347 protein-coding genes, 3 tRNA genes, 1 other RNA gene, 12 pseudogenes, 2 riboswitches and 1 other annotated feature (1 of these 366 cut by a window edge) are annotated in these 367016 nt (G+C 68.8%); of the genes and pseudogenes, 187 read left to right on the top strand and 176 right to left on the bottom strand.

What is annotated here, in order from left to right; all coding sequences use genetic code 11:
- Positions 1-491: 491 nt before the first annotated feature.
- Positions 492-758 (bottom strand): 30S ribosomal protein S20, encoded by a 267-nt coding sequence (gene rpsT, locus FVA80_RS30225; RefSeq protein ID WP_147856441.1) that lies wholly within the window; start codon positions 756-758, stop codon positions 492-494.
- A gap of 271 nt (positions 759-1029) precedes the next feature.
- Here rpsT and FVA80_RS30220 point away from each other — a divergent pair, with 271 nt between their 5' ends.
- A complete protein-coding gene (locus FVA80_RS30220; RefSeq protein WP_147907118.1) occupies positions 1030-2109 on the top strand; it encodes a hypothetical protein in 1080 nt (359 codons plus the stop codon).
- Positions 2097-2873: a hypothetical protein gene (locus tag FVA80_RS30215; protein ID WP_147907117.1), complete on the top strand. Its 777-nt coding sequence runs from the start codon at positions 2097-2099 to the stop codon at positions 2871-2873. The genes FVA80_RS30220 and FVA80_RS30215 overlap by 13 nt, the downstream gene beginning before the upstream one ends.
- A 481-nt stretch (positions 2874-3354) precedes the next feature.
- Here FVA80_RS30215 and ccmB read toward each other — a convergent pair whose 3' ends face one another.
- Both ccmB and ccmA read right to left on the bottom strand, forming a co-directional pair.
- Positions 3355-4023 (bottom strand): heme exporter protein CcmB, encoded by a 669-nt coding sequence (gene ccmB / locus FVA80_RS30210; protein ID WP_147907116.1) that lies wholly within the window; start codon positions 4021-4023, stop codon positions 3355-3357.
- The gene (ccmA, locus tag FVA80_RS30205; protein ID WP_147907133.1) at positions 4020-4655 is read right to left on the bottom strand and encodes a heme ABC exporter ATP-binding protein CcmA; all 636 of its coding nucleotides are present in this window, start codon (positions 4653-4655) and stop codon (positions 4020-4022) included. The genes ccmB and ccmA overlap by 4 nt, the downstream gene beginning before the upstream one ends.
- 154 nt (positions 4656-4809) lie before the next feature.
- Between ccmA and FVA80_RS30200 the strand changes: the two genes are divergently transcribed.
- Positions 4810-4992, top strand: coding sequence for a hypothetical protein (locus tag FVA80_RS30200; protein ID WP_147907115.1), 183 nt, complete (start codon positions 4810-4812; stop codon positions 4990-4992).
- Positions 4993-5005: 13 nt separating this feature from the next.
- On the opposite strand, the gene FVA80_RS30195 is transcribed toward FVA80_RS30200, so the two are convergent.
- Positions 5006-5791 carry an RNA methyltransferase gene (locus FVA80_RS30195; protein ID WP_147907114.1) on the bottom strand — a complete coding sequence of 262 codons (786 nt, stop codon included), beginning with the start codon at positions 5789-5791 and terminating at the stop codon, positions 5006-5008.
- A gap of 197 nt (positions 5792-5988) precedes the next feature.
- On the opposite strand from FVA80_RS30195, the gene FVA80_RS30190 reads away from it, so the two are divergent.
- A complete protein-coding gene (locus tag FVA80_RS30190; RefSeq protein WP_147907113.1) occupies positions 5989-7203 on the top strand; it encodes an NADP-dependent isocitrate dehydrogenase in 1215 nt (404 codons plus the stop codon).
- A gap of 106 nt (positions 7204-7309) precedes the next feature.
- Here the strand turns inward: FVA80_RS30190 and FVA80_RS30185 are convergent, their stop codons facing one another.
- The 3 genes from FVA80_RS30185 to FVA80_RS30175 form a co-directional block, all read right to left on the bottom strand.
- The gene (locus tag FVA80_RS30185) at positions 7310-7477 is read right to left on the bottom strand and encodes a hypothetical protein (RefSeq protein WP_238259382.1); all 168 of its coding nucleotides are present in this window, start codon (positions 7475-7477) and stop codon (positions 7310-7312) included.
- A gap of 14 nt (positions 7478-7491) precedes the next feature.
- Positions 7492-8115 carry an acyl-homoserine-lactone synthase gene (locus FVA80_RS30180; RefSeq protein WP_147907112.1) on the bottom strand — a complete coding sequence of 208 codons (624 nt, stop codon included), beginning with the start codon at positions 8113-8115 and terminating at the stop codon, positions 7492-7494.
- Between the two features lie 145 nt (positions 8116-8260).
- Positions 8261-8989, bottom strand: a complete 729-nt coding sequence (locus FVA80_RS30175) for an autoinducer binding domain-containing protein (protein WP_147907111.1) — start codon at positions 8987-8989, stop codon at positions 8261-8263.
- 164 nt (positions 8990-9153) lie between these two features.
- On the opposite strand from FVA80_RS30175, the gene FVA80_RS30170 reads away from it, so the two are divergent.
- Entirely contained in the window at positions 9154-9384 is a 231-nt protein-coding gene (locus tag FVA80_RS30170) for a hypothetical protein (RefSeq protein WP_147907110.1), read from the top strand.
- A gap of 323 nt (positions 9385-9707) precedes the next feature.
- Here FVA80_RS30170 and FVA80_RS30165 read toward each other — a convergent pair whose 3' ends face one another.
- Entirely contained in the window at positions 9708-10145 is a 438-nt protein-coding gene (locus FVA80_RS30165) for a DUF3429 domain-containing protein (protein ID WP_147907109.1), read from the bottom strand.
- Positions 10146-10658: 513 nt separating this feature from the next.
- Complete coding sequence (locus tag FVA80_RS30160) at positions 10659-13877, bottom strand: SEL1-like repeat protein (RefSeq protein ID WP_147907108.1); 3219 nt, start codon at positions 13875-13877, stop codon at positions 10659-10661.
- Positions 13878-14169: 292 nt separating this feature from the next.
- Here FVA80_RS30160 and FVA80_RS30155 point away from each other — a divergent pair, with 292 nt between their 5' ends.
- A complete protein-coding gene (locus FVA80_RS30155) occupies positions 14170-15957 on the top strand; it encodes an acyl-CoA dehydrogenase C-terminal domain-containing protein (RefSeq protein WP_147907107.1) in 1788 nt (595 codons plus the stop codon).
- 149 nt (positions 15958-16106) lie between these two features.
- Here FVA80_RS30155 and FVA80_RS30150 read toward each other — a convergent pair whose 3' ends face one another.
- The 5 genes and pseudogenes from FVA80_RS30150 to FVA80_RS30130 form a co-directional block, all read right to left on the bottom strand.
- Complete coding sequence (locus FVA80_RS30150) at positions 16107-16388, bottom strand: type II toxin-antitoxin system YafQ family toxin (RefSeq protein WP_147907106.1); 282 nt, start codon at positions 16386-16388, stop codon at positions 16107-16109.
- 97 nt (positions 16389-16485) lie between these two features.
- Positions 16486-16530, bottom strand: a pseudogene (locus FVA80_RS31795) (hypothetical protein); the annotation flags it as partial.
- A 186-nt stretch (positions 16531-16716) separates the two neighbouring features.
- Positions 16717-17997, bottom strand: coding sequence for an O-acetylhomoserine aminocarboxypropyltransferase (locus tag FVA80_RS30140; protein ID WP_147907105.1), 1281 nt, complete (start codon positions 17995-17997; stop codon positions 16717-16719).
- Between the two features lie 114 nt (positions 17998-18111).
- The gene (locus FVA80_RS30135) at positions 18112-18327 is read right to left on the bottom strand and encodes a hypothetical protein (RefSeq protein ID WP_147855183.1); all 216 of its coding nucleotides are present in this window, start codon (positions 18325-18327) and stop codon (positions 18112-18114) included.
- Positions 18328-18355: 28 nt separating this feature from the next.
- Positions 18356-18598, bottom strand: a complete 243-nt coding sequence (locus FVA80_RS30130) for a hypothetical protein (protein WP_147855182.1) — start codon at positions 18596-18598, stop codon at positions 18356-18358.
- A gap of 251 nt (positions 18599-18849) precedes the next feature.
- Between FVA80_RS30130 and FVA80_RS30125 the strand changes: the two genes are divergently transcribed.
- Complete coding sequence (locus FVA80_RS30125) at positions 18850-19050, top strand: hypothetical protein (RefSeq protein WP_147907104.1); 201 nt, start codon at positions 18850-18852, stop codon at positions 19048-19050.
- 155 nt (positions 19051-19205) lie between these two features.
- Here the strand turns inward: FVA80_RS30125 and FVA80_RS30120 are convergent.
- The 3 genes from FVA80_RS30120 to FVA80_RS30110 form a co-directional block, all read right to left on the bottom strand.
- Positions 19206-19280 (bottom strand) — tRNA-Gly (locus tag FVA80_RS30120).
- Between the two features lie 108 nt (positions 19281-19388).
- Positions 19389-19853 (bottom strand): NUDIX domain-containing protein, encoded by a 465-nt coding sequence (locus tag FVA80_RS30115; protein WP_147907132.1) that lies wholly within the window; start codon positions 19851-19853, stop codon positions 19389-19391.
- Positions 19854-19864: 11 nt separating this feature from the next.
- Positions 19865-20560 (bottom strand): fumarylacetoacetate hydrolase family protein, encoded by a 696-nt coding sequence (locus tag FVA80_RS30110; protein WP_147907103.1) that lies wholly within the window; start codon positions 20558-20560, stop codon positions 19865-19867.
- Between the two features lie 135 nt (positions 20561-20695).
- Between FVA80_RS30110 and FVA80_RS30105 the strand changes: the two genes are divergently transcribed.
- Complete coding sequence (locus tag FVA80_RS30105) at positions 20696-22147, top strand: FAD-binding oxidoreductase (RefSeq protein WP_147907102.1); 1452 nt, start codon at positions 20696-20698, stop codon at positions 22145-22147.
- On the opposite strand, the gene FVA80_RS30100 is transcribed toward FVA80_RS30105, so the two are convergent.
- The 5 genes and pseudogenes from FVA80_RS30100 to FVA80_RS30080 all read right to left on the bottom strand — a co-directional run bounded on the left by FVA80_RS30100 (position 22144) and on the right by FVA80_RS30080 (position 28261).
- Positions 22144-23196, bottom strand: coding sequence for a glycosyltransferase (locus FVA80_RS30100; RefSeq protein WP_147907101.1), 1053 nt, complete (start codon positions 23194-23196; stop codon positions 22144-22146). The genes FVA80_RS30105 and FVA80_RS30100 overlap by 4 nt on opposite strands.
- Positions 23193-24110, bottom strand: coding sequence for a galactosyltransferase-related protein (locus tag FVA80_RS30095; RefSeq protein WP_147907100.1), 918 nt, complete (start codon positions 24108-24110; stop codon positions 23193-23195). Before FVA80_RS30095 ends, FVA80_RS30100 begins: the two co-directional genes overlap by 4 nt.
- 48 nt (positions 24111-24158) lie before the next feature.
- On the bottom strand, positions 24159-25295 hold the full coding sequence (locus tag FVA80_RS30090; RefSeq protein ID WP_147907099.1) for a glycosyltransferase: 1137 nt from the start codon (positions 25293-25295) through the stop codon (positions 24159-24161).
- 8 nt (positions 25296-25303) lie between these two features.
- Positions 25304-26218 (bottom strand): galactosyltransferase-related protein, encoded by a 915-nt coding sequence (locus tag FVA80_RS30085; RefSeq protein WP_187193552.1) that lies wholly within the window; start codon positions 26216-26218, stop codon positions 25304-25306.
- Positions 26208-28261, bottom strand: a pseudogene (locus tag FVA80_RS30080) (HAD-IIB family hydrolase). The gene FVA80_RS30085 and the pseudogene FVA80_RS30080 overlap by 11 nt, the downstream one beginning before the upstream one ends.
- Positions 28262-28321: 60 nt before the next feature.
- On the opposite strand from FVA80_RS30080, the gene FVA80_RS30075 reads away from it, so the two are divergent.
- Together FVA80_RS30075 and FVA80_RS30070 are read left to right on the top strand one after the other, a co-directional pair.
- Complete coding sequence (locus tag FVA80_RS30075; RefSeq protein WP_147907097.1) at positions 28322-29362, top strand: glycosyltransferase family 4 protein; 1041 nt, start codon at positions 28322-28324, stop codon at positions 29360-29362.
- Complete coding sequence (locus FVA80_RS30070; RefSeq protein ID WP_147907096.1) at positions 29362-30543, top strand: glycosyltransferase family 4 protein; 1182 nt, start codon at positions 29362-29364, stop codon at positions 30541-30543. Before FVA80_RS30075 ends, FVA80_RS30070 begins: the two co-directional genes overlap by 1 nt.
- On the opposite strand, the gene FVA80_RS30065 is transcribed toward FVA80_RS30070, so the two are convergent.
- On the bottom strand, positions 30531-31484 hold the full coding sequence (locus FVA80_RS30065) for a hypothetical protein (RefSeq protein ID WP_147907130.1): 954 nt from the start codon (positions 31482-31484) through the stop codon (positions 30531-30533). The genes FVA80_RS30070 and FVA80_RS30065 overlap by 13 nt on opposite strands.
- A 120-nt stretch (positions 31485-31604) precedes the next feature.
- Here FVA80_RS30065 and FVA80_RS30060 point away from each other — a divergent pair, with 120 nt between their 5' ends.
- The 7 genes from FVA80_RS30060 (at position 31605) to FVA80_RS30030 (ending at position 38064) form a co-directional block, all read left to right on the top strand.
- Entirely contained in the window at positions 31605-32246 is a 642-nt protein-coding gene (locus FVA80_RS30060; protein ID WP_147907095.1) for a hypothetical protein, read from the top strand.
- On the top strand, positions 32243-32887 hold the full coding sequence (locus FVA80_RS30055; protein ID WP_147907094.1) for a hypothetical protein: 645 nt from the start codon (positions 32243-32245) through the stop codon (positions 32885-32887). The genes FVA80_RS30060 and FVA80_RS30055 overlap by 4 nt, the downstream gene beginning before the upstream one ends.
- 362 nt (positions 32888-33249) lie before the next feature.
- Positions 33250-34263: a 2-keto-3-deoxygluconate permease gene (locus FVA80_RS30050; protein WP_147907093.1), complete on the top strand. Its 1014-nt coding sequence runs from the start codon at positions 33250-33252 to the stop codon at positions 34261-34263.
- A 1-nt stretch (position 34264) separates the two neighbouring features.
- Positions 34265-35509, top strand: coding sequence for a four-carbon acid sugar kinase family protein (locus FVA80_RS30045; RefSeq protein WP_147907092.1), 1245 nt, complete (start codon positions 34265-34267; stop codon positions 35507-35509).
- Positions 35506-36507 carry a 4-hydroxythreonine-4-phosphate dehydrogenase PdxA gene (pdxA, locus tag FVA80_RS30040; RefSeq protein ID WP_147907091.1) on the top strand — a complete coding sequence of 334 codons (1002 nt, stop codon included), beginning with the start codon at positions 35506-35508 and terminating at the stop codon, positions 36505-36507. Before FVA80_RS30045 ends, pdxA begins: the two co-directional genes overlap by 4 nt.
- Before the next feature lie 60 nt (positions 36508-36567).
- Complete coding sequence (locus FVA80_RS30035) at positions 36568-37326, top strand: DeoR/GlpR family DNA-binding transcription regulator (RefSeq protein WP_147907090.1); 759 nt, start codon at positions 36568-36570, stop codon at positions 37324-37326.
- 102 nt (positions 37327-37428) lie between these two features.
- Positions 37429-38064: a methyltransferase domain-containing protein gene (locus tag FVA80_RS30030; RefSeq protein WP_147907089.1), complete on the top strand. Its 636-nt coding sequence runs from the start codon at positions 37429-37431 to the stop codon at positions 38062-38064.
- Positions 38065-38104: 40 nt separating this feature from the next.
- On the opposite strand, the gene FVA80_RS30025 is transcribed toward FVA80_RS30030, so the two are convergent.
- The 4 genes from FVA80_RS30025 to FVA80_RS30010 are packed head-to-tail and all read right to left on the bottom strand — an operon-like array spanning position 38105 to position 41557.
- Positions 38105-39394 carry an FAD-binding oxidoreductase gene (locus FVA80_RS30025; RefSeq protein ID WP_147907088.1) on the bottom strand — a complete coding sequence of 430 codons (1290 nt, stop codon included), beginning with the start codon at positions 39392-39394 and terminating at the stop codon, positions 38105-38107.
- An 8-nt stretch (positions 39395-39402) separates the two neighbouring features.
- On the bottom strand, positions 39403-40134 hold the full coding sequence (locus FVA80_RS30020; RefSeq protein ID WP_147907087.1) for an amino acid ABC transporter ATP-binding protein: 732 nt from the start codon (positions 40132-40134) through the stop codon (positions 39403-39405).
- Positions 40131-40784, bottom strand: coding sequence for an amino acid ABC transporter permease (locus FVA80_RS30015; RefSeq protein WP_147855084.1), 654 nt, complete (start codon positions 40782-40784; stop codon positions 40131-40133). The genes FVA80_RS30020 and FVA80_RS30015 overlap by 4 nt, the downstream gene beginning before the upstream one ends.
- Before the next feature lie 5 nt (positions 40785-40789).
- Positions 40790-41557 carry an ABC transporter substrate-binding protein gene (locus tag FVA80_RS30010; protein ID WP_147907086.1) on the bottom strand — a complete coding sequence of 256 codons (768 nt, stop codon included), beginning with the start codon at positions 41555-41557 and terminating at the stop codon, positions 40790-40792.
- Positions 41558-41730: 173 nt separating this feature from the next.
- Here FVA80_RS30010 and FVA80_RS30005 point away from each other — a divergent pair, with 173 nt between their 5' ends.
- The 7 genes from FVA80_RS30005 to FVA80_RS29975 all read left to right on the top strand — a co-directional run bounded on the left by FVA80_RS30005 (position 41731) and on the right by FVA80_RS29975 (position 50357).
- Entirely contained in the window at positions 41731-42324 is a 594-nt protein-coding gene (locus tag FVA80_RS30005; RefSeq protein ID WP_147907129.1) for a cupin domain-containing protein, read from the top strand.
- 175 nt (positions 42325-42499) lie between these two features.
- Positions 42500-43714, top strand: a complete 1215-nt coding sequence (locus FVA80_RS30000) for an ABC transporter substrate-binding protein (protein ID WP_147907085.1) — start codon at positions 42500-42502, stop codon at positions 43712-43714.
- A 115-nt stretch (positions 43715-43829) separates the two neighbouring features.
- Positions 43830-44588 (top strand): SDR family oxidoreductase, encoded by a 759-nt coding sequence (locus FVA80_RS29995; RefSeq protein ID WP_147907084.1) that lies wholly within the window; start codon positions 43830-43832, stop codon positions 44586-44588.
- A gap of 120 nt (positions 44589-44708) precedes the next feature.
- Positions 44709-46301 (top strand): gamma-glutamyltransferase family protein, encoded by a 1593-nt coding sequence (locus FVA80_RS29990; protein WP_147907083.1) that lies wholly within the window; start codon positions 44709-44711, stop codon positions 46299-46301.
- Positions 46302-46418: 117 nt separating this feature from the next.
- The gene (locus FVA80_RS29985) at positions 46419-47693 is read left to right on the top strand and encodes an MFS transporter (RefSeq protein WP_246692207.1); all 1275 of its coding nucleotides are present in this window, start codon (positions 46419-46421) and stop codon (positions 47691-47693) included.
- A gap of 580 nt (positions 47694-48273) precedes the next feature.
- A complete protein-coding gene (locus FVA80_RS29980) occupies positions 48274-48567 on the top strand; it encodes a DUF2218 domain-containing protein (RefSeq protein WP_039902563.1) in 294 nt (97 codons plus the stop codon).
- 197 nt (positions 48568-48764) lie between these two features.
- Entirely contained in the window at positions 48765-50357 is a 1593-nt protein-coding gene (locus tag FVA80_RS29975) for an ABC transporter substrate-binding protein (RefSeq protein WP_147907080.1), read from the top strand.
- 4 nt (positions 50358-50361) lie between these two features.
- Here FVA80_RS29975 and putA read toward each other — a convergent pair whose 3' ends face one another.
- The gene (putA, locus tag FVA80_RS29970) at positions 50362-54048 is read right to left on the bottom strand and encodes a trifunctional transcriptional regulator/proline dehydrogenase/L-glutamate gamma-semialdehyde dehydrogenase (protein WP_147907079.1); all 3687 of its coding nucleotides are present in this window, start codon (positions 54046-54048) and stop codon (positions 50362-50364) included.
- Between the two features lie 211 nt (positions 54049-54259).
- Here putA and FVA80_RS29965 point away from each other — a divergent pair, with 211 nt between their 5' ends.
- Complete coding sequence (locus tag FVA80_RS29965) at positions 54260-55306, top strand: saccharopine dehydrogenase NADP-binding domain-containing protein (protein WP_147907078.1); 1047 nt, start codon at positions 54260-54262, stop codon at positions 55304-55306.
- Positions 55307-55414: 108 nt separating this feature from the next.
- On the opposite strand, the gene FVA80_RS29960 is transcribed toward FVA80_RS29965, so the two are convergent.
- Both FVA80_RS29960 and FVA80_RS29955 read right to left on the bottom strand, forming a co-directional pair.
- On the bottom strand, positions 55415-56938 hold the full coding sequence (locus FVA80_RS29960) for an altronate dehydratase family protein (RefSeq protein ID WP_147907128.1): 1524 nt from the start codon (positions 56936-56938) through the stop codon (positions 55415-55417).
- Positions 56939-57075: 137 nt separating this feature from the next.
- On the bottom strand, positions 57076-57792 hold the full coding sequence (locus tag FVA80_RS29955) for a DUF1194 domain-containing protein (protein ID WP_147907077.1): 717 nt from the start codon (positions 57790-57792) through the stop codon (positions 57076-57078).
- Between the two features lie 327 nt (positions 57793-58119).
- Between FVA80_RS29955 and FVA80_RS29950 the strand changes: the two genes are divergently transcribed.
- A complete protein-coding gene (locus FVA80_RS29950; protein ID WP_147907076.1) occupies positions 58120-58344 on the top strand; it encodes a hypothetical protein in 225 nt (74 codons plus the stop codon).
- Between the two features lie 9 nt (positions 58345-58353).
- Here FVA80_RS29950 and FVA80_RS29945 read toward each other — a convergent pair whose 3' ends face one another.
- The 11 genes from FVA80_RS29945 to FVA80_RS29895 all read right to left on the bottom strand — a co-directional run bounded on the left by FVA80_RS29945 (position 58354) and on the right by FVA80_RS29895 (position 70005).
- The gene (locus FVA80_RS29945; RefSeq protein WP_147907075.1) at positions 58354-59127 is read right to left on the bottom strand and encodes a DUF1223 domain-containing protein; all 774 of its coding nucleotides are present in this window, start codon (positions 59125-59127) and stop codon (positions 58354-58356) included.
- Positions 59128-59134: 7 nt separating this feature from the next.
- The gene (locus FVA80_RS29940) at positions 59135-60151 is read right to left on the bottom strand and encodes a lipid A biosynthesis lauroyl acyltransferase (protein WP_147907074.1); all 1017 of its coding nucleotides are present in this window, start codon (positions 60149-60151) and stop codon (positions 59135-59137) included.
- A gap of 182 nt (positions 60152-60333) precedes the next feature.
- A complete protein-coding gene (locus tag FVA80_RS29935; protein ID WP_147907073.1) occupies positions 60334-61356 on the bottom strand; it encodes a zinc-binding dehydrogenase in 1023 nt (340 codons plus the stop codon).
- An 8-nt stretch (positions 61357-61364) separates the two neighbouring features.
- Positions 61365-61655 carry an SH3 domain-containing protein gene (locus tag FVA80_RS29930; RefSeq protein WP_147907072.1) on the bottom strand — a complete coding sequence of 97 codons (291 nt, stop codon included), beginning with the start codon at positions 61653-61655 and terminating at the stop codon, positions 61365-61367.
- 111 nt (positions 61656-61766) lie between these two features.
- Positions 61767-62534, bottom strand: a complete 768-nt coding sequence (locus FVA80_RS29925; RefSeq protein ID WP_147907071.1) for an SDR family oxidoreductase — start codon at positions 62532-62534, stop codon at positions 61767-61769.
- Complete coding sequence (locus FVA80_RS29920; protein WP_147907070.1) at positions 62531-63814, bottom strand: beta-ketoacyl-ACP synthase; 1284 nt, start codon at positions 63812-63814, stop codon at positions 62531-62533. The genes FVA80_RS29925 and FVA80_RS29920 overlap by 4 nt, the downstream gene beginning before the upstream one ends.
- A gap of 53 nt (positions 63815-63867) precedes the next feature.
- A complete protein-coding gene (locus FVA80_RS29915) occupies positions 63868-65103 on the bottom strand; it encodes an allantoate amidohydrolase (RefSeq protein WP_147907069.1) in 1236 nt (411 codons plus the stop codon).
- Positions 65100-66380 carry a Zn-dependent hydrolase gene (locus FVA80_RS29910; protein WP_147907068.1) on the bottom strand — a complete coding sequence of 427 codons (1281 nt, stop codon included), beginning with the start codon at positions 66378-66380 and terminating at the stop codon, positions 65100-65102. The genes FVA80_RS29915 and FVA80_RS29910 overlap by 4 nt, the downstream gene beginning before the upstream one ends.
- A gap of 100 nt (positions 66381-66480) precedes the next feature.
- On the bottom strand, positions 66481-66942 hold the full coding sequence (locus tag FVA80_RS29905) for a tellurite resistance TerB family protein (RefSeq protein WP_147907067.1): 462 nt from the start codon (positions 66940-66942) through the stop codon (positions 66481-66483).
- A gap of 244 nt (positions 66943-67186) precedes the next feature.
- Complete coding sequence (locus FVA80_RS29900) at positions 67187-68353, bottom strand: carboxylate-amine ligase (RefSeq protein WP_147907066.1); 1167 nt, start codon at positions 68351-68353, stop codon at positions 67187-67189.
- 137 nt (positions 68354-68490) lie between these two features.
- On the bottom strand, positions 68491-70005 hold the full coding sequence (locus FVA80_RS29895) for a CYTH and CHAD domain-containing protein (protein WP_147907065.1): 1515 nt from the start codon (positions 70003-70005) through the stop codon (positions 68491-68493).
- A gap of 391 nt (positions 70006-70396) precedes the next feature.
- Between FVA80_RS29895 and selB the strand changes: the two genes are divergently transcribed.
- A complete protein-coding gene (gene selB / locus FVA80_RS29890) occupies positions 70397-72349 on the top strand; it encodes a selenocysteine-specific translation elongation factor (RefSeq protein WP_147907064.1) in 1953 nt (650 codons plus the stop codon).
- 77 nt (positions 72350-72426) lie between these two features.
- Here the strand turns inward: selB and FVA80_RS29885 are convergent, their stop codons facing one another.
- From FVA80_RS29885 to FVA80_RS29875, 3 genes and pseudogenes are all read right to left on the bottom strand, one after another.
- Entirely contained in the window at positions 72427-72726 is a 300-nt protein-coding gene (locus tag FVA80_RS29885) for a hypothetical protein (RefSeq protein ID WP_147907063.1), read from the bottom strand.
- 152 nt (positions 72727-72878) lie between these two features.
- Positions 72879-73156 (bottom strand): annotated as a pseudogene (locus tag FVA80_RS29880) (MSMEG_0570 family nitrogen starvation response protein).
- Positions 73149-74375 (bottom strand): MSMEG_0565 family glycosyltransferase, encoded by a 1227-nt coding sequence (locus tag FVA80_RS29875; protein ID WP_147907062.1) that lies wholly within the window; start codon positions 74373-74375, stop codon positions 73149-73151. Before FVA80_RS29875 ends, FVA80_RS29880 begins: the two are co-directional and overlap by 8 nt.
- Positions 74376-74772: 397 nt before the next feature.
- Between FVA80_RS29875 and FVA80_RS29870 the strand changes: the two genes are divergently transcribed.
- The 7 genes from FVA80_RS29870 to FVA80_RS29840 all read left to right on the top strand — a co-directional run bounded on the left by FVA80_RS29870 (position 74773) and on the right by FVA80_RS29840 (position 82818).
- On the top strand, positions 74773-75222 hold the full coding sequence (locus FVA80_RS29870) for an anaerobic typically selenocysteine-containing protein (RefSeq protein WP_147907061.1): 450 nt from the start codon (positions 74773-74775) through the stop codon (positions 75220-75222).
- 169 nt (positions 75223-75391) lie between these two features.
- Positions 75392-76210, top strand: coding sequence for an SGNH/GDSL hydrolase family protein (locus FVA80_RS29865; protein ID WP_147907060.1), 819 nt, complete (start codon positions 75392-75394; stop codon positions 76208-76210).
- A gap of 177 nt (positions 76211-76387) precedes the next feature.
- Positions 76388-76918: an ATP-dependent protease subunit HslV gene (gene hslV / locus FVA80_RS29860; RefSeq protein ID WP_147907059.1), complete on the top strand. Its 531-nt coding sequence runs from the start codon at positions 76388-76390 to the stop codon at positions 76916-76918.
- 237 nt (positions 76919-77155) lie between these two features.
- Positions 77156-78826: a methyl-accepting chemotaxis protein gene (locus tag FVA80_RS29855; protein ID WP_147907058.1), complete on the top strand. Its 1671-nt coding sequence runs from the start codon at positions 77156-77158 to the stop codon at positions 78824-78826.
- A 53-nt stretch (positions 78827-78879) separates the two neighbouring features.
- Positions 78880-78935: a sequence feature (sul1 is cis-regulatory element that is thought to sense ions involved in sulfur or methionine metabolism; They are found in Alphaproteobacteria), on the top strand.
- A 64-nt stretch (positions 78936-78999) separates the two neighbouring features.
- Positions 79000-80496 carry a SulP family inorganic anion transporter gene (locus tag FVA80_RS29850; protein WP_147907057.1) on the top strand — a complete coding sequence of 499 codons (1497 nt, stop codon included), beginning with the start codon at positions 79000-79002 and terminating at the stop codon, positions 80494-80496.
- 121 nt (positions 80497-80617) lie between these two features.
- Positions 80618-81931 (top strand): ATP-dependent protease ATPase subunit HslU, encoded by a 1314-nt coding sequence (gene hslU, locus FVA80_RS29845; RefSeq protein ID WP_147907056.1) that lies wholly within the window; start codon positions 80618-80620, stop codon positions 81929-81931.
- 62 nt (positions 81932-81993) lie between these two features.
- A complete protein-coding gene (locus tag FVA80_RS29840) occupies positions 81994-82818 on the top strand; it encodes a DMT family transporter (RefSeq protein WP_147907127.1) in 825 nt (274 codons plus the stop codon).
- Positions 82819-82824: 6 nt separating this feature from the next.
- Here FVA80_RS29840 and FVA80_RS29835 read toward each other — a convergent pair whose 3' ends face one another.
- The 4 genes from FVA80_RS29835 to FVA80_RS29820 form a co-directional block, all read right to left on the bottom strand.
- A complete protein-coding gene (locus tag FVA80_RS29835) occupies positions 82825-83226 on the bottom strand; it encodes a PTS sugar transporter subunit IIA (protein WP_147853550.1) in 402 nt (133 codons plus the stop codon).
- A 174-nt stretch (positions 83227-83400) separates the two neighbouring features.
- Entirely contained in the window at positions 83401-83841 is a 441-nt protein-coding gene (locus tag FVA80_RS29830) for an HPr kinase/phosphatase C-terminal domain-containing protein (RefSeq protein ID WP_147907055.1), read from the bottom strand.
- Positions 83841-85580 (bottom strand): sensor histidine kinase, encoded by a 1740-nt coding sequence (locus FVA80_RS29825; RefSeq protein ID WP_246692480.1) that lies wholly within the window; start codon positions 85578-85580, stop codon positions 83841-83843. Before FVA80_RS29825 ends, FVA80_RS29830 begins: the two co-directional genes overlap by 1 nt.
- A gap of 81 nt (positions 85581-85661) precedes the next feature.
- On the bottom strand, positions 85662-86372 hold the full coding sequence (locus tag FVA80_RS29820; RefSeq protein WP_147907053.1) for a response regulator transcription factor: 711 nt from the start codon (positions 86370-86372) through the stop codon (positions 85662-85664).
- 287 nt (positions 86373-86659) lie between these two features.
- Here FVA80_RS29820 and FVA80_RS29815 point away from each other — a divergent pair, with 287 nt between their 5' ends.
- The 5 genes from FVA80_RS29815 to FVA80_RS29795 all read left to right on the top strand — a co-directional run bounded on the left by FVA80_RS29815 (position 86660) and on the right by FVA80_RS29795 (position 91308).
- Complete coding sequence (locus FVA80_RS29815; RefSeq protein WP_147957918.1) at positions 86660-87436, top strand: DUF2470 domain-containing protein; 777 nt, start codon at positions 86660-86662, stop codon at positions 87434-87436.
- A gap of 34 nt (positions 87437-87470) precedes the next feature.
- On the top strand, positions 87471-87707 hold the full coding sequence (locus FVA80_RS29810; protein WP_246692206.1) for a hypothetical protein: 237 nt from the start codon (positions 87471-87473) through the stop codon (positions 87705-87707).
- Between the two features lie 220 nt (positions 87708-87927).
- Complete coding sequence (gene lepA, locus FVA80_RS29805) at positions 87928-89730, top strand: translation elongation factor 4 (RefSeq protein ID WP_147905823.1); 1803 nt, start codon at positions 87928-87930, stop codon at positions 89728-89730.
- A 255-nt stretch (positions 89731-89985) separates the two neighbouring features.
- Positions 89986-90522, top strand: coding sequence for a hypothetical protein (locus tag FVA80_RS29800; RefSeq protein ID WP_147905824.1), 537 nt, complete (start codon positions 89986-89988; stop codon positions 90520-90522).
- A 306-nt stretch (positions 90523-90828) separates the two neighbouring features.
- Complete coding sequence (locus tag FVA80_RS29795; protein WP_147905825.1) at positions 90829-91308, top strand: hypothetical protein; 480 nt, start codon at positions 90829-90831, stop codon at positions 91306-91308.
- Here FVA80_RS29795 and FVA80_RS29790 read toward each other — a convergent pair whose 3' ends face one another.
- The 3 genes from FVA80_RS29790 to FVA80_RS29780 form a co-directional block, all read right to left on the bottom strand.
- Entirely contained in the window at positions 91309-91626 is a 318-nt protein-coding gene (locus FVA80_RS29790; RefSeq protein WP_147905826.1) for a cytochrome c, read from the bottom strand.
- 136 nt (positions 91627-91762) lie between these two features.
- The gene (locus FVA80_RS29785) at positions 91763-93046 is read right to left on the bottom strand and encodes a PQQ-dependent sugar dehydrogenase (protein ID WP_147905827.1); all 1284 of its coding nucleotides are present in this window, start codon (positions 93044-93046) and stop codon (positions 91763-91765) included.
- Between the two features lie 113 nt (positions 93047-93159).
- The gene (locus FVA80_RS29780) at positions 93160-94662 is read right to left on the bottom strand and encodes an NAD(P)/FAD-dependent oxidoreductase (RefSeq protein ID WP_147905828.1); all 1503 of its coding nucleotides are present in this window, start codon (positions 94660-94662) and stop codon (positions 93160-93162) included.
- 163 nt (positions 94663-94825) lie between these two features.
- Here FVA80_RS29780 and FVA80_RS29775 point away from each other — a divergent pair, with 163 nt between their 5' ends.
- Complete coding sequence (locus FVA80_RS29775; protein ID WP_147905829.1) at positions 94826-96598, top strand: hypothetical protein; 1773 nt, start codon at positions 94826-94828, stop codon at positions 96596-96598.
- Positions 96599-96602: 4 nt separating this feature from the next.
- Here the strand turns inward: FVA80_RS29775 and glp are convergent, their stop codons facing one another.
- The 7 genes from glp to FVA80_RS29740 all read right to left on the bottom strand — a co-directional run bounded on the left by glp (position 96603) and on the right by FVA80_RS29740 (position 104421).
- Positions 96603-97835, bottom strand: a complete 1233-nt coding sequence (gene glp, locus FVA80_RS29770) for a gephyrin-like molybdotransferase Glp (RefSeq protein ID WP_147905830.1) — start codon at positions 97833-97835, stop codon at positions 96603-96605.
- Positions 97832-98323 carry a cyclic pyranopterin monophosphate synthase MoaC gene (moaC, locus tag FVA80_RS29765; RefSeq protein ID WP_147905831.1) on the bottom strand — a complete coding sequence of 164 codons (492 nt, stop codon included), beginning with the start codon at positions 98321-98323 and terminating at the stop codon, positions 97832-97834. The genes glp and moaC overlap by 4 nt, the downstream gene beginning before the upstream one ends.
- 2 nt (positions 98324-98325) lie before the next feature.
- Positions 98326-99246 (bottom strand): indole-3-glycerol phosphate synthase TrpC, encoded by a 921-nt coding sequence (gene trpC, locus FVA80_RS29760; protein ID WP_147905832.1) that lies wholly within the window; start codon positions 99244-99246, stop codon positions 98326-98328.
- Complete coding sequence (gene trpD, locus FVA80_RS29755; RefSeq protein ID WP_147905833.1) at positions 99243-100280, bottom strand: anthranilate phosphoribosyltransferase; 1038 nt, start codon at positions 100278-100280, stop codon at positions 99243-99245. The genes trpC and trpD overlap by 4 nt, the downstream gene beginning before the upstream one ends.
- A 35-nt stretch (positions 100281-100315) precedes the next feature.
- The gene (locus FVA80_RS29750; protein WP_147905834.1) at positions 100316-100930 is read right to left on the bottom strand and encodes an aminodeoxychorismate/anthranilate synthase component II; all 615 of its coding nucleotides are present in this window, start codon (positions 100928-100930) and stop codon (positions 100316-100318) included.
- Positions 100931-100993: 63 nt separating this feature from the next.
- Positions 100994-102514 (bottom strand): anthranilate synthase component I, encoded by a 1521-nt coding sequence (gene trpE, locus FVA80_RS29745; RefSeq protein ID WP_147905835.1) that lies wholly within the window; start codon positions 102512-102514, stop codon positions 100994-100996.
- Between the two features lie 5 nt (positions 102515-102519).
- Entirely contained in the window at positions 102520-104421 is a 1902-nt protein-coding gene (locus FVA80_RS29740; protein ID WP_147905836.1) for a peptidylprolyl isomerase, read from the bottom strand.
- 196 nt (positions 104422-104617) lie between these two features.
- Between FVA80_RS29740 and tpiA the strand changes: the two genes are divergently transcribed.
- Both tpiA and ppk2 read left to right on the top strand, forming a co-directional pair.
- Positions 104618-105379 carry a triose-phosphate isomerase gene (gene tpiA, locus FVA80_RS29735; protein ID WP_147905837.1) on the top strand — a complete coding sequence of 254 codons (762 nt, stop codon included), beginning with the start codon at positions 104618-104620 and terminating at the stop codon, positions 105377-105379.
- Between the two features lie 113 nt (positions 105380-105492).
- A complete protein-coding gene (gene ppk2, locus FVA80_RS29730; protein WP_187193551.1) occupies positions 105493-106404 on the top strand; it encodes a polyphosphate kinase 2 in 912 nt (303 codons plus the stop codon).
- Between the two features lie 19 nt (positions 106405-106423).
- Here ppk2 and FVA80_RS29725 read toward each other — a convergent pair whose 3' ends face one another.
- Positions 106424-106882, bottom strand: coding sequence for a nuclear transport factor 2 family protein (locus FVA80_RS29725; RefSeq protein WP_147905838.1), 459 nt, complete (start codon positions 106880-106882; stop codon positions 106424-106426).
- Positions 106883-107185: 303 nt separating this feature from the next.
- Between FVA80_RS29725 and secG the strand changes: the two genes are divergently transcribed.
- From secG to FVA80_RS29705, 4 genes are all read left to right on the top strand, one after another.
- Positions 107186-107587 carry a preprotein translocase subunit SecG gene (gene secG / locus FVA80_RS29720; protein ID WP_147905839.1) on the top strand — a complete coding sequence of 134 codons (402 nt, stop codon included), beginning with the start codon at positions 107186-107188 and terminating at the stop codon, positions 107585-107587.
- Positions 107588-107814: 227 nt separating this feature from the next.
- Positions 107815-109443: a CTP synthase gene (locus tag FVA80_RS29715; protein ID WP_147905840.1), complete on the top strand. Its 1629-nt coding sequence runs from the start codon at positions 107815-107817 to the stop codon at positions 109441-109443.
- A 64-nt stretch (positions 109444-109507) separates the two neighbouring features.
- Positions 109508-109960: a DNA polymerase III subunit chi gene (locus tag FVA80_RS29710; RefSeq protein WP_147905841.1), complete on the top strand. Its 453-nt coding sequence runs from the start codon at positions 109508-109510 to the stop codon at positions 109958-109960.
- Positions 109961-109962: 2 nt separating this feature from the next.
- Entirely contained in the window at positions 109963-111534 is a 1572-nt protein-coding gene (locus tag FVA80_RS29705; RefSeq protein WP_147905996.1) for a peptidase S10, read from the top strand.
- Positions 111535-111537: 3 nt separating this feature from the next.
- Here the strand turns inward: FVA80_RS29705 and FVA80_RS29700 are convergent, their stop codons facing one another.
- Both FVA80_RS29700 and FVA80_RS29695 read right to left on the bottom strand, forming a co-directional pair.
- Positions 111538-112893 (bottom strand): coagulation factor 5 8 type domain-containing protein, encoded by a 1356-nt coding sequence (locus FVA80_RS29700; RefSeq protein WP_147905842.1) that lies wholly within the window; start codon positions 112891-112893, stop codon positions 111538-111540.
- 123 nt (positions 112894-113016) lie between these two features.
- The gene (locus FVA80_RS29695; RefSeq protein ID WP_246692205.1) at positions 113017-114039 is read right to left on the bottom strand and encodes a DUF4424 domain-containing protein; all 1023 of its coding nucleotides are present in this window, start codon (positions 114037-114039) and stop codon (positions 113017-113019) included.
- Positions 114040-114268: 229 nt separating this feature from the next.
- Positions 114269-114464, top strand: a riboswitch (cobalamin riboswitch).
- Between the two features lie 33 nt (positions 114465-114497).
- Here FVA80_RS29695 and FVA80_RS29690 point away from each other — a divergent pair.
- The 9 genes from FVA80_RS29690 (at position 114498) to cobJ (ending at position 123995) form a co-directional block, all read left to right on the top strand.
- The gene (locus FVA80_RS29690; RefSeq protein ID WP_147905843.1) at positions 114498-114674 is read left to right on the top strand and encodes a CbtB domain-containing protein; all 177 of its coding nucleotides are present in this window, start codon (positions 114498-114500) and stop codon (positions 114672-114674) included.
- A gap of 16 nt (positions 114675-114690) precedes the next feature.
- Positions 114691-115440, top strand: a complete 750-nt coding sequence (locus FVA80_RS29685) for a CbtA family protein (RefSeq protein ID WP_147905844.1) — start codon at positions 114691-114693, stop codon at positions 115438-115440.
- A 7-nt stretch (positions 115441-115447) separates the two neighbouring features.
- Positions 115448-115846: a DUF1636 domain-containing protein gene (locus FVA80_RS29680; protein WP_147905845.1), complete on the top strand. Its 399-nt coding sequence runs from the start codon at positions 115448-115450 to the stop codon at positions 115844-115846.
- The gene (cobW, locus tag FVA80_RS29675; RefSeq protein ID WP_147905846.1) at positions 115843-116877 is read left to right on the top strand and encodes a cobalamin biosynthesis protein CobW; all 1035 of its coding nucleotides are present in this window, start codon (positions 115843-115845) and stop codon (positions 116875-116877) included. Before FVA80_RS29680 ends, cobW begins: the two co-directional genes overlap by 4 nt.
- A 72-nt stretch (positions 116878-116949) precedes the next feature.
- Entirely contained in the window at positions 116950-120423 is a 3474-nt protein-coding gene (cobN, locus tag FVA80_RS29670; protein ID WP_147905847.1) for a cobaltochelatase subunit CobN, read from the top strand.
- Positions 120420-121781 (top strand): precorrin-3B synthase, encoded by a 1362-nt coding sequence (gene cobG / locus FVA80_RS29665; RefSeq protein ID WP_147905848.1) that lies wholly within the window; start codon positions 120420-120422, stop codon positions 121779-121781. The genes cobN and cobG overlap by 4 nt, the downstream gene beginning before the upstream one ends.
- Complete coding sequence (locus FVA80_RS29660; protein ID WP_147905849.1) at positions 121778-122458, top strand: precorrin-8X methylmutase; 681 nt, start codon at positions 121778-121780, stop codon at positions 122456-122458. Before cobG ends, FVA80_RS29660 begins: the two co-directional genes overlap by 4 nt.
- A complete protein-coding gene (locus FVA80_RS29655; protein WP_147905850.1) occupies positions 122458-123237 on the top strand; it encodes a precorrin-2 C(20)-methyltransferase in 780 nt (259 codons plus the stop codon). The genes FVA80_RS29660 and FVA80_RS29655 overlap by 1 nt, the downstream gene beginning before the upstream one ends.
- Positions 123234-123995, top strand: a complete 762-nt coding sequence (gene cobJ / locus FVA80_RS29650; RefSeq protein WP_147905851.1) for a precorrin-3B C(17)-methyltransferase — start codon at positions 123234-123236, stop codon at positions 123993-123995. Before FVA80_RS29655 ends, cobJ begins: the two co-directional genes overlap by 4 nt.
- On the opposite strand, the gene FVA80_RS29645 is transcribed toward cobJ, so the two are convergent.
- On the bottom strand, positions 123962-124759 hold the full coding sequence (locus tag FVA80_RS29645) for a cobalt-precorrin-6A reductase (protein WP_246692204.1): 798 nt from the start codon (positions 124757-124759) through the stop codon (positions 123962-123964). The two genes, cobJ and FVA80_RS29645, sit on opposite strands and share 34 nt — an antisense overlap.
- Between FVA80_RS29645 and cbiE the strand changes: the two genes are divergently transcribed.
- The 4 genes from cbiE to FVA80_RS29625 are packed head-to-tail and all read left to right on the top strand — an operon-like array spanning position 124758 to position 128468.
- Positions 124758-125978: a precorrin-6y C5,15-methyltransferase (decarboxylating) subunit CbiE gene (gene cbiE / locus FVA80_RS29640; protein ID WP_147905852.1), complete on the top strand. Its 1221-nt coding sequence runs from the start codon at positions 124758-124760 to the stop codon at positions 125976-125978. The two genes, FVA80_RS29645 and cbiE, sit on opposite strands and share 2 nt — an antisense overlap.
- Positions 125975-126379 (top strand): cobalamin biosynthesis protein, encoded by a 405-nt coding sequence (locus FVA80_RS29635; protein WP_246692203.1) that lies wholly within the window; start codon positions 125975-125977, stop codon positions 126377-126379. Before cbiE ends, FVA80_RS29635 begins: the two co-directional genes overlap by 4 nt.
- Entirely contained in the window at positions 126376-127152 is a 777-nt protein-coding gene (gene cobM, locus FVA80_RS29630; RefSeq protein ID WP_147905854.1) for a precorrin-4 C(11)-methyltransferase, read from the top strand. The genes FVA80_RS29635 and cobM overlap by 4 nt, the downstream gene beginning before the upstream one ends.
- Positions 127149-128468: a cobyrinate a,c-diamide synthase gene (locus FVA80_RS29625; RefSeq protein WP_147905855.1), complete on the top strand. Its 1320-nt coding sequence runs from the start codon at positions 127149-127151 to the stop codon at positions 128466-128468. Before cobM ends, FVA80_RS29625 begins: the two co-directional genes overlap by 4 nt.
- Positions 128469-128555: 87 nt before the next feature.
- Here the strand turns inward: FVA80_RS29625 and FVA80_RS29620 are convergent, their stop codons facing one another.
- Entirely contained in the window at positions 128556-128966 is a 411-nt protein-coding gene (locus FVA80_RS29620; protein ID WP_147905999.1) for a helix-turn-helix transcriptional regulator, read from the bottom strand.
- A gap of 484 nt (positions 128967-129450) precedes the next feature.
- On the opposite strand from FVA80_RS29620, the gene FVA80_RS29615 reads away from it, so the two are divergent.
- Together FVA80_RS29615 and FVA80_RS29610 are read left to right on the top strand one after the other, a co-directional pair.
- Positions 129451-129795 (top strand): antibiotic biosynthesis monooxygenase, encoded by a 345-nt coding sequence (locus FVA80_RS29615; protein ID WP_147905856.1) that lies wholly within the window; start codon positions 129451-129453, stop codon positions 129793-129795.
- Between the two features lie 440 nt (positions 129796-130235).
- Positions 130236-131741 carry an undecaprenyl-phosphate glucose phosphotransferase gene (locus FVA80_RS29610; protein WP_147905857.1) on the top strand — a complete coding sequence of 502 codons (1506 nt, stop codon included), beginning with the start codon at positions 130236-130238 and terminating at the stop codon, positions 131739-131741.
- Between the two features lie 17 nt (positions 131742-131758).
- Here FVA80_RS29610 and FVA80_RS29605 read toward each other — a convergent pair whose 3' ends face one another.
- Positions 131759-132244 (bottom strand): transcriptional repressor, encoded by a 486-nt coding sequence (locus FVA80_RS29605; RefSeq protein ID WP_147905858.1) that lies wholly within the window; start codon positions 132242-132244, stop codon positions 131759-131761.
- A gap of 124 nt (positions 132245-132368) precedes the next feature.
- On the opposite strand from FVA80_RS29605, the gene FVA80_RS32080 reads away from it, so the two are divergent.
- Genes FVA80_RS32080 through FVA80_RS29595 form a run of 3 tightly spaced genes read left to right on the top strand, consistent with a single transcriptional unit; the run spans position 132369 to position 134190 of the window.
- Positions 132369-132503: a hypothetical protein gene (locus FVA80_RS32080; RefSeq protein WP_281407053.1), complete on the top strand. Its 135-nt coding sequence runs from the start codon at positions 132369-132371 to the stop codon at positions 132501-132503.
- The gene (locus tag FVA80_RS29600; protein ID WP_147905859.1) at positions 132500-133318 is read left to right on the top strand and encodes an ABC transporter ATP-binding protein; all 819 of its coding nucleotides are present in this window, start codon (positions 132500-132502) and stop codon (positions 133316-133318) included. Before FVA80_RS32080 ends, FVA80_RS29600 begins: the two co-directional genes overlap by 4 nt.
- A gap of 47 nt (positions 133319-133365) precedes the next feature.
- Positions 133366-134190, top strand: coding sequence for a metal ABC transporter permease (locus FVA80_RS29595; RefSeq protein ID WP_147906000.1), 825 nt, complete (start codon positions 133366-133368; stop codon positions 134188-134190).
- On the opposite strand, the gene FVA80_RS29590 is transcribed toward FVA80_RS29595, so the two are convergent.
- The 3 genes from FVA80_RS29590 to FVA80_RS29580 all read right to left on the bottom strand — a co-directional run bounded on the left by FVA80_RS29590 (position 134191) and on the right by FVA80_RS29580 (position 136918).
- Positions 134191-135054, bottom strand: a complete 864-nt coding sequence (locus FVA80_RS29590; protein WP_147905860.1) for an SDR family oxidoreductase — start codon at positions 135052-135054, stop codon at positions 134191-134193.
- On the bottom strand, positions 135051-136148 hold the full coding sequence (gene queG / locus FVA80_RS29585; protein WP_246692202.1) for a tRNA epoxyqueuosine(34) reductase QueG: 1098 nt from the start codon (positions 136146-136148) through the stop codon (positions 135051-135053). The genes FVA80_RS29590 and queG overlap by 4 nt, the downstream gene beginning before the upstream one ends.
- 77 nt (positions 136149-136225) lie before the next feature.
- Positions 136226-136918, bottom strand: a complete 693-nt coding sequence (locus tag FVA80_RS29580) for a glutathione S-transferase family protein (RefSeq protein ID WP_007561448.1) — start codon at positions 136916-136918, stop codon at positions 136226-136228.
- Positions 136919-137173: 255 nt separating this feature from the next.
- Between FVA80_RS29580 and FVA80_RS29575 the strand changes: the two genes are divergently transcribed.
- From FVA80_RS29575 to FVA80_RS29555, 5 genes are all read left to right on the top strand, one after another.
- Positions 137174-137977 carry an undecaprenyl-diphosphate phosphatase gene (locus FVA80_RS29575; protein ID WP_147905861.1) on the top strand — a complete coding sequence of 268 codons (804 nt, stop codon included), beginning with the start codon at positions 137174-137176 and terminating at the stop codon, positions 137975-137977.
- A 96-nt stretch (positions 137978-138073) separates the two neighbouring features.
- Complete coding sequence (locus FVA80_RS29570; protein WP_147905862.1) at positions 138074-139951, top strand: methylmalonyl-CoA mutase subunit beta; 1878 nt, start codon at positions 138074-138076, stop codon at positions 139949-139951.
- 34 nt (positions 139952-139985) lie between these two features.
- A complete protein-coding gene (locus FVA80_RS29565) occupies positions 139986-140411 on the top strand; it encodes a hypothetical protein (protein WP_147905863.1) in 426 nt (141 codons plus the stop codon).
- 126 nt (positions 140412-140537) lie between these two features.
- Entirely contained in the window at positions 140538-140984 is a 447-nt protein-coding gene (locus FVA80_RS29560; protein ID WP_147905864.1) for a hypothetical protein, read from the top strand.
- 47 nt (positions 140985-141031) lie between these two features.
- On the top strand, positions 141032-141751 hold the full coding sequence (locus FVA80_RS29555; RefSeq protein ID WP_147905865.1) for a glutathione S-transferase: 720 nt from the start codon (positions 141032-141034) through the stop codon (positions 141749-141751).
- A 9-nt stretch (positions 141752-141760) separates the two neighbouring features.
- Here the strand turns inward: FVA80_RS29555 and FVA80_RS29550 are convergent, their stop codons facing one another.
- Together FVA80_RS29550 and FVA80_RS29545 are read right to left on the bottom strand one after the other, a co-directional pair.
- Entirely contained in the window at positions 141761-143503 is a 1743-nt protein-coding gene (locus tag FVA80_RS29550) for a bifunctional protein-serine/threonine kinase/phosphatase (RefSeq protein ID WP_147905866.1), read from the bottom strand.
- Positions 143500-145038 carry a YifB family Mg chelatase-like AAA ATPase gene (locus FVA80_RS29545; protein WP_147905867.1) on the bottom strand — a complete coding sequence of 513 codons (1539 nt, stop codon included), beginning with the start codon at positions 145036-145038 and terminating at the stop codon, positions 143500-143502. The genes FVA80_RS29550 and FVA80_RS29545 overlap by 4 nt, the downstream gene beginning before the upstream one ends.
- A 158-nt stretch (positions 145039-145196) precedes the next feature.
- Between FVA80_RS29545 and FVA80_RS29540 the strand changes: the two genes are divergently transcribed.
- The 6 genes and pseudogenes from FVA80_RS29540 (at position 145197) to FVA80_RS29515 (ending at position 148306) form a co-directional block, all read left to right on the top strand.
- Positions 145197-145457, top strand: a complete 261-nt coding sequence (locus FVA80_RS29540) for a PepSY domain-containing protein (protein WP_147905868.1) — start codon at positions 145197-145199, stop codon at positions 145455-145457.
- Positions 145458-145498: 41 nt separating this feature from the next.
- An RNA gene (gene ffs / locus FVA80_RS29535) (signal recognition particle sRNA small type) lies at positions 145499-145597 on the top strand.
- 48 nt (positions 145598-145645) lie between these two features.
- Positions 145646-147537 (top strand): annotated as a pseudogene (locus FVA80_RS29530) (DNA polymerase III subunit gamma/tau).
- A gap of 80 nt (positions 147538-147617) precedes the next feature.
- Positions 147618-147941: a YbaB/EbfC family nucleoid-associated protein gene (locus FVA80_RS29525; protein ID WP_147905870.1), complete on the top strand. Its 324-nt coding sequence runs from the start codon at positions 147618-147620 to the stop codon at positions 147939-147941.
- Positions 147942-148087: 146 nt separating this feature from the next.
- Positions 148088-148135: pseudogene (locus FVA80_RS32250) on the top strand (hypothetical protein); the annotation flags it as partial.
- Between the two features lie 21 nt (positions 148136-148156).
- The gene (locus tag FVA80_RS29515; RefSeq protein WP_246692199.1) at positions 148157-148306 is read left to right on the top strand and encodes a hypothetical protein; all 150 of its coding nucleotides are present in this window, start codon (positions 148157-148159) and stop codon (positions 148304-148306) included.
- Positions 148307-148342: 36 nt separating this feature from the next.
- Here the strand turns inward: FVA80_RS29515 and FVA80_RS29510 are convergent, their stop codons facing one another.
- Positions 148343-149962: a phosphoenolpyruvate carboxykinase gene (locus FVA80_RS29510; protein ID WP_147905872.1), complete on the bottom strand. Its 1620-nt coding sequence runs from the start codon at positions 149960-149962 to the stop codon at positions 148343-148345.
- 428 nt (positions 149963-150390) lie between these two features.
- Here FVA80_RS29510 and recR point away from each other — a divergent pair, with 428 nt between their 5' ends.
- The 4 genes from recR to truA all read left to right on the top strand — a co-directional run bounded on the left by recR (position 150391) and on the right by truA (position 153341).
- Entirely contained in the window at positions 150391-150996 is a 606-nt protein-coding gene (gene recR / locus FVA80_RS29505; protein WP_147905873.1) for a recombination mediator RecR, read from the top strand.
- Positions 150997-151138: 142 nt separating this feature from the next.
- The gene (gene def / locus FVA80_RS29500; RefSeq protein WP_147905874.1) at positions 151139-151654 is read left to right on the top strand and encodes a peptide deformylase; all 516 of its coding nucleotides are present in this window, start codon (positions 151139-151141) and stop codon (positions 151652-151654) included.
- A 5-nt stretch (positions 151655-151659) separates the two neighbouring features.
- Entirely contained in the window at positions 151660-152589 is a 930-nt protein-coding gene (gene fmt / locus FVA80_RS29495) for a methionyl-tRNA formyltransferase (protein ID WP_147905875.1), read from the top strand.
- A complete protein-coding gene (gene truA, locus FVA80_RS29490; protein WP_147905876.1) occupies positions 152589-153341 on the top strand; it encodes a tRNA pseudouridine(38-40) synthase TruA in 753 nt (250 codons plus the stop codon). The genes fmt and truA overlap by 1 nt, the downstream gene beginning before the upstream one ends.
- Before the next feature lie 22 nt (positions 153342-153363).
- On the opposite strand, the gene dapE is transcribed toward truA, so the two are convergent.
- The 3 genes from dapE to FVA80_RS29475 form a co-directional block, all read right to left on the bottom strand.
- Positions 153364-154533, bottom strand: coding sequence for a succinyl-diaminopimelate desuccinylase (gene dapE / locus FVA80_RS29485; RefSeq protein WP_147905877.1), 1170 nt, complete (start codon positions 154531-154533; stop codon positions 153364-153366).
- 376 nt (positions 154534-154909) lie between these two features.
- Positions 154910-157252, bottom strand: a complete 2343-nt coding sequence (locus FVA80_RS29480) for a glycogen debranching N-terminal domain-containing protein (RefSeq protein WP_147905878.1) — start codon at positions 157250-157252, stop codon at positions 154910-154912.
- A gap of 148 nt (positions 157253-157400) precedes the next feature.
- On the bottom strand, positions 157401-158531 hold the full coding sequence (locus tag FVA80_RS29475; RefSeq protein ID WP_147905879.1) for a glycosyltransferase family 4 protein: 1131 nt from the start codon (positions 158529-158531) through the stop codon (positions 157401-157403).
- 374 nt (positions 158532-158905) lie between these two features.
- Between FVA80_RS29475 and rpmI the strand changes: the two genes are divergently transcribed.
- The 5 genes from rpmI to FVA80_RS29450 all read left to right on the top strand — a co-directional run bounded on the left by rpmI (position 158906) and on the right by FVA80_RS29450 (position 164419).
- Complete coding sequence (gene rpmI / locus FVA80_RS29470) at positions 158906-159109, top strand: 50S ribosomal protein L35 (protein ID WP_007561407.1); 204 nt, start codon at positions 158906-158908, stop codon at positions 159107-159109.
- Positions 159110-159159: 50 nt separating this feature from the next.
- A complete protein-coding gene (rplT, locus tag FVA80_RS29465; protein ID WP_147905880.1) occupies positions 159160-159537 on the top strand; it encodes a 50S ribosomal protein L20 in 378 nt (125 codons plus the stop codon).
- Positions 159538-159701: 164 nt separating this feature from the next.
- Entirely contained in the window at positions 159702-160784 is a 1083-nt protein-coding gene (pheS, locus tag FVA80_RS29460; protein ID WP_147905881.1) for a phenylalanine--tRNA ligase subunit alpha, read from the top strand.
- A gap of 322 nt (positions 160785-161106) precedes the next feature.
- Positions 161107-163527, top strand: a complete 2421-nt coding sequence (pheT, locus tag FVA80_RS29455; protein WP_147905882.1) for a phenylalanine--tRNA ligase subunit beta — start codon at positions 161107-161109, stop codon at positions 163525-163527.
- Positions 163528-163537: 10 nt separating this feature from the next.
- Positions 163538-164419 (top strand): DUF1186 domain-containing protein, encoded by an 882-nt coding sequence (locus tag FVA80_RS29450; protein ID WP_147905883.1) that lies wholly within the window; start codon positions 163538-163540, stop codon positions 164417-164419.
- On the opposite strand, the gene moeB is transcribed toward FVA80_RS29450, so the two are convergent.
- The 3 genes from moeB to FVA80_RS29435 form a co-directional block, all read right to left on the bottom strand.
- Positions 164408-165193, bottom strand: coding sequence for a molybdopterin-synthase adenylyltransferase MoeB (gene moeB, locus FVA80_RS29445; protein WP_147905884.1), 786 nt, complete (start codon positions 165191-165193; stop codon positions 164408-164410). The two genes, FVA80_RS29450 and moeB, sit on opposite strands and share 12 nt — an antisense overlap.
- 98 nt (positions 165194-165291) lie before the next feature.
- Positions 165292-165813, bottom strand: coding sequence for a translation initiation factor IF-3 (infC, locus tag FVA80_RS29440; RefSeq protein WP_007561393.1), 522 nt, complete (start codon positions 165811-165813; stop codon positions 165292-165294).
- Positions 165814-166041: 228 nt separating this feature from the next.
- Entirely contained in the window at positions 166042-167265 is a 1224-nt protein-coding gene (locus FVA80_RS29435) for a glycosyltransferase family 4 protein (RefSeq protein WP_187193550.1), read from the bottom strand.
- Positions 167266-167435: 170 nt separating this feature from the next.
- Here FVA80_RS29435 and FVA80_RS29430 point away from each other — a divergent pair, with 170 nt between their 5' ends.
- Entirely contained in the window at positions 167436-168203 is a 768-nt protein-coding gene (locus FVA80_RS29430; protein ID WP_147905885.1) for an alpha/beta hydrolase, read from the top strand.
- A 21-nt stretch (positions 168204-168224) separates the two neighbouring features.
- On the opposite strand, the gene FVA80_RS29425 is transcribed toward FVA80_RS29430, so the two are convergent.
- A complete protein-coding gene (locus tag FVA80_RS29425) occupies positions 168225-168509 on the bottom strand; it encodes a DUF1150 domain-containing protein (protein WP_147854535.1) in 285 nt (94 codons plus the stop codon).
- 148 nt (positions 168510-168657) lie between these two features.
- Positions 168658-169086 (bottom strand): Hsp20 family protein, encoded by a 429-nt coding sequence (locus tag FVA80_RS29420; protein WP_147906003.1) that lies wholly within the window; start codon positions 169084-169086, stop codon positions 168658-168660.
- Between the two features lie 425 nt (positions 169087-169511).
- Here FVA80_RS29420 and FVA80_RS29415 point away from each other — a divergent pair, with 425 nt between their 5' ends.
- The 7 genes from FVA80_RS29415 to FVA80_RS29385 all read left to right on the top strand — a co-directional run bounded on the left by FVA80_RS29415 (position 169512) and on the right by FVA80_RS29385 (position 173923).
- Positions 169512-170003, top strand: coding sequence for a hypothetical protein (locus FVA80_RS29415; RefSeq protein WP_147905886.1), 492 nt, complete (start codon positions 169512-169514; stop codon positions 170001-170003).
- A gap of 63 nt (positions 170004-170066) precedes the next feature.
- Entirely contained in the window at positions 170067-170543 is a 477-nt protein-coding gene (locus FVA80_RS29410) for a Tat pathway signal protein (RefSeq protein WP_147905887.1), read from the top strand.
- Positions 170544-170673: 130 nt separating this feature from the next.
- Positions 170674-171369: a MotA/TolQ/ExbB proton channel family protein gene (locus FVA80_RS29405; protein ID WP_147854539.1), complete on the top strand. Its 696-nt coding sequence runs from the start codon at positions 170674-170676 to the stop codon at positions 171367-171369.
- A 149-nt stretch (positions 171370-171518) separates the two neighbouring features.
- Complete coding sequence (locus FVA80_RS29400) at positions 171519-171992, top strand: ExbD/TolR family protein (RefSeq protein WP_147905888.1); 474 nt, start codon at positions 171519-171521, stop codon at positions 171990-171992.
- 5 nt (positions 171993-171997) lie between these two features.
- The gene (locus tag FVA80_RS29395) at positions 171998-172984 is read left to right on the top strand and encodes an energy transducer TonB (RefSeq protein WP_147905889.1); all 987 of its coding nucleotides are present in this window, start codon (positions 171998-172000) and stop codon (positions 172982-172984) included.
- 303 nt (positions 172985-173287) lie between these two features.
- Complete coding sequence (locus FVA80_RS29390) at positions 173288-173647, top strand: hypothetical protein (RefSeq protein WP_147905890.1); 360 nt, start codon at positions 173288-173290, stop codon at positions 173645-173647.
- A 6-nt stretch (positions 173648-173653) separates the two neighbouring features.
- On the top strand, positions 173654-173923 hold the full coding sequence (locus tag FVA80_RS29385) for a BrnA antitoxin family protein (RefSeq protein ID WP_147854718.1): 270 nt from the start codon (positions 173654-173656) through the stop codon (positions 173921-173923).
- A 677-nt stretch (positions 173924-174600) separates the two neighbouring features.
- On the opposite strand, the gene FVA80_RS29380 is transcribed toward FVA80_RS29385, so the two are convergent.
- From FVA80_RS29380 to FVA80_RS29370, 3 genes are all read right to left on the bottom strand, one after another.
- On the bottom strand, positions 174601-176637 hold the full coding sequence (locus FVA80_RS29380) for a PAS domain S-box protein (protein ID WP_147905891.1): 2037 nt from the start codon (positions 176635-176637) through the stop codon (positions 174601-174603).
- The gene (locus FVA80_RS29375; protein WP_147905892.1) at positions 176627-177370 is read right to left on the bottom strand and encodes an alpha/beta hydrolase; all 744 of its coding nucleotides are present in this window, start codon (positions 177368-177370) and stop codon (positions 176627-176629) included. Before FVA80_RS29375 ends, FVA80_RS29380 begins: the two co-directional genes overlap by 11 nt.
- Positions 177371-177769: 399 nt before the next feature.
- Complete coding sequence (locus tag FVA80_RS29370) at positions 177770-178516, bottom strand: glucose 1-dehydrogenase (RefSeq protein WP_147905893.1); 747 nt, start codon at positions 178514-178516, stop codon at positions 177770-177772.
- Between the two features lie 107 nt (positions 178517-178623).
- Between FVA80_RS29370 and FVA80_RS29365 the strand changes: the two genes are divergently transcribed.
- The 4 genes and pseudogenes from FVA80_RS29365 to FVA80_RS29350 all read left to right on the top strand — a co-directional run bounded on the left by FVA80_RS29365 (position 178624) and on the right by FVA80_RS29350 (position 182133).
- Entirely contained in the window at positions 178624-178977 is a 354-nt protein-coding gene (locus FVA80_RS29365; protein ID WP_147905894.1) for a helix-turn-helix domain-containing protein, read from the top strand.
- A 419-nt stretch (positions 178978-179396) separates the two neighbouring features.
- Positions 179397-180254, top strand: a pseudogene (locus FVA80_RS29360) (manganese catalase family protein).
- A gap of 134 nt (positions 180255-180388) precedes the next feature.
- Entirely contained in the window at positions 180389-181561 is a 1173-nt protein-coding gene (locus FVA80_RS29355) for a zinc-dependent alcohol dehydrogenase (RefSeq protein ID WP_147905895.1), read from the top strand.
- Positions 181558-182133, top strand: a complete 576-nt coding sequence (locus FVA80_RS29350) for a cyclase dehydrase (RefSeq protein ID WP_147905896.1) — start codon at positions 181558-181560, stop codon at positions 182131-182133. The genes FVA80_RS29355 and FVA80_RS29350 overlap by 4 nt, the downstream gene beginning before the upstream one ends.
- Positions 182134-182230: 97 nt before the next feature.
- Here the strand turns inward: FVA80_RS29350 and FVA80_RS29345 are convergent, their stop codons facing one another.
- From FVA80_RS29345 to FVA80_RS29335, 3 genes are read right to left on the bottom strand one after another with little or no spacing between them, the layout of a single operon-like run.
- Positions 182231-182704, bottom strand: a complete 474-nt coding sequence (locus FVA80_RS29345; RefSeq protein WP_147905897.1) for a YaiI/YqxD family protein — start codon at positions 182702-182704, stop codon at positions 182231-182233.
- On the bottom strand, positions 182701-182904 hold the full coding sequence (locus tag FVA80_RS29340) for a hypothetical protein (protein WP_147905898.1): 204 nt from the start codon (positions 182902-182904) through the stop codon (positions 182701-182703). Before FVA80_RS29340 ends, FVA80_RS29345 begins: the two co-directional genes overlap by 4 nt.
- Entirely contained in the window at positions 182904-183980 is a 1077-nt protein-coding gene (locus FVA80_RS29335; RefSeq protein WP_147905899.1) for an adenylate/guanylate cyclase domain-containing protein, read from the bottom strand. Before FVA80_RS29335 ends, FVA80_RS29340 begins: the two co-directional genes overlap by 1 nt.
- A gap of 276 nt (positions 183981-184256) precedes the next feature.
- Here FVA80_RS29335 and FVA80_RS29330 point away from each other — a divergent pair, with 276 nt between their 5' ends.
- Together FVA80_RS29330 and FVA80_RS29325 are read left to right on the top strand one after the other, a co-directional pair.
- On the top strand, positions 184257-185096 hold the full coding sequence (locus tag FVA80_RS29330; RefSeq protein ID WP_147905900.1) for an aldo/keto reductase: 840 nt from the start codon (positions 184257-184259) through the stop codon (positions 185094-185096).
- Between the two features lie 99 nt (positions 185097-185195).
- A complete protein-coding gene (locus FVA80_RS29325) occupies positions 185196-185642 on the top strand; it encodes a DMT family transporter (RefSeq protein ID WP_147905901.1) in 447 nt (148 codons plus the stop codon).
- A gap of 11 nt (positions 185643-185653) precedes the next feature.
- On the opposite strand, the gene FVA80_RS29320 is transcribed toward FVA80_RS29325, so the two are convergent.
- The gene (locus FVA80_RS29320) at positions 185654-187834 is read right to left on the bottom strand and encodes a transglycosylase domain-containing protein (protein ID WP_147905902.1); all 2181 of its coding nucleotides are present in this window, start codon (positions 187832-187834) and stop codon (positions 185654-185656) included.
- 142 nt (positions 187835-187976) lie between these two features.
- Entirely contained in the window at positions 187977-188351 is a 375-nt protein-coding gene (locus FVA80_RS29315) for an ATP-dependent helicase (protein WP_147905903.1), read from the bottom strand.
- Positions 188352-188766: 415 nt separating this feature from the next.
- Between FVA80_RS29315 and FVA80_RS29310 the strand changes: the two genes are divergently transcribed.
- Positions 188767-189012 carry a pilus assembly protein PilZ gene (locus FVA80_RS29310; RefSeq protein WP_147905904.1) on the top strand — a complete coding sequence of 82 codons (246 nt, stop codon included), beginning with the start codon at positions 188767-188769 and terminating at the stop codon, positions 189010-189012.
- Between the two features lie 10 nt (positions 189013-189022).
- Here the strand turns inward: FVA80_RS29310 and FVA80_RS29305 are convergent, their stop codons facing one another.
- The 3 genes from FVA80_RS29305 to FVA80_RS29295 all read right to left on the bottom strand — a co-directional run bounded on the left by FVA80_RS29305 (position 189023) and on the right by FVA80_RS29295 (position 191431).
- Positions 189023-190090, bottom strand: coding sequence for an acyltransferase family protein (locus FVA80_RS29305; RefSeq protein ID WP_147905905.1), 1068 nt, complete (start codon positions 190088-190090; stop codon positions 189023-189025).
- Positions 190091-190195: 105 nt separating this feature from the next.
- Positions 190196-190570, bottom strand: coding sequence for an HNH endonuclease (locus FVA80_RS29300; protein WP_147905906.1), 375 nt, complete (start codon positions 190568-190570; stop codon positions 190196-190198).
- Between the two features lie 21 nt (positions 190571-190591).
- Positions 190592-191431: an alpha/beta hydrolase gene (locus FVA80_RS29295; protein WP_147905907.1), complete on the bottom strand. Its 840-nt coding sequence runs from the start codon at positions 191429-191431 to the stop codon at positions 190592-190594.
- Between the two features lie 201 nt (positions 191432-191632).
- A riboswitch (TPP riboswitch) is annotated at positions 191633-191738 on the top strand.
- Positions 191739-191812: 74 nt separating this feature from the next.
- Between FVA80_RS29295 and thiC the strand changes: the two genes are divergently transcribed.
- Positions 191813-193699 (top strand): phosphomethylpyrimidine synthase ThiC, encoded by a 1887-nt coding sequence (gene thiC, locus FVA80_RS29290; RefSeq protein ID WP_147905908.1) that lies wholly within the window; start codon positions 191813-191815, stop codon positions 193697-193699.
- Positions 193700-193721: 22 nt separating this feature from the next.
- Here thiC and FVA80_RS29285 read toward each other — a convergent pair whose 3' ends face one another.
- Complete coding sequence (locus FVA80_RS29285) at positions 193722-194255, bottom strand: hypothetical protein (protein WP_147905909.1); 534 nt, start codon at positions 194253-194255, stop codon at positions 193722-193724.
- 240 nt (positions 194256-194495) lie between these two features.
- On the opposite strand from FVA80_RS29285, the gene FVA80_RS29280 reads away from it, so the two are divergent.
- Both FVA80_RS29280 and FVA80_RS29275 read left to right on the top strand, forming a co-directional pair.
- Positions 194496-194831 carry a flagellar protein FlaG gene (locus FVA80_RS29280; protein WP_147905910.1) on the top strand — a complete coding sequence of 112 codons (336 nt, stop codon included), beginning with the start codon at positions 194496-194498 and terminating at the stop codon, positions 194829-194831.
- Between the two features lie 190 nt (positions 194832-195021).
- Positions 195022-195095 (top strand) — tRNA-Gly (locus tag FVA80_RS29275).
- Positions 195096-195178: 83 nt separating this feature from the next.
- On the opposite strand, the pseudogene FVA80_RS31780 reads toward FVA80_RS29275, so the two are convergent.
- The 8 genes and pseudogenes from FVA80_RS31780 to FVA80_RS29240 all read right to left on the bottom strand — a co-directional run.
- Positions 195179-195307, bottom strand: a pseudogene (locus FVA80_RS31780) (IS3 family transposase); the annotation flags it as partial.
- A 58-nt stretch (positions 195308-195365) separates the two neighbouring features.
- The gene (locus FVA80_RS29270; protein ID WP_147905911.1) at positions 195366-196529 is read right to left on the bottom strand and encodes a M20 aminoacylase family protein; all 1164 of its coding nucleotides are present in this window, start codon (positions 196527-196529) and stop codon (positions 195366-195368) included.
- A gap of 99 nt (positions 196530-196628) precedes the next feature.
- Entirely contained in the window at positions 196629-197990 is a 1362-nt protein-coding gene (locus FVA80_RS29265; RefSeq protein ID WP_147905912.1) for a DUF3100 domain-containing protein, read from the bottom strand.
- 165 nt (positions 197991-198155) lie between these two features.
- A complete protein-coding gene (locus FVA80_RS29260; protein ID WP_147905913.1) occupies positions 198156-199694 on the bottom strand; it encodes an aldehyde dehydrogenase family protein in 1539 nt (512 codons plus the stop codon).
- On the bottom strand, positions 199694-200578 hold the full coding sequence (locus tag FVA80_RS29255; RefSeq protein WP_147905914.1) for an NAD(P)-dependent oxidoreductase: 885 nt from the start codon (positions 200576-200578) through the stop codon (positions 199694-199696). Before FVA80_RS29255 ends, FVA80_RS29260 begins: the two co-directional genes overlap by 1 nt.
- Before the next feature lie 93 nt (positions 200579-200671).
- A complete protein-coding gene (locus FVA80_RS29250) occupies positions 200672-201580 on the bottom strand; it encodes a LysR family transcriptional regulator (RefSeq protein ID WP_147905915.1) in 909 nt (302 codons plus the stop codon).
- Between the two features lie 114 nt (positions 201581-201694).
- Positions 201695-202861, bottom strand: a complete 1167-nt coding sequence (gene alr, locus FVA80_RS29245; protein WP_147905916.1) for an alanine racemase — start codon at positions 202859-202861, stop codon at positions 201695-201697.
- A gap of 41 nt (positions 202862-202902) precedes the next feature.
- On the bottom strand, positions 202903-204159 hold the full coding sequence (locus FVA80_RS29240) for a D-amino acid dehydrogenase (RefSeq protein ID WP_147905917.1): 1257 nt from the start codon (positions 204157-204159) through the stop codon (positions 202903-202905).
- Positions 204160-204387: 228 nt separating this feature from the next.
- Between FVA80_RS29240 and FVA80_RS29235 the strand changes: the two genes are divergently transcribed.
- Positions 204388-204828 carry an Lrp/AsnC family transcriptional regulator gene (locus tag FVA80_RS29235; protein WP_147905918.1) on the top strand — a complete coding sequence of 147 codons (441 nt, stop codon included), beginning with the start codon at positions 204388-204390 and terminating at the stop codon, positions 204826-204828.
- 358 nt (positions 204829-205186) lie between these two features.
- Here FVA80_RS29235 and FVA80_RS29230 read toward each other — a convergent pair whose 3' ends face one another.
- Positions 205187-205573: a LysR family transcriptional regulator gene (locus FVA80_RS29230; RefSeq protein WP_246692198.1), complete on the bottom strand. Its 387-nt coding sequence runs from the start codon at positions 205571-205573 to the stop codon at positions 205187-205189.
- An 85-nt stretch (positions 205574-205658) separates the two neighbouring features.
- Entirely contained in the window at positions 205659-206921 is a 1263-nt protein-coding gene (gene glyA, locus FVA80_RS29225; RefSeq protein WP_147905919.1) for a serine hydroxymethyltransferase, read from the bottom strand.
- A 179-nt stretch (positions 206922-207100) separates the two neighbouring features.
- Here glyA and FVA80_RS29220 point away from each other — a divergent pair, with 179 nt between their 5' ends.
- On the top strand, positions 207101-208036 hold the full coding sequence (locus FVA80_RS29220) for a LysR substrate-binding domain-containing protein (RefSeq protein WP_187193549.1): 936 nt from the start codon (positions 207101-207103) through the stop codon (positions 208034-208036).
- 43 nt (positions 208037-208079) lie between these two features.
- Here FVA80_RS29220 and FVA80_RS29215 read toward each other — a convergent pair whose 3' ends face one another.
- From FVA80_RS29215 to FVA80_RS29195, 5 genes are all read right to left on the bottom strand, one after another.
- Entirely contained in the window at positions 208080-209450 is a 1371-nt protein-coding gene (locus FVA80_RS29215) for a D-serine ammonia-lyase (RefSeq protein WP_147905921.1), read from the bottom strand.
- Between the two features lie 260 nt (positions 209451-209710).
- Positions 209711-210766 (bottom strand): asparaginase, encoded by a 1056-nt coding sequence (locus tag FVA80_RS29210; protein ID WP_147905922.1) that lies wholly within the window; start codon positions 210764-210766, stop codon positions 209711-209713.
- A gap of 60 nt (positions 210767-210826) precedes the next feature.
- A complete protein-coding gene (locus FVA80_RS29205) occupies positions 210827-211744 on the bottom strand; it encodes a helix-turn-helix domain-containing protein (protein ID WP_348644607.1) in 918 nt (305 codons plus the stop codon).
- Between the two features lie 153 nt (positions 211745-211897).
- Positions 211898-212794 (bottom strand): amino acid ABC transporter substrate-binding protein, encoded by an 897-nt coding sequence (locus tag FVA80_RS29200; RefSeq protein ID WP_147905924.1) that lies wholly within the window; start codon positions 212792-212794, stop codon positions 211898-211900.
- Between the two features lie 84 nt (positions 212795-212878).
- Positions 212879-214060 (bottom strand): aminotransferase class V-fold PLP-dependent enzyme, encoded by a 1182-nt coding sequence (locus tag FVA80_RS29195; RefSeq protein WP_147905925.1) that lies wholly within the window; start codon positions 214058-214060, stop codon positions 212879-212881.
- An 823-nt stretch (positions 214061-214883) separates the two neighbouring features.
- Here FVA80_RS29195 and FVA80_RS29190 point away from each other — a divergent pair.
- From FVA80_RS29190 to FVA80_RS29160, 7 genes are all read left to right on the top strand, one after another.
- On the top strand, positions 214884-215780 hold the full coding sequence (locus tag FVA80_RS29190) for an amino acid ABC transporter substrate-binding protein (RefSeq protein WP_147905926.1): 897 nt from the start codon (positions 214884-214886) through the stop codon (positions 215778-215780).
- Between the two features lie 40 nt (positions 215781-215820).
- On the top strand, positions 215821-216588 hold the full coding sequence (locus tag FVA80_RS29185) for an amino acid ABC transporter permease (protein WP_147905927.1): 768 nt from the start codon (positions 215821-215823) through the stop codon (positions 216586-216588).
- Positions 216585-217280, top strand: a complete 696-nt coding sequence (locus FVA80_RS29180) for an amino acid ABC transporter permease (RefSeq protein ID WP_147905928.1) — start codon at positions 216585-216587, stop codon at positions 217278-217280. The genes FVA80_RS29185 and FVA80_RS29180 overlap by 4 nt, the downstream gene beginning before the upstream one ends.
- 11 nt (positions 217281-217291) lie before the next feature.
- A complete protein-coding gene (locus tag FVA80_RS29175) occupies positions 217292-218071 on the top strand; it encodes an IclR family transcriptional regulator (protein WP_147905929.1) in 780 nt (259 codons plus the stop codon).
- Between the two features lie 11 nt (positions 218072-218082).
- Complete coding sequence (locus FVA80_RS29170; protein WP_147940470.1) at positions 218083-218853, top strand: amino acid ABC transporter ATP-binding protein; 771 nt, start codon at positions 218083-218085, stop codon at positions 218851-218853.
- Positions 218854-218999: 146 nt separating this feature from the next.
- On the top strand, positions 219000-220499 hold the full coding sequence (locus FVA80_RS29165) for an aspartate ammonia-lyase (protein ID WP_147906005.1): 1500 nt from the start codon (positions 219000-219002) through the stop codon (positions 220497-220499).
- A gap of 185 nt (positions 220500-220684) precedes the next feature.
- Positions 220685-222313: a HAMP domain-containing methyl-accepting chemotaxis protein gene (locus tag FVA80_RS29160; RefSeq protein WP_147905930.1), complete on the top strand. Its 1629-nt coding sequence runs from the start codon at positions 220685-220687 to the stop codon at positions 222311-222313.
- A 208-nt stretch (positions 222314-222521) separates the two neighbouring features.
- On the opposite strand, the gene FVA80_RS29155 is transcribed toward FVA80_RS29160, so the two are convergent.
- The 5 genes from FVA80_RS29155 to FVA80_RS29130 all read right to left on the bottom strand — a co-directional run bounded on the left by FVA80_RS29155 (position 222522) and on the right by FVA80_RS29130 (position 227244).
- Positions 222522-222707 carry a hypothetical protein gene (locus tag FVA80_RS29155; RefSeq protein ID WP_246692503.1) on the bottom strand — a complete coding sequence of 62 codons (186 nt, stop codon included), beginning with the start codon at positions 222705-222707 and terminating at the stop codon, positions 222522-222524.
- 537 nt (positions 222708-223244) lie between these two features.
- Positions 223245-224210 (bottom strand): helix-turn-helix domain-containing protein, encoded by a 966-nt coding sequence (locus FVA80_RS29145; protein WP_147905931.1) that lies wholly within the window; start codon positions 224208-224210, stop codon positions 223245-223247.
- 158 nt (positions 224211-224368) lie between these two features.
- Positions 224369-225274 carry an amino acid ABC transporter substrate-binding protein gene (locus FVA80_RS29140; RefSeq protein ID WP_147905932.1) on the bottom strand — a complete coding sequence of 302 codons (906 nt, stop codon included), beginning with the start codon at positions 225272-225274 and terminating at the stop codon, positions 224369-224371.
- 63 nt (positions 225275-225337) lie between these two features.
- Positions 225338-226546: an aminotransferase class I/II-fold pyridoxal phosphate-dependent enzyme gene (locus tag FVA80_RS29135; protein ID WP_147905933.1), complete on the bottom strand. Its 1209-nt coding sequence runs from the start codon at positions 226544-226546 to the stop codon at positions 225338-225340.
- A 26-nt stretch (positions 226547-226572) separates the two neighbouring features.
- On the bottom strand, positions 226573-227244 hold the full coding sequence (locus FVA80_RS29130) for an RraA family protein (RefSeq protein ID WP_147905934.1): 672 nt from the start codon (positions 227242-227244) through the stop codon (positions 226573-226575).
- Between the two features lie 94 nt (positions 227245-227338).
- Here FVA80_RS29130 and FVA80_RS29125 point away from each other — a divergent pair, with 94 nt between their 5' ends.
- Entirely contained in the window at positions 227339-228241 is a 903-nt protein-coding gene (locus FVA80_RS29125) for a LysR family transcriptional regulator (RefSeq protein ID WP_147905935.1), read from the top strand.
- A gap of 731 nt (positions 228242-228972) precedes the next feature.
- Here the strand turns inward: FVA80_RS29125 and FVA80_RS29120 are convergent.
- Together FVA80_RS29120 and FVA80_RS29115 are read right to left on the bottom strand one after the other, a co-directional pair.
- Positions 228973-229602, bottom strand: coding sequence for a biliverdin-producing heme oxygenase (locus tag FVA80_RS29120; protein ID WP_246692197.1), 630 nt, complete (start codon positions 229600-229602; stop codon positions 228973-228975).
- 352 nt (positions 229603-229954) lie between these two features.
- A complete protein-coding gene (locus FVA80_RS29115) occupies positions 229955-230623 on the bottom strand; it encodes a response regulator transcription factor (protein ID WP_147905937.1) in 669 nt (222 codons plus the stop codon).
- An 863-nt stretch (positions 230624-231486) separates the two neighbouring features.
- Here FVA80_RS29115 and FVA80_RS29110 point away from each other — a divergent pair.
- The 13 genes from FVA80_RS29110 to FVA80_RS29055 all read left to right on the top strand — a co-directional run bounded on the left by FVA80_RS29110 (position 231487) and on the right by FVA80_RS29055 (position 243611).
- A complete protein-coding gene (locus FVA80_RS29110; protein ID WP_147905938.1) occupies positions 231487-231696 on the top strand; it encodes a Flp family type IVb pilin in 210 nt (69 codons plus the stop codon).
- The gene (locus FVA80_RS29105) at positions 231693-232229 is read left to right on the top strand and encodes a prepilin peptidase (RefSeq protein ID WP_147905939.1); all 537 of its coding nucleotides are present in this window, start codon (positions 231693-231695) and stop codon (positions 232227-232229) included. The genes FVA80_RS29110 and FVA80_RS29105 overlap by 4 nt, the downstream gene beginning before the upstream one ends.
- 24 nt (positions 232230-232253) lie before the next feature.
- Positions 232254-233207 (top strand): Flp pilus assembly protein CpaB, encoded by a 954-nt coding sequence (gene cpaB, locus FVA80_RS29100; RefSeq protein ID WP_147905940.1) that lies wholly within the window; start codon positions 232254-232256, stop codon positions 233205-233207.
- Positions 233208-233287: 80 nt separating this feature from the next.
- Positions 233288-234724 carry a pilus assembly protein N-terminal domain-containing protein gene (locus FVA80_RS29095; protein WP_187193548.1) on the top strand — a complete coding sequence of 479 codons (1437 nt, stop codon included), beginning with the start codon at positions 233288-233290 and terminating at the stop codon, positions 234722-234724.
- Between the two features lie 41 nt (positions 234725-234765).
- Positions 234766-235401, top strand: a complete 636-nt coding sequence (locus FVA80_RS29090) for a CpaD family pilus assembly lipoprotein (protein WP_187193547.1) — start codon at positions 234766-234768, stop codon at positions 235399-235401.
- Between the two features lie 13 nt (positions 235402-235414).
- Complete coding sequence (locus FVA80_RS29085; RefSeq protein ID WP_147905943.1) at positions 235415-236629, top strand: hypothetical protein; 1215 nt, start codon at positions 235415-235417, stop codon at positions 236627-236629.
- 13 nt (positions 236630-236642) lie between these two features.
- Positions 236643-237983: a CpaF family protein gene (locus FVA80_RS29080; RefSeq protein WP_147905944.1), complete on the top strand. Its 1341-nt coding sequence runs from the start codon at positions 236643-236645 to the stop codon at positions 237981-237983.
- A 2-nt stretch (positions 237984-237985) separates the two neighbouring features.
- Positions 237986-238960: a type II secretion system F family protein gene (locus FVA80_RS29075; RefSeq protein WP_210249181.1), complete on the top strand. Its 975-nt coding sequence runs from the start codon at positions 237986-237988 to the stop codon at positions 238958-238960.
- Positions 238957-239916, top strand: coding sequence for a type II secretion system F family protein (locus FVA80_RS29070; protein WP_147905945.1), 960 nt, complete (start codon positions 238957-238959; stop codon positions 239914-239916). The genes FVA80_RS29075 and FVA80_RS29070 overlap by 4 nt, the downstream gene beginning before the upstream one ends.
- Before the next feature lie 38 nt (positions 239917-239954).
- A complete protein-coding gene (locus tag FVA80_RS29065; protein ID WP_147905946.1) occupies positions 239955-240830 on the top strand; it encodes a hypothetical protein in 876 nt (291 codons plus the stop codon).
- A 44-nt stretch (positions 240831-240874) separates the two neighbouring features.
- Complete coding sequence (locus FVA80_RS29060) at positions 240875-241327, top strand: hypothetical protein (RefSeq protein ID WP_147905947.1); 453 nt, start codon at positions 240875-240877, stop codon at positions 241325-241327.
- The gene (locus FVA80_RS30840; RefSeq protein WP_210249469.1) at positions 241324-241902 is read left to right on the top strand and encodes a hypothetical protein; all 579 of its coding nucleotides are present in this window, start codon (positions 241324-241326) and stop codon (positions 241900-241902) included. The genes FVA80_RS29060 and FVA80_RS30840 overlap by 4 nt, the downstream gene beginning before the upstream one ends.
- 68 nt (positions 241903-241970) lie before the next feature.
- On the top strand, positions 241971-243611 hold the full coding sequence (locus FVA80_RS29055; RefSeq protein WP_187193545.1) for a TadE/TadG family type IV pilus assembly protein: 1641 nt from the start codon (positions 241971-241973) through the stop codon (positions 243609-243611).
- Between the two features lie 102 nt (positions 243612-243713).
- Here the strand turns inward: FVA80_RS29055 and FVA80_RS29050 are convergent, their stop codons facing one another.
- The 4 genes and pseudogenes from FVA80_RS29050 to FVA80_RS29035 form a co-directional block, all read right to left on the bottom strand.
- Positions 243714-244613 (bottom strand): A24 family peptidase, encoded by a 900-nt coding sequence (locus FVA80_RS29050; RefSeq protein WP_147905949.1) that lies wholly within the window; start codon positions 244611-244613, stop codon positions 243714-243716.
- 214 nt (positions 244614-244827) lie between these two features.
- Positions 244828-245055 (bottom strand): annotated as a pseudogene (locus FVA80_RS29045) (integrase core domain-containing protein); the annotation flags it as partial.
- Positions 245056-245272: 217 nt separating this feature from the next.
- On the bottom strand, positions 245273-245632 hold the full coding sequence (locus FVA80_RS29040; protein ID WP_147905950.1) for a hypothetical protein: 360 nt from the start codon (positions 245630-245632) through the stop codon (positions 245273-245275).
- 257 nt (positions 245633-245889) lie between these two features.
- The gene (locus FVA80_RS29035) at positions 245890-246654 is read right to left on the bottom strand and encodes a L,D-transpeptidase (protein WP_147905951.1); all 765 of its coding nucleotides are present in this window, start codon (positions 246652-246654) and stop codon (positions 245890-245892) included.
- A gap of 290 nt (positions 246655-246944) precedes the next feature.
- Between FVA80_RS29035 and FVA80_RS29030 the strand changes: the two genes are divergently transcribed.
- From FVA80_RS29030 to FVA80_RS29005, 6 genes are all read left to right on the top strand, one after another.
- Positions 246945-247661, top strand: a complete 717-nt coding sequence (locus FVA80_RS29030; protein ID WP_147905952.1) for a protein phosphatase CheZ — start codon at positions 246945-246947, stop codon at positions 247659-247661.
- 245 nt (positions 247662-247906) lie between these two features.
- The gene (uvrC, locus tag FVA80_RS29025) at positions 247907-249973 is read left to right on the top strand and encodes an excinuclease ABC subunit UvrC (protein ID WP_147905953.1); all 2067 of its coding nucleotides are present in this window, start codon (positions 247907-247909) and stop codon (positions 249971-249973) included.
- A 73-nt stretch (positions 249974-250046) separates the two neighbouring features.
- Positions 250047-250646, top strand: a complete 600-nt coding sequence (pgsA, locus tag FVA80_RS29020) for a CDP-diacylglycerol--glycerol-3-phosphate 3-phosphatidyltransferase (RefSeq protein ID WP_187193748.1) — start codon at positions 250047-250049, stop codon at positions 250644-250646.
- A gap of 38 nt (positions 250647-250684) precedes the next feature.
- Positions 250685-250936 carry a molybdopterin converting factor subunit 1 gene (gene moaD, locus FVA80_RS29015; protein WP_147853871.1) on the top strand — a complete coding sequence of 84 codons (252 nt, stop codon included), beginning with the start codon at positions 250685-250687 and terminating at the stop codon, positions 250934-250936.
- A 266-nt stretch (positions 250937-251202) separates the two neighbouring features.
- Positions 251203-251433 (top strand): hypothetical protein, encoded by a 231-nt coding sequence (locus FVA80_RS29010; RefSeq protein ID WP_147905954.1) that lies wholly within the window; start codon positions 251203-251205, stop codon positions 251431-251433.
- A 174-nt stretch (positions 251434-251607) separates the two neighbouring features.
- Positions 251608-252306 (top strand): ribonuclease activity regulator RraA, encoded by a 699-nt coding sequence (locus FVA80_RS29005; protein WP_147905955.1) that lies wholly within the window; start codon positions 251608-251610, stop codon positions 252304-252306.
- A 77-nt stretch (positions 252307-252383) separates the two neighbouring features.
- Here the strand turns inward: FVA80_RS29005 and FVA80_RS29000 are convergent, their stop codons facing one another.
- The gene (locus tag FVA80_RS29000) at positions 252384-253349 is read right to left on the bottom strand and encodes an NADP-dependent oxidoreductase (protein ID WP_246692196.1); all 966 of its coding nucleotides are present in this window, start codon (positions 253347-253349) and stop codon (positions 252384-252386) included.
- Between the two features lie 265 nt (positions 253350-253614).
- On the opposite strand from FVA80_RS29000, the gene FVA80_RS28995 reads away from it, so the two are divergent.
- Together FVA80_RS28995 and FVA80_RS28990 are read left to right on the top strand one after the other, a co-directional pair.
- Positions 253615-254202, top strand: a complete 588-nt coding sequence (locus tag FVA80_RS28995) for a TetR/AcrR family transcriptional regulator (protein WP_246692478.1) — start codon at positions 253615-253617, stop codon at positions 254200-254202.
- A gap of 324 nt (positions 254203-254526) precedes the next feature.
- Positions 254527-255453: a DMT family transporter gene (locus FVA80_RS28990; RefSeq protein WP_147905956.1), complete on the top strand. Its 927-nt coding sequence runs from the start codon at positions 254527-254529 to the stop codon at positions 255451-255453.
- Between the two features lie 37 nt (positions 255454-255490).
- Here FVA80_RS28990 and FVA80_RS28985 read toward each other — a convergent pair whose 3' ends face one another.
- Positions 255491-256264 carry an SDR family oxidoreductase gene (locus FVA80_RS28985; protein ID WP_147905957.1) on the bottom strand — a complete coding sequence of 258 codons (774 nt, stop codon included), beginning with the start codon at positions 256262-256264 and terminating at the stop codon, positions 255491-255493.
- A gap of 180 nt (positions 256265-256444) precedes the next feature.
- Here FVA80_RS28985 and FVA80_RS28980 point away from each other — a divergent pair, with 180 nt between their 5' ends.
- Positions 256445-256864 carry a flagellar biosynthesis repressor FlbT gene (locus FVA80_RS28980; RefSeq protein ID WP_147905958.1) on the top strand — a complete coding sequence of 140 codons (420 nt, stop codon included), beginning with the start codon at positions 256445-256447 and terminating at the stop codon, positions 256862-256864.
- A 31-nt stretch (positions 256865-256895) separates the two neighbouring features.
- Here the strand turns inward: FVA80_RS28980 and flaF are convergent, their stop codons facing one another.
- Positions 256896-257267: a flagellar biosynthesis regulator FlaF gene (gene flaF, locus FVA80_RS28975; protein ID WP_147905959.1), complete on the bottom strand. Its 372-nt coding sequence runs from the start codon at positions 257265-257267 to the stop codon at positions 256896-256898.
- Between the two features lie 168 nt (positions 257268-257435).
- Between flaF and FVA80_RS28970 the strand changes: the two genes are divergently transcribed.
- On the top strand, positions 257436-257678 hold the full coding sequence (locus FVA80_RS28970; protein WP_147856648.1) for a hypothetical protein: 243 nt from the start codon (positions 257436-257438) through the stop codon (positions 257676-257678).
- Positions 257679-258034: 356 nt separating this feature from the next.
- Here FVA80_RS28970 and FVA80_RS28965 read toward each other — a convergent pair whose 3' ends face one another.
- Both FVA80_RS28965 and FVA80_RS28960 read right to left on the bottom strand, forming a co-directional pair.
- The gene (locus tag FVA80_RS28965) at positions 258035-259282 is read right to left on the bottom strand and encodes a nucleoside transporter C-terminal domain-containing protein (protein ID WP_147905960.1); all 1248 of its coding nucleotides are present in this window, start codon (positions 259280-259282) and stop codon (positions 258035-258037) included.
- Between the two features lie 57 nt (positions 259283-259339).
- Positions 259340-259978 carry a TetR/AcrR family transcriptional regulator gene (locus FVA80_RS28960; RefSeq protein ID WP_147905961.1) on the bottom strand — a complete coding sequence of 213 codons (639 nt, stop codon included), beginning with the start codon at positions 259976-259978 and terminating at the stop codon, positions 259340-259342.
- Between the two features lie 104 nt (positions 259979-260082).
- Here FVA80_RS28960 and FVA80_RS28955 point away from each other — a divergent pair, with 104 nt between their 5' ends.
- Genes FVA80_RS28955 through FVA80_RS28945 form a run of 3 tightly spaced genes read left to right on the top strand, consistent with a single transcriptional unit; the run spans position 260083 to position 263319 of the window.
- Complete coding sequence (locus FVA80_RS28955; protein WP_147906011.1) at positions 260083-260934, top strand: SDR family NAD(P)-dependent oxidoreductase; 852 nt, start codon at positions 260083-260085, stop codon at positions 260932-260934.
- Between the two features lies 1 nt (position 260935).
- Positions 260936-261844: an alpha/beta hydrolase gene (locus FVA80_RS28950; RefSeq protein ID WP_147905962.1), complete on the top strand. Its 909-nt coding sequence runs from the start codon at positions 260936-260938 to the stop codon at positions 261842-261844.
- Entirely contained in the window at positions 261841-263319 is a 1479-nt protein-coding gene (locus FVA80_RS28945; protein WP_147905963.1) for an NAD(P)/FAD-dependent oxidoreductase, read from the top strand. Before FVA80_RS28950 ends, FVA80_RS28945 begins: the two co-directional genes overlap by 4 nt.
- 54 nt (positions 263320-263373) lie before the next feature.
- Here FVA80_RS28945 and FVA80_RS28940 read toward each other — a convergent pair whose 3' ends face one another.
- Positions 263374-265431, bottom strand: coding sequence for an EAL domain-containing protein (locus FVA80_RS28940; RefSeq protein ID WP_147939931.1), 2058 nt, complete (start codon positions 265429-265431; stop codon positions 263374-263376).
- A 176-nt stretch (positions 265432-265607) separates the two neighbouring features.
- Between FVA80_RS28940 and FVA80_RS28935 the strand changes: the two genes are divergently transcribed.
- Positions 265608-266675 (top strand): spore photoproduct lyase family protein, encoded by a 1068-nt coding sequence (locus FVA80_RS28935; protein WP_147905965.1) that lies wholly within the window; start codon positions 265608-265610, stop codon positions 266673-266675.
- 51 nt (positions 266676-266726) lie between these two features.
- The gene (locus FVA80_RS28930) at positions 266727-267185 is read left to right on the top strand and encodes a nucleoside deaminase (RefSeq protein WP_147905966.1); all 459 of its coding nucleotides are present in this window, start codon (positions 266727-266729) and stop codon (positions 267183-267185) included.
- Positions 267186-267222: 37 nt separating this feature from the next.
- On the opposite strand, the gene FVA80_RS28925 is transcribed toward FVA80_RS28930, so the two are convergent.
- Positions 267223-267534, bottom strand: a complete 312-nt coding sequence (locus FVA80_RS28925) for an ETC complex I subunit (protein ID WP_147905967.1) — start codon at positions 267532-267534, stop codon at positions 267223-267225.
- Between the two features lie 26 nt (positions 267535-267560).
- Positions 267561-267637, bottom strand: a tRNA-Pro gene (locus FVA80_RS28920).
- A 471-nt stretch (positions 267638-268108) separates the two neighbouring features.
- Between FVA80_RS28920 and FVA80_RS28915 the strand changes: the two genes are divergently transcribed.
- The 4 genes from FVA80_RS28915 (at position 268109) to FVA80_RS28900 (ending at position 271415) form a co-directional block, all read left to right on the top strand.
- Positions 268109-269047, top strand: coding sequence for an SMP-30/gluconolactonase/LRE family protein (locus FVA80_RS28915; protein WP_147905968.1), 939 nt, complete (start codon positions 268109-268111; stop codon positions 269045-269047).
- Positions 269048-269234: 187 nt separating this feature from the next.
- Positions 269235-269942: a glutathione binding-like protein gene (locus tag FVA80_RS28910; protein WP_147905969.1), complete on the top strand. Its 708-nt coding sequence runs from the start codon at positions 269235-269237 to the stop codon at positions 269940-269942.
- Positions 269943-269949: 7 nt separating this feature from the next.
- Positions 269950-270525: an NUDIX hydrolase gene (locus FVA80_RS28905; RefSeq protein ID WP_147905970.1), complete on the top strand. Its 576-nt coding sequence runs from the start codon at positions 269950-269952 to the stop codon at positions 270523-270525.
- Positions 270522-271415 carry an inositol monophosphatase family protein gene (locus tag FVA80_RS28900; protein WP_147905971.1) on the top strand — a complete coding sequence of 298 codons (894 nt, stop codon included), beginning with the start codon at positions 270522-270524 and terminating at the stop codon, positions 271413-271415. Before FVA80_RS28905 ends, FVA80_RS28900 begins: the two co-directional genes overlap by 4 nt.
- 130 nt (positions 271416-271545) lie before the next feature.
- Here the strand turns inward: FVA80_RS28900 and FVA80_RS28895 are convergent, their stop codons facing one another.
- Positions 271546-271866 carry a helix-turn-helix domain-containing protein gene (locus tag FVA80_RS28895; RefSeq protein WP_147905972.1) on the bottom strand — a complete coding sequence of 107 codons (321 nt, stop codon included), beginning with the start codon at positions 271864-271866 and terminating at the stop codon, positions 271546-271548.
- A gap of 81 nt (positions 271867-271947) precedes the next feature.
- Between FVA80_RS28895 and FVA80_RS28890 the strand changes: the two genes are divergently transcribed.
- The 3 genes from FVA80_RS28890 (at position 271948) to FVA80_RS30835 (ending at position 273801) form a co-directional block, all read left to right on the top strand.
- The gene (locus FVA80_RS28890; protein ID WP_246692195.1) at positions 271948-273066 is read left to right on the top strand and encodes an MFS transporter; all 1119 of its coding nucleotides are present in this window, start codon (positions 271948-271950) and stop codon (positions 273064-273066) included.
- A 170-nt stretch (positions 273067-273236) separates the two neighbouring features.
- Positions 273237-273506 carry a hypothetical protein gene (locus FVA80_RS28885; protein WP_147905974.1) on the top strand — a complete coding sequence of 90 codons (270 nt, stop codon included), beginning with the start codon at positions 273237-273239 and terminating at the stop codon, positions 273504-273506.
- Between the two features lie 124 nt (positions 273507-273630).
- Positions 273631-273801: a hypothetical protein gene (locus FVA80_RS30835; RefSeq protein WP_187193544.1), complete on the top strand. Its 171-nt coding sequence runs from the start codon at positions 273631-273633 to the stop codon at positions 273799-273801.
- A 73-nt stretch (positions 273802-273874) separates the two neighbouring features.
- Here FVA80_RS30835 and clpB read toward each other — a convergent pair whose 3' ends face one another.
- A complete protein-coding gene (clpB, locus tag FVA80_RS28880; protein ID WP_147905975.1) occupies positions 273875-276499 on the bottom strand; it encodes an ATP-dependent chaperone ClpB in 2625 nt (874 codons plus the stop codon).
- Between the two features lie 194 nt (positions 276500-276693).
- Between clpB and FVA80_RS28875 the strand changes: the two genes are divergently transcribed.
- Positions 276694-277470: an MOSC N-terminal beta barrel domain-containing protein gene (locus tag FVA80_RS28875; RefSeq protein ID WP_147905976.1), complete on the top strand. Its 777-nt coding sequence runs from the start codon at positions 276694-276696 to the stop codon at positions 277468-277470.
- 10 nt (positions 277471-277480) lie between these two features.
- On the opposite strand, the gene FVA80_RS28870 is transcribed toward FVA80_RS28875, so the two are convergent.
- Both FVA80_RS28870 and FVA80_RS28865 read right to left on the bottom strand, forming a co-directional pair.
- The gene (locus FVA80_RS28870) at positions 277481-278089 is read right to left on the bottom strand and encodes a c-type cytochrome (RefSeq protein WP_147905977.1); all 609 of its coding nucleotides are present in this window, start codon (positions 278087-278089) and stop codon (positions 277481-277483) included.
- Entirely contained in the window at positions 278089-279363 is a 1275-nt protein-coding gene (locus FVA80_RS28865) for a PQQ-dependent sugar dehydrogenase (RefSeq protein WP_187193543.1), read from the bottom strand. The genes FVA80_RS28870 and FVA80_RS28865 overlap by 1 nt, the downstream gene beginning before the upstream one ends.
- A 314-nt stretch (positions 279364-279677) precedes the next feature.
- Between FVA80_RS28865 and FVA80_RS28860 the strand changes: the two genes are divergently transcribed.
- Positions 279678-280331 carry a protein-L-isoaspartate O-methyltransferase gene (locus FVA80_RS28860; protein WP_147905978.1) on the top strand — a complete coding sequence of 218 codons (654 nt, stop codon included), beginning with the start codon at positions 279678-279680 and terminating at the stop codon, positions 280329-280331.
- 376 nt (positions 280332-280707) lie between these two features.
- Positions 280708-281592: a glycoside hydrolase family 16 protein gene (locus FVA80_RS28855; protein WP_147905979.1), complete on the top strand. Its 885-nt coding sequence runs from the start codon at positions 280708-280710 to the stop codon at positions 281590-281592.
- 140 nt (positions 281593-281732) lie between these two features.
- On the opposite strand, the gene FVA80_RS31775 is transcribed toward FVA80_RS28855, so the two are convergent.
- Complete coding sequence (locus tag FVA80_RS31775; RefSeq protein WP_246692194.1) at positions 281733-282086, bottom strand: hypothetical protein; 354 nt, start codon at positions 282084-282086, stop codon at positions 281733-281735.
- Here FVA80_RS31775 and FVA80_RS28850 point away from each other — a divergent pair.
- From FVA80_RS28850 to FVA80_RS28840, 3 genes are all read left to right on the top strand, one after another.
- Entirely contained in the window at positions 281988-282698 is a 711-nt protein-coding gene (locus FVA80_RS28850) for an HAD hydrolase-like protein (protein WP_348642410.1), read from the top strand. The genes FVA80_RS31775 and FVA80_RS28850 overlap by 99 nt on opposite strands.
- Positions 282695-283933, top strand: a complete 1239-nt coding sequence (locus FVA80_RS28845; RefSeq protein ID WP_147905981.1) for a glycosyltransferase — start codon at positions 282695-282697, stop codon at positions 283931-283933. Before FVA80_RS28850 ends, FVA80_RS28845 begins: the two co-directional genes overlap by 4 nt.
- Positions 283934-284452: 519 nt before the next feature.
- Positions 284453-285145 (top strand): class I SAM-dependent methyltransferase, encoded by a 693-nt coding sequence (locus FVA80_RS28840; protein ID WP_147905982.1) that lies wholly within the window; start codon positions 284453-284455, stop codon positions 285143-285145.
- Between the two features lie 134 nt (positions 285146-285279).
- On the opposite strand, the gene FVA80_RS31770 is transcribed toward FVA80_RS28840, so the two are convergent.
- Positions 285280-285633, bottom strand: a complete 354-nt coding sequence (locus FVA80_RS31770; RefSeq protein ID WP_246692192.1) for a hypothetical protein — start codon at positions 285631-285633, stop codon at positions 285280-285282.
- Here FVA80_RS31770 and FVA80_RS28835 point away from each other — a divergent pair.
- The 3 genes from FVA80_RS28835 to FVA80_RS28825 all read left to right on the top strand — a co-directional run bounded on the left by FVA80_RS28835 (position 285610) and on the right by FVA80_RS28825 (position 290495).
- Positions 285610-287457 carry a glycosyltransferase gene (locus FVA80_RS28835; RefSeq protein WP_246692191.1) on the top strand — a complete coding sequence of 616 codons (1848 nt, stop codon included), beginning with the start codon at positions 285610-285612 and terminating at the stop codon, positions 287455-287457. The two genes, FVA80_RS31770 and FVA80_RS28835, sit on opposite strands and share 24 nt — an antisense overlap.
- Positions 287454-289118, top strand: coding sequence for a Wzz/FepE/Etk N-terminal domain-containing protein (locus FVA80_RS28830; protein ID WP_147905984.1), 1665 nt, complete (start codon positions 287454-287456; stop codon positions 289116-289118). Before FVA80_RS28835 ends, FVA80_RS28830 begins: the two co-directional genes overlap by 4 nt.
- 249 nt (positions 289119-289367) lie before the next feature.
- The gene (locus FVA80_RS28825; protein WP_147905985.1) at positions 289368-290495 is read left to right on the top strand and encodes a glycosyltransferase; all 1128 of its coding nucleotides are present in this window, start codon (positions 289368-289370) and stop codon (positions 290493-290495) included.
- Positions 290496-290569: 74 nt separating this feature from the next.
- Here the strand turns inward: FVA80_RS28825 and FVA80_RS28820 are convergent, their stop codons facing one another.
- The 6 genes from FVA80_RS28820 to FVA80_RS28795 all read right to left on the bottom strand — a co-directional run bounded on the left by FVA80_RS28820 (position 290570) and on the right by FVA80_RS28795 (position 299605).
- A complete protein-coding gene (locus tag FVA80_RS28820; RefSeq protein ID WP_147905986.1) occupies positions 290570-292006 on the bottom strand; it encodes a hypothetical protein in 1437 nt (478 codons plus the stop codon).
- 303 nt (positions 292007-292309) lie between these two features.
- Positions 292310-293671, bottom strand: coding sequence for a polysaccharide biosynthesis/export family protein (locus tag FVA80_RS28815; RefSeq protein ID WP_147905987.1), 1362 nt, complete (start codon positions 293669-293671; stop codon positions 292310-292312).
- 268 nt (positions 293672-293939) lie between these two features.
- Positions 293940-295355: a lipopolysaccharide biosynthesis protein gene (locus tag FVA80_RS28810; protein ID WP_147905988.1), complete on the bottom strand. Its 1416-nt coding sequence runs from the start codon at positions 295353-295355 to the stop codon at positions 293940-293942.
- 192 nt (positions 295356-295547) lie between these two features.
- Complete coding sequence (locus FVA80_RS28805; protein WP_147905989.1) at positions 295548-296624, bottom strand: glycosyltransferase family 4 protein; 1077 nt, start codon at positions 296622-296624, stop codon at positions 295548-295550.
- A gap of 201 nt (positions 296625-296825) precedes the next feature.
- Entirely contained in the window at positions 296826-297785 is a 960-nt protein-coding gene (locus tag FVA80_RS28800) for a glycosyltransferase (protein ID WP_246692190.1), read from the bottom strand.
- A 473-nt stretch (positions 297786-298258) separates the two neighbouring features.
- A complete protein-coding gene (locus FVA80_RS28795) occupies positions 298259-299605 on the bottom strand; it encodes an NAD(P)-binding protein (protein WP_147905991.1) in 1347 nt (448 codons plus the stop codon).
- 690 nt (positions 299606-300295) lie between these two features.
- Here FVA80_RS28795 and FVA80_RS28790 point away from each other — a divergent pair.
- The 4 genes from FVA80_RS28790 (at position 300296) to FVA80_RS28775 (ending at position 302193) form a co-directional block, all read left to right on the top strand.
- On the top strand, positions 300296-300757 hold the full coding sequence (locus FVA80_RS28790; RefSeq protein WP_147905992.1) for a MucR family transcriptional regulator: 462 nt from the start codon (positions 300296-300298) through the stop codon (positions 300755-300757).
- Positions 300758-300959: 202 nt separating this feature from the next.
- Positions 300960-301169: a hypothetical protein gene (locus FVA80_RS28785; protein WP_147905993.1), complete on the top strand. Its 210-nt coding sequence runs from the start codon at positions 300960-300962 to the stop codon at positions 301167-301169.
- Between the two features lie 241 nt (positions 301170-301410).
- Entirely contained in the window at positions 301411-301854 is a 444-nt protein-coding gene (locus tag FVA80_RS28780) for a hypothetical protein (RefSeq protein ID WP_147957917.1), read from the top strand.
- Between the two features lie 45 nt (positions 301855-301899).
- Positions 301900-302193, top strand: a complete 294-nt coding sequence (locus tag FVA80_RS28775; RefSeq protein WP_147957916.1) for a hypothetical protein — start codon at positions 301900-301902, stop codon at positions 302191-302193.
- A 68-nt stretch (positions 302194-302261) separates the two neighbouring features.
- On the opposite strand, the gene FVA80_RS28770 is transcribed toward FVA80_RS28775, so the two are convergent.
- From FVA80_RS28770 to FVA80_RS28760, 3 genes are all read right to left on the bottom strand, one after another.
- A complete protein-coding gene (locus FVA80_RS28770) occupies positions 302262-302483 on the bottom strand; it encodes a hypothetical protein (RefSeq protein WP_147910638.1) in 222 nt (73 codons plus the stop codon).
- An 82-nt stretch (positions 302484-302565) separates the two neighbouring features.
- The gene (locus FVA80_RS28765; RefSeq protein WP_147910639.1) at positions 302566-302796 is read right to left on the bottom strand and encodes a hypothetical protein; all 231 of its coding nucleotides are present in this window, start codon (positions 302794-302796) and stop codon (positions 302566-302568) included.
- 56 nt (positions 302797-302852) lie between these two features.
- A complete protein-coding gene (locus tag FVA80_RS28760) occupies positions 302853-303569 on the bottom strand; it encodes a sugar transferase (protein WP_147957915.1) in 717 nt (238 codons plus the stop codon).
- A gap of 784 nt (positions 303570-304353) precedes the next feature.
- Between FVA80_RS28760 and galE the strand changes: the two genes are divergently transcribed.
- From galE to FVA80_RS28745, 3 genes are all read left to right on the top strand, one after another.
- On the top strand, positions 304354-305346 hold the full coding sequence (gene galE, locus FVA80_RS28755; protein WP_147910634.1) for a UDP-glucose 4-epimerase GalE: 993 nt from the start codon (positions 304354-304356) through the stop codon (positions 305344-305346).
- Positions 305347-305406: 60 nt separating this feature from the next.
- Positions 305407-306549 carry a glycosyltransferase gene (locus tag FVA80_RS28750; RefSeq protein ID WP_147910635.1) on the top strand — a complete coding sequence of 381 codons (1143 nt, stop codon included), beginning with the start codon at positions 305407-305409 and terminating at the stop codon, positions 306547-306549.
- Positions 306550-306610: 61 nt separating this feature from the next.
- Positions 306611-308041, top strand: a complete 1431-nt coding sequence (locus FVA80_RS28745; RefSeq protein WP_187193541.1) for a mannose-1-phosphate guanylyltransferase/mannose-6-phosphate isomerase — start codon at positions 306611-306613, stop codon at positions 308039-308041.
- A gap of 162 nt (positions 308042-308203) precedes the next feature.
- Here the strand turns inward: FVA80_RS28745 and FVA80_RS28740 are convergent, their stop codons facing one another.
- Positions 308204-308446 (bottom strand): hypothetical protein, encoded by a 243-nt coding sequence (locus FVA80_RS28740; protein WP_147910636.1) that lies wholly within the window; start codon positions 308444-308446, stop codon positions 308204-308206.
- Between the two features lie 562 nt (positions 308447-309008).
- On the opposite strand from FVA80_RS28740, the gene FVA80_RS28735 reads away from it, so the two are divergent.
- Both FVA80_RS28735 and FVA80_RS30830 read left to right on the top strand, forming a co-directional pair.
- Positions 309009-309971, top strand: a complete 963-nt coding sequence (locus FVA80_RS28735) for a metallophosphoesterase (protein ID WP_147910637.1) — start codon at positions 309009-309011, stop codon at positions 309969-309971.
- Positions 309972-310210: 239 nt separating this feature from the next.
- The gene (locus tag FVA80_RS30830) at positions 310211-310348 is read left to right on the top strand and encodes a hypothetical protein (RefSeq protein WP_187193540.1); all 138 of its coding nucleotides are present in this window, start codon (positions 310211-310213) and stop codon (positions 310346-310348) included.
- 49 nt (positions 310349-310397) lie between these two features.
- Here FVA80_RS30830 and FVA80_RS30825 read toward each other — a convergent pair whose 3' ends face one another.
- From FVA80_RS30825 to FVA80_RS31765, 5 genes are all read right to left on the bottom strand, one after another.
- Positions 310398-310556 carry a hypothetical protein gene (locus FVA80_RS30825; RefSeq protein WP_187193539.1) on the bottom strand — a complete coding sequence of 53 codons (159 nt, stop codon included), beginning with the start codon at positions 310554-310556 and terminating at the stop codon, positions 310398-310400.
- 156 nt (positions 310557-310712) lie between these two features.
- Positions 310713-310934, bottom strand: coding sequence for a hypothetical protein (locus FVA80_RS28730; RefSeq protein ID WP_147910638.1), 222 nt, complete (start codon positions 310932-310934; stop codon positions 310713-310715).
- An 82-nt stretch (positions 310935-311016) separates the two neighbouring features.
- Complete coding sequence (locus FVA80_RS28725; protein WP_147910639.1) at positions 311017-311247, bottom strand: hypothetical protein; 231 nt, start codon at positions 311245-311247, stop codon at positions 311017-311019.
- Positions 311248-311304: 57 nt separating this feature from the next.
- Entirely contained in the window at positions 311305-312021 is a 717-nt protein-coding gene (locus FVA80_RS28720) for a sugar transferase (RefSeq protein WP_147957915.1), read from the bottom strand.
- Positions 312022-312968: 947 nt separating this feature from the next.
- On the bottom strand, positions 312969-313148 hold the full coding sequence (locus tag FVA80_RS31765) for a hypothetical protein (protein WP_246692189.1): 180 nt from the start codon (positions 313146-313148) through the stop codon (positions 312969-312971).
- A 1037-nt stretch (positions 313149-314185) separates the two neighbouring features.
- Here FVA80_RS31765 and FVA80_RS28710 point away from each other — a divergent pair.
- The 5 genes and pseudogenes from FVA80_RS28710 (at position 314186) to FVA80_RS28690 (ending at position 320510) form a co-directional block, all read left to right on the top strand.
- A complete protein-coding gene (locus tag FVA80_RS28710) occupies positions 314186-315796 on the top strand; it encodes a TolC family outer membrane protein (RefSeq protein WP_147957913.1) in 1611 nt (536 codons plus the stop codon).
- Positions 315797-315994: 198 nt separating this feature from the next.
- Positions 315995-316523 (top strand): annotated as a pseudogene (locus tag FVA80_RS28705) (DUF2497 domain-containing protein).
- A gap of 114 nt (positions 316524-316637) precedes the next feature.
- Positions 316638-319355, top strand: a complete 2718-nt coding sequence (locus FVA80_RS28700; protein WP_147910323.1) for a valine--tRNA ligase — start codon at positions 316638-316640, stop codon at positions 319353-319355.
- 592 nt (positions 319356-319947) lie between these two features.
- Positions 319948-320142, top strand: a complete 195-nt coding sequence (locus tag FVA80_RS28695) for a type II toxin-antitoxin system VapB family antitoxin (RefSeq protein WP_147853926.1) — start codon at positions 319948-319950, stop codon at positions 320140-320142.
- A complete protein-coding gene (locus tag FVA80_RS28690) occupies positions 320139-320510 on the top strand; it encodes a type II toxin-antitoxin system VapC family toxin (RefSeq protein ID WP_147910324.1) in 372 nt (123 codons plus the stop codon). The genes FVA80_RS28695 and FVA80_RS28690 overlap by 4 nt, the downstream gene beginning before the upstream one ends.
- Positions 320511-320534: 24 nt before the next feature.
- Here the strand turns inward: FVA80_RS28690 and FVA80_RS28685 are convergent, their stop codons facing one another.
- The gene (locus FVA80_RS28685; protein WP_147910325.1) at positions 320535-320912 is read right to left on the bottom strand and encodes a hypothetical protein; all 378 of its coding nucleotides are present in this window, start codon (positions 320910-320912) and stop codon (positions 320535-320537) included.
- 332 nt (positions 320913-321244) lie between these two features.
- Here FVA80_RS28685 and FVA80_RS28680 point away from each other — a divergent pair, with 332 nt between their 5' ends.
- The gene (locus FVA80_RS28680; protein ID WP_147910326.1) at positions 321245-322786 is read left to right on the top strand and encodes a Do family serine endopeptidase; all 1542 of its coding nucleotides are present in this window, start codon (positions 321245-321247) and stop codon (positions 322784-322786) included.
- 168 nt (positions 322787-322954) lie between these two features.
- Here the strand turns inward: FVA80_RS28680 and FVA80_RS28675 are convergent, their stop codons facing one another.
- The 7 genes from FVA80_RS28675 to dxs form a co-directional block, all read right to left on the bottom strand.
- Positions 322955-323665: a phosphorylase gene (locus tag FVA80_RS28675; RefSeq protein WP_246692188.1), complete on the bottom strand. Its 711-nt coding sequence runs from the start codon at positions 323663-323665 to the stop codon at positions 322955-322957.
- A gap of 188 nt (positions 323666-323853) precedes the next feature.
- Positions 323854-325851 carry a squalene--hopene cyclase gene (shc, locus tag FVA80_RS28670; RefSeq protein ID WP_147910328.1) on the bottom strand — a complete coding sequence of 666 codons (1998 nt, stop codon included), beginning with the start codon at positions 325849-325851 and terminating at the stop codon, positions 323854-323856.
- Between the two features lie 42 nt (positions 325852-325893).
- Positions 325894-327210 (bottom strand): hydroxysqualene dehydroxylase HpnE, encoded by a 1317-nt coding sequence (hpnE, locus tag FVA80_RS28665; RefSeq protein WP_147910329.1) that lies wholly within the window; start codon positions 327208-327210, stop codon positions 325894-325896.
- Positions 327210-328061 (bottom strand): presqualene diphosphate synthase HpnD, encoded by an 852-nt coding sequence (gene hpnD, locus FVA80_RS28660; RefSeq protein ID WP_147910330.1) that lies wholly within the window; start codon positions 328059-328061, stop codon positions 327210-327212. The genes hpnE and hpnD overlap by 1 nt, the downstream gene beginning before the upstream one ends.
- Positions 328058-328954, bottom strand: a complete 897-nt coding sequence (gene hpnC, locus FVA80_RS28655; RefSeq protein ID WP_147910331.1) for a squalene synthase HpnC — start codon at positions 328952-328954, stop codon at positions 328058-328060. Before hpnC ends, hpnD begins: the two co-directional genes overlap by 4 nt.
- Positions 328951-329979, bottom strand: coding sequence for a hopanoid-associated sugar epimerase (hpnA, locus tag FVA80_RS28650; protein ID WP_147910332.1), 1029 nt, complete (start codon positions 329977-329979; stop codon positions 328951-328953). The genes hpnC and hpnA overlap by 4 nt, the downstream gene beginning before the upstream one ends.
- Positions 329980-330267: 288 nt before the next feature.
- A complete protein-coding gene (gene dxs, locus FVA80_RS28645; protein ID WP_147957912.1) occupies positions 330268-332247 on the bottom strand; it encodes a 1-deoxy-D-xylulose-5-phosphate synthase in 1980 nt (659 codons plus the stop codon).
- Positions 332248-332497: 250 nt separating this feature from the next.
- Here dxs and FVA80_RS32245 point away from each other — a divergent pair, with 250 nt between their 5' ends.
- The 4 genes from FVA80_RS32245 (at position 332498) to ettA (ending at position 335745) form a co-directional block, all read left to right on the top strand.
- A complete protein-coding gene (locus FVA80_RS32245) occupies positions 332498-332734 on the top strand; it encodes a hypothetical protein (protein ID WP_147853937.1) in 237 nt (78 codons plus the stop codon).
- Positions 332725-333615, top strand: coding sequence for a DNA/RNA non-specific endonuclease (locus FVA80_RS28635; protein ID WP_147910037.1), 891 nt, complete (start codon positions 332725-332727; stop codon positions 333613-333615). The genes FVA80_RS32245 and FVA80_RS28635 overlap by 10 nt, the downstream gene beginning before the upstream one ends.
- Positions 333616-333623: 8 nt before the next feature.
- Positions 333624-333917: a hypothetical protein gene (locus FVA80_RS28630; protein WP_147910036.1), complete on the top strand. Its 294-nt coding sequence runs from the start codon at positions 333624-333626 to the stop codon at positions 333915-333917.
- Positions 333918-334092: 175 nt separating this feature from the next.
- Positions 334093-335745: an energy-dependent translational throttle protein EttA gene (gene ettA / locus FVA80_RS28625; RefSeq protein WP_147910035.1), complete on the top strand. Its 1653-nt coding sequence runs from the start codon at positions 334093-334095 to the stop codon at positions 335743-335745.
- 607 nt (positions 335746-336352) lie between these two features.
- Here ettA and FVA80_RS28620 read toward each other — a convergent pair.
- Together FVA80_RS28620 and FVA80_RS28615 are read right to left on the bottom strand one after the other, a co-directional pair.
- Positions 336353-337300, bottom strand: coding sequence for an NAD(P)-dependent oxidoreductase (locus FVA80_RS28620; RefSeq protein WP_147910034.1), 948 nt, complete (start codon positions 337298-337300; stop codon positions 336353-336355).
- A 192-nt stretch (positions 337301-337492) separates the two neighbouring features.
- On the bottom strand, positions 337493-338125 hold the full coding sequence (locus FVA80_RS28615; protein ID WP_187193538.1) for a methyltransferase domain-containing protein: 633 nt from the start codon (positions 338123-338125) through the stop codon (positions 337493-337495).
- A 280-nt stretch (positions 338126-338405) separates the two neighbouring features.
- Here FVA80_RS28615 and opgC point away from each other — a divergent pair, with 280 nt between their 5' ends.
- Positions 338406-339593, top strand: a complete 1188-nt coding sequence (gene opgC, locus FVA80_RS28610) for an OpgC domain-containing protein (RefSeq protein ID WP_246692187.1) — start codon at positions 338406-338408, stop codon at positions 339591-339593.
- Here the strand turns inward: opgC and FVA80_RS30820 are convergent.
- On the bottom strand, positions 339574-339732 hold the full coding sequence (locus FVA80_RS30820) for a hypothetical protein (RefSeq protein ID WP_187193537.1): 159 nt from the start codon (positions 339730-339732) through the stop codon (positions 339574-339576). The two genes, opgC and FVA80_RS30820, sit on opposite strands and share 20 nt — an antisense overlap.
- A 105-nt stretch (positions 339733-339837) precedes the next feature.
- On the opposite strand from FVA80_RS30820, the gene FVA80_RS28605 reads away from it, so the two are divergent.
- A complete protein-coding gene (locus FVA80_RS28605; protein WP_187193536.1) occupies positions 339838-340011 on the top strand; it encodes a DUF2256 domain-containing protein in 174 nt (57 codons plus the stop codon).
- A gap of 3 nt (positions 340012-340014) precedes the next feature.
- On the opposite strand, the gene FVA80_RS28600 is transcribed toward FVA80_RS28605, so the two are convergent.
- The 5 genes from FVA80_RS28600 to FVA80_RS28580 all read right to left on the bottom strand — a co-directional run bounded on the left by FVA80_RS28600 (position 340015) and on the right by FVA80_RS28580 (position 343688).
- Positions 340015-340614, bottom strand: a complete 600-nt coding sequence (locus tag FVA80_RS28600) for a nucleotidyltransferase family protein (RefSeq protein ID WP_147910032.1) — start codon at positions 340612-340614, stop codon at positions 340015-340017.
- Complete coding sequence (locus FVA80_RS28595) at positions 340601-341626, bottom strand: molybdopterin-binding protein (RefSeq protein WP_147957911.1); 1026 nt, start codon at positions 341624-341626, stop codon at positions 340601-340603. Before FVA80_RS28595 ends, FVA80_RS28600 begins: the two co-directional genes overlap by 14 nt.
- The gene (locus FVA80_RS28590; RefSeq protein WP_147910031.1) at positions 341623-342324 is read right to left on the bottom strand and encodes an XdhC family protein; all 702 of its coding nucleotides are present in this window, start codon (positions 342322-342324) and stop codon (positions 341623-341625) included. The genes FVA80_RS28595 and FVA80_RS28590 overlap by 4 nt, the downstream gene beginning before the upstream one ends.
- A complete protein-coding gene (locus FVA80_RS28585) occupies positions 342324-342647 on the bottom strand; it encodes an XdhC family protein (protein ID WP_147910030.1) in 324 nt (107 codons plus the stop codon). Before FVA80_RS28585 ends, FVA80_RS28590 begins: the two co-directional genes overlap by 1 nt.
- Before the next feature lie 126 nt (positions 342648-342773).
- Positions 342774-343688: an EamA family transporter gene (locus FVA80_RS28580; RefSeq protein WP_187193535.1), complete on the bottom strand. Its 915-nt coding sequence runs from the start codon at positions 343686-343688 to the stop codon at positions 342774-342776.
- A 98-nt stretch (positions 343689-343786) separates the two neighbouring features.
- Here FVA80_RS28580 and FVA80_RS28575 point away from each other — a divergent pair, with 98 nt between their 5' ends.
- Positions 343787-345013, top strand: coding sequence for a glycerophosphodiester phosphodiesterase family protein (locus tag FVA80_RS28575; protein ID WP_147910029.1), 1227 nt, complete (start codon positions 343787-343789; stop codon positions 345011-345013).
- Positions 345014-345319: 306 nt separating this feature from the next.
- Here FVA80_RS28575 and FVA80_RS28570 read toward each other — a convergent pair whose 3' ends face one another.
- The 4 genes from FVA80_RS28570 to FVA80_RS28555 all read right to left on the bottom strand — a co-directional run bounded on the left by FVA80_RS28570 (position 345320) and on the right by FVA80_RS28555 (position 348687).
- On the bottom strand, positions 345320-345595 hold the full coding sequence (locus FVA80_RS28570; protein WP_246692186.1) for a hypothetical protein: 276 nt from the start codon (positions 345593-345595) through the stop codon (positions 345320-345322).
- Positions 345596-345616: 21 nt separating this feature from the next.
- Positions 345617-346066 carry a hypothetical protein gene (locus tag FVA80_RS28565; RefSeq protein ID WP_147910028.1) on the bottom strand — a complete coding sequence of 150 codons (450 nt, stop codon included), beginning with the start codon at positions 346064-346066 and terminating at the stop codon, positions 345617-345619.
- A 591-nt stretch (positions 346067-346657) separates the two neighbouring features.
- Positions 346658-347386 (bottom strand): acetoacetyl-CoA reductase, encoded by a 729-nt coding sequence (phbB, locus tag FVA80_RS28560; RefSeq protein WP_147910027.1) that lies wholly within the window; start codon positions 347384-347386, stop codon positions 346658-346660.
- 116 nt (positions 347387-347502) lie between these two features.
- A complete protein-coding gene (locus FVA80_RS28555; RefSeq protein ID WP_147854948.1) occupies positions 347503-348687 on the bottom strand; it encodes an acetyl-CoA C-acetyltransferase in 1185 nt (394 codons plus the stop codon).
- A gap of 329 nt (positions 348688-349016) precedes the next feature.
- On the opposite strand from FVA80_RS28555, the gene phaR reads away from it, so the two are divergent.
- Complete coding sequence (gene phaR, locus FVA80_RS28550; RefSeq protein ID WP_147910026.1) at positions 349017-349640, top strand: polyhydroxyalkanoate synthesis repressor PhaR; 624 nt, start codon at positions 349017-349019, stop codon at positions 349638-349640.
- A 673-nt stretch (positions 349641-350313) separates the two neighbouring features.
- On the opposite strand, the gene rpmF is transcribed toward phaR, so the two are convergent.
- A complete protein-coding gene (gene rpmF, locus FVA80_RS28540) occupies positions 350314-350502 on the bottom strand; it encodes a 50S ribosomal protein L32 (RefSeq protein ID WP_147910024.1) in 189 nt (62 codons plus the stop codon).
- A gap of 226 nt (positions 350503-350728) precedes the next feature.
- Here rpmF and FVA80_RS28535 point away from each other — a divergent pair.
- Positions 350729-351087: pseudogene (locus FVA80_RS28535) on the top strand (helix-hairpin-helix domain-containing protein).
- 4 nt (positions 351088-351091) lie between these two features.
- Here the strand turns inward: FVA80_RS28535 and FVA80_RS28530 are convergent.
- From FVA80_RS28530 to FVA80_RS28520, 3 genes are all read right to left on the bottom strand, one after another.
- Entirely contained in the window at positions 351092-351724 is a 633-nt protein-coding gene (locus FVA80_RS28530) for a hypothetical protein (RefSeq protein ID WP_246692185.1), read from the bottom strand.
- A 63-nt stretch (positions 351725-351787) separates the two neighbouring features.
- Positions 351788-352120, bottom strand: coding sequence for a hypothetical protein (locus FVA80_RS28525; RefSeq protein ID WP_147909726.1), 333 nt, complete (start codon positions 352118-352120; stop codon positions 351788-351790).
- A 119-nt stretch (positions 352121-352239) separates the two neighbouring features.
- Positions 352240-352566, bottom strand: a complete 327-nt coding sequence (locus tag FVA80_RS28520; protein ID WP_147909725.1) for a four-helix bundle copper-binding protein — start codon at positions 352564-352566, stop codon at positions 352240-352242.
- A 146-nt stretch (positions 352567-352712) separates the two neighbouring features.
- On the opposite strand from FVA80_RS28520, the gene FVA80_RS28515 reads away from it, so the two are divergent.
- Positions 352713-355589, top strand: a complete 2877-nt coding sequence (locus tag FVA80_RS28515; RefSeq protein WP_147909724.1) for a phosphoenolpyruvate carboxylase — start codon at positions 352713-352715, stop codon at positions 355587-355589.
- 121 nt (positions 355590-355710) lie between these two features.
- On the opposite strand, the gene FVA80_RS28510 is transcribed toward FVA80_RS28515, so the two are convergent.
- From FVA80_RS28510 to FVA80_RS28485, 6 genes are all read right to left on the bottom strand, one after another.
- Positions 355711-356571, bottom strand: a complete 861-nt coding sequence (locus FVA80_RS28510) for a flagellar motor protein MotB (RefSeq protein WP_147909723.1) — start codon at positions 356569-356571, stop codon at positions 355711-355713.
- Between the two features lie 22 nt (positions 356572-356593).
- Positions 356594-357457 (bottom strand): flagellar motor stator protein MotA, encoded by an 864-nt coding sequence (motA, locus tag FVA80_RS28505; RefSeq protein ID WP_147909722.1) that lies wholly within the window; start codon positions 357455-357457, stop codon positions 356594-356596.
- Positions 357458-357922: 465 nt separating this feature from the next.
- Complete coding sequence (locus tag FVA80_RS28500) at positions 357923-358369, bottom strand: NfeD family protein (RefSeq protein WP_147909721.1); 447 nt, start codon at positions 358367-358369, stop codon at positions 357923-357925.
- Complete coding sequence (locus FVA80_RS28495) at positions 358366-359355, bottom strand: SPFH domain-containing protein (protein ID WP_147909720.1); 990 nt, start codon at positions 359353-359355, stop codon at positions 358366-358368. The genes FVA80_RS28500 and FVA80_RS28495 overlap by 4 nt, the downstream gene beginning before the upstream one ends.
- Before the next feature lie 44 nt (positions 359356-359399).
- Positions 359400-360140 carry a molybdopterin-dependent oxidoreductase gene (locus FVA80_RS28490; RefSeq protein WP_147909719.1) on the bottom strand — a complete coding sequence of 247 codons (741 nt, stop codon included), beginning with the start codon at positions 360138-360140 and terminating at the stop codon, positions 359400-359402.
- The gene (locus tag FVA80_RS28485) at positions 360137-360835 is read right to left on the bottom strand and encodes a cytochrome b/b6 domain-containing protein (protein WP_147909718.1); all 699 of its coding nucleotides are present in this window, start codon (positions 360833-360835) and stop codon (positions 360137-360139) included. The genes FVA80_RS28490 and FVA80_RS28485 overlap by 4 nt, the downstream gene beginning before the upstream one ends.
- A gap of 185 nt (positions 360836-361020) precedes the next feature.
- Here FVA80_RS28485 and FVA80_RS28480 point away from each other — a divergent pair, with 185 nt between their 5' ends.
- From FVA80_RS28480 to FVA80_RS28465, 4 genes and pseudogenes are all read left to right on the top strand, one after another.
- Entirely contained in the window at positions 361021-362115 is a 1095-nt protein-coding gene (locus FVA80_RS28480) for a glycosyltransferase family 4 protein (RefSeq protein WP_147909717.1), read from the top strand.
- 453 nt (positions 362116-362568) lie between these two features.
- Positions 362569-363009, top strand: a complete 441-nt coding sequence (locus FVA80_RS31755; protein WP_246692184.1) for a glycosyltransferase family A protein — start codon at positions 362569-362571, stop codon at positions 363007-363009.
- A 276-nt stretch (positions 363010-363285) separates the two neighbouring features.
- Positions 363286-363660 (top strand): hypothetical protein, encoded by a 375-nt coding sequence (locus FVA80_RS31750; protein WP_246692183.1) that lies wholly within the window; start codon positions 363286-363288, stop codon positions 363658-363660.
- A pseudogene (locus tag FVA80_RS28465) lies at positions 363657-364758 on the top strand (glycosyltransferase). The gene FVA80_RS31750 and the pseudogene FVA80_RS28465 overlap by 4 nt, the downstream one beginning before the upstream one ends.
- Before the next feature lie 215 nt (positions 364759-364973).
- Here the strand turns inward: FVA80_RS28465 and FVA80_RS28460 are convergent.
- Positions 364974-365156, bottom strand: coding sequence for a hypothetical protein (locus FVA80_RS28460; RefSeq protein ID WP_147909714.1), 183 nt, complete (start codon positions 365154-365156; stop codon positions 364974-364976).
- Positions 365157-365412: 256 nt separating this feature from the next.
- Here FVA80_RS28460 and FVA80_RS28455 point away from each other — a divergent pair.
- Both FVA80_RS28455 and FVA80_RS28450 read left to right on the top strand, forming a co-directional pair.
- Positions 365413-366679: pseudogene (locus FVA80_RS28455) on the top strand (efflux RND transporter periplasmic adaptor subunit).
- Between the two features lie 10 nt (positions 366680-366689).
- Positions 366690-367016 carry the 5' end (the start) of an efflux RND transporter permease subunit gene (locus FVA80_RS28450; RefSeq protein WP_147909713.1) on the top strand. Its footprint extends 2814 nt past the window's final position, so only the first 327 of its 3141 coding nucleotides appear in the window; the start codon lies at positions 366690-366692; the stop codon falls past the right edge of the window.

Below are 367016 nucleotides of genomic sequence, written 5' to 3'. Positions count from 1 at the left end.
CACTGGCTCTCCCGACGCCGCCGGCGGAAACCCGCAGGCCGCGCGTACGCACGATTTACGCCCTCAGCGTCCCGCATAATCGGGCGGGACAGACTCCGCTGGCGGAGTCAACTCCCCACCAAGGAACTTTTGCCGATTGGAAGAGCCTATCAACAATTACCTACAGTTCCTTTAACAGTGGGACTTGTGGGGACGGCCCAGATTCGCAACTGCAAGTCTTCTGCGACTCAACCGGGTCGCTGGATAGAGTCTTGGCGAATCGGAATGATTCGCTCACGTCCCGAAATCGGCGGTCTTTTCTTGAACACAGTCAGTTTTTGTTAAGCTACACGCCACCCCAAGACTCCGCAACGTGCGAAATTCTGGCCTAGGGTTAACGCTTCGCGACCCGGGCCGGACCAGGCCGGCCGGCGGCGCTCCGGAACGCGGACACGAAAAAGCCCGGCGCGAAGGCCGGGCTCGGTGTCGTCTTACGTGGTGCGGTGGCGGGATTAGGCGGCCAGCGCCTTCACCCGGGCGGCCAGGCGCGAGACCTTCCGCGAGGCGTTGTTTTTGTGAACGATGCCGTGCTGGGCAGCGCGCATCATCTCGGGTTCGGCGGCCCGCAAAGCGGTCAGCGCGTCCTGCTGGTTGCCGGCGGCGATCGCCTCCTCGACCTTGCGGACGAAGGTGCGCATGCGCGAGCGGCGCGAGCGGTTGACCGCCGTGCGCTTCTCGATCTTGCGGGTCATTTTCTTGGCCGAAGCGGTGTTGGCCATGGAGTCCTCGTTCTCTTCGTCGGGCGATGCCGACGGGCCGGCTCAGCCGGGAATCGGTCGTCGCATCAGGTTGTCAGGCGATGGCCGCGTAACGGCGCACGCAAAAGCGCGTCGTTCCGGCGAAGCGGCCTCTATAGTTAGCGCGATGCGGCGCGTCAACGCGGAAGATCCCGGAGCGAGCCGGCCGGGCCGCGCGTCCTAGATCTTGACACTTTTCCTATGTTCCTGCTTTGTTCTTGCGGCCGTAACAGGGCGGCGGGGCGGGGCCACCATGCGTGACGAATCTCAAGCGCACTGCGAAGCAATCATTCTGCGTCACGTTCTGGCTGGCCTCACCCTTGAGACGAAGCTGATGCGCCTGCAGCGGCAGCTCCGGGCCAAAAATTGGGAGACCCAGCCGCGCGCGCCAGCGGGACAGCCGAACGGCGGCGAGTGGATGCCGGCCCCCGGCGGTGGCCAGTGGGCCTCGCTCCACGGGGATCGACCCGGCGGACCGTCCCGACAGGATCCACCCGCGCTCACGGACAGCACGACGCTCGAGGATGGGACGCGCATCCTCTCGATCCGCGTACATGCCGGGCGAAAATCCTTCGATGAACGACACACCGTCACGGCGCCGGATGGCGAGAGCCGGATCTTCGAGACATCCGGCGAAACCCAGACGATTCGAGATGGCAATACGGGTGAAGTTCTGTCGCGGACCACCTTCGCGCCGACAGGTCTCGTCGCTGAACCGTTTGCTCAACCTGCCCTGGCCCCTGCCCTACCTCTGATTGCCGCCCCAATCATCGCAACCTTCGAGCTTGGGTTGCAACTCCTGACGTATCTCTCTGCCCGGGAGGACGGGTACGGCACCGCACTGGGGCTTACAGCGCAAGAATATAAAACCGGGGACGATCCGCAAATGAGTATGCCAATCTGGATTGGCCGGCTCAGACAATCTCAATTGGACGAAGCTTGTCCAAGAAATGGGGAAGTGCAAGCGATCGCGGACGAGGTAACTGCGCGTGTGACAGCGCAAGGCGGATACGCAAACGCGACGCAGTTGGGTACAAAGATTCACGTCAAGATCGCGCAGATTATCAATGAAAAGAAAGACCCAAATTTTGTTGCAGAACTATTTCTAGCCGAACGGAATGCAAATCAAAATTTTATCCTATCTGGCAGTAAAAGATCCGACGTATTCGAAAGAGCTCGCATCGATACTGCATGTATCTACGATCCAAAAACCGGCCGAAGGGGATGGACCCCTCGACAAGCCGTCGACACAATCAAGGCGGCAAAACGCAAATTTCCCGAAGTCGTGCGATTTATCATGATACAGGTGAGACCCAGGAAATGGCCACATTGATTCTTACACCGGCACAGCAAATCCGAGATTTGTCTGCTCCGCTGGTAGATCGAAATCAAGATGTCGTTCTAACTGGCGGCAAATTTATATGCCTTCAAAGTGTTGGTCATATCGCTAGGCAGATACGGATACATAACCGACCAAGCCGTGGATACTTCACACTCGAATGGCGACTAACGGAGTTGTATATCCGGGGGGACAAATTCGATTTCGGAGGCTATGGTCGATCGATCGGCTTGATTGGTCGATCCCGTCGGTTCAAACCCGCCGGTCAGGACGGAGTCTGGTATTGGGACGACCCGATGATCAGTGGCGATTTCGTCGAGCAAATTGAGACGGAAGTTCTGCCCCTTCTCAGATCCTTAGACTCGATCGAGAAAATCGTGACCTTCATCCTATCCCGAGAATCAAGAGGCTACAGTTTTCACAAAGATCATATCTATATGTGTTTCACGCAGGCAGCTCTTGGCGAGTTTGCAAGTGCAAGAATGCATTGGGAGTTGATCGCTCCGAGCTTTAAAGAACAACATGAAAAGCAAACAGCAATCGATGGCGAACCGATGTCAGACTATTTTCGCAGCGGCCTCGCCGTGGGGGACGCTTTAAAAGAGCGCGATCATATGGCCTTGGCAAAGCTTCTTTGGGAGAACGAGCGCACCGAAGCAGACCGGTTCAAGCTCGGTCGCCACTGGCAGCCGACAGCGTTTCCATTTCAGAAAGCTGCCACACCCGCTACGGTCGCCGGCGGACCGGATCAACAATGATCGCCGCCTGAGGGACAGGTATCAATTCGAGCGCGTCGACGGCGGCCACAATCCGAACAGCAAAAGGATAAGCGCGATAGAGGGATCAGCAGCCAGATAGTCGCGGCAACCCGGAGTTGGCCAAAGTCTCCAGTGTCGTCCACGGACCCGCATCGACTCGCGGGGGAGGGAAGCGCATGGAAAAGCATACAATCTTCGACGCGCTAAAAGCCTTAGGCGGCAAATAGTGCATTCCGACTTGCGAGGGATCGGCCGGATACGATCAGGGTCGATGCGAACTCTGTACAGATTGCGGCTCGAAATAGGGTGCTTCGATGACAATCAAGTCGAGGCATCGAAATTCAAGGGAACAGGAGGCATTGATGGAGGACATGGTTATCTGTTGAAGATATTGGTCGCGAATCCGATGGATTAGATTTCGGCTCTGCGATAGCGCTATGTCGCAAAGCAACGGCGGCGCATAACACTTGACAGCAAACGATCACTCCGGCCAGCGCAAAGCCGCGGCCGCCGCAAGCGTCCCGACCACGGCGGCGATCAGGGTCAGCGCCGTTAGCACCGCGAGCGGCACGAGGAACGGCACCGTGCCCCCCGTCGCCGCCTGGGCGGCCGAGACGCCGAAGATCAGGCTCGGGATCATCAGCGGCAGGACCAGGACCGCGAGAATCAGCCCGCCCCGGCGGATCGAGGCCGTCAGCGCCGCCCCGACCGCGCCGATGAAGCTGAGTGCCGGGGTTCCGGCGAGCAGCGTCAGCGCGGTGGCGCCCATGGCGGTGCCGTCGAGGGCGACGAGCAGGCCGAAGAGCGGCGAGGCCAGCGCCAAGGGCAGTCCCGTCGTCAGCCAGTGCGCCGTGACCTTGGCGAGCACCACGCCTTCGAGGGGCACCAGGGCGGCGGTCATCAGGTCGAGGGATCCGTCCTCCTCGTCGGCCTGGAACAGGCGATCGAGGCCGATCAGGGTTGAGAGCACTGCGGCGAGCCACAGGATGGCCGGGCCGATCCGCGACAGCAGGTTGAGGTCGGGCCCGAGCGCGAACGGCACCAGGGCGACGATCATCAGGAAGAACACCAGCGACAGGGCGCCGGAGCCGCCGACGCGGCCGGCGAGCCGCAGGTCGCGGGCGATCAGCGCGAGGATGGCACGGGTCACGCCCAATCCTCCGCGGGCTCGGGCTCCGGCGCGGTCCCGGGCTCGATGCGCAACTCCGCCGCCCCGTCGAGGCCCAGCGGCTGGTGGGTGGCGGCGATCACCAGGCCGCCGCCCGCCCGGTGGGCCGCCATCAGGCCGGCGAGCAGGGCCTGCGAGCCGGTATCGAGGGCCGCGGTCGGCTCGTCCAGGAGCCAGAGCGGGCGCGCGCAGACCAGCAGCCGCGCCAGGGCCACGCGCCGCCTCTGGCCGGCCGACAGGTAGCCGACCGGCAAATCGTGGGCATGGCCGAGGCCGAGCCGGTCAAGGGCCTCCCGGGGCGACAGGCGCGGTGCGCCGAGGAGGCTCTGCGCGAAGCGCAGATTCTCGCCGGCCGACAGCGAACTCTTGAGGCCGTCGCGGTGGCCGATTGCATGGAGGCATTCGGGCAGGCTCGCCTCGCCGACCTCGGACAAGGCGATGCGCCCGGCATCGGGCCGCAGCCGGCCCGTCAGGATGGCGAGCAGGCTCGACTTGCCCGCGCCGTTCCGCCCGGTCACCGCCAGGGCGTCGCCGGGCCCGAGGGCGAAGGTCAGGCCGGAGAAGATCCGCCGGCCGGAACGGCGGCAGGCAAGATTGTCGACGCTGAGCCGCACCCGGTACCCCGCCCTCTCCCGCCGGCAGGCGGCCAGACCGATCCGCGCCGCCCCGCGGACGGGAACGGACACCCGGCGCCTCCATGCCCGATTGCGGCGCATAACGGAACCGTGCCGGGACGGGCCGGCTTTTTCACCGGTTGCGGAGGCTTTCATGAACGAGGCGGAACACCCGAGCGAGGCGGACGTCGCCGCGACGGCCGATGCGCGGGAGGGCCGGGCCCTGGTCGAGGCCCGCGTGGCTCTCTGTACCCCGGAGGAGCAGGCGGCGTTCTGGGAGGCGGTCGGGCGCTGCTTCGGCGGCGGCAAACCGCCCGACATGCAAGTCGACGCCTGATCAGCTGCCCAGGTCAGGCCCCTTTCTGAGGTCCTTTTCCTGTCAGCGCCCGCAACGCGCCCCGGAAGGTGCGCACGTCCTGCTCGGTCAGGCCCATGCGGTGGAGCATGTCGCGCATGTTGCGGGCGATGATGTCGCGCTTCTCGGGCGGGTAGAACCGGGCTCCGTCGAGGGCCGCCTCCAGGCTCCCGAACAGGGATATCAGGGCCTCGCGGCTCGCCGGCGACGACAGCAGCTCGCCCGAGAACGGCAGCACAGCCCGGCCGCTGGCCTGCCGCCAGGCGTAGCCGACCAGCAGCACCGCCTGAGCCAGGTTCAGCGACGGGAAGTCCGGCGAGACCGGGAAGGTGATGATGGCGTCGGCCAACGACACCTCGTCGTTCATCAACCCGACCCGCTCGCGGCCGAACATCACCGCGACGCGCTGCCCCTGCCGGGCGACCACCTCGCCCATCGCGTCCTCAGGCGCGAAGACCCGCTTCATCTGACCGCGCTCCCGCGCCGTGGTGGCGAGCACGTAATGCAGATCGCCGATCGCCTCGGCGACGCTGGCATGGATCGTCGCCCGGTCGAGCACGTGGGTCGCCCCCGAGGCCGCCTCGCGCACGCCCTTCTTGGGCCAGCCGTTCTTCGGGTTGACCAAGCGCAGCTCCGACAGGCCGAAATTGGCCATGGCCCGGGCGGTCATCCCGATATTCTCGGCGAGCTGCGGCTCCACCAGGATCACCACCGGGGCGATTCCGGGCGGCACCTCGGTGAGCTTGGCCGGTGCCTGGTCCTGCGGGTCTTGGGTCGTCATGCCGGCCCTCTGGCACAGCCGGCGACCGCCCGTCGAGGGCCGGGTGACGATGCCGCCCGGATGACAGCCCGCGCCTTCCGCTGCCGGATGAGCCGCGCTATGTCGCCGGGGCGAAACGTACCCAATCGACGGTTGGGCAGGCGACCGCACGGCCCTTGCATGCCGTGCGCGGGGACAACGCGAGAAGGCATCGGTCCATGGCGAAGATCAAGGTAGCGAACCCCGTCGTTGAACTCGACGGCGACGAGATGACCCGGATCATCTGGGCCGAGATCAAGAACAAGCTCATCCATCCCTATCTCGACGTCGACCTCGAATATTACGACCTCGGCGTGGAGCACCGCGACGCCACCGGCGACAAGGTCACGGTCGATGCCGCCGAGGCGATCAAGCGCCACGGCGTCGGTGTGAAGTGCGCCACCATCACCCCCGACGAGCAGCGGGTGCAGGAATTCGGCCTCAAGGAGATGTGGCGGTCGCCCAACGGCACGATCCGCAACATCCTGGGCGGCGTGATCTTCCGCGAGCCCATCATCTGCAAGAACGTCCCGCGCCTCGTGCCCGGCTGGACCCAGCCCTTCGTGATCGGCCGCCACGCCTACGGCGACCAGTACCGCGCCACCGACTTCAAGGTGCCCGGCAAGGGGCGCCTGACCATCAAGTTCGAAGGCGACGACGGCACCGTCATCGAGAAGGAGGTGTTCAAGTTCCCGGACGCCGGCGTCGCGATGTCGATGTACAACCTGGACCAGTCGATCATCGACTTCGCCCGCGCCTCGCTGAACTACGGCCTCGCCCGCAAGTACCCGGTCTACCTGTCGACCAAGAACACCATCCTCAAGGCCTATGACGGCCGGTTCAAGGACCTGTTCCAGAAGGTCTACGAGGAGGAGTTCGAGGCCAAGTTCAAGCCGCTCGGGATCACCTACGAGCACCGCCTGATCGACGACATGGTCGCCTCGTGCCTGAAGTGGTCCGGCGGCTACGTCTGGGCGTGCAAGAACTACGACGGCGACGTGCAGTCGGACACCGCCGCGCAAGGCTTCGGCTCGCTCGGCCTGATGACCTCGGTGCTGATGACCCCGGACGGCCAGACCGTCGAGGCAGAGGCCGCCCACGGCACGGTCACGCGGCACTTCCGCGAGCACCAGAAGGGCCGCGAGACCTCGACCAACTCGATCGCCTCGATCTTCGCCTGGACCCGTGGCCTGTCGCACCGCGCCAAGCTCGACGGCAACGACGACCTCGCCAAGTTCTCGGCGACCCTCGAGAAGGTCTGCGTCGACACCGTCGAGGCCGGGCATATGACCAAGGACCTCGCGCTCCTGGTCGGACCCGATCAGAAGTGGCTCTCCACCACGGGCTTCCTCGACAAGGTCGATCAGAACCTGAAGACCGCGATGGGCGTCTGACAGGTCCATTCCTGTCGGAATCCGAACGGCGGGCGCCCCGAGGCGTCCGCCGTTCTTGTTCGAGGTCGCCGTCGGCCGCCGGAGGGCGGTACGCGGTTCGTCCGGGTCAGGCCTCAGCCTGTCCATCCCCCCCGCAGCTCTGGGCCAGCGCCCGGCCGACCTCGATCAGCAGCAGGTCGATCGCGGCCCGCATCAGCGGATCGCCGACCGAATCGATCAGGTCGCGCACCGAGAGGCACTGCGCCGCGAGGGTGTCCAGGTGGCTATCGTTCATGGCGTTGGTTCTCATCAGGCGGCCAGGTAGGCCGGCTCGGACACGAGGACGGAGCGGCTGTCGCCGTGGACCGTGCGAAGGCGCGCCAGGGTGCGGGCGTCGAAGGCGGCGGTCGCCGCCATGATGTCCTCGCCGCCGATCTGGACCGGAAGGCCCAGCGGCTGGGCGCGGAAATGCAGCTGGATGACGTGGATCATGTAAAGGGTCGGCATCTGCAGCAGCAGGCCGGTGAGCCCGTGCGCCATGCCCCATTCCACGATGCCGGTGAGCAGGGCGATCGAGACCGGGTTGACCACACGGCCCCGGGCGCGGTGCGAGCGGGCGACGCCCTGCCGGGTCCATTCCCAGAGGTGCGGGCCGGCGGGACGCGCGCCCTCGCAGAGTTCCGGGTAGACGTCGGAGAGGAGGTGCGGGCGCGTGGTCGGCAGGAGGCGGCTGTAGCCGATGACGGTATCGCCCTCCATGGCCAGGAAGTGCACCGCGTGCGGCGTATCGAACTGGTCGATCTCGCGTCCGTCCGGACGGGCCAGGTCGGTCCAGCCCTTCTCCTCGACGAAGATCTGGTGCCGCAGGCGCCAAGCCTGCTCCATCGCGTCGCCGTAGCGACAGGCGTTGGCGGGGGTGACCACATGGATCATGTAACAACCTCACGTCTCGATGCCGTGAGTGTTCCGCGTTCGGGCTCGGGTGTGTACTACGTAAAACCGTAGGGTTACGTGTATCGCCCAGCGCCGATGCAACCGTGGATTTGACGCCGGATCGCGGACCCAGCGGGTGCCGCCCTCAGGTGATGAGGCCGGCCCGCAACGCCTGCGCCACGGTGTGCGCCTTGTTGACCGTGTCGAGCTTCGTGCGCGCCGAGCGCAGATGATAATCGACGCCCGAGGCGGTGATGCCCATCACCATCCCGATCTCCGCGTCGGTCTTGCCTTCGGCGGCCCATTGCAGGGTCTCGCGCTCCCGCGGCGACAGGCGCACCGGCTCGCTTGCGCTGGGACGGCTGTTCATCAGGAGCAGTTGCCCGACCGCGTAGGTCGCCACCAGATTGACCGCGATGCGGTCTGCCGCCTCGATCTCGATCGCCGCGCCGGAAAAGCTGATCCCGCCCGGTTCGCCGTCGAGGGTCACGAAAGGGATCGTCAGGCCGGCCCGGATACCGAACTCCGTGGCCTCGTCCATGACGCGGCCGCCGACTGGCGTCTCGGCCTGTACGGCATTCCATTCGAACGGGACGGCGCTGGTGCAGAGCCGGCGAACCGTCGGGTCGTGCAGGGCGTAGCCCCGGGTGACGTAACGACGGGCCCATTCCTCCGGCATCGTACTCGCGAGGACGAAGCCGCCGTGGCGCCGCGGCGGCAGCCCGGGTTCCGGCACGATGCCGGCCATCACGTAGGAAACCCCATATCCGCGGAAGGCGCCCACGAGCAGATGGGCGATCTCGTCCGGCGTCGCCGCGCGGTCGAGATCGCGTAAGAGGTTGAACGTCCTGTCCAAATGCTTCGCTTGCGGCATGCTCGCCCCGGATTTTACACGTAGCGCGACAAATCGCAGACCACCACAACCTGAGGATGGCATCTTGAACGCTTCGGCGATAGGTTGTGACCGAAATCTGTCCCGCGGCCGGGGTCGCCTCCGGCACCGATGTGCGAAGCGGATCGAGTGCGAGTTTCGTGTCCATGATCGACGATGAGACTTCTCCGACGACGCGCTCACTTCTGGAGCGCATCGCCGCCACGCTCGACGTGCCGGCGTCCTACTTCTTCCGCGTCGATTGCATGCCGGCCGATCCGTCGGGGGTCAGTGCGGCGCAGTGCGACGAGGTCACGTCGCTGTTCCGGGCCATCAAGTCACCCGCCCGCCGCGACGCCGTGATGCGGCTGCTCCGCGAGATGGCCAGCGACAGCTAGAGCGCTCTTCGCCGGAGGGCAGATCGGACGGGCCGCAGCGATCGTTTGGAATCAGAGGCTCGACGTCGATCCGAGGCGATGCGCTTTCGGGCGGCTTCGGGCGGCTCCGGGCGGCCCTGGTTTCCGAGGGCCGGTCATCGCCCCAGAGATGCATGCGATCCAATGCGGCCGATGCCGTCGTTTTCGACCCGGCGCCTATCCGATGCTCCGATCCCCACCACCGGGCGTCGGCGGTCACCGCCGGTGTCGCCCGCGCTGCTGCGCCACGAAGACATCGCCGCCGCGGCTGAGAAGAAGATCCGCGAGGACGGCCGTTCCGACGCTCAGGACGCTACCAGCAGGGCGGCGCCGGCCACGCCGGACAGGACCAGCCGCAGGCGACCGAGCCAGAGCGGCACGAGGCCGCGTCGGGGCAGATCCTGATCGATCAGGCCCCAGGCCAGGACGAGGACGCCGAGCACGCGCAAGTCCCAGGGGGCCGGCGCCGCCATCGCGGCCCAGGCCACCAGAGACGGCACGATCGCGACGACATAATCCCCGTTGCCGGAGTTGCGGGCTGCGGCCGCGCCCCAGCGGATGCCGCCCAGGAACGACGCGATCACCGCGCCATACGCCGACAGGATCGTCCGAGGCGACAGACCGATGCTGCTCAAGCCGCCGTCCGAGCCCGAGACTGCGAGCGCCGCGAAGCCCAGGAACGGGATGAGGCCGGCCACGCCGAGCACGAGCGCGCTCATCGGGACAGGGTTCCGGTGCGCCATCCATCCTCCGAGCCGCCGCACGGGCGGCCGCCACGCCGTATTTACGCGGGCGGGTATCGCCCGACCCGAGCGTTCACGCATCGCGTGAGACCGGTCAAGCTGGGATCAGGGCGGCAAAACACAGCAGGCGTCCGCCGGTTCTCGGACCACGCGTCCGGACCCTGAAACGCCCCACGCCGCGCCGCGGGACACACGGCTCGGGTGAGACCGTGGGTGCACGCACGGCGCGACGCGCCGGACGCGCCTCAACCCCGCGAAAGCACGCGCGGAAAGGGCAGTCTCGTTCATCGAGCGGGGGTGGATCGATGCGGCCACACGCCGTCATTCCGGGGCGCCGCAGGCGAGCCCGGAATGACGGGGCGGGTTATCAGGTATGGGGTATCGATCCTCAGGAACTGAATCGTCCAACCCATGTGGTCCGTAGACACACGGGCACGGAAGCGCATCGCCTCCCGCATCACCATCGAAGCCGAAAGCCGATGGCCATCGGCCGGGAGGAGGTTCGCGCGGCCGCTACGACTTGCGGGCCGGAGCGGTGAAGCCGTTCGGGCTCGGGGTCGGGGCACCCAGGAGCGACATCGGCGCGGTGATGCCGTCCTTCGCGGCGGGCGGCTCGTTGACGGCGGGATCGAGCTTGCGCGGCTTGAAGGTCGCCGCGAGGCTCTTGGCGCTGGCCAGGTCGGTGGGGCTGAGCTTGTTCGCCACGTCGTCGCGCTTCTTAGCCGCGTCGTCGTCGCCCTGTGCTGCGGCGGCCGAGAACCATGCGTAGGACTGCACCAGATCCTGCGTCAGGCCGAGGCCGCGGGCGTAGAGCACCGCCAGGTTGTACTGGCTGTCGCGCACGCCGAACTCGGCGCCCTGTCGGAACCACGAGGCCGCCGAGGCGAAATCGGGCTTGCCGTTGGCGGCGGGGTTCTCAGCGTAGAGCACCGCCAGATTGTGCATCGAGCGGGCATGGCCCTGCTCGGCGGCCCGGCCGTACCAGAGCTTCGCCTTGTCGAGGTCCCGGACCACGCCGGATCCCTTCTCATAGTGACCGGCAAGCTTGTACTCGGCCGGGGCATAACCGGCCCCTGCCAGCTTCTCGAACAGCTTCGCGGCCACCGAGAGGTCGCGGGGCATGCCGCGGCCGTCCGCTTCGCGCGCTGCCAGATCCCAGATCGCCGTGCCGTCGCCGTCCAGCGCCGCCTGCTTCACCTTGGCGAGGGCCGGCGGAACCGTGCCCAGATCCGCCTGCAGGGTGTTCATGCCCGAGACCTGCGGCACAGCAGCACGGACGGCGGCCGCCCGCGCCTCTGCGGGAAGCGGCGTCGGCAGGGCCTGCGTGGTCACCGGGTCGGCCACCGGCGGCTTCTGCGCCGGAGCCTCTGCGGCGGTCTCCGGGCGGACGTCCCGGGCGGGCTCGGCCCGGCTCGGGGCGACCTGCGAGGTCTGGACCGTGCGCGGTGCCTCGTCGGGGGCACGCATGCTGATCGCCTGGAGCGCGCCCAGAGCCAGCACGATGGCGGCGAGGCCGAGCAAGAGGGGCCGCCGCCGGCGGTTGATCTCCGCCCGCAACCGGCTGAGCCGGCTCTCACCCGCGGCTTCCGGCTCGCTCTCGGCCATGCGGGCGCGCAGGTCCCGGCGGTCGGCCGGCGCCTCGGCGGCGAGTTCAGCCTGGGCGGCCTGGGCGGCGCGACGGGCGGCCGCGATGAAGCTGGTCTTGATGTCGGCTTCGCCGCCGGCCTCCGGAACCGGGCGGCCGCGCGCCGGATCGGCCGAACGCTCCCGCGCCGGCCGGCGGATGGCGGTGTCACGGACCGCGCGCGGCTCCCGGCCCGGACGGCCGCTGCCGGGTTCCAGCAGGTCGTCGGCCAGGCGCGACGCGTCGGATGCCGCGACCCGCGCCTCAGGGCTGGTTGAGGTCAGGAGCCGCTCGTCCAGCGACGGTGGGCGCGCGGCGGTCGAATCGGCTGGGCCGAGCCGGTTGACGAGGCGCTCCAGGGCGGACTGGACGCCCTCCAGGGTGGCGCCGAGCCGCTGGTCCGAGGCGATCTGCCGGGCCTGCATGTCGGCCAGGCTCGCCCGCAGGAGGCCGATCTCGCCGAGCTCGGCGCTCGGCAGGCCGGAGCCCTTGAGGGTCTGGGCCACGGCGTTGCGCGCGGCGCGCTCGACGACGGCCTCGCTCGGCGCCGATTCGCGCAGGGCCGCAACCTGCTGCAGCAGGTCGTCCATGGTGCGCTCGAGGCCTGCCAGGGCCGGATCGCCGCTACGGGGGGCATCGAGCCGGCCCGCGAGCGAGACGACCTGCTTCTCCAGGGCGTCGAGGCCCTCGTTCTCCGGGCGGCTGCCGACCTGATCGACCTTCTCGGCGAGGCTGCGCAGCATCGCGTGGATCGAGGCCATGTCGCCGGCCTGAGCCGGATCGGACGCTTCGGCGCGGTCGTACCGCTGATCGCGGGTGTAGAGGCCGTCGACCTTGTCGGCCAGCGTCTGGATCTGCTCGGCGATGGCGGCCGAGGCGCCGGTGCGGACATCGCTGCGGATCTCCTCCAGCAGCGGGCGCAGGCTGGCCTCGCTGCCGATGCGCTGGAGCTGCGCGATCTGTGCGCTCACGGCCTGTAGGCTGTTGGCCAGACTCTGGATCCGCTCCGGGCCGGCCAGGGCGCCGATCAGGCGGCGGATCTCTTCGAGCTCCGCGAACAGACCCGCCAGCGTGTGGCCGTCCGAACCGGCCTGTCCGGCCGCGGCGACGCTGTCGAGGCGCTCGGCCAGGCGGCGCACGTCGTCGGCCACGCGGGTGTGGACGTTCTCGGCGACCTCCTCGGCCAGCCGCTCGACCTGGGCCCGGACCTGCTCGACCGGCGCCGCGATCGCGGCGAGGTCGGTGCCGACCTGCGCCCGCTCGATGCCGTGCGCGAGCGAGGTCACGGCCTGCTCAAGTGCCCCGACATCGCGGCTGGTCGCCAGCTGATTGATCGCCTCGCGCAGACGCACGGTCTCGCTCTGCAGCTCGGACACAGCGGCGGACGGCGCCGCCATATCCTCGACGCGCGCCTCGAGGCGGCGGGCGAGGTCCATCCGCATGCTCGCCACGACGCCGCCATCGGACCGGCCTGCGGCGAGCGCGCGCTCACCGACGCCCTCCGACAGCTCACGCTGGCGCTGGCGGATATCCTGGACGGCGTTGCGGATCTCGACCGCATCCGGCCGGCCGCGGCGGCCGGCGGGGCGCCCGGAGGCCATCTGCTCGCCGAGCTGCGACATCCGCCGCTCGATGTCGCCGAGACGCTCGGTCACCTGCTGGACCGGCGCCGCCGTCAGGGCGCGCTCGATCCGGGTCTCGATCTCGGCCAGGCGCCGGGTCTCGGCCTCCTGGGTCAGGCGCCGCTCCTCGTCCAGGGTCCGGTTCAGTCCGTCGATCCGGCTCATCAGGGCGGCGAAGCCCTGGCCATAGGAATCTGGGCTTGGCTCCTGGCGGGTCTCGGACGTCCGCTCGAACCGGGAGCCGCCCGGCTGATCCATGATATCCGCCTGCCGGTCGCTCTCGAGCCGGCTGTCCGGGCGCGCGGTCTGCTCGGCCCGCTGCTGGCGGCGGCGCTGCCGGCGGTTGCCCTGCAGGCCCTGCTGCTGCGGCACCACCGAGGCGATCCAGGTCTCGAGCGGGACACCCGCCCGGGCCGCGACGTCCCGGGCGGCGTCAAGCACCTCCGGGTCGAAACTGTCGAGCTGCGGCATGGCGTTGCGGGTCATCGGAGGCCTGTCGTCGGCAGCGTTCGGCGTTGATCCTGTTCGCGGGGCGGGACCGAGAGACGGTATCCACGGAACGCGGGCGCCGGATCGTTCGGGGCGACCTTTAACTTTCTTGGTAAACACACGGTTAAGGCGAGGCCGGCCCAGTAATCTTCGGCGCTGACGTGCAAGCCCCTGACACTTCCCGCGCACGCGACCGCAGAACCGTTGCTCCGGAGCCGGGGGCGCGCTTAGATGCTGGCAAACGGGCGGGCCGATGTCGGCGATCAGCCCGGCGAGGGGGAATCAGGTCATGCCTCACTATCGCGCCCCGGTCGACGACACGCTGTTCCTGCTGAACGACGTCTTGGGCTTCCATAACCGGGACAACCTGGCCGGATTCGCAGACGCCTCCCCGGACGTGGTCGAGGCGGTGCTGCGCGAGGGCGCGAAGCTCGCCGAGGAGGTGCTGGCTCCGGTCAACCGGGTGGGCGACCTCGAGGGCTGCCGCCGCGAGCCCGACGGCAGCGTGCGCACGCCGACCGGCTTCAAGGCCGCCTACGATGCCTACGCGAAGGGCGGCTGGATGGGCCTCGCAGTCCCGGAGGCGTTCGGCGGCCAGGGCCTGCCGCACACCGTCAACACGGCGATGCAGGAATTCGCCTCGGGGGCGAACCTGGCGCTGGGGATGTATCCGGGGCTGACGCAGGGCGCGATGGCCGCGCTCCTGGTCCACGGCACCGAGGCACAGAAGGCGCTCTACCTGCCCAAGATGGTCGAGGGCGCCTGGACCGGCACCATGAACCTGACGGAGCCGCATTGCGGCACGGATCTCGGCCTGCTCAAGACCAAGGCGGTGCCGAACGGCGACGGCTCCTACAGCCTCACCGGCACCAAGATCTTCATCTCGGCGGGGGAGCACGACCTCGCGGAGAACATCGTCCACCTGGTCATCGCCCGGATCGAGGGTGCGCCGGCCGGGACCAAGGGCATCTCCCTGTTCGTGGTCCCGAAGGTGCTGGTGAACCCTGACGGGTCGCTCGGCGCCCGCAACGGCGTGTCCTGCGGCTCCCTCGAGCACAAGATGGGCATCCACGGGAACAGTACCTGCGTGATGAACTACGACGGCGCCACGGGTTGGCTGGTCGGGCAGGAGAACCGCGGCCTGAACGCCATGTTCGTGATGATGAACGAGGCGCGGCTCGCGGTCGGCGTCCAGGGGCTGGGCCAGTCCGAGGTCGCCTACCAGAACGCTGTTGCCTACGCGAAGGACCGGCTCCAGGGCCGGGCGCTGACCGGCGCCAAGGCCCCCGACAAGGCCGCCGACCCGATCCTGGTCCACCCGGATGTCCGCCGCACCCTGATGCAGATCCGCGCTTTCAACGAGGCCGCGCGCGCCCTCATGCTCTGGACGGCCCTCCAGGCCGACATCCTGCACCGGTCCGAGGATGCCAAGGAGCGCCAGACGGCCGACGACCATCTCGGCCTGCTCACCCCCGTGGTGAAGGGCGTGCTCACCGATCGGGGCTTCGCCAACGCGGTTGAGGCGCAGCAGCTGTTCGGCGGCCACGGCTATATCGAGGAGTGGGGCATGTCGCAGTTCGTGCGCGATGCCCGCATCGCCATGATCTACGAGGGCGCCAACGGGATCCAGGCCATGGACCTGATCGGCCGCAAGCTGCCCAAGGACGGCGGCCGGGCGATGATGACCTTCCTGGGCGAGGTCCAGACCTTCCTGAAGGACCATGCTGAGGATCCCGCGATGGCGCCGTTCACCCAGCCGCTCCAGGCCGGGCTGAACGACCTGCAGGGCGCCGTCATGTGGCTGATGCAGAACGCCTTCTCGAAGCCCGACAATGCCGGCGCCGGGGCGACGGACTTCATGCACCTCTTCGGCCTCGTGGCTTTGGGCTACATGTGGGCGCGGATCGCCAAGTCGGCGCTCGCCAAGCAGGCCGAGGAGGCCTCCCCCCGCTGGGCGGCCAAGCTCGCCACCGGCCGGTTCTTCATGGAGCGCATGCTGCCGGAGACTGCCTTGCGCCTGGTGCGGATCAAGGCGGGCTCGGAGTCCACGATGGCGCTGGCGGACGAGGTTTTTTAGGCGCCCGCCGATGGCCGGCTCAAAAGCCGGCTGTCACGCGTGGCAAAACTCCACGGACGGTCGCGAGCGGCGCGGTTTCGCAAGATCCTGCCACGAAGCGACCACTTCGCGACCGTCCTTCCGGGTGCCGTTGTGGCAACGCGACGGCGTCAAAGGCCGAGTTCAGCCTGTGAGCCGAGACGAACCAGCTTGATCGACTGCGCATCCGGCAAGCGATGGAGCAGCACGAAATCCGGTTTGATGTGGCAATCGCGATGATCGCGCCAGTTGCCGACCGGAGTGGGATCGCGATAACGGGCGTCCAGCGTCTGATCGACCATCAAAGCATCGATTACGGGCGACAGATCTGCAACCCGCGTTGCGCGATAACGCCCCTTCATCTCGCGCCTGTAGTCCCGCCTGAACTGGCCGGTGCGTTCCATCGTCCGCATCGAGGTCGGCCATTGATGCGGCCACGCTGTCGAACCGAACCAAGCCGCCCCGCCGCGCTTTCTCCATGGCGGCAAGGGTCGTCAGGTTCGGAATGAGCGGCTTGAAGGGCGGAGCCTTGTCGCGCGCGACACGGACCAGCATCAGCCGGACGGCATCGGCACCGTCAGGCCTATCGTAGCCGGGACCGCAGCTGCCTCTTCCTCCGTGGCTGAGCCGATACTGGACGGGATCAGCGTGTCAGCCATGGGGTCGACCTCCTGCCTGCATCACACCGTGATGCCGCGGACGAGCCGGCGCCATAACACCTCGACGTGTCTCTGGCCGCTCTCAAGCCCCCAGCGCACCGTCCAGATCCTCGATCAGATCCGCCGGATCCTCCAGGCCGATCGACAGCCGCACCACCTCAGGGCCGGCGCCGGCGGCGGATTTCTGGTCGTCGGTGAGCTGGCGGTGCGTGGTGGAGGCCGGGTGGATCACCAGCGAACGCGTGTCGCCGATATTGGCCAGGTGCGAGAACAGCTGCAGGTTCGAGACCAGCTTCACCCCGGCCTCGTAGCCGCCCTTCAGGCCGAAGGTGAAGACCGCGCCGGCGCCGTTGGGCGTGTAGCGCTTGGCCAGCGCGTGGTAGCGGTCGGTCTCCAGGCCCGGGTAGCTGACCCAGGACACGGCCTCGTGCTGCGCCAGGTGCTTGGCCACCACCAGGGCGTTGTCGGAATGGCGCTGCATCCGCAGGGGCAGGGTCTCGATGCCGTTCAGGATCAGGAAGGCATTGAACGGCGAGAGGGCCGGGCCGAGATCGCGCAGGCCGAGCACCCGGCACGCGATGGCGAAGCCGAAATTGCCGAAGGTTTCGGCGAGCACCATGCCGGAATATTCCGGCCGGGGCTGGCTCATCATCGGGTAGCGGGCGTCCCCCGCCCACTGGAACGAGCCGCCGTCGACGATCAATCCGCCGATCGAATTGCCGTGCCCGCCCAGGAACTTGGTGGCCGAATGCACGACGATGTCGGCCCCGTGCTCGAACGGTCGGATCAGGTACGGCGTCGCCATGGTGTTGTCGACGACCAGCGGGATGTTGTGCTTCTTCGCGACGTCCGAGAGCGCCTTGATGTCGGTGATGACCCCGCCCGGGTTGGCAATCGACTCGCAGAAGATCGCCTTGGTGCGCGGCGTGATCGCCGCCTCGAACGAGGCCGGGTCGTCGTTGTCGGCCCACGCCACCGACCAGCCGAAGTTCTTGTAGGAGTGATTGAACTGGTTGATCGAGCCGCCATACAGCTTGTTCGAGGCGATGAACTCGTCCCCCGGCTGCATCAGCGCGTGCATGGTGAGGAACTCGGCGGCGTGACCCGAGGCCACGGCGAGCGCCGCAGTCCCCCCCTCCAGCGCCGCGATGCGCTCCTCCAGCACGGCGTTCGTCGGGTTGGTGATCCGGGTGTAGATGTTGCCGAAGGCCTGCAGCCCGAACAGCGAGGCCGCGTGATCGACGTCGTCGAACACAAAGCTGGTGGTCTGGTAGATGGGCGTGGCCCGCGCGCCCGTGCTCGCGTCGGGGGCGGCGCCCGCATGGATCGCCAACGTGTTGAAGCCGGGCAGGCGGTCGGTCATCGTCAGGTCTCCTCGCACCGTCTCGCCTGTATGCCCGCGCGGGCGCGGGGCGCAAGGTTCGACGAAGGCCCGGCGGTTGATGCCCCCGGCCCCGTCCGTTCCTAGGCTTCGTGCCTATGCCTCGTGCGCGGCGCCGATATCGACATGGGGCTGTCCGGCATCGACCAGGGCGCGGTCCACGGCCTCGATCGCCAGCAGCGTCCGGGTGAGGTCTTCGGCCATGGAGATCGGGGCCACGTCGATCCCGCCCAATCGCTTGGCGATGGCGTTCCGCTGCCGCGCCAGGGCGCCGCGCGCGCGCTTCAGGTCTTCGACCTCGTCGAGGGTCATCCGCAATCCCTTTCCTGGCCCGGGCCGTTCAGTCGCCGGGCGTCCAGTCGATGGTCGGCCGCTGCGCCAGCATGCGGTCGAAGTAGTTGGCCACCGCCTGAGCCCCATCCGTGTGCATCATCGCGACGGGATGCGCGAGGTAGGCACGGGCGAGATCCATCGGAATCTGGCCGGACTGGAGGGCTTTCAGTACCTCGTCGATGAACGCGTCGTTGGCGTCGTTGAAATCCCCCGACAGCTTCTTGCGGTCGTTGAGCGCCTTGATCGGCATGCGGTGTCCTCTGGTGCGAACGGTAATCGGCGACGAGTAGGTTTGCCGGCGGGCGCGGACATCCTGAGCGGCGAGTCGCGAGATGGACGGCGTGCCTCGACGCGCCGCCCCGATCGAACCTGCGTTGCCGTCAGGCTCGTCCGAGGCGCCGACGGGCCGATCCGACAATTGCGAGCGTGTGATTCCACACTTAAGTAATCACGTGCGCCGGTCGATCGGAGCGGATGTCCGGCGTGGAACGTTTACGATCCATGTCCATCGATCTGATACCCGCCCATAGCGTCGAAGTCATTCCCTGCGCGCGCGATCCGCGCTGCTACCGCTGGGTCATCCGCGCCGGCGGCGGAACCGTCGTGGAACGCTCTCCCTACGCGTTCGTCACGCAGAACGGCGCCCGGATCTCGGGAGAATGCTGGATCCGCGAGCACTTCGCCGACGGCGTGCGCGGCTGAGCGCGGAGCCGCGTCAGGCATCGTCCAGCGCACGACAACGTTCCGGTACGGCCGGCCAACGCGCATCCAAGGATATGCGCGCGGGCGCCACATCGGTCGCAAATGCAAAAAACGCCCGTCGGGCGTTTTGCAAAGATTTGGTTGGGAAGAAAAACTGGAGCGGGCGAAGGGATTCGAACCCTCGACCCCAACCTTGGCAAGGTTGTGCTCTACCCCTGAGCTACACCCGCTCACTAGTGCCTGGCCGCCTGGACTTTCGTGCCGGCGGCCCCCGGCGCGGCTCTCTAAACACCATTCCGCCGGGCGACGCAAGCGTCTCTTTTGCGGTTCCTGTCGATTCACCAATCCGGGTCGGGTGCGAGCCCCTGCCGGATCTCCCGGAGCCGCGCGGCGGTCGCCCGGGTGGTGCCCTCGGGGAGCGCATCCACCGGGAAGAACCCGAAGGCGGCGATCTCGCGGTCGGGGGTCTTGTCCCGCAGCACCGTGAAGGCCGATAGGACGAACACAGCGACGTGGTCCCGGGGCGCCGCCCCGGCGTTCCGGTAGAGCCCGTGGAGGCGCAGGGGCGCAGCGGCGGCGATCTCAGCCTCCTCGCGAAATTCCCGCTCCATGGCGGCGACCGCAGTCTCGCCACGCTCGACGCCTCCGCCAGGCAGGTGCCAGCCGCTGACGTAGGTGTGCCGGACCAGGGCTACCCGTCCCCGCGTATCGAGGGCGACGCCGCGCACGCCCAGCGTCATGCCCCGGGACGCGAGGGCCCCGAGGTGGAACAGGCGCCGGAGGAGCGGCCGGTCGAGGAGCATGGTGCGCGCGGTCACACGACGTCGAGGGTCATCTCGCCAAGGCCGGCGATCGCCGCGACCATGCGCTCGCCGCGCCGGACCGGGCCGACGCCCGACGGCGTGCCGGTGAAGATCAGGTCGCCGGGCTGCAGGGTGAAGTAGCGCGACAGGTAGGCGACCTGCTCGGCGACCGACCAGATCATGTCGGCGAGGTCGCCCGTCTGGCGGATCGCGCCGTCCACCGAGAGCGTGATCGCGCCCTTGGCCGGATGGCCGATCGCCGAGGCCGGAAACAGCGGACCGATCGGGCCGGAGCCGTCGGCCGCCTTGCCGAGGTCCCAGGGCCGCGACAGCTTCTTGGCCTCGTCCTGAAGGTCGCGCCGGGTCATGTCGAGGCCGATCGCGTAGCCGTAGACCTGGTCGAGGGCGGTCTCGGTCGGGATGTCGCTGCCGCCGCCGGAGAGCGCGGCCACGAGCTCGACCTCGAAATGGTAGTTCTGCGTCTGGGGCGGATAGGTGTGCGGCGTCGGCTCGGCGCCGACGATCTGCAGGGCGTCGGCCGGCTTCATGAAGAAGAACGGCGGCTCCCGGTCCGGGTCGGCGCCCATCTCGCGGGCATGGGCGGCGTAGTTGCGGCCGACGCAGTAGACGCGGCGCACGGGGAACAGGTCGGTGCTGCCGGCGATCGGCAGGGCGATCCGGGGGGGATTCTGGATGACGGAGAGCATCGCGGCCTCTGGGGTGGAGCGTGCTGGAAACCGGGCGCGGGTGCCCCGGGCGTGCAGGAGCGTTGTAAAGCCTGCCGGGGCCCGCGCCATCCCGGCGCTTGCAACCGGCGCCGGCTGGCCTACAAAAATTCAGTGATGACGCCCCCTTCCCTCTCCCACGATACGCTGCTCAGCGCCCTGCGCGACGGGATCGGCGCGCGCCACGTGCTCACGGAGCCCGAGGACCTCGCGCCCTACCTGATCGAGAGCCGCAAGCTGTTCACGGGCGCGGCGCTGGCCGTGCTGCGGCCCGGGAGCACCGAGGAGGTTGCGTTCGCAGTCCGCGCCTGCACCCAGGCCGGCCTCGCCGTGGTGCCGCTGGGCGGCAATACCGGGCTGACCGGGGGCGGCGTCCCGCAGGGCGGCGTGGTCCTGTCGCTGGAACGGATGGCGCGCCTGCGCGCGGTCGATCCGGTCGACGCCACGATCACGGTCGAGGCCGGGATGATCCTCTCGGAGGTTCAGGACGCCGCCGAGCGGGCCGGCCTGCTGTTCCCGCTCTCTTACGCGTCCCGGGGCTCCGCCCGGATCGGCGGGGGCATCGCCACCAATGCCGGCGGCATCGCCGTGCTGGCCTACGGCAACGCCCGGGACCTCGTCCTCGGGCTCGAGGTGGTTCTGGCCGACGGGCGGGTGTGGAACGGGCTGCGGGCGCTCCGGAAGGACAATGCCGGCTATGACCTGAAGCAGCTGTTCATCGGGTCCGAGGGCACGCTGGGGATCGTCACCGCGGCGGTGCTGAAGCTGTTCCCGCGTCCCCGCTCGACCAGCGTCGCCTTCGTCGGGCTGGACTCGTCCCGCGCCGCCCTCGACCTGTTCGTCTTCCTGCGCACGCGGATGGACCGCGACCTCACCGCCTTCGAGTACCTGCCGCCCTTCGCCCTGGAGATCGTGCTGCGGCACGTCCCGGGCACGGTCCGGCCGCTCTCGGGCGATCACGGCGCCTACGCGCTGATCGAGGTGTCGTCCGCGCGGCCCGACGCCGACACGCGGGCCGAACTCGAAGCCGTCCTCGGGGAGGCCCTGGAATCAGGATCGATCGCCGACGCGGCCATCGGGGCGAGCGGCGCCCAGAACGCCGCGCTCTGGGCCCTGCGCGAGGGCGTGCCGGAGGCGCAGACCCGGGAAGGCGCCTCGATCAAGCACGACGTTTCGGTGCCGCTCTCGACGCTGCCCGCGTTCCTGGAGCGGGCGAGCGCGGCCTGCATCGCGGTGATGCCGGGCCTGCGGCCCTGCGGCTTCGGCCATTTCGGCGACGGCAACATCCACTTCAACCTGACGCAGCCGGCCGGGCTGGATCGCGCCGCGTTCCTGGCGGAATGGGGCCGGTTCAACCGCATCGTGCATGACATCGTGCACGAACTCGGCGGCTCGATCGCGGCCGAGCATGGCGTCGGCCTGATCAAGCGCGACGAGCTGGCGCATTACGCCGACCCGGTCGGGCTCGACCTGATGCGCCGGATCAAGGCGGCGCTCGATCCCGAGGATCGGATGAACCCCGGAAAGGTGATCCCGAACCCCGACGGGGCACCGCCGGCAAAGCCCTAGCCGCGCGCCTGCGCGTAAAGCGCCTCGCAGCGGTCGAGCCAGAGGTCGCGGGTGAACAGGCGCGCGACCCGGGCCTGCGGGATCGGGCGCGGGATGGCCAGCGCCGTGCCGATCGCACGGGCCAGCCCGGCCTCGTCCCCGGCCGCCGCGAGGCATCCGGCCTCGCCGACCACCTCCCGGGCCGCGCCCATGGCGAAGCCCGCGACCGGCAGGCCGCAAGCCATCGCCTCGATCGCCACCAGACCGAACGGCTCGTCCCAGCACGGGGTGAACAGGAAGACCGAGGCGCGGCCGATCTCGGCGGCGAGCGCCCGGCCGTCGAGATGGCCGCCGTAGCGGATCGGGCCGCCGAGCTGCGGGGCGATCCGGTCCGCCCAGTAATCCGGCTCTTCGACCGGGCCGTAGAGCGTCAGCGCGATGCCGGCGCGCCGGGCCGCCGCGATCGCGTGGTGGGCGCCCTTGATCGCCGCAAGCCGCCCGGACCAGACCGCGCTGCCGTCGCCGCGCTCCCGGAACGGCCAGGCCGCGGGGTCGACGCCGTTATGCAGCACCGACACCTCCGGCGGTGCGCCCTCCGGCCACCAGGCCTGCCCCTGCGCCCGCGACGTCACGGTGATCCGGTGACCCGGGCCAGGGCTGTCGTGAACGAACCCGCGCAGGGCGTCGTAGGGCGGCACGTGCAGGGAGGTGACGGTGGGGACCTGCGCGGTCCGCCGGCGCTCCAGGGGCAGCCGGCTCAGGCTGTTGTTGTGCAGCACGTCGAACCCGCCCGCCGCGATCCGGTCGCAGGCGGCGGCGTAGCCGTCATCGACAGAAGCCCGCAGCCCCGGATCACCGCGATGCTCGAGACCCGGGAAGACGCGCTCGTGGTGCTCCGGGACCACGGCGTCGATCGCGAAGCGCGGATCGCTGTCGCCGGACGCGAACAGCACGACGTCGTGGCCGCGGGCCGCCAGCCCCTCGGCGAGGTGCCAGCTATGGGCCTCCATACCCCCCGTGAAGGGCGGCGCGACCGGGTGGCGGATATGAGCGAGGAGCGCAATCCTCACGCGGTCGCCGCCGCGCCGACCCGGGATTCCAGATACCGGATGACCGACGCCGAGTTTGTGTAGGGCTGGTGGCTCTGCTGCCCGGTCAGGGCGAGGTCGTCGGCGTCGGGCCGGCGCAGGATCCGGATCGGCTGGTCGGGCGTGTCGTCGATCAGGCCCATGACCCGGAACGCGTAGAGCCAGTGGCCCATGGTCCGGTAGCCCCACTTGGCCTCGAACAGCTCGGCGTTGCGCACGACGCTGTCGAGGTGGTGGACCGGGGGCATGTGGTGCGGGTGGTACTGGTGATAGGCCAGCGCGCCCTTGATCCAGGCGATCGGGGTGCCGCTCTGGTCGAGGATCTTGCCGAAATCGGTGTCCTCGCCGCCATAGCCGGCATAGCGCTCGTCGAAGCCGCCGAGCGCCAGGAAGGTGGCCCGCCGGATCGCGAAGTTGAGCGACCAGAAGCAGCGGTAATCGTTGCACATCTCGATGCCGGAAGCCGGCGGTCCGCGACGGTCGGAATGCCGCTCCGCGCTCGCCGCCAGGTCGGCGTAGCGCCAGGCGCCCGCGGTGGCGCGCTCGGGCAGGTGCAGGACCTCGCCCATCAGCAGGCCGTCGAGCTCGGCGAGCCCGCGCGCGTAATCGGCCACGAGGTCGGGGGCCGGGATGCAGTCCACGTCCAGGAAGACGATGCCCTCGCCGGTGGCCGCGCCCACGCCGCGGTTGCGCGCGGCCGCGAGCGGCAGCTCATGTCCGGAAACCCGGATCTGGCGCACCGGAAACGACGTCTCGGGCAGGTCGTAGAGCTCGTCCTGCATCACCGCGACGATGAATTCGGCGGGGGCCTGCGTCTGGCGCTCCAGGCCGCGCAGCACGTTGCGCAGATGCGCCGGCCGGCCCTTGGCCAGGGTCACGACGGAAACGGTGGACATGCGACAGTCGGGCTCCGGGGGGATGATGGACGGGGTGGCGGCGGGGGATCAGCCGGTCGCGACGACGCGAAGCGGACCCGGCTCTTCGGCGCCCAGCCAAAGCGCGTCGGTGAGCCCTTCGAGCCAGTCGGCGGCGCGGAATGCGGCGTCCGGGGCGTAGAGGCCGTGCAGCACGGAGCCGTCGAGGACGCGGGCACGAGCCAGGAGGTCGCGCCAGCCCTGGAGGTCGCCCGGCCAGGCCGGAGCCTGGACGGCGGCCCCGAGCCGGACCAGGGCTTCGGCCTTGCGGGTCTGCTCGGCGAAGTAGCGCCATTCCGGCATCACGATCAGGCGGCCGCCGACCCGGGCGACCTCGTGGACCGTGTTGTCGCCCGCGGACGCGATGACGATGTCGGCGGCCGCCAGATAGTCGGTGACCGAGGGCACCCAGCCGAGTTCGCGCAGGTTGGCGAAATCGGTCTCGTGACCCTCGCGGTGGGTCGGCCCGAGGGTCAGCCACAGGGCGTCGGGCTCGGCCCGCGCCGCCACGGTGAGCGGCGCGTAAGGCGTGCCGCTGCCGCCGCCGCCGGTCACGGCCACGACGATCTCGCGCTGCGGGTCGAGGCCGAGCTTCGCCCGCGCCTCGGCCCGGTCGGGAATCCGGTCGAGGCTGGTGCACAGGCCGCCGCTGTAGAAGGTCTTGGCGCGCAGCGCCGCCGGGTAGTCCGCCTGCTCCAGCCGCGCGTCGAACGGCGCCAGCATCCCGACGCAGGCCTCGTAGGCGCCGACATGTCCGATATCGGAGCGGTCGCCGTGCATCCGGATCTGCACCGCCGGCACGCTGGCGATCCGGGCGAGCAACGCGATTTCGGCCGAGACGTCGACCACGAACAGGCCGACCTCGCGCGCGTCGAGATGATCGAGGATGGTCCGCATGGTCCGGCGCATCGGGGCGAGCCCCAGGGGCACGCAATGCATCACCTGCGGGGTCGGCTCGGCGTAGAGGCGCGCGGTCGGCACCGCGGCGCCGATCATGTCGGGCAGGGCCACGATCTCGATGTCGCGGGAGAAACCGTCGAAGAGGTGGGGGCCGGCGGTCAGCACTGAGACCGGCCGGTCACGGGCAAATTCGGCGGCGACCGCCATGGTGCGGTTGGCGTGGCCCCGTCCCTGGTGGTGGACGAAGAACGCAATCGGCTTCTTCATGGTCTGCTTCATGAGAACAGGGCGCCGGGACGGAGGGAGGCGACCACCTCCGGGGCGGTCGGCTTGCGGATCAGGCGGATTACCGGGGCGGCCTCGCTCCAATCGATCAGCCCGGCGGCGCGGAACTGGTCGAGCCAGTACGTCATGCACCAGCGCCCGTGGCGGGCGTGGAACCGGACGGCGTTGGCCAGGATCGGCGCGAAGTGCTGCAGGGGCGGCACGTGGACCGGGTGGTGCTGATGGTAGGCACGCGCCCCTGCGACCCAGTCGGTCGGCAGGCCCGTGGCGGCGAGGCGGGCGGCGAAGTCGGTCTCCTCGCCGCCATAACCTGTAAAGCCCTCGTCCATGCCGCCGACCGAGCGCCAGGCCCGAGCCGGCAGGGCGAAGGACAGCCCCCAGAGCTGGCCGGGATCGGGCTCCCGGCGCAGCCCCGTCTCCGGCACCGGAGGCCGTGCCGGGTGGGGGCGGCCGAGGCTGTCGAGGGCTGAGTCGTCGAGATCGGACGCGTCCAGCGCCGGCCCGGCTTCCGGCGGCAGGTACAGAACCTCGCCGAGGAGCAGCCCCCCGGCGCCGGAGGCGGCCGCCGCGTAGGCGCCGACCAGGCCGGAGGCCGGGATGCAATCCACGTCGAGGAAGACCAGCAGGTCGCCGGCGGCGGCCTCGGCGGCGCGGTTGCGCGCGGCGGCAAGCGGCATCGGCTCGCCCGGCACGTGGAGATGACGCACCGGGCAGCCGGGATCGGGCAGGCCGGGGGCGGGCTCGGGCTGCATCCAGGCGATCACCAGCTCGCGCGGGCGCACGGTTTGCCGGGCGAGGCCGCGCATCAGGTTGCGCAGGCATCCGGCCCGGCCGCGCACGAGGGTCAGCACGCTCGGCGCGGGCGTCGGCGATACGGCCTCAGGAGGCTCAATGTCAGGAAGCATTTGCCAGCATCCGGCGGAAATGCGCCACGCCCTCGATGATGCCGCGGGCATGCGAGGCACGGGCGACGTAGGAGTGCTGCAGCGCCGCGTTGCTGGCGAGGTCGTCGGAATAGTTCGCCACGATGATCGCCTGCACCCGCACGCGCAGCATCTCGATGTCGTTGCCCGAATCGCCGGCCACGAACACCGCCCGCTCCGGCAGGCCGTAGAGGGCGCGGACATGGTCCACCGCGGTGCCCTTGGAGGCTGCCGCCGGCAGGACATCGAGGTAGCGGTCGTGGCTGTGGATCACCCGGGCATCGAGACCGGATTCGGCGAGATGCGCTTCGACCTGGCGGGCCGCGGCATCGCCCCCGAAATAGCTCAGCTTGTACGGGCGTTGCTCCAGCGGACCCTGCGGTAGGAGCCCCGGGATGCCGGCGAGCGCCGCGCGCACCGCCTCCCGGTTCCAATCCGCCGCGATCGCCTCGCGCCAGGCGGCATCGGCCGTGTAGGTCACGCCGTTGGCGTCCAGGTGGTAGATCTCGGAGCCGACCGACGTGATCATCACCTGGGGTCGGGGGCTCGCCTGCTGCTCCAGGATCGCCATGGCGCTGTGGAACGAGCGACCGGTGGCGACCCCGAAGGCCAGGCCCGCCTGCTCGCTGCGCCAGCGCCTGAAGATGCCGAGCGCGGCCTCGCAGCCGACCAGGGTGTTGTCGATATCGCAGACCAGCAGCTGCGCAGGCGTCCGCAGGGGCGGCTCTGGGGCGAGCAGGGCCCGCAGCAGGGCGTGGTAGCGCGCGGCGTGCCGGTCCCAGTCGTAGGCGGCCGCGGCGCGGCCCCGCCGGCCACGTAGCGGGCGCGCAGGGCGGGGTCGGACAGGATGCGCAGGCAGGCTTGCGCGATCGCCGTGGGGTCACGGGGATCGACCAGCAGGCCGTTGCCACAGGTCTCGACGATGTCGTTGGGGCCGCCGCTGTCGGTGGCGACCAGGGGCAGGCCGGCGGCCGACGCCTCCAGCAGCGTCAGGCCGAACGGCTCATTCAGCGCCGGATTGACGAAGATCCCGCCGCGCTCCCGGGCATAGGCGTAGATCGCGGGCACGTCGTCGGGCCTGTGCGTCTTCGGGTAGGCCACGCGGCCGTACAGGTCGTAGCGGTCGATCAGCACCAGCAGGTCGCGCATCGTCGCGGCCATGTCGCCGTCGAGGGCGTCGATGTCGCCGCGGGTGCCGGCCACGATCACCAGGTTGGCCCGGGCCTGCAGCTCCGGGCTCTCGCCATAGGCCTCGACCAGGGCCGCCAGGTTCTTGCGCGCCACCGGCCGGGCCAGCGCCAGCAACAGCGGCTTGGCGGGATCGTCTAGGAAGCGGTCGATCAGGGCATCGACCCGCGGATGCGGCTCGGCGGCGGCGAAGCGCGCGAGGTCGCTGCCCGGCGGCACGACGCGGACGCGGCCGGGATTGTAGGATTCGTAGCCGGCATACTGGACTTCGGCCTCGTCCCTGGACGAGGCGATGACCAGGGTGGCCCGGGCGAGTGCCGCCTCCTCGGTGGCGATCCGGCGGGCGAGGTCGGGGGCTCCGTCGGCGTCACCACCGAGCATCGCGGCCTTGACCCGCCCGAGGGAGTGGGCGGTGAACACGAACGGGATCGCCAGCCGCGCCTCGACGATCGCCGCCACCGCGGCGGCGTCGGCGTAATGGGCGTGGATCAGGTCGGGCGCGCGCGCCTGCCCGGCGATCCAGGCGATGAGGTTCTCGGCGAAGCTCGCGACTTCGGCGTGCATCGCCTCCTTGGACCGGTAACCCGATGCCGCGCTCGGGAGCCGCACCAGCCTGACCTTGTCGGAGATCCGCTCTTCGGGCACGGCGTAGTCCGGGCCGGGCGATCCGTGGAACAAGCGGGTCGCCACCACGATCTCGGCGACGCCGAAATCCTGGGCCGAGGCGGCGACGAGATCCAGCAGGTAGCGGATGTGGCCGCCGGTATCGGCGGTCAGGCCGTAGACGACATCGCGGCCGCGCAGGCAGCCCTGCAGGGCGACGTGCAGGACGAACATCAGGCGTTTGCTGAAGCTGTCGACCGCGCCTGCCAACTTAACTTATGTGAAGAGGGCGTCGTGATCCGTGTTGCCCAAGTCGCGCCGAACATTTTTCCCGTTCCCCCAAACCATCACGGCGGCACCGAGCGGGTTGTGCACGATCTCAGCACGGCGCTTCGAAGCTTGGGCGTGGAAATAACGTTATTTGCCTCCTCGGACAGTGCGACAGACTTACCCCGTGTCGGCGATTACCCGAGCCTCGCGGCCCTGGAACAACGCCACGGCGGGGTCGCGCCCGGGGTTCCGGCGGTGCTCGACGCGCTGCAGCTGGAGGCGCTGCGGCTGCGGCTGCCCGATTTCGACATCGTGCATTGCCACGGCGAGTTCGCGCACGCGGCGCTGCTCGGCGCGGCCCGAACGCGCAGCCTGACCACGGTGCATTGGCGGGTGGACGAGCTCGACCGGGCGCTGTTTTTCGCCGGCTTCCCCGATCTTCCGGTGGCGGCGATCTCGGCCGCGCAGGAATCCGGCATCCCGGCGTCCAACCGCGCCGGGATCGTGCATCACGGCATCGATCGGGACCGCTACGCTTTCCGGGCCGAGCCGGAGGCGCATGTCGCCTTCGTGGGCCGGATGACCGACCAGAAGCGCCCGGACACCGCGATCCGCGTCGCCCGGGCGGCCGGGATGCCGATCCGTCTCGGCGGCACCGTCGATGTCGGCAACCCCGCCTATTTCGACCGCCAGGTCCGCCCGCTGCTCGGGCCCGACGCGACCTATCTCGGGCCGGTGGACGATGCCCAGAAGGGTTCGCTCCTGGGTAGCGCCCGGGCGCTGCTGTTCCCGATCGACTGGCCCGAGCCGTTCGGGCTGGTGATGATCGAGGCGATGGCCTGCGGCACCCCGGTGGTGGCCTGGAACCGCGGATCGGTCCCGGAGATCGTCGAAGACGGCGTGACGGGGTTCATCGTCGAGTCCGAGGCGCAGGCCGTGAAGGCTATGCGAAGAGTCGCCAGCCTCGACCGAGCGCACATTCGAAGAACCTTCGAAGAACGCTTCACCGCCGAGCGCATGGCACGCGATTACCTCGCACTCTACCGTCGCCTGCTCGCCCGCTGATGCGCACGGCGCTCCTGGCCTGGGACTACCCGCCATCCCCTAGCGGCCTCTCGACGGCGGCCCGCGAGATCGCCGAAAGCCTCGCCGAGGCGGGCACCGACGTCACGGTCTTCACCCTGGACCGGACCGGCCGGGAGCGGGTCGGCGGCGTCACCGTGCTCGGTATCGCGATACCGCCTGAGAGCCTGCTGTCGCGACTGCGCCTTTGGGGCACGGTCGGTCATCTCGCGGCGCCGCTGGCCTTCCGGAAATCGGTGCTGGCTGAGCACGCCCGGGCGGCGTTCGCCGTCGTCGAGGCGACGAACTGGTACGCCCCGGCGGTGCTGCTCACAGGCCGCTGGGACCTGCCCATCGTAACCCGCAGCTCGACGCCCGCCGCCTTCACCCGCGAAGGCCGCCCCAACCTGCGCAATCGCCTCGACGGCGCCGCCGCCGACCGACTGGAGCGCCGGCAGGCCAGAAGCAGCGCCGGGTTGATCGCCAACACGGCGGCGCATGCCGGTGTGATCGCCCAGGCCTACGGGCTGTCGGGTGGGAGGCCGGAGGCGGTCATCGGCCTCAGCCTACTGCCGGAGATCGCGGCCGCCGCCCGGGCGGCGCCTTATCCGGCGGACGGGGCGGGACCGGTGCGGCTGCTGTTCGTCGGCCGGGCTGAGGCGCGCAAAGGCTTCGACGCCCTGCTCGACGCCATGGCGATCCTGGCTGCAGAACAGGTGCGAGGCGAGTTTCCGCCCTTCTCGCTCGAACTCGTCGGGGTCCCCCCGGGCGACCTGCCGGCGGACCTGTCGGATGCCGCCAGGAGCCGCATCCGGGCTCGCGGCCGGATCGACGCGGAGGGCCTAGCCGAGGCCTATGCGGGCGCGCACGTCGTCCTGGCGCCCTCGCGCTACGAAAGCTTCGGCCTCGTCTACCAGGAGGCCCTGGCCTATGGCCGGCCGGTGGTGGCCTGCGCCGAGGATGCGAGTGCCCGGGCCTTCGTCGGCGCCCCCGAGGCGGGGCCGCTGGCGCGAGCGGCGACCGGCCCCGCCATTGCCGAAGCTCTGCGCCCGCTCCTGCGTGATCCCGCCCTGCGTTCGGCCTACCGAGCCCGTGCGCTGACGGCGGCTGGCCGGTTCGACCGGGCGAGCCTCGGACGCGAAACCCTGGACCTCTACCGGCGGGCGATCGATCAGGCGCGGTAGGGTCTCAGCAGCGCCCCCCGCTCGTCCGGCCGCCCGCGCCCCGGATCCAGCGCCTCGTAGTGCTGGGAGCGTGCCCGGACATGGGCACCGCTGAGTGCATGGTCGATCGCTCCGTGGAGCGCGATGAAGCTCCGGGGCCAGCCGCCGGGCAGCGCCGGCCGCTCGTGCACGCGGCCGACATAGCGCGTCCCGGCCCGGTTCAGCCGGTACTGCACGTCCGGGTAGACATCCGACAGGATGCCGTCGACACGATTGCGCCGGGGAAGCCCAACCGACACGACGTCGCCGGCCTCGGCGAGCGCTGCCAGCGCTGGAAGATGCTTACCGGTCTCGGGATCCAGGACCTCGTCGGCGTCGAGCTGCAGCATCCAGTCGTTGCGGGCGAAGTCCTGCAGAGCGTTGCGTTGGGCGGCGAAATCGCCCGCGAGGGGACGCGCCGCCAGCCGCACGGCGCCGGGAGCGAAGCCCGGAACATCAACGGCAAGGGCCGGGGCAGCCGGCGCATCCAGCAGGATCGCGATATCCGAGATCCAAACGGCCTGCGCCGGCAGCGCCGCCAGCACGGAGTCCCGCTCGGCGGGGCGGCAGATCACCCCGAGCGAGACCGGACGCCGCTCCGCGCCATCGAGGTCGTACAGGGCGCCTTGTGCGGCGCGCACGCTGTGCGGTTGGAGCAGCGCGATGCGATCAGCCGGGCCGAGGGGACGGATCCCGCGGCCGAGCCGGGTTGCGGCGCTGCGCAGGGTGTAGAGGTCGAGGCCGTAGCCCGCCTCCGGGTCGGGAACGAAGACGGGCGCGGCGAGCCGCCCAGCAAGATCCCGCCAGCATCGGTCGGCGTCCGCATCCGGATCGATCAGCACGCCGCAGGAGGCACACCCGATTGTGAACAGTCGCCGCCACCCGCCCGGGAAATCGAGGACCCGCGCGTTCGGCGCCAGCATGTCGGCGGCGCAAACGAAGCAGCGGCGTGGGGGCTTCACCGCGCGCTCCGGTTTGTCGCGGCGCCCTGGCGACGCGGAGCCGGTGCCATACCTTGGCTGTTCCTCGCGACCCAGCCGCCCATGTCCATCGCCCTCGACTCCCTCCGCCCGGAGCGCGCTGACCCGCGCGCCTCCATCGCCATCGTCGGAAACGCGCCCGGGATCGGACCGGTCGCGCGCACGATCGACGCGGCCCACCAAGTCGTGCGCTTCAACAACGCCCCGGGCTTCGGCGGGCGCACAGGCTCGCGCGTCACGCATCTGGCCCTGGTCAATCGCGGCGGGCAGATGCGGGAATGGCTGGCCGATCCAGGCTTCCTGGACCGCCCGGTGGTCCGGCAGGCAGAGGCGTTCATCCTGCCGTTCCCGATGCTGCCTGCCGAAGCGAACGCGCCTGAACCGATCTGCTGGACCCGCGAGGCGCTGGCGCTGCTGCGGCCCCTCGGCAAGCCAGTCCATCTCCTGCCCGAGGCCCTGCACGACGAGGCGAGGCGCCGGCTCGCGCGCGGCACCAACGATTGCCCGAACCCGAGCACCGGCTTCCTGGTGAGCCTCGCACTGCTGCTCGACCGCCCCACGGATTCTGGTGAGGTGAACATCCACGGCTTCGGCTTCGCGGGGTGGCCCGGCCATCCCTGGGCAGCCGAGCGGGCCTGGTTCGCAGAGGCCGCAGCAGCCGGGCGCCTGCGCCTGCACCCACCCGAGGCGTCGGACGCATCATGACCACGCTGATCACCGTCCTCAGGAGTGGCGGGCGCTACGATGCGACCTGGGTCGAGCGCCTAGCCCAGGGCGTGCGCCGCCACGCGCCGGCCTTCGACCGGTTCCTCTGCCTGACCGACCTTCCGCTCGATGTAGCGGGTGTCGAGCGGGTACCGCTACGGCACGGCTGGCCGGCCTGGTGGGCCAAGATGGAGGCGTTCCGTCCGGGCCTCGTGCGCGGCACGGCTCTGCTGTGCGATCTCGATACCGTCCTCACCGGACCGGCCGACGCCCTGGCCGAGCCCGGCTTCGCCGCCATGGAGGATTATTTCCACCACGGCCGGCTTTCCAGCGCCCTGATGCGCTGGGACGGGGACGACCTCGCCGGCCTCTACGCGACCTTCACGGCCGATCCCGCACGCTGGATGGCGGCCGGTTCCTGCGGCCCGGTCCCGAACGCGGTGCATGGAGACCAAGTCGTGATCGATCACCTGCTCCGCCGAGACGGCCGCTATCCGGATTTCATCCAGAACGTCCATCCGGGCCTGTTGGATTTCTATGATCCCCGTCGCGAGGCTCATGGCCCAGTCGTAATCTTCATCGGCGCTGCGAAGCCGGATACGGCTACCGGTCCTGTTCTCGACGCATGGAAGCATATTTAACATACTCTGAAGTCCGTCACACCCAAATATGACAGTTGAAAATATCAAATAATACCTCGCTGAAATTGATCGATACCGGCCATTATACCTTGAGTTACTATGAACACAGCGCCTCGATAGACCCTGTCCCAGCCATCAGCGCTGCGGACAGTATCCGCAAACCTGGGTTGACGGCGGTGCTTGTGCCACGCCGAGGAACCTGAAGAAGGCGTTGCGGACGGGAATGGCGGGTCCGATCCGTGCGCGAAATACGCATCCGAATTGACGATTTGCGCGGAATGCGCAATTTGTTCGCCATGCGTGGTGGGTATTGCCGCCCGTCATACAAAAATTCGCGCGCATTACGCAGGGAGGAAACGAGCATGCAGATCCCGATCAAGCGGGCGATCGAGCGTGTCCCGGGCGGCATGATGGTCGTGCCCCTTCTCACCGGCGCGTTGATCGCGACGTTCTTCCCAGGAACGCCGAAGTATTTTGGCTCTTTCACGGGGGCGCTGTTCTCGGGTGCGCTGACGATCCTGGCCGTCTTCTATGTCTGCATGGGTGCGAGCATCGATTTTCGCGCCACCCCTTACATCGTCAAGAAAGGTGGCACCCTGCTCGTCGTGAAGATCGGGATCGCCTTGATCCTGGGGCTGATCTTCGGACGGGTTCTCGGTGAGGCGCCGGTTGCCGCCGGAATGTTCGCGGGGCTGTCCACCCTGGCCATCGTCGCAAGCATGAACGACACGAATGGCGGTCTCTACATGGCGCTGATGGGCCAATACGGGCGCCCGCGCGATGTCGGGGCCTACACGGTCATGTCGCTCGAGAGCGGCCCCTTTCTGACGATGGTGACGCTGGGCGTCGCCGGCCTCTCGGCGTTTCCCTGGCAGACGCTGGTCGGCGCGGTTCTCCCGCTCCTCGTCGGCATGATCATCGGGAACCTCGACCGAGAGATGCGCGCGTTCCTGAGCCGCGCGATTCCGGTGATGATCCCGTTCTTCGCCTTCGCCCTCGGGGCGGGCCTCGATCTGACCAAGGTGTGGCAGGCCGGCCTGCTGGGCTTGGCGATGGGGGTCGCGGTCGTGGTCCTCACCGGGATCCCGCTGTTCCTCGCCGATCGCCTGACAGGCGGCACCGGCGTGGCGGGCGTTGCCGCCGCATCGACGGCCGGCAATGCCGCAGCCGTGCCGGCGATCGTGGCCGCGGCCAATCCGGCCTACACGGATGCCGCCGGTCCCGCGACGATCCTCGTCGCCGCCTGCGTCGTCGTCACGGCGATCCTGGTCCCGATCGTCACGGCCTGGACCGCGCGGGTCGTCGGCCGTGGAGAGGACGAGACGGAGGCGCTCGATGGAGAGCCCGTTGGTCCCGTGCCGGTCAGCCGTGCCTGAGATGAGCGCGCGCTGGCTCATCCTCGCCGACGATCTGACGGGCGCCGCCGACTGCGCGATCGCGTTCCGACGGCGTGGGAGCGCGGCTGCGGTGATCTGGGGCGATGCGGCTCCGGACGATCGGGTTCCGATCCTGTCGTACGATGCGGACAGCCGCAATCTGTCCGCGCAGGCCGCAGCCGGGCGCCATGCCGCCCTGTTGCAGCGGCTGCACAGCGCGGATCGACGCCTGTTCAAGAAGATCGATTCGACGATGCGGGGGCAGCCCGCCGCCGAGAGCGCTGCAACGCTGGCGCATCTGCGTAACTGGTCCGGTCAACCGGCCTTCGGCGTGCTGGCACCGGCTTTCCCCGCGACGGGCCGGACCACGGTGGACGGCCGGATGCGGGTCGGCGGCCGTCCGTTGGAAGAGGCGGAGGTCTGGCGGCGCGATCATACCTACGCCAGTGCCGACCTCGGCGCGATGCTGGCGACTGCCGGGACACGGGCCAGGACGATCTCCCTGCCGACGGTGCGCAGCGGCTGTCTTGCCGAAGTGCTGGCGGAGGCTGCCGCCGGTCCTGACGAAATCGTCGTCTGCGATGCCGAGACCGACGACGATCTGCACCGTATCGCCGAGGCCGGCCTGGCAGCGACGCCGTCGGCCTGCTTCATCGGCAGTGCCGGGCTGGCGCACGCACTTGCGGCCGCCGGGCCGAAGGCTGCGCGCGAGCCGGTCCGGATCAGGCCGGACAGGCGCGGCACGCTCCTCGTCGTCGGTTCACTCGCCGAAGTCTCGCGCGCCGGTGCCAAGCGTCTCGTTGCCGACGGTGCCGTGGCGCATCTGCCGGTCTCCCCGGAGACATTGCTGGCCTCCGAAGGCCAGGGGCATCTGACGGCGGAGCTCGCGGAACGGCTGACGGCTGGTCAGGATGTCCTGGTCGAGATCCTGATCGGCGCCGACCCCGACATGAGTCTCGGGCCCCGGCTCGCGCACGGGCTCGCAGACGCACTGGCGCCGATCGCGGAGCAGATCGGGGCGCTGGCGGCCACGGGCGGCGAGACCGCGGCGGCGCTGTTGACGCGCTTCGATATCCACGGAATCCAGCTGGCCGACGAGATCGAGCCGGGCGTCTCGCTCGGCGTCACGCTGGGCCGGCTTTCGATCCCTATCGCCACGAAAGCCGGGGCGTTCGGCGATACCGATAGCCTCACGCGCATTCGTGACCGCCTGCGCAGAGCGCGAATTGAAGGAAGCCTGACATGACCCGTCCGACCATCGCCATCACCATGGGCGATCCCGCCGGCATCGGGCCGGAGATCATCATGAAGGCGCTGGCGCATCCGGAGGTCCACGCGGTCTGTCAACCACTGGTGGTCGGCGATGCCGGGCGCCTTCGTCATGCCGGACGCATCGTCGGAGCCACGATCAGCGTCGACGCGCTCGCCGATGCCGGCGACGCGACGTTCGACACCGACGCGGTCCAGTGCATCGATCTGAAATGCGTGCCCGACGACCTACCGTTCGGAAAGCTGTCCCCGATCGCCGGCGAGACCGCCTATCGCTGCATCGCGGCGGCGGTGGAGATCGTCCAGGCGGGTCAGGCGCAGGGGATCTGCACAGCGCCTCTGTCGAAGGAAGCGCTGCACGCGGCGGGTCACAAGTTTCCCGGCCACACCGAGATGCTGGCCCATCTCACCGGGACGCCGGAAGTCTCGATGATGCTGGTCTCCCCCAAGCTGCGAGTGATCCACGTCACGACCCATATCGGCCTGATCGACGCGATCGCGCGAATCGAGCCGGGACTCGTCGAGCGCGTCATTGCCCGCGGGCACGCGGTGCTGGTGAAGGCCGGCATCGCCGAGCCGAAGATCGGCGTCTGCGCCATCAATCCGCATGCGGGCGAGAACGGTCTGTTCGGTCATGGCGAGGAGGCGGAGAAGATCACGCCGGCGGTCGAGGCCTGTCGCGCCAAGGGCTGGGACGTTCGTGGCCCCCTGCCGGCCGACACACTGTTCTTCCTGGCCGGTCGGGGCGATTACGACATGGTGGTCGCCATGTATCACGATCAGGGTCATGGCCCGATCAAGGTCTTGGGTCTCGAGGCCGGGGTGAACATCACGGTCGGGCTTCCGGTGATCCGCACCTCGGTCGACCACGGGACGGCCTTCGACATCGCCGGGACGGGTGTCGCGGATGAGCGCAGCCTCATCGAAGCCCTGCGGCAGGCGGTCGAGCTGGCGCCGAAACCATCCGCGGCTTGACAGGATCGCCGGGACGGATGGAAGCGCCTCCTGTCGCGGGCAGGTAGGAAGAGCAGGGCTATGCGCGGTACGGAACGCCGGGCGCGGCTGCTGGAGGCGCTGGGGCTCGGTGAGATCGATGTGGACGATCTCGCCCGACGGTTCGGCGTCTCAGCCTCGACCGTCCGGCGCGATCTGCAGCACCTCTCCGACACCAAGGCGGTGCGACGGACCTACGGCGGCGCAATCCTGGCCGGGGCCATGCCCGAGACCACGCTCGACCAGAGGTCGGCGATCAACGGCCCCGAGAAGCAAGCGATCGCCCGGGCGGCGCTCGCACTCATCGCGGATGGCGAGACCCTCATCCTCGATGCCGGCTCGACGGTCACGGCCTTCGGGCGCCTCCTGCTCGATCGACGGCTGCGCATCATCACGAACAATCTGGCGCTGCTGCCCTGCCTGGCGCAGGCGCCCGGAATCGATCTCGTCGTCCTCGGCGGCAGCCTGAGAGCCACGAGCATGAGCACCGTCGGCCCTCTCGCCGTCGAAGCCCTGCAGAGGATGACCGCGGATCGAACGGTGATGAGTGCGGACGGCGTGGTCGCTGGACGCGGCCTGTGCGAGGCGAGCCTCGATCAGGTCGCGCTCAAATCCGTGATGATCGCGCAGGCGCGCGAGACGATCGTGCTGGCCAACGCGGGCAAGCTCGGGCGCGCGGAGCAGATGGCCTGGGCTCCGCTCCCACGGCGCTGGACTTTGGTCACCGACGCGACAGTTCCACCGGACCAGCGGCGGCACCTCGCGGACGCAGGCGCCTCCATCATCGTCGCCGGCACCTGATCGACGCGGCGCCGTTGGCGGACGCGATCAAGCGGCGGGACGGTCGGATCACAGCGCGCGGTGTACGATCCCGGTGCTGCGGCCGACAAAGGTGGACCGATCATGACCCAGGACCTGCCGGAGCTGCCGCCGGAGGCATTCGCCAAGCCCGACCACCATCCCGATCCGCTGTTCTACGCGCAGCCGCGGCTGGTCACCCACATCGACGCGGCCGCGATCGCCGCCGTGACCGACCTCTACCGCGCGGTCGTGCCTGCGGGCGGCATCGTCCTCGACCTGATGTCGAGCTGGATTAGCCACCTGCCGGACGAGGTCGCCTACGAAAGCGTCATCGGCCACGGCATGAACGCGGCGGAGCTGGCCGCCAACCCGCGCCTGGCCCGGTACTTCGTGCAGGACCTCAACGCCGAGCCGCGCCTACCGCTCGACACGGCGAGCGTTGACGCGGCTTTGATGTGCGTCTCGGTGCAGTACCTACAACGCCCTGTGGACGTCCTGTCCGAGGTCGCCCGCATCCTGCGCCCCGGCGCACCGGTGATCATCAGTTTCTCGAACCGCTGCTTCCCGACCAAGGCGGTTGCGATCTGGAGCGCGCTCGACGGCGAGGGGCACGCGCAGCTGGTCAACCTATACCTGCAGCGCGCGGGCTTCGCGCGCGTCGAGACCCGCATCCTGAAGCGCGCGGCAGGCTCGGGCGACCCGCTGACGGCGGTCATCGGATGGACAGGGCCGGCCTGACAGCCCGTCCGGATCGGGAGGGTGAATCCGAGCGTCCGCGTCAGCGGATGCCGCCGTCGCTGAGCCGGTACCAGGCGATGATGGCCGAGACGTACAGGCGGTGGAACGCGTGCAGCGGCAGCGGTGCGACCGGTGTCAGCGGCAGTGGCAGACGGTCCGGATCCCCGGTCACGACGTAATCGGCGATCAACCGCCCCATAGTGGATTGAAGGCCGATACCGCGCCCCTGGCAGCCGATGTCGATGAGGAGCCCGGGCGCGGGCTCGTGGAGATGCGGCAAGTAATCCTGCGTGATCGCCACCCGGCCGCACCAGCGATGGTCGAACGCGATCCCGTCGAGCTGCGGGAACAGCTTGCCGACAATGCGCTCGAGATGAGCCCAGTCGCGGGCACTGCGCGGCTCGCGGAACGGCCCACGGCCGCCCATCAGCAGGCGGCCGGTATGGTCGAGGCGGAAATACAGCAGGAGCTTGCGCGTGTCCGACGAAACTTGCCCCTCGGGCAGGATCGAGCGGCGGAGGTTGTCCGAGAGCGGCTTCGTAGCAACCTGGAAGGAATTCGCCGCGATCACGGTCTGCGCGAGCCCGGGCCAAAGCCCGCCCGTGTAGCCGTTGGTGCACAGGACGACCCGCTCGGTCGAGAGCCGCGCGCCCTGGGCGGTCGTGACGGTCCAGGTCGATCCGGTGCGGGACAAACCGGTGACGGGGCTGCCTCCGTGGATGGCGGCGCCGGCCTTCAATGCAGCGCGAGCGAGACCGCGGGCGTAGCTCAGCGGCTGGACCGCACCGCCACGGCCGTCGAGCCAGCCGCCCAGGTATCGCTCCGTTCCGAGGAGCCGCGCGGTCTCGGACTTGTCGAGGACCCGGGTCGGCGCACCGAGCCCGGCCCATTGCTCCGCCCGGCGCGCGACCTCGACGAGCCCGGCCTCGGTATGCGCGCCCTGGATCCAGCCGGCGCGTTGGTGCGGCACGTCCATCGTGTGTCGGGCGATCAGGTCGAAGACCGTGTCGGCGGTGCTTCCCGCAAAGCGCGCGAGCCGCTCGCCGCGCTCGTGCCCGAACTTGGCGACGAGGTCGGCGGGATCATATTTCAGGCCCGGGATCACCTGGCCGCCGTTGCGCCCGGACCCGCCGAAGCCGACTTCGCGAGCCTCCAGCACGACCGGTCGGATCCCGCGCTCGGCGAGGTGCAGGGCGGTCGAGAGGCCGCAGAAGCCGCCGCCGACGATCACCACATCGGCGTGCCCGGATTCGGACAGGGGCGGCGTCTCGGGTCCCGGTGGTGCGGTGGTGGCCCAGAGCGACGGAGCGAGGGGAAACGGTTCGGCCACGGTGATCCCTAGAGCGGATGCAGCACGCGCTGCAGGAAGTCTTGGGTGCGCGGGTGTTGCGGGCGATTGAGGATCTCGGCGGCCGGCCCCTGCTCGACCAGGCGACCGCCGTCGAGGAACAGCACGCGATCGGCGACTTCCCGGGCGAACCCGATCTCGTGGGTCACGACGATCATGGTCATGCCCTCGTCCGCCAGCCCGCGCATCACTCGCAGGACATCGCCGACCAGCTCCGGATCGAGGGCCGATGTCGGCTCGTCGAACAGGATCGCCTCGGGACGCATGGCCAGGGCCCGCGCGATGGCGACGCGCTGCTGCTGGCCGCCGGACAGCGCGTCGGGCCGGGCGTGCTCCTTGCCGGCGAGGCCGACCCGGGCGAGCAGCGCCCGAGCGCGCTCTTCGACCTCGGCGCGGGGCTCCCGCTTCACGTGGATGGGCCCCTCGACGACGTTCTCCAGCGCGGTGCGGTTGGCGAACAGGTTGAAGCGCTGGAACACCATGGACACGCGGGTCCGCACCGCTTGGATGCTCCGCTTGTCCCGGTCGACGCGCTGGCCGTCGACCCGGATCTCGCCGCCGTCATAGGCTTCGAGCCCGTTGATGCAGCGCAGCAGCGTCGACTTGCCGGAACCCGACGGCCCGATGATGCAGACCACCTCGCCCTTGGTGACCTCGGCCGAGACGCCCTTGATCACTTCCAGCGAGCCGTAATGCTTGTGCACATCCTGGAGGACGATCACCGGTGGCGCCCCTTCGCTTCGAGATGACGCACCAGGAGGATCAGCGGCAGGCTCAGCGCCAAGTACATCAGCGCCACCATGGTGTAGACGCTGGTATTCTTGAACGTGGAGGAGGCGATGAGCTTGCCCTGGAGGGCGAGTTCCGCGACCGTGATGGTCGAGGCTTGCGACGAATCCTTGAGCATCATGATCATGATGTTGCCGTAGGGCGGCAGCGCGATCTTGACCGCCTGGGGCAGGATCACCCGACGCATGGTCATCCACCAGCCCATACCGATCGACAGGGCAGCCTCGACCTGCCCGCGGTCCACAGCCTCGATACCGGCCCGGAAGTTCTCGGCCTGATAGGCAGAATAGGCGATTCCGAGCCCGATGATCGCTGCCTGCACCGCCGTGAGCGACAGGCCGAAATCCGGCAGCACGAAGTAGATGTAGAAAAGCTGCACGATGATCGGGATGCCGCGCAGGATGTTGATCATCACCGCGCTGAACCCCGCCAGCACGGCGATGCCGGAGACCCGCAGCACCGCCCAGAACAGGCCGAGGACGGTCGAGACGACAAGGGAAGCCAGGGTGATCAGAACCGTAAGCTGCACGCCCTGGAACAGGATCGGCAGATAATCCTGCGCGTCGGCCAGGAACTCGCGCATGAAGCTCAGGACCGGTCGGCCGAGGGCGGCAGACCCCACTTCGTCAGGATCTTCTCAAGGGTCCCGTCGGCCTTCAGCTTGGCGAGCGCGGCGTCGATCTTGGCGAGCAGGGCGGTGTCGGCCTTGCGCACGCTGATGCCCACCGCGGCCACGACGGTCGGCTTGAGGGTCTCGACCAGCCGGACGCCGGGAAACATCCCCTGCTTGACGTAGTAGGCCAGGATTGGAGCGTCGGCGAAGCCGGCCTTCAGCCGCCCGGAATTCACGTCTCGGATGATGTCCGGGATCGCGTCGTAGATCTTCACCTCGGCGAACAGGCCCGACTTCTTTAACGGATCGACGAAGGCGGTGCCGACCTGGGCGCCGACGGTCTCACCCTTCAGGTCGGCGAAGGACGTGTAGTCCTTGGTGTCGGCCTTCGGGACGATCAATCCCTCGCCGTAGCTGTAGACCGGGGCCGAGAAAGACACGATCTCCTTGCGCTGGGGCGTGATGAACATCGCCGCCGAAATGATGTCGATCTTCGAGGCGGTGAGCGCCGGGATCAGGGTCGAGAATTGTAGGGGCTCGACTGCGACGGCGAAGCCGGCCTCCTTGCCGACCGCGTTCACGAGATCCACCATGACCCCCTGGATCGTGTTGGTCTTGGTGTCGAGGAAGGTGAACGGCAAGCCGGTCGGCGTGGCGCCGACCCTCAGGGGCGGCTCGGCCCTGGCCGGGCCGGCGATGAGGAGGGCGAGGCTCAAGCCCAGGCTTGGAAGCAGGCGTCTCATGGCGCGGATCCTCGACACTGGCATAGCGCAGCTCTGCGCTATCGCTCGTCTGTTTTCATATTCGTGAAGATTACCGCACGGTTCGCGGCTCGACGCAAGATGATTTCACGTGCATGAAGATGGCACGGATTCTCCAGGATGACGCTGCGGTGAGCAGGCCCAAAGTCGAACCGATGGCGGCCGATCCCGTGGACCGGGCCGTGGGCCAGCGGCTGCGCGCCCTGCGCCAGGAGCGACGGCTGTCCCTGGAGAAGGTCGCGGCCAGCACCGGGCTCTCGATCGGCTTCATCAGCCAGGTGGAGCGCGGCCTGTCCTCGCCGTCCCTGCGCGTCCTGGCCCTGCTCGCCGACACGCTCCAGACCGGGATCGGCGGCCTGTTCGAGACGACCGCCCCGGAGAAGGACCCCGACCCGATCGTGGTGTTCGAGCGGGACCGGGCGGAACTCAAGCTCTGGCGCGCCGGGATCACCAAGCAACTGCTGACGCCCGCGGGCAGGACGCCGAGCCTCAGCCTGTTCCACATGGTGCTCGAGCCGAAGGCCAGCACGGGCGACGAGCTGTTCAGCCACGACGGCGAGGAGGCCGGACTTGTGCTCGAGGGGCGTCTGACCCTCGTTGTGGAAGCCCGGACGCTGGACCTCGCCGCCGGCGACAGCTTCCGCTTCGCCAGCCATCGGCCGCACCGGTTCGGCAATCCGGACGGCCGGACGCGTGCCGTCGTCCTGTGGGTCAACGCCTTGGGGGCGGATCGAACACCGGATCCGTGAAGGGCCGCAATGCACGCGCGCGCGGATAAGCGCAGCCGTCCGGGCCGCGATGCGCGCCGGCGGAACGAGACTTCGGCTCGGTGTCTCGCAGACCATGGCGATCGGTCTTGACGCTGAGTTGTAGCCCGTGCCCTCGTAACACTCACAAAGAGAAGCATTCCACGGGAGGTCCACCATGGCGCTGATCCGCAGCTGCGTCCTCTCGGCCGCGATCGCCTGCGGCGCGATGGCCGGGGCAGCCGTGGCGGAGCCGATCACCGTGAAGGTGGGTGTCCTGAACGATATGTCGGGGGTCTACTCCGATACGGGAGGCCAGGGGTCAGTGGTCGCCGCGCGGCTCGCGATCGAGGATTTCGCCAAGACCGACGCCAACGTGCGGGTCGATCTCGTCTCCGCCGACCACCAGAACAAGCCGGATGTCGGCGCCGCCATCGCGCGGCAATGGTACGATCGCGACGGGGTCGACGCGATCTTCGACGTGCCGACGTCCTCGGTGGCCTTGGCGGTCAGCCAGGTCACGCGCGAAAAGAACCGGATCTTCATCGATTCCGGCGCCGGGACCACGGATCTGACCGGCAAGGCCTGCTCGCCCAATACGATCCAGTGGACCTACGACACCTATGCCCTCGCGCACGGCACGGCCGGCGCGATGCTCAAGCGCGGGGGCGAGTCCTGGTACTTCCTCACCGCCGACTACGCGTTCGGGATCTCGCTCCAGAACGAGGCCTCCGCGGTCGTCCAGAAGGGCGGGGGCCGCGTGCTCGGTGCCGCCAAGGTGCCGTTCCCGGCCACGGACTTCTCGTCGTTCCTGCTTCAGGCGCAGGCGTCGGGGGCGAAGGTGGTCGGGCTCGCCAACGCCGGAGGCGACACGATCAACGCCGTCAAGCAGGCCCACGAGTTCGGTCTGACGGAGAGCGGTCAGACCCTGGCGGCATTGCTCGTCTACGCGGTGGACGTGCATTCGCTCGGCCTGCAGACGGCCCGCGGACTGGTGCTGACCGAGTCCTTCTACTGGGATCTCAACCCCGGCACGCGTGCCTTCTCCGAGCGTTTCGCGCCGCGCCACAACGGCGCCATGCCGACGATGAACCAGGCGGGCGTCTATGCCGGCCTCCTGCACTACCTGAAGGCCGTCGCGGCGACGAAGTCGAAGGATCCGCAGACGACCATGGCCTGGATGAAGGCCAACCCCACCGACGATCCGCTGTTCGGCAAGGGCTCGATCCGGGTCGATGGCCGCAAGCTGCACCCGATGTACCTGTTCGAGGTGAAGGCGCCCGCCGAATCGAAGGGCGAATGGGACCTGTACAAGCTCCTCGACACCATCCCGGCCGAGCAGGCGTTCCGCCCCCTCGCCGACGGGGGGTGTCCCCTGGCCGCCGCGCAATAGGCCCGGCGCATGAGCTTCCGGGAGCCGGGGATCGGCAACCGGTAGACCCTGGGACGCCGTCCGGCGCAGGCACGGCCGCGGCCCTCAACGAAGGACGTTCGGGAGATCGCTCGTCATGCTGCGCGATATCAGAGGACAGGTCGCCTGGGTGACGGGAGCCGGGTCCGGCATCGGACAGGCCGCCGCGGTGGCGCTCGCCGAGGCAGGGATGCGGCTGGCCCTTACGGGGCGCCGGGCGGACGCCCTGGAGCAGACTGCGGAACTGGTCCGCGCCGCGGGTGGCGAGGCCCTGATAGCGCCCGCCGACATGGGCCGCGCCGACGACGTCGAACGCGCCTGGGCGGCGGTCCACGCGGCCTATCAAGGCTGCGACATCCTGGTGAACTCCGCCGGGCTCAACGTGCCGAACCGGTCCTGGAGCGAGATCTCGCACGCCGACATCGACGCGGTGATCGGCGTGGATCTCAACGGCCCCTTCTACGCATCCCGGGCCGTGCTTCCGACGATGCGCGCCCAGAAGGGCGGCCTGATCATTCAGGTCTCGTCATGGGCCGGCCGTTACGTGTCCAAGCTGACGGGTCCGGCCTACTCGGCGGCCAAGCACGGGCTGGTCGCGCTCTCCGAGAGCCTGAACCAGGAGGAATGCGGACATGGCATCCGCTCCTGCTGCATCTGCCCCGGTGAGGTGGCGACGCCCATCCTGGACAAGCGTCCCGTTCCGGTCACGGCGGACGACAAGGCGCGCATGCTGCAATCGGAGGATCTCGCCGAGACGATCCTATTCGTGGCCCGCCTCCCGGCGACCGTCTGCGTCAACGAGATCCTGATCAGCCCGACATGGAATCGCGGCTATCTCGAAGGGATCAAGCTCTGAGCGGGGAAGACCGCGCCCGGTCGTCGGGATATTGGATTCCGCTGCTCGACGTGGCCCTCTTGAAGGGCACGAGGCTTGCTGAGATTGGTTCTGGCAGCCGGAGACGTCCACGAGGCCGATATGCAGTACCGACACGATGCGCTCTACGCCTCCCGGCGCTCGCCCGTCTTCGCGCGCAATCTCGTCGCCACGTCGCAGCCGCTCGCCACGCAGGCCGGGTTGCGGATGCTGCAACAGGGCGGCAACGCCCTCGACGCGGCGCTGGCGGCGGCCATCGCGCTCACGGTGGTCGAGCCCACCGGCAACGGCATCGGGTCGGACGCCTTCTGCATCCTCTGGCACGACGGCAAGCTCCACGGGCTCAATGCGTCCGGCCGCTCGCCGGCTGGTTGGACGCCTGAACGCTACGCCGGGCACACGGCGTTTCCGCATCGCGGCTGGGACACCGTCACGGTCCCGGGCGCAGTCTCGGCTTGGGTCGAGCTATCGCGGCGCTTCGGCCAGCTGCCGTTCGAGCGCCTGTTCGAGCCGGCCATCGATTACGCCGAGGCGGGCTTCCTCGTCTCGCCGGTCATCGCCGAGCTCTGGCGGCGCGGCGCGGCGGAACTGAAGAACCAGCCCGGCTTTGCGGCCACCTTCATGCCGGACGGGCGCACGCCGGCCGCCGGTGAGCTTTTCCGGTCGCCCGGCCACGCGCGCACGCTCCGGTCGATCGCCGAGACGCGCGGCGACAGCTTCTACCGGGGCGCGTTGGCGCACCGGATCGCGGATTTCGCCCGCGCGCACGGGGCGGCGCTCGACGAGGGCGACCTTGCCGAGCACAGCGCGGATTGGTGCGGCACCATCCATCAGGATTTCGGCGGCGTGAGCCTGCACGAGATCCCGCCGAACGGTCAGGGCATCGCGGCGCTGATGGCCCTCGGTATCCTCCGGGCGGCCGGCCTCGAAGATCTGCCGGTCGACGGCGCGGACGCGCTCCACCTCCAGATCGAGGCCATGAAGCTCGCCTTCGCGGACGTCTACGCCTACGCGGCCGACCTTCGGCACATGACCAAGGTCACCCACGACCATCTGCTGGAACCGGGCTACCTGGCGTCGCGGGCGGCGCTGATCGACCGTCGGCGCGCGCAGGTGTTCGGGCATGGAGCGCCGAACGAGGGCGGGACCGTGTGCCTCGCCACCGGCGATGCGGGCGGCATGATGGTCTCCTACATCCAGTCGAATTATTCGGGCTTCGGGTCCGGCGTGGTGGTCCCGGAGACGGGCATCAGCCTGCAGAACCGTGGATACGGCTTCACCCTGGCCGAGGGCCATCCCAACCAGGTCGGGCCGAGCAAGCGTCCGTTCAACACGATCATCCCAGGCTTCGTGATGCAGAACGGCGCGCCGTTGATGGCGTTCGGCTTCATGGGCGGGCCGATCCAGGCGCAGGGCCACGTGCAGATTGTGGTGCGAACCCAGGTGTGGGGGCAGGATCCGCAGACGGCGGTGGACGCGCCCCGCTGGCGCCACGTCGCCGGCCTGCAGGTGGCGGTCGAGACCACGTTCCCGGCCTCGACGCTGGGCGACCTGGAGGCGCGCGGCCACGAACTCGTCCGAGAGCCGCCGGATTCCGCCTTCGGGTTCGGGGGCGCGCAGCTCGTGCGCCGGATCGAGGGCGGCTACGTCGGCGGCTCCGATCCCCGCAAGGACGGCCATGCCGGCGGATTCTAGAGCCTCGCCCGGCGACGTCTGAAAACCCCGCTGCGACGCGCGCTGAAGCGGCGCCCGTCACGGCGCGCGCCTCATCCAACCGAGATCGAGCAGCATATGTCGTCACCGGACGCGGCCGTGAGCGCAACACCCGTCCGCGGTACATCGCAAATGTACAAGGCGGTGATTGCATCCTCGATCGGAAACGCTCTCGAGTTCTACGATCTGACGCTGTACCTGTACTTCGCCGTCACGATCTCGAAGTTGTTCTTCCCGACCAGCAACCCGACCACGTCGCTGCTGATCGCCCTCGGCAGCTTCGGCATCTCGTACCTAATGCGCCCGCTCGGGGCGATCGTACTCGGCCTCTATGCGGACAGAGCCGGCCGCAAACCCGCTTTGATGCTGTCGATCATGCTGATGATGGTCGGGACCTTCATGATGGTCGTGATGCCGTCCTACGAATCGATCGGCATCCTGGCCTCGGTCGGCGTGCTGGTGGCACGGCTGATCCAGGGTTTCTCGGTCGGTGGCGAATTCGGCGCGTCGACCGCCTTCATGGTCGAGCACGGGCCGACGCGAAAAGGCTTCTTCGCGAGCTTCCAGTTCGCCAGCCAGGGTCTGGCGAGCGTTCTGGCGGCCTTATCCGGGGTCATCCTGAGCGCCACGCTGAGCCCGGATCAGATCGCCGCGTGGGGCTGGCGCCTGCCGTTCGCGTTCGGGCTGCTGATCGGTCCCGTGGGCCTCTACATCCGTCGTAACATCGCGGAGACGCCCGAATTCGAGGCCTCGGCCGAGACGGGCGACGCGCGCTCACCCGTACGCGACCTGTTCGGACAGCAATGGCTGAACATGCTGCTGGCGACGGGGCTCGTGGCGACCTCCACGGCGCTGAACTACATGATCAGCTACACGCCGACCTACGCCGTCAAGCAACTCGGCCTGCCATCCTGGATCGGCTTCCTGGCGTCGTTCGTGGGCGCCGTCATGCTGATGACAGTCGCACCGCTGGTGGGGCACTGGTCGGACACGGTCGGCCGGACACCGATCATGCGGATCGTGGTGATCGCGGTGTTCGTACTGATGTTTCCCGCCTTCGCGCTGCTGATCAGCTATCCGGTGCTGCTCGTCATCGTGCCGGTGCTCGCCCTGATCGGCGGCCTGAAGGCGAGCTACAGCGCGGCCCTGCCGGCGCTCATGGCCGAGATCTTCCCGACACGCACCCGCAGCACGGGCATGAACATCAGCTACAACGTGGGCGTGACGGTCTTCGGCGGCTTCGCACCGTTCTGGATCGAGAGCCTGATCGCGGTCACACACACGCCGCTCGCGCCCAGCTTCTTCCTGATGTTCGCGGCCGGAATCAGCCTCACGTGCCTGGTGCTGGTCCGTCGGAAATTTGGATTGCGATGATCTGGGTTTTCTCGGTCTGACGTTGGCATCGGCTGCCGCGTCCAATTGAGCCGAGGCGTGCCCTACGGAGCCTGATCCGGGGGTGAGGCAGCTGTCCGGCCGTGATCCAGGCGCATGAGGACAGAACCGTCAGGGGTTTGCAGGGGCAGATACCGCAGGACCGGCCCAGGACATCCTCTGCTATACCGTCGTTGCCACGCCTCGATCGCACTTCCGATCTCGGCTGACGATGGGACACCGTTCGAGTTCGGCCAACGTCGCGCAAGCGGTCCCGATGGCGAAGTCGCTCGCACGCGGACTTCGCCTCAACACTCCGATCGGCGCGATTGAATTTGTGCGGCGCGCCATAATTCGGCACGTCGAGGGGTGCAGGACAGCCACGCGGCGCCGCGTTCGGCGGTCGCCGTGCCGGCCGTTAAACGACTGCTAATGCATCGAGCCGACCCTTCAGGCAGCGATCGGGGGCAGCCTCGTGAGCCCGGGCATAGTCCTTGCTCAGGATGTGTTCATCTCGCATGTGCGAGATATCGCGACGCTCCGTCCACCGATGACCGCGTTCACTTTTCTGGAGACCCACGGAATGCCGACCTCTCAGGCCCGCGTGCAGACCGCCGAGGCAAGCCGCTACCTGCAGCAGCTGTGCCGGCACTGGAGCCACAAGTTCAAAGTCGAGGCGACGCCCGAGCACGGCACCGTGCCGTTCGGCGAGGACCGCGTCTGCACCTTCGACGCCGAACCCGATGCCCTGGTGATGCGCATCGACAGCGCCGACCCGGTCAACCTCACCCGGCTCGAGAACGTGGTCGCTGATCACCTTGCCCGCTTCGCCTTCCGCGAGAGCCTCGGCGATATCCGCTGGTCCCGCGCCGCCTGAGCTGTCGCCGACGTTGCCGGGGCGCGAATCCTGAGGACGCGCGAGCGGTCGCGTTCCGATATGGGCCGTCTGGCTTCAGACCGGGACGGCTGTCTCAATCCTGACCGGTAAGGGTCCGGCTGCTGGAGTAGGCTTTGCAACCGGGAAGCGCTGCGCGGATCCGCGTCGGCAACCCTGGATCGGAGCGGGACGACGGTATGAAGCGACGCACTCTGCTGCGAGGCGCTGGCGCCTTGATGGCCGGAGCCATGGCACGCCCTGCCCTGGTCCGGGCGGCCTCAGCCACGACACTCCGCTTCGTGCCTTACGCAGACCTCGCTCTGCTCGATCCGATCATCACCACGAATTACGTCACACGCACGCACGCGTTGATGGTGTTCGACACGCTGTACAGCCTGGATGCGTCCTACCGCGCGCAGCCGCAGATGGTCGGGAGCCAGGACGTATCGCCGGACGGTTTGACCTGGCGGCTGACCCTGCGCGACGGCCTACGCTTCCACGACGGCACCCCGGTTCTCGCCCGCGACGTGGTGGCGAGCCTCAAGCGCTGGTCCGGGCGCGATGCCTTCGGGGGCGCGCTGTTTTCCACCGTCGACGAACTCTCGGCCCCGTCCGACACCGTTGTGCAGTTCCGGCTCAAGAAGCCGTTCCCGCTTCTCCCGGACGCCCTGGCAAAGCCGACCTCCTACCTGCCGGTGATCATGCCGGAACGGCTGAGCGCGACGCCGGCCACGCAAGCCGTGGCGGAGATCGTCGGCAGCGGGCCCTATCGCTACGTCGCGACCGAGCGCGTACCGGGCTCCCTCAACGTCTACCGCCGGTTCGAGGCTTACCGGCCCCGCGAGGACGGCACGCCGAGCTTCACCGCCGGCCCCCGGATCGCGCATTTCGACCGGATCGAATGGCGTACGATCCCCGATGGCGCCACCGCGGCCGGCGCCCTGCGTTCGGGCGAGATCGATTGGTGGGAGCAGCCGCTGGTCGACCTCGTGCCCGATCTGCTGCGCCAGCGGGACGTGCGCGTCGAACTGGTGGAGACGACCGGCCTGATCGGGCAGATCCGCCTCAACCATACCCTGCCGCCCTTCGACAATCCCGCGATCAGCCGGGCGCTCCTGTCGGCCGTCGATCAGAACGAGATGATGGACGCGGTCGCAGGCAGCGATCCGTCGATCCGGCGCGGTCCCGCGGGCATCTTCACCCCCGGCGGCCCGATGGCTTCGGAGGCTGGGATGTCGGTGTTCACCGGTCCGCGCGACCTCGCAGGCGCCAAGCGGGCGCTGGCGGCGGCCGGCTACAACGGCGAGCGGGTCGTGCTGCTGGCGGGCACCGACGTGCCGCGGATCAACGCGGTCTGCGAGGTGATGGCCGACCTCTGCCGTAAGCTCGGGATGAACCTCGACGTCGTCTCCACCGACTGGGGCACGGTGAATCAGCGGATCCTCAATGCGAAGCCGCTCGACCAGGGCGGTTGGTCGATGTTCGGCATCTTCTCCGGTGGGCTCGACATGATCTCGCCGGCCTACCACTTGGCGGCCCGCGGCAACGGCCGGGCCGGCGTCCCGAGTTGGCTGACGGATGCGCCCCTGGAGGAGATGCGCGCCGCGTGGTTCGCAGCCCCGGATGTCGGCGCCCAGAAGGCCTTGGCGGCGACCATCCAGGCCCGGGCCCTGGAGGTCGGCGCCTACATTCCGTGCGGCCAGTATTTCCAGCCCACCGCCTACCGGCGCGACCTGGACGGTATGCTCACTGGTTTGCCGCTGTTCTGGAACCTGCGCCGGTCGGCCTGATCGATTAGCCGATCGCCAGAAGGCTGGCATTGCCACCGGCGGCCGTGGTGTTGATCGCGGTCGAGCGCTCCTCGATCAAGCCAGGGAGCGCATACAGGTCGCCTGCCGCAAGCGCGTCGATTGCGCGGGCCTGAACCTGAAGGATCGGGCCGGGACGGTGGGCGATGGCGCGGTTCAGCGCCTGCAAACCCTCGGGTCCGCCTTCGTACAGCACCGCCCGGACCTCGCCGGCCTGCCTGAGATCCGCCGCGCGTTCGACCCGGGCCGCGAGTTCGGCCGGTAGCTCGGCCAAGATCGCGAAGATCCTGTCCGGACTCAGCACCACGGCGCGGTTGCCGGTGGCGATGATCGCACCGAGTTGAAGGATCAGGCCGCGCTCTGTTTCGGCGATCGCCGCGACGCGCCCGCGTGGGCGCAACGCGTAGAGATTGCGCTCCCCGACCGGCCCGGCGAGCGCAATCTCCGCGCCCTGGATCGGAGGCAACGCTGCAACGGTGTCGGCGAGCGGGCCGAACCCACGGACTCGCAGCCACGCCGCGTAGCGTCGGCCCAAATCGCCTGAGCCCTCAAGACCATCGAGCGCGGAAGCCGGCGGCCGCTTCAGCAAGCGGCCGAGATAAAGCGGACCGCCGGCCTTGGGCCCGGTACCGAACAACCCGGACCCGCCGAAGGGCTGGACGCCGACCACCGCGCCGATGACGTTGCGGTTGACGTAGCGGTTGCCGGCCCCGACGCGGTCGAGAATCCGGTCGGCGGTCTCGTCGATGCGGGTCTGGAGGCCGAACGTCAGGCCGTAACCGGTGGCGTCGATCTCGTCCAACAGGCGGCCGAGATCGTGGCGCGCGTACCGCAGGACATGCAGGACCGGCCCGAACACCTCATGCTCGACATCCGCGACGCGGGTGATCTCGATGAGCGTGGGCGGAACGAAGGTGCCGTTCGCCGTCTCGGCCGGCAGCGAAACCTGGTGGATGGCGAAGCCGCGTCCCCGCATCGTCTCGACATGCTTGTTCAGGCGTTCGGCCGCCGCCTGGGTAATGACAGGGCCGACATCGACTGCGAGCCGGCGGGGATCGCCGACGACCAGCTCGCGCATGGCGCTCCGCAGCATGTCCACGGTACGGTCCGCGATCTCCTCCTGAAGGCACAGGATACGCAGGGCCGAGCAGCGCTGGCCGGCGGAATCAAACGCCGAAGCGATGACGTCGGCGACCACCTGCTCGGCCAGGGCGGAGGAATCGACCACCATGGCGTTCTGACCGCCCGTCTCCGCGACGAGCGGGATCGGCTCGCCGTCGCAGCCCAGGCGCTCGGCGAGACGTCCCTGGATCGTCTTTGCGATGCCGGTCGAGCCGGTGAACATCACGCCCTGCACGCGGGCGTCGCCGACCAGGGCCGCCCCGACGTCGCCGGCCCCCGGAAGGATCTGCAGGGCATCCTCCGGGATGCCGGCGCCGTGCAGCAAGCGGATCGCCTCCCAGGCCGTGAGCGGCGTCTCCGCGGCGGGCTTGGCCAGGACCGGGTTGCCGGCCGCCAGGGCGGCGGCGACCTGCCCGACGAAGATCGCCAGCGGGAAGTTCCAGGGGGCGATGCAGACGACCGGACCGAGCGGGGCGTGCGGGCCGGTGAGAGTCCGCTCGGCCTCGGCCGCGTAGTAGCGCAGGAAATCCACGGCCTCGCGGATCTCCGCGACGGCGTTGGCGGAGGATTTGCCGGCCTCGCGCACGATCAGCCCGATCAGCACCGGCATCCGTGCCTCGAAGGCGTCGGCCGCGGTGCGCAGACGCGCGGAGCGCGTCTCGGTCTCCACCGCCGCCCAGGTCTCGGCTGCCGCCTCCGCCCGGGCGAGCGCCGCCTCGATGGCGGGGACCGACGCGGCGCGGACTGTCCCGACCACGTCCCGATGGTCGGCGGGGTTGTGCACGGGCGTATCGGCTGAGGCCGGATCGGCCCCCGACGGCACGGCGCGCCAGGGCGTCCTCCCGCTTTCCGCCAGCGCCGCAGCGAGTCGGCCCAGGACGGCCTCGTCGGCCAGGTCGAGGCCCGCGGCATTGGCACGGCTGAGTCCGTAGAGATCGCGTGGCAGGGCGATCCGCTCGTGCGGTGCGCCCGGGACCGGCATCGCCGCGACGGCGGCGACGGGATCGGCGATCAGCGCGTCCACCGGCACGGACACGTCGCCGACCCGGTTCACGAAGGAGCTGTTGGCGCCGTTCTCGAGGAGCCGCCGCACGAGATAGGCCAGCAGGGTCTCGTGGGTGCCCACCGGCGCGTAGATCCGGCACGGCCTGTCGAGGTCGGCCCCGCCGACCACCGCTTCGTAGAGCGGCTCCCCCATGCCGTGCAGGCACTGGAATTCGTATCGCCCGAGGCGGAAATCGGGGCCCGCCATCTCGACGATGCTGGCCAGCGTCTGTGCGTTGTGGGTGGCGAATTGCGGAAAGATCGCCTCGGGTGCGGCGAGGAGCTTTCGCGCGCAAGCGAGGTAGGACACGTCCGTGTGCAGCTTGCGGGTGAAGACCGGGAAGTCCGCGAGCCCGTCCACCTGCGCGCGCTTGATCTCGCTGTCCCAGTACGCGCCCTTCACCAGACGAACCATCAGCCGCCGCCGGCTGCGCCGGGCCAGGTCGATCAGCACATCGATCGCGAATGGGCAGCGCTTGCCGTAGGCCTGTACGACGAAGCCCAGCCCATCCCATCCGGCGAGACCCGGGTCGAAGACCAGCGTCTCGAGGATGTCGAGGGACAGGTCGAGGCGGTCGGCCTCCTTGGCGTCAATGTTGAGACCGATCTCGTAGCGCTTGGCGAGACGGGCGAGGTCCCGGATGCGGGGCGCCAGTTCCGCCATCACGCGCCCGCGCTGGGATCTTGTGTATCGGGGATGAAGCGCCGACAGCTTGATCGAGATGCCCGGCCCCAAGAGGACGCCGCGCCCGGCAGACGCATCCCCGATCGCTCGAATCGCCTCCTGGTAGGCGCTCAGATAACGGTCCGCGTCCTCGGCGGTGAGGGCAGCCTCGCCGAGCATGTCGTAGGAGTAGGTGAACCCCCTCGCCTCCACCTGGGCGGCGTTGCGCAGGGCCTCTCCGATGTCGCGCCCGGTGACGAACTGCTCGCCCATCAGCCGCATGGCGAGATCGACCGCCTTGCGGATCAGCGGTTCACCGCCGCGCGCGATCAGGCGGGTCAGCGTCGCCGACAGCCCGGATTCACTGCGTGTCGCCGTGAGCCGGCCGGTCACCAGCAGGCCCCAGGTCGCGGCGTTCACGAAGGGCGACGGGCTGTGGCCGAGATGCGCGGCCCAGTCGCCACCGGCGATCTTGTCCCGGATCAGCGCATCGCGGGTGGCGGCGTCGGGAATGCGCAGCAGCGCTTCGGCGAGACACATCAACGCCACGCCCTCCTGACTGGAGAGCGCGTATTCGTGGATCAGGCCTTCGACGCCGCCGCGGCGGGTGTTGCGACGCAGCCCTTCCACCAGACGCCGGGCTATGTTGGCGACGCGCCCGGCCGCGTCGGGCGGCAAGCGGGCGAGATCGAGGAGCGGTGCCACGCAATCCGGCTCGGGGCGCCGACACGCCGCGACCATCGCGGCCCGGAGTGGCGACAGGGAGACCACGTCGTCCGCGAAGGCCGTGAACGGGTCGTCCGTCGGGACGGCGGGACGGTGCAGAACGCCTGATTCTGGCATGTTCGCTTCCTCGGGCTGAAAAAACTCACCGCCTGCGTGCACCAGGCTACGTCTCCGGGGCATCGTCCCGAAAGGTGGCTGCCGACGCGGATCGGGTGCCGCTCAGCGCACGGGTCTCGCGCACCTGCCAGGATCGCCTTGTGACCGGCCGCCATGTGACGGACGGCCGTACGCAGTCCCCTCCTGCTCGGGCCATGATAGAGGGACGGTCATGACCGCGATCCTGATCTACGGAGCCACCGGCTACACCGGGACGCTCCTGGCCGAACATGCCCGTGTGCAGGGCCTTCGCCCGATCCTGGCCGGCCGCGATCCGGACAAGCTGCGACCGCTGGCCGACCGGCTCGGGCTCGACTGGAGGGCGGCCCCCCTCGATGCCCCGGACCGGCTGCGGGACGCGCTCGCCGGCGTCGCCGCGGTGATCCACGCCGCCGGACCCTTCTCCAGGACGGCCCGCCCCATGGCCGAGGCGTGCCTGGCCGCAAGGACGCACTACGTCGACATCACCGGCGAGATCGACGTGCTGGAGTCGCTCGCCGCCCGGGACGCCGATGCGCAGGCGGCCGGCATCGTGCTGCTGCCCGCCGCCGGCTTCGACGTTGTGCCGAGCGATTGCCTGGCCGCCCACGTGGCCGGCCGGCTACCCGGCGCCACGAACCTGCGGATCTCCATCGGCGGTTTCGGTGGCTTCAGCCGCGGGACGGCCCGCACCATGGTCGAGGGCATCGCCTGGGGCACGCGGGTGCGGCGCGCCGGCCGCATCGTCGAGTTGCCAAGCCCGCCCCGCGGGAGCGCGGATTTCGGCCGCGGACCTCGGCGCACGGTGGGGCTCGGCTGGGGCGACGTGTCGAGCGCTTGGTACTCGACGCGGGTCCCCAACATCGAGGTGTTTTTTGAGGCGCTCCCCGCCATGTCTGCCGCAGCGGGCCTGCCCGCTGGCTTCCGGCGGATCATCGCCGGCGGCACGGTGCAGCGCCTCATCAATCGCGGCATCGACCGCCTGCCGGAGGGCCCGTCGGCGGCCGCGCGGGCGACGGCGCGCAGCACGTTCCTGGCCGAGGCCTGGGATGAGAACGGCAGGCGCGCGGCAAGCCGGATGGAGACCCCCGAGGGGTATACGCTCACCGTCCTGACAGCGCTGGAAGTCGCCCGGCGCGTGGCGGCGGGTGGGATCCCGGCCGGGTTCCACACGCCGGTCACCGCCTTCGGGGCGGATTTCATCCTGGGTTTTCCAAACGTCGTGCGGATGGATCTCTGATCTCGCATCCGGGCGTGTCGTTCGAACAGCGCGATCTCCGGAGGGCCCATTCTCCGAAGTGGCTCCGCTACGCTCGCAACAGCAATTGAGACTTCGATCGCCGTCAAATCAGACGGTTGCGCCGAGCTGCCAGGGGGCGAATTCCGACGATCCGAAGTCGAACTGCTCGCTCTTCGTCCGCTCGCCGCTGGCGACCCGAAGGATCAGCTCGAAGATCCGTTGGCCGGCCTGCTCGACGCTTTCCTCGCCGTCGAGGATCGTGCCGCAATTGACGTCCATGTCCTCCTCGAGCCGCTGGTACATGGCCGAGTTCGTGGCGATCTTGATCGACGGGGACGGCTTGCAGCCGAACACGCTGCCGCGCCCGGTGGTGAAGCACACGAGGTTCGCCCCGCCGGCCACCTGCCCGGTCGCGGAGACCGGATCGTAGCCGGGGGTGTCCATGAACACGAAGCCTTTGGCGATGACTGGATCGGCGTAGCGGACCACGTCGACCAGGTTGGTGCTGCCAGCCTTGGCCATGGCACCCAGCGACTTTTCCAGGATTGTGGTCAGGCCGCCGGCCTTGTTGCCGGGGGACGGGTTGGCGTCGATCTCCGAGCCCTCCCGACGGGTGTACTCTTCCCACCAGCGCATCAGATCGACGAGCTTCTGGCCAACCTCCGGGGACACAGCGCGCCGGGTGAACAGGTGTTCGGCCCCGTAGGTCTCGGTGGTTTCCGACAGGATCACGGTGCCGCCGTTCTCGACCACGCGGTCGCTGGCGATCCCGAGCGCCGGGTTGGCGGAAACGCCGGAATAGCCGTCCGAGCCACCGCATTGCAGGGCGACGATCAGCTCGCTCGCCGGCACGGTCTCCCGCTGCACCACGTTCGCCTCGGCCAGGATTCCCGTGACGAACGCGATGCCGGCCTCGACGGTCTTGCGCGTGCCGCCGAGCGTCTGGATGTTCATGCTGCGGATCCGGTCGCCCAGGCCCTGCTCCTCCAGGAAGGCGCCGATCTGGTTCACCTCGCAGCCGAGCCCGATCATCACGATGTGCGAGAAGTTGACGTGGCGGGCATAGCCCGCGAGCGTCCGGCGCAGGAGCCGCAGCGGCTCACCCATGGCCATGCCGCAGCCGGTCTTATGGGTCAGCGCGACGACGCCGTCGACATTCGGGTAAGCGGCCAGCGGATCGAGGCCGAGGATCGGGTGGCGCCGGAACGCGTCCGCGATCAGGTCGGCGACATGCGCGCTGCAATTCACCGAGGTCAGGATGCCGACATAGTTGCGCGTCGCCACCCGCCCGTCCGGGCGGCGGATGCCCTGGAAGGTCGCGGGTGGCGCGACCAGCCGGGTCGGGCGCGCATCGACCCCGAACGCGTAGTCGCGAGCGAACTCGCCCATGCCGAGATTGTGCACGTGGACGTGCCGGCCGGCCGCGATGTCGTCCTTGGCGAAGCCGATGATCTGTCCGTACTTGGTCACAGCCTCGCCCGAGCGGTGGGGACGGACCGCGACCTTGTGGCCGGGCAGGATCCGCTCGACGGCCATCACGCCCGGGGCGACCGGCGTGCCCGGCTCGATCGCAGTCCTGGCGACCGCGACGCCGTCGTCCGGCCGCAGGGTGATGACGGGATAGGCGGACAGCCTGTCGGCCGTGACCAGCATCGGACTTCCTCCCTGAGTCGCGCCTCGCCGGGCGCGTTCACGGGAAACCTAGCGCCCCTGCACGCAGGGCGCGAGAACCGCGGGTGACGCGGGAGCCCGGATGTCGTCGGCTGGTATCAGGAGATCTCGCGCACCAGCTTGGCGATGAGCGCCCGGCCGAATGCCTCGAAGCTCTGCGCGGTCATGACGAACGCTCCTTCCCCGCCGATCACGGTCTCCCGGTAGTAGGCGGCCAGCCCGTCTGGGGGATTGGTGTGCTCTTTCAAATACCCCGGCATCCCGGTGGGATCGGTGAGGATGACGATGCCGTTGACCGTGGTGCCCAGCGCCACGGCGGCATCCCGGGCTTCGGCGATCGCGCGGCCGGAATTGCTGGTGCCGTCCCCGGAGATGTCGATCACCGTCCGCTCTGCGCGGTAGGGCGAGCTATCGATGAGCATGGACGCGAAACCGATCGCCGACCCGATGGCGGTCCGGCCGTAGAAGGGGCGCGATGCTCCGGCCAGCCGCGCGGCGAAGGTGGCGGCATCGGCGGCCGAAGCTATGGTCATCCAGTCGACCGCGACCTGCTGCTCACCGGGCCCCGCCCAATCGAACAGCGCCACAGCGATGCGCCCGCGCTTCCCCTCGGCGATCGCCTGCAGGACGCGCCGGTCGCCGAAGGCTTCGGCATAGCCCCGTCGCTCCAACTCGAAGCGCGACGCGCTGATGCTCAGCGAGACATCGACCGCGAGCACCAGGAGAACATCGACCCCGGTCTCCGCGGCGGTGGCCCGCCGCGCCGTCAGCGACAGCGTGGCGAGCATCCCGGAGAGCAGATGGCGTCGCCGCATGGCCGAAAACCCGGTGATGGGCGTCCGCACGGTCCGGCGGACCACCTCGGGCGTGCAACGAGCCTGCCGCCGGGCTGGTTCGGTGCCACCGGCACCGCATATGCGACACCGGCGCCCGGCTTCCAAGCGATAGGAGCGGCGGCGCCTCTCCGTAGTCGAAGCGGCGGGCTCATCGGCGATGCTGGCTCCGACCGCATTGCGGGAAGGTTCCGTTGCCCCGGGCGCGGGCGACGCCGCCTTCGGTCGCATCGGGCACCGGGCTGTCCGCTCTATCTCCGCGTGGTGAGGTGCATCAGGCGCCGAAACCGGGAAAGCTCGAAACCGACAATGCGTATCTTCAAGTGGATCGGCCGCGTCACGAGGGCTGTCGTGGTCGGCGGGGTGACGGGCACCGTCGCTTTGACCAGTCGGCTCCTCGACGGGACCATCGAGCTGGTCGGCCGGTCCTCCGAGCGCCTGGATGCGAAGCTCGGCGCCCTGGCGCACGCCTCGGAAGAACGCCGCCGCCAGCAGGGCCGCCGCCCGATCGATCCGATCACCCTGCAGAAGTAGACCGTAGCCCTACAGGCCCGGGCCCTTGGCGGCGCCGAGGATACGGCCCGGGCGGCCTTCGGCGGCGCTCTGTACCAGAACGACCCAGCTGTCGGCCTCGGCGATCTCCGCCATGGTGCACGGGACATCGAACCGCGTCGGCTGGCCGGCCCAGGTGCCGAGACGCTGCATGCCGCGCACGACGTTGACATAGGTGGCCGTCCGGCCGCCGTTCTCCCCGCCCTGAATTGCGATGGCGCGGCTGCGCAGCACGGGCACGAGCCAGACGTCGCCGCGGGTGTCGGTCCTGGTGTCCGGCGCGGCGCCGACCTCGACGGTGATCCGGTCGCCATGCATCTCGCCGCGGACCGGGATCGGCAGCCCGCCGTGCTGCGTCGCCTCGCGCATCAAGCGTTCGAGGGCCGCTCGATCCGATCCGACCGCGAAGCCGCTGCCGTCGACCACGATCTGCGGCGTGAAGACCTGCCGGGCGCCGCGAGCCCTGGCGTAGGCGCGCTGACGTTCGGTCAGAGGCCGCATCGCCAGGGTGTCTTTCCAGCCGAGATAATCCCAGTAGGTCACCGGCAGGGTCAGCGCGACCACGCCGGGCTGGCGTGCCAGGTCGCGGATCACGGGGTCGGCACTCCGGCAGGCGCCACAGCCCTGGCTGGTGAACAGCTCCACGACGGCGCGGACCGGCTCCGCCCGCGCCTGCGCCGAAGCCGAGACCGCGCACAGCAGCGCGGCAGCGCACAGCGCGCGGCTTTCGCCGGTCCTGGTACGGGCGCGGTGCCGATGCGTCATCGATCCATCAGAGCGGTTGGGACGCCGTGTGGGAAATCACGTTGGCTTGAGAGGCCTCTACCATCGGTTGAGCGGCCTGTGGGAGATTTCTCGCCTTAGGCAACATGTCCGGCCGCCACCGGCGGTGCATCCAGAGCCATTGGCCGGGATGCTCGCGCACCCAGCCATCCACGACCGCCGTCATCGCCTGCATGGCGCCGGTCACATCGATCACCCCGTCAGCGTTGCGCGGCAGATCGAGCGGCGGCGTCAGTTCGAGCCGGAATCGGCCCTTCGGCAAGCGGATCACCCGGACGCCGTGAACCGGGCAGTCGTAGTGCCGGACGAGCTTGGCGAGCAGCGGGTTGGCCAGACAGGGCCGCCCGAGAAAATCGACCACGACGCCGCGGGTGAAGTGCTGATCGATCAGCTGCCCGAGATGGCCGCCGTTCTCGACCACGTCCCGCATGGCGAAGACGGCGCCGGGGGTCGACGCCGCCAGGCCCCCCATCGAACGCCGGCGGACCTCCTGCACGAGGCGCGCGGCGGCCGGGTTGTTGGGCGGTCGGAAGACGGCGGTCGCGTCGAGGCCGAACCGGGCCGCGCAGATCGCCGGGAGTTCCCAGTTTCCGAGGTGGGCGGAGAAGATCAGCCCGGGCCGACCGTCGTCGCGCAGGGCCGCGAAGTGCTCGATCCCCGCAACCTCCGTGCGCATCGTACCGGTGGCGTCGGGATCGTAGTCGAACAGCGAATCGAGGTGGGCGTATTCGGCGCCGGTCCGCCCGAGATTGTCCCAGGCCTCCAGGGCGATGCGCTTCCGCTCTGCCTCCGGCATGTCGGGAAACGCCCCGCGCAGGTTCGCCATGGCGGTGCGATGGGCCGGCAGCCATGGTCCGACCGTGCGCAGGAGCGCTGCGCCGAGCGCGGTCGAGCGATCCGGACCAAGGGCGCGGGCCAGCCAGACCAGGGCGCGGATCAACGGGATCATGGCGAATCCGGCAAGCCGGGGGAACGATCGTCTGAGAATGAGAGCAAGGCGCAGCACGTTGGTTTCCCGGGCACGATGCGGGCAGGCCCGGCAGTTCGCGTGTAAGGCGACGCTTAAACCATGTCCGCCGCGGTGCGATAGCGCATCGCCGCGCAAGATGGCCGCCGCCCTTCGGAACGATGGCAGGCCAGCATTGGGCAAGGCGTCCGGGAGGAGATCCCAGGACGCAGCGCCGACCGCTACAGGCTGACGAGAATCTTTCCGAACACCTTGCGGGATTCGAGCCGCTCCAGCCCCTGCGCGAAGTCGCCGAGCGGGTAGACCGTATCGACCACCGGGCGGATCCCCTGGGCCATCTTGTCGAGGGCCTGCGCGATGTTTGCCAGAGAGCAGCCGAATGAGCCGGTGATGCGATACTGCTGCTGGAACAGCTGCATCAGGTTCATGGTCGCCGAGACGCCGGAGGTCGAGCCGCAGGTCACCAGCCGACCGCCGCGCTTCAGGCAAAGCAGCGAGCCGTTCCAGGTATCGGCGCCGACATGCTCGAACACCACATCGACGCCCTTGCGCTTGGTCAGCCGGCGGACCTCGCCCTCAAATCGCTCGGTGCGGTAGTTGATGACGTGGTCGGCTCCGAGCTCCGTCGCCTTCCGACCCTTCTCGTCGTCGCCGACCGTGGTGTAGACGGTGCAGCCGATCGCCTTGGCCATGCGGATCGCCGCGGTTCCGATGCCGGAGCCGCCGGCATGGACCAGGACGCTCTCTCCCGGCTCCAGGCGGGCGTTGTCGAACAGCATGTGCTGGACGGTGCCGAAGGCGATGCCCGCACAGGCTGCGTCCGTGTCGCTGACGCCATCCGGCACCTTCACGACCAGACGGGCCGGCACAGTCACCAGCTCGCGCGCAAAACCATCGACGTGGAAACCCATCACGCCGGAAACATCCTCGCAGAGGTTGTCGCGGCCCTCCCGGCAGGCCCGGCACTGCCCGCAGGTCATCGCCCCGTAGGGCACGACCCGATCGCCGGGCGCGACAGCGGTGACGCCTGCGCCGACCGCTTGCACGACGCCGGCCGCCTCGGCGCCGACGATGAGCGGCATCTTGCGCTTGGCGAACGCCATGCCGCGAAAGCCCCAGACGTCGATGAAGTTGAGGCCGACCGCACGGATACGGAGCTGCACGTCGCCGGGCCCCGGCGCGGCGGGGGCCTCGACCTCGTTCAAGCGCAGGTCGCGGTCGCCGAATAGCTGTAGGGCTCGCATGTCGTCTTTCATCGTTCCGGCGCCAGGTAACGCCGCCGCGCCCACCCCACGGTTCGCCCGGCCTTGACCCGGCACCACGTCGCCCGGCTCGGCGTATCGGCGGTGCAGCCGAAGACCAGGGCACGGGTGCGGATCTCGCCGACCTGTTCGGCCGCGGCGTCCGGCTCGGCGCGGATCGAGAGCGGCTCGCCGGGGGAGAGCCCCGAGATCCGGTACGATTCCGGTTCGGCACGGGCACGGCCCGGGACGAGCGGAGCGGCGAGGCAGAGTCCGGCGAGGAGGGCGAGGCGGGCGCGCATTGGCAGGTCGCTAAAGCATCGCGCGTGCGAGGGGAATTGAGGGCGTCGGACTTATCACGGCGGTGGCGAAAGCCGCGAGCCTACAACGGAGACACGCAAGCGGAACTGCAATCAGGCGCGGTGGACGCCCATCATCGCGGTGAGACCGCCGTCCACCGGCAAGACTGCTCCGGTGATGTAGGCCGCCCCGTCGCCCATGAGGAACGCGGCCAGAGCGGCGACGTCCTCGGGCCGGGCGAACCGGCCGGCTGGAATCTGGCGCTCCATCCCGGCGCGGTGCGCGGCGTAACGCGCCATCATGGCGGTGTCGACGAAGCCCGGCGCAATGACGTTGACCGTCACCCCGCGCTTGGCGGTCTCGATCGCGAGCGTGCGGCAATAGGCGATCAGCGCGCCCTTGCTGGCCGAGTATGCGGCGTTTCCGGCATTGCCCCGCAGGGCGGCCACAGAACCGATGGCGATGACGCGGCCCGCCCGGGCGCGGATCATCTCGCGCATCAGCGCCTTGGCGATCCGCGTCAGGGAAAAGAAGTTGACCTGCATGGCCGCCTCGGCCCGCTCCTGGTCGAACATCGCCGCCAGGGCGTCGCTGGCCTGACCGGCATTGTGGACGAGGCCGTAATAGGCCGTCGCCTCCGCGGCCTCGCAGAAGCCCTCGAGGGCGGCCTTGTCGGCAAGGTCCAAGGCGTGACCGGTGAAAGTGCGGTCCGGATGAGCCTCGTGCAGCTCGGCGAGCAACGCCTCGGCAGCCTCGGCCGAGGAGCGGTAAGTGAAGTCGACGGCGTGCCCGGCGCGTGCCAGCGCCCGTACGATCGCCAGGCCGACCCCCGAGGCGCCGCCGGTGACGAGGACGCGCCGTGCTTCGGGCGTGCCGCTCACGCCGGCTCCGCCCCGAAGACCAGACAAGTGTTCTGGCCGCCAAATCCGAACGAATTCGACAGCACCGTCCGCACCGTCATGTCCCGGGCGGTCTCCACCACATCGAGGCCGATCACTGGATCCGCCATCCGGTGGTTGATGGTCGGCGGGATGCGGCCATGCTGGATCGTCAGCAGCGAGACCGCCGCCTCGATGGCACCGGCTGCGGTCAGCGTGTGGCCGATCATCGACTTGTTGGAGGTCACCGGCAGGGACGGGGCGCGGGCGCCGAAGACCGCGGCGAGCCCGAAAGCCTCCATCTTGTCGTTCTCGGGCGTCGAGGTGCCGTGCGCATTGACCGTGTCGATTGCCTCCGGGGCGAGCCCGGCATCGTCGAGACTGGCCCGGATCGCCGCGATGACCGGCGCTCCGTCAGGGCTGGAGCGGGTGCGATGAAAACCGTCGCCCTTCTCGCCGCAGCCGAGCACGTAGCCGAGGATCCTGGCGCCCCTGGCGATTGCGGCCTCCGCATCCTCAAGGACCAGGGCGGCCGCGCCCTCTCCCATCACGAAGCCGTCCCGATCCTTCGAGAACGGCTTCGAGGCCTCCGCGGGGACATCGTTGCGCGTGGAGAGCGCCGAGAGCAGCGAGAACCGGATCAGCGATTCCGGGTTCACGGAGCCGTCGGTGCCGATGCAGAGCGCCGCTGCGGTCTCGCCCCGGCGGATCGCCTCGACACCGAGCTGGATCGCCGTGGCGCCGGAGGAGCAGGCGGTGGAAAGCGAGATCGGCGAGCCCTTGGTGCCGAACCGGTCGGCGATGCGATCGGCCACGGTGCCGAAGATGAACAGGTCGTGCCAATCATCGAAGCGCCGGGTCGCAGCGGCCCGGAGCAACCCGGCGTAATCGACCGAGCCGTCGCCGCCGGCGGCCTCGGCGAGCGCCTGGCGCTGCGGCCATTCCATCTCGACGGGGGGGACCGCGATGAACAGGGCCCCCGGGAAATCACCCTTCGTGCCGATGCCGGCCTGCGCGACCGCCTCCTCGGCGGCCTCCGCGGCAAAGCGCTCGGACAGGAGCGGGGCAATCAGCGGATCGGTATCCAGGAAATCAACGGTGCCGGCGATGCGGGTGCGGAGACCCTCAGTCGAGAATCGGGCGATGGCATGGATGCCGGACCGGCCCGCACAGAGGGCCGCCCAGGTATCGGCTTGGCCCTGACCGAGGGAGGAGACGACGCCGATGCCCGTCACCGCGATCAGCGGCCGGCCCCTGGCGTCGCGATGGGATCGCGCGCTCATGGCGCGTCTGTACGGGATTTTCCGGCGGCGTACACCCGGTCCGTGTATGCCGTTCAGGCTGCGCGCCGCGAAGCCGAAAACGCTCTGAGCGCCCCGAACAGCACCCGCGCCCCTGTCTCGATATCGGCAATGCTCGCGAATTCGGCGGGGTTGTGGCTGATGCCGCCTAGGCAACGCACGAACACCATGGCGATCGGTGCGATCGCCGCCACCGCCATGCCGTCATGCCCGGCGCCGCTCGGCAGAGCGACGACGGGCAGGCCCTCGGCCGCGATGGCGTCGCGGATCAGCGCGGTCAGCCCGGGATCGCACGGCACCGCCCCGGCCTCGTGCAGGAGGCTGACGCCGAGATCGAGGTTGCGGCGCGCCGCAATGCCATTGAAATCCGCCTGGATGTCGGCGAGCGCGGCGAGGCGCTGAGCGTCGTCGGGCGCGCGAAGATCGAGCGTGAATCGCACCCGCCCGGGTATCGTGTTCCCGACGCCCGGTTCGACCACCATCCGGCCGACGGTGCCGACCAGATGCTGCTCGTCGCGGCATCGTGCCTCCACGGCGAGCACGCAGTCCGCGGCGCCCGCCAAGGCGTCGCGCCGCTCGCCCATGGCGACAGTGCCGGCATGGCCGGCCTCGCCGACCAAGGTGAATTCCAGGCGGCTGGCGCCCGAGATTGCGGTCACGACGCCCACCGGCAGGCCGGCCTTCTCGAGCATCGGCCCCTGCTCGATATGCAGTTCGAGGTAGCCGAGAATCGCGACCGGCGGACGCGCCGCGGACGCGATCGCCGCGGGGTCGAGCCCGGACGTCCGCAATGCCGCGGCGAGGGAGATCCCATCCGCATCCGTGGCATCGAGGACGGCCGGGTCGAGGCGGCCCGCGAAGGCGCGGCTGCCGATGAGGGTGGCGGCGAAGCGGACACCCTCCTCGTCGGCGAAAGCCACCACTTCCAAGGCGTGCGGCAGGCGGATGCCGTCGCGCGCTAGAGCCTCGACGCAGGCGATCCCGGCGACCACGCCGAGCGGCCCGTCGTAGCGGCCGGCATTGCGGACCGTATCGAGATGGGATCCGATGACGAGAGCCGGACCACCCGGGTCAGGACCTTCGAGGCGGCCGATCAGGTTGCCGACGGCATCGTGCCGCACGGTCAGGCCGGCCTCGCGCATCCATCCCGCCACCAGCGCCTCGGCCCGCGCCTGCTCGGGTGTCAGGTAGAGGCGGGTGATGGCGCCGGGCTCGGCGGTGATCGCAGCCAGCGCGTCGAGGCGGTCCTGGATGCGCGGGGCGAAGATCATCGCGCGGTCTGGTCCGTCCGGGGCGCGTTGGCGAGGCGGAGCACCGTCTGCAACAGGACGTCGGCACCGGCCGCGCAATCGCCCGGCGTGGCGGATTCAGACTCGTTATGGCTCACGCCATCCTTGCACGGCACGAAGATCATCGCGGTCGGCACCTTAGCGGCTAGGTTGCAGGCGTCGTGCCCGGCCCCCGAGATAATCCGGCGCCGCGGATGCCCGAGGCTCTCGGCGGCGGCATCCACGGCGGCCACGATCGCCGGATCGAACGGCACCGGTTCCTTGCGCCAGATCCGGGTCAGGGCGACCTCAAGCCGGCGTCGCTCGGCGATCTCGGTCGCGGCCTCGCGCAGGCTCGCCTCCATGGCGTCCAGGGTTGTGGATCGGGGGTCGCGCACGTCGACCGTGAAGGCGACCCGCCCCGGCACAACGTTGCGCGAAGGGGCCAGGATCACGGCCTCCCCGATCGTGGCCACCGCGGTCGGCGCATGCGCCAGGGCGATCCGCTCGGCCGCCAGCGCGAACTCGGAGAGGGCCAACAGCGCGTCCCGGCGGCGCGGCATCGGCGTGGTGCCGGCGTGGCTCTCGAAGCCGGTGATTCGCCCGTCGAACCACATGATGCCCTGGCCGCCCTCGACCACCCCGATAGTCTTGCCTTCGGCCTCAAGGATCGGGCCCTGCTCGATATGCAGTTCCACGAAGGCACCGATCTCGCGTGCACCGACGGCTTCGCCGCCGTGATAGCCGATCGCCGCCAGGGCTTCGGCGACGGTGACGCCGGCCGCGTCGCGCTTGGCCAGGATCTCGTCCGTCGTGAAGTCACCCGCATAGGCCGCCGACGCCATCATGGCAGGGGCGAAGCGCGAGCCCTCCTCGTTGGTCCAGTTGACCACCATCAAGGGTGCCTCGGTCTCGATCCCGGCATCGTTCAGGCTGCGCATCACCTCCAGACCGGCCAGGACTCCGAGCACGCCGTCGAACTTGCCGCCGGTCGGCTGCGTATCGAGATGCGATCCGAACGCGATCGGCGCGCGGCTCATGTCTCGCCCCGGCCGCACGGCGTACTGGGTCCCGAGCGCATCCACCGAGACCGTGAGGCCGGCCGTCTCGCAGGCCTCCCGGAACCAGTCGCGCACGCAACCATCCTCGGGCGACAGAGTCAGGCGGTTGATGCCGCCGGCCGGCGTACTGCCGAACGTCGCCGTCTCCAGGATCGTGGCCCACAGGCGCGATCCGTTCGCGCGCAGGTTATCGGTCTTGCTCGGGGTGGTTTCGGGCATGGCGGGTCCTCTCACGGCGCTGGGCCGTGCGAATCGTTTCTCGGTCACCGTTATCAGGCGATGGGCCGGCCCGGAGCAACGGTGATGCCAGCCGGCGGGATCAGACCGGAGGCCGGCGTACCGGATTGGCGCGCAACAATGCCTCGCCGTCGACCTGCAGCGCGATGGCGATCTCGCCCAGGGCGTTCGCTTCGATGCCGCTGATCCCGTCCTGGTCGGCGACGTCGGCGGCGATCAGGAAGACGTTCTCCCGCTGGCTCATCGGCCGATCCGCGACGGCGGCAACATGGCGGAGATTCTCGGCCCGGCCGAGACGGGTGCGGGCCCGAGCGATCCCTTCGTACAGCTCCGTCTCCAGCATCAGCGCGTCGTAGCCCTTCACCAGGACCGGATCGGCGCGCAGACCGTGCAGGGCCGTGTCGAACTCCTCGCTCGCCACCTCGCCGTCGGCGACGATGACGTTGGCGGCGGCCGAGACAGCCGCGAGCATCAGCGCCTTGTCGCCCGCATAGGCTGTCACGGTACGGCCGACATGGCCGAAAATGTCGCTAAGAAGGCTCATGCCGAATATTCGAGGATGTCCGCCGGAGCGGGAGGGATAGCAGACCGCGGTCGCGAAGGAAGGGGCTGTGAGGCGCTTGGTCAACGCGACGCGGTTCGGATCTTGGGTCGGAGCTTCGCAACAGGCGACCGCCAGAAATTCGCCAGCAACATCCGTCTGTGAATCATGCATTCAACCGCGTCCCCAGCGCGGTCGGACAGATCCCGGGCCTGCCATCCCCCCCTCGGGCGCGCCCGGTTTTTGTTCAACGCCGTCGGGACGGTGCGCGCGTGGCCCCAACCGCGCTCGCCGGTCCGGCGGCGGTTTCCTGGGCGAGAAGATCCACCACCGCCGACAGGGCCTCGCGTTCCCGGGCCCCGCGTTTGCGGGCTGCGGAGAAGATCGCGAGCTGTCGATCGGCGCTCGATCCTTCCGCCACGATGGTCCGGGCGTGCGCGCAGGCCTCCGCGCAGCCGAGCGCTTCGGCATCCTCTGCCGTCTCCTCGAGCAATGTCTCGACCGTCTCGGTCATCGGCACCGCCTGCTCCCGCGCCTCGTCGATCAGCTTGGCCTTCACCCCGTCGCGTTCGGCCCGCCACAGGTTCTCACGGATGAAGCCCCGGGAGGCGGCCGTCATCCCGGCATGGCGTGTTTGGTCCCGGACCACCCGACGCACCAGGCAGCGGAACAGGCTGGCGATGCAGAGTCCGTCGTCGAGGCGAGGGCAGCTGTCCGCGACGCGCAGCTCGAGAGTCGGATATTTGAGGGACGGGCGAATCTGCCACCACAGGAAGGTCGCATCCGCGATGGCGCCGCTGCGGGTCATCACGTCGACGTAGCGGGCGTAGTCGGCCGGGCCGGCAAAGAGTTCCGGCAGGCCGGTGCGGGGCAACTCGGCGTAGGCGCGGGTCCGATAGCCGGCCATCCCGGTCCGTTCGCCCTGCCAGAACGGCGAGGAGCTCGAGAGCGCGAGCAGCACCGGCAGGAACGGCAGCAGCCGCCCCATGAGGTCGATGCGGGTGTCGGGATCCGGTACCTCGACATGGACGTGCAGTCCGCAGACGAGGTTGCGTTGCCCGACCATCCGCAGGTCGGCCATGATGCCGTGGTAGCGGGCCTTGTCGGTGGCAGATTGGTCCCGCCACCGGGCCGTCGGATGCGTCCCGGCCGCGAAAGGCAGGATTTCGCGCTCAGAACCGATTTCAGAAAGCCTCCGGCGCTGCTCCGCCAGATGGCCCCGCGCCGCTTCGGTGTCGTCGGTCGGGGGTGAGGCGATCTCGATCTGACACTGGAGTTGCTCACGCTCGACTGTGTCCAGCCGCGCCTTGACGGCTGCGTGGAACGCCTTCAGCCGGGCTCGCGGCGAGCCGCGCGTGCGGGCGTCGGCGAGGAAGAACTCTTCCTCCATCCCGAACCGATAGGCATGGGCCATCCGCGCTCCTCGCCGGGGACGTCGGCCCAGGCCGGCATTCCGATCGACGAAGCGTCGCGAGATCCGTGCCGGACCCGATCGCAATCGGGCACGGATCCGCCGTCTCGGCCGGGAAACGCGGGATCAGGCAGCGTCTGTCAACGCCAGAACGGCTTGACGTCCAGCAGCTCGGCGCGCGCCTCCGCGGCCTCGATCAGAAGCTCCCGGGTGCTCGCGTCGTCCGGACCGGGCATCGGCGCCCCGCCCAGGCTCTCCATCATCGTGCGCGCCGTCTCCAGGTCGTTCAGCGCGCCGAGGTGATCCTGCAGGTCCGAGAGCGCGGTGCCGAACTTGTCCTGGCGACGCCGCGCCTTCTTTTTCGTGTAGAGCCCCGCGAAGAATTCGGCGCCGTAGCGCAGTTTCTTCGCGGCGATCCGTGCCCGGTGGCGGGTGTGCGGATCGAGCTTCTTCAAGCCCCGGCCGCGCTTCTTCAGACGCTCGCGGGCCCGATCCAGGACGCGCGCCGCGAAGGTGCTGCCGTCCTCGGCGGCGGCATCCTGGACCGCCCAAGACCCAGCCTCGACCCAGCCGGCGAAGTCGATGATCAGGCCGCGCCATTGGGGGCTCTCCAGGATCGCCAGGACTGCGTCGTAGGCTTTGGCGCGCTCGGCCTCGGCCAGCTCGCGCACGGCGGTGAGGTCGGTGTCGTCCGGGCGCTCCTTGGCGAGGTTCGGCAGGGTATGACCGAGGAACACGTCGAGGTTGCGGGCATGCCCGAACGGTTCGGTGACGCGCTTGATCTCGTCGCCGAAGGTGGCCGCGCGTGGGTCGGTCTCCAGCATGGGGGCGAACAGCGACAGGGCCGAGCGCAGGCGCCGCAGCGAGACGCGCATCTGGTGCAGGGCCTCCGGCGCATGGCCCGCAAGGAACGCGGTCTCGTTAAGGCGCAGGTGGCGCAGGCAAGCGCGGGCCACCCGGCGGAAGACGTCGCCGACGCTCGCCCCCTCGGGCAGCACCACCGGCTCGGCCTTGACCGAGGACGGGCTGGTCGCGTCGACCAGGGCGAAGCCGCGGCTGCTCTTGGCGGTGGCGCTCAGGCGCAGCGGAACGGTCTCGGCCAGATGCTGTGCCAGGGCGAACAGGTCGGCGGGCTCGCCGTCGGCGAGCTCGAGTTCGACCTCGCAAATCGGGGTATCGCCGGCCGGGCTTTCGACCCGACCTTCGTCCAGAGTGACCAGGATGCGCGAGGTGCCCTGCAGAACCGGGATGACCCGACGCGTGACCACCGTCGAGAACAGCTTCACCAGGGGCGCGTCCGCCTTGCGCAGGACCTTGTCCGCTGCAGTCTCGGCCCAGGCCGCGGGATCGGGCGTCTCGCCCGCGATCTCGGTCTCCCACTCGGACCGGTCGAACAATCCGACACCGCCCTGCCCGGCCTTCACGGTCTGGATGTGGCGGTCGCCTTGGTTGCGGACCCGCAGGGTCAATCCGGCGGCGCGCAGATCCTGTTCCGCGGTATCGTAATAGCTGCTGACGAGGAGTTCTGGCTCGGAGCCTTCGGATCCCTGAAGCCGGGGATGGGCCGCCAGCGCGGTCAGGTCGGGACCCGCGCAATCGAGCTTCAGCTCAATCTCGCGGGGGGCGGCCACGGCGTGGCTATCGGTCTCGCTCATGCTCTCCTCTTCGAAACGTCCGGTTCTCAACTCGGCGGGGCGCCCACCGGTTTGCATCCGGGCGTCGTGAAAGCCGATCTAGGGCCGATCCGGACTTTCTGGCAATCGGGGCCGCCCCTAAGTCCTTGATCGGACGTGCACGATCGTGCCGATCCGGCGCCCGGCACGCATATGAGGTTGCACCGGGTATCCACGGTATCGGCCGAAGCGGTCCGTGGCATGCGTATTGAGTCGCTTCACTTTTACGCTTTCCCAATCCGGAATGCCGTGGCAAACCCGATTGTCCACAACTCATCTGCCTCCAGCGTCACGACCTCGACCGGTGGGCGGCGAACGCGCAACGTTGGTTCAGCGAGACGAAATCCCTCGCCGTGAGTGCGGTGCGCGCTGCGTGGACGGCATCAACGCGGAGACAATCGGGTCGGTGACTTCCTTGAAGACACTTCTGGTCGGCGTGATCGGGCATGTGGACCACGGCAAGACGGCCCTGGTCCGGGCGCTCACGGGAGTCGAAACGGACAGGCTCAAGGAAGAGCGGGACCGCGGGGTCTCCATCGTACCGGGCTTCGCGTTGCTGACGAGCGCGCAGGGCGAGATCGACCTCGTCGACCTGCCGGGTCACGAGCAGTTCGTCCGCGCCATGGTCTCCGGTGCCACCGGCATGCGTGCCGTCCTGCTCGCGGTGGATGCCAACGAAGGGATCAAGCCGCAGACGGTCGAGCACCTGGAGATCGCCCGGCTGATCGGTGTCCGCCGCGGCGTGCTGGCGCTGACGAAAGCTGATCTGGCCTCGCCCGAGGCGATCGCCACGCGGTCAGCGGAGATTGCCGCCGCCGCCTCCCGGGCCGGGATCGTCGCAGGGCCGGTGATCGCCACCTCCACGCACGCCGGCACCGGAGTCGAGGATCTGGCCCGCGCCTTGGCCGATTTGCTCGCCGATGCGGAAACCGGTGTCGACGACGGGTTCCCGTATCTGCCAGTGGATCGGGTCTTCACCCGTCCGGGCTTCGGCACGGTGGTGACCGGGACCCTCCGGCGCGGGCCGCTCGCAATCGGCGACACCCTGGAGATTGTGCCCGGCGGCCGCAGCGCGGTGGTGCGAAGCCTTCAGATCCACGGACGCCCGGTCGAGCGCGCCGAGCCCGGACGACGGACCGCCGTAGCCCTGCGCGGCGTCGGTCTCGACGAGATCGCGCGCGGTCAGGCCCTGACGGTGCCCGGATTGCTGACGCCGTCGCACTGGCTCGACGTGGCGCTGACCGCTGCGGCCAGTGCGGATGCGGTGCTGCCCGGCGGCAGCGCATGCCGGCTCCTGTTCGGGACCACCGAGGTCGAGGCCCGCCTGCGCTTGCTGGACCGCGACACGCTGGAACCGGGCGCGACCGCACCGGCGCAGTTGCACCTCGCCGAGCCGATCACCGTGCCGGCTCGCGAGCCGTTCGTGCTCCGCCTCGATTCCCCGCCCGCGACCGTGGCCGGCGGCCGCGTACTCGATCCGGTGAGCCGTCGGCGGCGGCGGCACGATGCCAGGGTGTTGGCCGACTTCAGCGCGCTGGCGACCGGGAAGCCGGCGGACGCCGTGACGGTCCGGCTGTCGCAGGCCGGTGCAGCGGGGGCGACCCTGCCGGAACTCGCCCGCGCAGCCGGCATCGGAACCGAGCGGGTCCGCCAGATCCTTACGGCCTCCGGCGCCCGGGCGATCGGCGACGGCTTCATCGGGGCTCCCGCCTTCGCGGCGCTGCGCGCCGCAGCGTTGGCGGCGCTCAGCGAGTATCACCGGGACAACCCGATGGAGCACGGCATCCCGCTGGAGCGCCTCGCCCGGCTGCTGTCGATTCCTGAAGTCCTGACAAGCTTGGTCCTGCGCGATCTCGCCGGCACGGGGGGCACGGTTCAGGCCGGCGCACTCTGGCGCAGGTCCGATTTCGATCCGGCCCGCAACGAGAGCGAGACCGCGCGCAAGCTCGAGCAGCTGTTCCGCCGGGCCGGACTCAATCCGCCCGATGAAAACGAGGCGGTCGGCCGTGATGTCAGGCGCCGGGAGGCGCTGACCTATCTCGTCGGCGCCGGCACGGTGATCCGCGCCATCGACCGGGTGCAGCGCCGGGCCGTGCTGTTCCACCGCGACGCGGTCACGGTCGCCCGCACGCGGCTGGCGGAGGCATTCCCGAACGCGACGACGCCGGAAACCGGATTTCTGGCGCGGGAAGCCGGGGCGGCCCTCGGGATCTCGCGAAAGTACTCGATCCCGCTTCTCGAGCACCTGGATGCCGCGGGCTTCAGCCGCAGGGCGGGGGACCGGCGCGTGATCGTGACCCTGGAGGAAGCGGCGGGCGGTCGCTGAGGTCCGCAGTCCATAACCGCGCGAGCCAGCGCATCACCGTCATCTCGAAAGCGGCAATCGGCTCTCGGGAGGATGCTCTAGAAACCCTCGCCGGGCCAATCGTCGGCACCGGGTTCGTAGCAGGTGTAGCCGATCAGGCAGGTCGGGTTGTCGCGGGTCGGCCGGAAGGCGCGCCGCGCGATCTCGGTCGGCTCGCAGAACGACCGGTCCCGGACGAACCGATCGTAGGTCTGGCCGCCGGTCCCGAGGACCAGGGCGCCGCGGGCCTGGACCAGCCGGACGGTCTGCTGGCAGGTCATGGTCGTGCTCGACGGGCGCGTCTGGGCCGCTGCGGGGATGGTCATCACGAAGAGAGCCGTGGCGATCCGGACGATCATCGGTTGCGCCTGATGTGATCAGATCGGGTTATCGGAGAACGCCGCCTGAACCGCGATCCGCTCTGTGTCGGTTCGACACGGGTTGGCGGAGCTTCACGCAGCGAGCCTCGATCAGGTCGCCCCGCCTGCGCCATGGGCCGATCTCGAATTCATCATTCCTCGAACGCCTCGACATGCACCGTGCCCGGCACCTGACGACGCACGGCTTCCTCGATCCGGGCCAGTTGCGGCTCTGGCCGCCCTCAGGAAATCCGTACCGCTCACGGACCTTGTCGCTGGCGCTGCCGAGGGCGAGCCGGATCGGTGCCAGGAACTCGTCCAGGACGTAGTCCTGACCGACCGCCGAATGGTCCTTGATGACCAACGACGGCGAATAGCAGGCCTCGCGGCTGCCGTCCGGCCATCGGATATGGAAACGCATCTCAGGCATCGCCCGCGATCCGGGTGGTGTTCCAGGCGGCGGATCCCGTGGCGATCGCCGAAAGCGGGGCCGGACCGGGGGCGAACGACGCGTAGGTCGGCAGGTGACGTGCGGCGCAGGCGTCCCAGGTGTGGGCCCGGGCGACCTCGAGACCGTTGGCGCGCAGGCGAGCGTGCCGGGACGGGTCGAGGCTCGCCTGCATGGCGGCGGCGATCGCTTCGGGATCGTCGGGCTGGACTGCGAGGGCCGCTGCGACGTTCGGCTGTTCAGCGAAGGGCGACGGTGCCGAGACGATGACGGCGGTACCGCTGGCCATCGCCTCCAGAACGCATAGGCCGTAGCCTCCCCGTGGGGATGGAAACACCAGCGTATCTGCGATGCGGTAGAGGCCCGGCATATCCGCCTGAGCGATCGGCCCTGTCCGGATGACCGGCTTGCCGGGACCGACCTCCAGGCCTTCGCGCTCCAGGGCGGCGTAGCACCGGGCTTCGTAGCCGGCATGGTCGAGGAGCGAAACGCCCCCCGCGATCACGAGCTGTGCGGCCGGGATATCACGGCGCAGGCGCGCGAAGGCCGCGATGATCGCCAGCGTGTTCTTTCGCGCTTCGAACCCGCCGACGCTGAGGAAGACCGGCCCGGGCCCGATGCCGATGCGCTCACGCAGCGCCGGATCGCCGGGCGACGGCTCAGGGGTGTAGACGGTACCATCCACGCCGCTGCCGACAACGTCGGCCCGCGCGCCATATTCGGCCGCAAGGGCCTTGGCCCAGGACGAGCTCAGGCAGAGCAGACGCCCGGCATCGACGATCGCCCGCTCCTGCCACTGGCTCATCTGCGGATCTGTCAGCGTATCAATGTGGTGGACCGTGCGGACGAAGCCGGGGATCAGGCGGCGCCGCGTCAGGGTCGCCAGCGCGTTGCCGCTGATGCCGCAATGCGCATGGAAGATGTCGAAGTCGCAGGCCGCCGGCGTCGAGAAATGAGACAGGTAATCAGCGATCCGTGACTGGACCAGCGCGACCGTCGGTTCGGCGATTGGTTTGGCCGCGACCGAGACCACGGGACAGCGTGCATCCCGAAAGAAACCGCGACCGGTCGGGTCGGGGGCGTGGACCACCGCCTCATGCCCGAGGTCGCACAGAGCCTCGCCGAGCGCCAGGGCGTGGACTACGCCCCCGCGGGGGTTGGTCGAGTGCGTGAGAATCGCGATGCGCAAGCGATCGACCATGGGATGGCAGATGAGGCTCGCAGCCGGTCCGGACTCCGCCCTCGAAGCCCAGCACCAGGATCCCGCCACCCATCGGGAGACCCGTTATGCCCGATCGCATCGATCGTGCCGAAATCTGCACCCGGGATAATAAACAGTTCGATTTTGTCATCTTGGCGGGGCACACAACGTCATCGGCGTATTCGAAAAGCCACCTTGAGCCACGGCGTCGCGCACCGGAACCCAGGCTCCTTCATCTCATTACCGGCGAGAGACCCGCGCGCTTTGATCCTCGCTGTGAATATTTAATACAGTGCGAGGATCACTGGATGGAACGGAGCGTCGTCTTCCTGCGAGAGCCGGCGCCTGGCCCTCGGGACGATGCTCCGGCTGCGGGTCGAGGCGGAGAACCAAGACCTTGCAGAAGATCCTAATCGCTGCTGCCCTGGCTAGCCTTCTCGCCGGTCCAGCCGACGCCGAGGACAACCCGCAGCTCGGCAAACCCGCCAGCGCGGTGATGCCGCCCGTCGAGCTGACCATCACGCTTCAGGATGACAAACCGGTCTGCGCGCCGGCCGATCTGCGCCTGCCCGCCAACACCGACGTGGTGCTGAAGGTGGTGAGCGAGGCCAATGTCCCAGTGACACTCACGGCACCCGGACAGTTCGAACAGGGACACCTGCTGCACGCCGACGGCGACCTCGTCCATGTAATGAGCGAGAAGGGCTACACCGTCAAAGCCAACGGCCGCGGCACTCTGAAACTGCGCACCCTCGACGCCGGGGAGCACAGCTACGCCTGCACCGCGAACAACAAGCGCAATGCACCCTTCGTGGGCAAACTCGTGCTGTCCCCGCCGGCTGGTTGACGCCGGTCGCGCAGAGGCGAGACGCCGGCCGGCTCGGGTCCGGCGACGTCTCGCATTTAATTTTGTGTTACGAATTCACATCATCTTAAAGGCGCGTACGGAACCGCTCTTTTCAAGTGCCTGTGTCAGATTGTATCGGTCATTGACGAGTGGCGGAGCAATCGGTCCCGTGTCCCAGAACCTGACATCCGTCACGCCCGCTAAGCTGCGCCGAAAGCGCTGGCGGGATGTATTGGTTCTGTGCGGCCTGCTGTTGGTCCCCACCGCGGTTCTCGCCTACGCGGATCTCCTGCCTGATTCATTGGACATGCTCGGCATCGACCTGAGCGACAGTCCGGATCTCCCACACGTCGCACGGCAGATCGCCATCGGCGCGCCGCTCAAGATCGTCGCGTTCGGGTCGTCTTCGACCGAGGGCATCGGTGCCTCGAGCCCGGCCAACGCTTATCCGGCCCGCTTGCAGGTCAACCTGCGCAAGAAGCTCCGCGGCATGGAGGTCGCCGTCATCAATCGCGGCATCGGCGGCGAGCATGTCGACGACATGCTGAAGCGCCTGGACCGCGACGTGATCGCGGCCGAGCCGCAGCTCGTCATCTGGCAGACCGGCAGCAACGATCCGCTGCGCGGCGTCTCCATCGAGCATTTCCACGAGGCGACCGCCGTCGCGATCCGTCGGATTCGGGAAGCCGGCATCGACGTGGTGCTGATGGAACCGCAATGGTGTCCGAAACTGGATTCGACACCCGGCTCGTCCCGGTTCCGGGATGCGGTGCGGGCGATCGGGACGGAACTCGACGTGCCGGTCATCCGTCGGGCCGACCTGATGCACGGCTGGGTCCGCGAGGGGAAGCTCACCGCCAAGCAGCTCTTCGCCTCAGACGGCCTCCACATGGCCGATGGTGGCTACGCCCTGCTGGCTCAGGCGGCGGCCGAATCGATCCTGCACGACGCCGGTCCCGTGCAGACCGCCGAGGCGGTCGCGGAGTAGAGCTCCGCACCGTCGCAAGGCCCCCGACACGACGGAAGCGAACGTCCTATCGTCGGGGCGGACGTCCGATGGCTGGACGCGGCCGATAAAGCTCCCCATCTCGGCGCGGACCGAGATCGGAGCCGAACTTTGAGCCAGGACGCATTCAGGTACGACGACCGGGGCTCCGTGCCCCAGATGCACGCCACCACGATCCTGATGGTCCGCAAGGGCGGGCGCGTCGTGGTTGGGGGCGACGGGCAGGTCAGCCTTGGCCAAACCATCGTCAAAGGAAACGCCCGCAAGGTGCGACGCCTCGCCAAGGGCGCGGTGATCGGGGGCTTCGCCGGGGCGACCGCCGATGCCTTCACGCTGTTCGAGCGCCTCGAAGCCAAGCTGGAGCAGTATCCCGGCCAGCTGACGCGCGCCTGCGTCGAACTCACCAAGGATTGGCGTACCGACCGCTACCTCCGCCGCCTCGAAGCGATGATGGTGGTGGCTGATCGCGACGTCAGCCTGTTGCTCTCGGGTTCCGGAGACGTGCTGGAGCCGGAAACCGGCGTCATGGCGATCGGTTCGGGCGGAAACTACGCCCTGGCAGCCGCCCGCGCCCTCGAGGATAGCGATCTCGACGCGGAAGCGATCGTGCGTAAAGCCCTGACGATCGCCGCTGAGATTTGCGTCTACACCAACGGCAACCTGGTTATCGAGGCCCTCGATCAGGCGTGATGCAGAAGGTTCATGCGCCCGAGGTATGATCGCCTGGTTGCGGTGAAGTAGGCTGGTGCGACGAGGGGCGAGACGATTTTCGACGTTTATTGAACAGGATAAGATGCCGATCTGCCGGTCGAATGACCACGCGGACCGGCGATTCGAATCGCATCAGCTTGCCAGCAGACTGCACCTTAACGGAGCTTTGATTCGTCACCGGCACAATCGTTCCGCAAAGCCCTGGGTGGAAACGGCATGAAGATCGGTGGCAAGATCCTGGGCTTCGTCGCAGCCTGCAGCCTGACGACGCTCGTCGTCGCGGGCATCAGCGTCGCGACCCTGCAGCGCTTCGAGCACGCACTGACACAGGTCGAGGATGCCTCGGTCCGCGCGCTGAATGCCGCAAACTTCAACCGCCTCGTTGCCGAGGTGACAATGGACTCCCGCGGCGTCTACGCCTCGGCCGACCGGACCGAGGCTACGAAATACGCCGCCGGCATCCGCAAGGGCTTGGCGGCAATGGATGTCCTGCGGGCCGACTGGGCGCCCCGGGTGACGGAGCAGGAACGCCCGCTCTTCGACGCAATGGCGCGGAACGCCGACGCCTTCCGGACCTTGCGGGCTGCGCTGGCCACCGCCGGCGTGGAAGCCGGTCCCCGCGCCGCCGCCGATTTGGGCTTCAACGAGGCCAACCAGTCCAACCGCAGGGCGTTCCAGGCGAGCATCGATGCCCTGGTCATGGGCGGCCGGGCCGAGATGGCCGCGGTCAAGGCCGAGACCCGCGACCTCTTCCAGGCGCGGACGCTCCTGGTGTTCGCGCTGGCGCTGCTCGGCACAGTGGCGTGCTGCGGGCTCGGCCTCCTAGTCGGCCAGCGCCAGATCGCCCGGCCGCTCCGGGCCGTGTCCGAGGCGATCCAACGCCTGTCGCGGGGCGACCACACGCTGCCGGATGTGCATCCGCGTCGCGACGAGATCGGGGCGATTTGGGCCAGTATGCAGGTCTTCGCGGGGACGATGCGGGAAGCCGACGGTCTGCGGCAGGAGCGCGAGCGCTTGGGCGCGGAGGCGGTGACCCGCAAGCGCACCGAGATGGTCGGGCTTGCAGACCAGTTCGAGGGCAGCATCGGCGGCTTGGTTCACCACCTCGTCGGCGCCGCCACCGGCATGGAACGCGCCGCTGCCGCCATGGCGGGCAATGCCGAGCGCACCGACGAGCAGTCGCGCGTCGTGACCCGCGCCGCCGAGACCACCGCGCACAATGTCGAGGCGGTCGCCGCCGCCACGGAGGAACTCGCCGCCACCGCGAGTGAGATCGGCGTTCAGGTTTCACAGACGTCCGACGCTGCCGCTGGCGCCGTCGAGGCCGCCAAACGGACCCGCGCCAGTGTCCAGGCGCTTGCACGAAGTGCCGACGGCATCGGGCGGGTCGTATCGCTGATCTCGACCATCGCGGGACAGACCAATCTGCTCGCCCTCAACGCGACGATCGAGGCGGCCCGGGCCGGCGAGTCGGGGCGTGGTTTCGCCGTGGTCGCCACCGAGGTGAAGGCGCTGGCGACTCAGACCGCCAGGGCTACGGACGAGATCGCCGGCCAGATCGACGCGATGCGTGCGGCGACCCATGCGGCCGTCTTGGCCATCGAAGAGATCGGCGGCACGATCGAGCAGGTCCACGGCATCGCGCTGGGCGTGGCGGCGGCCGTCGAGCAACAGCAGGTCGCCACCCAGGAGATTGCCCGCAGCATCGCCGAGGCTGCCAGCGGCACCCGCGCCGTGACCGAGACCATGTCGATGGTGTTGGACGCCGCCCACGAGACCGGCGCCAGCGCCGGCAGGGTACTCGATGCGGCGGCCGACATCGCCCGCCGTTCGGATGGCCTGGGGAACGAGGTCGCGGGTTTCGTAGCGCAGGTGCGGGCGGCCTGACGCCGCCTGAATGTTGCATCGCAGTGCGATGCCCCGTAGGGTCGTGCCATTCGCAAGGACCCGGTGAAAGCCCGGGTGGCTCTTCCGGCCGCCGATCCGCCGGACCACGCATCCGAGACGCCCGTTGATCCGCCGTTCGAGCGGACGCGCGTCTCGTGCGGATTCTCATCACCATGCAACGCAGTTCATCCGGAACCGGCGGCCCTCTCGGGTCGTGGGTGTCCAATATCCGCGGCGATACCCTGTCGGGCGTCGTCGTCGCCCTGGCGCTGATCCCGGAGGCGATCGGCTTCTCGGTCATCGCCGGGGTCGATCCCAAGGTCGGGCTCTACGCCTCGGTGGTCATCGCCTGCACGATCGCCTTCGCGGGGGGGCGGCCGGCCATGATCTCGGCCGCGACCGCCGCGACCGCGGTGGTGATGGTCGATCTCGTGCGCGAGCACGGGGTTCAATACCTGTTCGCCGCCACCGTCCTGATGGGCGTGATCCAGATCCTCGCCGGCCTGCTCAGACTCGGCCGGCTGATGCGGTTCGTCTCGCAATCGGTCATGACCGGCTTCGTCAACGCGCTGGCGATCCTGATCTTCCTGGCGCAAATGCCCGAGCTTACGGGCGTTACGCCGGCGACCTACGGATTGATCGCCTTGGGCCTCGCGATCATCTACGGTTTCCCGCGGATCACCCGGGCCGTCCCCTCGCCCCTCGTGGCGATCGCGGTGCTGACCGCAGTGACGGCGATCTTCCACCTCGACGTGCGCACCGTCTCGCATCTGGGCGCTCTGCCCTCGACGCTGCCGAGCTTCGCGCTGCCGGACGTGCCGCTGACCTTCGAGACCCTGCGCATCCTGCTGCCCTACGCGGCGACGCTCGCCGCCGTCGGCCTGCTGGAAAGCCTGCTCACCGCGCAGATCGTCGACGACATGACCGACACCGCCAGCGACAAGAACCGGGAATGCATGGGCCAGGGCGTCGCCAACATGGCCTCCGCGGTGTTCGGCGGCATGGGCGGCTGCGCGATGATCGGGCAGTCGGTGATCAACGTCACTTCGGGAGCTCGGGGCCGCCTGTCCACGCTGGTGGCGGGCGCCTTCCTGCTGCTGCTCCTGGTGGCCCTTCAGGACCTACTGGCCGTCGTGCCGGTCGCGGCGCTGACGGCGGTGATGATCATGGTCTCGCTGAACACCTTCTCCTGGCGGTCGCTGGCGCAGCTGCGCACGAACCCGCTGCCGTCCTCGGCCGTGATGCTGGCGACCGTCCTGGTCGTGGTCGCCACCAAGGATCTGGCGCAGGGTGTGCTCGCCGGCGTGCTCCTCTCCGGCGTGTTCTTCGCCGGCAAGGTCTCGCGGCTGAGCCAGGTGACCTCCACGCTCTCGGAAGACGGCCGGACCCGGACCTATCGGGTGGCCGGGCAGGTCTTCTTCGCCTCGGCCGGCACCTTCTCGGAGGCGATCGACGTGCTGGAGCCGGTGGACCGACTCGTCATCGACCTGCAGGACGCGCATTTCTGGGACATCTCGGCGGTGGCCGCGCTTGACCGTGTGGTCCTGAAGGCCCGCACCCGTGGGCGGATCGTCGACGTCATCGGCCTGAATGCAGCGAGCGCGACGCTGGTCGAACGCTTCGGCAAGCACGACAAGCCCGACGCCGCACCCTCGCTGGCGGGTCACTGAGACGGGGCGACGCACGTCTGAGGCCGGGCGCCGCCTCTTGCGTCGCGCGCGCCGCGACCCCATTCCCGGCCCAGGCCTGCGGTTGCGTCGGCCAGGCCGGGACAACAAGGATGGCACAGCGTTGACGACGTTCTCTCCCCGCGAGATCGTGTCCGAACTCGATCGCTTCATCGTCGGGCAGCACGACGCCAAGCGCGCCGTCGCGATCGCGCTCCGCAATCGCTGGCGTCGCCAGCAGCTCACGGGGCCGCTTCGTGAGGAGGTCGCGCCCAAGAACATCCTGATGATCGGGCCGACCGGCTGCGGCAAGACCGAGATCGCCCGCCGCCTCGCCAGGCTGGCCAATGCCCCGTTCCTGAAGATCGAGGCCACCAAATTCACCGAGGTCGGCTATGTCGGCCGTGACGTCGAGCAGATCATCCGCGATCTCGTGGAGGTGGCGATCGGCCTGACCCGACAGGCGAAGCGCGAGACCGTCAAAGCCAAGGCAGAGGCGGCGGCCGAGAATCGGATCCTCGACGCCCTGGTCGGGCCCACCGCCAGCCAGGCGACCCGCGACAGCTTCCGGCGCAAGCTGCGTGACAGCGAACTCGACGACAAGGAAGTCGAGCTGGAGCTGGCCTCGGGTGCCCCGTCGGGTCTGCCGATGTTCGAGATCCCCGGCATGCCGGGGGCCTCCATGGGGGCGATCAACATCGGGGACGTGCTCGGCAAGGCGCTGGGCGGGCAGCGCGGCAAGCCGCGCCGTATCCTGGTTCGAGATGCCTACGCGCCGCTGCTGGCCGAGGAATCCGACAAGCTGGTCGACGACGACGCGCTGATCCGCGACGCGATCCGCGAAGTCGAGAACAACGGCATCGTCTTCCTCGATGAGATCGACAAGATCTGCACCCGTGAGGGCCGCTCCTCCGGGGACGTCTCCCGCGAAGGCGTACAGCGCGACCTGCTGCCCCTGATCGAGGGTACGACGGTCGCGACGAAGCACGGCCCGGTGAAGACCGACCACGTGCTGTTCATCGCCTCGGGCGCGTTCCATGTCTCGAAGCCCTCCGACCTCCTGCCGGAACTCCAGGGCCGTCTGCCGATCCGGGTCGAGCTGCAGCCGCTGACGGTGGACGACTTCCGCCAGATCCTGACGTCCACGGAAGCGAGCCTGCTCAAGCAGACGGTGGCGCTGATGGAGACGGAGGGCGTGACCCTCACGTTCACCGACGACGCCGTGGACGCGCTGGCCCGAGTCGCCGTCGAGGTGAATTCGTCGGTCGAGAACATCGGCGCCCGCCGCCTGCAGACCGTTCTGGAGCGGGTGATCGATGAGATCTCCTTCACCGCCACCGACCGGTCCGGAGAGACCGTGCCGATCGACGCCGCCTATGTCCGTGCCCGGGTCGAGGATCTGGCTGCCAACGCGGACCTGAGCCGATTCATCCTGTGATCACGCGCTCGGGGTGGCGGCCGGATGCGGCTCTCCTCCCCGTCATCGCGCTGGTGGCCGGGATGATCTCCCTCCAGTTCGGAGCCACGGTCGCCAAGAGCCTGTTCCCCGTCGTCGGAGCGGCCGGGACGGCGTCTCTGCGAGTCGGCTTCTCGGCCGTGATGCTGATCGCGGTCTGGCGTCCGTGGCGGCGCAGCCTGTCGGGGCGCGATGCCGGATGGATCGCGCTCTACGGGATCAGCCTGGGGCTGATGAACGTCCTGTTCTACCTGGCCATCGCCCGTTTGCCGCTCGGGCCGGCGGTGGCGATCGAGTTCGCAGGGCCGCTCGCCATTGCGCTGATCGCGTCCCGTCGCAGGTCTGACTTCCTGTGGATCGGGGTCGCGGTACTGGGACTCGGCCTGCTCCTGCCGGTCGCATCGACGAGCTCCTTGGACCCGCTCGGCGTCGTCCTGGCGCTCGGGGCGGCTCTGGCCTGGGCGCTCTACATCCTGTTCGGCCAACGTGCGGGACGGATCGACGGCGGTCAGGCAGTCTCGCTAGGCATGCTGGTCGCGGCGGTGGTCGCAGCACCATTCGGGCTGACGGAAGCCGGTCTTGACCTGTTCGCCCCCGGTATCCTGGTCGCCGGTCTCACGGTAGCGCTCATGTCCAGCGCCCTGCCCTACTCGCTCGAGATGTTCGCGCTGCGCCGCCTGGATCGGAAACGTTTCGGCGTTCTGATGAGCCTGGAGCCTGCCGTGGCCGCCTGCGTGGGCTTCGCTCTGTTGGGCGAGCGGCTCGGCATCGTTCAGTGGCTGGCCATCGGGCTGGTGATTCTTGCCTCGGCGGGCATCACCGCGACGAGCCGCCAGCCTGCCACAACGGCCGTAGTCCTCGACGGCTGAAGAGCTTTATTTCCCGGCCAGGACGCGGGAGGCGACGTTGATGTATTTGCGCCCGGCTTCCTGGGCGTGAAGGACGGCGTCGCTGAGGTTTTCCTCGTCACGGACGCTCGCTAACTTGATCAGCATCGGCAGGTTGATCCCCGCCACCACCTCGACCGAGCCGCCGTTCATACACGAGAGCGCAAGGTTCGAGGGCGTGCCACCGAACATGTCGGTGAGCACCACCACACCGTCGCCGGTGTTCACGCGGCAGACCGCCGACATGATGTCCCGGCGCCGCAATTCCATATCGTCTTCCGGCCCGATCGTGATCGTCTCGATCTGATCCTGCGGGCCGACCACGTGCTCCAGAGCGGCCTTGAATTCGGTCGCCAGCAGCCCGTGAGTGACGAGCACCATGCCAATCATCGACACGTGTTCCAACGTCCTCTGTCTGCCGCCATGTTGTGCAATGCACAGGTCCCAACAAGGCGATCGCGACGTTTTTGCTCGGACATTAGAACGATCATGCCACGCGGGCCCCTTCGGCGCCATGGGGTCTCACCACCGTGACGCGAATCGATGACCTGTGCGGCTGCGAAGTCACGGACTGGACTTTCGCAGCGCGGCACGAATCAGCAACATCGATAATCCCGCCCGTCGCACTGCGGCGTCGAGGACCAAGCGCGGTAACGGCACCTCGAGAATGTGGGCATCGCCCGGTGGATCGGGCAACCGAGGTTGTTCGTCAACGAGATCGACCGAGAGGCGTAGATGCGCCTCGTAGCTGAGCAGCAATCCAAGGTCCGCTGCCGATAGAATGCCCTGCCCTCGGATCTCGACCTGTCCCGCCGATACCTCATGGGACCGGGCGACAAGCGTATCGGCCCGTCGGTCGCACACCACCCGGTCGTCTGCCACGAAGGCCCCATCCGCCTCCGCGGCGATGAGAACCGCCAAGCTCGACTTTCCAGAGCCGGACGGACCGCGAATCAGGATGCCGGCCCCACCCAAGGTCACGCAGGAAGCGTGGAGGGTCGTCATCAGGCGTGGAGCTGCCGCGGTGCGGCCGGGAGGCGAACGGTGAAGCGGGCGCCGCGCACCGTGGGCTCGCCGTCCTCGTCCGGTGCACCGGGTCGGTTCTCGGCTCGGATCGTCCCACGGTGGGCCTGAACGATCTGGCGCGAGATCGACAGCCCGAGCCCCGAATTCTGCCCGAACCCCTGCTCGGGCCGATCGGTGTAGAAGCGCTCGAAGATGCGCTCCAGGGCGTGCTCCGGAATGCCGGGTCCCTCGTCCTCGCAAACCAGCTCGACCTCGCCGCGGACCCGGCACAGGGCCACCCGGACCTTCGCCTCGGTGGGCGAGAACGAGCGGGCATTGTCGAGAAGGTTGTTGACGACCTGACCAAGCCGGCTGTCGTGGCCGATCACCGTGAAGGGTGCATCCTGATCGGCGATTGGCTCGACGTCGAGCTGGATCAGGCAATCTTTCGGGCGTCTCCGCTCGTTCGCCACCGAGACGACCGTGGACAGCAGCTTCTTGAGATCGACCCGGCGTGCCTCTGCGCGGGCAAGTTCGGCGTCGAGCCGCGAAGCGTCGGCGATGTCGCTGATCAGCCGGTCGAGGCGCTTCACATCGTGCTGGATGATCGCCATCAGGCGGCCGCGCGAATCATCGGACTTCGCCAGCGGCAGCGTCTCGACCGCGCTGCGCAGGGACGTCAGCGGGTTCTTCAGCTCATGGCTGACATCGGCGGCGAAGCTTTCGATGGCGTCGATGCGCCGGTAGAGCGCCTGGGTCATGTCCCGCAGGGCCCCGGAAAGGTGGCCGATCTCGTCCGTGCGCTGGGTAAAGTCGGGGATCTCTTCGCGGGTCTTGATCCCCATGCGGACCTTTTCGGCAGCCTCGGCCAGCCGCCGGACCGGCCCTGCGATGGCGCCGGCCAGCAACGCCGAGAGCACCACCATGACAGCCGAGGCGACCAGGAACACCTGCAGGAGACCGAAGCGCTCCGAGGCGATCACCCGGTCGATGGCGTCCCCTTGCGTGGAGATCAGGAGCGCGCCTCGCACAGAGCCGGCACGGTGGATCGGCACGGCCACCGAGACGGTGGTCTCGCCCAGGGCGTTGCGGCGGACCAGGCTGCCGCGATTGCCGGTGAGCGCCGCCTGGACCTCGCGGAGCGAATGGCCGTTCACCGGCCCCGTCTCCTCGGGTTGAGCGCCTCGGCCGCCGATGAGGGCGCTGAGCTTAGTCTGGACCGCCTGGAAAGCGGATTCCAGCATGCCCGCTTTGTGGGGCTTTGCCGCGATCGTGTCGTTGCGGCCGGCATCCCCGCGCTTGAACAGGGTCCGGGTGTCGAACAGCAGGCCGCCCTCCTGGTCATAGACCCGGGCACGATTGCCCGTGGGGGTGACCAGGCGGGATAGCAGCGGCGCCACCTTCTCGGGGTTGAGCGAGAAGGCCAGAGGCTGCGATTCCTCCTCGGTGGGTTCCCCAGCCTGCTGCTGGAGCAGCTTGTCGGGGTCGATCTGGATGGTGTCGGTGTCGACCGACGCGGAGGCCGCGATGGCGCCCGCGATGATCTCGCCCTGGATCGCCAGGCTCTGGATCCGGGCCTGGATCAGGCCCTGCCGGAACTGATTGAGGTAGAGGAACCCGACGAGCAGCGCGATCAACCCGACGAGGTTGAGCACGACGATGCGACGCGTCAGGCTTGACGACGCGCGCTGGCCGATCGCGTCCCAGAGGGCGCGCGGCCAGGTCAGCGGTCGGGACAGGAGCTGGGTGAACGAGGGGCGCGGTGGGGCGTCCTCGGCTTGGGCGGGGGTCTGGCCGGTCACGTGGCGGATCCTTTTAGATCACGCCTCCTTGAACCGGTAGCCGACGCCGTACAGCGTCTCGATCATGTCGAAGGCCTGGTCGGTCACTTTGAACTTCTTGCGCAGGCGTTTGATGTGGCTGTCGATGGTGCGGTCGTCGACGTAGACCTGGTCGTCGTAGGCGGCATCCATGAGGGCGTTGCGGCTCTTCACGACGCCCGGGCGGTGGGCCAGCGCCTGCAGGATCAGGAATTCCGTGACCGTGAGGGTCACCGGCTCACCCTTCCAGGTGCAGGTGTGGCGCTCCGGATCCATCATCAGCGAGCCGCGCTCCAGCGAGCGGGCCGCGACCTCGGCCTCGCCCCGTGGGGTGGCGCCCGCCGGCTCCTTGGCGAAGCGGCGCAGCACCGCCTTCACGCGCTCCACCAGAAGGCGCTGCGAGAACGGCTTATGGATGAAGTCGTCCGCGCCCATCTTGAGACCGAACAGCTCGTCGATCTCCTCGTCCTTCGAGGTCAGGAAGATCACCGGGAGGTCGGATTTCTGCCGCAGGCGGCGGAGAAGCTCCATCCCGTCCATGCGCGGCATCTTGATGTCGAAGATCGCGAGGTCCGGCGGGGAGTGCCGCAGACCGTCGAGGGCGGAGGCGCCGTCGGTGTAGGTCTGGATGCGATAGCCTTCGGTCTCAAGCGCGATCGACACGGAGGTCAGGATATTCCGGTCGTCGTCGACGAGGGCGATGGTTGGCATGCGCGATCCCTGACTGAACGGGCTCAAGCGCGGTCCCGGCTGTTCGCGCGGGCCGCGCTCCATCCCGGCCCCCGAGGGGCAGGCGGAAGCGCGAACCGGGCCGGTTTCGGCGCCGCCCGGTTCGCGCAACGGGACAGGTGCTTTAGTACGGCCGATCGGAAAAAGCGAGCGGCGGTCATAGCTTGGCCATAAAGGCCGATCTGACGCGGGTCCGGGCGCTCGTGCGGGAAGCGGTGCGCCGCTACGGTAGCGGGCGTGCGGCAGCGGTGAAAAACGGGAGCGACCGGATGGGCGAGACGAGTACCACTGCGTCGGAACAGCGCGAGATGGCCCGTCCGCTGCCCGCGGGCGAGGCGCCATTCGACGCCATCGGGTTGTCGCGGATGCTGCTGCGAAGCATCCGTTCCGGGGCGCTGGCGACCCTCGATGCGGAGGGGACGCCGTTCGCGTCGCTGGTGACGATCGCCACCGACCAGGACGGCACGCCGCTGATGCTGCTGTCGCGGCTCTCGGCCCACACCCGCAACCTGCTGGCGGATCCGCGGTGCTCGATGCTGTTCTCGCAGGGCGGCAAGGGCGATCCGTTGGCGCATCCGCGGCTCACCGTGGTCGGCACCGCCGTGCAGACCGAGGCGGCGCGGGCGCGGGCGCGTTTCCTGGCCCGCCATCCGAAGGCCAAGCTCTACGCCGACTTTCCGGATTTCGGGTTCTTCGCAGTGACCGCGAAGTCTGGACACCTGAACGGCGGTTTCGCGAAGGCCGCCACGTTGACCCGCGAAGAATTGCTCCTCGACCTCACCGGGGCGGAGGCCGTGGTCGCTGGCGAGGCCGGGGCGGTCGAGCACATGAACGCCGACCACTCCGACGCGCTGGCGCTTTACGCCGCCGCGGCGGGTGCGGAGGCTGGGCTGCCGTGGCGTTTGAGCGGGCTGGACCCGGAGGGGCTCGACCTGATGGCCGGCGACCGGACGGCGCGGGTGGTCTTTCCCGAGCGCGTCTCCGACATGGGCGGCCTGCGCAGGCACCTCGTCGCCATGGCGGCGCAGGCGCGCGGCGGGGCCTGAGCGGGGACATCGGGGCGGGAGATCACCCCGGGGCATGGCGAAGTGCCGCCCGGTGCACCATATCCGCGCGATGAGCGAGATCCAGACAGACACCTATCCCTTCAGCCTCGATGTGCAGCCGGTCGGCGAAAGCGGCGCGATGTTCCAGTGGAGCATCCGCAAGCACGGCAAGCTGCACCAGCGCTCGGATCGGAAGCACCCGACCGAGTCGAAGGCCCGGACCCACGGCGAGGCCGAGATCGAGCGCCTGATCCGCGACCGCGGCCGCTGAACGCTCGTCATAGCCGCCGGCATCGGCGGAGCACTGCCGACGGGCGGGGGCCGGTTCGTACTGGCTCCCGCTTCGTCGTTCTGGCCCCCCCGGTCGCAGCGGGTCGGCCCCCGCGCTTGGCGCGTCTGCGCGGCACTGCTATCTCGCGCGTGAGCCGACCCATCCGAACACGCCCAGACGTCAGACGGTGCGCGCCGTCGCGCGCCCGAACGGAATGCCGATGACAACCCCGATCGACAACATCCGCAACTTCTCGATCGTCGCGCATATCGACCACGGCAAATCGACCCTGGCGGATCGGCTGATCCAGGCCACCGGCACCGTGGCGTTGCGCGACATGAGCGAGCAGATGCTCGACTCGATGGATATCGAGAAGGAGCGCGGCATCACCATCAAGGCGCAGACCGTGCGCCTGGAATACCGGGCCGAGGACGGCAAGGATTACATCCTCAACCTGATGGACACGCCCGGCCACGTGGACTTCGCCTACGAGGTGTCGCGCTCGCTCGCCGCCTGCGAGGGCTCGCTGCTGGTGGTGGATGCCTCCCAAGGCGTCGAAGCGCAGACGCTGGCCAACGTCTACCAGGCGCTCGACGCCAACCACGAGATCGTGCCGGTCCTCAACAAGGTCGATCTGCCGGCCGCCGAGCCGGAGCGGGTCAAGGAGCAGATCGAGGAGGTGATCGGCCTCGACGCCTCGAACGCGGTGCCGATCTCGGCCAAGACCGGCCTGAACATCGAGGCGGTGTTGGAGGCGATCGTGACCCGCCTGCCGCCGCCCAAGGGCGACCGGAGCGCGCCGCTCAAGGCCCTGCTGGTGGACAGCTGGTACGACGCCTATCTCGGCGTCGTCGTGCTGGTGCGCATCATCGACGGCGTGCTCAAGAAAGGCATGACCATCCGGATGATGGGCGCGGACGCCGTCCACGGCGTCGACCGGATCGGCGTGTTCCGTCCGAAGATGGCCGAGATCGGCGAGCTCGGCCCGGGCGAGGTCGGCTTCTTCACCGGCTCGATCAAGGAGGTCGCCGACACCCGCGTCGGCGACACGCTGACCGAGGACAAGCGCCAGACCACCTCGATGCTGCCGGGCTTCAAGGAAGTCCAGGCGGTCGTGTTCTGCGGCCTGTTCCCGGTGGACGCCGCCGAGTTCGAGAACCTGCGCGCGGCCATGGGCCGGCTCCGGCTCAACGACGCGTCCTTCTCCTACGAGATGGAGAGTTCGGCCGCGCTGGGCTTCGGCTTCCGCTGCGGCTTCCTCGGCCTGCTGCACCTGGAGATCATCCAGGAGCGGCTGGAGCGCGAGTTCAACCTCGACCTGATCTCCACCGCGCCCTCGGTGGTCTACCGCCTGAAGATGCGCGACGGCACGCTCAAGGAGCTGCACAACCCGGCCGACATGCCGGACGTGATGAAGATCGAGCTGATCGAGGAGCCGTGGATCCGCGCCACGATCCTGACCCCCGACGAGTATCTCGGCGGCGTGCTGAAACTCTGCCAGGACCGCCGCGGCGTCCAGATCGACCTCAACTACGTCGGCAAGCGCGCCATGGTGGTCTACGACCTGCCGCTGAACGAGGTGGTGTTCGATTTCTACGACCGGCTGAAATCGATCTCTAAGGGCTACGCCTCGTTCGACTACCACGTCTCCGACTACCGCGAGGGCGAGCTCGTGAAGATGTCGCTGCTGGTCAACGCCGAGCCGGTGGACGCCCTGTCGATGCTGGTCCACCGCACCCGCGCCGAATCGCGCGGCCGGGCCATGTGCGAGAAGCTGAAGGACCTGATCCCCCGCCACCTGTTCCAGATCCCGGTCCAGGCGGCCATCGGCGGCAAGATCATCGCCCGCGAGACGATCAAGGCCCTGTCCAAGGACGTCACCGCCAAGTGCTACGGCGGCGACATCTCGCGCAAGCGCAAGCTGTTGGACAAGCAGAAGGAAGGCAAGAAGAAGATGCGCCAGTTCGGGCGCGTGGAGATCCCGCAGGAGGCGTTCATCGCGGCGCTGAAGATGGACGATTGAGGCATTCCATCAGATGACTCACCGAGGCACGCGTGGAGAAAAATCTTTTAGCCTTCTCTGCTCCGATGCGGGCCTTATCTGCAATTCGTCGGACGAAGATATGGCGGGGTGGGATTTTTTCGTTCAATTCCCGCTAGACACAGCATTTACTGGATCTGCAGACCACCGCCCGCCAGCCATTAGTGCTTTTTTCAAGTAAAAACATCGCAAAAACAGTTTAATGCAATATGCATTAAGTTGTCTAATGCCGAGCGAATGGCAAGAGAAATCAAGCCCACATTTTTTGCTTTCGGCTTAGACCGTGGACTGGAGAGACCAATAAAATTTGAGCTTGCCCATGTTGGCAAACTTGCAGTGTCACATATTTTGGCTGCACTCAGAAAAAATCAAACACTGCCCTACAGCAAACGAAAAAAGACAATATCAATCAGCCGTTCAATTTTGGAGATAACTTCGATACAAAGCCCCGACGATTTACGGGCCGCCATCAAAACTTACAGCACAGATAGTATAGAACGCTATATCAAAAGAAAAATCGAGATTAATAAGACGGTCGGCTACAATGAAAACGCCTTTAAGGGCAAATTTGCATTAAGTGGAATAAACACGGACGATAAACTTATTTCTTTGATGATTGGTGAAATTGACGAGCTCGAAGTACAAGATTTCTCTGTCGTGGAGACAAGATTTGATATTGCGATTCCGTTACAACAAGCAACGTCAGCTATACTCCGAGCAGAACCGTCAGAGAAACAATACGGCGTTGTTGTATTCATCACTAAAGATCGCTGACGCCGGGCTGAATTTGAGTGCGAGGTCAGAGCACCGCGCCTTCCAAATATAGATAAAGATAAGTTTAGAATTCGCATTAGTAACGATATATTTTCCGTCATTTTCAGCCCAAGCCGCGGATTTTACAATTGGAATTGCGATCCCGATACATCAAAATATTTGGATTGGGATCGACTGAAAAATCTGTTAAATTTTATGTACATTTCTACACTCGGCTCGAGCTATATGCACATATATTTACATGGACGAAAGACGGTCGAAGCAGAATTTTCCTCAACGGCTTCGTCAAACTGGGACGAAACCTCTTTGAATAAAACCATTTCCCTAATTGATTATTTTTATACATTTATTGAGCTGAGGCCCTACTTAAAGTTTTCTGGAAATGAATTTGTCAAAATAATGAACAATCGAACGGGGCTTTTCGCGCTCTTACGAGATCGTGAACGGAGTGACTCAGTCATCAGCTGCACACTATCACGTGCCCCAAAAGACGCTATGAGCATAGCAAAATTTCTATTCCCGCTTGGCTTTCAATGCGGAGGAAGATTAATTGCGATGATGTTGATAGTTGAGGGGACACCTAAAATTGACGGTCAAGACGTAAGAATGGGTGTTGAAGATATCGAACTCGATGCGTTTGGCAGCTTCAAAAACAAATCTTTAGCTTTAAGATCAATCGAAGATGCTGCGACAAAATTAGCAAAAAGAGAGCCTGACTCAACCCTCGTTGTCGTTGAACCAAGTATATACTCAGAAAGAGAAATCTCGAGCGATAAATCCATTTAATTAGTTGGGCGGCAGCACGTCGATCTGGATGCCCGCATAATACGCCGCCAGGTTTGCGATGTCGGCATCTGACAACTCCTTGGCGACCACGTTCATGATCTCGTTCTGCCGCTTGCCGTCGCGGTACTCGCTGAGCGCCTTCACCAGATAGGGCTCGACCTGGCCGGCGAGGTTCGGCGCCTCCGGCAGCTTCGAGAGCCCGTCCATCCCGTGACAGGTCTGGCAGGCGCTGGCCTTCTTGCGCCCGAGGGCCGCGTCGCCGGCCTGGGCCGAGAGCGGGACGAGCAGAGCGGCGAGAAGGAGAAGCGGGCGGATCATCGGCTGGGCTCGGTAGGCGGTTTCACGAAAGGTCAACGGAACAGGCGCAGTCCCCCTCTCCCGTGCGGGAGAGGGGGACTGCGCCTGTTTGCGGCGGTGGCGCCTCGCACGGAGCGAGGCGCCAAGTCCCAAAAAGCTACTTCTCGTAGGAGATCCGGTAGATCGCCCCGGCGGAATCGTCCGAGACCAGCAGCGAGCCGTCGAGCATCACCGCCACGTCCACCGGGCGGCCGAGATACTCGCCGTCGCCGGTCAGCCAGCCTTCCGCGAACGGCTTGACCGCGCCGAGCTTCCCGTCCGCGCCCATGGGGGCGAACATCACCCGGGCGCCCACCGGCTCGGTGCGGTTCCAGGAACCGTGCTCGGCGATGAAGATCCCGCCCTTGTACGAGGCCGGGAACTGCTTGCCGTTGTAGAAGGCCATGCCGAGATCGGCCGCGTGGGGCGGCAATTCGGCGACCGGGGCGACCGCGTCGGCGGGCGGGGTCTGGTCCTTGTATTCGACCGTGCGGATTGCGCCGCCGCCGTACCAGGGGAAGCCGAAATTCTCGCCCGCCTTGGTGGCGTGGTTCAATTCACCCGGTGGCTTGTCGTCGCCCATGCCATCGACCTGGTTGTCGGTGAACCAGAGCGACTTGTCGGCGGCGAAATCCATGCCCACCGAATTGCGGATGCCGGTCGCAAAAACCTCGCGGTTCTTGCCGTCGGCGTCGATGCGGATGATGCCGCCGATGCCGGCCTTCCGGTACAGGTCCATCTTCTCGGCCGGCGGCACGTTGTAGGGCTGGCCGAGCGCAATGTAGGTCTTGCCGTCCGCACCCACCCGGCAGACCCGGGCGGTGTGATTGAAGCTCTCTTCCCCGGCCGGGATCAGCGCGCCTTCCTTCACCAGGATGCCGGCGGCGACGTCCGGATTCTCGTAGAAGAACTCGGCGGCCGGGAAGGCGAGCACCCGATTCTGCTCCACGATGGTGAGCACGCCGTCCTTCGAGAAGCAGACGCCGTTGGGGATCTTGAACGCGATGCCCGGCGCGAAGGCCCGGACCTCGTCGGCGACCCGGTCCTTGTCGCGGTCGGTGACCGTGTAGACCTTGGTCTTGCGGGTGCCGACGAACAGCACGCCGGCATTGGGGCCGACCGCGATGGCGCGGGCATCCGGCACCACGGCGTAGAGATCGATCTTGAAGCCGTCGGGCAGCTTGATCTTGGTGAGCGTCTTGCGGATCGCATCGGCGCGGCGGCCGGTCTGCGGGATCTCGGGGGCGGCCTGGGTGTCGGTGCTGCGGAGGTTCTGCAGCTTCTCCAGGTCGTCGGCCTTGGCCTTGGTCTCGGCCGGCGCCGCACCCTGTGCGAGGGCCGGAGCCACGAGGGCGGGCAGGGCGACGCCCGCCCAGAGCGCAGCGATGAACAGCGAACGCATCGTCTTCAAATCCTCCCGGCCGCCCTTGGGTTCGGACGGTTCCGAATCGGACATAGACGACGCCTGCGGGCGGGCAAGTTGCGCCGGTGACGCGCGCCCGCAGCTGTCGCGTGTCAGGCGACCTTGCGGGGGACGAGACGCTCGCTGCCCAAAGCCGCCTGCGCGCCGGATACGCCGGATTCGGTGTATTCGGCGTCCTCGTTGACCTGCCAGACATCGTGCCGGCGCCGGCCGCCGAGGATGTTCTCCACGGTCAGCATCGCGGTCATCATCGCGTGGTCCTGGTTGTTGTACTTGTGCATGCCGTTGCGACCGACGAGGTGCAGGCTCGGGAAGTCCCGCTCCAGCTCGCGCCGCACGGTGACGACGTGTCCGGCATAATCCGCGTCGTAGACCGGATACGCCTTGGGCTGGCGGACCACGCAGGCATCGACCACGTCGGCCGGATCGATAAGCCCGATCTGGCCGATCTCGCGCTTGGCGAGCGCCACAAGCTCCTCGTCCGAGGCGGTCCAGAGCCCGTCGCCCTCGAAGCAGAAATACTCGAGGCCGAGGCAGGTGTGATCGTCGTCCGGCACCATCTCGGGCGACCAGGAGCGGAAGTTCTGCACCCGGCCGACCTGCACGGACGGATCGTGGATGTAGATCCAGTTGTCCGGAAAATTCTTTTGCGACTTGGCGATGAGCGCCACGGTCAGGAAGTCGCGGTACTTGAGCGACCGCGCGTTGAAGGTGCTGAGCGGACGCGGGCGGATCGCATCGACCAGTTCGCGCACCGGCGCCGACGAGATCACGTGCCGGGCCGTGAAGGTCTCGCGGCTGCCGTCGGCGCTGCGGGCCGCGACCGTCCAGATGCCGGTGCCGGCATCGTAGGAGAGCGCATCGACGCCGCGGTCGAGGAGCACGCGCCCGCCCTGCGCCTGGATCTTGGCGGCGGCGGCCTCCCACATCATACCGGGTCCGCGGCGGGGATAGCGGAACGACTCGATCAGCGTCTTGATCACCGGGCCGCCGGCCTTGGGCGCCTTGCGCAGGCCGAGCGAGCGCTTGATGCCGTCGCGGATCGCCGCGCCGAGGTCGAGGCCCTTGATGCGCTGGGCCGCCCAATCGGCCGAGATCGCGTCGCACGACATGCCCCACACCTTCTCGGTGTAGGTCTTGAAGAAGATCGAGAACAGGCGCTCGCCGAACTGGTTGCGGACCCAGGCGTGGAAGTTCTTGGGGTCGCGCACCGGCCGCATGCGGGCGTACAGGTAGGAGGCTACGCAAGCCAAGCTCGTGAACAGGCCGAGGTTGCGCAGCGCTTCGAACGCCTTGAGCGGATAGGCGTAGTACCGGCCGCGATAGTAGATCCGGGACAGGCGTGGCCGCTCGATGAAGTCGTTGGGTAGGATCTCGTCCCAGAGATCGACCACCGCCTTGGATTTCGAGAAGAACCGGTGTCCGCCGATATCGAACAGGTAGCCGTTGTGCGAGACCGTGCGGGAGATGCCGCCGACCTGCGCCGGATCCCGCTCCAGCACGGTGACCGACCGCCCCTGCTTCGACAGCAGGTAAGCGGCCGTGAGGCCCGCCGGCCCCGCGCCGATCACCAGCGTCTCGGTGTGGTGGCTCATCCCCTGCTCCGGCTGCCGTCCCGGCCGGATCGCGGACCGGCTCGCGCGGAGAGTGCGGCGGGATGGTTAAGGAACCGCCTCACGGTTGATTGACCCGCCATTAAGCCCGGGCGCGCAGCATGGCTCCGGCGCTCGCTTTCGGCGCATCCGGGGACCCGAACCGATGTCGCCCGCGGCCGCCGCCTCGCCGGCACGGATCGATCCGCGCACGTTCTTGTGGCTGCTCGTCGCCCTGTCGCTCGCGACGCTGAACGCGCCGCAAGACGTGTGGGACACGATCCGGCACCTGCGTGTGCCCGACACCGACGACGCGATGCGGCTTGTCGAAGTGCGCGACATGCTGGCCGGCCAGGGCTGGTACGACAACACCCAGCACCGGTTCCTGGCGCCGGACGGCGTGGCGAGCCATTGGTCGCGCCTGGTGGACGCGCCGATCGCGGGCCTGATCCGGGCGTTGACGCCCCTGGCCGGGCCGGAGCTCGCCACAGGTCTGGCGGCGGCGATCTGGCCGATGCTGCTGTTCGGGCTGTTCTGCACCCTGCTGTACCGGGGCGTGAACGCGCATTTCGGGAGCCGGGCGGCGATCCTGGCGGTGCTTGCGGCGACCCAGACCTTCGGGATCGCGATCCAGTTTCAGGCGGGCCGGGTCGATCACCACAACGTCCAGATCCTTGCGATCCTGGGTCTCGCGTTCTGCGTGATCCGCGGCGGCTTCCGCGCCGGGCTCGTCGGCGGCGGGCTGGCGGCCCTCTCGCTGACGGTGGGCCTCGAAGGCCTGCCCTATCTCGCCCTCGGCGCGCTCTACCTTGCCGGCGACTGGTGCCGGCGCGGCCGCGCCGCCCTCCCCTGCCTCGCCGGATTCGGGCTCGGCCTCGGCGTGGCGGCCCCGCTCCTGTTCGCCGTGCAGACGGCCCCCGGCCTCTGGACCGCGACGCGCTGCGACGCCCTCTCCCCGCCCTGGCTGTGGCTGGCGACCGGTGGGCTCGTCTTCGGCGCCGCAGCCGTCGTCCTGGACCGGTCCCGCGCCACGGGCCGCACGCGCCTCACCCTGGCCATCGCCTGCGGCGTCGTCCTGCTGGGAGGGTTCGCCCTCGCCTTTCCGGTCTGCCTCGACGGGCCGTTCCCCGGGATGACGCCGCTGGTGCGGGAGCATTGGCTGCTCACCGTCAACGAGATGGCATCGGTGCGGAAATCCGTGGCCCAGGGGCGCTGGGAGATGCTGGTCTTCTACCCGGTCGTTCTCCTCGCAACCCTGGCCGCGAGTTTGATGGCGTGGCGCGGATCACAGCGGCGCGCCTGGTCGGTGGCCGCCCTGTTCCTCTGGCCCGGGCTGATCCTCGGGATCTTTCAGTTCCGCGGGCTCTACATCGCCTCCGGCTTCGTGCCGCTGGTGGCGGGGCCGGTGATCGACCGGGCTCTGACGCTGGCCGTCCGGGCCGACCCCCGCCGCGGGGCGGCCGCCGCGCTCGGCGCCAGCCTCATCAGCACCCTCTGGATGGCGCCCGCGGCGCTGGCCGGATGGCTCGGCGCCGAAGCCCGGACGGGACCCGATCCAGCCGCCGCCTTCGCCTGCCTGGGCGACGCCGCCGTGCGTCCCCTGGCAGCACTCCCGGCCGGGACCGTGCTGGCGCCGATCGCCCTCGGGCCGTCGATCCTGCTGCGCACGCCGCACACCATTGTGGCCGCGCCCTATCACCGGGCGATTCCGGGCCTGACCGCCGCGATCGAGGGCCTCGGCGGCACCGAGGCGGATCTCGACCGGGTGCTCGACGCCTTCCGGGTCCGCTACGTGGTAGCCTGCCCGGCTCGTCCGGCCGACGACCTCCAGGCCGAGCCGGCCTTCGCGACCCGGCTCGCCCGCGGGGAGGCTCAGTCCGACCGGCTGGAGCCCATCGCGCTGCCAGGTCCCCTCAAGGTCTGGCGGGTTATTCGCTAGGCGGTCAGAGCAACCGGCGATCGAGACGGATGATCCGGCAGGCATCGCCGGCCGTCGCGGCCTTCTCGTGCGGCGCGCGGATCAGCAGCGCCTCGGCGCGGCCGAGCACGGCCAGCATGGAGGAATCCTGGCGCTTCTCCGGATCCGCCACCGGCAGGCAGCCGGGTTCGAGCGCGAGGGTGGCGCGCATATAGTCGGCGCGGCCATCGTTGGCCGGCAGGTCGCGGGCGAGCGTGGCCGGTTCGCTCCGGTCGGCGCCCGCCTGCGGGTCGCCCTGCAGGGCTCGGATTGCCGGCACGACGAACAGCAGTCCGCAGACGATCGACGACACCGGATTCCCGGGCAGGCCGATCACCAGCATGTCGCCCAGTCGCCCGTGCATCAGCGGCTTCCCGGGCCGGAGCGCCACACGCCAGAAGCCGAGTTCCAGCCCCTCCCGGGCGAGCGCGGCCTGGACCAGGTCGTGGTCGCCGACGGATGCGCCGCCGAGCGTCACCAAGAGGTCGGCCCGGGCCTCGCGGGCGCGGCGGAACGCATCTTCCAGGGCCCCGTGATCGTCGGCGGCGATACCGAGGTCGATGATCTCGGCGCCGGCCTCGGCGGAGAGGGCGGCGAGCGCGAGGCTGTTCGAGGCGACGATCTGGTCCCAAGCCGGCACGGCGCCGGGTTCCACAAGCTCGTCGCCGGTCGCGAGGATCGCCACGCGCGGCCGGCGGCGGACCGAGAGTTCCGGCTGGCCGGCCGCCGCGGACAACGCCAGGCGCCGCGCGTCGAGGGTCATGCCGGCGACCAACAGGGTCTCGCCGGCGGTGAAGTCCAGGCCGGCCCGGCGGATAAATCGGTCTCTTTCGACCGCCTCCATCACCCGAACGACGTCGCCCTCGGCCTGCGCGTCCTCCTGGATCAGGATCCCGTCGGCGCCCTCCGGCACGGGAGCGCCGGTGAAGATCCGCACCGCCTCGCCGGGGCCGATGCGCCCCGAGAAGCCGTGACCGGCCGCGCTGGTCCCGATCAATCTCAGGCTGGCACCAACCACGGACGCATCGGCGAAGCGGACCGCGTAGCCGTCCATGGCGGAGGCCGGGAACGGCGGCTGCGTTCGGGAGGCGGCGACATCAGCCGCCAACGTGCGCCCTGCGGCCCGGGCCAGCGGAATCGTTTCTGCCTCGACCGGCGCGGGGATGCTTGCGAGCACCCGTGCCAGCGCTTCGGCGACCGGGATCAGCCCAGTGCTCATGCGTCGGGCGCCCGGTAGGCACCGGAGCGGCCGCCATCCTTGGCGATGAGGCGGATGCCCTCGATCCGCATGCCGCGATCCACCGCCTTCACCATGTCGTAGACCGTCAGGCAGGCCACGGAGACCGCGGTCAGCGCCTCCATCTCGACCCCGGTCGGGCCCTGGACCCGCACCTCGGCGGCGATGCGCAGGCCCGGCAGCGCGTCGTCCAGCTCGCACTCGACCCGCACCTTCGTCAGCAGCAGCGGATGGCAGAGCGGGATCAGCTCGTAAGTCCGCTTGGCGGCCATGATCCCGGCGAGCCGCGCGGTGCCGACCACGTCGCCCTTCTTGGCGTCGCCCTCGCGGATCAGCGCCAGGGTCTCGGGCCGCATCACCACGCTGCCCTCGGCCCGGGCGGTGCGGTCTGTGGCGGGCTTGTCGGTGACATCGACCATGTTGGCCGCGCCGCTGGTGTCGAGATGGGTGAGCGTCGAACCCGGTTCCATGCTCACCCCTTCTTCTTGTCGTCTTGCTTCTTGGCCTTGCCGGCCTTGGCGTCCGGCTCCGGCCCGTCGCCCTCACCGAACAGCAATTCCCGGGTCGCCCGCGTGACGTCCGCCTGGCGCATCAGGCTCTCGCCGACCAGCACCACGCCCAGACCGTGCTCCCGGAGCCGCCTGACGTCGGCATGGCCGCCGATACCGCTCTCGGCCACGGCGATCCGGTCCGCCGGGATGCCCGGGGCGAGGCGGATCGCGGTCTCGAACGAGACCTCGAAGGTCTTGAGGTTGCGGTTGTTGATCCCGATCAGGGCCGTGCCGAGCGGCACCGCGCGGTTCAACTCGGCCTCGTCGTGGACCTCGACCAGCACGTCCATGCCGAGCTCGTGCGCGGTTGCCACCAGCGCCTCAGCCTCGTCGTCGTCCAGGCAGGCCATGATGGCAAGGATGCAATCGGCACCCCAGGCCCGGGCCTCGTAGACCTGGTAGGGCTCGAACAAAAAGTCCTTGCGCAGAATCGGGAGCCCGCAGGCCGCCCGCGCCTCGGTGAGGTATTCCGGACGCCCCTGGAACGACGGCTCGTCGGTGAGCACCGACAGGCAGGTGGCACCGCCAGCCTCGTAGGCCGCCGCCAGCGTCGCGGGCGCGAAATCCTCGCGGATCAGGCCCTTCGACGGAGAGGCCTTCTTCACCTCCGCGATCAGGGCCGGGCGCCCGGCATCGAGATGGCTCCGGATCGCCGCCGCGAACCCGCGCACCGGCACGGCCTGGGCGGCGCGGCGCTCGAGCTTGGCCAGCGGCACCCGCAGCTTCGCCTCGGCGATCTCGCGGCGCTTGTAGGCCTCGATCCGGGCCAGCACGTTGGGCCGCTCGTTCGGCGCCTCGGCAGAACCCTCATGGGTCACCGATTCCTGCGTGAGCGTGCTCATCGGCACTCCTCCCCGTTCGAGCGATCGTTCGAGGCCCGGACCAAGCGGGCGAGGGTGTCCCGCGCCGCCCCGGAATCGACGGCATCCTGCGTCCGCGCGAGCCCGTCCGCCAGGGTCGACGCCGCCCCCGCGACGACGAGGGCCGCGCCTGCATTGAGAACGGCGATGTCCCGGTAGGCGTTGCGTGCGCCGGCCAGGACGGCTTCGAGCGCCCGGGCGTTGTCGGCAGGATCGCCGCCGCGCAGCTCTTCCGGTGCCCGCAACGGGAGGCCGAGGTCCCGCGGATCGATGGTGAACCGGGACAACCGGCCCTCATCGAGGGCGACCACGCGGGTCGGCCCGGTGACGGTGATCTCGTCCAGTCCGTCGGAGCCGTGGACGGTCCAGACCCGGCGGCTGCCGAGTTCGGCGAGCACCTTCGTCAGCGGCTCGGCCAGCGCCTCCTGCGCGACGCCGAACAGCTGGTAGGCGACGCCCGCCGGATTACAGAGCGGTCCCAGCAGGTTGAAGATCGTCCGCACCGGCAGCTCGGAGCGCACCGCCGCCACGTGGCGCATGGCGCCGTGATGGGCCTGGGCGAATAGGAAGCACAGGTTGGCCTCGGCGAGGCACCGGGCCTGACCCTCGGCATCGAGCCCAAGCCTGACGCCCAAAGCCGCCAACACGTCGGCGGCGCCCGAGCGCGAGGTCGCGGCGCGGTTCCCGTGCTTGGCCACCGGCACGCCGCAGGCGGCGACCAGGATGGCGGCGAGCGTCGAGACGTTCACGCTGCCGGAATGATCGCCGCCGGTGCCGACCACGTCGACGGCGCCTGCGGGCGCATCGATCCGGGTCATGCGGGCGCGCATCGCCTCGGCGGCGCCGACGATCTCCTCGACGGTCTCGCCGCGCACCTTCAGGGCGGCCAGGAACGCGCCGGCCTGCACGGGCGTGACCTCGCCCGACAACAGGTCGTCGAAGGCCGCGCGCGCCTCGGCACGGTCGAGGGCCAGGCCCCCGGCGACCTTGGCGAGATGGGGTCTGAAGCTGTCCATGCGCTCTGTCGGAAGGCCGCCCCGGCCGTCCGGCGTCAATGCACGTCGGCGCGGGTCCTGTCACGCGCCGCGTTCCAGGCGGCGGCCAGATCCAGGAAGTTCCTCACGATCTCCGTGCCGTGCTGCGACCGGATGCTCTCGGGGTGGAACTGCACCCCGTGGAGCGGCCGCTCGGCGTGCTCCAGCCCCATGATCAGGCCGTCGGCCTCAGCCGTGACCCGCAACGTGTCCGGGCAGCTGGCCCGGTCCACGATCAGGGAATGGTAGCGGGTCGCCTCGAAGCTGTCGTTCAGGCCCCGGAACAGGCCGCTGGCGCCATGCCGGATGGTCGAGACCTTGCCGTGCAGCGGTAGCGGCGCCCGGATCACGTCGCCGCCGAAGGCCTGGCCGATCGCCTGGAGCCCGAGGCAGACGCCGAAGATCGGGATCTCGTGTGAGAGGTCTCGGACGACATCGAGGCAGATGCCCGCCTCGTTCGGCGTACATGGGCCGGGTGAGAGCACGATCGCGTCCGGCGCCTTAGCGCGGATGTCGGCGACGGTGATCGTATCGTTGCGGGCGACCGCGACGGCGCCGCAGAGCGGGCCGATCAGGTGAACGAGATTCCAGGTGAAGGAATCGTAGTTGTCGATGACGAGGACGTTGGACATCGCGGCGGCATGCTCGGGCATTTTCGCGATGTGAGCCCTCTCGCCCGCAGGGTCAACCTCGCTCTACTGCCCGCGCTTGGCCTGGTCGGCGAACCGAACCGCCTCCTCGGCGGCCCGGAACAGCGCCTTGGCCTTGTTGACGCATTCCTGCTGCTCGGAGGCCGGATCGGAATCGTAGACGATGCCGGCGCCGGCCTGCACGTGCATGCGCCCGTCCTTCACGATCGCCGTACGCAGGACGATGCACGTATCCATCTCGCCGCGCGCGCCGAAATAGCCGATGCAGCCGGCGTAAGGCCCGCGCTTCTCGTGCTCCAGCTCGTCGATGATTTCCATGGCCCGCACCTTCGGAGCGCCCGAGACCGTGCCGGCCGGGAAGCCGGCCGCGAGGGCGTCGAGCGGATCGTGGCGCGGATCGAGGTCGCCCTCGACGTTCGACACGATGTGCATGACCTGGCTGTAGCGCTCGATGAAGAACGAATCGGTGACCCGCACGGTGCCGATCTTCGAGACCCGGCCGGCATCGTTGCGGCCGAGATCGAGCAGCATCAGGTGCTCGGCGCATTCCTTCGGATCGGCCAGCAATTCGGCGGCGAGCGCCGCATCCTCGGCCGGGGTCGCGCCGCGGCGGCGCGTGCCGGCGATCGGCCGGACCGTGACGGTCCCGTCGCGCACGCGCACCAGGATCTCCGGCGACGAGCAGACGATCTGGAAAGCCTCGAAGTCGAGGTAGCAGAGGAACGGCGCCGGGTTGGTCCGCCGCAGCGAGCGGTACAGGCTGAAGGCGGGCAGCGTGAACGGCGCCGAGAAGCGCTGGGACAGCACCACCTGGAACACGTCGCCGGCGACGATGTACTCCTTCGCCTTCGCGACCATGCCGGCGAAGGCCTCGGGGGAGGTGTTCGAGACCGGCTCGGGATGCGCCACCGTCGAGAGGTCCACCCGCGCATCCACCGGCAGCGGGCCTTCGAGGGCCTCCGCCACCCGGTCGAGGCACGCGAGCGCAGCCTCGTAGGCGGCGCGGGCGGTGACGCCGGGCGAAGGCCGCACCGGCGAGATGACGGTGATCTGGTCGCGGATCGAATCGAACACCACCATGACGCGCGGGCGCATCAGGATCGCGTCCGGCACGCCCAGGGGATCCGGGTTCGGCTCGGGCAGCCGCTCCATGGCGCGGACCATGTCGTAGCCGAGATAGCCGAACAGGCCGGCCGCCATCGGGGGCAGGTCCTGCGCATCGGACTGAGCGATTGCGCTCTCGGCGATCAATGCCCGCAGGCTGGCGAGCGGATTCCGGTCGTCCGGCGCGAAGGCGTCGAGATCGGCGCCGCGGGCGATCGCGGGGGCGCCGTCGCAACAGCGCCAGATCAGGTCCGGATCGAGACCGATCATCGAGTAGCGGCCGCGCACCGCGCCGCCCTCCACCGATTCGAGCAGGAATGCCGGGCCGGCATGCCGGGCGCGCAGCTTCAGGAACGCCGCCACCGGCGTCTCGAGGTCGGCGACCAGGCTGAGTTCGACGAGGCTCGGCTGCCCGGCCTCGTAGCGTCCGGCGAAGGCCGCGTAGTCAGGCGCCTCGGCCATGGCCCTCAATACTCTCCGCCGATGGCCCGGCGCAGGGCCGCCTGATCGATCTTCACACCCGCGTTCTTCTGGACCTCGGAAATATACTGGGACAGCACGTCATCGGCGAGCGCGGCCTGGAAGTTCTTGGTGATCGCCTTGTCGCCCTGGGTGTTGGCTACGAAGGCCGGCATCGTCGCCGCCGTAACCTTGAACACGGCGCGCGAATCACCCGCGGCCGCGGTGCCAGCCTTGCCGACCGGGGTGGCGAAGATCAGGTTCACGTCGTCGGCGGTTAGCATGTCCTTGGCCTGGTTGCGGGCAAGGTCCTGCGCCTCCTGCGTGTTGACGCCGACCTCCTGGGCGACCGCCTCGATGGTCGCGCCGCCGTTGAGCTTCTCCGCCAGCTCCCGGCCCTTGGCCTGGAGCCGCTTGGCGATCTCGGCGGTGGTCCAGCCGGCCTTCACGCCGTCCCGGACCTCGTCCAGCGGCTTGTCGTGCGCGGCGTCGATGCCGGTCACGTCGTACCAGACGTAGCCGCCGGACTTGGTGCGCAGCGGCTCGTTGTCGCCGCCGATCTCGGCCCGGAACAGGGCCGGCAGGGTGGTGTCCGGGTCGGGGATGTCGGCGACGCGCTGGCCGTCCGGGCCCTTGCCCTGGGGATCCACCGCCTTGACGGTCACGAGCTTCAGCCCGCGCTCGGCGGCGATGTCGGCGAGCGGCTTGGCGCTGGCGCGCTGGTCCTCGATGGCGTCGCGGGTCGTCTCCATGGCGTCCCGGGCACGGCTGAGCGCCAGGCCCTTGCGGATCTCGCCCTCGACCTCGGCGAACGGCTTGACCGTGCCGGGCTCGATCTTGGTCACCCGCAGCAGCACGGTGCCGAAGCGGCCCTGGACCGGCTGGCTCACGCCGCCCTCGGGCAGCGCGAAGGCGGCATCCGCCACCACCTTGTCGAACAATTCGGCCTTGGTCAGCGTGCCGAGCGTCAGGTCGGTGCCGCCGGTGCTGCGTTCCTCGGCCACGGCCTCGAAGGTCTTCGAGCCGTCCTCGATCGCCTTGCGGGCGGTCTCGGCCGCGGTGGCATCCGGAAACACGACCTGCTGGATCGTGCGCTTCTCCGGGCTGCCGTAGCGGCCCTTGTTCAGCTCGTATGCGGCCTTGGCGTCCGCATCGGTGATCGCCTCCGGCTTGGCCATCGCCTCGGGATCGACCACCAGCAGGGTCGCGGTCCGGAATTCCGGCGCCCGGAAACCGGACTTGTTGGCCTCGTACCAGGCCTTCAATGCGTCCTCGGTCGGGGCCGGGATCTCTCCGGCAACGGACGGGGTCAGCATCAGGTAGGCCGCAGAGCGGCGCTCGGTGGTGTAGCGGTGGACCGCCTCGCGCATCGCCGCCGGCACGTGCAGATCGGACGACACGGCCTCGGCGAGCTGCAGCCGCGCGATCACGGAGCGCTGCTCGCGCACGAACAGGCCCTCGTTCAGGCCCGCCCGCTGGAGGGTCTGGTAGAACAGCTGCGGCTCGAACTGGCCCTGGGCGTTCTGGAAGCTCTTCTCGTCGTGGATCGCCCGGATCACCGAGGCGTCCGGCACCCCGAGACCGAGATCATGCGTCTTCTGGTCGAGGGCTGCCTCGGTGATCAGCTGCGACATCACCTGCCGGTCGAGGCCGAGCATCCGCGCCTGATCCGGGGTGAGCGCACGCTTCAGCTGCGTCTGATAGCGCTGCAGCTGGTTCTGGTAGGCCTGGCGCACCTGCTCGGCGGTGATCGGCGTGCTGCCCACCGTCGCGACGTTGCTGCTGGAGCCGCCGCGGAAGAATTCCTCCACGCCGAAGATCCCGACGCCCGCGATCAGCAGGGTGAAGATGATCGTCAAGACGATCTTGCCGAGCCAATGCTGGCTGGCGTTGCGGATGCCCTGAAGCATGATCTGTGATCGGATACCTTCGGCCGTCGACCCGTCGCCGGGCCGGTGCCATCCCTGAAAGCCGACCGCGATAGACCATTCGCGCCCACAGGCAAAGGCTCACCCATTCGGACGGTTTGCGCGCCCAAGCTCGCTCTGGTAGGCCCCGCCGACCCCGGAATACCGTGGCGGCGCGGGGACGAGGTGAGGGCTAGGGATGTCGCAGACGGGGCGGAAACCGCTGGTCGCCGGCAACTGGAAGATGAACGGGACCCGGGCTTCGATCAAAGTGGTCGAGGCGATCCGGGACGGTCTCACGCCGGACCTGGCATCCCGCGTCGAGGTGCTGATCTGCCCGCCTGCGACGCTGATCGGCTCCTGCGTGGCCGCGGCCGCCGGCTCGCCGATCGTCATCGGCGGCCAGAACCTGCACGCCCGGCCGAGCGGCGCCTTCACGGGATCGATCTCGGCGGAGATGCTGGCCGACCTCGGCGCGCAATACGTGATCGTCGGCCATTCCGAGCGCCGGGCCTACCATCACGAGACGGATGACGGCGTCCACGCCAAGGCGCTCGGCGCCCGCCGCGCCGGCTTGAGCGGCATCATCTGCGTCGGCGAGACCATCGAGGAGCGCGAGCAAGGGCGCGCCCTCGACATCGTCCGCGCACAGCTGGCCATCGGCTTGCCCAAGGGCGCCACCGCGGCCGACACTGTGATCGCCTACGAGCCGGTCTGGGCGATCGGCTCCGGCCGGACCCCGACGCCCCGCGACATCGCCGAGGTCCACGCGTCTCTGCGGGAGATGCTGGACAAGCTCGTCGGCGACGAGGCGCACCGGATCCGCATCCTTTACGGCGGCTCCGTGAAGCCCAGCAACGCCCGCGAGCTGATGGCGGTGGAGAACGTCGACGGCGCCCTGGTGGGCGGCGCGAGCCTCGTGGCCGAGGACTTCCTGGGGATCTGCGGCGCCTACGCCTGAGGCGCGGGCGGGGTCTCGGGCGGGAGTCTCGGGCAAAGCCTTCGTCAGGGTCTCGGGACTGTCACACGATCCTGCTTTGTGGGGCGTGACGACACCCGACCGCGAAGCCTGCCATGACCATCGATCACGACCGCGCCGACCCCTCGATGGTGGACATGATCCGCCGCGAGATCCTCGACAGCTACGACGAGGAGATGGAGCTCGGGTTCGAGGACGACCGCCTCGACAGCCTCGAGGGCGGGACCGGCTCCGGCAGCGACCGCCGCTTCTATTTCCGGGAGCTGCTGCGCCTCCAGCACGAACTGGTCCGCCTGCAGGACTGGTTCCAGCACAGCAAGCTGCGCGTCGTGGTCCTGTTCGAGGGGCGCGATTCGGCCGGCAAGGGCGGCGTGATCAAGCGGATCACCCAGCGCCTCAACCCGCGCGTCTGCCGGGTCGCGGCGCTGCCGGCGCCGAGCGAGCGCGAGCGCACGCAATGGTACTTCCAGCGCTACGTCAGCCACCTGCCGGCCGGCGGCGAGATCGTGCTGTTCGACCGCTCCTGGTACAATCGGGCCGGCGTCGAGCGCGTCATGGGCTTCTGCTCCGATGCCGACGTCGAGGAGTTCTTCCGCTCGGTGCCCGAGTTCGAGCGCATGCTGGTGCGCTCCGGCATCGTGCTGCTGAAATACTGGTTCTCGATCACCGACGAGGAGCAGGCCCTGCGCTTCCACATGCGCATCGCCGACCCGTTGAAGCAGTGGAAGCTGTCGCCAATGGATGTCGAATCCCGCCGGCGTTGGGAGGACTACACCCGCGCCAAGGAGGAGATGCTGACCCGCACCCACATCCCCGAGGCGCCCTGGTGGGTCATCGAGGCTGTGGACAAGAAGCGCGCCAGGCTGAACTGTATCAGCCACCTGCTCGAACAGATCCCCTACCAGGACGTCGAGCATCCGCCGGTTCACCTGCCCGAGCGGGTTCGCCACGCGGATTACATCCGCACGCCGACCCCGCCGGAGATGCTCGTCCCGTCGCGCTACTGAGCGGCGAACTGGTCGCGCGTCAGAGCTTGAACGCCTGGCGCGCCATCAGGCGCCAGCGGCCGTCGTCCCGGCGCCAGACCTGCAGCACACCGATATGGACCGGCGAGGTTTTTCCACCCGCGACGGTCTCACCGGTGAAGACGTGCCGGACGATCGCGTCCTCCCCGATCACCGAGGCCGAGCGGTCCGACAGCGTGATGCTTGGGAAGCGCGAGGTGCCGCTGGTCAGCGCGCCGACGAAGGCCGCCTTGTCCTGCACAACGCCGCTCGAATGGCCGTAGCTCAAGCCATTGAGGGTGAGGGCATCGAGGGCGGTGCCGTCCGCCGCGAGCAGGGCCTTGGTCAAGGCATCCACCGCCGCCTCGACCTCGGCGGTCTGGGCGGAGGCTTCCGTTCCGGCGGCGAACCCCGGCGGCGCGTGGATCAGGATCGGCGCGGCGAACGCGGCGGCGAGCGCCGAACGGCGTGAGATGGTCATGGCGAGCCTCCCGGGCGGGGCGGCGCGTTCGATGAGCCGCCTTCCCGCCCGTCAGAACACGGTCCGACCCCGGACGCGAGGCCGACCGGGAACAACCGGGGGCCGATCGTCAAGTTGGCGGCGGCCAGCGAGTGGTGTATGGCCGACGCAGATTTGCGACCGGCGCGCCAAGTCGAATGCCTGACACCTCGAATGCCTGGCACTTCGACTGCTTGGCACCTCGAACGCCTGGCACCGGCCGCCCGTCGCCGGATCGCCTCCTCGGGACCGGCGCGCGAAGCCGAACCAGATTCCGGAACACCGATGCAGACCGTCCTGATCGTCGTCCATCTCATCATCGTGCTCGCGCTAATCGGCGTTGTGCTGCTGCAGCGTTCCGAGGGCGGCCTCGGGCTCGGCGGTGGCGGCGGGGGTGGCGTCGCCGGCTTCATGACCGGCCGCGGCCAGGCCAACGCCCTAACCCGCGCGACCGCGATCCTGGCCGCCCTGTTCTTCGCCACCAGCATGCTGCTCGCCGTGATGTCGCACCGTTCGGCGGCACCGAAGTCGATCCTCGACACCGGCGCGTCCTCGCCCGCCGGCCAGCCGGCCAAGCAGCCGACCGGAGCCGACAACCTGCTCGACACCCTGCGCCAGCAGCAGGACCGGGCCCCCGCGACCGCGCCGGCCCAGCCGGCCGTGCCCGAGGCGCCGCAGTCGCGCTGACGCGGCGCATGGCCGAAACGGATACCGGGTCGGCACTGGACGCGCGTGACAACCGGCCCCGTGAGCCGCAAGAGGTCAGGCGGCGGATGAGCGAGGGCCGGCGATTCGGCTCAGCTCCGGTCCGCCCTGGCGGGCCGTTCCCGTTGCCCGCCTGATCCCCAACCATTCCATCGCCGGCAGGCTTGCCGTTTGGCAAAGGCCAGCGCTTTCTGTATGGACCGAGGCCCATGACGCGGTACGTTTTCATCACCGGCGGCGTGGTTTCCTCCCTCGGTAAGGGACTCGCCTCGGCGGCGCTGGCCGCCGTACTCCAGGCCCGGGGTTACCGGGTGCGGATGCGCAAGCTCGACCCCTACTTGAACGTCGATCCGGGCACGATGAGCCCGACCCAGCACGGCGAGGTGTTCGTCACCGACGACGGCGCCGAGACCGACCTTGATCTCGGCCATTACGAGCGCTTCACCGGCGTGCCGGCGAGCCGGGCCGACAACATCACCACCGGCCGGATCTACCAGGACATCATCGCCAAGGAGCGGCGCGGCGACTATCTCGGCGCCACCATCCAGGTGATTCCGCACGTCACCAACGCGATCAAGGATTTCGTCCTCGACGGCAACGACACGTTCGACTTCGTGCTGGTCGAGATCGGCGGCACGGTCGGCGACATCGAGGGGCTGCCGTTCTTCGAGGCGATCCGCCAGCTCGGCCAGGAACTGCCCCGCGGCACCTGTGCGTACGTCCACCTGACGCTGCTGCCCTACATCCCGTCGGCGGGCGAATTGAAGACCAAGCCGACCCAGCACTCCGTGAAGGAGCTGCGTTCGATCGGCATCCAGCCCGACATCCTGCTCTGCCGTTGCGACCGGCCGATCCCGATCGAGGAGCGGCGCAAGCTCGCGTTGTTCTGCAACGTCCGCGAGACCGCGGTGATCGAGGCGCTCGACGTGGCCTCGATCTACGAGGTGCCGCTCTCCTACCGGAAGGCCGGGCTCGACCGGGAGGTGCTCGGCCATTTCGGCCTGGAGCACGGCGAGGAGCCGGATCTCGGCCGCTGGACCACCATCTCCGACCGGGTGCGCAACCCCGAGGGCGAGGTCTCCATCGCCATCGTGGGCAAGTACACAGGGCTAAAGGACGCCTACAAGTCGCTCACCGAGGCTCTGATCCACGGCGGCATCAGCCACCGGGTGAAGGTCAACCTCGAATGGATCGAGGCCGAGGTGTTCGAGCGCGAGGATCCCGCGCCGTTCCTCGAAGGCCTGAACGGCATCCTGGTGCCCGGCGGCTTCGGCCAGCGCGGGGCAGAGGGCAAGATCCGGGCGGCCCGCTACGCCCGCGAGAAGCGCATCCCGTATTTCGGGATCTGCTTCGGCATGCAGATGGCGGTGATCGAGGCCGCCCGCTCGCTGGCCGGGGTGCCGAACGCCAACTCCACCGAGTTCGGCGAGACCTCCGAACCGGTGGTCGGTCTGCTGACCGAGTGGCTGCGCGGCAACGAGCTGGAGCGCCGCGCGGCGGTCGGCGATCTCGGCGGCACGATGCGGCTCGGGGCCTACGACGCACAGCTCGACCCCGATTCGAAGATCGCCAAGATCTACGGGTCGGAGCGGATTTCCGAGCGGCACCGCCACCGCTACGAGGTCAACATGGCCTATCGCGAGCGGCTGGAGGCGAAGGGCCTGCGCTTCTCCGGCCTCTCGCCGGACGGGCTCCTGCCCGAGACCGTCGAGCATGTCGGGCACCCGTGGTTCATCGGCGTGCAGTTCCACCCGGAGCTGAAGTCTCGCCCGTTCGAGCCGCACCCGTTGTTCAAGGGGTTCGTCGGCGCGGCGATCGAGCAGAGCCGGCTGGTCTGAGCGCCGGGGCGCGGCTCCGCGCCGCTGCTCGCGCCTGGGTTCCGAACCCTATATCGGTCGGATCGTGACCGAGATCCTGTTCTACCACATGCAGCGCCAGCCCCTGGAGAAGGTGCTGCCGAACCTCGTCGAGCGCTCGCTCGGCCGGGGCTGGCAGGCCGCGATCCAGGCGGCCACCGAGGAGCGGCTTCAAGCCCTCGACGACCACCTGTGGACCTATTCCGACGAGAGCTTTCTGCCCCACGGCACCGACCGTGATCCCGACGCGGCCGGGCAGCCGGTGGTACTCACCTTGCGCGACGTGAACCCCAACACCGCCTCCATCCGATTTTTGGTGGAGGGCGCCGACCTGCCGCCGGACGCAGAGAGCTACGAACGGATCTGCATCCTGTTCGACGGGACCGACCAGGACGCCCTGCTGCGCGCCCGCGAGCAGTGGCGCCAGGCCAAGGAGGCGGGCCATACCGTCGCCTACTGGCAGCAGGACGATTCGGGCCGCTGGAACAAGAAGGCTTGACCGTGCTCCTCCGCAAACGTCTCGCGCATACCGCGCTCGTCCTCATCCTGACGGCGCCGCTGCCACTCCACGCGCAGGACGCACACCATCCCGGCCCTCAAGCGGAGGCCAAGCCAGCGCCTCGCGGGCCGGAGGGCCGGCGCCTTCCTCCGGATTCGACCACGCGCCAGAGCGTGACGCTCCCCGACGGCCGGACCCTCGACTTCACCGCCACGGCCGGCAGCCTGCCGCTCGTCGACGAGGCCGGGAAGCTTCAGGCCGAGGTGGCCTACGTCGCCTACACGATGGCCCCGGAGGCCGGGCGCCAGCGGCCCGTCACCTTCGCGGTCAACGGCGGCCCGGGAGCAGCGGCCGCCTACCTGAATATCGGGGCGATCGGGCCGTGGCGCCTGCCCACCGGCGGCGCCAGCATCAGCCCATCGCAACCGGTGGCGCTGACGCCCAACGACGGCACCTGGCTCGAATTCACCGACCTCGTCTTCATCGATCCGGTGGGCACCGGCTACAGCCGGGCCGCGGACGGGAACGGCAAGAGTTACTGGAGCATCGACAGCGACGCCGCCACGCTCGCGGCCGTCATCGCCCGCTACCTGCGGGTCAACGACCGCATGGCGAGCCCGAAGTTCTTCGTCGGCGAGAGCTACGGTGGCTTCCGCGGGCCGCTGATCACCGAGAAGCTGCAGGAGGATATCGGTGTCGGCCTGTCCGGGCTGGTGCTGCTGTCGCCGGTGCTGGATTTCGGCTGGCTCGAGACGCCGCGGGCCAATCCCTGGGGCTACGTACTGAAGCTGCCGTCCCTGGCGGCCGGCGCCCTCGAACGGGCCGGCACGGCGCCGAGCCCGGCTTTGCTCGGCGATGCCGAGGCCTACGCGGTGGGCCCCTATCTCGCCGACCTGCTCAAGGGCCCCGGCGACAAGGCCGCCGTTGCGCGCATGACCGACAAGGTCGCGGCCTTCACCGGGTTCGACGCAGCCTTCGTGAAAGCGCAGGCGGCGCGCCTGTCCACCCGCAGCGTTCAGCGCGAGTTCGACCGGGCGGAGCAGCGCGTCACCAGCGCCTACGACACCGGCATCACGGGCTGGGACCCGAACCCGGACGCCGCACAATCGGGCTTCGAGGATCCCCAGCTCACCGCGCTCCAGGCGCCGCTGACCAGCGCGATGCTCGACCTCTACGCGCGCACGTTGAAGTGGCCGGTGCCGAACATGCGCTACGAGTTGCTGAACAACGCCGTGAACCGCGGTTGGACCTGGGGCTCGGGCCGGCAGGCCCCGGAGGCGCTATCGAACCTGAAGGGCGTGCTGGCGCTGGACGGCCGGCTCAGGGTGCTGGTCGCCCACGGCTTCACCGATCTCGTGACGCCCTACTACGCCTCGAAGCTCCTGCTCGCGCAGGTGCCGGCCTACGGCGCCGGGCGGGTCAGCCTCGCGGTCTACCCCGGCGGCCACATGTTCTACTCGCGGGACGATTCCCGGGCCGCGTTCAAGCGGGACGTCGAGCGCCTGTACCGGGATGCCGTACAGGCGCGCGGGGCGACCGCAGACCCCGTCGAGCACCGTGAGGACAAGCCCTGATCCTCAGGTGGCGTCGTCGAAGGCCAGCGCCTCGGCCGGGTACTCGATCATCATTCGGCGCTGCGCGTCGGTGTTCTGCCACGCGCCGACCTTGATATAGCGCTCCTCCAAGTCCCGGACCTCGATGACCCGGTCGATCGACGGAATACCCCGGAAGATCTGCGGCCAGTTGGACGCGAAGTAGAAGACCTGCTCGACCCGCTCGGACAGGTGGCAGATCGCCGGGCCGAAGGTCCCCAGGCCGAACACGAGGTAGCGGCCGTTGACCAAGGCCGTGACGTCGGCGATCAGCGACTCGCTCTGCGTCTCCACCGGCAATCCGAGACCCTGCGCATAGGCCTCGACCGCGGCGATCACCGGGTTCAGCCGGTTCTCGAAGACCAGCTTGATCGAGCGGATGCGGCCCTCGCCGAGCAGCCGGTCGATCACCATGCGGTAGAACGCGAAGGGCGGCTGGGGATAATGCGGGTCGACCCAGGTGCTGAAGATGTCGCCCGAGCGGATGTGGATCAGGAGCTGGTCGTCGGGCTTGGGCGGGACCGTCGCCGGCAGGCCGTTGAACAGGGGGCGGATCATCCCCTGGATGATCGCCCGTGAATCCGGCGGCGCGTCGAGGCTCACCTGCCGCTGGAACTGCGTCGGATCGAAGAACAGGCCGGACAGGAAGTACCCGTCGGTCGGCAGCGGCTCGTCCGGAGGCAGGAAGGTGATGCCGTCACAAGTCAGCCGCTCGGTCAGGAAGATGACTTTGCTGCGGTCGAACTTCGGAACCGCCACGTATTTCAGGTTCAGCGCCTTCGCGACCGACAGGGCGATGATGTACTGGATCAAGCAGTTGCCGAAGGCGCCGTTCTGGAACACCGCCACGCCCACGAGGGCGCCGCTCGTGCGACCCGGATTGCTCTCCAGGGTATAGGCGGTGAAGGCGTTGGCGCCGGGCTTCTCGTTCAGGAGCGTCACGTCGAGGCCCAGCATGGCCCGCAGGGCGATCAGGTCGAACGCCGCCTCCTCGCACATGACCCGGACCGTGACGTTCGGCATCGAGGCCGGCATCGCGACGCGGACGGAACGCGTCCAGGCGCGCTCGTCGGCCTCAATGACGACCGTGCCGGCCTCCGACTCGACCGGACGGGACGCGATGCCCGGTGCGGACCACGTCACGCCGTCCTGCGAGAACAGGATGGCGCCCTCCGCGACCGAACCGCCCTCCCCGCACGGGATCCCGACAACGGACCGGACCGGGAAGCGGCCGCCGAGGTCGAGGTCCAGCCAGGTCCTATCCGCCTCGACAACGCGCTGCGGGGCGCGGCCGGACGCGAGATCGACGAGGGCGGATGTCGGGGCGTCTTCCGGGGCCATCGTGTCTCCGAGGCGGGCTGGACCAAACGCGCCGAGGTCGGGGCCGGAGGGCGCGCCCGGCGGTGCCCGTATCGAACCCGACGCGTCAAGCCCATGGGCGCACCGCGAGGGCGCCCGACCGATTCATTCTCCCGTCTTGGTCTTGAGCAGCAGGATCTCGATATCGCGCTGCGGGACGAAGTCCCTCATCACCGTCTCGAAGGTCGTCGGGCCGGTCTTCTTCACGTTGGCCCCGCAGAACGAGACCAGGGTCGTAGGATCCCCCTTGTCCACGACCAGCTTGAACTGGCCGATCGGGCCAGCCCAGTTGCCGCCGGAGCTGATCACGTGGGAGAGGGACCGTTCGTAGGCCTGGAACGCCCGGCTGCCGTCGGCGCTCGACCGCCGGTACAGGGCCTGGGCCACCCGCTCGAAGGTCGGGTCCGTGCAATATCGGGTCGCGTAGTGCGCCTTCTGCGCCGGGTCGAGGTTCGGCCCGCCGTAGGACAGGCTCGCGAGACCGCCGAGGCTCGGGACGTAGCTCTGGCGCACCGCGATCTCGCGCCCGGCGGGAAAGACCTGCCGGCGCCAGAATTTCGACTTCAATGTCCAGAGCGGGGCATCCGCGATCGTCCCGTCCTTGTGCTCCTGCCGCTCCAGGATGCCGGCCGCGATCAGGTCGCGCCGCTGGCGCTCGCCGAGGCGGCGCAGGGCCGCTTCCGTCGCCGCGGTGGTTGGCACGAGCGGGATCCCCAGCGCCTTGAGCCGAGCGGTGATCTCCACGGGCGGTGTATCGCTCCGCATCAGGAACGCCCGCTGCTCGACCTGCGATTCGACGGGCTCGCCATCGACCGCGGACTGGAACTTCAGGAAGTTATCGTGCGCCGGATCGGGGAGCGAAACCAGCATCTCGGAGTCACCGGTGATGTCGGGCATCGGGAACGCGATCGTGGTCTCGATGTCGGAATCGGTCAGGTTGCGGAACCGATAGTCGATCTGCACGGCCTGCTCGGAGAGGTACATATCCTCGGCCGCGAGGGCGATCGTGCCGGCCTTTTCCAGGACGAGCCCCCCGGCGATGAGCGCGGCGGTGCTGTCGTCGGACCGGACCGGAAGGGACGTGGCCGCCAGGACGACGAGGGCCAGCGACAAGGTACGCATCGACATCAATGCTCAAGGGTTCGAGAATCGGACAGGGGCCGGAATCGTCCATGCCGGCCGTTACACGGCGCCGGTGCCGCGGGCCAAGCGCCGACGGCGGTCGCGACGCGTCGAAGTCCGTCCCCCCAATGCGTTTCGACACTCACGGCCACCGCCCGACCCGCATATCCTTGCCGTACCCCAAGAGTCCGAAACGATTCCGCCGGGCCTCCGTTGTGCGAGAGCTGTCATGCGTCTACAACGATGGCGTGACGGTGCCCCAGAGACGGGGTGAAAAGGGAATGCGGTGAGGGGTACGAACCTCGAAACCGCGGCTGCCCCCGCAACTGTGAGCGGCGAGCGTCTGCCAGTAGGCCACCGGAGCGATCCGGGAAGGTGGCAGGCGCGCCGAGCCGCGAGCCAGGAGACCTGCCGTCACGATGAGATCCCGCAATGCCGCCGGTGGGGCGGCTGGAGACATGTTGATGACCACCTCGACCCTCGCCCCCACCGGCACCCGCGCCGGAGAGCGTCCGGTTGCCGTCGCGCTCGCGGCCTTCCTGGGCCTCGGCCTCCTGTTCATGGCGGGCTTCTCGCCGGCGATCGCGCTGCACAACGCCGCGCACGATTTCCGGCATACCCAGAACTTCCCCTGCCACTGACGCCCCTGGCGCAGGGATGATCATCCGGCTTCTGTCGGCGGCCCTGGCCGCCGGCTTCCTCGCGGCCGTCGTCGTGACCGGCCTCGAGTTGACGCTGACGTCGCCGCTGATCGTGGCGGCCGAGCGCTATGAGACCAAGCAGACGCACCAGGCCGAGCGCAGGCTCCCGATCATGTCGGCTCAGGTCGTGCTGGCTCATGCGGGGCACGATCATGCCACACCGGACGCCGCGCCCGAGTGGCAGCCCGGCGAGGGGTTGCCCCGGATGGCCTTCACCGCTCTGGCGACGCTCGTGGGCGGGGTCGGCTACGCCCTCCTGCTCGGTGCGGTGATCTTGGCCTGCGGCCGTGAGCCGACGCGGCAGGTCGGTGTCGCGTTCGCGATCGCGGGCTTCGCCAGCGTCGCTCTGGCCCCGGGCCTGGGATTGCCGCCGGAATTGCCGGGCAGCGAGGCGGCACCGCTCGCCGCCCGTCAGGCGTGGTGGGTGATGACCGCCGCCGCCACCGGGATGGGCCTGTACCTGATCACGGTCCGGCGCTCGCTGATCGCGATCCTGGGCGGCCTCGTGCTGATCGTGGCGCCGCACGTCGCCGGTGCGCCGCAGGCTGCGGAGGTGTCCTCGGAGCTTCCCGCGGCACTCGCGGCGCAGTTCGCGGCGCGCTCGCTGGCGATCAGCTTCGTCTTCTGGATGCTGATCGGCCTCGGCTTCGGCTGGGCCTGGCAGGCTTTCGGCCGTGGAAACGCACGCGGGACGGTGCATGCCTGAGGCCGTCATGCCTGAGACCGTCCTTTACGTTTGTACGACCTGCCGCCGCCCGGGCGACGATCCGGACGGGCCCCGGGCCGGCGCGCGCCTGCTCGAGGCCCTGCGCGCGCGCAACACGTCCGGGCAGCTGCGGATCGAGGGGGTCGAGTGCCTGTCGGTGTGCAAGCGGCCCTGTTCCGTGGCGGTCGCGTCCGAGACCCGCTGGACCTACGTCTACGGCGACATGGACCCGTCCGAGTCGGCGGCGACCATCCTGGACGGGCTGGCCACCTACGCGGCGACGCCGGACGGCATCGTGCCCTGGCGGGAGCGCCCTGCCGCATTCAAGACCGGCGTGATCGCCCGCATCCCGCCCTTTCCCGATCCCCGCCCGCTTCCGGCCGGCACCTTGGAGGCTGCGGAATGACCATCGTGACCAAGATCCCCTGCACCATCGTCACCGGCTTCCTCGGGGCCGGCAAGACGACGCTGGTCCGCCACGTCATCGAGAACGCCAAGGGCCGCCGCCTGGCGATCCTGGTCAACGAGTTCGGTGATGTCGGCTTCGACAAGTCGTTCCTGGCCGCCTGCGGCGTCGAGGGCTGCACCGAGGACTCCATCGTGGAGCTGCCGAACGGCTGCATCTGCTGCACGGTCGCCGACGACTTCGTGCCGGCGCTCGAGAGCCTGCTCGGTCGCGCCGAGCCGCCGGAGCACATCCTGATCGAGACCTCCGGCCTCGCCCTGCCGAAGCCGCTGGTCCAGGCGTTCCAGTGGCCGGCCATCCGCTCGCGGGTCACCGTCGACGGCGTCGTCGCCGTGGTGGACGGGCCGGCCGTGGCCGCGAGCGCCTTCGCGGAGGATCCCGAGGCCCTGGCCGCCCAGCGCGCCGCCGACACGGCGGTCGACCACGACAACCCGCTGGAGGAGGTGTTCGAGGACCAGCTCCTCTGTGCCGACCTCGTCGTGCTCAACAAGTCCGACCTGCTCGACGCCGAGACCCGCGCCCGGGTTCGCGCCGAGGTCGAGGCTCACCTGCCCCGCGCCGTGAAGGTGGTGGAGACCGAGAACGGCGCCATCGACCCGCTGGTGCTGCTCGGGCTCGGCGCCGCGGCCGAGGACGACCTCGACGCCCGCCCCTCGCATCACGGCGACGGCGAGGACCACGACCACGACGACTTCGAGACCGTAGCCCTGCCGATTCGTCCGGCCGTCACGGCCGGCGACCTCGCCGCCCGCGTCGAGAAGGCTGCCGAGGCCGCGGGTGTGCTGCGGATCAAGGGCTTCGCCGAGGTCGAGGGCAAGGCCATGCGCCTCGTGGTGCAGGGCGTCGGCCGGCGCGTGGCCCACCATTTCGACCGGCCCTGGCGGGCGGGCGAGAACCGGGACGGTCGCCTGGTGGTGATCGGCCTGAAGGGCTTCGACCAGGGCGCCGTCGCCGCGGCGCTCGCGGGATGATCGCGATCGCGCGCGCTCCCTTGCTGAGACTCTGCGCGCGCGCCCGATCTGGCGGGGCCTAGGAAGCGCGCCATGCATCTCGTCCGCATCGATACGGTCTCCCTCGACGAGGGCGAGGCGGCGGTGGATCTCGGGCAGGAGCCGGGCGACCTCGTCGTGCTCTCGTTCACCGACAGCGACCTCGCGGGCATCGGGCAGGCCCATGCCGGCGAGCCCGGGCTGCCGAGCCTGCGGCTCGCAAAGCTCGCCAAGCTCCGGCACCCGATGTCGGTGGATCTCTACGTCGAGCGCGTGGTCGCCCGCGCGAAGCTCGTCGTGATCCGCTGCCTCGGCGGGTTGGATTACTGGCGCTACGGCATCGAGCGCTGTGCCGCCGCGGCGCGGGTGCACGGTGTCGTGCTGGCGGTGCTGCCGGGCGACGACCGGCCGGACCCGCGCCTTGCCGGCTTCTCCACCGACCCGGATCTGGCCGAGCAGCTCGACCGCTATTTTCGCGCCGGCGGCCCGGAGAACCTGCGGCGGATGCTGGGCCTCCTGGCCGTCCGGGTCGGCGCGGGAGGCACGGTCGAGCCGCCTCAGCCGCTGCCGCGGGGGTTTCCCTGGTGCCCGGGCTGTGGCGCGCTGCCCCTGGGTGTCGCCGTCGCGGCGGCCGAGACGGCGGTGCCGCTGGCCGACATGCGGGCAAAGGCGCCCTTGGCCCTGCTCCTGGTCTACCGCTCCGCGGTGCTGGGCGGCGACACCGCGCCGTTCGTCACCCTGGTCGCGGCCCTGCGCGCCCGCGGGATCGGCGTCTTGCCGATGGCGGTGTCGAGCCTGAAGGAGCCGGAGGCGGCCCGGGCGGTGGCCGAGGCCGTGCGCGCCCGCAAACCGGATCTGGTGATCGCCGCCACCGCCTTCTCGGCGCGGGAGGACGGGATCGATTTCGTCCTCGACGGCGCCGATTGCCCGGTACTTCAGGCCTACACGGTCGGCTCGCCCCAGGCGGCCTGGGAAGCCTCGGCGCGCGGCCTCGGGGCTGCGGACCTCGCGATGCAGGTCGCCCTGCCGGAATTCGATGGCCGACTCTCCGGCTTTCCGATCTCGTTCAAGGAAGAGGCCGCCGAGGTCGCCGGCTTCGCCGAGCGCCGGGCGGTTCCGTATCCGGCCGGCATCGAAGCCTTGGCCGAACGGGCGGCGGGTTGGCTGCGTCTCGCCGCCCTCCCCCGGGCCGAGCGGCGGGTGGCCGTCGTCCTGTCCGATTATCCCGCCCGTGGCGGCCGGGCCGGCTTCGCGGTCGGCCTCGACACGCCCGAAAGCGCCCGCGCGATTTTCTCTGATCTTGCCGGGTCGGGTTACGCGACCGGTTTGCCGCCCGAGCCGGCTGCACTGATGCAGGCGCTCACCGAGGGCGAGGCGGGCTTCGCGGTACCGCTGGGGGATTATGTCGCTTGGCTCGCCGGATTGCCGGCGGCGCAGCGTGAAGCGCTGACGGCTGCCTGGGGCGAGCCAGCGGACGACCCGACGTGCCGCGGTGGTCTTTTCCGGTTCCGGATGGTCACGGCGGATGCGGCGGCCCCTCCGCTCACCGCAGCCGACCGGATACGCCCGCGGCCGATCGCATCGCCGGTCCCCTCTCCCGTGCAGGAGGGGGAGCACGCCGCATGTTTCGCGGGCCGGGGCGCGAACACCGACGCCTTTGGGATGGCGGGCGGACACATCGCGCTCTTCCTCCAACCCGACCGCGGCCGCGACCCGGATCGGAAGACCGGCTACCACGATCCGGAGCGCGTCCCGACCCACGCCTACTTGGCGTTCCACCTCGGGCTCCGGCAGCGTTTCGACGCGCTGGTGCAGCTCGGAACCCATGGGACCACCGAGTGGCTGCCAGGCAAGACGGTGGCGCTCTCGCCGGATTGCTTTCCAACGCTCTGCGTCGGCGGATTGCCGGTCATCTACCCGTTCATCGTCGACGATCCGGGCGAGGCCGCACCGCTCAAGCGCCGGCTGGGCGGGATCGCCCTCGGCCATCTCACCCCCGATACCGAGGTGCACGCCCTCTCGCCGGAGGCCGCGCGCCTGCGCGAGCTGGTGGAGGAGTATTCCGCCGCCAGCGTGCTCGATCCGCGCCGGGCCGGACTGATCGCCACCGCGATCCTTGAGGATGCGGACGCCGCGGGGCTGATGTCGGGCGCCGGGATCGGGCCGGACACGCCCATGGACGAGGCGCTCACCCGCCTCGACGCCCATCTCTGCGATCTTGGCGAGACGACGTTCCGCGACGGGCTTCACGTCTTCGGGCGCGCCCCGGCCGATGCACGGGAGACGGTCCTGGCGAGCGCCGCCGGCGAGCGGGCGGGCCTTCTGGCGGCCCTGGACGGCCGCTTCGTGCCCCCGGGCCCCGCGGGCTCGCCGTCCCGCGGCCGTGCCGACGTGCTGCCCACCGGGCGCAACCTCGCGACCCTCGACCCACGGGCGATCCCGAGCCGCGCCGCAGCGCTGCTGGGCGAGAAGGCCGCCGCCTCCGTGGTGACGCGCTACCTCCAGGACGAGGGCGAGTACCCGGCCCGGATCGTCATGGATCTCTGGGCGTCGCCGACCCTGCGCACCGGAGGCGAGGACGTCGCCCACGCCCTGGCGCTGATGGGCGTCCGGCCGATCTGGGACCATGCCAGCACACGGGTCACCGGCTTCGAGGTGCTGCCGCTGGCGATGCTCGACCGGCCGCGCATCGACGTGACGGTCCGCGTCTCGGGCGCGTTCCGCGACACCTTCCCGGATACGCTGGCGCTGCTCGATCGCGCCGCCCGTGCGGTGGCCGAACGGGACGAGGAGGATTGTGAGAATCCCCTGGCCGCGGCGCGCCGCCGTGGTGAGACGACCGCCCGGGTCTACGGCGCGGCACCGGGTCGCTACGGCGCCGGCACGGCCGCCACCGCCCTCGACGGCGCCTGGGACGTCCGGGCCGATCTCGGACGGGCTTACCTCGCGGCCAGCAGCCACGCCTACGGCGACCGCGAGGGGCCGGACGCGGAGTTCGGCGCCCGGATCGCGGCGGCGGACGCCTATCTGCACGCCTTCGACGTGGCCGAGCGCGACCTGTTCGACGGCGATGCCGCGGTGGACGCCATGGGCGGGTTCGCGGCCGCCGCCACGCTCCAGGGCGCCAGCCCCACCTTGTACAGCCTCGACGTCTCTGTTCCCGACCGCCCAAAGGCCCGCACCGCCCGGGAGGATGCAGCCCGGCTGATCGGTGGCCGCCTGGCAGACGCCCGCTGGATCGCGGGCCAGCTCCGCCACGGTTACCGCGGCGCGCAGGAATTGGCCCAGGGCCTCGACGCCGTGTTCGTGCTGGCCGCAGCGAGCGACGCCGTGACCGATGCCGGCTTCGACCGCCTCTACGCGGCCTGGATTGCCGATGCCGACGTCTTCGACCGCCTGCGTGCCGCCAACCCAGCCGCGACCCGGGCGATCCTGGAGCGGTTCGACGAGGCCCGCGACCGTGGCCTGTGGCACAGCCGGCGCAACGCGCTGCCGGCCGACGCGCTGATGCCGGAGGCCGCCGAATGAGCGCCTCCACCCATCGCAGGGTTCTGCCCCAGGCGCCCGCGCGCCGGGGCTGGTGCCCGGGGCTCAGCCGCCCGATGCCCACCGGCGACGGCCTGCTCGCCCGGGTGCATCCGCCCCTCGGAATCCTGACCCTGGCGCAAGCACACGCCGTAGCCGACGGCGCGCGTCGCTTCGGCAATGGCCATCTCGACCTCACCGCCCGCGCCAACCTCCAGATCCGCGGCGTGTCCGAGGCGACGCGCACGCCGCTCGCCCGGCTGCTGGAAACCGCCGGCCTCGGCGACGCGCGCAGCGATGGCGGTCCGCAGCGGCTGACGCTCACCAACCCGCTCGCCGGCCGCGATTCCGCGGAAACGCTCGATGTGCCGGCCCTCGCGCGTGCCGTGGAGGCGGCGGGACTCGCGGTGGCGGAGCTGCCGGCCAAGACGCTGGTGGTGGTCGAAGGGCGCCTGGGTGCGGAGGTGCCTGAGGGCGATGTCCGTATGTTCCCCTGTGCCGCCGGCGATGTCGGGATTGCGGTCGCCACGGAGCACGGTCTTCACGATCTCGTCGCCTGTACCCGGGAGGAGGCACCGGCGGCGGTCGCAGCGCTGCTGAACGCCTTCGCCCGGACCGGCCGGCGGCGGATGCGCGATCTGTCGCCCGATGAGTTCGGCGCGGTGGAGAATGCCGTTCGGCTCGCGATGCAGGTGCAAGTCCCCCCTCCCATGCGGGAGAGCGGGTGCGGTAGAGTCTCTCCGCAGGGAGCGCCTTTCTCGCCGCTGACCGGCGTCACATCTTTGGCGCCGGGCCAATCAATGCTCGCCGTGGATGCGCCGTTCGGTCGCTGCACAGCCGCTGCCCTCGACCACCTCGTGGACCTTGCCGCTCGCCTCGGCGCCGAGGAGATCCGCTTGTCCCCGGCTCGCGGCTTCGTGTTGCTGCCGCGTCAGGATCCGTCCGCCGCCGATCTCACCGCTCTGGCCCGAACCTTCATCATCGCCCCCGATGATCCGCGGCGCAGCGTCGCCGCCTGTACGGGCGCGCCGGCCTGCGCCTCCGGATCGACGCCGACGCTCGTGGATGCCGCGCTTCTCGCGACGATATTCGCGCCACTCGGCCTGGAGGGGCGCGTGGCCCACGTCTCCGGCTGTGCCAAGGGCTGCGCCCGGCCGGGCCCGGCCGACCTGACCCTGGTCGGCCGGGATGGGCTCTACGGCGCCGTCATCGGCGGCGCGCCGGGCGATGAGCCGGCGATGCACCTCCCTATCGAGGCGGTGATGGAGCGGTTAGGAAGGGCCAAGACCGTCGGGCTCGCCGCCGCCTTCGCGCCGGGGAACACCGTGACGGAATTTGGGAGGTACGAGAGACCGGCATGAGCGCGAGCCAGAACGCCCTGCGCCAGGCAGGTTCGGAGCCTGAGGCGGCCTCCCGGTACGACTACATCCGTGACGGTGCGGCGATCTACGCCCGCTCCTTCGCGATGATCCGGGCCGAGGCCGACCTCGCGCGCTGGTCGGGTGCGGCCGAGCGCGTCGTCGTCCGGATGATCCATGCCTGCGGCATGACCGACCTCCCGGTAGACGTGGAGATGTCGGATGGGTTCGCCGAGGCGGGGGTCGCGGCGCTCCAGGCCGGCGCCCCGATCCTGTGCGATGTCCGGATGGTCGCCGACGGCGTCACCCGGACGCGGCTGCCCGCCAAGAACGCGGTGATCTGCACGCTGGGCGATCCGCGCGTGCCGGACCTCGCCAAGAGCCTGGGCACCACCCGCTCGGCCGCCGCCATGGAACTGTGGCGGGAGCACCTGCCGGGCAGCATCGTCGCGGTCGGCAACGCCCCCACCGCCCTGTTCCGCCTGCTCGAGCTGCTCGACGCCGGCGTGCCGCCCCCGGCCGCCGTGATCGGCATCCCGGTGGGCTTCGTCGGCGCGGCCGAATCGAAGGATGCCCTGGCCCGGGACGGCCGGGTGCCGTTCGTGGTCGTCCACGGCCGGCGCGGCGGCAGCGCGATGACCGCGGCGGCGGTCAACGCGCTCGCCAGCGAGGTCGAGTGATGGACGGGTTCGAGCGCGTCGAAGCCCCCGTCGAGGAGATCCCTGCGATCGCCGTGACCGGCACCCTCTACGGGGTCGGCATGGGCCCGGGCGACCCGGAACTGCTCACCGTGAAGGCGCAGCGCATCCTGATGCGCGCGCCGGTGCTGGTGCATTTCTGCAAGCGTGGCCGGCGCGGCAACGCCCGCACCATCGCGGACGCGATCCTGCGCGACCCCGCCCGCGAGATGCCCCTCGCCTACCCCTACACCACCGAGATCCACCCGGAGCACCCGGATTACGTGGCGGCGCTGGCCGCCTTCTACGACGACGCAGCCGGCCAGCTCGCCGACCATCTCGGCGCCGGGCGCGACGTCGCGATCCTTTCGGAGGGCGACCCGTTCTTCTACGGTTCGTTCATGCACCTGTGGCGGCGCCTCAAGGACCGCTTCCCCGTGGAGGTGGTGCCGGGCGTCACCGGCATGTCGGGCTGCTGGACCCGGGCCGGCACGCCGATCACCTGGGGCGACGACATCCTCACGGTCCTGCCGGCCACGCTGCCGCTGGACGCGCTCACCGAGCGCCTGCGCGGCACCGACGCCGCCGTATTGATGAAGCTCGGCCGGCACTTGCCGAAGGTGCGGGCTGCGCTCACCGCCGCAGGGCTGCTGAACCGGGCCGTCTATGTCGAGCGCGGCACCATGGCGGGCGAGCGCGTGGTGATGCTCGCCGACAAGGCCGACGACGAGGCGCCCTACTTCTCGATGGTCCTCCTGCCCGGCGAGGGGCGTCGGCCGTGAGCGGCAGCGTCACGGTGGTCGGCCTCGGCCCCGGGGATCCCGGGTTGCTGACCGAGTCCGCCCGCCGGGCCCTCGACGCCGCGCAGGATCTGATCGGCTACTTTCCCTACGTGGCGCGCGTGCCCGAGCGCCCGGACCTCATCCGTCACGCCAGCGACAACCGCGTCGAAGTGGACCGCGCCCGCCACGCCCTGCAGCTCGCCGCCTCCGGGAGGCGGGTGGCGGTGGTGTCCGGCGGCGATCCGGGCGTTTTTGCCATGGCCTCGGCCGTGTTCGAGGCGGTGGAGCACGGCGAGCCCGGATGGCGCGACCTGACCATCACGGTCGAGCCGGGGATCACCGCGATGCTGGCCGCCGCCGCCCGGCTCGGCGCGCCGCTGGGCGGCGATTTCTGCGCCCTGTCGCTTTCGGATAACCTGAAGCCCTGGCCGGTGGTGACCGCCCGGCTCGACGCGGTGCTGCGCGCCGACTTCGTGATCGCGCTCTACAACCCGATCTCGGCCGCCCGGCCCTGGCAGCTCGGCGCCGCCTTCGATCTCGCCGCCGGGATCCGGGCGCCCGAGACACCGGTGATGTTCGCCCGCGCGATCAGCCGGCCGGACGAAGCGATCCGGGTCTCGACGCTCGCCGAAGCGCATGCCGTACCGGCCGACATGGCCACGATGGTGATCCTCGGCGCCTCCACCACGCGGCTGATCCCACGGTCCGGCGGCGTGCCGTTCGTCTACACGTCGCGCAAGGTCGCGGGCCCGGCATGAATGCCGGTCTCGAGCCAGCGCAGAGCGCCCGCGGCGTCGGGGACGCTCGGCACGTCCGGCTTCTCCGGCCGGCGCACCATCACCACCGGGATCGCGAGGCTGCGCGCCGCCGCGATCTTGCCGTAGGTCGCCGCACCGCCGGAATTCTTGCTGACCAGGATCTCGGTGCCGGTGGCACGCATCAGCGCGGCCTCGGCCGTCGCGTCGAACGGGCCCCGCGCCTCGATGGCCGTGAGGTCCGGCACGGGCAGAGCCGACCCGAGCGGCTCGACGCTCCGGGCCAGATAACTGTGCTGCGGCGCCACCGCGAAGGCGCCGGCCTCCTGACGGCCGATCGTCAGGAACACGCGCCGGGGCGCCGGCCCGAGGGCCGCGACCGCCTGTTCCATGGTCGCCACCTCGGTCCAGAGGTCGCCCGCCTCGCGGCGCCAGCCCGGCCGGCGGATCGCCAGCAGCGGCACCCCTGCGACCTCCGCGGCGGCGGCGGCGTTGGCCGAGATGGTCGCCGCGAACGGGTGCGTCGCGTCGATCAGGCGATCGATAGCCCCCGCGCGCAGATAATCGGCGAGGCCCACGGCGCCACCGAACCCGCCGATCCGGGTCGGCACCGGCTCGGCCTTCGGGGCCGCGGTCCGGCCGGCCAGCGACAGCGTTACGGCGTACGCGTTCCGGTCGGCCAGCGCCCGGGCCAAGGCGCTCGCCTCGCCGGTGCCGCCGAGGATCAGGATTCGCATCGCACCGCGGTTCATGGGGGTCTTGTCCATGAGCGCTGATCCCCTGTCGAGCCACCGCTGGCTATCGATCGTCGGCATCGGCGAGGATGGACGCTCGGGCCTCGCGCCGGCGGCTGCCGCGGCGCTCGATGCCGCGCAGGTCGTGTATGGCGGGCGGCGCCACCTCGCCCTAGCCGCCCCCCTCGACGCCGAGACCCGGACCTGGCCGAGCCCGATCCACGACGCCTATCCGGAGATCCTGGCCCGGCGTGGACGGCCGACCTGCATTCTCGCGACCGGCGACCCGTTCCACTACGGCATCGGCGCCGAGATTGCCCAGCTGGTGCTGCCCACCGAAATCCGCGCCTTCCCGCAGCCCTCCGCCTTCAGCCTCGCCTGCGCGCGGCTCGGCTGGCCGCTGGCCGAATGTGGTCTCGTCACCCTGCACGGGCGGGCTCTGGCGCGGATAGTGCCCCACATCCAGCCAGGGGCCCGGCTCCTGGTCTTGTCCTGGGACGGCACCACACCGTCGGCGCTGGCGGGGCTGCTCACCGAGCGCGGCTTCGGCGCCTCGACCATCACGGTGCTGGAGGCGATGGGCGGCCCGCGCGAGCGGGTCCGCGAGGGCCGGGCCGATGGCTTCGACCTCGGTACGATCGACCCGCTCAACACCGTGGCCATCGCGGTGGCAGGCGCAGGACAGGCCCTACCGCTGGCGCCCGGCCTCGACGACGGGCTGTTCGAGAATGACGGGCAGCTGACCAAGGCCGAGATCCGCGCCCTGACGATGGCGGCTCTGCAGCCGCATCCGGGCCAGCATCTCTGGGATGTCGGGGCCGGGGCGGGATCCATCGCGATCGAGTGGATGCTGCGCCATCCGAGCCTGCGCGCCACCGCCATCGAGGCTCGGCCGGACCGGGCTGAGCGGATCCTTCGGAATGCTCAGGCCCTCGGGGTTCCGGACCTGTCGGTGGTCACAGGCGCAGCCCCGGCAGCCCTAGCCCGGTTAGCCGCCCCGGACGCGGTCTTCATCGGCGGCGGCGTTTCCGAGGCGGGGGTTCTGGCGGATACGCTCGGTTCCCTCCGGCCGGGCGGGCGCTGCGTGGCCAACGCGGTCACGATCCAGGGCGAGGCGGCGCTGCTCGCGGCCTTCGCCCAACATGGCGGAAGCCTGCGGCGCTTTTCGGTCGATCGGGCGAGCCCGGTGGGGGGGATGCATGGCTGGCGTCCCGCGATGCCGGTGACCCAATGGGCCTGGACCAAGCCATGACCGACCCGCTCGTAGCCGGGATCGGGTTCCGGCGCGGCACCGGCGCCGACGAGATCGCCGCGCTCATCGCCCGCGCCCTCGGTGCCGTCGGTGCCGCCCGGACCGATCTGACGGCCATCGCCACGGCGTCAGACAGGGCCGCGGAACCGTCTATCTGCGCGGCGGCAGCGGCGTTCGGTCTTTCGCCCTGGCCGGTCGAACCGGCAGCCCTGGAAGCCTGCGACCCAAAAGTCGTCACGCGCTCGGCCCGGATCGAGCGCCTGCGCGGCGTCGGCTCGCTGGCCGAGGCGGCCGCCCTGGCGGCGGCGGGTTCCGAGAGCCGCCTCGCCCTTCCCCGCATCGCCAGCGCCGGCGCAACCTGCGCCCTCGCGATCCCGCACCAGACCGCTCGGCACCCATGACCGTCCACTTCATCGGCGCCGGACCCGGCGCTGCCGACCTGATCACTGTGCGCGGGCGCGACCGCATCGCCGCCTGCCCGGTCTGCCTCTACGCCGGATCGCTGGTGGCGCCCGAGATTTTGGGCTGGTGCCCGCCGGGCGCCCGCATCGTCGACACCGCACCCCTCGATCTCGACGCGATCATGGCTGAGATCGAGACCGCGAATGCGGGCGGGCACGACGTGGCGCGGCTGCATTCGGGCGATCTGTCGATCTGGAGCGCGCTCGCCGAGCAGATGCGCCGGCTCGACCGGCTCGGCATCGCCTACACGGTGACGCCGGGCGTCCCGGCCTTCGCGGCCGCCGCCGCGATGCTGCACCGGGAGCTGACGGTGCCGGGCGTATCGCAATCCGTCGTGCTGACCCGCACCTCGGGCCGGGCGAGCGCGATGCCGGAGCGTGAGACGCTCGCCGCCTTCGCGGCGACCGGGGCGACGCTGGCGGTGCATCTCTCGATCCACGTGATCGAGAAGGTCGCGGCCGAGCTGATCCCATTCTACGGCGCGTCCTGCCCGGCGGCGGTAGTGTTCCGCGCCTCCTGGCCGGACGAGCGGGCGCTGACCGGCGACCTCGCCGGGCTCCCCGCCCTCGTGGCGGGGGCCGGTCTCGAACGCACCGCCCTGATCCTCGTCGGGCCGGCGCTCGGCGCAGCCGACTTCCGGGAAAGCGCGCTCTACGCCCCCGATTACGACCGGCGCTACAGGCCGGGCGGGACCGTGGGGGGCGCGGTATGAGCGCCCCCGGCCTGCTGGTGGCCGCCCCGCGCTCGAGCTCGGGCAAGACCACCGTCACCCTCGCGCTGATGCGCGCGCTGACCCGGCGGGGCCTGCGTGTCCGCGGTGCCAAATGCGGGCCGGACTACATCGATCCCGCCTTCCACCGGGCGGCGACCGGCCAGCCGAGCTTCAACCTCGACAGCTTCGCCATGGCGCCCGGGCTCCTCGACGCGCTGGCGGGCGAGACGGCCGCGCGGGCCGATATCGTGGTCGCCGAGGGCTCCATGGGCCTGTTCGACGGGGTCCGGGCCGCGGAGAACCGGACCGGGGCAAACGCCGACATCGCGGCCCGCTTCGGCTGGCCGGTGGTACTGGTGATCGACGTGTCCGGCGCGGCGCAATCGGCCGCCGCCGTGGCGCTCGGCTGCACGCTCTACGACCCGCGAGTCCGTATAGCCGGGGTGATCCTCAACAAGGTTGCGAGCGCCCGCCACCGCCGGCTCGTGGAGGCCGGCCTTGAGCGCGTCGGCCTCCCGGTGCTCGGCGCCCTGATGCGCGATGCCGAGCTAGTCCTGCCCGAGCGCCATCTCGGCCTCGTCCAGGCGGGCGAGACCGCCGACCTGGAGGCGCGGCTCGACCGCCTCGCCGACCTGGCGGAAGCGGGTATCGACCTCGATGCCGTGATCGCCTGCGCCGGCGGCAGCGCTCCGTCGTCGGTGGGCGTGCTGCCGCGACCGCCCGGGCAACGGATCGCGGTGGCCCGGGACGCGGCGTTCAGCTTCCTTTACCCGCATCTCGAAGCCGGATGGCAGCTGGCCGGGGCCGAGATCGTCCCGTTCTCACCCCTCGCCGACGAAGCGCCGCCGGAATCGTGCGACGCCTGCTGGCTGCCCGGCGGGTATCCGGAATTGCATGCCGGGCAACTCGCTGCCGCGACCCGCTTCCTCGATGGCCTGCGCGCCTTCGCGGCGACACGGCCGGTCCACGGGGAGTGCGGCGGCTACATGGTCCTGGGTCGGACGCTCGAGGATGCGGATGGCAACACCCACGCCATGGCGGGGCTGCTGCCGGTCGCCACCTCGTACCGCAAGCGCAAGCTGCATCTCGGCTATCGTGTCGCCCGCCTCAGCAGCGACGGTCCGCTGGGCCACCGCGGCGCCCGGATCGTGGGCCACGAGTTCCACTATGCCAGCGAGCTGTCACCCTCCGCCGTGGAGGCGGACGCCCTTGCCCGCGTCGCCGATGCGGAAGGCACGGATCAAGGCTTGGCCGGGCACCGGGTGGGCCTGGTGGGCGGAAGCTTCTTCCACCTCATCGCGGCCGAGGAGATCTGAGAGACGCTCAGCGTGCGGGATCGTCGAGGCCGAAACGCGATCGATTTGATTGCGTGATGTGTACGGGACCGCCCCGGTCGAAACCGTTCAGACCGGATCGGCTGCGGGCGGTGCGGTGCGGGCCTGCGCCAGCCGCGCGGCGCTCCGGACCAGCGCGAGGACGTCGCGGCGCATCTGCTCGTCCTCGATCAGCGCGTAGGCGCGCAGCAACTCGATCGCCCCGTGGGCGCTGAGGAAGCCGAACACGTCCTCCTGGGCGTTCTCGCGGGGCTCGCTCTCTTCGAAAAACGCCGACACCGGCACCTCGAGCAGGCGCGCGATCTCGCGCAGCCGGCCCGCACCGACGCGGTTCTGGCCCTTCTCGTATTTCTGAACCTGCTGGAACGTGACGCCGACGGCGTTGCCGAGCGCGGTCTGGCTGAGGCCGCGGGCCTTCCGCAGCGCGGTGATGCGAATACCGACCAGACGATCGACGTCGGTGGTCTGCTTCGGCATGATCTGACTGGTCACGTCCTTGTCCGCGCTTTGAACAGCGTCCCCTTGCGGATCCGGTGTTCTCGCCTCGCCATCGCGCCGCTTCACCGTCCGACCCTCAATCTCATAACGCGCCTATACCTAACGTGCGGTGCCGCACGCTAGAGCAGCAACCGAATGCATTGCAAACGGTACCGGCTCTAAGCCCTTATTGTCACTTGCTCCCGTGCGCCGAACAAATTTTCGCGTCGATTGCGAGCGGTATAGCAATCGGATGACACCCCGACTGCGACACAATATGGACCGTCCCGCAATTGGACACGAAGTTGTTAAGCTCCGCAAGTCTAAGCATACATCTTGTGGTTTAACCTGGCGTATCTTCGAAACATTGTTGCTGAAATGTCGATCGGATAAGTCTGCGCAGAGCTTCGCGCGCGCCCCGTCGCCGCAGCAGGGCTCGCCCGGACCGGCTTCGGGGCCTAAATTCAGCCTCTCAACGGAGAACAGCATGTTTATCGCGATGAATCGCTTCAAGGTCGTTAAGGATGCGACCGAGGACTTCGAGGCCGTCTGGCTCGGGCGCGACAGCCATCTCGGCGAGATGGATGGCTTCGTCGAATTCCACCTGTTGCGTGGACCGGAGCAGGAGGATCATGTCCTCTACGCCTCGCACACCGTCTGGCGCTCGCGCGCCGAATTCGAAGCCTGGACGCGCTCCGAGCAGTTCCGCAAGGCGCACAGCCGGGCCCCTTCGACCAAGCCGCTGTATCTCGGACACCCGCAATTCGAGGGCTTCGAGATGGTGCAGACCGTCGGCGGCGCCGAGACCGCGAAGCAGGCCGCCACCGCCTGACGTTGCAGATACTGCCTTCATGACCCGCCGCCGGACCGAAATGTGGTCTGGCGGCGTGACGACGTAAGGTTGGGCGACCCCGTCGACGGCCGCGCGCAGGAACCGCGCCGCCCCTGTGTCCGGGATACCGCGAGACTCGGCCAAGCTTCTTGGTCCGCTAGAATTCAACCCTTCAGCAACGTCCCGGCATTACCACGCAACTGCTGGTATCAAGCCGTCGAACGGTCACGCACTGCATGTCTCCGTATTCTGGTGACTCAGCATTTACCATGTATTGCCGACCGGCAGACGTTCGCTTACATGGGCGGCCACCCCGAAGCGGCCGGACTACCGGATTTCGCGGCTCACCCCTTGCTCCGTCATCGGCAGATGCCGGCGCTGAAATCTTTCGTGTTTCAGACCGGTACAAAGTCCGATCAAACCGGGACGCGGCGGGCAACATGTTTCACGAGCGGGTTCCGGAGACGTTCCAGCCCCTTCCGACTTCGGCCGAACGCCGTCGCAGCGTGTGGTCGGCGCTCCTGCCGCGCCGCGGTCGGGCGTTCGCGCGAATCGTGATGTCGTCGTCGCTGGCCGCGGCCGAGATCGGGGCGATCGTCGCCGTCATCCTGGCCGTCGAGTTCGGCTACCAGATCGCCTTCGAGGGCGACAGCGTGTGGGTGACCGCCTTCCGGGGCCTGCGCCTGGCCGCGCTGCTCAGCGCGATCATCGTCTCGTCGAACATCCTGCGCGAGGATTACAGCCTCGACGGCATCATGGCACAGAAGCTGAACGTCCAGCGCATAGCCTCGCTCTGGCTGGTCGCCTGGGCGGCGGTGCTTGTGGTCGGCTTCCTCACCAAGACGACCAATGACTACTCGCGCATCGTCTCGATCACGGCGTTCCTGCTCGGCCTGCCGGCTCTCCTCCTGACCCGCACCGTGGCGACCCGCCTGGTGCGCAGGAGCCTGACGGCGGGATCGGCCTCGGCCAGCCGCGTCCACCTGGTGGGGTACGAGGAGGACATCGCCCGGTTCTACGCCAGCCACGAGGCCGAGCAGCTCGGGTCCCGGATCGTCGGCACCAGTTACCTGCGCCGGGTCGATCCGGGCGCCGACACCGTGTCGCGGCACGATCAGCTCCAGGAGGATCTCGACCTCGCCGTGTCGGTGGTCCGGTTCCTGCGCCCGGACGACGTGTTCGTGCTGGTGCCGTGGACCGACACCGCCGAGGTCGAGCGCTGCATCGACGCGTTCCTGCGGGTACCGTCGGCCCTGCACCTGCGGCCCGGCAGCGTCCTCGACCGGTTCCCTGACATGCAGGTCGCCCGGGTCGGCGGCGTCTCCGGCATCAATATCGGACGCCGGCCGCTCAACGTGACCGAGATCCTGCTCAAGCGCGCCCTCGACCTCACGGTGGCGGCGATCGCCCTGGTGTCGCTGTCGCCGCTGCTCGCGGCCATCGCCGTGGCGATCAAGCTCGACAGCCCGGGTCCGGTCTTCTTCCGCCAGAAGCGCTACGGCTTCAACCAGCAGCCCTTCGGCGTGTTCAAGTTCCGGTCGATGCGAGCGGACGCCAACGCGGTGTTCAAGCAGGCGACCCGCAACGACAGCCGCATCACGCAGGTCGGCGCGATCCTTCGGCGGACCAATCTCGACGAGCTGCCGCAGCTCCTGAACGTCCTCAAGGGTGAGATGTCGCTGGTCGGCCCGCGCCCCCACGCCCTGGCGCATGACCGCAGCTTCGAGCGGCGGATCGCGCTCTACGCCCGGCGGCACAACGTGCGCCCCGGCATCACCGGCTGGGCCCAGGTCAACGGCTATCGCGGCGAGACCCTGACCGACCTCGACATGGAACGTCGCGTCGCCTGCGACCTGCACTACATCGACAACTGGTCGATCTGGTTCGATCTCCAGATCATGGTCCAGACCATCGTCTCGCGGCGGGCCTACAAGAACGCTCGCTGAACGACCCGGGACGCGCCTCAGGTTTCCTGCGCACGCTCCCGGCAGGCCCCGCAATCACCCTCGACTTCCAGGATGCTGTGGGCCGGCGTGAAGCCCGCCCGCTTCAAGGTGCGGCCGAGGCCGTCTTCCAGCTCCTCGGACGAGGCCTCGTCGACGCCGCCGCAGGTGCGGCAGATCAGAAACACGACCCCCTCCCCCGGGGCATGCCCGTGGGCGCAGGGGATGAACGCGTTGCGGCTTGCGATCCGGTGGACCAGGCCCTGCTGCATGAGGAAGTCCAAGGCGCGGTAGACCGAGACCGGCGCCACGCGCTTGCCCGGCGCACTGAGCTTCTCGGCGATGTCGTAGGCGCCCTGGGCCTTCCCGGCCTCCGCCACCGCTTCCATCACCTCACGGCGCAGCGGCGTGAATTGCAGCCCGCGCTCGCGACAGACGGCTTCCGCCCGCGCGAGCATGTCGCCGACGCCCGCCTGGCACGCGTCGTGACCCTCGTGACGGTGCATGATCGCTCCAACCCCGAAACCGCCAGTTGTCCGGCGGGTTTGTTACAGTGTATCACCGCGGCCCCGGAACGCACCAGTAGCCCGACCGGTCCCCGCGCCGGCCCGAGCGCGCGACGAGGACGTCTTGCCCCCGATTTCCAGCCCACGCCAAGCGGCTCCGCGATCCCTGTTCCGCAGCGGCATCGGCCCACGCCTCGCCCTGGCGGTGACGCTGTCGGTCGTGGTCTGGCTGGCGATCGCCTGGGCGCTGGCCGCATGAGCGACCGTCCCGCCATGCAGGATGCAATCCGGCTGGTCGGCCTGACCCTCGGCTACGATCGGCATCCGGCAATCCACCACCTGTCGGGGACCGTGCGCGCCGGCGACCTGCTGGCGCTGGTCGGGCCGAACGGCGCCGGCAAGTCGACCCTGCTCAAGGGCATGGCCGGCGAGATCCGCTGCCTCGAAGGGTATATCGAGCGCTCGGGCGCCCTCGCCTACCTGCCCCAGGCCGACGAGATCGACCGGAGCTTTCCGCTGAGCGTGATGGACCTCGCCGGCATGGGCCTGTGGCGGAAGGCCGGATCCTGGCGCAGCCTGGGCCGGCGTCGGCCGGAGATCGCGGCGGCCCTCGAGGCGGTCGGGCTCGGCGGCTTCGAGGCGCGCCCGATCAGCACCCTCTCGGGCGGGCAGTTCCGGCGGGCCCTGTTCGCCCGCCTGATCCTGCAGGATTGCCCGGTGATGCTCCTCGACGAGCCGTTCACCGGGATCGACAACCGCACCGTGGACGACCTGCTGGCGCTGATCCGGCTCTGGCACGGCCAGGGCCGTACCGTCGTCGCCGCTCTGCACGACCTGTCCCAGGTGCGCGAGCATTTCCCGACCACGCTCCTGCTGGCCCGGGAAGCCGTGGCCTGGGGGCCGACCGCCCGAGTCCTGACGCCGGAGAACCTGGCGCGTGCGCGCAACCTCTCCGAAGCCTGGGATGAGGACGCGCCGGTCTGCATCGGGCCCCGGACAGCCGACGCGCGCGGGCATGATCACGGGTCGCACGGCCCGGACGCCCACGATCATCATCACGAGGACGCGGCGTGATCGATCCGTTCGGGCCGCTTCTGGCGCCCTTCGTGGAGTTCGGCTTCATGCGCCGGGCGCTGGCGGGCTGCCTCGCTCTGTCGGTCTCTGCGCCGCCGGTCGGGGTCTTCTTGACCCTGCGCCGGATGAGCCTGATGAGCGACGCGATGAGCCACGCGATCCTGCCGGGTGCCGCAGCCGGCTTCCTGGTCGCCGGCCTGTCGCTGCCGGCGATGACGCTTGGCGGACTGGTCGCCGGGCTGGCGGTGGCGCTTCTCGCCGGCGCGGTCACCCGGGCCACGGTGGTGCGCGAGGATTCGAACCTCGCAGCCTTCTACCTGATCTCGCTGGCCGGCGGCGTTCTGCTGGTCTCCCTGCGCGGCTCGCAGATCGACCTGATGCACTTCCTGTTCGGCTCGGTGCTGGCCCTCGACGACGCCGCGCTGATCCTGCTCGGCGGCATCAGCACGCTGACCCTGGTGGTGCTCGCCGCGATCTACCGGCCGCTGGTGATGGAATGCGTCGATCCGCTGTTCCTGCGCACGGTGAGCCGCAGCGGCGGCCCGGTGCATCTCGCCTTCCTGGCGCTGGTGGTGGTGAACCTCGTCGGCGGCTTCCAGGCGCTCGGGACCCTGCTGGCGGTCGGGCTGATGCTGCTGCCGGCCGTGGCGGCCCGATTCTGGGCGCGCGACCTGGGCGGCCTGATCCCGATCTCGATGCTGATCGCCGCGGTGGCGAGCGTGACCGGGCTCAGCCTGTCCTACCAGCTCGACCTGCCGAGCGGCCCGGCCATCGTGCTCGCCGCCGGCGCGCTCTACATCGTCTCGATGCTCGCCGGCCCGCGCGGCGGCCTGCTCCGCCGCCTCGTCCGGCCGCGGCACCTGGAAGCCTGATCAGGCCTGATCTTTCAGGGCGGCCAAGCCCTCGCGATAGGTCGGGTACGCCAGCGCGACGCCGAGTTCGTCGCGGATCAGCCGGTTCCGCACGCGCTTGTTCTCGCCGTAGAAGCTGCGCGCCATCGGTGACAGGTCGGCGGTCTCGAAGTCGACCTCCGGGGGCAGCGGCAAGCTGGCGAGCGCCGCGGCGTGCTCGGTCACGGTCTGAGGCGGCGCCGGCTCGTCGTCGGTGACGTTGTAGACCGCCCCCGGCCTCGGACGGTCGAGCGAGGCCATCAGGGTCGTGGCGATGTCGTCGACATGGATGCGGTTGAAGACCTGGCCCGCCTTCACGATGCGTTGAGACCGGCCCTCGCGCAGCTTCACGATCGGGTTGCGCCCCGGGCCGTAGATGCCCGACAGCCGGAACACCTGCACGGCCTTGCCGGTCCGGGCGCCGAGATCGAACCAGGCCGCCTCGGCCTCGAGCCGGATCCGGGAGCGGGCGCTGCGCGGCGCGGCCGGCGTGGCCTCGTCGATCCAGGCGCCACCCTGGTCGCCGTACACGCCGATGGTCGAGAGATAGCCGATCCAGCCGACCCGGCTCGCCGCGATCGCGTCCTCGTAGCGCCGGAGCATCGGGTCGCCCCGCTCGGAGGGGGGCGCCGAGACGAGGAGCGCGTCGGTGTCGGCGAGGTCGTCGGCGATCCGGGGATCGTCCGCCTCCGGCCCGAAGGCCCGCATGGTGAAGCCGGTCTCGGTGGCGATGCGCGCGGCACTCGCCGGGTCGGTGACGGTGCCCCGCACCGTCTGGAAGCGGTCGCGCGCCCGCTCGGCAAAACGGCGGCCGGTGAAGCCGAGCCCGAAGATGAAGAGATTCATGCCCGGGATGTCTCGCCGGTCCGGAGTTCCGTCAAGGCGGTGGCGGCGATCCACTCGCTGCGAACGTGAGAATCCGTCTCGGCTGCTTCGTGCTGTTGGCGCAGTGCCTGAACGGAGGCGGGCTCCAGCAGGCGGCCGCAGGCCCACACCGCCATGCCCCGCACCAGCGGCGAGGCGTCCGCGAGCCGCGCGATCGCCGCATCCGCGAGGTGGGGATCGCCGGAATTGCCGACTGCGATCATGACGTTCCGCAGGAACCGGTCCCGGCCGGTGCGCTTCACCGGGGTTCCGGCGAACAGTTTCCGGAAGGCCGCGTCGTCCAATCCGGCGAGGTCCGCCAGCGCCGGAGCGGCGAGGTCGGCCCGGGCAGCCAAGCGGGCATCGGCCGCGGTCCGGGCGAACTTGTTCCAGGGGCAGACCGCCAGGCAATCGTCGCAGCCGAACACGCGGTTGCCGATCGCCGTCCGGAACTCCGTCGCGATCGGCCCGGCATGTTCGATGGTGAGGTACGAGATGCAGCGCCGCGCATCGAGCCGGTACGGAGCCGGGAAGGCGTCGGTCGGGCAGATGTCCAGGCAGGCCCGGCAGGAGCCGCAATGGCCGCGCCCGGGATCGTCGGGCTCGAACTCGGCGCTGGTGTAGATCGCGCCCAGGAGCAGCCAGTTGCCGTGCTCCCGGGAGAGCAGCACCGTGTGCTTGCCCTGCCAGCCGAGCCCGGCCGCCTCGGCAAGCGTCTTCTCCATCACCGGGGCGGTGTCGCAAAACACCTTCACCCGGACGTCGCCCTTGGCCGACAGGTAGCCCCCCAGTTCCTTCAGGCGGCCTTTCAAAACGTCGTGATAATCCCGGCGGCGGGCATAGGCCGCGATCGCGCCGCGCTCCTTCAGGGCCACGAGTTCGAGCGGATCGTCGTCCGGGCGGTAGCTCATGGCGAAGACCAGGATGCTGCGCAGGCCCGACCAGAGGCCGACGGGGCTCGCGCGCTGGTCGGCGCGGTCCGCCATCCAGTCCATCGTGCCGTGGGCGCCTTCCTCCAGCCAGGACGACAGGCGCGCGGGCAGGTCCGGGAGCCGGTCGGGCCGCGTCACCCGCATCCCGCAGAAGCCGAGATGGCGCGCCCGCCCCTCGACGAGGCGGCGCAGGTCGGCACCGTGATAGGTCCGTCGTGCGCTCAGAAATCCAGATCCGCGTAATGGGCCGCCGGCGGCATGCCGGCCACCCGGTCGGCCAGCAGCCCCCGGAACGAGGGCCGCGACTTGACCCGGGCATACCAGTTGCGGGCCATCTCGTCCTCGTCCCACGGCACGTCGCCGAGATAGTCGGCGCAGGAGAGGTGGGCGGCGGCCGCGAGATCGGCATAGGTCAGGTTGTCGCCGGCGAGCCAGCGTCGGCGAGCGATGAGGTAGCCGATATACTTGAGATGGTAGCGCACGTTGGTGCGCGCCGCCCGAATCGCGTTCATGTCTGGCGGGCCGCCGCCCTCGTGCGCCGACATGAAGCGCTTCGAGATCTTCTCGTTGACCAGATAGCCGGTCACTTCGGAGTCGAACTTGATCAGGAACCAGTCCAGCAGGCGCCGGACCTCGACGCGCTCCACCGTGTCGTCCGGCAGCATGCGCCGGCCGGATAGCCCGAGGCCCCTCGTCTCGTCGAGGTATTCGGCGATGACGCCGGCGCCCGGCACGACCAGGCCGGTCTGCTCCAGCAGCACGGGCGTGGAGCCTGCCGGATTGATCAACAGGAAGTCGTCCCGGCGCTCCCACGGGCGCTCCTCGAACAGCGTCGGTTCGAGACCCATCTCGGCGAGCACGAGACGGATGAACCGGGAGTTCGCGCAGAAGGGGAAGTGGTAGAGCGTCGCCATTGAGGCCGTGAGGACAATGCGTTCAGACGGCGCGGACAGTCCCACGCCGGTCGTCGGCCCCGGCGCGTTAGATTTCGGCGCGCAGGACTTCAGAGCGAGCGTTATTGCTCGATCGTTGCCGAGCCCTTAACACGCGCGGCCCGCTCCGGTAACCGCTCGTCAACCCTGATGGGCGAAGCCTCCGGGCACATTCTTTGGACGGTTCGCGACGCGCCTGGCTCGGGCCGGCGTGTGCCCGCGGCGCGAGGCTCGACAATGGATCCGGTAAGCATCGGGAAGGCGGTCCTTCTCGCCCTGGTGGAGGGCGCGACCGAGTTCATCCCGGTCTCGTCCACCGGTCACCAGCTCCTGGTCGGCCACTTCATCGGCTTCCACTCCCCCAACAACACCTTCGAGGTGCTGATCCAGCTCGGGGCGATCCTGGCGATCCTGACGGTGTATTTCCGCCGCCTCGTCGGCATCGCCACCGCGCTCCCTACCAACCCGCAGGCTCGCCGCTTCGTGATCGGCATCCTGGTCGCCTTCCTGCCGGCCGCGATCATCGGCGGCCTCTTCTCGAAGGTGATCAAGGCCTACCTGTTCAACCCGTGGATCGTATGCGCGACGCTGGTGGCCGGCGGCCTGGTGCTTCTCGTCCTCGACGACACCGACCTCGAGGTTAAGAAGACCGACGTCTACGACTTCTCCCTGCCGATGGACCTGAAGATCGGCATCTTCCAGTGCCTGGCCATGATCCCGGGCGTGTCGCGCTCGGGCGCGACCATCGTGGGCGCGATGCTGATGGGCGCCGACAAGCGCTCGGCCACCGAGTTCTCGTTCTACCTGGCGATGCCGACCATGGCCGGCGCCTTCGCCAAGGACCTGTTCGACAATTACAAATTCCTCTCGCGCGACGATATCGGCCTGATCGTGATCGGCTTCATCGTGTCGTTCGTCTCGGCCCTGTTCGTGGTCCGCGTGCTGCTCGACTACGTGTCGCGCCACGGGTTCCGGCTGTTCGCCTGGTGGCGGATCATCGTCGGTGCATTGGGCTTCGCCGGGCTGATCATCCTCGGATAACAATCCTCGCCCAACGGGCGATTGCCTCCGGGCGAGCGGCGTGCGAGGCAAGTCCCCGAAAGCGGTGCACAAGACGCCGCGCCCGGGGATTTTCCGATGGACGACACACCGCTCGCCGACCTGTTCAAGCCCGCCGACCGGGCGCGCTGGCTCGGCCTTGTGGACAGCGTCCTGAAGGGCGCAGACTTCGAGAAACGGCTGGTCTCCCGGACGAGCGACGGTCTGCGGATCGAGCCGCTCTACGAGCGTGCCGAGCCGACCGCGCAACCGTTCCGGGAGCCCGGTCCCTGGCGCGTGTCCCAGCGGGTCGATCATCCGGAGATCGCAAGCGCCAACATCCAGGCGATGACCGACCTCGAAGGCGGCGCCGACGCGCTGGCCCTGGTGTTTTCCGGCGCGGCTGGCGCCCGGGGCTACGGCTTGACCGCCCGCAGCGTCGAGGATCTCGACGCCGTGCTGAAGGGCGTGATGCTGCCGCTGATCGCCCTGCGGTTCGACGCGGGCGCGTCCGGCCTGGAGGTCGCCGGCTTGGTGAAGGGCCTCGCGGCCCGCCGCGGGGAAGACCTCTCCACCTACGACCTCGACCTCGGCATCGATCCGGTCGGGACGCTCGCCGCCACCGGCAGCCTCGGCGCGGTGTGGTCCGAGATCGCCCCGCGGCTGGCCACCACCGTCTCGGACCTCGAAGCCGCGGGCTTCACCGGCCGGGCGCTCCTGGCCGACGGACGGCCCTACCACGAGGCCGGGGCCGGCGAGGCGGCGGAGCTTGCCGCCGTCCTGTCCACCGCGGTGACCTACCTGCGTGCCCTGGAGGCCGCGGGCCACGACCTCGCCACCGCCCGCGACCGGATCTCGGTGCTGCTCGCCGCCGATGCCGACGAGTTCGTCACGGTGTCCAAATTCCGCGCCCTGCGACGGCTCTGGGCCCGGATCGAGCAGGCCTGCGGGCTGGATCCGAAGCCCCTGCGCCTCCATGCCGAGACCGCGTGGCGGATGATGACCCGGCGCGATCCGTTCGTGAACATCCTGCGCACCGGCATGGCCGCCGCGTCGGCCGGAATGGGCGGCGCCGACAGCGTCACGGTCCTGCCCTACACCCTGGCGCTCGGCCTGCCCGACGCGTTCGCCCGGCGGGTGGCACGCAACAGCCAGATCGTCCTGCTCGAAGAATCCCACCTGGCGCGGGTCAGCGATCCGGCGGCCGGTGCGGGCGGGTTCGAGACGCTGACCGCCCAGCTCGCCGAGGCGGCCTGGGAGGCGTTCCAGGCGATCGAGGCCGAGGGCGGGATCGTCGCCTCCCTCAGCGTCGGCAAGCTGCAGCGGCGCATCGAGCTGACCCGCGAAGCTCGCGCCAAGGCCGTGGCCACCCGTCGCGAGGCCCTGACCGGCGCGAGCGAATTCCCGAACCTCGCCGAGAAGCCGGTCACCGTCCTGGACGTGAAGCCGGTGACCGCCGGCCCGGCCTCGAATTTCGGTTCCGGTTCGGCCGTCGCCTGCGATGCGCTGCCGGCGATCCGTCTGGCCGAGCCGTTCGAGGCGCTGCGCGACGCATCCGACGCCGTCCTGGCGAAATCCGGGCACCGCCCCGCCGTGTTCCTCGCCAATCTCGGCACGGTCTCCGTTTTCAACGCCCGGGCGACCTTCGCGGCCAACGCCTTCGCGGCGGGCGGCATCGAGGCGGTGTCGAACGACGGCTTCACGGACCCGGCCGCCCTCGCGGCGGCATTCCGGGAATCCGGCGCGCCGCTCGCCTGCATCTGCTCGACCGACGCGCTCTACGCCGAGCACGCGCTGGCGGCCGCAGAGGCCCTCAAGCAGGCCGGCGCCGGATCGATCTACGTCGCCGGCAAACCGGTGGACCTGATCGATCCCCTTAAGGCGGCGGGCGTCCACGCCTTCCTGCATGTCGGCTGCGATCTGGTGAGCCTGCTCGACGGTGCCCTCCGTGCCGCCGTTCGGCCGCCCGCCGCCTGAGACGATCACGAGACCGCCTGCCCCGATCATCGCCATGAGCCGACGCCGTTTCGGGTGCCTGACCGGCGCCGCTCTGATCCTCGGACTCGCGGTCCCCGCTGCGGCGACGCCGCGGGGCGTCCGGATTCCGGACCGGTTCGACGGCACTTCCCGGTTCGACGGCACTTCCCGGTTCGACGGCACCTGGAGCGTCGAGATCCTCACCGAATCCGGTCCCTGCGACCGGGCCTACCGATACCCGGTGCGCATCGAGCACGGGCAGGCCCGCTTCATGGGGACGGCCTTCGTCGTGCAGGGCAGCGTCGCCCGGAACGGTATTGTCCGGGGCTCCATCGCCAACGGTCTCGGCACCGCCGACGTCGCCGGCCGGCCCGGCGCGAACGGGTTCGGCGCCGGCACCTGGGTCGCGTCCGGCGCCCTCGCCTGCCGCGGCCGCTGGCGGGCCGAGCGGCGGCGCTGAGCGCGGTCGCGAAATCGTCCGCATCTTGCCCGAGATCGGGCGGATGCAGCGACCCGTCAGCCGCGATCCCGACGCAATCATGAGGGAATGCTGAACGCCATTCGGACACCCGACGAGGCCGCCCGCATGAAGTCCACGATCCTCGCCACCTTCGCCGTCCTCGCGCTGGCATCGACGGCTCAGGCGCGTCCCCACCGCCATCCGGCTGCCCCGGTGGTGAACAAGGCGGAGGCCGAGAAGGTGCTGGGTCCGCTGCGGCAGGCGGCGACGGAATGCTTCGCCGAGACCGTGCTGGCGAACCCGAAGGCGACGGCCGAGGCCCGGGCCGGCCACTGGTACGAGGCGGTGGGCATCACCGGGTTCCTGTGCCGCCCGGAGGTGGCCGCGATGATCCAGGCCCATGACCGGCTCTACGGCGCAAAGACGGGTGAGCGCTACTTCAAGGGCGCCTACGTCAAGCATCTGGACCAGCAGCTCGCCGAGCACCTGCAGCCGATGCTGGCCCACAAGGCGGTCGCCAGCGCCGAGCCGCTGCCCGAGAAGGCGACCGACGGCGACGCCCGCGGCAACTGAGCGGGAACCACGCGCCGGCACCGCGCCTTCCCGGTGGAGGAGACGCGATGCCCTACGAGCTGCATTACTGGCCGATGATCCAGGGGCGCGGCGAGTTCGTCCGCCTCGCCCTCGAAGAGGCCGGTGCCGACTATGTCGACATCGCGCGGCGGGACGACGAGGCCGGCGGCATCGAGCCGATGCTCGACCGCCTCGCCGATCCGGGCAATCGCCGGCCGCCCTTCGCGCCGCCGTTCTTGCGCGACGGCGATGTCGTGATCGGCCAGAGCACCGCGATCCTGCTGTATCTCGGGCCGCGCCTCGGCCTCGTGGGCGCCTCCGAGGCGGACCGGATCTGGACCCATCAGCTGCAGCTCACCATCGCGGACGCGGTGGACGAGGCCCACGACACCCACCATCCCCTCGGGGTCGGCCTGTACTACGCCGACCAGAAGCCGGAGGCCGCGCGCCGGGCCGAAGGGTTCCGCCAGGACCGCATCCCCAAATTTTTCGGGTATTTCGAGCGCGTGCTGGCGGCGAACGGGAGCGAACGCCTGGTCGGATCAAAGCTGTCCTACGCCGACCTATCCCTGTTCCAGCTGGTCGCCGGATTGCGCTACGCCTTCCCGAACGCATCCAATGCTGCCCTGCGAGACACGCCGCATGTCGCCCGGCTGCACGAAGCGGTGGCGCAGCGCCCGCGCATCGCCGCCTACCTGGCGAGCGACCGGCGCATCCCGTTCAACGAGGACGGGATCTTCCGCCGGTATCCCGAACTCGACGATTGAAGCGCCGGGTCACCGGGGCGGGTGGGCGATCAGGATACCGGCCAACCCGAGCGCGGTGAGGCCCAGCACCAGCGACAGAAGCCGCCAGAACAGCAGCGGAACGCGCTCCAGCAGCGACGCCCGGCGGGTCTCCGTCAAACCGGGATTGGGGTACCGGAGATCGTGGACGAATTCCGAGAGCGCCTGGTACCGCCGGGCGGGATCGGGATGCACGGCCTTGCGCAGCGCCCCGTCGACCCAGGCCGGCAGCAGCGGCCGGGCGTTGCGGGCCGAGACGTAGCGGAGCTTGCGCTGGGCCGCGCGCGTCAACGCCCGGGGCACCCGGTCACCGTAGGGCAGCCGGCCGGTGAGCATCTGGTACGTCATCACGCCCGCCGCGAAAATGTCGGAGCCGGCCGTCGACGGCTCGCCCAGGAAGCCTTCCGGCGCCGTGTACTGCACGGTCCCCAGGATCTCGGCGGCATCGTTCCGGGGATCGCCCTCCACCACCCCGGCCACCCGGGTGGCCCCGAAATCGATGACCTGGACGGTTCCGGCGGTGTCGATCAGGACGTTGTCGGGGCGCAGGTCCTGATGGACCATCTCCTTTCGGTGGAAGGCTTGCACGCCCTTGGCCATCTGCTCGACGAGGCCGCGCACCGCTTCCAACTCGGGCGCAGGGTGATCGCGCATCCACTGGGTCAGGGTCTGGCCCTCGACGTAGCGCATGACCGTGTAGAGGTGGCTGCGGCGGCGGCTCTGTGGATGGGCCTTGAGCACGTGCGGGCTGTCGATGCGCCGGGCGATCCACTCCTCCAGGGCGAACCGCTTGCGCTGGGCCGGGTCGTCGCGCAGATCGAGCGAAAGGACCTTCAGCGCGACCGGATCCCCGGTCTCCGCGTCAAGCGCCAGGTAGACCCGGCTGCGCGGCCCGGAATGCAGGATGCGCAGCAGCCGGTAGCCGTCGAAATCGGCCGGCGGATCGAGCAACGGCGCGGGATCGAGTCCCTCGACGCCGCCGAGCAGGTCGGCCGGCTCGCCATCGGGCACGGCTTCGATGCGGATGATCTGGACCGTGAGGTTGTCCGGGCTGCCGGCGGCGTGCGCGGCCTCCACGATCGCCCAGGCGGCGGCGTCGAGATCGTCCTCGGCGGCCGCGATCATCGCGGCCAGGTCGCGCGGCCGGACGTGCTCGTGAACGCCGTCGGTTGTCAGCACGAAGACGTCGCCGGCGTCCAGGCTCGCCGTGTGGTAGTCGATCTCGACATGACCGCCCGCCCCGAGCGCGCGGCCGAGATACGATTCCGCCGCCGAGACCACGACCCTGTGATCCTCGGTGAGCTGCTCCAAGGACCGGCCGGCGACACGCCAGATCCGGGCATCGCCGACATGGAACAGGTGCGCGGTGCGCGCCTTCAGGATCAGCGCATCGAAGGTGGTGACGTAGCCCTTGTCGGCATCGTAAGGATCGCGCCCGCGCCGCGTCTGCGCGTAGAGCCAGGAATTCGTTGCCGCGATCACCCGCTGCGCCGAACTCTTCACCGCCCACGTGTCCGGGGTGGCGTAATAGTCGCCGAGGAAGCTCTTGACCGCGGTCTCGCTCGCCAGCGCGCCGACCGCGCTGCTGCTGATGCCGTCGGCCAGCGCCACCGCGATGCCCTTGAGACCGAGTGCCGGCTGCACCGGCACCAGGGCACCGTGGAAATCCTGATTCGCGTCCTTGCGGCCGGCCGCGCTGGCCTGTCCGATCGTGACGGTCAGGTCCGTACTCACGCGGCCGCCGCCGACGCGTCGCTCCGGCCGCGATAGGACAAGGCCTCGGCCAGGTGCAGCCGGCGCACCTGCGCCTCGCCGTCGAGGTCGGCCAGCGTCCGCGCCACCCGCAGGGTGCGGTGGAAGCCGCGGGCGGAGAGCCGCATGCTCTCGGCCGCCTGCCGGATCAGTGCCGTGCCCTCGGCATCGGGGCTTGCCACCGCCTCAATCAACGTCGCCGGGCATGTGGCGTTGGTGGTGGCTGCCGGCAGGGCGTGGGCGGCGTAGCGCGTCGTCTGTCGATTGCGGGCTTCGGCGACCCGGGCGGCGGCCTCGCGGGAGCCCTCGGCCGGGGGCGGCAGGATCAGGTCGGCGGCCGTGACCGCGGGGACCTCGATGCGCAGGTCGATCCGGTCGAGCATCGGCCCGGAGATCCGCGATTGGTATTGCGCCATGCAGCGCGCGTTCGGCCCGCGCCGGCAGGCATAGCCGGGCTCCAATCCTTGCCCGCAGCGGCATGGGTTCATGGCCGCCACGAGCTGGAAGCGCGCCGGGTAGGTCACCCGGTGGTTCGCCCGGGCGATCATCACCTCCCCGGTCTCCATCGGCTGCCGCAGGCTGTCGAGCGCCTGCGGGTTGAACTCGGGCAGTTCGTCCAGGAACAGCACGCCGCCATGGGCGAGCGACACCTCCCCGGGTCGCGCGCCGAGGCCGCCGCCGACGAGCGCGGCCATCGAGGCCGAGTGATGCGGTTGCCGGAACGGCCGGCGGTTCGAGAGCGCGCCGCCCTTCAGCTGGCCCGCCACCGACTGGATCATGGAGATGTCGAGCAATTCCCGCGGCGTCAGCGGTGGCAGGATCGACGGCAGCCGGGCGGCGAGCATCGACTTTCCGGAGCCGGGCGGCCCGTTCATCAGAAGGTTGTGGCCACCCGCCGCCGCGATCTCCAGGGCCCGCTTGGCGCCCTCCTGACCCTTGATGTCGGAGAGATCCGGCAGCGGGCCGGCCAGGCTGGCCACGGACGGTTCCGGCCGGGCCATGACCTGGCTGCCCTTGAAGTGGTTGGCGAGTTGGATCAGCGAGCGCGGGGCGAGCACGTCGAGATCGCCTCCCGCCCAGGCCGCCTCGGACCCGGTCGCGGCCGGGCAGATCAGCCCGAGGCCGCGGGCCCCCGCCGCGATGGCCGCCGGTAGGACCCCGCTCACCGCCGTGATGCTGCCGTCCAACGCCAACTCGCCGAGCACGCAATAGCCCCCCAGCGCATCGGCCGGGATCGCCCCGATCGCCGCCATGACGCCAAGGGCGATCGGGAGGTCGTAGTGCGAGCCCTCCTTGGGCAGGTCGGCCGGGGCCAGGTTGACGGTGATGCGCTTGGCCGGCAGCGCAAGACCCGAGGCGATCAGCGCGCCACGCACCCGCTCGCGCGATTCGGCCACCGCCTTATCGCGCAGGCCGACCACGTTGAAGACGACGTTGCCCGGGATGATCTGGACCTGCACGTCCACGGCCCGGGCCTCGATCCCCTCGAACGCCACGGTGGCGACGCGTGTGACCATAGGTCGGCAGTCCTGGGCCGCGGCGCCGGAGCGGCGCAACGGGCAACCTTAGCTGTGCGGGAAAATCGAAGCGGCCTCAAGAGGATCGCGGTTCACGCGGAACCTGGGCGCGGTCTTCCTGTTCAAAGGCGGCACGCAACACCGAAACGGAGCCCCTCATGCGCCTCGCCGCCCCCCTCCTCGCCCTCACCCTGGCCGCCGGCCTCACTAGCGTCGCCCGGGCCGACGAGAAGCTCCCGCCCGACCAGCAGGCCAAGGTCGAGGCCATGCTTCGCCAGGAGGGCTTCACCAAGTGGAAGGAGATCGAGCTCGACGACGGCATGATCGAGGTCGACGACGCGATCGACGCCAACGGCAAGCAGTTCGACCTGAAGCTCGATCCCAAGACCCTCGCCGTGGTCAAGCGCAAGGCCGAGTAGCCGGCGCTTGCGTTCGGCAAAGAGCCCGGCCATATAGCCGGCGGGGGGTTGGCGAGGGACGTTTCACTCGCCAACCGGGTCAGGTCCGGAAGGAAGCAGCCCTAACGAGACCGAGCGGGTCTTCGTCCAGCCTCCCACCTTATTTCTTGCCTCGTTTCTTGGCGCTCGGCAGCCCGACCCGATACGGCATGGACGCTACGACCGGCACGCCTGACGACGAGCCGGGCCTGCCCGGGTTCGCGAGCCCCGCTGGCGCGGTGACGCCCTATCGGGTGCTGGCGCGGAAATACCGTCCGACCAATTTCGGCGACCTGATCGGCCAGGACGCGATGGTCCGGACGCTGGCCAACGGGTTCTCGGCCAACCGCATTCCCCAGGCCTGGATGCTGACCGGCGTGCGCGGGGTCGGCAAGACCACCACCGCCCGCATCCTCGCCCGCGGCCTCAACTACGCCCGCGCCGGCGTCCCCGATACCGGCCCGACCGTCTCGATGCCGGAACTCGGCCTGCACTGCGCGGCGATCATGGAATCCCGGCACATGGACGTGCTGGAGATGGATGCCGCCTCGCACACCGGCATCGACGACGTGCGGGCGATCATCGACGGCATCCGGTATGGGCCGGTCTCGGCCCGCTACAAGGTCTACATCGTGGACGAGGTCCACATGCTCTCCGAGAAGGCGTTCAACGCCTTCCTGAAGACGCTGGAGGAGCCGCCGCCCCACGCCAAGTTCGTGTTCGCCACCACGGAGATCCGCAAGGTCCCGGTGACGATCCTGTCGCGCTGCCAGCGGTTCGACCTGCGCCGGGTCGAGGCGCCGGTCCTGCACGCGCATCTCGCCAAGGTCTGCGCGGCCGAGAAGGTCGAGGCCGAGGACGAGGCGTTGAGCGCCATCGTGCGTGCGGCCGAGGGCTCGGTCCGCGACGCGCTCTCGCTGCTGGACCAGGCCATCGCGCACGGCGCGGGCGCCGTCACCGCACAGAGCGTCCGCGACATGCTGGGCTTGGCCGACCGGGCGCGCATCCTCGACCTGTTCGAGGCGGTGATGCGCGGTTCGGTGCCGGCGGCGTTCGCCGAATTGCGGGCGCAATACGATTCCGGTGCCGACCCCTCGGTGGTGCTGTCCGACCTCGCGGCCTTCACCCACCTCGTGACCCGCCTGAAGGCCGTGCCGGAGACCGCCTCCGACCCGACGCTCAGCGAGACCGAGCGGGTCCGCGGCGGCCAGTTCGCGGAACAGCTCTCGATCCGCGCCCTGTCGCGGGCCTGGCAGATCCTGCTCAAGGCGATCCCCGAGGTCCAGGCTGCGCCCCGCCCGCTGGCGGCGGCCGAGATGGCGATCGTCCGCCTAGCCTACGCGGCCGACCTGCCGACACCGGACGAGGCCCTGCGCCAGCTCAAGGCCGAGGCCGCGGCGGCACCGACCGAGGAGGCGCCGCCATCCTCCGGCCGTCCGCCCCTGCCGCCGATTCCCGACCTGCGCGGTGGTGGGCAGACGGCAGCGGCCGTCGCACCCCGTCCCATGTCGGTCTCCGCACCGATGGCGGCGCCCGCTGCCGCTTCAATGGCGGCGCCGGTGGCGATGGCCGCCCCTCCGTCATGGCCGCCCCGGCCGAGCGCCCGGCTGCGCCGCCCGCGCCACGGCTCGCCCGGTTCGAGGACGTGGTGGCGCTGGCCGATGCCAACCGCGACATCCTGCTGAAGACCGCCCTGGAGCGCGACGTCCACCTCGTACGCTTCGAGGAGGGGCGGATCGAGTTCGCCCTCGCCCCGGGCGGCCGGGCGACGCTGGCCACCGACATCGCCGCCGCGATCCTGCGCTGGACTGGCCAACGCTGGGTCGTCGCGGTCTCGAAGGAGGCCGGCGCCCCGACCCTCGACGCCGCCGTAAAGGCCGCGACAGAGACCCGCCGCGAGAATGCCGCCGCCGACCCGTTCGTCCGTGAGGTGCTGACCCGCTTCCCCGGCGCGGAGATCGTGGATGTGCGGGAGACCGCGCCGCTCCCCTCGCCCGATCAGGAGATCCCGGGGGACGGCGATCCGGTGCCGGCGGACGAGGCCCCGGACGACGACTTCTGACACGCAGGCGCCGTCCCACATGGCGGCGGGCCGACGCGATACCCAAGTAGACTGACCGAGACACCACACGAGAGAGCTGCATGCGCGACCTGATGGGCATCATGAAGCAGGCTCAGGCCATGCAGGAGAAGATGGGCTCCCTGCAGGCCGAGCTCGACGAGATCGAGGTGACCGGCGCCTCGGGCGGCGGTTCCGTGCGGGTAACCATGTCCGCCAAGGGTCAGATGAAGGGCGTCACGCTCGACCCCTCCCTGTTGGTCGCCGACGAGCGCGAGATCCTCGAGGATCTGATCGTGGCCGCCTGCAACGACGCCCGCGGCAAGGCCGAGGCGACCATGCAGGAGCGGATGGCCGAGTTGACCAAGGGCCTGCCCCTGCCGCCCGGCATGAAGCTGCCGTTCTAGGCGCGGGCTCGAGCCGCGTCCGCGTCACCGCGGCCGGCGGCTCACCAGGACGACCCTGGCCAGGATGAGCGGAATTGCCAGCGCGAGGATCGGCGGGAAGCTCTCGCCCAGCAGCGCAACCGCGAGGCCCTCGCCGGTGATCGCAGATCGACCACCTGGAGAAAGCCGATCTGATCGAGCGGCGCAAACATCCGACGGACCGACGCGGGACATTGGTGGCGCTGACGGATGCGGGCAAAGCGCTGATCGACACCCTGCTGCCGGTCCATGTCGAGACCGAGCGCAAGATCCTTGCCGTCCAGACGGATGGCGAGCAGCGCACGCTGAACGCGCTGCTGGCGAAGTTGCTGAGCGGGCTCGGGTGAACGGGCGGCAGCGGCAACCGCCGCCCGATCCACATGTTACGCGGCAATGGCCTGCGCGGTCGGCCCGGCGGCGCGCACGTCGGCATCGACGTGGGCCTCGAAGCGCTTGAAGTTGTCGTCGAACATCTTCACCAGCCGCGCCGCCGTCTCGACGAAGGCACTCTTGTTGCCCCAGGTCTTGACCGGGGTGAGGATCTCCGCCTCGACGCCCGGGACCGAGACCGGCACCGCAAAGCCGAAATACGGGTCGCGGCGGAACTCCGCCTGGGCGAGAGATCCGTCGAGGGCTCCGGCGAGCAGGCGGCGGGTCACGCGGATCGGCATGCGCCGGCCGGTGCCGACGCCGCCGCCGGTCCACCCGGTGTTGACCAGCCAGCAATCGACGTCATGCGCGGCGATCAGGTCGCGCAGCAGGTTGCCGTAGGCGCTCGGATGCCGGGGCATGAACGGCGCGCCGAAGCAGGTCGAGAACGTCGCTTCCGGCCCGGTGAGGCCGCGTTCAGTGCCGGCGACCTTGGCGGTGTAGCCGGACAGGAAGTGGTACATCGCCTCGGCGCCGGTGAGCTTGGCGATCGGCGGCATCACCCCGAAGGCGTCGCAGGTCAGCATCACGATATTCTTCGGATGCCCGGCCCGGCCGGTGACGCTGGCATTGGCGATGAAGTCGAGCGGGTAGGCGCAGCGGGTGTTCTCGGTGAGCGACCCGTCATCGAAATCCGGCACGCGGCTGACCGGATCGATCACCACGTTCTCCATCACGGTGCCGAAGCGCTCCGTGGTGGCGTAGATCTCGGGCTCGGCATTGCGCGAGAGGCGGATCGTCTTGGCGTAGCAGCCGCCCTCGAAGTTGAAGATGCCCTCACTCGACCAGCCGTGCTCGTCGTCGCCGAGCAGCTGCCGGGACGAATCGTTCGACAGGGTGGTCTTGCCGGTACCCGACAGGCCGAAGAAGATCGCCGAGCCCCCCTCGGCGTCGAGCGCCGCGTTGGCCGAGCAATGCATCGGCATCACGTTCTGGCCGGGCAGGATGTAGTTCAGGTAGGTGAAGACCGACTTCTTCATCTCGCCCGCGTAGGCGGAGCCGCCGATCAGGACGAGCTTCTTCGAAAAGTCGATGGCGATCACAGTCTTGGACCGGCAGCCATGCCGGGCCGGGTCCGCCTGGAAGCTCGGCAGGTCTATGATCGTCAGGTCCGGCACGTAGGACGCGATCTCGGAGCGGTCCGGCCGGATCAGCAGGTTGCGGATGAACAACGAGTGCCAGGCGAGCTCGGTGAACACCCGGGCTTTGACCCGGTGGGCCGGGTCGGCACCGCCGTAGAGGTCCTGGGCGAACAGCTCCTTGCCCTCGGCGTGCTTGAGGAAGTCCTGGTGCAGGACCGCGAACTGCTCCGGCGTGATCGCGCCGTTATTCTCCCACCAGATCTCGTTCTCGGTGCTGGCATCGCGCACCACGAACTTGTCCTTGGGCGAGCGGCCGGTGTGGCTGCCGGTGGTCGCCACGAAGGCGCCGCCGCGGGCGAGCTGGCCCTCCTTGCGGGCGAGCGCCTCTTCGTAGAGGCGCGGAGCCTCGAAATTCCAGTGGACGGCCTTCAGAGCGTTGAAGCCGGCCGCGTCGGCATCGTGGGCCGCGTTGTGATCACCGATGTTGGTCAAGAGCGTATCTCCCGGGGCCCCTGTTCGTGCCGTCCACGCGACAAGACCGGACGCCAGGGGCGCCCGGGACTTCCCGGGGGACGTCCGTGCGGGCGTACAGGACCGCCGCACGCTGGATCACCGTTCCCCGGTTGCTCGCCCCCATACTGGATAGGCGGCCAAGCGTTGCCGTCTTACTGGGTGTTGCTGAACGCCCGCAACATCATGAAGCGTGTTTGACCGCAGTGCTGATCGCAAGAGGCCGCTCGTGTAACGCGTTGCTGATCGGTATTCTTAATTTTGGCCCGAGCAGAACGCGTTCGGAAAACCTATATCCTGGCTGGGCTGAGATGCGCCCTTGCGCGTTGCCCGGTGACGGCTATGCCCGCCGGACGTTTCGAAGGTTCGACCTTCGAAATCCCCACTGTCGATCCCCGCCAAGAGGTACGATGCCCCAAGCCGTCGCCGGCCCCGAGATCGAACGCCTGATCCAGCTTCTGTCCCGGATGCCGGGTCTCGGGCCGCGTTCCGCGCGGAGGGCCGCGCTCCAACTCATCAAGAAGCGCGAGACCTTGCTGGCCCCGCTGGCCGATGCCATGCGGGTGGCGGCCGAGCGCATCGTGGTGTGCACGAGTTGCGGCAACGTCGATACCTCCGAGCCGTGCACGATCTGCCGGGACGCCGAGCGCGATCCCACGACCCTGGTGGTGGTGGAGGACGTGTCGGACCTGTGGGCGCTCGAGCGGTCCGGGGCGGTCAAGTCGCGCTACCATGTGCTCGGCGGCGTGCTGTCGGCACTGGACGGCGTGCGGCCCGAGCATCTGAACCTCGCCAGCCTCGTGGAGCGCGCGGCCGATCCGTCGGTCAAGGAGATCATCCTTGCGCTGAACGCCACCGTCGACGGCCAGACCACCGCCCACTACGTCACCGAGTCGATCCGGCACCTCGACCGCAAGGTGACGCGCCTGGCCCACGGCGTCCCGGTCGGCGGCGAACTGGATTACCTCGACGAAGGCACGCTCACCGCGGCGATCCGCAGCCGTACGGCGTTCTGAGCACAGCCTGCGGCGCGGACGGCGCGGCAACCCTGGATGGGAGGGTTCGGAGGACCGGAATTTGACCGGCCCCCACCCACGCCATATTGCCTCGGGATCCCCGGGGCACACGTTCGATGCGCGCCCCCTGCCGGTTTCCGCCATGACCATCCGTCCGCTCGTCATCCTCCCCGACGCCGTCCTGCGCCGCGTCTCCGATCCGGTCGGGCCGATTACGCCCGAAATCCGCACCCTCGTCGCCGACATGTTCGAGACGATGTACGACGCGCCGGGCGTCGGGCTGGCGGCGATCCAGGTCGGCGTCGCCAAGCGGGTCGTGACCATCGACACCTCGAAGGAAGAGGGCGTGCGCGACGCGCGCGTGTTCATCGATCCGGAGATCGTCTGGGCATCGGAGGAGAAGCGGGTCTACGACGAGGGCTGCCTGTCGATCCCGGAATATTACGCCGAGGTCGAGCGGCCTGACCGGGTCCGGGTGAAGTTCCGAGACATTGAGGGCGAAGTGCAGGAGATCGAGGCGGACGGCCTGCTGGCGACCTGCATCCAGCACGAGATCGACCACCTGAACGGCGTGCTGTTTATCGACCACATCTCAAAGCTGAAGCGCGACCGGGTGATCAAGCGCTTCGCCAAGGCGGCCAAGCGCGACGCGGCGTGACGGCCATGCGCGTCGTCTTCATGGGCACGCCGGATTTCGCGGTGCCGACCCTCGCACGTCTCGCGCAGGACGGGCACCAGATCGTTGCGGTCTACACCCGCGCCCCGGCCAAGGCCGGCCGCGGCATGAGCCTGCGCCCCTCGCCGGTCCACGCGTTCGCGGACACACTCGGGATCCCGGTTCTGACTCCCGGGACCTTGCGGACACCGGAGGCCGCCGAGACCTTCGCCGGGCACGCGGCCGATGTCGCCGTGGTGGTCGCCTACGGCATGCTGCTGCCCCAGGCGATCCTCGACGTGCCCCGGCATGGATGCCTCAACCTGCACGGATCGCTGCTGCCGCGTTGGCGCGGCGCCGCGCCCATCCAGCGCGCCGTGATGGCGGGCGATGCCGAGAGCGGCGTCGGCATCATGCGCATGGAGGTTGGGCTCGATACCGGACCGGTGGCCCTGGAGGCACGGGTCCCGATCACGCCGGGCATGATCGCTGGTGAACTGCACGACGCGCTGATGCCGGTTGGTGCCGCGTTGATGTCCCAGGCCCTCGAATGCCTGAGCCGCAGCGACCTGACGTTCACGCCGCAATCGACCGAGGGTGTGGTCTACGCGCACAAGATCGGCAACGACGAGGCGCGGATCGACTGGTCGCGTCCGGCCGGGGAGGTGGCGAACCATATCAACGGCCTGTCGCCGTTCCCCGGCGCGTTCTTCGAACTCGATCTCGGCAAGGGGGCGGAGCGGGTGAAGGTGCTCCGGGCGTCGGCTGCCGAGGGCGCCGGGGCACCGGGGACGCTCCTCGACGCCGAGGGCCAGGTCGCCTGCGGCGCGGGCGCAGTCCGGCTGCTGGAACTGCGGCGGGCCGGCAAGGGCGGCAGCGCCAACGGGGCCGAGTTCGTCCGCGGCGCGCGCATCGCGCCCGGCACGCATCTCGGCTGATGCCCCGCTACAAGCTCGTCATCGAATACGACGGCACGCCGTTCTACGGCTGGCAGCGCCAGCCCGAAGCACCCACGGTGCAGGGTGCGATCGAAGCGGCTGTCACCCGCTTCTCGGGCGAGCAATCCCGGCTGACCTGCGCCGGCCGGACCGATGCCGGGGTGCACGCCATCCATCAGGTCGCCCATCTCGACCTCGTCAAGGATTGGCGGGCCGACACGGTGCGGGATGCGCTGAACGCCCATCTGCGCCCCAAGCCGGTGGCGATCCTCTCGGCCCGGATCGTCCCGCCGAGCTTCGACGCGCGCCATTCCGCGATCCGCCGGCACTACCGCTATCGGATCCTCAACCGTCGAAGCCCCGCCGCGCTCACCCGCGCCCATGTCTGGCAGGTGCCCTGGCCGCTCGATCCGGACGCGATGGACCGCGCCGCGCAGCGCCTCGTCGGCCACCACGATTTTTCCGCGTTTCGGGCCGCCGAGTGCCAGGCCAAGAGCCCGATGCGGACCTTGGAACGGCTCGACGTCGCCCGCACGACCATGGCGTTGCACGAGGAGATCGTGGTGACGACCTGCGCGCGCTCGTTCCTGCACCATCAGGTCCGGGCCATGGTCGGGACGCTGATGCTCGCCGGCTGCGGCCGGCTCTCGGCCGACGATGTCGCCGACATCCTGGCTTCGGGCGAGAAGCGCCGGTGCGGGCCGCTCGCGCCGGCGGCCGGGCTGACGTTCGTCGGGGTGGATTACGCGTGACGATTCGAGGCGTATGCTGGACTCAGCTCCAGGGTCGAAAATACGCCTCCAGCACCCGCTCGTAGATCGCCGTCAGCCGGTCGAGATCGGCCACCGCCACGCATTCGTCGACCTGGTGCATGGTCTCGCCGACCAGCCCGAACTCGATCACCGGGCAGGCATCCTTGATGAAGCGCGCGTCCGACGTCCCACCGGTGGTCGACAGGGCGGGCGTCAGGCCGGTCTCGACCCGGATCGCCTCGGAGACGAGGTCCACGAAGGCGTCCGGTTGGGTCAGGAAGGCGGGTGCGTTCGACGGCTGCAGGTCCAGGCTGAAGCGGATCGCGTTGCCGGCCGCCTGCTCCAGCCGCCTGCGGAGTTCGGCGCCCAGGCTCTCGGCGGTCCAATCGTCGTTGAACCGGACGTTGAAGGTGGCACGGGCGGTCGCCGGGATCACGTTGGTGGCCGGGTTGCCGACGTCGATCGTGGTGAATTCCAGGTTCGAGGCATCGAAATGTGCCGTGCCGCGGTCGAGCGGCTCCGCGACCAGCGCCGAGGCGAGCCGCAGCAGCCCGGGAATCGGGTTCTCGGCCTTATGCGGGTAGGCGACGTGGCCCTGGCGGCCCAGCACGGTCAGCTTGCCGGTGAGCGAGCCGCGGCGGCCGATCTTGATCATCTCGCCGAGCTGACCCGGATTGGTCGGCTCGCCGAGCAGGCAATGGTCGAAGCGTTCGCCCCGGGCGCGGGCCCAGTCGAGCAGCTTGACCGTGCCGTTGACCGCCGGCCCCTCCTCGTCGCCGGTGATCAGGAAGGCGATGGAGCCGGCGAAGTCGCTGCCCCGGCGGCCCAGGAACGCCAGGGTCGCGGCCAGCATACAGGCGATACCGCCCTTCATGTCGGCGGCGCCGCGGCCATAGAGCATGCCGTCCGCCACCGCCCCGTCGAACGGTCCGTGGCGCCAGGCCCCGTCGCCTTCCGGCACCACGTCGGTGTGGCCGGCGAAGACGAGGCAAGGACCACGCGTGCCGATGCGTGCGTACAGGTTCGGCGTATCGGGATAACCCGGCTCGGCGAAGACCGGCCGCTCGATCGCGAATCCAACCGCGCCGAGAGTCTGCGCAACCACATCGAGGGCGCCGCGATCCTCAGGGGTCACGGACGGGCAGCGGATCAGCGCTTGAGCGAGCGACAGAGCGGAATGGTCGGTCGGCATGGGGCGTGTCCCGGAACTGAGGAATTCGGGCGGCCCCTTACAGCAAGTTGGGCCGCCCGGAGACGGGAGATGAGCGAGACCCTGACATCCCAGAGCGTCGTTGTTTCCGCAGCGCTTTTCCCGGAGTGCATACAGCGGCAGCGGGATGCAATCCGGGGTCCAGCACGAAGGCACGCGCAGCGTCCACCGGATCGTCTGTGCCGCTTCTCGGCGCGTTCGTCACCTGGATACCGGATCGCCTTCCACCGACCCGGCAGGCGGCCAGGAAAGGGCGGCCAGCGGTTCCGTCCTCGACCTGCCACGAAAGGCCGTGGGCTGGCCTCGGCCACGGACCGCCGCGGCACCGTCATCGGGCCGCGGCGGCTGGCGGGCCCGCCTACTTCGTCACGATCAGCTGCACGTCACCGTGGCGGCGCAGCACTGAGACCGTGACGTCGTCGTCGTAGCGCTGAAACCGGATGTCCAGGTGCGAGTGCCCCAGCTTGACGTTGTAGAGCGTCACACCGTCGAGGAAGCCGGGCAGGACCGGGTTCTTCAGCCGGACGCTGTTGCGGTCGTGATCGAGCTCCAGGCCCAGGCAGGCGGCCAGGAACGCGAACGGTGCCGCCGCCGCCCAGGCCTGCGGGCTGCAGGCCACTGGGTATGCCACCGGCCCGCGCTGGCGCCGGCGCATGAAGCCGCAGAACAGCTCCGGCAGCCGCTTTTGGTCCTGGTAGAGCGAGGTGTCGAACATCCCCTGGAAGATGCGCGCCGCCTCGTGCTTGCGGTCGTAGCGGGCCAGCCCCATCGCGATCAGGGCGTTGTCGTGCGGCCAGATCGAGCCGTTGTGGTACGACATCGGGTTGTAGCGCGCCTCGCCCTTGGCGATGGTGCGCACGCCCCAGCCGTTGAAGCCGTCCTTGCCCAGCAAGGTCTCGGCGACCCGGGCGGCCCGCTCCGGCTTGGCGATTCCAGTGAACAGCGCGTGCCCGGCATTCGACGAGCGCACGGCGCACTGCTTCTTGGAGCCGTCCAGCGCTAGTGCGTAGGTCCCGATCTCCTCGTTCCAGAACGCGGCGTCGAAGCGTTCGCGCAGGGCGGTGGCTTCGTGCGACAGGCGCTCGGCCATCGGATCGTGCCCGAGCAAAGCCGCGAGCTTGGCCATGCCATTCTTGGCGGCGTAGACGTAGCCCTGCACCTCGCACAGCGCGATCGGCCCCTTGGCGAGTTGGCCGTCGGTGTGGAAGATCGAATCGTGGCTGTCCTTCCAGCCCTGGTTCTCGAGGCCCTTGTCGGTGTCGCGGGCGTATTCGACGAAGCCGTCGCCGTCGCGATCGCCGTACCGGTCCATCCATTCGAGGGCGAGTTCCAGGGACGGCCAGATCGCCCGGATGGTCTCGAGATCGCCCGTGACGGCGTAGTACTCCCAGGCCAGCATCACGAAGAGCGGCGTGCCGTCGATGGTGCCGTAGTAATGACGGAAGGGCACCTCGCCGAGCATCGCCATCTCACCCCGGCGGGTCTCGTGCAGTACCTTGCCGGGCTGGGCATCGGCTGCCGGATCGACCGCCCGGGCCTGGGTCGCCGCGAGGTAGCGCAGGACGCCGCGGCCGAACTTCGGATCGATCCACAGCGCCATCATGGCGGTGATGATGCCGTCGCGGCCGAACACAGTGGAGTACCATGGGATCCCGGCGAACGGGTAGATCCCCTCCGGCGTGCGACTCGCCAGCATGTAGAGGTCGGCCGTGGCCCGGCACAGGCCCTCGTTGAACTGGTCGTTCGACGAGATGATCGTGGTGATCCCCGCCGTCAGCTCGCGCAGGTCCCGGCGCGAATCGCGATAGGCCCGGGCGAAGATCATGCCCTCGGCGAGGTCCTTCGGCTCGCGACGGGCGCCGCCGACATTGGCCGCCAGGGTCAGCTTGGCGGCCGCGTCCTCGCCGACCATCTCGGCACCCGGGGGCTTGGTGAAGGCCCGGTGGGCTTCGAAGGCCACGCGGATGAACAGGGAAGCACGGCCCTCCGGCGGCAGGGACACGTCGAAGGCGACGCGGCCCGGCTCGATCACGTCCGGCTTCGGGCCGAAGTGGAGCGAGGTCGTCCGCACGATCTCATCGAGCCCGACGTAGCGGAACTGCACTTCCCGGTCGCTCGCGACCAGCACGCCGCGCTTGCCACGCTCCTTGCGGTCCGTGCCGCGCACTTCGAACAGGTCGCGGTAATCGGCATCGAACGTGATGGCGATGCGCAGGCGCCGATGCTTCGAATCGAACGAGCGCAGGCCGATGCGGTCGTAGCAGGCGCCCCGGAACAGGAACTTGGTGCGCTCGATCGCGATGGTCTCGCGCGGGATCGAGGTCTCGTCGTGGGCGTCGAGGCGGATGTCGGGCGTCGTCATGTCGACGCTCAGAGCGCCGTTGTCGTCCTGCATGACCGAGGAGAGCATCAGCGGACGCTGGCCCTCCACCGTGAGCTCGAGGCGGGACAGATACCGGGTGTCCTGGAAGTACAGGCCCTCCGGCCCGGGCTGGACGCCGATATCCCCGTAGGAGTCCAGGACCCCGAACGCCTCGCCGAACTTCAGGGCCCGCAGCGGGCGCTCGACCAACGAGGTGTGGGCCTCGATGTGGTAGGTCGGCAGCACATCGTCAGCGTCCTGGAAGCCGGGCGTCACCGAGACGGTGCCGCCCTGTGTCCGCGCGGTCGCATCATGGGCCGCCGTATTCTCCGCCGCCATGCAGAACGTCTCCGAGTGCGTGTGAGGGGTACGAATCGAGAGAGCCGCCGCATCGGTACTGATGCGGCGGCCCTCGTGACCATTCGGATGAGGCGCCTTTGCGACGCTAGGCCGGGCTGGCCGTTCCTCGCAAGCCCGATGCCGAATCTTAGGCCGGCATCGCGGCGACCGAGATGGCCGGACGCGCGGAGCCGTTGACGTCGCCGTAATGCGGCTGGAACCCGGACTTCTGCATCTGGATCACGTCGGCGCCCCGGGACAGAAGCTCCTCGTAGGCGGCGACATACTTCTTGACCATGCACTCAGCGGTGAACTGGCTTTCGAAGTGGCGGCGCACGCCCTCGCGGCTCATGGTCTTGACCTTGGCCACCGCGTTCACCGCGTCGTCCATCGTCTCGCAGAGCACGCCGCTGACACCGTCCTTGATCACCTCAGGCACGGAGCCGTTCCGGAACGCGATCACCGGGGTTCCGGCCGACATCGCCTCGATCATGACGAGGCCGAAGGGCTCCGGCCAGTCGATCGGGAAGGCGAGCGCCAGGGCGTTGCCGAGGAAGGCCTTCTTCTGCTCTTCGTTGATCTCGCCGATGTACTCGACCAGCGGGTGATGGGTCATCGGCTCGATGACCTCGTCCCAGTAATCCTGGTCCGCCTTATCGACCTTGGCGGCGATCTTGAGCGGCGTGCCCGAACGGATCGCCATCTCGATGGCACGGTCGGGGCGCTTCTCCGGAGAGATGCGACCCAGGAACGCCAGGTAGCCGCCGGCGGCCTCGGGGGTGTACGGGCAGTTCTGCGACGGCAGGCCGTGATGGATCGTGGCCAGCCAGTTGACGTTCGGCGGCATCGGCTCGCGCTGGTTGTCGGAGATCGACACGAGCGGCATGCCGGTGAAGGTGCGGTAGACGGGCATGAAGTCCGGAACGTCGAGACGACCATGCATCGTGGTGATGCACTTGTGGTTCAGATCCTCGAACATCGGATACTGAAGCAGATCGATGTGGAAGTGCAGGATATCGAACTCGTGCGCCCGGCGATGGACCTGATGCAGCATAGCCAGGTGGCTGGCGGTGTGATCCCGGTAACCGAGCAGACGCAGGCCTTCGGGCGTGCAGGCCGCAAGCTTGGCCGACGTCTCCGAATCGCCGCTGGCGAACAGGGTGACGTCGTGGCCCTGGCGGACCAGTTCTTCCGTGATCCAGCTGACGACGCGCTCGGTGCCGCCGTAGAACTTCGGAGGGACGGCCTCCGACAACGGAGCGATTTGGGCAATGCGCACGAAGTGTCTCCTGGTTGGCCGACTTTGGCGAAAGATCTAACCCTGCCGGCCTGAGCGGGACATGAATGAAACCGACGGCCAAGGTTATGGTTCCTGCGCCTGCAGGTTGTCTCGATAACTTTTGTGCAGCGCGGAAGCTGTCCCCGCATTCCCCGATGCGCGCCCACCCTCGGGCTTCGGCTGCGGCGCACCCCGATGCCACCGAAGCCGTTGCCGTGGCTTCGCGTTTCTGTCATAAGCCGCCCCGCGTCGAACCGCCCGGCCGATAGGGCTGCCGTGGCGGCTCGTGCTGCTCCACCAGAAGCATCATCGCGCACACCTCATCCGACCCTCACGGGTCGGCCCGGAGGAATTTTCGCGCAACGGAGAGCCAAATGCCCAAGCTGAAGACCAAATCAGGCGCCAAGAAGCGCTTCAAGATCACCGGCACCGGCAAGGTGATGTACGCCCAGGCCGGCAAGCGCCACGGGATGATCAAGCGGACGACCAAGCAGATCCGCAACCTGCGCGGCACCACGACCCTGTTCGAGGGCGATGCCGCCAACGTGAAGAAGTACTTCCTGCCGAACGCACGGTAAGCCTTCGACACCCGTTGCCACTGTCTTTCGTCGAAACCAGGAGATAACCGATGGCCCGCGTCAAACGCGGCGTGACCAGTCACGCGAAGCACAAAAAAGTTCTGAAGGCCGCCAAGGGCTATTACGGCCGGCGCAAGAATACCATCCGCATCGCCAAACAGGCGGTCGAGAAGGGCATGCAGTATGCCTATCGCGACCGCAAGAATAAGAAGCGCACGTTCCGCGCCCTCTGGATCCAGCGCCTCAACGCGGCGGTCCGGGAGCATGGCCTGACCTATTCGCGCTTCATCAACGGTCTTGCCAAGTCCGGCATCATCGTCGACCGCAAGGCGCTGTCGGAGCTGGCGATCCACGAGCCGGCGAGCTTTGCCGCCGTGGTCGAGAAGGCCAAGGCCGCCCTCCCCGAGACCACCGCCAAGGCCGCCTGACTTCAGGCCCTCGGCGAGACACAGGAAGGCGCGGCTCTCCCCCGAGAGTCGCGCCTTCTGCGTTCCCGGGGCGCGGCCCGGCCACGCGCGCGCTTGCGCGACGGCGAACAACGCGCGAGAGCACGCCGCGACGGCGGCTCCGACAACCCTGCTCGAAGGCAGCGATGACCGATCTTGATACCCTCGAACGCGACCTCCTGGCTCAGGTGACGGCGGCCTCCGACGAGGCGGCGCTCGACGCGGTGCGCGTCGCCGCACTGGGCAAGAAGGGCAGCGTCTCGGACCTGCTGAAGACGCTGGGCGCGATGACGCCGAACGAGCGCAAGGAGCGCGGGCCCCTGATCAACGGCCTGCGCGACCGGATCCAGGGCGCCGTCACCGCTCGCAAGACCGTCCTGATGGAAGCCGCGCTGGAGGCTCGCCTCGCCTCCGAGCGGGTGGACGTGACGCTGCCGCTGCGGGACGCCCCGGAGGTCCGCGGCCGGATCCATCCGATCACCCAGGTGATCGACGAGATCACGGCGATCTTCGCCGACATGGGCTTCGCCGTCGCGGAAGGCCCCGATATCGAGACCGACGAACTGAACTTCACGGCGCTCAACTTCCCGCCCGGCCACCCGGCGCGCGAGATGCACGACACCTTCTTCCTGGCGGCCGACCATGCCGGAAAGCGCAAGGTGCTGCGCACCCACACGTCACCCGTCCAGATCCGCACGATGCGGTCGCAGACGCCGCCGATCCGGGTGATCATCCCGGGCCGGACCTACCGGCACGATTCCGACCAGACGCACACGCCGATGTTCCATCAGGTCGAGGGCCTGGTGATCGACACGGCAGCCAACATCGCGAACCTGAAATGGGTGCTGGAGGCGTTCTGCAAGGCGTTCTTCGAGGTCGATGGGGTGAAGATGCGCTTCCGCCCATCGTTCTTCCCGTTCACCGAGCCGTCGGCCGAGGTCGACATCCAGTGCTCCCGCAAGGGCGGCGAGATTCGCTTCGGCGAGGGCGACGACTGGCTGGAGATCCTGGGCTGCGGGATGGTCCACCCGAACGTCCTGCGCAATTGCGGCCTCGATCCGGACGCGGTGCAGGGCTTCGCGTTCGGGGTCGGCATCGACCGCATCGCCATGCTCAAGTACGGCATGCCGGACCTGCGTCCGTTCTTCGAGGCGGATGTCCGCTGGCTGGACCATTACGGTTTCCGGCCGCTCGACGTGCCGAGCCTGATCGGCGGTCTGACGGGGTAGGGAGAGGTTTGGGGGGGACCATGATGACGAGTGCGAGCGCGGAGATCCGTAATGCCGCGTCTCGGCAATTCCATCATCTCCGATCTTCTTGAAGTGGCCGAAATGCCAGCCCACCAGAGCGGTCGGATGAACTTGCGCACGGCACCGCTGCGACGTGCCGTGAGCACTGTCTATTACACCGTCTCCCACGGTCTTTGTTTCGATGGCTCGCGCCCGAGAGGCCGTGGAGGCCCTTGAGTCCCTGGGCGACGACCAGCGCCGCAAGCTGGCTATCCTCCTCATAACGAAAGCCCGGCTCTCCTGAGCCAAGAGGTTACGATCGATGAAATTCACCCTCTCCTGGCTCAAGGACCACCTCGACACCGAGGCTTCCCTCGACACCATCACCGAGACGCTGACGCGCATCGGCCTCGAGGTCGAGGGCGTCGAGGACAAGGCGGCCGCGCTCAAGCCCTACGTCGTCGCCCGGATCCTGACAGCCGAGCAGCATCCGAACGCCGACCGTCTGCGGGTCTGCACCGTCGAGACCGGGGCGGGCGTGCCGATCCAGGTGGTCTGCGGTGCGCCGAACGCACGCGCGGGTCTCGTGTCGGTGTTCGCGCCGCCCGGCACCTATGTGCCCGGGAAGGCGATCACCCTCTCGGTCGGCACGATCCGCGGCGTCGAGAGCCACGGCATGCTGTGCTCGGGGGCGGAACTCGGACTCGGCGAGGACCATGATGGCATCCTCGAACTCCCGGCCGATGCGCCGGTCGGCCAGGGCTACGCCCTCTATGCCGGGCTCGACGATGCGGTCATCGAGATCAACCTGACGCCGAACCGTCCGGACTGCACCTCGGTGCACGGCATCGCCCGCGACCTCGCGGCGACCGGGATCGGCAGCCTCAAGCACGAGGCCGCGCCGGGCGTGCGCGGCGAAGGTCCCTGCCCGGTCGAGGTCGACCTGGCCCTCGCGCCGGAGGATCGCGGACTTTGCCCGCTCTTCGCCCTTCGACTCGTGCGCGGCGTGAAGAACGGTCCGTCGCCGGCCTGGATGCAGGCCAGGCTGCGGGCGATCGGTCTTCGACCGATCAACGCCCTCGTGGACATCACCAACTACGTCACCTTCGATCGCGGCCGGCCGCTGCACGTGTTCGACGCCGCCAAGGTCTCGGGCAACCTGACGGTGCGGCGGGCCCACGGAGGCGAAAGCCTCCTGGCGCTCGACGGACGGACCTACACGCTCACCGACGACACCGTGGTGATCGCCGATCAAGCCGGCGTCGAATCGATAGCCGGCATCATGGGTGGCCAGGCCTCCGGCTGCGACGAGTCCACCACGGACGTGCTGATTGAATCGGCGCTGTGGGACCCGGCCAACATCGCCCAGTCCGGGCGCCGGCTCGGCATCATCACCGATGCGCGCTACCGGTTCGAGCGCGGCGTCGACCCGGCCTTCACGCTCCCCGGCCTGGACCTCGCCACGCGCCTCGTGGTCGATCTGTGCGGCGGCACGCCCTCCCAGGCGACGATCGCCGGCGAGCCCCCGGAATCGGAGCGGATCATCGATTTCCCGTGGACCGAGGTGCGGCGCCTGGCCGGCATCGAACTGCCGCAGACCGAGATCAAGCTGATCCTGGAGACGCTGGGTTTCCAAATCTCCGGCACCGGCGACCGGGTGGAGGTCCTGACACCGTCCTGGCGGCCCGATGTCGAGGGCAAGGCCGACTTGGTCGAGGAGGTCATCCGTATCGCCGGCCTGGACCGGATCGAGCCGAAGCCGCTGCCGCGGATTGCCGGGATCGGCCGGCCGCTGCTCACGGTGATGCAGAAGCGCACCCGGACGGCCAAGCGGGCCCTGGCGAGTCGCGGCCTGATGGAAGCGGTGACCTGGTCCTTCGTCCCGCATTCCGATGCCGAGCTGTTCGGCGGGGGCGGCGCCGACCTCGTGCTCGCCAACCCGATCGCGTCCGAACTGTCGGACATGCGCCCGAGCCTGGTGCCGGGTCTGCTGCGGGCGGCGCAGCGCAACGCCGACCGCGGCTATCCGGATGCGGCCCTGTTCGAGGTCGGTCAGTGCTTCGCCTCGGACGAGCCGGAAGGGCAGAGCATCCGCGCCGCCGCAGTGCGTCGCGGCAGCGCAACCCTGACGGGTGCCGGGCGCCATTGGGACGGCTCGGCCGGGACGGTGGACGTCTTCGCCGCGAAGGCCGACGCCCTCGCCCTGCTGGGCGCCCTCGGCGTGCCGACCGGCGGCCTCCAGGTTACGGCAGGCGGCCCGACCTGGCTCCACCCCGGACGCTCGGGCACGCTGCGCTTCGGGCCGAAATCCGAGATCGGCTGGTTCGGCGAGGTCCATCCGCGGACCCTGCAGGCCCTCGACCTCAAGGGCAGCCTGGTGGCGTTCGAGATCGTGCTCGACGCCCTGCCTTTGCCCAAGCACAAGCCGACCAAGGCCAAGCCCGCTCTGGCCCTCTCCGAGTTCCAGCCGCTGTCCCGGGACTTCGCCTTCCTGGTCGGCCGCGACGTCCCGGCAGGCGACATCGTCAAGGCGGCGCAAGGGGCGGAGCGCAAGCTGGTCACCGGCGTCGAGGTCTTCGACCTCTACGAGGGGACCGGCGTGCCGGACGGGTCCAAGTCGGTGGCCATCGCGGTTCGCCTGCAGCCGGTGGAGCGCACCCTCACCGATGCCGAGATCGAGGCGGTGAGCGCCAAGATCGTCACGGAAGTCTCGCGCCGGACCGGCGCGACCCTGCGGTCCTAAGGAAAACGGCATGAACCGGATCGCAGCGCTCATCGAGGACCTGGCGGCGTCCGAGCACCTGCCGACCAAGGCGCTGCGGGAAGCGCTCGGACATCCGGCCGAGATCGCCGATGCGACTCTGCCGCTGCTCGAAGCCGCGGCCGAGGGGCGGGAGATCTCGCCGGAGGACGCCAACCTCCTGTTCTGGGGCGTGCACGTCCTGGCGCATGCCCGGGATACGCGCGCCCTCGCGCCGCTCCTCAAGCTCCTCCGGCAGGACGAGGAAACGCTCGACGCGATCCTGGGCGACGCCGTGACGGCGACGCTCTCCAAGGTCGTGGCGAGCCTGTTCGACGGCGATCAACTGCCGCTGTTCCGGCTGATCCTCGACAGCACGGTCGATGACCTCACCCGCATGGCGCTGCTGTCGGCCTGCACCTTCCTGACCCTGGAGGGCCGGATCGACCGCGACGCGATGCACGCGCTGCTGGTCCGCTTCGACGACGCGCAGGCGGCCGTCGAGGAGGGACCGGCCTGGGTCGGCTGGGAGGAGGCGATCGCACATCTGGGCTTTCGCGATCTCGCCCCGCGTGCCGCGGCGGCTCGGGCGGACGGGCGGATCACCGACGAGATCAGCGACGCGGCCTGGTTCAAGGAGGCGCTGCGCAAGGCCGAGACCAAGCCGGAGGACCGGGACCGGCTCGGGCCCTACCAGTACGGCTATCTCGACGATCCGGTCGAGGCGCTCGACTGGACCGCGGAGGGCGCCGGCGAGCCGCAGCGCAATCCGTTGAAGGATGTCGGGCGCAACGATCCGTGTCCCTGCGTCTCGGGCAAGAAGTTCAAGAAGTGCTGCCTCGGCAAGCAGGAGGCCGAGGGCCCGTGGATGCCGCCGGGTGCCCTATTGGGCTGAGGCCGCGGTGCCGCTGAGCGGATTGTCCGGGTCCCAGCCGTAGCGCAGCGTCTCGAATCGCATCGAGCGGGCGTCCACCATGAGCAGGCGCCCGACCAGCGGTTCGCCGAATTGGGCCACGGCGCGGATCACCTCCATGGCCATCAGCGAGCCCATCACGCCGGCCAGCGCCCCGAGCACGCCGGCCTCGGCGCAGGCCGGCACGCTGCCGGGCGGCGGCGGGTTCGGGAACAGGCAGCGATAGGTCGGGTTCGGCTTGCCGTCCGGATCGGACTCATGCGCCCGGATCGTGGTGAGCGTGCCGTCGAACCGGCCGAGCGCCGCCGTGACCAGCGGTCGCCGCGCGTGGAAGCAGGCATCCGAGACGGCGTAGCGGGTGGCGAAGTTGTCGGAGCCGTCGGCGACGAGGTCGTAGCCCGCGATCAGGTCGACGGCATTGTCCGGCGTGATGCGGAACGGATGCGGGACCACCGCCACGTGCGGGTTGAGGCGTTCGACCGCGTCGACCGCGCTCGCGACCTTCGGCCGGCCGAGATCCGGCGTGCCATGAATGACCTGGCGCTGCAGGTTCGACAGCGAGACGGTGTCGTCGTCGACGATGCCGATCGTGCCGATGCCGGCGGCCGCAAGATACTGGATCAGCGGCGCGCCGAGCCCCCCTGCCCCGATCACCAGCACCCGGGCCGCCTTGAGGCGTGCCTGCCCGGGGCCACCGACCTCGGCCAGGACAAGGTGACGGGCGTAGCGTTCGATCTCTTCGGGAGCGAGGGCCATAGTCAGGAGATAGTCGCCTCCGCCGCTTTGCGGAAGCGCTACAAATACGAACGCCGCCCCGGGTCAGGAGGCGGCGTAAATCGCTGTGGCCGAGCGGATCAGCGCGGCGCGAGGATCATGATCATCTGGCGGCCTTCGAGCATCGGCTCGCTCTCCACCTTGGCGATCTCGGCCGTCTCGTTCTTCACGCGCTCCAGGAGGCGCAGACCGATATCCTGGTGAGCCATCTCACGACCGCGGAAGCGCAGGGTCACCTTGACCTTGTCGCCTTCCTCGAAGAAGCGATGAACCGACTTCATCTTTGTATCGTAATCGTGCTTGTCGATGCCGGGGCGGAGCTTGATCTCCTTGACCTCGACGGTCTTCTGCCGCTTGCGCGCCTCGTTCTGCTTCTTCTGCTCGTTGAAGCGGAAGCGCCCGTAATCGAGCAGCTTGCAGACGGGCGGCACCGAGTTCGGCGCGATCTCCACGAGATCGAGGCCGGCCTCCTCAGCGAGAGTCAGCGCGTCGAAGAAGGGGACGACGCCGCGGTTCTGCCCGGTATCGTCGATCAGCTGCACTTCCCGCACCCCGCGAATGTCGCGGTTGGCGCGCGGCCCGTCCTTCTGCGGGGCCGGCATGGCTCTCATCGGTCTACGAATGGCTTCGGTCTCCTGCTGCAACGACGAAACGGCGGATCTGGCGACCCGTTCCGTGGATCCCCTGACCGCCAGCCGTTCCGGTCTGTCCCGGACCTACTACGTTGGAGGAAGCTCCAAGAGAGTCAACGGGTCGCCGGCGTGGTCGGTGAAATAATCGGCACCCCGTGGTCGTCTGGCCGGCCCACCGTGCCCAAAGGCGCGGGTTTCTCAGCTCTGCCGCCCCAGCAGCTGGGCGTAGACGGCCAGGGTGTCGCCGGCCATGCGCTCCAGCGAAAAATTCGCCTCCACATGGGCGCGCCCGCGCCGGACCAGCGCATCGCGGGCACTGGCACCCAGAGACAGGGCTTCGGTGAGGGCTGCGGCGAGGGCGCCGGCATCGCCGGGTGGCACCCGCCAGCTGGTCCGCTGGCCGGACGCGACGTCCGGCGGCGCCAGCACCGTCTCGGGGACCGCGCCGAGATCGGAGACGACCACAGGCGTGCCCAGCGCCTGGGCTTCCACGGCCGAGCGGCCGAACGCCTCCGGCTCCACCGATGGGACGGCCACCACGGACGCCGCGCGGAACGCCGCGGGCATATCGGTGCAGTGGCCGACCCGGCGCACGATGCCGCCCAGGCCGCGGGCGGCGATCAGCGCATCAAGCTCGCGCTCGTAGGACGTCCGGCCTTGCGGGTCTCCGGCGAGCACCACCGCGAGGTCCGGCACGCCCCGATCCCGCATCTGCGCCGCGGCGTCGATCAGCACCCGATGCCCCTTCCAGGCGGTCAGGCGGGCAGCGAGCAGGATCACCCGCTCGTGGGGTGCCACGTTCCAGGCCCGACGCAGCGCCTCGACCCGTCCGGCGCCCACCGCCACCGGATTGAACACCGCGAGATCCGTGCCCCGGTGGATGACCCGCACGCGATCGCCGGCCTGCTCGGCGTGCAGGCGATGGATCAGGTCGGCGGTGTAGCGCGAGTTGGCGATCACCACGTCGCCCCGGGCCATCACGGAATTGTACAGCACCTTCACGCCGGTCCGGCCGGAATAGCTGCCATGGTAGGTCGTGACGAACGGCAGGCCGAGCCGGCGTGCGGCCCCGAGCGCGACCCAGGCCGGCGCCCGCGACCGGGCGTGGACGATCTGCACGCCCTCTCGCCGACACAGCGCCATCAGCCGCACGACGTTCACCGCCATGCCGACCGGATTCTTCGACGCGGCCGGGAAACGGAGCCAATGCCCGCCCTTCGCCTGAAGCTCGCCGATGAGGCGGCCGCCCTCGGTGGCGACCAGGGCCCGGGCGCCCACTGCGGCCAAGGCGCCGGCCACGTCGACGGTCGTCCGCTCGGCGCCACCGGCATCGAGTTCCGGGATGATCTGCAGGACGCGGGCGCCCGCAAGGACATCGATTTCGGCGGGGAAGCCCGTCAGGCCGCGCGTCACATCACCCATCCGCGCTCGTTCGGCGTGGAGACGCAAGCCTCCCGCCGGCATCTGCAACATGCTGGTACCCATTGCCCCAGCATCGCGGTCGCGCTTTACGGTCTGGTAAACGCAGGTTGAAGCCGATCCGGTCAGGGATGGACTTCTTCAAGCCCGAGATAGGCCTACCGGAGAGATCGATGACCGATACAGGGCCGACCTTCATCAGCGTCGGTGAAGGTGACGCAGCACGCAAGATCGCCGTGCGGGTTCGAGAAGGCGCCGGGCCCCCGGTGGTCTGGCTCGGGGGATTCCGCTCCGACATGACCGCCACAAAAGCCGCGGCCCTGGACGCGTGGGCCACCGAGGAAAAGCGCGCCCTGGTGCGGTTCGACTATGCCGGCCACGGCGCCTCCGGCGGCACCTTCGCCGACTGCACCATCTCGTCCTGGCTGGAGGACGCGCAAGCCGTCCTGTCGGCCTACGTGCCCGAGCCGCCGATCCTGGTCGGTTCGTCGATGGGCGGCTGGATCGCAAGCCTGGCCGCCCGCGACCGCGCCGCACGCGGCCAGACGACTGCGGCACTGGTGCTGATCGCACCGGCCCTGGACTTCACCGAGGATCTGATCTGGTCCAATCTCGACGGGCCCGCCCGCGCAGCGTTGACGCGAGACGGCGTGCTCCGGAGGCCAAGCGACTATGCGCCGGAGCCAGATCCGATCACCCTGGCGCTGATCGAGGACGGCCGGAGCAACAGGCTGCTCGAGCACCCCTTCGACCCTGCCTGCCCCGTCCACATCCTGCAGGGGATGCGCGACCGGGACGTGCCGTACCAGCACGCCCTGAAAACGGTGAGCCGCCTTCCCGCCGAGGGTACCGTGCTCACGCTGATCGCGGACGGAGACCACCGCCTGTCACGACCGCAGGACATTGCGCGGCTCGTGGCGGCGGTGGCAGCAATCAGCTGACCGAAGACGGTCTGCCCGGCGTCAGTGCAGGCTGACGGCGTGGAGATCCTGGGCCACGGCATTGGCCAGCACCACGTCGCGGGAATCGGCCAGCATGATCGGCTCGCCGCTCGCCGAGAGGAGTGCGAACAGGTCGAGGCCGGGCATCAGTTCCGGAGCCTGCGGGAACAGGCGACGGACCTCATCGGAACGTATCGGGCGAACGTAGGCGATATGGCCCTCGCCGAGCGCCGCGAGATCTGCCGGGTTGAACTCGGTCGGGTCGAGATCGGCGGGGGTGAGGGGCGATGCGTTCAAGTTCGTCATGTTTAGCCCTCCTAGGGTGGCAGAGCGTCTACCTCCGGTCCCGGAGGCACCGGTGGTTCCATCCTGATGTGGTGTGTTTCGGCGGCCAATCAATCGACCGCGGGCATCGCCGGGCTGCGTTCACGCCGCACCCGCGATCGCCGTTGCACTAGCCACGCGCGCCGATATCGATCTTGCGCACGATCCGGTCGGGCTCCGGGCGGACGAGATCGATGGAGAGCAGGCCGTTGGCGAGATCTGCCCCCAGCACTTCCATGCCGTCGGCCAGCAAAAACGTCCGCTGGAACTGCCGCGCCGCGATGCCACGGTGCAGGAAGTGCCGCTCACGCTCGTCCACCTGCCGGCCGCGGACGACCAGCTGATTTTCCTCGAGCGTCACGTCGAGTTGATCCTGGGTGAAGCCAGCCACCGCGAGCGTGATGCGCAAGCGTTCGGGCTCGCGCTCCGTGCGGGGCAACCGTTCGATATTGTAGGGGGGATACCCGTCGTTGGCGCCCTTGGCGACCCGGTCGAGCGCCTGCTCGATCTCGTCGAAGCCGAGCAGGAACGGGTGCCCGAAAGGCGAGGGTCGAGTCATCGCGGCCGCCATCCTCACAGCGAGGCCTCCGACACGAGGGCTAGCCGCAGCCCGCGGATCTCCGAGCACCTCGACTCCATGGAGCCCGTCCGGGACAGCGCTCCGCCGGGCGGAACGCCGCCGGTAAATCGGATATGGCCAAGCGCGCCAACCCCATCAAGGGAACCGAGAAATTTCCCCGTGGGAAGGAGAGGTACACCGCGAAAACAATCGAGGAATTGGGACCTTTCGGCAGATTAAGCCGGGATATTCCAGCAAGTCCGAGAATGGCCACGCTTCCAACTAACAGTTTGGAACTGCTCTGATTTTCTCGTCGGGCCTTGATCCAGGAAGCGCCCATAGCTACTGCCCCGACTGGTGATCGTCCGGTTCGGGCGGACACTCGCCGGAAGTTCCCGAACCCGACGGGACGGAGCGGAGTCCCAATGAGCGCGCCTTCGACACCGGCCAGTCATGCGGCAATGCAGCGGGTCGCCGACGTGTGCGGCGATGAGGCCGATATCCTGGCCCTGTCGGTCGCTCGGTTCGTCGCGGCCGGATATATGACCAGCGACATCGCCTGCTGGAATGCCGCCTACGACGGCGCGGAGCAGCTGCTTGGCGCAACGGAAGGCTGCCGTTTCGTCGCGAGCGTGGTTGCGATTGTGCGTGCGCTCCGGGCGGAGCGCGAGGACGACTGGTCCTTCATGCCTGCGAGCTGTTGCCGGGTCACCGGCCACGAATGCGCCCTGGTCGCCCTAATCGGTCGTGGACGACGTCGGCTCTGGGCGGAACTTGAAGAGGCCGCCGCCGAAATCACGGGGCGGGAAGCGGCGCCCCGCCTGGTCGAGGCGGTCCGTGCCGCCGTGGCGACCCTCGACGCGGCGGCGGAGCGCCTAGCGCCGGCAGCCTGCCCGCGGCGGGTCGTGCTTCACTGAGTCGGCCGCTTCGACGGTCTGGTCCGGCGACAGCCGACCCTGAGAAAAGAGGAAATCAGCCTGGTGCTTGCCTTGAGCGTCCCACTGTACCGCCGACGGATCGGTCGGATCGCCCTCGATACGGCCGCGTGCTTCGCACTCTCAGCGCTCCTTGTCGCCTCCGCGCTGGCGCAGGACGCCGGCGCCGATAAGACGCCGCTGAAGCTGCAACTCAACAAGCTGGAGACCGCGGGCGAGGCCTGCCGGGTGACCATGGTGGTCGACAATGCCAAGGGCGTTGGCCTCAAATCGTACAAGGTCGACCTGTTCGCGTTCGATCCCGAAGGCGTCGCCCAGAAGCGCGTCGCGGTGGAACTCGGCCCCCTGCCGGCCCGCAAGACCATCGTGAAGATCTTCGACTTCCCGGGCATCGCCTGCGGCAAGGTCGGACGAGTGCTGCTGAACGACGTTCTGGCCTGCGATGGCGGCGATGCCGCCCGCGAGGCATGCCTGGAGCGGACTGAGACCGAGAGCAAGGCCGGCCTCGCCTTCGACCGTTGATGCGGGCGCCATAAGGGTCTGTTCGACCACACCGCCCGGCGGCGCGCCGCCGGACGGCCAGCGGCTTTCGCCGCCCCTCGATGCGATGGCGGCCCCCGGCCGCGTGACACCACGATCCCAGGAGCCCGCGATGGACCCGACACAAGCCCCGACCGAGGTCGCCCACGACTTCTCGTTCCTCGGCCTGTTCCTGCAGGCCGACCCGATCGTGAAGGGCGTGATGATCCTGCTGGTCATCGCCTCGATCGCGTGCTGGACGGTGGTGTTCGAGAAGATCATCCGGCTCTCCGCGGCCCGGCGTCAGGCGAAGGCGTTCGAGAAGCTGGTGCGGTCCGGTGGCAGCCTCGACGGCAATCACAAGGGCCTGACTGGCCACGTCGTGAAGGCCGCCATCGATGCGTGGCGCGACCAGGACCCGACGGAGACCCGGGCCGAGCGGCGCGAGCGGATCGAGCGGGCCATGCGCGGCGCGCTGGGCCTCGAGGTGAAGCGTTTGCGCACCGGCCTGTCGCTGCTGGCAACCTCGGGTTCGACAGCCCCGTTCGTCGGCCTGTTCGGCACGGTCTGGGGCATCATGAACTCCTTCTCGTCGATCGCACGGAGCCAGGACACCTCGCTCGCCGTCGTCGCCCCCGGCATCGCCGAGGCGTTGTTCGCCACCGCCATCGGCCTGGTCGTCGCGATCCCGGCCGTGATGGCCTACAACAAGCTCGCGGGCGACATCGGCGGCATCCAGAGCTCTTTCACGTCCTACATCTCGTTGCTGGGCGATCGCCTCGCCCGCGAGCGGACGGGGGCCGGACAGCACCGCGCAGCCGCCGAGTAGGTCTCCTGCGGCGCAGGGGCCCTTCGCGAGCGGGCCCGGCGCGCCGCCCCTGATCCAAGGCGCCCAACCGGTCGGCGACGTGCTGCGGCCGAGGACGCCTCGAACCCTGGCTCGAACCGGGCCGAACACCTTCATTCGGAGACGCCGCCATGGCGATGGCATCGCCCCGCGCAAGCGACGATGACGACAACGACGACCTGCCGATGTCGGACATCAACGTGACCCCCATGGTCGACGTGATGCTGGTCCTGCTGATCATCTTCATGGTCGCCGCGCCGCTGATGACGACCGGCGTGCCGGTACAGTTGCCCAAGACCGCAGCCGCCAAGGTCGCGCAGTCGAAGAAGCCGCAGGAGGTCACGGTCGACAAGGACGGCAACCCGTCGATCGCCAAGGAGGTGTTCACCATGGACAGCCTGGTTCCGCGCCTGCGCGAGATGGCGTCGGCCGACAAGGATCAGGTGATCCTGGTCCGGGGTGACCGGGACGTGCCCTACGGCAAGATCATGCAGGTGATGGGCCTCGTCGGGCAGGCAGGCTTCACCAAGGTGTCGCTGATCGCGCAGTCGCCGGGCGGCCCCGCCCCGGCGGCACCGGCCGCCCCCGCAGAGACCGCCCGCTGACATCCATGAGCACGCTGACTTCGACGGATCTGTCGGCCGGGCCCGGCGAGCCGCGCCCGACCGGGCTGCTCGCCGCCTTCCTGGTCGCGTTCGCGCTGCACGCGCTCGTGCTCGTGGCGGTGATGTTCTATCGGCTGACACCGCCGGCGCCCCCCGGCGAGCAGCAGATCTCGATCGATCTGGCGCCGGTGATGACCGAGGCCTCGACCGAGGCTCCGGCGGAGCAGCAGATGAGCCAGGCCGCGCCTCCGGAGGCGAAGCCGGTGGAGCTGCCGCCCGACGAGGCCGTGCAGCCGCCACCGCCCGAGATGACCGAGGTCAAGCCGGACGAGACCGAGGCCGTCACCGAGCCGCCGCAGGAGGTCGTTCCGGTGGAGGCCCAGAGCGAGGTCATCACCTCGACAGCCGAGTCCGCCGAGCCGCTGGCGCCGCCGCCGACCGAGGTCGCCAAGACCGAGGAGCCGCCGAAGCCGACGCCGGATCCGGCCAAGATCAAGGCCGAGCGCGAGGCGAAGCTGCGCAAGATCCGCGAAGAGAAGCTGCGCGAGCAGAAGCGCGAGGAGCGTCTCGAGGAGATCCGCGAAGCGAAGCAGAAGGCAGCCCGCGAAGCGAAGGCGAAGCAGGCCAAGGCCCAGCAGGGGGCCGAGGCGCGCAACTCGGCGTCGGCATCGCGCCAGAACGCCGCCGGCCGGGCCGCCGCGGGCAGCGATCCGAGCGCGCTGCGGCAATGGACCGGAGCGATCAGCGCGGCGATCCATGGTCGGATGAATCCAGGCGCCGCCGCCGGCACCGCCGGAGGTACCGCCATGGTCCGGTTCACGGTGATGCGTTCGGGGGCGGTGTCGGGCGCGGGCCTCGCCCGGTCCAGCGGCGTAGGCCAGATCGACAGCGCCGCCCTGGCGGCGGTGCGGGGCGGCCTGCCGCCGGCGCCCCCCGGCGTGACGCAACCGAGCCTTTCGGTGACGATCCCGCTCAACTATCGCGTGCGCTGAGAGCGAATAGACGGCGCGCGCCGAGGCAGAGGCGCCGGTTTCGATTGAACAGGCGCTCCACGATCCGAGACGAATACGTTCGTCTGTCGAGCACGATCAACAGGCCGGATTCGCCATCCGGCGCGGGAGCGTGCTAGTGCCTTTGCGATCACGGCCTCGAACAGTCGTCTCAGGACGGCGCGGCGGGGCGGATCATCCGGCCTTGCCCCTTCACCCCTCGAACAGGCCGGACCCGCTCCAGAGACCGTTCCGGCGCGCGACGCGCAGGACGCGGTTCCGCTGGACCGGGGCGAAAGGCACAGGATGAGCGACGAGACTGAGACCGACCTCGACGAGGCCGAGGACATCCGCGACGCGGAAGCGGAAGCGAAGACCCGGGCCGACAACCGCGCCGAGCGTGCGGAGCGGGCCGAGCGCATGGCCCGCGAGGGCGCGCAGGCGATGGCCGAGCACCACGCGTCGATCAAGGCGATCGACGAGCGGACGCTGAAGCTGCGTTCGCTGCGTCTCGCCAAGGAAGCGGCCGAGGCCGAGGTCAAGGCCGCCGAGGTGCAAGCCAAGGTTGCCGAGAAGGAAGCCAAGGCCGCCGCCAAGATCGCGAGCAAGACTGCAAAAGGTGCCGCCAAGAAGGCCGCGCCGAAGAAAGCCGTCGCGAAGGACTGAGGGCCGATGGCCGACGATCGCAACCGCCGCCGCTTCACCGATCCGCGCGCGGCCGCCGAGGCGGCTTTCAAAGCCGCCACGACCGCCAAGCCCGCCGCTGCTCCTCCACCACCCGCGCCGTCGGCTCCCCGCCCGACGGCGGTCCCGGGCGCGCGCGAGATGGTCACGTTGCGCCTCGACAGCGCCGTGTTGGCCCATTTCCAGAAGGACGGCCCGGGCTGGCAGGACCGCGTCAACGAGGCGTTGAAGACCCTCGTTCCAGCTGACGACGCGTAGGGCGGATCGGGACTTTCCGATTGGATAGCCGGGCTCCTCAAAGGCGCCGGGTGTTCGCGGCCGCTTGCGCGCGCCGCCGTTTTCCTCTGGGCCGGCCCACCGCTTGCCGTCGGGGTCGATCGATCGTGCTCGAAGTCTTGGCCTGCGGCGTTGCGCTGATACGCTCAGGCTCGCCTCACGGTCCCCGCGTTCACGCGAGTGTTTACGGCGAACCAGCTTCCACGTCGGTAGCGAGCGGCCTCACGCATCGTGCTCCCCGAATGCTAAGCTTTCCGGTTCGCCGCTCCGGGCAGAGGATGCGGCGCGCCCGGAATCTTCCTGTCCCCGTCCAGAGACGGGACATTCCCGAAGGCTTGCGGGCCAAAGGCAATGGCAGACAGTGAACACCCGATCCCGTCGGCAAGCAGTTGCCGTCATCTGCAAGTGCAAGACGCGCAGGTCTCGACCCTTCCCAGGTGTTTGCAGTAACGGGCGGCATATGGCTGCCCCGCCTGGCCGGCAACTATGGTCTCCGCGACGGGGCAGCGGCTGAAGGGTCCGCGGAAACCTGGGATCCGTGGATGAGTATGGCCCTCTGTGGCCCGTCGCTCTTACTTCCGTGCCGCGTTCTCGGCTGCCACCCGGGCGGGAGATTGGCGCATGCCGTCGGACCTGGCCCGCGTCTCTGAGCCGGAACGTCACCCTCGCGGCTCGATCTCCGTCATCGTTTGCCCGAACGCCGGCGACAGCACGCGGCCGAGAATGCGGCCGAGCTGATCGGCCGAGTATGGCTTGTGGATCAGCTCGAACCCGTGCAGCCCGTCCTGGGCCAGGACGTGGCTGTAGCCGGTCGCCAGCAGCACCGGCAGGTTCGGTATCCGGCGCTGGAGCAGCCGCGCAAGCGCGATGCCGCCCATGCCGGGCATCACCACGTCGGAGAACACCACATCGAAGCCGGCGCCGTCCGGCCCGAGCTTCTCGATCGCATCCTCGGCGTTGGCCGCCCAGGTCGCCCGGTAGCCGATATCCTCCAGGATCTGGGTGGCGAAGCGCCCGACCTCGACATTGTCCTCGACGATCAGGACGTGCTGGCCGCCGCCCGCCGGAAAACCCTCGCGGAGATAGGGGACCACAAGGTCCTCCGGCGCCACGACGTCGATCTCCGGCAGGTAGAGCGTGAAGGTCGTGCCACTGCCGACGACGCTGTGAACGGCGACGTCGCCACCGGATTGCTTGGCAAACCCGAACACCTGGCTGAGCCCGAGGCCGGTGCCCTTGCCGACCTCCTTGGTGGTGTAGAACGGCTCGAAGATGCGGCTGAGCATGTCCGGCGCGATGCCGGTCCCGGTATCGGTGAGCGACACTGCCGCGAACGGACCGAGGGCGGCCGCGTGGCCGCGGATCGGCGGCAGGGCGCTGGCGCAGGTCAACCGGAGCGTGAGCGTGCCTTCGCCGTCCATGGCGTCACGAGCGTTGACCGCCATGTTGACCAAGGCGGTCTCGAACTGGCTGAGATCCGCCTTCACGTAGCAGGGTGCGGCCGGCAGGTCGGTGCGCATCTGGATGCGCGCACCCGTCAGGGTGTTGAGCATGTCGGCCACGCCGCGCAGGCGCTCGCCGACTTCGAACGCCTCGGGCTTGAGCGTCTGGCGCCGGGCGAAGGCCAGGAGCTGGCTCGTCAGCTTCGTGGCGCGGTCGACCGTGTCGGACACGGCATCCATGTAGCGGTCGCGCCTTTCCGCCGGCAGGTCGGGGCGGCGCAGGAAGTCCACTGACGAGCGGATGATGGTCAGCAGGTTGTTGAAGTCGTGGGCGACGCCGCCGGTAAGCTGGCCGACCGCCTCCAGCTTCTGCGACTGGCGCAGCGCCTCCTCCGCTCGCTGCAGCGCGTCGGCCTGCTCGTGCTGCGCGGTGGTATGCCGGCCGGTTCCGTAGATCTGCCCGTCCTCGAACGCCCCCGTCCAGGCGAAGCGGCGATAACTCCCGTCCACGTGCCGCAGGCGGGACTCGAACGGGACACTCACGGGAGCCGTCACGATTCCGGCCAGCGCAGCCTGGGCCGCCGCAAGGTCGTCCGGGTGGATGAACGCGGAGACTTTTTGCCCGACGAGATCGGCGGACTGCCAGCCGAGCAGGGTCGTCCAGGCGGCATTCACGGCCGTCACGACGCCCACGGCATCCGCCGCCACCAACAGATCCGGGGAGAGCCGCCACGCCCGATCGAGGGCGCGGGCCCGTTCCGCCACCCGGGCCTCCAGCGTCAGGTTGAGGTCTTGCAAGGCGATCCTTGCCTGGTCGGCGTGGCGGCGGGCCTCCAGGAGATCGCGCTCGTAGCGGCGGCGGTCCGAGGCATCGAACGCGGTGATCCGGATGAAGCGGACGTCGCCCGCGTCGTCCCGGCGGACGACTGCGTTGGCGATGACCGGCAGGGTCGTTCCGTCGCGGCGCACCAGATCGAACGCCACCTCCTTGAACGATCCCTGCAGGCGCAGGAGCGGCGCGAAATGGGTCTCGTAATAGATCTTGCCCGCAATGGTCAGCAGATCGAGGAACCTGCGTCCGACGAGTTCCGCGGGCGGATAGCCCAGCCAGTTGGCCAGCGTCCGGTTGACCCGGGAGAACCGCCCGTCCGGCAGGGCCGAGGCGTAGCCGCACGGGGCGTTCTCGAAGAGGTCTTCGAGGTCGTCGACGTCCGGCCCGGGGGCGCAGGGCGGCGCGTCGCCCTTAGCCGCCAAGGACGAAGGCCTCGATCGCCGCGATGGTCTCCTCCGGGGCGCTCAGGTTCGGGCAATGGCCCGACGCCTCGAAATGGACCAGCGTGCTGTTCGGCAGCTTGCGGTGGACATACGCGCCGACTTGCTGCGGCGCGACGATGTCGTCCGAGCACTGGATGACGAGGCATCGGGCGGTGACGCCATCCAGGTCAGCCCGGTTGTCCGACGTGAAGGTGGTCCGGGCGAAGCGCTTGGCGATCTCGGGATCCGTGCGGCAGAAGCTGTTGGTGAGTTCCTGCCCGAGTTCCGGCCGATCGGGGTTGCCCATGATCACTGGGGCCATCGTGTGCGACCAGCCCATGTGGTTGCTGTCGAGGAAGTCGAGCAGTTCCTCCACCTGCGCCGGAGTGAAGCCGCCGACGTAATCGCCGTCGTCGATGTAGCGCGGCGACGGGCAGACCAGGACGAGGCTGTCGAACAGGTCTGGCGCCCGCTTCCAGGCGAGGATGCCGATCATCGCGCTCACCGAATGGCCGACGAACACGCCGCCCCTCACGCCGAGCGCACGCGACACCGCCACGACGTCGTCGGCGTAGCCCGCCAGGGTTGCGTATTTCACCGGGTCGTAGGCCGACAGATCCGACCCGCCGGCGCCGATATGGTCGAACAAGACGGTGCGGAAGCGGTTCTCGAACGCAGGTGCCACGAAGCGCCACATGTTCTGATCACAGCCGAACCCGTGGGCGAAGACCATGGCAGTCTCGCCGGATCCTGCGACCCGCACATTGTGACGTTGGAGGACCGACACGTCCGCTCCCTTCGACCGCGTTTCGGTCTAAGGCCGTTCCGGATCGTGAAGCAATCCGGACCGCGTCGCAGCCCTACAGGGAACGCACCCCTTTTTGGCGCCATCGGCGCCGATCACGGCAGCGGGCGGCCCGCGCTTCGTAATAAGGCGGCGTGCTGTCCCGGAACTGGTGCCCGTCTCCACCGTACAAGGCTTGGCGTATCGTCCCGAACGGCAGAAGCCAGCTGTCGAGACGAATCACCTGGAATACCCGCCTCGGGGCAACGGCGTGCGCCTACGGCACGACCGTTTCGGGAACCCGCGCGGCCCCGTCGCCGATGACCACGCGGAATCGGGCGTTGCGGATCAGCGGATCCCGCCGCTGGCGGTGATCACCTCGCCGGTCAGCCATCGGGCGTCGTCGGAGGCCAGGAACGTGACCACGCCAGCGATGTCGTCCGGTCGTCCGGCGCGGCCGAGCGGCGTTTGGGCGATGAAGCCGGCCTCCATCTCGGAGCCGACGATTCCGGCCGTATGCGTGCCCTCGGTCACCACGAAGCCCGGGCTGACCACGTTCACGCGAATCCGGCGGGGCGCCAGCTCATTGGCCAGGACGCCCGAGATCGCGTTCAGCGCCCCCTTGGTCCCGGCATAGGCCGCGGCGGCGGGCGTGTGCACGTGGGTGATGGCCGACGAGATGTTGATGATGCTCGCGCCTTCGCCGAGATGCGGCGCGGCGGCCTGGCTGGTCAGCAGGACACCCAGCACGTTGACGTCGAACAGCCGGCGGTAATGCGCCTCCGTGATCTCCTCCAGCGTGGCGAACTCGTAGACGCCGGAATTGTTGACCAGCACGTCGAGCCGGCCGAACTGCGTCACGGTGGCCGCGATCAAGCCCTGCGCCTGGGCAGCCTTGGATACGTCGCCCTGCACCGCGATGGCCTTGCCGCCCTCCGCGTTGATGGCCGCGGTCACGGCCTCGGCATCCGCCCGGCTGCTGGCGTAATTGACCACGACCGCGGCGCCCTCCCGCGCCAGCGCCGTTGCGATTCCGGCCCCGATGCCCTTCGATGCGCCGGTGACCACGGCGACCTTGCCCTCGAGCTTCGACATGTGTGCTAACCTCGGCACGGGACCGGCGCCGGTATGGCCGCCTTAGTCCCATAGTTCGGAATTTCGGAACTAACGGTGCGCGGATCAAGACCCTACATGCGGAAATCATGAGGCCGCTGTTTCACCCCGCCATCGAGGACATCCGACCGGAGGCGATCCTCCACGCCCTGTCCGACCCGAATCGGGCGGCGATTTACGCGCAGATCATGCGGTCGGGCTGCGTCGAAGCCTGTTCCGCCGTCTCCGCCCTGGGCGACCGGGTCATCCCGAAATCGTCGCTGTCCGCGCACTTCAAGGTGCTGCGTGAGGCGGGCCTGATCCGGAGCGAGCGCCACGGAGTGGAGATGCGCAACCACTCGCGCTGCGCCGAGGTGGAGGCGCGGTTTCCGGGCCTGCTGGCGGCGATCCTCAACGCCTACGCGTCGGACGCCGGCAAACAAGCGCGCGGGCCCGACGCGTAACGTTCGGCACTGGGTACCGCCGACCCGGCCGCGTCGCACGCTTGGGCCGGTCCGCAGACAAGGCCCCCTCCCGTCGATCACCAGCACCGGCCGAAGCTCGCCGCAGCCTTATCGCCGGCATACCCACACGCTTATTCCCGGCGCCGGGAACAACCCGGGCGCATGGCACAACATATGTTGGTCCATCATGTCGGGTTAAGCGCGGCAATTGGCTAAAAAAACTAACATCGTTTGGTTCTCGCTCTTCAAAATCGCCATCCGCGGCGCAAAAAGCGCATCCTGATCGGAAGAAATACTGAACCGCTCCCGCCAAACGCGGTTGATCGGATAGCGCGACGGGATACCCCGACGGTATCGAGCCCGCACGAGTTTGCGCGCCGAAAGCCGGCGCCCATCATCAGCAGCGAGGAGCAAACCGCATGTACTACCTCGACAAGCGTCTCCAATACCCGGTCAAGGTCGACAGCCCAGACCCGATCTACGCGCGGATGCTTCAGCAGGCGATCGGTGGAATCGAAGGCGAGATCCGGGTCTGTATGCAGTATTTCTTCCAGGCGTGGGGTAATCGCGCGCCGACCACGAAGTATCGCGACATGCTGCTCAACACCGCCACGGAGGAGCTGGGCCATATCGAGATGCTCGCCACCGCGGTGGCGATGAACCTCGAGACCGCACCGACCAAGGTGTAAGAGGCAGGTGCAGCCGACGCCATCGTCGGCGCCGTGATGGGCGGCGAGAACCCGCGCCACATCGCTGAGGGGATGCTGCACAAGACGCTGCTATCCACCGGCATGGCGGCTTTCCCGGGTAATTCCGACGGCCTGCCGTTCGACATGAGCCACATCTACGCCAGCGGCAACATCGCCGCCGACATGTACTGCAACGTCGCCGCCGAGAGCACCGGCCGGGTGCTGGCCGTGCGCCTGTACAACGCGACCAACGATCCGGGCATGCGCGACATGTGGAGCTTCCTCATCGCCCGGGACACGATGCACCAGCAGCAATGGCTGTCGGTGATCGAAGAGCTGGGCGGCCATACCGGCACCCTGCCGATCCCGAACTCCTTCCCGCAGGAGAAGGAGAACCAGAAGTTCAACTACAACTACTTCTCGTCCTCGGCTGACGGCTCGCCGCCGCCCGAGGGCCGCTGGACCCAGGGCCCGTCCCTCGACGGCAAGGGCGAGTACAGCATCGTGCAGAACCAGCCGATGGGTCAGGAGCCCGTGCTCGGTCCTGCACGTCCGGACAGCGGCGCCCAGTCCGAGCAGATCGGCTGATGACTCAGCCTTCCGAGGCGCGGGCGTGACGCCCGGCCCCGGGGGGCAATCGACGCACGCGGACAGAAGAACGCCGGAGTTCCGGTCGGTCCGACGCCGATCGGACGACGAACAGAAGCGGGAAGAACGCCCCCATGAAGGCACTGGTCTGGCACGGCACCGGTGACGTCCGTTGCGATTCGGTCCCGGATCCGGAGATCGAGGACGAGCGGGATGCCATCATCAAGGTGACGAGTTGCGCAATCTGCGGCTCGGACCTGCATCTCTACGACCATTTCATGCCCGGCATGAAGTCGGGCGACATCCTGGGCCACGAGGCCATGGGCGAGGTTGTCGAAGTCGGCAAGGACAACAAGGCTCTCAAGCCCGGCGACCGGATCGTCGTCCCGTTCACCATCACCTGCGGCCAGTGCGATCAGTGCCGGCGCGGCAACTTCTCGGTGTGTGAGCGCTCCAACCGCAACAAGGCGCTCGGCGATACCGCGTTCGGGCACACCACCGCCGGCCTGTTCGGCTACACCCATCTCACCGGCGGCTACGCGGGCGGCCAGGCCGAGTACCTGCGCGTGCCGTATGCCGACGCGACGCACATCAAGGTGCCGGACGGCATCTCCGACGAAAAGCTCCTGTTCCTGTCCGACGTCTTCCCGACCGGGTGGCAGGGCGCGGTCCAATGCGACATCCAGCCAACCGACACGGTGGCGATCTGGGGCTGCGGGGCTGTCGGCCAGATGGCGATCCGCTCGGCGATCCTGCTCGGCGCAAAGCGTGTCATCGCGATCGACCGGGTCCCGGAGCGCCTGAGGATGGCCGAGGCCGGGGGTGCCGAGGTGATCGACTACAACACGGAATCCAACATCGTCGGCCGCTTGAACGACATGACCGACGGCAGGGGCCCGGAGAAGTGCATCGACGCGGTCGGGCTCGAAGCCCATGCCACGGGCGCGGTCGATGCGGTCTACGACCGGGCGAAGCAGGCGATGTTGCTCGAGACCGACCGGGCCCACGTGCTGCGCCAGATGATCATGGTCTGCCGTCCGGCCGGCGTGCTCTCGGTCCCGGGCGTGTATGGCGGCCTGATCGACAAGTTTCCCATCGGCGCGCTGATGAACAAGGGCCTGACGGTCCGCACCGGGCAGACGCACGTCAACAGGTGGACACCGGACCTGCTGCGGAGGATCGAAGACGGGCAGATCGATCCGTCCTTCGTCATCACCCACACCATCGGGCTGGAGGACGGCCCGGAGATGTACCGGGTGTTCCGCGACAAGCAGGACGGCTGCATCAAGGTGGTGATCCGGCCATGAGCGATAAACAGCATTCGCAGACGACCCGGGGCGCACCAGGGCGCGGTCCCGAGACCGGACACGACGCGCTGGCGCGCGGGCTCGGCTGGTTCTCGATCGGCCTCGGCATCCTGGAGCTGACGGCCCCGCGCGGCCTGTGCCGGGCACTCGGCCTGCGCGGTCGGGAATCGCTGGTGCAAGCCTACGGCGTCCGTGAGGTCGCCACCGGCGTCGCGATCCTCATGAGCCATGATCCGACGCCCTGGATCATCGGGCGCGTCGGCGGCGACGCGCTGGACCTCGCCACACTGGCGACCGGCTTCGAAGGCGACAACCCGAAGCGCACGAACCTCGCCGCCGCGACCGCCGCCGTGGCGGGGGTGACGGTCCTCGACGTCATATGTGCGCAAGGGCTGATCGGGCAGAAGCGCCTGTCACCCCCTGGGACCTTCGATTACGGCGACCGGAGCGGCTTCCCGCGTGGCGCCAGGAGTATGCGCGGCGCTGCCTCCGACTTCGCGCCGCCGGCCGATTTCCGCATCCCGGAGCCGCTGCGGCCATGGTCGGGCGAGCGCGTCGCGCCAGGAACCTGAAGGGTCGTTCCGAGAGGTGGCCGTCGGCTTTCGGTGACAGGCGACCCTAGACGAGGGTCCGGCGCATCGTGCCGGTCCCGATACCCGGCGCGATGCGCTAGGGCCGGTCCCGCAGAATCCGCATCACCGCCCGGTCGAGGGCCGACAGGAACGCCGAGCGGTCGGCCCGGGAGAACGGCGCCGGGCCACCCGTGATCGTGCCGGCCTCGCGTAGGGACTGCATCAGGTCGCGGGTGGCCAGCGCCATGCCGATCGAGGATTCGCTGAACGGCTTGCCGGTGAAGGCCAGGACCGTGGCGCCGGCCTTCACGCAGCGAGCGGCCAGCGGCACGTCGGCGGTGAGCACGATGCTGCCGTGCCCGGCCCGCTCCGCGATCCAGTCGTCGGCGGCGTCGAGGGCGGAACCGACGACGACGCGTACGATCCAGGGCTCGCGCGGCAGGTTAAGCACGCTGTTGGCGACGACGTGGACGGTGAGGCCGTAGCGCGCCGCTACCCGGTAGGTCTCATCCTTCACCGGGCAGGCATCGGCATCGAGATAGATCGTCGGCCGGTTCTCGGTGGCGCTCATCGCCGGGGCACCAGCTTCGAGGTGAAGCCCGCCAGGATCAGGAGCGCCCCGAGGGCGAATTGCCAACGCTCGATATCCCCGCCGATCGACAGCACCACCGCGCGGCCGATGACGATCAGCCCGAGCAGCGGAAAGCCGAAGCGCAGGGCCATCTTGACGACGATCAGGGCGGTCCGGGGTCTGGCCTGGGCTGGTGCCATCAGCGGATCGCCGCGACCCTGCGCGGGGCCGGATCCTCGGTCACCGCGACGCCGGCCTCGTCACCGCGCTCCAGCGTCGCCACAGACAACGGTGCGCCGCGGCCACGCAGGGCGTGGGCGCCCAGCGAGCGCGCCCGCACCCCCGCGGGCAGGCGCGGCAGCCGGCCCAGGAGATCCTGCGAGATCAGGATGCCGACCCCGAGTGGCCGGCACAGGGCTTCGATCCGCGAGGTCACGTTCACGGCGTCGCCGAAATACGCGATCTTGTGGCGGTCGACGCCGACTTCGGCGGTGACCACCGAACCGCCATGCAGCGCGGCGCGCAGCTTCGGCACCGTGCCGAACCGGCCGGTCCACGCGGCCTCGTCGGCCTCGATCCGGTCGATGACGTCGAACACGCAGGTGACGCAGCGCGCGTCCTTCAGGCCGCGGCTCATCGGCCATGTCACCATGGCCAAGTCGCCGATATAGTCGTCCACCGATCCGCCGTTGCGGCGCACCGGCTCGGCCAACGTCGCGAAGACCGCGCTGAGATATTCCTGCGCGCGCAGGTCGCCGTGCGCCTCCGCGAAGGCGGTCGACCCGACCACATCCAGGAACAGGAAGATCCGCTCTTCGGCCACCGGCTTGTGGTAGCGGCCGATCATGAAATTCACGAAGATCTCGCCGCCGACGAGGTCGCGCATGCGGATGACGAAGACCAGCAGGCCAGCCACCGCCAACGCGTAGGCGAGGACGCGGGCCGTCATCCGGGTCGCCACGGCGAGTTCGTCGCCGGTCAGGCCGAAGCTCCAGACGATCAGGCCGCCCAGCGCGTTGCCGGCCACGATCATTAGCACGTAGGCCAGTTCGGCCGCGATGACGTAGAGCCAGGCCGGGAGCCGGCGTATCCGGGCCTGCAACCCGGCCAGGATCAGGCCGCGATCGAAGGCCAGCACGGTGGCGCCCATGGCCAGGCCGTAGGTGAAGCCGGCGAGCGGCGCGGCGGCATCGGCGAAGATGACGTTGTACAGCAGCCCGGCGCCGGCGGCGGCCAGGAGGATCAGCGACCAGAACATCCGGTGAGCCGGCAGCATCAGCGCGTCCCCCCCAGGGTCGGCTCGGCGCCGGCGCCGCACGGGGCGCTCCAGGCCCGCGCGGGCAACCGGGCAGGCCGCTTGGTAGGCCCTGTGGCGGCCTCGTTGAGCGCGGTGTGAGACACTGGCCTAAAGTTCAACACCGGAGCGGCGACGGCCCATTGCTCATCCCCCCAAGATGGCGCGAGTAAGGCGCAGCGGGGTCCGCGTATCGGCTCGATCGGGTCGGGCGGACGATCAGAACGAGACCCCGCGCGGCCGGAAGGGAGCGCTGCCATGTACGCCAGAAGCTTCGGGGCGACGCGCGTCTCGGTGCCGGTCATCGGCCAGGGCACGTGGCATATCGACGGCTCGGACAGGGCAGACGCCGTGCGCGCCTTGCGGGCCGGCATCGATGCCGGGATGACGCATATCGATACCGCCGAGATGTACGGCGACGCCGAGGCGATCGTGGCCGAGGCGACCACGGATTGCCGCGAGGAGGTGTTCCTCGTCTCGAAGGTGGTCCCGGGCAACGCCACGCGCCGCGGCGTCGTGCGGGCCTGCGAGGCCTCCCTGCGGCGGTTGAAGACCGACCGGCTCGACAGCTACCTGCTGCACTGGCCCGGCCAGCATCCCCTGGCCGAGACGATCGCGGGGTTCGAGGACCTGCGCCGGGCCGGCAAGATCCTGTCCTGGGGCTTGAGCAACTTCGACGTCGACGACCTCGACCGGGTCCTGGCCATCGCCGGGCCGGACCGGATCGCCTGCAACCAGGTGCTGTACCACCTCAACGAGCGGGCGATCGAGCACGCGGTGCTGCCGTGGTGCGAGAGGCACGGCGTCGCGATGGTCGGCTACTCGCCGTTCGGGAGCGGCGAGTTCCCCGACCCTTCCAGCGCCGGCGGCCGCGTGCTCGACGGCATCGCCAGCACCCACGGCACGACGCCCTACGCGGTGGCCCTGGCCTTCCTGACCCGCCTGCCCGCGACCTTCACGATCCCCAAGACCGGCCGGCCGGCGCGGGCGATCGAGAACGCGGGCGCCGCGGACCTGCATCTCGGCCCGGCCGAGATCGCCATGATCGACGCGCATTTCCCCCGCGGGCCCCGGCCCCGGATGCTGCCGATGTTGTGAGCGACGGGGGCAGCCGGATACCGTCGACGCGAATGGCGGGGGGCGCGGAATCGCTGTACCGCGGCCGTTACGCGCGCCGCCCGAAAGCCCCCGACCGTCATGCTGAAATCGCTCCTGCCCTCGGCGCTCGCCCTCACGGCGGGCGTCAGCATCGTCATCCAGCAGGCGCTGAACGCGAATCTGCGCACCGCCCTCAACTCGGCTGCCCTGTCGGGGGTCGTGAGCTTCACGGTCGGGGTGGGCTGCATGGTCGTGTTCGCGCTGGTCGCCCGGGACCCGATGCCGTCCGCCGGGGTGCTCGCGCGGATCCCCTGGTGGGCGTGGAGCGGCGGGATGTTCGGGGCGATCTTCATCGGCCTCGGCATCGTCCTGGTCCCGCAGCTCGGGGCCGGAACTTTTCTGACGCTCCTGGTCACCGGCCAGATGCTGGCCTCAGTCCTGTTCGACCATTACGGCTGGCTCGGCCTCGCCCAGCGCCCGGTCGACCTGCCGCGGGCGCTCGGCGTCGCGCTGCTGATCGGCGGCGTGGTCCTGATCCGGCGCTGAGCCGGACCGGCTTACTCGCCGATCCCGAACAGCTTCTCGACGAAGTTGCGGTCGTCCTTCGGGGCTGCCCGGCGTGCCGGGGCCTGCTGGCGGGGCGCGGGCGCGGCCGGATCGCCGAAGATCTGGCCCAGGAGGTCGGCCGGGGAACTCGGCGCCGCGCTCGCCACGGAAGCCGTGGTCTCGGGCGGCGGCTTGCGCCAGCGGTTGATGCCGGGCAGCGGAACCGGGTTCTGGCCCTTCAGCGCCTGGGTCATGTAGGTCTTCCAGATCTCCGCCGGCAGGTTGCCGCCGGTGACCTTCTTGGTCAGCTCGCCGTCGTCGTTGCCGAGCCAGATCCCGGTGACGAGGGTACCCGAGTAGCCGATGAACCAGGCATCGCGGAAATCCTGGGTCGTGCCGGTCTTGCCGGCCAGCTCCCAGCCCGGGATGTCGGCCTTCTTGGCGGTGCCGGACACGAAGGTCTCGTGCATCATCGCGTTCATCATGCCGTCGGCGTTGGCGTCGATGACCCGGCCGAGACCGTTGTCGGAACGCTTGTACAGCATCTTGCCGGCGGCACTCTTCACGGAGGTGACCACGTACGGGATCACCCCGGTGCCGCCGTTGGCGAAGGCCCCGTAGGCGCCGACCATCTCCAGCAGGGTCACCTCGGAGGTCCCGAGCGCGATCGAGCCGTTGGCCTGGAGCGGCGAGGTGATGCCGAGGCGCTGGGCGGTCTGCACCACCGTCTTCGGGCCGACTTCCTGGCCGAGCCGCACCGCCACCGTATTGAGCGAGTGCGCCAGCGCCATGCGCAGCGTCACCGGGCCTTCGTAGCGGTGCGAGTAGTTCTCAGGCGCCCAGGTGCCGATCCGGATCGGCGCGTCCTCCTTCACCGTGTCGGGGGTCGCCCCGTGCTCCACGGCGGCGAGGTAGACGAACGGCTTGAACGAAGAGCCGGGCTGCCGCTTGGCAGTGGTCGCGCGGTTGAACTGGCTCTGGGCGTAGTCGCGCCCGCCGATCAGCGCGCGGATCGCCCCGTCCGGCCGCATCGAGACCAGGGCGCCCTGTCCGACGTTGAAGCGCGTGCCCTTGGCGTTCAGCTCGTCGGTGAGCGCCTTCTCGGCGAGCGCCTGCAGGCCGGTGTCGACGGTGGTCTGGACCGTGATGTCGGTGTCGAACTTGCCGACGTAATCGTCGAGCACGTCCATCACGAGATCGGCCACGTAGTTGGCCGAGCCGCCGCCGCGCGCGTTGGCGGGCCGGGCCGGCTGGGCGAGCGCCACCTTGGCGTCCTGCGCCGGGACGAAGCCGAGCTCCTGCATGGCAGCCAGCACCTGCGCGGCGCGGGCCTGGGCGGCGGGCAGGTTGCGGTTCGGGGCGAGCCGCGAGGGCGCCTGCACGAGTCCGCCGAGCATCGCGGCCTGGGCCAGCGACACCTCCTTGGCGGGCTTGCCGAAGTAGCGCTGCGCCGCGGCCTCGACGCCGTAGGCGCCGGCGCCGAAATAGACCCGGTTCAGGTACAGTTCGAGGATCTCGTCCTTGCTGTACTTGTGCTCCAGCCACAGGGCGAGGATCGCCTCCTGGATCTTGCGCGAGGCCGAGCGCTCGGGGGTCAGGAACAGGTTCTTGGCGAGCTGCTGGGTCAGGGTCGAGCCGCCCTGCGCGACGCCGCGGCGTGTCAGGTTCTGGCCAATCGCCCGGAGGATGCCCACCGGGTCGACGCCGAAATGCTGGTAGAACCGCCGGTCCTCGATCGCCACGAAGGCGCGGGGCAGGTAGGGCGGCAGCTCCTTGATCGAGACCACCCGGCCGCCGGTCTCACCCCGGTTGGCCAACAGCGAGCCGTCGCTCGCCAGGATGGCGATGTTGGGCGGGCGCTTGGGCACCGCGAGCTGGTCGATCGGCGGCAGCTGCGAGGCATGGTAGGCGATGAGGCCAGCGACGCCGATCACCGCCCACAGGCCGAGCACCACGGTGCCGTAGGCGATCCGGCCAAGCCACGAGCGCCGGCGCCGGCCGGACTTCTTCTGGGTCCGGCGTGGCGCCGTCTTGGCCGGAGCCCGCGCCATCTCGTCCGCTCGCTTACCCACGCGTTCCCCTGTCCCGGCCCGGTCGTCCCGGGACAGGCGCAGGTCGAGTTCGCCGCGATCCCGGACGCGCCCTTCCGGCACGTCGAAATTCGGCTCCATCCTGCCCCGACCCTTGGCCATGCATCCCGTCTTCGAACGATCCGAAACCAGCGCGCGCGTGCGTTGCGGCGTAGCCCGGTTACGGCACGCTAAATGCGGCGGTTTAAGGGGTCGTTAGCGTTCCGTTCAGCACCCCGGCCCCGGCCGCTAGCATCCCGGCGCCTTAACCCGAGGCGGTCGGATCCTGCCCCAGCACCCGCCGTGCCTCGGCGAGCAGCACGGGGTGCCGAACCGATTGCGGGCCGGAATCCGGCGTCTCCCGGCCGAGCCGGGCGATACGCGCCGTGAACAGCTTCCGGCGCAGGCCGAACCGGCCGATGCTGGCCGTGAGCGCCAGCAAGACGACCCGCACGGCCTCGGTGCGCTCCCGCTCCTGCACGATCTCGGTCTTCAGCGCCTCCTCGCGCTGCAGGGCGGCATCGAGTTCGAGCCGGACGGCGGCCCGGCTCGCCTCGTCCCGGCGCGCGGTCTCCAGCTGGATCCGGCATTCCTGCAACGCGCTGAGGATCATGAGCTCCTGCGCCGACGCATCCCGCATTGAGTCCTCCCGGTGCACCATCGCCCGGTGAACAACCCGGCACGCGCCCGATCCCTGTCATGAAAATTCGGCCCCGACCTGCGAAGGCGTCGGAGGGCGGACCGTCGCTGCGGTTCGCCTTACCGATGCCGGGCGCCAGCCGGAAGCCATCGCCCCACGATATCGAGGTCGCGATCAGCGGCGAAGCCGGGATCGACGCCATGCGTTGCAGGATTGCCGTAGCCCTGGGGGCATCCTGAACGCCGCGAAGCTGGCGAGCCTGCAGCGGCGGCGCATCTCCTGGATGACCCAAACACGTATTGAGTTTCGGCCTGGGATACCAGTCTCCGCCCGCCATCCAGCCCGTTAACCGTCTCGCCGTATTGTTCAGTCCGCGCGCCTGGGTGTCGCGGACCGGGACCGGAGAGAGGGTGCGATGACGGAGGATCGCCGCGGGGCATTCCGCAAGAACGCCTTCACGTTCGGCACGCTGCTGCTCGCCTGCGGCGAGGTCGGCTGCCTCGTCTGGGACGCCACCGAGACCGGCGCTCAGATCGAGGTCGAGGAGGATCAAGCCGTGCCGGACCGCTTCCCGCTCCGTCTGATGGACGGGGCCGACCCGCGGCAGGCCGCCGTGGCGTGGCGGCGCAGCCGCCGGATCGGCATCGCGTTCGAGAGCTGAGCTGCCGGCCTCAGGTGGCCGCGAGGGACGGACGCGGGCGCGGCGCCCCCGCCAGCCGGAACCAGGCCGGACGCAGGAACAGCAGGGCGAGCGGCGTGTGGCGCACCAGCCGCTCCAGGCCCAGCGGGACCAGCAGCGCCGCCGCCATGACGATCAGGCTCGCAAGCCCGATATCGTTCACGAGCCCGGTGCGGACCAGGATCTCGCGGGTCGCGGCCATCGGCAGCGAGAAGGCGAGATAGATCACGATCGAGCGCTGGCCGCAGGTCCGTAGGGCTTCGGCGACGGCGGTCCCCGACCGCTCGATCAGCGCGGCCACGACCATGATCGCCAGGGCACCGGCCGCCCCGAGGGCGAGGCTCGCGATCGGCAGGCTGGCGAGGGTCGGGTAGGCCGGATGGCGGGCGGGCGTCAGCGCCATCCATCCTTCCAAGACGGCCCAGGCGGCGAGGCCGCACAGCGCGGGGCCGACATGCCGGCGGGCCGCGTCGGCCAAGGCGAAGATCCGGCCGGCGAACAGGTAGCCCGCCACGAAGTAGACGTAGCGGCCGCAGAACTCCTCGACGAGGGTCGCATCGCTGCGGATGTCGGCGATCTGCAGCAGGGCCGCGCCGGCCAGCAGCAGCGCCCCCGGGCACCGGCGCAAGACCTTGGTCACCACGGAGAAGACCGCCAGCAGGTAGACGAACCACAGGCTGGAATACGGCTCGACCAGCGCGTGGGCGAGATGGGCGGCGAAGGCGCCCGGCCCGGCATCGCCGACGATACCGCCGTAGCGCGCCGCCGACTGAATCACCAGCCAGAGCCCGTAGAAGTAGGCGAAGTGCAGGACCCGGCGGTCGGCGAACAGGCGCCAGTCCCGGTCGATCACCCGCCCCAGGAACAGGCCGGACAGCAGGAAGAAATCCGGGATCCGAAACGGTTTGGCGAAGGCCACCACCGGGTGCAGGAATCCCTCGCCGCCCAGGGCCGCACCGGTGCCGATGACGGAATGCATCATCACCACCAGGAGGATGCAGATCCCCTTGGCGATATCGACCCAGGCCAGCCGGCCGTTCGCGTTTCCTGCCCCGCCCATCGTTCAGCTCCCAGACCGGGGCCAGTGTGGATCGACAAGGTTGACGGGGTTGCCGGCCCGGGATCGGAACCTGCAGATGTCCTGAGCGCCGGGTAAACGGCTGCCTCAATCCCGACGCTTGCCCGCGCGGCGGTCACGGGTCATGCGCGTGGCGGCGTGGAAGTCGTCGGGCTTGCCGCGGATCCAGACCACGAAGCGCGCGATCTCGGGATCGTCCCGCAGTGCGTCCACGTCGGCGAGCCGGCGGGCGATCTCGGCCTCACTGTAGCGGGCATGGATCGCCGAGTGGCAGATCTGGTGCAGCCGCACCGTGCCCTGGTGGGTGCCGCCCTTCAGCTTCGGGGTGAGGTGGTGCAGGCTGGAGCGGGCGCGGGGCGGGATAGGACGGCCGCAGAGCGGGCAGACCGGATCCATCCGGGCAACCGCGCCGGGCATCTCCGGATCGTCGGCGTTCCAGCGCCGGGAGCGGCGTCCGACCAAACGATGTCTCCTCCCGTCCTTTCAGGGCACAGCCTGATCCGGCGTCCTGCAGGCCGGCCCCACACGTCCGCGGAACCACGCCTCGGCCTCGCGATCCCGGGACCCGAAGATCGACATGTGGTCGCCCGGCACCAGCTCGAACCGCGCTCGGGGCCCCGCCGCCGTAGCGAGCGCCCGGGCGAGCTCGGCCGGCACCACCGGGTCGTCGGTGCCCTGGACGATCAGGACCGGCGCGGACGTGCCTTGGATGCGCCGGTCCGAGCGATAGGTGTCGCGCAGGAGCCAGGATGGTGCCAGCGGGACATGCAGCCGCACGGCATGGGTCAGCGAGTCGAACGGTGCTTCAAGGTAGAGCCCGATCGCCTCGACTTGCCCGGCGATCGCGACCGCCACCGCGGCACCCAGGGAATGGCCATGCAGCAGGATCGGCGCCCCCGGGGACCGTGCCTCAGCGGCCGCGACCGCCGCCAGCCCGTCCCGGATCAGGCCGTCCTCGCTCGGCGTGCCGGTCGAGCCAGGATAGCCGCGATAGGCCGGCGCCAGCACACCCCAGCCGGCCGCGCGCCACGGATCCGCGGCGAAGCGTGCCGCGTGCGGCTCGGGCCGGGAGCCGTTGCCGTGAAAGCTGATGACGATGCCGCAGCCGGGATGCGGCGGCCGCCACAGGGCGAACAGCCGCTCGCCGTCCTCTGTCGCTACCGTGACCGGCTCGGTCCCGGGCGGTGCCGCCTGGATGCGCACGGGTTGCCCGTTCCAGGCCGCGCCCGGGTAGATCAGCCGCCGCTGGAACAGCACCAGGGCGACGAGCCAAGCCAGGTAGAGCACCGCCAGGGCGGCCAGCAGCAGGAGCAGGATGCGCATCGTTTCTTGAAGGTTCAAAGATGGGCATCGTAGCCAAGTTTGTTTGGCCCAGGACGGCTTTGATGAGTGGTTGGGCGGCCCTGCCCCTACACAGGGTGCTTGGCTTTGGGCGACCGGAGCTTCTCCCGTCGGACAACACCAGCCTGTTATCCGCTCGGCTCGCCGCAGCATTGACAAACCCATCCCCGGGGCCGAGTCTTGAACCGTTCCGAGGGGGGCCCTGAAGGGGGCTGAGATTGGGCATGCTGCCCTGACCCTTGAACCTGATCCGGCTCATACCGGCGGAGGGACGGGAACCTGCGGCTGCTCGCGTGCGTGCGGCCGGATCTCATCTCAGCCATCGCGTGGTCCGGAGCGCTCCAACACGAGGAGAGGCCCACGATGAACGCACCCGTTCTCCCCAAGGACGTGAAAGGCAGCCCCGAGACCGTGACCACGGGTCCGGTCACCGGGTCGCGCAAGGTCTACGCGAATCCGGTCGGCCGGCCGGACATCCGGGTGCCCTATCGCGAGATTGCCCTGTCCGATCCGAAAGAGGAGCCGGTGCGGGTCTACGATCCGTCGGGCCCCTACACCGAGACCGACGCCCGCATAGACCTCACCGCCGGCCTGCCCGGCGTGCGCGAGCCCTGGATCGCGGCGCGCCGCTACACCGCGGTTGAGCCCCGTGCGGTCAAGCCGGAGGATAACGGCTTCGCGGGCGACAAGCTCGTGGCGCCCTGCCCCGCTACCCGGACGATCCGCATGGCGGCCCCCGGGCAGATGGTGACGCAGTACGAGTTCGCCCGAGCCGGGATCATCACCGAGGAGATGATCTACGTCGCCCACCGCGAGAACGCCTGTCGCGACGCGATGCTGGCGGGCGCCGAAGCCACGCTGGCAGACGGCGAGAGCTTCGGTGCGTCGGTACCGCCGTTCATCACCCCAGAATTCGTGCGCGACGAGATCGCCCGCGGCCGCGCGATCATCCCGGCCAACATCAACCACACCGAGCTGGAGCCGATGGCGATCGGCCGGAACTTCCTGGTCAAGATCAACGCCAACATCGGCAATTCGGCCGTGACGTCGTCGGCCGCGGAAGAGGTCGAGAAGCTGGTCTGGTCGATCCGCTGGGGCGCCGACACGGTCATGGACCTGTCCACCGGCCGCAACATCCACAACATCCGCTCGTGGATCATCCGGAACAGCCCGGTGCCGATCGGGACCGTGCCGATCTACCAGGCGCTCGAGAAGGTCGGTGGCGACCCGCTCAAGCTCGATTGGGAAGTCTTCAAGGACACGCTGATTGAGCAGGCCGAGCAGGGCATCGACTACTTCACCATCCATGCCGGCGTGCGGCTGGCGCACGTGCCGCTCACCGCCCGTCGGGTCACCGGCATCGTCTCGCGGGGCGGCTCGATCATGGCGCGCTGGTGCCTGGCCGGGCACCGGGAATCGTTCCTGTACGAGCATTTCGACGAGATCTGCGACATCATGCGGGCCTACGACGTGTCGTTCTCGCTCGGCGACGGCCTGCGTCCGGGCTCGATCGCCGACGCCAACGACGCCGCGCAGTTCGGCGAGCTGGAGACGCTGGGCGAACTGACCAAGATCGCCTGGGACAAGGGTTGCCAGGTGATGATCGAGGGCCCCGGCCACGTGCCGATGCACAAGATCAAGGTCAACATGGAGAAGCAGTTGCGGGAGTGCGGCGAGGCGCCGTTCTACACCCTCGGCCCGCTGACCACCGACATCGCCCCCGGCTACGACCACATCACCTCGGGCATTGGCGCCGCCATGATCGGCTGGTTCGGCACCGCGATGCTCTGCTACGTCACCCCGAAGGAGCACCTCGGGCTGCCGGACCGCGACGACGTGAAGACCGGGGTGATCACCTACAAGATCGCCGCCCACGCCGCCGACCTCGCCAAGGGCCACCCGGCCGCCCAGCTGCGCGACGACGCGCTGAGCCGCGCCCGGTTCGACTTCCGCTGGGAAGACCAGTTCAACCTGGGCCTCGATCCGGATACGGCCCGTCGCTACCACGACGAGACCCTGCCCAAGGACGCCCACAAGGTCGCGCATTTCTGCTCGATGTGCGGGCCGAAGTTCTGCTCGATGAAGATCACCCAGGACCTGCGCGCCGAGGTGCTGGCGATGGAGGAAGCGGGCGAGGTCGTGGGCGCGTCGCCCGCTATGTCGAAGGCCGAGGCCGAGGCCGGCATGCGGGCCAAGTCCCAGGAGTTCCTGGCCGAAGGCGGCAAGCTCTACATCGACGCGGCCGAATGAGGAGCCGGCACGCCCCGTCCGCTCAAGACGTGGGCGTGCCGCACCCGCCGCCGCCGCCGCGCGGTGCCGTGATCTCGATCGCCGAGTCCGGCTCGGCCCCGTAGGCATCGTAGAGCGCCGCGAGCATCAGGTCGGCGGCGATGCCGACATCGGGAGGATCTCCGAGGCTGACGGTGCGCGAGAAATTCGCTTCTCCGTCGGCTTGGGCATACTGAAGGGCCCGGAGGGCGGCCTGGGATTGCGCCTGGAGCCGAAAACCCGTTTTCCCGTAGGCGCCAGACGAGGCTTCGCACAACATCGCGGTATCGAAGGGCTGGAAGATGCACTGGACATAGTGCATCGGCCGATCGCGCAGCGCCACCACGATGAAGCGATCACGCGACGTTTCGACGGGCCCGCGCCGATGGATCGCGTCAAGGCGCGCCACGACCTCGCAGCGATGCTGCCGGATGAACGCCCCCCGGGGTGATAATCCTGATCGCGCCTGTCCGCTGCCCGGTGGTGCCTCGGCAAACGCCGCAATCAGGAGCGCCACCGCTATTCGGGTCCAGCGCATGGATACCTCCGGACGCGTGCCGTTCCCCGAGGCGCAATAGCGACACGGATCGCCCCACCCGCGCGGCGCGCGGCATCAAGGACCAGACGAAAACGCAAAATGATGCCGTTCCGGTAACGCGATCTTCATCGCGACTCGGGCTGCCGCGCAACCATCCCCTGCGCCGGGGGGCGCCGTTAACGGACGCTTAGGCGGCAGAACCGCTGAATCCCTCGATCACAGGATCGCAGGAGATCAGCCATGGATATCCGTCCGCTCAATGCGACGACGCCGGGGCCGCAGGGTCTCGAGTCGCTCGCGGCATCGGCCGCTCCGGCCGCCACCCAGGACACGACGCCGGCCCAGGCCGCCACCGCTCCGCTGGAACCGGCGGTCAAACTCGACATCACCCCCACCGGCGACAAGGCGCGCTACATCCAGGATCCGGACACGAGCTCGATCGTGTTCCAGGTGGTGGATTCGCGGTCCGGCAACGTCGTCGAACAGCTGCCCAGCGAGACGGCCCTGCGCAACCGGGCCTATGACGCCGCCCGCGAATCGCACGCCGCCGCGGGGAACCTGTCCCGGATCGCCTGAGACGCTGGCTCCGGCGCAGGTCGCTCCACTGGGCGAGGTCCGGCTTGCGAACACGCTTTCCTGCAGAAACCGAAAGACCCCGTTTGACGGACTTGTCGGCGGGCTGCTAGATCGCATTCGTACACGGGTGCACGGAGCACCCACGAGGCTCCGGCCTTGTGGGCGCTACTCCACCGCACCGGCCGTGTCCGCGGGCGTAGTTCAGTGGTAGAACGTCAGCTTCCCAAGCTGAATATGCGGGTTCGATTCCCGCCGCCCGCTCCACTTTTTTCTACTTTACATCAGCCCGTCAGTTCCGCTCGCCGCGACTGATCAGCCCCACGGGGTGGCGAGATGTGTTCGCCACGGGCGCGTTGGCGCCCGGGGCTCGAGACGCCTCTCCGGGACGCATCCTGTAAGATCAGCGTGTCGAGCGTCAGATCTGCGATTACCGGCGAAAGATGCCGGTTCTCCGTCTCAAGATCCCTCATCCGCCTGCGAAGCCGTTCGGCAACTTCGCAGGTGCGGGCCTCGATATCCGAAGCGTCGGCAAACTTACGTACGGGCCGCTTCGAGCATGCCGGTCGCCAGGGCCACCCAATAGGCGGCCCCGATCGGCAGGGCGTCGTCGTTGAAGTCGTAGCCGGGATTGTGAAGCGGCCGGCCGGGCTCGGCGCCGTCAGTGCCGAGCCAGACGTAGGCGCCGGGGCAGGCCTGCAGCATGTAGGCGAAGTCCTCCGAGGCCATCGACGGCGCGACATTTCCATGCCGGGACGGTATCGCCGGGACCCGGGCCGCCGCGGCGAGCGCGAGCGGGACGGCGTCCGAGGCGTTGACCGTCGAGGGATATCCGGTGTGGTAATCGACCTCGGCGGCGCCGCCATGCGTGCGGGCGGTGCCCGTGGCGATCTCCGTGATGAGAGCCGCCACCGTCCCGCGCACGCTCTCGGACAGGCAGCGGACGGTCCCCCGGATCGTGGCGAGGTCCGGGATCACGTTCCAGGCGTCGCCGCCGTGGACCTGGGTGATGCTCACCACCGCGGGATCGAGCGGGGCGATCCGGCGGCTGACGATCGTCTGCAGGGCCAGAACCGTCTCGGAGGCGATCACCAGCGTGTCGATGCCCCGCTCCGGCATGGCGGCGTGCGTCCCCGAGCCCCTGACGCGTATCTCGAACGTGTCGAGGGAGGCCATGATCGGGCCCGGGCAGGTGGCGAAGGCTCCGAGTGGCAATCCCGGCCAGTTGTGCAGGCCCCAGACCGTGTCGCAGGGGAACATCCTGAACAGGCCGTCCTCGACCATCGCCCGGCCGCCGCCCTCGCATTCCTCGGCCGGCTGGAAGATGACCCGGACCGTACCGCGCAGGTTCTCGGCGCGGGCGAGCTGGCTGGCTGCGCCGAGCAGCATCGCGACATGCCCGTCATGCCCGCAGGCATGCATCACCCCCGGGTTCCTGGAGGCGTGGGGCAGACCGGTCGCCTCGTGGATGGGCAGCGCGTCCATGTCGGCGCGCAGGCCGACGATCGGGCCCTCTCCCCGGCGCAGCGTCCCGACGACGCCCGTCCGGCCCAGGCCGCGATGGATTTCGAAGCCGCAGGCGGCGAGCTCGCGCGCGACGAGGTCCCCGGTTCGGACCTCCGCAAAGGCGAGCTCCGGGTGGGCGTGCAGGTCGCGCCGCCAGGCGACCATGCGACCGAGGATGTCCGCGTCTATGCTCATGCCGTTCGCTCCCTGGCCGTCACAGGTCCGATCCCGGCCATCCCTGCGGGTCGGTCGATCCGCCACCGAGCCCGGCCCGGCGGCGGATCGAACCATGTCTCACGTCACCGGCACATGCATCCAGAACTGCGCGATCAGGGTCGCGCCCAGGAATGTGCCGGCATTCGCCATGAACGAGACCACGACGATGCGCCAGCCCAGCTGCCGGAAGGCGGGGATGTCCTTGGCTATGGACAGGCCGGCGAATGTCAGGATAGGAGTGGCCAGGGCGAGAAAGTTGATCTTGCCGGTCATCGCGGCGATCTCGGCCGCGTACGGCATCGCCGGATAGGTCAGCGCCATGCCGATCAGGGAGACCCAGATCACCGCGGGAAGCTTCCGCGCCGAGAGCACGTAGAGACCCCAGCCGAGGATCACGACGCCAATGATGATCGCCATCCCGCCCACGACGGCGGCGTCGGGGATCACGCCGTAGGTCAGATAGTTGCCGATGAGCCCGTAGGCGCCGATCAGCAGCCACGCCACCAGCATCTCGGCCAATCCGATCGCGGTTTCCTCTTGCTCCGGGGTCACGGCGACGGCCGAAGGCTCCCGGATGGTGTTGGGTCGGTTGCGCCCGAGGATCGGTTCGAGCTTGCCGTAGGCCCAGATCGTGAAGGGCAGCGACAGGAAGAGCGTGAAGTAGGTTCCGATGGTCGTGGTGATCAGGTTGCTCGCTGCCGCGAAGGTGGCGACATCCTTGGCCACCTCGGGGGTCTGCTGCGCCGCGATGGCCCCCGACGCGGCGGCCATCATGCTGCCGGATCCGACGCCGGCCCCCATGGCGAGCGCGAGGGGATTGAAGATGTTCAGGCTGGCGATGAGGCCGGCCAGGACGGCGATGAAGACCGCCCCGAACACTGTCCCGGTGAGGTATTCCGCGAGCACGCCGCGCCCCTCGGGGGAATCCATCCCGTAGCGCTCGCCGATGATGGCCAGGCTCGGCTCCCGGCCGACCGAGAAGGTGGCGCCGATGGCCTCCCGCTTGATGCCGAGGAGAAGGGCGACCGGAAGGCCGAACACCATGGTGCCGAAGAAGTGGCCGAACTCCTGGAACACGAGCGACCATCCCGACGCGAAGATCCTCGGCAGCGAGCCGCCGACCAGCAGGCCGAGCTTTGCGATGAAGATGAGGAGGGCCGGCTGCAGGAAGGCGGCCGCGGCCGACTGCGTCGAGGACCGCAGGCGCAGGAGGGCCGGGAGCCGGGGGCTCGCCAGACCGAGGGCTCCGCCGAGCAGGAGGGCCCACAGCAGGGGCAGCAGGACGATCTTTCCGGTCCCGACGGGGATGTTGATGTTGCCGATGGCCTCGGCGATGACGACGATGACCAGGGCGATCAGGAACAGGCGGACGCGGCTCGGTCTTTCGGCCGGGTTGGCCTCGACTGGGACCGGGCCTCGATGGATTGCTTCCTGTGCCATGGCTGTTGTCCTCCCTGCGATGGGTCGCGGCGCTTAGGGTCCTGATTGTTGTTCTTGCGCCGGCGTCGGGGCCCGCGGACCTGGTCGTGGGCCCGCGGGGCGTCGAGGGCGTCCGTGTGGCGGCGGCCCGTTCGGGCGGGCGCCGTTTGGTTCAGCCCACCCGGCTCAGCCCACGTAGCCGAAGGCGACGCCGGGTTGGGCTGCGGTCTCGACCCACACGCTCTTGGTCTGGGTGTAGGCCATCAGCGCCTCGCGCCCGGAGGACCTGCCGAAGCCGGAGCGGCCGAACCCGCCGAAGGGCGAGGCGACGTTGATCGTCTTGTAGCCGTTGACCCAGAACGTCCCGGCCCTGACCGCGGCGGCGACCCGGTGGGCGCGGCCGACATCGTTCGTCCAGACCGCGCCGGCGAGGCCGTACGGCGTGGCGTTGGCGATCGCGACCGCCTCGTCCTCGGTCTCGAACGGCAGGACGGTCAGGACCGGGCCGAACACCTCGTCCCGGGCGATCGCCGCATCGGGCGTCACGCCGTCGATCACCGTCGGACCGAAGTAGAAGCCGCCGGTGTCCCGCAGGTTGGCCGGACAGGCGCCGCCCGCGGCGATGCGGGCGCCGGCATCCACGGCCTGGCCCACCATCGCGGCGATCTTGTCGCGTTGCCGCCGGTTGTTGATCGGGCCGATCTGGGTCGTCGGGTCGGTGGGCGCGCCCACCGGGATGCGGCCGGCGGCGTAGGACAGCCGCGCCACGAAATCGGCGTGCACCGACCGGTGGACGAGGAGGCGCGAGCCGGCCACGCAGCTCTGCCCGGCGCCGCCGAAGATCGCCGCCTGCGCGCCCACCAGGGCACGATCGAGGTCGGCATCGGCGAACACGATGTTGGCCGACTTGCCACCGAGCTCGAGCACGCTCGGCACGATGTTGCGCGCTGCCGCGGCCGCAATCTGCGCCCCGGCCTCGGCGGAGCCCACGAAGACCACCAGCCGCGTGTCGGCATGGGCGACGGCCGCCGCCCCGGTGGTCGGGCCCGCGCCCGCCAGCACCGAGACCAGGCCGCGCGGGATCCCCTCGGCCCGGTCGCACAGCATCCCGAGCGCCAGGGAGGTCAGCGGCGTCAGCTCGGAGGGCTTCAGCACCACCGCGTTGCCGGCGCACAGCGCCGGGGCGATCTGCCAGCCGGCGGTGAAGATCGGGGCGTTCCACGGCGTGATCTGCACCACGGTGCCGAACGGCTCGGCGCGGGTGTAGTTCAGGTGCGAGGTCGGGACCGGGATGACCTCGCCGTGCAGCTTGTCGCACCAGCCGGCGTAATATTCGAACATCTCCGCGACCTTGCCGACCTCGCCGCGCGTGTCGCGGATCGGCTTGCCGGCCGACAGGGTCTCCAGCTCGGCCAACGCGTCGGCGTTGTGCCGGATCAGGGCGGCCACCGCCCACATCGCCCGGCCGCGGGCCGCCGCCGTCATGCCCCACCAGGTCCGCTGGGCGGGCCGGGCCGCCGCCATGGCGGCATCCACGACGGACGCGCCGGCATCCGCAAAGCTCGCCACCACCCGGCCGTCCGCCGGGTTCACGAGGTCGAGGGTTTCCCCCGTTCCCATGAGGATCTCGCCGGACACCAGGCTGCCGATGCGGTCGCCCAGGGAAAGGGCGGACAGGAGGTCCCGGATGCGCTGCGCCGCATCGCCGTGCACGCTGGTCGACATCAGTTGGCTCCGTTCGAGTTGCGGTAATCGGCCATGCGGGTGAAGTCCGCGGCGTCCGGGATGGCGTCGCGGGTGGTCCCCCAGATCTGCGCGACATGGGCGGACAGCGGCAGGTCGGCGCCGCTCTCGGCGGCCAGCGCCATGGCGAGGCGCACGTCCTTGCGCATCAGCCCCGCGGAAAAGCCGCTGTCGAAGGTGTTCGACAGGATCCAGCGAGGAAACATCACCTCGCTGATCGCGCTGCGCCCGGTGGCGGTGTTGACGACCTTGATCGCCTCCTCGGCCGACAGGCCGGCCGCCTCGGACAGGCGCATCGCCTCGCCCGTGGTCACGAGGTGGGCGGCGACCAGGAGGTTGTTCACGAGCTTGACGATGTTGCCGGCGCCGGACGGCCCGACATGCGGGGCGCGGGCCGACATCGCCGAGAGCACCGGCTCGGCCAGGGCGTAGTCGGCCTCCGAGCCGCCGACCATCATCGTCAGCGTGCCTTCGGCGGCCCCCGAGGGGCCTCCGCTCACTGGCGCGTCGAGCAGGGCATGGCCGGCCTCGGCGAGGCGCGCCGCCAGCCGCCGCGTGGTGCCGGGATCCGAGGTGGAGGTATCGACGACGACGACCTTCCGGTCGGTCCGGGACAGCAGGCCGCCTTCCGCCGTGACCACGGCCTCGACATCGCGGGCCAGGGGAAGCGAGAAGACCAGGGCATGCGCGCGACGCAGGACGTCGGTCAGGTCCGGGACGAACGAGACGCCGGCCGCCTCGACGGCGGCGCGCCGGGCGTCGCTGATGTCGTAGCCGATGACCGCGAAGCCCTTGCGCGCCAAGGTCGCCGCCATGCCGAGGCCCATATTGCCGAGCCCGACCACACCTATCGTCTCAATGTTCATTTCGACACCTTCCGTTTAGGAAATGGTATCGATCGTCGATACGGTCGCTACAAGACTTGCTTTGCGAACAAGTCGTTCTTGTAAAGGCAACGCTCAGCGTTGCGGCTGGAAGGCGACCAGGTGTTCGGTGAGCCAGCCCAGCAGCCGGCCCATCGCTTCCGGCAGCCGCCGTCCCGAGCGCACGACGAGGTGTGCGCTCGCCTCGGACAGGACCGGGTCGAGCAGGGGGATCACGGAGACGGCGCCGGTCTGCAGCTCGGCCGCGACGGCGAAACGCGGCAGGAACGCGACGCCCAACCCCGCCGTCACGAAGCGCCTGTGCAACTCGAACGACGCTGTCTCAAGGCGTGCGACGAGCCGGAAACCGCCATCGGCCTCGACGCGTCCCAGCAACTGGCGCACGCCATGATCGGAGGGAAGCAGGACGACCGGCTCGGAGGCGAAGGTGCGCAGGCCCACGGGGGTCGAGGAACCGGCGAGGGGATGGTCGTTCGGCAGGACGGCCAGCCGCGGGTGCCGCGCCGATACGACGCCGCGCACGTCCGGATGGGCGGGCGGGTTGTAGGCGAGACCAATATCCGTATCGCCCTGTGCGACCGCCGACAGCACACTGTCCGTTGTCCCAAGGGAGACCTGAAACGAGATTCCGGGGTAGGCCGTGACGAAGTTGGCCAGGCCGTTATCGAGCAGGTCGACCAGGAAGCCCGCGCCGCAGGTCAGCCGGATCGTCCCCCGCTGGACGCCGCGCAGCCGTTTGAGGTTGTCCTCGAGAAGGGCAGCCTCGTCGGCCTGGCGCTGCGCGTGCTGGGCGACGAGGCGCCCGGCCTCCGTCGGCACGACGCCGCGCGGCAGCCGCTCCAGAAGGTTCTCGCCGCACTCGGCCTCCATCTCGCTGATGTGGCGGCTGACCGCGGAGGCCGCGACGTTGAGCGCCTCCGCGGCGCCTCGGACGGAGCCGGTCCGGACGACGGCCAGGAAGTATCGCAGCGCTCGATCGTTCATCGTCAGGCGAGCGTGCGCTTTGGTCCTCCGCATATCAAGGCGTGAGCCCGCATCGACGGGGCCGAGCCATGCCTTCTGCCCATCGACCTTCGCCTGTGCCGCGCGGCCGGTCGCCTACCGTCGAGGCCCGACGCTCGGATCTCGCGTCGGACCAGCGGTGTCCGCCCCGTGGACGTACCGGCGGTCGAACCGATCACCCAGGCCGGTCAGCACCTCGTACCCGATGGTACCCGCATCGGCCGCGACCGCGTCCAGCGAGCGGTGCGGGCCGATGATCTCAACCGCGTCGTCCTCGGCCAGCGCCCGGGGCGGGAGAGCCGAGGCGTCCACCACGATGCTGTCCATCGATACCCGGCCGAGGATGGGCAGCGCGACGCCGCCCGCCCAGACCGCGCCGCGACCGCTGGCACTCCTCAGGAATCCGTCCGCATAGCCGACCGCCACGGTCGCGAGGCGCGACGCGACCGCCGTCCGTGCGGTGTAGCCGTATCCGACCGCCGTCCCGGCCGGCACGTCGCGCACCTGCAGGACGCGGGCCTCCAGCTTGATCACCGGCTGCAGGGGGTTGGGACGCCCAGCAACCGGCGCCACCCCGAACAGGGCCGCACCCGGCCGCGCGACATCGTAATGGTAATCCGCCCCCAGGAAGATGCCGGAGGACGCGGCGAGGCTGGCGCGCATGGGCGGCAGCCGGCGCCGCGCATCCTCGAAGCGGGACCGTTGCGTCGGGTTCGCATCGCTGTCGGGGGCGTCCGCGCAGGCCAGGTGGCTCATGATGAGCCGCCACGCCACGGCATCGTGCTCGCTCGCCCGATCCGCGACGGCCGCGACTTCGGCGGGAGACAGACCGAAGCGGCTCATGCCGGTATCGACCTGCAACAGCCCCGGCAACCGGCATGCCCGCGTCCGGGCCAGCGCGGCCCAGCGCGCGAGCTGGCCCGGCGTATTGAGGACCGGCACCAGCCCGTGCTCCAGGCACTCGGCTTCGGCCCCGCGGGGGGCTCCGTGCAGGATCCACACGGCGGCGGCCCGGGGAACGTGCCGCCGGAGGGCGATCCCTTCGTCGAGATGGGCCACGAAGAAGGTTCGGCATCCGGCCGCGGACAGGACGGGGGCAACGCGCGCGGCGCCCAGGCCATACGCGTCCGCCTTCAGCACCGCGGCACATTCCGCCCCGGCGAGGCGGCCTGACAGGATCCGGTAATTGGCCGCGATGGCGTCGAGATCGACCGTCAGAATTGCCCCCGCGTGCGGACGCCCGCCATCGTCGAACGCGTCCACCCTATCCGCCTCCCGATCACACACGCGCGCGTCCACCGGTCTCAGGCCGCGTAACGGCCGACGGCGAGGTCTTCGTGGGCGATGTCGGGCGCCCGGGCGGACATCAGGTCCGCAAGGAGCCGGCCTGACCCGCAGGCCATGGTCCAGCCAAGGGTGCCGTGGCCGGTATTCGTATACAGGTTGTCATACCGCGTCGCCCCGACGATGGGCGTCCCGTCCGGCGTCATCGGGCGCAGGCCCGTCCAGAACGTCGCCCGGCTGAGGTCGCCCCCGGCCGGAAACAGGTCGTGGACGCATCGCTCCAGGGTCGCGCGGCGGGGCGGGCGCAGGGCCTGGCTGAAGCCGGCGAGCTCGGCGGTGCCGCCGACCCGTATGCGGTCGCCGAGCCGGGTCAAGCCGACCTTGAACGTCTCGTCCATCACGGTGGAGACCGGAGCCGCCTCCGGATCCGTGACGGGCAGGGTCAGGGAGTAGCCCTTGACCGGGTAGATCGGCAGGTTCAGCCCGAGCGGCTGCAGGAGCGCCGGGGTGAAGCTGCCCATCGCCGCCACGTAGGCGTCGGCGCGCAGCACCTCGGACCCGCAGGCGACGCCGGTCACGCGACCGCCCGAGGCCTGGAGCCCCGTCACGGTCATGGTGTAGCGGAACGTCACGCCGAGCCCCTCGCAGATGGCGGCGAGCCTCTGGGTGAACAGGTGGGCATCCCCGGTCTCGTCACCGGTGAGACGCAGGCCGCCCGCGATCTTGTCCTTCACGCGGTCCAGCGCCGGCTCGGCGGCGACGCAGCCCGCCGGGTCCAGGACCTGATAGGCCACGCCGTAGGCGTCCAGAACCTTCGTGTCGTCGCCCACGTGGTCGAGCTGCTTGCGCGTGCGGAACAGCTGCAGCGTGCCCTGTTCGCGGTGGTCGTAGGCGATGCCGGTCTCGTCGCGCAGGTCGCGCAGGACGTCGCGGCTGTATTCCGCGAGCCGCACCATCCGGCCCTTGTTGCGGGCGTAGGCCTCCTCCGTGCAGTTCGCCAGCATGCGGGCGAGCCAACCGTAGAGACGGGGCTCGACGGACGGCCACAGGACCAGGGGGCGGTGGCGCATCATCAGCCACTTCATCGCCTTGACCGGGATACCCGGCGCGGCCCAGGGGGCGGAATATCCGGGGGAGACCTGGCCGGCATTGGCGAAGCTGGTCTCCAGGCCGGAGGCGGGCTGCCGGTCGATCACCGTGACCTCATGGCCGGCCTGCGCCAGATAATAGGCAGAGGACACGCCGACCACGCCACTTCCCAGAACCAAGACCCGCATGATCGCTCTCCTCGGCACCGAACATCCGCATTCGGCGCTCAGCCGCCACCCGGAACGCCGCGATCGCGGAATCCTCAGAGGGGTCTGCGGGAAACGCGTCGCCCGGTCGCCGGCCGAGGTGTATCGAACATCGAAAGCCGCGCACGATGCTGCGAACATGTTGCAGGTTCTGCCAAACCGATGCCAAGCAACGACAGGAACTGCCACGGAACGACAGATCGTTGCGCGATGCCACAGGATGAAATTGACACCGCCATCCTCCACGCCCTGCGCGCGGATGCCCGGATGCCCAACGCGGCCCTGGCCAAGCGCGTCGGCCTGTCCGCTTCCGCCTGCCTGCGCAGGCTGCGGATGCTGGAGCGGGACGGGACGATCCGAGGCTACACCGTGCTGCTCGACGCGTCGGCGGCATCGGGCCTCGTGGTGATGACCCAGATCGAGCTGGAGCGGCAGACGGAGGATTACTTGAACCGATTCGAGGCCGCCGTCCGCCGCTGCCCGGACATCCAGGACTGCTACCTCATGACGGGCAGCTCGGATTACCTGCTGAAAATCCGGGTGGCCGATGCCGGGGAGTACGAGCGGCTTCACCGATCCGTGCTGTCGAAGCTGCCCGGCGTATCCCGGATCCAATCCAGCTTCACGATCCGGAGCGTCGTCGGCCGCTGACCTGCGATCACCCGATATCCGGCCAGCATGACGGGCAATCCGCGGCCGAACGGCCATCACCGGATGCAGCGCAGGCGACCTGCCCCCGATCGCGGCGGCCGGCTGACACGCCATCGCATCGTGGGACGGGACATCCGTCGCCCGCGCCGAGGCCTGCGGGACGGCGGCGATCGATAGGTTGGGTCCGCCTATTCCGGCGGAACGCCCACGAGATCCGCCGGGCGATGGGCGCATCGCGCTCGATCACGCACAGGCTTCGGCCGGCGCCCCCCAGCCTGAAGTGCGGTCGAATCGCGACGCAGCAGCCGGCCTCCACGATCGCCTGCACGACCTCGAAACCGTGACGATGCGCGTGGATCTACGGCTCGCAGCCGACGGGGCGGCAGGCCCCGACTACGATCTCCAAATAACCTTTGTCGGGGTTGTCCACCGCGCAGATTTCGATCCGCAGGTCGTGGAGCGTCACGGCCGCCCTGCCGGACGAGGCGGAGGCGGTGTTCGGAGAGATGACCCCGATTACCGTCTCGGCGTGCAGGCTCGGCGTGCAGGACGAGGCGTGCGCCGGCGGGTGAGGACGGATGCCCCCTCGGCCGCGCCCTTCGACCAGGGTGATGCCCAGCTCGGCTTCGAGGCGGGCGATCTGCTGGGACAAAGCCGCCGGCGAGACGCCCAGCGCTTCGGCCAGCGAAGCCGTGGTCCCGCGCACGGACAGCTGCCGGAGAGTGCGCCGGCGCGTGCGAGCCATTGCCCGCACCCGGCCGGTGACTGTCTCCACGACGGCGCCGGCCGCCGGAGCCCCCGGCTTCGCGAGCCGAGGGGCACCGGTTCGATTACGGGTAGATCGGGAAGCGAGCGCAGAGTTCCGTGACCTGCCCATGGATCGCGCGGACGAGGGCCTCCTCGGACGGGGCCTTGACGATCTGCGCGATCCAGGTGCCGATCGCGCGAAACTCGTCGCCCCCGAAGCCGCGCGCAGTGCCGGCGTTGCTGGACAGGCGCAGACCCGATGGCGCCTCCGGGGGGCGCTCGTCGAACGGGATCTGGTTTTTGTTCACCGCCAGGCCCGCGTGCTCCAGCGCCTTCGCGGCGATGTCGCCGGTGATGCCCTGGTTGACGAGATCGACGAGCATCAGCCCGCAATCCGTGCCGCCGGCGACCAGGCGGACGCCGGCCTCAGCCAGCGTGGCGGCCAGCATCCGGGCGTTGTCGAGCACCGCCTGGTTGTAGCCCTTGAATTCCGGCCGGAGGGCCTCGCCGAAGCAGGCCGCCTTGGCGGCCACGATGTGCAGCATCACCGAGCCCTGCACACCCGGGAAGATGCCGTAGTTGATCTTGTCGCTCAGCGCCTCGTCGTTCCAGAGCACGAGGCCGCCGCGGGCACCGCGGAGCGACTTGTAGGTGGTCGAGGTCACCACATGCGCGTGCGGCAACGGATCGGGATAGATCCCCGAGGCCACCAGCCCGGCGAAGTGGGCCATGTCGACGACCAGGTAGGCGCCGACCTCGTCGGCGATCGCGCGCAGTCCGGCGAAGTCCAGGACCCGGGCGTAGGCAGACCCGCCCGCGATGATCATCTTGGGCTTGTGCTGGCGGGCGAGGCCGCGAAGCTCGTCCAGATCGACGAGTTCGGTGTCGCGATTAACGCCGTACCGGACGATGTTGTAGTCCCGCCCGGTCAGAGTGGCGGGATGTCCGTGGCTGATATGGCCGCCCGCGGCGGTGTTCATCGACAGGATGGTGTCGCCAAGCTTCAGCAAACCAAGGAAGACGCCGCCATTCGCGTTCGATCCGGAATGCGACTGCACGTTCGCGAAGCGCGCGCCGAAGAGTTTCTTGGCCCGCCGAAGGGCCAGATCTTCCACAGCGTCGGCGAATTCTGCGCCGCCGTAATACCGCGCGAAAGCGAAGCCCTCGACGGTCTTGTTGGTGAGGGCCGAGCCCTGCGCCTCGAGGACGAGGCGGGACACGATGTTCTCGGACGCGATCAACTCGATCCCGTTCTGCTGGCGTCGCAGCTCCCCGCGGATGGATGCCGCGAGTTCGGGATCGGCGTCGAGCCCCTCCGTGAAGTAGCCCTTGTGGAGGTATGTCATGTCGAAAGGCCCAGGCCGCAGAGAAGGAGGGAGACGCGAGTCGGCAGCCGTCGGGGCGCCGCGTGGGCGTGCCGCCGACCGCCCGTCCGCGATCCGTGATCGCCCTTTGGATGCGGTTTTTGCCGAGGGTCCGCAAACGACATATCGTGGCTGCGAGACCAAGCTCACCTAGGCCTTCGATGCCCCTTTCGCCGCCGCGGCCGTCCCTCCCCTCGCTGAAGGCGCTCCGTGCCTTCGAGGCGGCCGCCCGCCACGAGGGCTTCGTCGGCGCGGCCGACGAACTCTGCGTCACCGCGGCCGCGATCGCGCAGCAGGTTCGCGCGCTGGAGGATTGGGTCGGCAGGCCGCTGTTTCACAGGAAGGCCCGGGGCCTTCAGCTGACGAGCGAAGCCCGGGCGATGCTGCCGCGCCTTGTCGAGGCGTTCGATGCCCTGGCCGGCGCGGCCCACGGCCTCCGTCGGCACGCTGACCGGCGGGAGATCCAGATCGCGGCCCTCCCCTGCGTGGCGCAGCTCTGGCTCTCGCCGCGCCTCGGGGCGATGCGCAAGGCGTTCCCGAACCTCGAATTCTCGGTGGTCGCGCTGGAGAACCCGCCGGACTTCACCCGGGAGCTGTTCGACCTCGGCCTGTTCTTCGTGGACGGAAGCCTGCCCAATTGCACCGCCCACACGCTCGTGGAGGACCGGCTGTTTCCGGTTTGCTCGCCCCAACTCCTGGCCGGGCGCGGGCACAGCCTGGATCTGGCGGGCCTGGCCGACATGACGCTGCTCCACGACGCGCGATGGCGCAACGACTGGGCGCGATGGCTGCGACATGCCGGCAACAGGCGGGTCGACGCCCGCCGCGGATCGACGTTCTCGCTCTACAGCATGGCCGTGGAGGCGGCGATCGAGGAGGCCGGACTGCTGATCGGCCACAGCAGCCTCCTGCAGGCCCCATTGGGGGACGGGCGCCTGCTGGCACCGATCGATGATGGGGCCGCCCTGCTCGGTCCCCCACTCTCGCTGATCGTGCCCGAAGGGCGGGGGCTCGAGGAGGGAACGGAAGCCGTGGTCGCGTGGCTGCGCGAGACGGCGTCGCCCCCCCGCAGCACGGTAGGCGACCGGGCAGGCTGATCGCCTCAACGGCCGCTGCGCGCGTCGCGGATCGCGACACCCGTCACGCTGAACGTGCCACCCCTGTACCGGCCCGGCGGAGGTATGCGCGCGCCTCCTCCGGGGGGACCATGCTGCCGCCGGTAGCCCAGATGATATGCGTGGCCGCCTCCAAGCGGTCGCGGTCGAGGTTCAGGCGGGCGCGGTAGGCGTCGTCGGCCACGATGCGGGCGGGGCCGGGTGCGCCCGCGACCGCGGAGGGTTCCAACATGAGGCCTTCGCTGGCCTCGAGCAGAGCCAGGAGGTCGAGCAATTCCTGGTCGGCCACCGTGAAATAGCCATCCACCAGACGCTGCATCGCCCGGCCGACGAAGCCCGAGGGCCGCCCCACCGCCAGACCGTCCGCGACGGTCGCGTTGGAGATGCCGAAATCCTGAACCGCGATCTGCTCGTGCAGGCCGGTATAGACGCCGAGCAGCATGCAGGGCGAGGGCGTGGGCTCGGCAAACAGGCAGCGGACCGCATCCCCGAACACCAGCTTGAGCCCGAACGCGACCCCGCCCGGGCCACCGCCGACCCCGCAGGGCAGGTGGACGAAGAGCGGGTGCTGCGCATCGACCGGCACGCCGAGGGCGGCGAGCTGCGGCTTCAGCCGCAGGCCGGCGACCGCGTAGCCCAGGAACAGATCCTTCGAGTGCTCGTCGTCGACGAAATGGCAGTTCGGATCGGCGTCGGCCTCGGCACGCCCCTGGGCCACCGCGGCCCCGTAATCGCCGGCATGCTCGACCACCGTGACCCCGGAGGCGCGCAGGCGGTCCTTCTTCCACTGCCGTGCATCCGCCGACATGTGGACCGTGGTTCGGAACCCGATCTTGGCGCTCATGATGCCGATCGACAGGCCGAGATTGCCGGTGGAGCCGACCGCGACGCTGTAATCTGCGAAGAAGGCGCGCGCGCTTGCCCCGCCGAGCGCCGTGTAGTCGTCGCCGGTCGTGATCAGCCCGGCTCCGAGGGCCAAGGTCTCGGCCCGCTTCAGCACCTCGTAGAGGCCGCCGCGCGCCTTGATCGAGCCCGAGACCGGCAGGTGGCTGTCCTTCTTCAGCAGAAGCCGGCCGCCGCCCTCGTATCCGTAGCGCCGACGGAGGGCGTCCGCGAAGGCGGGTACAGTGACGAGGTCCGACTCGATGATCCCCCCGGTGGCGGCGAGATCCGGGAAGAACCGGACGAGCAGCGGAGCGAAGCGCGCCAACCGCGCGCTCGCATCCTCGACGTCCGACAGGGTGAGCCCGGCATCGGCGAGCCCGGTCGCCGCCGGCGCGATGCCGGGGTTGAACCACGCGGTCTCCCGGCCCGCGATCAAGTCGCCGATCAGGGGATGAGTGGAGAGCCACATATCGAGCGGCCGTCCATGGATCGAAGGGGCTTGCCGGGTCATCGGGAGGGTCCTGGCTGGTCTACGCTCCGGCCCGGCGATCGCCGGGCGCCGGGTCGCAGACGGCGGGTCAGACCGTGTCATAAACCGGGACGCCGAGCGCGCGCAGCTCCCGGAGGATCGCCGCGCGGGTGCTGGCAAGCGCCCGGCTGACGCTCAGTCGATTCTCAGGGCGTTCGTGCGAGCGATCGAACGGATCTTCCTCTGGGGCTCGGGACCGGCGAGCCCCTCACCGTCCCATCCGCCCGCTCGCAGCCCTGCATTCAGTATCGCGAGAACATCTGCTGTATCTGCTTGGCATCGTTCGTTTTCGTGAGCGCCAGCATCAGAAGGACCCGGGCCTTCTGCGGGTTCAGGGTGTCCGACGTCACGGTGCCGAGGGCGTCGTCGTCGTGTTCGCCATTGCGTTCGACCAAGCCGCCGTTGACGCGGGACGAACGCACGACGACCACTCCCTTGCCCACCCCGGCCGCGACCGCCGGCTGGACGGCCTTGGGGATGCTGCCGTTACCGGTTCCGGCATAGACGATGCCCTTGGCACCGTCTCCGATGGCCGCGTTCAGGAGGGCGGGGCCGACATCGACGTAGGAATAGACGATCGCCACACGCGGCAACGCGAGCAGCATGGAGACGTCGAACTCCGTCGCGGCGGTGTGCGGTCGCGTCGTCGTCCGGTAGAAATGCGGCTTGTGCCCCTGCATGATGCCCAAGGCGCCCACATCGGGCGCCTTGAACGCGTCCAACCCGGTGGTGTTGGTCTTCGTCACGTCGCGGGCGGCATAGATCCCGTCGTTGAGCGTGACCAGCACGCCCGCCCCCCTGGCGGCGGGGTCCGCGGCGATGGCCACGGCGTTGGCCAGATTCGCCGGTCCGTCGGCGCTGACGGCCCCCGATCCCCGCATGGACCCGACCACCACGACCGGCTTGTCGCTCTTGACGACGAGGTCGAGGAAATACGCCGTCTCCTCCAGCGTGTCGGTTCCGTGCGTGACCACGACGCCGTCCGTGGCGCCGGAGGCCAGGACCTCGCCGATCCGACGGGCCAGGCGCAGCCAGACCTCGGCGGTGATGTCCGGGCTGGAGACCTGCGCGATTTGCTCGGCGCTGACGTCCGCGGCGGCATCCAGCCCTGGGACCGCGGCGACCAGCGCAGAGCCCGACAGGACGGAATCCTTGCCGGTCGTCTGCGCGATGGTCCCACCGGTCGCCAGGACCAGGACCCTCGGCTTCGCTTGCGGTCCGGCCGCGGAAGCGGGCGCGCCGCCGAGGGTCATGACCGCCGATAGGGTGGCGACGGTCGCGCCGATACGTCCGAGCATGTCTGATTCTGTCCTTCGACGCGGCCGGACCACGAGCCGGCGGGTGGATGTTCCATGAAGCTACGATCGGCGGGACGCAGCTGCAGGCGCCGTCGGACCCGGTCGTGCGTTCATCAGTGCCGCGTGACGATGCTCGCTGGGAGCCATCCCGTAGCGTGCCTTGAAGCGGCGGGCGAAGTGGGCTTGGTTGGCGAAGCCGCAGCCATAGGCCAGGGCGCCGATGGACAGGTGCGTGCAACCCGGATCGGCTAGGCGGGTGGCGGCCGCCTCCAGGCGTTTTTGCCAGATCCAATCCGAGATGTGCTGGCCGCGCTCGTGGAACAGCTCCTGCAGCCGCCGCAGCGAGACGCCGACGGCTGCCGCAAGCATGGGCGGATCGAGGGTCGGGTCGCCGAGGTTGGCCTCGATGAACGCCTTGGCGCGCTGGATCACGAGCGTCCCGTGCAGCGGTCGCGGCACCTCCTGTGCGAGGCGCTCGGCGAGGCAGGCGACGATGAGATCGATCCCGACCCCGACCATGCGCTCGGCGCTGTGAGCCGGCAGCCGATCGCCCTGATGCAGCAGGTTGGTCAGGAACGAGCGGGCCAGGGTCGTGACCGGCCGGTCGCCGTCGACGGTCAGGCCGGCGAAGATCCGGGCTGGGCCGAGCACGCTCTCCAATCTCTGCCGGGGGATCGCGATGGCCAACACTTCGCTGTGGCCGCTATGCTCGATCGTCCAGGGCGTGTTCGTATCACGGACCGCGAAGTCGCCGGCCCTGTCGGTGTTCGAGCGATCGTTCTGATCCGAGCGCACGGTACCGGACAGGACCATGCTGACGAAGAGATGATCGGTCCGATGATTCTCGTGCCGGAGCGTTCGCGGTGTCGTCGATGCTCTGAGATTGCGCAACGAAAACATGCTGAAGTCCAAGCCGCCGAAACTTGCCCCGTCGATCGTCGCGTCGAACGTCTCGTCACCGAGGCATGATTGTTCCATCGGGACGATACGGTCTTCGCAGACATCCCGCCAATGGCGAAACCGATCTTTCGGCGGCAGCCCGTCTGTCGAGAAGATGGTCTGCATCGCGCTGAACTCTATGCGGATCGGGAGTCGTCGTGCCGCATCGGAACGAGCGCGCTCGGCGCGCGGTCAGAACTCGATCGCGTCGCTGGGGTGCGCGACGCGCTCCTTCAGGGCGTCCGACATCGGGAAGGTCAGGTTCTCGCCGCGGGGTGGGATCGGGCTCTCGAACCACTTGGCGTAGAGCGTGGCGAAGGCTCCCGAAGCCATCATGCCCTTCAGGACGCCGTCCGCGAGCGCCTTGAACTCAGGATCCTCCCTGCGCAGCATCAGGCCGTAGGCCACCAGGTCGTAGGTCTCCGGGAGGAAGGTGAGGGCGGCCGGATCGGGCGCGCGGGACTTCAGGCTGGCGAGCAGGATGTCGTCCTCCATGAAGGCGGCGGCCCGCCCGCTCTGGAGCACCAGCATCGACTCGCCGTGATCCTTGGCCTGGATGACGGTGAAGGTGCCGCCCTTGGCCTTGATGCCGAACGCGAAGCTCACCGCGTTCGACCCCTGCGTGACCACCACGGTCTTGCCGTCGAGGCCCTTCACGTCGTGGATGCCCGACGAGACCTTAGTCAGCCACCGGGCCGAGGACACGAAGGTCGCGACCGTGAAGGCGACCTGCTTGAGCCGGGCGGCGCTGCTGGACGTGCCGCCGCATTCGATGTCGATGGTCCCGTTCTGCATGAGCGGGATGCGGTTGGCGGAATCCACCGGCTGAAGCTTGACCGCGAGGTTGTCGAGCTTGAGATCGGTCTTGATCTCGTCCACGACCTGCGCGCACAGATCCATCGAGAAGCCGACCGGCTTCTGATCGACGTCGAGGTACGAGAACGGGATCGAGGCCTCGCGATAGCCGAGCGTTATGGTCCCCGTGCGCTTGATCTTGTCCAGCGTCGGGCTCTCGGCCGACGCGGCCGTCGCGGCAAGACCGAGCGCGAGCGCGCCTGATAGTCGAACGAACGCTCCGTGCAGGGACATCGGTTTTCTCCTCTCGACGGTTGCGGGTCTTGCGAGGCCTAGCGGCGCGGGCGCCGTCAGCGATACGGGGAGGGGTTCGGGGGCCTATCCGAGCGTGGACAGCACGGCCGTACGGGCCTGCATCGACGGCGCGTTGCGGGCGCGGATGGCCTCGATCAGCCGGTCGATATCCTCAGCGGTGTTGAACATGCCGAGGGAGACGCGGATGCCGTCGCGCTCGGGCGAGACGCGGATGCCGCTCAGGGTGAGGTAGTCCAGCCACTCGCCCGCAGGCAGGGCGATGACGTAGATGTGCGGGGCCCGGTGCCGCCGCTCGCGCGGACCAACCAAGTCGACGCCGAGCTGGTCGAGCTGCTCGATCAGGTAGTCGCCCAGATCGTAGCAGTGAGCCTGGATCTTCTCGACGCCGATGGAGCCGATGAGGTCGAGGGCCGCCCCGAGCCCCTGGATCGCCGGCAGGTTGAAGTTGCCGAGCTCGAACCGGCCGGCCGAGGGAGCCAGCGCCATGTTGTCCGGGCGGGCGATGAAGTCCGAAGGCGGCGCGGACAGGCTGATCGCCGCCATGTAGGCCGGCTCCAGCTCGGTCAGGCGCGTGTCCCACCACAGCAGGCCGAGCCCCTGGGGCGTGAGAAGACCCTTGTGCGTACCCGAGCCGACGAAGGTGGCGTGGAGCGCCTTCACGTCGAGCGGGACGACGCCGATGCCCTGCATCACGTCGACCACGAAGTAGAGCCCCTTCTCCTTGCACAGCCGGCCGACGCTCTCGACGTCGAAGCGATGGCCGGCGTGGAAGGTCACCTGCGACATCGAGATGACGCGGGTCTTGTCGTCGATGTGCGGCCGGAAGCTCTCGGCATCGACGACCTCGGTCATCGGGATGAACGCGACCTCGACGCCCTTCTTCTTCAGGTTGAGGAACGCGTAGGCGTTGTTGGGGTGGTCGCCATCGATCATCAGGACCTTGTCGCCCGGGCACAGCGGCAGCGCGTTGGCGGCGATGTTCATGCTCTCGGAGGTGTTCTTGGTGAAGGCGACCTCCTCGGGCCGCGCCCCGATGAAGTGCGCGAGCTTGGTGCGCGTCTCCTCCAGCCGGTTGAGCCAGACCTGCTTGGGACCGGCGGTCTCATAGCCCTCGCGCAGGAAGCGCTCGTAGGCTTCCTTCACAGGGCGCGCGAGCGGCGTCTGGAAGCCCGCGTCGAGGTAGACGATCGACTCGGCGGCCGGAAACGCCTTCCGCACTGCGGCGACGTCGTAATGCTGGGACATATCTACACTCCTGCATGAGGTCGATGAAGGTCGGCTGGCGGCGTCGGAGGCGGCCTGGTCCAACCCGCGGGCTTTCATCGGCGCGGGCCCGAGGTCAGAACTGGGATGATCCAGGCGCGCGAACGGCTGATCGTTCTCGCTTCGGTCCCCGGGTCGAATCGACGGATGCGCGCCCAAGCGGTCGATGACAGCGTCCGCGGTCAAAGAATGACGTGGGATGACAACTGGCCAGATCCCGCAACGATATCAGCCTCCATGTCCGCAATCCCTAATCTCACCTCCCGGGATCTCAAAAGTCTTTCTTTCGACTATCTTTGTCGATGTATCGATTTATGAGACTCTGATCGGAATTCGAGACATGTGATCGTGCAAGCGGTTCCTGTAACGGGACCGGCCCGAAGTTTTCGCGGTGCCGCAGACAAGTGGTTGCCGGTTGTGCACCTGCGAATTAATTCACCCCGCGCTGTCTACCGGCTAAGCAGATGGCTCGATCGGGAACCCGGTGCCACGAGCAGGTCGTCTCAAAATCCGGACAGACTTTTCCGTTTCCATTCAATACCTTGATCAAGCTGTGGTGCGAAAGGCTGTCCGACGGGATCACTGGGCGTGAGACAAAAAATATCATTTTTTGAGACCGGATTGACGGCACAATAGCTCGTTCGTCATAACTGTTCCGAAGCCCGGCCTCGTTCCTCCGCAGTACATCGTGGCGTGTTTCGGCCGCGGGCCCCTGGTGTTATTTTCGGCATGGGATCGAACACTCGTCCAAAAATTAACGACGAGTTCGCATCTCGACGATTACTGTATAACTTCGGAGATGCGAATGTACGCCCGTATCCATCTCGTCACGCTGTCGCTCGCGATGGCACTTGGTCTTCTCACGACGTCCGCATCTGCGGAAAGCCCGACCCTTGCCAAGATCAAGCGGACCGGAACGGTGACGCTGGGCTATCGCGAGTCTTCGATCCCGTTCTCGTATCTGGGCGCGGATCAGAAGCCGATCGGGTTCTCGCTCGACCTGTGTTCGCAAGTCGTCGACAAGATCAAGGAGGACATCAAGCTCGATAAGCTCGCCGTCACCCTGCAGTCGGTGAATTCCTCCAACCGCATCCCGCTCATCCAGAACGGCACCGTCGACATCGAATGCGGCGGCACTTCCAGCAGCGCGGCACGGCTCAAGCAGGTCGCGTTCACGGTCGCGACCTTCGTCAGTTCGGCGCGCTGGATGACGAAGGCGTCGTCCGGCATCCAGGACGTGAAGGCGCTCGACGGCAAGACCGTCGTAGTCACGCAGGGCTCGAACGCCGTCGGCTTCGCGCAGGGGATCAAGGCCAAGGGCGCGACCTTCGCGATCGTCCAGGCCAAGGACCACGCGGAATCGATGCTGATGCTTCAGAGCGGACGCGCGGCCGCCTTCATGGAGGACGACATCCTGCTCGCCAGCCTGCGGGCCCGCGCCCCGGACCCGGTGGCCTTCGCGTTCCTGCCCGAGACCTACGAGAAGGTCCCCTACGGCCTGATGCTTCCGAAGGACGATCCGGAGTTCAAGGCCCTCGCGGACGGCGTGCTCAGGGGCCTGATGGCCTCGGGTGCCTTCACCAAGCTCTACGCGAAATGGTTCGAGAGCCCGATCCCCCCGAACGGCGAGAACCTCAGCTTCCCGATGAGCGACGCCTTGAAGGAGCGTGTCGCCCATCCGAGCGACGCCCTCGACTTCTGATCGTCCTCGCCCGCCGCGCACCGTCACGAAGGCGACGCCGATGTTCTCCGTGCTCTTCGAGGAGGCCCCCGACGGCCAGCGTTACATCGACTGGCTGATCTCGGGCCTGCAATGGACCGTGGCGCTCGCCTTCTTCGGGTGGTGCATCGCCTTCGTGATCGGGGTCGCGGTCGGCGCGGGCCGCACCTCGCCGAGCCGGGCCATCGCGATCCCGTGCCGGTTCTACACGGAGTTCTTCCGCAACATCCCGGTGCTGATCCAGATGTTCCTCTGGTACTTCGTGGTGCCGGAATTCCTACCCTTCGGCCTCGGCGATGCCATCAAGCAGATGCCGCCGCCCTGGGGAGCCTTCTGGCCGGCCCTGATCTGCCTCAGCCTCTACACCTCGGCCCGCGTCTCGGAGCAGGTCCGGGCCGGGATCGAGGCGCTGCCCAAGGGACAGCGCGAGGCCGCCAACGCGCTCTCGCTCTCGACGTGGAAGACCTACCGCTACGTGCTGATCCCGCAGGCGCTCCGGCTGATCGTGCCGAGCCTGACCTCGGAGGTCATGGGCATCTACAAGAACACCTCGGTGGCGCTGACCATCGGCCTGCTCGAACTCACGGCTCAGGCACGGCAGATCAGCGAGGCGACGTTCCAGACCTTCGGGGCCTTCGCCAGCGCGACCCTGATCTACCTCGCCCTCGCCCTGGTCACGTTCCTGTTCATGACCGCCGTCGAACACGCGGTCCGCATCCCCGGCCAGGAACCGGCGACCGGCCGGAAGCGGCCGCGCAAGCTCGCTCTGGCCCAGGAGCCGAAGCCGTGAACAGTCTCGACTTTTCCATCGTTGGGCAGTCGCTGCCCTACCTGCTGCACGGGCTCGCCTTCTCGCTCCAGCTCACGGTCTTCGCCTTCCTCACCGGCCTGGGGCTCGGCATCGTACTGGCGCTCGTGCGGCACCTGAAGGTGCCGGTGCTGGCGCAGCTCGTGGTCGGCTACATCACGCTGATCCGCTCGATCCCGCTCATCCTCGTCCTGTTCTGGTTCTTCTTCCTGGTGCCGATCCTGCTGACGCCGTTCTCGGTGGACGGGCGGCCGATCCCGGTCGGCGCGGGCCCGACGGCCTTCGTCACCTTCAGCCTGTTCGAGGCGGCCTACTACGCCGAAATCATCCGCACGGGCCTGCGGTCGCTCAGCAAGGGCCAGTTCGAGGCGGCGGCGGCCCTCTCGCTCTCGACCTTCAAGACCTACCGCTACGTGATCATTCCACAGGTGATCCGCGTGGTGAGCCCGATCCTGCTCACGCAGACCATCATCCTCTTCCAGGATACCTCCCTGGTCTATGTCCTGTCGGTGGTCGATCTCACGGGAGCCGCGGTCAAGATCGCCCAGCTGAACGGAAGGCTCGTCGAGATGTATCTCGTCGTCGCCCTCGTCTACCTCGCGATCTGCTCCACCGCCTCGCAGGCCGTGGCCATACTCAGGCAGCGCCAGATGCGCACCCTGCGGACGCGATAGGGAGACCGCCCATGCCCCCGGTGCGACGCCCCGGCGTGACCGTCTCTCCCGACGTTCCCGCCCCCATCGGACGGATGCTCGCGATCGTCGAGCTGGTCGCCGTGACCGGGACGATCTCGGTGGCGCAGGTCGTGGAGACGCTCGGCATCCCGCGGCCGACGGCCCACCGGATGGTCGCGATGCTGGAGGCCGTCGGCTACCTCCAGAAGCTGCCGGGGCGCACGGGCTACGGCCCGGCCCCGAAGCTGGTCTCGCTCGCCTCCGACATCATGGCGTCGACGGTCGTCTACTCGGCCCTCAACACCACGCTCACCGAACTCGCCGCGCGCATCGGCGAGACGTGCAGCCTGGCGATGCTGTCGGGCGGCGACGTCGAATATATCGCCAGCGCGTTCGGCGGCTCGCCGCTGACGCTGCAATTCCAGGCCGGGCAGAAGACGCCGATCCACTGTACGTCGAGCGGCCGGATCTTCCTCGCCAACCTGTCCGACGAACGGCTGGAGACCTTCCTGGCTTCCGGCCCCTGGCAGCCGGTCACGCCCCAGACCCTCACCGACCCGCGCAGGTTGCGCGAGGAGCTGAAGGTCATCCGTGAGCAGGGCTACGCCCTCAACGATTCCGAGTTCATCGTCGGCGTGGTCGGGGCGGCGGTGCCCGTCCGCAACACGGAGGACCGCGTCCTTGCGGCCCTGACCGTCTCGGCCCCGAAGAGCCGCGTGCCGCTGGACAAGCTGAAGACCTTCATTCCCGCGATGAAGAGCGCGGCCGCGCGCATCGCCCGATCCCTGTGAGGAGACCGACCATGGCCGCGACCCAATCGACCGCGGGGACGTCCGCCGGCGCCGAGGCGGTGACGATGATCGACGTGAACAAATGGTACGGGTCGTATCAGGCGCTCACCGACGTCCGGCTCAACGTCGCCCCCGGAGAGAAGATCGTCGTCTGCGGCCCGTCCGGTTCGGGCAAGTCGACCCTCATCCGGTGCATCAACCGCATCGAGAAGCATGATGGCGGCCGGATCATCGTCAACGGGACCGAGCTGACCGCCGAGACCCGCAACATCGACCACGTCCGCCGCGACGTCGGCATGGTGTTTCAGAGCTTCAACCTGTTCCCGCATCTCAGCGTGCTCGACAATTGCACGCTGGCCCCGATCAAGTCCCTCGGCATGGGCGCGCGGGAGGCGCAGGAGCTGGCGATGCACTTCCTCCAGAAGGTGCGCATCGCCGATCAGGCGAAGAAGTACCCCGGGATGCTCTCGGGCGGCCAGCAACAGCGCGTCGCGATCGCGCGGGCGCTGTGCATGAAGCCGAAGGTGATGCTGTTCGACGAGCCCACCTCCGCGCTCGATCCGGAGATGGTCAACGAGGTGCTCGACACCATGGTGGCTCTGGCGCTCGAGGGCATGACCATGATCTGCGTCACGCACGAGATGGGCTTCGCCCGAAAGGTCGCCGACCGGGTCGTGTTCATGGACCGGGGACAGATCGTCGAAGTGGCCTCTCCGGAAGCGTTCTTCCAGTCGCCCAAGACCGAGCGCGCCCGCGAGTTCCTCGCGCAGATCATTCACTGACCCGGGCGGGACCACCCGTGAAGATGCCCGCCGCGTCCCCGACGGATCGAGCCAAGCACCGCCGCCGCGGGCGGCGAGCCCCCATCGGCACCAGCGAACGGATGGACAGCGTGAGCACCGAGACAGCGCAGGCCAACCTCCCGCCAATGACCCCCGTGGAGGATTCGACGACGGCCGAAGACCTGGCGCTCGCCACGGTTCGCACGGTCCCGATGGACGGCGTGCGAACCCGCCGGGAGCACGACCTTCTCGGCGACGACGAGGTCCCGGCCGACGCCCTCTGGGGCATCCACACCAAGCGGGCGGTGACGAACTTCCCGATCACCGGCGTCCCGGTCGGCCATTTCCCCGAATTCGTCCGCAGCCTCGCCCTGGTCAAGCAGGCCGCCGCCCGGGCCAACAGGCGCCTCGGCTATCTCGATCCCGCCAAGGCCGACGCCATCGATCGCGCCTGCGCCCTCGTGGCGACCGAACCCGGCTACGCCGAATCGTTCGTGGTCGACGCCATCCAGGGCGGTGCCGGCACCTCGACCAACATGAACGCCAACGAGGTCATCGCGAACGTCGCGCTGGGCCTGATGGGGCGGAAGCCGGGATCCTACGAGGTCCTGCACCCCAACGACGACGTCAACATGGCGCAGTCGACCAACGACGCCTACCCGACGGCACTGCGGCTCGCGGTGATCCTCGCGACGCAGCCGCTGATCCGGGCGCTCGACGACCTCGCCTACGCCTTCAAAGGCAAGGCGGTGGAGTTCGCCGACGTGCTCAAGATGGGCCGGACGCAGCTCATGGATGCCGTGCCGATGACGCTCGGCCAGGAGTTCGACGGCTTCCACGCAACCATCAAGGAAGACGTGGCCCGCCTCGGCGAGGCGGTGGCGCTGTTCCGCGAGGTCAACCTCGGCGCGACCGCGATCGGGACCGGCATCAACGCCGATCCGCGCTACGCGGCGCTCGCCGTGGAGGAGCTGTCGCGCGTCTCCGGGCAACCGATGGTGCTGGCCTCGAACCTCATCGAGGCGACCTCGGACCTCGGCGCCTTCGTGCTGTTCTCTGGCGTGCTCAAGCGCGTGGCGGTGAAGCTCTCCAAGATCTGCAACGATCTCCGCCTGCTCTCGTCGGGGCCCCGCACCGGCTTCGGCGAAATCCGGCTGCCGGCGGTGCAGGCGGGCTCCTCGATCATGCCCGGCAAGGTCAACCCGGTGATTCCGGAGGTGGTCAACCAAGTCGCCTACATGGTGATCGGCCAGGACCTGACCGTGACGCTGTGCGCCGAGGGCGGCCAGCTCCAGCTCAACGCCTTCGAGCCGACCATCGGCTACTGTGTCCTGTCCTCCCTGCGGATGCTGACGGCCGCCATCGACACGCTGACCAAGCGCTGCATCGACGGCATCGAGGCGGACCGGGAGCGCTGCCGCACCCTCGTCCAGGGCTCCATCGGCCTCGTGACGGCGCTCGTGCCGACCCTCGGCTACGAGGCGAGCTCTCGGGTGGCGCAGCGCGCGCTCAAGGAAAACCGCCCGGTGGCCGACCTCGTACTGGAGGAAGGCCTGCTGACGCGGGCGCAGCTCGACCAGCTCCTCGAACTTGAAGCCATGACCCATCCGACCCGGCGGCAGAAGAAGGGCAGCGTGACGTCCTGATGTCCGGATTGCGAGACAACAGATCCTGCTATGCACCCCATGCTTCGACGCGGACGTGCAGCAATGATCGATCGTGTCTCGAAATTTGAAACAACAAGTCGGGCATTCTCTGAAGTGGTGGAGAGGTATTTATTATCGTTTCATCACTATGATCTGCGTGTGAACGACGATCCCGAGCCGCAGCCATGAAACTTCTCGCCCGCCTTTCGATCAATGGCCTCCTGGTGCTGGCCGTCGTGGTCGCCGTCACGGCCCTGAACCTCGCGGCCCTGTCGCGCTTCCGGAGCGACGATGGGGAAGTCACCCGCGCGCTCGCGCTGCTCGGCGCCGCCCAGGATTTCGGCTCGGCCGTGACCGATCAGGCCGCGACCCTCGACGCGTACTCGGTTTCGGCCGACGCCAAGTTGAAGGACCGCTACACCGGCACGGGCGCGGTTCGGGTCGATGCCGCGCTGCACACCCTCGGCGAGCGGAGCGGCGACCTGATCGCGCCGGGCTTCCAGGCCGAGCTGCAGGCGGCGCTGAAGGATTGGCGGAGCGCGGCCGAGGTCGACCTAATGGTGATGACCCGGCAGGAGCCGACCCAGGTGGCCTATGCGCGGCTCTCGGCCGCCTCGGAAAAGCTGTCGGCCCGCGTGATGGATGTCATCCGCGACGCTCAAGCGAGAAAGGCCGACGCGGCGACGTCGATGGATTGGACCGCGTGGATCGGGCTGGCCACCTCTGGCGGTGTGGTGTTCCTCACCTCGCTCTGGCTGCTGGGCACGATCCGCGGCCCACTCGCCGGACTGACGGCCGCCATCGGGCGCCTGGAAGCGGGAGACCTGCAGGCCGCCGTGCCGCACCATACGCGGCGCGATGAGATCGGTGCGATCGCCAGGGCGATCGAGACCTTCCGGCACGCGCTGCTCGACGGGAGCGGGCTGCGGCAGGCCCAAGCCTTCGAGGCGGAGGCGCGCCTGGAGCGATCGCGCCAGCAGCAGGCCCGGATCGAGACGTTCCGCGCGGAGGTCGGCGACCTGCTGGCCCGAGTCGACGGCGCTCTCTCTGCGCTGGACGGGACGGCGCGGACGCTGTCCGACACGGCGGCCGATGCCGGACGACGATCCAGGGCGGTCTCCGAGGCAGCCGGCCAGACATCCGCCAACGTCGTGGCGGTGGTCGCCGCGACCGAGCAGATGGGCGCCTCCATCGGCGAGATCGGGCGTCAGGCCCTGCGGTCGTCCGACCTCGCGCAGGGCGCCGTGTCGAACGTCGAGGGGGCCGTGACCCTGATGGCGGAGCTTTCTGCGGCGTCGGACGACATCGGCACCGCCGTCACGCTGATCTCGGCGATTGCCCACCAGACCAATCTGCTGGCGCTCAACGCGACCATCGAGGCCGCCCGCGCCGGCGAGGCAGGCCGCGGGTTCGCCGTGGTCGCGGGCGAGGTCAAGGACCTCGCGGGACAAACCGCCGAGGCGACCCGGAGGATCGCGGATCAGACCGCCCGCATTCAAGCTTCGACCGGCTCGGCTTCGATCGCCATCGCCGACGTGTCGGCCCGGCTGCGGGACATCGACGCCGTGATCGCCTCCATCGCGGCGGCGGTCGAGGAGCAGGGCGCGGCGACTCAGGAGATCGTCCGCAACGTCGGGCAGGTTGCCGAGGGCGCCGAGGGCGTCACCCACAACATCACCGACGTGGCGCGGGCCGCGGAGGCGACGGGCCGCTCGGCCGGCGATCTCCTGGCATCCCGGGACGCGCTGGAGCACCAGTCCCGCGCCCTCGGGGCGGGGGTGGAACGCTTTCTCCAAGACGTCGCGGCAGCTTGAATGTCGATCGGCATCGATTTTCATGCCGGCTCGCTTCGTGAACCGGAAAAAACGAGGCCGTCCCCACCGCCGTTGATATAGGCCCGGAGCCGCGCTGGCCTGTGAGGTAGGCCATCGCTGGAACCGGATATGCCGACAGGGTCTCGAGAAACCCGGTGTCGGGCCGCGGAGAGCGGGTGGTCGGAGTTCAGACGGCAACCGTGCTGCCCTACGGATCAGCATGGCGCCGTGTCCGCTCGAACCTGTCGGCACAGGGCTTATCGAAAAGCGCGCACGGTGGCTGAGCGCCCGACGGTTCTGCCAGCATCGGCTGTTCGCCGATATCGCCGAGCGCGTGACGCCGGAAATATTGTGAACGCGGATTGAAGTCGGGATCCGACGTGTAGCTGCTCATGAAAGCGCCACCGGCAGGTATGTCGCTCTCGGACCGGGCTGGCGTGACGAAGCCGGGCAAGGCAACGAAAATCAGGACTTTTCGGATCCTCCATGGAGGCGCTCATGGTGACGCCGTTGCCGAGGTTGGCCGTGTAGGCCAGCACGTTCGTGCTGAACGTGTCCGAACCGGCTGTGCCGCCGATCAGTTCGAAGTCGTGCGCGTAGAAATCGAAGAACGATGAGGCCCGATTCGGGGGCCCCAACGCGCGCGCCTTGGTGAGCCGCACTGGACCGATACGGGCTTGATCGATCCGACACGCCGCGAGCGCCTGACGGAACGGCACGGAGCGGGCAGTTCAGCGGTGGTTTGGCAGGGCCAGACGGCTTCTCCCCGGTGATAACCGGGATGAGATCGCTCCGCTCCTGCCACGGCCTCGGCCCCGTCCAAAGGGCAGGCGTCGACCGATCGAGAACCGGGCCGCATTCGGCACACCGCCGGGCTTCTGCTCAACCAGATCGAGAACGGTCGCCGACAACTTCAGGGGTCGATGGCAATTTACGGCGTGCTCATGAAAGCTGCCTGGCGATACTCGCTGGGAGCCATGCTGTGGTACTCCTTGAACCGCCGCGAGAAGTGCGATTGGTTCGCGAAGCCGCAACTATAGGCCAGGGCGCCAATGGACAGATGCGCGCAGCCCGGATCGGCTAGGCGTTTGGCGGCCGTTTCGATGCGGCGCTGCCAGATACAATCCGAGATGTGTTGGCCGCGCTCGTGGAACAGTTCCTGCAACCGGCGCAACGACACGCCGATCGCCGCTGCGATCAGGGGCGGATCGAGGCTCGGATCGCTGAGATTGGCCTCGATGAACGCCCGAGCGCGCTGGACCACGACGGTGCCGTACATCGGTCGCGGCACTTCCTGCGCGAGGCGGTCGGCGAGGCAGGCGACGATGAGATCGATCCCAACTCCGACCATCCGCTCAGCACTGTGAGCCGACAGCCGATCGCCCTCGCGCAGCAAGTTTGAAAGGAACGAGCGGACCAGGATCGTGACCGGCTGGCGGCCGTCGACAGTCAGGCCGGCGAAAATCCGGGCTGGGCCGAGTGCGGCCTCCAATCGCTGCCGTGGGATCGCGATGGCCAGCACTTCGCTGTGCCCGCTATGCTCGATCGTCCAAGGCGTATTCGTGTCACGGACCGCGAAGTCGCCAGCCCTGTCGGTGCTCGATCGATCATTCTGATCCGAGCGCACAGTTCCGGACAGGACCATGCTGACGAACAGATGATCGGTCCGATGATTTTCGTGCCGGAGCGTTCGCGGTGTCGTCGATGCCTTAAGGTTTCGCAACGAGAACTTGCTGAAATCCAACCCGCCGACACTTGTCCCGTCGATCTGCGCCTCGAAGGACTCGTCACCGAGGCACGATTGTTCCATCGGAACGATACGGTCTTCGCAGACATCTTTCCAACGGCGAAACCGGTCTTTGGGTCGCATCCCGTCTGTCGAGAATATGGTCTGCATTGCGGTTGCCCTATGCACATCGGGCACATTCGTCCTTCCCCGGAACGAATGCGGCGGCGACCGATCAGAAAGCGATTACGTCGCTCAGGTACCCGTGACGGCGCTCGACGCGACACGATCCAACGTCGCGTCGAGGATGAATGACCGGCGGCGCCGCTTTACTGGAGGTAGGATGTCGGATCCGGGTTGTCGGTCGGCTCGGCGTAGGCGCGCTTCAGTTCCGGCGACATCGGGACGTTGTAGGTGATCCCACGCGGAGGCGTCGGCGACAGGAACCACTTGTCGTAGAGGACCGTGATTTCAGGACTGTGGTAGAGATCGGCGGTGGCCCGATCGACCAGCGCCTTGAAGGCCGGATCGCCCTTGCGCAGCATGATCCCGTAGGGCTCCGGTTCGGAAAACGCCTCGGTGCTGATCTGATAGAGCCCCGGATCCTTCGACTGCGCGATCGCGATGCTGAGCTGGACGTCGTCGAGCACGAACGCCGCCGCACGACCGTTCTCCAGGAGCAGGAACCCTTCGGCGACGTCCTTGGCCGACTGGATGTTGAGGCCGAGCTTGCGTTCGGTGTTGGCCTTGTTGAGCATGATCAAGTTGGTCGACCCCGCCACCGCGGAGACCGTCTTGCCCTTCAGGTCGGCGATCGTCTCGATCTTCTGAGCCTTCTTCGAGGCGAAGCGGGCGGCCGACAGGAAGTGCGTGTTGGTGAAGGCCACCTGCTTCAGGCGCTCGACGTTGTTGGTCGTCGCGCTGCATTCCAGATCGATCGTCCCGTTGGTCATCAGCGGGATCCGGGTCGCCGAGATCACCGGCGCCATTTCGACTTTGAGCTGCGGCAGCTTGAGTTCACGCTTCACCGCGTCCGCGATCGTCAGGCAGATATCGACGGCGAAACCGACATAGTTCTGTCTGTCGTCGATGTAGCTGAACGGCGTCGCCGCATCCCGGACACCGAGGACGATTCGGTTGTTGTCCTTGACCTTCTTCAGGGTGCCGTTGAGTTCGTCGGCCGCCGCCGGTGCGACCAGCAGACTGAGTGCAAGCGTGGTCTTGAGCAGGCGCACGGTAACCTCCCTCTAATCTATTGATACATGCGAAGCGTAACGGTGGGGTCGAGCCAGATGCCGTCAGTCGAGCGTTGCGACCACACGGGCGATCGCCGCGCAGCCCGCTTCGATGGTGTCGAGTGAGGCGGCGAACGACACGCGAAGATAGGGACTGAGCCCGTAGGACGTGCCGTCCATCACCGAAACGTTGCCCGCGCTCAGCAGAAACTGCGAAACGTCGAGATCGCTCCCGATCGAGATCCCGTCCGGGGTGCGCCGACCGATCAGGCCGGCCACGTTTGGGTAGGCGTAGAAGGCCCCGGCCGGGCGCCGGCACGCGATGCCCGGGATGGCGTCGAGCAGCGCGACGGTCCGGTCGCGGCGGATCTCGTAGGCCGTCCGGGCTTCCACTACGAAGGCCTGGTCCCCCGACAGCGCCGAAGCTGCCGCCGCCTGGCCGATCGAGGACGGACAGGTGGTGCTCTGCGACAGGAGTCCGGTCATCGTCCGAACGAGCAGGCGCGGGCCCGCGGCGTAACCGATCCGCCAGCCGGTCATCGCGTAGGCCTTGGAAACCCCGTTGATGGTCAGCGTCCGGTCCAGCAGGGCCGGGACGGCGCGTCCGAACGACAACGGGCTCATGCCATCGTAGACGAAATGCTCGTAGATCTCGTCGGTCATTACGAGCACGCGCGGATGGCGCGCAAGAACGGCGCCCAGCGCGACCAGCTCCGCGGCGGTATAGACCGCTCCGGACGGGTTGTTGGGCGAATTGAGCACCACCCACTTGGTCCGCGGTGTGATCGCCGCCTCGAGTTGAGCGGGGCTGAGCTTGAACCCGGCCTCTTCGGGGCAGGACACCACCACCGGTACGCCGTCGTGGAGGGTCGCCAGATCCGGGTAGGACACCCAGTACGGAGCCGGCACGATCACCTCGTCGCCCGGGTCCAGCGTCGCTGCGAAGGCGGTCTGGATAAGCTGCTTGGCACCGCAACCGACCACGATGTCGTCCGGGCTGTAGCTCAGGCCGTTCTCACGGATAAGCTTGTCGGCCACGGCCTGCCGGAGGCTCAGGGTGCCGTTTGAGGCGGTGTAGTGCGTCTCCCCGGCACGCATGGCGGCCTGGGCCGCCTCCATGATGGATCCGGGGGTGACGAAATCGGGCTCGCCGACCGTGAGGTCGATGATCTGGCGTCCCTCGGCACGAAGCTGTGTGACCAGGGCCTTGGCGGCGATGCTCGGCGAGGGCCGGATGCTCGCTGGCCGACGGGCGATGAGGGTGGTGCTCATGATGGAACTCGTTCCCCGCGGTACGCTCAGATTGAGATGCCGAAGCTCTCGAGGGTGCCGTGAAGCCACGCTTGGCGGGCGGCCCCGGAGGCGATCTCCGCCATGATCGTTTGCTCATGGCGAAGCTTCGACCGCGCGCCCGTGATGACGGCGGGGAGCTGGTCCGGGGCGAAGGCAATCAGGCCGTCCTCGTCGCCGACGATGACGTCGCCGGGGGCGATCGGTTGACCGCCCACGCTGACCGGGACGTTGAGCAGGGCCGGTCCGGACTTGTAGGGTCCGCGGTGGACGACGCCGCGCGCATAGCAGGGGAAATCACCGGCCGCGAAGGTTGCCACGTCGCGGATGGCGCCATCGACGATGAAGCCGGCGCAGCCCCGGGAGACCGCGTAGGCACGCATCAGGTCGCCGCACAGAGCGTTGTTGAGGTCGCCGCCGCCATCGACCACGAGGACGTGCCCCGGCTGCATCAGCGCGAGCGCGTGATAGAAACCCAGATTGTCACCCGGACGGGACTGCACGGTGAACGCGGTGCCGACGAGTTTTCCGGTACCGTTGTAGCGGTTCAAGCCGACCAAACCTGCTAGGCGGTGCAAGTTGTCGCTGAGCAGGGGCGTGGCTAGATCCTGCAGCGCATCACGATCGGCGGATGCGAGGACGGCGGGTAGCGCGTCCGAATGCTTGAGATGAGAGGTCATCTGTTGATCTCCGTGCCGCAACCATCCCATGTAGCCAACCCGCCGAAAAGCGATTAATAATCGCCCACTATCAATCGAAAAAGCGATCGATCGCGTGGCGACCCTCAAACAGTTCGAAGCCTTGCGCTGGATCGCTCTGCTCGGAAGTTTCGAGCGGGCCGCGGATCGGCTGAACACCACGCAATCGTCGGTGTCGAAGCGCATTCACGAACTGGAAGCATCCCTCGGCACACCACTCTTCGACCGCAGCCAGCGGGGCGCCCGGCTGACGGAGAAAGGCAAGAGTATCCTGGCGATCGGCGAGGAGATGCTGGCCTTGCGCGATCGCGCCGTCGCGGTCGCCACGAGCCGCACGACCCTGATCCGTCATCTGCGCTTCGGGGTCACCGAGCTGACCGCGCTCACGTGGCTGCCGCAGCTCGTGGCCGAACTGCGGGCAACGTATCCGAACATCGTGCTCGAACCGGAAGTCGAGCAGAGCACGACGTTGTTCGACAATCTCAAGAGCGGGGCGCTCGATTTCATCGTGACGCCCGACGTGTTCCGCCAGCCGGGCTTCCGAAGCGTCGCACTCGCCAGTGTCCGGAGCGCCTGGATGTGCAGTCCTGTCCTGTTGCGGGATCGGGGCGTCGTGGAACTGGCCGAGCTGGCGCAGTTCAGCATCCTGACCCAAGGTAACCGCTCCGGATCAGGCGTCGTCTTCGATCAATGGCTACACGCCTGCGGCGTTTCCCTGCCGCACATGATCCAGAGCAACAGCTTTGTCGCCATCGTCGGGCTGACGCTTGCAGAGGTCGGCATCAGCTACCTGCCCGAGCGGTGCTTCGATGGGTTGATCGAGCGCGAAAGATTGCGAGTGGTCGAGACCAACCCGCCCCTACCCCCGATCACCTATGTCGTGACTTTTCGTGAAACCGAATCCTTCAACACGACCGAGTCGATTGCGCGGATCGCCCAATCGACGTGCAATTTCACAAGGCCCATCCAATGGGCCTGATATTCCCTCAATCCGTCCTGACCATCGGAAGTCTGCCTGCTGAAGCAGGGTTGTACGCACTGAACTGCCGGAATGGGCGAAAAGCCCTCGGTCGTCGCGATCTGGGCGTCATCAGCCCTCTTGGGAGTGGTCCGCCCTGAAGTCTGGATTTTAAGCCGACAGAGAGCGGTATCGGTGGCTCACCGACCCAAGCCCGAGGCGTTCGTGAGCAAGCTGAGTCAGGTCGGCATGCCAGCTTCTGGACTCGATCAGCACCAGAAGGCGACCGATGACCTCGGAACATGGTCGCCAGCAGCAACCGCTCCGGTTCGCCCCGTCGAATCTCAGATGCCGCGCTACAAAAACGCGATGAATCCTCGTCGCCGGCGATGGGTCGTATCGGTCGGATCCCGCCCCGGAAACCCGCATCTTGGCTCAGCGTCTGGCGAAGGCATCGCATGACGCCAGTATTCCCGCTGCACCTCCAGCATGATGCGGATCCTCTCCTCGGCTGAAACCTGCCGCCGCGCTGGGCGGCGGATGTCGTTAGATCACGGCGTCTGCCGGCTTTCGCGCCGGCCCGGATGTCTGTTTCATCGTCACCCCTGGGAGGTACGATGGACCAATCATCCTGCGTCCGCGCATACCCTCGCTGTGTCTCGGAAGGGCTGACGGTGGGCACTCGGCGGTTTGGGCATTCGCCGCGCTCCGAAGCCCTCACGCTTGGAAGCGATGAACCGCCCGCCGATACCTCACGCGAACGCGTCTCCGACCAACCGATGCACGAACCGGAACGCGTCAGATGCGCCGTCGATGGCCCGCTGCTCGCCGCTGGCAGAGAGCTCGATCAGGTCGAGGGCACCCGCAAATTGCCGCCAATGCAGGCCCCGTCCATCCGGGTGTCCAGCGAGGTGGCGGGCGCCATGGGCCTCCGACAGGCCGAGTGCCCGGGCTTCCTTGAGCAGGATGGCCGCGCCGAGATTTGAACCCTCGGCGACATAGAGCCAGCCGAGGTCGCCCTCCGGATCGATTGCAGCGGGGCTCTCCACCGGCTCCTCCAGGATGATGCCGTTCACGTCCCGAATATCCTGTTCGATCAGGGCGAGCCGACGCCTGCCGGTCAGATCCGGGAGCATGCGCCCGAACGCCCCGTCGAGATAAAGGCGATCTACCACCGTGTGGAACCGGTATTGGATTTTGAGAAAGAGTCCATACCGCTCGAGATCGGCGAAAGGCTGGCAGGCCATGATGCGTTTGTCGAGTTGATCGTGCGCCGCCGCCGTGGCGGATCTCAAGCGCTTCACACGGCTGTCCGGCGACGGCGTCTCCGCGCGTGCAATAGCTATCGTTTCCACGTTCGTTCTCCTGTGGGGTGGGGTCAACGTGCGCGTGTGGGGGGGGTCGGCACCCGTTCGGCGAAAGCGCCGCACGCAATTCGGATGTCGCTGCCCATGAAGCCGTCGCACGGTTCATCGCGCGGGCGAGCCGGGCGCGTTCTTCCGTCTCGCCTGGCCGGGTGGGGAGGCGGACCTGGTGAGGACCGCCGGCGCGGCGCTCCAACGTCGATGGTTCGCACCGATGCGCTGGCGCGGGTTCGAGCCTCGAGGGCCTGCTCGCCGTCGCCATCATCGGAATGCGAATGGGCTGGCCCGTCATCGATCGGCCGCGCTCAAGGCGACCATCACCGGACCGACGCGTCTGGAGCGATTGGCCTGCGGCCGGTTCCGCGTTGGGCTAGCCCAACGCGTAGCCGACGGAGCGGACGGTCCGCAGAAGCGGATAAGACTGATCCTTGTCGATCTTCGTCCGCAGCTTGGAGATGTGGACGTCGATGAGGTTGGTTTGGGGAAAGAATTGCAAGCCCCATACTTTTTCGATCAGCATGGAACGCGTCACGTTCTGTCCCTTGTTCTGCATCAGCACATGAAGCAACTTGAATTCCTTGTCCGTCAGATCGATGCGGACGCCCCCGCGCCTGATATCGCGGGAGACGGTGTCCATAACCAAATCATCGACGACCAGTCGTTTGTCATCACGGTCGCCGTAACCCGGACGGCGGGCCAGATTTTCCAATCGGACGAGCAATTCGTGGAAATGGCAGGGCTTGCCGAGATAATCGTCGGCCCCGGCCCGGAGGCCATCCACCCGCGCCTCGGGGCTGTCGAGCGCCGACAGCATCAGGACCGGCGGATGCGGCCGGGCCTTGAGGTCGGCCAATACGTCGAGGGTGCTCGTGCCCGACAGTATGCGGTCGAGCACGACGACGTCGAACGCCTCCTCCTTGAGGCTTCTCAGGGCGCATCCCTTCTCGGCCACGAGACGGCACATGTGCCCGCAGGACCGCAGCTTGGTGCCCAGCCAATGACGCTCCTGCGCGTCATCCTCCACGACGAGAATATGCATTTCCCCGAAACGCCTTGAGCTTCTAAAGGTCTTCCCGTCGATCCCAGCCCCGGATTATCCGGCTTGCCTTCGTCCATCCGCGAATAGACTGCCACCAACCTGTTCGTGTCACGCAATGCCGATGTCATTCTTTGGAGACCGTCCCGGCCCGTAGCTCGCGGCTGATGCGCCGTGCTCCGTCGCGTCTCCGCGCCCCAACGGCGCGAGGGTTGCGTCGCACCGCTCGACCCTGCCGGGCCCTGAAAGGCGCGATCTATCGAGACAATTAGATGTCGCGCCGTGCGTTCGCACGGCGCGGAAATCATGATCCATCGTCACAGATCCGAAGATCGACGCAATATCGCATGTGATTTACAACAAGACGTCGCGCAACAGTTTTACTGCCCGCCATGGTCAGCACTCTTAGCCACTTGCGCGCATATGCTCAAGCTATTTGTTCGAGATTTATCTTCTTTTACTGTAAAATTAGACCAATTACAGGGAGATATGATGAATCATAATGCTAAAAAATTAGACTTACATCTGTAATAAAGACAGAAATATCACGTCCAATCGACGTCCAATTCGGGCAATTCAGAGTCCGACCCCAAGTCGGAGCGACTATTTCAGTTATCGGTTCGGCTCGTCCATGCGAAGGCCATCCAATGCGCGCGACACGGCGCCGGACGACGTCGAGCCGGCCTTGCAAGAGCCCCCCCGTTTGCGGAGCGCGCTAACCCCGCATGGGATGGAGTGTTCCCATCATGAAGCATTCTTAATGAATGGTCCGTTGCTGTGGGACGAGACGGGATCCTATGACGTTGCAAATGTACGCGGCCCCTAAGCAACCGCAAGCATTTGGATGGATCCCGGGATTTTCTATCATGATGCGTTCCGTAAAAGCGTTTGTGCGCGACGAAAGCGGCGTGACAGCCATCGAGTACGGGATTCTAGCGGCCTCGATGGCCGCCGCGATTGCCGTCATCTTCAGTCAGGACGGCGTGTTCGTGAAGGCGCTGAACACACGCTTCCAACAGATCGCGGACCAGATCACGAAGACCGGAGGCACCGCGAGCTCCTCTAAGCCGCAATGAGGATCCCACTGGGGCTGGTGCTGCCTCTGCTGCTCTGGGCGGCATTGGGTGACCTGCTCTACCGGAAGATCGACAACCGGCTCGTCGTCGCCCTGGGTGTCATGTGGTTGGCGATGGTCGGCAGCGGCGGTCTTCAACAGAGCGACAGCGCATCCGGCGCGATCTGGCAGATCCTTCAGACCGTGCTCGGCGCGAGCGCTGTCATCGGCATCGGCTTCATCCTGTTCTGCCGCGGCCATGTCGGGGCCGGCGATGTCAAGTTAACCGCGGCGCTCTGCTTGTGGGTCGGAGCTGATCGACAGGTTTTCTTCGTCCTGACGACGTCCCTGTTCGGCGGCGCCCTGGTCGTGGCGATGCCGATCCTGAGCGCCGCCGAGACGGCCCTGGCTCTCCTCTGGATGTCCGGCACCCGCCGGGTCCCGGCGCTGGGATCCATGGGCACGCCGCACTGCCTGTCCGGCCAACCCATCCGCGGCCTCCCCTATGCCCTCGCCATCGTGGCCGGAGCACTTGTGACCCTGACCGCACCTTAGCTCTGTGCCCCGGTAAAACGCCCGATGAAAAAGAACTCTTTCTTCCTGCTGGCTGGAGCCATCGTACTCGCGGTCGGCGTGGCGTTGCTGGCCCGCATCCTGCTGACGCCCCCGCCGCCTCCGCCGCCGGTTGTCTCGTTGCCGGAAGAGCAGCCCGCGCGCGTAAAACCAGTCGCGCCGCCGGTCAGCCACCGGAACGCCGTCCTGACGGTCGTCAGCGGCCTTCGGCCCGGCGATTTCATCGACGGGTCGAGCCTCGAATGGAACGAGGTCGACGCGGAGCCGAGCCGCAGCCTCTTCTTCATCAAGGGGGTGGACACCATCGACGCGCTGTATGGCGCGACCGTCCGCCAGCCTGTCCAGAGCGGCCAAGCGCTGAGCGTCGGCGTCGTCGTCCGCCAGAGCGATCCCGGCTTTCTCGCGGCGATTCTCAGGCCCGGCATGCGGGCGGTGTCGGTCCCGACCAACCTGGTCGAGAGTAATTTCGGGCTGGTCTCCTCCGGCGACCATGTCGATGTGATCCTGGCCCTGAAGCGTGGGGACGCCGCCGCAGGGAAGACCCAGACCCCGAACGCGCCGCACCTGGCGGCCCAGACGATCCTGCACGCCGTGCGGGTCCTCGCTCTCAACAACCGGGTCCGCGGCGAGATGCAGGTGCGCCCGGACGACGGAGCCAAGAAGGCCGGCGACGATCGTGGCGGCGGCGAGGTCGGCGCCAACGTCCAGACCGTCACCCTGGAGGTCTCCTCCGCCGATGCCGAGAAGCTCGCCCTCGCCAAGGAGATCGGCAGCCTGCAGCTGGCGCTGATCCCGGCCCGCGAGGTCGACCAACCCGGAACAGCCGCCGCTCGGGGCGTGACTACCCTGCGCGCCACCACCGACCTCTACGACACCGTCGCCCCGACTTGGAGCGGCTCCGTCAGCGTCCAGGCTTTCCGCGGCAAAGCCATCGAAACGCTCACCGTCAACGCCCGGTAAGACGACCTGTTCGCGGCTGAAAAGACTGTCCCATGATCCGTATGACGAAGCAGCTCAGAGCTGCCGGCCGGTGTTTGGCCGTGACCCTGCTCATCTTCTGCACACCCGTCTGGGCGAAGACCTATCCCGCCCCGTCGAGCGGCAAGAAGCACCGGCCCTCGCTCTCGGCGGTCTCGGAAGTCGCGACCTCGCAGGATGTCGAACTGCTCGTCAAACAGGGGCGGCTGCTGCAACTGCCGGGCATAGCCTCCAAGATCATGGTCGCCGATCCGAAGGTGGCGAGCTTCCAGGTCTCGTCGCCCAGCAGCGTCTTCGTGTTCGGCGAAGGCGCCGGTACCACCAGCCTGTACGCCATGGATGCCGCCGACAACGTGATCGCAGCCATGCGGCTGGTCGTGACGTTCGATCTGGCTCAGCTGCGCAAGCAAGTCGAGGCCGAGGTCCCGGGGACACATGTCGAGATCGTCCCGGCGGGCGACAAAGCCCTGATCGTACGGGGATCCGTGAAGACACCGATCAACGCCCGCCAAGTCATGAGCACGATCAGCGCCGCCATCGGCGCGCCCGACGAGGGGGGTGGCAAGGGTGGTGGCGGCGGTGGCGGCGGCGGCGGCGGCACTACCGGCCAGAACGGCGAATCCGTCCCGCGGCTGATCAACCAGCTCAGCGTACGGCTCTCGTCACAGATCAATATCCGGGTCCGGGTCGTCGAGGTGTCCCGCCGACTGTCGCATCAGCTCGGCCTGAACTGGGATTCGGTGTTGAACGACGGCAAGTTCCGCATCGCCACCGGGGGTCTTTCGACACTGTTCAGCGCCGCCAAAGCGGGCGGCGCTGTCGGACCGAAAGTCGTGAACCTGCCCTCCGCACACCTGATCCGCGAGCCGAACACATTCGGCTACACCGCAAGCGGCCTGACCGGCGTCCTCAACGCCCTGAACCAAGAGGGGCTGGCCACGCTGCTGGCCGAGCCGAATCTGACCGCGATGTCCGGCGAGACGGCCAGCTTCGCCGCCGGCGGCGAAGTGCCTGTCGTGGTCATCACCAACAACAACGTCAACATCGACTACAAGTCCTATGGCGTGATCATGCGCATGACGCCGACGCTGCTGTCTCCCAACCGGATCAGCCTGCGCATCGCCCCCGAAGTGAGCGATCTCTCCAAGGACGGGGCCGTGACCCTGGATACGGGATCGACCATTCCCGCCTTCAAGGTTCGCCGGGCCGAGACCACCATCGAGCTGGCGAGTGGGCAGAGCTTTGCCCTGGCCGGCATGCTCAGCAACCGCCACACGCAACAGGTGGACGGGCTTCCTGGCTTCGACCGCATGCCGTTGATCGGGCAGATGTTCGAGACCGACACCAGCAATCAGGAGGGCGTGGAGCTCGTCATCCTGGCGACCGCCTACGTGGTCGAGCCCACCAAGGACGGCGCCCTGCAGACGCCGGGCAAGGGCTTGCCCAGCCTGGACGAACGGTCGCTTCCTGCCAGCGCGCGCGCGGGCTTTGTCTACTGATGAGATCCGCGCAGATGCTCAATCGTCCGTGTCTTGCCCTGTTGCTCGCCGGCGTGGCGGTGGCCTTGCCGTCCTGCGCCAGGGAGATCAACGAGATCCGGTCCGAGAAGTATATCGGGCAGCCTCAACGACCGGTCGCGGTCACGCCGTCGGTGGTTACCCTGCCCCTGCGGACGACCGCCGACGGACGGCGGTTGGATCCGGAATCCGTGGTCGATCTCAACGCCGCGCTTGAGAGCCAGGGCCGGTTGAGCCGGCAGGCGATCACGTTGGTGCCGCGCACCAGCCGCGGGCAGACGATCGCGCGCCGTCTCGGTCGGTCGCTGATCGAGCGCGGGTTGCCGTCGTCCGGGCTTCACCTCGACCGCTCCGCCCGTCGGGGCGAGGCGCAGGGCGCCGAGGATCTCACCCTCATCACGGAAGCCGTGATCGTCCGCGTGCCGGATTGCGCGATCGCCGATCCGACCATCTGGACCGTGTCGCCCTTTACGGCAGTCGGGTCTCTCGGCTGCGCCAATCGCGCCAACCTGGCCAGCATGGTCAGTGACCCGCGGGACCTGATCAGCTCGCAGGAGCTCGCCGGCGGCGACGGTATTCAGGCCAGTGAATCCGTAAAACGTTATCATACGGACAATGTTCGCGAACTCGCCAAAGACACCAACTTCAAGTCAAAGTGAGCCGAGCGATCTGATGAGCGATGCACGCGCCATACAGGCTGCCGACGAAGGCCAGGCGGTTCTTGGAACGGCGGTTTTCATGGCCGAGGCCGCCGACGTCACCGAGTTCTCTGCGCTGCTGAGGCGGTTGGGGAACGACGATTCCAAGGTCATGCCCGGGGGCTGCGCGGCCGCCATCCCGTGGTGCTCCCATCAGCGCGCGAGCGTCGTGATCGTCGACATCGATCGCGAGCCGGCGCCCCTTGCCACGATTGCGGACCTCGCCACGCATTGCGAGCCGACCTGCAGCATCATCGCCCTGGGTAGCCACACCGATATCGATCTCTACCGCGCGCTCCTGCACGGCGGGGTCCTCGATTACCTGCAGAAGCCGGTCCGGCTCGATCTGCTCGCCACCGCCCTGGAGCGCGCCCGCAACGGCGTCTCCTCCGATTCCGCCCGGCTCGGCCGGAGCATCGCCGTGACCGCCTGCGCCGGCGGACTCGGCGCCAGCTGCGTGACGGCCGGCTTGGCCCTGCTCCTGTCCATGGATCGACATATCCCGGTGGCGGTCGTCGATTTCGATCGGCGCAAGGGCGAACAGGGGCTGCTCCTGGGGGTCGATCCGGCGGCCGGGCTGGAAGTGGCGCTCGCCACGCGCCCGATCGACCCGCATCTGCTCGAACGCGCCATGGTCCGGGTCAATCCCCGGCTCAAGCTGCTCGCGCAGGAGCCGACGTGGACGGACCTCGCGGCGGACAGCGACCACCTTCTGACGCTGGGCGCGAACCTGTGCCAACTGCTCAATCAGGTCATCTGGGATCTCCCGGCCGGATGGCCGAACGGATCTCTGGAGGTCCTGCGCCATGCCGAGATCCGCGTGCTGCTGATCGAGCTGACGCTCCAGAGCGCGCGCACGGCGCGGCAGATGCTGGAGAAGATCGGCGACGAGAGCGACGGCCAGCGGCTTCTCCTCGTCCACAATCCCAGCCATGGCGCCAACGGCAGTATCCCGCAGGCGCAATTCGAAGAGTATGTCGGGCGAAAGATCGATTTCGCGTTGCCGTATGCCGGCAACACGTTGCGGGATGGCCTTCTGCACGGCCCCCTCGACCTGGAGCGCAGCCCGGCCCTGCGCCAGGGCCTGCTCGACCTCGCCGACCTGATCTGCGGCCTGAAGCCCCGGCACGCGGCCCATCGCGGCCTGCTCGGCCGGCTGAGACAGGCCATCGGCCGGCGTGCCGCGTGAGGAGGCCTGTCCGATGCTGATCCGCAAATCATCCCCGGCGCCTGCCCATCGCGGCGGCGTGCCCGTGGTGCCGGACGATATGCCCAAGGCGGTGCGCAACCAGCAGGCGCCAAAGGTCGAGACGCCGGTCTCGGTCAATCGGCGCATCCTGCGGGATTACGTCTACGACCAGATTGATCCGCTCAAGGCGGCGGCCATGGGGCGGGACAAGCTCCAGGCCCAGATCGAGACGCTGATCCGCCGAATTTGCGACGAGAGGCGCGTGCAGGTCTCGCGCAACGAGGAAGAACATGTCGCGGCGGAACTGCTGGATGAAATGCTCGGCATCGGGCCGATCCAGCCGCTCCTGTCCGACGACTCGATCAACGATATCCTGGTCAACGGTGCCGGCCAGATCTTCATCGAACGCTTCGGGAAGCTGGAGCTGACCCCGATCACCTTCCTGGACGAGGAGCACGTATTCAACACGGCTCAGAGGATCGCCTCGGCCGCCGGGCGCCGCATCGACGAGGCGACGCCGATGGTGGACGCCCGCCTGGCCGACGGCAGCCGCGTGAACATCATCACGTTTCCCCTGGCGATCGACGGCACCACCATCTCGATCCGCAAGTTCATGCGGCGCAACCTGACACTCGAATCGCTGGCGGGGCGCAACGCGCTGTCTCCGGACATGGTCGAGGTGCTGGATCGCGCGATGCGAGCCAAGCAGAACATCGTCGTCTCGGGCGGGACCGGCGCCGGCAAGACCACCCTGCTCAACGCCCTGTCCCAGAAGATCGACAGTTCCGATCGCATCATCACGATCGAGGACGCCGCGGAACTGCAACTGCAGCAAAGGCACGTGGTCCGGTTGGAGACGCGCCCGGTCAGCGCCGAGGGGACCGGTAAGGTCGATCAGCGCGACCTGGTCAGGAATGCGCTGCGCATGCGCCCGGACCGTATCATCCTCGGCGAGGTCCGCGGTGCCGAGAGCTTCGACATGCTCCAGGCCATGAACACCGGCCACGACGGCTCGCTGTGTACGGTCCACGCCAACAGCCCCCGCGACGCCGTCATGCGCCTCGAGAACATGGTCATGATGGCCAGTGGCCAGCTCTCGCAGGAGGCCATCCGCCGGCAGATCTCCAGCGCCGTCAACCTGATCATCCAGGTGGAGCGCCAGCGGGACGGGATGCGCCGCATCGTCTCGATCACCGAGGTGTGCGGAATGGAGAACGACGTCATCCAGACCCAGGAAATCTTCGCCTTCAAGATCCGCGCAATCGACAGCGCCGGCATGCTGGTCGGCGACTTCGTCCCGTCAGGACAGCGGCCGCACTTCTACACCGCGCACGCGCACCTGTTCGGAGCCTGATCGTGGGCGGGGTTCTGGATCTCCTGACGCTGTTGGTATTCCTGTGCACGCTCTGCGCGTTCTACGGGGTTCTGGGCCTGAGCAAGCGACGCCAGCTGGCGTCTCTCAGCGCCCGACGGCTGTCGGAGTTCGGCCCGGCGCCCGAGGCTTCGGAACGGATCGAGCGCCACGTCCTCCTGCGCCATGCGCCCCGGATCCCGCTGGCGCAGGTGCCGCTGGTTGGCCGGGTGACGGAATGGCTCTGGACCTCGATCGGCCAAGTGGAGTGGCAGCACACGCTGGCGCTTCGCATGGCGATCATCGGTCTCGCGTCGCTCCTGCTCGGCGTGATGCTGGGCGGCAAGACGCCCGTCCCGCTGCTAGCCTCGCCCCTGTTCAGCCTCGCCATCGCGCTGGCGGCGTTCTTCCTGGTGCTGCGCCGGGCCCTGGGCAAGTGGCACGCGGCGCTGCGCCGAAGCCTGCCGGAGGCGATCGACGCCATCACCCGCACGTGCCGGGCCGGCGTGCCGGTCGGAAACGCCTTCGCGATGGTGACCGACAATCTGCGCGGCCCGCTGGTCGGCGAGTTCCAGTTGATCGACCAGTGGCTGCGCCTCGGCGTGCCGCTGCGCCGGGTGATGCAGGATTCGGCAAAGCGTGTGCCGCTGCCGGAATACCGGTTCTTCGCGGTCATCCTGATCATCAACCAGGAATCCGGCGGACGCCTCGGCGAGACCCTGGACCGCCTGGCCCAGACCCTGCGCGATCGTCAGGAACTGCAGATGAAGATCCTGGCCAAGACCTCCGAGGCGCGCGCCTCCGCCAAGATCGTCGCGGCGCTGGTGCCGGGCATGATGGGCTACATGTACGTCAACGCCCCGGCCGATTTCCAGTTTCTGTTCAGCGATCCGACCGGAACGAAAGTCCTCACCTACGTCGTGGTCAGCGTCTGCCTCGGACTGACCATCGTTCATCTCATGGTGAGGCGCCTCCGATGAACCAGGCGTCCGTGTCCTTTGCGGTCGGGATCCTGCTGATCGGGGTCGGTCTGCTCCTGTTCGGCCTGCATTCTCGCAGTAACCAGAACGTCCTGTTCAAGCGCCTGGGCGCTGCGCCGATGAAGGCGGCGGCGTCCGGCGCGGCGGTGTCGGGGATCACGCGCGTCACGACGGGGAACCTGACCCCGACCCTGCTCCGTCTCCGCGCGCTGGCCGGATCGCTCGGGCAGCGTCTCGCAGGCACCGCCCATGATCGGAAGCAGTTGCGCAGGGTGCTCAATATGGCCGGGATTCGCTCCGAGGAGAGCCTCGGATTGCTGATGCTGGCCAAGTACGGCAACGGCGCGCTGTTCGCCTCCGTGATGCTGTTCGGCATCCTCGACGCGCGCGGGCGCTTCGGGATGCTCGGCCTCGCCGGCGGGCTGATCGCGCTGTTCGTCGGCACCCTGCTCCCTGAGGCGTGGCTGAAATGGCGGGCGGCCCAGCGCGGCGGCGTGCTGGCACGCAGCGTACCGGACGGGCTGGACCTGATGGTGATCTGCGCCGAGGCGGGCTTGCCCCTCGGACGGATTCTTCAGGTCGTCTCCAAGGAACTGACGCTGGCCTCGCCGGAACTGGCCGACGAGCTGCGCTACACGTTCGCCGAACTGCAGATCCTGGGCGACCGGTCCCGCGCGCTCGCGAACCTGGCCGAGCGGTGCAGCGTGGCCGAGGTCGAGACCCTGGTCTCCGTCCTACTCCAGGCCGAGCGCTACGGCACGCCGCTGTCGCAGGCCCTGCGGACGATCTCCGAGGAGAGCCGCAAGATGTCGATGCTCAGTCTGGAGGAACGGGCCGGGAAGCTGCCCGCCCAGATGAGTCTGCCGCTGATGGTTCTGATTCTGCCGCCGATCATCGCGATGATGGCCGCGCCCGCGATGATCCGGCTGATCCGCGTCCTTCTTGTGACCTCCTAGTAACACCCACTTTCTCACGCCAATTGACCCCGGAGATCATGTTGCGACCTCTCTCATTCCGATCGTTGCATGTCTTCGGGCTCGCCGCGTGCCTGTTTGCCATGACCGGATGCGTCGATCTGCAATCCTCGGCGGCGGGCTTCTCCCTTGGCGGGCCGTCCGGCACAGCGGCGGAATCGCTGCGGCTGGCGCGCCTGCTGCGCGACAACGACCGTCTGGCGGCCGCCGCTGACATCTACGCGACCATGGACAAGAAGGGCGAACTCGGTCCCCGTGAGGTTCTGGAATATGCCAGCGTCTCCGGGGCGATCCATCCGCCCCAGGACGCCTTGCCGCTCTACGTGCGGGCCGAACAGCAATTATCCTCCGACGGCCGGACGCTGGGGGCGGACGAGCGCCTGGCCGTCTGCCTGGGCATCGGTCGCGGTCGGCTCGCCCTGAACCAGCTCGACGACGCCGTCGCCTCGTTCAATTGCGCTCTGGCCGTAGACGAGGCCAACATCGCCGCCCTCAACGGCCTGGGCGTGGCGCTGACCGCCCAGGGGCATTTGGCGGACGGCAACCAGACGCTGACCAGGGCGCTGGATCTCGATCCGTCGAACGTGGCAGTCCAGAACAACCTGGCGCTCGGCAAGCTCGCCGCCGGCGACTCCAAGGGGGCGATCGCGCTGCTGAACACCGAGGAGGCGCGCGCCAACCCGACCTTGGTGCTGAACCTGGCCCTGGCCTACCTGCTGCAGGGCAACGAGGCCCAGGCGCGCCGCGCGCTGGAGGCGAATTTCTCGAACATCAAGACCGCTGGATTGGTGAAGAGCCTCCAGCAGCTGGCCGGCCGCCTGCGCGCGGGCCAGCGCAACCCGGCCGTGTTCCTGGCGGCGAGCCTGCGCCCGCTCTCCCTGGAAACCCAGCCGTGAGCCGGCCACGCATCGCCCCCGCGGCCGCACGCCAGGAGGGAGTCGTGGCCATCGAGGCCGTCTTCCTGATGCCCGCGGTGTTGGCCGGGGCGCTGATGCTGTTCGAGATCGTCCGGATGGCGCTGATCGTCGTCATCGGCACCCTGGCGCTCGAAACGAGCCTGAACACCCTGCGTCTAGCCGTCAGCCCGCCCCTCAACGACAGGGTTTTCGTGCAGCAGGTCGTCACGTTGGGCATGGTGGTCGCGTCCTACGGCTGTCTCAGCCCCGCCGATGTCAGGGTGAAAGTCGAGGCTTATCCGGGTCTCGGCGAATTCGGCCTCGGCATCGGTGGACAGGGCAGTGCGACCAAGATCCCGATCGTCGTGGTCGACGTGAACTTGGAGCTGGACTGGATCACGCCCGTGCCGAACCTTGTCGGTCTCGGAGGCCAGTTCACGCATCGGTACCATCAGGTCCTGGGTAACCTCTACGGATCGGCGCAAAATCGGCCATGACCCGCCGCATGTCGGACCGCCAGCGCGGCAATGTCGCCCTCGAGGCAATCCTGATCTTCCCCACCCTTCTGACGATCGTATTCATCGCCCAGGACTTCTTCCTGGTCTCGCGGGCCCGCGCCGACCTGGAACGCAGCGTCGCGACGCTGTCGACCATCCTCGCCAGCCAGGACAACCTGACCGCCCCGGGCTTGAAGCGGCTGGCGACCGAGGTGCTGCAGGGGAGCAATGGCCGCTACGACCTCGTCGTCGGTCAAGTCTGGCGCAACGGTCAGGTCGCCTGGGGTTTACCGCTGGAACCGGCCAACGGCCTGTGCGCGAACCCGCTCAAGAAGGACGCGTCCTACCCGGGCTCGTTGCCGGACCAGGACCCGAAGGACGACACCAAGCAGGTCGGCCTGTTCGTGGTGCAGGGATGCCAGGGCAGCGGCGCCCTGGGCTTGAGCCAACTCGTGCTCGGCAGCGGCGTGCTCAAGACGGTCTCTGTCAACCGCATGCGCAATCCGGATCTGCAATTGGATGCCGAATTGAGGCAGCGGGCTGGCCTGCCGCCGCCCGACAAAACCGCGAATTAACGAGCTGCCGAACGTCGAGCCGGCATCGTTCGCAAGCCTCTGCCTGGTTACCGAGTGAGTCACGCGCCATGAAACACGGTCTTCGACCTGGAGCATCATCCCGCGGCTTCGGCCGGTGCCGCAACAACCGGACGTCCCAAGACGGCGCCGTCGCCCCGATGATGGTACTGGCCTTGATCAGCGGACTGATCGTCGTCGGCTTCGCGGTCGACACCTTGCGGATGACCAGTGATGCCAGCCAGCTCAAGCGCGCCACCGATGCGGCGGCTCTGGCGATCGGCCGCGAATATCTGCGCAGTGACAAACAATTCGACGTGGTGAGCCAGACGCTGGCACGGGATTACGTCCGCGCCAATCTCGGACTCGACTCGGAGTTGAGGGAGACGCTAGGCGATGTTCACGTCATCAGGGCCCGCAACGCCAGCGACGACGCCACCTTCGAGGTCACGGCCCAGTTCACCAGCAAGCCGGCCCTCAGCGGCAATCCGGCCCAGACCATCACGGTGCGCTCGAAGGTAGAGGCGCATGTCGCGTTTACGGAGGTGGCGCTGGTGCTGCCTGCGTTCTTGAATATTACGCCTGAATCCGCGGCAGCGATGGCTCGGATCAGCCAGAATTTTGCGGAATCGATAATTCGCAACGATGGGCATGTGTTCATGTCTGTCGTGCCCCACGATCAAAGGGTCAATGTCTATGACCCCAGGGATCCGGGTCGGATCGTGAAATGGGCAAAGCCAGATGCGTCCAATCCAAAAGAACTGGAAGATTTCTTCAAAGACACCGGCATCAAATCACTTGCGTCGCCGGACATGCCCGATCTGCGAAGCCAGCGCATCTGCTTACTGCGCGGGCTGGACCTGAATGACAATTATTTTTGGGATCAGGCACCATCCAATCAATTCTACATCGGATATTGGTGGCCCGACACCTTGGCTAACGCACCGCCCAACTCTCCATCCAAATTCTGGCAAGGTCGGTACCGCGATGCCTACAGTCCGGAAGAATGCCCAAGCGAAGGGTCGGAAGAGGCTGTCGATGGACGCGTGATCGTTTCCGATAAGGGATGTCCCCTTTCATCAATATTACCATTGACGAATAATATCGATGAAATCAAACGAGAATTTAACACTATAAAAGGCAATATTATAACTTTTGAGGGCAGAGATGCCGGCAATCCTAATTACGGATTTGCCATGGGATGGGCGGCCATGACACTCGCGCCTTCCTTTCGAGGTCGTGCTGGCTGGGGCGGCTCTCCAAATATTCCATTCGACTTCGACGAAGGGAATGACGCTCACCAAAAAGTCATCATATCGTTTATCAAAACAACACCTGATAATTTCTTTTCAGATTCCGATTTGAGCGTTAAATACACAGGCTGCAAACCCACAAGTGGGATTGGCGTAAATTATATCACGGACCGCTACAAAAGTTTATGCAAAAGTCTTCGCGAGAAGAAAATCCGGTCATATTTTCTCGTCATGGGACCGGATGAGACCGATGGTATATTCGAGAAACCTTTAGAGAAATCGCGAAAATTTCGCGGCGTTGCTCAGAAAGGATTTGAGATTTGCACTGAGAAAAAATCCGACATCAGATACTTTAGAGGAAGAGGTTTTAACGAGGTCGAGTCTTCCATGCAAACGCATTTGATTACGATCGCGAGCGAGCTCAAGCAACGCGGCAGCTTCGTCCGCCTCGTCCAATGATGGAAGTGTTCGCTGCTATCGGCTATGCCGTTTCATCGTAACGGAGCCCAGTTGGTCAGGAACGAACCGAACATTGTCCCATAACGTGCTGCCACTGACGTCTCATACAGGTGCACGTACAAGCAGCAACCAGCCGGCTGCGGCCATGTAGGTGCCATAGGGAAGTTCTTGCGGGACGCGACGCCGCGACCCACTCAGCGTCGCCACAAGGGTGGCTGCCAGCGCGAGGCCGGCCGCGATCTGCGTGAGGGGCAGGAGCGCCTGCCATCCGAGCCAAGCTCCCAACGCGGCCATGAGCTTGAGGTCGCCCGCGCCGATCCCGGTTTTGCCGACGGCGAGCCGGTAGGCGCGCGCGAGCAGCCATAGGCTGCCGTAGCCGACGATGACCCCGAGGAGCGCCGCGCGCGGCGGGGCGAAGAGTCCGGCCAGGTTGACCAGGAGGCCCGATCCCATCAGCGGCAGGACGAGGACGTCCGGCAGGAGGTGATGGTCCCAGTCGATGAACGCCAGGGCGATCAAGATTGCCGTGGCCGCCAGCCCAGGCAGAAGCCGGATATCGAGGCCGAGGCGCGCGGCCAGCAGAGCGAAGGCCAGGCCGCAGACCCATTGCACGAGCCGTCGGCGCCGGCTGCGAGATCGAGCCCCCCCCACCCGTGCCGGATCGGCCCGTCCGTCCCCCGGCGAAATGACGGCTGGTTCGTGTCCCGGGGCCGCGTGGACGGTTTGACCGGAGACCGGCGCTCCAACACCTTGGACTCGGCCCCACGACGGCCCTTGCTGCCGCAGGATGTCGCCCCGGGCGGCAAGAGAGCCGGCCCCGGAGGAATCGTCATGAGGCGATCCATCTTCGGCCTCTTTCCAGGCCTGCTTCATCGCCGCAGGAAGCAGCTCGATTACATCGTCGACAGGTCTGCCGGTCAGAAGGCCTGCGGTCAAGCCTGCGATGATCGTAATCAAAAATTCGAAACCGATTGTAATGTTATTTGAAGTCAGATCGATCATCTCTATATTCTACGCACGTTGATTGACCAAAATGTAGCTTAGAATCCGCCTTTCAACGCCGATATCAGGAGCGTTTACGTTTTTGCATCCGCGACATATTCCGCAATCCTGGTAATTATCGGTACGGATAATCAGTTTTCAGCTCAATGGGCCGTACCGCCGCTAAGATTTATGCATCACAGGAGCAAAAATGGCTTCGCCTGTGGTTTGCGACTTATTCAGATTTTCGGGCTGAGACAACTTCAACGGCGAACGCTCGGAACGTCATTGCGCCGAGGGCCGTGTGCGGCCGGTCTTCGCTGACGTAGTACCTCCGTTCACCGATGCGCTCCCGGGCGTCGGCTGGCGACATAATCCATAAGGCGTTCAGCAATTCCGCCCCGAGCCGACCGTCGATCCGCGCGATGTAAGCGTTGTCGTTCGGCTTTCCCGATCGAAAGAATGTCTGGTTCCGCGATATGGTGTGGCGGATCGAGCCTGAAGCGTTTGGGCTCTTTCGTCCAAGTTTGGCGGATGACGTCGTAGGGCGTGGCGCCGTGTTGGGGGCTCAGGCTGGCGGCTGCAGTTGTAGCCGTCCACCCAAAGCGTACAGGTGCACCGCGCCGGGTTTTTCGGGGGCCATTTGGTCTGGGCCAGGCGGCCGAGATTGGCAGCCCGACCTAGGCCTCGTGGCGCGCTACCGCCTCGTCGGGAGGGAAACTGCCGATGGGTTCGAGCCGACGGCGGGTATCGCACCAGTCGACCCGTTCGCAGGTGTCGATCTCAATGACCTCGGATGACTGCCACCGCTTACGCCGAAGGCTCACCTCGACCTTGAACGGCCCGTCGATCATCTCTGTCGGCGCGTTGTCGTAGCTATCGGCGGCGGCGCCGACGGACGGCTCGACACCGGCCTTGGCGAGCCGCTCGGTGTAGCTCAGCGCAAGGAATCCCGAGCCCCTTTCGCTGTAATGTACGAGCCCCCGCCCTGGATGGACCGACGCGCGTGCAGGGCCGGGGTCCAAGGCGTGGAGCATCATGCGCTGGATATGGACCGTCAGAGCCGTTTCACGTCTGGCCTATGCCGGTAGCCTGCCGGAACCGGCACACCATGCGGCCTGGGCACGGTACGCCGACGACGCGATAAGCAGTACATTGCAGATCGCCTCGACCCTAGCAGTTCCTCACGCCATCTCATTCTCGTTTTCTGAGGTCTCGATAGAACCGACAAACTCAGTCGATCAGTGCAGACGAGTTTTTTTGCTCTTCTTAACAGTATTCCCGCGCTTGCAACCCATCACAGAACCTCCACCCGAGTCCCCACCGGCACCCGATCGTAGAGATCCATGACATCCTCGTTCATCATGCGGATGCAGCCCGAGGAGACCGATTGGCCGATCGTGCCCGGCTCGTTGGTGCCGTGGATGCGGTAGAGCGAGGAGCCGAGATAGAGCGCCCGCGCGCCCAGCGGGTTCTCCGGGCCGCCCGCCATGTGCCGTGGCAGGTCGGGACGGCGGGCGAGCATCTCCGCCGGCGGCGTCCAGTCCGGCCACTCGGCCTTGCGGCTGACGGTCTTGAGGCCGCTCCAGGCAAAGCCCGGTCGCCCCACACCAATCCCGTAGCGCAGCGCCCGCTGCCCTTGCTGGACGAGGTAGAGGTGCCGACTTGTCGTATCGATTACGATCGTCCCGGGCCGCTGCGACCCGGTGAAAGCGACCTCCTGGCGCCGGTATTCCGGGCCGACCTCTCGCGCGATGCGGCCCGGATCCGCCTGTGGTGCGCCATAGGCCTGCGGGGGCAGGACCTGCCGCGGCACGTCCTGCAGAGGCTCCGGTTCGGCGGGCAGCAGCTCGCCGGAATAGGCCGCGACACGCTGCGGAGCCGCATCGCGCTGCGGACGGCTCCGGCCCCCTCCCCCGGCCTGCCCGGTCATGAGGTACTCGATCAGGCCGCCGCCATACCCGCCGCCTTCGGCGTAGCGTGACTGCTGCGCGGAAACCGGGGCGGATAGCGTCGCGGTCGCCAGGACCGCACACAAAGCCAGACGGACCGAACCACGCATCGTGGATGCTTCCTGCAGGAGGGCTGACGGCCCCGATTCGCGCTATGATCCACCCGCATCCGCGCGTTCCGGTGAATCAACATGGTGAATCGGCCCGCCGGCCCGGCGCCCTCCCCGGCCGGGCGAGATTAGCGTGAATCGCTAGTAAATCGCTCCGGCTCACAACCTTCGATAGGTCGAACGGGGGCGCCGGACAGGAATCGCCGGCCGGCAAGCTTGGCAGTCACAGTCCGCTAACTGATTGTGGTAGACAGTTCGAACGACCGATCCTGAAGGCTCACGCCCCGCCGATGACCCAGAAGCGCTATCGCATCGAAGACAGCCTCGGGCTTCCCGCGGTTTTACCCATCGCTCCCGATCCAGGCGTCTCGAACGAGCGGCTGGACGAGATCCTGAGCGCGATCATGGATCTGCGCCGCATCACCCAGATGAGTGCCGACGAGACGATCGAGACGTGCCGCCGCGAGCTGCACGACGCCCTGGCGATGCGGTCCGAACTCGACCTGATGAAGGAGGCGATCACCCGGACCAAGTCCGAGCTGGCGACGCTCCACCGCTCGGAGAACAGCGGCAAGGGCATGCGCCGGGCGGCCGACGAACTCGACGCGGTGGTCGAATCGACCGAGCGCGCCACGACGCAGCTGCTCAACGCGGTCGAGGAGATCGAGGCGAATGCCGGCATGCTCTACACGGCGAACCTGCCGCCGGGCATGAAGCAGCACGTCGACATCATCCAGGAGCGGGTAATCTCGGCTTACGAGGCCTGCAACTTCCAGGATCTGACAGGCCAGCGGATCAACAAGATCGTCGGCGTGATGAAGTTCATCGAGGAGCACCTCGACCGGCTGATCGCCGCCTGGACGCAGCTCGACAGCTTCCGCGATCTCATCACCGTCATGCCGGTCTCGACCGCGATGGATGACGAGAGCAGCCTGCTCAACGGGCCGAAGCTCGACGACGATCCGGGGCATGTCGACCAGAACGACATCGACTCGCTGTTCGACTGAGACGGCCGGGCGGCCTTGAGCGCTCGCCGCCGAAATTGATACCGGCACGGCGTCGGCCAGCGCGCTGGATCGCGGATTCAGTGGCGCGTCGTGCCGGATACCGGAACCGGCACGACGCGGCCTCCTCGATCCGCCGCGTCGTTTTCCGAAAGCCGGCGGCCACGGTTCGGCACGAGGCTCCAGGCGCGGCAATTTTGTCGCCGGACCCGGTGCCGCTCGGCGCCGGGAACGCTTAGATCTGCGGTATGAACCGCAGAGCCCTCTCAGACCTGCCCCCCGACACCTTCGACGACGGCCGCGACGCCGAGCGCGAGGAGAGCGCCGGCGAGTCCGAGGCCGCGCTGTCCGCCGAGGATGCGCCCGAGATCGATTTCGATTTCGACCCGGGCGCGGTCCAGGCCGGCACCGAGGTGATCCGCCGGTTCTGGTCGACGCTGCCGCACTCGCCCGGCGTCTACCGGATGTTCGACCACCGGGGCGACGTCCTTTACGTCGGCAAGGCCAAGAACCTGAAGGCGCGGGTCGGCTCCTACGCGCGGGGTCAGGCGCACTCGAACCGCATCGCCCGGATGATCTCGCAGACGGCGGCGATGGAGTTTGTCACCACCGCCACCGAGACCGAGGCGCTGCTCCTCGAAGCCAACCTGATCAAGCAGCTGAAGCCGCGCTTCAACGTCCTGATGCGGGACGACAAGTCGTTCCCGTACATCCTGGTCACCTCCGACGGCCCTGCGCCGCAGATCGTGAAGCACCGCGGCGCGCGGCGACGGAAGGGCAATTACTACGGCCCGTTCGCAAGCGTCTGGGCGGTCAACCGGACGGTCAACGCGCTGCAGCGTGCCTTCCTGCTGCGCACCTGCACGGACAGCTACTACGAGAACCGCAGCCGGCCCTGCCTGCTCTATCAGATCAAGCGCTGCTCCGGCCCCTGTACCGGGGAGATCGGCACCGACGACTACGCCGCCATGGCGGATGCGGCCCGGGCGTTCCTGGCGGGCAAGTCCAACGCCGTGAAGGACCGGATGCGCGCGGAGATGCAGGAGGCGTCCGAGGCTTTGGAATTCGAGCGCGCTGCCCGTTACCGGGACCGGATCGCCGCGCTCTCGGCGATCCAGGGGGTGCAGGGGGTCAACACCCAGGGCGTCGAGGAAGCCGATGTCTTCGCCCTTGACGAGCAGGCGGGCCAGTTCTGCATAGAAGTGTTCTTCTTCCGCAACTTCCAGAACTGGGGCAACCGCGCCTACTTCCCGAAGGCCGACCGGACCATGACCCCCGAGGAGGTGCTTGGCTCGTTCATCAGCCAGTTCTACGACGACAAGCCCGCGCCCCGCACGGTGCTGACCAGCCACCCGATCGAGGATGCCGAGCTGGTCGCGGCCGCGCTTTCGAGCCGGGTCGATTATCGCGTCGAGATCCACCGGCCGAGCCGCAGCGAGCGGAGGAACCTCGTCGAGTACGCCCAGCGCAACGCCAAGGAGGCGCTCGCCCGGCGGCTGGCCGACACCGCCTCGCAGGGCAAGCTGCTCACCGCCCTGGGGCAGGCGTTCGGCATGGACCGGACGCCGCGGCGGATCGAGGTCTACGACAACTCCCACATCATGGGTACGAATGCGGTGGGCGGGATGATCGTCGCCGGGCCGACTGGGTTCATGAAGACGCATTACCGCACGTTCAACATCAAGTCGGAGGAACTCACCCCGGGGGACGATTACGGCATGATGCGGGAGGTCCTGCAGCGGCGGTTCAAGCGCCTGGTCAAGGAGGCGCCGCGCACCGAGCGCGAGGCTGCGGCGGCAGGCGCCGAGGACGGCGTTCCGGAGCTTCCCCCCGTGCCCGCGGAGGATGGCGAGGTGTTTCCCGCCTGGCCGGATCTGGTGCTCATCGACGGCGGCAAGGGTCAGCTCGACGCCGCCCGCACGGCGCTCGACGAGATCGGCGTGACGGATGTCCCGCTGATCGGCATCGCCAAGGGGCGCGACCGCGATGCAGGGCGCGAGACGTTTTTCGTGCCCGGCCGGCCGCCGTTCAAGCTTCCGCCGCGCGACCCGACGCTCTACTTCGTACAGCGGCTGCGAGACGAGGCCCACCGCTTCGCCATCGGCAGCCACAGGGCCAAGCGCAAGCGTGAGATGGTGAAGAATCCCTTGGACGAGATTGCCGGCATCGGCCCCAGCCGCAAACGCGCGCTGCTGCATCATTTCGGAACCGTGAAGGCGATCGAGCGCGCCGCGTTCGAGGACCTGGCCAAGACCCCCGGGGTGAACGCCGCCACCGCGCGCGCCGTCTATGATTTCTTCCATGCCGGCGCCTGAGGATCCCGCCGTCACGGCCGTGCCCGCGGCCGAGACGTTGACGCCCGGGCCCGGCTCTGATTTCACCCCGGCGATGAACACCGTCCTTCCCCGACGACGGTCCCCAGCCTGGACGCTCGCGAATTGCCTGACCTACGGGCGCCTCGTCGCGGTGCCGGTGATGGTCGCGTTGCTGTTCTGGCCCGACTCGCACACCGCGCGTTGGACCGCGCTCGGCGTCTTCGTGGCGGCGGCGATCACCGATTATCTCGATGGCTATGTCGCACGGACCTACCACCAGAGTTCCGCGCTCGGCCGGATGCTCGATCCGATCGCTGACAAGCTGCTGGTCTCGGCCTGCCTGCTGATGCTGGCTGCCGACCATACCATCGTCGGCTCGTCGGTCTGGGCGGCGATCGTGATCCTGTGCCGGGAGGTGCTGGTCTCCGGCCTGCGCGAGTACCTCGCCGAGCTGAAGGTCGGGGTTCCGGTCAGCAAGATCGCCAAGTGGAAGACCACGGTGCAGCTCGTGGCGCTCGGCTTCCTGGTGGCCGGGCCCGCGGGCGAGCGGGTCCTGCCCGGTACGGAGCCGATCGGCCTCGCGCTTCTCTGGATCGCGGCCGCCCTCACGCTCTGGACCGGCTGGGACTATATGAGGGCCGGGATCAAGCATGTGATCGACGACCCGCGCTGAACGCAGGGTCGCCGATCCCCTTCCGGCACGGTGTTGCGATGAAGCTCGTCTATTTCGCCTGGGTCCGCGAGCGAATCGGCCGCGCCGAGGAGGAGCTGGCGCCGCCGCCTGAGGTCGCCACCGTCACCGATCTGGTCGCCTGGCTGCGTGGCCGCGGCGAAGAATACGCCTATGCGTTCGAAGATCCGGGGGTGGTCCGGGCGGCCATCGACCGGACCCATGCCAAGCCGGACGCTCAGATCGCGGGTGCCGCCGAGATCGCGTTCTTCCCGCCGATGACCGGCGGCTGAGCGCCCGGCACGTAGTCCACCGGTCTTGAATGCGTGCGCGTCCCGGGGTTTTTTGAGGGCGTCGCTCCGGCTGTGTTTCAAGCCGAACGACGCGTGGGCCGAGCCGCGTTCGCTTACGGGTTCGGCCCGCTTTCCGGCCTCGTCCGCCCGTCGGATCGCCGACGTTCGGCCGCTGCGGCAAGGCCTGACCCGTCCACCACAAATTGCGGAACGCTCAAGCTGGAGACGCCGTTACTCGGAACCGATATCGGGACCGGAGTTTTCGTATGCGCCAGATGTTCCTCGCCACCGCCGCCCTGTTCAGCCTCGGCGCCGCCGCCCAAGCCCAGACCACCGTGATCGAGCGCGACCGGCCCGCCGTCGTGGTCGATCGTCCGGCCTCCGAGTCCAAGTCCGTGACCGTTCACGATCACGGCGACGGCTGCGTCACCAAGACGGTGCGCAAGGAGAACGACATGGGTGATTCCAAGACCGTGAAGAAGGAGTCCTGCGATTGATTCGAATCCCGACCTGGGCGCCCCCAACCTGAGGGTTGGCTTGGCCATCGGGTCGCGTGATCGGAAAGAACGCAGCGGAACAGTAACTTAGAGCTGTACCCGATCGGATCATGATCGGGTACAGCTCCTCGGCGGGGACCGACACGGGTCGCCCCAGCCGAGAAGGATATGCGGATGTCGAGCGACGCTCAGGTCGTCGAGGTGCTCTCGAAGGTCACCACCGCCACCATCACGACGATCCTGCTGAAGAAGGGTCTTCGCAACGTCTGGCTGCGTGGCACCCGGCCGCTGCGGCCCGGCCAGCCCCGGATCGTCGGCCGGGCCTTCACGCTGCGGTTCGTCCCGGCCCGCGAGGATCTCGCCACGCCGGAATCGTGGTCGTCCCCGACCTCCACACGGGCGGCGATCGAGGCGATGCCCGCGGGCTGCATCGCGGTGGTGGATGCGTTGGGCGTGACCGACGCCGGCATCTTCGGTGACATCCTGTGCGCTCGCATGGCCAAGAAGGGCGTGGCCGCCCTGGTCACCGACGGTGTGGTGCGCGACGTCGCGGGCGTCCTGGGGACCGGATTGCCGGTCTGGTGCCAGGGCGCAGCGGCTCCGCCCTCCGTGGCCGGCCTGACCTTCGTGGCCTGGCAGCAGCCGATCGCCTGTGGCGGCGTCGCCGTGTTCCCCGATGACGTGATCGTGGTGGATGATGACGGCGCCGTGCTGATCCCGGCCGCGCTCATCGGGACGGTGCTGGAACTCGCCCCCGAACAGGAGAGGTTCGAGGGCTGGCTGATGGAGGAGGTCGGCAAGGGCGCCGCGCTTCCGGGCCTCTACCCGCCGAATGCCGAGAACAAGGCACGCTACGAGGCCAGCAAGGGCTGATTGCCGGCTGACGACCGACCGCGCCTCCCACCCCATGGCATCGGGGGACGCCCCGAGACGGGGGCGCGGTCTCCCGGTCACAGCTCCACCAGAACGATCCCCTTGAGCCGGCCTTCGCAGGCGTCGTGCAAGGCGCGCGGCGCCTGCTCCAGCCCGGTCACCGTCGTGCCGGCGAAATGGAGCCCTGCGTCGCGCTGCCAGGCGATCCAGTCCGGGAACGCCGCGGCGCTGTCGCGATCGGCACTGTAGCCTCGCAGGGTGACGCCCCTGAGGATCAGCTGGAACGTGTCCAGCTCCACCGGCGCGCGGATGCTGGCACCTGAAGCGTTCAGCTCGGCGGTCAAAGCACCGAGCAGGACGAACCGCGCACCGTCGCGCGCGGCCCGTGCGGCAGCTGCCAGCTGCTCGCCGCCGACCATGTCGACGAACACGTCCACGCCGTCCGGCGCCGCCGTTCTCAGCTGATCCGCGATGGGACCCGCGCGGCGCAGGATCACCGCGTCATAGCCGAGCTCGGCCGTCATCCAATCGGCTTTACCCTGGGTGCTGGTGCTGCCGATCACCCGCGTCGCGCCGAGCTTGCGGGCAATCTGGCCGGCCATCGATCCGATCGCACCCGCACCGCTCGACACGAACACCGTGTCGCCCGGGCGGACTGTGACGCCCCGTGTCAGGGCCGCGTAGGCCGTCCAGCCATGGCCGAGATACGCCGCCGGCTCGGTCGGTGCCGGAACAAGGGCGACGCACCGCCCGGCATCGACGACCGCGTAGTCCCGCCACCCGAGGGGATGCGAGACGTACGTGCCGACCGCAAACCCGCTCCCGGGCTGGCTGGCGATGACCTCGCCGATTGCGCCGTCCGCGAGCGTATCGCCGGGCTTCAGCGCGGGAAACGGAATGCCCTCGACCGCCTGCGCATCCGGGTTGGCCATGAGCCGGGTCGAAATGGAGATCCGGAACCAGCGATTGCGGACCACAAGGTCGTTGGGACCGATGTCCGGCAGGGCCGTTTCCACGACGGCCATATCGCCCGGCTGGATCATCTCGCCGGGATACGTCCGCAGTCGGACTTCGCGGCACCGATCGATTGTCCTGTCCATGGCATGTCCCCGGGCGCGATACGCGGATGCCGGGTCCACGCGTGCCGGTCAGCAGCGTGCCGGTCTGCAGCGTGCTGCCTCACTAGCTGTTGACTGGTGGTCAGTCAATTAGGACGACGCCTACATCCGGTGGTGGCCCTTTCCATCCTCGCGATAACCCGTCAGGCAGACGTGAGCGCCCTCCATCCCCGAGACCGCTTCCGTGTCGATGAAGACCAAGCCCCGGACCAGGCCGCCCGAAGAGCGGCGTGAGGATCTGATGAACGCGGCCGGGAGCCTGTTCATCGACCAGGGATTTGCGTCCACCACCATCGAGCAGATCACAACCCGCGCGGGCATGGCGAAGGGCAGCTTCTACCTGCACTTCGCCACCAAGGAGGCCGTGGCCGGGGGTCTGCGCCAACGGTTCGTCGACACCTTGCTCCAAGCCATCACGGCAGAGGTCGAACGCCAGGCCGATGGGGATTGGACTGGCCGGCTGGCCGCTTGGGTCATCGCCTGCAGCAGGGGGTACGCCGCATCCGAGCGCCTGCACGAGATCGTGTTCACCGATGTGCCGCCGCCCAGCCAGGACGGTCTGACCGACAACATCCTGATCGATCATCTCGCGGGATTGCTCCGCGATGGCAGCGCCGCGAAAGCCTGGGCGATCGCGGATGTGCGCTTCACGGCCGCGTTCCTGTTCAACGCGCTCCATGGTGTCGTCCTGGGCGCCGCCAGGACTGGGCGGGCGGACGCGATCGCCTCCCAGCTGGTGGACCATTGCTTCCGGGTCGTCGGCCTCGCGCCAGCCTGATCGGGATTTTGTGTGTCTGCGATGAGTGTCTCGGCGGGGATCGACGCTCCGTTCGGCTACCGCTGCGTTCCGTAAGGACACCTATGAGCCGGATGACGGAGCGATCTTTTACGCGCCCTTGTAAGACACCGATAACCTCCGCCCATAGCAGTATTAAAAATCCAGATCACATGCCAGACACGTAATTCCCTACGTCCATGATGGTCTTAATTATGTAAATTTATATTGCCTAAACAAGATCGATCGCCTGGTTCAGCAGCAAGAACCGTGATGCATTCCGTCGAAATGTGACTTCACGTGCGGGTCGATGCTTGGAGATCCACCATGCCGCACGCAGGAAAACGATCGCTGTCCGCGCCCGAATGGGCGATGCTGATCGGACTCTCCGTGTTGTGGGGCGGTTCCTTCTTCTTCACCGGTATCGCACTCACCGAATTGCCGCCGCTGACCTTCGTCGTCCTGCGCGTCGGGATCGCAGCGCTGATCCTCAACATGGTTCTACCGTTTGCAGGGTTGCGCCTGCCCGGTGGCTGCGCGGTCTGGGCCGCCTTCCTCGGGATGGGCCTGCTGAACAACGTCGTTCCCTTCAGCCTCATCGTCTGGGGTCAGACGCACATCGCGTCCGGCTTCGCCGCCATCCTGAACGCCACGACGCCGCTCTTCACCGTCATCGTCGCCCATCGGCTCACCACAGATGAGCGGATGACCGGCAACCGGTTCTCCGGTGTGCCGGTGGGCCTGGCAGGGGTCGCCACGATGGTCGGGCCCGCGGCTTTCGCGGGATTCGACGCCAGCCTTCTGGCCCAGGTCGCGATCCTCGGGGCCGCCCTGTCGTATGCCTGCGCGGGGGTGTTCGGACGACGCTTCAAGCGGATGGGTATCCCGCCGCTCGCCGTCGCTGCCGGACAGCTCACGGCGGCCGCACTGCTGGTGTTGCCCGTTGCGCTGGTGATCGACCGGCCGTGGACATTGCCGGTCCCCGGTCCATTCGTCTCGGCAGCAATCCTCGGCAGCGCCACGCTGTCGACCGCGCTCGCCTACGTCCTCTATTTCCGGATCCTGGCCAGCGCCGGGGCGACCAACCTGTCGCTGGTCACCTTCCTGGTTCCGGTTTCGGCAATCCTCCTGGGGGCGCTGGTCCTGGGCGAACGCCTGGAACCACGGCACTACTTCGGGATGGCCCTGATCGGATGCGGCCTCGCGGCCATCGACGGGCGCCTCCTGCGCCGCGTTCGCGCAGCCGCGGGATGATGCGCTGAGAGCCGGTCTCAACGCTCTCGCCCGAGCCTCAGCGCCAGCCCGCGTCGATGAAGTAATTGTGGCCCGTGCACATCCGGGCATCGTCGGAGGCGAGGAACAGCACCAGGGCGGCGACGTCGGAGGGTTGGATCCGGCCGTCCAAGCACTGCGACGCGACGATCTCAGCCTCGCCGTCCGGGGTGTACCAGCGCTCCTGGCGGGGTGTCTGGACATTGCCGGGCACGACCGCGGAGACCCGGATGCCGTCGCGGCCGAGATCCCGGGCCAGCGCCCGTGTCATGCCCTCGATGGCCGCCTTTGCGGTCTGGTAGAGCGGCATGTCGTTGAGCCCGAGGTGCCAGCTGATCGAGCCGAAGTTCAGGATCACGCCGCCGCCCGCCCGGCGCATCGCGGGTACGGCGGCCTGCGCGGCGAAAAACATGTGTCGCAGGTTCACCGCCATCCGGTCGTCCCAGTAGGCGGGCGTCACGTCCGCGAGCTTGTGGCGGTCGTCGTTGCCGGCGTTGTTGACCAGCACGTCGAGGCCGCCGAACGCCGTTTCGGCCTCCGCCACCAGGGAGCGGACGGCCTCGACATCGGTGAGGTCGCAGCGGCGGTAGACCGGCGGGTGTTCGGCCCCAGCTGCGAGCCGCGCGACCAGGGCGTGTGCGGGCTCGTCGGCTATGTCGCAGAACGCGACGCGGGCGCCCTGGGCGACGAAGGCTTCGACCAAACCTTCGCCGATTCCCGAGGCGCCGCCCGTCACAAGCACGCGTTTTCCGCGAAGCGACGGGTAGATGGCACGCGTGGCAGAGGAGGTCATCGGCAATTCTCCGAAGGCTGACGTCGCGCAGACTCACCGAGTCTGCGAACGATCTTCGAAGAGTCCACGCTCGGCACCGTCACGACAAGCCCACCGCGACCGTTCGCCGAACGGCAGCCGTTGTCCAAACGTTAACGCATGCGGAATCAAATCGGCGCGTCTTCTAGAACGGAACACGCGATGCCCCTGCGCTTGGAACTGAAACCGCTCGAGCGGCTGATCATCAACGGCGCGCTGATTCGCAACGGCGACCGACGCTCGACTTTCCTGATCGAGACGCAGTGCAAGTTCCTGCGCGAGAGCGAGATCATCACGGAGAGCGAGGCCGACACGGCCTGCAAGCAGATCCACCTGACCCTGACGGTGATCTACCTGGCGGACGACGCGGCCGCGAGCATCGACCTGTTCTTCCGGCAGGCCGGGGAGCTGATCCGCCTTGCGCCGGCAGCCGCGCCCCTGGTCGCCGCCATCGCGGAGGCGGTCGAGGCGGGCTCGTTCTACCCGGCGATCAAGCTGGGCCGGAAGCTCGTCGAGTGGGAGAGCGCGGCGCTGGCCCAGGCCGCGACGGTCGCGCGGCCAGAGCCCGACACGGCCGCCTGAGCGCGCCCGCCCCCTTCAACTGAGTCCGACTTCAGCGTGGGTTGCCCTGGAGGCCGGCGGCGATCTCGTTGTTGATCCCCACGAGGGTGGCGATCTTCTCCGGGGTCGGCTCGATCATCGTGTCGACGCAGCTGCGCAGCACGAACACGCCCAGGTTGCCGATGCCCTGCTTGATATCGGCCGGCAGCGGGTTCTCGTCGGCGGTCGCCTCGGTGGCCAGGATGGTCCAGACGCGCTGGTTGAACGACAGGGCCTCGTTGAGGCGCTTGGTGTCACCGTCGGCGATTCCCTGGCTGGCGCCGATCAGCTGTTGGGCCGCCTTGAGCAGGACGGCGGATTCGGCTTCGCGCGGGGTTAGGGCGGACCGGGATGTCCGGGCATAGGCGTTGGCGGCGTAGTTCATAGGCGGTCCAGCCCCGTCATCGCACCTGCCACACCGGCGGGCTTGCGTGTAGCTGTCGCAGATCAAGTGTTAAGGCCGCGTGAGCGGCAGGTCCGCCATGTTCCCGCCGGGTTGGACAGTGACCAGAGACTGTGGCCCCACCAAACCGGTCACCGGATCGCTTCAGAAATGCTGAATTTCTTCCTCGGAACCGTCGCCGGCGGCCTGATCGCCGCCGTGCTCACCATCGCGGCGGCCCGTCAGCCGGAGGTCCAGGCGCGGCTCGGGCTGAAGCCGGCCCCCGTCGTCGCGACCCTGGCGGCGGTCGCCAAACCGCGCGAGCCCGATTGCGCCAAGCCGGCCGAGGGGCCCACGGTCGGGACGCGGGACATGCTGTTCAACCGTCAACGGTTCTGGTCGGTCGCGCCGTAGGCTGGAAACCAACTATCGTTTTCACGCAGGCGGTTACAGATCATTATGACCGTGCTCGCCGCGTGCGGAAACAGATCGATCAGCCACCTGGTGGATGTGTCGATTGATGTCGCAAAAATCATGTTTTTGATCTATATATTTGTATTGAACGCACAGTTATATATGTGAAAATCAATTCTGCGATGATTTGATCAATGAATCTGCGAAATAAATTGTAATTATTTATTTTTTAGCGATCATTTATGCGTAGATATGCTCATGAATATCCGTTTCGTCATTCGTTAAGCATAAGATGAGACGGTAAAATTCCGTCCACAGAATCGATGCACGACGCCGTCATCATTCGTCTTCTGTCCTCACCCCACGAACAACCCGGCGATCGCCGCGCTCGTGAGGTTCGCCAGCGTCCCGGCGAGGATCGCCCGCAATCCGTAGCGGGCGACTTCGGAGCGCCGCTCCGGGACCAGGCTGGAGAAGCTCGCCAGCTGGATCGCGATCGAGGCGAGGTTGGCGAATCCACAGAGGGCGAAGCAGACGATCGCCTGGGAGCGCGGGTCGAGCGTGCCGGCGCCGAGGGTCGGCGACAGGGTCGCGTAGGCCAGGAACTCGTTGAAGGCGATCTTCTGGCCGATCGCGCCGCCGACGAGCGCCGCGTGCGCCCAGGGCACCCCGAGCAGCCAGGCCAGAGGGGCGAGCGCCCAGCCGAGCACGCCCTCGATCGAGGTCCCCGGATAACCTGCGAGGCCGCCGGCATAGCCGACGACCCCGTTCGCCAGGGCGATCAGCCCAACGAAGGCGATCAGCATGGCGCCCACCGAGACCGCGACGACGAGGCCCTTCTGTGTGCCGTCCGCCGCGGCCTCGATGATGTTGGCGGCCCGGGACTCGCCGAACTCCACCCGGGTTGTGGCGATCCGGGTCGGCTCGGTCGAGGGCATCAGGATCTTGGCGTAGAGCAGGCCGCCCGGAATCGCCATCACGGAGGCCGCGAGCAGGTAGGTCATCGGCACGCCGAGCGCCGCGTAGCCGGCCAGGATCGACCCCGCCGTCGAGGACGCGCCGCTCGACATCACGGCGAACAGTTCGGCGCCCGTGAGCAACGGCAGGAATGGGCGCAACGCCACCGCGATCTCGCTCTGCCCGATCGCGATGGTGATCACCGCCGAGAACGACTCGATCGGCGAGGTGCCGAGGATCCGCCGCAGCCCGGCGCCGAGGCCGCGGGCCAGGGCCTGCATCACGCCGAGATGGTACAGCACCCCGATCAGGGCCGAGACGTACAGGATCTGCGGCAGCACCCGCAGGGCCAGGATGAAGCCCGAGCCACCGAACAGCTCGAACATCTTCGGCTCCACCAGACCGCCGAACAGGAACGCCGTGCCGCGGTCGCCGTAAGAAAGACCGGTGACGACGATGTCGGCGGCGGTCCTCAGCGCGGCCTGCCCGGCTGGCAGGAACAGGACCAGCGCCCCGAAGCTCACCTGAAGGGCCAGGGCGCTGAGCACGATCCGGGGCCGGATCGCCCGCCGGTTCGTCGAGAAAAGGGCGCCGACCGCCAGGAGCAGCAGGATCGAGAGGCCGGCATGGATCAGTCGGTCGAGCATCGCGTCCTCCGGGTTCGAGCGTGGCCGCGCAGATGGAAGGTTCGGGCCAGACGCCTCTCAGCCCTGCGGATCCGCGACCAGGTAGGGGGTGAACAGGTCGCGGACCTGCGCGAAGCCCCAGTCGAGGTCGGCCTGGGACAGCGTGGTGCCGCCCTGGAGCCGATGGCTCATCCAGTGGCTCGATACGATCCAGGCGTTGTCGATGAGCCGCCCGAGCGCCTCCGGCGCGATCCGCAGCCGCCCGGCACGCACCGCCGCCTCGAACACGCCGCGGGCCAGCGCCTGGGTCCGCCCCCGCAGGGCATGGACACGCGGGCGCAGGGCCGGAGCGATCTCCACCATGGCGATGCCGTCGCGGTAGACGCAGCGATAGCGCCAGATCAGGTCGAACCAGCCGCGCTGATAGGACAGCAACGCGTCCAAAGTGGCGGGATCGGCGGGCAGGCGCCCGGCCACCGCCTCGGCCTCGGCCTCGAAGACCGCGAACAGAGCCTCCACGAGGCCGCTCTTGCGCGGGAAATGGTACTGGAGGTTTCCCTCTCGGATGCCGCACGCCGCGGCGATCTCCGCGGTGGTCACCCGACCGAGACCGCGCTCGTTGAACAGCGCGAGGCTCTGCGCCAGGATCCTGTCGCGCGTGCCGGCCCCCCGGCCGGTTCCGGCGTCCTGTACCCTGCTGTCGCGGCCCCGCGCCATCCTGCCCCTCCCGGCCTAGGGTGCCCACCCTAGACAATGCCTGGCGCCGGGGCTATCCCGAACCGCCGATCCCGGCCTACCGGGTGACCCAAGGGGGGCGCAGCTTGGCCCAGACATTCCGACTCGCCGGCGCGGTCGTGCTCCTCACCGGGGCCGCGAGCGGCATCGGCGCCGCCCTTGCGCTGGGATTGGCCGCCAAGGGCTGCGGCCTCCTGCTGGTGGACCGCGACGCGCCGGGCCTGCACGCGGTGGCCGCCAAGGCCCGGGCGGCCGGCGCCACGGTGGAAACGCTGGCCCTCGACCTCGCCGACGCGGAGGCGATCACGAAACTCCCGGACTGGGCCGCCGACCGGTTCGGCCGCCTCGACGTGCTGATCAACAATGCCGGCGTGGCGCTCGGCGGCCGATTCGACGAGACGCATCTCGAAGATTTCGACTGGCTGATGGACATCAACCTGCGCGCCGTCGTGCGGATGTGCCACGCCTTCCTGCCGATGCTGAGGGCTCGGCCAGCGGCCCAGATCGTCAACCTGTCGAGCCTGTTCGGGCTGATCGCCCCGCCGGGCCAGGTCGCCTACGCGACGAGCAAGTTCGGGGTCCGGGGCTTCACCGAGGCCCTGCGGCACGAATATGCCGGCAGCGGGCTCGGGGTGACGGTCGTCCATCCGGGCGGCGTCGCCACCGCCATCGCCCGCAGCGCCCGGGGCACGCGTCCACCCACAGACCCGGACGCCGCCGAGCGCGCCCGCGTCGAGGACGAGAAGGCCCGGGAGGCGTTCGGCAAGCTGCTGACGCTCTCGCCGGAGGAGGCCGCGGCCGCGATCATCCAGGGGATCGAGCGGCGCCGCCCCCGCATCCTGATCGGCAAGGACGCGAAGAGCGCCGCCCTGATCCAGCGGCTGATGCCGGTGGGCTACTGGAAGACGATCGTGCGCCTGTCCGGCGGGAAGGTCTGAGATGGCGAGCCTGCGCGCGTATATCGGCACCTGGGTCGTGCGCACCAAGGTGCGCGGCCCCTTGTCGAAGGCCCGGAACGCCGCCGCGTTCCGCCAAATCTTCGAGGCGCCGGCCTTCCCCGATCCGAAGGGCGTCACCTACGAGCCGGGCACGGTCGGCGGGGTGCGGGGGGAATGGGTCCGGCCGAAATCCGGGCCCGGGCAGCGGATGCTCTACCTCCATGGCGGCGGCTTCATCGCCTGCTCGCCGCGCACCCACCGGCCGGTGACCGGCGCACTGGCCAACCGCGGCTTCACCATCTTCGTCCCCGATTACCGCCTCGCCCCCGAGCACCCATTCCCGGCCGCGATCGAGGACGTGACGGCGGTCTGGCAGGCGTTCAGCGCCGACGGCCCGGCCTGCGTCGCCGGCGAGTCGGCCGGCGCCAACATGGCCCTTGTGCTGATCGGCGAGGCGCGGGCTCGGGGCCTGCCGATGCCCTGGGCCGCTGCGCTGTTCTCGCCGGCCACCGACTTCGTCTCCGAGGACGGCTCGCGGCGCACGAACGCGTGGCGCGACGCGATGTTCGACCCCGGGGCGCTCGCGGTGATTCGCACGATGTATCTCGGGAGCGCAGACCCGGCCGATCCGCGGATCTCGCCGATCAACGCCGACCCGACCGGCTACCCGCCCCTCCTTTTCCACGTGGGCGAGCGCGAGGTCCTGCGCGATGATTCGGTTCGCATGGCCGAGAAGGCCCGGGCGGCCGGGGTCGTGACCGAGCTGAAGCTCTTCCCGGTCGTGGCCCATGCCTGGCAGTTCGCCGCCCACATGCTGCCGGAGGCGCGCACCTCCCTCGACGAGGCCACCGCCTTCCTGATGGCGCACGCACGCCGGAGCGCTACCGCGCCCGTGGGAGCTTCGCGATGACGGCACCCGCGACCGCCTCCGTCCCGGAGACCCTCGAAGTCCTGATCGTCGGGGCCGGCTTCTCCGGCCTCGCCATAGCGATCCGCTGCCGGCAGGCCGGGATCGGCCCTCTGCGGGTAATCGAGAAGGCCGCCGACATCGGCGGGACCTGGCGGGAGAACACCTACCCGGGCGCGGCCTGCGACGTGCCCTCACATCTCTACTCCCTGTCGTTCGCCCCGAAGGCGGACTGGTCGCGGATGTATGCCCCGCAGCCGGAGATCCAGGGCTACCTGCGCGACACCGCCGAGCGCAACGGGCTGATGCCGCTGATCCAGCTCGGCACCGCGTTCACCGGAGCGACCTGGGACGAGGCCCGCGCCGTCTGGCACGTCAAGACCGACCGCGGCCCGCTGACGGCGCGCGCGATCGTCTCCGCCATGGGCGGCCTGCACCATCCGGCCTATCCCGACCTCCCCGGCCGGGACGCGTTCACGGGGCCGGCCTTCCACACGGCGGCCTGGGATCATGCCGTCGATCTCGCGGGCAAGCGCGTCGGCGTGATCGGCACCGGGGCGAGCGCGGTCCAGGTCGTGCCGGAACTCGCCAAACGTGCCGCGCACCTGACCCTGTTCCAGCGGACGCCGCCCTGGATCATGCCCAAGCACGACCACGCCATCCCGGAGGCCACCCAAGCGCGCTACCGGCGGCTTCCGTTCCTCCGGCAGCTCGAGCGGGCGCGGCTGTTCTGGCTGCACGAGCTGCGCGCGCTGTTCGGCTTCACCAAGGTGTCCAAGCTGACGAAGCAGGCCGAGGGACTCGCCCGCCACCATCTCGCCAAGGCGGTGCCCGACCGGGCGTTGCGGGCGAAGCTGACGCCGAACTACCGCCTCGGCTGCAAGCGCGTGCTGATCTCCGACGAGTACTACCCCGCGCTCCAGCGCCCGAACGTGACGCTGGAGACCGGCGACATCGCCCGGATCACGGAAGGCGGCGTAACCACCGCCGACGGCCACGCGCATGCCCTCGACGCGATCGTCTACGCCACGGGCTTCGACGTCACCGGGAGCTTCACCCGGATGGACCTCGTCGGGCGCGATGGCCTTAGGCTCACGGATGCCTGGGCGGACGGGATGGGCGCCTACCAGGGCATCACGGTCGCGGGCTTCCCGAATTATTTCATGCTGCTCGGTCCAAATACCGGGCTGGGCCACAACTCGATCATCTCCATGATCGAGGTTCAGGCGCGGCACGTCCTCGACTGCCTGGAGGCCCTGCGCAAGGGCGCCCGGGCGATCGAGGTCCGCCCGGAGGCGCAGGCGCGGTTCCTCGACCGGATCCAGACCCGGCTGGCCGACAGCATCTGGCAGACGGGTGGCTGCCGGAGCTGGTACCTCGACGCCGAGGGGCGCAACACAACCCTGTGGCCCGATTCGGTGATGGCCTACCGCCGCAGCGCCCGGCGCGCCCGCATGGCGGATTACCGGCTGGGGTGAGCCGGACAGGGATGCTCTGCGCAGCAGTCGCCGCCGTCCGGGCCAGCTCCGCGATCAGGCTGCCTGTGTCCGGTCGGGGAACAGGGTCGCCTCCAGGGTCTGCACCGGCATCGGCCGCCCGAGATGGTAGCCCTGCAGGAACGGGCAACCCATCGATTGCAGCATCTGCAGGTCGTCCTGCGACTCGACCCCCTCGGCCACGACCTCCAGCCCGAGCAGGGTGCCGAGGCCGAGCACCGCCAGGACCAGCCCGCGCTTGTCGTCGCAGGTGCTGAGGCCGGTGACGAAGCTGCGGTCGATCTTGATCCGGTCGGCCCGGAGCTGCCGGAGCGACGACAGCGACGAGTAGCCGATGCCGAAATCGTCGAGCGCCACCCGGATGCCGGCGCGCGAGAGCGCCTGGAGCTTGCCCTGGACCGCGCCGAGATCGAGGGCGGTCTCCTCGGTGATCTCGATCTCCAGGAGGGCAGCCGGCAGATCGAGGGCGACGAGGCGCGCGATGACGATCTCGTCCACCGGGATCTGCGCCATCTCCCGAGGCGAGACGTTCATCGCCACCCGGACGGTGCCGAGGCCCCGGGCACGCAGGATCTCCATCATCCGGCAGACCTGATCGAGGATGAAGCGCAGGAGCGACTCGGTCAGCCCGGCCATGCCGGCGGCGGCGATCAGGTCGGGGGGCGCGATCCAGCCGAGGCGGGGGTGGTGCCAGCGCACCAGCGCCTCGAGCCCGACCAGCGTCCGGGCGTCCAGGGCGTAGATCGGCTGGAACCAGACCTCGAGGGCGTTCTCGACCAGCGCGTGCGACAGGTCGCGCTCCAGCTCGCGCCGCATCTCCAGGCAGTCACGCAGGCCGGCGTCGAACAGCCGGAAGCGGTTCCGGCCCGCAGCCTTCGAGGCGTACAGCGCCTCGTCGGCGCAGCTGAGCATCGCCATCAGGTCGGGTTCGGGTTGGGCGTGGACGCCGATGCTGACCCCGAGCCGCCCCTCGTCGAAGCCGTCGAACGGCTGGGCGACCGCCGCGATGAGGCCGGCGGCGAGATCCGCGTAGGGCATGTTTGCGGCGACGGGATCGTACAGCACCGCGAACTCATCCCCACCGAGCCGCGCGGCGAGGCCGCCCGGCGGCAGGGCGGCGCGCACCCGCCGCGCGACCTCGACCAGCACCCGATCGCCGGTCTGGTGGCCGTAGACGTCGTTGACCGACTTGAAGCCGTCGAGGTCGAGCAGCAGGCAGGCGGTGCCGGCGCCGAAGCGGAGCCCGGCCGCGCCGGTCGAACCGGTATCCGCGTGCGTCCCGAGGCGGTCCTCGGCCTGCTGGATGAAGCCGGCCCGGTTGAGCAGGCCGGTGAGGTCGTCGTGGGTCGCGCGCCAGCGCATCTCCTCCACCAGCGCGGTGGCGCTGGCCTGCGCCTCGGCGCGGGAGCGGGCCAGCGCGGTGGCGTCGTTCTTCAGCCGGCTCGCCTCGCGGTAACCCGCCTCGCTCTGGAACGCGGTGCGGGACAGGGCGGCGAGATAGAGCAGCACGCAGGCCGCCAGGCAGCAGCGGTCGAACCCGCCGCCGCCGAACAGGCAGAACGCCACCGACAGCAGCGGCAGCAGGATGAAGCTGAACGGGATGCGGGCATAGGCCGTCCCGTGGGTGACGGCGCCGGCGGTAATGCCGCAGGTGATGGTGAGGTAGAACAGGGCCTGCGCCGAGGTGTAGCCCGCGCAGAGCAGCGGCTGGAACGCCCAGACCAGCCCCGACAGGAAGGCCGCGACGGTGCAGGCGCGCAGGTGTCCCTCGACCGAGCGCGAGGCGGCCCTGGCCATGTCCGGCGGCATCTCGGCCGTCAGGGCGAGCCCCGGACACGACGACCGGCACAGGCCGATGCGCAGGATATTGGCCGCAGTCGAGGCCGCGTACCAGACCACCCCGGCGCGGCCGTTGCCGCCCTGGAACGCCACCAGGACACTGGCGAGCCCGAGCAGCATGTTGACCGGAATCGCGGTGAGGACGCTGCCGCGCACGGCCTCGAGCTGATCCCGGCGGACCAGCGCCTGCAGCCGCCCGGGATCGCCGGAGACTGCCGTCCCGGGGGCCGCTTCCTCCAGGTCGTGAATTGTCATCATGCGTCCAATCAGAGGCATGGGATAATCAATCAAGAGTCGTAAAAGAGTGTTGAGATCACGCGTCCATGGAATCTACCGCCGCGGACCATTGGGACCGCACGTCGCAAGCTATTCCGGTCCCGCCGTCGCGCGCCATATCGCGGGTCGGGCCGCAGCCGGGCCCCGGACGCAGCATGGCCCTCACCAGCGACCTCCTCGACATCAGGACGATCTACCACGAGCCCACGGTGGGCGATTACCCGATCGGCAGGGAGATCCTGACGCGCTTCCCCGACGCCGAGCGCATCCCCGTGCCGTCGCACTGGAATATCCCGGCGCTCCACGGGAACGCGGGATCGGTGGAGGACTGGGTCCGGATCAAGCGCTCGACCCTGGTGCTCGGCGTGAAGAAGGGCCTGACCATGCGGCCGAACGGCCGCAGCGCCCACTTCATCGCGCCCTCGACCTCGAACGGATGCGCCATGGCCTGCGCCTATTGCTACGTGCCGCGGCGCAAGGGCTTCTCGAACCCGATCTCGCTGTTCGTGAACATCGACCAGGCCTGCGCGGCGATCGCCCGGCATGCGGACCGGCAGGGCCCCCTGCCGGCCCCCGACACGATAGACCCGGCGCACTGGATCTACGACATCGGCGAGAACGGCGACCTGTCGGTGGACGCGGCGGTGAGCAGCGGCGTCCGCACCTTCATCGAGCGGTTCCGCACCCTGCCGAACGCCAAGGCGTCGTTTGCCACCAAGGCGGTCAACCGCGATCTCCTGGCCTACGACCCGCAAGGCAAGACGCGGATCCGTTTCTCGCTGATGCCTGCCCGGATCGCCAAGATCGTCGACGTGCGCACGACGCCGATCCCGGAGCGCATCGCCGCGATCGACGACTTCGTGGCCGCCGGCTACGAGGTCCACGCCAATTTCTCGCCGGTGATCCTCTACGAGGGCTGGGAGGCGGATTGGCGGGCGCTGTTCGCCGAGATCGACGCAACGCTCTCGGACGCCGCCAAGGCGCAGCTCAAGTGCGAGATCATCATGCTGACCCACAATGCGGGGCTGCACGACGTAAATCTTGGCTGGCACCCCAAGGCGGAGGATCTGCTGTGGCGGCCGGATATCCAGGAGGCGAAGGTCTCGGAGGGCGGCGGCACCAACCTGCGCTACCGGACCGGCTGGAAAGGCCGCTGGCTCGCCCGGTTCAAGGCCCTGCTGGCCGAATCCCTGCCCTATTGCACCGTGCGCTACGCGTTCTGAACTCCCGGCCCGGCGGCGCGTTGGCGCGCGGGTTCACGCAGAGGCGCAGGGATGTCGGAGCACGAGAGCTATATCCGCGAAGCAGTCGCGCTGGCCGAGGCGAACGTTCTGGCCGGCGGATCTCCGTACGGCGCGGTGATCGTGCGCGACGGCGCCGTCCTGGTCCGGGCTGCCAACACCGTGCACGCCACCAACGACCCGACCGGGCATGCCGAGATGGTGGCGCTGCGCGAGGCCAGCCAAATGCTGGCGCGACGCGACCTCTCCGATTGCGTGATGTACGCGAGCGGGCGCCCCTGCCCGATGTGCCATGCGGCGATGCGGCTCGCCGGCTTCCGCGAAGGCTACTTCGCCTTCTCGGCGGAGGAAGCGGAGGAGCACGGAGCCGGCAGCGCGAGCATCTACGCGGAACTGTGCCGCCCCCTGGACGAACAGCCGATGCGACTCAGCCAGATCCGGCCGGCGGGCGAAGCGCCCTACGCGGCGTGGAAAGCGCGCCGCGGTTCGTGACAGCCCGCGACCCCGCCCGCGGGCGCGCTGAAGCGCCTCAGTGGGTCCAGGGCGCCGTGCGGTTGAACTTGAAGTTATCCGAGTAGGACAGGCCCTTGCGGAACACCGGCTTGGCCGGCTGTTCGACCCGGTAGGCGATGCCCTCGCGCTTGGCGTAGGCGACCGCCTCCTCCTCCGTGTCGAACTCCAGGCGTACCTGCTGCATCATGTCGGCCGATCCGTTCCAGCCCATCAGCGGATCGATCTCGCGCGGGCTGGTCTGGTCGAACTCGAGAAGCCACTGCTTCGTGCGGGCCTGGCCCGACTGCGTGGCGTCCCGGGAGGGGCGGAAGATGCGGGCGCTCGGCATCTGAACTCGACAAGCTCCTGATCGAATGGTCGGGGCGATAGGATTCGAACCTACGACCCCCTGGTCCCAAACCAGGTGCGCTACCAGACTGCGCCACACCCCGACACCCCGTTACGGGTACAGAACCGTAGCGTTTCGCTGGTCCGGGCGCAACGGGGCAGCGGGCCACAGGGGCCATCCTGAGCCGGGATTGACCCGCCAGTTATCGAAAGCGGGTCCAAGCGGCGACACCCCACTTGTCAGACAATTGAGCGGCGCGTACGGTCTTCCTCAGGACGGCGAGGGCTGATTCTCGCACCGACGAACCGAACTGCATTCCATTGGGGGGCGGTGGAGACGCGGCGCGGAGATTGGCGGTGGGGGATCTTGGTCCTCGTCGCTCCCGCTGAGACGATGCCCCGGCTCACGATTCTATTCGACCGGCATCCTCTGCGGTGCGTACGGGGTGAGCAGCCGGCGATCGCCTGACGAACCCGGCACGGCGCCCCTCTCCGCCACTGGCATCGCCCCGTCGTTCCTATATCGCGGTTGGCCCGCGCCCGGATCGGCGCGCCGGTGCCAGGAGCCCAATCCCGTGTGGACGCCAAGCGCGCGCTACCCCGACCCGGCGGTCGAGATCCTCGACGCGTCGTTCGCCCGCTACCGGGTGTTCAGCGCGGCGGTCGAGCGCCTCGCCACCGGCTGCCGCTGGAGCGAGGGGCCGGTCTGGTTCGGGGATGGGCGCTATCTCCTGTGGAGCGATATCCCGAACAACCGGATCCTGCGCTGGGACGAGGAGACCGGCGCCGTCGGCACGTTCCGCCGGCCGTCGGGTTTCGCCAACGGCAACACCCGAGACCGCCAGGGGCGGCTCGTCACTTGTGAGCATGGCGGCCGCCGGGTGGTGCGGACCGAGTATGACGGGTCGCTCACCGTGCTGGCCGACGCCATCGAGGGCCGGCGCCTCAACGCACCGAACGACCTCGTCACCGCGCGCGACGGCGCGGTGTGGTTCACGGATCCGACCTTCGGGATTTCGGGCTACTACGAGGGCGAGCGCGCCGAATCCGAGCTCCCCCAGAACGTCTACCGGTTGGACGCGGAGACCGGCGCCCTGGACGTGGTCGCGCACGACATCGCCGGTCCGAACGGCCTGTGCTTCTCACCGGACGAATCGCGGCTCTACCTCGTGGAATCCCGCGGCGAGCCGACCCGGCGCATCGTCGCCTTCGACGTGGTCGGCGGCCGGACCCTGCGCGACCGCCGGGTGCTGATCGATGCCGGGCCTGGCACGCCGGACGGGATCCGCTGCGATCAGGACGGCAATCTCTGGTGCGGCTGGGGCATGGGTGACGACGCCCTCGACGGCGTCATGGTGTTCAACCCGGAGGGCCGCCTGATCGGCCGCATCCACCTGCCGGAGCGCTGCGCCAATCTGTGCTTCGGCGGCCGGCACCGGAACCGCCTGTTCATGGCGGCGAGCCAGTCGCTCTACGCCCTCTACGTGGACACGCAGGGCTGCCCCGGCGGATGAGGCCGCGATCGCTCCGGACGATGCTTGACCGGAACGCTCCAGAGACCCACCTCCCCACCGCCGGGGACTCGGAGCCTCCTCTTGGACACCCGATCCACGAGGCGGCTCCAGAGCTTTGTTTTTGCGTCATCCTTTCCAAAAGCCGGCACCCATCGCCCAGGACGACGCGTCAGCGGGACATAATCCGATGATCGATCTGTACTATTGGCCGACGCCGAACGGCCATAAGGTCACGATGTTCCTCGAAGAGGCGGGTATTCCTTACCAGATCAAGGCGATCAACATCGGCAAGGGCGAACAATTCAATCCGGATTTCCTCAAGATCGCCCCAAACAACCGCATGCCGGCGATCGTGGATCACGAGCCGGCGGGCGGCGGCGCTCCGGTTTCCCTGTTCGAATCGGGCGCGATCCTGTTGTATCTCGCCGAGAAAGCCGGCCGCTTCATCCCGAGCGATCCGCGTGGCCGGGCCGAGGTCCTGCAATGGCTGTTCTGGCAGATGGGCGGGCTCGGGCCGATGCTGGGCCAGAACCATCACTTCTCGCAATACGCCCCCGAGAAGATCGATTACGCGATCGCGCGCTACGTCAACGAGACCAACCGGCTCTACGGCGTGCTCGACCGGCGGCTGGCCGATCGCACCTTCGTCGCGGGCTCGGATTACTCGATTGCCGACATGGCCTGCTACCCGTGGATCGTGCCGTGGGAGAAGCAGGGCCAGGACCTCGACCAGCATCCCAACCTCAAGCGCTGGTTCACGGCCATCGCGGAGCGGCCCGCGACCCAGGCTGCCTACGCCCGAGCGCCGGAGATCAACCCCGACCACGGCAAGACCATGAGCGAGGACGCCAAGAAGGTAATGTTCGGCCAGACCGCCGCCACCACCCAGCGCTGACCCGCTCATGACCGGCACGCAGACCGCCCTGCCCCTGCGGGTGATCCACCGGGGCTGGAACACCTTCGGCATCGCCACGCTGACCCAGCCCGACGGCAGCACGGTGCCGCGGGCCCTGGAGGACCACGGCGAGGCGGCCTGCGTGCTGCCCTACGATCCCGAGCGGCGGGTGGCCCTGCTGGTCCGGCAGAGCCGGGTCGGCCCGGCCTTCTGGGGCGAGCCGCCCGCCCTCGACGAGGCGCCGGCCGGGGGCCTCGACGGCGGCGAGCCGGAGGCGACCGCGATCCGCGAGGCGATGGAGGAGGCGGGCGTGCAGCTCGAACGTCTCGAGCGTGTCACCCATGCCTACAGCATGCCGAGCGTTTCCTCGGAGCGCCTGTGGCTCTACCTCGCCCCCTACCATCAGGCCGACCGCGTCGGCCCGGGGGGCGGATTGCCCGGCGAGGGCGAGCAGGTCGAGGTGCTGGAGGTGCCTCTGGCCGAACTCGCGGAGCGGGTCCGCGCCGGGCGGCTGTCCGATCTCAAGACCCTGGTCCTGGTCCAGGCGCTGATGCTGCGCCAGCCCGCGTTGTTCGCCGCATGATCGCACCCGACGCCTCGGCCGGCGATGTCCTCGCCGCACTGCTCGCCTTCACCGAGGAGGCCGCGCCGCTGGCGCTCGCGATGCGCGCGGAGGGTCTCGCGATGACCAACAAGGGGCCCGACCTCGGCCAGGCGCTAACCGAGGCGGACCTCGCCGTGAGCCGCCTGCTGCACGCGCGGTTCGGCCCCGACCTGATCGAGGAAGAGACCGCCGACGACCTCGGGCACGTGGCCGCCAAGGCGATGCTGGCGCGCGAGGCCTGGACCTTCGTGGGCGACCCGATCGACGGCACACGACCGTTCGCGGGCGGCCTGTCGGGCTGGGGCGTGATGGCGGCGGCCTGCCGGTCGGGCTGGCCCCGCGCGGGCGTGATGAACCTGCCAGCCTGGAACGAGAATCGCTCCGCCCCCGCCCGCACGGAGAATGCGGAGACCGCCGAGGGCATCTTGTTCGCCGCCTCCGAGGGTCAGGCGTTCTGGGCGCCGACCCGGGGCGGGCGCCGGACGGAGGCGCTGCGCCCGTTGGCCCCCTCCCCCCGCCGGACCGGCCATGTCGGCTGGCTCGCGGTCACCGCCCAGCGCTACACCGTGGATTACGGGCGCGGCTGGTTTCCCTGGAGCGAGGGCGGCACGATCTCGGACGCAGCGCTCCTCGCCACGGGCCGGCTCGACGCGACCTTGAGCAACAACAAGCTGTGGGACCTGGCGCCGATCCTGCCGCTGTTCGAGGCCCTGGGATTCGGCCTCTACCACTGGCCCGACCTCGCCGCCCCGCCGGCCGCCTTCATCGACCTGTTCGACGCGGAGCTGTCCGCCCACGACGACCTCTGGCTGGTCTGCCGGGATCGGGACCAGGCGGCCGACCTGGCGAGGGCGATCCGCCGGGCCTAGCCACCAACCCAACGGGTTGGGAGGCCCTACTGTCTGGCAAGGCCCACAGGAATCGGGGCTCAGCGCCGGCTCCCGCCGAGGGGTATGCCCGTCGGAAACGCATTCTTCCTGGACGCAGCCGGCGACGCCCTCACGCTTCGGCCTCGCCATGGGCCATGATGGCGTCGAGGAGGCCGGGGAAGCGGGCGCCGACGTCCTCACGGCGCAGCGAGATCAGGCAGCGCATCCCTTCGGGCCGGGTGCGCGTCACGCCGGCCTCGCGCAGGATCTTGAGATGGTGCGTCATGGTCGATCGCGGCACGCTTTCGGTAAGGAGGTCGCCGGACGCGCGCTCGCCGGCCATTAGGAGGTCCGACACGACCGCGAGGCGGGTCGGATCGCTTAGCGCGAACAGCACCCGATGCAGGGTCAGCTCGGCGCGGTCGGGGTGAAAGAACTTGCGGGCACTCATGGCGCCTTATATGTACGATTTTCGTCGTAGATCGTAAATAGGCGGCGAGACCTGAAGCCAATCGCGATTCTGGCGCTCGGGATGTTCGCCCTGGGCTTGGATGCGTACGTGGTCGCGGGGCTGCTCCCGAAGATCGGAGCCACGTTCGACATTAGCGCCGGCGAAGCCGGACAGGCTGTCACGGTCTTCACGTTGGCTTACGCCCTGGCGGCGCCGATCTGCGCAGGTCTGCTCGCCGGACGGCCGGTGCGGCGCGTGCTCGGCGTGGCGCTTGCGATCTTCACTCTAGCGAACCTTTTGAGCGCCCTCGCGACCGGCCTGTTCGGGCTGCTCCTGGCCCGGGCGCTCGCCGGCCTCGCGGCCGGCCTCTACGCTCCGGTCGCGATCACATCGGCGGCGGCCCTGGTGGATCCGGGCCGCAAAGGGCGCGCGCTGGCGCTGACGCTGGGCGGCATGAGCACCGGGACGGTGATCGGCGTTCCGGCCGGGTTGTGGATCGCCGACAGGCTCGGCTGGCAGGGCGCGCTCTGGATGGTGATGATCCTGGGTGCGGCAGCGACTGCCGGCATCCTGGCGCGCCTGCCCGACATCATCGCCGCGGAGCCGCCGTCCTGGCGCGCGCGGGCGGCCTTGCTGACCGACTCAGCCATCGTCGCGACGGTGGCGGTCACGTTCCTAACGGCAATCGCCAGCCTCGGTCTCTACACCTACTTGGCATCCCTTCTGGAGCGGGCCGGGCTGGGTGGCGCAGCGGCCTCTCATTTCTGGGCCTGGGGCATCGGCGGGATGGTGGGTAGTTTTTCGGTCGGGCCGCTGATCGACCGGACCCGCGATCCCCGGCGGATCATGGCGGTCATCCTGGCCGCCCTGACGCTGGCGCTCGCATGGCTTCCCGGCCTGCTGGGCGTCTCGCTTCTCGGCTACCTGCCGGTGCTGCTCTGGGGCGCGATGGGCTGGGCCTCGCAGGCGCCGCAGCAGCATGCCCTGCTCCACCTCCGGCCGGAGCATGGCAGCGTCTCGGTCGCGCTGAACAGCTCCGCGAACTATCTCGGCGGCGCGGCGGGCGCGGCGCTCGGGGGCGTGGTGGTCACGCTGGCGGGAATCTCCGCCTTGCCGGTGGCGGCCGCCGCGGTCGCGGCTGGAGGGCTTGCGCTGCAGGTGGTCATCCTGGCTCACGCTCGGCGTGTTGCGGGGGGCTGATAGCGGCCACTGTTCGATCAATTCTCGAGACGGGCCCGGATTTCGAGGATAGAAGTCTTATGCTGGGCGTTTTGACATGCGCGCCGTTGAAAGAGCTGCCATCATGCTGGCATCGACTCGATGTTCACCGTTCGACACAGTCGTCAGCACGGGTTCCGGAACTCTTACACATGACATCCGAAGACGAGATAGTCCGGTATTCGAACAGCAGCTGGACCGATAAGGTCGAGCGTCGGGAAACCATTCCGCTTGATGCGTGCCAGACCGATGAGATGGTCGCCTCGCTCGGCCAGTGCTTGACCGCGGTTTACGCTGTGAACGATGCCGTCGAAGCGGATGATTGTGGCGGCTTCAAGCGCAAGCACCTCGCGCAAGCTAGCAGTAGCATCAAGGAAGCCGCCACATTCCTCGATACGCTGAGCGCCAATCTCACAACATAGACGGACCATGGCCCAATCGGCCCTTTGGCGCGCGCAAATGCGCTGGCAAGCTGCGAGACGCGATAGCCGCAACAGCCATGACTCGGGCACGCCTCCGGGCGGCCCAGGCGGGACATCCCAACACATGGAAACACGCATTAAGCGGCTCGAAATCAGGGCCAACCTGAAGAGGATCCTGGCCGATACCGCCGAGATCAAGGGGCGTGTGGCATCGATGCCGACGAGCCCGCAGCTGTTCTTGGCTCTGATCGCGGTATTCGTCGCGAGCGGCCTGCTGCGCTGGTTCGGACACTGAGGCGACGCCGCAATCGCAAAAAGAGGCGGCGCGCCGTCATCCGGCGCGCCGCCTTACTCGCAAACCGCAGCGCTCAGTTCAGGGCCACGTTCGCGGGCCGGCGCTCGGCGCCGACCGTGACGTCGCCAATCATCAGGCCCATCGGACCCGAGCGGACCGACACCGTCTCGCCGTCGTGGATCTTGCCCGAGAGCACCAGCTCGGCCAGCGGATCCTGGACGTTCTTCTGGATCACCCGCTTGAGCGGGCGCGCGCCGTAGGCGGGGTCGTAGCCCTTGTCGGCGAGCCAGATCTTGGCCTCCTCGTCGAGGTCGAGGACGATCTTGCGATCCTCCAAGAGCTTCGCCAGGCGCCCGAGCTGGATCTCCACGATCGCCCCCATCTCCGACCGCGCCAAGCGGTGGAACAGGATGATCTCGTCGACCCGGTTCAGGAATTCCGGCCGGAAGTGGCCCCGCACCACGTTCATCACCTCGTCGCGGACCGCATCGGTGTCCTCGCCCGCGGGCTGGTTCACCAGGTACTCGGACCCGAGATTCGAGGTCATGATCAGAAGCGTGTTGCGGAAGTCGACCGTCCGCCCCTGCCCGTCCGTGAGCCGGCCGTCGTCGAGAACCTGCAGCAGGACGTTGAACACGTCCGGATGCGCCTTCTCGACTTCGTCGAACAGCACGACCTGATAGGGCCGCCGCCGGACCGCCTCGGTGAGCGCCCCGCCCTCCTCGTAGCCGACATAGCCCGGAGGCGCGCCGATCAGGCGGGCCACCGCGTGCTTCTCCATGTACTCGGACATGTCGATGCGCACGAGCGCCGTGTCGTCGTCGAACAGGAAGCCGGCGAGCGCCTTGGTCAACTCGGTCTTGCCGACGCCCGTGGGGCCGAGGAACATGAACGAGCCGATCGGCCGGTTCGGGTCCTGAAGCCCCGCCCGCGCGCGCCGGACCGCGGTCGAGACCGCCTCCACCGCCTCGCGCTGGCCGACGACGCGCTTGGCGAGCGCGTCCTCCATGGCGAGCAGCTTCTCGCGCTCGCCCTCCAGCATCTTGTCCACCGGTACGCCGGTCCAGCGCGACACAACCCCGGCGACGTGAGCGGGCGTCACCGCCTCCTCCATCATGCCGTCGCGACCGCCCTCGGCCTTCTCCTCGATCTCGGCGAGCTGCTTCTCCAGGCCGGGAATCACGCCGTAGGCGAGTTCGCCGGCGCGCTGGTACTGGCCCTGGCGCTGGGCCGCGGCCAGCTCGTTGCGGGCCTCGTCGAGTTTCTTCTTCAGGCCGGCGGCCGTGCCGAGCTTGTCCTTCTCGGCCTTCCACCGGGCCGTGATCGACGCCGAGCGCTCCTCCAGGTCGGCCAGCTCCCGCTCCAGCCGGACCAGCCGGTCGCGGGAGGCGGAATCGGTCTCCTTCTTGAGCGCCTCGGCCTCGATCTTCAGCCGTACGATCTCGCGGTCGACCGAATCGAGTTCCTCGGGCTTCGAATCGACCTGCATGCGCAGGCGCGAGCCAGCCTCGTCGATCAGGTCGATCGCCTTGTCGGGCAGGAACCGGTCGGTGATGTAGCGGTTCGAGAGCGTCGCGGCCGCCACCAGGGCCGAATCCTGGATGCGCACGCCGTGGTGCTGCTCGTACTTCTCCTTCAGCCCGCGCAGGATCGACACCGTGTCCTCCACGGTGGGCTCCGACACGAAGACCGGCTGGAAGCGCCGGGCCAGGGCCGCGTCTTTCTCCACGTGCTTGCGATACTCGTCCAGCGTGGTCGCGCCGACGCAGTGCAGCTCGCCGCGGGCGAGCGCGGGCTTTAGCAGGTTCGAGGCGTCCATCGCCCCGTCCGCCTTCCCGGCGCCGACCAGCGTGTGCATCTCGTCGATGAACAGGATGATGCCGCCCTCGGCCGCCGTGACTTCGGAGAGCACGCCCTTCAGCCGCTCCTCGAACTCGCCGCGATACTTCGCGCCGGCGATCAGGGAGCCCATGTCGAGGGCCAGCAGGCTCTTGTCCTTGAGCGATTCCGGCACGTCGCCGTTGATGATGCGCAGGGCCAGGCCCTCCACGATCGCGGTCTTGCCGACGCCGGGCTCGCCGATCAGGACGGGGTTGTTCTTGGTGCGCCGCGACAGGACCTGGATGGTCCGCCGGATCTCCTCGTCGCGGCCGATCACCGGGTCGAGCTTGCCGTCCCGGGCGGCCTCGGTAAGGTCGCGGGCATATTTCTTCAGCGCGTCGTAGGCGTTCTCGGCCGAAGCGTTGTCGGCGGTGCGGCCCTTGCGGAGCGCATTGATCGCCCCGTTCAGCGACGCGGGCGTGACGCCCGCCGCCTGCAGCGCGCGACCGGCCTCGGACTCCTTCTCCACCGCCAGGGCGAGAAGCAGGCGCTCGACCGTGACGAAGGAATCGCCGGCCTTCTTGGCGGCGGTCTCTGCGGTGTCGAACAGGCGCATCAGCTCGCGCGTCGCCTGCGGGGCCGACGCATTGCCGGAAACCTTCGGCTGCTTGGCGAGCCACTGCTCGGTCTGCGCCAGCGCGACCCGCGACTGCCCGCCCGCGCGGTCGATCAGACCGGCGCACAGGCCCTCGGGATCGTCGAGCAGCACCTTGAGCAGGTGCCCCGGCTGAAGCTGCGGATGGCCCTCGCGCATCGCGAGGTTCTGCGCCGCCTGGACGAAGCCGCGGGCGCGCTCGGTGTAGAGTTCGAAATTCATGCGTGTCTCACCCTCCCGTGCCGGCATTCGCCGCCCGAGATGGCGCGGCCCTGCCGAAACGTCGCCCCCCGGCACTCTGCCGCGAGGGACCCCGGCGCCGAAAGCCGCCGGTAGTCCCGATGTGGTGTTGTATTTGCGCACCACAAGGGTCTCAGGCCTTGCGCGGCACAGCTTTTCCGAGCCACCTTCCCGGCATGCAAGCCGCGCTCGAAATCGGCCTCCTCGGCCTCTACCGCTACCCCGTGAAGGGTCTGAGCCCCGAGCCCTTGGAACGGGCGGAGCTGGAGACCAGCGGCTTCTTCCCAGGGGACCGACTCTACGCCATCGAGAACGGGCCTTCGGGCTTCAACCCGGTGGCGCCGCGGCACCAGCCCAAGACCAAGTACCTGATGCTGATGCGCGACGAGGCGCTGGCCCGCCTGCGCACCCGTTACGACGACGCCACCGCGACCCTCACGGTGGAGCATGCCGGCGAAACGCTGGCCTTCCGGCTCGACACGGAGGCCGGTCGCGACGGGCTCGCCGACCTGATGCGGCACTACCTCCCGGAGAGCCTGCGGGGTGAGCCGAAGGTCCTCGCGGCGCCGCCGCAATACCGGTTCACCGATTCGCCCACCGGCTACGTCTCGCTGATCAACCGGGCGAGCGTGACGGCCGTCGAAGACTATCTCGGCGCGCCGGTCGATCCGCTGCGGTTCCGTGGCAACCTGCTGGTCGATGGGCTGGCGCCGTTCGCCGAGCTCGACATGGTCGGGCGGGTGATCGAGGCCCCGAGCGGATTGCGGCTCAAGGTGACCAAGCGCACGGTGCGCTGCGCCGCCACCAACGTCGATCCGGTGAGCGGCGTGCGCGACCTCGACATCCCCTGGACTCTCGACGCACGGCTCGGCCACCGCGACCTCGGCGTCTACGCCGAGGTGATCGCCGGCGGAGCGCTGGCCGTGGGCGATACGCTGCGCACCGTCGGTTGAGCTGCGCTGCCTACAGCCGGGCCACGTAGGCCGCCAGATCCTTGATGTCGGCCTCGCTCAGGCCCTGCGCGACTTCGTTCATCGCGGGGTCGTAGCCCGGCCGGGCGTTCGACTTGTAGGCCGCGAGCGCCTGCGCGAGGACCTCTTCCCGCTGCGCCCGAATTCGGGGAATCGCATCCCGGCCGGCCAAGTCGGCGCCGTGGCAGGAATTGCACTGGTGCTTGGAGACCAGCGCCTGCGCGCGTGCCACCAGGGCCGGGTCCGCAGCCGGCCCCGACCACGCGGGGGGCGGCAGGGTCGCGACCGCATCGGCATAGGCGCGCAGGTCGTCGTCGGAGAAGCCGGCGGCGACGTCGTTCATCGGCGGGGCCTCGCGCTGCTTCTCCCGGAACTGGAACAGCTGCGTCACGACATAATCCGCCTGCTGTCCGCCGAGCGAGGGTACACCCTCGGTCTCGGAGGTGCCGCTCCCGTGGCAGGCCACGCACGGGGCCAGCCGCTCCGGCACGGCCGACTGGGGTACGGTCGACTGGGGCGCGGCCAGAGCCGCACCCGCCAGCAGGGCGCCGAGGGGCAGCGCGAGCCCCCGGACAACCCCGATCCTCGACGGACCGCGCATCACTGGCCGTAGCTGACGCGGTAGATCGCGCCGTTGTAATCGTCCGAGACGAGCAGCGACCCGTCCTTGGCGACCAGCACGTCCGCCGGGCGCCCGGCATACTTGTTGTCCTGCAGGAAGCCGGTCAGGAACGGCTCGACGGATGCGACCTTGCCGTCCGGGCCGAGCTTCGCCATCACCACGTCGCCCCCGAGCTTCGTCGTGCGGTTCCAGGACCCGTGCCGGGCGATGAAGACCGCATCCTTGTAAGCCTCCGGGAACTGCGCGCCGGTGTAGAACCGCATGCCGAGCGAGGCCGTGTGCGGCCCGAGCAGGCCCGCCGGGGCCGTGAATTCCGAGCAGGAATGGCCCCAGCCGTATTCGGGATCGGTGAACGTGCCCTGGTGGCAGAACGGGTAGCCGAAATGCTGCTTGCCGGGTTCGGTCAGCACGTTCAGCTCGTCGTTCGGGATGTCCTCAGAGACCCAGTCGCGGCCATTGTCGGTGAACCAGAGCTGCTTGGTCTTCGGGTTCCAGTCGAAGCCCACCGTGTTGCGCACCCCGCGGGCGACCACCTCGGCGTTCTTGCCATCGAGATCGATGCGCCGGATCTGGGCGTGCGTGTCCGGGGGCATCACGATGTTGCCGGGCGCGCCGACCGGGACGTAGAGCTTGTTGTCCGGACCGATGGCGATGAACTTCCAGCCATGGGCCTCGTCCTTCGGCAGGTCGTCGTAGACGAGGGTCGGCTTCTCGGCGCCATCGAGGTGCTTGGCGATGTCGTTGTAGCGCCAGATCTTGGACAGCTCGGCCACGTACAGGGCGCCGTCGTGGAACGCGACGCCGTTCGGACGGTGGAGGCCGGACGCGATGGTCTTCACCACGCGCTTGCCGTCCGGCCCGGCCTGCGGCAGCACCGCGTAGACCTTGCCGACCGTGCGGGTGCCGATGAACAGCGTGCCGTCCGGCGCCTGCGTCATCGAGCGCGCGTTGGCGAGGCCGCTGGCATAGACCTCGACCTTGAAGCCCTCCGGCACCTTCAGCTTGTCGAGCGGCAGCTTGGCGGCGGCGGTGGCCAGGGGTGGCCCCGCTACCGGGGCGAGCTTGGCCGCGTCCCCGCCTTCCGGGCGTCCGTAGAGCGCCGAGCCGCGGTCGACCTGCACGGTGGCCGGGGGCGCCGAGCTGGCCGGCGTCTCCTGAGCGCGCGATCCGCCCGGAGCGAGGGTCCCGAGGCCCAGGCAGGCGAGCGCGGTGGCGAGCCCGCGGCTCAGGATCGGCTTGCTGGCTGGAATCATGGTGTCTCCCGATACGGCCGGCGTCTTGGATCGCCCGGTCCGGTCTGTACTCATTATTCAACGTCTAGCCGTGCAAGGCGAGCCCGCGGACAACCCTCGCGCGACAGCGGGATGCGGTCGTCACCCGCGCTCCGCTATCCGCTTCGCCGGTTGGCAGGCGTGTCGGCGACGTGCCCGTCCGAGAGAACCTTGCCTTTTGGCGGGTGATCTCCGAAAACGCGCGCGTCCGGAACGCTCGCGCTTGGCCGGGGCCCCTGGCGTCCGCCGCGGCCCGGCCGGGGCAGCATTCCGATCCGGTTCGAGGACACGTATCGATGATCGATTACGCGCAGGCGCGGCGGATGATGGTCGACTGCCAGTTGCGGACCTTCGACGTGAACGACAACGCGGTGCTCGACGCGTTCGACACGGTGCCGCGCGAGACCTTCGTGCCGAAAGGCCGCGAGCCGTTCGCCTACATCGATCAGACCCTGAATCTCGCCGGGGCCAACGGCGAGGCCCGTTGCCTGCCGGCGCCGATGGTGCTGGCCCGACTGATCCAGGCCCTCAAGATCCGGCCCGGCGCCAGCGCCCTCGATGTCGGCAGCGGCACCGGTTACGCTGCGGCCGTGATGGCGGAACTCGGCGCGGACGTGACCGCTCTGGAATCGGCGCCCGGTTTCGCCGAGGCGGTCCGTGGCAAACTCGGAACCTCGGCCCGGGTGATCGAGGGTCCGCTGGAGGCCGGCGCCCCCAAGCAGGCCCCGTTCGACGTCATCCTGATCAACGGCCGCGTCGAGGTCAGGCCGCAGGCGCTGCTCGACCAACTCAAGGACGACGGCCGCCTGGCCTGCGTGTTCGGCCCTCATCGCAACGCCAAGGCGACCCTGTTCGTGCGCGCCGGCGACGCCTTCGGCTCCCGCCCGCTGTTCGACGCCTCGCTGCCGCTCCTCGACGCGTTCGCCGCCGAGGTCGGGTTCGCGTTCTGAGCCGGACGGGAGAGCCGTTTCCGATCTTGGGGGGACCGGGCAGGCAAACCGGTCGCGCGGACAAGTTTTGGCCTGACGGGACAGCCCTGCGCCGCTACAGCCACTCGGCGGACCCGATCGAGGGCGCCTTCACGGCCGGCCCGACGGCCCGACGGCCCGGATGGTAATCGCGCAATCCGGCCCCGCCGCTGCGCGCGGCCAAGTGCCCGCGCGAGGGCCAATCCCGCTCCGTTGCGCCGCACAAGCCCCACACGGCCCCGCTCCGAGCCCGGAGCGTCGGCGCCCCTCGGATCTTAGCTCTAGACCAAAACTCTATACACCCTGTAATAAGGCGCCAGCTGAACGCTTAAACTCACCGACATTTTAGGAAAACCCAATGGGCGCACGCGTGACGAGGAATAAATGGGTATTCCCAACCGTTGCGGCCATGGTCGGGCTCGCCACCGTGGCGGGATGTCGGGAGTTGAAAGCGCAGGGCGAGCCGCTGCAGCTCTGCCGGTATAAGAAGGTCTTCGCCGACGATTTCAACGACTTGAGCGTATCGAAGTCCAACAACGAGCGGGCGCGATGGTCGGCCCACACGCCCTGGAACGGCGATTTCGGCGATGCACAATTCATCGACCCGATCGATATCTTCGCCGACCCTGAGAAGAATGCACCGTTCATCGTCAAGGACGGAATCCTGAAGATCCGGGCCCGGAAGCACGAGAACGGGAAATGGACGTCGGGCCTCCTGTCCTCGGCCGATCCCACCACCGCCGGCTTCGCGCTGATGTACGGATATTTCGAAGCCCGGATGAAGCTTCCGCCGGGTCCGGGCGTATGGCCCGCCTTCTGGCTGAACTCGAACAAGTCGAAGGACGACAAGACGCCGTCGGTCGAGATCGACGTGCTGGAATACTACGGCCAGTTCCCGGACGGATTCCATTCGGTCTGGCACATCTGGGACAAGGTCGACCCGAAGAAGAACACCGGCGGCGAGATCATCACCTCGGTCCCGAGCGGCTCGCTGAACGACAGCTTCCACACCTACGGGGTCGATGTCACGAAGGAGTGGATCGTATTCTATCTCGACCGGCGCGAGATCGGCCGGACGCCGACGCCGCCCGAGCACACCAAGCCTCTGATGATCCTCGTCAACCTCGCCCTCGGCTCCGGCTGGCCGATCGACAAGACGCCCAACCCGTCCGACCTGCTGGTCGATTACGTCTACGCCTTCGCCCCCGACGAGGCGAAGCGCGACGCCGTCTGCAAGGAGTGAGGCTCTACGACGGGCCGCCTTCGTTCAGCACCGCGCGCCGAACCGCATGTCGGTTCGACGCAGGTCTCCGTATCGCGATTCTCGGTATCGCGATGGCGAAACCCTCGAAGGCGGATCCCGTCTCGGCCAAGTTCGCGGCTTCATTGAACCAGCGACGCCGGTACTAATCGGCGAATTTGTTTCTGAATATTATTAACTTTCGGATCATCCACTGCACATATCGCACGCGGCGCACCATGCTGTTGCCAACCATCCGGATTGGCGGGCATGTCGGGTCTTGGGTGGGCGATGTGTCCGCGGTGGCTATACGCACCGGTTTTTAGGGTTAAAACGGCCTCATGCGTCTTCCCAGAACCGCGGCCGCCCGGATCATCTCCTGCGACGTATTTGATACGCTGCTCCACCGCGATCACCGTGCCGAGCGTCAGCGGTTCAACGATATCGCCGTGCTCGCCGCGCGGCGCCTGGCCGCCGAACGGCGGATCGTGCGGCATCCCGGGGCGATCTACGACGCCCGGATCGACGTCCAGAAGCAGGCCTATCGGGCGCTCGACCTCTCGTGTCCCACCGGGGATGTCCGGTTCGCCGACATGATCGACGCGATGGGACGGATCCTCAGCCTCGACGCGCAGGCCGCAGAGGTCCTGCACGAGGCCGAGATCGCGGTCGAGATCGCTCAGTTGGCGGCCAACACGGTCCTGCTGGCGTGGCTGCGCGAGCAGGCGCAGGCGGGATGCCGGATCATCGCCGTCAGCGACACCTATCATCGGGGCGAGACGATCGCGCAGTTGCTCGCCGCGCACGCCCCCGACCATCCGGTCGCCCGGATCTACGCCAGCGCCGACCACAACGCGACGAAGCGGACCGGCGCCCTGTTCGAGGTCGTGCTGGGCCATGAGGGCGTCGCAGCGGCCGACATCCTCCACATCGGCGACGACACGACGGCGGACGTCACGATGGCCCAGGCCGCGGGATTGCGCACCCTGCAGGTCCTGCGACCGAAGCACCTCGTCTTCCGGCGCCGGGCCGATGCCGTGCGCGCCCGCGCGCTCCACGGGCTCCGGATCCGCGCGGGGCGGGTGTCGCAGGCGGGCGGGCCGGCGTGACGGTGCCCGACTCAGGCCGGCTAGACGCGGAGGCGTTCGGGCGCGTCGCGCTCGGCCCGATCCTGGCCGAGTTCTGCCTCCGCCTCTGGATGTTCGAGCGGTTCCTGCAGGGCGAGGACGCCGTCCTCCTGTTCTGCGCCCGGGGCGGCCTGCGCCTGAGGCTGGCCTACGAGCATTTTCTGAAGCGGGCCGACCTGCCCCAACGCCTGCCGCACGCCGACCTGATGGTGTCGCGCCTCGTCGCGGCCAGGTCGGCCTTCGATCCGCCGAGCCCCGGGGTCCTGTCCGAACTCGAACGCGAGTTCAGCGGCCAGTCGATGGCCGAGATCGCAGCCGCCCTGGCACAACGCGACGACCTCGACCTCCCGCCGGCATGGCGCGAGCCGTTCGAGAAGACGGTGTTCACCACCCTGTTGGCCGGGAAAGAGCCCGGCGTGGCGAGGCTGCACCGCGCGGTCGCCGAGCAGGATGCGCTGTTCCGCGCCCATCTGGCGGCCTGCACGGGCGAGCGCCGCCACGGCATCCTGGTCGATACCGGCTTGTACGGCAGCACGCTGCGGATCCTCCAGGAGGGCATTCCGGATCGGCAATGGTCCGGGCTCCAATTTGCCCGCTGCAACTACAAGCGGCTTCCGACGCCACATTTTTCCCGTCTGGTGGGCCTGAGCGTCGAAAGCGACGGATACAAGCCGTGGGACGTCCGAACCTCGGCACTCCGCTTTTGGCAATTGATCGAGGCGTGCCTCGAACCGGATCTCCCGAGCGTTCGGACCTTCACGGCCGGCGAGGATGGGGTCGCGCCGCGGGCGAATCTCCAGATCCCCGGCTGGGAGAACCGCATCGCGCCCGCGCAGCCCGGCTTGTTCACCGGCGTCCTCGCCTACATCGAGAGCCTGGGGCCGGACACGCTGCACAGGGTTCAGCCGGATGCGGCGCAGGCTTGGCAGTTCCTCAAGGATGCCGTCGTCTGGCCGAACGAGCAGGCTGTCACGGCCTTGAACCTCGGCCATCGGTCGCGGGATTTCGGACGGACCGAGCTGCGCGCACAGTTTGCCAACCCGGCCGCGATCAACCCGGTGCAGCAGATCCGCGAAAGCCTCTGGCGCGAGGGCGCCGTCATTCGGACGTTCCCGCGGGGAGGCCGGCTCGCGCTCCCGCTCATCGAGTTGCTCTATGCAGGCCGTGCCCTGCGCTCGGAATTGCGGGCGCTGCGCCGACGCAGCCCAAGGGCTTAGAGCGCTCGCGGCCGAAGTGGCTGGCGATTCAGTGTAAGCAAGGGCACAGAGCCGTTCCCGGCGGCAACGCGATCGAGAACGACTCTCGCTGCAACGTGCCAGGCAGCGTCCGGCCGGGGCCGTTAAAGGTGGTCTCGACCATGACCAATTCGCTGCACACAACGCGGATATAAGTACTGATCCGGCCTTGGCCGTGTCTTTCACCGCTATATTTCTGCCGTTAGGTCTATCTCTTCGCTTGGGGGGATTTTCGGCACCTCAAGCCAGTTAGAATGTGCGCCCGCGCCGGCGACTTCTGCAAGCCTGATCGGTTGGCAAAAACCGACGTTCAGAAAGAATAATGATAGTTATTGGCCTTAACGATCATCTCGTTAAGCAGTTGATATTCCAGCTGGATGGTTGCGCGCGCAGCCATCTGAGCTACAAAAAACTGCGATGTGATGAAGCCATATCGGTCGCCGGAGCGTTAACGGCCCGAGAAACCGATCCCCCATCATGCGGATGTGAGGAAACGATGGTATGTTAGAAATCTATCAGAGTGAGACGTACGCAGAGAACAATCCAAGCTGGCACGAGGAGGACGCACCCTGGAAGGCGACGCAGATCGCCCGGATTATGAACAAGAACGCCGTCACGTTCGACACGCTCTGCGAAGTCGGATGCGGGACCGGCGACATCCTGCTCAACCTGGAACGGGCCTTCAATTTCTCGAAGGGCTACGGATACGAGGTCTCCCCGCACGCCTACCAGCGCGCCAAGCGCAAGGAGACGAGCCGGACCAAGTTCTACCTCGAGAGCGTGTTCGACGCTGAGGCTCCGCCATTCGACGTGATGCTGGCGATCGATGTGATCGAGCACGTCGAGGATTACATCGGCTTCATGAAGCAGATGCGCCCCCTGGCCAAATACAAGATCTTCCATATCCCGCTGGATCTGTCGGTGCAGTCGCTGTTCCGTGAGCGACCGATCATGAACCTGCGCAAGAGCGTCGGCCACCTGCACTACTTCTTCAAGGAATCGGCGCTGGCGACCCTGCGGGATTGCGGTTACCGGATCATCGATCACGCCTATACGGCGGGCCGCCTCGAATTGCCCAATCAGGCGCTCTCGAGCCGCCTCATGAAGATTCCGCGCCGGGCGATGTTCTCCCTGAACCAGGATCTCACGGTGCGGGTCCTCGGCGGCTATTCCCTGCTGGTCCTGGCCGAATAAGCAGGATCGATCGCGCCCTGAAGCCTCCTCGATCCCCTGCGCCGTTTCGGGGGGCGGTGCCCGCGCGGGCAGCGTCCGTTTCTTGTACCCGGACGAATGACGGCGTAAGGATCGGGCGCCTCAAGGCTCGTTTACTAGTAATATCGTCTCGATTGTGCAAAACGGGTTTCAGCAATTGAAAAGGCAGCGCCGGCTTGAGACAGTGACGTTCGCCAGGCTAAATATTCAGAGGAACCTTTGTTCATAGTGGCGACATCAATAAATTTCAGGTCAATTCGAAGTTGGAGTTTATCGGCGGCATGACGGCGGCTGAATCGTTTGGGATCAATGGTCGCTTCCTGACGCAATCGATGACCGGCGTCCAGCGGTACGCGCTGAACGTGACCCGCGCCATAAGCCACGCTGCTGCGGCGCAGGGAGCCGAAATCCCTTTGCTGGCGCCGGCCGGCACTCAGGATCCCGGCTTGACGGGGACGCCGCTCAGGCACGCCGGCCGCTCGGGCGGCCATGCCTGGGAGCAGGCCGTTCTGCCGCGTGCGTGGCCGGGCCCGCTGCTCAATCTGTGCAACACCGCGCCGGCCTTCAAGGCGGATCAGGTGGTCTGCATCCACGATGCGAACGTGTTCCTGGAACCCGAGAGCTACAGCACCGCGTTCCGCACGTTCTACCGGACTCTGCAGCCGTTGCTGGCGCAGCGCGCGGCGCGGATCTCGACCGTCTCGGACTTTTCCGCCGGTCAGATCGCGCAGCATCTGTCCCTGAAGGTTTCCGACATCGTCGTCCTGCCCAATGGGCACGAGCACGTTCACGCCTGGGATCCCACGCGGGCGAGCCGGGCGCTATCGGCGCCGCGGCGCAACCCGGACGGGACCGAGCGGCCGTTCGTGCTGGCGCTGGGTTCGCGCGCGCGCCACAAGAATCTCGGTCTGCTGCTCGGCCTGGCGAGCGCGTTCGCCGATCTCGGCGTCGACCTGATCATCGCCGGCGGCCAGGCCGGGATCTTCGCCGCGGAGGCGTTGCAGCGCAGCGAGAACGTGCAGCATCTCGGCTTCGTGACAGACGACGATCTCGCCTACCTTCTCGAACGCGCCCTGTGCCTGGCGTTCCCGTCGCTGACCGAGGGGTTCGGGCTTCCGGCGCTCGAGGCGATGGCGTGGGGCTGCCCTGTCATCTCCACCGATCGGGCGAGCCTGCCGGAGATCTGCGGCACCGCCGCGCTCCTCGCGCCCCCCGATCGACCGGAGCTTTGGTTGGCGCATGTCCGGGCCCTTCTGGGCAGCGCCAGTCTTCGGGAGGACCTGATCGGCCGCGGACGCGGCCAGGCCGCCCAGTTCTCCTGGGTCGAGACCGCGCAGGGTTACATGGATGTGATGCGGGCGCCCAAGCGGCGAGACGTCGGGCGGCCCCGCACGGCGTCGGCCTCTCCCAGCATCGCGGTCGTGATCGCGACCCTGGGTCGGCCGGAGGTCGTGGCGCAGACCCTGCGGCGCATCCTCGATCGGCAGACCTACAAGCCGGCCTCGGTGATCATCTCGTGCATCAAGCCGGAGGATGCCGGGGAGGCCGCGACCTGGGGCGACGTGACGGTCGTCACCGGCCGCCCAGGCCTGGCGACCCAGCGCAACGCTGCGCTTGCCGCCCTGCCCGACACCGTCGATGTCGTCGCCTTCTTCGACGACGACTTCGTGCCGGAGGCCCACTGGCTCGATGTCGCCGCCCGGCTGTTCCGCGACGAGCCGGATATCGTCGCCGTCACGGGCGACGTGCTGGCGGACGGCATCAAGGGGCCTGGCCTGAGCTTCGCAGAGGTCGACCGGCTCCTGAGCGAGAGCGGGCCGTTCGTCCCGGCGCCGCTGATCGAGCCGTTTAGCCCGTACGGCTGCAACATGGCGTTCCGGCGCTCGGCCATCGGCAGCCTGCGGTTCGACGAGCGTCTGGTCCTCTACGGCTGGCTGGAGGACCGCGATTTCGGCGCGGCCCTGCGGGCGAAGGGCGGGCGGCTCGTGAAATGCATGGCGGCGCGCGGCGTCCACATGGGTGTGAAGGGCGGCCGGATCGCCGGCGACCGCCTCGGCTATTCGCAGGTGGTTAATCCCCTGTACATGCTGCGTAAGGGAACGATGACTTACGCTCAGGTGGCCGACCACTTGTTTCGCAATTTCACCAGCAATCTGGCCCGATCGGCCGTCCCCGAGCCGTTCATCGATCGGCGCGGCCGATTGCGGGGCAACCTGCGAGGCGCCGCCGACGCGCTCCTGGGACGCCTCGAACCTGAACGGGCCCTTGAGATCCGACGGAAAGCCGTGAGATGAGCGCGCACGATCAAAATCGGATCTCGCAGGATCGGCCGCAGGTCGTCTGGCCGTTCCCGGAGGCCACCTCCGTAGGCGTTCCGGACGGCCCCCTAGCTGTGATCACGGCTGCCCTGAAGGCAGCCCGGCGCCACAAGTTCGTGGTGGGACTCTGGATCCTGTTCTGCGTGGGCGTCGCCGCGCTGTACGCGGCCACCGCCACGCCGGTATTCACCGCGACCGCGACCCTGCTGCTCGAGCCGCGCCGCCAGGCCGGTTCCGGATCGCCGGAGGGCTCGCTCGCGCCGAGCCTCGACGGCGGCCGCGCCGAGAGCGAAATCCAGGTGCTCCGCTCCGAGCGCCTGCTGTTCAACGTCTTTAACAGCCTCGGGCTCGCCAACAGCGCGGAATTCGGCGCGTCCTCCGCCGGCAAGTCCGAGCGATCGGGGCTGAGCATCAAGTCGTTGCTCGGCATTCCCGAGCCGCCGCCGCCGAGCCCCGAGGTCGTACAGCAGCGCCAGTTCGAAAGCTTCGCGCAGCAATTCGGCGTGCGGCGGGTCGGACAATCCTACGTCGTCGAGGTCTCCTACAGCTCACCCAATCCGACCTTGGCGCGCCGGATCGCGAACGCCGCGGTCTCGGCCTATCTCTGGCAGTCGATCGCCGCGAAGGCCGACGCCGCCAAGAACGGCGCCGAGTTCCTGCAGGGCCGCGTCAACGCCCTCACCTCGCAGGCGCGGTCGGCGGCGACGGCCGTGTCCAACGGCAGCCTTCCCGACGCGCCGACCCCGGACGCCGATGCCCGGGTGATCGGGGCCGCCCTCCAGCCCCTCCGGCCGTCGGCACCGCGCAAGGCGCTGATCCTGGGCCTCGGCCTGACGGTCGGGCTCGTTGGCGGGTTGCTGGCCGTCGCCCTGCGGCAGGCGCTCGACCGGCGGATCCGCACCCCCCAGGATCTGGTCCAGCGCGTCGGCATCCCGTGTCTCGCCATCATGCCCGACGTGTCGCGCAAGGGCGTGGCCGGACGGCGCGGCCCGACGGACCTACGCTCCGCCACGACGCTGTGGCTCGGTAACAGCGGCTTCGCATCCGGCATCCGCGACCTGCGGACATCGATCCAGCTCGCCCTGTCGAGCCGTCCCGGAGACAGCGAGGCCGTCGTCGCTCTCGTCGGCTGCACGGCGAATTCCGGGACCTCGCTGATCGGGCTCAACCTGGCCCGGATCATCCGGGAGAGCGGCCGGTCGGTGACGATGATCGACGCCGACATCCACGGATCCGCCCCGCGCTCGCTGACCTACGACGTCGACAACTGGGACGGGACCTGCCTGGCCGATCTGATCGAGGATCCGAGCCGCATCCCCGGCGCCAAGCTGCTCGATTACGGCGGGATCTCCGTGCTGCCCGCGCGCCTGCCGAACACGGCGGCCAACAGCCGCGTCTACCTGGGGGCGCCGGCCTTCCAGAAGGTACTCGACCACATGCGGCAGACGGGTTCCGTCATCCTCGACCTGCCGCCCCTGTCGGTCTCCGCCGAGACCCGGGCCGCGGCCCGGCGCGCCGATGCGGTGATCATCGTGGCCGAGGCCGGACGCACCACGGTCGACGAACTGTCGGATGCCGTGAACGGCCTGCGCAGCGCCGGCGCCAGCGTGATCGGTGCCGTCCTCAATCGCGCCTAGAGCCGTTCCCGTAAGGTGGCGGCCGCCGTTCGCTCGACGATGATGCGGGCCGGAAAACCAGCGCACCGATTCGCTATCGGTTTCGTGCACGACGCGCGCGTCGCGTCGTGCCACGGGGCCGGTTCGTATCCCGGTGCGCCGCCTACCCCCGAACCGCCCTCCGCTCCGGTGGGGATCGCCTGACGATTCGCCGTCTCCGCTGCCTTCGGCGATCATCACCCCTGCCCGCCTCGACTCAGAGTGTCCCCGATGGCCCCCGCGACGGATCGAAAGATCAAAGTCCTTTATTGCCAGCCCGGCACGACGGTGTTTGCGGGGATCGAGCGCGTCAACGACGCAATCTGCACGGAACTGGCCAAAACCTACGGCGACACGTTCGATGTCGATGTCTTGCTCGTCTCCGAGCACAGGAACCATCCGCCCCTCCCGCGGACCTACACCATCGTCCGGCGCCCGGGATCGACGCGCCTCGGCCTGATACGGGCGTTCCGCAGCGTCGTGCGCGAGAAGCACTACGATCTCGTCGTCGTTCCGCAGATCGAACCGGCGGTGATCTTCTGGTTCTCGCGCCTGGGCTTGAAGCAGCCCATCGCGATGCACCTCCACGGGAATCCGCGCCGGGAGAGCGGGCACCTGAAGGCGAAGATCCTGTTCTTCCTCCTCCGGCATCTCGTCCTTCGCCGCGTGGCCGTGGTGTTCGGCACCTCGCCCCGGCAGCTTCGCGCCTTCACCGAGGACTTCAACTGCCGCAGGCCGACGGTCTGGGTGCCGAACCCGGTGCGGACGTTCGAAGCGCCCGGGCCCGACGACAAGCCGACGGCCGGCCTGGTGACGTTCGTGAATGTCGGACGTTACGACTACCAGAAGGGCCAGGACATCCTGGTCGACGCGTTCGCCGCGCTCTACAAGCGCCGGCAGGATATCCGGCTGCGTCTCGTCGGCCACGGCGCCGACAAGCCCGCCCTGTCCGAGCAGATCCAGCGCCTCGGCCTCGGTGACGTCGTCACGCTCGAGTATCATCCCGACAACCCGCAGCAGGTGCTCTACGCGAGCGACGTCTTCGTCGCGACGTCGCGATGGGAGGGCTGGTCGCTTGCCATCTGCGAGGCGCTCCGGTGCGGGCTGCCGGTCATCTCGACCGATTGCGAGTTCGGGCCGAGCGACATCCTGATCGACCGTCGCCTCGGGCAACTCGTCCCATCGGGCGACGAGGCCGCCCTCGTCGAGGCCATGAACGACTATTGCGACCGGATCGACGAAGAGAGAACGTTCGCGGATTACAGGCGGCAGAATATCGATCGGTACAGCGTCGAGAACTCGACGAAGATCCACGCGGACGCCATCAGGCAAGCCGTCGAGGCGTCCCGGCGGGTCTGAGCGCGCACGCAACGGACCGGGCAGCGGAACCGCTCCGGTGCACCGGCCCTATGATCCGCTTCAGGGGCGTTGCGCTATCGGAGCGCGCTTCGCACGTGGCCCAGGGCGATCGGGCCGGGCAGCAGCCTCGGAGCCGGCGCGGCCGCGATCCGCTGACGCTCCGGCCAGGCGGACGCCACGCCGGCGAAGACATAGAACAGCAGGCTCTGGTCGACCGTGGGTCCGGCGATGATGGCGCCCGTCAGCAGGGACAGGCAGGCGACCCGGGCGGCGGAGCGCACGTCGCTCGGATAGCTGCGAGGCTCGCCCCGGCGCACACCGAAGACGGTCGCGATGAACAACAGGTAGAACACGGCCCCCGGGACGCCGACATTCGACAGGATCGCCAGCGGGAAGCTGGAGGTCCGGTTGGTGCCGAGACCGACGCCCAGGCCCCAGGTATCGAAGAAGTTTTGCAGAGCCAGGGCGTTCCAGGACGAGCGCTGGACGCCGGACTCCGTCTGCCCCTTGCTCAGGATCAGCGCATCGACGTATTCGTAGATCTTCTCGCCGACCCCCTCGGTCGCCAGCACCAGCAGGACGATCAGGCAGAGGATGAGCGGGCCGAGGACGACCGTCGCGGCGCTGAACCGGTCCTGCGGGCGCAGGCTGCACCGCTGCAGTGCGGTGGCGTAGAGCAGCCCCAGCACGACGACGGCGCCGACCAGCCCGGTCGACGAGGTCGAGATCACCACGAACACCAGGGAAAGCAGGGCCAGGGTTCCTGTGACGAGGGGCTTTCGTCCGCACAACCACAGCATGCCGGTGAAGCCGAGCGCCCCCAGCGTCATGCTGGCGAAGGCGGACGCTTCCGGCCAGGAGCCGATGATCCGCCGCATCGTGCCGACCACCTCCTCGTCGTGGAAGGTGTACTGGGCGTTCCGGATGAACTGGAGCGCCTCCTGCGTGCCGGTGGCGCTGGTCACCAGGTCGAGGATGCCGAAGCCGATATTGGTGGCCGCGTAGGCGATCAGCGCGGTGGCGAGCGTCTCGAGGCCCCGCTGCGTCGATCCCACGGTCGCGATCATGAGGAAGCAGAACAGGTCGCCGATCAGATAGATCGGCTGGGTCAGGTTGCTGGAGACCGGTCCCAGCGGCACCGAGCCGTCACTGGTGCTTTGATACGCCGAGGTCCCGAGCGGGATGATGTAGGTCGCGTCGGCGAACAGCCGCGGCATGACATAGCTGCTCAGCACGCCGTACAGGACGAGGCACATCAGCCAGAAGCCCGGCTCTGTGATCTTGAGCGCCTCCAGCGTCTCGACGGCCGTCTTGCGCCAGAACAGGGTCGAGATGCCCAGGAAGACCAGAAACAGGTGAGCCGGCTGGATGTTGGCGCCGCCGAGCAGGAGCGCGGCTGCGGACCCGAGCGTGCAGAACACCACGAACGCCACGACGGTGGATCGGGTGCCGAAGAGCAGGCAGAACAACCCGACGACGATCGTGATCGCACCGATCGGTTCGAAGCTCATGATCCGCCCGCCTCGAGAATGTAACCGCTCAATAGGGATCCCCCCCTTCCGGTGCCACGACCGGCTGGGGCGCCGAGGGTATCGGTCCAGCACCGAGGCCCTGCAACCGCTCCCGATCGCGTCGCGACGGGGACCCGTTCCAAGGCCTTGATGCGACGCGCTCGCCGCCGCCGAACCGGTCTCCGCTTCGGCGGCGAGCGCTCTGGAGCATCGTTCCGAAAGGCGGCCCCCGGCGTTCGGAAACAGTCGATGCGGATCGACGATCTAGGACATCGTGCCGGTTTCGATATCCGGCACGATCCATCAGCGGTCCGCGCTCTCCGCGGCCCGGCGGACGGCTTCGGCGGAGGCCGGGCCGGTGCGGTTCGTAGTAACACCCTCCAACGGCCGGAGCGGCGCGGCGGCTTGCGGCCCTTCCCCGGACTTGCCGCCCTGCTGCCGGATCAGGGTGACACGGACGACATCGCCCGGCTCGACCTGCCCGTCTTCCTGCGCCAGCCACGTGTTCGAGCGGTCCCCCGCCCTGCGGGTCACCTCGTACCGTGCGGTCAGCATGTCGCTGCCATCCTCGGAGCTGCCGACAATCTGCGACTCGGCATCCGCCGAGAGCCGCCCGGCGGTCAGCGCCTTCTCGTCGTTCTGCCCGAGCTTGAGGCGGATGTCGGAGGCCTCGGCCAGGGCATCACGCCGGAACCGGGACCGGAGGTCGATGATGTCGCGATCGGCTCGGGTCAGGCTCTGCTGGGCACGCAGCATCGCAACCTGCACGTCCAGCCGGTTGCTCTCGAACGCGGCCTGGCTCTGCTCGGCGGCCAGCTTCCGCGGCGTGATGGCCAGTCCCTTGGACACGAGATCGTTGACGAGATTCAACTCGCCCCGGCTCAGGTCGAGCTGGCGATCCAGCGACTTGGACTTGTTCTCCAGCGCGCCGATCTCTGACCGGAAGCTGGTCATGGATTGCTCGATCGTGGCGATCTCCGCCTTGATCGAGTTCCGGCGCGTCTCGAACAGGAGCTGTTCGCCGCGCATGGCCTGATCGGCCCGCGCCTTGTCGGGCACTCCCTTGAGATCCTGGCCGAACGTGATCGAATCGGCGCCCGCGATCTCCGCGTCGAGCCGGGCCAGCTTGGCCGCCAGCGCGATCCGCTCGGCGGCGAGCATCCGCAGGTCGCCGCGCGTCGTCACCATGTCCCGGCGCGCCGCGCGGGGATCGGCAGAACGGACCAGACCCTCGGCGGTGCTGACCGCCTGCAGCACGGTCAGACCGGGCTGGTACTCGAACTTACCGGGTCGCTGCACTGCACCCATGATGTAATACGGCCGGTACTTGGCGACTTCGACTGACGCCGCCGGTGTTTCCGCCAAGTCGGCCGCCTGTTTCAGCGAAGTTCCGATGGCTTCGGCCAGATCGGTCGGCGTCCCGCCTGCGGCCTTGATCTGGCCGATCAATGGAAGCGACACGGTGCCGTCGGCCGCGACGGCGAATTCCCCGTTCAGCGCGGTCCACGAATACGCCTCACCGGTGTTGCGCCGCAGATCGTAGACGCGAATGGTCAGTCGATCCTGCGGGCCCAGCAGGTAACGACCCGGCGCTTCGGCGGCCGGTGCTGCGAGAACGCTGGCAACCACGAACACGCAAGACGCAGCAATCTGCCGCCAAACCATTCACATCTCCTGAACCGGAACCGGTTTCCGACAAAATACTTGGGCGCCCATCCCGCTATTGGGAAGCGGAGCCGGGATGCGCAGCTGACCGTTACTCTATACGATATGAGGCAACACTCAACCCGCTCCGCAGTTTACGCAAATATCGGAAGCCCCGGATCAGCTAAAAATCGAGCAACACGATAAACAATCAATTCTCCCTGAATGGGATCGGATGACAGCAAATTCAGCCTGGCATCCCGTATTGCCGGAATTTTCAAGCCCGACGTTACTGCCGCAGTGCACGCAACCGAAATCCGCACAGATGCATGGACGCAGCGTAGACGACCGCACCACACGATGTCAGCGCAATCAGAGCTACGAGCGACCCGGCCTCCGCACGCTGGAGCGCCGCCTGCAAGAGCAGGACGGCCGCCGACATGGCGACGCAGGCCACACACACCTGCCACAGGTTCCGCATCTGAAGCGGAAGGCTGGCCCCGATCAGACCGCGGGCATAAATTGCACTGACGAGCATATGCAGAGCCGCGGCGAGGACCCGCGCGTACAACATCAGCAGCAACCCGCCTACGTAGAAGGCGACGGTCATCAGCGGGATCTTGATCGCCGTTTCGAAGGCATTGATTTTGAGCAACAAATTCGGCTCATCGACAGCAATGCACAGCGAGGACACCGGCTGGTAATAGGCCGTGAACATGACCGCCAGGGACAGCCAGCGCAGATAGACCGCGGCGGAACTCCACTGGCTGCCGAGGAAGACGCTGACGATCTCCTCCGAGGTCAGCGCGATCCCGATGCCGGCCGGCAGCGCGATGAACATGGTGAGGCGCGCCGCCTTCAGGAACGAGAGGTGCAGCCGCCTCCGGTCGTCCGCCATCGTGGCGAACGCGGCCATGACCGGCCGCATCGCGGGACCGATGAGGCTCTGCGTCGGCATGACGGCGAAGTCGCCGGCCAAGCTGTAGCGGCCGAGGACCGACTTCTCGATGTTGTAGCCCAGGAACACCCGGTCGTACTGCCAGCTGAACGCGGCCAGGATCTGGGACGACGTGAACCAGCCGGTGAACGCCGAGAAGTCGCGCACCCTCTCGAACGAGAGCCGCGGCCGGTACGGAGCCAGCACGTAGGACAGGACGGTCGGCATCAGCGACGAGACGACCGGATTCACCACCAGGGCCCAATAGCCGCCGCCCGCATAGAGGGTCGCCAGCGACAGCACCGCCGCGATGATCTTCCCCGAGAAATCCACGATGAACGAGACGCGGAAATCCAGATCCCGGAAGAAATGCACCATCGTGGGGCTGTAGAGGCTTCGCGCGATGGGCCCCAGCGCGAGGGCCAGAATGAGCAGGACCAGGCGCGAATCGTCGTAGATGTGGGCCATCGGCCAGGCGGCCAGCATCATCAGGACAGCGATCACGCCGCCGCGCAGCAGGCCGAGGGTGAAGGCGGTATCGAGGTGGGAGGTCTCGATCTTCTGCAGACGCATCAGGGCCTGAACCAGGGGCACCTCCAGGACCATCTCGACGATCGCGACCAGCGACACCGCGATCGCCGTGAGGCCGAAATCCGCGGGCGTCAGCATCCGTGCGAGGAGCAGCAGCGTTGCGAGGTCAATCACGCGCGCCAACGTTCGGGCCGCGACACTCCAGCCGGCACCACGCAACGTCTTGATGGTGAGCATGAAGCGATCCTGCGGGAGACCGACAATCCGCGGGATCGCGCCTGGCGCGAGACGCGATGTCTCTGTCCCCGAGATTGAACCTGTAAAGGGGCGATAAGGCGATGACAGGCCTTTTCGGGCCTATTCACCCACTACCCTTCACGATGCTCTGCTGAACAGCACCTTAAGGCAAGACGACCGGCCCCGCCGGACTCACGGCGCCGCGGGCTTCCCCCGGCGGCCGACGGCGCGGCCGTAGACCTCGATGGTCTGGCGCGCGACGCGCTCGATCCGAAGGTTGGCGATGCCGATCTGGCTCTTGGCGCGCCACGCCTGCAGCTGATCCGGGTCGGAGACCAGCATCCTGAGCGCGTCCGCGATCTTGTCCGGAGCGTTCGGCGGCACGAGGATGCCCGATTCGCCCTGCCCCAGCAGTTCGGGGATCCCGTCCACCTGCGTGCCGATGATCGCGCATCCGGCCTCCCGCGCCTCCGAGAGCACGAGGGGGGCCGGATCGGCATGGGAGGGCAGCACGAAGATGTCGGCGCCCAGCATCCACGGGTAGGGGTCGCCCTGGGGGCCGGCAAAGGAGATCGCGGCAGCCGAGGCCATCTCCCGGGCCATCTGGGCGTAGGCGTCCTGCGTCGGCCCGCCGCCGACCACGTAGAGCCGCGCGGCCGGCTGCTCGGCATGAATCACGTCGAACGCCTTGAGGAGGTCGGGCAATCCCTTGCGGGGATGAAGCCCGCCCACGAACACGATCGCCGGGTGAGCGAGCGCGCGCGCCACCTCGGAGCGGCTGGTCATGCGCGCGGACCCGATCGTGCCGTTCAGGACGACGTCGATGCGGTTGGCCGAGATGCCGCGCTTCTGCATCGACCCGGCGACGGCCGCACTCACCGCGATGACGCGGTCGCCCAGCCCCATCAGGATCGCGCCCTTCTCGAACTCGTTGTGGACCGTCGTGACCAGCGCGACCCGGGTCAGCTTGCAGGCCGGCCAGGCGAGGACGGCGCTCGTCATCATGTGCGCGTGGACGATGTCCGGCTTCCAGCGCCGCAGGAGCGACGCGAGCCCGACCATTGACTTCACAACCGGACCCGGCCGACGCTCGTGATCGATCGGGAAGATGGCGATGCCGTTCGCCCGGAGCAGGTCGTCAAAATCCCCACCCTGGCTCGCCATCGCGACGGTGTGGCCGAGCTTGGCCTGCGCGCAAGCGAGGTCGACCGCCGCGTGAACGTGACCGTTCAGCCGGCGGGTGTGGTTAAGGAGATGCAGAACCCGCACGTTACACCAACGCTCGCTTTAACCGAGACCTCACCGGCATGCTGTCGGACATCGAAGATATCGGCACGCTATGCGGCGTCTCAAGACAGGACCCTAGTCAATACCGAAGCCTGATACAAACCAACCCACATTATTTTAATACGCAATTCCCGTCTTCTCGCGCGATCTGCGACGCCGGACGGCCTTCAGCCATCTCCGCCTCTACTGGGAGGCGTTGGCTGCACGGAGGAATTGCCGCGCCGACCGTCGCCCGACCGAGAACCGGAACGCGAGGAGCGCCTGCGCCTGGCGGAGGGGGGCCAGAAACATCGCCATGAAGAACAGGGCGTTCGCGATCTTCCATTTCCAGGGGCGCGGTTCGATCACGATGGCCCGGAGCAATTGCAGGAACGATCGCAGCCCGTACCGGGAGCCGCGGACGATCGCCGCCGAGAAATCCATCAGCCGGAAGTAGAAGGTCTGATCGGCCTGGATCAGCTTGGCTTCCGGGCGCAGCTGCTGCACCAGTCGGCGAAGATGGGCCAACCGCATCTCGAAGCGCCGTAAGTCGCGCTCGAAGGTCAGAGCCTTCGGGGCTTGTCCGAGCCCGGAATCGTTACGGCCATGGACCCGGTACAGACCGAGGCTGTCGGCGATGCTCACGACATCGCCCATGAACGGCGCAATCAGCAGGATGACCCCATCGACCGCCTTGTCGTAGTCGCATTGATCCAGGATCTCGCAGACATCCCGACGGAACACGTTCCCCGAGGTCGGCGGCGTCTGGTAAACGCCCGAGAGCAGGATCTCGTTGACGATCCTGTCCTGGCTGCGGAAGGCCTCGAGCGCCGGGTAGCGCTCGGTGACGACACGTCCGGCGGCATCGACGCAGGTCAGGCAGAACTGGACCTTCGCGACACCCGGATCGAGCGCCTGGAGGATCCGGTCGAGCGACCCCGGCAGCAACTCGTCGTCGGCATCGAGAAACAGCACGAACGGCGCCCGGGTCAGGCCGAGACCGTACAGGCACGCCGCCCGCTGGCCGCCGTTGGCGATCCGGTGGGCGCGCACGCCGGTCTGCGCGATAACGTCCCAGGAGTTGTCCGTGGACCCATCATCCACGACCACGAGCTCACAATCCGGCACCTGCTGGGCGACGACGCTTCGGATCGCCCGGCCCACGTAGGTCTCATAATTGAAGCACGTGATGACGACCGCAATCCTCGGCTCATTCTCCACGACAGCTACCCACCCGCTCCGCGCGCCTACAGATCAAGCCTGCTCGCAAGCCCACCGAACCGGCTGAACCGGCACATGGCCCAAGCGAACGCCGGATCGGCAAAACGGGCGCGCTACACCCAGACCTGAGAATCCGCCTCCGCCCACAAGGGGCTGCAGTCCGGAACCCGGGTGGCATGTATCCCGGTCGAGCAGCGAAATCCACTCGTGCAAATGACTGATACAATGAATGAGTTGGTCAATGCCCAACCTTGGCCGTCATTCACTGATACAACTTTACGTATTATCGGACTATAAATTCATGGGTACGAACAATTACGCACTCGCCATCTACGCAACAATCAGAGCGCCGGCTCTCCTTTGCGTTCGGCGCGCCTCGGTCGCGAGCATCCGCCACCGCGGTCAAGGATGTCGCCTCACGGTGTGGTCGGCTGGACCGCGCGCCGCAGATGCGCCTCGGCAGTCTGCGTGGAGACGCGGGCGGTCGGCTGATAATCGAAGCCGCCCTGTCGCCCGAACGACTCGATCCCGAATGCCCGCAGTTTCGCCTGTGCCACGGCGACCCGCGCCTGCGCGCCATTGACGTAGATGGGATAGGCGTTCGGCACGAAGCGGCCGCCCTCGAGCTTCAAGTCGCCGTCGAACAGATGGTTCTGCGCGACGTGGGACCGGAAATCCTGCTCCGCGATCGCGAGGCTGTTGCCCGCCTGGGACGCGATCACCTCGACGCCGAAATAGTGCCTGCCCTCGACCGCCCCGTAGAAATCGGAATACATCGTCAGACGCTTCCAGAATCCCTTATGCGAGAAGTTGTAGAGAACCGAACAGTCGAATCCCTTTCGGCCGGAGAAGCTGAAGAACAGGCTGATCAAGGTCACCGAGGTGAGGTTCTCGTCGGCCCCGATCCCGCAGAGGTCGAGGGCATGGTTGATCGGGATCGTCGATACGACCCGGTCGGCGGTCAGGGTCTGGCCGCCCGCCTCGATCTGAAACTTGGCGCCGACCTTGCTGATCCGCGACACGGCGGAGCCGAGCTGGAACACCGTGCCCTGACGCACCAGCTTCTCGGCCGCCACCGTGTAGAGGTCGTGGTAACCGGATCGCGGCCGGGCGAGTTGTCGATTGGTCGGCGCTGACGCCTTGTGCGGGCGCAGGTGACGGAGCATCGCCCGCGGGGAGGAATGCTCCTTGATCCAGAGCATGCGCTTCTCGGCGAAATCGAGATCCACCTTCTCGGCTGGGGTGCCGAAAAAGCGCGTCATGTAGCTTTCCAGACCCGAGCGCTGCAGCAAGTAGTTCCCGATCCAGTACCGGGCGAAATCACGGGCGTTGCCGATCTTGGGCCGAGAGATCCGTGAATACAGGACGGACAGGCCGATCCTCGCGCAGCCCCACAAGCCCGAACGCAGGATGTCGTCCTTGATCGACAACGGATAGCCCGCAACGGCGCCTTGCGGCGTCAGCTTTCCCCATGTCGGATCGATGGGGACATAGAGCGGCAGCATCTCCGGGAAGTGCGCCAGCAACGGCGAGTCGTCCTGGAATATGAAACTGCCAATATCAAATGTATAGGGACCGATGGCGCAATCGATATGATTGCCGCCGTATCTGTCGAACTCATCGATGACGAGCACGCGCCGGTAACCTTGCTCGTGCAGGACCGCTGCGGAAACCAGTCCGCTGATTCCGGCACCGAGAACAACAGCCTCGAAAGTCTCGGCCGAATCCGGGTGTTCGATCGTCGAGGCTGTCTGCTCAATCATGCCCTACCCCAAACCTCGACCGGAAACGCGTCTCTCGTCATCTGAATGCCGAAACAGCCAGATCGGACTGCAGCGGAACTACGCAGTCAGAACATTGTCAGATGCCGCAAGCCGGATATTTCTCAAGACACATCATTCCCGTTGGTCACTCGTATCGCATTTGAGACAGATCGGTAAATCTACACAGTGGCGCAGAAACGATTTTATTTCCCGTGGCGGATACCCGGGTAATCAGGGGGCGTTGGTGAAGAACAGCCCTGTGATCTCACGGCGTACGGCTACGTGCGCCATGAAGGCGAAAGCGCGCGCTCATGAAGAACTGGGTTCCCCCCCCGTTTTCATGATCTCCGATAGGCAACGGTGAAACTGGACAAGCGACTGCCCGGCACGATCCGCAATCAGAGCTTGCAACGCGATGCGCCCATAGCCATCCGCCGGGCTCGGGGAATGCCTTTCACTTTCATCGGGGCTCTATCGACACCTCTCGATGGGCGAATCATTTGTATCTTCGGGCCCCGTGCTGATTTCGCTCATATCGAGCAGAAATATTAACAAATTTTACGGTCTTCGGCTGTCGGGAGAGATATTGTTAACGTTCACTGAACCTGAAACCCTGAGATCGGAACGGATCATCACGCCGCTCGTAGTTCGGCACAGGTGTAACGACGGTTATGCCACCAGGAGCCAGTGATGAACGACGATCGCGATACGCAGCACCTCGATTTCAGACACTTGGCGGCCGATATCGTGGCCGCCTATGTATCGAATAATCATGTGCAGGCTGCGGATCTGCCCACATTGCTGGCGAGCGTCCATGCGGCCGTGCAGGTGGCGGCCGAGGGCGAGACCTCGGCGGTCGTGGCGTCGCCCGTGGAAAAGCCGTCCGCCGCCGAGATCCGACGCTCGGTCGGCCGCGACGCCCTGATCAGCTTCGAGGACGGCAAGCCGTACAAGACCTTGAAACGCCATCTCACCGGGCGCGGCCTGACACCGGAGCAATACCGGGAGAAATGGGGATTGCCCCGGGATTACCCGCTGGTCGCACCGGATTACGCAGAGCGACGATCCCTCCTGGCGAAGGCGATCGGCCTGGGGCGCCCGAATGCCGCAGCCGACGAGCCGAAGACCCGCGGCCGAAAGAAGACGGCCTGAGGCATCGCCGGATCGGATCACGCGTTCGGCCCGTGGCTAAGGATGGGGCGGCGCAAACCGGTTGCGACCGACGGTCACCCCGGCGGCACCCATCGCCCTCTCGCAGGCGGCGGCCGCGTTCCTGACCCGGGATGCTCCTCCACCTAGATTTCGACACGGCGACATCGGACAAGGCGCAGCCGCTTCGCCGAACGAGAGATCGATGCCGCCGACGCCTACCCTCTGTCGTTCCTGCGGCCAGACGACCGATCCGGGCAGGACCTATTGCGTCGCGTGTGCCGTGCGCCAGGCCGACAGCGACGCCCTCGTCTTCGACCGTTGGCTCGGCCGCATCTTCGGAGTCGCCGGTCTCGTGATCGTTCTGGTGGCCACCTATGCCGCGGCGCGATACCTCAATCTCCTCGGCGGTTGAGATATAGACCGGCCGGTTCGGGACCGCGCGCAGCCCGCCTCACCGGTCGGATCGCCAGTCGCATCGACCGTGACGGTTCTGCCGGAGTCCGGATCCGTCGGCCCGTGGGGAAAGTCCGGATCCTGCGCCTTAAGGAGAGGTCCACGCCGGGCGCGCGGCATCGAAATATGTACGCCGCCCCGTGAAAAATCCGATCGCCCCGCGGCTACACCTCAGTCCGGGACGGTTGGGAGTCTTCGAGATGGCTCGGCGCTGGGTTCTGGTCTTCGCGTGCTGCACCCTGTCATCGGCCGCGCAGGCTGCCGGAGACATCGCCGTGGACATGGCGATGATCTCGAACGGCGATCTCAGGGTCTTCGGTACGCTGGCACCACCCCGCGCCGCCAGCGTCGTCCTGGACGACAAGTTCGACACCCGCGCAGATCAGGACGGGCGCTTCGCGTTCAGGATCCCCTATCACCCTGAAACCTGCGTGGTGACGCTGAAATCCGAAACGCTCAGCCGGCAGGCTGTCGTCGGATACTGCGCCCGGCCGGCCGCCGCGAAGCCGGTCGCGGCGATGCCGGCCCATCCCGCTCCGATCATGCTGGCCGCGAACACCCCCAAGGGCGAGGTCGGCCCGCGGGGCCCCAGGGCGCGGCCGGCCAGCAGGGACCGGAGGGACCCAAGGGCGAGCGCGGCGTGAAGGGCGATCCGGGGGCCTGCCGGTGCCGCCGGTCCGCCCGGGCCCTTGGGGCAGGCCGGCGCGCGAGGTCCGGCGGGCGAGAAGGGCGAACGCGGCCCGGCCGGGCCGGCCGGGCCCGAGGGCAAGGCGGCTGTCGCGGCGGCGGCCCTGCGGGTCCAGGTCGAGGAATGCACGGCCGGTGGGCGCTGCGTCGCAAGTTGTACGGCCGACGAGTTTGCCGTGAACGGCACCTGCAGCGGCGGAGAGCGCCCCGCCATGGACGAGGGCAGCGTCTACTGCTTCGCGATGGGCGCCGCGCCGACCGCCCTGAAGGCCCGGGCCATCTGCGCCCGGCGGTGATGGCCTGGGTGGCTGGGACGCGACGTCGAAGGCCCATCGGGCATCGGCAGGAACGCGTCGCTTCGATCTCAGGATCGTCGTGGTCCGGCGGTGCGGCGTGCGTGCCAGGCGGCGGCCCGGCACCACAGCGCGTCCGGGAGCCGGTACAGCCGCACCACGCCCGCCATCCCGGCCAGCAGCAGCAGGACCAGATACGCCAGCCCGTTCAGCAGCCGGCCCGGCAGCGCCTCCGGCTCGGCCCGGTCGTACCAGAGCGGGTCGGCGTCCCAGTGCGGATCGTTCTCGTCCAAGACTGAACCCCCTCCGCCGCGGACACGGGCGCGGCCCCTGCGGTTCGCAATCGGTTGACCAAACGGAGGCGCCGGGCCGCGCTCACCGCTCGCCCGGCAGCGGCCGCAGCAGGGCGCCGAGCAGGAAGCCGAGCTGGCCGCAGACCAGCAGCGCCGCGCCCCGCCGCAGGCTGCCGCCCGCGCTCAGGTGGTGGATATGGAACCCGTAGGCCAGCTCGGCCGCCACCACCGGCAGGAACACCGGAAGGCCCCAGACCGAGCCGAACCGCCCGAGACCGACCCCGAGCAGCGCGTTCAGCAGAAGGCCCTTCATGACCGGCCCGCCGCATCACCCCGGGTCCGGGATGCGCACGCCAGGACACGCCTGCGCTACTTGCTGCCGCGCTGGGCGAGCACGGCCGGGACGGTGCGCAGCATGATCGCGATGTCCCGGCGCAGGCTCCAGCGGCTGGCGTAGTCCAGGTCGAGCGCCACGCGCTCGGCGTAGCTGGTGTCGGACCGGCCCGAGACCTGCCACAGCCCGGTGACGCCCGGCGGCACGGCAAAGCAGGTCGAGAACGCCCGGCCGTAGCGGGCGACCTCGGCCTGCACGATCGGGCGCGGGCCGACCAGGCTCATCTCGCCGCGCAGCACGTTCCACAGCTGCGGCAGCTCGTCGAGCGAGCTCTTGCGCAGCACCTGGCCGATGGCGGTGATGCGCGGATCGTCGGAGAGCTTGTGCGTGGCGGCCCACTCGGCCCGGGCGCTCGGGCTGGCGGCCAAGTGCGCGGCCAGCACGCCCTCGCCGTCCGTGACCATCGAGCGGAACTTCAGGCAGCCGAAGCTGCGCCCGTCCCGGCCGAGCCGCATGTGCCGGAAGATCGGCGCCTTGCGGTCGCCGGCCCAGACCAGCACGGCGATCAGCAGCATCAGCGGCAGCAGCAGGAACAGCGCGGTCGCCGCCACCCCGATGTCGAGCCCGCGCTTGGCCGCCCAATCCAGCCGAAGCCCACGCGCCACGAACGGCGTCTCCGGCAGAACGGCCTCAGCCACCGCCTCCGCCGCCTCGCTCACCTGACCGGCAATCTGATCGGCCACGTTCGACATCTCAACCCTATGGTGCGGCGCAGAGGCGAGGTGTGAAACTTGGGAGCCGGCCTCGCGCAGCATGGATTCGCTTTCTGGATCGAGATGGCGACGGGATAGTTAATGGGCTGTTAATAGCCATTTCTAACAAATTATTGACCCTGTTACAAGCTCGGCTATACGGCAAATCACAGTCTAACTTGTGTTCATATTATCCGACTATGCAATGTAGCCGTGCGGATTAGCCCCGGCATTGGCGCAACGGGAGAGAGGACGATGCTGTCATCCATCCAGTGTCGGCGTGAGTCCGTATAGTGTCGGTCTAGGGACGACCGGCGTGAGAGCGCCGTTCCTTTGGTGCGACGCACGCAAGGTCGATATCGCCAGCCCCGTCCACCGCCTCACGGCGCCCCAGACCTCCGCCTCGGCGGACGTTCAGCTTGCGGGGGCTATCGAGGGCGCCAAGGGACCGGCACAACGGTCGCGATGGTGAAAACTACGCACGCCGATAGCCGGAGCGGGAGCCCGACAGCGACGCCGAAACCTGCGTCTCATGCGAGTTGCTGGCTTCGCCTCGACATGCGTCCACGTCACGGCGTCCGATCCACGCGACGGCGGTCAGGCGCTGGTCGTTCGGATGCGAGCGGCGGGGAGCCGGGCAGATCCGCGCGGGGATCATGGGCAGGGGGGGCATGTTTCTGGCGTCATCGCCCTCCACCTACAGAAATGCCGATGGTCGGGCCGCGTCATTGCTTTGTATAGGCGGTCGGACAGATGAGCGTGAATTCGTAAGGGAGCGGACGACATGGCGGTTCTGGTGACGGGCGGGGCCGGGTATATCGGCAGCCACATGGTTCTGGCTTTGCTGGATGCCGGCCACGAGGAGATCGTGGTGCTGGACGACCTCTCCACCGGGTTCGACTGGGCCGTGCCCGAGGGCGTCAAGCTCGTGGTCGGCGACGTTGCCGACCAGGCGCTGGTGACCCAGACCATCCTGCAGCACCGGATCGACGCGCTTGCCCACTTCGCGGCCCGGATCGTCGTGCCGGACTCGGTCGCCGACCCGCTGGGCTACTACTTGGCCAACACCGTCAAGACCCGCGCCCTGATCGAGGCGGCCACCCGCGCGGGCGTGCGCCACGTGATCTTCTCCTCCACCGCGGCCGTCTACGGCGAGCCCGAGGTGGTGCCGGTGCCCGAGGATCTGCCGCTCAACCCGATCAACCCGTACGGCCGCTCCAAGCTGATGAGCGAATGGATGATTGCCGACGCGGCGGCCGCGCACGGCTTCACCTACGTGGTGCTGCGCTACTTCAACGTCGCGGGCGCCGACCCGGCCGGGCGTTCCGGGCAATCGACCCCGGACGCCACGCACCTGATCAAGGTCGCGACCCAGGCGGCGCTCGGACGGCGGGCGCGGCTCGACGTCTACGGCACGGACTACCCGACCCCCGACGGCTCGTGCCTGCGCGACTACATCCAGGTCTCGGATCTGGCGGAGGCGCACCGGGTGGCGCTGGATCACCTGCGCGGGGGTGGCGAGAGCCTGACGCTGAATTGCGGCTACGGGCGGGGCTACTCGGTGCTGGAAGTGATCGAGGTGGTCAAGCGGATCTCGGGGCAGGACTTCGATGTGCGGCTGTGCCCGCGCCGGCCCGGCGACCCGGCCCGGATCGTGGCCGAGGCGGGCCGGATCAGGTCGCGGCTCGGCTGGCAGCCCCGCCACGACGACCTCGACGCCATCGTGGCCCAGGCGCTGGCCTGGGAGGACAAACTCAGTACGCGCAATCGGATCTAATCGACGCTAAAGCGTGGTAATACAGGACTCAAGATATGAATCCTGACAGAGGATGCGTGAATGAGAGTTGCAATCGTACATTATTGGCTCGTGGGCATGCGAGGCGGTGAGAAAGTCGTCGAAGCCCTGTGCAAGATGTATCCCCAGGCCGATATCTTCACCCACGCCTATGCGCCGGATTCGATCTCGCCCGTCATCAAAGCCCACCGCATCCAGACCTCGTTCATCGGCCGGCTCCCGTTCTCCGCGACGCGCTATAAATCCTATCTGCCGCTGATGCCGATGGCCCTCGAGCAGCTCGACCTGCGCGGGTACGACCTCGTGATCAGCAGCGAGTCCGGACCGGCCAAGGGCATCATCCCGCCCTCGAACGCGACCCATATCTGCTACTGCCATTCGCCGATGCGCTACGTCTGGAACATGTTCCACGATTACCGCGAGCGGACGGGGTTCCTGAATCGCCTGCTGATGCCGCCGGCCGCGCATTACATCCGGAACTGGGACGCGATCTCGGCGAGCCGAGTCCACGAGTTCGTGGCGAACTCGGCGACCGTGGCGCGCCGGATCGAGACCTATTACCGGCGCAGCGCCACCGTCATCTATCCCCCGGTCGACACCGAAGCGTTCGGTCCCGTTCCCGAGCAGGAACGCGGCGACTACCACCTGATGGTCGGCGAGCTGGTCCGCTACAAGCGCCCGGAACTGGCCATCGAAGCGTTCAACCGCTTGCAGAAGCCCCTCGTGGTGATCGGCGGCGGCGAGATGCTGCGCGAGTTGCGAAGCCTGGCCGGCCCGCACGTCACGATGCTCGGGCCGCAACCCTTCGCCGTGCTGAAGCATCATTATGCCCGGTGCCAAGCCCTGATCTTCCCCGGTGAGGAGGATTTCGGGATCGTCCCTGTGGAGGCCATGGCGAGCGGGCGGCCGGTGATCGCGTACGGGAAGGGCGGCGCGACGGAGACCGTTCAGGAGGGAGTGACCGGGACCTTCTTCCACGAACAATCGGTGGACGCCTTGATCGCCGCGATCGAGCGTTGCAAAGCCATCGCGCCGAGGCCCGAAGCCCTCGTCGAACGGGCCTCGGAGTTCAGCGTCGAGCGCTTCTCCACGGCGATGGGCCAGTTCATCGACGGCGTCCTCGCACGGGGTTACCAGGGTCACCGCCCTCCGCTGGCCGGCGGACAGCTCGACCTTTTGAATTGAGTTTGCGTCGACCGCCTCGTTTTGAACCCACTCTATTCCTTGGTGCGAAAGATTGATTTCGATGTCTGAGCCTGTCGGTACGGTCTACCCCATGATCCTGTGCGGCGGCACGGGAACGCGCCTGTGGCCGGCCTCCCGCGAGAGCATGCCCAAGCAGTTCGCCCGGCTGGTGGACGCGGAACGCTCGACCTTCCAGGCGACCCTTGCGCGGGTGTCGGATACGGCCGTGTTCGCCAAGCCCACGGTGATCGCCTCAACCGAGGCCCGGTTCATCGTGGCCGAGCAGTGCAGCCAGCTCGGGATCGGCGCCGACATCCTGCTCGAGCCGCAGGGGCGCGACTCCGCCGCCGCCGTGGCGGTGGCGGCCCTCCATGCCGCCGCGATCGACCCGCAGGCCGTGGTCCTGATCATGGCTGCCGACCACGTCGTGCCGGACACGCAGGCCTTCGTCGACGCCGCCCGGGCGGCTGCCGTCGGCGCGCGGGCCGGCTACACCATGACGCTCGGCATCGAGCCGACCCGGCCAGCCTCCGATTACGGCTACATCCGCCGCGGCGCCCCGATCGCGGAAGCGCCCGGGGCCGCCCGGGTCGAGAAGTTCGTCGAGAAGCCGGACCGTGCCGGCGCCGAGGCGCTGATCGAGGACGGCGCCCTGTGGAACTCGGGCTACTTCCTGTTCCGCGCCGACCTGATGCTGGCCGAACTCGAAGCCTTCGTGCCGGACGTGCTCGAGGCCGCCCGCGCCGCGCTCGACGCGGCCGTGACCGACCTCGACTTCGTGCGCCTGGATGCCGAGGCCTTCGCGCGGGCGCCCAAGATCTCGATCGACTACGCGGTGATGGAGCGGACCGCCCGGGCCGGCGTGCTGCCGGTGTCGTTCCCGTGGTCGGATGTCGGGACCTGGGACGCGGTCTGGCAGGTGCTGGATCACGATGCAGAGGGCAACGCGGTGCGGGGCCGGGTCTCGCTGATCGGGACGAAGAACAGCCTGGTCCACAGCCAGGGCGGCGGCCTGACCGCGGTGGTCGGGCTCGAGGACGTGGTGGTCGTGTCGACCCCGGACGCGGTGCTGGTGGCGTCCAAAGCCCGCTCGGGCGAGGTCAAGCAGCTGGTCAACGCCCTGCGGGCCTCGAACGAGCCGGAGGCGGACGCGCATCTGCGGATGTACCGGCCCTGGGGCTGGTACCAGCGGATCGATATCGGCGAGCGCTTCCAGGTGAAGCGGATCCAGGTGGTTCCGGGCGGGCGGCTGTCGCTGCAGAAGCATTACCACCGGGCCGAGCACTGGGTGGTGGTGCGCGGCACCGCCGAGGTGACGGTGGACGACCGGGTTGTGCTGGTCCACGAGAACGAGGCGGTTTATCTGCCGATCGGCTCGATGCACCGGCTGAACAACCCGGGTAAGATCCCGCTGGAGCTGATCGAGGTCCAGGTCGGGTCGTACACGGGCGAGGACGACATCATCCGCGTCGAGGACATCTACGGACGCTGAGCCGGGCGCTCCGGCGTCCCGCAGGCGATGCGATTGAACCGGGCCTGCAGCCGGTCGGAGCCGCGCCGGCCGAGACGGCGCCGAGCGGGGCTCCCGGTTCGGCGCCATCCCCGCTTAGCCGCGCGCCGTATCATCGACGCGCAAACCGCCTTCCCGGCAGGGTCAGGCGCCGATCGCCAGGGCGTCGGTCACCAATCGATCGACCTGCGCATCGCGCTTGGCGTGGCGTATGACGATGCGGGCCGCAGCCCGTGCATTGGCGGCGCGGATGTCACCCTTGGGAGACCCGTCGCGCAGGGCCCGCCAGGCCATGGCGCGAAACCATTGGGCATTGGCCAGGGCGATGGCGCGACGATCGGCGACCGACCCGCAGGCAGGTGGCGCGAGGACAGAGAGGGCGTGCATGGGACCAATCCTGGGCAGCAAAAATACGCCTGCCCGCGAACTGATGGTCTCATGACACGCTGGAACTCCTAGATCAATACTGTTTTTGTGGACTAGCCAAATTCCCGATCACATCCGGTTCTCAAATCAGCAATCGCGGTTCGCTCGCCGGCAAGACTTCACATTTGTGTTTGTTAAGAATTGCCCGAGACGTCATGAACGTCGGCGGATAACAAACGTTCTACGAAGTCCCGGGTTCGATCGAACGCAATAATGTTGCTCTGCGTTCGGAAACTATAGGCGACCGCAAATATCAGGGCGGCATGAGATCAAGCCCGTGGGAAGCGCGGCTTCTGACACGATCGAAGAATCTGCTCTCCCGTCGAACACTTCGATTACGTGGCTGACCTCTCGCGTCGCGATGCCGGCGGGCGGTTCGTGCGTCACCGACCGAGACCCCGACCGGGCCGGATCGGCGCAGCGGACAGGTCATCCGGCATCGATTGCCGTTCCCTCAACCCCGTGCCGCACCAGGTCTCAACCCGTGGTAGGAGCCCGCCACGTCCTGCCGAGCCGATGACCGATGCTGACCCGCCGCGCGCTCCTGTCCCGCCCGACCCTGGCCGCCGCCTGCGCGGCTGCCGGGAGCCTGGCGATGGCGGGCTACGCGACGGCCTTCGAGCCGCATCGGGTTCAGGTCCGGCACTACCGGCTCTGCCCGCCACGGTGGCCTGCCGGCCTGCGCCTGCGAATTGCGGTCCTCACGGACTTTCACGCCCATCCCCGCTGCATGGGCGTGGACGCGATCACCGAGGTCGTGGCGCGTACCAACGCCCTCGAACCGGACCTCACGGTGCTGCTCGGCGATTACGGCTCCCAGAGCCGGGGCGCCGTCCCGTTCGAGACGGTGGCCGGATGCCTGAGCGGTCTTCAGGCGAAACGGGGGCTCTACGCCATCCAGGGCAATCACGATTGGGGCGACGACCGTGTCGCGCTTTGGCGCGGACACGGCCCGACCCGGTCCGAGCGGGCCCTGCGGGCGGCCGGCATCGTCTTCCTGGAGAACGCGGCCGTGCGGCTCGACGTCCCCACCCCGCTCTGGCTGGTGGGGATCGAGAGCGAGGCGACGCCCGGCCGCCCCCTGGCGCCGGACCAGCTCGACCGGCAGAGGTCGGAGATCCTCGCACAGGTCCTCCGGGGCGTCCCCGCGGACGGCGCCGCGATCCTGCTAGCGCACGAGCCGGACCTGTTCGCCACCGGCCTCGACCCGCGGATCGTGCTGACCCTGTCCGGTCATACCCATGGCGGCCAGGTGCGGATCCTGGGCTGGTCCCCGTGGATCCCGTCGCGCTATGGCTTGCGCTATGCTCACGGCCACATCGTCGAGAGCGAGCGTGACCTGATCGTCTCGGCTGGGCTCGGCTCGCACTTCGTGGCAGGGCGTCCGTTGCGGTTGGGCATCCCGCCCGAGATCGTGGTGGTGGATCTCGGGGCGCCGGACCGGGATGATACCCGGGCCACCCTTACGGTCGGCAGCCCTGCATGACGGGCATGTCTCCGGAATGCGCCCCGAAACTGCGACGCCTACCCCCGGCGAGACCTGCGTCAGTCACCCCAAATCCTGCAATAATTCCGGATTGCGCAAAATAAATGCACCATCCCCGGTGTGGTGAGGCCGTATTGTCGTTATATTGCCTTATCTGGACCGGCGAATAAGTCCGGAGAGAAAACGTCAAGCTTTCGCGGGCATACCGGTGCCGTGAAGGCGCTTGAGAGGACACGATCATGCATTGGACAGCCGTGATCCTCGCCGCCTACGCGCTCGGTCTGGTCGAGTTCTGGCGTCTGTGCCGCGACGCCCCGATCATGCAGGACGAGGCCGCAAGGGCGCTCGCGACGGAGTTGGAGACCGGTTCGGCCTAAGCGAGTGCGTCGAGGCGGGAGCCATGGGCGGCCCCGGATCGGTCCGGACTCAGCTGAGAAGCCGCGTCATCGCCCAGCCTAGGATTCCGATCCAGCCCACCACCACCAGCAGAACCACGACCAGGATCACAGTCGAGCCGAAGCGGGCGAACAGGCGCTGAACCACGCTGCGCTCGGGGCCGGTCGGCCGCGTCTCGCTCTCCAACATCTTTCCTGGTCCAGCCTTCGCTCTACGCTGGGAAGCGACGGCTTCCCGAGCATGTTCCGTGACGCCGTCTTAGCGTGCTTCCCGGGGACAGGGCCCGGAAGACTGCAACCCGGTCAACGGCGGGCCGCACGTGATCGCACCATGATGCGCGCTGGTTCAGGATCGTCGTGGTCCGGCGGTGCGGCGTGCGTGCCAGGCGGCGGCCCGGCACCACAGCGCGTCCGGGAGCCGGTACAGCCGCACCACGCCCGCCATCCCGGCCAGCAGCAGCAGGACCAGATACGCCAGCCCGTTCAGCAGCCGGCCCGGCAGCGCCTCCGGCTCGGCCCGGTCGTACCAGAGCGGGTCGGCGTCCCAGTGCGGATCGTTCTCGTCCAAGACTGAACCCCCTCCGCCGCGGACACGGGCGCGGCCCCTGCGGTTCGCAATCGGTTGACCAAACGGAGGCGCCGGGCCGCGCTCACCGCTCGCCCGGCAGCGGCCGCAGCAGGGCGCCGAGCAGGAAGCCGAGCTGGCCGCAGACCAGCAGCGCCGCGCCCCGCCGCAGGCTGCCGCCCGCGCTCAGGTGGTGGATATGGAACCCGTAGGCCAGCTCGGCCGCCACCACCGGCAGGAACACCGGAAGGCCCCAGACCGAGCCGAACCGCCCGAGACCGACCCCGAGCAGCGCGTTCAGCAGAAGGCCCTTCATGACCGGCCCGCCGCATCACCCCGGGTCCCGGGATGCGCACGCCAGGACACGCCTGCGCTACTTGCTGCCGCGCTGGGCGAGCACGGCCGGGACGGTGCGCAGCATGATCGCGATGTCCCGGCGCAGGCTCCAGCGGCTGGCGTAGTCCAGGTCGAGCGCCACGCGCTCGGCGTAGCTGGTGTCGGACCGGCCCGAGACCTGCCACAGCCCGGTGACGCCCGGCGGCACGGCAAAGCAGGTCGAGAACGCCCGGCCGTAGCGGGCGACCTCGGCCTGCACGATCGGGCGCGGGCCGACCAGGCTCATCTCGCCGCGCAGCACGTTCCACAGCTGCGGCAGCTCGTCGAGCGAGCTCTTGCGCAGCACCTGGCCGATGGCGGTGATGCGCGGATCGTCGGAGAGCTTGTGCGTGGCGGCCCACTCGGCCCGGGCGCTCGGGCTGGCGGCCAAGTGCGCGGCCAGCACGCCCTCGCCGTCCGTGACCATCGAGCGGAACTTCAGGCAGCCGAAGCTGCGCCCGTCCCGGCCGAGCCGCATGTGCCGGAAGATCGGCGCCTTGCGGTCGCCGGCCCAGACCAGCACGGCGATCAGCAGCATCAGCGGCAGCAGCAGGAACAGCGCGGTCGCCGCCACCCCGATGTCGAGCCCGCGCTTGGCCGCCCAATCCAGCCGAAGCCCACGCGCCACGAACGGCGTCTCCGGCAGAACGGCCTCAGCCACCGCCTCCGCCGCCTCGCTCACCTGACCGGCAATCTGATCGGCCACGTTCGACATCTCAACCCTATGGTGCGGCGCAGAGGCGCCCTCGGATCTCTGGGATTCAGTACGACCCTGCATGGGCTCAGCTCCTCGGTTGAGGCCAATGGCGGGTGGTTAATGATTAGTTACTTCGGGCCTTATAGACGGGCCAAAATGGGCTGACAAGCTGTCATATATTTTAATTAGCCCCCCTTAAACAGGTTATCTTTGTAAAAAAACGCATATGTGGCGGGGATTAAGCCGCTACGCGCGGGGTTGTCGGGCGAACCTGACGTTCAGTAGTTGCTACGGAATCCCCGAGGCGGTCCGACCGAAACAACGGTTCGAACAACAACTTACGCAATGCTGGATTCTGCATCGCACAATCGCGCTCGGCATACCTGGCGGGTACCGGCAACGGGTCGAAACGGACGGTCCTCAGCGCATGCTGCACTGCCGCGACACCCCAAACGAACAACGGGGGGAAACCGTTGCATTTGATCGAACCGAACCGCTCGACGACCCGTCTCAGGTTGCCCACCGCAGACGGAGGAAGACCACCGTGAATGCGAACGCGGAACCAACAACTGTTTCGGTTCAAACACTTACGGCAACGTGACGCTTCGGACCCCAGGCGCCCCAGCCCGTCGCCGACCCAGAACCATGGGAACCGCAACGGCCCTCACGATGCGGCACGGCGGCACGCGGATCGCGCGGGCAGTGCCGCGAACCCGGATGCGGACTGTGCGCGATCACACCTGCTCGATGCGATAGCCGGCCGACCGACATGGCCTTTCATCGGCCATATTGCGGATGCTTGCCATGCGAATACCGATTTCGGCCGGATGTGCCGCTAAAACGGAGCTTTTCACATCAAAATTTTCGCGCGTTATTGCGGATTCAGAAACGAATGGCATCCTGCCGATATGAAGCTCGCGAGACCCGCCATGAGTCTATCGCGCCGGCAAAGCGCCCTGTTGCAACTATTCGTGGGGCCGTTGCTCTGGATCGCTCCGGCGAAAGCCGACATGCGTATCGAGGCTGCGAAAATCACCGCCGGCGACCTCTGGGTGCTGGGCAATGCCGGTGAACCCGATGCCGAGATCACCCTGGACGGCAAGTTCTTGCAGCGTACCGATACCCGCGGTTATTTCGAGTTTCACGTGGTCTATCATCCGGCCACTTGCATCGCGACGCTGAGGACGTCCAAGCAGGCGCGCAGCATTGTGGTTGGGGAATGCGGCCAGCAGGCTCTGGGGCTCCCGGGTCCGCCCGGTCCGCGCGGCGAGGCGGGCATCAGGGGTGAGCCCGGTCCGCCGGGCGCGATGGGACCGCCCGGCACGCCGGGCGCCGACGGCCTCGTGGGCGCGCAGGGCGAGCGCGGCCCGCAGGGTCCAGAAGGTCCAGTGGGCAGTGCGGGACCCGCAGGGCCGCCGGGCCCACGCGGGCCCCAGGGGGCTCCAGGACCGACGGGGAAGGCCGCACCATCGAGTGCCGCCTACAAGGCCAAGCCGTCGCCGACCCTCACGGGTTCGGTAACGAGGTCCCGCGCGCCGCGGCCGCAGCAGGAGCCGGACAGGGCGCCGGCGACGCCGCGCCCTCGGAGCCGGGCGCGGGCGTCGCCGCAGACGATCGCTATTGATGCGTCTCCGGCGGCCGCGTCCGAGAAAGGGCGGCGACGGTTCGTCGGCATCCCTTCGCTGCGCCGTAGACGTTCGGGGATCGGATTGGCTGCATCGGCGCATCCCGGCTCCGAGACGGCGGCCGGCCCCGGAGTTTATGGGTGCCCGTCGCGTTTCGATGGTCCCGGGGATCCGACGGGCCGCGCCCCGGCCCACCGGTTCGACGCCGGCCGTGCGGAACACCCGCATCCCCCTCGCAGCAGGGCCGGTTTCGCGCGTGCGGGACCGTCTTTTCACACGGCGTGGCGCTCTGCCGAAGCCCTCCGCCAAGGCGGTGCGCCGTGTGTCACCTTAATGCCCCAACGCGCCACATTTCGACGCCGACGCCGGGCAAGCCCGAGCCAAACCGGCGGATTTGCGCTAAGCGTGACGGTGGGGCGGGCTTGATCGGATCCCTGCGTAACGCCGTACCTTGGCCGTTTTCGTGGCGGACATCCGGACCGTTATAAAGACCGCAAGGGCTTGTTATCGTGACAATACGTCCACCAGCGAGTTGCCCCACGCTCCGAGTGATCGGCATGGCGTCCGGCCTCGCGATCCTGGCCACGAATCCGTCTCTTGCCGAGACCTTGGAGAGCGCTCTCTCCAAGGCTTACCAGGGCAATCCGTCTCTGAATGCCGGCCGTGCCGGCGTCCGAGCCATCGACGAGAACGTCGCCATCGCGCAGGCGGGCTACCGGCCGCAGGTCAATGTCGGCGCCTCGATCGGCGTACAGTATCTGCAGACCCGCAGCGGCAGCAGCGTCTCGGCGGCCGCCGGGGCGACCAGCACCGGCGCGAGCACCGCCAGCACGGGAACGACCGCTGGGGGACGACGGGCGCGTCCGGCGCCTCCGGCCTCGGGGGCGCGAGCGCGGGCGGCACGACCGGGATCGGGGTGGGGACTGCCGCGGGCGGGCTCGGCAGCACGGGCATCGGCCGGCGGCCTGGCCTCGAACACCGCCGGCCAGTCGGCCGGCGGCGCGACCACGACCAACGACGTGACCTCCCAGGTCGTCACATCGAACCGGACGACGCGCACCACCTATCTTCCGAGCAGCGCGAGCCTGACCGTCTCGCAGACGATCTTCAACGGCTTCCAGACCGACAACACCGTCCGCCGGGCCGAGTCCACCGTCTACAGCCAGCGCGAGACCCTGCGGTTCACCGAGATCACGGTGCTCTACAACGCCGTCCAGGCGTATATGAACGTGCTGAGCAACACGGCGACGCTGGAACTCAACCGGAACAACGTCGAGGTCCTTGAGGAGCAGCTGCGCCAGACGCGCGACCGCTTCAACGTCGGCGAGGTGACCCGCACCGACGTGGCCCAAGCAGAGGCCCGGCTCGCCGGCGCCCGCTCCCAGGTCAGCGCGGCGGAATCGACCTTGCGCACCAGCATCGGCGTCTACCGGCAGAATATCGGCGTCGAGCCGCGCCAGCTGGCGCCGGGCCGTCCCCTGGACCGGTACGTTCCGGTCAGCCTCGACGCGGCCATCGCCATCGGCTTGCGCGAGCATCCGCAGGTCGTGTCGGCGATCCACGCGGTCGACGGCGCCGAGGCCCAGGTCAAGATCCTGGAGGGCCAGCTCGCGCCGACCCTCAGCCTGCAGGGCTCGCTCAGTCAGCTCTACGACCAGAACGGACCAAACCAGAGCTTCTTCGTCGGGTTCGTGGGCGGCCGGCTCAACATCCCGATCTACGAAGGCGGCCAGACCTACGCGCAGATCCGGCAGGCCAAGGAGACGGTCGGCCAGTACCGCATCCAGGTCGATCAGGTCCGCGACCAAGTGCGGGCGCAGATCGTCGATTTCTGGGGTCGCCTCGAGGCCGCCAAGGCGCAGGTCATCGCCGCCCAGGCGCAGGTCCAGGCCAACGAGGTGGCGCTGAACGGCGTGCGTGAGGAGGCCCGCGTCGGCCAGCGCACCACCCTGGACGTGCTCAACGCGCAGCAGGAACTGCTGAATTCGCGGGTGAACCTGATCCTGGCCCAGCGCGACCGGGTGATCTTCTCCTACGGCGTGGTCCAGTCGATCGGGCAGCTCACCGCCCGCTTCACCGCCCTGCCGGTGGAGTACTACAGTGCCAAGATCCACTACGATCAGGTCAAGGATCTGTGGTTCGGCCTGCGCACCCCGGACGGACGCTGAGGTCTTTTCCCAGGGGAGTGTGGTGCAGGCGCGCTTGCCGCGACGAATTGGCATGGAATACTGTTTGACGACCGGCCCGATCGGGTCATCCTCCGAACATCCCATGCCCGAGCGCGCCTGTTGATGAGTGCAGCGAGCCCCAAGATCCCGGACTCGAAATTCCAGGACAAGGCTGCCGATAAGGCGCATGAGCCTTCGATGGAGGAGATCCTCGCCTCGATCCGAAGGATCATCGCGGACGATCAGGCGGCCAAGCCCGCCGAGATCGCGCCGGTGCCCGAACCCGAGCCGGACGACGTGCTCGACCTCGCCGAGGTCGCCGAGCCGGTCATCCGGCCCCGCGCCGTGGCCCCGCCGGAGCCGCCCCCGGCCCCTCGACTTCGACGCGATCGACTTCGAGGACGAGGCGTTCGCCGAGCCGGAGCCCGAGCCCGAGCCGCCGCCCGCGCAGCCGAGCCCGCAGCCGCAGCCGCAGCCGGTCTTCCAGGCGCCGCCGCGGCCGGAGCCGGAGGCCGAGACCCTGGTCTCGGCGGCGACCGACGCCAGCGTCAACGGCGCCTTCAACCTGCTGGCCCACACGGTCCTGACCCAGAACGCCCGCACGCTCGAGGACCTGGTCAAGGACATGCTCCGGCCGATGCTCAAGTCCTGGCTGGACGACAACCTCCCGGCCGTGGTCGAGCGGCTGGTCCGGGCCGAGATCGAGCGGGTCTCGCGCGGCCGCTGAGCGCGCTGCCCTCCCGCATCGGGCCTGCCCGGTGCCGGGTGCGTGTTGACGGACGCGGCCTGACGGTCGAAAGCGGGTCCAACCCTGTTGGACGAGCGCCGGCCCATACCTGCGATGATGGACAAGACCTTCGAGCCCGCCTCCGTCGAGGCGCGGATCTCAGCCGCCTGGGCGGACGCGGACGCCTTCCGCGCCGGCCGGCCCGAGCGCGCCGGAGCGCCCCCCTACTGCATCGTGATCCCGCCGCCGAACGTGACGGGCTCTCTGCATATGGGCCACGCCCTCAACAACACGCTGCAGGACGTGCTCTGCCGGTTCGAGCGGATGCGCGGCAAGGACGTGCTCTGGCAGCCCGGCACCGACCACGCCGGCATCGCCACCCAGATGGTGGTGGAGCGCCGGATGATGGAGCGCCAGGAGCCGGGCCGCCGCGAGATCGGCCGCGCCGCCTTCGTGGAGAAGGTCTGGGCCTGGAAGGCCGAATCCGGCGGCGCCATCGTCAACCAGCTGAAGCGGCTCGGCGCATCCTGTGACTGGTCGCGCGAGCGCTTCACCATGGACGAGGGCCTGAGCCGCGCCGTGCTCAAGACCTTCGTGGACCTGCACCGCCAGGGCCTGATCTACCGCGACAAGCGGCTGGTGAACTGGGATCCGAAGTTCCAGACCGCGATCTCGGACCTGGAGGTCCAGCAGATCGAGACGAAGGGCCATCTCTGGCACTTCGACTATCCGATCGTCGACGCGAACGGGGCCGAGACCGGCGAGGTCATCACGGTCGCCACCACGCGGCCCGAGACGATGCTGGGCGATACCGGGATCGCGGTCCACCCGGAGGATGCGCGCTACACGGCGCTGGTCGGCAAGCAGGTCCGCCTGCCGCTGGTCGGCCGCCTGATCCCGATCGTCGCCGACACCTATTCCGACCCCGAGAAGGGCACCGGCGCGGTCAAGATCACGCCAGCCCACGACTTCAACGACTTTGACGTCGGCCGGCGCTGCAACCTCGGGGTGATCAACATCCTCGACCCCGAGGGCCGTATGCTGCTCGACGGCAACGCGGCGTTCCTGGCCGACACCTCTCCCGAGCCCGAGGCCCTGGCGCTGCACGGCCTCGACCGGGCGCGGGCGCGCAAGGAGGTCGTCGCCCTGATGGAGGCGCGCGGCCGCCTGCGCGCGGTCGAGCCCAACACCCATGCGGTGCCGCACGGCGACCGCTCGGGCGTGGTGATCGAGCCCTATCTCACCGATCAGTGGTACGTGAACGTCAAGCCGCTGGCCGAGCGCGCGCTCCAGGCGGTGCGTGACGGCCAGACCAAGTTCGTCCCGGAGAATTACGAAAAGACCTTCTTCCAGTGGCTCACCAACATCGAGCCCTGGTGCATCTCGCGCCAGCTCTGGTGGGGCCACCAGATCCCGGTCTGGTACGATGACGCCGGCAGGATCTTCGTGGCCGAGAGCGAGGCCGAGGCCCTGGCGCTGGCCGAGGCCAAGCACGGCGGCCCCGTGGCGCTGACCCGCGACGCGGATGTCCTCGACACGTGGTTCTCCTCCGCGCTCTGGCCGTTCTCGACCCTGGGCTGGCCGGATTCGACCCCGGAATACGCCCGCTATTACCCAACCAACGCCCTGGTGACCGGCAAGGACATTCTGTTCTTCTGGGTCGCCCGGATGATGATGATGGGCCTGCACCTCACCGATCGGGCGCCGTTCGAGACGGTCTACCTGCACACGCTGGTGCGCGACGCCTCCGGCGCGAAGATGTCGAAGTCGAAGGGCAACGTCGTCGATCCCCTCGAGCTGATCGATCAGGTCGGGGCGGACGCCCTGCGCTTCACCCTGTGCGCGCTCGCCGTCCAGGGTCGCGACATCAAGCTCTCGGCCGATCGGGTCCAGGGCTACCGCAACTTCGCGACCAAGCTCTGGAACGCCGCCCGCTTCGCCGAGCTGAACGGCTGCCAGCTCGATCCCGCCTACGACCCGCGGGCGATCACCGGGGCGATCAACCGCTGGGCGCTCACCGAGGCCGCGCGCGCCGTGGGTGAGGTCACAGCGGCGCTCGAAGCCTACCGGTTCAACGACGCGGCCGGCGCCGCCTACCGGTTCGTCTGGAATATATTCTGTGATTGGTACCTCGAACTCGCCAAGCCGGTGCTGCAGGGCGAGAACGTCGATCCGGCCGTCCGGGCCGAGACCCAGGCGACGGTGGCGTTCCTGATCGATCAGGTCGCCAAGCTGCTCCATCCGTTCATGCCGTTCCTCACGGAGGAACTCTGGGCGATTAAGGGCGCCGCGGTCCCCGAGCGCGGCCTCCTGGCACTTGCGGCCTGGCCAGATCTCGCAGGCCTCGCGGATGCCGACGCCGAGGCCGAAGTCGGCTTCGTGGTCGACCTCGTCAGCCAGGTGCGCTCGGCCCGCTCCGAGACCAGCGTCCCGGCCGCGGCGCAGATCCCCCTGGTGATGGTCGGGGCCTCCCCGGAGGTGCGGACCCGGATCGAGGCCTGGCGGGACACGCTGCTGCGCCTGGCCCGGCTCTCGGAGATCACGGTCTCGGAGACGCCGCCGAAGAACGCGGTGCAGCTCCTCGTGCGCGGCAGCGTCGCGGCCCTGCCGCTCGAAGGCATCGTCGACCTCGCCGGCGAGGTCGCGCGCCTGAAGAAGGAGCAGGGCAAGGCGCAAGGGGAGATCAAGAAGGTCGACGCCAAGCTCGGCAACGCCGATTTCGTCGCCCGCGCCCCCGAGGATATCATCGAGGAGAACCGCGAGCGCCGGGAGGCCGAGTCCGCGCGGCTGGTGAAGATCGAGGAGGCGCTGGCCCGGTTGAGCGGGGGCTGATCGCTTCGCTCATAGCGAGTTCGCACCGAGCCCATTCAAGGTGTTTGCAGCAGCGGTCGGCATATCACTGCCCCGCTTGGCCGGTGACCCATGGGTCTTTGCAAAGGCCGTTCTGAAAACAGCTTCGTCATCCCGGGGCCGCGAAGCGGAGCCCGGGATCCAGAACCATTATCGGATTAGTGGCTTGCGCCGTCCGCGGCTCTGGATCCCGGGCTCGCCTACGGCGCCCCGGGGAAGACAGGGTAGCAGCTGAAGCGTCTGCGGAAACTCGGAATCCCTCGAGGGAGGATGCCCCTCTGCGACCCGGTTCTATCCTTCAGTGCCGCCGTCGCGGCTATTACCCTGGTGAGAGATCGGCGCATGCCGTCGAACCTGGCCTGTGTGGTCCGAAACGCTCGATCCCATTGTCAAAGCTCCTCGCGGACAAACCAATCCAAAAGCCTCGGACGGACTGCGTGCACTGCCAGCGGCCGTGTCCTTCGGGAACCCGCGGCATCTCGACAACGAACCACCGAGCAGCGGTCGAGCGCAGTTCGGCATGGAAAACGACATCATATGATGTCATAATCGATGCTTCGCTGGGGAGAACGTGATGCGGACGACGATCAACCTAGACGATGATTTGCTTGCTAAGGCGCAGCACTACACAGGCATCACGGAGAAGTCGGAACTCGTCCGTGAGGCCCTGCGCGCGCTGGTCCAGCGTGAGGCGTCCCGGCGCATGATCCTGCTTGGGGGGAGCGATTCGAACGCCCAGGCCGGGACGCGCCGACGCTCCGAACCGTGATCATCATCGATACGAACATCTGGATCGATCACCTCGCGGCGACGGATCCATCCGTCACCGCGATCCTGACCGACATGAGCCAGCGTGTTCATCCCTTCGTCATCGGCGAACTGGCGCTGGGCAGCATCCGCGACCGCGAACGCGTCATCGCGACCCTGGAAGACATGCCGCCGGCCGACGTCGCGGCCCACGATGAAGTCATGCTCCTGATCGCGGAGCACGCGTTGCACGGCCTCGGCATCGGCTATGTGGACGCACATCTCCTGGCATCGGCGAAGCTGATGCCGGGCTCCCGAATATGGACACGCGACAGACGCCTGGCCGCGGTGAGCGAACGGCTCGGGGTGTCATACCGAGCGGTCCAGTAGGGCGGCAAGCCCGGCGAGGCGTTTTCAGCGACGGGTACCAAGGGGACCCGCGAACGGGTTGGGCGCGCTCACGCTGCCATACGAATCGCTGCTCGCGCTGCCGAAACCGTCGCCCGTCGGGCCGCGCGGGTGCGTGGAATAGTCGGGCGGCACGTAGATCCCGGCCCGGTTCCGATAGCCCGCCTTAAGGTTGTCCAGTTTTCCGTCAGCAACGCCGTCCTCGTAGCGCCGCGTATCGACCGCCTCCATGGAATGGGACGTCGCTCGCGCGGGCTTCAGCTTGGTCCGATCGCCGACAGCCGGCTTTTCGTTGAAATAGTTCCGATAATCCGAGTACCCATCGGCTGCCATAGCGGCGGTTACCGAACCCAACAGCAGGACCACAGCAAACATCGCCTTCATCACCCGATCCTCACGCATCTCACGCGACACCAGCCGGCAGAGCCAAAGGTTGTAGCCGCCTGCCGGAATCGATCGGACTGTAGCGCGACATCCCGAGCGCGCGGTGACACGTGGCACACGCGGCGGATTTCGCCCCGAGCCGCCCCCCAAACACGGCTCCGCCAGGCTACCGTCCGAGAGCCGGCCATGGCCGCCGCGGCCCGGATCGGCGCACATGTCCAAACCGTAATTTGACCGCCACGCGGGGGTCAGGCGCCGCCCGTTAGACCGATCGCATCGAACGCCGCGTCCCCCGGCGTCGCCCCGATCCGTTTCAAGAGGTTGCGATTCCCATGACCGAGACCCGTCCCCAAAGCTCGCTGTCCGGCCGGACCTCGCGCCGCGCTCTCGCCTCGGTGGCTGCTGCCGCGCTGATCGCCGGCGGAGCCCTCGGCACCACCCTGCCCTCCGTGACCCCCGCCTACGCCCAGGCCCTGCCCAAGACCCCGATCGAGGCTCCGGAGCACCCGCCCGGCTCGTTCGCCGGCATCGTCAACAAGGTGAAGCCGGGCGTCGTCTCGGTGAAGGTCAAGCTCGACGACTCGGCGCCGGGCGAGGATGAGGATGGCCCCGGCCAGGGCCGCAACCTCCAGAACGTGCCGCCGCAGCTGCGCGAGTTCTTCCGTCGCTTCGGCCAGAACGGTCCGGGCGGCCAGCCCCAGCCGCAGCAGCGCCAGGGCTCCCGCGGCGCGGTCGGCTCCGGCTTCATCATCTCGGCCGACGGCTACGTGGTGACCAACAACCACGTGGTCGACCACGCCAAGACCGTGCAGGTGACCCTCGACGACGGCCGCACCCTCGACGCGAAGGTGATCGGCAAGGATGCCAAGACCGATGTCGCGCTCCTGAAGATCAATGAGGGCTCGAACTTCCCCTACGTCCAGTTCGGCAAGACCGCCCCGCAGGTCGGCGACTGGGTGGTGGCGATCGGCAACCCGTTCGGCCTCGGCGGCACCGTCACGGCCGGCATCGTCTCGGCCCGCGGCCGCGACATCGGCGCCGGCCCGTACGACGACTTCCTGCAGATCGATGCCCCGATCAACAAGGGCAATTCCGGCGGCCCGACCTTCAACGTCAACGGTGAGGTGGTCGGCGTGAACACCGCCATCGCGTCCCCGTCGGGCGGCAGCGTCGGCCTGGCCTTCGCGATCCCGGCCGAGACCGTGCAGGCGGTGGTCGATCAGCTTCGCACCGACGGCAAGGTCGCCCGCGGCTACCTGGGCGTGCAGATCCAGCCGGTGACGCAGGACATCGCCGACGGCCTCGGCCTCGACAAGGCGAAGGGCGCCCTGGTGGACCACGCCGAGAACGGCACCCCGGCGGCCCAGGCCGGGCTGAAGGCCGGCGACGTGATCGAGAAGGTCAACGGCGACACGGTGGACAGCGCCCGGGAGCTCTCACGCCGGATCGCCGGCATGAAGCCCGGCGCCAAGGTCGAGCTGAGCTATCTCCGGGGCGGCAAGACCGACACCGCGACGGTGACGCTGGGCGCCATGCCCACCGACGGCACCAAGGTCGCCACCCGCGACGACGATTCGGGCAACGGCCAGCCGCGGCTCGGCCTGAACCTCGCGCCGGCCGCCGATGTCGGCCTGTCCGAGCAGGGCGTCGCCGTGGTGCAGGTCGATCCCGACGGTCCGGCCGCCGCTAAGGGCATCGAGGCCGGCGACGTGATCCTGGACGTAGGTGGCCAGAGCGTCACCCGCCCCTCCGACGTCGCCGCGCAGATCCGCACGGCGGAGTCGAGCGGCCGCAAGGCGGTGCTGATGCGGGTGAAGAGCAGCAAGGGCCAGACCCGCTTCGTGGCGGTGTCCCTGAGCAAGAAGGCCGGCTGACGCCGATTCAGACCCGGCGCGGGGATTTTTCCCCCGCGCCGCCTCGTGTTTCCTCCCACCTGACGCTGGCCGAATAAGCCGGCGTCTTTTTCTGTTCTGGCATCGGGTTCGATGCGCCACCGGATGTCTCCCGGGGCATGGGTGCAGCACCGAGCAATCGCGGACCTGTCAGTCGGACACCGAATGAGGCGGCACCGGAATCCCGAGCCCCGGTCCCAACCGCGTGCGGCACTTGCTGAGGGCCGCGAAGGCCGCGTTCGAATCACGGGCCAACCGCATCAGGTCGCCAATCCTGGCCCGTCCCCGGGCAAAAGCAAAAAAGACCGCGGCGATGTCGGGCTCGCCGTCCGGGGTGAGCGCTTGGGCCGCGAAGGCCGGGAGCGCCTGGTGGGCGGGATCGCAGATCACCCGCAGGGCCGCGAAGGGCAGGCCGTGGCGGCCCGCGAAGGCGGCGGCGACGTGGGATTCCATGTCGACGGCGGCGGCGCCGGTCAGGGCGCGCAGGTCCGCCTTGCCGTCGACCCCGAGTACGGCGGTGTCGACGCCGGCGAGGTCGGCCGGGATGACCCGGGGGCCGATGCCCGCCAGGGCGTTGAGCAGCGTGGCTGAGAGGTCGAGGTCGGCGGCGCGCCGGCCTTCCTCGCCGATGACCCCGGTACCCACCACCACGTCGCCGGGCTTCAGGGACGGGTCGAGGCCGCCCGCGATACCGAAGCTGATCACCGCGCGGCAGCCCGGTTGCGGACGCGCGTCGAGGAGCTGACGCAGGCGGTGCGGGTTGCCGCCGGCTCCGACCGCCTCGACCCCCTCTCCGGCCGCAAGACGGCGCTCGCGGGCGAGACCGGTGACGGCGAGGACGGGCGCGGCAGGATCGATCATCGCGCGCTGGTGGACCAGTCCGGCGAGCTCCGCAAGGAGCCGCGAACGCCGAGGGGCCGGCGCCGCGGGATCGTCGTCGGAGGAAGCCACGTGCGGGATACCGGGGTTCGCGGGCGGAAGGAGTCTTGCGATCCGCTCCGGCGTCGTCCCGAACGGTGGCGTCGGCCCGAGGGTCGGCGCCGGGCGCGTCACATGCCGAACTGGACGCGCCGGCTGTTGGTGCGCTTCAGGTTGCGGAACCGCGCCATCGCCCAGAGCGGGAAGAACTTCGGGTAGCCATGGTACCGCAGGTAGAACACCCGCGGGAAGCCCGTGGCGGTGTAGCGCTCCTCGTTCCAGAACCCGTCCGCGCCCTGCGTGCGGGTCAGGAAGTTGATGCCGCGGGTCACCGCCGGGTCGTCGACCGCACCGGCCGCCATCAGGGCCAGAAGCGCCCAGGCGGTCTGCGAAGCCGTGGACGAGCCCGCCTCGAAGGCCGGATCGATCTTGTAGGATGAGGCGTCCTCGCCCCAGCCGCCATCCGGGTTCTGAATCCGGATCAGCCACGACACGGAGCGCTGGATCCGCGGATCGGCGGAATCGACCCCCGCAGCGTTCAGGGCGCACAGCACCGACCAGGTGCCGTAGATGAAGTTCATGCCCCAGCGGCCGTACCAGGAGCCGTCCTCCTCCTGGTCGTTGAGCAAGTAATTCACGCCGCGGTCGAGCGCCCGGGAGGTCTCCCGGGTCTCGCCGAGCTGCGCCAGCATCCCGACGACGCGGGCGGTGACGTCCGCGGTCGGCGGGTCGAGCAGCGCGCCGTGGTCCGAGAACGGGATGTGGTTGAGGTACATGTGGTTGTTGTCGGCGTCGAACGCCGCCCAGCCACCGTCCTCCGACTGCAGGCCCTCGACCCATTCGCGGGCGCGGGCGATCGAGGCCTTGTAGTCCGGCATGCCGGCGACCAGCCCATGCTGATGCATCGCCCGGTCCATGGCCATCACCACCACGGCGGTGTCGTCGAGATCGGGGTAATGCGCGTTGGCGTACTGGAACGCCCAGCCGCCGGGGCGGACCTTCGGCTTGCGCGCCGCCCAGTCGCCGACGATGTCGAGCACCTGGCGGGGCTTCAGCCAGTCGAGCCCGGCGCGGGCCTGCGCCTCGGCCTCGGGGCTGCCGGCCTCCAGCAGGGCGTGGGCGGCCAGCGCCGTATCCCAGACCGGGGAGACGCAGGGCTGGACGTAGGCCTCGTCGGCCTTCTCGACCACCAGCTTCTCGATGGCGTCGCAGGCGACCCGGACCTGCGGGTGATCGGGCCGGTAGCCCATCACCTCGTACATCAGCACCGAGTTGACCATGGCGGGGAAGATCGCCCCCAGGCCATCCTCGCCGTTCAGGCGCTCGCTGACCCAGGCGCGAGCCTTCTCCATGGCGCGCTGCCGGCTCTTGCGCGGCAGGCGGTCCTCGACCAGCTGCAGCATCCGGTCGATGAAGCCGAAGATCGGCGTCCACGGCCAGGTCGCGTGCGGGGAGCCCGGCCAGGTGCGGACGCTCTCGGGCGGCGTGATGAACAGCTCCTGGACGCTGATCCCGCGCGGGTTGCGGGCGCGCGGCTTGGTCGCCTGGAGCACGAACAGCGGCACCACGGTGGTGCGGGCCCAGTAGCTGATCTTGTCGAGGTGGAACGGGAACCACTTCGGCAGGAACATCACCTCCACGGGCATCACCGGCACGGCGCGCCAGGGCACCTCACCGTAGAGCGCCAGCATGAAGCGGGTGAAGACGTTGGCGTTGGCGGCGCCGCCGCGGGACAGGATCGCCTCCCGGGCCCGGCGCATGTACGGCGCCTCGATGTCCTCGCCGATCATCTTGAGGGCGAAATACGCCTTGACCGTGCAGCTCATGTCGAACGGCCCCTCGTGGACGAGGGCCCAGCCGCCGTGCCGGCCTTGGGTGCGGCGCAGGTAGTTGCCGATCTTGGCCTCGAGGCCTTCGGGCACGGGCGTGCCGCGGAAGTGGTGGAACAGGACGTATTCAGACGGAATCGTGGCATCCGCCTCGAGCTCGAAGCAGATATGCCCGTCATCGTGCGCCAGGTTGATCAGCGCGCGCGTCGCCTGCGCCACGCCGCGCTCGACGTCGTCGAGCGAGATCCCCTGGGTCTTCGAGCGCTGAAGCGGCTCGACCTTGCTTACGGCCTCTCTCATGGTCCTCGCCTCGAACGGCCGCTGCGTTGCGGCCGCCATGCCTCAAGCGGCGCCCAATGCGCCCGATACCGGCGCGCGTAACCCGCCGCGCACGGACGATCCGTGATGCAGCGCACGCGCGGCCGTCTTGCCCGAGCCGATCGCTCCCTCGATAGTCGATGGCAGACCGGTGGCGGTCCAATCGCCTGCCAGGACGAGATTCTCGTAGGCGGTTTCGGCCCCCGAGCGACGCGCGGCCTCGGCCGGCGTCGCCGCGAAGGTCGCACGCTTCTCCTTTACGATCTGCCAGCTGGGCAGTTCCGGGGCAAGACTGCACAACTGTGCGATCTCACCCCAGATCTGGCGGGCGAGGTCTTCCCGGGGCACGTCGAGCAGCCGATCGGCACCGCTAATCGTGACCGAGTACCGGTCAGGATAGGCGAAAAGCCACTCCGTCAGGGAGTTTACGACGCCGAGGACCAGCGGGCTGCCGGTCCTCGGTGCAAGTGCGAAGTGCGCATTCACGATAGATCGGAATTCCACCGGGGCGAGGAGACCCGGCAACACTTCGCGGGCTACCCAGGGCGGCAGGGCGAGCACGATGCCATCGTCGGGGCCGATCGCCTCCGGGCCGTCGGAAAACAGCAGCTGCCCGATTCGGCCGTCGGCGCCATCGAGGCCGCGCAGGCGCCGGCCGACGCGGATCTCGCAGCCGCGGGCGCTCAGGTAGCGCAGGGCCGGGTCCACGAAGGCGTAGGACAGGCCCTCCACCGCCACCAGCGGGCGGCAGGCCTTTCCGCCGGCGCCGAGGGTCTCGCGCAGGATCCGGGCGGCCAACCCGACATCGCTGTCCCGGGGCTCGGTGTTGAGCGCGGCCAGCAGGACCGGATGCCAGAGCCGGGCGTAGAGGTCGCCCTCGCACGCCATGCTGTCGCCGATCGTGCCCCCGGCGCCCTCGGGCTTGCCCGAGGCGGCGCGCAGGATCCCGAGCGGAGCGAGATAATCCCGGGCGCGGGTGCCGGGCACGCGGCGGGACGGGCTCATCACCCACCAGGGCAGCCGCCCGGCATTCGGGCGCAGGCACCAGCGTTCGCCGGTCTTCAGGTCGGCGAAATCGAAGGCCGCCTCGTCGGGCCCGGTGAGCGCGTCGGCGGGGGCGCCGACGGTCTTGAGGAAGCCCAGGGCGTCGGCGTTGCCAGACAGCAGCAGGTGGTTGCCGTTGTCGATCGTCAGGCCCAGGGCCGGGTCGTAATAGGAGCGGCAGCGCCCACCGGCCTGCTTGGCGGCCTCGTGCAGCACCACCCGGGCACCGGTCTCGGCCAGCGCGACGGCGGCGGAGAGGCCGGCCAGCCCGGCCCCGACGACGTGGACGATTCCCATCAGACCAAACCGTGCCGGAGGACGACGGCGAGCAGCGCCAGCTTGCCGGGCTTGACCCGGGCGCGGGGCATCGCCCAGCCGCGTTCGAGCACCGCCTTCAGGTAGAGGTGATAGGCGGCAGCCATCAGCCGGGCGGCCTTGGTCGCCTTGCGGGGGCTGCGCCGGATGATCTCCCAGGTCGCCTGGTAATGATCCTCGGCCTCGCGTGCGAGCGAGATGCACACCTCGCCGATGCGCGGATGGCCGACCGCCTGCGCCGGGGTGGGATCGGCCAGCCCGATGGCGGCCAGCTTCTCGCGGGGCAGGTAGAGGCGGCCGCGCTCGGCATCCTCGTCGATGTCCCGGAGGATGTTGGTGAGCTGGAGCGCCCGGCCCTGGTGCCAGGCGAGCCGGATGCCGTCCGCCTCCGGCATGCCGAAGATCCGCACGGACAGGCGGCCGACCGCGCTCGCGACCCGGTCGCAATAGAGGTCGAGGGTCTCGGCATCGGGGGCCACGATGTCCGCGACGGCATCCATGGCCATGCCGTCGATCACCGCCTGGAAATCCTCGCGCTTCAGGTCGTAGCGGCGCACCGGCTCGACGAGGTCGCGCACCCGCGCGGCCGGACGGCCGGCATAGAGGGCGTCGATGTCGGCGCGCCAGCGGTCGAGCTCGACCTGCCGCACAGCCCGTGTCCCGCCATCGTCGGCGACGTCGTCGACGGAGCGGCAGAAGGCGTAGACGGCGTACATCGCCTCGCGCCGCTCCTTCGGGAGCAGGCGCATGGCGGTATAGAACGACGAGCCGGCGGCCGGCAGGGCCGGGGCGGCCGCGTCCTGATCGGTGATGGGGGTCGCGGTGGCACTCACGAGCGGATTCCCTGAGCCGCGCCCCGCACGATCCGGCCCCGGAAGGGCCGGCGCGCCAGGGTGGCGGCGACGCCGCCGAGCGCGGTGAGGGCGAAGGCGGCCTTGCCGTGATGGACTTTGTCCGAGAGCGGATCGCGCGTGGTCAGACCCTTGGCGAGCACAACGGCGAGCCGATGGATCGCGGCGATCTCCAGGGAGAGCCGCAGGTCGTCGATCAGGTCCGGCAGGGCCGAGCCCTCGTCGAGGAGGTCGAGGCAGCGTTGCGCCAGCTCGGCGATCACCGCCCGGAGCTGCGGAGTCGCCTTCGGGGCGCCCAGCATCGCCACGGTCGCACCGTGCCGGTCGAGGGCATCCTGCGGGATGTAGACCCGGTCGAGCCCGGAAAAATCCTTGCCGCAATCCTGGAGGTGATTGATGATCTGGAGCGCCGCGCAGATCGCGTCGGAGGCCTTATAGACCCGGGCCGGATCCTCGCCGTGGACGTCGAGCACGAAGCGCCCGACCGGCATCGCCGAGTAGCGGCAGTAATGGATCAGCTCGTCCCAGTTCGCCGTACGGTTCTTGCGCGCGTCCATCCGGAACGCGTCGAGCAGTTCGAGCGCGTGGCGGGGCGGCAGGCCGCGGGCGGCGAGTTCACGCTTGAGCGGCTCGGCCTCCGGGTCGGAGGGGCCGGCGCCGGTGAGCGCGTCGGCCAGCTGGTCGAGCAGCGCGAGCTTGCGCTCGGACGCGAGGTCCGCGTGGTCGGCCACGTCGTCGCCGGCGCGGACGAAGTTGTAGAACGCCAGGATCGCCCCGCGGTGGCGCGGATGGATCAGGTGCGAGGCGACCGGGAAGTTCTCGTCGCGGTGTCCCTTGCCGGAGCGCGCCGCGGTCGCGGTGTCGAGCTTGCTCATCCGAGATACCCGGCCTGGCGGAACCACGCGATCGCGTCGGACAAGCCCTCGCGATAGGGCCGCGCAGTGTAGCCGAGTTCCTGGCGCGCCTTCCGGTCCGAAAAGAACATCCGATAGCGGGACATGCGGATGCCGTCGATCGTGGCGAACGGCTGGCGGCCGGTGACCCGGGCGGCGAGCTGGGCGAAGAACGCCACCGGGTAGACGGCGGCCCGCGGCAGGCTCACGGTCGGGGGCTTGCGCCCGACCATGCCGGCGATGTCGGCCAGCATCTGCGACAGGAACACGTCCTCGCCGCCGAGGATGTAGCGCTCGCCGATCCGGCCCCGGCGCAGGGCCAGCAGGTGGCCGTGGGCCACGTCGTCGACATGGGCGAGGTTGAGCCCGGTATCCACGAAGGCCGGCATCTTGCCCAGCGCCGCTTCCTGGATGATCCGGCCGGTGGGCGTCGGCTTCACGTCCCGGGGGCCGATCGGCGTCGACGGGTTGACGATCACCGCCTGCAGCCCGTCCCGGGCGATCATCTCCTCGACCACGCGCTCGGCCACGACCTTGCTGCGCTTGTAGGCGCCGATGGCGGTCTCGGGCGTCAGCGGCATGGTCTCGTCGGAGGGCGTGACCCCGTCGGCCGGCGGCTTGATGGTGGCGACGCTCGACGTGTAGACCACTCGCTCGACGCCTGCATCGAGGGCCGCGCGCATCATCAGGCGAGTGCCGTCGCGGTTGGTGCGGACGATCTCCTCCATATCCGGTGCCCAGAGCCGGTAATCGGCCGCGGCGTGGATCAGGTAGCGCTGGCCGCGCAGGGCGGCGGCCACGGCCGCCGGGTCGCGCATGTCGCCTTCGGCGATCTCGACATCGGTCCAGGTCAGGTTCCGGCGCGGGCTCGTGGCGCGCACGAGGATGCGCACCGGGAAGCCGGCCCGGCGGAACACGTCGACCAGGGCTGAACCGAGGAACCCGCTCGCGCCGGTGATCAGCACGGGGCCGACCTCGGACGGGCCGGAGGAAGTGGCCTCTACCATCGCGTGTCTAAAGCGTTGCGGGATGCCGGCGCGGGCGGGGAACCCCGCCGCGCCGCGCTTGTGTCATCGAACCGCCCGGGCGGCAAGCGAAGGGCGGACCCGGCTCGCCCAGAGTCGCTCCGCGGCGCCGGTCGAGCGGGATCCCGTGTCGCAGTCCGCTGGCGCTGCATGCGCCCGGGACGGGGCGCCGCGTCCGATCCGGCACCGCCCCTCCCCCGGACAGGTGGCGCGCAGCGGGACCGGATCCGGGCCCCAGCCGGGGAATCGCCGCGACGCAGCACGCCGAGGTCAGGCCAGGCGCAGGCGCGAGCGGCCTTCCTTGCGTTCCGGCAAGGTCGCGAGCGCGGTTTTGACGATGGTTGCGGCGTCGAGGCCGGCCTCGGCGTACATCTTCTCCGGGCTGTCGTGGTCCTGGTACAGGTCCGGCAGCGTCAGGGTGCGTACCCGGACGCGCCCCGCATCCAGGGCGCCCCGCTCCGTCAGCAGGTGCAGCACCATCGCCCCGAAGCCGCCGCGCGAGCCCTCCTCGATCGTGATCAGCACCTCGTGGCTCTGCGCCAGGTCCAGGATCAGCGCCTCGTCCAGCGGCTTGGCAAAGCGCGCATCCGCCACCGTCACCGCCACGCCCTGCTCCGCCAGCGTGTCGGCCGCCTTCAGCGCCTCGGACAGCCGCGTGCCCAGCGACAGGATCGCCACCCGCGCCTCCGGGTCCTGGCGCACCATCCGGCCCTTGCCGATCGCCAGCGCCTCGCCCCGCTCCGGCAGCTCCACGCCGACGCCCTCGCCGCGCGGGTAGCGCAGCGCGATCGGGCCGCTGTCATGGGCGTGCGCGGTCGCCACCATGTGCACCAGCTCGGCCTCGTCGGAGGCCGCCATCACGGTCATGTTCGGCAGGCAGCACAGGTACGCCAGGTCGAACGCGCCGGCATGGGTCGCCCCGTCCGCGCCGACCAGACCGGCCCGGTCCAGGCAGAACCGCACGGGCAGGTTCTGCAGCGCCACGTCGTGCACGACCTGGTCGTAGGCCCGCTGCAGGAACGTCGAGTAGATCGCCACGAACGGCCGGTAGCCCTCCGTCGCCAGCCCGCCCGCGAACGTCACCGCGTGCTGCTCGGCGATGCCGACGTCGAAGGTCTTGTCCGGGTGCGCCTTGCCGAACAGGTCGATGCCGGTGCCGCCCGGCATCGCCGCCGTGATCGCCACGACCCGGTCGTCGGCGTCGGCCGCCTTGATCAGGCTCTCGCCGAACACCCGGGTGTAGGCCGGGGCGTTGGGCTTGGCCTTGGCCTGGACGCCCGAGACCACGTCGAACTTGACCACGCCGTGGTAGCGGTCGGCGCTGGCCTCGGCCGGCGCGTAGCCCTTGCCCTTGCGGGTGACGACGTGGAGCAGGATCGGGCCGTGCTCGGCGTCGCGGACGTTCTTCAGCACCGGCAGCAGCTGGTCGAGGTTGTGCCCGTCGACCGGGCCGACATAGTGGAAGCCCATCTCCTCGAACATCGTGCCGCCGCCCACCACCAGGGAGCGGGCGTACTCCTCCGCGGCCGCCGCGCGCTGGTAGAGCGCCTTGGGCAGGAGCTTGCCGAGCTGCTTGGCGGTCTCGCGCAGGGACTGGTAGGTGCCGCCCGACGCCAGCCGCGCCAGGTAGCCCGACATCGCGCCCACCGGCGGGGCGATCGACATGTCGTTGTCGTTGAGGATGACGATCAGGCGCGAGTGCAGGGCGCCGGCGTTGTTCATGGCCTCGTAGGCCATGCCGGCCGACATCGAGCCGTCGCCGATCACCGCGATGGCGTTGCGGCGCTTCGCGGTCCGGCCCTTGGCCTTGGCGGCCTCGGCGTCGAGGTCGCGGGCGACCGCCATGCCGAGCGCGGCCGAGATCGAGGTCGAGGAATGGGCGGCCCCGAACGGGTCGTAGGCGCTCTCGGAGCGCTTGGTGAAGCCGGACAGGCCGCCGCCCTGGCGCAGCGTCCGGATGCGGTCGCGGCGTCCGGTCAGGATCTTGTGCGGGTAGCACTGGTGGCCGACGTCCCAGACGATGCGGTCGTCGGGCGTGTCGAACACGTGGTGCAGGGCGACCGTGAGCTCGACCACGCCCAGCCCGGAGCCGAGATGGCCGCCGGTGATCGACACCGCGTCGATCATCTCGGCCCGCACCGCGTCCGCCACCGCCTGCAACTCGGATTCGGGAAGCTGCCGGAGCGCCGCAGGCTCCGGGATACGGTCGAGCAACGCCGCGTGGTCAGAGGATATCGCCAAGGGAAGCATCCGCTCGTTCGAGTGTGGTAACGGCCCCGTCACGCGGGCTTCCGAAAAAGGGGTCTCGCCGTCACGACGCCAGCACCCGGTGGGCACGCGTTCATGCTAGAACCGACCCGACCGTCGCTGTCATGATAGTGCCACGTACGAACGATCGGCGGCGCGATCAATGTCCGACCGGCGTTTTTTCCAGTCACGTGCCCTTACCGCCACATGAGGTCCGCTCTTGAGCCCGGCTCGTCTGTGCATCATTCTGCTCATGCTGGCGATTACCCCCGCCGGCCAAGCTTTTGCCGGCCAAGCTTACGCCAGTCCTCGACCGCCGGACGGCAACCTCGATTTCCCGTGCAACTTCCTGGGCGCCTGCCCGCCGCGGGTCCAGCCCGGCGGTCCGGACCGCGACGCCCGGCCCTTCACGGGGAGCCTCGGCCGCCCCTGCGCGTGGCGCGACCGTCCGACCCCGGAGGGTCCCCGGCGGGTGCGGGTATGCTGGTAGCGCTGCCCCGGGGGGCGTGTGCCGCGGCGCTGGCCGTCTTCGCCCTGTCGGCGCCGGCCGACGCCCTGGAGACCTGCCCGGCCATGTTCGCCGGGGGCGTGTCGCCCGTCCTGACCAACCCGAAGCTCGCCGCCCGGGCGGTGCCGCTGTGCTACGAGGCCTTCGCGGTCCTGCATTCGGGGGTGACGCGCACGCCGCTCTATTCCGCCGAGCACCTCACCCGGGCCAGCGTCGCCGATGCCCGCGCGGTCGCCCGCGACGACGCGTTCCACGAGGAGGCGCGGCTGCCGGATGCCGAGCGCGCATCGCTGGAGGATTACGTCCGCAGCGGCTTCGACCGCGGCCACCTCGCCCCGGCGGGCGACATGCCCACCGTGACCGCCCAGGCCGAATCGTTCAGCCTGGCCAACATCGTGCCACAGGACCGGGCGCTCAACCGCGGGCTCTGGGCCGACATCGAGGAGGGCACCCGGCGGCTGGCGAGCCGGCGCGGGGCGCTCTTCGTCGTCACCGGGGTGATCTTCTCCGGGGCCGCGGTCCAGCAGATCAAGGGCGGGGTGCTGGTGCCCACCCAGCTGTTCAAGGCGCTCTACGACCCGGCGAGCGGCGAGGCCGGCGCCTATCTCGCTCGCAACGACGCCGCCCGGGACTGGCGCGCCGTCTCGATCGACGACCTCACCCGCGAGGCCGGGATCGACGTGTTCCCGGCCCTGCCGCCCGCCGCCCGAGCCAGCGCGATGACCCTGCCGGACCCCCGTGCCGGGGCGCGCTCGGAGGGGCACCGCCCCCGGCCCGAGCAGGGCTGGCAGGACTGGCTCGGCCACGAGCTTCACCGCGCCGCGCGCAAGGTCCTGCGCGACCTGCTGCGATCGATCTTCTGAGAGGGACCATGCCAGAGGACAAGCCGAGCCGCCGGAAACCCAAGGCGGGTGCCTTCGAGCCCTTCGCCGACGACGCGTCGGTCCGCACCATCGGCGCCCTGAGCTTCGAGAACGGGACCGACCGAATCGCCCTTCACGGCGCCCTCGACCTCACCAGGGACAAGGCCGGCCTGGCGCAGGCGCGCCTGCTCCAGGCCACCCTCGACGCCATCGTGAAGGCCCTGGAGGCCGGCGACCTGCCGGACGTGGTGGCCGAGGCGCCGGACGCGGCGCCCAAATCCGTGGCCAATCCCTTCGCCTGAGCCGCGGTCGGCCCGCCCGGCGTCCTTGCCGGTACCGGGCGGGCCTGATACTCGGTCGGCGACATTCTTATATCGTGGGGAACGCGCGTACAGGACGGGTCCAAGGCCCCGGACCTGACCCGTGCCGCTGGCACGCACCGCGCAGCCCCGAACAACGCGCCGAGGACGATCCGCGATGGCTCGCGAATTCATCTACCACATGCGGGGACTCACGAAGTCCTACCTGGGCGGCAAGAAAGTCCTGGAGGACGTCAACCTGTCGTTCTACCCGGACGCCAAGATCGGCGTGCTCGGCATCAACGGCTCGGGCAAGTCGACCCTGCTCAAGATCATGGCCGGCATCGACACGGAGTGGACCGGCGAGGGCTTTGTCGCCCAGGGCGCCCGGGTCGGCTACCTGCCGCAGGAGCCGCAGCTCGACCCGAACAAGTCGGTCCGCCAGAACATCATGGAGGGCGTGGCCGAGAAGCAGGCGCTGCTCGACCGCTACAACGAACTCGCCATGAACTATTCCGAGGAGACCGCCGACGAGATGACGGCGCTCCAGGACAAGATCGAGGCGGCCAACCTCTGGGAGCTGGATTCCAAGGTCGATCAGGCCATGGAGGCCCTGGGTTGCCCGAGCGACGAGCAGCCGGTCGCGACCCTGTCGGGCGGCGAGCGCCGTCGCGTGGCCCTGTGCAAGCTGCTGCTGTGGGAGCCGGAGCTGCTCCTGCTCGACGAGCCGACCAACCACCTCGACGCCGAGACCGTGAACTGGCTCGAAGGCCATCTGAAGACTTATCCGGGCGCGATCCTGATCGTGACCCACGATCGCTACTTCCTCGACAACGTCACCAGCTGGATCCTCGAGCTCGATCGCGGCCGGGGCTACCCGTACGAGGGCAACTACTCGGCCTGGCTGGTGCAGAAGCAGAAGCGCCTCCAGCAGGAGGGCCGCGAGGACATGGCCCGCCAGCGCTCGATCACGCGCGAGCAGGAGTGGATCGCCGCCTCGCCCAAAGCCCGGCAGTCGAAGTCGAAGGCCCGCATCACCCGCTACGAGGAGCTGGTCGCCAAGCAGAACAACAAGGTCGACGCCGCCGCGCAGATCGTCATCCCGATCGACGAGCGGCTGGGCAACAACGTCATCGAGTTCGAGCACCTCAACAAGGCGTTCGGCGACCGCCTGCTGATCGAAGACCTGTCGTTCAAGCTGCCGCCCGGCGGCATCGTCGGGGTGATCGGGCCGAACGGCGCCGGCAAGACCACCCTGTTCAAGATGATCACCGGCCAGGAGACGCCGGACGGCGGCAAGATCGCGGTCGGCGAGACGGTGAAGCTCGGCTACGTCGATCAGTCGCGCGACGCCCTCGATCCGAGCGCCACGGTCTGGCAGGAAGTTTCGGGCGGCAACGACATCATCTATTTCAACAAGCGCGAGATCAATTCCCGCGCCTATTGCGCGGCCTTCGCGTTCAAGGGCGGCGACCAGCAGAAGAAGGTCGGCACCCTCTCGGGCGGAGAGCGCAACCGCGTCCACCTCGCCCGGACCCTGAAGGGCGGCGCCAACGTGCTGCTGCTCGACGAGCCGACCAACGACCTCGACATGGAGACCCTGCGCGCCCTAGAGGATGCGCTGGAGGATTATGCCGGCTGCGCGGTGATCATCAGCCACGATCGCTGGTTCCTGAACCGCATCGCCACGCACATCCTCGCCTTCGAAGGCGACAGCCACGTGGAATGGTTCGAGGGCAACTTCTCCGACTACGAGACCGACAAGATGCGCCGGCTCGGGGCTGATTCGCTGATGCCGAAGAAGATCAAGTACAAGAAGTTTTCGCGATAAGATTCGGTCCCGGCCTTCGAGCCGGGACCATTTGGGCCGGTCCCAGGCCCTCGTCCCGATAGGCAGGGCCGCGACCGGGTTCTTCGCTCGCGACCGGCGCTGCGGCGCGACTTGGAAGATCGGTGCCGGTTCGCGGATGAGGGGAATGCTGTGTTTCTCCTCCCCCCGGGACTACGGGTTACACGGGCCGGACGATCCATCTTCCGAAGGTTGATCCCCCCTACGCGACGACCGAGGCGGTCATTCCGGGGCGCCGCAGGCGAGCCCGGAACCCAGAACCGCTTTCGGCGCAAGAGCTTGACACATCGGCGTCTCTGGTTCCCGGGCTCCGCTTCGCGGCCTCGGGATGACGGCGCTTGGCCGCATCGATCCAGTCGCGGCTTGACGTCCAAGACCGAGCTGTCCGCCCGTTGAAAAGATGATGAGTCCCACCTGCGCAACCCGTCGCCGAATGGGATGAGCGCGCGTCGCGCCTTTCGATGACCGATGCGTGAACCCTGTAGCCCGTGCGGCAGAAGTTTGGTCTGGCGACCCTCTCGAGAAGCGTCGCGTCGTCTTCCGCGTGCGCCGGATCAGGCGGCTCGCCCTCTCACGCTGAGAGGCCCCCTCATCCCAGGCGCCCCCGCGCCGCATCCAGCATCGCCTGAAGGCTCTGTGCCAGGGGGATCGCGGGCTGCCAGCCCGTGGCCGCCGTGAAGGCCGAGGGATCGCAGCCCTGGCTGCGGGCGCACGTCGGCCGGGTCCGGTCGGGCGCGACCTGCACGGTGAACGCCGCCTCGCTCAGGTCGCGGAACAGGTCGAGGATCGCCGAGACCGGCGTGACGATCCCGGTGCCGACGTTGAAGGTGCCGCCGTCGGGCAGGTCGTCGGCCCGGTCCAGGGCGCGCAGGCAGGCCGAGGTCACGTCCGACACGTCGAGGAAGTCGCGCGCCGCGGCGAGGTCCCCGGCCTCCAGGATCGGGGGGGCGAGGCCGCGCTCGATCCGCGCGATCTGTCCCGCGAAGGAGGCGGCCACGAAGGTCTCGCTCTGGCCGGGGCCGATGTAGTTCGAGGGCCGCAGCACGAGGTGCCGCACGCCGGCATTGGCCAGCACGTCGCGCAGAATGTACTCGCAGGCGCTCTTGGTGCGGCCCGAGATCGTGTCGGGCCGGGGCGTCACGGATTCGTCCGGCCGGGGCCGGTCGCGGAACGCCTCCCCGTACACCACCGTCGAGCTCAGGAAGATCAGGGTCGCCCGGGTCCGCGCCACGGCTTCGGCGAGATTGAGGCTGCCCAGCAGGTCCGCCCGCCAGGCATAGGCCGGCGTCTCGCTCGACCGGGCGACCGACGCCAGGGCGGCCAGGTGGAACACGAAGGTCGGCTCGAACGCCGCCACCGCCGCCGCGAGCCTGTCGGCATCGAACGGGTCGACATCCAGGCCGGCGACGCCGTCGAGGGGCGGAAGCGGGCGGCGGTCGATGCCCAGGATGTGGCTGCCGGGGGGAAGTCCCTGCCGCAACGCCTCGAGCAGGCGGCGGCCGAGGAAATCGCCGGCTCCGGTGACGAGGACGCGCATGAACCCTGCCCTTCCCCGGCACCCACCGGGATCGATCCGGCGCCTCTATAACAGCGATCGTCGGCGATGTGCGCGGGCGACGACGCAATGAGATCTGGCGCGGACCAGGGCCTAGGCTCGATGCTGTCGAGATCCAGCCGGCATCGCGCAAACCAACCCCCGGACCGGTTGCGGATCGGCGGGACGTTTCCGTCAGGCTCCACCCGTCCCGGCCGCGGGCCGCCGCACGGTGACGTATATCCACTCGGCGTGGGCTCGGTCGGTGGTCACGGCGTCGATGGTGAAATCACGCAAGCCATGCGCATCGAAGCGCTCGATGAGTTCATCCCGGCTCCAATACCGGAAGTACCGAGGGGCATCGATCTTCGCGTTCGACCATTCGGATCCCTGTCCCGCCTTCAGCGTGAACGCGAACCGACCTCCGGCCGACAACGCCCCGACCGTCTTGAGCAGGGCGTGATCGAACTCCGCGTCGGTGAAGTGAAGCAGGACGGCGTTCGCGAGAATCAGATCGTACTGGCGCTCGAAGGGATCGGTCAGCAGATCGAACACGATCGCGGGGACCCCCTTGGCGAGAAGTTCGGCAACGAACTCTGGCACCGCATCGCTACACAACACGGCGTAGCCCCGGGCGGCGATATAGGCTGCATCTCGACCATGCGCCGTACCCATTTCAAAAATGGCCGCGTCCGGCTCCAGACCGATCAGGATCTGATCGATCCAGGTCTTCGACGCCCCAGCGAGCGTCTGCGTAGACCGCTCACCGTATTGGCGAAACTTGGCCGCGTAGGACGAAAGCGTTGTGCGGTTCGAACACGATGTCACGGCCGACCTCCGAGGTTCTGTCCGGCCCATTCACCCTCACCTGCGACGCAGCGACAGGGCCTGACATGGGATCGGTCGGATTCGATCTCGAACTTATCACAAGCAAGGCGCGGGACGGCGCGACCGGGGGGACGGCATGCCCTTCGTCACTCGCACGGTCCGGAACAAAGGCGCGTGATCGGCGCGATCCGTCGCGGCATTGGTGTTTGGGTCAGTTATATTGCATTGCGGTGCACGTCCCGCGCCGACCCTGGCGAAAGAGCGTCCCGGTGATGGCTGCGTGAAGAGCCTCGACGACCTTGAGCGAGCGCCCATCAGCGGCATGGCACCCGCGTCGGACCCGGCGCTGGTGCCCGGGCCAGCTCCGAAGAAGCCCGTCCGGGACGCCCGGGTCGACGTGCTGCGCGGCTTCGCGCTCCTGACGATCTTCATCGACCACATCCCGCGCAACGCGCCGGCGCTCTATACCCTGCACAATTTCGGCTTCTCGGATGCGGCCGAGATCTTCGTGCTGCTGGCGGGCTACGCGTCGATGGTGGCCTATGGCGGCCTGTTCGGCCGGGCCGGGACGTGGCCGACCCTGGCACGCATCGCCCGGCGCTGCCTGCGGATCTACCTGTTCCAGGCCGGACTGCTGCTCGCCACGCTGATCATCGTCCGCATCTGGATGGATCTCACCGGGCTGACGCCACGCTTCGGCGTCGCGCCGCTGCTGCAGATGGGGCTGCTGCCCGGCCTCCTGCGCGGCCTCGTCCTCAACGCGCTGCCGAACTACCTCGACATCCTGCCGCTCTACATCCTGCTGCTGGCCCTGTTCCCGGCCATCTATTTCGGGTTGCAACGCGGGGTCTGGGGGGTGCTGGCGCTCTCGGGGACGCTATGGCTGGCCGCCAACGTCGATTCCCACCTGAACCTGCCAAACGCCGCCGCGGTGGACGACGGCTGGTACTTCAACCCGTTCGCCTGGCAGTTCCTGTTCGTGATCGGAGCCATCCTGGCGATGGCGGTCCGGGCCGGGAACGGCTTGCTCCCCTGGCGCAACTGGGCGGCCGCCCTCGCCTTCGCCTACCTGGCGTTCGGGCTGCTGCAGGGCGGCTCCTGGACGGACTGGGGCCTGCCGGATCTCCGGGTGCTGCCGATCGGCCCGCCGGACAAGGGCCATGTCGCGCCGCTGCGCCTGCTGCACATCCTCGCGCTGACCTACCTGATCTTCAGCGCCCCGGCCGTCCGGCGCCTCTCCGGTTGGCACCGGCTGCGGCTGATCGATGCCTGCGGCCGACATTCCCTGGAGATCTTTGCCGCCGGCTGCCTGGCGGCCCTGATCGGGCGGATCCTCTACCGCACCTTCGACACGGCGTGGCCACTCCAGATGGCGGTCAACCTCACCGGACTCGCGGTGATGCTCGGGCTCGCCAAGGTGCTGGACACCCGGGCCGACCCGAGGCGCGTCACACGCTCAGGGCGCTGAGCGCACGCAGCCCGCTGGCCTGGTCGTCGTAGCGGTGCGCGTCGCCGATCATCGCACCGTTGGCATCGGTGATGTACCAGCCGCTCAAGGGCTGGTCCGTCGAGCGATCGTGGAAGTCGATATCGGTGACTTTCAGCATGGCGCGCTCCCACCTCGTTCAACGTGTTCGATGTCGTGAAGACGGAACGGACCGGGCCCAGCCCTGTTCCGCCCCGGATCATGCACGGTAACAGGGGTCGGAACGATGCCGCGGATGCGCCGCAAGGGCGACCTCCCGGAGAAGGTGTGCGCCCAATGCGGCCGCCCCTTCGCCTGGCGCAAGAAGTGGGAACGAGTCTGGGACGAGGTGCGCTACTGCTCCGACCGCTGCCGGAGCGACGCCAAGGCCGGACGGGCCCCGAGCGCGACCGGGCGCTGAGCGTCAGGCGTCCTCGGCGGCCCTCAACGCGGCCGGCGTGTCGATATCGAGGGCGATCGCCGCATCGCCCGGGATCTCCAGGACATCGGATCGGTCCCGGAGCAGCGGTCCGGCGCCACGGTCGCCGGTGAGCTGGCCGATGTCGGGGGCGAGGCGGCGCAGATTGAGCAGCACCGGGTTTCCGCGAAGGCTGTCCAGAACAGGGACGACGGCCGCCACAGAACGCGAAGACTCTTCGAAGGCTGCGGCCAATCGGTCGATGTGATCCGCGAAGATCCGCGGCATATCGCCGAGCACGATGACGGCTGCTTCGCAGTTGCGCGGGAGCGCCGCCACGCCCGCACGCAGCGACGTCGCCAGCCCGGCGCGGAAATCCGGGTTCTCGACCAGCACCACATCGAGCCCGGAGAGCGCCCTCCGCACGGCGTCGGCATGGGCGCCGAGTACCACCACCACCGGGCGCGGACCGGCCGCCAGGGCGGCCTCGGCCGCGTGGCGGACCAGCGGGCGGCCGTCGAGCAGCGCCAACATCTTGGGCTCCGGGCCGAACCGGGTTCCAAGGCCCGCCGCCAGCAGGACGGTGCCGATCTCAGACATCGGCATTCGCCGCCTCGCCGCCGGCCCGAGGCTGCGGCCGCGAGACGATCTCCATCAGCAGGCCGCCCACCCCCAGGGCGACGATGTCGGCCCGCGTCACGGGCAGGTCCGCCAGTAGCCGGTGCAAAATCCAGTCGAAGCCGTTCTCCTTGGGCGAGCGGGCACAGCCCGGCGCCCCGACTACCGGCACGCCGGCCCGGCTGCCGACCAGGAGCAGGTTCCCAGGATCGACCGGCATGCCCAGATGCTCCACCCCCCCCCCCGCCGCCGCGATACCGGCCGGGATCACGTCGCGCCGGTCGGCGATGGCCGAGGCTCCGAACACGACCACTAGATCCGCGCCCGCGCCGTCGATCGCCTCGATCAGCGCCCCCGCCACGGCCCCGGCCGTGTGCGCCACGCGATTCTCGAAGACGATCGCGGCGCCGGCCGGTGCGAGGCGCTCGGCCAGGACGCGGAGCGTCCGATCGATGGTGGCCTCCTTGAGGCTCGGCAGGCGGGTCGAGACCACGCCCACACGCCGGCGGCGGTAGGGTGCCACCGCCAGCGCTCCGCCGGTCTCGGCCGCGCAGGCCCGCGCGAGGACCGCACCCGGCACGGCGTACGGAATGATCTTCACGGTGGCGACCATCTCGCCCTCGACCACCGGCTTGAACGGCGGCAAGGTCGCCACCGTCACCGCCTCGTCGACGGCGTTGACCGCGTCGATCCAGGCGGGCGCCAGGGTCAGGACCCCAGCGGTTTCGGCGAACAGGTTGCAACGGCCGGTGAAGGGGGCCTCCGCGCGCAGGTTCGGCCCGCGCAGATGCGCGGCGAGCCGGGCTGCGGCCGCGTCCTCGCCGACGTCATCGGGTTCGAGGGCGGCAGCGACGATCTCCGAGAGGCCCGCCCGGGCCAAGCTGGCAGCCGCCTCCTCGGGGATCACCGCGCCCTTGCGCAGGGTGACGCCGTCGCGCCGCACGGTATGGGCGCTGATCAAGCCGGCAGCCTCGGTGACCGGCACGGGGCCGAACCTCACGCGGCCTCCAGACGCGGGACCTGGCGGAGCGTCGCGACGACCTCGGCCAGCACCGCCAGCGCAATCTCAGCCGGGCTCACCGCCCCAATGGCAAGCCCGATCGGCGCCCGAATCTGGCCGATCTGCTCGGATGAGAAACCGGCCTCCGCGAGCCGTGCGGCGCGGGCTGCATGAGTCTTACGTGAGCCCAGCGCCCCGACATAGAAGCACCCGGCGGACAGGGCCGCCTTCAGAGCCGGATCGTCGATCTTGGGATCGTGGGTCAGCGCCGCGAGCGCGCAGTAGCGATCGAGGGGTGCCACGCGGCCCCCAAGGGCGGCATCGGGCCACTCGGCCACGAGGTCGACACCCGGAAAGCGCTCCGCGCTCGCGAAGGCGGTACGCGGGTCGATCACGGTGAGGGCGAGGTCGAGGCCGGCCGCCATGGGCGCCATCGCTTGCGAGATGTGGACGGCGCCGATCACCACGAGACGAACCGGAGGCACCTGCACGGTCAAGAAAACCTGCCGGCCGTCGATTTCGACCAAGCCGCTCTTGCCCGAGGCCATATGCCGGCGCAGACCCTCCGCCGACGGATCAGCGGCTATTTCGTCCTCGCGAACGAGGCGCTGCGTCCCGTCGACCAGATCGGTGACCAGGATCGCGGCCCGGCGCGCGGCGCGCTCGGCGTTGAGGCTGTCTAGAATCTCGGTGCGCATCAGTCGACCCGCTCGACGAACACCCGGATCCGGCCACCGCAGGACAGCCCGGCCCGCCATGCGGTCTCGTCAGCGACACCGAATTCGAGGATGCGCGGCGTTCCGGCCTCGATCACCTCGATCGCCTCGGTAATTACAGATCCCTCGACGCAGCCGCCCGAGACGGAGCCAAGGAAACTGCCGTCTCCATCGACCACGAGGTGGCTCCCGACGGGTCGCGGCGCCGAGCCCCAGGTCTCGATCACGGTGGCGAGTGCCACGGCGCGCCCGTCCCGCCGCCAGGATGAGGCGGCGGCGAGGATGTCTGTATCGGTGCTAAGCATGGCCCTCGAGACCTTCGGCCGGCGGGTGCCCCCCGCCACCAACAGGTATGGCCCGGGCGGCGCCGTGCAAGGCGCCGCGCCGCCCACGATCGTGACGGCTCCATCAGCGGCCACCAAGCGTGGAGATCAGACCGCCCTCGGGGCAGCCCGGGATGCCCGCACCGCCGTCAGCGCGCCGGCTACGATCAGCAGGCAGGCCAGCGCCAGGGCCGGGCCCGGGCTGGCGTAACCGGTCGCCACGAGGATCAGTGTCGACAGCACCGGCGCCGCGTAGGCCGTAACGCCGAGCAGGCGGACGTCGCCCCGCTTGCAGCCGATGTCCCAGAGATAGAAGGCGGCCCCCACCGGCCCGATCCCGAGAAGCAGCACCGCCCCCCATTGCGTCGCGTCCGCCGGCCAGACCGTGGTCTCGAAGGCGAGATGACAGGCCAGGCTCAGCGCCGCCGTGACGAGGCAGAAGCCCGCGACCGCGTCGGTCGGCACCTGGCCGACCCGGGCCGACAGCACCGAGTAGCCGGCCCACACGAAGGCCGCCGCGAGGGAGGCGGCGTAGCCGGGCAGCGCGCCCGCGGCGAAATCGAGGTTGCCCCGTCCGAGGAACAGGGCGGCGACGCCGGCCAGACCGAGCACCGCCCCGGCGAGATGTCCGGCGCGCAAGCCGCCCGAGCCCGGCAGCCGGGCGGAGAACAGGACAATCAGCAGCGGCCAGAGGTAGTTGATGAGCCCGGCCTCGGCCGGCGGCGCCAAGCGCAGGGCGCTGAAATAGAGGGCGTGATAGCCGAACAGCCCCCCGACTCCGAGCAGCCAGACCGGCCAGGGCTGGAGCAGAGCGCGGGCCCTGGCGGGACGACGGATCCAGGCGGCGCAGCCGCACAGGCCGCCGATCCAGAAGGTCATGGCGGCGAGCTGGAACGGCGGCACCCTCCCGGAGGCCGCGGTAAACAAGGCGAGCAGCGACCACAGCAGGATCGCCCCGAAGCCCGCGAGGGTGGCGGTGGAGCGCGATATGTCGCGGGTCGCGGATGACGCTGTTCGGCTCATGGATCGCAGCTACCATGCGAAATCGTGAGTCGGCGAGACGGGGTCACGGCTCTGTCACCGTCCGGTCTTACGGGCAGCAGGAACCGGGAGAACTGTCGATGCGCACGATCCTAGCCGTCCTCGGGCTGCTGCTGGCGGGTGGGTCGGCATACGCCGGCGAGGGGGTGCAGCTCGGGCCGCGTCCATTCTACCTCGTCGACCAACTGAAGCCCGGGCCGCTCAAGGATCACCTGGCCGGTTGCGGCGTCGACCGGCCCTACACGCCGCGAACCTTCTCGATCTCGCATCGGGGGGCGCCCCTGATGTTTCCGGAGCATACCCGCGAGGGGCTGCTCGCGGCCTACCGGATGGGGGCCGGGATCATCGAGTGCGACGTCGCCTTCACCAAGGACCGCCAGCTGGTCTGTCGGCACAGCCAGTGCGACCTGCACACGACCACGGACATCCTGGCCCGGCCGAACCTTGCGGCGAAGTGCACGAAGGGTTTCGAACCGGCCGACCCGGCCACGGGCCGCAAGGCTTCGGCCAAGTGCTGCACCAGCGACCTGACCCTCGACGAGTTCAAGTCGCTCAACGGCAAGATGGACGCGGCCGACCCGGAGGCGACAACGCTGGCCGGCTACATGAATGCCACGCCGCGCTGGCGCACCGACCTCTACGCCACCACCGGCACGCTGATGTCCCACAAGGAGTACATCGCCCTGGTGAAGGGGATGGGGCGCAAGTTCACGCCGGAGCTGAAGGCGCCCCAGGTCGCGATGCCGTTCGAGGGCAACTACACCCAGGACCAATACGCCCAGCAGCTGATCGACGAGTACAAGCAAGCCGGAATACCGGCCTCCGACGTCTATCCGCAGAGCTTCCAGCTGCGGGACATCCTGTATTGGCTGGAAAAGGATCCGGATTTCGGCCGCCAGGCGATCTTCCTCGACGACCGGGACGAGACCACCAAGGGCTTCGACCCGGAGAAGCCGGAGACCTGGAAGCCCGGCATGACCGAACTCTCCGCCAAGGGCGTGAAAATCCTGGCGCCGCCCCTGTGGATGCTGGTGCGTCCCGGGCCTGAGGGCGCCATCGAGCCCTCGACCTATGCGAGGGAGGCCAAGAAGGCCGGTCTCGGCCTGATCGCCTGGTCGCTGGAGCGGTCGGGCCCGCTCAAGGAGGGCGGCGGCTACTACTACCAGTCGGTAAAACCGGTGGTGACCGGCGATGGCGACATCCTGCGGTTGCTGGACGTGCTGCACGGGCAGGTTGGCGTGCTCGGGGTGTTCTCGGACTGGCCGGCGACCACGACGTTCTACGCCAATTGCGTCGGCGCGCCTTGACTGGTCCGGAGCGCGGGTCCGTCGGGAACGGGGCTAAGCCCTTGATTCGACGCGCTTGCTGACGCCGGACCGGTATCCGCTTCGGCGGCGAGCACCGCCGCTCAATCGGCCCAGAGGGCGACCAGGGAGAACAGGCCGGCCATCAGAACGTTGACCAGGAGGAGGCTGGCGAGGATCAGGGCGAGCGTCATGGCGGTCTCGGGAGCGTCGATTCAGCGAAGCTAAGGGGGGCGTGACCGGCCAGACTTCGGAGAAGTGAGCCGGCCGTTCCGGTTTCCCTTCGCGTAGCCCGCGAAGGGAAGCCGGTCAGGGGTGTGCCAGCAGCAAAACCATGTCGAACAGCTCGCCGAACTTCACCGGCTGCCAACCGAGGCGGCGGGCGACCAGCGCGTAGCTCACGCTGAGCACGGACGCGCAGCCGAAAAGAGCCAGGATGAACAGCACGATGTCGCCGGTGATGAATCCGGTCGCGGTGCCGACCAGGGCGGTGGCAATGAAGATGATCCGGCCCGGCTTCTGCGGGCCGCGGGTGGTGACGTCGGGCAGGGTGGTGACATCGGGCAAGGTGGTGACATCGGACATGGGAGTCTCTCCGGATCGGGATCAGCGGGCGCGGCAGTTCGGGCCGAACCAGGTCATGGTCCGGCGGTCCATGCCGCCGTCCGAGGCGGCGCCGCAGACGGGAAAGCGGGGGTCGCCGCTGCGCTGCAGGCTGATCTGCTTGTAGAGATCCTGCTGCGCCTCCCGGCGGCGGGTCTGCGCGGCGAACTGGGACTGCCAGTACAGGTCCCGGTTGGCTTGGGTCAGCGCACGCTGCTGGTGCAGGTCCATCGTGCACTGGGCAAACGCATCGGTGCCGGGCTCGAAGCCGAAGTCGTAGCACTGGCCCTGATCCATCGCGTGCCGTTCCTGCGGGGTGACGCAGGCGGCGAGGCCGAGGGCGCAGGCCGCGGCGAGACCGAGCTTGGCCAGCATCGCGACGCCGCGTGCATCGACCGTCCGGTCGGCGGCAAGAGTTTCACCGGCATCGCGCTTGGTGAATGGGGTGTTCATCGTATCGGGGCCTTCGTTCTTGCTGGCGCGAACAACCACGCCGGGCCGAAACGAGACCTATCCGGGACAGCTCGAATTGTTCGTGTTCCGGAGCACCTGTGCGATTCCGCGCGTCCGACCCCGCAATGCACAGATCCACGCGCGGTCTGATGGGATCTACGGTGTGAAAAGAAATCCGTGAGGATCGCGTGGATTTCGTTCCGCCCACCGGCGCGATTTTGACAAAGATCCTGCGAGGATCAGTCCAAACCGGTGTTTGTGCGGAAAATACGAGCTGTGATCGCTCTGAAGTCCGAGCGTCTTACGAGCAGCCACCCGGTCATTCCGGGACCGTGAAGCGGAGCCCGGAATCCAGAAACTCAGGTCCATGATGACCTTGCACCGGCGGCGGCTCTGGGTTCCGGGCTCGCCTGCGGCGCCCCGGAATGACAAGGCGGCTTATCCTGCCGGCCGTGTGTCGCCGATCGAAGATGAGATCTGACCGGAAGCACGAACACAAAGAAACGCCGCGCGGCCCGGCAGGGCGGCGCGGCGTCGGAGATCGATGTGGCGGCCCGGCAGAGCCGGACACGCCCGTCGTACCGAAAAAAATCAGACGAAGTGCTGGCCGCCGTTCACGGTGAGCGTCGAGCCGTTGATGAAGCCGGCCTCGTCGCTCGCCAGGTATTCCACCGCATGGGCGATCTCTTCCGACTTGCCGAGGCGGCCGGTCGGGATCGTCGCGATGATCTTGTTGCGGATCTCCTCCGGCACCGCCATCACCATGTCGGTGGCGATGTAGCCCGGCGCGATCACGTTGACGGTGATGCCCTTGGAGGCGCTTTCCTGGGCGAGCGCCTTGGCGAAGCCGATCACGCCGGCCTTGGCGGCCGAGTAGTTGGTCTGGCCGGCCTGGCCCTTCTGGCCGTTGATCGACGAGATGATGATGATCCGGCCGAAGCCGCGGCTGCGCATGCCCTCGATCACCGGCCGGGTGCAGGTGAACACCGAGTCCAGGTTGGTCTTGATGACCGCCTGCCACTTGGCGAAATCCATCTTGTGGAAAGCGCCGTCGCGGGTGATGCCGGCATTGTTGACCAGAACCTCGACCGGGCCGAGCTCGGCCTCGACCGCCGCGATGCCGGCCTGGCAGCTCTCGTAGTCGCCGACGTCGAACTTGAAGACCGGGATGCCGGTCTCGGCCTTGAAGGCCTGGGCCGCCTCATCGTTGCCGGCGTAATTGGCGGCGACCTTGTAGCCCTTGGCCTGCAGGCCCTTCGAGATCGCGGCACCGATACCGCGGGTACCGCCCGTCACGAGCGCGACGCGTCCTTGAGACATTGTTGTTTCCTCCTGTTCGCATCACGTGATGCCGCGTGCGGATGGCGTCCGCACGCGATTTTTTCTGAGTTAGGACTCAAGTCTATATTGGTGGACAGCCGGTCGTAACGAGCCGGTCACGGCCGCTCGAGGCACATGGCGACGCCCATGCCGCCGCCGATGCACAGGGTGGCGAGGCCCTTCTTGGCGTCGCGCCGCTTCATCTCGTGCAGCAGGGTGACGAGGACGCGGGCACCGGAGGCGCCGATCGGGTGACCGATGGCGATGGCGCCGCCGTTGACGTTCACCTTCGAATCGTCCCAGCCCATGTCCTTGTTCACCGCGAGCGCCTGAGCCGCGAAGGCCTCGTTGGCCTCGATCAGGTCGAGGTCGGAGGGCTTCCAGCCGGCCTTCTCCAGGGCCTTGCGGGAGGCCGGGATCGGGCCGGTGCCCATCACCTTGGGATCGACGCCCGCGGTCGCCCAGGACTTGATCTTGGCGAGCGGCGTCAGCCCGCGCCGCTCCGCCTCGGAGGCCGACATCAGCACCAGCGCGGCGGCGCCGTCGTTCAAGCCGGACGCGTTGGCGGCCGTCACCGTGCCCTCCTTGGCGAAGGCGGGCTTGAGCTTGGCCATCGCTTCCACGGTGGCGCCGTCACGGATGTACTCGTCGGTGTCGACGATCGTGTCGCCCTTCTTGCCGGGGATCGTCACCGGGACGATCTCGTCCTTGAACCGGCCCTCCTTGCGGGCGGCCTCGGCCTTGTTCTGCGAGCGGGTCGCGAACTGGTCCTGCTGCTCGCGGGTGAGCTGGAACGCCTGGGCGACGTTCTCGGCGGTCTGGCCCATGTGGTAGCCGTTGAAGGCGTCCCAGAGCCCGTCCTTGATCATCGTGTCGATGAGCTTGAGGTCGCCCATCTTCTGGCCGCCGCGCAGGTACTGGGCGTGGGGCGAGAGCGACATCGATTCCTGGCCACCGGCCACGATCACGGTGGCGTCGCCGTTGGCGATCTGCTGCATGCCGATGGCGACAGTGCGCAGGCCCGAGCCGCAGACCTGGTTGAGGCCCCAGGCGGTGGCCTTCTCGGGGATCCCGGCCTTGATCGCGGCCTGCCGTGCGGGGTTCTGGCCGGCGCCGGCCGTGAGCACCTGGCCGAAGATCACCTCGTCCACGTCGTCGGGGGAGACCTTGGCGCGCTCCAGGGCGGCCTTGATCGCGGTTGCGCCGAGCTCGTGGGCCGGGACGGCCCCGAAGGCGCCGCCGAACGAGCCGACCGCGGTGCGCGCGGCCCCGACGATGACGATCTCTTCGCTGCCTGCCATGTGAACGTTCTCCTCTTACAAGCCGGCGCGCCTTCCTCAGTTCGGGCGCGCTCTAAAAGCCGGTCCCGCGATGAAGGGCTTGAGGTCGGCGAAGTCAAGGATCGAGCTTCGAGGGTCAAAACGCCCCGATGACGCGCCTGCGAGACTGAAATGGCCTGTGCGAAGGCCCGCACCCGGCATTATTCTGCGTTGAAGAGGTGCAGTTTGCTGTTTTCTGCGCCTGTGGAAGGCTTTAAGGTCCGTGCTGCGGGCGCGAAGACGATCCCCGCCGGGACGCGTCGCGCGTGCCTGCGACGCCCTGAGTCCTGAGTTCAGAAAGGCCGTTCCCGATGGCGGATACCGTCAAGGCCACCCAGACCGTCATCAAGAAATACGCGAACCGGCGCCTGTATCACACCGGCACCTCGACCTACGTGACGCTGGAGGACCTCTCCACGATGGTCCAGAACGGCGAGGACTTCGTCGTCTACGATGCGCGCGCGGGCGACGACATCACCCGGTCGGTGCTGACGCAGATCATCTTCGAGCAGGAGAACAAGGCCGGCGCCGAGAACCTGCTGCCGGTGGCGTTCCTGCGCCAGCTGATCCGCTTCTACGGCGACAGCATGCGCACGATGGTGCCGAGCTTCCTGGAATTCTCGATGGCGAACTTCGCCAAGGACCAGGACGGCCTGCGCGAGAAATTCGCCCACAGCTTCGGCCCGGCCGCGTTCCAGAACGCGATCGAGCAGTCGGTGCGCACCAACATGAACTTCTTCGGCGACGCCATGAAGATGTTCACCGGTTTCACGCCGCCCCCCGGCGGGGCTCAGCCCCAGGCGCCGCAGGGGGCCGCGCAAGGTGCCCAGGGGGCCCAGGGGGCCCAGGGGGCCTATGCCGGCGGCGAGCTCGACGACCTCAAGCGGCAGATGCTGGAGATGCAGCAGCGCCTCGAGGACCTGGCCAAGAAGTGATCTTGGCCGTGCCAAAACCAATCACTCCGGCCGGTCCTAAGCGTTTTTGACAAGTTGACGGACCATTAACGCCGGCCCCACGTTTGCAACATGCGCACGGTGACGTGCAGGGGATGTTGCGATGGCGCGGATCGGGACAGTAGGCCGGGCCGGTGCAAACTGGACGAGCAGGCCCGCGCAATCCGCGGGTGCTGCGGCCGGGGCGACGACGGACGCCGTCTCGCCGGCTCGGGCACTGGTGGTGGTCGATGGGGGACGGCGCGAGGCGCGCGCCACGATCCTGATGCCGGACCGATTCGGTAGCGGCAGTGCCTGTTCGGGATTCGTGGCTCAGCTACTGATCGCCAGCGACCCGACCCTCCGGCCGTCGCGGCTGGAACGCACGAAGGCGGCCGCGGCCCGTTACGCAGAGACCGCTCGGCGGCTCGCGTAAGTTTCTGTTCTCGCCCGCGCCGTCATCGCGAGCGCAGCGAGGCGACCCGACGCTGCGCCACGTTCGAAGGACACCCGCTGGCCGAGGTCGCTTCCCTGAGCGCGCAGGGACCGGGCGCGGGCGGTGAGCCTGACGCCCATTACAGCCCCCGCCCCGTACGGTGAGGCGCCCGCTTCGCGAGCGCATCCCGGAGACGAGGCTGTTGGTCGGACCGATGAAGGATCGGACCGGTCGAGACGCTTACGCCTCGACGGACTTCACCTTCAGCACCTGGCGGCCGCGGTACATGCCGGTCTTCAGGTCGATGTGGTGCGGACGGCGCAGCTCGCCCGAGTCCTTGTCCTCGACGTAGGTCGGCGCCTTGAGGGCGTCGGCCGAGCGGCGCATGCCGCGACGGGAGGGGGAGGTCTTTCGCTTCGGAACGGCCATGGCAGAAGTCCTTCGTGATGCCGCGGGCAAAGCGGCGCGCGAGCGGCTCCTCGATCGAGGATCGCCTCGCACACCGCGGGATACGGATGAGGGCGCGCTTATAGCGTCGGCGCCGGCCCGTGGCTAGGGGTGCGGCGACACAACCGTTAAGCCCGGGTTCAAGTCGCCGGGCCCAAATCTGGCGGACGGCGCCGCGCTGCGGGTCGTACCCCTCGGGAGATCCGCCATGGCTTCCTCCAAAACGACGTTTGCCGTCCTCGCCCTGCTCTCGAGCCTGATGGCGGCGCCAGCCCTCGCGCAGGCTCCGCAGACATCGAGCCCCGCGACGCCGACCGCCCCGCCAGGCCGACCGCGCCGAGCGCGCCGGTCGCCGGGCCGCCGAACGCCGCCAAGGGCGCGCTGCTCGACCTCAACAGCGCCAGCGCCGCCGACCTCGACGCCCTCCCGGGCATCGGCGCCGCCCGCTCCGCCGCGATCATCAAGGGCCGGCCCTATCGCGGCAAGGACGACCTCGTCTCCAAGAAGATCATCCCGCAGAGCGTCTACGACGGGATCAAGGACAAGGTCATCGCCAAGCAGAAGTAATCGCTCACTCGGCGATCGCGCCCTGGGGCATGGAGAAGCCCGGGGGCGCCTTCTGGGTGGCCTCCTTCGGCGCCGCGCGCCGGACGGGGGCCTTCTTCCTGGCCTGGGGCTTCGGCGCGGCCTTGACGGCGGGGGGATCCTCGCAGGCACGGAACGCGAGCTGCGCCAGGGTCGAGCCCTCCTCGGCCACGATGGTGATCGGGTCCGCCAGGATCGGCAGGGACGGCTGCCAGCGGATCGGCCCGCCGAGCATCGCCTCGATGGTGGCCGGCGCCGTGCCGCGCCGCAGCGTGGCGAAATCGGGCCCGTACGCGGTGGCGACCTTACCGGCGATCACGACCTGCAGGACCTCGTTCACCTCCGGGGTCAGCGGCCGGAGCGGGTTCGTGGTCCGCACCTGTCCCGCCCGGGTCACGACCATCTTGAACCCCTTGCCGCCCTCGTAGCGCGCCGCTCGGGCCCCGCAGGGCTGCTCGACCGGCGGGGCGGCGGCGGTGGGATCGGTTGCCGGCGCCGGCTCGGTCGGAACGGGCGGCTTCGGCGCGGGTGCCGGAGCCTGGGCGGGTGCCGGAGCCTGGGCGGGGTCGTCGCCTGGGCGGGGTCGTCGCCTGCGGCGGCGTCGGGCCCGGCGCGGCATGGGGCGCCGACAGTCCGGCCGGCAGGAAGGCGAGCAGCAGACCGGCCGCCCCAGGATACAGCCTCATCGGTCCGCCTCCGGCTGATCGCGCCGCGGCGGCTCGATCCGGCCGGTCCTATCGAGGGCTCTGATCGGTTGCAATTCGATCGCTTCCAAATCGAGTACGCGTGGGTCGAGCAGGTGGGAGTCCGGAACGCGCGGGTCGAGATCCTGCGCCGCGCGGTCGATCGGGCTGATGCGCGGGCCGACCGAGCCGATCACCAGCTCCTCGTCCTCGACGTCGAGTTCGGAGCCCATGCGCAGGGGTTCGCGCCGGCCCCGGGCCGTCATGGCGGCGACCGCAAGTCCCGCGACGACGAAGGCCACTATAGCCAGGATGATCAGCAGGCGCTCCATCAGGCGGGAACCTCTAACCCGCCCGAAGGCCCGTCGTCACCCCGTACTCGGCGGAACAACGACCGCATGCGGGATCGGACCAGGGCGCGACGGGGCGTTCCCGCCCCGCCGGAGGACCCTCAGGCGGCCATGCGCCGGCAGGTCTCCGCGCAGGTCCGGCACGCCCGCACGCAATCGTCCATGTCGCCCACCGCCTCGCAGGAGGCCGCGCAGATCTCGGCGCAGGCCCGGCACTGGTGGCGGTGCACCGCGCTGCCGATCACCATGAGGTGCGCGCAGGCCCGGCAGGTCTCGGCGCAGGAGAGCATCAGCCGGACATGCTCCGGCTCGACATGGGGGCCGCCGGCCTCGACGCACGGGTTCGTCATCATGCCGAGGCAGGTCTGATAGCATCGCAGGCAAGCCTCGATGCAGGTCTGCAGGTCGGCGTTCGCGGTGTGGGCCATGCCGGTTCCTCACGCTGCCCCCCGGGGCTAATGCGCCCGGTCCGCGGCGGTTCGCCCACACGCCGGGGCGGACGGCCTGACGGAACGCTCCTTGCGTGTGGCGCTGGGCCGGGTAGACGCGAGCGAGCCGGAGTCGGGACCGATCCATGCAGCACGAGTCGAGTCGCGAGCCGGAGGAGCTGGAGAGGCATCTCCTGGGCCTGATCGAGAACGCCCGGGAGCAGGCCCGGGAGGACCCGTTCCGCAACCCCGTCCTGGCCGTGACGCTCGCGATCACCCGCCGGTTCGACCGCAACGAGATCGCGGCCGACGACCTCGACGGCCTGTTCGAGCGGCTGCGCGCCCCGGCCCTGGCGGCCCGGGCGGAGCGGCTGCGGGGCTATGTCGGGCTCGAGGCCGGGCCGGCCGACGCGGATGCCGCGATCCCCGCGCGTCTGGTCGCCGCCGCCCCCGGCGGACCGGACGGCGTCTCGACCTTCGCGGCCTTCATCCACCGCATCGCCTTCGCGGTGGTGTTCACGGCGCATCCGACCTTCGGCATGCCGCGCGCCGTGGCGACGCTGCTGGCACAGGCCGCCAGCCTGCCCGACGCGGCCGCCCGCGCCGACCTGATCGCCCGCGCCGCCGCGCTCTCCACCCGGCCGGACGCGCCGATCACCCTCGACGTCGAGTTCGAACAGGCCTGCGCGGCGGCCAACAACGGACGGCTCGCCCTGGACGCGTTCAACGGTGCCCTGCTGGACGCCGCCCGCACCCGCTGGCCCGAAAGCTGGACCGATCTGACCCCCCGCCCCTTCGCCATCGCCAGCTGGGTCGGCTGCGACACCGACGGGCGCACCGACATCGGCTGGTGGGACACCCTGCGCTACCGGCTGATCTCCAAGCGCATGCAGTTCGACCGGGTGATGCGCGACCTGCCCGACACCGCCGCCTGCCGGGAGGTCCGGGCGTTGGCCGCGGAGGCGCTCGCCGCGGTCAACCGCCAGCTCGCGGTCGCCCCCCGGCTCGGCGACAAGCCGTCGCTCGAAGCGGTGCACCGGTTCGCCCTCGCGCTGATCATCGAGCGCGAGCGCGCCCAGACCGATGCCGGCGCCCTGGTCGCCGGGCTCACCGCCGCACTCGAGGGCGCCGACGCCGCCGACAAGCGGGCGATCGCGATCCTGCGCTCGGGCGTGGCCACCCACGGCCTGTCGAACGCCCTGCCGCATTTCCGGCTGAACGCCAGCCAGATCCACAACGCCGTGCGCCGGGTGATCGACCTGGAGGGCGAGCCGACCGATTCCGCCCAGCGCCGCTCGCATCTGGCGACCATCCACAGCCTGCTCAACGACGTCCGCCCGGTGGCGGTGGATTTTGGCGCGCTGGCCGCCGAGCGGGCCTCGGCCGCCCGGTTGATGATGACCATCGCCCAGATCCTCAAGCACGTGGACGGCACCCACCCGGTGCGCTTCCTGATCGCCGAGACCGAGACCGGCTACACCCTGCTGGCCGCCCTGTGGCTGGCCCGCCATTACGGCATTGCCGACAAGCTCGAGATCACGCCCCTGTTCGAGACCGCGAGCGCCCTGGAGCAGGGCATCCGGGTGCTCGACGACGCCCTGCGCAACCCGCACTGGCGGCAGTACCTCAAGCGGATCGGCCGGCTGACGGTGCAGTTCGGCTACTCGGATTCCGGCCGCTATGTCGGTCAGCTCGCCGCCACCTTCTGGATCGAGCGGCTGCGCCTGCGCATCACCGAGATGCTGGTCCAGAACGGGCTGGCCGATGTCGAACTCACGATCTTCGACACCCACGGCGAATCGATCGGCCGGGGCGCCCACCCGACCTCCCTGCGCGACCGCCTGGCCTATCTCGCCCCCGAGGACGCCCGCGACCGCGCCCGCAAGGCCGGCCTCAAGGTGCGGCTCGAATCGAGCTTCCAGGGCACCGACGGCTACCTGCTCTACGGCACCGAGGCGCTGGCCCAGGCGAGCGTCGCCCGCATCGCCGAGCACGTCTACGCCCTCGACATCGCCGAGGACGACAGCTTCTCGGATTACGCGCTGAACGACACCGCGGTGGGGGGCGACGCCAAGGACGACCCGATCTACTCGGAGCCGGACTTCGCGCTGGAATTCTTCACCGCCGCCCGGCAGGACATGGAGGCCCTGGTCGACGATCCGGGCTACGCCGCCCTGCTCGGCACCTTCGGCCCGAGCCTGATCGACCGCACGGGCTCGCGCCCGGTGGCACGCCAGACCGACAACGGCGGGCCCGCGCGCATCACCCATCCGACCCAGATGCGGGCGATCCCCAACAACGCGATCCTGCACCAGCTCGGTTTTCTGGCCAATTCCCTCCACGGGATCGGCCGGGCCGCCCAGCGCGGCCCCGACCTGTTCCGCGACATGCGGCGGGATTCGGTGCGCTTCTCGCGGGCATTCCGGCTGGTCCAGCACGCCGCCGCCTTGGGCGACCTCGACGTGCTGCGCGCCTATATCGACACCCTCGACCCGGCGGTCTGGCTGGAGCGGGCCCGGCGCACCCAGAAGGATTTCCGCCGGGAGGAGCTGGTGGTGATCGCCGGCGCCCTGGAGCGCCTTGACCTCGCATCGTCCCTGCGCGGCCTGTTCGGCCGCCTGACCCGCGACTGGCTGGCGCTCACCACCGCCGCCCCGGACCTGCCCGGCATGTCGGCCCGCCTGACCCTGCTGCACGCCCTGCGGCTGGCGCTGATCCACCGGATCTGGTTCCTGGCGGTGCACATCCCGGGCTTCCGCCCGCAGGCCGGCATCTCCCGCGAGCAACTGCTGGAACGCGTCCTGCGCCTCGACATCGACGGTTGCCTGACGCTGCTCGACGCGATCTTCCCGATCACCCCGGACCCGACGCTCGGCCTCAACTTCGGCGAGCCCGCCGGCCCCCGGGATGTCGGCACCTACGAGGCCGAGCACGCCAACCTGTTCCAGCCGATCCGCCGCCTGTTCGACCAGGTGCGGGAGATTTCGGGGATGATCCAGCACGAGGTCGGGGCGTTCGGGTAGAGCGCTCGCCGCCGAACTTCATGCCTGTTCGGCGGAAGCGCGCGCATCGCATCAAGCATTGGGAGCCGTCCCCGATCGCACCGCGATCCGGAACGGCCCCGGGCGGCGAGGCGCCGCGTCGTCAGCGGAACAGGTTCGCGGGCACCGGCGGGTTCGCGTGGAGCAGGGTGATCGTCACCCGCCGGTTCGGCGCGAGGTAGGGATTGTCGGGGTAAACCGGCTCGGTGTCGGCGCGTCCCACCACGGAGGTGAAGTTGTCGTTGGGAACCCCGGACCCCGCCAGGATCTCGCGCACGGCGAGCGCACGCCCGGCGGTGAGATTCCAGGGCTCGATGACCCGCGCCGAGCCCGGGCGCGTGGCGGACGTGTGGCCGGTGACGGACAGGCGGTTGGGCAGCTGACGCAGGGCGGGCGCGAGCGTCTCCAGGACGCGACGGGTGCGCTCGTGGGGCTCGACGGAGCCCTCGCGGAACATGGAGCGGCCGTCCTGGTCCACGAGGGACACGTTCACGCCCTCCTTGGTCGGCTCGATCACGATATTCTTCGACAGCTCGGCGATGTCGGGCAACGTCTGGAGCGCCTGCCGGAGGCTGGCGATGGCGCTGTAATCGGCCTGCACGCTGGCGGCCTGGCGGCTGGCATCGAGATCGCTGGCGCGGCCCGGAGTGGTCGCGCGCGTCGTATCCTCCCGCTCGACGGAGCCCCTCGCTGCGTCGCGGGGCGTGGACGCCTTGTTGCCGGACGTGTCGAGGGCGGTGCCGTACAGCATTCCGCCCGCGCCACTGGTCGCGGGGCTCGACGCCGAAGGCGCGAAGTATTCCGCCAACCCGTTCTTCTGCTCCTGGGTCGTCATGCTGATCAGCCACATCAGCAGGAAGAACGCCATCATGGCGGTCACGAAGTCCGCATAGGCGATCTTCCAGGCCCCGCCATGGTGCGCATGACCGGCCTTCTTGACCTTCTTGATGATGATCGTGGTCATCGGGTCCCTGCTGGCGGTTGGGTCAGATCTGAGCGGGCAGAGCGGCGGTTGCCGCTTCCACTTCGTTGAAGGTCGGGCGGACGTCGCTCATCAGAGACTTGCGGGCGAATTCCACCGCCATCACCGGGGGCTGGCCGCCGATATGGGCGAGCAGACCCGCCTTGAGGGACAGGTAGTATTTGGACTCCGCCTCGAAGAGGCTCTTGAGCGACTGCGCCATGGGCCCGAAGAAGCCATAGGCGACGAAGACGCCGAAGAAGGTGCCGACCAGCGCCCCGCCGATCAGATGGCCCAGCACCTCCGGCGGCTCCTTGATCGCCCCCATCGTCTTGATGACGCCCAGCACGGCGGCGACGATGCCGAGCGCCGGGGTCCCGTCGGCGAGCGCCTGCATGGCCGAGACGACACGCTCCTGCTCCTGGTGGTGCGTCTGCAGTTCCTCATCCATCAGCGCGTCGATCTCGTAGACGTTGTTGGCGCCCAGCGTCACCATCCGCATGTAGTCGCAGACGAACTCGACAGCGTGATGGTTCGCGGCAAAGGTCGGGAAGGCGTTGAACAGCGTCGACTCGCCCGGATCCTCGATGTGCGGCTCGAGCGCCATCGCGCCCTTCGACTTCGCAAGCTTGAACAACGAGTACTGCATCCCCAGCAGCTCAACATAGCTCTTCTGCGTGTATTTCGGCCCCTTCACGAGCGTACCCAGCATGGCGGGCACGGCCTTGAGCACCGGCCCGGTATTGCCGATGACGAAGGCGCCGATCGCGGCACCGAGAATGATGACGAATTCGAACGGCTGCCACAGGACGAGCAGGTGGCCACCCATCGCCGCGTAGCTGCCGAAGACGCAGGCAAAGACGATCAATGTGCCGACGATCAGCCGCATAGTTTGCCATCCTTGCGTGGCGACAGGTACAAGCCACGCGACGCCATTAATCATTGGCCAATCACTGATTAAGGTTAACAGCGCGTTTAGAGCCGCGACCGAAGGACTGGCGGATGTTTGGTGTGCGCGTTCGGTGGAGCGGGTTTGACCTGATCTGACCGGCGCGGCCGTGTCGCAGCGCGATCACGTCGGCTTTCACGCGTGGTCAGGCATGGCGGCCGACCCTGCCGCTCCGTCCCTGGAGCCGGCCCACGCTCCGCAACGCGTGCCCGCAAGCCGAGGCGGGACGTGCGCGGCGCCGTCCGGAGCCGGAACGTCCTGGCCGCACCAATCGTCCGGGTGCTCTCCCGAGACCTGCGCCATGCGTCGGGCGGCCGCGATAGCGATGCGATGCGATGCGCCCGGAGCGCGGGACGGCGTTCGCTTCCGCCACCCGCAAACGCGGGGTACCGTCCTATCCGTCCCTCAAGCCGCCTCGACCCGCAGCACCGTCCCGGTCAGCCCGGCCACCCGTACCCGTGCGCCCGCCGGTAGATCCGGTCCCTCGATCCGCCACAGCGTGTCGTCGAAGCGGATGCGGCCGGCGCCCTGGAGGATCGGCTCGGCGAGCACGCCCTCGCGGCCGATCAGGCCGCGGTCGGCGCGGTTGAGGGCGTCGCCGGGGCCCGTGCGGCGGTGCAGGCGCGTGGCGAGGCCGACCAGGAGGACGGCCGTGGCCGCGAACAGCAGGGTCTGGCCCTGCCAAGGCATCGGGATCAGCGCCGTGGCGAGGCCGGTCGCCACGGCTGCGAGGCCGAACCAGATCAGGAATACCCCCGGCGCCACGATCTCGGCGCCCGCCAGGACGAGGCCGCCGATCACCCAGCTCCAGGCCGGCCCGAGGGCTGCCAGGATCCCGAAGCCGTCGGTCATGGGGTTCCGGCCCGCGGGGCCGACACGTTGGGCGGCGAGCCGGCGCGCCGGGGCGGGGCAGCAGCCTCGCCGAAGACCGCGCGGGTGAGCTCGCCGATGCCGCCCAGCGTGCCCGCGAGCGCCGCCGCCTCGATCGGCACCACGACCACGCGCTGGTTCGGCGCGGTGGCCAGCGCCCGCACCGCGTCCACGTATTTCTCCGCCACCAGAAAGTTCGCCGCCGCGATGTCGCCCTCGGCGATCGCCCGGCTGAGCATCCCGGTCGCCGCCGCCTCGGCCTCGGCGGAGCGCTCGCGCGCCTCGGCGTCGCGGAACGCGGCCTCGCGGCGGCCCTCCGCCTCCAGGATCGCCGATTGCTTGCGCCCCTCGGCCCGCAGGATCTCGGCGGCGCGCTGCCCCTCCGCCTCCAGGATCGAGGCGCGCTTCTCGCGCTCGGCTTTCATCTGCCGGGCCATGGCGCCGGCGAGGTCGGCCGGCGGCACGATGTCCTTGATCTCGATGCGGTTGATCTTGACGCCCCAGGGCGCGGCCGCCGCGTCCAGCACCCGCAGCAGGCGCTCGTTGATCTCGTCCCGGTGGGCGAGCAACTGGTCGAGATCCATCGAGCCGACCACGGTGCGGATGTTGGTCATGGTCAGGGTGGTCATGGCGAGGTCGAGGTTCGAGACCTCGTAGGAGGCCCGGGCCGCGTCGAGCACCTGGTAGAACACCACCGCGTCGATCGTGACGCCGGCATTGTCGCGGGTGAAGGCCTGCTGGCTCGGGACGTCGACCACCTGCTCCATCACGTTCACCCGCCGGCCGACGCGCTCGACGAACGGGATGATCAGGCCGAGGCCCGATTCGAGGGTGCGGCTGTAGCGGCCGAACCGCTCGACCGTGAAGACGTGGCCCTGCGGGATCATCTTCACGCCGGCCGCCAGCGTGACCACCGCCAGCGCCGCCGCGCCGAGCGCGAACGTGCTCAGACCGATCGTGAGATCCATCGCCGCCAGGCCCCCGTCCCCTTGCCCGCCACGCGACGGACGGCTCAGATGCCAGCGTACCAGCTGAACCCGAGGCCCGCGACCATGCTGCCGCGCCCGTGGCCGATGCCGTCGACGCGGTCCACAGCCTCGATGCTGGTGAGGTATTTCAAGGACTTGTAGCCGAGCTGGCGCTCGACCCGGAGGCGAACCGGGGCCCCGTGGGCCACCGGCAGGTCGGCGCCGTTCATGCCATAGGCCAGGATCGTCTGCGGGTGCAGGGCGTCGAACAGGTCGTAGCTGTCCCACCAGCCGTCGACGCTGCGCATCACCACGTAGCGCGCCTCGGGGCGCATCCCGGCGGCGGCGAGCACCTGCGCGAGCGGGACGCCGGTCCACTGGCCGATCGCCGACCAGCCCTGCTCGCAGGAATGCAGCGTGATCTGCGTGCGCGCCGGCATCGCCTTCAGCTCGGCCAGGGAGAACGCGCCCGGCCGCGCGACGAGGCCCGTGACCGGCAGGCGCCAGTCCGAGAAGCCCTGCGCCTTCGAGCGGCGATAGGCCGGGTCGTCCGGGTCGGTGGTGTTGATGGTCGGGAACACGGCCGAGATCGCCTCGGGGCCGAACTCCCGGGCGAGCGGCTGGCGCGCCAGCAGCAGGCGCTGCCCGGCGAAGGTCAGCCAGTCGCTCAGGCCGTAGGGGTTCGGGCGCAGCTTCGGAGTGCCGGGCTCGCAGCCGCCGACGAGGCCGGCCGCGCCGATGCCGGCGGTCCCGACGATCAGGCGGCGACGGGTCAGCGCGCTCATGGGTTCTCCTCCGCCTTGCCGGCACGCCCGGCGATCATGCCGCGCATGAGGTCCAGAGGCCGGTTCGCCAGCACCTGCCAGATGTGGATGGCGAGGAACGCGACCATCGCGAAGGCCGCCAGGAAGTGGATCGTCCGCGCCGACTGCCGGCCGCCGAACAGCGCGAACAGCTCGGGCCAGGCCGCGGTGACGCCCGGGGACATGGTCAGGCCGGTGAGCAGCATCAGCGGCGCCAGCACCAGCAGGACGGCGAGGTAGGCGAGCTTCTGGAGCGCGTTGTAGCGGCCGGTCTGCGGCGCCCCGGCGCGCAGGCGCAGGTGCGACCGGATCTCGCCCGCGAGCGCCCGCGGCCGGATCTCGGCCGGCTCCGGCAGCAGGCGCCGGCGCAGGTGCCCGCGCAGCAGCGCCAGGGCCAGGTAGGCGGCCCCGTTGAGGACGAAGATCCAGGCGGACAGGAAGTGCAGGTTGCGCGCCCAGCCGGTCTGCTCGAGGTTCACCGGCAGCGGCAGGGTGATCCAGGCCGGCGCGTCGTTGGCCCCGGTCTCGCCCCAGAACAGCTTCGGCAGGGCCAAAAGGATCGCGGTGCCGCTGACCATCAGGGACAGGGTCGCGGCGGCGCCGGTCCAGTGGGTCAGGCGGACCCAGGCGGGGTGGCGCACCCGGCTGAATGGTCGACCCGTCGTCTCGATCATCATCGGTTCAGAACGCAGCCCTTACGGATGTGGGAACGCGCCGCGTCCGTCGTCGCTCCCGGCGCCGATGACGCAACGCTTGATGAAGAAACGATGGGCATGATACCCGCCAGGCTGGTTGCGGACGATTTTCCTCTCGCTCCGCTGCGGCCGGCAAAGATCCCCACACAACCGGATTCGGTGCGCGCGTGAAGATCGCTGTCCTGGCACATCTGAAGTACCCGATTGGCCAGCCCTACGCCGGCGGACTGGAGATGCACACGCATCTTCTCACCGTCGCGCTGAAGCGGCACGGACACGACGTGACGCTGTTCGCCAGCCGCGGCTCGGACCCGGCGCTCGATCCGGTGATGCTGTGCGACCCGACCGGCGACGCCCTGGCGGATCCGGACCGCGAGGAGGCGATCGACGAGGCCGAGTACGACGCCTACCGGCGGATGATGGAGCTGGTCGCGGCCGGCGGGTTCGATATCGTGCACAACAACGCGCTGCACGCCCTGCCCCTGCAGATGAGCGCCCGGCTCGGGCTGCCCTGGGTCACGGTGCTGCACACGCCGCCCTTCGACGCCCTGGTCGCCGGGGTGGTGCAGGCCGACCCCGACATGGCCTTCCTGGCCGTGTCGCCGTCGCTCGCCCAGGAATGGCAATCGCTCGTGCCCGGCGCGCAGGTGGTCGACAACGGCGTCGACCTCTCGACCTTCGCGTATTCCGAGACTCCCGACGCTCCGCCCTTCGCGTTCTGGTCGGGCCGGATCGTGCCCGAGAAGGGGCTGCACCTGGCCATCGACGCCGCCCGGGCGGCCGGGCTGCCGCTGACCTTCGCGGGCCCCAAGCTCAATCCCGGCTACTGGGCGGCCGAGATCGCCCCGCGGCTCGGGCCGGACCTGACCCATCTCGGGCACCTCTCGCACCGGGACCTCGCGCACCATCTCGGCCGCGCCCGGGTGGCGATCGTGTCGCCGCGCTGGGAGGAGCCGTTCGGCCTCGTGGTCGCCGAGGCGCTCGCCTGCGGCACGCCGGTGGCCGCCTTCCGCCGGGGCGCGATGCCCGACATCCTCGACGCCCAGTGCGGCTGCCTCGCCCGGCCGGACGATTCACAGGACCTCGCCGTGGCGATCCGCGATGCGGCTGGCCTGTCGCGCCGGGCCTGCCGCGACCGGGCCGAGGCCCTCTACGACGCCGCCGCCATGACCGAGCGCTATCTCGAGAGCTACGATGCCGTGATGGCGCGCTGCGCCGAGCGGGCGCAGCCGACGCTGCGGGTGGCCGGCGGGCGGGCGTAACCAAGACCAGTGGGGCCTGCCTGGCAGAGCGGGCCGGGATGTTCACACGCCGTCTTCCGGATGTAGGCGCCATCGCCCGCCGCGCTCTCCCTCCCCCCCTCTGTGGGGAGGGGGCCGGCCGTCAGGCCAGGTCGGGAGAGGGCAGCGCGACGATGCAGGATGGATCAGGCGTCCGCGACCTTTTCGGAAGCGTCGCTCCCCTCTCCCGACCCCTGCTGACGCAGGGGCCACCCTCCCCCGCAAAGGGGGGAGGAAGGGCGGGGATCAGGTCTGCCGTGGATCTCCTGTCCAGCTGGAGGCGATCCAAGACCAGATGGGTCAGCATCAGAGCCCGGACGGGAGAGCCGACCCGCGCCTCGGCCGGCGCCACAGACCCGTGACGCCCATACGCGTGCCGGGGACGGCAGAAACACTGCGTCTAGCGCGCGGATGAGGTTGGGAAGACTAGCTATCATGACCCGCGCAACCGCCACCCCGATCGCCAGGCCCTGGGTCGTGTGCATCCCCGCCCGCAACGAGGCGGAGCGGCTGCCGCGCCTGCTCGCCTCCCTGGCCCGGCAAGAGGGCTTTTCCGACCGCGCGCCGCTGCGGGTGGTGGTTCTCGCCAACAACTGCACCGACGGCACGGTGGCGGCGATCCGGGCCCTGGAAGGATCCGGCGCGCTCGCGGGGCTGACGCTGCGGGTGATCGACGTGGCGCTGCAAGGCCCGCAAGCCCATGTCGGCACCGCCCGGCGCATGGCGCTGGATGCCGGGGCCGACTGGCTCGACGCCGAGACCGGCCCGGACGGGATCCTGTTCACCACCGACGCCGACGCGCGCCTGCCGGCCGACTGGGTGGCGGCGAACGTGGCAGCCCTGCGCGCTCGGACGTGGTCGGCGGCCGCCTGGTGATCGACGACGACGGCGCCGCCGACCCGCGGCTTGCCGAGTTGCACGCCCGGATCGAGCGCTACTGGGCGGGCGTCCGGCGCCTGGAAGACCTCCTCGATCCGCCGCCGCATGACCCGGCGCCGCGCCACGGCGACCATACCGGTGCCAGCCTCGCCGTCCCGGTGGCGCTGTATCGGGCGGTCGGCGGCCTGCCGCCCTGCCCACGGGAGGATAACGCCCTCGTCGGGCTGCTGCGGGCGCGCGGCGCCCGGCTGCGCCACTTGCCCGGACGTGCGCGTGATGGTCTCGTCCCGCCACACCGGCCGGGTCTCGGGCGGCATGGCCACCGAGATGGCGCGCCGCGCCCGCGTCCTCGACGGAGAGCCGTATCTGCTGCCGGAGGCCGCCCATTGGCGGGCCCTGGTCCTGCGCCGGAACGCCGCTGCGGCGGGCGTTCCACCTCGCCGGACCGGCCCGGGCGGAGCCTGCGCGCGGCTCGGGCTCGGCGCTGCGGAGCTGGCCGCCCTGGGCGATTGTCCCAACGACATCGCCTTCGTGGAGCGGGCCGACCCCATCCTCGAATCGCGTTCGCCACCGGCCCGGACATGCCCCCTCGACCGGGCCCTCGCCGACCTCGACGCCCTCGCCCTGTCGCTGCGGGACGCCGCGTGACGAGCGGGATCGGCTGGTATGTCCATCATCAGGGGGCCGGGCATCTCCAGCGCGCCCGCGCGGTCGCGGCCGCCCTGCCGCGGCCCTGCACGCTGATCGGTACCCTCGCCGCGTTCGACGCGGGCGCGATCGCGAGACCGGGCCTCGACGTGCTCGACCTGCCCGACGACCGCCCGCTTGGCCGCCCGGATATCGGCGGCTCGGAATTGGGCGACTCGGATTTGAGTGGCTCGGACTTCGACGGGCGGGACGGCGAGGCCGGGCGGCCGGAAGCGTTCCACTACGCACCCCTGAACCATCCCGGCGTGCGGACCCGGATGGCCCGCATCGCAGACTGGGCCGCCAGGACCGACCCGGCCCTGATCGTGGTCGACGTCTCGGTCGAGGTCGCCCTGCTGGCGCGCCTTCTGTCGGTGCCGACCCTGGTGGTGCGCCTCGCCGGCACCCGAACCGACCGGCCGCACCTGGAAGCCTTCCGCAGCGCCACGCGCCTGCTCGCCCCCTTCCCAGAGGCCCTGGACGGGGCCGGCGTGCCGGACTGGGTCCGCGCCAAGACGCACTATGCCGGGTTCCTGGCAGCGCCCGCGCAGGCGGCCGCGGAGGCGGGCGACGACATCTTGGTGGTGTTCGGCCGCGGCGGCGCGGGGGCGATTGGCGGACCTCGCCGCGGCGGCCCGTGCCGTCCCCGACCGGCCCTGGCACGTTCTCGGCCCCGTCACGGGATCCGGCGACCTCCCGAGCAACCTGCACCTGCACGGCTGGGTCGGCGACGTCGAGGCCCGGGTCGCCCGGGCGGCCCTGCTGGTCGGGGGCGGCGGCGACGGGCTGGTGGCGCTGGCCGCCGGACAGGCCAAGCGCTTCCTCTGCCTGCCGGAGGAGCGCGCCTACGGCGAGCAGACCGAGAAGGCCGAGGCGCTGCAGATGCTCGGCGCCGCCATCGTCCATCGTGGCTGGCCGTCCGCCGAGGCGTGGCCCGGCCTCATCCGCGCCGGCCTCGCCCTCGACCCATCGATCATCGGCGGCCTGTACCGGCCGAGCGCGATCCAGGATTGCGCGGCCACGATCGAGGCGCTGATCCGGCAGACCGGGCGCGCCTGACCGGAAACCAGAGCGGCCGACGGCGCGAGAGCCTGGGCGACCTGCGGTTCTGAATGCCGGGCTCCGCTCCGCGCCTTCCGAATGACGGGGTGATCGGAGGGCGCGGGGCCAGCGCCTGTCACAACCGGGAAGGATGCGCGCCGAGCGGACAGAAAAAAGGCGCCCGTCGCTGAGGACGCGCGCCGGTTGCTCGCTTCACGCTGGTGAAGACTGTCTTAAGAAATCAGGTCCAGCTTCGCGGCCTCGAGTCCGGTGTCGCGGATCGTCTCCGGGAGGGCCGAGAAGTCGCGGTATCCGGCCTCGCGGGCCATGGCGTCGAGTGCCGTCTGCGCGTCATCGGCCGCACCGGTCCAGACGACGGCGCCGCTCTTCGTCTGCTTGATCTGAAAGATGCTCATCGAATCCTCCCCGGTCTCACCAAGACCATTTCACGAATAACGGCCCAGTCCGGCGACGGTTGCAGGTCGGAGGCGGTCAAACACCGCTGTTTTCATCTACACCCCACCTGCGGCTCCGGGCTCCGGGGACGGACTTGTACGAAGCCGCTATGCTGGCTCGATAGAGAGTGCCCGCGCCATGAAAACGCCGATCTGCGCAGCGACGGAGGGGCAACACCCGTACAATCCCGCCAGCGAGGCTTCCGTTTTGCCGATCATGTCCGGGCGCACGTACCGCCTCAGCGTCCTGTGCGGGCTCCTGATCCTGGCAGCATTGCCGGCCCGCGCCGTCGAGACGGCCGCGGTCCCCGACGCCTCCGCCATCGCCCCCGCGGTCACGGTCGTCCCGGCCCAGCGCCGCGAGATCGTGGAGCGCGCCGTCGTCACCGGAACGCTGGTCCCCCGGGACGAGATCCTGGTCGCCCCGGAGGTCGAGGGCCTGCGCATCACCGAATTGCTGGTCGAGGAAGGGGATCGCGTCACCAAGGGCCAGGTGCTCGCGCGGCTGTCCCAGGAGATGATCGTCACCCAGGAGGCTTCGAACGTCGCCGCGGTCGCCCGGGCCGAGGCGGCCATCGTCCAGGCCCAGAGCCAGATCGTCCAGGCCGAGGCCGCCAACGTCGAGGCCAAGCAGGCGCTGGAGCGCGCCCAGTCGCTGGCCAAGACCGGCAATGCCACCGCGGCCGTTCTGGAGCAGCGCGTCTCGGCCGCGCAGGGGGCCGTGGGCCGCCTGGCCGCCGCCAAGGGTGGCCTGCAATCGGCCCAGGCCGACCTCGCCACCGCGCGGGCGGCCGGATCCGAAATCGCCCTGCGCCGCGCCCGCACCGACATCCGCGCCCCGAGGGGCCGGCATCGTCAACCGCCGCACCGCCCGGGTCGGCGCTTCGGTCACGGCGGCCGGGGAGCCGCTGTTCCGCCTCATCGCCCGCGGCGAGATCGAGCTGGAGGGCGAGGTGCCCGAGACCTCGCTCGCCCGCATCAAGGTCGGCGATCCGGCGAGCCTCGATCTCGACGACGGCCGCCAGCTGCGCGGCAAGGTCCGCCGGGTCTACCCGGAGGTCGACCGGGCGACGCGGCTCGGCAAGGTCCGCATCCGCCTCTCCGACGATCCGGCCCTGCGCATCGGCGCCTTCGCCCGCGGCAACGTGGAGGTGGCGCGCCGGGAAGGTCTCGCGGTCCCGGTCTCCAGCCTGCTCTACGCGGCGGACGGCAGCGCCAGCGTGCTGGTCGCCAAGGACGGGCGGGTCGAGGCGCGCGCCGTCACCTCCGGCCTGACGTCCGAGGGCTTCACCGAGATCCGGTCGGGCGTCGCGGCCGGCGAGAGCGTCGTGGCTCGGGCCGGCAGCTTCCTGCGCGACGGCGACCGGGTGCGAGCGGTCTCCGCGTCCAAGAACACGTCAGGGAGCACGTCCGCGAGCACACCCATGAGCGCGCCCGCGAACACACCCATGAGCGCCCCGATGGCCGACGCGGCCCCGCGGTAGGACCAGAGACATGCGCCTCAACGTCTCCGCCTGGGCGATCCGGAAGCCGCTGCCCTCGGTGGTGCTGTTCCTGGTCCTGATGATCTTAGGGCTGGTCAGCTTCCGCGCCCTGCCGATCACCCGGTTCCCGAACATCGACATCCCGATCGTCTCGGTGACGATCACCCAGTCCGGCGCGGCGCCGGCCGAGCTTCAGACCCAGGTCACCAAGTGGGTCGAGGATTCCGTCGCCGGGGTGAAAGGCGTCAAGCACATCCTGTCGACCATCACCGAGGGCATCTCGACCACGACGATCGAGTTCCGCCTGGAGGTGAACCAGGATCGCGCGACCAACGAC

This window comes from Methylobacterium sp. WL1, assembly GCF_008000895.1.
Lineage (GTDB): Bacteria > Pseudomonadota > Alphaproteobacteria > Rhizobiales > Beijerinckiaceae > Methylobacterium.
Note: the sequence above shows the minus strand (reverse complement) of the source record. Positions and strands in the feature narration are given on the sequence as shown.

What these genes read in the sequence shown, in the direction of transcription:
- FVA80_RS29785 (WP_147905827.1), bottom strand. Translation starts at nt 93,046, where the DNA reads ATGCGTTCGCTGTTCATCGCTGCGCTCTGGGCGGGCGTCGCCCTGCCC.
- FVA80_RS30835 (WP_187193544.1), top strand. Translation starts at nt 273,631, where the DNA reads ATGGAAACACGCATTAAGCGGCTCGAAATCAGGGCCAACCTGAAGAGG.
- FVA80_RS28735 (WP_147910637.1), top strand. Translation starts at nt 309,009, where the DNA reads ATGCTGACCCGCCGCGCGCTCCTGTCCCGCCCGACCCTGGCCGCCGCC.
- FVA80_RS29950 (WP_147907076.1), top strand. Translation starts at nt 58,120, where the DNA reads ATGCGTATCTTCAAGTGGATCGGCCGCGTCACGAGGGCTGTCGTGGTC.
- FVA80_RS30010 (WP_147907086.1), bottom strand. Translation starts at nt 41,557, where the DNA reads ATGAGACGCCTGCTTCCAAGCCTGGGCTTGAGCCTCGCCCTCCTCATC.
- FVA80_RS28890 (WP_246692195.1), top strand. Translation starts at nt 271,948, where the DNA reads ATGTTCGCCCTGGGCTTGGATGCGTACGTGGTCGCGGGGCTGCTCCCG.
- FVA80_RS28905 (WP_147905970.1), top strand. Translation starts at nt 269,950, where the DNA reads ATGACCGGCACGCAGACCGCCCTGCCCCTGCGGGTGATCCACCGGGGC.
- FVA80_RS29850 (WP_147907057.1), top strand. Translation starts at nt 79,000, where the DNA reads ATGCAACGCAGTTCATCCGGAACCGGCGGCCCTCTCGGGTCGTGGGTG.
- FVA80_RS28860 (WP_147905978.1), top strand. Translation starts at nt 279,678, where the DNA reads ATGATCGATTACGCGCAGGCGCGGCGGATGATGGTCGACTGCCAGTTG.
- FVA80_RS29830 (WP_147907055.1), bottom strand. Translation starts at nt 83,841, where the DNA reads ATGACGACCCTCCACGCTTCCTGCGTGACCTTGGGTGGGGCCGGCATC.
- FVA80_RS28570 (WP_246692186.1), bottom strand. Translation starts at nt 345,595, where the DNA reads ATGTCCGATGTCACCACCTTGCCCGATGTCACCACCCTGCCCGACGTC.
- FVA80_RS29955 (WP_147907077.1), bottom strand. Translation starts at nt 57,792, where the DNA reads ATGCGGCGACGCCATCTGCTCTCCGGGATGCTCGCCACGCTGTCGCTG.
- FVA80_RS28790 (WP_147905992.1), top strand. Translation starts at nt 300,296, where the DNA reads ATGAACGACGATCGCGATACGCAGCACCTCGATTTCAGACACTTGGCG.
- ppk2 (WP_187193551.1), top strand. Translation starts at nt 105,493, where the DNA reads ATGACCATCGATCACGACCGCGCCGACCCCTCGATGGTGGACATGATC.
- moaD (WP_147853871.1), top strand. Translation starts at nt 250,685, where the DNA reads ATGAAGCTCGTCTATTTCGCCTGGGTCCGCGAGCGAATCGGCCGCGCC.
- moeB (WP_147905884.1), bottom strand. Translation starts at nt 165,193, where the DNA reads ATGGCCCTCGCTCCCGAAGAGATCGAACGCTACGCCCGTCACCTTGTC.
- FVA80_RS29835 (WP_147853550.1), bottom strand. Translation starts at nt 83,226, where the DNA reads ATGATTGGCATGGTGCTCGTCACTCACGGGCTGCTGGCGACCGAATTC.
- FVA80_RS28525 (WP_147909726.1), bottom strand. Translation starts at nt 352,120, where the DNA reads ATGGAGCGCCTGCTGATCATCCTGGCTATAGTGGCCTTCGTCGTCGCG.
- ettA (WP_147910035.1), top strand. Translation starts at nt 334,093, where the DNA reads ATGGCTCGCGAATTCATCTACCACATGCGGGGACTCACGAAGTCCTAC.
- dapE (WP_147905877.1), bottom strand. Translation starts at nt 154,533, where the DNA reads ATGCCGACCGACCATTCCGCTCTGTCGCTCGCTCAAGCGCTGATCCGC.
- FVA80_RS29995 (WP_147907084.1), top strand. Translation starts at nt 43,830, where the DNA reads ATGCTGCGCGATATCAGAGGACAGGTCGCCTGGGTGACGGGAGCCGGG.
- FVA80_RS29680 (WP_147905845.1), top strand. Translation starts at nt 115,448, where the DNA reads ATGCCTGAGACCGTCCTTTACGTTTGTACGACCTGCCGCCGCCCGGGC.
- FVA80_RS30160 (WP_147907108.1), bottom strand. Translation starts at nt 13,877, where the DNA reads ATGACCCGCAACGCCATGCCGCAGCTCGACAGTTTCGACCCGGAGGTG.
- FVA80_RS28750 (WP_147910635.1), top strand. Translation starts at nt 305,407, where the DNA reads ATGAGAGTTGCAATCGTACATTATTGGCTCGTGGGCATGCGAGGCGGT.
- FVA80_RS28575 (WP_147910029.1), top strand. Translation starts at nt 343,787, where the DNA reads ATGCGCACGATCCTAGCCGTCCTCGGGCTGCTGCTGGCGGGTGGGTCG.
- FVA80_RS30155 (WP_147907107.1), top strand. Translation starts at nt 14,170, where the DNA reads ATGCCTCACTATCGCGCCCCGGTCGACGACACGCTGTTCCTGCTGAAC.
- FVA80_RS28815 (WP_147905987.1), bottom strand. Translation starts at nt 293,671, where the DNA reads ATGGTTTGGCGGCAGATTGCTGCGTCTTGCGTGTTCGTGGTTGCCAGC.
- hslV (WP_147907059.1), top strand. Translation starts at nt 76,388, where the DNA reads ATGCACGCCACCACGATCCTGATGGTCCGCAAGGGCGGGCGCGTCGTG.
- FVA80_RS29030 (WP_147905952.1), top strand. Translation starts at nt 246,945, where the DNA reads ATGACCCAGAAGCGCTATCGCATCGAAGACAGCCTCGGGCTTCCCGCG.
- cobG (WP_147905848.1), top strand. Translation starts at nt 120,420, where the DNA reads ATGAGCGCCTCCACCCATCGCAGGGTTCTGCCCCAGGCGCCCGCGCGC.
- FVA80_RS29895 (WP_147907065.1), bottom strand. Translation starts at nt 70,005, where the DNA reads ATGAGCGAGACCGATAGCCACGCCGTGGCCGCCCCCCGCGAGATTGAG.
- FVA80_RS29145 (WP_147905931.1), bottom strand. Translation starts at nt 224,210, where the DNA reads ATGCAGACCATATTCTCGACAGACGGGATGCGACCCAAAGACCGGTTT.
- FVA80_RS30095 (WP_147907100.1), bottom strand. Translation starts at nt 24,110, where the DNA reads ATGTCCACCGTTTCCGTCGTGACCCTGGCCAAGGGCCGGCCGGCGCAT.
- FVA80_RS30190 (WP_147907113.1), top strand. Translation starts at nt 5,989, where the DNA reads ATGGCGAAGATCAAGGTAGCGAACCCCGTCGTTGAACTCGACGGCGAC.
- truA (WP_147905876.1), top strand. Translation starts at nt 152,589, where the DNA reads ATGCCCCGCTACAAGCTCGTCATCGAATACGACGGCACGCCGTTCTAC.
- flaF (WP_147905959.1), bottom strand. Translation starts at nt 257,267, where the DNA reads ATGAACTACGCCGCCAACGCCTATGCCCGGACATCCCGGTCCGCCCTA.
- FVA80_RS30110 (WP_147907103.1), bottom strand. Translation starts at nt 20,560, where the DNA reads ATGCTCTCCGTCATCCAGAATCCCCCCCGGATCGCCCTGCCGATCGCC.
- FVA80_RS28580 (WP_187193535.1), bottom strand. Translation starts at nt 343,688, where the DNA reads ATGAGCCGAACAGCGTCATCCGCGACCCGCGACATATCGCGCTCCACC.
- glyA (WP_147905919.1), bottom strand. Translation starts at nt 206,921, where the DNA reads ATGACATACCTCCACAAGGGCTACTTCACGGAGGGGCTCGACGCCGAT.
- FVA80_RS29285 (WP_147905909.1), bottom strand. Translation starts at nt 194,255, where the DNA reads ATGCGCTGGACCCGAATAGCGGTGGCGCTCCTGATTGCGGCGTTTGCC.
- FVA80_RS28760 (WP_147957915.1), bottom strand. Translation starts at nt 303,569, where the DNA reads ATGTCGAACGTGGCCGATCAGATTGCCGGTCAGGTGAGCGAGGCGGCG.
- FVA80_RS28825 (WP_147905985.1), top strand. Translation starts at nt 289,368, where the DNA reads ATGGCCCCCGCGACGGATCGAAAGATCAAAGTCCTTTATTGCCAGCCC.
- FVA80_RS29255 (WP_147905914.1), bottom strand. Translation starts at nt 200,578, where the DNA reads ATGAACATTGAGACGATAGGTGTGGTCGGGCTCGGCAATATGGGCCTC.
- FVA80_RS28870 (WP_147905977.1), bottom strand. Translation starts at nt 278,089, where the DNA reads ATGCGCGGTCCGTCGAGGATCGGGGTTGTCCGGGGGCTCGCGCTGCCC.
- FVA80_RS28530 (WP_246692185.1), bottom strand. Translation starts at nt 351,724, where the DNA reads ATGCCGCGCCGGGCCCGACGCCGCCGCAGGCGACGACCCCGCCCAGGC.
- FVA80_RS29480 (WP_147905878.1), bottom strand. Translation starts at nt 157,252, where the DNA reads ATGGCGGCGGAGAATACGGCGGCCCATGATGCGACCGCGCGGACACAG.
- FVA80_RS29980 (WP_039902563.1), top strand. Translation starts at nt 48,274, where the DNA reads ATGCCGACCTCTCAGGCCCGCGTGCAGACCGCCGAGGCAAGCCGCTAC.
- FVA80_RS29395 (WP_147905889.1), top strand. Translation starts at nt 171,998, where the DNA reads ATGAGCACGCTGACTTCGACGGATCTGTCGGCCGGGCCCGGCGAGCCG.
- hpnA (WP_147910332.1), bottom strand. Translation starts at nt 329,979, where the DNA reads ATGGTAGAGGCCACTTCCTCCGGCCCGTCCGAGGTCGGCCCCGTGCTG.
- FVA80_RS28995 (WP_246692478.1), top strand. Translation starts at nt 253,615, where the DNA reads ATGAAGACCAAGCCCCGGACCAGGCCGCCCGAAGAGCGGCGTGAGGAT.
- rpmF (WP_147910024.1), bottom strand. Translation starts at nt 350,502, where the DNA reads ATGGCCGTTCCGAAGCGAAAGACCTCCCCCTCCCGTCGCGGCATGCGC.
- FVA80_RS29250 (WP_147905915.1), bottom strand. Translation starts at nt 201,580, where the DNA reads ATGAACGATCGAGCGCTGCGATACTTCCTGGCCGTCGTCCGGACCGGC.
- FVA80_RS29420 (WP_147906003.1), bottom strand. Translation starts at nt 169,086, where the DNA reads ATGACTCGACCCTCGCCTTTCGGGCACCCGTTCCTGCTCGGCTTCGAC.
- FVA80_RS29800 (WP_147905824.1), top strand. Translation starts at nt 89,986, where the DNA reads ATGGCAAGAGAAATCAAGCCCACATTTTTTGCTTTCGGCTTAGACCGT.
- FVA80_RS29415 (WP_147905886.1), top strand. Translation starts at nt 169,512, where the DNA reads ATGAGCGCGCCTTCGACACCGGCCAGTCATGCGGCAATGCAGCGGGTC.
- FVA80_RS29810 (WP_246692206.1), top strand. Translation starts at nt 87,471, where the DNA reads ATGGCGAAGTGCCGCCCGGTGCACCATATCCGCGCGATGAGCGAGATC.
- FVA80_RS31755 (WP_246692184.1), top strand. Translation starts at nt 362,569, where the DNA reads ATGACCCGCGCAACCGCCACCCCGATCGCCAGGCCCTGGGTCGTGTGC.
- putA (WP_147907079.1), bottom strand. Translation starts at nt 54,048, where the DNA reads ATGCCAGAATCAGGCGTTCTGCACCGTCCCGCCGTCCCGACGGACGAC.
- FVA80_RS28720 (WP_147957915.1), bottom strand. Translation starts at nt 312,021, where the DNA reads ATGTCGAACGTGGCCGATCAGATTGCCGGTCAGGTGAGCGAGGCGGCG.
- FVA80_RS29600 (WP_147905859.1), top strand. Translation starts at nt 132,500, where the DNA reads ATGAGCGACCGTCCCGCCATGCAGGATGCAATCCGGCTGGTCGGCCTG.
- FVA80_RS29840 (WP_147907127.1), top strand. Translation starts at nt 81,994, where the DNA reads ATGATCTCCCTCCAGTTCGGAGCCACGGTCGCCAAGAGCCTGTTCCCC.
- clpB (WP_147905975.1), bottom strand. Translation starts at nt 276,499, where the DNA reads ATGAATTTCGAACTCTACACCGAGCGCGCCCGCGGCTTCGTCCAGGCG.
- FVA80_RS28590 (WP_147910031.1), bottom strand. Translation starts at nt 342,324, where the DNA reads ATGCGCACCGAGATTCTAGACAGCCTCAACGCCGAGCGCGCCGCGCGC.
- FVA80_RS29230 (WP_246692198.1), bottom strand. Translation starts at nt 205,573, where the DNA reads ATGGCTCGCACGCGCCGGCGCACTCTCCGGCAGCTGTCCGTGCGCGGG.
- phbB (WP_147910027.1), bottom strand. Translation starts at nt 347,386, where the DNA reads ATGTCTCAAGGACGCGTCGCGCTCGTGACGGGCGGTACCCGCGGTATC.
- FVA80_RS29815 (WP_147957918.1), top strand. Translation starts at nt 86,660, where the DNA reads ATGGGCGAGACGAGTACCACTGCGTCGGAACAGCGCGAGATGGCCCGT.
- FVA80_RS29780 (WP_147905828.1), bottom strand. Translation starts at nt 94,662, where the DNA reads ATGAGCCACCACACCGAGACGCTGGTGATCGGCGCGGGGCCGGCGGGC.
- FVA80_RS28980 (WP_147905958.1), top strand. Translation starts at nt 256,445, where the DNA reads ATGCCCCTGCGCTTGGAACTGAAACCGCTCGAGCGGCTGATCATCAAC.
- FVA80_RS29280 (WP_147905910.1), top strand. Translation starts at nt 194,496, where the DNA reads ATGGATATCCGTCCGCTCAATGCGACGACGCCGGGGCCGCAGGGTCTC.
- FVA80_RS29110 (WP_147905938.1), top strand. Translation starts at nt 231,487, where the DNA reads ATGATGCGTTCCGTAAAAGCGTTTGTGCGCGACGAAAGCGGCGTGACA.
- FVA80_RS29605 (WP_147905858.1), bottom strand. Translation starts at nt 132,244, where the DNA reads ATGCACCGTCACGAGGGTCACGACGCGTGCCAGGCGGGCGTCGGCGAC.
- FVA80_RS29425 (WP_147854535.1), bottom strand. Translation starts at nt 168,509, where the DNA reads ATGACGAACTTGAACGCATCGCCCCTCACCCCCGCCGATCTCGACCCG.
- pheS (WP_147905881.1), top strand. Translation starts at nt 159,702, where the DNA reads ATGACCGATCTTGATACCCTCGAACGCGACCTCCTGGCTCAGGTGACG.
- FVA80_RS29010 (WP_147905954.1), top strand. Translation starts at nt 251,203, where the DNA reads ATGCGCCAGATGTTCCTCGCCACCGCCGCCCTGTTCAGCCTCGGCGCC.
- FVA80_RS29885 (WP_147907063.1), bottom strand. Translation starts at nt 72,726, where the DNA reads ATGATCGTCCGGATCGCCACGGCTCTCTTCGTGATGACCATCCCCGCA.
- FVA80_RS30840 (WP_210249469.1), top strand. Translation starts at nt 241,324, where the DNA reads ATGACCCGCCGCATGTCGGACCGCCAGCGCGGCAATGTCGCCCTCGAG.
- FVA80_RS29595 (WP_147906000.1), top strand. Translation starts at nt 133,366, where the DNA reads ATGCGCCGGGCGCTGGCGGGCTGCCTCGCTCTGTCGGTCTCTGCGCCG.
- FVA80_RS28675 (WP_246692188.1), bottom strand. Translation starts at nt 323,665, where the DNA reads ATGATCGATCCTGCCGCGCCCGTCCTCGCCGTCACCGGTCTCGCCCGC.
- FVA80_RS29055 (WP_187193545.1), top strand. Translation starts at nt 241,971, where the DNA reads ATGAAACACGGTCTTCGACCTGGAGCATCATCCCGCGGCTTCGGCCGG.
- FVA80_RS29660 (WP_147905849.1), top strand. Translation starts at nt 121,778, where the DNA reads ATGAGCGCGAGCCAGAACGCCCTGCGCCAGGCAGGTTCGGAGCCTGAG.
- FVA80_RS28925 (WP_147905967.1), bottom strand. Translation starts at nt 267,534, where the DNA reads ATGCCGAGCGCCCGCATCTTCCGCCCCTCCCGGGACGCCACGCAGTCG.
- FVA80_RS29165 (WP_147906005.1), top strand. Translation starts at nt 219,000, where the DNA reads ATGACCCCCGTGGAGGATTCGACGACGGCCGAAGACCTGGCGCTCGCC.
- FVA80_RS29915 (WP_147907069.1), bottom strand. Translation starts at nt 65,103, where the DNA reads ATGATCTTCGCCCCGCGCATCCAGGACCGCCTCGACGCGCTGGCTGCG.
- lepA (WP_147905823.1), top strand. Translation starts at nt 87,928, where the DNA reads ATGACAACCCCGATCGACAACATCCGCAACTTCTCGATCGTCGCGCAT.
- FVA80_RS28630 (WP_147910036.1), top strand. Translation starts at nt 333,624, where the DNA reads ATGCCAGAGGACAAGCCGAGCCGCCGGAAACCCAAGGCGGGTGCCTTC.
- FVA80_RS29715 (WP_147905840.1), top strand. Translation starts at nt 107,815, where the DNA reads ATGACGCGGTACGTTTTCATCACCGGCGGCGTGGTTTCCTCCCTCGGT.
- FVA80_RS28930 (WP_147905966.1), top strand. Translation starts at nt 266,727, where the DNA reads ATGTCGGAGCACGAGAGCTATATCCGCGAAGCAGTCGCGCTGGCCGAG.
- FVA80_RS29210 (WP_147905922.1), bottom strand. Translation starts at nt 210,766, where the DNA reads ATGCTCGGACGTATCGGCGCGACCGTCGCCACCCTATCGGCGGTCATG.
- FVA80_RS28910 (WP_147905969.1), top strand. Translation starts at nt 269,235, where the DNA reads ATGATCGATCTGTACTATTGGCCGACGCCGAACGGCCATAAGGTCACG.
- FVA80_RS30015 (WP_147855084.1), bottom strand. Translation starts at nt 40,784, where the DNA reads ATGCGCGAGTTCCTGGCCGACGCGCAGGATTATCTGCCGATCCTGTTC.
- FVA80_RS29175 (WP_147905929.1), top strand. Translation starts at nt 217,292, where the DNA reads ATGCCCCCGGTGCGACGCCCCGGCGTGACCGTCTCTCCCGACGTTCCC.
- FVA80_RS29905 (WP_147907067.1), bottom strand. Translation starts at nt 66,942, where the DNA reads ATGAGCCTTCTTAGCGACATTTTCGGCCATGTCGGCCGTACCGTGACA.
- FVA80_RS29370 (WP_147905893.1), bottom strand. Translation starts at nt 178,516, where the DNA reads ATGTCGAAGCTCGAGGGCAAGGTCGCCGTGGTCACCGGCGCATCGAAG.
- FVA80_RS29355 (WP_147905895.1), top strand. Translation starts at nt 180,389, where the DNA reads ATGAAGGCACTGGTCTGGCACGGCACCGGTGACGTCCGTTGCGATTCG.
- cbiE (WP_147905852.1), top strand. Translation starts at nt 124,758, where the DNA reads ATGAGCGCTGATCCCCTGTCGAGCCACCGCTGGCTATCGATCGTCGGC.
- FVA80_RS30115 (WP_147907132.1), bottom strand. Translation starts at nt 19,853, where the DNA reads ATGCTCCTCGACCGGCCGCTCCTCCGGCGCCTGTTCCACCTCGGGGCC.
- FVA80_RS30055 (WP_147907094.1), top strand. Translation starts at nt 32,243, where the DNA reads ATGACCACGCTGATCACCGTCCTCAGGAGTGGCGGGCGCTACGATGCG.
- FVA80_RS28680 (WP_147910326.1), top strand. Translation starts at nt 321,245, where the DNA reads ATGACCGAGACCCGTCCCCAAAGCTCGCTGTCCGGCCGGACCTCGCGC.
- FVA80_RS28710 (WP_147957913.1), top strand. Translation starts at nt 314,186, where the DNA reads ATGGCGTCCGGCCTCGCGATCCTGGCCACGAATCCGTCTCTTGCCGAG.
- FVA80_RS30200 (WP_147907115.1), top strand. Translation starts at nt 4,810, where the DNA reads ATGAACGAGGCGGAACACCCGAGCGAGGCGGACGTCGCCGCGACGGCC.
- FVA80_RS28725 (WP_147910639.1), bottom strand. Translation starts at nt 311,247, where the DNA reads ATGAAGGGCCTTCTGCTGAACGCGCTGCTCGGGGTCGGTCTCGGGCGG.
- cobM (WP_147905854.1), top strand. Translation starts at nt 126,376, where the DNA reads ATGACCGTCCACTTCATCGGCGCCGGACCCGGCGCTGCCGACCTGATC.
- FVA80_RS29130 (WP_147905934.1), bottom strand. Translation starts at nt 227,244, where the DNA reads ATGACCTCTCATCTCAAGCATTCGGACGCGCTACCCGCCGTCCTCGCA.
- FVA80_RS32245 (WP_147853937.1), top strand. Translation starts at nt 332,498, where the DNA reads ATGCTGGCGATTACCCCCGCCGGCCAAGCTTTTGCCGGCCAAGCTTAC.
- FVA80_RS29450 (WP_147905883.1), top strand. Translation starts at nt 163,538, where the DNA reads ATGAACCGGATCGCAGCGCTCATCGAGGACCTGGCGGCGTCCGAGCAC.
- FVA80_RS29400 (WP_147905888.1), top strand. Translation starts at nt 171,519, where the DNA reads ATGGCGATGGCATCGCCCCGCGCAAGCGACGATGACGACAACGACGAC.
- galE (WP_147910634.1), top strand. Translation starts at nt 304,354, where the DNA reads ATGGCGGTTCTGGTGACGGGCGGGGCCGGGTATATCGGCAGCCACATG.
- FVA80_RS30045 (WP_147907092.1), top strand. Translation starts at nt 34,265, where the DNA reads ATGAGCGCGCGCTGGCTCATCCTCGCCGACGATCTGACGGGCGCCGCC.
- rplT (WP_147905880.1), top strand. Translation starts at nt 159,160, where the DNA reads ATGGCCCGCGTCAAACGCGGCGTGACCAGTCACGCGAAGCACAAAAAA.
- FVA80_RS28605 (WP_187193536.1), top strand. Translation starts at nt 339,838, where the DNA reads ATGCCGCGGATGCGCCGCAAGGGCGACCTCCCGGAGAAGGTGTGCGCC.
- FVA80_RS31775 (WP_246692194.1), bottom strand. Translation starts at nt 282,086, where the DNA reads ATGCCGCACGATCCGCCGTTCGGCGGCCAGGCGCCGCGCGGCGAGCAC.
- FVA80_RS29155 (WP_246692503.1), bottom strand. Translation starts at nt 222,707, where the DNA reads ATGAGCAGCTACACGTCGGATCCCGACTTCAATCCGCGTTCACAATAT.
- FVA80_RS29005 (WP_147905955.1), top strand. Translation starts at nt 251,608, where the DNA reads ATGTCGAGCGACGCTCAGGTCGTCGAGGTGCTCTCGAAGGTCACCACC.
- FVA80_RS29325 (WP_147905901.1), top strand. Translation starts at nt 185,196, where the DNA reads ATGCTGAAATCGCTCCTGCCCTCGGCGCTCGCCCTCACGGCGGGCGTC.
- FVA80_RS30030 (WP_147907089.1), top strand. Translation starts at nt 37,429, where the DNA reads ATGACCCAGGACCTGCCGGAGCTGCCGCCGGAGGCATTCGCCAAGCCC.
- FVA80_RS28510 (WP_147909723.1), bottom strand. Translation starts at nt 356,571, where the DNA reads ATGACCACGATCATCATCAAGAAGGTCAAGAAGGCCGGTCATGCGCAC.
- FVA80_RS29725 (WP_147905838.1), bottom strand. Translation starts at nt 106,882, where the DNA reads ATGACCATCTCACGCCGTTCGGCGCTCGCCGCCGCGTTCGCCGCGCCG.
- FVA80_RS29070 (WP_147905945.1), top strand. Translation starts at nt 238,957, where the DNA reads ATGAACCAGGCGTCCGTGTCCTTTGCGGTCGGGATCCTGCTGATCGGG.
- FVA80_RS28495 (WP_147909720.1), bottom strand. Translation starts at nt 359,355, where the DNA reads ATGGATCTCACGATCGGTCTGAGCACGTTCGCGCTCGGCGCGGCGGCG.
- FVA80_RS29295 (WP_147905907.1), bottom strand. Translation starts at nt 191,431, where the DNA reads ATGCGCATCCTGCTCCTGCTGCTGGCCGCCCTGGCGGTGCTCTACCTG.
- FVA80_RS29690 (WP_147905843.1), top strand. Translation starts at nt 114,498, where the DNA reads ATGACCACCTCGACCCTCGCCCCCACCGGCACCCGCGCCGGAGAGCGT.
- hpnE (WP_147910329.1), bottom strand. Translation starts at nt 327,210, where the DNA reads ATGGGAATCGTCCACGTCGTCGGGGCCGGGCTGGCCGGCCTCTCCGCC.
- FVA80_RS30175 (WP_147907111.1), bottom strand. Translation starts at nt 8,989, where the DNA reads ATGCCGCAAGCGAAGCATTTGGACAGGACGTTCAACCTCTTACGCGAT.
- FVA80_RS29920 (WP_147907070.1), bottom strand. Translation starts at nt 63,814, where the DNA reads ATGAGCGCGCGATCCCATCGCGACGCCAGGGGCCGGCCGCTGATCGCG.
- FVA80_RS30005 (WP_147907129.1), top strand. Translation starts at nt 41,731, where the DNA reads ATGGCGGCCGATCCCGTGGACCGGGCCGTGGGCCAGCGGCTGCGCGCC.
- FVA80_RS28765 (WP_147910639.1), bottom strand. Translation starts at nt 302,796, where the DNA reads ATGAAGGGCCTTCTGCTGAACGCGCTGCTCGGGGTCGGTCTCGGGCGG.
- FVA80_RS28785 (WP_147905993.1), top strand. Translation starts at nt 300,960, where the DNA reads ATGCCGCCGACGCCTACCCTCTGTCGTTCCTGCGGCCAGACGACCGAT.
- FVA80_RS28900 (WP_147905971.1), top strand. Translation starts at nt 270,522, where the DNA reads ATGATCGCACCCGACGCCTCGGCCGGCGATGTCCTCGCCGCACTGCTC.
- FVA80_RS28795 (WP_147905991.1), bottom strand. Translation starts at nt 299,605, where the DNA reads ATGATTGAGCAGACAGCCTCGACGATCGAACACCCGGATTCGGCCGAG.
- FVA80_RS29875 (WP_147907062.1), bottom strand. Translation starts at nt 74,375, where the DNA reads ATGGTCGATCGCTTGCGCATCGCGATTCTCACGCACTCGACCAACCCC.
- FVA80_RS28745 (WP_187193541.1), top strand. Translation starts at nt 306,611, where the DNA reads ATGTCTGAGCCTGTCGGTACGGTCTACCCCATGATCCTGTGCGGCGGC.
- glp (WP_147905830.1), bottom strand. Translation starts at nt 97,835, where the DNA reads ATGAGCACTGGGCTGATCCCGGTCGCCGAAGCGCTGGCACGGGTGCTC.
- FVA80_RS30085 (WP_187193552.1), bottom strand. Translation starts at nt 26,218, where the DNA reads ATGCTTCCTGACATTGAGCCTCCTGAGGCCGTATCGCCGACGCCCGCG.
- FVA80_RS28940 (WP_147939931.1), bottom strand. Translation starts at nt 265,431, where the DNA reads ATGACAATTCACGACCTGGAGGAAGCGGCCCCCGGGACGGCAGTCTCC.
- FVA80_RS28565 (WP_147910028.1), bottom strand. Translation starts at nt 346,066, where the DNA reads ATGAACACCCCATTCACCAAGCGCGATGCCGGTGAAACTCTTGCCGCC.
- FVA80_RS29645 (WP_246692204.1), bottom strand. Translation starts at nt 124,759, where the DNA reads ATGGACAAGACCCCCATGAACCGCGGTGCGATGCGAATCCTGATCCTC.
- FVA80_RS29085 (WP_147905943.1), top strand. Translation starts at nt 235,415, where the DNA reads ATGAGCGATGCACGCGCCATACAGGCTGCCGACGAAGGCCAGGCGGTT.
- FVA80_RS30060 (WP_147907095.1), top strand. Translation starts at nt 31,605, where the DNA reads ATGTCCATCGCCCTCGACTCCCTCCGCCCGGAGCGCGCTGACCCGCGC.
- FVA80_RS28780 (WP_147957917.1), top strand. Translation starts at nt 301,411, where the DNA reads ATGGCTCGGCGCTGGGTTCTGGTCTTCGCGTGCTGCACCCTGTCATCG.
- hpnC (WP_147910331.1), bottom strand. Translation starts at nt 328,954, where the DNA reads ATGAGCAAGCTCGACACCGCGACCGCGGCGCGCTCCGGCAAGGGACAC.
- FVA80_RS28840 (WP_147905982.1), top strand. Translation starts at nt 284,453, where the DNA reads ATGTTAGAAATCTATCAGAGTGAGACGTACGCAGAGAACAATCCAAGC.
- FVA80_RS29340 (WP_147905898.1), bottom strand. Translation starts at nt 182,904, where the DNA reads ATGGCACCAGCCCAGGCCAGACCCCGGACCGCCCTGATCGTCGTCAAG.
- FVA80_RS29540 (WP_147905868.1), top strand. Translation starts at nt 145,197, where the DNA reads ATGCGCCTCGCCGCCCCCCTCCTCGCCCTCACCCTGGCCGCCGGCCTC.
- FVA80_RS29160 (WP_147905930.1), top strand. Translation starts at nt 220,685, where the DNA reads ATGAAACTTCTCGCCCGCCTTTCGATCAATGGCCTCCTGGTGCTGGCC.
- FVA80_RS29935 (WP_147907073.1), bottom strand. Translation starts at nt 61,356, where the DNA reads ATGCGAGCCCTACAGCTATTCGGCGACCGCGACCTGCGCTTGAACGAG.
- FVA80_RS29695 (WP_246692205.1), bottom strand. Translation starts at nt 114,039, where the DNA reads ATGTCGATGCGTACCTTGTCGCTGGCCCTCGTCGTCCTGGCGGCCACG.
- FVA80_RS30130 (WP_147855182.1), bottom strand. Translation starts at nt 18,598, where the DNA reads ATGCCGATCAAGGCGCTCAACGACCGCAAGAAGCTGTCGGGGGATTTC.
- FVA80_RS29910 (WP_147907068.1), bottom strand. Translation starts at nt 66,380, where the DNA reads ATGCCCGAAACCACCCCGAGCAAGACCGATAACCTGCGCGCGAACGGA.
- FVA80_RS29050 (WP_147905949.1), bottom strand. Translation starts at nt 244,613, where the DNA reads ATGATCGATCTGACTTCAAATAACATTACAATCGGTTTCGAATTTTTG.
- FVA80_RS29320 (WP_147905902.1), bottom strand. Translation starts at nt 187,834, where the DNA reads ATGGCCAAGGGTCGGGGCAGGATGGAGCCGAATTTCGACGTGCCGGAA.
- FVA80_RS30065 (WP_147907130.1), bottom strand. Translation starts at nt 31,484, where the DNA reads ATGCTGGCGCCGAACGCGCGGGTCCTCGATTTCCCGGGCGGGTGGCGG.
- FVA80_RS29200 (WP_147905924.1), bottom strand. Translation starts at nt 212,794, where the DNA reads ATGTCCCTGCACGGAGCGTTCGTTCGACTATCAGGCGCGCTCGCGCTC.
- FVA80_RS28740 (WP_147910636.1), bottom strand. Translation starts at nt 308,446, where the DNA reads ATGCACGCCCTCTCTGTCCTCGCGCCACCTGCCTGCGGGTCGGTCGCC.
- phaR (WP_147910026.1), top strand. Translation starts at nt 349,017, where the DNA reads ATGGCGGATACCGTCAAGGCCACCCAGACCGTCATCAAGAAATACGCG.
- FVA80_RS29310 (WP_147905904.1), top strand. Translation starts at nt 188,767, where the DNA reads ATGACGGAGGATCGCCGCGGGGCATTCCGCAAGAACGCCTTCACGTTC.
- FVA80_RS30150 (WP_147907106.1), bottom strand. Translation starts at nt 16,388, where the DNA reads ATGCGGACGATGGAACGCACCGGCCAGTTCAGGCGGGACTACAGGCGC.
- FVA80_RS29035 (WP_147905951.1), bottom strand. Translation starts at nt 246,654, where the DNA reads ATGCGTGGTTCGGTCCGTCTGGCTTTGTGTGCGGTCCTGGCGACCGCG.
- FVA80_RS29685 (WP_147905844.1), top strand. Translation starts at nt 114,691, where the DNA reads ATGATCATCCGGCTTCTGTCGGCGGCCCTGGCCGCCGGCTTCCTCGCG.
- FVA80_RS30135 (WP_147855183.1), bottom strand. Translation starts at nt 18,327, where the DNA reads ATGACCCTCGACGAGGTCGAAGACCTGAAGCGCGCGCGCGGCGCCCTG.
- FVA80_RS29570 (WP_147905862.1), top strand. Translation starts at nt 138,074, where the DNA reads ATGGACGACACACCGCTCGCCGACCTGTTCAAGCCCGCCGACCGGGCG.
- FVA80_RS29190 (WP_147905926.1), top strand. Translation starts at nt 214,884, where the DNA reads ATGTACGCCCGTATCCATCTCGTCACGCTGTCGCTCGCGATGGCACTT.
- FVA80_RS29700 (WP_147905842.1), bottom strand. Translation starts at nt 112,893, where the DNA reads ATGGCCCCGGAAGACGCCCCGACATCCGCCCTCGTCGATCTCGCGTCC.
- FVA80_RS29135 (WP_147905933.1), bottom strand. Translation starts at nt 226,546, where the DNA reads ATGAGCACCACCCTCATCGCCCGTCGGCCAGCGAGCATCCGGCCCTCG.
- tpiA (WP_147905837.1), top strand. Translation starts at nt 104,618, where the DNA reads ATGTCGCAGACGGGGCGGAAACCGCTGGTCGCCGGCAACTGGAAGATG.
- FVA80_RS28875 (WP_147905976.1), top strand. Translation starts at nt 276,694, where the DNA reads ATGCAAGCCGCGCTCGAAATCGGCCTCCTCGGCCTCTACCGCTACCCC.
- FVA80_RS28635 (WP_147910037.1), top strand. Translation starts at nt 332,725, where the DNA reads ATGCTGGTAGCGCTGCCCCGGGGGGCGTGTGCCGCGGCGCTGGCCGTC.
- FVA80_RS29405 (WP_147854539.1), top strand. Translation starts at nt 170,674, where the DNA reads ATGGACCCGACACAAGCCCCGACCGAGGTCGCCCACGACTTCTCGTTC.
- FVA80_RS30180 (WP_147907112.1), bottom strand. Translation starts at nt 8,115, where the DNA reads ATGATCCATGTGGTCACCCCCGCCAACGCCTGTCGCTACGGCGACGCG.
- FVA80_RS29610 (WP_147905857.1), top strand. Translation starts at nt 130,236, where the DNA reads ATGTTTCACGAGCGGGTTCCGGAGACGTTCCAGCCCCTTCCGACTTCG.
- FVA80_RS28700 (WP_147910323.1), top strand. Translation starts at nt 316,638, where the DNA reads ATGATGGACAAGACCTTCGAGCCCGCCTCCGTCGAGGCGCGGATCTCA.
- FVA80_RS29790 (WP_147905826.1), bottom strand. Translation starts at nt 91,626, where the DNA reads ATGATCCGCCCGCTTCTCCTTCTCGCCGCTCTGCTCGTCCCGCTCTCG.
- FVA80_RS30220 (WP_147907118.1), top strand. Translation starts at nt 1,030, where the DNA reads ATGCGTGACGAATCTCAAGCGCACTGCGAAGCAATCATTCTGCGTCAC.
- FVA80_RS29365 (WP_147905894.1), top strand. Translation starts at nt 178,624, where the DNA reads ATGAGGCCGCTGTTTCACCCCGCCATCGAGGACATCCGACCGGAGGCG.
- FVA80_RS30820 (WP_187193537.1), bottom strand. Translation starts at nt 339,732, where the DNA reads ATGCTGAAAGTCACCGATATCGACTTCCACGATCGCTCGACGGACCAG.
- FVA80_RS29330 (WP_147905900.1), top strand. Translation starts at nt 184,257, where the DNA reads ATGTACGCCAGAAGCTTCGGGGCGACGCGCGTCTCGGTGCCGGTCATC.
- FVA80_RS28685 (WP_147910325.1), bottom strand. Translation starts at nt 320,912, where the DNA reads ATGAAGGCGATGTTTGCTGTGGTCCTGCTGTTGGGTTCGGTAACCGCC.
- FVA80_RS29105 (WP_147905939.1), top strand. Translation starts at nt 231,693, where the DNA reads ATGAGGATCCCACTGGGGCTGGTGCTGCCTCTGCTGCTCTGGGCGGCA.
- infC (WP_007561393.1), bottom strand. Translation starts at nt 165,813, where the DNA reads ATGCCGGCCCCGCAGAAGGACGGGCCGCGCGCCAACCGCGACATTCGC.
- FVA80_RS29750 (WP_147905834.1), bottom strand. Translation starts at nt 100,930, where the DNA reads ATGTCCAACGTCCTCGTCATCGACAACTACGATTCCTTCACCTGGAAT.
- FVA80_RS29220 (WP_187193549.1), top strand. Translation starts at nt 207,101, where the DNA reads ATGCCCCTTTCGCCGCCGCGGCCGTCCCTCCCCTCGCTGAAGGCGCTC.
- FVA80_RS29265 (WP_147905912.1), bottom strand. Translation starts at nt 197,990, where the DNA reads ATGGCACAGGAAGCAATCCATCGAGGCCCGGTCCCAGTCGAGGCCAAC.
- pdxA (WP_147907091.1), top strand. Translation starts at nt 35,506, where the DNA reads ATGACCCGTCCGACCATCGCCATCACCATGGGCGATCCCGCCGGCATC.
- FVA80_RS28620 (WP_147910034.1), bottom strand. Translation starts at nt 337,300, where the DNA reads ATGCGCGTCCTCGTCACCGGAGCCGGCGATTTCCTCGGCCGCCGCCTG.
- FVA80_RS29430 (WP_147905885.1), top strand. Translation starts at nt 167,436, where the DNA reads ATGACCGATACAGGGCCGACCTTCATCAGCGTCGGTGAAGGTGACGCA.
- FVA80_RS28990 (WP_147905956.1), top strand. Translation starts at nt 254,527, where the DNA reads ATGCCGCACGCAGGAAAACGATCGCTGTCCGCGCCCGAATGGGCGATG.
- FVA80_RS29375 (WP_147905892.1), bottom strand. Translation starts at nt 177,370, where the DNA reads ATGGTCTTCGCCCACGGGTTCGGCTGTGATCAGAACATGTGGCGCTTC.
- FVA80_RS29555 (WP_147905865.1), top strand. Translation starts at nt 141,032, where the DNA reads ATGCCCTACGAGCTGCATTACTGGCCGATGATCCAGGGGCGCGGCGAG.
- FVA80_RS29930 (WP_147907072.1), bottom strand. Translation starts at nt 61,655, where the DNA reads ATGCGCGCCCGCCTCGCCCTCCTCGCCGGACTCTGCCTCGCCGCTCCG.
- FVA80_RS29965 (WP_147907078.1), top strand. Translation starts at nt 54,260, where the DNA reads ATGACCGCGATCCTGATCTACGGAGCCACCGGCTACACCGGGACGCTC.
- FVA80_RS29590 (WP_147905860.1), bottom strand. Translation starts at nt 135,054, where the DNA reads ATGAATCTCTTCATCTTCGGGCTCGGCTTCACCGGCCGCCGTTTTGCC.
- FVA80_RS28865 (WP_187193543.1), bottom strand. Translation starts at nt 279,363, where the DNA reads ATGATTCCAGCCAGCAAGCCGATCCTGAGCCGCGGGCTCGCCACCGCG.
- FVA80_RS29655 (WP_147905850.1), top strand. Translation starts at nt 122,458, where the DNA reads ATGGACGGGTTCGAGCGCGTCGAAGCCCCCGTCGAGGAGATCCCTGCG.
- rpmI (WP_007561407.1), top strand. Translation starts at nt 158,906, where the DNA reads ATGCCCAAGCTGAAGACCAAATCAGGCGCCAAGAAGCGCTTCAAGATC.
- FVA80_RS30215 (WP_147907117.1), top strand. Translation starts at nt 2,097, where the DNA reads ATGGCCACATTGATTCTTACACCGGCACAGCAAATCCGAGATTTGTCT.
- FVA80_RS29240 (WP_147905917.1), bottom strand. Translation starts at nt 204,159, where the DNA reads ATGCGGGTCTTGGTTCTGGGAAGTGGCGTGGTCGGCGTGTCCTCTGCC.
- FVA80_RS29315 (WP_147905903.1), bottom strand. Translation starts at nt 188,351, where the DNA reads ATGCGGGATGCGTCGGCGCAGGAGCTCATGATCCTCAGCGCGTTGCAG.
- FVA80_RS28460 (WP_147909714.1), bottom strand. Translation starts at nt 365,156, where the DNA reads ATGAGCATCTTTCAGATCAAGCAGACGAAGAGCGGCGCCGTCGTCTGG.
- FVA80_RS29115 (WP_147905937.1), bottom strand. Translation starts at nt 230,623, where the DNA reads ATGCATATTCTCGTCGTGGAGGATGACGCGCAGGAGCGTCATTGGCTG.
- def (WP_147905874.1), top strand. Translation starts at nt 151,139, where the DNA reads ATGACCATCCGTCCGCTCGTCATCCTCCCCGACGCCGTCCTGCGCCGC.
- FVA80_RS29625 (WP_147905855.1), top strand. Translation starts at nt 127,149, where the DNA reads ATGAGCGCCCCCGGCCTGCTGGTGGCCGCCCCGCGCTCGAGCTCGGGC.
- FVA80_RS29775 (WP_147905829.1), top strand. Translation starts at nt 94,826, where the DNA reads ATGTCGCCCGCGGCCGCCGCCTCGCCGGCACGGATCGATCCGCGCACG.
- FVA80_RS28855 (WP_147905979.1), top strand. Translation starts at nt 280,708, where the DNA reads ATGGGCGCACGCGTGACGAGGAATAAATGGGTATTCCCAACCGTTGCG.
- FVA80_RS30050 (WP_147907093.1), top strand. Translation starts at nt 33,250, where the DNA reads ATGCAGATCCCGATCAAGCGGGCGATCGAGCGTGTCCCGGGCGGCATG.
- FVA80_RS29990 (WP_147907083.1), top strand. Translation starts at nt 44,709, where the DNA reads ATGCAGTACCGACACGATGCGCTCTACGCCTCCCGGCGCTCGCCCGTC.
- FVA80_RS30185 (WP_238259382.1), bottom strand. Translation starts at nt 7,477, where the DNA reads ATGAACGATAGCCACCTGGACACCCTCGCGGCGCAGTGCCTCTCGGTG.
- queG (WP_246692202.1), bottom strand. Translation starts at nt 136,148, where the DNA reads ATGCGGGTGACGCGGCCCGACCGGCTCCCGGACCTGCCCGCGCGCCTG.
- FVA80_RS29900 (WP_147907066.1), bottom strand. Translation starts at nt 68,353, where the DNA reads ATGGCCCATGCCTATCGGTTCGGGATGGAGGAAGAGTTCTTCCTCGCC.
- FVA80_RS29945 (WP_147907075.1), bottom strand. Translation starts at nt 59,127, where the DNA reads ATGACGCATCGGCACCGCGCCCGTACCAGGACCGGCGAAAGCCGCGCG.
- FVA80_RS30195 (WP_147907114.1), bottom strand. Translation starts at nt 5,791, where the DNA reads ATGACGACCCAAGACCCGCAGGACCAGGCACCGGCCAAGCTCACCGAG.
- FVA80_RS29740 (WP_147905836.1), bottom strand. Translation starts at nt 104,421, where the DNA reads ATGCTTCAGGGCATCCGCAACGCCAGCCAGCATTGGCTCGGCAAGATC.
- moaC (WP_147905831.1), bottom strand. Translation starts at nt 98,323, where the DNA reads ATGGAACCGGGTTCGACGCTCACCCATCTCGACACCAGCGGCGCGGCC.
- cobW (WP_147905846.1), top strand. Translation starts at nt 115,843, where the DNA reads ATGACCATCGTGACCAAGATCCCCTGCACCATCGTCACCGGCTTCCTC.
- FVA80_RS28810 (WP_147905988.1), bottom strand. Translation starts at nt 295,355, where the DNA reads ATGCTCACCATCAAGACGTTGCGTGGTGCCGGCTGGAGTGTCGCGGCC.
- FVA80_RS29305 (WP_147905905.1), bottom strand. Translation starts at nt 190,090, where the DNA reads ATGGGCGGGGCAGGAAACGCGAACGGCCGGCTGGCCTGGGTCGATATC.
- FVA80_RS29065 (WP_147905946.1), top strand. Translation starts at nt 239,955, where the DNA reads ATGTTGCGACCTCTCTCATTCCGATCGTTGCATGTCTTCGGGCTCGCC.
- FVA80_RS28485 (WP_147909718.1), bottom strand. Translation starts at nt 360,835, where the DNA reads ATGATGATCGAGACGACGGGTCGACCATTCAGCCGGGTGCGCCACCCC.
- FVA80_RS29975 (WP_147907080.1), top strand. Translation starts at nt 48,765, where the DNA reads ATGAAGCGACGCACTCTGCTGCGAGGCGCTGGCGCCTTGATGGCCGGA.
- FVA80_RS29390 (WP_147905890.1), top strand. Translation starts at nt 173,288, where the DNA reads ATGAGCGACGAGACTGAGACCGACCTCGACGAGGCCGAGGACATCCGC.
- fmt (WP_147905875.1), top strand. Translation starts at nt 151,660, where the DNA reads ATGCGCGTCGTCTTCATGGGCACGCCGGATTTCGCGGTGCCGACCCTC.
- FVA80_RS30000 (WP_147907085.1), top strand. Translation starts at nt 42,500, where the DNA reads ATGGCGCTGATCCGCAGCTGCGTCCTCTCGGCCGCGATCGCCTGCGGC.
- trpD (WP_147905833.1), bottom strand. Translation starts at nt 100,280, where the DNA reads ATGGACAGCTTCAGACCCCATCTCGCCAAGGTCGCCGGGGGCCTGGCC.
- FVA80_RS28830 (WP_147905984.1), top strand. Translation starts at nt 287,454, where the DNA reads ATGAGCGCGCACGATCAAAATCGGATCTCGCAGGATCGGCCGCAGGTC.
- FVA80_RS28585 (WP_147910030.1), bottom strand. Translation starts at nt 342,647, where the DNA reads ATGCTTAGCACCGATACAGACATCCTCGCCGCCGCCTCATCCTGGCGG.
- FVA80_RS28885 (WP_147905974.1), top strand. Translation starts at nt 273,237, where the DNA reads ATGACATCCGAAGACGAGATAGTCCGGTATTCGAACAGCAGCTGGACC.
- FVA80_RS28960 (WP_147905961.1), bottom strand. Translation starts at nt 259,978, where the DNA reads ATGGCGCGGGGCCGCGACAGCAGGGTACAGGACGCCGGAACCGGCCGG.
- FVA80_RS28935 (WP_147905965.1), top strand. Translation starts at nt 265,608, where the DNA reads ATGGCCCTCACCAGCGACCTCCTCGACATCAGGACGATCTACCACGAG.
- FVA80_RS29170 (WP_147940470.1), top strand. Translation starts at nt 218,083, where the DNA reads ATGGCCGCGACCCAATCGACCGCGGGGACGTCCGCCGGCGCCGAGGCG.
- FVA80_RS30140 (WP_147907105.1), bottom strand. Translation starts at nt 17,997, where the DNA reads ATGACCGACCGCCTGCCCGGCTTCAACACGTTGGCGATCCATGCGGGC.
- FVA80_RS30170 (WP_147907110.1), top strand. Translation starts at nt 9,154, where the DNA reads ATGATCGACGATGAGACTTCTCCGACGACGCGCTCACTTCTGGAGCGC.
- FVA80_RS29615 (WP_147905856.1), top strand. Translation starts at nt 129,451, where the DNA reads ATGTTTATCGCGATGAATCGCTTCAAGGTCGTTAAGGATGCGACCGAG.
- FVA80_RS28950 (WP_147905962.1), top strand. Translation starts at nt 260,936, where the DNA reads ATGGCGAGCCTGCGCGCGTATATCGGCACCTGGGTCGTGCGCACCAAG.
- dxs (WP_147957912.1), bottom strand. Translation starts at nt 332,247, where the DNA reads ATGCTTCCCTTGGCGATATCCTCTGACCACGCGGCGTTGCTCGACCGT.
- FVA80_RS28820 (WP_147905986.1), bottom strand. Translation starts at nt 292,006, where the DNA reads ATGAGCTTCGAACCGATCGGTGCGATCACGATCGTCGTCGGGTTGTTC.
- FVA80_RS28945 (WP_147905963.1), top strand. Translation starts at nt 261,841, where the DNA reads ATGACGGCACCCGCGACCGCCTCCGTCCCGGAGACCCTCGAAGTCCTG.
- FVA80_RS30070 (WP_147907096.1), top strand. Translation starts at nt 29,362, where the DNA reads ATGCGCACGGCGCTCCTGGCCTGGGACTACCCGCCATCCCCTAGCGGC.
- FVA80_RS30830 (WP_187193540.1), top strand. Translation starts at nt 310,211, where the DNA reads ATGCATTGGACAGCCGTGATCCTCGCCGCCTACGCGCTCGGTCTGGTC.
- FVA80_RS29235 (WP_147905918.1), top strand. Translation starts at nt 204,388, where the DNA reads ATGCCACAGGATGAAATTGACACCGCCATCCTCCACGCCCTGCGCGCG.
- pheT (WP_147905882.1), top strand. Translation starts at nt 161,107, where the DNA reads ATGAAATTCACCCTCTCCTGGCTCAAGGACCACCTCGACACCGAGGCT.
- FVA80_RS29525 (WP_147905870.1), top strand. Translation starts at nt 147,618, where the DNA reads ATGCGCGACCTGATGGGCATCATGAAGCAGGCTCAGGCCATGCAGGAG.
- motA (WP_147909722.1), bottom strand. Translation starts at nt 357,457, where the DNA reads ATGCGGCTGATCGTCGGCACATTGATCGTCTTTGCCTGCGTCTTCGGC.
- FVA80_RS29185 (WP_147905927.1), top strand. Translation starts at nt 215,821, where the DNA reads ATGTTCTCCGTGCTCTTCGAGGAGGCCCCCGACGGCCAGCGTTACATC.
- FVA80_RS29565 (WP_147905863.1), top strand. Translation starts at nt 139,986, where the DNA reads ATGAGCCGACGCCGTTTCGGGTGCCTGACCGGCGCCGCTCTGATCCTC.
- FVA80_RS29545 (WP_147905867.1), bottom strand. Translation starts at nt 145,038, where the DNA reads ATGGTCACACGCGTCGCCACCGTGGCGTTCGAGGGGATCGAGGCCCGG.
- FVA80_RS28490 (WP_147909719.1), bottom strand. Translation starts at nt 360,140, where the DNA reads ATGAGCGCGCTGACCCGTCGCCGCCTGATCGTCGGGACCGCCGGCATC.
- FVA80_RS28970 (WP_147856648.1), top strand. Translation starts at nt 257,436, where the DNA reads ATGCTGAATTTCTTCCTCGGAACCGTCGCCGGCGGCCTGATCGCCGCC.
- FVA80_RS29335 (WP_147905899.1), bottom strand. Translation starts at nt 183,980, where the DNA reads ATGCTGCCGGCTCACCGGATGTTCTGGTCGCTGATCCTCCTGGCCGCC.
- FVA80_RS28695 (WP_147853926.1), top strand. Translation starts at nt 319,948, where the DNA reads ATGCGGACGACGATCAACCTAGACGATGATTTGCTTGCTAAGGCGCAG.
- FVA80_RS29580 (WP_007561448.1), bottom strand. Translation starts at nt 136,918, where the DNA reads ATGGCGACGCTCTACCACTTCCCCTTCTGCGCGAACTCCCGGTTCATC.
- recR (WP_147905873.1), top strand. Translation starts at nt 150,391, where the DNA reads ATGCCCCAAGCCGTCGCCGGCCCCGAGATCGAACGCCTGATCCAGCTT.
- FVA80_RS30125 (WP_147907104.1), top strand. Translation starts at nt 18,850, where the DNA reads ATGTCCATCGATCTGATACCCGCCCATAGCGTCGAAGTCATTCCCTGC.
- FVA80_RS29040 (WP_147905950.1), bottom strand. Translation starts at nt 245,632, where the DNA reads ATGATGCTCCACGCCTTGGACCCCGGCCCTGCACGCGCGTCGGTCCAT.
- FVA80_RS29345 (WP_147905897.1), bottom strand. Translation starts at nt 182,704, where the DNA reads ATGAGCGCCACCGAGAACCGGCCGACGATCTATCTCGATGCCGATGCC.
- secG (WP_147905839.1), top strand. Translation starts at nt 107,186, where the DNA reads ATGCAGACCGTCCTGATCGTCGTCCATCTCATCATCGTGCTCGCGCTA.
- FVA80_RS28515 (WP_147909724.1), top strand. Translation starts at nt 352,713, where the DNA reads ATGCAGCACGAGTCGAGTCGCGAGCCGGAGGAGCTGGAGAGGCATCTC.
- FVA80_RS29205 (WP_348644607.1), bottom strand. Translation starts at nt 211,744, where the DNA reads ATGGAACAATCATGCCTCGGTGACGAGACGTTCGACGCGACGATCGAC.
- FVA80_RS29080 (WP_147905944.1), top strand. Translation starts at nt 236,643, where the DNA reads ATGCTGATCCGCAAATCATCCCCGGCGCCTGCCCATCGCGGCGGCGTG.
- FVA80_RS30825 (WP_187193539.1), bottom strand. Translation starts at nt 310,556, where the DNA reads ATGTTGGAGAGCGAGACGCGGCCGACCGGCCCCGAGCGCAGCGTGGTT.
- trpC (WP_147905832.1), bottom strand. Translation starts at nt 99,246, where the DNA reads ATGAGCACGCTCACGCAGGAATCGGTGACCCATGAGGGTTCTGCCGAG.
- uvrC (WP_147905953.1), top strand. Translation starts at nt 247,907, where the DNA reads ATGAACCGCAGAGCCCTCTCAGACCTGCCCCCCGACACCTTCGACGAC.
- FVA80_RS29560 (WP_147905864.1), top strand. Translation starts at nt 140,538, where the DNA reads ATGAAGTCCACGATCCTCGCCACCTTCGCCGTCCTCGCGCTGGCATCG.
- FVA80_RS30165 (WP_147907109.1), bottom strand. Translation starts at nt 10,145, where the DNA reads ATGGCGCACCGGAACCCTGTCCCGATGAGCGCGCTCGTGCTCGGCGTG.
- FVA80_RS28520 (WP_147909725.1), bottom strand. Translation starts at nt 352,566, where the DNA reads ATGGCCCACACCGCGAACGCCGACCTGCAGACCTGCATCGAGGCTTGC.
- FVA80_RS29270 (WP_147905911.1), bottom strand. Translation starts at nt 196,529, where the DNA reads ATGAGCATAGACGCGGACATCCTCGGTCGCATGGTCGCCTGGCGGCGC.
- FVA80_RS29260 (WP_147905913.1), bottom strand. Translation starts at nt 199,694, where the DNA reads ATGTCGACCAGCGTGCACGGCGATGCGGCGCAGCGCATCCGGGACCTC.
- FVA80_RS29385 (WP_147854718.1), top strand. Translation starts at nt 173,654, where the DNA reads ATGGCCGACGATCGCAACCGCCGCCGCTTCACCGATCCGCGCGCGGCC.
- FVA80_RS29215 (WP_147905921.1), bottom strand. Translation starts at nt 209,450, where the DNA reads ATGACCCGGCAAGCCCCTTCGATCCATGGACGGCCGCTCGATATGTGG.
- FVA80_RS29435 (WP_187193550.1), bottom strand. Translation starts at nt 167,265, where the DNA reads ATGGGTGATGTGACGCGCGGCCTGACGGGCTTCCCCGCCGAAATCGAT.
- FVA80_RS30035 (WP_147907090.1), top strand. Translation starts at nt 36,568, where the DNA reads ATGCGCGGTACGGAACGCCGGGCGCGGCTGCTGGAGGCGCTGGGGCTC.
- FVA80_RS29350 (WP_147905896.1), top strand. Translation starts at nt 181,558, where the DNA reads ATGAGCGATAAACAGCATTCGCAGACGACCCGGGGCGCACCAGGGCGC.
- cobN (WP_147905847.1), top strand. Translation starts at nt 116,950, where the DNA reads ATGCATCTCGTCCGCATCGATACGGTCTCCCTCGACGAGGGCGAGGCG.
- FVA80_RS28895 (WP_147905972.1), bottom strand. Translation starts at nt 271,866, where the DNA reads ATGAGTGCCCGCAAGTTCTTTCACCCCGACCGCGCCGAGCTGACCCTG.
- FVA80_RS29000 (WP_246692196.1), bottom strand. Translation starts at nt 253,349, where the DNA reads ATGATCCAGCCGGGCGATATGGCCGTCGTGGAAACGGCCCTGCCGGAC.
- FVA80_RS28555 (WP_147854948.1), bottom strand. Translation starts at nt 348,687, where the DNA reads ATGGCAGGCAGCGAAGAGATCGTCATCGTCGGGGCCGCGCGCACCGCG.
- trpE (WP_147905835.1), bottom strand. Translation starts at nt 102,514, where the DNA reads ATGGCCGAGGCGCCTGACTACGCGGCCTTCGCCGGACGCTACGAGGCC.
- FVA80_RS29635 (WP_246692203.1), top strand. Translation starts at nt 125,975, where the DNA reads ATGACCGACCCGCTCGTAGCCGGGATCGGGTTCCGGCGCGGCACCGGC.
- FVA80_RS29855 (WP_147907058.1), top strand. Translation starts at nt 77,156, where the DNA reads ATGAAGATCGGTGGCAAGATCCTGGGCTTCGTCGCAGCCTGCAGCCTG.
- thiC (WP_147905908.1), top strand. Translation starts at nt 191,813, where the DNA reads ATGAACGCACCCGTTCTCCCCAAGGACGTGAAAGGCAGCCCCGAGACC.
- pgsA (WP_187193748.1), top strand. Translation starts at nt 250,047, where the DNA reads ATGAACACCGTCCTTCCCCGACGACGGTCCCCAGCCTGGACGCTCGCG.
- cpaB (WP_147905940.1), top strand. Translation starts at nt 232,254, where the DNA reads ATGAAAAAGAACTCTTTCTTCCTGCTGGCTGGAGCCATCGTACTCGCG.
- shc (WP_147910328.1), bottom strand. Translation starts at nt 325,851, where the DNA reads ATGAGAGAGGCCGTAAGCAAGGTCGAGCCGCTTCAGCGCTCGAAGACC.
- FVA80_RS28600 (WP_147910032.1), bottom strand. Translation starts at nt 340,614, where the DNA reads ATGCCGATGTCTGAGATCGGCACCGTCCTGCTGGCGGCGGGCCTTGGA.
- FVA80_RS29820 (WP_147907053.1), bottom strand. Translation starts at nt 86,372, where the DNA reads ATGCCAACCATCGCCCTCGTCGACGACGACCGGAATATCCTGACCTCC.
- FVA80_RS29195 (WP_147905925.1), bottom strand. Translation starts at nt 214,060, where the DNA reads ATGTCCCAGCATTACGACGTCGCCGCAGTGCGGAAGGCGTTTCCGGCC.
- FVA80_RS29575 (WP_147905861.1), top strand. Translation starts at nt 137,174, where the DNA reads ATGGATCCGGTAAGCATCGGGAAGGCGGTCCTTCTCGCCCTGGTGGAG.
- FVA80_RS30090 (WP_147907099.1), bottom strand. Translation starts at nt 25,295, where the DNA reads ATGAAGAAGCCGATTGCGTTCTTCGTCCACCACCAGGGACGGGGCCAC.
- FVA80_RS28500 (WP_147909721.1), bottom strand. Translation starts at nt 358,369, where the DNA reads ATGACCGACGGCTTCGGGATCCTGGCAGCCCTCGGGCCGGCCTGGAGC.
- FVA80_RS28965 (WP_147905960.1), bottom strand. Translation starts at nt 259,282, where the DNA reads ATGCTCGACCGACTGATCCATGCCGGCCTCTCGATCCTGCTGCTCCTG.
- FVA80_RS30105 (WP_147907102.1), top strand. Translation starts at nt 20,696, where the DNA reads ATGACGCCCCCTTCCCTCTCCCACGATACGCTGCTCAGCGCCCTGCGC.
- FVA80_RS28985 (WP_147905957.1), bottom strand. Translation starts at nt 256,264, where the DNA reads ATGACCTCCTCTGCCACGCGTGCCATCTACCCGTCGCTTCGCGGAAAA.
- rpsT (WP_147856441.1), bottom strand. Translation starts at nt 758, where the DNA reads ATGGCCAACACCGCTTCGGCCAAGAAAATGACCCGCAAGATCGAGAAG.